The organism is Enterovibrio coralii, from assembly GCF_001559595.1.
Taxonomy (GTDB): domain Bacteria; phylum Pseudomonadota; class Gammaproteobacteria; order Enterobacterales; family Vibrionaceae; genus Enterovibrio; species Enterovibrio coralii.
In genome coordinates this window covers 57,672-519,044 of the sequence record NZ_LNTY01000006.1, presented here as the reverse complement: position 1 = coordinate 519,044, position 461,373 = coordinate 57,672, and the positions used below count along the sequence as shown (strand labels likewise).

The following is a 461,373-nucleotide window of genomic DNA, read 5'->3' as shown; positions in this document are numbered from 1 at the left end:
GCGTGAAGAGCGGGAATGTACTGTGATGATTTTCTCCACCGACCATATCAGTTATGAATTAACTGGCGAAGATGGGCTGAAAGAGGCGTTGAACTTCCTGTCATATTCTTTCCACGGTGGTACGGATTTGGCTCCTGTGCTGACGCATTCCATCAATTTGATGGGGACAGACAAATACCGTAACGCAGACTTGGTGGTGATCTCAGACTTTATCGCGCCAGAGCAGGAAAAGGACGTTCAGGAAAAAGTGGAGAAGCTGAAAGCGCAGCACAATCGATTCCATGCGCTGAACCTGTCTAAGTACGGAAACCCAGCCCTGATGCAGATGTTTGACCATGTCTGGGATTATCACCCGTCACTTATGGGTCGATTACTCAAACGTTTCTAACGGCTTTACTTTTACAGGCCTAGAAACGAAGAAAGCCCCGTCAACGCGGGGCTTTTTGCATCTGAACGCGTGTCGAAATGCTATTGTCTTTCGGACAGGGCGAGCTTCAATCCAAGCAGCGCAAAACTGCCCGCAAATGCGCGTTGCAGCATGGTCGTGACACGTTCTGAATTCAGCACATAATCCCTCACCGTGGCAGACAGCAATCCATAACCGACAAACACGACGAAGGTCATGGCCATGAAAATGCTGCCAAGCGCCAGCATCATAGGTGTCGGGTTAATGAGACTGCTTGGAATGAACTGAGGTAAGAAGGCCATAAAGAACAAGGTCAACTTAGGGTTTAATACATTGATCAGGCAACCACGCACCGCGATTCCCATCATAGTGTGGCTACTTTGTTCTTTTTTAACCGCCAACCCGCCGCTGTTTTTCCACATCGACCAAGCCATGTACAGAAGGTAAATCACACCAAGATATTTGATGAACTGAAAAGCGATGGCACTGGTGTGGATTAGAATCGCAAGGCCAGTGATACTTGCGATCATTGATGGCACGATGCCCACTGTGCATCCCATTGATGCCCAAATACTGGCTCGCGATCCAACAAACAATCCTGTCGAAATCGTGTACAACACGCCTGTGCCTGGGATAAGGACAACGACAAGCGAAGTGATAAGAAACTCCATCGATATCATTTGATTCCCTCTCTTTTCAGGTTTTTTCCTTGGTGTTTACTACATCCAAATAAGGTGTTTACTACATCCTAATAAAATGAAGAGAGCGACCCAAGTCGCTCTCTGTTTCGTCAATAAGATTCAATCACCCTCGGTTTAGCTAAGCAGCAAACTGTCGTCTGCAAGCTCTTCGCCACGAACCTTGCTGAACATTTCAAGCAGGTGAGGAACGTCCATGTTGGCGCGCTCTTCACCTTTCACATCCAATACGATTTGGCCTTGGTGCAACATCACAGTGCGATCACCACACGCTAGCGCATCTTTCATCGAGTGGGTCACCATCAACGCAGTGAGGCCAAACTCGGTGATGACCTTTTTAGTCAGGTCTATCACGAACGCTGCCATACGTGGGTCAAGTGCAGCCGTGTGCTCATCGAGCAGTAAAAGTTTGCTGTCGGAAAGCGTCGCCATGACCAAGCTCACCGCTTGACGTTGACCACCTGAAAGCAGGCCGATGCTGTCACCCAAACGATCTTCAAGCCCTAACCCCAGAATAGAAATGCGTTCTCTGAAGGTTTCACGACGCTTGTTTGACGTAGCTAAGCTCCAACCACGAATGCCACCACGTTTGAAAGCAAGGGCGAGGTTCTCTTCTATGGTGAGCGTTGCACATGTACCCGCAAGTGGGTCTTGGAATACGCGGGCTGCAAGTTTCGCACGTTGATGAACCGGTTGGCGTGTGACGTCGATATCATCAATCACGACCTTGCCGCCAATCATTGGTGTTTCGCCACTGATCGCGCCAAGCAGGGTAGATTTACCCGCGCCGTTTGAACCTATTACTGTCAGAAACTGATGTTCAGGAACAGTCAATGAGACTTTGCGCAGTGCGCGGTTCTCAAGCACGGTTCCTGGATTAAAGGTGACTTCAATGTCTTTCAATTCAATCATTTCGCCACCCCAGCTTCTTTCATCTTTTTCTTCTTCTGGTATTGCTCTCTTGCCTTCGGCGCGACCAGAGCCAGTGCCACAAGCAGGGCAGTGACCAAGTTCAGATCCGACGCTTTAAGACCGAACATGCCGGAGCTAAGTGCAAAGGCAACGGCGAGACGATAAAGCACGGAGCCGAGAATAACGGCAACAACGGCAACCCATACCTTACGACCGGGGATCAGTGTCTGGCCCAAAATAACCGCGGCCAAACCAACCACAATCGTACCTACGCCTGATGTGACGTCTGCAAAGCTGTTAGTTTGCGCGAAAAGTGCGCCAGAGAATCCAACGAAGCCGTTAGACAGTGCCAAACCAAAGTAGGTATAGAACGCGGTGCTTGCGCCTTGTGCTCGCACCATACGTGCGTTAACGCCTGTTGCACGCAGACCTAAGCCAAAGTCACTGTTAAGTAGACGAACGACAAACCACGCACTGAGAACCACCAAAATAAACACCACTAATGGGCGGGCGTAAACAGGGTCTATACCCATGTTTTCAAATGGCGTGAGAATGGTTTCTTCACCCAAAAGGGCAATGTTTGGGCGACCCATAATGCGGATGTTAATAGAGAACGCCGCAATCATGGTCAAAATACTGGAAAGCAGGTTCAGAATGCCGCACTTCACGGTAAGGAAGGCAGTGATCAATCCAGAAGCTGCACCAGCAAAAATGGCCGCAATGGTCGAGATCCAAGGATCAACGCCAGCCACAATCAGTGTGGCTGCAACAGCAGCTCCCATAGGGAAGCTGCCATCAACAGTCAGATCCGGAAAATCCAGAACTCGGAAGGTTAGATATACACCCAGTGCCACTAGGCCATAAACCAGACCTACTTCCAGCGTGCCAAAAAAGGCAATTGAGGTCATGTACTACTCCTAGTGAATTACTTTTCTACGGTTGTTGCGCGATCAAGCAGCGACTGAGGCACTGTGATACCCAGCTTCTGCGCCGCTTTTTGGTTGATTGCCAGATCAGAACCTACAGCGACTTTCGCTGGCAGATTGGCAACTTCTTCGCCTTTCAGCAAAGCAGCAACATAATCTGCGGTTTGAACACCGATTTGGTAGTAATCAAAGCCAAGCGCAGCAACAGCACCGTTTGGAATGTAAGAAGTTGCACCGCCGATAACAGGCTTACCAGCTTGGTTAGAGGCACCAACCAGTGCGTCAATCGCACTTGCTACTGTATTGTCCGTTGGCGCATAGATAGCATCTGCTTGAGACGCAACGATTTGCGCTGCTGATTGAACATCTGCACTTTTCAGTGCTGTACCTTCAACCACTTTCAGGCCTTGTGCGTCAGCCGCTTCACGAAGCAGTTCTACCAGCGCAACCGCGTTTGCTTCACCTGGGTTGTAAACCACACCGATAGATTTCATGTTTGGCAGCAGTTCTTTTGCCAGAGCAACGTGCTGAGCCACAGGCGACAAATCAGACAGACCTGTTACGTTTGCTTTTGGTTGCTCCATGTTTTTAATGAGCTTTGCGCCGACTGGGTCAGTAACAGCCGTAAAGACAACAGGGATAGATTTCGTCGCCGCAACGAGTGCTTGTGCAGATGGCGTTGCGATACCTACCAGTACGTCTGGCTTTTCACCGACATACTGACGCGCGATTTGGACGGCAATCGCTGGGTTGCCTTGCGCGGTTTGATAAGAGAAGTCGAGGTTTTCACCTTCAACATAACCGAGTTTTTTCAAGCCATCGACCAGACCTTGGCGCGTAGCATCGAGAGCAGGGTGCTCAACGATCTGTGAAACGGCTACTTTTGCGGTGTCTGCGCTGGCAGTAAAAGGCACAGTAAAAAGAGTGGCAGCACAGCATGCGGACATGATTAGTTTGGAAATTTTCATCGCTTTCTCCCTGATGAGTGACGTTGGGCTAAAAACACCCGACCGAATGTCACGTGTTAATCCATTGTTATATCCAAAAATTGACGTTAAATCAGGTAGTAATGTTGTAAAACAAGAGTATCTGTATTGCCTGATAACGCACTTACTGAACATTTATGCTGTTAACTTCATGAATAAACAACACTTTTATGTGTGGAGACTAATCCTAACCATATCTTGTCGCTAGTAGGTTTATCCGACTGATTAACAAAAAATGATTTTGATAGTAACAATTAAGGTTATAAAGCAGTGAATAATCTGTCACAAGGCCTTTACAGTCGAAAGATCGTCTTTTTGTAAGAAAGTTTGATCTACGATGGGTAACAGAAAAACAAATTACACTGTAAATCCTTTGTTGTTCAGAAAGGCGGGTAACAAGTTTCATGTGCCACTACCACTTTTACGCATTGAAATGAAAGATCCTTATCTCATTTAGTCTGATTGATGAGGGAAATATCGGGATCAATGTTGATGTTTGTGGGGTATGCCAGAAACCGAGAAGTTAGGCCTGTAATATTCTCAGTCAGCATCTATCATATGTGCCCAATTACTTCTCTCTGCATTTTTACGCATCAGGACGGATGCGACTCTTCTAAAAAATAACAACTTCATTGAGAGAAGGCTTTGGGGAAAATGCCGGCACCTCTGATTGCCGATTTTATGCCGAGCGATTTTTCCCATCGCAAAGGATATATTTCGCTTGGAGGCGCAAGAATGAAGCTACTAATGGCGCTTATGCTGCTGTTGCCGGGAACGGCATTGGCCGCAGGCGCAGGAAATCCCCTCGACCTCACCAACTCCGCAGTTGGTTATATCTCTCTGATAATCTTCGTAGCCGCTTATGCGCTCGTCATGTTGGAAGAGCAAATCCACCTACGTAAATCTAAACCTGTTCTGCTAGCAGCAGGCCTCATTTGGTTGATGCTTGGTTTTGTCTACTCGAATGCGGGTCAGATAGAAGTCGCCCAATACGCTATTGAACACAACCTGTTGGAATACGCTGAGTTGATGCTGTTCCTGCTGGTGGCGATGACCTATATCTCCGCTATGGAAGAAAGGCGTCTTTTTGATGCTTTGAAAGCGTGGATCGTCGGAAAAGGGTACGATCTTCGTCAGCTGTTTTGGATCACGGGTTGGCTTTCCTTCTTTATATCACCTATCGCCGACAACCTGACTACGGCCTTATTGATGTGCACTGTTGTGATGAAAATTGGGGGTAACAACCCGAGATTCGTCAACATTGCTTGTGTGAACATCGTTGTTGCAGCCAACGCAGGCGGTGCATTTAGTCCATTTGGTGATATCACAACGCTGATGGTTTGGCAGGCGGGTATTGTGGAGTTCACACAATTCGGAGCATTGTTTGTACCTTCAGTGGTGAACTACGTGATTCCCGCTTTCATCATGGCACTGTTTATTCCTAAAGAGCAGCCAGATGTTGTGCAAGAGTTCGTGGAACTGAAAAGGGGCGCAAGACGCATCGTGGTGCTGTTCCTGTTCACTATTTTGACCGCTGTAGGTTTCCACGGTTTGGTTCACTTCCCGCCAGTTATCGGCATGATGATGGGCTTGGCTTACTTGCAGTTCTTCGGTTTCTTCCTGCGCAAGACGCTGCCAAACTCGCTGGCACGTAAACGCGCGTTAGCACAGGCCAAGAATGATGAAGGGGCATTGAAGCGTTTAGGTTCCGTGGTACCGTTCGATGTATTCAGAAGGGTGTCGCATGCCGAGTGGGATACCTTGCTGTTCTTCTACGGCGTTGTGATGTGTGTGGGTGGCTTAAGCCTGATTGGTTACCTATCCACGGTTTCGAACGTGATGTACCTGCAATGGGACCCGATTTGGGCGAACACGCTCGTGGGTATTCTCTCCGCGCTGGTGGATAACATCCCTGTGATGTTTGCGGTATTGACCATGCAGCCTGATATGTCTTTGGGTAACTGGCTTCTGGTTACACTCACGGCAGGTGTCGGCGGCAGCTTGTTGTCACTGGGCTCCGCGGCTGGTGTGGCTCTGATGGGACAGGCGAGAGGCATGTACACCTTCTTTGGCCACCTCAAATGGGCTCCGGTTATCTTTATCGGTTACGTGGCATCGATTCTCTGCCACTTGTGGCTGAACGCCGGCGCGTTCTAAGCGCAAATCATCGAGACCAAACAGAAGAGAGCGGTAATTGCCGCTCTCTTTTTTTGTTGAGCATTTGTGCACACTTCTGCAAAATAGTCACAAGTATTTATTGGGTAACACATTGGAAACACGATGATCTCGAAGTGGGCAGTACGTTTTTATCAAATGGCAGAACTGGTAGGCTCTTGGAGTAAAGACCCTTCAACACAAGTCGGTGCGGTAATTACAAAAGGTAAACGCATCGTGTCGGTTGGATTTAATGGTTACCCACACGGTATTTCTGACAGCGCAGATATCGATGACCGCGACATGAAGTTGTTAAAAACCCTTCATGCAGAAGAGAATGCCATCTTGTTTGCGAAGCGCGATTTGGAAGGCTGTGAGATTTGGGTAACGCATTTCCCTTGCCCAAACTGTGCGGCGAAAATCATTCAAACTGGCATTTCACAGGTTTACTGCCCAGAGCAAAGTGAAGACTTCTTGTCTCGTTGGGGCGAGAAAATCAAAATCAGCGCAGATATGTTCTCTCAAGCGGGTGTAGAAGTGCATTGGTTACCACTGGCTGAACTGCCGCCAAAGTGCGAGACAGAATAAGCTGAAAATAGGCTTTCGTGGTTTCAACGAAATCTCTATAATCGGCAGCCTTATTGAACACAGCAGTAGGAAGGTAGCAACATGGCTAGCACTGCACACGCGCTGCACATCTTGGTGAAACACCAAAATCAGGCTGAAGATATTATTCAGCAACTGAAAAAAGGCGCAAAATTTCAAACTCTTGCGAAGAAGTACTCAACTTGTCCTTCTGGCAAACGTGGCGGCGATTTGGGTGAATTCCGCCGCGGTCAAATGGTGCCACAGTTCGACAAAGTGTGCTTCACAGGCGAAGTCCTAACACCGCATCTGGTTAAAACCAAATTCGGTTGGCACGTGGTAAAAGTGCTCTACAGAACCTAATCAAAATGATTTAAAAATGAGGTGACAATGTCACCTCATTTTTTTTCTGTTTTTCGTACTAACCAAGCGCGGCACTGCAACTCTGAGCACTTGAATTTTTGTGTATTTGAACTGAGTAAAGTAACTGTGATGTGCAAACAGTAAATAATCGCGCCTTTTCAGTACAACATGTCCGATTTCTCCCATTTAGATCGCAACTAAAAAACCTTATCTTCTGATTTAAAACAGCGATATGGTAGTTTCCTGAAAGCACGGACTAAACAGGTAAGTTGCACGCTAATAAGTGGTTAGCTACAGGGAAGTATGCTATGGAAAAAAAAGAGCCAAACTTGGGAAGCTTTTCTGGTTCTACCGAGGAGCTTTCCGGGAAACAAGAAGGGGGTCCATTTGAAACACCAGACTTTTCGATAGCACCTCTTCGATATAGATTTTTAGCACAAATGGTAGATTCACTAATCAGTGGACTGATTTTTATCGGTGTTTTTTACGTTTTAAGTGAAGCTAAATTAGATACAGAAAGCATTCGAATATATTCACTAGCTTTTGCTGTATCTTATTATCTTTTGAGTGATTCATTACCAAAGGGGAGAAGTTTGGGGAAGTGGATTTTTAAGATCTCAGTTATTGACAAAAAAACAGGAGCATATTGCTCATTGGTCCAATCGCTCTTTAGAAACCTCCTTTGTATTACTCTTGGGTTCATAGATTCAGCATTTATTTTGGGAAAAAAGAGAAGACGTTTGGGCGATTTGTTAGCGAGAACTATTGTCATAAAAGATAGATAACAAGGTCACGAGCGGGACACCTTGCAATCTCGAAGCACTTAGAAAGTGGCGTGAATACGTAGGGTTGGGCTCGTTCAGTGCGTCCTTATGCCCGTTATCATAACGTTGTAGAGTAAATGGAATCTTATGAATCATGTGATGTTAGATATTGATGGGACCTTGATACAGTCATATGAGTTCGATGAGAAATGCTTTATCGACGCCGTCAGAGAAGTTACTGGTTTGGAGCTAAAAGCAGATTGGGAAAACTACCCTCATGTCACTGACAGAGGCATTTTAAAAACCTTCATTTCAAGACAAGCTCCTCATTACTCGCTGAGCGAGTTAGAAAAAGCGGTAAAGCCCGTGTTTACCCGCAACATTCAAAAAACGATTGATAGTGAACCCGCCTTAGAAGTGGGTGGGGCAATAGAATTCGTTTCATATCTACGTAAAAGCAAAGAACATCTAGTGTCAGTTGCCACAGGTGGCTGGGGTGAAACGGCGAAGCTTAAACTTGAGTCAGCAGGGTTTGAAACGGACGGACTAATTCTCGCTTCATCAAACGACCATCATTCCAGAATTGAAATTATGAATACCGCCCGTCTTCAAGCGGATTCAACGGGGCTGGTCCCTGTTACCTATTTTGGTGATGCAGCATGGGATGTGAAAGCCTGTGAGACTTTAGGCGTCAACCTTGTCGTAGTTGGTAACAGAGTTAAGCATCATCAGCAAATTAAAGATTTCGCGCCGTTAGAGCGTGTGTTGGACTTCGTTGACAAGTAGTCGAGTATGTTGCTTTCTAAGATTAAGGCTGTGAACTGATGCTTTGTCAATTCAACAACTTTTCAAAGTATTGTGAATTCAATGGATAGCTCCGTACGCACCCATTATCTCCACGATAGGGCTACAAATGAATAATAAAAGTGTTATAGCTTTTGTCTTAGTATACCTATTGGTGGGGTACATATTAGCAATACAACCTTATGATATGTCGAGAGAGTATTTTGACCTCATCGTCTATCAATTCCTTCCAGTGATTACAGTTAGTTACGTGTTTTTAATTGTTTTTGGAAAGGTTGGACGTGAAAAGTTATGGGTTCTACAAACTAAGGAGTTGGATAAAGACTTTGGCTTCAATAAATGGCAGGTTTTACTTTTTAGTGGGATCATGGCATATCCGGTGTTTGCAATCCTGCTACAACCAATTTACCAAGCACCAAAAATGCTAACTTATCTTACTGGTAATGAGGTTTGTTATACGGGTCAAGCTATTAGTGTACGTGATAACGTTAAAAAGATGCCTTACTTAAACGAGTTAGCAATCAGAAACGCAAGCACAGAAATCGAGTTTTATTTTAGTGAAAGTAGATTGCTAGACGCTGAAGTCAGTGTTGGTAGTAGTATTGTAGTGTGTGGTAAACAAGACTGGTTTGGGTTGTACGTAAATAGCGTATCTCTCGCGAAATAATTAAATGTAGAAAAGGATAAACCGAGCGTTTACTTGTGACAGGCTCTTTCAATAAACGCTGTAATTTGGGTGTTGCAAGAAGTTAGCTTTTGTATACGTCCGTGATTCAATCATCAGAATACTCAGCCAATATGCAAAAGACTATTCAGAAAAGGAGTTCAGAATAGATGATACGTAACTTTTATACTTGCGATAAAGAAGCCGTCGAGAAAAGCCATGATGGCGAAGGTGTGATTGATATCTATCGTGCTTTTAGGCGAAAAGATTTCAAAGGCGCTTGGGATTTCGCGATTCGTGTGGTTATGCCACCAGGTACCTCAATGGGTGAACATACTCATGAAGATGATGAAGAAATGTATATCATTTTGAAAGGTGAGGGTACTATGAGTATTGAGGGTGAAGAAAGACAAGTGACTGCCGGAGACATGATAGTCAATAAACCCTTTGGTACCCACAGCTTGGTGAACACTTCGGAAAACGACATTGAATTGCTGATCATTCAAGCAAGCCTGAAATAAATACCAACAAAGCAATCAGTTTGGAATTCTAACCACCTTTTACTGGTGAAGCATGGAAAAACTTTCTGAAGACATCTGGCTATTTGAAGGACACTCTGTGCAGTTTATGGGGTTGCCTTTTTCAACGCGTATGACGGTCGTTCGCCTGTCAAATGGTGACCTTTGGATTCACAGTCCAATTAGTTTATCTGAAACACTGCAAGAGCAAGTTGAACGTTTAGGGCAGGTCAAATACCTGATTGCACCCAACCATCTTCACCACTTGTTTTTACCCGACTGGATTTCAGTTTATCCAGATGCTGAATTGTATGGCACCAAGGAAGTCATTAAAAAACGTCGAGACCTAGTGTTTACGGGGTCTTTGAATGATTCGCACAATTGGGCTTGGGGTTCTGACATCGATCAAGAGTTGTTTTCTGGTTCGCCTTTGATGGAAGAGTGCGTGTTTTTCCATAAAGGGTCTAGAACCTTGATTGTCGCCGATTTGGTTGAAAACTTCTCTGGTAAAGAATTCAACTATTGGCAACGGGTTGTCGCAAAAGGTGTGGGGATCCTCGCACCAAATGGAAAAATGCCTTTAGACTGGCGTTTGAGCTTTATGTTTGGCAAGAATGACGCTCGACGTCATTTGGATCGTCTGTTAGCGTGGGAGCTAGATAGATTAGTCATGTCGCACGGTGAAATTGTCAAAGAAGACGCTAAGACGTTTTTAGTTCGTTCTTTTGAATGGTTAGTATGAGTCATCCCTGAAGTTTTTGGGTTGCTTACGGCGACGTCAATTAACAAGGAGTGCCTATGCCCAGCGTGATCATTGAAGTACGACAGCAATACAGCCAAGAAACCGAAGTCAAAATTATCGATGCCGTATTCAGTGCGCTCGTTGAGCACTTTAAGATTTTCTCGCATGACAGAAATGTTCGCTTATTGGTGCATGAACCTCATCGATTTCAGTGTCCGCCTGAAAAGGCTTTTCCAGAGCTATATACGCACATCAGCATTGATTGTTTTGCGGGGCGGTCAATAGACGCTAAACGGAATCTCTACAAAGGGATCGTTGGCAACCTTTCGCATCTTGCATTCCCGCAGACCATATAAAAATTCTGTTGCGTGAGATTGAGCCTAAAAACTGGGGAATCATGGGTGGTCAAGCGGGCTGTGACGTCGACTTAGGATTTGATTTGAACGTGTAAGCATTCGGTCAACTTTTGATTTTTTATCCAATCACGATTCATTGTTTATCGCTGATGCTTAACCAAAAATTCAGAATAAAAAAAGAGGCGACTATGTCGCCTCTTTTTTTCAACCAGAAACTGCAGTAACAGTTACTTAGTGAAGATCTCGCGGAACTCACGCTTCATCGCTGGCTTCAGGCGTGCTTGCTTCAGTTGCTTCGCCAGGTCTTTCACGCAGTTGTGCAGAAGTTTGTCCAGCAGACCCGCTTTGTAGTCAGCCGTTTGCTCTTCAGTCAGGTCGTCGAATTTCATGTCTTGAGTTTCTTGCATGAAATCCAAACCAGCATAGCTTTGGCTTAGGCTAACCAGTGCGTGGAACTGCTCGAAGTTGTCCAGAATGTTCTGTGCACTTGCTGGCAGTGAATCCCAAGTTTGACGAACGACGTCTTCAGACGCTTCGTGTACTGATGCCAGCATAGTGAATAGTTCAGCAGGCACTTGCTCGTACTTAATAACTTGCTGCAGTTCAGCAGACATATCTTCCAGCTTTACAGCTTCGATTTGTTGTTCAGACATCTTATTTATTCCTGATAACGCAAAACATTGCGCATCCTATAGTGCTAGGGCGCGAAGTCAACAGTATTAGGTTCTTACCTTTACTATTTGTCCACGTTTAAAGCACTAAAGAGGGTTATGCACTCGCTTGCGCTTTGTCGTCTTCTTTTGCGTTTGTTTCTGTTTTCTTGTTCTTTTCGTTTACCACTTTCAGAGCAGGCTCTTCTTTGATGACGTTTTCCCCCATCAAACAACCGCCTTTGGCGATAGTGAGTTGCTCACTCTGGATTTGGCCTTTCATTTTGCCGTTGCTCAGAATGTCTACTTCGCGTGCAACGCAAGTGCCTTCAACCAATCCGTTGATGGTAACGTGGTCTGCTCGAATGCTGCCTTTAAAATGGCCAGTAGAGGAGATAACAACATTACGCGCGTTGATGATAGAACCTTCGCCTTGGCCATCAAACTGGATGTCGCCTTCTAGATCGAAGTCACCGACGATGCGGCACTGTTTCGCGACTAAAGACATGGAGGTGTTAGAAGGTTTGCTCTTGCTAAACATTCCCATTTTACTACTTCTCCTTTCACTCTTTGGTTAGTGATATAGGCATGTAAATTTAAACACTTCGAATACTATCTGAAATAAAGTCAGCCGCGTGACAAAAATTTCACTCGTTGAGGCCAAATCACACGTCTGCGACAGCTTTGCATGCCTGCGTTCGGTAAATGGGTGAAAGATTAGACAATTGTGAGCATCTTTCTGGCAATTCCTAACAAGAGATATTGCTGAGACTCGATTGGGTTGCTATAACCTCGCGTTATAACGATCTAAGTTGAGGTATTAACTATGGCTATCGAATTAACCCCGAATGAAGCTCGAGTGATTGGATGTTTGCTTGAGAAGGAAGTCACCACTCCAGAACAATACCCGTTGACGCTGAACAGCCTGACGACCGCGGCAAACCAAAAAAGCAATCGCGAGCCGGTGCTGTCGCTTTCCGAAGCGGAAGTGTTGGACACGGTTGAGCTGCTAAAAGGCAAGCGAATGATCAGTGATGTGGAGGGCTTTGGTAGCCGTGTGACCAAGTACCAGCATCGTTTTTGTAATACCGAGTTCGGTTCGCTGCAATTTAGCGAGCAGGAAAAAGGCATTATCTGTGTCATGTTACTTCGCGGCCCGCAAACGCCAGGTGAACTGCGCACGCGCACGAACCGTTTGTGTGAGTTTGCCGATGTGCGAGAAGTGGAGTCTGTGCTGGCGAAGATGATTGAAAAAGGCCACGTTGCTCAACTGCCACGTGAGCCGGGTAAACGTGAAAGTCGTTATGCCCATTTGTTTGGTTCAGAGGATTTTGATGTCGTCGCCGAGCCAACAGTTTCTCATGCTGTTGAAGATTCAGGTTTAGCTGCGCGCGTTGAAGCGTTAGAAGCGGAAGTGGCGGAGCTGAAAGCCCTGGTCAACGAATTGATTGGCAACTAGCGGTAATGAGTATCCAAGACAAGGAAGCCTTGTCTGACGCCTGTGTTGGGTCTGAGTCTCCATCAGACCCAAAAGATGATGCCAAATGGCATGTATATTTGATTCGTACCAATGACAATGCATTATATTGCGGCGTTACAATAGACGTGGCGCGTCGATTCGACGAACACCAGAAGAATGGTACGAAAACTGCAAAGTATTTAAGAGGCAAACAGCCGCTTTCGTTGGCATGGACGCAAGAGATAGGGACAAAGCAACAAGCGATGTCCTTAGAATGGAAAATAAAGCGTCTGGCCAAAAAAGATAAAGAGCGTCTCTGCAATGACAGTGGTTTTGCTCAGGTCTTTATCAACGACAACATTAAATTTTAGGGTTACCCATGGCACTTAAAGCAACGGTGTACAAAGCGTCCATCAACGTGGCAGACATGTCTCGCAATGTTTACCTCGACCAAAACGTGACGCTCGCGCAGCACCCATCTGAAACTGAACAACGCATGATGTTGCGCATTCTGGCTTGGACCATGTATGCGGACGAGCGTTTGCAGTTTACTAAGGGCCTTTGTGAAGACTCTGAGCCTGAGCTGTGGATCAAAAACTACAGTGATGAAATCGAGCTTTGGGTTGAGCTGGGTCTGCCAGATGAAAAACGCTTGAAGAAAGCATGCAGCCAATCGAAAGAAGTGGTGCTGTTTACTTATGGTGACCATGCAGCAGCAGCGTGGAAAGCGTCTTTGCTGAACAAGCTCCACCCGTTCAAAAACCTGACCATCATTAACATTGTTGATGAAGTATTGGATGCCGCTGCGGCAGCATCTAGCCGCACCATGAACATTCAATCAACCATTGAAGACGGTCAAGTGTGGTTCTCGGTAGGTGAGAGCGTAATTTCTGTTCTGCCAGAGGTTTGGAAAACTGCGTCAGCGTAAGATTGCCACCAACGCGTTTTCATAGTGAACTGATTAAGATGCCGGGTATAAACGCCCGGCTCTTTGTTTTTTGAGCAGGGCAATAAGATCGTCGGCTGTCATCGGCGGATAGTAGAAGTGTCCCTGCGCAAAATTACAGCCTATGTTTCTCAGCAGTTCTTGCTGATCTATCGTCTCAACACCTTCCGCTACCACCTTCAGTTGCAGCAAATTCGCCATGCTTACCACCGCCTGACAAATCACCAGATCGTCTTTTGATTGTGGGAGATCTTTGATAAAGCCGCGGTCTATCTTCACCGTGTTAACCGGGAAGTGCTTGAGGTAAGCAAGAGAAGAGTAACCTGTACCAAAGTCATCAATCGCGAGGCTAATGCCAGAAGTAGTTAAGCGGTTCAAGATGTGCTGGTTACGCTCAAGGTTTTCAATGAACACCTGCTCGGTTAGCTCTATTTGCACGCGTTGCGGTGGAATGTCATAGCGGGTCACTGAGCGAATCACATAATCCGCGAGATACCCATCTTGGAACTCATGGCCAGAGACGTTAATCGCGATGCATTTTGGTGCGCATCGTTCATCTAGCATGTGCGAGAACTGCTTGAGAGCGGTATCTACTACCCAATGACCGAGACGCTGCATCAACCCCGTTTCTTCAGCGGTTTGGATGATGATATCCGGACTGATCACTGTGCCGTTACTGGACTCCCAGCGAACTAAAGCTTCTACACCAACAACCTGACGGGTGCGCAAATCCACCTGCGGTTGGAAGTGCAATTGAAGTTCATCATTGTTGATGGCTTTACGTATCGCACGTTCCAGCTCTTTCTTGTGATTGAGCTGTTCTTGCATGGTTTGGTTGTAGGCGACCACCTTGCGGCTACCCAGTGCTTTTGCTTTATGAGCGGCGGTGTCTGCGTGGCGAAGTAACTCATCAGCACGCATGTCTTCGATGTAGCGATACGCAATACCAATCGCACAGGTTGTGAGAATGTCGTTATCTTCGATAAAGAACTCTTCCTCTAAACACATCCTTAACTGATTGGCCTGCATTTCGGCTTCGAGTTGCGACATGCCGGGACAAGCAATCATAAATTGGTCGTTGCTGGTTCTGGCAAGCAGCGCATGGGGTGGGAGCACAGATTTGAAACGTTTGGCGGCTTCAAGCAGCAATTGGTCGGCGACCAAGTAGCCATACATATCATTCACTTCTTGAAGCTTATCTAGCGCGATACACATCAAGACAACGTCTTGTTCTCCTCGGATGGAACGCTCCAAGTAGGTTTCCAACGCAAAGCGGTTGGGAAGGTGAGTTTGTGGATCGTGATTGGCCGTAAACTGTAACTGCGCTTCCACTTCGCGGCGCTGCGTGATCTCGCCTTTAAGCTTGGCAACGGTCGCGGATTCTGCTCGACGACCCATGACATTCACTTCCAATAAATAGAGCGAAATTGCCACCAGGACAGTCACAACAATGCCGGAGATAAAAATCAGCATCGGCAAAGAGAAATAGCTGCGGTCATAGTCAGTTTGTTGCCAAACCGTCAGTTGCCATTTCCCGTTTAGCGCGTTGACGTCGACCATGTTGGTGAGCACACCATGTCCATTTGGAAGCTCTCCGTAGAATTGATTTACGCTGTCGCTCAGCACCAACGTCTGTTCAGGGCGAAGGAACTGGGCTGCAATGGCTTTGAGCATATGGTCGACGTTGTATCTTGCACCCAAATAGCCCGCAATGCGGCCGTTAAACTCTACCGGATGGCGCATTTCCACAAACAGTTCGCCATTGCTGTCTTTGATGACGTTTGAGGTAGAAAGCTTGGAAAGCACCGGCATGGTATTGAACTGCACGGGCGGGGTGATTTGCCAGGTGCTCATATCTACATTGGGTTTGAATTTAGACGGTGAATTCAGAAGCATCTCGCCGTCGGTATTCATCCAGTAGACGCCGATAAAGAACGGGAAGGTTTCGCGAATGTTTGAGGTAACGGAAAGCCAATTTTCTTTAGTTATCTGACCGTCGTTTTGAAAGTTATTGGCGAGCCAGACGATGAAATACGCTTCTTTTTGAAGGTTTACCTCTATCGCCCGTTGCAGTCTGTTTACCTCAATGCTCAGCATTTGATCTTGCAGTTCAACTTGTCTGGATTGGGCACTGCGATACAGCGTAAAGGTAGAAATGAGAATGAGCATACAGATGACGGCAATGGCAGCCACAGACACAAAGCGAGGTGCGTTCTGGGAACTCTCGGTATAAGGTGCATTACGCTGATAGGTGTCGTGCAAGTGGGGAAACCTCATTTGTGAGTCAAATGTCTCTCAATGAAGTCTATGACATAACATTCAAACCGCAATGTAACCACAGGTAAAAATAGTCTTAAAAATAAGAAATAACATTACATTAGCGTTGTATGGAAGCTTTCATACGGGTGTATGAAATTTTAATGATTTCTGCCTTCCTGCCAATTTTGAGAAAACGGTTTTGCTGGTGAATCCTTCCTAAGTCTCGCTTTTTTTTAAAATCATTGGCTTCAAGTGTCCTATTCTTAGCTACAGGTTGATGGGACGCAATGGGAGCCGAAGTGGATTGGCTCAAGAAACACACAAAAGCAGTACTTATTATTATCTTCGCAGCACTGGTTGCGTACTTTTCCCAATTTACGGTGGCCAACTGGCTCGTAAAGCAGAAAATTCAAGAAGATGCAGCGGTGTTGTCCAAACTCTATTCTGGTCTTTACCGGGAGAGCTTTGAGCAACTCAAATCTCTGTCAACAAGAATTAGCTACCAGTGTGATAACGAAGACATTGAGCTGATGAACCAAGCCAAATCAGGCAACCTCTTCGTCGATTACGTAGATCTTCATCTACCAGACAAGCATTCCTGCTCAATCTACAACAGCGAGAAAGCGGGTCGGCCACTCGGTAAATTTCCGCCATCTGATGAACTCGACTTTGGCGACGTAACCTTGGTGATGGAAAACAGCCAGTTCGAGGAAATGCGTCTTCACACCAGCAAAGGAATTCTTCGTTTCATCTTCCAGCAACCTCGTAACTTCCTCTCTAATTGTGAAGAATGCTTGTACATGACTGTCGATGTCGACGGGCGCACCGTTCAGCTATATCAACACTCCAATGAGCCGTATTGGGAAGTGTATGAAGGGCCGATGGGCGAGAACAGAATGATGATTAAGCTCTACATCAATCAAGAAGGCGTAGATTTCTTGGTGGGAGAGCTGGTGGACATGTTCTCCGTGCTTATCGTGTTGTTAGGTGTGCTGTTTGCCGTGGGATTCGAGCTCAATCAGACGGAGCGTAAAGGCCTAAGCGGCTTATTGAATGAAGCGATTGAATCCAACGAGCTAAAACCGTTTTACCAACCTATTGTGCAACCGGAAGGCTCTGGTTACAAAGTAGTGGGTGGGGAAGTGCTTGTTCGATGGCTGGCGTCAAACGGGGAATATATTCCGCCAGATACATTTATCCCTTTGGCTGAACAAAATGGTGCGATCGACAAGATCACTGACCAGTTGGTCGACAATGTTTTGCATCACCTGAAAAGTATCGACCTACCAGAGCGTTTCTTTGTCAGTGTTAATGTGTCGCCAAGCTATTTGGAAAAGCCAGACACGGCTGAGAAACTTTTGGGAAAACTGAAAGACTCCGGTATCGATCCGCATATCCTCTCACTAGAAATCACGGAAAGAACCAAGTTCAGCGACTTAAACAAAGCGGCAGAGTGCATTGAGACACTTACTGAGCAGGGGATTTCCATCAAGCTGGACGACTGTGGAACGGGCTATGGCGCGTTTTCTTACCTGCATATTTTGAACATCGACACGATCAAAATTGATCGTATGTTTGTTGATGGCATCGGAACCGAAAACTTTAAGATCAAGATCCTCGATTCCATCCTTGCCTTTGCGCGTGAATCCAAGCTTCATGTCGTGGCGGAAGGGATTGAAAATAAAACCCAAGCTGACTATCTCATTGGGGCAGGTGTTGAGATGCTTCAAGGCTCTTACTTTGGCGATCCTGTTCCCTTTGATATCTTCAAAACCTCGTTTACTCCTCCAACATCTTTGTCATCAACACATGTTCTCCTTCAATAACTGGTGAAGCGGCGACTCGATCGCCGCTCACTATTTGCGAATGAAAAATATTTTCGTTGCAGTTGATTGCGTGATGAATCGCTGGTGGAATCGGTCTTTTCCTGTTTTAATCAATAAGATCAATTTGTTAACGTCGAGTATTTCTCAAATTCTAAGACTAGACTGAAAGATAGGGCGAGAAAATACGTTCAATTTGGTAAGACTAGGGTCTGTTGATCACCAAAGCACAACAGACCCAAGAAACTCTTTCTCATTTACGGACTCAAAGAGTGACACAAGGCTTAAGGATGTGTGTTTATGTTTAAATCGTTTTTTCTGGATAAGCGCTGGTTTCATTGGTCGATTCTCGGTTCTGCGCTAATCCTCTATGTGACTTGGTACAAAGTAGAAATTGATGTCAAAGTAAATGAGTGGTTTGGTTCTTTTTACAACCTCATACAAAAAGCCCTTACTGAACCAAACGCTGTTAGCTTCGAAGAATTCTTCGCAGGGTGTGTCGAGTTCTTTAATATCGTCTCCATCTACATCATCATCGCTGTCATGCTCGACTTCTTCGTCAGGCACTACGTTTTCCGCTGGCGTACTGCGATGAATGATTACTACATGTCGCATTGGAACAAAATCCGTCATATCGAAGGTGCATCCCAGCGTATCCAGGAAGATACCATGCGCTTTGCACGGATTATGGAAGGACTGGGTGTTAGCTTTATGCGTTCAGTCATGACATTGGTTGCCTTCCTTCCTATTCTGTGGACCTTAAGTGAGAACGTGACAGAGTTGCCATGGATTGGAGAAGTCAGCCGTTCATTGGTTTACCTCGCCATTCTCTCTGCGTTATTTGGCACAGTGTTGTTGGCTATTGTGGGTATCAAACTGCCAGGTCTTGAGTTTAAAAACCAAAAGGTCGAAGCCGCATACCGTAAGGAATTGGTTTTCGGTGAAGATCATGATGAACGAGCGCAACCCGAGTCGGTGAAAGAGCTGTTCCAAAACGTTCGTAAAAACTACTTCAACTTGTATCGCCACTACCTCTACTTTGATATCGCAAAGTGGTCATACATTCAGTACACAGTGATCGTGCCATACATTGCTTTGGGCCCAACGATTGTCTCTGGCGCAATCACGCTAGGTGTCCTGCAACAGATCTTGCGCGCGTTTGGTAAGGTGGAAGACTCGTTCCAATTCCTTGTTCATTCTTGGAGCACGATTGTAGAGCTCATGTCGATTTACAAACGTCTCAAAGGTTTTGAAGAACAAATTGAAATAGCTATCAATGCAGAGCAAGAAGCTGCCACTGACCAGTAACTGTTTGAAATTAAAACTAAAGCCCGCTCATTGAGCGGGCTTTTTAATGCCCTCTGTTGCATAATTCACGCTTTTTTAACTTGTACGCTAAAAAATATTTGTACAAGAGTGATCCATTGTTACGCTTAAGTTGTACAAATAATAAAACCTGTACAACAAGGAGCAGGATTATGGCGATTAAATTAGGTGTCAGTGCGTGTGTTGTTGGCGAGAAGGTCAGATTCGATAGTGGTCATAAGCGCAGTCATTTTGTCAGCGAAGAATTAAACCCGTTTGTAGAGTACGTGCCAGTTTGTCCTGAAATGGCCGTTGGCCTTGGCGTGCCAAGACCCACCATCAGATTGCTGGACCGCGGCGAAGAGATTGGCATCCGCCTTGTGGATTCAAAAGACGCAGACATCGACCACACAGACAAAATGGTGGAGTTCAGTAAAGCCACTGCGGAACGTTTGGCTGACATGGAACTGTGTGGCTATGTGGTCTGTGCTAAATCGCCTACCTGTGGCATGGAACGCGTGAAGGTTTACAGAGAAAACGGCTATGTGGCGTCAGAGAAAATCGGCGTCGGTCTCTACACCGCTGAACTGATGAATCGCATGCCTTGGCTGCCAATCGAAGAAGACGGTCGACTCAACGACCCGGTCCTCAAAGAAAATTTCGTTTTCCGTGTGTTTGCACTGCACGACATGTATCAGTCGATGTCTGACGGGATCACGCGCAAAGCGATTATCGACTTTCACTCCCGCTATAAGCTGGTCCTGATGGCGCACAGCCCAACGGATTATAAAGAGCTGGGCGCGTTCGTGGCCAAGATTGCTGACTACGAGATCGACGAATTTTTCGCGGAATACCGTACCCGTTTCATGCAAGCCATTGCGCACCGCGCGAGCAGAAAGAACAACACCAATGTGTTGATGCACCTTCAAGGCTACTTCAAGCGTGATTTGGACAAACAGCAAAAGGCTGAACTGGCAGGGCTGATTGAATCCTACCGCAAAGGAACCATGCCTCTGCTGGCACCGTTAACGCTGATTAATCACCACTTGCAGCAAAACCCCGATCAATACCTTGAGAAGCAAAGCTATCTGAATCCATACCCAGAAAGCCTGAGGTTGCGTTATGGGCTCTGAGGAAACCTTGCTGACCATTGGTGAAGTGTCTGAGTTGACCGGCGTTAACTCCGTCACCTTGAGAGCGTGGCAGCGTCGTTATGGTTTGTTAAAGCCGCAACGCACGCCAAAAGGCCATCGCCTCTACACCACGGATGATGTGAGTCGTATCCGCAGCATTCTGGTTTGGCTCGACAAAGGTGTGCCCGTCAGTCAGGTCAAAGCCTTGCTTGAAAACCAGCCTGAGCAACAGCGTGTCAGCGACACGTCGAACGAGGAGTTTGAAGGCATCAAAGATGCATTGATGTCTTTAAACGCCAAAGGCCTGACGAACAAGTTGTTAGATTTGACCAAACACTATCCGATTCAGGTGTTGAGTAAGCGCATCTTTGAACCCTTAGATGACTGGCTTTCAACGCACAAATCGCAGGCCATGAAACCTTACGTGAGTCTGTGGCAAACAACCCTGCGTAACCTGTTGGTGCATTTGTCTTTCGAAGCGGCAAAAGGTAAAGCCCAGAAACGCTGCTGGCTTATCGGATTAGATGAAAAGTACGGGTACCGAATTTACACCAAAGCGTTGCAGTTACAGCTAAACGGTTACAGTGTCACAACGCTTGAGGACGTCAACACGGGCATCACAGGGCTTTACGCCTCGCTGGTAGACCAAGGTATCGACAAACTTGTGATGTTTTCTGATCAGGCGTTACCGACTGCCTTGCGCAAAGACATAGAAGATGTCGTCGCCAAAGGTGGTTTGGTTGTTGAACTGGCAGGAAAGTGCGTCGTAATACACCCAGAGCTGTCGTCGGGTGTAGTGGAAAACGAAAAGCAAACGGATAAGGGAGTAACGCAATGAAACTGATGTGGTTCAGACGTGACCTGCGCGTTAAAGACAATCTTGCGTTGACGAAAGCCTGTGAAGGCGGTGAGCCTGTCATTGCGGTGTTTTTCGAAACACATGAGCAGTGGAAATCACACCACATGGCACCGATTCAGGCGGACCTTATCTGTCGACGATTACAGGTATTAAGGCAAGAGCTTGAAGCACTGAACATCCCGCTGATTGTCAAAAGCGTGGGAACATTTAGCGACATCAATCCCGTGCTCGCTCAACTTTGCCAAGAATACCAAATTGCGGATATCTACAGCACCAAAGACTATGAGTTTGACGAGGTAACGCGAGACAACGGTATTTCTGGTTTATTGAGCCTCACAAGCACCTCGCTTCACACGTTTGACCACAAATGTATTTTCTCACCAGGCACCATCGTTAATGGCGATGGAAACACCTATCGCGTATTCACACCATTCAAAAAGGCGTGGGTGAAAAAATTCATTCAAATGCCACCCCAGCATTAAAAACACCCGATGCAGTTGCGACCAATGTGCTGACGCAAGGGTTGCTGAAGAATCAGAACGCGATTGAATTCCGTTACCCGCAAGTTGACTCGGTAAGTTGGCCTACGGATGACAGCACTATCATTCAGCGTCTCAGAGATTTCTGCCGTTATCGTGTCGAGCAGTATGACGAATCACGAGACTTTCCGGCGATTCCTGCCACCAGTCAGCTTTCTCCTTATCTTGCTATTGGTGCCATCTCACCAAGGCAATGTGTTGCCAGACTACTGGCTGAACAACCGGACTGTATTGAGCGAGGTGCTGGCGGCGGATTTATTTGGCTGTCAGAGATTATCTGGCGTGAGTTTTATCAGCACATCGTGGCGCGCTACCCAGAAATCAGCAAAGGAAAAGCCTTTCAAGATTGGACAGATAACATCAACTGGGATGGTGACGAACTCAAGTTTGAACGATGGAAGCAAGGCAAGACGGGTTACCCCATTGTTGATGCTGCAATGCGGCAATTAAACGAAACAGGGTGGATGCATAATCGCCTGAGAATGATTGTTGCGAGCTTTTTGGTCAAGGACTTACACATTGATTGGCGATGGGGTGAAAGGTACTTCATGTCTCGTTTAATTGATGGTGATTTTGCGGCGAACAACGGTGGGTGGCAATGGTCTGCATCTGTAGGCACGGATGCCCAACCTTATTTCCGCGTTTTTAACCCTGAAGCGCAGAGCAAGAAATTTGATCCGAATACCCGATTTATCCGTAGATGGTTGAAAGAATTAGAAACTGTTCCTGAAAAGGCTCTCCACGATCCTCACAAATGGGCAGAAAAACAGGGGTTGGAGCTTTCGTATCCCAAGCCCATCGTCAACCACAAATTAGCGCGCGAAAAAGCTATCGCCATGTTTGAAAACGCGAAGGCTAACCAAAACACGCACAGGGCTGAATCATGATGCACTCAACCATTAATTCGGAACGAGATACGCTCGACAAGTTTATCTCCATCTATTCGTCGCTGAGGAAGGACAACCTCAAGACACTAGATGAGATTTACAGCGACGACGTGGTGTTTGAAGACCCGGCGCATCGCATTGAGGGTTATGGCAACCTCGCGAGCTACTTCGAATCACTGTACACCAACGTCAACGACTGTCGCTTTGAGGTTCATGACTATGCCGTTAACGCAGACGTAGCGTTTCTGAGTTGGACCATGACGTTGTCGCATCCCAAATTGCAGGGCGGTGAATCACGTTCAGTGAATGGTTGTACGCGTCTGACGCTGCGAGAAGGGCGCGTTGTCATGCATCGCGATTACTTCGACCTCGGCGAAATGCTTTACGAAGCCCTGCCTGTGCTTGGCTCGGCAGTGAAACTCATCAAGAAGAGGTTGGGGCAATGAAACGCGTACTCATCACCGGCGCGTCTTCAGGCATTGGATTCCAACTTGCCAAAGACTACGCCCAAGATGGCTGGGATGTTATTGCCTGTGGTCGTAACGTTGCCAACCTTGAAAGCTTGTCAGGCATCTATAGCAACATTCAGGTGCTGTCGTTCGATGCAACAGACAAAGCAAACACGGCTGAAACGCTTAATGACGTTGGTGATCTGGATGTCATCATCTTGAACGCAGGGACGTGCGAATACATTAATCATGGCCGCATTGATGTAGACCTGTTTAAGCGAGTTTTCGACATCAACCTGTTTGGATTGCTCAACTGCATTGAAGCCTTACAAGACAACTTCAGCGAAAGAACACATTTGGCATTGATGGGTTCAACCGCTTCCTATCTCGGCTTGCCACGCGCTGAGGCATACGGTGCCTCAAAGGCGGCTGTTGCTATTTGGCTAAGTCATTGGCTGTGGATCTTGAGTCAAAGGGCGTGTTTGTTTCTTTGATTTCGCCAGGCTTTGTGAAAACACCACTAACAGATAAGAACGATTTCGCTATGCCAATGTTGATTCCCCCAGAGGAAGCGTCTTTGGAGATCCGACAAGGTTTGGCAAAGCGGAAAAATGAAGTGCACTTTCCGCGTAAATTCAGTTACTTCCTTAAGGTGCTGGCAACCTTGCCCACCGCCGCACAACTTGCACTCGTTAAAAAAATGACAAGGAAAACACAATGAGAATTGCAATCATCGGTTCAGGGATTTCAGGCCTAACGTGTGCGCACTACCTGCAGCACGATCATGACATCACCGTCTATGAAGCTAATGACTATGTTGGCGGTCATACAGCGACGATCGACGTTGAAGTTGCCAGCGGAAAATACGCGATTGATACCGGCTTTATCGTGTTTAACGACCGCACTTATCCGAATTTTCAAAAGCTGCTGTGTGATATCGGTGTCGGTGCGCAGGAAACGGAAATGAGTTTCAGTGTTCGCAATGACGACAACGGCCTCGAATATAATGGTCACAGCGTGTTCTCCTTGTTCGCGCAGAAGCGAAACTTGCTGAATCCTCGTTTCTACAAGTTCATTTCGGAAATTCTGCGCTTCAACAAAGAAGCACGTGAGGCGCATTCCAATGCTTCTCATGGTGATGAATTGGTCGAACAAACGTTAGGCGAGTTTCTGTCGCGTCGCGGTTACAGCGATTACTTTTGCCAGAACTACATTCTGCCGATGGGTGCTGCGATTTGGTCATCAACGCTGTCGGACATGCGTGCATTTCCTCTGAAATTCTTCCTGCGATTTTTCCAAAACCACGGCCTGCTGGACGTGACCAATCGTCCTCAGTGGTTCGTGATTCCGGGGGGCTCGCGTGAATACGTAAGGAAGATGATCCCGCCATTTGAAGACCGCATTAAGCTCAGTGCCAAAATCACCAGCGTTGTACGTGCAGGTTCGCTAGTTCGCGTGATTACCGAGGAAGGGATAGACGAGTTCGATCAAGTGATCTTCGCCTGTCACAGCGACCAAGCACTGGCTTTGTTGGATAACCCAACGGCGGATGAAAGAAAGCTGCTTTCGGCGATGGAATACCAAAACAACGACGTGGTGCTTCATACCGATGACTCCATGCTGCCGAGGAAAAAAGCCGCATGGGCAAGTTGGAACTACCACCTTGGAAAGCAAGACGGTCGAGAAGATAGACCTGCCGCGCTGACGTACAACATGAACATACTTCAGGGTATTGAATCGCCAGAAACGTTCTGCGTGACGCTTAACCAAACTGAAAACATCAATCCAGACAAAATCCTACGCAAGCTTGTTTATGCCCATCCGGTGTTCGACCAGAAATGTATCGAAGCACAAGGCCAACGTGAGCGTATTAGCGGCCAAAACAACACATGGTTCTGTGGGGCATATTGGTACAACGGCTTCCACGAAGACGGCGTTCGCAGTGCGCTAGATGTGGTGAATGGCATTTCATCTTTGCCAACGCCGCTAAAGGTTGCGTCATGAACAGCCAAGACGGAAACAGCGGCCTGTTTGTGGGTACGGTGCGACACAGACGTTTTACGCCCGTAGAGCATACGTTCAACTACCCAATGTTTATGGCGTTGGTGGATTTAGATGATGTGGAAAGCCTGGCGAGTAAGGTACGCGGTTTTTCACTTCGCAAATGGGCAATGGCGTCCTTCTATCGCCCGGATTATATGCAAGGGCGAGTAGACACCAAACAAGCCGCTCAAGACAAAATTTATGAACTGACGGGGAAACGCTTTACCGGAAAAGTGCTGTCACTGTGCCATTTGCGCTATTTCGGGATGTATTTCAGCCCAGTCAATTTTTATTACATTTACGACAATCAAAACCAATGGCAGTACGTATTGGCAGAGGTGAGCAACACACCTTGGAATGAACGCCATTACTACGCGGTTCCTGCTGGGAAGCATTGGGAAAACGACAAGGCATTCCACGTATCGCCGTTTAACCCTATCGATCAGAAATACGTCTGGAAACTCAGACCGCTCGATCAAACGGCGTTTGTTCACTTGGAAACGCACAGAGAAACCCGCGAGTTCGATGCGACACTTGCGCTAAAACGACAACCTTTTACGTCCGCAGAGCTGGCAAAGCTCATTGCAAAGACACCCATCATGACAGTGAAAGTCGTGGCTTCAATTTACTGGGAAGCACTGAAGCTATGGGTGAAAGGAGCTAGGTTCTACGGTCATCCCGAACAGGTAAAGGAGTAACCATGTATACGAGTCAAATTCAAACGGTGGAACTACCAGTAACAAAAAAAGACACCTTTGCACGAAGCTTGTTGCTCAATACCTTAGGGTACTTAAAAAATGCGTCTTTAACCCTGGTGGATTTTGACGGGCAAACGACGCAGCTCGGCGACAGCAATTCAGACTTGCATGCCGAGATCATTGTGCGCCACCCGGGCTTCTATCGCAGGGTGTTATCTGGCGGCAGCATCGCGGCGTCAGAAGCGTATGTAGACGGATGGTGGGATTCACCAGACCTGACCAATGTGATTCGTGCCGTATGCCGAAACCTCGATGCGCTTGATCGCATCGAGAGTAAAGTGGGCTGGGTGGCTTCAATCGCTCAAAAGCTGTCACATTGGCAAAACCGCAATACCAAAGAGAACTCTCGTTCCAACATTTCGGCGCATTACGATCTTGGTAATGATCTTTATGAGCGTTTCTTGGACGAGGAAATGCTGTACTCAAGTGGGATCTACGAAAGTGACACTGACAGCCTTGAAGCCGCGCAGTTTCAGAAGATGGATCGTCTTTGCAAGCAGCTTCAACTTAAACCAACGGATCACCTCGTTGAAATTGGGACTGGATGGGGTGCAATGGCGATTCACGCCGCCAAGCATTACGATTGTCGCGTGACAACCACGACGATTTCAGAAGAACAGTATCAATGGGCAAAAAGCCGTATCGTTGATGAAGGTCTAACGCACAAGATCACCCTGCTCAAACAAGATTACCGTGATTTAGAAGGGCAGTTCGACAAGCTGGTTTCCATTGAAATGATTGAAGCCGTCGGAAAGCAGTTCTTACCGACCTACATCAAAAAATGCCAATCGCTATTAAAGCCAAATGGACTCATGGCCATTCAAGCCATCACCATTGCAGACCAACGTTATGATTCTTACAGCAAGAACGTCGACTTTATTCAAAAGCACATTTTCCCTGGTGGTTTCTTGCCATCGGTGAATGTTCTGCTTGATCACTTCACTAAGCAATCAGACTTCGTTGTCCGCGACCTGAAAGACATTGGTCTGGATTACGCTAAGACGTTGCAAGAGTGGCATGAGCGTTTTAATGAGCGTGAAACCGAGCTTGAAGAGCTGGGCTATGACGAGAAGTTTTCTCGCTTGTGGCGATACTACTTTTGCTACTGCGAAGGTGGATTCCTAGAGCGCACTATCAGCACAGTTCAGCTGGTGTTGAGCCGCCCAGATTGGCGAGAAGCCTTGCGCTAACGTATTTAGGCGCTGAGTGTTATTTGGCGAGGAGATGCAGGTTAGGGAGAAACATATGCGATTTGTTCTGATTTCAGTGCTATTTAACGTGTATTGGTTCGCTGCTGTCGTGGGTCAGCACACGTTTCTTCCTTTCCTCGTCTTAGGGTTAATCGGCGCGGTATTTTTGGACCGCACCGTACTCTTCGCCATCCCATTGTTTGCCTTGATCGGTATTGTTGGCGACTCCGTACTGAAGTCATTCGACATACTCAGATTTCAAACCGAATTTTTGCCTATTTGGCTTTGTTTACTTTGGGCAGGTTTTGCTGCCTACATTTGGCTGACGCGAGATTGGCTCTTGTCAAAACCTAAATGGGTTTTGGTTGTTGCGGGATCCGTCGGCGGTGGGTTGAGTTATCTCGCGGGAGAGAGATTGGGCGCGGTGACCTTCGGGTTAGACACAGCAAGCACAGCGGCAGTTCTTTTCGCTGCATGGTTTGGTTACGCTGTCACGTTTATTGCACTACTAAGTTGGTTAGCCAACAGGGAGGAAAAATGTGCATCGACAAACAATACCTACACAGGCTGATTTTCTCTTTGATGGCGCTACCCGTGCTGGCTGCAGGGCTACTTTTTAGTTCTTTGTCTTTTGCCAGTCCATCCGTCCAACCTGCTAAAAACGCAGATGATTGGATTTGGTGGGAGCCGGTAGCTCTGCCACTCTAACTTGGGGTTTTTGGAAGATATATGACAGTGAACTACGTACACCCACCGGATCTTACCAAGTGGATGACATTCCGGTCGCTCTTGTTATTACGTACAGCCGCAATATCGAAAGCGCAGACCTGTTGGATGCCACTGTAGAGCAATGGGAACATTTGGGCATTAGCAGTGCCGACATTGCGAGTTGGGTCCCTGAGATGGACGGTAAATGGCCTGATGTGAACAAAGGCGATCGTTTGATTTACGTGTTCAATGGCGAACAAGGTACGTTTTACTACCAACCCAAAAACGGTGATGTCAGCTTGTCAGGTCACTTAAACGACTCTGCACTGGCAAAAGCATTTTCTGATATCTGGTTATCTCCGAACACGTCTTATCCATCCGTTCGGTTGGCACTTATAGGGAGCAAATCTCAGTGAAAAAAATCGCCTTCGTGTTGGCATTCGTTTTAACCGCAGTGGGCTGTTCAAGTTCATTGTCAGACTATAAAAATTCAACGCCTGCTTTTAACTTGTTTGAGTACTTTGAAGGGCGGGTAGATGCTTGGGGAATGGTGCAGGATTTCACTGGAAAACAGACTCGCCGATTTTCCGTTGAAATTACAGGGACAGTGGAAGGCAACACCATCAGGCTAGACGAAGATTTTGTGTTTGACGACGGAGAAACCCAAAACCGTGTTTGGGTGATTGAGAAACTGCCAGATGGTTCCTACCAAGGCACCGCAGGTGATGTGATTGGCAAAGCATCAGGAAGAGAAGAAGGCAATGCGCTGCATTGGGTGTATGTTCTTGCCGTCGAAGTCGATGGCAGTACTTACGAATTGACACTAGATGATTGGATGTTCCGCCAAGACGAGAAACGCGTTTTCAACCTAACGTCGATGAAAAAATTTGGATTAGAAGTAGGGCGCGTGACGCTCTTTTTCGAAAAACAATAAGGCGCGCTAGCCCGCGCCTCTCGCCATACTGATCACACGTTGTACCGTCCACCTTAGAAGTAGTGGAATCGCTTCATCGTGATGTTGCTCCGTGTACTCGATAATTGCTAATGCCGCATCTGGCTTCGCATATTTCTTCAATGCTTTGGTAATGATCTTCTTCGCTGGGACATGCTGGTTATTACCCTCAACATGGGCCATTGCACGGAAAAGCGGTTCATAGCCATTGTTGAAGAGGTAATGTTCGATATCTTTGTCTGGTAACACAGTTAGGCGATGCTTTTCTTGGTCGCCATTGAGAAAGCTTCTCGCCGTGTGTGCGTATTTCTGCCCCGCAAAATCACCGTCAGCAATCACGTGCCATTCAATTCCAAGCGCGCCGGCTAGCTTAATCAGGGGCTTCAAACCGCTTTGCGCAAACTCAATCAGCTGAACGCCTTCTGCTGACAAATCGTACCCTTGAATTCTGGCGAGTTCGCTAAACAGCCAAACTTCCGTTTCACCTTCAACCAATAGCCAACAGCGAGCAAACAGCGCACTCGGGCGATGAAAGCGCACATGAAAGGAAACCTTTCGTTGGTCATCTTTACTCAGGTGATTGGCAGGGACCTGAAACGCCTCTGTCGTTGTGGAGCCACGCTCTAAACGCCGAATAGATGTTAAGGGCACAGATGACAGCAAGTTACTGCTATTGGTGGTGAGGATCTTCTGCATCGGCATGAGATTGATTAAACGCCATGCCTGATTGAGAAGCGTGGGGTGCAATCGGCTCTCGGGATCTTCAAAAATCACGATAGGGCGCGCATTGGCTTTGAGTTGTTTTGGCCCGCGTGCACGTACAAAGGTACTCAATAGCCCCATTAAGAGCAGTCGGCTTTGATTAGACGTGGTGTTGGCGACTTGCTCTAGCGGATGAACATAGTTAGCGCGCATGTTCAGGTGCCGGTATGGTTCAATCTCGCCCGGCGAGCGATTGTGACTGCCAAAGGCAAAGTAGTGGTCGAGCAGCGTTCGCATGGCTTTCAGGCCGCTACGCAACTCGCCTTTATTCACGTGCCCTGGCTTTTGTTGCAAGCGTTTTACGGTGTTCTCTAATCGTTTTTCTAGCCGGGTTGCATTGCCGTTCAGGTCAATATCGGTATCTCGAAGGCGACGCGCGTCCTGAATGCGAACGATAGGGTGAAGTTGGGTGAGTTTCTTGGCCAGTTCCTCACTGTTTTCGACATCTTTCACGTCACCTTTTTCGTCTAGAAAATCTCGGGTAACCGTGATTTTTCCTTCTTCATGAATAACGTTGATGTGATAGTCCAGCCGACGAAGGCCGTGATCGTCACAAAGGTTCCAAACTCGGCTGAACTGTCGGTAACGTCTTGCCCTGTGTTCGCCAGAAAAGCTTTCTTTCCAGCGGAAGATAATTTGAATCTGATTGGTTTGGGCATTCCCCAAGGTATGGTCGATGTGAAAATCTGAGCGTTGGAATTGGTATTGCTCGCCAGAAGAAGGCAGACAGAGTGATAGGGCATCCAACAGAGAACTCTTACCCCATGCGTTCTCGCCTATCAGGACTGTAAGCTCGTCTAAATCGAGAGAAAGGCGCCTGATACCGCGAAAACCTGATAACTCAATACGATCTAATTTCATAAATCCGTCCTCATTCTTAAGCGTAAGACAGATGCTGGGAACATGGCGAGCCGCGCATCACGAAATTGAGGTTTTGGAAATATTCCTGTTCTCTTTCAGTTGATTGTGACAGATTTAAAGGATGTCGATACCTGACAACGCTCACAAATGAATATAAATTCACACTGTTCAGGTCATCTACTTGGGATTAACAAGGAACGACTTTCATCATGCTATCTTTCGAAGCACTTCAGGTTTTGGACGCGATTGATCGTAAAGGCAGCTTTGCCGCGGCGGCAGATTCGCTTAATCGTGCACCGTCATCGCTGAGCTATCAGGTACAAAAACTCGAACAAGATTTAGATTTGGTCATTTTTGACCGTTCAGGGCACAAAGCCTCATTCACGGACGCAGGTAAGCTATTACTGGAGCGTGGGCGTATTCTGATGAATGCAGCAGACGAGTTGGTCGCTGATGCTAAATCGCTTGCTCATGGTTGGGAATTGGACATAACCATTGCCTTCGATGGTTTGCTTACGGCAAGACAATTTTTCCCACTCGTGGATAAGCTCAGTGAAGAGTCGAGTACGCGAGTTCGATTACAAGAAGAAATACTTGCGGGTTCTTGGGAAGCGCTAGACGACGACAGAGCAGACATTCTTATTAGCCCTAAGCCGCCAACCATTCCGTCTGGCGTGAAAGTGCAAGAACTGGGTTATTCCGATGGCTATTGGGTGGCAGCTGCAAATCACCCAATCCACAAACATAACAACCCTTACGACCCAGATATTCGCCGCCTCTATCGCAGCATTTCTGTCGCAGATACCGCGAGAAATGCGAAAACCTATACCTACAACATTCTGGATGAGCAGCCGCGGCTTACTGTTAGTTCGATGACAGAGAAATACAATGCCATTTTGGATGGCTATGGTATTGGCACTATGCCGGGCTGGTGGATTGAAGACGATCTCGCAGAAGGGCGATTGAAGATCCTAGATGGCAGCGAAGTCTACAAGCTTTACTGGGTGATGGCGTGGAAGCGCAACCGTATGGGGAATGCAAAAAGCTGGCTTATTCGTCAACTTCCTAAAGTACTAAAAGTGATTCAGCCAGTCACCGAAGAAAAAGTGGGATAATACTCGCGAGAATAAATAGCTGCGTTGAAATACGCTGAGATTAGGGAATGGTGAGGGAGCAAAGCAAGATGATAAGACACGTACTGCTAGTCAAATTCAAACCAGAGTCGAATGAAGCGGATTTCGCTGAGATCAGAGAAGAGTTTGAGTCTATGGTCGAGCGCATTGAAGGCGTTGTGTCTGTAGAGTGGGGCGAGAACAACAGCCCAGAAGGCAAGAATCAGGGTTTCACGCATGTAGTTTTCATGACGTTCCAAAACGAGGACGTTCGCGATACTTACCTTTTCCATCCTGAACACGAAGCACTTAAAGAAGTCTTTGTTCCGCACATCGAAGATATCATTGTTATTGATTACGACGTGGCTTGATAAAGCGTTAAACGAAATAAACGAGAAAGGCACCCTACGATGGTGCCTTTTGCTTTCTGTTGAGCGTGATAGATAAGGAAGTTAATGACCAAAATAATATTGCAAGGCTACATCCTCGTGCCTGTTTCTGATTTAGACATCGTAAAAGCAGAACTAGAGAACCATAAACGTCTGACGCTAGAAGAAAGCGGTTGTATTACCTTTCGAGTGACAGAAAACCCAGAGAATCCGTGTCGCTTTGACGTTTACGAAGAGTTCGTTGACAAAGCTGCCTTCGAAGCGCATCAAGCAAGGGTAAAGGCTTCTTACTGGGGAGAAGTGAGCAAAAATGTAGAGCGTTTTTACGAGGTTAACACCTGAAGTTGAGATGTGATGGCGATAGGCATCTGCAACACAAATTTACTAAATCCTGATGAGCGAGCACACAAACTAAAATCAGTAATGGAGAGTCTTTGTTTGGCATCTGTCATGATGGCTAGATAAAACGTAGAGGGTAATCATCATGAATGACAGGCTGGTGGAACGTTGGTCGAAAGAGCGTGAAAAAGGGCAGTTACGCTATGTGGCGAAAACGAGCCTGATCCTGTCATTGGCACTGATTTTTGGTCGGCTCTTTGGCGCGTACCTCTCGCATGATGGGGTTTGGATGGAAAGCCACTGGGAAGAGGTTGTCTTACATTCTTTGTTCGTCTTGCTGTTCACACCATTTATCTCCTTGGTCAGTTGGAACTTGAGAGAAGCCAGTTATAAAAAGGCCCTCAAACGTAGGACTAATCGCTAATTCTTTTGAGTTGAACCGCCATGCCAAGCCTAAAAGGTAGCTGTTTGTGTGGACAAGTCACCATCGAAGTCCATGGTGAGATTGAATGCGCTATTCACTGTCACTGCTCAATGTGTCGCAAAGCCCATGGCGCACAATTCGCATCTTTTGGTGTTGTTAGGAGCGAAAATATTGTTATTCGATCTTCAGGGACGATACGCAAATATCGGTCATCCCCAACAGCTACACGAACATTTTGCGAATGTTGTGGTTCTAACATTGAATGGATAGATCATGAAGGTGAGTTCAATCGAGGCAGGGTATCGTTTTCATTAGGCTTGTTAGATACTGAGTGCGTGATTAAATCAGAACTGCACTTTTGTGTACCTAATGATCGTTGAGGACTCAATGAAAAGCCCCAAATACAAAGTACAGGGGCTTTTAGCGGGTTAAGCGTAAGTTCTGTTTTTCATGTTACATCGGTTTGTAGGGATATGTGATACCACTATGTGACAGCGAATTGTTAACCAGTCCAATCAGGAAGGTTATTGCTACGCAGTTTGGATCCATCACAGGAATGTACTGGTCGAATCGTGCTGATAATCTCGCTGAAAGTGAAGCTGCGAAATCGGTAAAGCCTGTACAACCAAACATAATGCAATCAGCACCATCTCTTTCGATGGCGACACACCCCAACTCAAATAACTCCTCAAATATCTTCGCTGTCGCTTCAGGCGAAGGACTTTTTAGCTCTTCTACACTTTTTTCCAACGGAAGGATCGAGGCAAGATTTTCCGTCACACCAAAAGCTCTAATGTGTTCATTTTGAAGTTTCACAACGTCACTTACCGTCAGAATAGAAACTGATTGGCCAAGTGCCATTGCGGTAAAAAAGCTAGGTCGGAAACCGCCGATAACGGGTATTTTCACTAACTCTCTTGCAGCTTCAACACCGCACATATCCATATCAGTCACAAAGATACCGTCGTATCCATCCTTTTCTGCTTGAACAATTTTCTCTAGGACGAAAGGCGCATTAACTGTTAGGTCTGCTCGAGATTGAATGAATGGCGTCCCACTCTCAATAGGCTCTAAATCAATCGTGACAATGTCACTTCTAAGTTTGTCCACACTGTTAGAAATTTGCTCGTTGAACTGAGACGTGTTCACCGGGATTACAATTTTTAGTTTCATAATACCCGCCTCGTTACTTTTCTTTAGCCATGGGAATTGGTGTATGGTAACTGCCGTGATAACCCAGCTTTTGCAATATTTCGATGAAGTTCTTATGGAACCACGGCTGGTCGATTTCTTTCGATGCTGGCAGTACAAAGATAGCCATGTTTTTCAGTGTTTCGCTTTCTGGATCATCTTCCCAAGCGTCAATAACTTCATCGTTGCTCATTAGCGTTGCATCGCTAGAAATACAGCAAATAAGGTCAGGAGCCATAGCAACAGGCGTGGTCATATCATCAGCCCACACCAGCATGTTTTCATTTTTAGAGATTGCGGTGAACTTACGGTTTGTTTTTTCCTCTTTATACTCCAGCGTTACCCAATCAAACCCACCTACGGTTTTCGTTTCTACATTGGTCAGTCGGCCTTTCATAACAAGTTGACTGCCAGCAAGCTTTTCTATAGCAGAAAAACACGAAAGTTTATCGTTGACGAGTTGTCTGATATCACGCCCCAGTTCGATAGATTTCATTAACATGTCTGCGACGACTGCGTTTTCTTGTTTTAGTTGGCGTCCTGTCATAGGAAATGAAGCCAATGAAGCCCGATGGTCAAAGCTTTCAGATGTGCTAATAATGCCGCGTGTCATTGCATCAACATCTGTGCTTGACTGGCAATCAATTCGGATGACACCACCGTCTTCAGAAAGGGATTTTTCTGACGTTAGCATAGCGGGCGATACTGAAATTGGGTGGTCCAAATCGACGTTTGCGAAGGTAGATAGCTGTAAGCAAGGGAAAGCTCGGCCGCCACCATCGCCATTTATAATTGGAATGTTCTTGGCCGCTGCAACGAGAAGGCTCATTCCATAAGCGACGGGACCTGTTTCTACCGGAGATAAGGTCGTAAAGCGAGTTTGGGTTGCCTCCTCAAGTTGTTCAAATGCAGTAATGGGAGACTTTGAATATCCTTTTTCCAAGAACTTTTGAGGCGAACCCATCGCAGCAAGCACGGGTAACGTGTCTGTATCCTTAACATCCTGGATATCTAGGTATTCTATACAGACACTTTGTTCGTCAGGAAAGTAGCTAGATACTGCTCTAAGAAGATCTTCTCCGTTTACTAATGCTCCACCACCGCCACATGCATAGAAATGTGCACCGAGAATTGCATCTTGCATATCTTGAAGGTTGAGCGTTTTCTTTGGTGAAGTCATTGTAATTATCCTTTTACATAATAGGTGGTTAGACCATAAAAGGATGCATCTGTGTGTTCAATATCTAAGGTGGTGTGGATTTGTTTGTGCATAATATTGTTAACACAATTGCGACATTGTTCGATTTATCTCGCTGAGAAAAACACGAACGAAAGATCAATTATTACCATTCGGTAATAATGATTTGCGCTTTATGCTGATTATCTTTGCCAAAAGAGGGCGTAAACTTTCTCTTCGATAACAAGACGAGGAGGAAGAGATGGACTTGCATCGAGCAACAAACCTTTATTATTTCCTCAGAGAGCAAAATTCGCCTCAAGCAAAGATTGATGAAGTCATTTCCCAGCTTAATCAGCGATATGGCATTGATCTGAGAAAACTCGATATCCAATACAGAAAGCAGCGGGGCTATTCACCCAACCGCTATGACATCAACACATACGGCACTGCGGGTTCGCGAACCATGAACCAAACGCGACAAATGCAGCAAAGCCACTAGAAACACTCTAATGAATAAAAGCCAGCATAATGCTGGCTTTTTTGATTTTTACTTTCGCTGGTGGCGTTAAGAATTGCTCAAAGCATCATGTCCATTTCTACAATGCCATCTTGAATTTGAACATCAATGCTAAAGCCAACGCGCTGGGCGAGGGCGATCATTCCAGAGTTTGACGGCATGGTCATGCCATTTAGGCGTTTTAATCCGCTCATGCGTCCGTAATCAATGACTTTGTCCATCAGGATTCGGCCAAGCCCTTTGCCTTTAAGATCTGAGCGCACCAAAACAGCGAATTCAGCATCAGTGTGTTCGGGATTGGCTAGTGCGCGCACAACACCAAGAATTTCATCGCTGCCTTCCGCACCACGCTGAACTGCGACAAATGCCATTTCGCGGTCGTAATCGATTTGGGTGAGATTGGCGAGTGCTTCGTGATTTAGTTCGCCGACATCTGAGAAGAAGCGCTTATATAAGTCTTCGACAGAGACTCGCTCCACAAACGATTTATGGTTCGGTTCATCCTCGGGAAGGATGGGTCTAAGCAGAATAGGCGTACCGTCTTTCAGTGTGGCGTGTTGCTCTAGCTCTTTTGGATAAGGGCGAATGGCCAGTCGTGAATTTCCGTCGCCTTGGAAAGGTGAAAGCTTAATTGAAGCATCCAAAACTGTGATGCTATCGCCTGTGATCAGCAGAGGGTGAATATCTAACTCTTTGATTTCAGGATAATCAATAATAACTTGTGACAGCGTAACCAGAAAGTGACAAAGTGCATTCACATCAAGCGTATAAGGATGACCGCGATGACGCAGTTGGCCGTTTTTGAGTGCGCCAATCACTAAGTATCGCGCCAGCGTCATGTTCAAAGGCGGAATAGCGACTGCCGCATCGCGGTTTACATTCCACTCTGACCCTCCTTCACCCAGCAAAATTACGGGGCCAAATACTGGATCGTGACGAATACAGACACGAAGCTCTTGAGAGCCTGCACGGTTCGCCATACCTTGGATTTGTAAACCTTCAATTCGCGCCGTTGGGTAAGATAAGGAAACACGGTTCAGCATAAGCTGCGCAGCATTTGCCACTTCTGTTGCGTTGTTTAAATCTAGCATGACGCCGTTCACATCCGACTTATGCGGAATGTCCGGTGAACGCAGTTTAATCGCTACGGGATAGCCAACTTGCTCGGTGATTTGCGCTGCTTCAGCAGCATCTCCTGCAAGCCATGTCGCCATCACATTGATGCCGTATTTTGCCAAGAATGGGCGAGCTTCGTGTGTGGTCAGCGATGTTTGCTGGCTGTCGATGGCCTGTTGGATTAATGCACGCCCACCTTCTACGTCGTAATCAATCTGACCGATGGAGGTAGGTGTTTCCATCAACTGCTTCTGGTTTCGTCTGTATTCAACCAGGTGCATGAAGGCGGTCACAGCACTTTCTGGTGTGCGATAAGCAGGAAACCAGCATGGGCAAACGCGAGTCGTGCGACGGTTGCGTCGTCACTTTCACCTTGCCAATTGGTCAGGATATTAAAGCGTTTTGCTCGAGGGTTGTTTTTGAGCATGTCGGCGAGGGCTTTGGCTGTTGCAAGGCCGGGTGCCGTCACCGACGGTGAATGCAGAATCAAAAGGCATCCGCTTCATCGCTTTCAAGCAGGATTTCAGTGACCTTCTTGTAACGGTCAATATCCGCATCGCCGACGATATCCACTGGATTGCCATAAGACCAACTGACGGGAAGAATGTTATTGAGCTTTTCGACGGTTTCATCGCTCAACACAGCAAGTTTGCCACCCATTTCTAACAATGCATCTACGGCCATTACTGCTGGGCCGCCACCGTTTGAAATAATTGCGAGCCTTTCACCACGAAGTGGCACAGAGTGAGACAGGGTTTCTACTGCGGCAAAGAGCTCGTGCGTGGTTTTTACGCGAAGCATACCTGAGCGTCGAATTGCGGCGTCGTAGGCACCATCAAGACCAAGTTCCTCAACGTGCAGATGAGGAAGTGAAGCTGCACCTTCAGGCGTTCTGCCACTTTTTAGAACCAACACGCGGCGGTTACGAGACGCGGCTCGTGCTGCCGATATAAAGGCGCGGGCGTCTGGATATTGTCGATATAAAGCATGATCGCATCGGTTTTGCTCTCACGGCTCAAGTAATCCAGAAGCTCTGGGAAGTCGATGTCGCTTGCTTCACCCAAGGAGATAAATGTAGAGAAGCCGATACGTCGGTTCCTCGCCCAATCCAGAATCGTGGTACAAACTGCCGCGGACTGAGAAACGAACGCAATGTTGCCTTTGTTTGCAGGGATAGGAGAGAAAGACGCGTTGAGATTTAGCCAAGGTAGAATCAGGCCGAGGCTGTTAGGGCCAATGACGCGCATGGCATATTGAGAGGCAATCTCGCGCATAACCTCGAACTCAGTTCTGCCATCGTGATGCTGGGTTTTCTTCATTCCCGCCGCGAGAATGATGGCGACTTTAACGCCTTTCTCGCCAAGCTGTCGGATCAACTCGCTGTTGCGGCAGGCCTGCGTACACAACACGGCTAAATCAGGCACTAATGGAAGAGAATCAATGGTTGGGTACGCCAATATACCTGCAACGGCTTGATACTTGGGTGTGACGGGCATGATAGGTCCATTAAACCCGCCAGACTGTAGATTTCGGATAATCACATTGCCCGCTCTTCCTGGCGTGTCTGATGCGCCAATGACCGCAATAGACTTTGGTTTAAAAAGCGAATCTAGGCCGATCATATCCTTCTCCAACTCAATCGTTCACTTTGCACATACTACCGTGAATATTCTGGCAGAGCTTTTATACGTCAACATGGCTGTGATCCATGGCGAAAACAACTTGTCTTTGCGGTCAAAAACTTACCGAATTTTGGTCAATTAGTGTTGTCATCGTATTTTCATTGTTCAAATGACAAATGTAAGTATGTGTGACGCATGGCAGAGTCTTGTCAGAGCCCGCGTACTTTCAGTTGAATGAATGCCTGCATGGGTACAAAATAGGTACCAATGGCTCTTAACAGTTGAATATTCATGAAGAAAATTTTTCCCATCGCGTTGACCTTTGTTCTCGCAGGTTGTGTAGGCGGAGCAACAACCACTCAAATTCTGACTCAAACCACCGAAGAAGAAGTGATGCCAGTTACCCAAACTGTTGCGTCAAATCTAACGGATGACTCGGCGGCAGCCGTTCCAAAGCCTCAGCCAAAACCTGCGCCAAAGCCAGTGATGACTGAAAAGCCAGAGATGGCTAAGCCAGTACAAACGGCACAGCAGAAACCTGCTCCAAAACCGGTTAAGAAGCCAGTGGCAACAACCGGCGGCAAATACACTATTCAGGTCGTTGCGCTTAGCCACAACAAAGGCTTTGGCGATTACGTTAACAAGCTGCCATCAGATAAGCCAGTATGGTCAAACAAGAAAATGGTTGATGGTTTGCCTTGGTATACGCTGCTTTACGGAGAATTCAACTCTAAGGCAGAAGCGAAACAAGCATTGAGCGCATTACCGAAAAACATCAAAGCTTACGGCCCGTTCATTCGTTCTGTTGCTTCTATCAAGCAGTCAGCCACACCAGAAATGACGCGACTGAACTAATCGCTTTAACGGATTCAAAAAGAGAGCTTCGGCTCTCTTTTTCTTTAGGTCGCACAGAAGGCGCACGAAGCGATTGGTTTTTGCGCAATCACACAAAATTTGCCAGTTATTTGCTTTTCTTCGGGTGAAAGGCTCAAAGTGTTTGTCTACTATAGAGCGGCTTTCTGTTATGCACCGGATTGTGCAGATGAATATTTAATGCCCCTGTATGTTGTCAGGGTAGAGTAGGAAAGGTCATGAACCCAACTCAAGTATTGTTGTTGTGTGGCGGCGGTGGTGCCGAGCACGAAGTCTCATTGGTGTCTGCGAATTACGTTGAATCTGAATTACGTAAATTGCCTTCTGTATCTGTTATTCGCGTAGAACTGACCAAAGAGAACGGCTGGAAAGACATGGACGGGCAGGATTGTCGCCTGAACATGGATAAAACACTGAATGTTGGCAATCAAGTAATCAACATTGATTTTGTCGTACCTTGTATTCACGGCTTCCCGGGTGAAACCGGTGATATTCAATCGCTGCTTGAGTTGGCTGGCCTGCCTTACATGGGTTGTGACTCTGCGGCGAGCATCGTTTGTTTCAACAAGATCACCTCAAAGCTTTGGTTTGATGCTATTGGCATTCCAAACACACCGTATGTTTTCCTGACAGAGAATTCAGATGAAAGCGTAAGTAAAGCGGAAGAAGCATTCGACCGTTGGGGCGCGATCTTTGTGAAAGCGGCGTGTCAGGGCTCTTCCGTTGGCTGTTATAAAGTCACCACGAAAGAAGGTGTGAAAGAAGCCGTAGAAAACGCGTTCACATACTCAAACCAAGTGCTGGTTGAAAAAGCGGTGCGTCCACGTGAGCTAGAATTGGCGGCTTACCATTCAACGGTGAAGTGATCGTGACAAATCCGGGTGAGATTTCGAGCCCAGAAGATACCTTCTACACCTATGAAGAAAAATACAGCGAAGGCAGCCACAGCCAGACAACGTTAGAGCCAACGAATCTGACTGATGAACAAATTGCACAGATGCGTGATTACGCAGAAAGAGCATTCATTCATCTGAAGCTGAAAGATTTGTCTCGTATCGACTTCTTCCTGACGTCCGAAGGTGAAGTGCTGCTGAACGAAATCAATACCTACCCAGGTATGACACCGATTTCAATGTTCCCGAAACTGATGGAGCATAACGGACACAAGTTCTCTGACTACTTAGAAAGCTGTATCCGTTCAGGCTGAACAAAGGTTAATCTTTCTCGATTTTCCGTTTGAACTTTGCCATAGCCTCGCTACTTGCCGTTTTGTTCCCAACATATTGGGCTGGCATAGCGGGGCTTTTCCATCTTCCCTGGTGTTGAATTTCTTTAATGGTTTTCCCCGCTTCCGCCAACTCCTGACTCGCACCCACGCGAGGTGATTGGCCAGAGAAGGTTAGGCTTCCTTCCAGCCCCAACTCTGTTGCTGCTCGACGAAACACGCGATAAATCGAAGAGTGATCCATAGGTGCATCGCTTAGGTGGCCATGCTTGTTAATGCCGCGAAGCAATGGGCCATCAAAAATACCTGATGCCGTCATCCACTTTTCGACTTGTGCTTTTGCGTCATCGCTCAGCGCGATGAGTTGATCATCAACCGCTAAGACGAAACCTTCATCTGTCTCTCTTGGTGCGTCATAGGGAAGGGCTGCTAACTCGCTTCGCTTCAACATTCCTTCAAAACACAATGTCCAAATAAGCACATCACGAATGTCTTTAAGCTTTTCGCTGCTTTCCAGCTTGGCGGTTAGGGCTTGCAGATGAGAAAGCATGAAGGCATTGGCTTGTCCTGCATCGTCTGACTTTTCTTGATAAAGACGATTGAGGGTGTAGCGCACCTCTCGGTGTCTGGTGGAATCTGGCAGGCTGTGAACGCGATGCATTAAGGAAATCGTAATGACATAGCGTTTAATGCTCGCAGCTTTACGTGTTTTTGCTGCGTGCTCTACAAAGCGACGAACGGCTGTGACAGCAGCAGGTAAAGGGGATACGTTTACTTCGCGGCAATAGTTAACAAAGGTAATCCAGTCATTTTGGAAACTAAGCAGCGAATTTCGGCTGTACAGATTATTTGTGAGTGTCGACCACGCGTCCAAATCCACATTACCTTGTTTAAAAAGGGCGATGCTGTCTTTGATTTCATTGGGGTCGAGTATCGGTTCAATCTTTTTCATTACTTAGTGCACTATAACTAAATCGTTGTGGCTGTCATTATTCCATCATTAACAGGTTTAAAAAAGTCCAAAGATCACATAACCCTCTAAACAAATGTCAGTTTTTCTGGCTATTAGGCGGTCGGAAATTTGGCACATTGAGTGAATCTGGTCTAATTTACAGGATGTAAACCTGAGTTGTTACACTGGTAACGTTATTTAGACCTTTTGATGAGGTACTCATCGTGAGAAAACGTCTCTATCACCGCGGATATAACGTCGAGCTTGCTGACGAGGCGACGGAGGAATACAGCGCACGTGTTGGCGGTAAGCGTGTTATTGGTTCTCTTCTTGGCGTGAAACAGTCAATCGACTGGTGGTGTGACACGAATATTCTTCGTGAACCTGATGACTTTGAAAAACAAGACTTTGCAGATGCAAAGAATAAGAAGATCGAAGAGTACAAAGGCATTCAAATCATGAATGACTCTGAAGATGACGACAAAGCGTGGTACATGATCATTCAGGGCAATTTGCTTAAAGGTTCGTTACCGGCGCTCAAGCAATTCGTTGATAAAAACGTCCCAACAAAGTAGCAACACCAAATTATTTATCTGCAACCATTTGTTCGCAAGTGGGTGTTTTTTTTGAGTTTGATTCCAAAAATTATATTCAACTCCGGTTATATTCATTAAAATCCATCCCGCAAAATAATTAGAACTATGAAAGAACAGGTAGCTAATGAAAAAGCGGTATTCTCATCGTGGGCACCAGATAGAAAGTCACGGTGATCTCTATACCTCCATAGTAAATGGTAAAAGTGTGTCAGGCAGCCTTTTGGGTGTGAAACAGTGCATCGATTGGTGGTGTGATACGCGTATCTTCCGTCGTCCTTCAGAATTCGGACGCCAAGATTTTCGTGCAGCACAAACAGCACGCGCGGAAAGCTACAAAGGCTTCCAAATCATGAGTGATGAGAAACAGCCGGGCCAATGGTATATCTTCGTGCGCGGTCAGTTGATTAAAGGCGCACTGCCAATGATCAAAAACTACATCGATACTCACTCACTGGTACGTTAACGTTCTCTCGAAGTGAATGGGCTCTGCGCTATTTTACTTCAATCGTTTACCCATCTTTTGATACCATGCACGCATAGCAATGCGTCAAAGAGTGGATTATGAAAGACGACAACAGCCGTCTGGTTTATTCAACGGAAACCGGACGAATCAAAGAAGAGAAAGAAGCACCCGTTCGCGAAAAAGGCGACGGTATTGTTCGCATCCAACGTCAGACCAAAGGACGCAAAGGCAAAGGTGTTTGCCTTGTAACGGGTCTGGATTTGGAAGATACCCAACTTAAACTGGTTGCGGCAGAGCTGAAAAAAGTATGCGGCTGTGGTGGCGCGGTAAAAGACGGCATCATTGAAATTCAAGGTGATAAGCGCGATCAAATCAAAGCGTACCTTGAGAAGAAAGGCCATACCGTGAAGTTGGCTGGCGGTTAATCGCTAACAGTTGAACAAAGAAAAAGAGATGCCAATGGCATCTCTTTTTTTGTCTCTAAGAAAGAAGGGATTGATTAGCCTTTGTGGCGAACAATCGCACCGCTTTCCAGGCGTGCAAGGTAATCGTTCATGTCCGCTTTGATTTCTGGTACCAGACGGTACAGGCCGATGATGTTAATCAGTGCCATTGCGAAGATCATTGCGTCAGAGAAGTCGATGACTGGACCCAGGTTCATAGATGCGCCGATAACAACGAACACACAGAACATGAGCTTGAACGTCAATTCCGCACGAATGCTTTCACCAAACAGGTAAGTCCACGCTTTCAGGCCATAGTAAGACCAAGAAATCATGGTAGAGAAAGCAAACAGTACTACTGCAATTGCCAGTACGTATGGGAACCAAGAGATTGCACTTTCAAATGCTGCTGAAGTCAGTGCAACACCTGTCAGTTCTTGTCCATCGTAAAGCTGACCAGTAATGATGATAACCAATGCCGTCATGGTACAAATTACAACGGTATCGATGAATGGTTCGAGCAGAGATACGAAACCTTCAGACATGTGTTCTTTGGTTTTTACTGCTGAGTGAGCAATCGCCGCCGAACCCACACCCGCTTCGTTCGAGAATGCGGCTCGTTTGAAACCTTGAATCATCGCACCGATAACACCACCGGCAACACCTTCACCCGTGAATGCACCGTTGAAGATTGCCGCGAACGCGTCACCAACTTGGCCGATGTTCAGCAGGATGATAACAAGTGCCGCACCAACATAAACAATTGCCATGAAAGGAACGACTTTCTCGGTCACTTTCGCGATTGATTTGATACCACCGATGATGACCACGCCCACGATCACTGCCATGATCAGGCCAAACAACCAGCCTTTATCCGCGAAGAAAGACATGTCGCCGCCAGTAACACCAACAACCTGCTTGAATGCTTGGTTAGCTTGGAACATGTTACCGCCACCCAATGCACCGCCTACTGCACAAACTGAGAACAAAACGGCTAACGTGCGGCCAAATGCTGGGTTACCAAGTTTCTTAAGGCCTTTGCTCAGGTAGTACATTGGACCACCTGATACAGAACCGTCTGGGTTTGTGTTCCGGTATTTAACACCGAGCGCACACTCTACGAATTTCGTAGACATACCCAATAGGCCAGCAAGGATCATCCAAAACGTTGCACCGGGGCCACCGATTGAAATGGCCACCGCAACACCTGCGATGTTACCCAAACCCACGGTACCAGACAGAGCCGTTGCCAGTGCCTGGAAGTGAGAAACCTCACCGGGTTCATTTGGGTCCGTGTAGTCACCTTTAACCAGTCGGATTGCGTGTGCAAATCCGCGGAAGTTAATGAAGCCAAGATAAAGTGTGAAGATTACTGCTGCGACAACCAGCCACAGTACAATCCAAGGGGCTTCTGCATCTACAAAGGGAAGGGGGATGGTGGAGAAGATCATGCCCACGAAGGGGTTTACGATGGGGGCGACTATTTCGTTGATTGCTTCATCGATCCCTTCTGCAGAGACCGAACTGGCAAACATCGACAGTCCAGCAGCCGAAATAAAACGTTTCATTACCGAGTCCTTTTCAGTTTTTATTGCTTTCAATTGTCAATCCAATGCGGCATGTTGCATTTGTGTTAACATTTATTGCGCCGCGGATTATTTCACGTATAAACATATTTGCAATATATTTCGACCTCTAACTTATTCCTTTTTTTTAAGTGGATATCGAGCTCACACTTTTCTGATTTAATAATGGGTTCATAATTTTTACTGCGAATTAAATGGCGTAGAACTTTTCATGCAATATATGTTTGGAAAACAAGGCTGACTTTTATTTGATAGCAAGGCCGTTGTGCTGTGCACTTGTGCAATCAATGGCTTATGGGCGTTGGCGTAGAATGTAAAGAGAAGGTGGATGCTGATTTCTATTGCTTGAAAACTAAGAGGTATTTTGAGGTGTCTAGAGTCTCAATATAAAGACATATTCAAATTAATAATAAATTAGTACTCAATGAAAAAAGTGCCATTTAGAATTGTTACAGTCAAAGTCTCACTAATGAGTCACTCTTTCCCGTCTTAATTTCTACTTCAGAGATAGAATAATAACTTCGTACAAAACCCATGATTTAGTTTTAGTTATTGAATACTTAATCAATAGAGTTGAATTTAATTTTATGGTGTTTTTGACTTGTGCAATTTAGGGAACGTGTTTAATTACTTTCGAAAAGGCCCGCATGTGCGTACAGAACATTTTTTAAAATACATACGCAGCACAAATGGAAAGGGCTTGAATTATCAGCGCGTTATTGCGCCGATATGGAGCGTTCAAATGCAGCGAATGTTGATGGCCGTAGCATTGATCATTGTGTTGTCCATCATTGGTTTGGTGTTCGAGCGTTCAAGTCGAGATACCGAAGCGGTCGTAAAAAAGAATATTCATTCACTCTCATCTATCGCTTTAGATATGGTAAAGGCGCAAACCGCCCTTGAAGCAACTGATGGCATTATTCTAACCCCTGCACAAGTTACGCGTTTGGAAGAAACCATGGTGAATGCATTGTCCGTCAAGGCGAGCGGTTTCGATGCGTCAAGGCTGGGAATGAAGATTGAGATTGTGACCGCGCGTAGCCGGTTACAACCGAGCAGAGAGCTACACCGTTTTGGAAAGTGGTACTGTGAACCTGATATGCAATTAATGCTGAAAGTCAGCGAGTTGCAACGGATTCAACTCTTGGAAGAGGGCATCTATCCATTGTTTCAGGTAACCATGTGCTATGTGAATAGCGATGGCTCCATGACAAAATCAAGCGCGTCTTCCCTCGATTAAAACGGACAGACGCGAATGATTAACGCCAACTTGGGAATAACGCACTATTGCAAAAGCGTCGAATATTCTGGCAGTGATTCGACGAATCTTTGGTGAACGTCCAAATAAGTTCGTTTATATATTTCGTCGATTTTATCTGGAGAAGGGAACGCAGAAGAAAAATCTGGATGTTTCTCGTTTATCGACATTTCCGCTGCTCTCTGAATATGCGTCAAAAACGCCCTTGGATCTTCTAACCCCACAGCGATTCGCATTGTCGTGGGCTTAATGCCTGCCGCATCGAGCGCATCATCACTTAATTCAGAATGCGTGGTCATTGCAGGGCAAAGGGCTACTGTGTTTGTTTGCCCCAAGCTCACTTGCATACCGATGGCCGGTTCTAGCATGTCGAAAAAACGTTTGAACACGTCTTTATTAATTGGCGAGCGTCCCTGAGAGCCTTCCATATCGATAGTGAACAATGCAGCAGGCAAGCCTAAAACCATGTTGTCTTGCATCAAGGCATAGTTAGGGTTATCCGGTAGCGCAGGGCATGACACGTTGATGTCTGGGTGCATTTGGAAAACACGAGCAAGTGTCAGAGTGTTGATGGTTTTCTGGAGCACACGCATTTCGTACGTCTTCATGCCATTGAGCACTTCAAAGGCTTTGTCGGCATCCAAAAAAGCACCTTTGATGTAATAGACATTCCAGAATAGGGTTTCATCCCAGTTGATGGTCTTTTCTTCGCCGTTGTAGTCGCTAATAGTGACGCTGTCACCTTTTGGAATAAACATGTCTTCATTACGTCCAATAACCACGCCAGCCGTTGTAGTACCTGAGCCCGCGAGTTCTTTGGTGTAGGAGTGAATGACAAAATCAGGACGCTCAACAGGGTCATCGCGCTTCAACACAGGATGAAGGAAAGGAGTGCCTACAGTTGTGTCTGTGATCACTCGGCAACGATGAGCATGTGCTGATTTACAGATGCCAGCCACATCCAAAACATAACCGTGCGGGTTACAAGGGCTCTCAATGTAGATGTAGATTTGTCGTCCCGCCGCAATGCGATCAGCATACTTATCCTTGGTTTGCGCGATGGCGTTTTCAAAAGCATCGGCGTCATATCCGTCGACCCATTCCACGGCGACATCAAGGTTGGATGACTTGCCATACCAATCATGCAGCAATTGATAAGAGCACCGTAGACATTGCGAGAGGCGATAACGATGTCTTCACGACCTAACAGATGGCTAAGCAAACCATCGATTGCCGCCATGCCAGAGTTGAAGTTCCACGCCAAGTATTGATCTGCAAGCTTGCCCGCTTCTAAATCCACGATGTGATTGGCAAGACTGATCGACGTTGGGTTTAACAATCGTGAGTAGATGTCATGCAACGGCTCTCTGCCATTAAAGGCATCTTCCACCCATTCGGTACAGGCAAACAGATACGTGGCTGTTCGTGTGATAACTGGGCTGGCTGAAAAGATCGCGGCGACATTATCAAAAATGGGGTATGCGCCTTTCGAAGCAAAATGGCCGTTTTGTGTCGCGATCGATTGATACGTTGCGCGCATCGGGTTTTGGAGATTGTCCAACACCTTTGCAAGCTGAAATGAAAGAAAGCGCTTGGCGTTAAACCAGGCAATGCGGTCATTTTTATCAAGCTCGGAAAGGCCGTCTAGCGTGATAGCCCACAAGTCATGAGTATGGTGATTGGCTTGGTAGAGTGTTGTGGCGAGAGAAACCAAAGCTTGACCGTAATCAGTTTGTGTATCGATACCAAAGTGTTCGGCTTGCTCCATCGCCAACGCTTCTGCACTTTCGAATTTGGTCGTTTTTCTTAACGGACTGAGCTGTGTGGCTTTGTTCATGATTTTCTCCTTTAAACCGTCTTCACGTTCTTTTTTTAAAAACTTAGCAAAGCCGTGGTTCATAAAAATTGCGAATAGTGGCGTCAATAACGAGTTAGTTGGCATATCCTGCTAATAGATGAAGGCTAATGTGCGCAGTTATTGCTGCTTGGGAGAAAATCAGAAAATGGACATCAAGCTGGACAACATAGACAGAAAAATCCTTAGCGAACTCCAACGAGAAGGAAGGCTCACCAATCAAGAATTGTCAGACCGGATTTCATTGTCACCGTCGCCGTGTTTACGCAGGGTGCGGGCCCTGGAAAAGAAAGGCATCATCACCGGCTATCATGCCCACATCGATCAGGAAAAGTGCGGTCTGCCCATCAACGTGTTTGTCTTGGTAAAGCTTGAGAAACCCACTGAAGAAAACATGCAGAGTTTTGAAGCTTTGATCAATCAGATGGATGAAGTGTTGGAGTGTTACCTGATGACGGGCACACACGACTATCTGCTGCATGTTGTGAGTGAATCGCTGAAGACATATGAACGCTTCATACGCAGAGAGCTAACGCGTCTTCCAAACATTGCCGCGATTGAATCCAGCTTTGCTTTTGGACAGGTAAAGAAACGCACCAAACTGCCTATCTAGGTTGTGCCTGCAACAAGTGACGCTTTACAATGCGACAAATGGCGCACATAATTTAACCATAGTGAGATGGAGGCAAGTATGTACGCAGAACAGTTACTCTCTCTTGGCGTGGTCAAAAAGGGGCAGGTGATTAATCAGGATACTGAGCTGGAAATCATCCGTCATGGCCTAAGTGTCAAACACGCACGCAAAGTGATGAAAGACATGGCAATGACCAGTGGCGAATGGGTTTCACTCATTGGCTTGAGTCCCCGTAGCCTTCAGCGCAAAAGTGATACCGATTTACTGACGCCATCTCAGTCCGAGAAAACACTGGCGATCCGCCGCGTGGTTGATTTAGCGGTAGATTACTATGGCGACAGAAAAACCGCCTTAGATTGGCTGAAAACACCTCAAGTCGCATTTGGTGGTAAGTCTGCCATTGATTACCTGGATACCAACACGGGTATTCAGTATGTCGAAACCATTCTTAACAGGCTGATGCATGGAATGACGGCCTGATGGAAGTATTCAGGTTATCAGTTAAAAAGTTTGCCGACCTCAGCGGCATGGGCGGTATGTTTGCGTCCGGTCGTTGGCATCAAAAAGGGCAACCTATCGTTTATACCGCAGGCTCACGTTCATTGGCCGCGCTTGAACGTTTCGTTCATGAAAGCCCAGTACAAATGCCGCAATTGGTGATGATGACACTCTACATTCCTGACGATATCGCCATTAAGCGTGTCAGTGAGAGCGAATTACCAAACGGTTGGGATGCGGTGCCTGATGCCGATGTATCGAGACTATACGGTTCGATGTGGTTGCAAGAACAACAAACCCCCGTGATTCAGCTTCCGTCTGCCATCATCGCGAGTGAATACAACTTTCTTATCAATCCTATTCATCCTGACAGTCAGAAAGTGAAGATCATCGATCAGCGCGATTTCTACTACGACAGCCGTTTGAAGAAGATGATGCGATAGGGGATCTGTATCTCGAATAGAAAAGCGGGCCGAGTTAGCCCGCTTTTTTGTTTTTGACGCAATACTTAGCGAATTTCAGAGATGTTGCTGACGACCTTGGCCACCAGTCCATAATCGATAGCTTGCGCGGGATCCATCCAATAGTTGTAGTCAGTGTCTTGCTCGACTTGTTCTAATGGTTTGCCCGTTGCATCACTGATCAGTTTGTTGATCCTTGCGCGAATTCGGAGCAGTTCATTCGCTTCAATCTCGATGTTCGAGGCTTTGCCATTCACCTGACCGAGAGGCTGATGAATCATAAAGCGCGTATTTGGCAGACAATAGCGGTCTTCTTTTTCAGCGGCGATGTATATCGTCACACCCGCACTAGCCACCCAACCGGTGCCAATCACAATCACTTTCGGTCTGACGAATTTGATCATGTCATGAATGGTATCGCCGGCTTCGACATGGCCACCTTGGCTGTTAATGTAGAGATAGATAGGGTCATCGTTGATCTCTTGAAGGATCAGCAATTGCGTTGAAACACGCTGCGCCAACTCTTGATTCACTTCACCGGAGATGATGATAGAGCGCGAGTTAATCAGTTTTTCCTCAAGCCCCAAGCCTTTGGTTTTGTCTTTGCTGTTCTCCGCGTCTTCTTGTTTGTCGTTAAGCACCATAGCAAGTTATCCCATAAATGATTTGGATGTGCGCCTGACGCACACCTGATTATTGTTTGCTAAGTAACTGACTGCTAGAACGGTTACTGAAAGGGCGTCTAGTTATGAAAACGGCCAATAGTTTTAAAGTTGCCGTTGTCTATTAATCAGCGTAAGACGGGTTTGTGCAAACGCAAAAACGCGGTAAGAAAATTGGATAAGGTTCGAAAAAGAAAATCAAGATTGTGCAAACTCGTCATTTGCAGGATATGGCCCAGATGACGAATCAAGCAACAAGTGCGAAGCACGATAAGCTGAATTGAAAAAGAAGCTAAGCTGCGCGAACTTAATCTAGCATTCCATGAAGCATTGCTAGAAGGCTCGCTAAAGAAGGTTGAGCGTCCCAAACCCAAGAAGCGAGAGCAACGCTCTAGCTTTTAGAAACACAGACAGTAGAGAACCAGATTTCGCGTAGCTGCATACTATATTTAACATAATATAAATAATGCGAACATTGATGGTGATTAGTTCAATACATTCAGTTGGTTAAGTCTGAATCCTAAACCTTACAAAAACGTAAAGTGACTCGCAAAATAATCCGTTGTAGATTTGCACTGTCTCTACTTTGAGAATCTTTCATTAACGAGGTTATTTATGAAAACGTATTTTTGTGCTGCTGCTTTAATCCTTGGAACAACCCTTTCTGCTGGCGCATTTGCTAACAATGTTGTCTCTCCAGCTATGGGCGGTTTTTCTGGTCCCGTCAATGCGATTGGTACGGTCAAAGCCGTTTTAGATGCGGGTATGTTCAGTGATGATCAACCTGTATCACTCACTGGTTATATTGCTCAATCTCTCGGTGGTGAAATCTATACCTTTCAGGATGATACAGGCGTGATTAATATTGAGATTGACCATGATAAATGGTTTGGTCAGCAAGTAACGCCAAAAACTAAAGTCGCTATCCTGGGCGAAATTGACAAAGAGTTTAACTACACAACGATTGATGTAGATAGCATTCGAATCATTCAGTGATACATACAAAAAAGCCCACGTTATGTGGGCTTCTTACTGAGAACCGGTTACACCGTTGTCTCTTTGATACCTGCCTTGAACTCGATACTAATGATCACTTTTCCAGTTCAGCCGCTTTGTCTTAAAGCACTTTAAGGAATTCTTGCTGGAAGTTATAAGTAAACTCTAGCAGGACGGCATGGGGCAGCACAATCACGCATCTTAGGGAACTACGCGCCGCTTCTGTCTCTGAGGATGATTCTAAGTTAGGAGATCGGCTTGTGCCTCGCTGCGCGCTTGCTTCTATGCCTTGCAGGCACAAAAAAAACCCAGCTAAGGGAGGCTTAGCTGGGCAAAAGTATCAAAAGTAGACTTTGTTATTGGCAGAGAAACTTATTTCATTTGCGAGGTGAAATCTACCCTAACCCACTAACATAAGCATCCCGAGTGATAGAGAAATGCGTAATATTGATTGTAATGTGCGTGAGTTGTTTAACTAGGGCGTGCCATTGATTGTTAAACATAAAAAAAACCCAGCTAAGGAGGATTAGCTGGGCAAGGAGTTATCAACAGAGAATAATTATTATCGAGGAAAGTTTAATAAAATCTTCCGAGGCTTAATGTAATGCAGTACATTAATATAAGCACCCTTTTGAGCGTTTTGTTGCACAATATAACGATAATAGTTCGCATTATGGCCATTATGTTACGGGCTTCTCGTTGAAAAGCGATTCTCCTTCCTAGGCATTACGAACGGTGCGGACTTATTCGGATTGAGCCAAGTCTTTCGCCCACTCTTTTCGGCCTCGTCTGCTTGCGGCAATCCCTCAACATAACAGCAGACCATATAAAGCGTAGTTAAGGGTTGGGTTTTAACATCTATCGAGATGGCGTGATTTACGCTAACCCTTGTGTCTATGCTTTGCCATAGCTTTTGTCTTGATTCTCCCACAGCCTTGTTTGAGTGCTGTGGGAATTTATCGCGTTTACGGATTGTATCTTGCAGAGATTTTAAATGTCGAATGCTGCTTTATGGCTGTGGCCCAAAGTACGCCATGATCTCTGCAGTTGTCATTTCTTTGGTTTCGTTGCTGAAGCAGTAATAACTTGGTCGCGCGTCGCTGAAGTACTGCATGTCCATTTCCAAGTCTGGTATATCTGCAAACAAACCCACTGGCATGTTGTACTCACCTGAAGAACAAATGTGTGCCGCATTGGCTGCAGAATCCACGAGACGCCCAGCTTGATGACTCGAACATGGTAATCTTGTCTTCACCTTCGATGTTAACCTTGGTTCCGCACTTCACCGCAAAATATGGCGCGCGCCCCAAGTCTGGCATGACTGACAATGGCAAACGGTAAACTTTGGATTGATGTCTTCTGCGGTAATCTTTACCTGCCCACACAGGCTGCACCACGTTGAATTCCCTAAGTTGAAGTAATGGTCACTATTTCAGAACTTAGTACACATAACTGTATGTTTATACAGTTATGTGATTTTGTGACTTGCGCTTCTCTATGTGGTTTGCATAAGTCTATTGATACTTATTACAATGATTGTCTTATTATAGAGACATTATTTGGAGCAAGATTTTATATGTCTGAAAATAATTTATTAGAGTTGATTGAAGCCTGTAAGTCTCTAAAAGATCAGATTAAAAATGCAAGTATACCTGGAGCAAATTTTGATCAGCAATATGGTTGGAACCAAGTGGCTTTGGGGAAAACCGAAGTTGAATATTTAATCACAAACTTAATTACTAGATTGGAAAATTACGGTGAAGCTGAGCTTACCGAAAATTTCAGCCATGCTCTACCTCGCCATATTGACAACATAAAAAGACTAGAGAGCACATCTAGATCATATTTTAATAATAATGCAGGACATCTAGTTTCTTTTGTTCCAGTTTTGATTAATACAATTCTAGTAACAATCGATGATGTCGTTTCTGAACTTTACTCTTGGGAAAACTTAAACGATAGCGATTTACTACCTTCAAAGATAAAAAGAAAGTTAACAAATTACGCAAACTTGTTTGATAAGTTTGATGCCAATGTAAAAGATCTCGATAAAAAGATTGAAATAATCAACTCTGCACACAGTACGGCTGAAAACCTTCCTACCGTTATAGAGGAGTTGATTGAAGCGAGAAAAACCATTGATACTGAGATAAAAAAAGCAAAAGAAACAAACCGAGAAATAATGGAGTGTAGCGTTGAGATAAATGGAATATTAAGCAAGCTGAAGGAATTATCACTAGAGGCAGATTCTGAGCTATCTAAGACATCCGGTTATGCGAATGCATCTAAAGAACTGGCAGATCAATGCAAAGACTACCTTAATGTGACAACAACTCATGGTTTAGCATCAGGATTTGACCAAAAAGCAAAAGAACTAAAAAAATCAATAAATCTATGGCTTTGTAGTCTCTTAGCAGCTTTAACAATAGGTGGATTCATAGGATTTGACCGGGTTAGCGATATGCAAAACCTCCTGATGCCAAGCACCACGCCTGGACAGTATTTTGTCCAAATACTAGTTTCAATTTTTTCTATAGGTGGCCCACTTTGGTTAGCATGGATTTCAACGCAGCAGATAAATCAGAGATTTAAGCTTTCAGAAGATTACTCGTATAAGGCTACTGTTGCTAAATCATTTGTTGGTTTTCAAGAGATCGCTGTTCGATTTGGCGATGGTTCAGAACAGCGACTATTCAAATCAACGCTTGACCGACTTGATGAAATGCCACTCAGATTAGTGGAAGGTAAAGATTACAATAGTCCATGGCATGAGCTTTTAGATTCTGACGCTTTTAAGCAAGCTTTACATATGGTTCCATCTTTAGCTAAAGAAGTTGGGCGTTTCTCTCAAAGAACTAAACTAAGAACATCTGGAAAACCTGAAAATAAGGTTAGGAAACCTTCTCTAGTTAACAGTGAAAAAACGGAATCAAATGATTCTGATAGCAATACTCATGTAAGCTAATTCAACTACATTTGGCTGCGTATATCCAATATACGCAGCCAATCGATAGAAAACACGTTCCAATCCAATCCCATACCAGATCTCCCTACCCTAAATCTCCTTTTATTCTGCAACTTTACATTCCAATACTGCTCAGTGACAGGCGTCGCCGCGCGGGCGTACACTCCAACTGTCTCAAAAATAACAATAAAGCAGTATCAAACGGAGTTTCTTATGAAAACTAAATACTATGCAGTTGCTTTGATCCTCGGTTCTTCTCTTTTCAACCCAGCATTTGCTGCGACCAATACCCAAGCGGTTAACAACGCGAAAGCAACGACCTCAGTGGCGTCTGTGTTGCAATCAAACGCTGCGCAAGATGACCAAGACGTTGTGTTGACTGGCTACATCGTGGATTCACTGGGCGATGAGATGTACACCTTCAAAGATTCAACTGGCGTGATCAGCGTTGAAATCGATGATGAAGACATGGCCGCGATTGAAATCGACCCAACAACGGAAGTGACTTTGGTGGGTGAAATCGACGTTGAGCCAACTGCAACCACCATTGCTGTTGATAACGTACTGCTGGCGAAGTAACTCGCCATGTTGAAGAAAGCACTTATCGCGGTGCCAGCGTTAATGCTGTCAGGTGTGGTGATGGCGCAACCCTATGTATCTCTAGGTTATGGATACAACGCGTTGTCTCATGATAATTCCGTGGCGTTCAGCGACGGAACCACCCTCACCCCAGACAGTTCTGACAACATCTGGGCGGGAACCTTGGGTTACCGTTTTGACAATAACTTCGGTGTTGAGCTGGGCTACCGCCAGTTCGATGCCAACGATTCACGCAGCAAAGTGATTAGCGTCGTGAACAATACCCAAACTGAAGACGAATGGGATGCTGATTTAAAAGCAAAACAGTTCGTGGTGATGCCAGTGTATTTTCATGATGTGACGGACAAGCTGCGCGTTAAAGGTGGTGTTGGCCTGACGTACACCACATACAAAACCACAGGCTCGGTCTCGAGAGAAACAGAGAATGAAGTGACGGATACGGAATCTTCTATCTCTCACCCAAGCATTTCGGTGTCCAACGGACAGAAAACCGAAAACAGCGTGGGCATGGCTTTGAACCTGGGTACGGAGTATGAGGTTTACGACGGGCTTTACCTTGGTGCAAACGCTGGGTTCCAGTTTGACGATGTAGCAAACAATACTCAGTTACTTGGCACTGTTGCTTACTACTTCTGATCGCCAAATGACCCGCACGCCGCGGGTCATTTTTTCACATCACGCATCTATTTCTCTGATCTCCACGCCCTTTTCAGCGTCTGCTGCCGCCTGCGTTTTACATCACCACGCTGTCTACTATATTGAACATGCAAAGTATGAGCTTTCGCACAAGTGCATACGGTGTTCATACAAAACTTTGCCTTAATAAAGAGATTTTAGCTGCCTTAATGGCAGCGGTTATCAAAATGAAAACCAACATTCGATATGTTTGTATAGGATTGGACGCCTATTTGACAGTTGAAGCTATGAGGTTGTTGTTTCAACGGAAATGTCTGGATAGCACTACCCAATAAATCAATCTATAAAGTCAATCTATAAGGGAATAACTCCAATGAAAGCAAGCAACCTTTGCATCATGACATTGGCAATGACGGCGTCTTTTGGCGTTTTCGCGAAAAGCACGACAGTTTCAGACGCGGTCATTTCGGAGCAGCGTGAAGAACTGGCAGAAAACACAGAAGGTGAAGGTTTTGGCCCGCAATCACCACGTGACATCGACTCTGCGGGCGGCAGCAATGCCGTGGTGTTTAGCCGCGCGCCTTCTTATACCGAGATGAACCTGTGTAATATCCACTTTCATAAGAACGCCGAGCACAAAGGCGGCGAATTCACGACATACGCAGGTAACGGCGACGGCGAAGGCTACCACACTGGCTTTAAATACTCAGGCAAGCTGACGCAAGCTGAACTGGCTCCGGTTAAAGGCGAAATCTGCCCAAGTAAACACGGCGACCTGAAGCCGGGTGATACCATTGAAGTGCACTATGTTCACTCTACCGCACAAGTTGAACCAGGCCCGACCCTTGGCTCGTGTTTGAGTGATGCGAACAAAAACCCGCAGCTACGCGTAGAAACGCAAGTGTATGTGCTGGTTAACGATGACAACGCTTACGACTTTGAAGAGCTGGCAAAACACAAGGTGATTGATGGCGTGCATCAAGCCGTTGCTATTCCAGTTAACACGGGTAAGCCAATTCAATATGCGGGTTCAACAACTGGCCCTGGCTACAACGAAAAAGGCTCGCCGTTCCAAGTAACGTGGAGTGTTCGTCCTAAAGTTGCGAAGGTAAATATTGGTACGGTTGGCGAATGGTGTGAAGACAATGTGTTTGATGAAGACCATGCTCACGGCGTTCGCAACTTGGTGGTGAACAAAGACCTGCTGTCTGAAATCACGAACTAAGACGCTTTGTTTGGGCGTATCTTCTGTGATGCGCCCTATTCTTTCCTCTGGCTTTTCTCTCTGGTTACGCCGCTTCGCTTTCTACCAAGGCAATCACGTCTTTCGCTTTAACAAAATGATCGAGCTGATGCGTTTGAATCCACCACGTGGCCGCTTCCATTAACAGTATTGGGTCGTCGTTCTTGTTGGCAAAGAAGGCATAAAAAGACACATTCACGTTTTCACCCTTGGTGGCGATTTTCTTGCGACAAACCTCGATAACTTTGTGGCGTAACGACGCTCTCATTTTGATGATTCTCTCTTTAATAACAAAATACTGTATATAAACACAGTTGCCCGTAAAAAGGCCACTTTTTAGGGTTGATCAAGGTTGGCTTTCTGGAATTTGGTGTTTCATTGCCTTGTATTTTTGGTTCGTTTTGGCAAAGGTACGGGTTCTTACAAACAAAAATAATGGAATGCTATGTCGGGTATTGTCGATTTAGATGCACTGCTACGGTCAATGAAGCCTGAATTGGCACCGTATGACGTGGTCTTTTGTACGGTAGAAGGAAAACTGAAGGATTACATCGAACTCGCGCCTCTGGCGACCTTTCAAGAATCTGAAGGGCTAACCTTGGTGTTGAGCAAAGCCATGGCGGACAGTGCCAACCTGCCTTACGAAGGTGTGTTCAAGAAAATCACCCTCACGGTGCATTCCAGCCTAGAAGCGGTAGGCCTGACGGCAGCCGTTTCAACCAAATTGGCAGAAAGAGGCATCAGCGCGAACGTCATTGCCGCCTATTTTCATGACCATGTGTTTGTGCCTGCGGATAAAGCAGAACAAGCCTTGGCAGCATTGCAGGATTTTGAGAAAAGACACCTTCATTAATCGGTGATTTCCCTACGTTAAACCTGCCTTTACAGTGACGAACCTCTTATTCTTAAAGAGGTTCTTTCTGAATTCCCTTCCAAATATATTGCATGGCGCAACTGCTAGCACACCTCGGTTGAGAGGCACTTCCTCGAAATGTAATATTCACATGTTACCACCTTGTTAAATGGGTGCGTTTATATAGCTATCAACACGCGCTGGCAAAGTACTGGCGCGATTCAACCTAAAGAAGAGGAAGAAAGATGGCTAAAGTACTGATGATCACAGGTGATTTCGTCGAGGATTACGAAAACATGGTGCCTTACCAAGCACTGCTGGCAATGGGACACGAAGTGCATGCGGTTTGCCCTGACAAGCGCGCAGGCGGCACCATTGCAACCTCTGTGCATGATTTCGAAGGTGACCAGACGTACACCGAGAAACGTGGTCATAACTTCGCGCTGAATGCGGATTTTGACGCGGTATCTGCGTCTGATTTTGATGCGCTGTATATCCCTGGCGGCCGTTCTCCGGAATACCTGCGATTAAACAAAGAGGTGGTCAATCTGGTGCGTGATTTCTTTGATTCGGATAAGCCGGTTGCGTCGATTTGTCATGGTATCCAATTGCTAACGGCATCTGGTGTTGTTGAAGGCAGAAAACTGACAGCTTACCCCGCGTGTAAGCCTGAAATTGATTTGGCGCGCGGCGAGTATGTTGAGATTGCGATGGATGATGCCATCACGGACAGAAACTTGGTGACTGCCCCTGCATGGCCAGCGCACCCAGAAATGCTGAAGCAGTTTGTTGCGCTGTTTTAATTGAGCGAACGCTGTTTGCGTTAAACGAATACAAAGGAGGTCGACATGTGTCAGTTGTTTATCGGAGCGGATGAGAGATTGTGGGAAAGCCAGACTCGATCGTTGCGCATAGATGGCGTTGTCACCTCCATTCGTTTGGAGCAGTTCTACTGGAACACCCTTCAGGAAATCGCGCACCGCGATAACCTCGCCCTGAATAAGATGATCACTAACCTCTATTTTGAATCACTCGAGGCCAATCACGACATCAGCAACTTCACGTCGTTTTTGCGTGTCTGTTGCAGTCGATATCTGTCGTTGATTGCGGATGGTGCGCTTGTGAGAGACGACAAGCCGCTAAGAACGCTCGATGCCGAACCTATCTTGCAGCAAGAGAACGAACGCCGTGATGCGCGCTTGAAGCGATATCTGTGATGTTTGATAAAAGCTATTGAGTTAACACCGGTTTTCCGTTGTTCAACACAACAAAATACTCGCCTTTCATAAACACGCCCAGTATCTTTTTACTGGTGATATCTTCCCATTTGCTTTCATCGTCTGAATGGCAATAACCGTCGATGAATACCAGCTTGACGTATTGTTCGTACGTCAGCACTTCTCGGTTTACAAAACCGCCAAACGGATAGTAAAGCAAGCTGCCATCTTTTAGATAAGCAGGGATCGGATAGCCCGTTTTCTGAGGCTCTTCGTTGCGAAGCACGATAGCTTTGTAGTTGTGTCGGTATCGAATTGCTGGCATTTTCAATAATACTGTTTATATATACAGTATTATTATGCGCGATTCTCACAAACGATCAAGATCTCTTGGCAATCCTTAATCCAGAACGAGCTCCAAATCAACAAAGCTTCTTGTTTTACAAAGGCTTGAAAGGATTTCTTTTCTAACTTCCACCAAATCATCGCTCTTGTACTTAAACACTTCTGCGGTAAAGCAGACGATGATGAGATAACTGCTCCCTACTTTCATCGCCAACAGTTCTTCGCACTGTATGTCTCTGTCACTGAGTAGTCCTCGGATCGTGGTATCGATTTCCTTTTGCTCGTCTTCGTCTTTCAAACTACCGCCCATCAATTCATGGAATGCACAACGGATGAGATCTGTGGGTTGCGGCAACATCACGACACCTAAAATCACCACCACAATGGCGTCGCCAATGTAATGCAGGAAGCCTGCGGGGCCATTGATATCAACAAACTCGATAGCGATTAACGCCACACCAATAGCCGCAGACAGCACACCATCAACCAATGACGATTTGGTCTCTGCTTCTAGCAACATGCTGTTGTACTGCACTTTTCTGTTCTCGTTGCGGTAATACACGGCAAGTCCGAGACAGATAACGACCATGGCCAAGGTGTAAATCATGATGGGGCCAATAATAAGCTGCGGCGTTGGCTCGCCCTCGGCATAGCCGATGATTTTCCCGACGTTGGTCGTGATGGATGACAGCAAAACACCGAGGATCATGATGCCTTTAAACAAGGTGTACATGGACTCGCCCGCAAACTTCCCGAACGGAAAGTCGTCAGAGACTTGGGCTTTAACGCGCGTTAAACGGAGCGCAACGATAGAAGAAAGGAAAAGGATAAAAGAGAGGTTTCCATCAAGCAGCAAGGCCTCTGAACCTGACAGGTAATAGGTAATCCATCCGGAAAACGCCATCACCAAATTCGCGAGAATACTGACTTTAAGGGCTTTTTGCTCTGTGACGATTAAAGGAATGTCCTTCATAGTACGCTCACTCTCCTACTGACTGCGCTTGCCTACGCATAAGTTGTAGTTGGTGAGGTACGTATTTTTCGTCTGGGAAATGAGTCTGCGGTGTTGTTTGGTTCTTTACCGTGCGATTAGGTGCGTTTGTGGCAAAGGATCATCACCATATCGTCGTGCATTTCCGTTTCTCCGTACTTATCCCGCGGATAGGTCAAATCAACATCGAGCTCTTTCGCGACCTTTTTGTAGTACTTAGGTACGTGAGACAGGATGTAATCAGAACATTCGTGATGTTTGTTGTGGATGAAGTTCTCGATTAACCCTTCGTGGTCGTAAACCACATCGCTGCCAGCGACGCATTGGTTACAAAGCTCTTTGCTGTTGTCTTCGAGGAAACGAATGTAGCGATTTTCGATGAGGTATTTGTCGAGGAGTGACTGGCGAATGCAGCCGAGGACGATACGCGTGGCTCTTTTGGGCTTTTGAACGGCACTGTCCTTAAGTGTGGACAGAATGCGAGGCTCCAAATACGGTCGATACTTTTCATTGTGGAAGAAATCGGCTTCAACACGATTGAAGAACTTTTCGTATTTCTTCTTTCGGATCCAATCAGACAAAATCCATTTCATTTCTCATGACCACCATGTATTGCGACGCCAAAAACCTATCACTTTTTAGTACGATGAGGTCAGCTTTTTTGAGCATTTTTGCGTCACGGGCTGCGTTTTTTTGGGCTCAAAGTCCAATTTTAACGAAAAACCTCAAGGCTTATACGTGATATATATCAACGTATTACGTCATATCCGCACTAATGAGCATGTCATAAAGACTCATATTTGAGATCTTTCTCGCTACGCGTGCCGAAATTATGGGATTAAATATCCGGATACATGTGAATGCAACGTAATTGTAACGCAATTCGGAGGATTGGTGACGACATTTACCCTAGGAAGGAAAACGCTCGTCAACAGAAGTTCGCTGGAGTACGAATGGGTTCGCCTACTTGTCAGTGAGGGTGAAACTCAGAGCGATGTGATTAGTGCAATACAGCGGTGTTTCGGCGGGGATGCTGAAACGGCTAGCTTATTTTTTAAAGTGGCGTTGGGTGAGAAATCGCCGGGTTATCTTCTTACACACCTAAGTTTGTCCGACTGGGCGACCAACAACCAAGCCAAGCCTGCTTTAGAAGTAGCAGAGTAAAAAAAGCGGCCCTTTGAAGGGCCGCTTTTCTTTTCAATCGTTTAGTCGGTTTGCTTTGCTATTGCTTGAAGACTTCCATGACGAGAGGTACAACCTTCACCCATACCAGCACACCTAACCCTACCCAGACGGCCAGCCAGAATAAGCGGCCTAACCAAGTGTTTCTTGTGTGATGTCTTGATGGATCTGGTTCTCCGCACCCTGGGCACGCCAGAGCGCGTTTTGAAACTTGTTTTTCGCATACCGGGCAAGCGATAAGTGGCATGTTATCGTATTCCTTTTCGTTGTTTTGATTTCATAGTATTACGGAAACGGGATTGTCTCTAGCTGAAAGCCAGAATTTTTGTAAAGCGATCATACATCTAAGAAAAATGTCAGTGTCAATTACACCGCCATTTCATTAATCAAAGCTCGCGTGGGTTCATTACTGACCCAAAATGCAAGTTATAGTGCGTTATATCGTTAAATTAAAGGTGAAGCTACCACTCTTCACCCTCTCTATTCGATACGATTAGTCACCGAAGTCATGCTCATACACGTGGAAGATATCAACGGGGTCTACCCAATCAACATGACCACAGACGACACATGTACATTCTGTATGATCTTTTGCGTTATCTGGCGGCATGGTTAATGCTCGCAGTGCTGGGTCGTGGTGAGCCTGCTCGCGGACTTCATGCCCTGTTTCTTTTTTGCAGTTGGAACAATACCACATGTGTACGCTCATCGTTCTACTCCTTGGAAAAAAGTGCTCCTATAAAACGGTGAGTGTAATTTCATATTGGTCTCATTTTGTGGTGCATTATTGAGACATGCGCCATTTTGTAGTTTTGCATCGCAGTAATAGTGTTTTTACAAAATGAACACGATGAGATGTTTGATAATTTAAGCCTGCTAGAGTTCGGATTTACATTCGTATTCTGCTTATAGGTCAGCGTGTTAAATCAATGGATGAGAGAAAACATGTTCAAACAAGCAAACCTCTTTAATCCCCTTCCAAATGCCGAAAATTCCGAGGTTTTTGACGATATAGTCAAACGCCCGTTCGTACGAATAGAGAGAATTGTGTCTCACGGTCAGACGTCTCCAGACGAAGGCTGGTATGACCAAGATGAACATGAATGGGTAATGGTGCTAGAAGGTGAAGCAGAGCTGACCTTTGACAATGGACAGATGGTGAAGCTTGTACGTGGCGACCACATCGAGATTTCTGCCCACACCAAACATAAAGTGAGTTGGACAAAGCCGAATACAGATACGGTTTGGCTGGCCGTGTTTTATCGTGATGAATCTTGTTAGTGCTGCTTGTCTGTGCATTTACCGGTGAGCTGGGACCTAGGACAAAGCACATCGCCATAAGCGCAGAAAACACAGCAGACCCCTTCTGGAACCATCATGACCTCTTTGCAATTCTCGCACTCAAAATGCTGCGCTTTGGAGTCTATGGGCATTAACTCTACCTTGGTATGCCCGCAATGAGGACACGTAAGCTTCGATTTTAAAATTACCTTCATCACCGGCTCAAAGTAAGGGAATCGTTTCTTAAGGGTGGAACGAGATCGCCTGACTCGCCAGCTTCGACGCTCATTAGTCTTGAGAATTTGAGGCGAAAAAAGCCCCGCGATTGCGAGGCTCAGGTTTTATCCGGCTTGTAGGTTGCCGTAAAGGGTTTGATAAAGCCCTTCTTCTTTCACCAAGTCAGAGTGGTTACCCGACTGTGCAACCTTTCCGTCTTCCAGCACGTAAATCAAATCGGCTTGCTTAACTGCAGACAAACGGTGCGCAACGATAAGCGTGGTGCGACCTTGCAGGAAGTTGTTTAACGCCTGATGCAATGCTGCTTCTGTTGCGGTATCCAGAGCTGACGTTGCTTCATCCAGAATCACCAACTTAGGATTGGTCAGGATCATACGCGCAATCGCCAGACGCTGACGTTGACCGCCCGACAGTTTCAAACCTTGACGACCTAGCTGAGATTCCAAGCCATTTTCCAGCTTCTCAACCACATCGCTTAGCTGTGCAATTTCCAGTGACTTCCACAGTTGTTCGTCAGTGAAATCGTCACGGTTCAGTGTCAGGTTGGCACGCAGTGTGTCGTTGAAAATCACAGGCTGTTGCAGCACCACGGCAGTGTGTTGACGCAGCGTTTCGTAACCGATTTCTTCTACTGGCTGACCATCAATCAAGATGTCGCCATCAGACTTGCGGTAAAGGCCAAGTAGAAGCTGAATCAGGGTTGATTTACCACCACCTGATGCACCAACCAGTGCGACACGTTTACCCGCAGGAATAGACAGTGACAGACCGTTAAGGACAGTTTTCTCGCTGTCGTAAGAGAAGTCAATATTGCGGCATTCCAAACCAAAGGTGTCACGCTCGACCAGTGGGTCGCTCTCTGACGCACTTCTTGGTTCTTCGTCCAACGCCAACAGGCCGTTCAAACGCTTCATGGCCGCAGACGCACTGAACCACGAGTATTGGATACCCAACAGTTCTTGGATTGGGCTCAACATAAACCACAGATAAGCAAATACCGCAAAGATCTGGCCAATCGTCAGGTCGCTGAACAGCACCATCAGCATGGCTGCTGCACGGAACAGTTCGAAGCCCAGCAAGAACATGAGGAAGGATACGCGCCCTGCTGCTTCTGATTGCCACGCGTATTTGTCAGCATCGTGACGAATCGCTTCCGCATCGTTTTTCAGCACATCCAAATAAGCACGTTCACGGTTCGCGGCACGCAGTTGGTAGATACCGTCTAACGTTTCTACCAGACGTTGCTGGAATCGCTCGAACGATTGGTTTTCAGCACGCTTAAGGTGTTTAACGCGCTGGCCCATTTTACGTGACAGGAAAATCACGATTGGGTTGACCAGCAAGATAAACAAACCTAACGCCCAGTCCAGCCAAAGCAGAATGATCGCGGTACCGAATACGGTCAACACGCCAACCACAAAGCGGCTCAGGCTGTTGCCCAAGAACGAGTCGATGGTTTCGATATCTGTGACCAGATGCGAGCTTATACCGCCACTGCCGCGCTCTTCGAACTCTTTCATGTTGACACGGCCAAGCTTATCGAGAAGTTGTTGGCGGATGTAACAGGTGATCGATTTCGAGACCAAGGTGAACTGACGGCTTTGCCAGATGTTCAATGCTTGGCTTGCGATGCGCATAACAATAACCATGAGCAGTACAAGCACGATGTAGCTCGCGGGCTGTTGCAGAGACTCTGGCAAGAAGTGGTTAAAGAATGCGATGCCTTTGTCTGGCTTGTTCAAAAGCACTTCATCAACCATCAATGGCATCAGAAGCGGGATTGGCACACTGATCAGCGTGGCGCATATCGCGATAAGGTTTGCGGCAATCAAGCGTTTCTTTTGCTTTTTCGCCTGTTCTATTAGCCATCTCGTCGATAGCGTTGTCAAAGCACCATTACTCACTGTGTCTTCGTCTCTTTTCATTTCTTATAAACAATTGCTTTTATTTGAGTGTATACCGAAGCAACCTGCATCTTCGACCTGTTGCTTGGGTATATCTTCAAACTTTGGAGCTTGTTACAACCAAAAACACCCCGGAAAACCGGGGTGTTTCGATGACGGTTAATCGCTTAGAACACGTACTCGGCTTCAATACCCCAGTTACGTCCTGGCTGAGTGCGACGATCAAGACCTTGGTCATCTGCTTCTTTGCCAGACAGGTCTGAGTATTCCCAGTACTTCTTATCGAAGGCGTTGAACAGACCCGCACGAACAGTTAGATCGCTCATAGGACGGTAGTAAGCCGTAATATCTGTTACAGCGTAACCCGGTGCTTTCACGTTATCGACGCCGTTTGCATTGCTCCAGTCTGAATCAGACTTACCCGCTACCGCTTTAACCGCAACCTTACCACCGTAAGTACCTTGTGGTTCTGCGTAACCCAGCGCGAATTGCGCTGTCAGTGGTGCTACAGAGTCAATCGCTTCGCCATTTTGCTTGTCTTCGCCTTTCGCGTAAGCCAGGCTCATGTCGGTGTACATGCCTTTCGGTGCGCCAACCAGCACATCCAGTGCGAATTGTGTTTTCAGCTCAGCTCCGTAGATTTCTGCGTCGCTGATGTTCTCTTTCGTCCACACTTCTTTGCCTTCACCGTTGTCTTCAGCCGTTTTGCGAGACTCAATGAAGTTGGTGTAGTCGTTGTAGAACACAGACACGTCAATACGGCCGAACGCGTAGTTGAAACGCATACCCGTTTCGTAACCAATGCTTTCTTCTGGTTTCAGGTTCGGGTTTGCTTCGAACACCGCACCCATCGCAGCATCTGTCTCGTAGAAGTAGTACAAGTCTTGAAGCGTTGGTGACTTAAAGCCTTGGCTAACGTTCGCGTAGCTGCTTACAGAGTCAGTCCAGTGGTAAACTGCGCCCAACTTCGCAGTGACAGCGTCACTTTTCGAGTTTTTGTGCTCGGTAGAATTCTTCGGTTTTGCTTCAAAGTTGTCGTAACGCAGACCTGCGTTCACAACCAGTTGCTCATCCATAAAGAACGCTTGGTCTTGGATGTACACACCCCACTTCACAGACTCAGCGTTTGGCACTTCACCAGTTTTATCAACCGATGTGCCCGCTTTTGAACCTTCCAGATAGTAATCACGGTAATCCAGTTCAAATTCGTTCGTGATGTAGTTAACGCCATAACTGATTTCGTGGTAGCTGTTTTCCAACTCAAACGCTTTGTCGAACTGCGCATCGAATTGGTTGCTGGTGTCTACACCGTTACGCGCACGGTTACGGTAACCGTTAGATGGCGTTTCATCGAACGTGCTGTGTTTGGTTTCGCTTTCCAGTGCCGTCAATTGCCACTTCAGGTGGTCAAACGCTGCGTTGTTTGCCTGCCAACTGTGTTCAAAAGAAATGCGTTTACGGCTGTCTTCATCCTGCGCACTGTTACGTGTGTAGGTGAAGCCCGGCATCATTTCGTAACCTTCGTTCGACAGGATTTGACCTTCCGCATCGCGGTTGAAGATCTCACCCGTTACGCCAATGCGGTGGTTCTCGTTGATTTGGTAGAACGCTTTTGCCAGCAAGTTGTCAGAGTTGATGTCGAAAGGATCTGCTTGGCCACGGTCACGGCCTTCGATGTCCGCACCGCTGCCATGAGTTGCTGTTTCGTGTCCATCACGATGAGTGAAGATCAATAGCGTTTCTAAGTCGCCAGTGCGGTTTGCCAGCGTCGCCGTTGCTTTGTAGCTTTCGTCTGCGCTGTAGTAACCGGTTTTCACTGCTGCGTAGGTATCATCACCCTCTGCTTCCAGCAGATCTTCTGGGTTCTTAGTACGGATGATCACGGCACCTGCCAGTGCATCACTGCCGTAAAGGCTCGATGAAGGACCTTTGTTGATTTCAACGCGGTGCAGCGTGTCAGTTTCAACCGTGTTGTTGTATTTGCGCATAACGTCTGCGCCTGGGTCGTACGATGAAGGCTGCTCAACACCATCAACCACGGTTTTTACATAGTTTTCGCTCAGACCACGAATGTTGAAGCCTGAATTGCCGAAACGGCCAGTACCTGGCATAGAAACGCCCGGCTCATAAGCAACAGCTTGAGACAGGTCTTGGGCCAAGTTCTCTTCCATTGCTTTGTCATCAACCACGTCTACGGATACCGCAACGTCATTGATGTTTTGTTCAGTACGGGTTGCAGAAACAACAACCTCATCAAAGGTATACACTTCCTGTGCAGTGGCACTTCCGGCGCACAGAAGTCCCACCAATAGCGCCAGCTTGTTTTTCTTAATTGTCATCTGTTTTACTCGTAAAAAAGGCAAAAGAAAGCCTTTCGCACTGGTATCAGCACGAAAAATTAGTGTTTTTATGGTTAGGAGTAAGGCTCTGCGGCCGCAGAGCCTTATAGAATGAGAGAGCTTAAGACGCGTTCTCTTCTTTCATCTGCTTCACGTGGCCTTCGTCCAAGTGCATAACAGACAGCATATCTTCGCCAGATACGTTGAACGCTTGGCCGAAGCCTTTTACGTAGCGACCTTCTACTGGGTTCAGGCGGTAAAGGTTGAAGTCGCCCAGTTGGCTTAGGTTGTCGATCATTTCACCCAGACGCTCGCGCATCACGTCAACAGCCGCAACCCATTGCTCAGAATCGCGCTCGATGTGCTCTGCGTTGGTGTCAAATGACAGACGACGACGTGCGAAGATTGAACGTGCTTCGCTTTCGTCTTCAATCATCATGATTGAAACCGCTTTGCTGTTCTTCAGGTTCTGGCCGTGAGTAGCCAGGTCAGAAACCAGGATGTAGTAACCCATTTCAGAGAACGCGAATGGCGCGTAGCTGGTGTGTGGTTTCCCTTCCTTGTCTACGGTGCCAAGTTGCAGCGTGTTGCGTGAGTCACGGAATTCCTGAATTTCAGGGCCCAGACGGTTTTGTAGACGTTCTGCCTTGTCGATCATTTTGCCAACTCCTGCTTCATGGCATTAAACAGTTCAATTTGCTCTGGGAACAGTTGACGCTTTTTGTCACGACCCAGGTAAATCTTGAATACACAGTGACCTGTGCTGTCGTAGAAACCGATGTAGTGGCTTTCGGTTCCACGGAATGGTTTGCTGACGAATACGATGTCAGAAACCAGATCCAAGCGAAGGTGACCATGCAGTTGGCCTTCACGACCCATCAGGTTGTAGTAGCCGTGCAGCACTTTACCTTTAGGGAAGTTCGCTTTGAATTCGAATACTGAACCACCAGAGTGAACGATGGTTGTTACTTTGCCCCAAGTAGGCATCGCTTCCAGGATGGTTTGTGCCAGAGAGCCTTCCGCGCGCGCTACCATAGTAGATGGCAGAGCCAGCGTGATTTCGCCTTCAGTCAGTTTCATGGCGTCTGCCATGCTTGATACCGGCGTGTGTTCGTCCTGTGCTAGGAACTCGGCTACGCGTTGTTTGGTTTCTTCCGACACGATGATTGCTTGTTGCATCCTAGTGTTACTCCTAAGCAGCGACTTAAGCCGCTTTATGTTTCATTGTTTGAGACTGTAATACTTCAATCAGGTTTTGAGCGAGTGTCACCGCCCAGAACTGACCTGCCAGCGTGAGTTTTAGATAACCACGTCCTGACGTACTCTTTTCAAGATAGACCAGACCATTTTTCTCCCACGCTTCAAACAGTGGGGTCAATGCGTCAAAAGTCCCTTCGCCTGCCACGCTATCCAGCTTGAATTGCGCCATTACGCCCGCATCAAAGCCCGATTTAATTTCAGCAGCCACCGCACGGTTCGCCGGTGCCATGGTCATCATAGTGACAGGGTAACGATTCTCGTTAATCGCAGCGATGTAGGTGTCCATATCGCGCGTTTGCATCATTTGGCAGCCATTGACGTTACCGCCAGCGCCAGCGCCCAAAGGCATAATTTCTGCAGTGGTCTTTGCCAGTGAGTTGTAAATACTGCGCTCGCGGTTATCTGCAGCCCAGTGGTTTACGCTCAGACGTTTGAGGTGGTGTTTCGTCATGAAATCCACACCCATTTCGAACATGCTTGCTTTCATTTGGGTGTCGGCTGGATGCGGCAGTTTGCCCTGCTCAACCATCTTCGCCATTGGCAAGCCTTGCATCTCGATCAGCTGGTACAGGTCAACGCCGTGCGCACCAGTATCAAGGAAGTCATTCAAGTCTTGCTGCCAGATGTCCATGGTTTGGTAAGGTAAACCGTAAAGCAGATCCAGAACGATTGGCGCAGCGTTGTAGGCGGCCATTTTCTGGATGCTTTCCAGCACAACTTCACGGTCATCAAGACGCTTCGCACTGCGACGAACCTGCGTATTGAAGCTCTGAACACCGAATGAGAAGCGGTTTACGCCACCTTCCAGTGCCGCTTCAAACTTGTCCATACCGAAACGGTTGATACGGCCTTCGAGTGTGATTTCACAATCCGGCGTGAGTGGGAACAGCTTGCGGATTTCAGAAACGATCGTGCGGATCTGATCTGCACTGATGTCTGTAGGCGTGCCACCGCCGATGTATACAGCTTGGAATGACGCAGCCTGAGTCCAAGGCTGAGCGGCTTTCCAATGAATCTCGCGCAACAGTGCTTCTACGTAGTTTTCAATCAGCGCAGTGCTGGAAGCGTACTGGAAGAAGTTGCAGTAAGTGCAGCGCACACGACAAAACGGAATATGAATATAAAGGCATCGTGGTGCGAAAGTGTTACTTGGAACGGTAGCGTGCGCCAGCTCAAGCGAAGACTGAATGTCTTCCCCTTTCACGGCATGCATCATGCCACCGGCATGGGCACTTTTCTTACGCTGGAATGCAAAACGAAGCGGGTCCGGCGTGTTCTGACCGACCAGATCGACGTTGCTTAAATCAAAATTCATTGCCTGAAACGACCTTATACAGACAACAGCGCCACTCAACGGGCTGTTTTCAAGTGTTTTCAATCATATTCATAAAAAACGATAATGCAACTGATAATTGATCTCATTTTTATTTCGTGCATAATGAGCCCAGTTTTATAAGATTTACTACTCAGGAGAGAGTGTGAACGCTCGACGGTACGTTGTTTGTGGTGTCGTTTCTGTCGCACTGCATAGTCTGGCACTATCAGCCCAACAGCCCCCCCCACCCCAATTTGCGTTGAATGACACGCAACCGGGTAACCGTGTTGCCATACAGCTTGTCGCCGCAGCTCCGCCAAAACCTGAGCCCGTGCCTGAGCCAGACGTTCAACCAGAACCCGTGGTAGAGAAAAAACCACAGGTAGAAGAACCACCGAAGGTTGAAAAGGCTGTCGTTGAACCTAAGCCGGAGCCGGTTAAACCGAAGCCAGTGAAGAAACCGGTCGAAGCACCTAAGAAAAAAGAACCAACGCCTACCCCGCCTAAGCCGAAAAAAGAGGTGAAGAAGCAGGAAGTCGTTGAGAAGAAACCAGAACCAAAGCCTAAACCAAAAGAAGAGCCGAAAGAGAAACAACCTGAAGAAAAGAAACAGGAAGTGACCTCTGACGTGCAAATGAATCAGGCGAAGGATAACGCCCCAGTATTGGTAGACAGACCCACGTTCAAAGTTCGTCCGTCTCAACCTAAATATCCGAGAATTGCCAAGCGAAAAGGAATGCAAGGCACGGTACTGATTGAAGTGTGGCTCGATGAGCAAGGCAATCAAACCAAACAAGCGATTGTTCAGTCATCAGGCTTCGAAGTATTAGACGATGCTGCCATGTCAGCAGTGCAAAAGTGGCGTTTCAATGGCCACGAAGAAAATGGTGTGCCATTGGCGCATCGAGTGAAAATTCCTGTACGTTTTAATTTGGATTAATCATGGATTTACAATTTTTCTCATCCATCCACGCGCAACTTGGCATCATGACATGGCCCTTGTCGATCCTCTCTGCTTTGATGCTGATGCTAATTTTCGAGCGCATCGTCTTCGTTATCCTCAACACCAAGACGCACAGTAAAAGCCTGCAACGTGAAATCTACAGCTTGTCGTTGACCAACGATGAGCAATTAGAAGGCCACGTTGAAAAACACAAGAATGACAAAAACACCCTTTCTCAAGGCCTTTGCATGCTGATCAGCCACCGCCAATTCACCAAGTCACTGCGTGAAGAAGCGGTAAGCATTTGGCTGCAGAAGAAACGCCGTCAATTTACTGCAGGTCTTAAACTGCTGAACATCATCGGCGTATTAAGCCCATTGATCGGTCTTCTGGGTACTGTGATGGGCCTGATTGAGATGTTTAAAGGCTTATCTGCAACCCAAGGTGGTATCTCTCCCGCTGAGTTGGCAGACGGTCTTGGCCTTGCAATGGCAACGACTGCTGCGGGTCTACTGATTGCCCTTCCTGCGATTGCAGCGTCACAAGTATTCAGCCTTTGGGCAGACCGCACGCTGGCGAAAATTGAATACGTTCTGAACCACTTCAACCTGCACTTGGCGGGTGTGTCGTTCGACGAAAGCGGTAACTGCTGCCCTAACGATTGTCCTCCTGCATGTGCGAACAGCGCAAAAAAGTCGACAGCGATGGATGAAGCAGCATGATCCGATCTCGCCCAGAAAGTGACAATGAAAGCTTTACTCCGGATTTGACACCGCTGCTGGACATTATCTTCATCGTGATGGTTTTCCTGCTGCTTACAGCAAATATCCAAATCAAAACGATGGAAGTAGCGATTCCTCAAACCAATGACAGTGCTGTACTCGATTCTCCTGATCAGGAAGTGATTGCTATTAACGTATTGAATGGTTCCCCTTCATGGGCACTTCAAGGTGAGCCTGTTGAAACATGGGAAATGTTCACAGCGAACCTGCTTCAACTAATCAAAGAAAACCCTGGAAAACCGGTTGTTATCGCCGCTGACAAGCAAGCGAACGTTGAAAGCATGCTGAAGGTCTTGGCCTTTATGCAAAACAACAACATCAACGCAACCAACATCGTAATGGAAGAAGAATAAGTATGAAGACGCCAATTAAAGCAGCCGCCCTAGCGCTTGCTGCGCTTTTGAGCCCAATTTCTCAAGCTGACGAAACTCGCATTATTAGTGCTGGCTCTACCGTGACCGAATTACTGTTTGAACTGGGCGCAGAAAAGGATGTTGTTGCCATTGATTTAACAAGCCGTCACTACTTGGACGGTCGTGACATTCCTGTTCTTGGCTACCATCGTCAACTGGCAGCGGAAGGCCTTTTGGCACTGAGCCCTACTCACCTTTTGGGTTCTCCTGACATGGGGCCAGACTCAACACTGAAGCTACTTAGAGCGGCAGGTGTAGATGTACGTGCACTTCCTACCGGTAACACATTGGAAGATTTCAACGAGCGTGTAGACGCAGTCGCAACCATTACTGGCACTGAAGAAAAAGGTGCAGAAATCAAACAACAAGTCAGCGACCAAATCAGTGCTCTGAATGCAGCTCAACCGGAGAAAAAACCTGTTGTGATGTTCATGATGCTGTCTGATGGTCGTCCGCTGACCGTTGCTGGCGACGAAACAACAGTAAATACCGTGATTGAACTGGCGGGCGGTGTTAACCCTGCTGCGGCTGAAACCACCAGCTACAAACCGCTTTCTACTGAATCAATCGTAGAAATGCAGCCGGAATACATTCTGATTTCTGAGCGCACCCTAGAGCAAATCGGTGGTTTGGATGAAGTCTTGAAACAACAACCTTTGCTGAACGCGACCCCTGCTGTTCAGAATGACAACGTTATTGCGATTTCTGGCTATTCCATCCTTGGTGGTTTTGGTCTGGCTAGCCTTGACCTTGCGACCGAACTAAACGAACGCTTTAACGCTAAAAAGTAATTGGAAATCTAATGAACGATATTTTGACTCGTCGAGTGCCAGCCCGCTGGTTAATGATTTTCTCGATGATCTTGCTGTATATCGCGGTAGTGAGTTCCATTACCTTGGGGCCGATGAATATCGGCTTCTTTGACAGCCTGAAAGCCCTGCTGCCTTTCGATTCTGAGCTACCTGCTTATGTATCAGTGATCATTCAACAGGTACGTTTGCCGCGTACTTTGCTCGCGATTGCTGTGGGCGGTATCTTGGCCATCTGTGGCACTGTCATGCAGGGTTTGTTCCGAAACCCGTTAGCTGATCCGGGCATCATTGGTGTTTCAGCGGGTGCCTCTTTGGGCGCAGCGATTGCCATTGTTCTTTTTGGTGGCGTGTTGGGTAACACGGTATTCCTTGTTCTGGGAACCGTGCCAGTATTCGCTTTCTTAGGCGGTGCATTGGCCACCTTTGCCATCTATTACATGGGCACCAGCAGTAACGGTACTTCAGTGACCATCATGCTGCTTGCTGGTGTTGCGTTGGGCGCAATTGCGGGCGCAGGCATGGGGCTTCTGAACTTCTTCGCTGATGATCAGGCTTTGCGTGATCTGTCGCTTTGGACAATGGGTTCTTTGGCGGGCGCATCGTGGGATTCCATCATCCTTGCGTATGTTTCGTTGTTTGTTTTGGCGTTTCTGTTCCAGAAGAACGCCAAACCCCTCAATGCACTACTTCTGGGTGAAGCAGAAGCGCGTCATTTGGGTATCGATGTTCAAAAGCTCAAACGTAACTTGATTTTGCTTACCGCTGCGGGCGTCGGCATTACTGTTGCCTTGTCAGGCATGATTGGCTTTATTGGTCTTGTTGTTCCTCACATTGGCCGTATGCTAACTGGCCAGATCACCGCACCTTGATTCCTGTTTCACTGCTTATTGGTGGTCTGGTTCTTTTGGTCTCAGACATGGTTGCCCGCATCGTTGTTGCACCGTTGGAAATTCCAGTCGGTATCATCACAGCGGCAATTGGTGCCCCATTCTTCTTGGCTCTGCTCCTGAAACAACGAGGTCGTTTGGCATAATGAGTGTTGAAATTAAAAATGCCTCGCTGACGTTAGGCGACAAGGTGCTGCTTGAAGACTTCAGTGCCAACTTCAAAACCGGTGAATTGACGATCATTTTAGGTCCGAACGGAACAGGTAAAAGTAGCCTACTCAAACTGATTAGCCGCGAGTGGAAATGCAACGGACAGCTGAGTTTTTACGGCAAGCCTTCAGAAGAGTGGAAACCCGCTGATCTAGCGCAGTCTGTGGGTATCCTTCCACAGTACAGCAGCTTGACCTTCGCCTTTACAGTTCGTGAAGTGGTTGAGCTTGGTGGTCTCGCTTTGAGTGCCTCTCAAGCTGAAGTGTCTGACATCGCGACGCAGAAGATGCAAACAACGGATGTGGTTCACCTTGCAGACCGTTTGTACCCAAGTCTTTCTGGGGGTGAGAAACAGCGTGTTCACTTGGCACGCGTGCTTACGCAATTATCTAAATCGCCAAGAGAGCCGGTGCTAATGTTGGATGAACCGACGTCTGCACTGGATATCGGCCACCAGCACAAAACATTACAACTGGCGAAAGACTTGGCGAAAAAAGGATCTGCTGTGATCGCCGTGATCCACGATCTAAACCTCGCCGCTCAGTATGCTGACCACATCATTATGCTGAACAAAGGCTATATCGTTGCTGAAGGTTCGCCTAAATCGGTGATTACGCCACGCAATATTGAAGACGTGTATGGCTGGCCAGTAGAAGTCATTCCACACCCTGTGAACGACTACCCTGTTATTCTCGCTTAGTAACGCTTCAAAATCGCCAAAGCCCTCGCTATGAGGGCTTTTTTCTCTCTGTTGCTACGTGAAGACCGGATGACAGCATTCCTTCGATAACTTATAGTTTTAAGTGAAATCACTCTAAAAATTATCAAGGATCGACAAATGATTCGCACAGGAATTGTTGGCTTTGGCTTTTCAGCCCAAACTTTCCACCTCCCTTTTCTTTCCATACTGCCGGATTTTGAACCTGTTGCTGTCGTGTCTTCAAAGCGTGAGTTAGTCGCCGAGCATTTACCGACGGCCAGTTATTACGCAACGATTGAAGAAATGCTGAGTGAAGCAGAGCTCGACCTCGTTGTCATTACGTCGCCTAATCACACGCACTATGACTATGCACGACAGGCTCTAGAAGCCGACTGTCACGTACTGCTAGAAAAGCCGTTCGTTGTGAAAAGCGGACAAGGCTTAGATTTGCTAAGACTGGCAAACGCACGCGGTAAAATTCTCTGCCCTTATCAAAATCGTCGTTGGGACGGTGACTTCCTGACAGTTAAGTCGCTCATTGAATCGGGTGACCTTGGCAATGTGCGTGTGTTTGAATCTAACTTCGACAGATTCCGTCCTGAAGTGAGAAACCGCTGGCGAGAACAACCGGGTGACGGTTCGGGTATTCTCTATGACTTGGGTTCTCACCTTGTTGATCAGGCATTGTATTTATTTGGGCAGCCTCAAGCACTCACCGCACGCTGTAAATCAATGCGACCTCAATCTCAAGCGGTCGACTACTTCCATATGACACTTCATTACGGCGATAAAGAAGTGATATTGAATTCCAGTCCTTACCGTTCGGGAATAACCTCAAGATTTGTTGTACAGGGAGACAAAGCGACCTTCTCTTGTCACGGATTGGACATTCAAGAACAGCAATTACGTGACGGTGTCACGGTGACGTCCCCCGAGTTTGGTCGCCAACAACATGCCGGCGAGCTCGAAATAGGTGACAACGTCACTGAAAAAGAGATTGAATTGGAAGTCGGCTGTTATAGTGAGCTGTTTGCTCAACTTGCGAGAGCCATACTGAACGGGGAACCGTCACCAGTCGACACCTACGATGCCGTTAAAGTCATCTACGCGCTGGAACTCGCTCAACACTCCTCTGCAGCAGGTAAAACCGAGCGTTGGGAGTTCTAACCCTCCACGTTACCGCTTATTTAACGAGGCTATTTTCATCGTCGAAAAGCGCACAAATAGCCTCGCCTTGCCCCACTAACTCATTCAAATCCAACTAGTAACCATTAAGCGATTTCAAGTCAAAGTCATCTAGTTATAGTGCATAAAGACACCGCTAATCTGTTTGCTTTTGGTTTTTTCGAACAAATAAAGGCAAGCAGATGCTCTCTCCTACTTCAGACACAAAAAAGCCCGCGTATAAGCGGGCTTTGTTCATTTGTGAGCTGAACCGTTAGATCATGCTTTTCGCGACAACGTACACAAGCATCCCTGCCAGCAACCAGAATACTGACAAGTTGAACTTACGCAGCACGGCAAAGCGACAATCACAGCAACAATGTCAGAGATACCGTAAACCGCCGATACCCATACAGGTTGATAGAAGGCTGCAACAAGCAAGCCAACTACCGCAGCGTTAATCAGAACAACAGAACCAGCAAACTTACGGTGATTCATCACTGCCTGCCACACAGGAAGTGCTGCGAATAACAAAAGCGCACCTGGGAGGAAAATGGCAATGGTCGCCACAACGCTTCCTACAACAGGATGGATACCGTCCATTGATGCGCCAATATAACTTGCAATGGTGAACATTGGACCCGGTACAAGCTGAGCCGCCGCATAACCTTCCACCAGCGCATCACCTGATACCGCATCACCAATCAAAGGTTGAAGCAATGGAAGCACAACGTGGCCACCACCAAATACGAAACTACCCGCCTGATAGAAGTGGTTAAACATGCTCACCAATGGTGCGCTGCTCAATGCTGGAAGAACCAGCAGTGCAACGAACACACCGAACAATGCAAAGGTCTGCGTCCAGCTCATCGCCTTTGCTGTCTCTTTACCGTTTTCTGGCTTTCGAATGAAGAACCAGCCCAATGCACCGGCGATAACGATCGGCATTAGCTGCGCAACAAGACCTGTTTGCCATAGGATCCATGCTGCAGATGCAATACACACAATAAATGTGACAGCGTCACTGATAAACTTCTTCGCCATCGTCCAAATTGCATCTGCAACCACGATCACAGCCAAAAGTTTCGCAGCAGCAATAAGAAGACCTAGCCATGTCGAGTCACCAAGCTGAGCACTGTATACAGCAGCGGCGGTCAGCAATGCGAAAGAAGGAAAGGTAAAACCGATAAATGCTGCAATTGCGCCCAAATAGCCTGCACGATGATAACCAATGAACATCCCCAACTGACTGCTGGCTGGTCCAGGAAGGAATTGACACAAGCTCAGTGCATTCGAAAACTTCTCTTCTTCTATCCACTTACGTCTATCAACAAACTCTCGTTGAAAATAGCCAATATGAGCAACCGGTCCACCGAAGCTCATGCAGCCTAAAACAAGAAAACGAAAAAATACTTCAAACATTCGAATTGTACCTCCATTAATGCCGTCAATTTTATCGAAGCATTAACATCAATAGAAACAATTCGTATTAATCATCGCTATTAATCAAATCGATGTAGTGAACCTGTCTCCACGCTAATTTCTCGCCACTTTTGATCAGGATTACGGGAAAGATCCACGAGATCTGTAGGTTTCTTTCATTTGTATGTGAGTGCACACTAACATACAAATATGTTGTTTCCATATGTGCACAATAAGATTTGCTTCATTAAAATACAGACACTTATAATTACAATATCATTCTGTATAATTTTCAGTTTCGTATGTAACTCCCCTACATTTCAGATCTTCTTCTGTTTTCCGTTGCGCTAATCGGTAAAAACGGATTTGACCTTGGATCGAGTATTGTCATGAACAACACAAGCCCAGCTTTTCATCTCTCTCCCTTCTCTTCTCTTCTTTCCAAATGCTTTGCTATCACTTCAATATCTCTGATGTGTTTGAGCAAGAGTTTGGTTAGAAACACAGTGAATTCTTAGTCGGGAATAAAGAACTACCCGCGGATCTTCTTATCGAATCGTCTTCACGCTGGAGGGCTTAAGAAACTTGACAATGTGACAACGTCACTGATGGAATGTACAAAAGATGTGGTAACCTATCCTCTTCTCGATAAACGGAAAAATCCGCAATGTTAGATAACCTGCAACAAATGGTGGTACTGGCTACGGTCGCACACGAACAACACTTCACACGTGCTGCGGAGTACCTGGGAATTTCAAAGTCTCAAGTCAGCAAGCAGATACGCTATTTGGAAGAACGCTTAGGTGTTCAGTTGGTGCAGCGCAACACTCGCTCAGTCGCACTCACCGAAGCAGGAAAACAATACGCGGCATTTGGACGTCAAATCGTCGAAACCATGCAAGATGCAGAAGCCATGGTGGCGGGTTTCAGAAATGAAGTATCAGGACGATTAAAGATTGGTGTTGCTCAGTCATTTGGTAATGCCCAAATCACTCGCCTACTTTCCTCGTTTCAAAGCCAGTATCCGAACATTGATTTGGAAGTCCATCTCTTTGATCACCGACCAAACTTGGTAGAAGATGGTTACGATTGTTGGCTGGCCATTCATGAACATCCACCGGAAGGAATGGTGGCGAAGAAACTCGCGGATTGTAAATTCAAGCTAGTTGCATCACAGTCATACCTGGATACGCATGGCACACCGACTCACCCTTCAGATTTGCGCGACCACAATTGCATTACCTATCAAAGCTTGCAACGCACCTATGATCAATGGCCGTTTCAACGTGATGGTAGTGAGCAATCTGTCACGGTGCGTGGCACTTACCGAATCAATAATGCACCCGCCGTTCTTGAGGCAGCAAAATCAGGCTCGGTATCGCCTATATTGCGACTTACTTACTCGATCATGAAATTGAGGAAGGACGCTTACGTGTCGTGATGAAAGATTGGAAACCGACAATGGCGTTGCCCGTTTATGCGGTGTATCCGCGAAGAGAGTTTCTTGCGCCCAAGGTACGTCATTTTGTTGATTTCCTCGCCGAGAATATCAATGCCACACACGGTTTTGACGTCCTGAAATAAAAAGAGCGTGACAGTGTAACGCTCTTTTTGTGTTAGCTTAACTAATTGTTAGATATCAGCTTTCTTAGCAATAGGAGTAGCGTACATTGCTCTTACAATGTTGGCAACGTCACTTGGCAGCGAAGACAGTTTGTTATCAAAGTCAGCACGGTGTGCATCTGTGATTGAATCGTGATCTTGGCCTGCTGCAATGTAGTTTGATGGGAACAGGCAGTAGTTTTGATAGATCTGACGATCGATTTCAGCAGCCAGTGCTTCAGGCGTCTCAAACTCATTGCCAATCACATCACCAAACGCAACGTGGATTCGACGTTTCTGACCCACGATCCCCTGAACAATACTTTCGATATCTTCAAACTCACCTTTCTCATACGCGCCCTCTTTCTCTTTGCGATAAAGCTCATTCGCTTTCGCTGTGTCACATGGGTCGTTTTCGTATGAAATGGTCACTGGGACGATTTTCAACGAAGCCACGTAATCTGCAAATTCAACTTTTTGCTTACGGCCTTCCATAAAGAACATTTTCAAAATCGCAGGATCAGTTTTGTCGTTGCCGTCTTTCGCTCGACCTTCTTTCTGTGCGATCCAGATAGAGTGATTCTCGTCGAGAGATGTTTTGATGTAAGCAGATAGTTGTCCCAATGCTTTCATCATCTCGCGTGGACCTTTCGCGGAGCGTTTAACGATAAAGCTCTTGTTCAGCTTCATCAGCTCAGTCGCACATGGCTTCTTCAGCAAGTTGTCACCAATGGCGATACGAACAGTATCAAAACCATTTTGGTGCAGACACCAGTTCACCATTGCTGGATCCATGGCAATGTCGCGGTGGTTAGAAACAAACAGATAACCGGTTTTCGAATCGAGCTTATCCAAACCACTGGTGGTGAAACCTTCAGAGGTATTCTTAATCATCGATTCCATATAACTGGCAACGTTCATTTGAACGTCTCGAACCGTTTTGATTTTGCCCCATTTGCTGCGCAGATATTGTTTCAACAAAGGCTTCATTACCCAACCCGCAGCACCTGACAGTGATGGGAAGCGATACTTCAAAATAGCGGTAATAAACTCTTCGTCATTGACCAAACGCTCAAGTGCAGAAGGCACTTCATTGTCGTTGTAAGGGCGAATATCTAGGAAAGGATCATTGGTTTGTTGCACGAGATTCTACTTGCTCCGTTAAAAAACTGCGCCATTTTACGCAGATAAAAGATTTCGAACATTGTTTTTGACGAGATAACCCAGAGGTTGGAGGTCTTACCTCATATTCTCGCAACCTGACCTTAACAATTGCAGCTATTGTCCCATATCCCTCTCTTGAATGCTTGATCTAGCATCAAAACAGCCGAGTATGTCCGCCTTGCAACATGAGAAACCCAAAATGCTACAAGCTATCGAATTCAAAACTATTTCCGCGGACGATTTGATCATCGGCGCGCGTAAAAAACAAAGCCACTCGACATTTCTTTTCGTGCATCAGGGCAGCGCACTCATCCGGTTGGGTAAACTGGAAGTACCTGTCGTAGCGGGTCAGGGATATTGGTTGCCTATGAACTGCTTAAATGCACTCACTATTCTCAAAGGTTCTCTTGTTTCGACGCTGGATTTCTCAGTTCGTTCAACGGTTTCTTTACCAAGTGCTGCGGGTTTTGTTGAAGACATTGCTTTCATCGCTGAAGTGATTTCTCAGCTTCGCCAAAAAGCAATCAACGATCAAACTGATTGGAACGGTGCATACGGTCGACTTATGCGCTGCGCACGCGACTTTTTCAGTGAAACACAGCCAAACGACCGTTATGACAACGCTGTTAAACGTTTGATAAAAGCACTTGAGAGTTTGAGCAATGTGTCTTCATCTGATGCGACATTAATAAAAGAAGCATTTGGTATTGATGCAAAAAACGTTGAAATGCAATTAACGGTGCGCGAATGGGTTCGTCAACGTAAATCAGGACAAAGCAATGCGAAGATTGCAGCAGCAACATCTCTGAAAGAAGAAGACATTGCTGCGCAATTGAAAGAAGTGGCCGGTTTTATTTAAACGGGATCTGCATTTGAAGCATGAAGTCAGCATCTGTGTCTTCATGCCAACGGACATCGAAGCGGTATCTCGTGTCGCTGTCCGTTGATGTCGCACCAAAACTCAAATTTAGCCCATGGCTCTTTAACCACTCTGAGGTAGAGACATCACCAAACGAGAGGTTTTTGTACTCCTCAGGCTGCCAAACGCCGAATCCATAAAACGTATTGCCTGCTGATGTTGTCAGTATCTGTGGAATATCAAAACCGTATTTCCATCCATCCCAAATCGATACCTCTTTTCGATCAGTAATGCTCCAATCGATAACGGAAATCTCCTGCGGTGCAATCACTGCAATCACGTCAGACGTGCTTTTCGCCACCATTCCCGTTTCGTTGTTATTCAGAACGTTACTTGAAGAAACATAGGCTGCATTAGCGTGTGACAGGGTCACAAAAAAACAAGCAGTAAGGCTTGTCCACAAAGGTTTGTTTAACACAGTACAGCAAACTCTGAGATTTTATTTTTGTTGTTTTAATGTCGGTGCTGACAAGCCACCGCGTTGTTTATTCTTATAAGAATTTGAAATCACTTTCTTGCAAAGTATCGACAAGCGACGCCGTCGTGAGTCCTTCAATAGACTCGCCCTTCTCTAATAGCTCACGTATTTGTGTGCTTCGAACAGGAACTGTTTCAGGACACGCAAGCACAGCCCACTTAGAAAGAATCTCTTCCGCTTTGTAGAACTTGGAAAACTTGAGGAAGTTATCCGGGCCAATGACAAAGGTGAATTCTGCGTTTGGGTATATCTCTTGAAGATGATTCAGCAACGCCCACGTAGTCACTGAATTGCCTGCATCTAACGCTTGCTCGTCGGTGCACAGTTCAACATTGGTACAAGACACATCGTTGATAAACATACTGACCCAACGACAACGCTTATCAAAGTCCGCCATCTGTTTACCCCATGCGTGAGCAAAGCTCGGCACAAGAAGTACTTTGTCGAAATGTGAAAGTCGCTCTATCACACTCAGATGCCCTAACGTAGGTGGGTTAAAGGCACTGCCAAAGATGGCAATTTTTTGTGGTAAATCCGGTTTACTCATGGCGTTAAATTCATCGACTTTCAAAGCAAAAAACGGTGTAGAACCAATAAGGTTGCTAGATGGCTATATTGATACAGGATGTGGCGCTTATTCAATGTATTTCGCAATAAATGAAGACTATATGATGAAGAAATACACCGATTTTACTCTATGAAAAACAAGTGATCTTTATATTGGAAGCAACGTAACACCAGATACCTTGTTTTGAGGCCGCAAAGGCTGGCGACAGATTCGTCTAAGTTGAGTGACGACGCGCGATAATCCATGATTTTGTCGTCCAGTTAATGCAAAATACATGAACGAAATAAAAAGAACCGAGGAATCCTGCGAAATGGAACACGTTATCCGCGAAGAAATGCGCGTCCTACCAACCATCGACCCTGCATTTGAAGCGCAACGTCGCATCGACTTTATCAAGCAGCGTCTCATCGCATCTCGAACCAAATCACTGGTGCTTGGCATTAGCGGCGGTGTCGACTCTTCAACTTGTGGCCGACTCGCGCAATTGGCGGTTAATCAGCTGAATGAAGAAACTGGCAGCCAAGATTACCAATTTATTGCTGTTCGTCTTCCTTACGGCATTCAAAAAGACGAAGACGAAGCACAAATGGCGTTGAGCTTCATTCAACCAACGCTCTCTGTTAGCGTTAATATTAAAGACGGTGTAGACGGTCTGCACGCTTCTACTTTGTTAGCTTTAGATGGCACAGGCCTAATCCCAGAAGACGACGCAAAAGTCGACTTTGTGAAAGGTAACGTTAAAGCGCGTGCACGTATGGTTGCCCAGTATGAGATTGCTGGTATGGTCGGTGGCCTTGTACTCGGTACGGACCACTCTGCAGAAAACATCACGGGTTTCTACACCAAGTTTGGTGATGGCGCGTGTGACCTTGCACCATTGTTTGGTTTGAACAAACGCCAGGTACGCCAAGTCGCAGCATACTTGGGTGCACCAGAAACCTTGGTCATCAAAACACCGACTGCTGACCTTGAAGAACTGACACCACAGAAAGCAGATGAAGATGCCCTTCAACTGACTTACGATGAAATTGATGATTTCTTGGAAGGTAAAGACGTTCCTGATTACGTCACAGAACGTTTGGTTGGAATTTACAAAGCGACGCAACACAAGCGTCAACCAATCCCAACGATTTACGACGAAGAATAAAAAGAAAAGCACCGAAAGGTGCTTTTTTTATGCCCTGCCGAGCTTGTCGCCGACCTCAATCATCATATCCAATTCCCACCAAATCATTTCGCAGAGTCCGCGACGATAAGTAGCACTTCTGAAATCGGCATGCTCTTTCTGGTAGAGAACAAATTTTTCGGGATGAAAGAGTCGACTGGCTTTGACGTTGGCAAGACGATCGCAAGCTTTGACGATCAATGCTAAGCGTGCCGCGTCATCCAGCTCGTCGAGTTGCTTGAAGCGTTCATAAAGCTGCTTTTTCCGCGTGGCTCTATCTACGCCAAGAGGATCAGTGAGGTAACTTACCGACAGCGCAATGACCTCGCCAAAATCGAGGATCAATTCATCGACACTGGTGGTCGTGTCTTCAAGAATGTCGTGAAGCTGCGCAACAACCATCGCATTCAGACCAAATGGTTGAGAAAGGCGCTCAACATCATCAAGGTGAACATGATATGGAAACTCTCCATATCGCTGCCCTTCATGGCGCACCCTTGCTATCGTCCTTGCAAGCAATAAGCGATCGTTCAAATCCTTCCCCTAATTCCATTACGCTTTTAAAAGCCCTTGTTAAAGTAGGCTTATATTTTGGTATAGCTTAACGTTAGGAAAAAAAAAGAAAACGGCCAAATAATGGCCGTTTAAATATTAATCGTTTTTTTGTGAAGCTTCGCGCTCGCGAATCTCGTTCGCGACTAACATAATTGCTTCACCGCTGCTCATGCCTTGAGCCATCAACGCGTGAATTCTTTCCGCTGCCTCTTGCTGTTCCGCATGGCTTAGCGACGGCATACCATTCATATGCAACCTCTGACAAAGTAGATGTAAGGCGCGTATTCTACTTATGTGTCAAGGCGATGTCATCTTAGAATGTCATCGCAAGCTGTAATGAACCGCCGTAACTGTTGCTGTCGATCAACTGAGCCGCAAGATCCAAATGCACGGTATTAAACGGTGACAGACCCAAACCAAGCGTCAAGGTGCCATCTAGCGTATCTTCCAAATCCAACATGTAACCGGCACGCGCTTGCGCCCAACCCCACGCATTGAACTCGGTACCAAAACGGATCATCTGAGTATTGTCTTTGATTTCTGGCCCTGCTGCTTGTGCAAAACGGGTTTGTTCGTTCAGATCGATATCTAACGCCATCGTAAACAGATCCGTGACGTACGCACTACCCACTGTCATCAAAGGTTTTAACTCATAAGTGTATTGGCGTGCCCAGCGATTTGTTGTGGTGATGTCGTTTGCGATCAAGTTCTTTGCCGCGAAACCAATGCGAACTGGACCATTTTGCCACGCCGCACCAATGTCCATGTTGAATGCACTTTCTTCGGTACGGTTGTTGTCGGCATCCCAATCATCCACATTGAAGTCTTCAACAGACACTTGGTAGTGATAGGTATAAAGCTTCTGCGTTTTCGGCGTAACCCCTAACGCAATGCGTTGCCCCATAAACTCAATGTTACCTGCCAACGCTAAACCAACATCAACCAAACCGAATGCCAGCACACGAGCCTCAGACGTCAGTGTGGGTGCTGAGGTCGTTGAATTCTCAATTGCTGTGATATCGGAATCAGAGACCTCAGGCAACACGACCGCTTCGGTATAGGCTTTTACAAACAGGTTGCCAGAAATGGAATTTGTTGGAACGGCAACGGCACCACCAATACCACCGCTCAAGTACGCCACTTTGTTCTGTAAGTTTGACAAAGCATTCGCGGCATCAGTCCGGTTTGTTTCGCTTGTTGCATCTGCTTGGAAACGGTCATACACATCACCGAAGTCTTCCAGCGCGTCAACAAGATCATCTGGATCGCGGTATTGAACACCGAGGGTTGGCAATAAAACGCCGAAACTGGAATGAGGCTCCAGCGCGACAAGGGCTGGGTTATGGAAACCGGCTGCGAGGTAATCGGAAGCTACTGTCCCAGCACCACCCATGGCATCAATTCTTGCGTCAACACTGTAATTTGCAGCAAATGATGTAAATGGTGCGAGAGAAACTGCTAATGCCACTAACTTTTTATTCATAATAAGAATTCCATTTCGACGTTGTATCTAAGGTCGTTGGATGCAAAGCGGCTTTCAAACACCGCTATACATCAACTAATCCTTGATATGGTAGTCGAGTGGCAGTCTCATTAAGAAAACGAGTGGCTAGTTTGTGATATTTTTCAAACTATATTGTTATTCAATTGCTTAATTCTATAATTCAAACAAATACCGATACTACACTCACTGCTTTTTAGGTGTGAGTTGTTGGAGGTCAACATCGGGCAAATCAACTGCTCGCGCGATTCTTTGCACTTCTTCGAGCAAGATTGCGCCCTGCCAACGTCGCTCAATCAGCGCAACAGAAAACCAATATTGTCCATCAGGCACGTCAATCACCGGTAAGGATGTCGGCAGGTTCTTGTCTTTTTCTTCCGACCAGATAGGTGCCGACTCGCCGTCGTTTTGACTGTAGAGGTTCATAGAAAGGAAAGGTCTTGGGCACGTCCCTTTTAACTCCGTTGGAGGAGCAATACGCCAACTGCGGCTGTCTTTCCAGCTAATCGCTTGAATGGCTTCGGGCTGCGTGATCAATACGTTCGATGACCAGCGCTCACCGTTATTCGAGGTCACTTCAAGCTTATACAATCCGGCTTTAATCGCGCGAGATAAGCCATCGTAATCGAGCTTGAAATCGTGGGACTCTTCTTCCGTGAAGTTGCCATGAAGTACAGATTGATCAGGCCAAGCACTAAACGATACCGACGACACGCCAACTTTAGACGTACCGTAAATCGAGAAATGGTAGAAAACGCGGTTGGGTGTTTGAACGGTTTCTCGTCGAATAACGATGTTATCCAACCAGCTAGGTAACGATAAAGTGCTTAGACTGCGACCACAGTCTTCGGTGATAGCAAGAGAGAGAAGATCCGCCAGATGCGTTTTCTCCGTCTCTCCGACTTCTTGTTGCCACGCTTCAACCATAGCGTCAAAGCTTTCAGAGGTATTTCCTTCCAAGAGCTTTTGGTGCGCAGACGTCAACGCATCAGAGCCACTAAACCAAGCGGCAAAGAGCTGTCCCGGCACACACAGCCAAAATGTCAGAAATACCCATCGACTCATTATTGCATCTTCATTCGATAGCCAACGCCACGTAGCGTTTCGATTTCAATCTCAGGCAACTTTTGGCGAAGCTGCAAAACGTGGGTGTCCACGGTGCGGGTTGTTGGATAGTGGTTGTATCCCCACACTTGGTCGAGCAGTTCATCACGTGTGAATACGCGACCTGCGTTCTTCGCCAAGAATGCCAACAGATCAAACTCTGTACGGGTCAGGATCACTTCACTTTCAGAGCAGATGACACTGCGGGTTGCTGAGTTGATGCGCAGCGTTCCAACAACGATGTCGTCTTGCGTTGTATCTTCTTCTACAACGTTACGACGCAGGTGAACACGAATACGTGCCAGCAACTCTGCTTCAGCGAAGGGCTTGGTCATGTAGTCCGTTGCACCGGAATCCAAACCGCCTACACGATCACGCACAGATACCATCGCAGTCAGCATGATAACCGGTACGTTTTTCAGTTTTTTCCAACCATCAAGCCACTCCAGCGAATCACCTTCTGGCAGTTGACGGTCAAGAACAACCAAATCTGCTTTTGGCCAAAGAGCCTCAACTTTGGTCGCATTTTCTGCGTACAGTACGTTGTAGCCATTCTGTTCAAGGCTAGCTAAAAGACCATCAGCGAGGTTAGCATCATCTTCAATGAGTAACAGCGTCGTTTGGGTCACAAGGTATCTCCAGAATAAAGGTGGTTGGAGGGCCAACAAGGGTTAATTTGCCCCCCATCCTTTCGATCATTGATTCTACAATTGTCAGTCCGAGCCCAAGGCCCCTTTCGCTGACAAAAGGCTTACGAATTGTCTTCCAATCCTTCGCGGTTAACTGTCCTTGATCCTGCACCTTAATCGTCAGGTAACCGTTATGAATTTCTGCGATGACTTTTACTGGCGTCAGACCATACTTCTTCGCGTTGCTGATCAAGTTGTCGAGGGACGTTGTCAGCCAATAGATATTGACTGCGACAGGGCCATCTTCTTTGACCTCAAGACTGACCTCTCGTTCCTCGCACAGATATTCCAGCCACTCTTCAAGCGACGGAATGGTCTCTCTCACCAACTGCTGCTGATTTGATTGAAGGTAATCTTTGCTCGCCTCGGCAAGCTGCTTCAATCTCATCGAATCTTCACATAAACGCCTGAACTCGTCATACAACGGCTCTGGCAGACTATCAAACTTTCTGCGAAAACCTTCAACGGTCATCGACAAACTTGCTATCGGTGTCCGAAGTTCATGCGTGAGAATTTGTAATACCAGCATACGTTCTTGAATCAGACGACGTTTAACCGTCCAACGGTTAAATACCCAGCCCGCGATCCATAACAAGTTAACCACCGCCAAACCGATCACCAAATGTGACCAATAGGACGGTGCTTGTTCTTGGTTCCAGCAGACATTACCAATGCGAGATAAGCAATAGCCTTTCTCATCGGTCGGTGATGCCAGCAAGTCCAAACGCTCTAGCAGTGGCATCCAAACATCTGAAGGGTAAACGAGGTATTCGCTGCCCTTTCTCAGCCAAAGCTCGTCGTTTGAAAGTAAGGTTTCTGCACCGCCGTTCAGCGCATTAATACCGTGCTCCGGCATACGTTGAAGCTGACCTAACAAGGTTTCTGGCGGAGCAAGTAGCCTTTCTTTGATATGGAAAAAGCGCAGTAGCTCGTCGCGACGCTCGGGGAACTTCTCAACGTATTTAGCCGCATAGCTGCCGCCACCGGGATGAATCAGGTTAGAACGCGAAAACCAAACAGATGGCAAACGTGTGTTAAAACACATTGCACGGGTAAACACCAAAGGATCGGTTACCAATGGACTAACTGGCCAAGGGCCTGAACATTTTTGCGCAGCTTGATAAAGACGCTTGAGATCTTTCAGCGGGTATTTGGTGGATTGCGGTAACAGGCTGTCTGAAATGAGAAGTGCTTTGGGGTATTCGCTATGAATCGCATTCAGCGAATACTCGGCAATCGGTTTTTCACGCAATAGCGAAGACCTGAACTTATTTAACTGTTCAGGGAAAGAAGCATTTGCCCAAGCAGGAGCTTGAACAAGAAGAAGTAAGACTGCCAGGATCTTTCGCATGCCGAGAGATTAACATCAAAATATCCCAGAATGTCAGTACTTTGTCAGACTATCTTACGAAGTGTTTGCAATCGCGTAATATGTGCACAAAAAAGGCCAGCAATCGCTGGCCTTTCATTCTTACTGTCAATGTCTCGATTAAATTGCTTTCGCAATCGCGTCGACAGATTCTTTCGCATCACCGAACAGCATTGCCGTGTTCTCTTTAAAGAACAGTGGGTTTTGCACGCCAGCGTAACCTGTGTTCATAGAACGCTTGAAGACGATAACGTTTTTCGCATTCCATACTTCAAGTACAGGCATACCTGCGATTGGGCTGTTTGGATCTTCCATTGCTGCTGGGTTAACCGTGTCGTTTGCACCGATGACCAGAACAGTATCCGTCTCTGGGAAGTCTTCGTTGATCTCGTCCATTTCAAGAACGATATCGTACGGTACTTTTGCTTCCGCCAGCAGCACGTTCATGTGACCTGGCAGACGACCCGCTACAGGGTGAATACCAAAGCGAACGTTGATACCTTGTGCGCGCAGCTTCTCTGTGATGTCGTGAACTGGGTACTGAGCTTGAGCAACTGCCATGCCGTATCCAGGAGTAATGATGACATTCTTCGAGTCTTTCAGCATTTCTGCTACGTCTTCCGCAGACACTTCACGGTGCTCACCGTACTCAACATCAGAAGAAACAGACACTTCTTGGCCAAAGCCACCTGCGATAACGCTGATGAAAGAGCGGTTCATCGCCTTACACATGATGTAAGAGAGAATCGCACCTGAAGAACCTACCAACGCACCGGTAACGATCAGAAGGTCGTTTGCCAGCATGAAACCTGCTGCCGCTGCTGCCCAACCAGAGTATGAGTTCAGCATTGACACGACCACTGGCATATCCGCACCACCGATAGATGCTACTAAGTGGTAACCGAAAGCGAATGCAATCAGCGTCATCACGATCAGCGCGAACATACTGCCGTCAGCTTTCACGAAGTAAACCATCAACAGCGTTGAAACAACAACGGCCGCCAGATTCATCTTGTGCTTGTGCGGAAGGTTCAACGGAGAAGACGAAATGATGCCGCGCAGTTTACCGAATGCAACGATAGAACCTGTGAAGGTTACCGCACCGATAAACACACCCAAGAACACTTCAACCATGTGAATAACGTGCTCGGTGTGCGCGAACTCGCCTGAGTACACTGGTGCTCAAGGTAACTGTTGTAACCTACCAGAACCGCAGCCATACCTACGAAGCTGTGGAGGATTGCAACCAGTTCTGGCATTTCGGTCATTTCTACTTTGCGAGCGTAGAAAATACCAATACCGCCACCAATGACCATTGCCACGATGATCATACCGAAACCTTGTGAGTCTGGGCCGAAGATCGTTGCAATCAGTGCGATCGCCATACCGGCGATACCGTAATAGTTACCATTCTTTGCTGTGGTTTGCTTAGAAAGCCCCGCCAAGCTCAGAATGAAAAATAGTGCAGCAACAATATATGCCGCTTGTGCTAGTCCTGCAGACATTCTTTGCTACTCCCCTTAACCCTTACGGAACATTTCAAGCATGCGCTTGGTAACCGTAAAGCCACCAAAGATATTAATGCTTGCAATGAGAACCGCGATAAACGCGAGGAAGGACACGACGCCATTCCCTTGACCGATTTGCAACAGCGCACCAACAACGATGATGCCTGAAATAGCATTCGTTACTGACATCAGAGGCGTGTGCAGAGCGTGCGTTACGTTCCATACCACGTAGTAACCCACCACACAGGCAAGTACGAACACGGTAAAGTGGGATAAGAAAGCAGGAGGAGCAACAGAGGCAACCCAACCAAACGCGCCCAGGGCAGCGACAAGACCAACGATTTTCTTCGTTGGAGATGTTGGTTCTTCAACTTTCTCTGCTTTGGCAGCAGGTGCGGCTTGAGGTTGCGCTTGAGGCTGTGCAGAAACCTGAATTGGTGGAGCTGGCCAGGTGACTTCGCCATCTTTCACTACGGTCACACCGCGAAGAACCACATCTTCAAAGTCGATGTCGATATTGCCGTCTTTCTCTTTGCAGAGAAGCTTCATCAGGTTGACAAGGTTTGTGCCGTAAAGCTGGGAAGACTGAGTAGGAAGACGACCAACCATGTCGGTGTAGCCAATGACCTTAACGCCATTTGGAGTGGTGATGACTTTATCCGCTTCGGTGTATTCACAGTTACCACCGTTAGCAGCAGCAAGGTCAACAATCACGCTACCCGCTTTCATGGAATCAACCATTTCCTTGGTGACCAGCTTAGGAGCTGGGCGGCCAGGGATCAGCGCGGTAGTGATTATGATATCAACGTCTTTTGCTTGTTCTGCATAAAGTTCAGCCGCTTTACGGTTAAACTCATCAGACATTTCTTTTGCATAGCCGTCGCCACTGCCTGCTTGCTCTTCGAATTCCACTTTCAGGAACTCTGCGCCCATACTTTCAACTTGCTCTGCCACTTCTGGGCGAACGTCGAACGCACGAACAATAGCACCAAGGCTACCTGCAGCACCGATAGCAGCTAGACCTGCAACACCGGCACCCGCAACAAATACTTTCGCAGGTGGTACTTTACCCGCAGCGGTGATTTGTCCGGTAAAGAAGCGACCAAACTCGTGAGCGGCTTCGACAACAGCACGGTAACCCGCGATGTTTGCCATTGAACTCAACGCATCCAACGCTTGCGCACGAGAGATACGTGGTACGGCATCCATTGCCAGCACGTTAATCTTCTTCGAGGAAAGCTGTTGCATCAATTCTTCATTCTGAGCTGGCCAGATAAAGCTGACGAGGGTTCCACCCTCTTTGATGCGTGCGATTTCGTCAATGCCGGTTTCGTCATTTTTGACTGGCGCATTCACCTTAAAGATGATGTCTGATTGCCATACGGTGTCAGCGTCAACGATCTTAGCACCAGACTCTTCAAAGGCTGCATCATCGAAGCTGGCTAGTACACCAGCATTTTTTTCGACGACAACATCGAAGCCCATTTTTAACAGCTGCTCTACCGTTTTTGGGGTGGCAGCAACTCGCGTTTCATGCGCAAGTACTTCTTTTGGAACACCAATTTGCATAGTTAGTCCCTGACTATTGGCAGTGTAAGTAATCTTTTTGTAGCGAACTGATAGGTCTTAATCAAGTACTTCTGTAGGAAAAATACCAAAATATTTAACAATCAACCCTTAAACGGGGTAATTTTAATGACTTTTAGTAATAAAATAACGCCATTTATCGATGGACAGAGGTCAGACCTTTTCAATTCACTTCGCATTAAGCTATTGATTAAAAAATAAATTGGAGACTTACTCACCAATCACACATTAATAATTCCTAGCCTCGACATACTTTTTGACCGAAATCGATTACAAATACGTTGATCTTGGTCAGCTAGCTAAACATTCTTTCGCCCATTTGATCGATAAATAGTTGAGACTTTTTGAGCATTAGGTCGTTTGCACCTTCTTCGCTCGGCAATAAGTCTGAGCGAATGAAGCTGTGCGTTTGAATTTCACCGTCGATTTCCTTACAAATGCGACCGCTGATGCGAAATTGCCCGCCTTCAGACTTTGCCTCTGGGTAAATCAAAAACCCTTTGTATTCCGTTGGCTCGACCTCTTTTGTTTTTTGTTCTTTATCGCCAAAAAGCCAGCTTAATAAACCCATGATAAATATCTCACTTTTCAAAATGGAGATCTTATAGTGACGAAGACGATAAAACTTGTCCATAGCAGGTCGCGTAAGCGAAAGATGGAGGCACAAAAACCAACACTAACAATGTTCTAGCGATAACATGCAATAGAGCAGGAAGAAACAGACGAGCTGAAGTCAGAAGGATGAGGATGCAGATAAGAAAAAAGCGCAGACAAGATGCTGCGCTTTTTAGAAGAGGTATCAAACTGATGTTTAACGCATTAAACCGATATCGCGTTTAATGTGGTCTGGCAAATCGTTGGTAGACAACATCGATTTATTAGCTTGTTTACTGCGAAGCACGTCCAGCGCATGAGTAATCAATCCTTTGAAAGAAACCGCATAGCTTTTTTGAGTTTTACCAGCAGAAGTGTAGGCTTCGCCGAAGTTTACTGCCTGAGTCATATTTTTCTCACTACATGATTGTCTTTGCAGGTTAAATTCTATGCATTTTTAACAATCAGGAAAAATGACTTAAAGTATCACCTTGAATTAGTTTTTCTAATGCGAATACTTATCCTCTCGTTACACATAGCTATCCTTGACCTCTCGTCGCCACTAGCACATCTCTTTGCAGTCTCCATTTGTCCATTATATATATTTATTTATCAAATCATTTTCAGTTTGATAACATTTGGCTTTAACAAAGGATTGTTGAGGTCACATTGCTCGCGTTAATTGCTAAACACTCGTCGTTGTTTCTCTTTAGTGGTGCTTTACTAGGATTTGCACTCCCTACTTTGTCATCTGCACTGCTTCCTGCCCTGCCGTACATTTTATTCACTCTTATGCTTTTCACCCTTATCGGCATCGATCAAAAAGCCTTAGTGAAAGCGTTAGCTAAGTCAGCACCTTGGCGTTATGCCCTTGTCCATGCAGGATTAACAACAGTCGTCGCCAGCTCCATAGCCTTGTCGCTGGATGCGAGTGCTGATTTGCTCCTCGCCATTGTTGCGGTATGTGCAACCGGTAGCCTTTTTGCCACACCAGCGATTGTAAGAAGTGTCGGGTTTAACCCCCTTTCAGCGATGGCTTACACCATTGCCAGCACCTTGATGATGCCCGTCATTTTGTTTATCAATCTTTCCGTCTTTAGCGGAGACGATTTCTCGTTAGACATGAAAGAGTATTTCATTCGCTTGATCGTGTTTATTTTCGGACCCATGTTGCTGTCTTATTTGATTCGCAAATACGCGCCTCAAGAAGGCCTCGCACGCGTCCATGGCAAAATCGCCCAGTTCACCATTGTATTGGTGTTTAGCTTTCCGTTTGGGTTGAGTGGGCAATATCGTTGGCTTTGGAATGATAATCCCAAGTTTGCATTGGTTACTTTATTGATTGCAGTAGCAATCTGCGTCTCATTTTTCCTAATTGGGCTAGCGGTATTTTGGAGAAAAGGAAAGGAAGCCGCATTTATCGCAGCGATTACGTCAGGGAATAGGAATGTCCTCTTAACCTACTCAGTGGCAGGTGTTTTCTTAGGACCGTTGTATCTTCCGTTGATTGGCGCATTACAATTACCAACCTACATACAACCTTTTGTCGTGAAGTATTTCGTAAACCGCTCGAAAGCAAACATTAGCGAATCTGCTGTCTAGCTGAAATACAGAAAGCACAATGAACCTGATGGGCCCGCTGTCAGGTTTATTGCCTCTCAGCGTGCGTTACATTGCAGCAGGCACAAAGTAAACCAGTGAAACCCATGCTGCTAGCCAAAAAGCGATCAATCCAAGGTCTAACCAATCACGTTTCTCAACCATAGAGCCTCCTCAATCGTTGCTCTTATTTGTATCGGCGAACACGTTTGAAACTGTAATATTCCAAAACCACTTTTCCGTAGACGGCAAAAATTGGCTTTGTTTCACTTTGGAAGCAAAATTTGGGCTCAAAATGTGAGCAGGTTAGAAAAGAAGTCAAAAAAGAAAAGGAGTTAGAGCAATATCATCCTCTTAACTCCTTCATTCAAAACGATTTAGGGAAAATCGAGAGCGGTTATTCAATTATCTTTTGAAGTTGTTCTGATTGAGCGACCAACTCTTTACAAGAGCGTGCGTATTCAATGAAGCTGTCTGACAGAATAACATCGATAGACTGCGGTGGTTCTTGCAAACCTTTCAACGAGTCGTAACCTTCTTTGCCCTGTGACGTATATGCCGAAGACACGGCATGATAGGTTTCGTCCATCTTCACATCTTCCCACGTACCGGATTGAGAAAGGTACTGCAGCTCAGTAATCCGCTGCCCTTTTGGCTTGCCGATACTGTATATGTAACGAAGACCCGCCGTATATGGGAAACTGCCGTCACCCGTTCCTTCAACGCCATTATTTGTCGCGTTGTCAATGGCACCTTCCAAGGCTTGCATCACCTGAAGGCCGGTTGGCTTGTAGAGCATGATGTCGATGGCAAACGGCAATAATCTGCCTGCCACTTCAGCGGCAGTGAGTTTGCCTTTCTCTAGGCTTACTCGCACACCACCAGCATTGTGAATAGCAAAATCGACGTGATGTCCTCGCGTTCTCCCCGAATAGATAAGCCCCTCACACACCAGTGGCGCAATTTGGCTTGCTCCTTTCTCGTCTGGGACGCGGATATGGCGAAGTCTTTCGGGAATTTTTGTGACAACGTCACGCTTTAGTTCTTCAACAGCAGGGCGATACTTCTCATTGAGCACCGCTTTTAATGCTTCATCACCACGGCAATGCACGACATTCGGTTGATTCAGCAAATACGCCTTGGCGAGCTCGAATTTCTCTTTTGGCAGTGTTTGGTCCCATGACGTATCCATGGCCAAACTTCTACCAAGCATTAACACATTACCGCCGGAATACGCATCAACCTCACCGAATTCATTCAAAGTGATGTCTAGCTTACCCAACGCCAATGCGTGACAACCCGCTTGAACCACCAGCGTTTTGTTAATCAAACGACCGTATGGTCCCATGTCGCCAAGTCCAAGGTTCGAAAAGTCACCCTGTAACACATGACTGTGTCCACCGACAATAAGCGATAGCCCTTTTACTTCTTCTGCCATTTTCAAATCTTGGTCATAGCCCAGATGACTCAGCAGGATGATATGAGGGGTCTTATGCGTTTCGTGGATGTAGCAATAGTGTCGATGATCGTTTGTTTGGCGTTGATAAATGGGGTATCCGCATCTGGCATTGCGATGTCGGCCATTTTGTCTAGTGCCACACTGAATATTGCCACCTTCTGGTCGCCAAAATCCTTGATAAGGACATCAGCCGCTTGGTTTTCTGGGTTATACGGCAGTAAATTTACTTTTCCCTTCACAGGGTGTGCTTTGCCCTCGCATTCCTGGCTAACGTCCCAGTTACCTGCAAGAAGCGGAAATTCAATTTGGTCTAAAAACTTCGAAACAGCAGCATTGCCAAGATCCAGTTCGTGGTTTCCCAGTGCCATGGCATCTGGGGCCAGCTGGTTCAACAACACGGCGTTAGCTTCACCTTTAAACAAGCTGTAATAAAGGGTTCCTTGGAAGCAATCCCCCGCATGCAGGAACAGGAAGCCATCACTGGAGGCTTTGGTCTCTTCTCTGAATTTTTTCACGACTGAAGAAACGCGAGCGAATCCACCGACATTGGCGTAAACACGGTCTTCTAGGCAAGGTATTGCAAGCGAAATGGGCGTAGGTTCGAAATGGGAGTGAGTATCGTTGACGTGCGCGATAGCTAGCTTTATAGGTTTTGTTCTAAGCATGGATTCCTTTTATGCGTAAGCGCAAAATCAGAGTGTATCAGATCCATAGCCTAGTTCACAGATATCACAGTTTTGTTGCACTTTTCGTCAGCCAAACAGTGTGAAAGATATCAGTTTCGTGGCGGCACCCAAGGTCAGACTGAGCATGGCACCATACCACCATCTCATTTCTTCTTTCGAAAGGCTGCGAATGTGGAACAACACAACATTCACTCTGTGCCAATTGTGAGTGCGGCTCGCATATTGAAAAGCACACCGCACCAACATCAACACGCCTGTTACTAACAGTACTGTTTCTGTTGCGTGGGCAATGATTGGGAGCAAAGCCAGTCTTCCTGTCTAGAAACGAATCCTAACCACTAAAACAAATACCCGATCTCAGATCAACATTTTGTTTACATCTCGCACTGTGGTTGTGACGGCATTATAAGTGTCGTCGAGTCGTGAAGACTGCCTTGCCCCAATTAGTGAAACCTAGTCGGTAAGCACACCGTTTTGATAGTCATGAATCGCTTGGTTTATCTCTTCCATGCTGTTCATGACAAAAGGCCCATAGTGAACCACAGGTTCATGAATGGGGACGCCAGAGAGCAACAGTAATCCGACTTCACTTTGTGCTTCAAAGGTGACACTGTCACCATCGCTAAGTTGAACCCAATGCCCCGCTTTTACAAGCGTTCCTGAAATCACTACTTCACCGCGATAGACATACAGATTCGCTTGGTAGTCTTCGGGAATGCCCAGAGTTCGGGTTTCACCCGCCGCGGCTCGCCAATCAGCAATCGCAGTCTCAACGCCCGTATCTTGGAGTGGGCCTGTTAGTTTATTTCCGTTTTCAGTCAGCGTGCCTGAAATCACCCGCAACAGATTTGATTCATCACCGTACTCATTGATTTCCGGAGATTGAAAATCATGGTATTCAGCAGGTAAACGTTTCTTTTCTGCAGGCAGATTTATCCACATTTGAAACCCGTGCAAACCGCCTTCGGTCATGATTGGCATTTCGCTGTGAATCACCCCTTTTCCCGCCGACATCCATTGGGCACCGCCGCTTTTTAGTTGCCCCACATTTCCCATATGGTCTCTGTGCTCAAAGTGGCCTTCCAACATATACGTCAGCGTTTCGATTCCGCGGTGAGGATGCGGTGGGAAACCACCAATATAGTCATCCGGACTTTCGCTTTTTAGCTCATCAATCATAAGAAATGGGCTAAACGACTTATCATTAAAGCCATGAACACGTTGAATTTTTACACCATCCCCGTCCTTAGACGCATGCGATTGGATAACGCGCTTAACTTGTTTCATCGTCATTGCAAACTCCTTTGTTACCCTCAGTCTATGCGTAACCGGAGTGCGTTAACATTAGCGGCGGCTAATCAACTTGTTCGATTTTTTCGAACAACACTAAACCAACAGAGCTCCGCTATTTCTGGAACTCACATTTCGATAAACCAATTTGTTGTTAACCACTTAAATTATTTTCTTTCACAAGCTGTTTATCTTTGTTATTGATCGGGAAGACGCAATTCAAGGATGAATTCAATGATTCAGTGGCATACAAACCATTTTTGGTATCACTCGGATGAATGCCGAAAGCTAGGGGTCGACATTGGCCAACGTATGTCTGTGATTCGTCTTCAAGATGACACCCTCCTCGTTCACAATCCCGGACAACTGACTGATGACGTAAAATCCTATCTCGCTGAACTTGGCGACGTCAGTTGCGTCACAACGGTGAATAAGCATCTGCATGACGATCTTTCTGATTGGTGGTTAGCCTATCCCGAGGCTTACTTTTACTCCGCGCCAGGTCTGGCTTCTAAACGCACTGATATTGGCTTTGACGGTATTTTAAATTCCGCCACCTCACCACAGTGGAAAGGCCAGCTTTACCAAACCATCATTCGCGGTAATGCGGATTGCGAAGAAGTAGTATTTTGCGATCCCGTTAGTCGCACGCTAGTCATCGGTGAAAGCGTGATTGCAATTAATGAAGGTTCCTTTGCTAGGCGTCTTGCAGGCAAACTTGCGGGTTGCGACGGCAATGTAATGGTACCCATTTCACAGCGTCTAAAAGTCACAGACAAATCTCTGCTAAGACAATCTTTACAGGAGATTTTAACGTGGCCGTTTGAGCACATCATGCCCATTCACGGTGATCCCATTCTGTTTGATGGAAAAAGAAAACTTGCAGAGGCGTATGCTTGGGCACTACGGGGCTAAACACAGAGAAATTGTAAGTCTATGCATTTAAGAGGTTTCGGTCTGGATACAAGCCGTTATAATTGACCCAATTTTTTTCCAGTCTCAGAAGCTCTATTCTAAATGAAGCAAAATATTTTGACGTTTTTCAAGGGAATGGCAATGGGTGCGGCAGATGTCGTGCCGGGCGTTTCCGGCGGTACAATCGCATTCATCACGGGTATTTACGACACGCTACTCGAAAGCATTCGCAGAGTTAACCCTTCTCTTTTTTCAATGTGGCGTAAAGAAGGCTTCGGCTCAGTATGGAAGCATGTTAACGGTACATTCCTCGCTTCACTGCTTACTGGTATCCTGACAGCAATCCTAACGTTAGCCAAAGCCGTCACTTACGCGCTGGCTGAACACCCAGTATTGATTTGGTCATTCTTCTTTGGCTTGATCGTGGCGTCAGCTATTCACATGATCAAACAAGTTGAACGCTGGAACCCAGCTTCTCTGTTGCTTGCAGTTGCTGGTGCCATCTTCGCTTACGGTATCACCGTTGCCAGCCCAGTCTCTCTTGAGTTCAACTACCTAACCGTATTCATCTCTGGCTCTATCGCGATTTGTGCGATGATCCTTCCTGGCATCTCTGGCAGTTTTATTCTGCTTTTGTTGGGAATGTACGGCCCTGTGCTTGGCGCCGTGAAGTCTTTTGACCTGCCTATTCTTGGTCTATTCGCACTTGGCTGCCTCGCAGGCATCTTGTCTTTCTCTCACGTATTGTCATGGCTTCTGCGCAAGTACCGCGATTTCACTATCGCGTTCCTGACAGGCCTTCTGATTGGTGCATTAGGTAAAGTGTGGCCTTGGAAAGAAGTGCTGAGCTACCGTGTTAACTCGTCGGGTGAACAAGTACCACTGATTGAAAAAGTGCTGACGCCAGGTGCTTTTGAGTCTGTGACTGGACAGCCTTCGCTACTGGTACCGTCTATCATTGCCATGGTTGTCGGGTTCGGTATCGTTATCGGACTTGAGAAATTCTCGGAAAAAATGGCTGACTAACAGTCCACTACAAGAAAAAGCTGCTTTCGAGCAGCTTTTTTTATACCTTCATTTCAAGACATTTCTCACATAGTCTCGTAACAATTAGTGTTAGTATTTTTGACGTACTTATCACTATTTAGCCTCAGGCGATGACGAACATAACAACGACTAAAAGAAGAGTCATTCAACTCTCAACCATCTTTTTCACTGTTTGCGCAGGTTACCTGTTTGCAGACAATGTGTTATTTGCCAAAGAATCAGAGTCCAAAGCCATTGCACCTGCCTGCACCTTGGGTACTGAAGCGTGTCAATTCAATCAAGCGCAAGCGAGCTTGGCAGAAGACACTGTTACGCCACTCGTTCCCACTAGCTTGAAAGTCGTTTTGGAAGAGGCAACGCCCGCTCCGACTCACCTGCTGTTGGAAGTTGAGGGTGTAGAAATGGACATGGGCATTTATAAGCTCAAGTTGACGAACATTGGCAATCAGACGTTTCAAGGCGATGTCATGCTGCCACTGTGTATGCACGAGGAAATGACATGGCGAGGGCAAATATCCAGCCCTGATAACCAGACCGTGTTACCCGTAGATATAAGAATGGTGCGATGAAAGTAAAGATTTTAGTGTTAGCTGCTGCGCTGCTTGCTGGATTGGGAGCTCGATATGCTGTCGATCATTTTGAAGAGCCCAAAACCGCTGCAGTAAGCAATTTTGCGTTAGAAACGGGCTCATCACCCATGAATCTGTTTGACGCAAACGACGAACGCGTGCGTGTTGTCTACTTCGGTTATACGCATTGCCCGGATGTTTGCCCGACTTCATTAGCCATTCTGGCGGCATCACTAAAGTCTTTACCTGAAGATACCCTTCAGGCCATACGCCCAGTTTTTATCACTCTCGACCCGAAACGGGATACGCCAGATGCAGCCAAAGAGTATGCTGGCTATTTTCACCCCATGATTGAAGGTGGTAGCGGATCAGAAGACACCATTAATGCATTAGCAAAAAAATATGGCGTGTTATACCAAGTGACAGAACTTGAAGACTCAGCGATGGAATACGCGGTAGACCACAGCTCCTATTTCTATTTCTTGAGTCCAGAAGGCGCATTGCTTGAAAAAGTGCCGCACACATTAAATCCAAACATGGTATCGGATGCCATTTTCCGTTTAACGGAAACCGCAACACAGTAATAAAGAATAAGAAACACGGAGAGTAAATCAGGATGTTCAAAGCCACTTCAATGGGGATTTTATTGAGCCTTGCATCAGCAAACGCGTTCGCAGAAATCGATGTTCACGACGCTTACGCAAGAGCAACGCCGCCTCACGCCCCAAACAGTGCTGCCTTTATGGAAATAAAAAACAGTGGCAAAGAAGACATTTATTTAGTCTCGGCGTCTACCTCAGTAGCGAAAACCGTTGAGCTTCATAATCACGAAATGGTCGATGGCCTCATGAAGATGCGCCAAGTCGACAATATTAAGATTCCTGCGGATGGGATGACGATGTTAAAGCCAGGCGGGTTGCACGTCATGCTTTTTGATCTCAGCTCACCGCTTAAAGAAGGAAATACCATTCCGCTTCAACTGACCTTTTCAGACCAATCCAGTGTGGATTTAGAGCTCCCCATAAAACGCGTTATGGCGCACTCAAAAATGAAACACGGGCACGAATCGGGCCATTAGTCTGAAAAAAGTCTAACCAATTATGCTGATTGCAGGCTTAGTTTTTTAAGCTGTATCAACATTGAGGCGGATATGTGAGACGGTCGGCTGCAGAATAAGTAAACCCAGTCTATGGTTAAACTGCAGCCAGTTGTTTAACAGGTAAAAAGCAGTGAAGTAAGGCAACCCAACAATAATCAAGAGGTTCTAACTATGAAAATTCGTCTTTTAACGTTAGCAGCGATTGCTTCAAGCGCACTTTTGGCTGGTTGTTCAAACAACTCAGCTCTAGAGCAAAGCGTCGCAGACCTTTCGTCTAAAGTAGATTCTCTTTCTAACCAAGTTTCAGCTCTACAAGGCGATGTTGCTGACGTAGCTGCGGCGTCTGCTCTGTCATACGACGAAGCGGCTCGCGCTAACGAGCGTATCGACAACATGGCACAGTCTTACACCAAATAAACGACTGCGCTTAGCCACACTATAATTCTGCGGCTCCTTCGGGAGCCGCAGCATTTCCCATCTCAATAGGAATGCCAGACTGTACCGCCAATGCGGCGCGATAGCGGCTTTCGTTCATTGCATTTGACTTCAACCAGTGTGAAACACGCGCATCAGGCTGCGAAAGAAGACGCTTGCCTGCATCTGATTCGTCATTCGACAAAGGACGATGCACCTCAACAAACACCGCACCATCAGGTTCATAGCTTGTCTTAACCGGCTCGTTAATCACTCGTACCTGCTCACCAACGGCGACTTTGTCAAACAGCCAAAGAATGTCTTTAGGACGCATACGAATACACCCTGAGCTTACGCGAAGCCCAATACCAAAGCTTTTGTTGGTACCGTGAATAAGGTACGAACCCGTACCGTAAGCTAATCGCAGCGCATGATTGCCAAGCGGGTTTTCTGGGCCTGCAGGAACTACATCGGGCAAAACGATGTTTCGCTCCTCGAGGTACTCTTTTTTGATGCTCTCAGGTGGCGTCCATGTTGGGTTTTCACGTTTCTGACTAATTTTGGTAGTCATGATTGGCGTATTGCGACCGATGCGGCCGATACCAATCGGGAACACATGGACTTTGTTTTCCGCTTTATCGAAGTAGTAAAGACGTAGCTCTGCAAGGTTGATAACGATGCCTTTGTAGTCCACATCAGGAAGCAGCAATTGCTGTGGAATAGTAACAAAGGTTCCTGGCTCGGGCAGATAGGGGTCAACACCGGGATTTGCTGACAACAACGCCAAGAAGCCTACGTCGTATTTCTTAGCAATGGTTTCCAAGTGTTCGCCATCTTTGATGACGTGGATGGTATTTTCACCCAGCAAACGCGTTTGGGCCGATGGCCACGCATACTCATTCCCAACGCTACTCAGCGGAGATAGAGAAAGCAGGAGTGTTAGGAAGGCTATCCGTTTCGATTTCATGCGTCACGGTCTCGACTATTTCTGTTGTTCTTAGCAATGGTTCTTTGTTACCCAGTCCGATCAAAAAAAGAGCAACTCTTTTGAGTGGGTATATAACTCTATTTACGCTCAGACTGCAAAAACGTGCAACAAGTGGTTTAAATATAACCAAACCACTTCAAGATACTTAGGTATATATTCGAAGATACCATGCAATCAGACCCTTTCGATCCGATTGAAGGTTCACAATTTGACTTATTTAACCTGTGAATCTCTCCAATGATACAAAACGTAAAGAGCACCTTTCGGTGCCCTTTTCTCTCATTCGCATGGTGTGCTTGTTTAGAAGTGCATTCTCAATCCAATCATGCCTTCCAATTCAAAACCGGCTTCTTCTTGCCAATACCATGTCGAACCCGCTTCGCCGTAAAACTCAGCGTTTCCATAACCAACAGGGATCGCAATACCCAAGCCCGCTCTCGGCCCCCACTCGTGCACATCGTCATTCACCCATTGGAAACCCGTGTAACCATAAACAGGATGAAGTTCTGGCCTTACAAGCCAATCACCAAGATTCCAAAGTCCGTCTATTGCCACGCCAAAGTTATCTAATCCCACAGAAAGTCGTAGGTTCGCCTGCGAGACGGTGACACCAGACATTGGTGTACCCAGAAATACGCCAGCGGAAAAACTTTGAGAAAACGCCGAGGTGGCAGGAAGCATTAATGCCAGAGCGACAAGAATACGTTTCATGTGTGCATCCATTTCAAAAATCAAAAAACATCTCTCTGCGAGCTTATTCCTATTCCTTTAACTGTTTGCTTTTTATTCAGTTTGTCATTAGGCACTGGCAGAACTGTCACTCTACTTGCCAAATGCGTCGAAAACCATCGAAAGTGTCCGTTTTTTTTAATTCAAACTTAAACTAATGAAAGAAATGCTGCGTTTATAAGGTCTATATCGATACAAGAATCTTCTGGGCAGAGAATAAGGAAAGAGAAAATGCTTATCCGCAGAAAAAAGCAATCGGATTTGAAAGAAAACGAACTGACACCAGAATCGATTTACCGCGAGCGTAGAGAGATCCTCAAAAAGCTCGGTATTGTCACTGCCACACTCCCCATCGCCTCTCAAGCTAACGCAAACTTGTTCGGTTTGTTTGGTGATGACAAGAAGGAAGAGCCAGCAGCCGCCTTTGTTAGAAATCCACTGGTTGCGGCAAAAACATCGTATGGCGATGGCTTAGAACTCACACCCGAAAACAAGGTCCTTACCTATAACAACTTCTACGAATTTGGTACGGGCAAAAACGACCCAGTTGAAAACAGCCAGGGCTTCAAGGTAGATCCTTGGAAACTCGAAGTCACGGGTCTTGTGAATAACCCAATTACTCTCTCCTACGACGATCTCCTCAAGCGTTTCCCACTTGAAGACAGGCTCTATCGCATGCGTTGTGTAGAAGCATGGTCAATGAATATTCCCTGGGTTGGGTTTTCGTTAGCAGCGTTGCTTAAACAAGCGGACCCTCTTGGTAGTGCCAAGTATGTCGCTTTCGAAACCCTTTACGATCCAGACCAAATGCCCGGACAGCGTTCTCAATTCGTCGGTGGCGGTATCGACTACCCATACGTCGAAGGCTTACGTCTGGATGAAGCGATGAATCCGCTAACCATTTTAAGCGTGGGTTTGTACGGTCAAACATTGGCACCACAAAATGGTGCTCCCGTTCGATTGGTCGTGCCTTGGAAGTATGGTTTCAAAGGCATCAAATCAGTCGTCAAAATCCATCTGTTGGAGGCAATGCCACCTACAACGTGGAACCTGCTTGCGCGTCATGAATACGGCTTTTACGCTAACGTAAACCCGCAAGTTGATCATCCTCGTTGGAGTCAGGGCTCTGAGCGATTCATTGGCGAAGGCACTATTTTTAGCTCGCGCAGACAGCCAACCTTGATGTTTAACGGCTATGCCGATGAAGTGGCGAGTTTGTATTCTGGAATGGATTTGAGAGCTAACTATTGATGAGATTGACGCTGAAGCACATATTCTGGGTTAAGGTTGCCATTCACCTCGTCTCGCTGACCTTTGTTGCTGACTTGGTATGGCAAACTCTTCAAGGTGGATTTGGGGCGGATCCGGTCGACGGTATTACCCACTACACCGGGATTGCCGCGCTGAATACCTTGATTGTTACGCTTATCATCAGCCCGTTGGCAAGATTCACCAAGCAAGGCTTGTTGGTGAGATGTCGACGTTTGGTGGGACTTTATGCCTTCTTTTGGGCAACGCTGCATATGCTGACGTATTTCTCACTCAACCTAGGCTTTGACTTCTCGTTGCTCGGGAGCGAAATCGTTAAGCGTCCTTATCTCACTGTTGGTGCTGTCTGCTGGATCATCCTTTTTGCATTGGCGGTTACCTCAACCGCCCGTATTCAAAGGACCATGGGAGCTAAATGGCAAAAATTACATAACAGCGTGTATATTGCGCTCATATTGGCTCCAATTCACTTTTATTGGTCCACAAAGTCTGAGGTTATCGAGCCCGCTATCTACCTGCTGCTGGCCGCGTCTTTGTTACTGATTCGTTGGAAAACCTTGAAAAGAATTGTTTTTCGCCCAGCAATGCGAAGAAGTTAGCCCCACTTTTACACGCGTTCCCACAAATACCTAAAGTTGATATGGCAAATTTCAAATTTTTGCCATACTTTAGGTAACCTTATGTAGTAACGCTTGTTTTTGGAGTGAACCTTTTTGTTGGACGAACTCATCTCGCAGAGTTTGAGAAACTTTCAATCAGACTGTTTGAGTTTCTGCGAGCACCATTATCCTACAATTCACAACCGAGGCATGAAGGACAGCCACTTAGGCAAGGCGCTGTCTCGTCGCATTGTTCACTCTTTTGATAACCTGGATGTGCAAACCCAGTTTCATCAAATGGAAGAAACCTCCAGCACCAAACAACCCATCTACCGCATCGAAACCAAAGACCATCTCGTCTTTGTTCTCGCACATCGAATGATCAGTGCCAGCTCTGCGTGCCGTAAAGGCTTGGTGAGAGATATTAAGCAGTTAATTGAAGGCTTGGACATAGACAGAACGAAGGAAGTCCGGCTGATCATTGTTGCTGATCACTGGATTGATCGCTCCAGTGCCAGTAAATCTATTCCAAGCTGGTGGCTCGGTCATCAACCCATTCATATCGATGAATACATCTCCCAAGGCATCAAGCTTGTCGCTGCCGAGCAACATTTAGCGCATGATATTGAAACGGAATGTCAGCTTGAGAAAGGCCGACATCGACTATTCAATCCGCTTCACCGCCAGCGTGATGGCCTCCCACTCTACAAGTACCTTTTATTGACCGCCACGTACCCGTTGTAGCCTCTCTTTCACTGTCGCTTTAACAGGCACGCATTAGCCATTAGACAAATCTCTCCGAACCAAGCTTACCCATCATTCAATCTTGTGACCGATTCTCTTGATGAAACGAGCACGTTAAAGTAGCTTGGTATCGGCTAGGTTATTCATTCTTATTATTCTTATTTCTGCTTTTGAGGCACGGATGCTCGAAAAAGTCGTCAGTATTCTCTTCCCTATTTTTGCCGTCGTTGCTGCTGGCTTTTTTGTGGGAAAACAGTTCAAACCCAACATGAGTGACATCAACCGAATTAATATCGATTTGATGATCCCTTGCCTAGTCTTCTCAACGCTCTCCGTTATGCCGCTGGGGAAATCCCAATACTCCCTGTTATTCGCTGCAGCCATTGCCGTGCTTTTGCCCGGATTATTGATGATCCCGCTGAGCAAAGTCCTCAATATTTCCTACAAAACTTGGGCTCCACCTCAGATGTTTCGCAACAGCGGTAACCTCGCCATTCCCTTGTTTGGTTATGCGTTTGGCACGGCGGCAGAAGCACCGGCTGTATTGCTCTTTGTTGTTTCTTTGCTTTTACACATTACGGTAGGGTCTGCATTGCTCAGCAATAAAGACTATGAGCTAAAGAACGTATTCAAGATGCCATTGCTCTGGGCGTCATTGGTCGCGATTCTTTTCAATCTATTCGACTTAACACTTTGGAACCCATTGAATGAGGCCATGATTTTGGTTGGACAGGCTGCGGTTCCCATTATGTTGATTTCATTGGGCGTGCAATTGACTGGCATTCGGTGGTCAGGCGTTGGTGTCGGTATGCTCGCGACGGTTCTTAGTCTTGTGACTGGCGGCATTACTTTCGCGGTTATCTATATGTTCATCCCGTTGCCTGCGGAACATATGAAAATGCTGTTGTTGTTCACCATGCTACCGCCAGCCGTGATGAACTTCTTGTTTGCAGAACGCTTTAGAATGGGACCTGAGAAGGTGGCCTCGATGGTGTTATTTGGGAACTTACTGACGGTAATTACGCTCCCTATTCTTCTCGCGGCCACGTTTTATATTGAATAGAACGCTCAGATCAGCGGCTTTTTCCATACCGATTTAAAGTCAAACCAACCCACTCGGTTTGAGGAAACATCTTCCAAATCGGCACTGTCGACGACGCCAAGCCAAATATGGAAAAGCGGGATGAGCAGTGATGATTCCACCAGCTCTCGACCCAAAGATTCTGCATCAAACGACAGTTCTGACTGTGCTCGCCAATCAGACATTTTCTCGCACAGTTCTGTGTATTCATCTGAAGGCATGGCTGTTGAAATGTGTTCAAAGCTCGTGAGCCATGGCAAGACCGCTTCAGGGCGTTTGTTACCAAAGCTAATTCCGCACAGCCAAATATCAATCTTCTTCGCCTTTTTCGGATTCATCATCTCTTCATAAGGCACAGTGTCGATTTCCAGCTCTACACCGTCTTCAGCCAGCATTTCCTTCAACGCTTGCGCAAGTAACGGAAATAGCGGGTTTTCTGATTGATGTACCAACCTGATTGTGCGCTGAGCTGGCGGTAGAACCGTTGCTGACGACACCTTGGAATGAATCCAACCCGGCACTAAGCCATAGGCATTCACCAATCGATACTCACCGATTTCTAACTTCGCTAAATATGGTAATAAACGCAGAGAAGAAATCCGCTGACTGATGTACTTCGCCCAGCGATCATCTTTAGCCACACCGCTTTGACGATTCAGTAAGAGGTAATTACACCCTTCATCCAGTTCCAAACGATCGTTGTTGTCGCTTTGCAATGCCCCCTGTCGTGAGTCCAACGCGGTAGGATCTAACGACGCTGTTGGCTGCAAGAAACACATTGCCGCACTGTCCAGTACCCAGATTTCGATTTCATCTGTCAGTGCTCGGAAGCCGAAATACTGATCATGCGCTTTTAGCACCAATTGACGATCGTTATTCACTGCGACACGGTAAGGACCAGTACCTATTGGCATCCTATCCGCATCTTTTGACTGAGCCGCTTTTTTGGATTGAATCGCCGCCATTGGAATGGCGAGGGTTTCTGGTAGATAAAAGTCTGCGCTCGACAAGATCACGTCAATCACGTTCTCTTCTGGCGCTTCAATTTGAGCAATGTGCGCGAAAAACGGGCTAGACGTTAACGCTTTGAGTGACCAGATAACGTCATCGGCCTGCAGCAAACTCCCATCGTGAAATTTCACTGCTGGTCGCAGATAAAATCGCCAGTGCTGCGGTGAGATAGCCTCCCAATGATGGGCAAGATCTGCCTCTACTTGTTCTGTTTTCTCATTGATTCGCGTAAGACCATTGAAAATCTGCGTGACCAAATGTTGCTCTGAGCGACGAAGAGGCTTAGAAGGATTTAGCGTTGGGAAGCTACGGTAATACGGCAAGCGGATAATTTGTTTACCCTCTTGGGTAGAAACCCCCAACTGTTCTTGGATCAGCCTTGCCAGTTTTTCCGCATCGTTATCTAATTCTTCCAGTGCTGCATCTAGCTTACCTTCCTGCACCCATTTGCGAACACGACGCATCTGAAGATCGGATTCTGTGCGGTAGAAGTTCAAACGACTTTGCTTACCACGACCGACTGCAGGGTCCCAACTCAGCCATCCCTGCTCTGCCATCTTGTTGAGTACCATACGTGCGTTTCGACGCGTACAGCACAAGATATCAGCCATGGTTTCCAGGTTAGTATCGCTGTCTGTCCCACCAAAGTGGGCATAGATCTTGGAAAACTGGGTTTGCAGGCGTTGACCGGACATAAAAGAGGAACCCTTTTAATTGTATGTTTCACTGAAAGATTTCCCCATTTTATACTCAATCTAGCACTTCTCCAGCAATATCTAATTGGTCAACAGTTAGCCAATTGCTTCGAACATTTCCTCATTTTGTGCTCTGGGCGTTGTTATTTCACTTTAGGTGGGTATTATCGGTGTTCACATGCTGAAATTGCATAGGCTCAGGAGCCATCATGAACGAATCAACTGTTCTTTCTCACTTCCATAAAAAACAACTATGGATGGCCAGTCATATTGACGACGCCCAGTTCCCTACCCCTGAGAGCCAAGCAGGTCTTGCTTACTACAAAGAAGCGGAAAGCTGCCCTTCAGTTGATACGGAAACCGTCTCCGATTCTAGCGACGGCTTTTCTTTCTATGTTGTCGATTGCCACCCGCTAATGGTGCGCTATGCGCGTACGCTTGCGCAGAAGTGGCCTGAAGACAAACAAGAAACCATGATTGAGTACCTTTCTCAGCTATCGCTGACGGATATCCCGACACCAGACGGCATCAATGTCACCCTCTTCGTGTCTATGGAGCAAGGCGTGCCAGTCGCGACGGGTATGCTGTTCGAAACACAAGAAGATGAAGGCGTGTTGAAAGGTATTTATGACGTTCACGGCACCACAGACGCCGCAAAACACGCAATGATGGCGCATCTGCATTCTGTGGTCGGAGACGAAAAGGTCGTTATCGAATAACCAGTCGCGGGTTCTGACGAACGTCAGTATTACATCGCCGAAGAACAAGCAATAAAAAAGCAGAGCTCAGGCTCTGCTTTTTTGTCTCGGTGTCTAACACCATGGTCTCCAAACGAGGTTGCTCACGAGCGTCTATCGTTGACTCGGGCTAAAAATGTGTAGACCAAGACAGATGCGTAAATGACTGAAGAGTGGTTTTAAAAAAGGAATTCAGTCTTTACTTTGGTGTTACTTACAGCGGCACTTGCGCTCTTTCTTGACGATGAAGAATGCCGCTACAAGAAATGCGATGACCAGAACCGTTTCCACGTTATATCCCCTAAATGTTTGACTCTACGTTCGGCCATAGTCACTGTTTGGTGAGCATGGCCTATCGATGATTTTTTATACGCCGCAGAGTATAACGAAGATCAGATTCTATTTCTTGGTCAATCTTATCTTTTTACCGATTTAGTCCTTATTTATATACTAATTCGTGAAATACCTCTATTTTGTATCGTCGATACTCTATAACTCGATATTAACTTCCTAAACAACAATAAGTTACTAAGTTATGGTTACATCATCACCTATCCAAAATTACTGACAATCTTGGCTAAATTCATAGCCTTATTGGATAGAGGCACCACTGTCAGCCCACTTACCTATGCTTCGCGTTCCTCTGGGGTCATTTGCGTCAAATTGCCTAAGGGCATGATATTTGTGGTAACTGTCTGCGCGACAATCCGAGTAACCTCATTTTGCATCTGTTGAGGTGTGTCTAACATCACGCCAGCAGGGGCCGTCGCGAAAGCAGGATGTGTCGGCGACTGAGAGTGACATACCGTACAACGCTCCATAATGATCGATTTCACCTGAACAAACTCACTGACTTCAACAACTCCATGGTTATGACCATTACTTTCAACAGCCATAGGCACGCTCGACGTTTTCGTTGGTGCGGAAACGAAAGCTAAACACACCAGACCGAGTGCAGCTGTTGGAATCGTCCAAGCGTACTTTTGGCTACCATGGCGCGTATTGAAGTAATGTCGAACCAATACGCTGATCACGGATAAACCTGCCAAGATCGCCCAGTTGTATTCATTGCCATAAGTGCTTGGGAAATGGTTACTGATCATGATGAACAGTACCGGCAGCGTTAAGTAGTTATTGTGGCGAGAGCGCAACAACCCTTTCGCTGGCAATTCAGGATCCGGCTCTCTGTTCTCCTCAATTGCTTTCACCAAACCACGCTGCGCAGGCATGATGATGCGAAAAACATTACCGACCATGATGGTACCGATAATCGCGCCGACATGGATATAGGCACCGCGGCCGCTGAAGACCAAGCTTAATGCCCATGCGGCCGCCACCAATGCAGCAAACAACACGACACCAAGTAACATCGGCTTTTTACCTAGCGGCGAATCACAGAGAAAATCGTAAACAAACCACCCTGCAATCAACGAACCGACACCAATGGCAACAGCCGTCATGGGCTCTATGCCTGAACCCGGTTTAACAAGGTAGATATCTGCGTTGGAATAGAAAACGATGGTAAGTAGAGCAACACCCGTGATCCAAGTGAAGTAAGCTTCCCACTTAAACCAATGGAGTGTTTCAGGCATTTTCGGGGGTGCGAGTTTGTATTTCTCTAGGTGATAAATACCGCCACCGTGAATTGCCCATAAGTCGCCAGAAAGCCCCTCTTTTGGGTTCTCGCGGTTTAAGTTGTTTTCAAGCCAGACGAAGTAGAAAGAGGCACCAATCCAGGCAACACCTGTGATCATATGTACCCAACGAACTGCAAGGTTCAACCATTCCGTGATGTACGGATCCATAACAACCTCCTGTATGGACGCCGTTGCTTATCTTCGATATACAAAGAAGCTTACGTCGTCCCTTCCTGTTTTTCTCAGATATCGGCTCTCAACATAAACAAAGCAGCAAACTGCCTCTCTTGAGAACATGACATTAAAAATCGGGAGCCAATATCACACGTATATGTTTTGAAAAGAAAAACTCGTCACAGTTATTACCTTCACCTTCTCTATCGATAACAAGAAATTGGTCGTCTTGAGTCAACGCCAACACTGGGTGGTGCCAGACGCCTCTGTGATAGTTCACCCCTTGCGATCCTTTGGCATAGAACGCACGGATCTCATTAGGGTTCGGCTCATCACCTTTTGGGGCGACAACAACCAAATACTGATTGCCTAACAGCGGCATAAACGCCTGTGAACCTTTCGGGTGGCGTTCAAGCATTGCGATAGAAAGCGGGTAAGAAAGCGGTGTCGCTTGGAAGATATTGATGATCACCTGACTGCCGTCATCGACTTGCGTCGTTCCTAACTTGTGATAACGGCGAGTTGAACCGCCATTGATCATAAAGAAGTCACGGTCTTCAGCCTCAATCACATCACCAAAAGGCGCAAAGGCTTCTTGCGTCAATGGCTCGGGATTGAGTGTGATAGTAATGTATTGAACAATATCTTTTTCCATGAAATGCGCCATCCTGCTTACGGTAATCTGTGTGACGGGCTAGTCCGCTTTGCGACCAAACAGACGGACACGGCTAATCCCACCATCAGGGAAAATGTTCACCCTGACATGGGAAACAGGCCCAACATGATTAACATGGTCGGCAAATTCATGGATGTTATCAGCCGTCAGTTTTTGGCTCGGTAACAACTCACGCCAAAACAGGCTTTGGGTCGCGATTTGCTCGTCCGTGCCACCTTCCACATAGGCAGCTTGAATAGAGATACTGTCGGGGAAATTACCTTTAAAATGGGCGGTATCAACAACAATACGATCAACGGTACCAGCATGTCCCAATGAGAGGATCACCCAATCATTGCCCGGCACTCTGCGACGCGCTGTTTCCCAGCCATCACCCATATTGACGCCTCGCCCTGGCATAATGAGGTTGCTCATGTGGCCAAAGTGCTGATCGTTACATGCCAACGCTCGACCACCGTTTTGTACGGCGGCAAGGTCCAGTTCGACATCGTTACTGACTGTCGCCCAATCAATTTCAGGGTGTCCATAAATGCGCAGTCTCGCTACACCACCGTCTGGGTAGATATGAAAGCGAACATGCGTGAAAGGCTTTGGGGAAGAAACGTCTGCAAAATGGTGACTGTCGCCATGTAGATTCGTGGAAGACAGAAGCGGCTCCCAAGATTGATCCTCTGACGGGTCGCTATCAGGACAGTAACACGCTTCCAAAGACGCAGATGGTGGATAGTTTCCCGTAAAGTGCGAGGTATCGATATCGACACCTACAATTTTACCGGGCAATCCTAACCTCACGACACAGTGGTCATGACCTTCTTCACGCTTGCGGCGTGACTCCCAGCCATCCATCCACTTGCCGTTTTCATCATAAACACCTTCTTTCCATTGCGCAGGCGCGTCATCAACGAGGCGCTGTTTATCGGCGAAGAAGTCATCCGTCGCGTAAATCACCTGCGTACCCAATCGGCTACTTGCAAGATTCACGAGTTTGACGAAGTCTGGACGATTTTCCATTTACTTTGCTTCCTTTTATCACATATACCCAACCCGTCTTATCGCGTATTCGCTGTGACTTGGTTTGGTACAAAAGGTCGCGTCTTTTCCCCTTTCACTGTGGCTGAAAGCCTCGAACGTGCTTTCGGCGAGCTTCAATTTGCGAGACGCTGAATTCGCCGTTGAACTTACAATGGTGCAAAGCTAACGGCGGCCAGAGAGCTACAAATCACGTAGCCTGAACAAAGCGATTTTGTTGATTTCAGCAATCGCTGTGTTGAATTCAGTTTTTACATCGTTTTCTAAACGTTTCTCGAACGCGTCGAGGATCAAATGTCTGTTAGCTCCTTTCACCGCCATGATAAACGGGAACTGAAACTTGGCTTTGTATCGTTCGTTGTAATCTGTAAAACGGGCAAACTCTTCAGGTGTGCACTTATCAATGCCTGCACTGGCTTGCTCTGAGGTCGATTCGACAGTCAGTTCGCCAGCTAGAGCGGCGCGCCCTGCCAAATCTGGATGCGCTAACACGACTTGCATTTTTGCTTCATCGTCAGCATTCACCAGCACCTTGGCCATGTGTGAATGCAACGCGTCTTGTTCATCAAAACTTGTTGCTAAACCGTCGCCATAGGCCACTTCCGCGACCCACGGACTATGTTCGTAGATCCCACCAAAGGTACCGACAAACTCTGATTTGCTTTGCTCGCTTGGGCGACAGGTAGAAAAACGTGCCATGAGATACCTACTCCGTGGTCATACTTGGATGTGGATGGTGTTCGTGCCAATGCTTGGCGATGTCAATGCGGCGAGTCATCCACACTCTGTCGTGTTGCTGCACATATTCTATAAACCGTTTCAACGCAGCCAATCTTCCCGGCCTGCCAATCAAGCGACAATGAAGACCAACGGACAGCATTTTCGGTGCATCGAGCCCTTCTTCATACAGCACATCAAAGCTGTCTTTGAGGTATTGAAAGAACTGATCGCCCGAGTTAAAACCCTGAACCGTCGAAAAGCGCATATCGTTGGCATCCAAGGTATAAGGAATAACCAGTTGTGGCTTGCCCGGTGTGGTGCCTTCTTCATGCCAATACGGTAAATCATCATCATACGCATCAGAGTCATAAAGAAAGCCGCCGTTTTCTGCCACCAGCTTTCGCGTGTTTGGGCTTGTTCTTCCTGTGTACCAACCCAGCGGCCGCTCACCGGTTACTGCTTCTAACGCAGCAATGGCTTTGTTCATGTCTTCACGTTCATCGTCTTCACGAACGTATTGGTAATCAATCCAGCGATAACCGTGGCTGCAAATTTCGTGGCCATCTTCCACCATTGCCTTTATCACATCAGGGTTTCGCTCTGCCGCCATGCCCACCGCAAACACAGTCAACGGGATTTCCTGTTGGCGAAACAAGCGTAGAATCCGCCACACGCCTGCACGGGAGCCATATTCATAAATGGATTCCATGCTGATATGACGAACACCTGCCAAAGGCTGTGCCCCTGGGATCTCTGACAAAAACGCTTCCGACTCTCTGTCTCCATGAAGAACGCAGCGCTCACCGCCTTCTTCGTAATTCAGTACAAACGAAATCGCAATCCGAGCCTCTCCCGGCCACCTTGGGTGAGGAGGATGAGCACCATAGCCTTTTAAATCTCGAGGATAGTCACTACTCATCGCGCCATTCCTTTCATTAAACCTTGCGTCAAATTTCGCTAACGTTGCCGTTTTGATTATTCAGCTGTAAGAAGGGAGAAAACACATTGTCTCTGCCCTATTCCCGGCAAGCTCATTTTTAGTATTACATTTTGTATACAATTTACAAGAACAAGTTAACAAAATGTTGCCACCTTCAAGTTTCAGAAAATCCAAAAAATCTATAATGGACACAAAGAACGGGCGTTGATGCTTTAATTTCAAGGGATATTGCAGAATTCTTACAATTGCTACTGCACAATTTTTGACCTTTACAAGAATTAATCATTGTGTACATTTTAGTTTTATAGATGTGCACAGTTGGTGAATTCATCTTCACCTTTGCTAGTGAGAAGCAAGCTAACAATCGCTTCTGTATTAGTATCCAAGAAGTAATGAGGGAATCGCGCACAGCAAAAGCACTGCAGTTCGAGTTTTAGTGCTTAAACATAACAAAGAAAGGACAACACAGATGGGAAGACTGACAACACATGTTCTCGATACCGCGCATGGACGGCCAGGGGCAGACATCGAAGTCACCTTATTCAGGGTCGAAGGCAACAGCCTAAGCCATGTAGTGACAACGAGAACCAATCAAGACGGAAGAACAGACGAAGCATTGTTGAGTGGAACGGATTTCCAACCGGGCAAATATCAACTGCAATTTAACACCGCCGACTATTTTAAAAACAGCGGCGTAGCATTGAGTGACGTTCCTTTTCTTGATGACGTGTTGATTCGATTCGGCGTCGATGATGCTGACTCGCACTACCACGTCCCTCTGCTTGTATCACCCTACAGTTTCTCAACATACAGAGGCAGTTAATCTGCCTCTGCTCGAACACTTTATCGAGCGTAAATCCACTGGCAATTTGCCAAAGGAATCATGCGAAAAGGAAAACTCGCAGCAGCTCCTATAACAACAGGAATGAAATGATGGAAAAGCAAAGCACTGTTGAACAATCGATAGGAAAAGGTGGCTTTCTCGAGCGTTACTTCAAGCTAAGCCAGCATGGCACCTCAATCAAAAATGAACTGATCGGCGGGATCACCACTTTTGCCACCATGGCGTATATCATTTTCGTGAACCCGAACATCATGTCAGCATCTGGCATGGATCCTGGTGCCCTCTTTGTCGCCACCTGCATAGGTGCGGCTATTGGTACATTAATGATGGGTCTGTTTGCCAACTGGCCTGTTGGACTTGCACCGGGCATGGGCCTGAACGCTTTCTTCGCGTTTACCGTAGTGGGTGAAATGGGTTACAGCTGGCAAGTCGCGCTTGGTGCTGTATTTATTTCCGGTGTTATTTTCGTGGGACTAAGTGTCTCTCGCGTCAGGGAATGGATCATTAACAGCATCCCCGCGTCGCTTCGTTACGCCATGACGGCAGGTGTCGGGCTTTTTCTTGGGATCATCGGCCTTAAAAGTGCAGGCATTGTTGTGGGTAGTCAGGCAACACTGGTTACGCTCGGCGATTTCACTCAGCTCCAGCGATTCTTGCTGCCGTCTGCTTCTTTATTATCTCGGTACTATCGGTTAAGAAGGTCTTTGGTGCCGTATTAATTGGTATTTTCAGCGTTACCCTCATCGGTTTAGGGCTAGGGCTTGTCGAATATGGTGGCATTTTTTCCGCCCCACCAAGCATTGCACCCACCTTTTTGGCGATGGATATCGCAGGTGCACTAAACGTTGGCATGATCAGCATCATCCTCGCGTTTTTGTTCGTCAATATCTTTGATACCGCGGGCACACTCATGGGTGTTGCTGAACGCGCGAAGCTCATCAACAAAGAAACAGGCGAGATCGAAGGGCTGCCACGCGCACTGAAAGCAGACAGTATGTCGAGCGTGATTGGTGCGTGTTTTGGTTGCCCACCTGTGACCAGTTATGTAGAAAGTGCATCCGGTGTGTCTGCAGGTGCACGTACGGGCCTATCAGCCATTGTCGTCGGCCTTCTATTCTTAGCCGCAATTTTCCTTGCACCGTTGGCAGGTATGATCCCGGCTTACGCGACGGCTGGCGCGCTGATTTACGTAGCATTTCTGATGATGAGCAGTATTCAGAACGTTAACTGGGATGACTTTACTGATTCGGTCCCAGCGGCTGTAACTGCACTGATGATGCCGCTGACCTTCTCTATTTCGAACGGCATCGCACTTGGTTTTATCACCTACACAGTGCTGAAAGCTGGCACCGGAAAATTCTCCGATATTTCCGTCGCCATGTATGTGCTGAGCATCCTGTTCGTATTCAAACTGATTCTTATCTAACTACAACCATTTAGGGACCCGCAGAGGTCCCTTTTTCTTTATTTCGTTTTAGGACCAAGGGTAATTCAATATTCACCATCAAAGCTGCCACACATAAGGAATCTAGGCAGTCAGAGGAAGACGTTATGAAACTGCTCTATGAGTTAAACGAGAAACCACCCGTAGGCTCCACCATTCTGCTTGCGATTCAACACATGCTCGCTTCCATCGGCGGCATTATTGCTGTTCCCCTCATCGTTGGAACAGCGATCGGCTTACCAACGAGTGACGTTGTCACGCTAATTAATGCAGCTCTGTTTGTTTCAGGTGCCATCACCATTGTGCAATGTATCGGTTTTGGTCCCGTTGGCATTCGATTACCCGTCGTCATGGGTTCCAGCTTTGCTTTTTTAGGCATCGCCATTGGCATCGGTAAAGCGGACGGCGTTTCCGGTATTATGGGTGCCGCTTTAGTCGGTGCTTGTATGGTGATTGTGTCTGCTTTTTTCATGGAGCAGATTCGAAAGCTCTTTCCTCCCGTTGTCAGCGGCGTAGTCGTGACACTGATCGGCTTAACCATTCTACCGTCGCAATGAACTGGGTTGGTGATGCCCCGGCCGGCAGTGAACATTTTGCAACGCTTCCCAAACTCTTCCTCGCAGGCATTTCTTTGCTGGTCGTATTACTTGTGGCGACTTATGCAAAAGGCTCCGTTGCAGCATCTGCGATCGTGATTGGTCTGGCGGGCGGCTACCTTGTCGCGCTAAGCATGGGCATGGTCGATATGAATCAAATCGCTCAAGCCAGTTGGTTTGCAGCGCCAGAACCATTGAAATTCGGGCTTAGCTTTTCTTGGCCAGCCATTATCAGCATGTGCCTTGCCTACATTGTGGTTATTGCAGAGGCCACCGGTGATTTCCTTGCCCTCGCCAGCAACTGTCATCGCACGATTTCAGGTAAAGATCTAAAACGCGGTCTGTTGGGCGATGGTATCGGCAGTGCTATCGGCTCTTTCTTTGGCGCAATGCCTCTTGCTTCCTTCAGCCAAAACGTGGGGATTGTTGGTATCACCGGTGTCGCTAGCCGTTTTGTTGTAGGCACAACAGGTGGCTTATTAATCCTTGCTGGTCTGTTCCCTAAATTCGGTGCCTTGGCAGTTACCGTCCCTAAACCCGTTTTGGGTGGCGTTGGTTTCATCATGTTCGGGATGATCGCCTACGCCGGTATTCGCATGTTGGTTAAAGCGGCTGACACGCGTCGCAATGCCTTGGTTATCTGTGTTTCTCTCGCCGCCGGCCTTGCCGTCACCATCAAACCTTCGTTGCTTCAGCACATGCACCATGACATTGCTCAACTCCTTCACTCTGGTATCACCACAGGTACCATCGTAGCGGTTGTGTTGAATCTTGTTTTGCCGAAATCAAAAGAGGATGTTCACGCCGAGAAGCAAGCTGAAGAGGAAGAACTGAACAGTGAATACACACAACCATTGAGTGAAGAAACGGCCGATCCTGTGATGGCCAGTTCAAACACACAAGGTGAGATTCAAGACGAACAAGGCTCCAAACCCACTCAATAATTTTCCCTCACTCGCCCTGCGTTTTTTCACTGAAACGTGGGGCGATCTTTTAGCAAAGGATGCACGAAAATGACCACGATTTGGATTAAAGATCCGCTTGGGATTTGGACGGGAAACAACGAAGACGCGACAGGTGGTATTGTTGTGACGGGAAACACCATCGTTGAACTCGTTGCCAAAGGGACCAAACCTTCAATACCTATAAACATCACCGTAGATGCTTCAGAGCATGTTGTTCTGCCCGGTTTGGTTAACGCACACCACCACTTCTACCAAACGCTTACCCGCGCCTACCCAGATGCATTAGATAAAGAACTCTTTCATTGGCTAAAGGCTCTTTATCCCGTTTGGGCAGGATTAGACGAAGAAATGATGCGATTAGGAACAGAACTCGCAACTGCAGAGCTATTGCTATCAGGTTGCACAACCGCATCCGACCACCATTATTTGATTCCCGTTGGCCTCGAACACGCGATCGACATACAGGTTGAAGCCACGAGAAAGCTGGGGCTAAGAACGGTATTGACACGTGGCTCAATGAGCTTGGTGAAGATCAGGGAGGATTGCCGCCAAGACACACCATTCAAAGCGAGCAAACCATCATTGATGACAGCATTCGTCTGATAAGTGACTACCACCAGCCAGAATTTGGCGGCATGACCCAAATCGCACTGGCACCCTGCTCGCCTTTTTCGGTGACCACTGAACTGATGAAAGAAACCGCCCACGTCGCCAAGCAACATGATGTCATGCTACACACCCATCTTTGTGAAACCATTGATGAGGAGAACTTCTGCCTTGAGCGGTTTGGCTATCGCCCCGTCGACTATCTTGAAGAAGTGGGCTGGCTACATGACAAAACCTGGCTTGCGCATGGCATTCATTTCAATGAGGAAGAAATTAAACGCCTTGGACAGGCAGGCATTGGCATATGTCACTGTCCCAGCTCTAATATGATGCTCGCCTCGGGGATTTGCAGGAACCTCGAACTCGAAGCTGCGGGGGCGTCTGTCGGTCTGGGCGTTGATGGCTCGGCTTCCAACGACGGCTCCAACCTCGTAAACGAACTTAGAATGGCCACTTACATTCAACGCCTGCGTTATGGGTCAGGAAAAGTCAGTCACTTTGATGCGTTCCGCTGGGCAACACAAGGTTCAGCGCGAAACATTGGTCGGAAGGATATTGGCACCCTTTCCAAAGGCATGCTTGCCGATATCGCCATGTTTAAACTCGATGAGATCCAATTTTCAGGGAGTCACGATCCTCTCGCCGCGCTCGTACTTTGTGGCGCAAACCGTGCAGACAGAGTCATGGTAAACGGCGAATGGCGGGTGAAAGATGGCGCATTGGTCGACGTGGACACGGCAGAATTAATGGTACAACACCGGGCAGCGGCAAAACGATTAGCGGAAAAAGCATCCAAATTGAGGCACTGACATCGTGCCTCATTTTCGCATTACGCGCTAAGCGACAACATCGACCTAGCTCGCTGGTGATGGCCCACCACAGAAATTACAACCAAGATATGTAATTACAAGGCGATTTTGATAACGGTTTTTGTAGTTCCAAGGTGATACATCATATTGCGCACGTTGATATCTCGCTTGGATAAAAAGGGTTTCGCCTTTCTCCAATTTCATAATGCTGCTGACTGCCGCAACACCGGGAATGGCGCATCCTGTATCGTTGTTTGCAAAGGTCACAGGGCCGATGGAGGCGTTGCTACCCGGAGGCACAGCATTGGGTAACGAGATACCAATCCGCAAGAGGTACTTAAACCCGCATGTTCGCTGCGCATACCTCGCATCAATACTATAAAGGCCAGTTTCTGGAGCGGTAAAAATGTGTGACGTGGTATCAAACGAATAATTAAAATTGATCTCCGCTTCGTTGTATTCGACAACCTTGATACTGCCATTGTTTGATTGAGTCAGTTCATCACCCGCAATATAAGCGTCAACAACCACGCTATTCGAAGGCAAATATGTGTCCGCATTTGCCAACATAGGTGAACTGATAAATGCGGCGGAAAGCAGCCACGTTGAGACTGTCGATCTCATTCTCTAATCCCCTTCTTTATTGAGAGTGCAAGGAGAAGGCTATGGGTAATTTCACTCCATTAGCTGTATCTAAAACAAGAATCGACAATGTTCTCCTTTCTAATTCGATGAAGCTGAAAGTTAAGACAAAAATGAAAGGCCGCTAGCTTACACGACACCGCCCGAACGTTTTTTAAACATCCAGTGTGTATTCATTGTTCACTTTTACAAACCAACCACTCTCAAAGCGCAATAAATGCAAAAGAGCACTGAAATTTAACGGTAACCTGACAGTACGTGGATTCAGAGGAGTATGGTTCCCGCCTTCCGTACGCATATGCTCAGAAAAAACATAACAGAGCATCATTGAGGAGTACCATATCAATGCGTAAATCAATTCCCGTTATCACTCTTTTGGCAGCGTCACTTGCGCTAGGTGGCTGTGCGTCTAATGCTGGCACCGGTGCCGCAATTGGGGCCGCGAGTGGTGCACTTATCGGCAAGACGACCAGCAACCATAAAAACAAGCGCGCATTTATCGGCGCGGCTATTGGTGCTCTAGCCGGCGCAGCCGTTGGTCAGTATATGGATCAACAAGAAGCGGCATTCCGTGATGAGCTTGCAGGCTCAGGTATTGATGTTGTTCGTGAAGGCGACAATATTCGTTTGATCATGCCTTCAAACATCACCTTCGCAACCAACCAAAGCAGTATTTCACCAAGCTTTGATACCACGCTAAATGCGGTGGCTCGCGTGATGACTAAATACGACAAAACACAGCTAAGCATTGAAGGATTCACCGACAGTTCTGGTGATGCGTCTTACAACATGACCTTGTCTGATAAGCGTGCTGAAAGCGTGAAGAACTACCTGCAAATGCAAGGCATCAACGCACAGCGTCTCTACGCTACTGGCTTTGGCGAAACTCAGCCAATCGCTTCAAACGCGACTGCTGCCGGCCGCGCGAAGAACCGTCGCGTTGAAATTCAGATTGTTCCGAATCAAGCGTAATCGCTTTAATATGAACACTAAAAGGCACCTCGGTGCCTTTTTATTTACGTCGGTTAATTGTGCATTTTGACTACTGAATAAATCATGATTCTTTAGCTTTATTTCCCGTCATTACTCGTCTCTCGTTCGAGAGCAACGCTTCACTCTTCGCGGTTCTATAAAGAATCTTCGTTTTTACATTCCCTGTATATTTCTGAACCTAAATCCCTCGTGATATACACTTACTGAATGCATTCAAAAATCGAAGGCGTCGGTAAAACGCCTCATCCTACCCTCACACCGATAGAGTGACTGTTATGGAAAGACAATCATCAAACTCGATCCAAATCATCGGCGTTCCTGTCGACCTAGGTGCTTCGAGACGAGGCACAGATGGCGGACTTTCAGCTGTGCGTGTTGCCGGCTTAGGAGAACAATTAAAGAACATGGGATTTCAAATATCCCAAGAAGTAGATGTAGCCGTGCCCTCTCAAGAATCACGACCAAGTGAAGCCGGCAAAGCGATGCGGTTTCGAAGTGAAATCCTTCAGGTCTGCCAAGACTTGGCGACTGTAACAAGAGATGCCTTAACCAAAGGCGATATTCCGTTAATTGTCGGCGGCGATCATTCCATCGCCATGGGCTCAATCTCAGGCATTGCAGATTATTACCAAAGCAAAAATCAGGACATTGGATTGGTCTGGTTTGATGCACACGCAGATATGAATATTCCCGGTATATCTCCGTCAGGCAATGTTCATGGCATGCCGCTCGCTCACTTGCTCGGTTACGGCGACAAAGAATTTACGAGTATCTTGAGTTCTAAAACCAAGATAAAACCTGAAAACGTCGCGTTAGTGGGTGTACGAGATATCGACGAAAAAGAAAAAGAGCTGATTAAAGAGTCAGGGATCCACGTCTTTAGCATGCGTGACATTGACGAACTCGGCATGTCTAAAGTCAGTGATAAGATCTTAGAGATCGTCACGAAAGACACGGTGGGCTTTCACGTCAGCTTTGATGTAGATGGCTGCGACCCTGAAGTGATTCCGGGCTCTGGCACCTTGGTTCCTGGTGGTGTTACTTACCGTGAAGCGCACCTTCTTTTAGAGAAGTGCGCAGAAACGAAGAAAATGACATCAATGGATTTGGTGGAACTGAACCCCTTCTTAGACAGAGGAAACATCTCCGCTGAACGCGCGGTAAAATTGGTACTGAGTGCCTTTGGCAGTAGCGTGCTTTAATAGATATCGACGAGAAAGAGTTATAAACAAATAAGGCTCTCGCATAGAGAGCCTATCTCCAAATATTTACCGTATGCCTTTTGACTAAATTTGGGTTTATACTCCCTGCCCGTATTTGAAAACAGGCTTTGGCAACATGATCACTCTAACCACAAACGTCGGCGATATCGAAATTGAACTCAATATGGACAAGGCTCCTGTCACGTCAAAGAACTTTATGCGTTACTGCAAAGAAGGTTTCTACGAGGGCACCACGTTCCATAGAGTGATCAACGGCTTTATGATCCAAGGCGGTGGATACGACGAAAACATGGTTGAAAAACCAACGCACAGCCCTATTGCCAATGAAGCCAACCGTGGCCTAAAAAACCAAATTGGTACCATTGCGATGGCACGTACCGATGCACCGCACTCTGCTACTTCAGAGTTTTTCATCAACTTGGCGAATAACTCGTTTCTCGACTTCACAGCGACGACAAACTTGGGCTGGGGCTACGCGGTGTTTGGCAAAGTCACAGCAGGTATGGACGTGGTAAACAGCATTGCTAAGGTGAAGACCAAATCAAGGCTTGGTCACGATGATGTGCCTTGCGAACCGATTGTGATCACTAAAGTAACCATCAGCTAGATTCTCAGCCAACGAAAAAGCGAATGTCAGCAATCTGTTATTGCCTCGTACATTCGCTTTGTTCAACCTTTCTGGGCTAACCTGCTCTCGCACCATTCGGTATTTGATTCTCAGGGCAAGCCAAGCACGGTTTAAGTTTATCCTCGTACCCAATATCAAACAGCATCCCCTGCGACACTTCGCCTGCCATTTTTCTTTCTGGAAGGTTCACCACAAACAGAGCTTGTTTGCCTTCGATTTCTTTTGGATTGTCACGCTCTTGCTTAATGCCTGCAAGAATAGAACGGGTGTGATCGCCAAAATCCACTGTCAGTTTCATCAGTTTGTCGGATTTCGCTACTTCACTAACATCCACAATAGTCCCTACTCGAATATCGATTTTCGCAAAATCGTCGAAGGTGATTTCATCTTTGATTGGGGCTGGAGTCATTTTGTGTTCCTTATGACTGATTCACATTTCACACATCGATGCGATAAGCAGCGCGTTGATGAAAGGTGAGATAATGCGGGCCAAATAACCACCATTATATCGATAAAGACGAAGATAACTACGGGAGACCACAGACAGTTTGTCTTGCTGTTTAGACGCTAGCAATTTTAATCACTAGGTAGAACATTGGCTGAAATCATGACCTACGAGTGAGGGTTGTACGACAGAAGGGTTGGCAATTCTATTCTGGTTTAGGAAGTAAATATAACAGCGATCTCGATTGAGGTTCTTGCCAAAAGGATAAATCACAAAACCTCGTCCGGTGCCTAGGTCAGAGTATCCGCGACTTGAAAACCATCCTCCGTTGCGTTGTCGCACGCACCACTTAAAGCCTTCGTTACGACAGTTGTTCGAAGATACTTGTATGATATCACTGATCTCGACCAAGTATGCAAACGTGTTTTTCCACCTACCATCTGGTAGTTTTCCTCGCACGCGAATTGTCTGACCGTTATCTAAGGTATATCGGCTCTGGTTGGCACTTAAACCATCGGGGTCCAGGTGAATCTTCATTGCCGTCAATTTTTCAGCAGACGCGATTGCGCCCTTCATACCCAGCATGGCGGCCTCATTTGCATCATCTTGAAAGTTTAAAAACCTTGGTGATGCCACTGCACCTAGTATGCCTAATATGACTATAACGGTGATTAATTCAATTAATGTAAAGCCATTCTGCCGCAACTCTCTCGCCTCCTTGCGAGTCTGTGATTAAGTCACGAAATCAATTTATGAGTGCTTTTCTACTACTCCTGTAAACCACTCACCAGTCCTCGAAACAGCACTGCCTGTCATAAGCACCAAATCTCTTGAAAATCTATCACGATGTCTGGCAGATAAAACCGACCTAAGCCCACCTTAAGGCAATTATGAGAACATTTGATTAAGCAATGATAGAGAGATGTGATCTTTCGCATCCGCTAGATGGTGCGTGTGTGCCGCTAAAAGAAAAATCACATTGTTCTGCCGTGTGAGACGCTTTGACCACTGACTTTCGTGGCCATGATAAAGTTAGACGCCCCGGTTGCGGCAGGACCTATCAAACGCGTTGAGTTATGCTGGGCAAACATTATCAACTCATTCTGTCGTTGATAAACCAAATAAAAATGCGGTTACCTTTCTCAATTTGGAAAAACACTTTATCCAAAAATATCATTTACTTTGACTTTAAATATTAAATTAGACCTTTTAAGCACTTGGCTTTAATTTCACCTCGACAAAAACGCTAATTAACCACCATAAAATAAATTAATTACCCACATTAAATCCCAAAAATACTGCGATCAATCGCAAACATCGAATAGTAACGTATTTCATTGGCGTTTTTTGTATTCCACATAAGTAGTAAACCCTCTAGTCTGATTAACATTCCGTTAACACAAAAGCGTGCTGATGTTTAGCATCAGCCTCTACCATCAGAGCAAAAGGATTTGCCTATGATCCCTTATGTCATGCGTAACAAACGCAGCCTTTTAAGTTCCTGCTTAATGCTGCTGATCATTCCTCTTCTGTACAGTGCTTACTGGCTGTTCTTTCAATCGCGCACAGATAGCATCGCCACAGTACATATTAGTGTGGGTGTCGTGTTATTTGCCTTCGCGGTCTGGCATATATTTCAACACCTGCCATCCTTGAGAAAATATATCGCAGACAGCCCGAGTAAATTACTTCCAGTAACCATTATCAGTGTTGGTCTATTAGTGGGTATTGTGTCTTGGCTTCCACCATTTAATGAAATACTAAACTATGGCGGTAATGCAAGATATGAAAATAAAGATATAAGCCAACTGTATATTCCTCTTGAAGAAGGTGCATCTCGGAACTACCAAGTTGACAATTTAAATCAGCAAGCCTCTGGACCAGAAATAAAACTCACCGCTCGCATAGGCACCAGTTTTGGCGACGATATGGCACTCGTTATGTGGATTGAAGACTTGCAGGGGAATTATTTGCAAACACTCTATAGCACACGTCGCTTCGGTAAAGGTTTCATGACCAACCCGCTAAACCGCAGCGAAAATATTCACCGTCAAGAAGCGGTACCGCATTGGTTACACGCACGTGCAAAAGCGTTGGGCACTGACATTACATACGCGATACCAAGTTTGGAAAACCCCTTAGTTGACGGCATCACGGCAGCAACACCAAGAACGAACTTTATCGTTAACAGCAAACTCAATAATGCAGATCTACGACAGTTCGTTGTCAAAGTCGAAGCCAACCAGTCTTACGATTGGAATGAACATTATTCCAGAGACCGATTTCCCGATGATCCTGTTTACAGCGGCAGTGGCCAAGTGGGTCAACCCGCTATCGTTTATCGCACCGAGATCGATCTTGATTCACCCCAAGACTTTTACATCTTGACTGCTTTGGGCCATAGCCATCGTTCAGGACAGAACGGTGATATTGACCCAGATATGACAGGCATAACCACCGCTATATTGGATTTTCATCGACTCATCGTTGAAATGCCTGAATTCACTGCGAAGGAGTCAAACTGATGGCTATAGCTAAATCAATCCAGAAAACCGCAAGTTTAGACCGTGCCTTTGCAAGCATCACTATGCTCGTTTCTTTCAGCGGGTTGTCCGTCACTGCCTTTCTAATGCTGAACTTTGATTACAGTGCGCCAATAAGTACAGCACACATCTGCTTTTCATTATTGTTTGTCAGCTCTTTGGTTCTTCATTTAATCAATAATCTGCCGATGCTCAGTCATTATTGGTTTAAAGCCAAAGGGCCAACGCTACAGTTAAGTTTACTGTTCGTCTCCGCAATTACTGCTGGTGCAGCACTTCAGGTCGTGCCCTTTAAGCTGCTTTTTGAGTATGAGCAAAGCAGTAAGCTAGATGGTCAGCAGCGACAAATCAATGAGGTACTAAAGTATGATTTGTTGCGATACCAACATAGCATCACCCCAACACTCATTGGCGATCAATCCGGCAAACATCAGATAAATATTAACCTGAGTGTTAAGCAGAGATTACGTGACCACCTTGCTGCAATCTGGTTTGAAGATGAACAAGGAAACGTTGTTCAATTACTCGCGCAAACAGTCAAAGGCCCCTACAACGACGAGCAGCACATTCAACAACTACTGCCACATTTGCACAGTAAGCTCGGAGATGTTGATCCAACCTCGTTTATGCCATTGAGAGGTGCGGAAAATGCGTTGGTGCTTTCCACCACGTCCAATTTCGATCCCAAAGCGCATACGCTGGTGATGGAGTACAACGCCATTGGTGATTCAAACCGAGATTATCGAGCTAAACGCCGAGGTAGTGTGAGTGAGAAAGACGGACAACCCTCAGTGGTTTACCACGCAGAGTTGAACTCAGAAGTACAATGGATGCTCTTTTCAGGGCAAACCAACGAGAATGGTGACTTGATAGACTCACGTCAGAAACTCACCACTGTGTTAGAAGACTTTCAGCAAATCTTGGTAGAAGTGGTTTCGTCTTAGGCAGAGTAAATAAAGTTAAAAACTAAGGGCAGTATTAACTGCCCTTCTTGTTTAGACGCTAAATTGAATTGATGCCTAGTTCAAAACTCAACGTCTTCATTTACATAGCGGGAACTCTATTGATGTTACGTCGTTTCAATAATATCGTTGTATTATTGGTAATTAACTTTGGATTCATCTTCCCGATAAAACCCATTTTCCTCCATACATGCCGAACGTTGCTGCGTCAGTTCGATTTCTTTCTTCGCTTCTTCTTCGTCATATTCTTTACCTTCCAGCATTGCAACCAAGTTTGGAATAGACACGTCATAACCACACTTTTTCTTTGCTTTGTCGAGCTTAGCTTCATCTACAGGGTTGAAATTACCATCTACCCAAACCTGTTTTTCTGGCAAGTTCAAACATCCTGAAAGGAGAAACACAAATATACCAATTACAATTATTTTCAACTTAAAATCCTTATAAATAATGAGTCTTAGGTCAAATCACCAAGTGCATTCTCGCGCAACTTGTGTAGTTTTTAATGCGATTACAACAATTCATTTCTTGATGACTCATAATCGAGTTGCTTAAGTTTTTCGATAACCTCCTGCTCAAAATTAACCTGTTGCTTTGGTGTCAACCTCAACACATAGTGAAAGAAAGGAGTGGTTTCTTCAAAAACCTCATACTCTTGTTTTAAAAGATTAATTACTTGTTCATGATTAAATCGATGAGTTGTTATATCTACATCAGTCACTTCTGTGATCAACAGATAGTGAGCAGTTGGAAAAACAGTGTATTCACTGCTTGTTGGTACCCAAGGAGTATAGGCCGTTATAACATCGTCAATAACATAAGCATTAGGACTGCTCACATATGCATTAGGGTAACGGTCTTTGAGGTATGGTTTTAAGTCTTTAAAAACCCGATTGTAATATGTAGGAAGATCAACAAGTTTAACTCTAGAAAGCGGATCGAATGTAAACTGGTCAATTAATGGCTGTAAGTTTCCTTGCATAGTCGTATCTGACTTTTCGTTTTGTGTGGTTATAGCGCTAGTAGATGAACATCCTAGTAGAGACAGAGAAAAAATCATAAACATTGCTTTCTTCATTCTGAACATATTCCCTTATTAATTCAGTGAAATTGGAAGGTATTAATATAATGTACGTTATATCAACAAAACTTTCAAAATATGACCAATCAATAGTCGTCATACAGATTAAAATCTCACTCAGCTTTCCTGATTACAATTCCTTTAAATTTCTTCGCGTATTGTCTGTATTCAGATATTTTTCAAACTCAAAAACAAGCGACATCAATCCGCATGCTTCACCCCACACCCTTTAAGCACAAGGTTCACCAAAAACTCTGCCGCTTCCTCGAAATCTTCATCATCCAGTTCATATTGCCCACTGACTTGGCAGATCTGCCAGTTAAAGTCGGCGTAGGTCTGTGTGGAAGACCAAAGCATAAACATCAGGTGTTTGGGTGGAACGGGTTCCATCCAACCTTTTTCAATCCAATATTGGAATTTATTGAGAATCATGGTCGATTGATCCATCAAAGCTTCGGCGATATCTCTCGGGAGGTGCGGTGCGCCTGCCATCACTTCTGCGGCGAAGGTTTTGGAGGCAGAGGCATATTCTTTTGAAATGCGGAGCTTGGTACGGATGTATTGGGTCAACGCGTCTCTTGGGTCATTGAGTTGCTCAATCGGATATGAGGCTTCCAATAGAGGTTGAGTAACACTTTCCAACACAGCGCGATAAAGGTTGTCTTTGGTTTTGAAGTAGTAATAGAGGTTAGGTTTTGGCACTTCGGCACGTTGAGCAATTTCAGCGGTCGTTGTGGCTGCATAGCCTTTTTCTGCGAACAGTTGACTAGCCACTTCGATGATCTTTCCCTGATTTTTCGTCCTGATACGTGACATTGCCCATCCGTGGATTCATTAAATGCTTACACCAACTTTAATGAATCCCAGACGAATCATCCAGTACCGCACACCAAAAGGTTGGACATTCAACTTTCTGGCAAAATGAGTATCGCCCTGAAATCATTCACATTCGTACGTGTTGGCCCTGTGAATATCAGTGCATTTAACGCTTTGTAAAAGCCATAACTGTCATTGTCAGCAAGGTACGCATCTGCAGACAACCCCAACGCTTCCGCTGCACCGTAGAAAGAAGGCTTTAACTCTGCGCCTGCGTTGTCTTCTATCCCATCAATTCCGTCTGTATCACAGGCTAAGGCATAGATCCTGTCTCTGACATTTGGTTCTTTTTCTAGTGCTTGATAGAGCGACAACAAGAATTCACAATTGCGCCCTCCTCGGCCATTACCTTTGACAGTGACCGTGGTTTCCCCGCCCGAGAGAATCACACAAGGTACAGGAAAGGTTGATCGTGATGAGCGGCACTAATGGACATCGCCGCATGCACTTGCGCAACATCACGCGACTCACCTTCAAGGTTGTCACCCAAAACATATGCAGGAATACCGAGCATTTCTGCCTTTTCCTGTGCGGCAATCAAGGCTGAAAATGGTTTTGCAATCAGTTCAAACCGGCTTTTCGACAAACGTTCATCACCCGGTTTAGGGGTTTCTGAAGCCGCATTTTGAAGCCAACTCGTCACTGCCTCACTGACGGGAATGTCGTATTTGTTCAGTATGCTTAGCGCATCAAACCGTGTTGTTGGATCTGCCACCGTTGGCCCAGATGCAATCACATCTTCTTTGTCTCCCGGCACATCGGAAATCGCCAACGTCAGCATGCTTGCTGGATACGCTGCTTCAGCGAGCTTTCCGCCTTTTATGGCAGAAAGATGTTTACGCACACAATTCATTTCATCTATTGCAGCACCGGACTTTAACAACGCTTTATTGATGGCCTGTTTCTCTGAGAAAGCAATGCCCAGTGCCGGTAAGCTTAACAAGCTGAGCCGCCGCCAGAAAGCAAACAAATCACGGTATCACTCTCATCAAGCTCGCTGACCATACCAAGAATTCGCTTAGCTACCTTTTCACCCTCGTCATCTGGCACGGGATGCGACGCTTCCACAACATCGATATAGCGACATGCCGCTCCGTGTTGGTAACGTGTCACCACCACGCCATTCAGTGGCCCTTGCCATACATCTTCCAACGCTTGCGCCATTGATGCAGCCGCTTTTCCTGCCCCAATCACCACCAATTTTCCGGTACGATCTTTGGGCAGGACCTCATCGAGTTTCCCATACGGCAATGCTGCATCGACCGCAGCGTCGAATAACGTCCGTAAGAAGACAGAAGGCGTTAACCCACCTAAAGATTGGGTCTCGAATGATGATGTCGCCTCTTTGCGTCGCTGAATTTCTTTAGTTGCATCCTGCTCCATACGCGTCTCCATCGAAGAAAAAAAAGCCCGTCGTGAAAGAGGCGGGCAAATACTAGGACCGATAATCGAAAAACTAAAAAGGAAATAGTTATAGCCAGCTATTCGCCGCGAATATTGTGCTGAGAAAGGGATTCAATCGCTTTGACCAGCGCGGAATGATCCCAATCCTCCCCGCCTTGCTCGGCGCAAAGGCTAAATAAATCCTGCGCTGACTGCGTATTTGGTAGAGCAACACCGAGCGCTTCAGCGCCCGTCAGAGCCAAATTCAAATCTTTCTGGTGAAGGCGAATTCTAAAGCTGGATCGAATGTGCCTTGCACCATACGCTCGCCATGCACCTCTAGCACTTTGGAGTTTGCAAAGCCTCCCATTAACGCATTACGAATGCGCGCGGGATCTGCCCCAGCTTTCGATGCAAATACGAGTGCTTCAGAGACAGCTTCAATGTTGAGAGCAACAATAATTTGGTTCGCCACTTTACAAACCTGCCCTGCACCATTGTCACCAACGAGGTTGATGTTCTTCCCCATGGCACCAAACAATGGCAGTGCTTTTTCAAATACTGCTTTTTCAGCGCCAACCATGATGGTCAACGCCGCATTAATTGCCCCGACTTCGCCCCCTGAAACGGGAGCATCCAGATACGAAGCACCGCTTTCATTCACACGGGCAGCGAACTTCTTGGTCTCAATCGGAGAGATTGAGCTCATATCAATAACGGTTTTAGCACTGTTTAGCGCGCCTTCAATACCGCCATCACCGAACAAAACGTCTTCAACCTGCGGTGTATCTGGCACCATGATGATAATGAACTCCGCGTCTTTAACCGCCTCAACATTTGAAGCAAAGGTCTTTGCGCCCCCATTAACCAATGATGAAGGTGCCGGAGAACGACTTTCAGAAAGATGAAGCTGATAGCCAGCTTTTTGCAGGTTTTCTGCCATGGGCTTGCCCATGATGCCGGTTCCGATAAACGCAATTGTCGTCATTCCATTACTCCTCATTTTGTCCATAGTCCGCTAACCAACACATACCTTCTTCTGTGGTTGTCGCAGGTTTGTATTCGCAACCCACCCAACCTTGATAGCCAATCTCATCAATGTGCTTAAACAAGAAGTGGTAGTTCAATTCGCCCGTCCCTGGCTCGTGACGCCCGGGGTTATCCGCAATTTGGATATGTCCAATTCGATCAAGCGTCGACGACAGCGTGGGCGCAATGTCCCCTTCCATGATTTGCATATGGTAGATGTCGTATTGCAGTGAGATATTGCTACTACCTACCGAATCACAAATTCGCAACGCTTGCTTGGTATTAGTTAATGCAAATCCAGGGATGTCTCGGGTGTTGATAGCTTCAACCACCAGCCGAATACCCGCACTTTCCAACGCATCATTGGCAAAGACTAGGTTCTGGATCAGCGTATCTTCCGCTTCCTCTTGAGTGACACCGGATGGAACAACACCGGCCAAACAATTCACTTGGTCGCATTCCAGCACCTTGGCATATTCAATCGCTTTGCTAACGCCTGCGCGAAACTCTTCAACACGTGCAGGGTCAGCAGCAATACCGCGGTCACCGTTTTCCCAATCTCCCGCCGGTAAGTTAAACAGCACTTGCTTGAGGTGATTTCTGTCTAGTTCTGCTTTGAGTTCATTGGCATCGAAAGCGTAAGGAAAGAGGTATTCCACCCCTTGAAATCCGTAATTAGCCGCTGCGCTAAAACGCTCAATAAACGGCAATTCGGTAAACAACATAGATAAATTGGCAGCAAGTTTTGGCATGACAAAGTCCTTATTCGTCTGTTTAAATCATTGGCGATCGGCAGCTAGCGCAGTCGGTGCATCGGCAATGGACTCTGCCAACGATTCGAATTCATTCACTGCATTGATTTCGACACCCATGGCAATGTTCGTCACCTTCTCCAAAATGATTTCAACCACCACAGGTACACGGTGTTTCTCCATCAATGCTTTTGCTTCTTCTAATGCTGGCGCGATGTTTTCAGGCTCGGTCACGCGTAACGCTTTACAACCTAAGCCTTCAACCACGGCGACATGGTCAACGCCGTAATCTGCTAGCTCTGGCGCATTCTGGTTTTCGAACGCTAACTGGACACAGTAATCAATGTCGAACTGACGCTGCGCCTGACGAATAAGGCCAAGATAAGAGTTATTCACCAAAACATGGACATAAGGCAGGTTGAACTGCGCACCAACAGCCAGTTCTTCAATCATGAACTGGAAGTCGTAGTCACCGGAAATGGCAACAATTTGGCGTTCAGGGTCAGCCGCTCGCACACCCAATGCTGCTGGCACTGTCCAGCCCAGCGGTCCAGCTTGGCCGCAGTTGATCCAATGGCGAGGTTTGTAAACGTGAAGGAATTGCGCCGCGGCGATTTGTGATAAACCGATGGTGCTGACGTAGCAGGTATCACGGTCAAACACGCGGTTCATTTCCTCATACACGCGCATAGGTTTAACAGGCTGTTCGGTATAATGGGTTTTGCGCAGCATAGTCGCTTTACGTTGCTGACAATCACTCACCCATGCGGTGTGGTCATTCAACTTACCTTGTGCTTTCCACTCTTTTGCTACCTCGATGAGAGCAACCAGTGCTTCTTGAGCATCTGACACAATGCCAAGATCTGGACAAAACACGCGACCAATTTGCGTTGGTTCAATGTCGATATGAACGAACTTACGGCCTTCGGTATACACATCCACAGAGCCTGTGTGTCGGTTTGCCCAGCGATTGCCAATACCAAAAACGACGTCCGACTCTAGCAATGAGGCATTGCCGTAACGGTGAGAGGTTTGTAGTCCCACCATACCCGCCATCAGTTCATGGTCATCCGCAATACTTCCCCATCCCATCAGGTTGGTATAACCGGCACACCTGTGATTTCTGCAAATTCTTGCAAGAGTTTAGAAGCGTTAGCATTGATCACGCCGCCACCGGAAACTATCAAAGGACGCTCGGCTTCATTAAGCATGGACAACGCTTTCTCTGCCTGATTGCGTGTCATCGCGGGTTTGTAGGGCTCTAGCGGCTCGTAGCTGTCTATGTCGAATTCAATTTCAGCCAGTTGTACATCTAACGGTAAGTCAATCAGCACGGGACCTGGGCGGCCAGAGCGCATGACCTGAAATGCATGTTGAATTGCCCTTGGCACTTGTGCAGGCTCAAGTACCGTTGAGCACCACTTGGTCACCGGGCGTGCAATCGACTCAATATCTACAGCCTGAAAATCTTCTTTGTGGAGACGTGCTCTTGGTGCTTGTCCAGTAATGCAAAGAATGGGAATGGAATCTGCCTGAGCAGAATAGAGGCCTGTAATCATATCGGTGCCAGCTGGGCCTGATGTACCAATGCACACACCTATGTTACCTGCATTTGCACGCGTATAGCCTTCAGCCATATGAGACGCACCTTCAACGTGTCTCGCAAGAATGTGGTCAATACCGCCAGCCTTCTTTAATGCCGAGTAAAACGGATTAATTGCCGCTCCCGGCACACCAAAGGCTTTTTCCACCCCCTCACGCTTCAGAACTTCTACTGCGGCATCAATGGCTCTCATCTTCCCCATACAAAACTCCTTTTGTATACAATTTGAGTGTTAATTGTATTCTTAGATCGATTATTAATTAATCGCAAGGTGTTTTTAACATTTTTTAAACAGGGTGATATCTAGAGAATCTGGGAGAAAGCGCGGTCTGTAAGGACAAAAGCAACGAAAAGAAAGGATTTAAACAGCAGTAAAAAATCAAGTTAGATATTCACAACGCGTTAACATTGTGCTTTTATTGTTCACTATAACCATTACTATAAAACACAAATATGACTTTTATTGTATACATTATGTGAAAGGACCTGCCGATGTATGACGTAAAAACTCACCCTGATAACAACACTAATGCCACTGCGCCTTCAAGACTGAACGTGACGGGGCCACTATTCAACGACGACGCAAAGCTGATTCTCAGTAAGGATGCGCTACGTTTTCTTAATGCCTTGTGCAATGCTTTCGCCGAGCCTTTAACTTCATTGTTGAACGCGAGAAAGGAAAAACAGCACACTTACGATGAAGGCGCCTTACCCGATTTCCGCGCAGATACGCAGTACATTCGTGACGACCAAGAATGGAAAGTGGCCGACATTCCTGAGACTCTGCTAGACAGACGCGTCGAGATCACAGGCCCAATAGACCGGAAAATGGTGATCAACGCACTCAATTCTGGTGCCAATGTTTTTATGTGCTGTTTTGAGGATGCTACCTCGCCAACCTGGGAAAACATGGTAAAAGGCCAAATCAATATGCGTGATGCCAATGACGGCACCATTGCGCATACTAACCCAAATTCCGGGAAGGTCTATCAACTTGTCGATAAGCCTGCGACCTTGATTCATCGTCCTCGCGGTCTTCATCTTGAAGAAGCAAATATCCAGTTTGACGACAAACCCATGCCAGCGAGCCTGATGGATTTTGGGCTTTACTTCTTCCACAACTACGCCGCGCGCAAAGCCAAAGGACAAGGTGTTTACTACTACCTACCTAAGTTGGAATCGATGGAGGAAGCCGCTTGGTGGGAAGCTGTCTTTGACTTCACGGAAAACTATTTTGGTGCAGAAACAGGGACCATCAGAGCCACAGTGTTAATTGAAACCCTGCCCGCAGTGTTTCAAATGGAAGAGATTCTTTATGCTTTGCGAAAGCACATCGTAGGTATGAACTGTGGGCGTTGGGATTACATATTTAGCTACATCAAAACACTGAAAAACCATACCGAACGCGTTCTGCCCGATCGTCATGCCATTGGCATGGATCAACCCTTCCTAGAAGCCTATAGCAAACGTCTTATCCAAACATGTCATCGTCGCGGCGCACTCGCAATTGGTGGTATGTCAGCCTTTATCCCCTCGAAAGATCCCGAGGAAATGGCGCGCGTTACGAAGAAGGTTATCGAGGACAAACGCAGAGAAGCGACCAACGGTCATGATGGTACATGGGTAGCACATCCCCACTTGGTTTCACTTGCACTCGACATTTTTGATGAATACTTAAACGGCGCAACGCACCAGAGCCACTTCATTCCAGACGGCACTTTTAACCAAGACATTTTGTTGCAGCCTTCCATCGGCCCAAAAGATGAAGCAGGGGTAAGGAAAAACATCCGCATAGCGGTGTTGTATATGGAAGCGTGGTTACGTGGCGTTGGTTGTGTCCCTATCTATGGCTTGATGGAAGATGCTGCAACCGCAGAAATTTCCCGCGCCAACATTTGGCAATGGCTCAAACACCAAGTGCATTTAGACGATGGCAGAACCTTTACCACAGAAATGTTCAGAACCTGGCTTGACCAAGAAGTGGCAGACATGAAAGCCCACGCTAACGACGATCACGACAGGAAATTTGACCAGGCATCAGAGCTATTTTTCACCCTTTCTACGGATAAGGACTTTGCTGACTTTCTGACCATTCCTTGCTACGCAAAGCTCGAATAACAGGTATTAGAGGCGATATTGTTTGTTGCCTCCGTCCACATCAAGGAGATCGACATGGAAAATCTGACGATGATAAAGGCACTGGAAATTACCAATCAGGTATTTCAAGCCGCACAGGAGAGAGAAACCGCACCACTGACGGTAGCAATACTGGATAAAGGTGGTGCGCTTATTTCGCTTCAACGACAGGATGGTTCGAGCATGATGCGTCCAGATATTGCGATTGCGAAAGCCTGGGGGGCGTTAGCACTCGGGTGCTCTTCCCGCAAAATTGCTGATGATGCACAAAATAGACCCTGCTTTATCTCGTCAGTCGCTACGTTAGCGCAAGGGAACTTGGTTCCCGTACCAGGCGGTGTGCTAATCCGTGACGATCACGCGGAACTGCTGGGAGCGGTTGGCGTATCTGGCGACATTTCAGATACGGACGAAGAAGTCGCAATAGCTGGCATTGTTGCGGCCAAATTCAATACCGATAGCATGCTGCCTGCCTAGTAGAACAAACACTGCCTTCGAGTACGACTTACACTGTGCTTGGAGGCCAGTTTCACACGCTCGCTATCTAATTACCACTAAGTCTCTGTCTCGGAACAATACCCACTCCGCAATCCTGCAACACCATCGATACAATAATCACATCAATGTTGTACAATCAGCTTAGCAATTCATATACAAAACTTATTTCATAGTATTTTGCGTTCGCTTTTTAAACGTTATTTAACAGCAAACTCCTTAGACGGCGAGTTTGGAAAGGAACATCTGTATGACAGGGCTTCTCAAAGCAACGAAGAAAAATAAACCGACAAACCCTAAACTTACGCAGGATGACATCGTTTACGGTCATATTTTTGATGCCATCTTAGAACAACGTTTGCCACCGGGCACCAAACTCAGCGAAGAAGCATTGGGTGAAATTTTTGGTGTAAGCCGCACTATTATCCGTCGTGCTTTGCTTCGTCTTTCCGTAGAACAAGTTGTTAGCACGCGTCCAAACCGCGGCTCGATAGTTGCTTCTCCCACCGTGGAAGAAGCCATGCAAATCCTCAAAGCACGCGAAGTCATGGAGCTCGCAATTGTTGAGCTAGCCGCTGAAAATGCAACGCCAGAACAAATCGCTAAATGCCGAGCCATGGTTGCCGAAGAAAATGAAGCAATTGCGCAAAACGACACGGGACGAAGTATCCGTCTTTCGGGTGAATTTCACATTGAACTGGCCGCAATGGCTAATAACCTTCCTCTTATGAGCTTCCAACGCAGTTTGGTATCTCAGTGCTCATTGATCATTGCGCTGTATGAATCTTCGAAAAAGACCAACTGCTCATGTGATGAACACACTCAGCTACTCGATGTGATTGAGGCTGGCGATAAAGAGGCGGCGATTTCCCTTATGAAAACTCACCTCGACCACATCAACTCAAAGCTCAACCTGCACGACGACTCAGGTTCAAAAGATCTCCACGCAGTCTTCTCAAATGTGCTGAAAAAGAAAGCCTAACCATCCCCTCCTTCAGCCTGGTTTCAGCAAACCAGGCTGACATTGTTCCTCCTGTTCTCACGATTTTGCCCTGTTTTAGTTATCAATTTCGAGATTTAAGAACGATCAAACTCACAGATTGTATACAATTTAAACTCCTATTTACGACCACCACTATGTGAAAAATCCCATTAATGACTGATTTTCATAAACTTTATATTGTTAAATCCCAGATCCATATATGTTAACAGAAAGTTGACCGAACGGTCAGAAATGACTAGCTTGTAATCAATGGATACGAGAACGTCATGGAGGCCGTGTGATCCGATTTCTCTTAAATCAGACCCTACAGGAAGAGAAAGACATTTCTCCCAACCTGACCGTATTGAACTACCTTCGAGAGCATGTGCGTAAAACAGGCACAAAAGAAGGATGTGGCTCGGGCGACTGCGGAGCCTGCACTGTGGTGTTAGGCGAAGTGGTGGATGGAAAGCTTGAGTATCGAAGCGTGAACTCTTGCCTAACCTTTGTTTCTGCCCTGCATGGCAAGCAGCTCATTACAGTTGAAGACCTGAGAACCAAAACGTCTTTGCACCCTGTTCAACAGGCCATCGTCGACTTTCATGGCAGCCAATGCGGTTTTTGTACCCCCGGCTTTATCATGTCGATGTTTGCTCTGACTAAGAACCACCCTAATGCTGACAAAGAAGAAACGTATGAAGCATTAGCAGGTAATTTGTGCCGCTGTACTGGCTATCGCCCAATTGTTGAGGCGTCTTTGTCACTAAGTCAGGAAACGCCAATTCGCGATCAGTTCGCTGAATACGAGCGTGAAACCATTGAAAAGCTCAATGCCATCGGTAAACCAGAATTAGAATATAACGCCGATGGAAAAACTGCATTTACACCCACAAGCAGTGATGAACTTGCAAAAACGCTGATGGCACACCCAACAGCGAAGTTACTTGCTGGTGGTACTGACCTTGCACTTGAAGTCACGCAGTTCCATCGCGATATCGACAAGCTCATTTATCTCGGCCGTGTTGACGACATCAAAACCGTCAACGAGACCGACACCCATATCGAAATCGGCGCCAACGTGCCCTTCACCGATGTGTATCGTGCTCTAGAACCTCACTACCCAGATTTCGGTGCGCTTTTACAGCGTTTCGCGTCTTTGCAGATCCGCAATCAAGGCACCATTGGTGGCAACATTGCCAATGCCTCCCCAATTGGTGACGGTCCTCCGTTGCTGATAGCTCTGGGCTCAACCGTGATCCTGCGACGCGGCGACACTGCACGTGAAATCCTGCTTGAAGATTTCTTTAAAGACTACAAGGTCACAGCTCTACAGCCGTCGGAGTTTGTGCAAACCATTCGCGTGCCCAAACCACAACCTAATCAGGCTTTCAAGGCATACAAAATCTCTAAGCGATTTGATGATGATATCTCTGCCGTATGTGGTGCATTCCGCCTTACTTACAATGGTGACACTGTCACAGAAGCCCGCATTGCCTTTGGCGGTATGGCTGCCATTCCTGCGCGCGCATCGCACTGCGAACAAGAAATTGTAGGCAAGCCACTTAATGCGGCATCCATACAAGCGGCGATGTTGGCATTGGAAAATGACTTCTCACCCATTTCCGATTTCAGGGCGACGAAAGAATACCGCGCTGAAACAGCTGCGAACTTACTCTACCGCCTGTTTACCGAACTCAGCTACGCCGCTGATGGAAAAATGATTGAAACGAGGGTGATTCATTATGTCTCGTAAAACGACCCCTGCCATGACCATGGAAGAAATGACCGCACAGGCCAAAGCGGGTTTAGCGACTGGCGTCGGTAAATCAGTTAAACATGAGAGCGCTGAAAAGCAAGTATCCGGTGAAGCTCTGTATATCGATGACCGCGGAGAATTTCCCAATCAGCTTCATGTCTACGCACTGATGAGTCCGTATGCGCATGCAAACATAACCAAGCTGGATGTGTCACCGTGTTATAAGGTGCCCGGCGTTCACACAGTCATTACTTCTAAAGATGTGCCGGGCGAACTCGATATTGGTCCGATTCTTCCCGGCGATCCTATGCTTGCTGACGGCAAAGTGGTCTACGTTGGCCAGCCCGTGATTGCAGTTGCCGCTGACTCTCTCGACAATGCGCGTAAAGGCGCAGAAGCAGCAATCATCGAATACGACTTACTCCCAGCCGCCCTTGATGTCGAAGAAGCCTTAGCACAAGAATCTTTCGTCACGGATAGTCATACTCAAAAACGCGGGGACTCAGCCGCTGCAATTGCGAGCTCCGCTCACGTGCTTGAAGGTGCGCTCCATGTCGGCGGACAAGAACACTTCTATCTCGAAACACAGGTCTCAAGTGTCGTACCGACTGAAGATGGTGGTGTGATTGTCTATTGTTCGACGCAAAACCCGACTGAAGTGCAAAAGTTAGTTGCATCCGTATTGGGTGTACCAATGCATAAGGTACTAATAGACATGCGACGCATGGGTGGTGGTTTTGGAGGTAAGGAAACGCAAGCCGCAGCACCTGCTTGTATTGCTGCTGTTATCGCAAACCAAACAGGTCAACCCGTGAAGTTCCGTCTCCCTCGTCGTGAAGACATGATGATGACAGGTAAACGCCATCCTTTCTTTAATCAATATAAAGTGGGTTTTGATAACGACGGTGTCATTCAAGGGATTGAGATTGTTGTGTCTGGTAATGCTGGGCATTCGCCTGACTTATCACGCTCAATTGTCGATCGCGCAATGTTCCACTCTGACAACGCCTACTTCCTCGGCAATGCGACGGTCACCGGACACTGCGTGAAAACCAACACAGCCTCGAATACTGCCTACCGCGGTTTCGGTGGCCCTCAAGGCATGATGACTATCGAACACGTGATGGACACCATCGCCTGCCACCTAAAAAAAGACCCGCTTGAGGTTCGCAAGGCCAATTATTATGCCGGCGAAGGTCGTGATGAAACCCACTATTACCAAAAGGTCGAAGACAATTTCATCCACGAAATGACTGCCGACCTCGAAATGTCGTGCGAATATCAATCACGTAGGAAAGCCATTGCGGAATTCAATGCCACCAGCCCTATTCTGAAAAAAGGCATTTCCATTACCCCTGTGAAGTTCGGTATCTCGTTTACCGCGACCTTCCTCAATCAAGCTGGCGCACTCGTCACTGTATATACCGACGGAAGTATTTCGCTAAACCACGGTGGCACCGAAATGGGTCAGGGATTAAACACCAAAGTCGCCCAAATTGTGGCGGAAACTTTCAGTGTGGACATCGATACGATTCAAGTCACCGCAACCAATACTGAGAAAGTGCCAAACACCTCACCAACGGCCGCGTCGTCCGGCACGGACTTGAATGGTAAAGCCGCACAAAATGCAGCAATGACCATCAAAGAGCGCATGGTGAATTTTGCGTCTTCACACTTTGATGTCTCGCCACAAGACATCGTCTTCAGCAATGGCATTGTCACGATTGGCGATAAACAAACCATGACCTTTGCTGATTTCACCGAGCTGTGTTGGTTTAACCAAATTTCCCTAGCGGCTTCTGGCTTTTATCGCACACCGAAGATCTTTTACGATCACGAAAAAGCACGCGGTCGCCCTTTCTATTACTTTGCCTATGGCGTGTCGTGTTCAGAAGTCATCGTCGATACACTTACCGGCGAGTACAAAGTCCTTCGTACGGACATTCTGCACGATGTCGGTGCGTCTCTAAACCCGGCTATTGATATCGGTCAGGTTGAAGGCGGCTTTATTCAAGGTATGGGCTGGCTTACGACCGAAGAGTTGGTGTGGAACGACAACGGCCAGTTGATGACATCAGGCCCTGCCAGTTACAAGATCCCTGCTGTTGCAGATACGCCTGAAATCTTTAATACCCGCTTAGTAGAAAACAGAGCGAATCCAGAAGACACCGTGTTCCACTCAAAGGCCGTTGGTGAGCCACCGTTCATGTTGGCCATTTCCGTATGGAGCGCGATCCGAGACGCCATCGTCAGCGTTGCAGATGACAATGTCATTCCTCATCTGCCTGCACCAGCCACACCGGAACAGGTGTACAACGCCATCAAGCAAGCGCGAAATGGTAAATCGCCTGTGTCGTTTTCGCTGTAACAGCCAGATATGGAGATCGATGATGTTTAAAGACAATTGGATCCAAGCACTGGCAGAGTTAGAAGCCAAAGGTACGCCGTGTGTTATGGTGACCGTACTCGAAGACAAAGGTCGGTACCTCGTGGTGCTGGCACCAAAATGCTCGTGACTGAAGATGAGGTTATCGCCACGATTGGTGGCGGCCATCTTGAACATGTTGCCATGAAATCCGCGCAAGAGATGCTCGCGCAAGGCGAAAGCGACATCAAGATAGAACGCTTCAATTTAGGCGCGCGACTTGGACAGTGTTGTGGGGGCATTGTTACGCTGAGTTTCGAACCTATTGGTCCGCAACGTCACGTATTGGCACTCTTTGGTGCTGGCCACGTAGCAAAGGCACTGGTACATATTCTGGCGACGTTACCGTTCAACGTGATTTGGATTGATGAGCGTGAAGAACAGTTTCCCAAAAATCTCCCGGATAATGTGGAAATGCGCCTTACCGACGATCCGGTTGGTGAAGTCTCTTCACTACCAGCCAACAGCATGTACTTGGTGCTCACTCATAATCATCAACTTGATTTCGACCTTGCACGAGCCATTTTAAAACGTGGCGATAGCCGCTATTTCGGCATGATTGGCTCACTGTCAAAACGCAAACGCTTCGACTATCGCTTGAAAGAACGAGGCTTAAGTGACGAATCGATCAACACCATGATCTGCCCCATCGGCATTGATGCAGTAAAAGGAAAGCACCCTGCTGAGATTGCGGTTTCCGTCGCAGGCGAACTCATCGCATGCTATCAAGGTGAGGAGATAGCGAACAAACGCGAACACGTCTCAAACGGAAGCGGGGCACAGAAACAACTCGAAAAACTCTCTATTCTGAAAAGAGAGCCTGAAGAAAACAACAATAAAAATGACGAGAAAATAAGGGCATAAAGGAATGAAAGACCCAAAAGCTCATCCAGCGAAGGCTTTTCGCGCTGCCATATTACACAGCCTTGCAAATCCAACGGACGTGGGTTTGGAAGACTCCTTTCAGTACTTCGAAGATGGCATTTTGCTAGTTGCAGACGGTCACATCGTTAGAGTCGGTCACACCGATGACATTCTCCCGACACTCGATGACAGCGTTGAGTTGATCAAGCTTGAGAACAAACTGATCACACCGGGATTCATTGATACCCACATTCACTACCCTCAAACTGGGATGATCGCGGCGTACGGTGAACAGCTTTTGGATTGGCTAAATAACTACACCTTTCCAGAGGAAAAACGCTTTGCAGATATTGGGTATGCGCGCGAAGTGGCAGTCCAATTTCTCGACGAATTAGCCCGAAACGGCACTACAACCGCGTTAGTTTTCGGTACTGTGCATAAAGAATCTGTCGATGTGTTTTTTCAAGAATCCGAGAAGCGCAACCTTCGGATGATCGCGGGTAAGGTGCTGATGGACAGAAACGCACCTGAGGATCTGACTGACACACCAGAGTCAGGCTATCAAGACAGCAAAGCACTGATTGAAAAATGGCATAACAAAGGCCGTCTGCATTACGCAGTCACCCCACGCTTTGCGCCCACCAGCACGTCAGAACAGTTGAAGCTCGCGGGAAAACTCCTTGAAGAATACCCTGACGTCTATATGCACACGCATCTTTCTGAAAACCAGAAAGAGATCGAGTGGGTGCAGGAGCTATTCCCGAACAGCAAGAACTACCTTGATGTGTATGACCAACATGGCCTGCTCTCAAGCCGTTCTGTGTTCGCGCACGGTATTCATCTGTGTGACGGCGAGTGTAAACGACTCTCTGAATCAGATTCAGCGATTGCCTTCTGCCCAACGTCAAACCTGTTTTTGGGCTCGGGTCTCTTTCCGCTTTCGGAGATGGAAGACAAAGGGATCAAAGTGGGTATGGGCACAGATGTTGGCGCAGGTACCAGTTTCTCCCTGCTTCAGACCATGAGCGAAGCCTACAAGGTGATGCAGCTTCAAGGCAAAAAGCTCCATCCGTTAAAGTCCTTGTACCAAGCAACACTGGGCGGCGCAAAAGCCTTTCGCTGGATCATTTGATTGGTAACTTTGAATCAGGCAAAGAAGCCGATTTCGTTGTGTTGGATCTGCACGCCACGCAATTGATGCGATTTAGAATGGAACATGCAAAAACACTGGAAGACCAACTATTCGTGCTCATGACAATTGGCGACGACAGAACCGTCGCCAACACCTATTCATACGGCGAGTGTGTTTATGATAAATCAGAAACTCGTTAAGTTGGGTTTCTGATCAATTGCGAAAGATGGTTTGCCAGGCAATCGCCTGCGGAATATTCGCCAATGCGTTTATCATTGGATATTCAACATCAACCTCTCCATACCGTTGTTGGTAAAGCGAATACGCTTCCGCAACGGTGTTGGATTCGATGACATCTCCACTGACTTCAAAGCCCTGCTCAAGCAGTTGAAACTTTTCAGCGTAGAAATCTCGCCCATCAAAATCCACATGAATGGCAACGTTGTCTTTAATAAAGAAAAGATAGCGACTCATAGTAAGACCCCCATTGAAAAGTTTGAGTAAATTTGTATGGGTGAGTGTCTTTTTACACGTAATCGCCCCGGCTAAAAAAGCCAGATCAACAGTAACATACCGAAACATAGATGGCTTACAGACGCCCAATAAACACAAAGTGCGTCACATCTACTTATGAAAATGCTCAATGTGCCAGCAATGCGTGATGAATTTGTGTTCAATTCTGAATTTTGGCGTCGCGTGCGAAGGGGAACAGGGCTAAGAAAAAGGCCGCTAGGCGGCCTTTTCAACATTATTCGTGGTGTTTGCCAAGAAAGGTTTTCAGAGCTTCAGTGACAAATTCCGGCTTTTCTAGATTACTGATGTGGCCAGCTTCAGGAATAATGATGTATTCACTGCCATCAATCGCATCGTGCATCAGCATAGATTCCAGCGGAGAACGTGGTTTGTCTTCTGCGCCCACCATGATCAGCGTTGGTAACGTCAGGTTCTCGATATCATCAAAGGTATCACGGCGATCAAACACGATGCGTCCTACCTCCGTAATGTGTTTCGCAGCATCCCCCTCTAGACCTTGCAGACGTTGACGGAAACCGCTCACCAATTCAGGGTTAGCGTCGCTAGCGTTTGATGCAAAGAACAAAGGTGCGATGGCATCAACCAATTCGGCAGGCACAACACGTGCATTTTCGATGATGTCCAGCATGCCGAAGTATTTCAGCTTAGTGATCTCTGGTTCATAACCAACAAACGTGTCCATCAAGACGAGTGTTTTAACACGTGCTGGTGCTTTCAGTGCCAATTCCGTGCCCCACATGCCACCAACAGAAAGACCGACAATAGAGAAGCTTTCAATCTCAAGGTGGTCCATCAAGGCCAACATATCATCGGCATAATCGACCAACGACTTGGTTTCCGTAGGCATGGATTCTGACTGACCATGTGCCCAAAAGTCTGGGACGAGACAACGGTAAGTTTGGCTGAGCACATCAACTTGCGGTTGCCACATTGCGCTATCCCAGAGGTAGCTGTGTCCAAACAACAGAACCGGACCATTGCCAATGTCTTGGTATGCCATGGTTTTACCATGTCGAGTAAACGTCTTCATCGTGTTCCTTTTTGATTTGTTTTTGTTTTCGTTCGTATTAAACACAAAAAAAGCACTGAAGACTGGCATTTTTTGTGAGAAAACTTTGCTTGTTTAGCCGTGAGATTCTTTGCCGCAAAGGGAGACGCTACTTTACCGACAACAAGGTGGTTTAAGAAGCTTTTGTCTCTTAGTTTTGAGCTTGCGATTAGATAGCGGGAGCGTTTAAACAAAATGACGATTTGATTTCTCGAAGACAAAAAAAACTCAACGAGGAGTTTCCACGTTGAGTTCGTTTAGCACGAAGCGCAAAAGGCAGTGGCTGCGCTTAAAAATTCATTTCAGATTGTGCGGATAGCACACCCTCTATTTTCATCTTGTTTACTTCACTAGCGTGCCAAAGCTATGAGGTTGCACAAGCAAGGTTGAACCGTCGCTGAACCTTACTGTTATTGCCGTGTCGTCATAGTTGTAAGCAAGGTAAGTCATTTTGCTGCCGTTTTTAAATGCAACCGCGGCGGGATGATCGGCCGTAAGCTCTCCCGTACCAGTGGCTAAATGTCCCAGAGCCTGCCAGTTGTAGAGCCAATGATAGGTATGCGCCTTCGACTCCCCCTCTTCAGGCAAGTAATTCGAACCAACACTTTCATAGTCTGATATCGCAGCATCTGCGTCAGTCATCGCCCAAAGGTTCCACCAGATATCTCGCCATTGCCCGTCTATCAAGCCGGAAGGTTTGCGATTCGATGATTCCGTCAAACCCAGTGAAACATAGGCTTCCATGTAATCAGCATGAAGCCCGACATGAAACACCAATGGATTCAGCGGCAAACCTTGAATCCCTAAAATGTGCGCATACGCGCCACTAAACCATGTCGAGAATGACGCACCCTGTCCCCAAATGATCGACGTAGTGATCTGGTTGTAATTCGTGGGGAAATTGTCGTAACTGTCACCACGGTTTGGGTAAGATGGCGATGTGTTTCGGTACCCATCAAGATTGTTCCAGTACTCCCAATAGGTCGCTGCCGATGAAGCATGAAGGTAAATCCCCTTATCGACCAAATCCTGATCGCCCATCACCAAACCATAAAGTACGATCGCACCGTAGGCATTTGCCGCTTCTGATGTCGATTCGTTGTTATTTCCTAAAGCAAAGTTGGCAGAGCCAGACGCCCACGAAAACCCGTTTGCAGGGTCGAAGTTGCGAAGGTAAGGAAACATCTCGTCGCCTTTACTCGCTGCGTAGTCGCGAATGAGTAAATCAACCATGGGTCCATATTCGCTTTCACTGCACCACGATTTATCGGTGCGGCAAACCTCCGCTGCGGCTCTGACGAAATAGCCATAGTGGAAATGGTGATCATTGAGATGTTGATGCGCTAAAAACGACTCTTCAACGCCTAACAGCGTTGTCCAGGTTTCGTCATAAACAAAGTATTTAACGATGTCTAACCCGCCTGTCGTGTTAGCCGTAAACCAATCTGCCAATTCCGATTTCAGCCAATTCGTCAGACGCAACGCTTCACTGTCCATCCCAATGGAGCGTGCTATCGCAATCACTTCAGCCGCTTTACCATAGCTTTTACCCGACCAATAGGTATCGGTATAAGGGTTCCATCGGGATTCGCCTTCATTCATGTACTCAGTAACAAGAGCACGCAACGTCACTTCGTCTAAATCTGCAACGTTTGGCAAATAAGGCAGTACGCCAACAAATGGCAGCGTGTAAGAGAAACCGTTCGTCTGCGCAAACTTCGTGGTGCCTCGCGTGCTTCTTACACTGTATTGAGTCGGGTTTTCATTGCTGTTTTTCCAATGGAGCGGTTGCATGCCCGCAATGGTTTCTATGGGTGCGCCATTCGCGTCTAGGTATGTGTGTTGCACCGTGACCTGATTGTTCGCGCGATTGACCGAATAGGATATCTCTACATCACGAACAACTTGTCTAGCCAGACCTTCAAAATATGAGGACATAGCATTGCTTGGCGTACCTTGAGATGGAAGCAAGGCTACCGTTATCTCTTTCGCACTGTTTGTGACGATTATTTGGTTGCCAGCAATCCCACTGAATGTGGTATTTCCCTCGCCAACAACCAAGAAGCTGTTGCGATTACCGGCCACATCTGTCCACACACCTAAAGACTGAGTATTTTGGAAAAATGTCCCTTTTTGGAAGCCATCTTCGCTGTGCGTTTTAATGACAAAGTCTCCGTCAAAGGCTTTAAAGTACGCATAAGGAGAACCATGAACAAAAGTCGCTTCCATGACGGGTGTATTACCCGTTCGCCACTCGACGGTCATCGCGCCATCACTGTGATCTTTTAGGTATCCCTGCATGTCGCTATGAACGGTATTCGCCACTGCAATACCATCGAACACTTCGTTAAACGGATCCGGCACCACATATTGGAACAGGTTACCTTGTCCTTGCAGAGCATTAGGAATCCCCATCATTCTCACACCACGCTCCGAAATACGCGCAGTGATGGGATCGGGCGTGATGTAAGCAGCATCGTCAGGATCGCCAATGGTCATTTCGCCAAGGAATGAGACTGACCCCCACCATTTGTGCGTCGGAACGGGTTGCCCTTCTAGCTCTGGGACAATTTGTGGAAACAATCTCTTCGGCGTCCCAATGTTGTCACATGACGGCACACCCGGCTCGACCACGCCGGCATTGGAGACCCAGAAACCATGATCAATGGTGCAGCGATAACCGTCTGGGTTAAACGTATTGGCCACATTGCCTGCACCGTAAGAGGTGACGAATGCTTCTTGCGGGGTATCAACGATATAAACGTCAGCAATTTCAATCTTGCCGTCACCAGCAAACATGAGCCTATCCACGTCAGATCAGCAAAACCGGGGAAAGGAACCTCCATCTCATACCAATCATTTCCCAACGATAATGCCGTGCCGAGCGAATAAATGATTTTCGATTCGGTGCTGTTCACGCCCTGAATCGACACTTCAACTTCTGTGGCAAAATCGGATTTATATTTAAAACGGAGAAGATCGAAACCCTTTGTATCAATCGCGTTTTCCGCTTCATTACCCCATGCAGCAACGGCAAATGGTCCCCAATTTGAACCGCTCGTTACAAGCAAACTGGTTGAGAATTGGCTTCCCTCTGGATCCCACTCTGTTGTGGCTCCTGACCCCCAAGTACTGCCCTGATGTTCGAATTCATAAGAAGGTGCAAAATCGGAGTGAAACACATACTTTCTTTCGTTGGTTTCTTCTTTAGGAGGAATTTGCGTGGAGCCTGATTTCGACAGAAGCATGCTGACTTGCTGACTCTGCGCTCCGACAGACACTACACGCGATAAGCCGTTATATCCTTCGCGACCCACAGAGACAGAGTATTGCCCTTGGGCAAGCGTAAACTGCGTTTTACCCGCGTTGTCGGTCTGTTTTGATTCGTTGTTTATTGTTACCGTTGCAGAAATCAATGGAGCGCTAGTGACACTGTCACCTGTAAATACAGTTAATGTCGATGTCGTCGGTGAGGCACTTCCTGAGTTCGAATCGTCACCACCACCTCCTCCCCCACAGGCAGCAAGGAAACCAGAGAAAATTACGAGTAAAAAACATCGACAGAAACTCTTCACAACCAAATCCTTTTGATACTACAACCCTAAAAGAAAGCGCTTTCTTTTTGGCAGTATAAGAATTAGCGAACGCTTAACAATGCGTGCAGGCCAGTATTTCAAACGATCGTTCGATCGTTCTCACTCACAAGACAATTGAAGGGTTAAAATGAGAAACTGAAGGGATAAACGAGAAAGAAGGACTGAATCATCGACAGTCAACGTTGCCAATCTCTTCATCGAGACGAGGACAATGAAGGTCAAAAACTACCCCGTGCATTGAGGACGTTTCGTGCTGTTTGTTTCGGTTGCTGCTAACTCGCAGGCAAGAAAAAAGCGCCTTTGACGGGCGCTTTTTTGGAATGACGTTTGCTTACTCTTCAGCAGCAGGTTTCTTTTTCTTAACCATGAACACGTCTTCACCAACTGCAACTGTCTTGTAGAAGCTCTTGTCGCGTTGTTTTGGTGCCGCTTTCTTCGCAGCAGGCTTACGCGTTTTCTTCTCTTGGGTTGGCTTCTTCGCAAAGGTCTTCTTGCGCTTAGGAGCCAGACCTTTGAATTTACCTACCAGACCTTCAAACGTTGCGAAGGTCATGGTTTTGTCCAAGAAACCTTCGGTGTTTTTGAAGCTATTCCAGTCTTTAGGGCCAACGAAAGAAATCGCAGTACCTTTATTACCCGCACGGCCTGTACGACCGATACGGTGAACATACTCTTCAGCGTGTTTTGGCATATCAAAGTTCACAACGTGAGATACATTTGAGATATCCAGACCACGTGAAGCAACATCGGTCGTAACCAACACTTTGTGCAAACCACGCTCGAACTCGTTCATGATACGGTTACGTGCGCTTTGGCTCATGTCGCCGCTCAGCGCAACGGCTTTGATGCCATGCTCAACGAACACTTTCGCCAGACGGTCTGTATCCGCGCGCGTTGCGGTGAACACCATCATCTGCTGGTATTTCTCTTCATCCATCACGCGATCAAGCAGTGCCTGTTTGTGGTCCAAGTGATCACACAGATAGAAACGCTGCTCGATGTCTTTGTGTTCTTCGTTCACGTAACCAATCGCAACACGCTTTGGTTCGTTCAGCATGTCCGCTGCAATATCGTTCACTTGTTGGTGGTCAAGGGTTGCAGAGAACATGAGCGTTTGACGACGACGGTGACCCGCTGCCGCGTTGATCGCTTTTAGCTGAGGTTCGAAACCCAGATCCAGCATACGGTCAGCTTCATCCAGGATCAGCATTTCCAAACCATCAAGGTTCAGATGACGGTGTTCCAAATGGTCAGCAAGACGACCAGGCGTCGCAACAACGAACATTGGGTCTTTACGAAATTCTTTGGCTTGGTCGTTAAAGTTCTCACCACCAAGGATCAAAACCGCTTTGTATTGTGTGCCCGCAACCAGTTTGCGCAGTTCACCATAAACTTGTTTTGCCAGCTCACGAGTCGGCGCAAGGATCACAACGCGTGGGTCGCGACGGCTGAAAGCTTTCGCACGAATCACACGCTGAAGCGCAGGCAGCAGAAACGCCAGTGTTTTACCTGAGCCAGTTTTAGACGAAGCAAGCAGATCTTTTCCTGCCGAGATGACTGGAATGGCTGCCGCCTGAATGTCAGTCGGGGCGTCAAAACCCCAGTGTTCCATTGTTTTTATCAGGCGCTTGTCTAAACCTAGATCTTCAAATTGCAAGGTAATACTCCAAAATCATTCTTTATACAGGGAGTTACTGAGTCTACTTTTACCCATCAACCCATGGCGACTCCCGTGGAAATACGGCGCGAATACTACCATATTTCTGCAATTTCACGCATTTTTTATTGTACTAGATCACAGTTTTATGGTCGTTAATGCGCCATTCATCGGCAAAACACGTTGTTACGAGTAGCTTATCAACCCAACGACACTAAAAAGAGCTCCGAAAATGGCCGAACCTACCGTGCTCCAACGCTGGAAACGCTTCACGCTTGAAGAAAAAGTCCACACCTTACCGAATGGGTTAGAAACCCCGCATATTACATTAGCCCACCCAGGAGCTGTGCTTATTCTCCCGGTTGCGAATGACGGAAAACTCGTACTGCTAAGACAGTACCGCCCTTCGATTGAAGCATGGATTTACGAGTTTCCAGCGGGAACATTGGAGAATGCCGAAGACATTCTTGAATGTGCGAAGCGTGAACTAGCAGAAGAAGCCAAGCTCTCTGCAACCGAGTGGCACTCTCTCGGAGAGAGTCTCCCGGCACCAGGTTTTTGTAACGAATCCCAATACCTCTATCTTGCCAAGAACCTTGCGCACGCCGACGCAGAAATGGATGAAGATGAAGTGATTGAAGTCGTTCATTTTTCCGTGGAAGACGTCAAGAGCATGATCATCAACAACGAGATTCGCGATAGCAAAACCATTGTTGCCTTTTGCCGCGCTCAATTGATGGGTTTGATCACATAGCCTTTGCTTTACAATGCATTAACATTGACATCCGACCAGTTGTGGAATTAGGGTGAGTATTGCTGGATCATGTCAGGGAAGAAAAATGAAACAGACACTCGCCCACGCTAACCGAATGCTAAAGCTATTTGGGTTCTTCAAAGTGCCGCTTATTTGGTATTGCCGTCCTAAAATCCTTGTACTTAATGAAGACCAAGTTCAGGTTCGTATTCCGTTAAAGCGAAAAACAAAGAATCATCTCAACAGCATGTATTTTGGCACGCTCGCCATAGGTGCGGATGTTGCTGGCGGGTTCATGGCAATGAGTAAAGCGGAGTCACGAGGAAGGAAAATTTCCCTCGCCTTTAAAGCCGTAACGGGTGACTTCTTAAAAAGACCAGAAGGTGATGTGGTATTCACCTGTACAGATGGCAAGCTTATCGATGAGATGCTTGACGAAACACTGTCTTCTGGGGAGCGAGTCAATCAACCTGTGCGCATCACCGCAACCTGTCCCACACTTCATGGCGACGAACCGATGGCGGTTTTCGATCTGACACTTTCTGTGAAAGCTATTTCATAACGATTCAAAAACAGTATTTCTTAATGTGTGTTTGAGCGGGCTCAAGCACACAGTTTTCGCCTTTTATCGCGCCAACTTTTTGCCCTTTTCTTCTTTTACTTATTAGACTTAAGTACAAGTTTGCTAAGGGTGGAGAGCGTTTTGATCAAGAAACTAGGCGACTTTTTTAAGCTCGATACCGCACCAGGTATTATATTAATCGCGACGGCATTCGCCGCCCTCATTATCGCTAACTCTCCTCTCGCTCCCGCCTACTTATCTTTATTGGATACACCTATACACATAAAGATAGGTGCACTGGATATAGAAAAGAACCTTTTACTTTGGATTAACGATGGCCTAATGGCCATTTTCTTTTTGTTAATAGGGCTAGAGGTTAAACGCGAGCTCATTCAAGGAGCCTTGCGAACCAAGTCTCGCGCTATGTTCCCTGTTGTTGCGGCTGTTGGTGGTATGGTAATTCCCGTGCTGGTTTTCGTATTTTTCAACTACGGAGACCCTGAGAGTATGCAAGGCTGGGCGATCCCTGCTGCTACGGATATTGCCTTCACGCTCGGTGTACTCGCCTTGTTTGGTAAACAAACGCCAGTTAGCTTGAAAGTGTTTTTGTTGGCACTTGCAGTCATTGATGATTTGGGTGCCGTTATCATCATTGCACTGTTTTTCAGCAGCGATCTTTCCCTTGTTGCCTTGTCTATTGCAGTCCTTGCCAGTGCGGCATTGTTCTACATGAATGCAAAAGGTGTCGCGAGACTCACCGGCTACTTGCTAGTCGGTGCCATCCTTTGGGTTGCCGTACTGAAATCTGGCGTACATGCCACCGTTGCAGGTGTCATTTTGGGCTTTGCTGTTCCGTTAAGAATTAAGCACCATCGCGTACGCAGCCCACTGCGTTACCTTGAGCACGGCATTCACCCTTGGAGTAGCTTTGCGATCCTGCCGCTTTTTGCTTTTGCCAATAGTGGTGTTCCATTAGATAACTTCAGTTTCGGTATGCTGTTCGAGCCGTTACCGCTTGGCATCACACTCGGGCTTTTGCTTGGCAAGCCTATTGGCATATCACTGTTTTGTTATCTCGCTATCAAAGCGAATATCGCCAGTCTGCCGAAAGGGTTAGATTTTAGTCATATCATGGCCGCATCGATCCTTTGTGGTATCGGCTTTACCATGTCGATATTCATCACCACGCTTGCTTTCCCTGGCGCAGAATCTCACGCGTTGGTCGACTTGTCCCGCATTGCAATATTTATTGGTTCCTTTTTAGCTTCCGTCATCGGCTACTTGGCACTGAAACAAACATTACGTCAGCGACAACCAGTGGCCAGTGACGCCACTGAGTAAAAGTCACCGTTAGTCATTGCAAAAAGGCTCCATAAGGAGCCTTTTTTGTTTGGAGAATCGAGATACACATGAAGCAAATTTGAAATAAAGCTGTCAAGGAAATATGGATAATTCTTACCACAAAATACCGTACTCTTAGGCATTAAAATCAATAGTATTGACTTTTTGAAAGACCGCATGAATACAGTGCTCCGAGAAGAAATCTACCGACTTATCAACCGTTTCTGTGGATAAAAATTCGATTATCCACACACGAATTATCTCGCTATCATAATGATTTTTATAGCTTTTAATTGATCAAATTTTACATCAATTTTTGTTGGAAAATTTTTGTGTGATAATGAGCAAGTATTTCAAATGAAATAGATTTCCAAAATACAGCCAGCATGATTTATTAATTTCTGTAATTACCTTGCATTGCCTGTAAACACAATGAGAAGCCACTCTCACCTCTTTTGTTTTTCCTTTGAATATCTTTCCATTGACTCATCACCTTTATGCTATAACGTAAACTCACGATTTTTTGAAGATCCCGCCTTAGCCAAGGTTTTGACCTCCCCCGTTTCATGATGAGGCAAGGTACGATGCTGACCCGACTCAATGTCATGAAACGCTGAGCTGAGAATTTGTAACGTGTCACCATGAGATACCAGCAGAATGACTTTTCCGAAAAATAGTTGCTCCAACTCAGCCACAAACGCCACGGCGCGACGCCTTACTGACGTTGTGCTTTCCACTCCCATCTCTGTTTGATCTGAATCTAACGCGTCTTTTTTCCATACTTCGTCATAGGAAGCCGAAGACTTTCCTTCGTACTGTCCAAAGAAACGCTCTCGGAGGCGCGCGTCAGTCACTGGCTCAACCGAAAGCACTTGTGCAACGATATCTGCAGTCTCTTTGGTTCTCTTAAAATCGGAGCAATAAATAAGGTCTACATTCTGATTGCTAACAGCCAACGCAGCTTCCCTCGCCTGATGTTTCCCCATTTCGGAAAGGCCATATTTACTGCATCCATTGGCAGGATCGCTCACAACGATATCAGCGACGTTTGCCTCACTTTGTCCATGCCTCATGATCAGGTAAGTGTTGTTAAACTCTTTCATGTTTATCCTTAACGTCTGTTGGACTTCTATGTCCGTTTTTCATTGGCACGTGCGTTAATCACATCCAAAGGACGCGCCTTTTTCAGACGACTACTGCTTAGTTCTCCGGCTTGATCCAGTATTGGATAAGCGATCGACGAGAAATGCGAATTTACGCGGATAAGATCTCGCAGTAAATCAAGGTACAGTGAGCTACCAGAAACGAAAGGTGCCCCGCTATCCCTAAGCCCTTTTTGGTGTGCGAGTGTTGCTTTACGCTCGATACTCTTTACCACGCTCTTTTGTTCAATCAGTGCTCTTGCGTTGTTTACGTCTCCAGTGAGCAACACACTAAATGCCAGTTCCATATTGCGATAAATACATTGCTTTAGCTCTTCTATCGCTTCTTTCTCGAAGTCTGGAAGCTGAACATTTTGTTGAATCATTTTCTCGATGACATCCGTCATGCTGCACTCGAGTATGTCACCCGCATGTTCCAGATTTGTTGTGTAAGACGAAATTCGAAAACATCTTCGACGATACTTCTTCGGTAAATCCTGTCGGCTCAACTCGGTCAGGTACCAGTTTATTTTCTCGTGATACTCATCAATCAGGTCATCTGATCGCTTTATGTTTTTAAGCTCTGCGCAATCTCGGGTCTTCAGCACCTCAAATGCACCATCTAACATTGTCTTAAGCAGATCCCCCATTCTCAAGACCTCCCTCACCGAATTGGTCAGCGCGACTGAAGGTTTCCGAAACGCTTTTCTATCTAGGTATCGTGGGCTGTTGTCGCTCGTCTCTGACGCCACGTCGGGAAACCACGCTTCCAATAAGCGCGCGCAAGGTTTAACTAAAGGAAGGAAACTCAGCGCAATGACGACGTTGAACAGCATGTGGAAATTAACCAGAACAATCGCGGGGTCGTTTCCATAGAAAAAGGACATCGATGAAATCACGTTTAGCAATGGGAGCGTCAACGCTACACCAACGGCACGAAACATTAGGTTCCCTAAAGGGATTCGGTAGATTGACGGAGACGAATTCAAGGTGTTGATAACAGCAGGTATTGCAGCACCGAGGTTCGCACCCAAGATAAGAGGAATGCCACCAGAGGTCGTGATAACACCGGCACTTGCCATGGCAATAACCAGCAACACAGTCGCCAAGCTGGAATGCACCATAAACGCAATGCTCATACCAACGATGATTGCCAGAAACGGCTCATCGTTCAGCGCGGTCATCATTGATTGGATGGCGAACGAATCTCGGATAGGAATAGAGACAGACACGATCATATTAAGCGCAAGCAGCATTAAACCAATGCCAATGGCTATCGAGCCAATATGTTGGTGTTTATCCCTTTTACTTGCTGACATTAGTACGATGCCAACAATGAAAAACAATGGTTGTAACCAGCTCAAGTCGAACGTGAGTACTTTTGCGACGAGCGTGGTTCCAACGTCCGCACCAAGCAGAATGGCTAAGCCACTCGCGGTTGCTAAGCCTTGATTGGCTAGCGAGCTGGCTAACAATGCAGTTGCTGTACTGCTTTGCAGCAAGCAAGTTACCCCTAAACCTACGCCAAATGCCCGCCAACGATTGAACACTGAGCGCCCAAGACTGCGCCTTATTTTCCCGCCAAACGCTTTTAGTACTGATTTCTTGACCAAGTTAAGACTAAATAGAAGTAATGCTACACCTCCTAATAGATTGAAAAGTATAGATGTTCCTGTCATTAACCCTCCGTATTCCCACAAACAGCAGCGCAAAATTTCAATCGCAGATTTGCCACGAACTGGGCGAATCAATTTGAGCATTTGCCTATTTACAATGTAGTCAAAAGTGAGCCTTTGATCAATAAACGAGCATTTTTATGCTCATTCGCTCATTTTATGTTGCGCATTTGTTATTCCTGTTCTTAGCTTGATCGGAACTAGGAGATGCGAGCAGTTATGACCCTTGAATCAAAACAATCAAGCAAGGCAGAAAAACGTCGTAAAAAGATCATCGAATTGACACAGGCGAGAGGCAACGTATCTGTCGAGTTTCTCACTGACTGGCTAGACGTTTCGCCTCAGACAGTTAGGCGAGATTTGAAACAGCTCTGCAGTGAAAACTTGCTACGTCGGCGTCATGGTGGCGTTGAGTGCTTTGAGCAACAGCTCAATGCACCTTACGACTTAAGAGCCGCAACAAACCCAGTGGAAAAGAAGGCCATTGCGAATGCGGTTGCTGATGTCATTCCCGATGGAGCGACGGTGTTTATCTCGATTGGTTCGACACCTGCGATTGTTGCAGAAGCATTAGCGAATAAGTCGGGTTTGACTGTGATGACGAACAATTTAAACGCCGCCATGGTACTGAGTAATGAACCGAGCAATCGGATCATTATTCCCGGAGGCGAAGTTCGAATGCCAGACAGAGACATTTTGGGTGACGGTGTGCTGGAGTTTTTCAACAGCTACCGCGCCGAATACGGCATTTTCGGCGTAGCTGGTGTTTCAGAAGACGGCGGTTTACTTGATTTTCATGCGTCAGAAGTGCGCGTACGCGAAGCGATTCGCACGCATTGTAAAACGTCAATTTTAGTAATGGATAGCACCAAATTAACAAGGACAGCTCCCGCTGTTGGAGGGAATCTGATGGATGTCGACCTGATTATCATGGATCAACATCCCGGTGATGATTTCTCTTCCATAAGTGACCGCGTTGGAGATCGTTTGAAGTTGGTAGGAGGCGATGCTTCATGAACACAGAACCTTTTGTTTCTTTTAATAACATTGCAAAAAGGTGGAATGGTCAGCTTGGCGTAGAGAATATTTCTATTGATATTCCTGAAGGTGCCTTTGTTGCACTTCTCGGTCCTTCCGGTTGTGGAAAATCAACCACCCTCAGACTGCTCGCAGGGTTAGAAAACCCAGATACCGGTCAAATCACCATTGAAGGCACTGACGTTACCGAAATGGCGCCGTCAGCGAGAAACCTGTCTATGGTGTTTCAATCTTACGCACTCTTCCCTCATCTTTCCGTCGCTGAAAACGTGATGTTCGGGATGAAAGTACGCAAAGTGCCAAAAGATGAACGGCTAGCAAAACTCGCAAATGCCCTCAAGATAACCGGGTTGACTGGTTACGAAGAAAGAAAGCCTGGAGAGCTTTCTGGCGGGCAACGTCAACGTGTGGCTCTTGCCAGAGCGATCGTTGCTGGGCAGCCTTTGTGCCTAATGGATGAACCTCTCTCCAATCTGGATGCCAAGCTCAGACACTCCGTAAGAAAAGACATCAAAAAGCTTCAAAAAGAGCTCGGTATGACGGTCGTTTATGTCACCCATGATCAAACCGAAGCCATGAGCATGGCAGACATTATTGTGTTGATGAAAGACGGCCACATCATGCAAACCGGCTCTCCACAACAACTTTACAGTGAACCCAAAAACACATTCGCCGCGGAGTTTATCGGTGCTCCACCCATGGCACTTATCGAAGGTGGCGTCATTCAGGGCACTGAAAGCACGTCTCAAGTCGGCATTCGTACCGAGCACATTCAACTGGTTGAGTCAGGCCAAGGTCGACTTAGCTGCACGGTTTCTGAAAGCGAATACCTTGGCGAAGAAACTCACGTTCTTCTGGATCACCCTCGAGCCAAAGGGCTTGTGGTCAAACTCCATGGTTACAACTCGCTTCAAGAAGGAACGACGGTAGATATATCTTTCGAAGACAGTGCGCTGCACTTCTTTGACGGTAATGGAAACAGAATGAATTAACACGGAAAGGGACGCTTGGCGTTTTCTTCGGCAACGAGACCGAAGGTTTTCAAGCTACTGCCCTACATACATGTTCAACGTAACCAATGGTGAAATTATGAAGTTCTCAACGGTATTAAGTTGTGCCTTTGCCAGTGCGTTCACGCTTTCTACACAGACGATGGCGGCCACAACTGAACTCAATATGTACTACCCCATCGCGGTGGGCGGAGCCCTAACCAAAGTGGTCGATGAGATTGTCGAAGATTTTGAAGCGCAAAACCCAGATATCAAAGTTAACGCTATCTATTCGGGTAACTATGACGATACCCGCGTCCGTGCTTTGTCAGCACTGAACTCTGGTGAACCCGCACAGTTGGCCGTCATGTTTTCAATCGACGTTTACGACCTGATTGAGCAAGATCTTATCTCTCCTTTTGATGACCTTTTGACCACAGATGCAGACCAAGCTTGGCTCAATGACTTTTATCCAGCTTTGATGGAAAACGGACAGGCAGAAGGAAAAACGTGGGGCATTCCTTTCCAACGTTCAACCATTGTTGCTTACTACAACAAAGATATGTTCCGAGCGGCAGGATTAGACCCAGACCAACCACCCAAAACGTGGGAAGAGTTGGTAACCGTAAGTAAAAAACTCACCAATGATGACACCTACGGCATCATGATTCCCTCGACGGGCTACCCGTATTGGATGTTCCAAGCTCTGGCTATCCAAAATGGCAAAAAGCTGATGTCTGACGATGGCTTGACGACCTACTTCAGCGACAAAGACGTGATTGATACGCTCAAGTATTGGAAATCCTTATCTGAAGAGCACGGCGTCATGCCAAAAGGTACGGTTGAATGGGGCACGCTACGCCAAGCCTTCCTTGAGGGAAACACAGCAATGATGTGGCACTCAACAGGCAACCTGACGGCGGTTAAAAACGCGGCCAAGTTTGATTTTGGTGTTGCCATGTTGCCCGGCAATGTGCGTCTAGGCTCACCAACGGGCGGTGGTAATTTCTATATTTTCAAAGACACCTCCGACGCGGAGAAAGCCGCATCGATGAAACTCATCAAGTTCATGACGTCCCCAGAACAAGCTGCTAAATGGTCAATCGCCACTGGCTATATGGGTGTGTCAAAAGGAGCTTATGAAACGGAAGCACTCAAAGAGTATACCGAGGCATTTCCACCAGCTCTTGTCGCGCGCAATCAACTTGAGCATGCCGTTGCCGAGTTTTCTACCTATGAAACAGCGCGAGTGCGAGAAGGCTTAAACAATGCCATTCAATTCGCCCTGACCGACCAGAAAACGCCTGAAGTAGCGTTGGAAGAAGCGCAATCTTCAGCGAAACGTCTCTTGCGCGACTACCAATAGCGACCCCGCTCCCTACGAAAGTAGGGAGCCATCTAGTTGTAGAAGTCTACTATGAATGATTACGCAGAAATGCAGCGTCGTCGTCAGCATCTCTACGGTTGGTTTTTGCTTACGCCTGCCGCTATTTTGCTTTCGCTCTTCGCGTTTTATCCGTCGTTGGCAACATTTTGGGAAAGCCTGTTTTCAAAAGGCACCCGTCGAAGACCATCAGAGTTTGTTGGGACGGAAAACTATTCGGATCTTTTTGCTGACCCGACGTTCTGGATTGTGGTGGAAAACAATCTGTTTTATGCCGCAATGACGATCCCACTCTCGATCATCATCGCATTGGTGATGGCACTTTGGGCAAACGGTAAAATTTCCGGTAAAGGATTTGTCCGAACCGCCTACTTCACACCTACTGTTTTACCGATGATCGCTGCTGCCAATCTTTGGTTATTTTTCTATACCCCAGATCTTGGCGTCCTTGACCAAATCGGTGCCTTATTTGGATTCGAATCCGTGAATTGCTAGGCCGACCGGAAACCGCCTTGTGGGCAGTCATCATCGTGACGATCTGGAAAGAAGCGGGCTTTTTTATGATCTTCTATCTTGCTGCGCTTCAAACTATCCCTGCTGACTATAAAGAGGCAGCGGACATAGAAGGCGCAGGACGCTGGACCTATACCCGCCGTATCGTGTTGCCACTTTTAATGCCCACTACCCTGTTTATTGTGGTAAACGCCATGATCAACTCGGTGAAGCTTATCGATCACCTTTTCATTTTGACGAAAGGTGGCCCCTCTGATGCGTCAAAGCTGATTCTCTATTACATCTGGGAGATGGCTTTCGCGTTCTTTGATGCGCCTCATGCCGCAGCCATGACGGTTCTCGTGTTGATTGTTCTGGGTATTGCAGCCGCTATCCAATTTTTGTACCTCGATAAAAGGACGCATTACCAATGAAAGCTATCGAAAAGTATCTCGACACATTTGGTGCGCTCCTGCTCGCGGTGATTTGGATTTCGCCATTATTGTTCGCATTCTGGGCGGCATTTCATACAACGTCCGACGCTGTGAATTTCAACTTAACCTCTGGTTGGACGCTCGATAACTTTCGAGTCGCCTGGGACGGTGCGCCGTGGATTAAGTATTTCATCAACACGTTTTGCTTGGTGACTGTGGTACTGATTGGACAATTCATCATTACCACGTTGGCAGGCTTTGCGTTCGCGCAAGTCTCGTTCCCAGGAAAGGACTTTGTCTTTATTCTGGTTCTCCTTCAGCTTTTCATCTTGCCGGAAGTGCTGATCGTGGAGAACTACGCCGTGACCTCTAAATTAGGCTTGTTTGACACTATTTTAGGTGTTGGCATGCCCTACATGGCGAGTGCGTTTGGTATCTTTTTAATGCGCCAATCGTTCAAGTCTGTGCCTTATGAGCTCCATGAGGCCGCGAGTGTTGAAGGTTGCTCGCTGTTTGGCATACTCATGCGTGTTTACGTACCTCTCGCAAAGCCAACCTATCTTGCTTATGCACTGGTGTCCGTTTCTACACACTGGAACAACTTTCTTTGGCCGCTCATCGTTACCAACTCAGATGACACGCGTCCATTGACTGTGGGCTTATCGATATTCGGTGCGCCTGAAAATGGTGTCGATATCTCGGTCATTTCAGCAGCTACTATGATGTCAATCGCGCCTTTGCTCATCGCATTTTTAATTTTCCAAAGACAGTTTGTTCAAGCCTTCCTGCGCGCAGGCATCAAGTGAGATTCAAACTATGACGCGTATTCTGCAAATTACAGATACCCATATCGTTGCACCGCCAAACAAAGTCTCGAAAGTGTTGGACACCTATTCTCTCTTTCAACAGGCGGTGAATAAGATAAATAAAGACCTTGTGAAGCTGGGCAAAATCGACGCGATAATAGTGACTGGGGACATAAGCGACCGGGGGGATGAAGAAAGCTACAAGGCTTTTCAAGAGCTCATCACTCAATTGCACATCCCATACTTTGTGATTCCTGGCAATCATGACAGACGTGAAGCCATGCGCACTTGCTTTACATCCCTCCAGAGCACAAACCTGAGTGAAGAGATCAATTGGATTCACGCGTTTCCTGACTTAGACGTGATTGGTTTAGACACCGTCATTCCGAACAGCGGCGCAGGAAGATTGTCAGAAACCGCTCTAACGTTTCTCGCGGATTCTCTCCAGCAGTCAAAAGATAGACCCGCATTGATTGCTCTTCATCACCCGCCCTTCGAATCCGGTATCCAATTTATGGATGCCATTGGCCTTGATGGGGCGAACGCGTTTAGCGAGATATTGGCGCAATCTGAACGAGATATTCGTGTCATTTGCGGTCATTTACACAACAGCATTGTATGCAGTGTTGGCGGGAAAACGGTGCTTTCATCGCCTTCGACAGCCAGCTCGTTTGTCACAGACCACAGGGATAACGCGCCTGTTGGCTTTACCCAACAGGCTGGCGGATACATGCTACATGAATGGAATAATGGCTTTCGAAGCTCGTACTTAACGCTAGCTGAGTCAGGGCCTCTATACCCTTTTTAAGCGGTCTACTAAGCGGCGCAAATACTCTCAACTTCTTTTGCGATAGCTTGCGCGCGTTGGCTTAACTGCTCAAAAAACGCATACAAATCTTGCGCATTGTTACCTTGATGTTTTTCCACAATCAAACACAACGCAGCCAGATCGTCCGCGCCGACCATAGCGGCGGCGCCTTTCATACGATGGGCAATTTTCTTCGCGGCGGCAGTATCGCCGCTATCCAGCGCAGATTGGAACGCCGTAAGGTCAGCTTGTTGGCTGGAAACATATTTCGACAAAATGTGGTGAAGAAGCTCTTCGCTGTCTCCAACCTGATCTTTAATACGGTTCAGATCGATGCTTGCCTCAATTGCTGCAACAGGTTCATCAGCAACACTCTTAGGTCTCGACTCAGTCTCGATGGCATACTCTTCATCCGTGGGTGAAGGGACAATGCGCGTGGTGAATTTGTCTGCCGGCACATAAAGCGTCATTAGATTAACAAGCTGCTCCTTAGTGAATGGTTTCGCTAAATGCGCATTCATTCCCGCTTTCAAGCAGCGTTGTGCATCACCCGACAACGCGTTCGCGGTCACGGCGATAATCGGCGTTTCCGTATCAAACTCTCTGATTTTTTGCGTCGCTTCGAAGCCATCCATTTCTGGCATTTGGCAATCCATCAAAATCAGATCAAACGGTGTCTCTTTGTGTTTTTTCAACGCCTCAGCACCGTTTTCAGACAAGGTTGAGTAACAACCCAGACTGTTTAAAATCAACACCATCAGATCTTGGTTGACCAGATGATCCTCAGCAATCAGAACATTTAGCCCCTCGAAAACAGGTTCTGGTTTCTCCACATGCTCTGTTTCCAGAGGCAACGTTTTATCAAAATCTAGCGCATAGACCAGTGCTTCTGGGCTTATAGGATTGATAAGGCAAGGCATGCCATGCTCTTCGACTAGCCCATCGTGACTAATCATTAGAGAGTGCGACACTTTCTGCACCAAGGCTTGGTACTTCCAGAGCACATCATCATCGACAAACAGAACGCTTGGCTCCAATTGCTCATCGGAAAAGACATCGCGATCAAGGATTCTTGTTGCTTGAAGCCCAAGCGGAGAAAGGTATTTATCGAGCACCGAAAATAGCTGGTCATCTTCGGTGGCGATCAGAACGGGCCTCGAAAGCACCTCATCACTGAGCGTGAACTCCTCAAACAAGGTGTTAGGTTTACCATTAACGGCAGTCAATGGCACGTCGACCGTAAAGGTTGTCCCAACGTTTTCTTCGCTTTCGACAAGAATACTTCCGCCCATCAACTCGGTCAGTTTAAGGCAAACAGGGAGACCAAGCCCCGTTCCTTGATAAGAACGTGAATAGGATGAATCAACTTGGGTGAAGTTTTCAAAAATCGAGCTTGTTTTTCTTTTGGAATACCAATGCCTGAATCGATCACCATCAGTCTGAGAACAGGCCCCGTTGCAGCCGGCACCTTGTGCAGCCTGACCATGACAGAACCTCGTTTGGTGAATTTCACCGCGTTCCCAACAAGGTTCAGAATAATTTGTGTGTAGCGTACTTGATCGAGCATCAACCACTTCGGCAGTTCTGGGTCGATCAAGCAATGCAGACGAATGCTCTTTTCAACAGTTTTGCTATGGAAAACAGCCAGCGCGTCATGCACTGTGTCAGCCAACTCTGTCTCTTGTTCAATTAACTGCATTTTGCCGGCTTCGATTTTGGTCAAATCCAGCACATCATTAATGATATTAAGCAGCGCATTGGAAGAATGAACCAATGTATCGACGAAGTATGATTGCTGCTGACTCAACTTGGTTTCTTTGAGCAGGTTAGACATGCCCACGATCCCGTTCATCGGCGTGCGTATTTCGTGGCTCATCATCGCCAAGAAATTCGTTTTGGCTTCGTTCGCCTTCTCCGCCTGATCTTTGGCTCTCACCATTTCTTCAGAAATCAGGTCGTTAAGCTTTTTCTGGCGTACGAAGTTAACCATTGCACTCAAGCTCGACAGCACAGGGTCAATCCATGACAAGAGATCATCTTCGTAATAGGTGGACTCATCGAACAAGCACACCACACCAACGAGTTGGTTAGACAGGAACAGCGGCATGCTCAAGGAGTTGATAATCAGCTTGCTGTTAGACGAAGTCAGCCCCGCGACTTGCAAGCTGCGACTGCCCTTTTTCGTTTCAATCACTTCCGTGATGACACTTTCTACGAAGCTCGAAGACACAAAGCCATTAGCGACCAATCGCGTTTGCGCCAAGGTTCGGTAATTGTTGGGGCTCTCCGGGTCGACCTCAACGATGATGCCGTGATTGCTTTCCCCAATCTTGAGCAGGATCTTGAGCACTTCTTTGAAGCTGTGTTGAAAATCCTCACTCGTAAGGAATTTGTCTTGCAACGTTTTAACCGCAGAAAACAGCTCCGCGCCTTTAGACACTTTGATTTTGTCAATGTGCTGTTCAGTGATGTCCCTGAAAATCGCGACTTGCAGGTGTTCATCGTTGACAAGAATTCGCGTTGAACGCACCTGAACAATGACTTTTTCTTTTTCCCTGACTAACTCGTAGTTCAAGTTTTTGGTATTAAACCCATAGAGGGCTTGCGAAAAATATGCCCGAGAATCGGGAACCACTTTAGCAATAATGTCTGACAGTTGCGGCTCGGCGTCTGTAAACCCTTCTAACTCGAAGATCCGTTTCGCTGCCTCATTCAAGGTAACAATGTGGTGATCTTCGGCTAACACAATCAAACCGTCGTTGTAGCTATGGATGATGGTATTGAGGTATCGCTGATTCGATTCAATCTCTTTGATTGCTCTCGCGTACTTCCAGATCAAGAACATGATCATCAGGTCGAGCAAGAATACCTGCGCTATCCCAGATACGATTTCTGAAGTGAGCGTGTTGGTAATGGTTCTGGGGTCTTCGTAGATGATGAGTTCACCCACTTCGATAGGCGGATCGACGCGTCGTAGACAATAGGGAAAATGCGAAGGTGGAATTCGTTGTCGGTTAACCCGTCCTTAGGTGCGGTGATGTGTCTGAAGTTGTCTTCTCGGGCAATTACCTCAATGCGGTAGACAAAGCGAGACGTTGCTTCACTTTCCAAATCATTCACGACGGTATCAAAATCATAATTCCAGATTTGGTCAGGCAGTCGAAACGACAAACGCTGGGCGATGGACGACACCTCGTATTCCAGTTCGCCATACAATCGATCATGGGTTTTGAAGTAGTTAAATAGCCCGAACAAGCTTAAGATCAGCGTACCGCTGACAACAAGAATGACGGCAAGCTTGGTACGCATCAAAAACATGAATTAAACCTGCATGCTGGAAGTAATTTCAGCGGTACTGACTCTTGCGGCTTCAAATTCCTTCAACACCGCTTTGTCATTCAACTTAAGCTCATTGCACCAGTTGATTAAACCATTCCAATTCGCGTGCTCGATATCGTGAGACAGCGTAATAAGTTGTCCATAAACACCTTCTTTTGTCGTCAGACCTTTTTTCACCGCCGCGGACAAATCTAGCTGGCTTACAATTTCGCTCATGGGCTTACTCAACATGACATCAAGCATGGAAAACGCCCCGACAATGAACGCTTCATCAGCGTTAAATTCTTTATTATCGATTTGAAGCGACGAGAAAAAGGTGGCACGAAGTAAAGCGATGCTTTGAAGCTGCGCAGCATGTTGGTGATTGAGGTTTGACATGATGAGAAGTGACACAAGCCTTCTCAATGCCTGAACACCCAGATAAACCACTGCTTGTCTTGGGTTGGCAATTTTGTTGGTTTTGGTTTTCGCCAAAATATTTGCACTGGCAATCACTTTGTAGAGCAAAGAGACATCTTTGGAAATGATGTTGGTTAGCGTATCGATATCATCAGGGTTTTTGTTGATGATGATGCAAATGTCCAACAGCGACATCACGGAAGGTGCCACGTCCTCTGAGCGGACAATGGTCGGTTTTTCGAAAAAGTAACCTTGGAATAAGGTGAAACCTACACTCTGTGCCGCCGCTAACTCTTCTTGTTTCTCTACCTTGCGCGCAAGGAACACTTGCTGGGAATATTGGCTGATGGTTTGTTCCCAGTCACTTGGATTGTCCCGTTCCATACTGATGCTAAAAATATCCACCAGCTCCAGATAGTTTCGCCACGCATTGTGCATGGCTTTACCGTCCATCATGATGCGATAACCTTCGGTGCGGTACGCACGTAGTTTGCTCACCAATTCTGCATTAGGGTGGCAATCATCCGTCAAAAAGATGATTAAACTCTGGCTAGGCATTGAAAGCGGAATCTCATCCATTAGGGACGATTCGCCAAAGCTGACAATGTAGCGGCTTTGATTTTGATTGCTGTTACTGGCGAGGAAGTTCGCGCTCAAAATGCGTGAGGTTGCGGTATCTTCATCGATGGAAGGAAACTTGTTTTCCAAGCCTTCACGGAACAGCAACTCGCTACCCCATTGTTGCAGGTCGTTAGAAAACACAGGTTGACAGGAAAAAAAGACTTCAGCCACGCAAGTACATTCCCAGATTTAAGACATACTCTTAAATCTAGTTCAAATACAGCAAATTTCCTTTTTTTCCCGCGAAAAAGTTGCAATAAAATCAAAGGGGAAGCTTAAATGCTTCCCCTTGTTTTAATCATTGGTTTTATGACAGGTTATTGCGTCGCTTCTTCCGTGACTCGGTAAGGGATCCGTTGTGGCTTGTCGCTAAGACCACCCACCGTCACTCTCTCAATGGTATCTTCGGTAGAGTCGACTTGTGCCGACAACAAAGAACGGCGATTTAGAATTTCACCCTGTTCAAACAGGTAGCGATATTTAGCACCTTGGTAAATATGCAGGTAGCTTGCTAGCGCGCCGGCTGCGCTGCCTGTTGCCGATTCTTCATCAATCCCAACGGCGGGCGCAAAGTTTCGACATCTTGCCGATATATCTGACTCTGTTGGCGTTAGTGCAAATGCGTGAATCGCCATCGATTTCGTTTTCTTATTGAATGCTTTTATCGCTGCCAGGTCTGGTTTTAGCGCATTCAATACACTTTCATCGTTCACTGGAACAATCACATCCGCCAACCCCGTCGAAACAACGGCAACGGGCAAGCCTGTAGAGAGAATGTCTTCTGCTTGAATACCTAGCAGAGGCGCGACCTCTTCAGCCGATAATTCTGGGCCAAACTTCGGAATCGCTTGGTCCATGGTAATTCTGCCATCAGACCCTACTTCGACACCGAGCAAGCCCGCTTTCGTTTCTTGCCTGTAGTGACCAGATTCAACGCGATTTGTATGAAATAACGTAGCAAACGCGCCGACTGTTGCGTGACCACAAAAGTTGACTTCTTCTGTTGGTGTGAAAAATCTAACTTTGAAATCTGCTTTTTTGGATTTTAAGACGAATGCGGTTTCTGAGAATGCGAGATCCGCGGCGATACGTTGCATTTGCGCGGGTTTTAAACCGTCGGCATTGAGTACAACGCCTGCTGTGTTGCCGCCTTGGTTATCAGCGACGAATGCATTAACTGTGTAGACTTCAAGAATATCTGCCATATCTACCGTTCCTTGTTTTTCTTATTTTCTTTTTGGCTCTTTTGTTACAGTGTTACAAAAACACCAAAAACACAAGAAATTGCGTTATCAATCTTTTTTATACCGAGATATTGCGTGGAAATCGATTTTTGCAGAAACAGTATGAGAGTGTTTACAACTACGCGTTTTGTTTTAATAGCATCCTGAATTTACGCTTGATTCGCTTTAAAACTCTGGAGTGCAAAAAGTGAATGGCTTGCTTGGTAAGGCCGTTTTTACATAGAATACGGCCAGATCTAAAAAATGAGTGATTTCGACATGATCGATTTGGAAAACCTGATTAAAGACGCGCCAGAGCGCGAACCAGACCTGCCATTGCCTTCATTAGAAGAGCAAAAACGCATTGCGGCAGAACTTAAAGAATTGGAAGCTAAAGGCGAACTGACCCCTGAAATTCTGGAAAAGTATTTCGGTGGCAAAAAAACGCACTAAGCACTTCTGAATAACGCGCCTCAAGGCGCGTTATTTGTTTATGGCGACGGTGTACTCGGTGCAGGACGCATCACGCTTTTGTATCTTACGGTTCCCGTAAAGAGCCCCTTAGAAAGCTGGCTGAGATGCTGGCGATCAATGCCTCGGATCACTGTCGCTGGATAAAACAACCCATCTGTCCCATATCCCCATGTATCATATCGCGCGATAGCACCAACAAGATGGTGACTATCACTGTTTAGATTCATAATGTCCCGCTCTAGCTGGCGCGCTGCATTGTCTCTTTCTTGCTTGGTGACGGGCTGTACCAATGTTTTTCGAATATCTGGCCACATGTTCTCTAACTCTTGCTCTCGGTCTGGCGAAATCAAGGCAGTCAATGTCGTGGTGACCACACCATCTCCGTCTCGCGACCAAGATGCGAAGTAAGGGTCATAGTCGAAGCCATTCTTCTCTCGCATGATTTTGGTATATCTGGCCTGTAAAACACGATTCATCATATCTTCCGCAAAGATCGTCTTGATATCTCTTTGGGGAACACGCGATACATCGACAATTTCAATGTATGTGCGGTCTTCGGGTGAGGTGTATTTTTTTAGTTCGTCACTCTGCTGATTAAACGTCAGCGTCTTCGGCAGCGTTGCAGGTCTTGTGGCTTTGATATTACCAAGATAAACGTTTATTTGATCCGTCGCGGCGTCCGCCGAGTAATCGGAAATCACGTAAACATTAAAGGCCCCCAAATCTCTGAAAAGCTTGTCATAAACACGCTTAACATCTGTAAACGTTACGTCCTGATAGTCTGCAACTGTTAACGGAGAGTCATAGGACTGGGGAGGATAAATCATGCCTAGTTGGGCACGTTCAAACGCATCATACGGCGACGTATTCATGGCCTTAACACGGCTTACTACCCTTTCTTTTTCACGATCGAAAATGGCTTGATCTAACGACACGTTTTCGATGAGAAAACGCAACGCATTGAGTGCATCGGGTAAGTTTTCACTTTGAACCGACATGGAAATGTTATGGCTACGTCCATATACAGCAGGCTCAATAGCAATGCCGTTGGCATTGAGGTAGTGGTTAAAATCCAACGCATCGATATCTCCGACATCACTGCCTCGAATCACTTCGTAAAGGATGTCCACGGCAGCACGCTCAGATCGATTGAGCGAAGCAAAACCACCCCTCGCTTGCAAAACAACATGGCTCGTTAACGATAGGTCGTCCATATGATGAAACAGAGCCTTGACGTTATTTGGCATCGTCCATGTATAGAGTTCATTGCCTAACGACTTTGTCGTTGGTTTGCGTGTTGGCAAAATAGCTGGCTGTGGAATATTGACGTCAGAATACTCAACATCAACGGCGTCTCCTGCTTTAGCTAGCTTCGCAAAAAACTGCGATTTCAGCCGTTCAGCCCCCGCTAATGATTCATTCTTCACATAGATGAGCGACAAAGATTTAGGCAAGACAGTGAGGTATTCTCGGATACGCTGGTCAATATCTTCATGATTTACTTCAGTAAGAAACTGTTCGAAGTTCTCTAAACGCTGCTGTCCGTCTTGCGGCAAAGCATTGTAATACAGTTCTTCAGATGCACTTTCTGCCACTTCAATGGGCAAGTAATCGTCAAGCAAGTAGCCCCAAGATTCAAACCTTTCTAACAGCGAAGCAAATTCACTGTCCGTGATGCCGTTATCTCTCAATGACGCGAGATCGCCAGCAATCGCGTCGAGTACTTCTGCTCTATCTTGCGCATTAAATTCAGCAACGATTTCAAACAAACTGAGTCCCGGTGCGAATGCGTAGCTCGAATAGAGGCCATTGTGGGCGATGCTGCGACGGTCCAGCTGTTCTGTTAAGCGTTGTTCAATGGCATCCAGAACAAACCACTCTGTCCACATTTCCCGTTGCTGCGAAAGTGTTTTGGGTGGGATGTATCCGCCTTCATTAATACTCAATACCAAGGCTGACGATTGGCCTTGTGGCGCAAACACAGTCAAAGGATAGCGGTAGTCTTTATCTAGAGGAACAATCTCATGGTGCTCGGGCCGATCATCCTCCGTGCGGAGTGAGGAAAATTGCGTTTCGATCTCAGCCGCTAACGTTTTTTCATCAAACCCGCCAACTACTACCAACTGGATTCTGTTTGCTTGATACCATGTGTCATAAAAGGCGCGAAGATCATCTGAATTCGCCGCTAATAGCGTGGCTTCAGTGCCTATCGGGTCGCGTTCTGCGTAAGGGCTGTTTTCGAGCAATGTGTCGTAAAGTTTTAGCTGCCATGACGCGTCAGCCCGGTTATCGAAGCGCCATTCACCAAAGATGACATCAATCTCTCCTGTCACTTGGTCTTCACGTAACGTCAGCCCATCGCCAATGTCTCTAAACCACTTAATGGCATCACTTAACTTCCCATCATCAGGCAAGGAAAGCTTATAAACTGTCCTGCTGTAATCCGTGATGGCGTTAATATCAGGACCAAACTGCACCCCTACCGTTGCAAATTCCTGAAACACAGAATTATCAGGAAAGTGCTCCGTACCATTAAATGCCATGTGTTCGATAAAGTGAGCGTAACCTCTCTGTGACTCCTGCTCTTGAAGGCTGCCGACATTCACGATCAGTCGCATTTCCACTTCCGTGCCTTCAATGGGATAAAGATGGTATTGGAAACCATTCGGGAGAGTATCAGACGTCCAATTGGGATCGACGGCAATTGGCGTCGACGTCGGAAGAGAAGAACACCCAACGATGAACAGAATAAGGATTGGGCCGATCAAGCGCGCAAACATAGGGGCTCCGGTCTTCGAATGAGAATACTCATCACCATTAAGACATAGCGGCATGAGAAAAATTACAATCAGTCAGAAGCTGTGATCAAATTGACACAAAAACGGGGCATTTCGCCCCGTCGTACTCACACAATCGTTTATTTATAGTAGTGCATCGGTTTTCGCTGCACAGATAAAGTCATTTTTGTGCAGACCTTTGATTTTGTGCGTCCACCAGGTGACAGTACAACGCCCCCATTCGAGCAATATTGCGGGGTGGTGCCCTTCATCCTCTGCAAGTTGCGCTACTTTATTTGAAAACGCCCATGCTTCTTTGAAGTTTTTGAAGACAAACACACGTTCGAGTTGAGGAATGCCTTCTATCTCTTTTATTTCCCAATCCAACAGTGTTGCCAATAACGCTTTCGCTTCAGTGTCTGTCACTTTCGGGGCGTCTGCTCTGCAAGCCTCGCATTGCAGTTCTGTCAATTCAGTCATCACGATTCCTTATTGTGCAATTTTCATGGGATAGAGTGGTTTATGCAGCCCCAACGACTTGGCTTTCATAACACAGGCCATCAAATCGATTTTGGAAAACTCGTAGAGCGCACTCATGTCCTCTAAGTAGAAATATATCGGTTGGAGAATGTCTATCCGATACGGTGTTCTCATCACGTCGACGATATCAAGCGGTTCTCTCATTACATCTTTGTCGCGGAATGCGTACTCCGTTTCTGCAGGAGAAGACAAAATCCCGCCTCCGTAGATCGAAAAGCCACTCGGTGTGCGGATGAGTCCAAATTCAACGGTAAACCAATACAACCTTGCCAGATATACGCGATCTTCTTTAGAAGCGTTCACACCAAGCTTACCGTAATGCTCAGTAAAGGCAGCAAAGGCGGGATTGGTCAACATCGCACAATGCCCAAATATTTCGTGAAAATAATCGGGCTCCTGCAGGTAATCGAAGTCTTGCTCACGCCTTAGAAAGGTCGCCACCGGAAACTGCTTATTCGCCAGCAACGCAAAGAAGTGGTCAAAGTCAATCAACGCTGGGACAGGTGCCAACGACCACCCTGTCGCTTCTCTAAGTACTTTGTTGATGTCCGGAATTTGGGGAACATGTGAATGCGGCAGATTTAGCAGTTCGAGTCCTGCGACATACTCCTCACATGCTTTGCCTTCGATACAGGCTAATTGTCGCGTCATGAGCCTTTGCCAGACCTCATTCTCGCTTTCCGTCCAATCTACCAGCCCGTTCTCGTCTTGCGGCTTAGATTCGTATTTATACGCTTTCATCTTCGCCTCCTGAATAAATCTCCTTCTAAAACGATAGTAATAAGTGACTTGTTCTGGCAGCTTCGCAGGCTTGTTACAGTACGGAAGAATGTAAAATAAATTTTACAAACTATTTTTACAATGCACTCAGTTGCTTAATTCTCTCCAGTTTAAACAGCAATTTTGTTGCACGAATTTCGTACTAGGATGAAAAAGAATAGGGAAAGATCACATTAATTCACGACCTAAATGAAGGTTTCATTTTCCAATCCTTCGCTTTGACGTAACATATTTGCTCAGTGAAGTTAGAGGTATGAATAAGTGGTAGACCACCTGAGAACACGCGCTGAATTCGAACAATGCTTGAGAGCCAATGAGAACGGTGAAGTCACCGCTGAATTCAATGGCATGCATTTACGTAGCGTCTACCAGCCTATTTTTCGCCGAGACAACACAGTTGCAGGCTTTGAAGCGCTTATTCGTGCTGTAGGTGTGGACGGATCACACGTTTGCCCCGCTCACTTATTCCGCTGTCTAGACCAAAGCCACCCTGATTTTGCGAATCAGATTAGCGTCGATAAACTCGCGCGCGTCATCCACCTCAGAAACTTTGCAAAATACGCCGGACAGCATTGGATTTTCCTGAATATGCTTCCCTCGTCTGCTGTGGCTTCCATTGAGACTTTTTCCAACCAAAACCTGATGGTTCAGCGATTAGCCGAAATGGGCATTCCACGTGAACACGTTGTGCTGGAAGTGGTTGAACATCTGCACTCTGACTCTGTGTCTTTGTCTGCCGCGACTAATCAATCCATCAAGAATGGATTCAGAATTGCTGTCGATGATTATGGCGTTGAAGGTTCAGAAGAAGCCCGCGTTCGTATGCTCAGACCGAACATCATCAAAATTGATCGTTCATTGGTGCAAAGCTATGTTGGGGGTGAAGTAGAAGCGATACTCCGCTCTATCGCATTGGCGAAAGAAGTTGGGGCCGAAGTGCTCGTTGAAGGTATCGAAAATCAAGAAGAGTACGACGCGATGAAAGCACTTAACGTCGCGTATTTCCAAGGTTTTCACCTTGGCATGCCCCAGCCGCTGTCTGAGTACTTCGATACGAATCCTCTCGATTTCGAGCCTTTGCGTCAGGCGAAGTAATCTCAATCGCCTCAGGCAGGCGATACATCCTCCGACACCTGAACAAAAATCACCCGCTCAACGCCGAATCAACGGGATACTTTTCCGTTCATCACATTTAAGTGATAAAATCCTTGCCAATACATCGTTTGCTTAGTCTTAAAGACTCGAAACGAGAAACAGGATTTACGAAGGCAATCATTCCCATGATTAACAACTCTATTCAGTGGTTTCCGGGCCACATGCACAAAGCACGTAAAGAAATCGAAGAAGTCGTACCTAAGATTGACGTCATCATCGAAGTGCTTGATGCTCGCATTCCATTCAGTAGTGAAAACCCGCTGATCCGTCGTATTCGTAAAGACAAGCCAGTCATCAAAGTGCTTAATAAGCGCGACCTTGCAGACCCTGAGATGACCGCCTTGTGGCTTGAACACCTAGAGAAAGAACAAGGTGTTAAAGCAATGGCAATCACGACTGAACAGATCAGTGAAGTCAATAAAATCATAGATTTGTGCCGTAAGCTTGCGCCTCACCGCGAAGAGATGGGCAAGAACATTCGCACCATGATCATGGGTATTCCAAACGTGGGGAAATCCACCATCATCAATACATTGGCAGGACGTGTTGTTGCTAAAACGGGTAACCAACCAGCAGTTACACGTCAGCAACAACGTATCAACCTGCAAAACGGTGTTGTGTTGTCAGACACGCCTGGGATCTTGTGGCCTAAAGTAGAAAACCCTCACAGTGGTTTCCGTTTGGCAGCAACCGGTGCGGTAAAAGATACGGCGATGGAATACGACGAAGTTGCGTTTTACACCGTGGAATATCTGGCACAAGCGTACCCAGACCTTCTGAAGCAGCGTTACAACATTGAAGAACTGCCAGAAACAGAAGTTGAACTGATGGAAGCGATTGGCGAAAAACGCGGTTGTTTGCGTGCGGGTGGCCGAATCGACATTCACAAAGCGTCTGAGATTCTGATCAACGATCTTCGCAACGGTGCTCTAGGCCTAATTACGCTTGAACACCCAGACATGATCGACAAAGAACTTGTCGAAGTAGAAGAAGCGGCAACGCGCAAGGCAGAAGAAAAAGCCAAACATAAAGAAGAGCGCCGCAAACGCTACCTGCGCAACAAACGATGATTTCCAAGCCCTGACTCTGTCAGGGCTTTTGCGTTCATAGGGCTTTAAATTTATAACGTCTCATTCCTACCGCAAAAACGCGGTCTCCCCTATTCTAAAGTTACAAAGCGTCTACGAAACGCAATGAAGTTGATAACAGGAAAGACTATGAATAATTTAGCAATGTTTGCACAGCCGGGTGTCCTGACTAATCCAACAACACATGTAGAATATTTGACCTTCGTCCTTCGCGACCAATGGATCAATATCGACGAAATCAACGATGCGCTCTCTCAGCTTCCGGGAATCGAAAAGTCTATCCGACAGAAAGATCCTTCAGCCAGTTTAACCATGACATTGGGCTTTTCTGATAACGCGTGGCCAATGCTGTTCCCTGACGTTGGCAAGCCATCGGAGTTACATGCTTCCCTGAGATGGAGAATGGCCACCGCAAATTCCCATCAACGCCAGGTGATATTTTCATCATGGTGAAATCAGAGCGTAAAGATCTTAACTTCCAAGTTGCCAAGCATGCAGCCAAAGCCCTGTCGTCAATCGCCGAGCTCATTGAGGATATTCAAGGTTATAAATACCTCGATAATCGCGACATGATTGATTTTGTCGATGGCACTGAGAATCCAATAGATGACGAGCGCATTGAGTCTGTGCTTATTGGTGAAGACGATGAATTCAAAGGTGGTAGCTACCTCATTGTTCAGCGTTATACCGACAAGCAAGGCGCGTGGGATTCACTGTCTACAGAGCATCAAGAAAAAGTCGTTGGCCGTACAAAAATGGATGACATTGAGTTGGACGATGACACGAAACCGGCTTGGGCACACAACGCGAAAAGTAAGGTAGAAGTCGACGGCGAAGAAGTGAAGATGTTCCGTCAGAACCGCCCATACGGCAATGCTATGGAACATGGCACCATGTTCGTTGGCTTTTCGAATACACCATCAATTATTGAAACGTCGCTGACACAGATGATCACAGCAGATGAGAACGGTGACTACGACAAACTGCTCGATTTTGTTGAAGCAAAAACGGGTAACAGCTACTTCGTTCCTTCCCAATCCTTTATTGAGGAGAGGTTTGACGACTAAGGGATAGACCGTCCGCAAGCCGAGTATTTTTCTCATTGCCAATAACTAAATGGGAAAGTTGCTCGGCTTGACCTTTCAGCAGCGCCAACTCTTCCTCAGTGTTTCCATTCGCGATGCTAATCCAGTGCGTTTCAGTGTTATTCAGCCGCAGCATTTTAATACGAAGGCTGTGTCGACCAAATACACAATGACAGATAATGGAACCAGAGAGAAATGCGAGTGGCGAGAAGAGTTGTGCATAGCCTTCAGGGCACCAGAACCAAACGGTGCAAGCTGCAAGTAAGGCAAAAAAGAAAACTTGAACCGCGTTTTCGACGATCCCTATCGACTTGACGTCAACGAGGCAAATTTTGGAGAGTGGGTAGGCGTGAGAACCCACATACAAATGTGATTCATTGAGCACGAAATCCTTCGTCTTCAGTCCCACGATCCTTTCTCCATTAGAGCGGTCACACGAATAAGTGCTTTACCAACCGTTACTCTAATGAAAAGAGGCTTATTTTCATCTTCTTGAGCATTTTAAAGCCATGTTTTGCGAGGCATCACTCAATGATATTTGGCACCAAACCTGAATCCCTGCTAATGAAAAAGGCAGTGATGACACTGCCTTTTCTTTGAACAGCTGGCGCAATTAAGAAAGGTACTCTTCGCCTGCTGCTGCAACAAAAGCCATTTCTACCAGATACTCTGGCTTCGCAAGCTCTGCCTTAATACATGCTCGGCTCGGCGCTGTACCCTCTTCAAACCATGCATCCCAAACTTCATTCAAACCTTCGAAGTGGGCGAAATCAGTCACGTAAATCGTTACTGAAAGTACGCGTGTTTTATCACTACCAACGCTTGCCAACATTTCTTCAGCTTGAGAAAGAATCTGCGCCGTTTGACCTTTGATGTCTGCGCTCAAATCGCTCTCTGGCACTTCGACAAAGTGAGCAATGCCGTTGTAAACGGTTACGTCAGACCAACGTTTAGTTGGATTAATTCGATGAATTTTCATTGTGTTACTACCACCTATAGTTTGACGATACAGTCTAACAGAACGCGCTATGGCACGTCATCACAGCACACCTAAATCAACGGCTTTATGCCGTTCTCAACGATACTTTCCCTCATCGCAAACTCACGTTACTCGATCGATTGACTCATAATTGAGTCAATCGGAATTTCAGGATGCCCATATCGAAATAAAGCGATGTACAAAATGCGCTTTGTCAACAAGGCTATATATACCCCAGCAACACGAAGATGCAGGTTTCCGGCGTCTTCAATGTGCTTATGCAAATTCATTAATAAGAAGGAAAGTAAAAATGAAAGGTATTTCGTCGGCAGCCATTTTAGCCTTATCTCTGTCCCCTTCTCTTGCCTTTGCGTCCAGCGACTACACCATTGTCAGTGACGCCTCTTCCATCAGCTTTGCTACCATCAAGAAAACCTATGTTGTTGAGCCAGCAACGCTTAGCGGTGTCAAAGGCAGTGTGGATGCGTCAGGGAAATTCAGTGTGACCGCGCCACTTTCTTCAATATCAACAGGGATCCCAATCCGTAATCAACGACTGAACGAATTGTTCTTTGATTCCAGCAAGTTCCCTATGTTGAAAGTTGAGGGACAAGTCGATATGGCTGCACTTGATAAAAACGACGCCATGCTACAGCAGTCTATCCCCGCGAAAGTCACCCTATTTGGCAACACAAAAGATGTGACGTTGGATATGAACATCATCAAAGCTGACGACAACATTTTCGCCTTCACCTATAAGCCAGTCATCATTAGTGGTGCGACATTCGGTATTCCCGAGGACAACTTGAAAAAAGTATCCGCAACCGTCGGAAACATTGATATTTCCAGTACAGTTCCCGTGAACGTCAGTCTGGTATTTGCGGAGAAGTAAAATAGAAAAAGCCAGCATCTGCTGGCTTTTTCTCATTTGGTTTGCTTACTTGATGACGGATATGAGTGCGTCTGCAAGATAATCAATTCGCGCTTCGGTCAAACCCGCAATGTTGATTCGACTGTCACCTACCGCATAAATACCAAAATCATCTCTCAAGGTTTGGATCTGTTCCGGTGCCATGCCCAGCATTGAGAACATGCCTTTGTGCTGCTTGATGAAATCAAAACGCGTGTCGCCGCATCGCGCCGCCAGTGCAGCACTCAAACCTTCACGTAATGTCACAATGCGATTTCGCATCACGTCCAGCTCTGTTTTCCATTCTTGTGTTAACGCATCGCTAGAAAGAATGGTTTCAACAATCGCTGCACCGTGATCAGGTGGCATGGTATAGGTGGAACGCGCCAGTTGAAGAATACGGCCTTTAGCATTCATTGCTTCTTTGGCGTTTTTGCCAATCACAATCGCCGCCCCCGTACGTTCACGGTAAAGACCGAAGTTTTTCGAACAAGATGTCGCGATCAGCATTTCTTCAACGCTGTCGGACAGCAATCTTACCCCGTAGCATCTTCTTCCAGACCCGCACCAAAACCTTGGTATGCGATGTCAACGAAAGGAATAAAGCCATTCTTTTGCGCCAATGCTGCAATTGCCTGCCAATGCTCAGGACGAATATCTGCGCCCGTCGGGTTATGACAACAACCGTGAAGTAGTACAACATCATCAGGCCCTGCTGTAGACAGTGCATCCAGCATGGCATCCGCATCGACCGTTTTCGTCTCTACATTAAAGTAAGGGTAAAACTTCACGGTCAAACCAGCGGCTTCCATTACAGGTTTGTGGTTTACATAGCTTGGGTTGCTAATCCACACCGTAGTAATAGGTTTTGCCAAATACATCAGGTCTGCCAGCATACGCAATGCACCACTTGCTCCAGGCGTTTGCACGGCAGCAGAACGCTCGTAGCCCGCAGTGCCTTTAAGCAGCAAATCTGTCATTGCCTGATTGAAGCCTTCGCTTCCTGCCAATCCCACGTAGCTTTTTGTTGTTTGGGTATCCGCTAAAACGTGTTGTGCAGACTTGACCGCTTGCATGATCGGCGTGGCACCTTGGCTGTCTTTGTAGACGCCAATACCCAAATCCATTTTTTCTTCACGCGGGTCTTCTCTGAATGCAACGGAAAGCGAGAGGATGGGATCCTGCTGGGCAGGAGAAAGCAGGTTAAACATGAGATAACTTCCTTATCGAACACCTAATCCCTTGTATGTATAACGAAAGGCCGCATGGGTGCAAGTAAAAATACCCGTTTGAGAAAATTACTCTCCTGCCTTATCGGTTTCTTTGGGGGTAGCTCCACGACTTTTGAAAGTGACTGATGCAATCATCATCCTTGTCTTTACACACAAAAAAACCGCCATCAGGCGGTTTCTTTTTTAACGCTTATGCGCAGCACTTTTTATATTTTTTGCCGCTGCCACAAGAGCATGGATCGTTACGATTTGGCGTCTTTTCAAAACGGGTGGTCTTTGGCTTGTTCAGAACCGTATCCAGCTCAATTGTGTTTTCTTCTTTCGTTTCATCCACGACAACATTTGCTACCAGTCCGTGCTCCGCAACCAGTGCCTCGATTTCTGCTTTACGTGCTTCAGACTTCACAACCACGGATACAGGTGCTTCTTCTGTTCCTGCTTTCACGTCGCGGTTAACGTTGTAGCCAGAAATAACGTGGTTTAAGCGCGTTTCGATACGGCCTTTAAAAAAACATTTTGACATGGGATGCTCGCATGTTGAGGGGTAACGCAAATGAGCAGGGGATTATACCCAACTGGGCAGGTTGATAAAGCAGTTATAACAATAAGCGGTGTAAAAAGCATTTTGCATACTCTCTACCACACCGCATTCATCCAGTTCACAATCTGTAGCCACTTGAAAAAGAGAGAATGTCTTCCCTCTCTTTAACCTTATTGATGGCCTTCTAGTTCAGGTTTTGGCTGCACAAACTTACGGCTAACATCGACCATCGCAGTGCCTTTCAGGTAGCTTCGTCCCAACAGCACTGGGAAAATCAGGTGCTGCCTGTCCCTCAATGTAAACTGTGTTTTTTCGGTCACATCACCAATCGTAATGGGCAGTTGAACGACATAACGACGATCATAGCCTTCTGCGCTTGATTGGATGATACGTACCGTTCGCACAACTGGGCGCTCTATCTCTCGGCTTTCTCGTCCGCCATGAGCGAGTCTAAACTTCACCCATTTCTCACCATCTTTCTCAAACGATTCAATATCAATCGCACTAATAGATGACGTAGTTGCACCCGTGTCTACGCGAGCCTTGAGCACTTCCCCAACGGGGTCGACTTTGACCCATTCTTGCTCGCCCATAATAAGTTTGCCATCGGGTGCATGTTCATAATGCTGGGTATCTGCATTTGATGCAGCAAATGACAATGGGCTTAAGCAAAGCATGAAAAAGAAGGCGACAAATTTGTACTTCATAAACGTGTCCTTTCTATGAGGATTCAAATGGTTGTAAACCCAAGTAACCTCTGAATTCGAGCATTTTCAGATTGTTTGGGTATAGGGTTTAGACGCAGTTTTTGGTGCAAGTTCCCCAAAAAATAACGCCGCTATTATAAAGCGGCGTCAGAGAACTATATAAGAGTAGGCTGAATGGTGTGTTAACGGGATGTCAGACGATGAACAACTTGATTTGAACTTCCTCGCCAAGGCAAGGAAGGATCAGCCAACTCTTTCTCATATTTGCCGTCAACGACGACATCGACATGGTCAATGACTTCTCGTTGTGCCTCAGTGAGTTGTTCCAGTGTGTATCCCGTCCAAAGCCAGATATCTTTCCCATCACATTCCGATTTTACGCGCTGAACCAGCTTCAGCACCGCCGCCACATTCGCAGGATGTAACGGGTCTCCGCCACTAAGAGACAACCCACGTCGTTTGATGCGTGTGTCATTAAGATCCGCAATGATCTTGTCTTCCATTGACTGATCAAATACCGAACCCGAATTTAGTGACCATGTTGACTGGTTATAACAGCCTCGGCACTGATGTTCGCACCCTGCAACAAACAGCGTGCAACGTGTGCCTTCGCCATTAACGACATCAACGGGATAATATTGATGGAAATTCATCTTAACCTTACATGTGTTTAACGCGGCGTTTCACTTCTTCCTGTTTACCGTCATTGAATGGGCGTGCATCCGGGCTTCCCAAGTAACCACATACACGACGAGTCACAGACACTTTCGTAGAATCGTGGTTGCCACAGCTTGGACAAACAAAGCCTTTACTTGAACAATCAAACTCTCCAGTAAAGCCACACTCGTAGCACTCATCGATAGGCGTGTTGGTGCCATAGTATGGAACACGCTCGTAGCTGTAATCCCAAACGTTTTCGAGTGCTTCAACGTTGTGTTGAATATTTGGATATTCGCCGTAACAGATGAAACCGCCGTTTGCGATAGATGGGTACGGCATTTCGAAATCGATTTTATCGTAAGGGTTAACCTTTTTCTCAACATCCAAGTGGAAGCTGTTGGTGTAGTAGCCCTTGTCCGTCACACCTTCAACAACACCGAAGTCTTTCGCATCAATCTTACAGAAGCGGCTACACAGGTTTTCACTTGGCGTGCTGTAAAGGCTAAAGCCATAACCGGTTTCTTTCTTCCAGCTATCGGTTGCTTTACGCAGGTATTCTACCACTTCAATTGCTTTCTGACGCAGCGTTTCGGAGTCATAAACATGTTCCGCATTGCCATAAAGCGCGTTTACTGTCTCATGGATACCGATGTAACCCAGAGAAATAGAAGCACGACCGTTTTTGAAGATCTCGCTGATATCATCATCTGGATTCAGGCGAACCCCACATGCGCCTTCCATGTATAGGATTGGTGCGACGCGTGCTTTCACGCCTTGCAGACGCGCAATACGTGTGTCCAAACCTTCACGGGAAACCGCCAGAATTTCATCAAGTAAACGGTAGAACTCAGCTTCATCACCTTGAGCTCGCATTGCGATTCGAGGCAGGTTGATACTGATAACACCTAGGTTATTACGACCTTCGTGGATCAGCTCTCCATTTTCTTCATAGGTGGACAGGAAGCTGCGGCAACCCATTGGGGTCTTGAATGAACCAGTCACTTCAACCACGCGGTCGTAGTTCAAGATATCTGGGTACATGCGCTTAGATGCACATTCCAACGCCAGCTTCTTGATGTCATAGTTTGGCTCGCCCTCTTTCAGGTTCAGGCCAGACTTCAAGCTAAATACCAGTTTCGGGAATACCGCTGTTTTACGGTTTTTACCCAAACCAGCAATACGGTTACGCAGGATCGAACGTTGGATCATACGCGCAGCCCACGACTCGCCCAAACCAAAACCAAAGGTCACGAAAGGCGTTTGGCCGTTTGCCGTGTGAAGTGTGTTTACTTCGTACTCCAGAGATTGGAATGCGTCGTAACATTCTTTTTCAGTGCGCGCTTTTGCGTATTCTTCGGCGTTAGGTACATCCCACTCACGTGCGACTTCGAGGTGTTTCTCGTAGCTGATTTCAACGTAAGGAGCCAGTACTTCATCGATGCGGTTGATGGTTGTGCCGCCGTAAATATGGCTAGCAACTTGCGCGATGATTTGAGCAGTCACTGCTGTCGCGGTTTGAATTGACTTAGGTGTGTCAATTTCCGCATTACCCATTTTAAAGCCATGGGTCAGCATGTTCTCAAGATCAACCAACATACAGTTGAACATTGGGAAGAAGGGCGCGTAGTCCAAATCGTGGTAGTGAATGTCACCCATTTCATGAGCACGAACCACGGATTTCGGCAGCATGTATTGCTTCGCGTAGTGCTTAGCAACAATACCCGCCAACAGGTCGCGTTGCGTTGGGATGACCTTGCTGTCTTTGTTTGCGTTTTCGTTGAGGATGTCTGAGTTCGTTTGTTCCACCAAACCACGGATTTCGTTGCTCAGACGGCTTTTCTTCTCACGCACGCTATCACGGTCGTGACGGTACTCAATGTACGCGCGCGCAACAGCCTTGTATGGGCCTGCCATCAAGTGATTTTCCACCGCATCTTGAATTTGGTGGATCTCAACTTCTTCCATACGCATAAATTGAGATAGCACGCCATCTGCTACAGCCGCTGCATAGGCTTGATCCATGTCTTCTACAGCATCAGCAGCACTTAAAACAGCTTCTTCAATGCGCTTGCGCTGGAAAGGTACGCGGCATCCATCGCGTTTGATGACAACAGGTTTCACAAATAGCTCCTCAACAAAATGCCCACATATAGTGGGTAGAGATAGGGTTTGATCGCGCTAATGTGGGAGCGGAAGCGTCTGGAAATCCGGCACCTTTTGCTCGATTAATGCCCGAAACTTGCTCCTTGATCCACATTGATAGAGTGAATAAAAGCCGCTTTACACACAAATGAGAGCAGCGTCAAGAAATACAAAATGTAGGGGCATTTACACATAGGGATACAATATGTGGTGCATTAGACGATTTCGGTGGAGCTAATACTTTGATTTAGATCATGGCATCCATGCATGCGATTTTTATCTATTCGATTACTGTGGAATAAATTCAATTATCGAAAAAAGTATGTAAAAAAATCCAACACGGCACTCAAATTCACCATGTTGTAAGACAGCCATGGTAACTATGTTCTAGTATCCGGTTACAGTGCGCATCTCATGACGGTTTTTGATTTTACCCAAACTAAGGAGGAGGTTCAGTCGCAGGCACATCTCGTCAGCCAGACGCCATTGATAACAAAAATATACACACCAAAAGAAGTGTGAAAGAAAACAAAACCCTTAAGCAGGACCACCTACTGAATGACATTTCGACGCCCTATTCCCTCTAAATTTTTCCGAACAGTCATCATGGCGATAGTCGTCGCGTTTTCTTTAAACGTGAAAAACGCGCTCGCCTCTTTGACCATAGCGACGTGGAACATGGAATGGCTCACCGATAAAGACGACATCATTCAGGCAAGCGTTCTAACGATGACTATTTGATGATGCAAACCGTCGTGTCAGTACTCAATGCCGATTTGTTAGCATTTCAGGAAGTTGACAGCGTAGATGCACTGTCACGAGTTATTGACCCCGATGAATACAACTTTTACTTTTCAGATCGCGCCAAGTACCACCAGAAAAGCCGTGGCAGTAATCAATTTACCGGCTGGGCGGTGAAAAAGAACATAGAAGTCATCGACCACGCAGATTTCGCCCCACTTGGCTTACCGACCTTCTTGTCTAAAGGAAACCTTCGCTACGGCTCGTACATCGAAGTGAGAAGAGAAAACCAGCCTCCCCTGCACCTGCTTTCTATACACCTAAAATCTGGATGTTTTGAAACGCCCGTCAGAAGAAACAACAGCTGTAAGAAACTAGAACGTCAGATAGATGCTCTTTCCGTCTGGATCAAAACTCGCCAAAAGCTGGGTCATGAATTTGTGATTGCGGGTGACTTTAACCATTACATGAACACGTCCAACGAATGGGTTTGGGAAACTCTGCAGAAAGAGGCAGGTAAAGGAAACCTGATCAATCTCTCTGAACATACCATCGCCAAATGTAAGGCGCGCCGTTTCAACTATCGCACCAAGCGTTGGGAGCAAGTGGTATACGACAAACTGATAGATCATATCATTGCGAGCCCAGGCGTACTCTCAAGTGATATCATTCCATTAGCAAAGCAATTTCGTTACTCTTACCACTCCGTTGCCAATTACCGATTGTCAGATCATTGCCCTGTTTATGTAGGGCTCTAACCTTATTTTCTGGGTAACTATTTAGTTATTCATACAACTAGCGACTAGAAATCAAATCAACAACTTTTCGATTACTCAGCGCACTCGCACACTACTTCCGAGCCACAAATAACAAAATTAAAACCAAGAAAAACAATCTTCTAGCACGGTTGTTTACAATTCAATTTTTAAACACTTTCAGCGCAAAAACTCGTCGTTTTTTTCTTGCCAGAAACCATTTACTCCCGCTAATAAACAAGCTTATTAATAACAGCGGTATAATGGACTATTCATGGCAACACAAATCTCACCCCAACCCTTAAATAAAAAAAGCTGGCTCGATCGTATAGAAAACGTCGGAAATAAAATCCCAGACATCACGATGCTTTTCCTGTTTGCGACCTTCATCTGCATCCTACTTTCTATGGTGCTTTCGCAAATTGAGTTTGACTACATCCATCCACTCACCAATAAACCTATTCAGGTAGTGAATCTGTTGACGCCGTCAGAACTCATGAACCTGCTTAGCGCAATGGTCAGCAACTTCGTTAACTTCCCACCTTTGGGTATCGTTATCGTAGCAACGCTGGGAATTGGTATCGCTGAAGGCTCTGGTTACATCACAACAGCGTTGAGAAAACTACTGGCTGTTGTGCCTATGTCCGCAGTGACACCTTCCGTTATCTTCATCGGTATTCTGGCGCACGTGGCATCTGACTCAGCTATGTGGTTTTAATGCCTGTCTCAGCGTATATCTTCTACAAATCGGGCAAACACCCATTGGCAGGTATCGCAGCAGGTTTCGCAGGTCTTGCAGGTGGATTCACAGCGTCTTACACGCCTTCAATTATCGACCCAATTTTGGCGGGATTCACTGAATCTGCGGCACGCGTGTTAGACCCGACCTACGTGGTCAACGTCCTGTGTAACTTCTTCTACTCATTTGCATCGACCTTTGCTGTTATCGCTGTTTGTTGGTACGTGACAGACAAAATCGTTGAGCCTCGCCTAAAGCGCACGCTTCCAATCGATGTTCCTCAAGTGGAAGAATCGAATGATGCACTCTCTGATGCAGAAACGCGTGCATTTAAACTCGCAAACTGGACCTTGCTAGGTATCGCTTTGTTGTTAGTCGCGCTGATGGTGCCTGAGTCATCCCTTTTCCGCGCGCCGGATGGTTCACTGACTAGCCCAGCCGCACCGGCGATGAAAACCATCGTTCCACTGCTTCTGATTTTCTTTACCGCTCCGGGCTTGGTTTATGGCTTTGTCAGCGGCAAATTCAAAACATCGAAAGATGTCACTAAGTCGATGGAAAGCATCACAGGTTCGCTGATTTCGTTTATCGTGTTCGCGTTCTTCTGTGCACAGTTCCTTTACTGCTTTGGTAAATCAAACATTGGTAGCCTGATCGCATTATCTGGCGCAGAAGGTTTGAAGGCACTTAACATGCCGGGTCAATTGACGATTTTCGGCGTGATTCTGCTCACCGCAGTGTTGAACATCATCATCACCTCTGCATCGTCAAAATGGGCCATTCTGGCACCTGTTTTGGTACCTATGTTGATGGCAGTGGGAATTTCTCCTGAGCTAACACAGGCGGCTTTCCGCATTTCTGACAGCGCGGTGAACGTCAGTACGCCGATGTTCGCTTTCTACCCGCTGATCATTTCCTATATGCAGCGATACAGTAGCCAGTCTGGTATTGGCACCTTGGTATCTATGATGCTGCCATATACTGTTGCCCTGCTTTTCACACTCATGGCAATGCTATACCTGTTCTGGGGTTTCAATATCCCGCTTGGCTTTAACAGTGGTTACACTTACGGCCTGTAAGAGACAATAAGAATGAAAAATATCGAACAACAACTCATTGATAACTTTAAACGCTACGTCGCTATCAGCAGCCAATCAGATGGCAGTGTTATGACGCTGCCTTCAAGCGAAGGACAGCGTACCCTAGCAAAATTGCTGTGTGACGACTTAAATAGCTTGGGTTATCAAGAAACAGAACTGCTGGAAAGCGGCATTGCGCTGGTTCGTTTACCGGGCAATCTGCCGGATGCAAAGAAAATCGGTTTTATTGCCCACCTTGATACCGTCGATGTTGGCTTGAGCCAGATATTCATCCACAAATCTTGCGCTACGAAGGCTCACCACTTTGCTTGAATCCGCAAGAGAACATCGTCATTGATGAAACGTCCAATCCAGAGTTGGGTAAGTACGTCGGGCAAGACATCCTGTTTTCCGATGGCACCAGTGTATTGGGAGCCGACGATAAATCAGCTATCTCTGTCATGATGACATTGGCGGCAGAGCTGAAAAAGTCTGACCTTCCGCATGGCGATATTTACTTCGCTTTTGTGCCTGATGAAGAAATTGGCTTGCGCGGCGCAAAAGCACTGCCACTTGAAAAATTCCCCGTCGATTATTGTTACACCATCGATTGCTGCGAGCGTGGCGAGGTCATCTACGAAACGTTCAATGCAGGAACGGCTGTGTTGGAGATTTCCGGTATCACCGCTCACCCAATGAGCGCAAAGAATGTATTGGTAAATCCAAACCTCATTGCTGCTGACTTTATCGACTTGCTGCGAGATCATGGCTTGCCTGAACAGACCGAAGGGCGCGAGGGCTACTTTTGGGTCACAGACATTCAAGGCAACCAAAACACCGCGAGAGTGATTGTCGCAATTCGTGATTTCGACCAAACGCAGTATGAAGACCGTAAAACGTATTTGCGCGCGGTAGAAACTTTGTTGAAGAATAAACACCCTAAAGCCGAAATAGCACTCTCGCTGACGGATGTTTACAGCAACATTGCCCAAGCAATGGGTGAAGATGTCGAAGCACTGACGCGTCTCTACCGAGTCCTTGAAGGTTTGGAGATCTCGGCAAAAACCATCGCAATGCGTGGTGGCACAGACGGCTCTGCACTCTCGGTAAAAGGCTTGTTCACACCTAACTTTTTCACTGGTGCACACAACTTCCACAGTCGTTTTGAATTTTTGCCAATCCCGTCGTTCCTCGACAGTTATCGCGTTGCGTTAAACCTAATTAAGGTCGACGCGTAACCTCAAAGGGCGTTTGCAATATTCCTATGCTAACGCCCTTTCTATTTCTTCTTTCGCCTTTCATATCAATTGCGTCTCGCTTTATAAAGTGATCTTCTCCCCAATACCTTTATTTTTATTGGTGTCTAACCTTTTATTTAAACGTCTATGACGTACGTCTGACTTAGGATAGCGACCGCTGTGACACTCTCACTGAAAATAAAAAATGAAGGAACATCTTATGCGCTTGTTGAATGCATCTTTGCTTGCTGCTGCTCTGGCTTTTACCTCTAACGCTTTTGCGAAACCGGAACTTGCACCACTCTCGTTGCTTGAATTTGGTGACTACAAAAAAGTCGAAGAACTCACCATCTATGGCGACATCAACCAAGACATTGTCACGCTTGCTGAAAATAACACGTCTACCTCTAGCGCCGATTTGTACGTCATCGATGACATCAATGAAGACATCGAACGTAACAAGCTTATCGTTTCAGTCTCTTTGTATGAAGATCTCAACGACGGCTTGGTGAAGTTGTAACCATAATTACTTGCTCTTCGTTTCCCCTGCGTTGGTTGACCTTTGTATCCCTGAAAATGTCAGCGGGTCAGAATGAACGCAAAGCTGCATTTTCAGGTGGGTTGGGTATACACTACTGCCACCAAAGGAAAACAATATAATAACGAGCATGACTACTGGAACGCTGAGCAAAATGAAAAGCACGCTGGATAACGGCGTGTCATATTCCTTACCCGTGGGCGACGCCCTTGTGGATCTCAACAGCCTCATTGGAAAGCCACTCACCCTCACCTACACAGGCAACATTTATTGTGATGCTTGTGGCGCAAAGACCAACAAAAGCTTCAGTCAGGGGCACTGCTTCCCTTGCACGAAGAAATTAGCACGTTGCGATATGTGTATCTTGAAGCCTGAAACTTGCCACTTCGCTGACGGAACATGCCGTGAGCCTGAATGGGGTGAGCAGTTCTGCATGACCGACCATATCGTTTACCTGTCGAACACATCAGCCTAAAAGTCGGCATTACACGTGCAAGCCAAATTCCTACGCGCTGGATTGACCAAGGTGCCACGCAGGCACTTCCAATCTTGAAAGTGAAAAGCCGTCATCTATCTGGCCTTGTAGAAGTCGCGATTGCTGAGTTTTTGGCAGATAAAACCAACTGGCGCGCCATGTTGAAAGGCGACAATGTAGACATCGACCTGAAAGAAGAAGCGCGACGCCTTCTGCCTCAAATTGATGCAAAGATTTTCAGCCTTCGCCTTCAATATGGATTTGATGCCGTCGAGCCCGTTCAGCACGACATCGTCAACATTAGTTACCCTGTCACTGAATTTCCAACGAAAATTACCTCACTGAACTTTGACAAAGACCCTGTCGTGTCAGGTGTATTGAAAGGTATTAAAGGTCAGTACCTTATCTTCGATACCGGTGTGATTAACGTGCGTAAATTCACCAGTTACGAAGTGACCGCCGATTACTGATTTCGGTGAGAGACAAAAAAGCGCGGCTCTATAAGCCGCGCTTTTTTGTTTTGAAGGGGTGTCAATTAAGGCCTTGCTGCAATACCCGTTGCTTCACTCAATGCGTGAACATTCTCTTCAGTTTCCAACGAGATACTCCAATTGACGCTGCCGCCACTGACCACCAGCATTTTAGCTGCCGACAGGATTGAGATATCGTCGACTTGCGCTTGAAGTGTGGCTCTGTTCTCTTGAAGCTTCACCATCACTTCGTGCATGTTTGCGATGACACGACCACCTGAAATCTGTAACACCATGGGTCACTTACCTTTGTGTTGCAAAACAGCCATGGTTAGTCGGCTGGTACAAACCAAGCGTCCACGCTCATCAGTCATTTCAATCTGCCATACATGGGTGGTTGCACCCAAATGCACGGCGGTTGCTTTGCCATGAACCACACCTGATCGCATCGCACGAATGTGGTTGGCATTGATGTCCAAACCCACACAGTATTTGTTTTCTTCTACTGCCATGTTTGCAGCGAGAGAACCCAATGATTCCGCAAGAACAACAGAAGCACCGCCATGCAGCATCCCCATCGGCTGATGTGTACGGTGATCTACAGGCATTGAACCTGACAGGCTGTTATCGTCAAACTCGGTGTATCGAATCCCCAAATGCTCCATCAAGGTGTTTTCTGATGTTGCGTTTAATCCATCGATGGATATCGGTTTCTTCCAAATAGACAAAGGTAACTCCTAATACAGCATGCGTGTTTATCGTCATTATCCCTTCTCAACAACAAGATCGCCATGTCTTTCAGCCTGCCGCACGTGGCTTTAACTGTGACAAATTCACCAGAAATTCGAGTAAGCTCAGTAAGGGTTAGCGAAGGTATTCAACTTTGTTAAGCGAAATGGTAAAAGTCTTTAATCAATAAAAACAAATTTGCGCTTTAAAGGACAAAGCGATGAAGCTATCTACAGCAAAGAAAGCAGCTGCGGCTGCAATTATGACGCTTCTTGTTGGTTGTTCGACGTCTCCAACTGGGCGAAGCCAGTTCATCATGGTGTCAGGTTCCGAGATGGCGAGCTTAGGAGCGCAGTCATTTACGCAATTGAAGAGCGAAGAAAAAGTGAGTAAAGACCGACGCACAAACGCCTACGTGCAGTGCGTAACGGATGCTTTGTTGAAAGTCACGCCGCCACAACCCGATTTTGAAAAGTGGGAAGTGGTTGTATTCGACAGTGAGCAAGTGAATGCATTTGCTACCGGGCGGGAAAATTGGCGTTTACACGGGCCTTCTCGACGTCGCTAAAACACCAGACCAACTCTCTGCGGTGATTGGACACGAAATTGGCCATGTCATGGCAAACCACGGTGGAGAGCGCGTTTCTAGCTCCATGGCAGCCAATGGCGCGCTTCAAGTTGCGAACATCGCGCTAGGTGCGTCTGGCACTGCAAATCAAGACATGATCATGGCGGGCTTGGGGCTAGGCGTTAACGTGGGTGTTCTGCTGCCGTTTAGTCGAACGCACGAGTCCGAATCCGATTTGATTGGGTTGCAGTTAATGAATGACGCTGGATTCGATCCTGCACAAAGTGTTGAGCTATGGAAGAACATGGCAAAAGCCTCCAAAGGTGCGCCGCCTGAGTTTTTCTCCTCACACCCTTCCCACACAACACGGATTAGCGATTTACAAGCCGCGATTAAGCAACTCCCGCCGCCAAGAAACAAGGCTCCGGTTTGTGTCAAACCCTGAGGGTCTAACAACGACAAAAAAGCCTGCAGTAAGCAGGCTTTTTAATACTAAATTTCTTATGGATTCACGAGTTAATGCTGTTTAGCCAAAGCCTCAGCCGTGACGTCAGCCACCGAAATAAACATATGCTGCGCTTCCCCACGAAGGTTTACCATTGGGTTTAGCGATACATTTTGGTACATGAAGTTCGCTTCGCCGGTGATTGGTCGTACATTGCGGCAATGGAACAGATACGGTCTTTGTTTCCACACCACAAAGCTTCGGCATTTCAGTTCGAAAACGGGACGGCACTTTGCTCTGAACCAGGCTTGATTGATCTCAGGGAAGACGTCGAACAAGGACTTCCCTTGAACCTTATTTGGATGCTTACCGGTGTGGTGCACCATAAAGCCATTCCACATATGGATCTTAAATTCGCGGTCTACAACGATAAGCCCCATGTCGATATTCTGAACCATATCGACCATCCAGTTGAACTGTTCAAATTCTGGTGAGTCAATCATGGTTACTCCTCATCGTCCATCAGGTAAGCCAGTTTGTTATCAAGCAGTGGCAGCGAGTCATCGACCAGCAGCAACAGCAAGTCACATTTGATGTTTGTTCCGTCAATCGCATAACTCACTTCAATGGTGACGGTTTGTTTCCACGTACCCTGCATTTTCTCAACCAATCGGTCTACAGCGAGGTGCTGCCCGATGATTTCGGGGTAGCTTTGCGCAAACACCAAACCAGCTTGCTCGCCGATCCCCGACAAGAATGCACTGATTAAAACGTTACTTACGTCCACCATAACTTCAAGTTCGTTATCGACCGAACCATTGTCTGGGTAATCCATGATGTCGAGCAGATCTTTCATCGAAGAATCTGAGATCAGCATCAAAGCCTCACCCGCTAAACCTTCACCACTGAATCCCTGACAAATGCCCGACATATTGTCGTTATTTGCTAGGTGGCGCACTGTCATCACAAGCTCACTGACTTCCAGTACGTTGACTTGTGGCAACGGCATGTGAACAAAAACATCGAAGAATCTCGCCAACGAATCGGCCGCGCGTCCCATGGCCACGTTAACCACTTCCATGTACATCTCACGACGACCGACTTTCATGTCATTCAATGAGGCATGCGCAGGAATCTCTGGTGCCGTTTGGGCAGCAGGCTTAGTTGGCGTTTCTACTGTAACAGGAGACGCAGGTTCGTCGGTTTTGTAAGACGCGAGTATTTCTTCTAATTTCTCTGCACTGACAGGCTTTTTAACAAATGCTTTTGCACCTAAGCGCAATACACGTTCCTGTGCTTTCGGCTGAATATCGCCAGAGACCACGTAGACTGGAACGGTAATGCGATTCTTTTTGATGGCTTCTAACGTCTCGTAACCGTCCATCACTGGCATGGTTAAGTCGAGGAACATAACGTCAAATTCTTGAGCTTGCAGCAGTTCGATTGCGACTTTACCATTTTCTGCAAACGACACTTCTGCGGCAATATCGGAAGGTAAGGAACGAGCTAGCTGCTTTCTTGCTAAAGCAGAATCATCAGTGATCAATACTCGGGTCGTCAAAGTGTCTACCCCTACGTTACAGTGATTTTGATACTGAATGCATCAAGAAAAATATTGGTCGATACCAATGAGTTCGAGCGCAAAATATAACGTAAATTACGCACTAATGTCTCATGTTTATGACATTTCTCCCATAAGCATAGTGCGTGTTGAACACTTTATCGCCACGATATTGATTTCTATCGCAGGTTTTGCCGAATCAGTAGTGATTTCACTCGCGTCAATTCAGAAATATCAGGTGCAAACCACGTCGTTTTACTGTGGAATTTTAAAGTCCGCAATTTGTCGATTTACCTTGTCCAAGGCTTGGTTATTTGTTTCAAATTCAACGATCAGTTGTTGGCCTTCTTGTCGCCACTTATTGAAGTTGTCACAGTCCGCTTGTGATACCCAATTCCACGAATTGCCTTGTTTAAACTCTTCGCAAGCCGCTTTACTCAACTCTGCTTTGTGGCTCGCCTTTAGGATGAGCTCGTTTAAGTCGCCGGCTTTTTTAGTCAACAGATGACGTTGCGCATAGAGTTTGTCTGCATCAACAATACGTTTTTTCAGTTCTTCAATTCGTATGTCCAACGCACTGATTTTTGCTTCAAACGACGCAGCCTGGACGAAAGACGCTTGCTTCGCAGCATCTAACTCTTGCTGGAGAGATTGCGAGGTTTTGTCCTTCTCAACAAGTGTTTGATTCAACGCATCAATGTCAGAAGCCTGACTCTCCAGTTTTGCCGTTAACGTCAAAATTTCTTCTCTGGAAGCGGCGAGAGCCAGATTGGCATCGTCCCTTTCGGCGGTTAATGAAGCCAAGGCTTTTTCGGATGAAAGCTGGTTTGAAGACAATTGGTTAGCAATTAAATAACCACTTACCGCGATGCCACCAGCCACTAAAATTGCCAGTGCTTTTTTCGTATTTGTCATTTCGCATTCACCCCATAAAAAAGCTGCCGCCATGATAACTCACGGCGGCAGCCAATTATGTTAGGTTTTAGAAAAAATCCGTTAAGTTTCTGCCAGTTGATTAAACCTTAGTCAGAACAACGTCACTTTGAGGTACGCAGCAACACGCCAGCACTAAGCCTTCTTCTTTTTCGCCTGGGAATAACGCTGGCATATCCGGCTGGTCCACCTCGCCTTCAACCAGTCTCAGTTTGCAGCAACCGCACACGCCTGCACGGCAGGAATAGTCAACCTGAACACCCGACTCTTCTGCTTGTACCAAGATAGGACGCTGATTGTTGCCAAAAATGAACTCGCCTTCGATGGTGATAGACACATCTCTCGCAGGAACATCATCGCCAGACGTTGGCGGCTCAAAGAATTCTTGTTGGATCTTATCTGCTGGAATACCCGCTTGACCCAATAAATCTTTCGCCGAATCCATGAAGCCCTGAGGGCCACAAATGTAGATTTCACGCACCGAGAGATCCTTGATGGTCGAAAGGTGCGCCATGCTGAGTCGACCCGATTCACCTGCCCATGAAGAAGATGGACGGCTCAGCGTGAAGATCAACGTCAGCCCCGGGTGCTGTTTCGCAAGTTCCTTCAACTCATCCTCGAATGGGATATCTTCTTCCGAGCGACATTGATGCCAGAACACCACATCTTCGATGCCGTTATTATCAGCCAATGCGCGAAGCATAGACATCATCGGTGTTACACCGCTACCACCAGAAAGCAGAAGCAATGAGCGGTGCTTTGCAACATCGTCATGGAGATGAAACTGACCGTCAGGTTGCTGCGCTTTGAACAGTGAACCCACATCGAAATTATCATGAAGCCAGTTTGAGACTTGGCCGCCTTCAACACGCTTGACCGAAATGGCCAATCTATCTGGGCGGGTTGGAGAAGAAGACAGAGTATAGCGACGCTGAACGCGACTACCGTCGATGTTCAATTCAATCGGTAAGTGCTGGCCTGCTTTGTACTCTGGCAGCGTGCCTTGCTTGCTATCAAACCAAAACGTTTTGAAATCCTTCGCGACGGTTTCGACTTCTCTGACTTTCAGGTTCAGTTTTGGTGTCGTGTTATCTTCGTATGCTTCTACGTCGCGATATTCCAGCACTTCAATTTTGTCATCGGCCGAAATGATGCCTTCATTCAACGCAATCAAATTCATCCCAAAATTAACGTTGCCCGTGTCGTCTGTACGGAACTGACTGAGTGTGGTGATCGGCTCGCCTGTTGGGCGGAAACGACCCGTTTCAAGGTCTAAGGTCGTGAAGATACAGCGGCTACATGGTCGGGACACCTCAAACACCACGGTACCAATGCGCACTTTGCCCCATGTATCCTCTTCAAAGGCTTCACATCCGGTAGCAACAATATTGGTGCGGAATTGATCCATAGAATGCTTGTCTGGTGATCGAGCGTTTAACGCATCCAGAGAGGCTTCTGAAATCAGCAATACAGGGAAACCATCGGCGAAACTGACTAGGGTTTCTGCGCTTGATGAAACACGTGGAGAGGACTCATGGCCGATATATAACAGCTGCTTTTTTCCGCCGAGCAAATGACTAAACCACGCGTTGGCGGTCGAAGTGGTAGAATAAGCCGGGAATTCATCTTTAAAAACGTTGGTGTCGACTTGCTCCAAGGAAAAGTGTGCGTATTTCAGCATGAGCGGCGACATGGTTGGATGCGTCAGCGTAATTCCATCTGCGTTGATTGAGGCTTTAACCTGCGTCATCTTGGGTTCAGTGCGTCCAGTCACAAACTTGCCCGTGCTGTCTGCCACCATAAAACGACGGTCGAAACTGAAACCTATTTTCTCAACCCAAACGTTTGAGAGGCTGATACCTGCGACGGATTTAACTGGAAAAACATTAAGTTGACTGACTTTAGCACTCACGATGACTCCTATTATTCTACGTTATAACTTCCCTGAGACATTAGAACATAGAATCGTTGGTGAGCTAAAGCCTGCTTCGGCTGCGAAAAATAAAATTCCACACATCCCCTACATATCTGCAACCTGACACTTTTCAATTGCAAGCGATGTATTAGGACTTCGACGCAATAATGTGTTCGAGTCTGTTTGGGTCGCTGATGAGCGTTGGGAATTTTAGGTAGATGTGATGAAGACACGTCAAACACAACGAAATACACGCGAATGTTTTTTCACGCACTTCTTCGCCATCCCACCAAGCTTCACCAGACAGGATAAGCTCCCAGTCTTCCTGGAGTTCTTTTGCCAATGCAACAGCATCATCATGACCGCCCGATACCAACGCCCCGACGCCATCAGCTACACGTTTAATGTCAGACCCTGCGGCGAACAGGTTTTTCAGTGCCAGAATACTGTCTAGCAGACCATCGAGCTTATCTGGTTGTCTCGCCGCACAGAACAAGCGAGAAAACGCAATTCGAACACCACGCGAATCCGTGTCTTCCAATCGCAGACTCCAGTTTTCAAGATCGTCTAAAACAGCATTGGTGATCTCAAGCGGATACTCGGCTTCTTGCACTGTATCGACCCACTCTTTCGCACTTTCGAGTGAAAATGGATCGAGTCGCCAAACCCACTCAGGCGCGACAAACGGAGAGGATTCGGACAGAAAGCACATCGCCATACACAGTGTGATGTTCAGTTCAGTCGACGCTTTTTCATTTTCCGCTTCTTGAACCTCATCAGGCCAATCGTCGTCGTCAAGCAAATCGCCACTATTTACCGCGTACGCGAAGCCGGATTCAAGCATAAAGCCGCTGTCTTTTCGCTTGGCCATTTGGCTTGGAATTTGAAGGACGTATTCGGCTATGGCGGGCGTGTAACGACGCAAGGTTCCCCATTTGGTTTCTAACTCATCAAAGTCGTTAAGCGCTGCATTTCGGAACCCGACAAACAGCGGGATCTGTGCGACCTCGCCATCGGCGACGCTTCGTGCGATTTCCAGCATTTCAAGCACAGTATCTACAAAGATCTCCAGTGAAACCGGACCACGAATACGCATTAAATCGTAGCTGTTGATCATGATTGCCGCAGGCAAGGATGACAGTGTTATCGTCCCTCTTCGGCCGTTCGAATCGGCATAGTGTCCATAAGTTTCACTGGGCGAATTACCAATGGCTTCAAAAATCCGTTCGAATGACAAATCTTCGAGGATCTGACGGTACAGTTGTTTGCTGTTTGGGAGATGAGAAATCGCCGCACTTAAATAGCCAGACGCACGATAAAACAAATGAGGTCGCGTGCCTGCTTTCACCAAAAAGAGCGGGTATAAATCGACAGCTAATGCTGCTAAACATTTTGACAACGAGTCCGTGCCTTTGACGTCCACCAATCGGCCGTCATTCTGCATGTGCCAGACCGTGAAGATATGGTGATTACCGTGTAAGACATGAGGTAAACGGTGGAAAAAAGATTGCTCAATATCACCCTGAGAAACGGCTACAGCACGCATTTGTCGGCACAGTTGTATGTATGATGCCAAGGTGTCTTTTTGCTTAGGAGAAAGCTTGTATTGCTGCTGAAGAACTTGTCGTGCTTCGGGTTCTGAAATATTCAGAATGTAGCTAACCACACGATGCCCCATCGCCTTGACGAAGTTTGGGATTGGTTCTTTCAACGGCATAACACCTCCCGCTCGGAACAATGACTTTTCGCAGCAAATTTGAGTGATTTAATCGTCTTTCCTCGTTATCGGCAGCGTGTTAAAAAAATATAGCAGCGCAATGTTTACACTTCTGTGTTTTGCGCATTTTTAATTCATTTTTTCGTTAGCTTATAACGTGTTAAGTGCTGCTATCTTTTTAAGCGAGGACCACACTTTTTCTCCAGAAGAATGCAACCGAGACTGGTATCGGTAAGCGAAATACGCCACATCGCGCTGATGAGATTCATCACCAATTTCGACCAAACGACCATCCTTCAACTCGTCAGAGATCAGAAAGTCGGGCAACCAAGCGACACCATTTCCGTTAATGGCTTGCTCTTTTAACAAGTCGACCATGGAAGATATGAAAACAGGTTTGAGAGACAACTCCTGGCGCAAAGATTCAAGCTGTCTTCCCATGTAAAGCGACGGGCTATACGCCAGCCAAGGCAAGATGACATGAGGTTCAATCGCGAAATGTGGTGCGCCCGCCCCATCCACACCACTCACAGGAATCAGCTTTCCCGCGCCCATCTGGATATGTTCGAACGGTGGTAGCTTGAGGTGCTCGTTATCAAAGGCCAGTAATATGTCACAACCGCCTTGCTGGAGAGCGTCAACCGCCTCGTCGACGTTCATCGCTTCGATACTGAGCAACGGTATTTCTGCCTTTTCAAACGAGCCTCGAATCGCCTTTGCGCCGCGAGAGGCCAAAGAATGGGCGGAAGCGACTCTGACGATGCTGCCATCGGTATAATTTAAGGCTGAGATCTCGCCAATACTGTCTGTGATTTGATTAATGAGCGTTCTGGCAGTGACACGAAATATTCTCCCACTGGCCGTCAACGCAATGGGCGTTTGGGTTCGGTCTATCAGTTCTGCGCCTACGGCCTGTTCCAGCATTCGAATGCGACGACTAAAAGCCGGTTGTGTGATGTTTCTGGCGTTGGCTGCCGCCGAAAAGTTTCTGGTATCAGAGAGCACGAGAAAATCTTCTAACCACTTGCTTTCAATATTCATAAACCCTCTTCTTTTGAAACATCAGCATATCCATCCTAATGCACTCAACCGGTCGACTAAAAAGATCATTCTCACATAAATTGCCCATATTGATAACAAACATGCATGACCTAGGCGAAGTCGGCATTTTCCAAAACCCGCTTTTCGTTCTTATAGTTGTTCTAAACAAAAACGATGTCAGTCAGCTAAAAAAACAGCAACGTCAGTACGCGACAAACAAGGAGTGTTATGAATATCCCAGCACCTTATCTACTCATGCTCGGCGACTCTTCCGACCCGCTTTCAATTAAAACAGCACGCGGCATCCATTACTGGCGACCAGAGAAGTGTCTAGCTCAACTTCGCTTAAACGAAAATACGGCTTCGCTTTCTCTGCCAGAGATGGACGTGAAAACCGCGTCGGAGAACGGTGCAAAAACGCTGGTGCTTGGCACCGCAAATGCGGGAGGTGTGCTAGCTGAACACTGGATACCACTCATTGTTGAAGCAATATCGCTGGGCATGAATATCGCATCTGGTTTGCACCAAAAACTCACGGATGTGCCTGCCATCGCCGAAGCCGCAGATAAGTACGGTGTTACCTTATTCGACATTCGACATAACAACGACAAATTGGATGTGGGATCGGGTGAAAAACGCGCGGGTAAGCGCCTGTTGACCGTTGGAACAGACTGCTCAGTCGGCAAAATGTTCACGACCTTAGCATTGGAAAAAGTGATGCTAGAAAGAGGCATGGACGCAACATTCTGCGCAACAGGACAGACCGGCATTTTGATCCAAGGAAGTGGCATTGCCATTGATGCCGTCGTTGCTGACTTCATTTCTGGTGCCACGGAAGCCTTATCTCCAGCATGTAATCCAGAACGTTGGCAACTTGTCGAAGGACAAGGCTCGCTGCTTAACCCGGCGTTTTCAGGCGTCACTATGGGACTGCTTCATGGCGCACAGCCAGATGCGTTAGTGCTTTGCCATGAAGTGGGACGCGATCACATGCGACATCTACCCCATGTTGAGATGCCGTCTCTCGATGACATCATGTCTTTGTCCCTCACGATGGCAACGCTCACCAACCCTAATCCTCGATTCGTGGGCATCGCAGTCAACACATCAAAGCTGGACGACGCAGAAGCATTGACTTATCTGAACCGCTTATCTGAACAATACAAACTGCCGGCTACCGATCCCGTCCGATATGGAGTTGCATCTATCGTTGATCACCTCGAAAGCGTGTTTGGAGGTTAGTTAGATGAAACTGACACGACAGGTTGTTCAATATGCGTTAAAGCGGCCTTTTAGAATATCGCGTGGCAGTCGGACGACCGCTGAGGTTATTCAGGTAACGATAGAAAAAGATGGAAAAGTTGGCATTGGAGAGTGCTCTCCAACCGGGCGCTATGGAGAGAGTTTTGACAGCGTTATTGCTCAGATAGACTCTCTCGCAGGTAAAGACTTCGGTCGCGAATCACTGCAATATCTATTGCCGCCAGGTGCGGCGAGAAATGCCGTGGATTGTGCGCTGTGGGATTTAGCATCTGACGACTTTCCATTTGACCTTCCGCTTCCCGAGACCATTCAAACGGCCATGACAGTCTCCATTGCCGATGCTGAAACGATGGCAGAAGAAGCTGCACGTTATGTTGAGCAAGGTGCAACGCTCATAAAGGTAAAGCTCGATGCAGATGACGTATTTAACCGTTTAAGCGCGGTGAGAAAAGTGGCACCAAACGTCACCCTAATCGTTGATGCCAATGAAGCTTGGTCTACTTTGGATTTACAAGAAACCATTGATTCCTTGGTTCCTCTCAACATCACCATGATTGAACAGCCTTTGCCCGCATCAGAAGATGACAAGCTCACAGGATTTAAAAGCCCAATTCCGCTTTGTGCAGATGAAAGCTGTCATACCAAAGAAGACATACCGTTGCTGGCAACCCGCTATCAGATAGTCAATATTAAGCTGGATAAAACAGGCGGCCTCACCGCGGCACTGGAACTTGAACAAGCAGCCAGAGACGCAGGGTTAGAGATTATGGTTGGGTGTATGTTGGGAAGCTCAATTGCGATGAAAGCAGCTTTGCCTGTTGCCGCTAAAGCCATTCTCGTTGATTTGGACGGTGCTTTTTTGATTAAGGATGATGTCCCTAACGGGCTCAATTATCAGACTGGTTCCATTGTTCTTGCCTGAGTATTGATCAATCCAATGAAACACAACTTTTGTGTTTCATTGTTTTTGGGCTATCCGAAGAAGTTAATGATTTTCTCGTGGAAATTGCGACAAATTGTTAACAGCTATCTTGACCACTATTCAGCCGCAATCTATTCTAGCGTACATGTGTACGCTGGAATTTGCGGTATTTTTAAATGGAATCTAATCAAGCACAAAAACCCCCTATTATTTGGCTCAACGTCGCTGTTTTCGTCATCACTTTTGCCGTAGCAGCGATTGGTACTCCGCTTTGGGCGTACTACCACGGTTTTGACTGGGCCCAAATTGCCATGTTTGTTGTGGCATTTACGTTCGGTGGATTGTCTATCACGGCCGGCTATCACCGTCTTTGGTCACACAAGGCCTACGAAGCGCACCCAGTCCTTAAAGTGATCTTTGCACTGGGCGGCGCATTTGCTGTTCAAAACAGTATTCTTCACTGGTCTTCAGACCACCGTATCCATCATCGCCATGTTGATGACAACGACGTTGATCCTTACTCAGCAAAACGTGGGTTCTGGTATTCACACATTGGTTGGATGCTGCGCGAATATCAAAAGCACCGCTACTCTGACTACACCAACTGTCGCGACCTGCAAAAAGATAAAGTCGTCATGTGGCAGCACAAGTACTATCTGCCTTTGGTCATTGCCACTAACTTCGGTATTCCGATTGCGTTTGGTCTGATCCACGGCGATGTGTGGGGTGCAATCATCTTGATTGGTTTCACCCGCTTGGTGATTAACCATCACACAACGTTCTTTATCAATTCACTGGCTCATATTTGGGGTAGCCAGCCATACACTGAAAAGAACACTGCGCGAGATAACGGTATTCTGGCTCTGTTTACCTTTGGTGAGGGTTATCACAACTTCCATCATATCTTCGAAAATGATTACCGTAACGGCATTTACTGGTGGCAATTCGATCCAACGAAATGGTTGATTAAATCAGCAAGCTGGTTGGGTTTGACGCAAAAACTGCGTGTCACGCCTGCCGATAGAATTGAAAAAGCGCGTGCGACTTTGTTGTTGAAAAATATTCAAGATCGCTTGAGTGTGATGCCAAACGCCGCACATCGCCTGCAAATTATTGAACAGGAATATGAAGCACTGGTATCGCGTATGAGCGAATACTATGAAGCGCAAAAGCGCTTGATAGACCTTAAGAAGAAAAACCTGCTGAAGAAGTATGAGAAAGCTATCTTGGTTCAGCAGCTACAGATCCTGAAGTTCGATTTCAAACAGCAAAAACGTAACTGGCTTAATCTGACATCCAGCTACGCATAATTGTAAAACATACATGAATAAGGGCAGCTTTACGCTGCCCTTTCTTTTGATGCTCTACAACGTAGCCCTGATTAACTGTCTCGCCCTTCTGGATGGGTTGGCAACGCATCACTGATTTCGTACCAACTCGCTTTGTAACGCGTAAAGATATGGCGTCAGGTTTTTGCTCTATCGGCGTATCCAACGTGCCTAGGGTAAATTCGACAAGGCTGCCATCACTGTTTGACGGTTCGAAAAGCAGGCTTGAGCCACATTCGCCACAGAAGGTACGCTTTGTGCCGTTTTCCGCTTCATAGACACGAAGCTTGTCTTCACCTTTTGTGAAGCGGAAGTTTTCTGCTTTTGCTTCGCCAAATGTAGCGAATGCCGAGCCATGAAATTTTCGGCACATGGAACAATGGCAATGCCCCATCGCTGGTTCTATCGCATCAACTTCATACGCAATTGCGCCACACAAGCATTGTCCTTTTAGTTTGTTTGATTCCGTCATTGTCCTTCCTTTTTTCCCGCACAAGCAGCAGATGCCTTTGGGTTACCCGCAAAACAACCGTATCAACAGACAGCCTCGGAATCAAAACCCTGCATGGCCTTTGCGGTTTAGCTTAATGGTAAGCAATGATTCTTATCGACAATAATCACGTGCCACATTAGAATTCTCGCCCTTGAATAGTCTTTGCTTTGCGAGATGCTCTAATGGCACTAAAACCCTCTCGCATGGATGCTATGAAGCTCATCATTGAGCAGGTAAAACAGGAATTACCGCTATACGAACCAGATACGTTTGTCTGTGGCCCAGACAACAACTGCATCGGCTGTCCTAAGAAACTGCTTGAGTTGGTTGATTCAGAATTGAGTTACTGGGAGTCGGCGATGTCACGCGGCATCACGCCACAGTTTGATGAGATCAGACGTTTCGGCAAGCTTTGCACTAACGTAAAACGCGGTTTGGTGAGAAACAATATCATCGCAGCGTAAATACAACCGCATGTTGGGTTACTAGAGTTCGCTCAGTGAGTCTTGAGCTCGACGAAGCTGCGTTTCTTCAAGCGTGTCACCCCAATAGACGAAGGCACTTTTCACCCCAGCGTTATACGCCATATCACATAGTGCCTTCTTTTCTAATTCCGTCACGCCTCCTTCGACCTTTTCCATTGGATGCAAGATCACTTGTACTCGCGGCATCCACAGACCAGTCTTAACCACTTTAGAAATTGCGTAACGCAACAAGGGCTGCATGGCTTTGTAATCTGAAATGAGGCTTCGCGGATGACTGAAGGGATTTGAGATGATAACAGCATTCACGTTGCGAAACTTTTCGGCACCATTGCCATAAGCGAGGATCTGTTTTTCTTTTTGCTCTCCGATCTTCCACGCGATTTGCGGGCGCTCATCAAACACTCGCCCCGTTTTCCCATCAAATACACGTAATCGATCAGACCACATCTGAATATAAAGTGTATTCCCGTAGGCATAGATAAATCGTGAAAGCATATTGGTGGTTACTCAGTACCCCACCTTGTGTCGTAACGGGCGAGATAATCAATGTCAGTTATTGTCCAGATTGTTATTCAATCCTGACAAACAACAAAATTGACCTTTCGCTTTTTACGCAGCAATGCACAGAATACAAGACACACCTTGTAACATTTCAGAAATACCTCTATAAGCCTAGCAAAAATAGCCCCTTACGAGATTTGTACGTAAATGCCACTTCAATACATGTGTTGAGGTATTCATTGGGAACGGGCTGATTAATTGGAAGCCAGATCGCCCTTTTCCCTTTATAAATAAAGGCCTCTGGCATGACCTCTCGAAAAGTCTCAATCAGTTGTGTCTGACAGTGAAAAAGAATGATGACATAGTCAGGGTTCGCGGCATCCCAATCTAAGCGAACCGCCGTCCCACCTTTTACAACAAAGCTAGGTTGTCCCCACTTCAAAGAAGTATCAACATTCTTGCCTATTTTTTCAGCTACCTTTTCAATTTCAGAAGTGATAGAAAACAAGGCATTTCGTACTTGAGTTGGAAAGCTGTTTAGTTTTTCTTCAACGTCTGTTCTCATCTCTCGCACCCAATAAAAAGCCCGACGCAGTGCCGGGCTTAGTTTTATTCTTCGATAAACGATAGCAGAATGTCTTCGAGTTCATCCCATGGCAATGGAGACTTGTCGATCACTTCGACTTTGGACTCAACACCGTCCAACGTTATCGGGTTCACCGTCACCATTTGATTAACGACATTGAAAGCAAACATGCCATCATCCGTTTTCATCACAGCTTTAACACGCTCTGCATTTAGGTTGGCGAGCAAGCCATACAGCGCATCGAATGGGAATACGGTGTTCGGTTCAAATATCCAGCCACAGCTTACGTATCCCTGACCTTTGTTCTCTTTGCGGCGAAATTTCTCACCAGGCTCCAACTCAAACGGAGGCATTTCATCACCGTCATGGGAATGATGGTGAGCAAATTGCGCATCACGATCAATTCGAGCAAGTGACAACCATGCGGTATCCAATTGCCCTTGCTCGACTTTGCCATGTGCCAATTTCGGGATTTCACTTGAGGCAACATAGTGTTCAAACGCTGCGATATCCGCCTCTGAACTCAGGTCGACTTTGTTCGCGACCACTACATCTGCCAGAGCCAACTGGTCCTGGAAATTTTGGTTCTCAGTGTAACGAACGTCCGCAAAATTGCGCGGATCCACAAGGGTGATTGTGGCATTCAAATCAATGTAGTTTTCGTAGTGCTCGGACAGCAACTTACCGATAATGTCTTTGGGATGACCAAGACCCGTTGGCTCAATCAACAATCTGTCAGGGTTTTGCGCAAGCAATGCATTAATACCAATTGCCATTGGTAGGCCCGCCACACAACACATGCAGCCACCCGGCACTTCTCTAACCAGCGCGCCTTGCTCGCTCAGGAATGCACCATCGACGCCCACTTCACCAAACTCGTTAACAAGCACAGCCCAATTTTCGTTTTCCGGCTTTTGCTTCAGCAAAGATAGAATTGCGGTCGTTTTACCCACACCGAGGAATCCGGTGATGATATTTGTAGGGACTTTTTTGGTCAGTTTTTCAGCCATGATTTTCCTGAGCCCAAACTAAATGGGCTTTACTCATTGTAACCAGTAGCAAGAGTTTATCAGGTGGCAAGGTTGAAACCAGTGGTTTTTGCCGGAGCGAACAAACTTAAGCTTCGGCAAAACCAGCAGTTGTTTAGGAGTTGTACTTTTTACACTTTGGATCTTTGGTCGTCACACCACATTTTATGATCATATAGGATTCCTGATATTCCTCATTGTGAGGAAAAGCTGCTGTCAGTTTGGCGTACTCTTTCATAGCCTCAATTTTCTTCTGGCTGTTGTACAAAGACCAAGCCTTTACTTCAATCAGCTTTACATCTTTCCCATACGCCATTTCGTAGGCTTGAATATGTGACAATGTCGTCTCATAGTGTTTGGCATTAAACGCCGTATAAACACGCTTCATCGCCAACTGCCTGTCTAGCTCAATACGTGTTTCATCATCATCGATCTCCATCGCTAATGCGGTGGCCTTATCCTCAAACCCGAGCTGTTGGAGCGACATGACATAACCGTACTGCGTCAGATCTCTATCAGGATCAGAGGCATCCATCTTCGCCAGCGCACGCTCAAAAGCGATGGAAGCAGACATTGGTCGCTCTATCTCATAAAGTTTCCAACCTTGGAGCGCATAATCGCTGCCTGTCATTTCTTTCTTTTCTAATAGGGAAACTAAACAGTCACGTGCTGTTCCCTCACAGTTAAGCGCACTCTCAGGCTCTGCGACAAACTCTAGATCTGATAAGTTGGGATACTTTTTTACCCATGTCTGGTGTTCTTCTTTTAAACGCACGATCTCGCCCATTTTTTGCAGGCTAAGCAGCTTCCCTTCCACCCTTTTTTGCGTTGGCCCTGACCAACGTATTGCGCGATCAAACCAATCAAGTGCAGAAGGCGCATCGTCGCCTTCAATATATTTCCAGCCAATGACTTCGGCAGCATTCCCATCTTTTCTCGCTTTTACACTGGGTTCCATGCCTTGCAACTCGCTGCTAGTCACGGTGTTCTTGGATAAGGTTGACAGCATCAAATCATGCTCCATACCTTTTGCCACAGTTTCATCAAAGCCCGCAGATTGACGATAACGGGAAATGATGTCTTTGCCCGCTCCCGAACCGGCCCATCCAAATACTTTTGCCGTCGTACTTTTCTCGTGCCCCTGACAGTTATCTAACGCATACTGAAATTTGCGCTTTGCGTTGTCTCCATAGCCAGTGACGACTTCTCGTTGAAGGTCAAGCCACAACCACTGGATACGCTCACACGTGACCCAAGATTCATTGCCAGCGAGGAAAGTGTCCGCTTCATTGTAGCGACGCCTTTTCATTGCGTTTTTCAGCTTTTCCAAGCTTTCCCGAAACGCTAGTTCTTCGGCGAGTTTTTCTGACACCTGATTACCTTGAGCAGCCTGTTTTGCATCCTCCCACCCCTTGGCTTCGAGAGTTTGCCAAATTGGCGTTTCATCAAATGCATGTGATGTGTCTGTTTTGACTTCAACGACAATACGCTCATCAAAAAGGTTTACTTCATGGTGATCCGTAGCGTTCACCACAAACGGAATAAATAAAGCAACGAGTGAGGTAGTTTTCATTTGCAGACCCTCTCTGTGAAAGCCATGTGTGAAAGAAGCACTAAACTATCTGAGTAATAATCTTTTCCGTCAGGCGAAACGGATATCCCCTGTTTCATTGAACGGGTTCCATCAGCCAGTTCTACCAATTGAGCAATTGCATTGGCACCGGGCGGTGGTTGGTAGGTGGCTTTCTGACCGCTGATCACATCCACCCACGCAACGTTGTCTCTCCCCAGCCAATTTTGGTAATTACGATTAAGGGGATGCTGCTTTTCCCCCCATACCATGTAGAGAGGAATTCGATAATTCGAATAACTAAACTGCGGTGCAAAACTATCTGCTGGCTGCCACTTCTCACGGGAATATTCCAACCAATCTGGCGTTAGCTTCGCGTCGCCATAAAGGTTTTTATCGAGAATGGACAACCCACTGTTTGACAGCCTCTCCCAGGATTTGTCGTATTGTGAAAATGCGTCAAAGGCGGGGTAAACCCAGTATCCTGGATTCACAACCGTCCTCTCTTTAAACGTAAAACCATGTGCACCGGGCAAGAGGATGGTTTCACCACCAAGACGTTGGATGTGTGAGCGTTGAAGTGTTCGAATGATGTTTCGCGCACTCCGCCCATATCCCTCATTCCGCCATTGCTTCTCCGCCCGCATCAATGCCCACGCAACAAGAATGTCGCCGTCACTCGCGTTGTTTTTATCTGGGACATGAGGTGTTGAAGGCTGCCACTTCCACGAAAACAGTTCATCGACATCGCGCTGAAGATTGTTTTGAGTCCAGACCCATAACTTGTTGAACGTTGCTTTATCATCGTAATGAACAGCCAGCAACATCCCATAGCCTTGCCCTTCACTGTGTGAAATGCGCTTATTCGCGGTATCGACCACTCGCCCTTCATCCGTGACGAAGCTTTTCTTATAGGTATGCCACATCCAATGCTTGGGTTCGCATTGTGCATTAGCAAACAGAGGAAAAGCCGTTATCGCTAGGAGCAAAGACGATGAAAGAAACTTTATCTCCACAGGCGCGCCTCCAAATATCGGGTGACGAAACCTGAAATCCACCAAATAAGAATGAGCGCAATGGCAGCCAACGCGGCAGGGTAACCAATGAATGCGGCTTTTAGAAATTGAGAAGAATTGCTCGAGAACTCTCGCTCACTCAGCACACCGCTTGGCGGTTTGACATGTTCATTACGCAAAAAGCTTGCAAACTCGTCTTCCGTCGAATCTAACATGTGAATTCTGTACCAACCTCGATCATTGGTATGCTTCACATAGGCCATATCCCCAGCGGTATTCGGTACAGCATCAGACGTGATGTCATCTATCTCACTGGCTGCCACAAACGAAAATAGCTGCTGTCTCATTACCGCCCATCTTGAGTCTTGCCTTACCTCATCAAAAAATGGTGTTTTAGGCACATCCTCGCCAAACAACACGTGAAACGGCCTTTTTTGCTGCTTATCTGTCGTCACCAATAAGCCTGGCATTGCTTTCTTTGTCGAATGCGAGACGTGGCTAATTAAACGCCATAAGTTTTCAAGCTGTGCCTTGTCAGCGGGATCTACTGTCAATTGAGCTTGCTTTCCGCAGTCATCGGAAATGGCATAGAAATCAAGCGGAGAGACGTCGTGATCTTCGGTTGGAATAAACTTCACCCATTCACTCAACCTCAGGTTTGACTTATCTGACATGTAAACCGCAAAACGACGCTGTTGATTTTGAATATCAACGGGGCCATATATCTCGACCGACACTTTATTTATGCCCGGTTTAAAGTCTCGCATCGGAATATTGAGACGGTAGTGTTGCGTATCTCGCCAGTAACTTGAGCGCAGAGGTAAGCTATTCGCATACTCACCATTGACACGCAATATCATCGAACCCGCACCTGGTGCGACACGAGAATGCGTAAGCAATAAATTAATCTTCGCATTGTCTTCACTGCTAAAGATGATGTTGCTTGGCATGATCAAATCAAGCTCCAGCGGTGAGTCTGTCAGATCAGTTTGGCTTGTGAACTCAGAAAGCAAGTAGGTAGAGTTGCTTTTCAGCGAACGATCAACGACATCATCGTCGTCATTGACGACCCAAGATGCACGATCAGGCAGTCGTCTCACGTTGTTGGTGAACACCTTGGTCGCGCGCTTCACATCCCTTTCACTGACGCCAGAAAGCAGAAGTACCCAACGAGAGCCCTCACCTACTGTCGCAAGGTATGGCCCAGAGATATCTTGGTAGCCAGGTTCCCCTATCCAACCTGTCGCCAATAGGTCATCACGAGTACCGAACACGATGGTTGGCCCTTCCAAGGATGCATTTGCGTTAACGTTCATCTGGTAGTCATAGTGATACTCCTTAGACCCGCTTTTCAATGTCCAGCCCTGCACCAAAGACGCGGCAATACCCAGCGTCGCATCAGGTTCAGCCTTCAAAACAGAAACAATGTGAACGGGCGCATCATGGTGTTGCCCACTTCGAACCATTTCATCGAATGAAGAAAGGGTTTGCGCACGCGTTTGTCCATTGTCGATATAGTTGAGGGTATAGGAGGAATGCTGCGCACTGATGGTGGTGCTCAACGTGGTGGTATCAATGACCAGATTCGGATCATTGGAAAGATGCTGAATCCGCAAGTCCAAACTCGGTTCGATTCGTGGAAGCAACTCAGACGGTATGGTCATTTCAACCATTTGATGTTGGTTTCGCTGTTTTATTTCCACGTTAGCTAAGGTTCTATTGCCCGCCGCAATCCAGAGTACCGACTTATCAATGGCATTGTTGTTGTATATAGAGAGTGACAAACGAACACTCTCCACTTCTTGCCCATCCAGAATGAATATCGGAACAGTAACAGTCTGACTTTGCCCTCGCAAAACGATGTCGTTTTGGGAGTCTGTCGCATAGGCTAGAGGCACTTTTGCGGTTTTTTCTGCCACTGCATAAGTGGACAAAAAGAACAGCAATATCGTTGCGAACTTATTCATTCTGAAACTCCCTTTTAGCCTGATAGTTGGTTGTCTGCATTTTTTGCTTAACAGATGTGGTCAGTACCCGTGTTAAGTTCTGGCAAGCCAGTGAGAACAAACCAAGCACAGAAGAAAATACGTCCTGATTTAAGCTTTCTTCATAACGGCGGCGCTCTTTCCATCGGCTACTTTGCCCATATGCTTTTGCATACTGAATTTGCATGTCTTCAGCCATATGGCTTTCCAATAAGCAACAAACCTGAACGCCTTGGTGACCGTTTTTCACCGCGACGACGCGCATGTTCAAATGCACCATTTGATACAGAGGCTTCTTGCTTTTTGCGCTTCGTCCTTTTTCGGTAAAGTAGGCTACATCGACGATGTCTCCTCGATGGACAACGTGCTCAGACTCTTTCAAGGTTAAGCGCGCTCCTTTTAACGAAATGTCGTTGAGGGTTGCATTGATACTCTTGTCATCCAGCTTGATGACCGCTTTTTCGTTCATCAAAAGCCTTGGTTCGCTTCTGCGCTGTTGCTTTTCGAGCATCGCACCTAGGCACAGCACTATGAGCATCAAATTGAAGGTGTTAAAAATGATCACCAGAATTAACTGGCTCTGCTCTGTCGGGAACTGTACGTAACGATAAATACCCCACGCTTCTGCAAGCACCACCAGCCCGAAAATAAACGCCATAAACGGAGTGAGTTTTGAAAAGCACACTTTCCTCGTTGTTTCGCCTTTCGGCGTCACGATAAAGTTGGGCTTTTTCGGGTGCAATAGCACCGACAGTGCTGGCAAACAGAGGTAGATAGATAACGCGGTTTCATAAAGCTCAGAGAAAAACGCCCGCCGGGTTTTACCAAACAGGCGCTGGGTGATCATCACGCTTATCACTAGGTGTGGCACGACAAAAATCAGAAAATCCGTAGCATTCCCAACAAATATCTGTAAATCGAGAAGCAAGTAAAGCAACGGCGAAAGTAAAAAGACCGTGCGGAAAATAGGGAAAAACCAGTACAAGGTTGAGTTCAAATAGCACACTCGTTGTGCCATTGACAGCCCACGCTTAAGCAATGGATTGTTCAACAGAAAGATTTGGATCATCCCTTGAGACCAACGAGAGCGTTGCGTGACATACGCCCCGAAGGTATCTGGCGACAGCCTGCCACCATGGCACGGTTTAAGTAAGCACTGTCCCAGCCCTTAGCATGAATATTGATTGCTGTATCTGCATCTTCGGTGATGGTCTTGGTTGAAATGCCGCCAACTTCTTCCAAGGCAACACGTCGTATCACTGCCGCAGAACCACAGAAAAAACAGCCATTCCAAAAATCCATCCCCAGAAGGATTTTGTTGTAGAACATTTCGTTCTCAGACGGGACTTTGTCTTCAATGCCAAGGTTTCTTTCAACTGGTCCCGGGGTCACGAAAAAGTGCGGCGTCTGAACAAAGCCCAAATTGGTATCTTTTTGGAAAAGACCAACCGTATTGGTCAGAAAGTCCCGGGTCGGCACATGGTCCGCATCGAGGATTAGAATGAGGTCACCATCGCTGTGCTTTAAAGCATGGTTAATGTTGCCTGCTTTGGCTTTTTCATTCCTTTCACGAGTAATGTAATGCGCTCCGACTTCGGCACAGAAGGATTTGAGCGCATCCGCGCGACGTTTCGCTTGATCGGCGGCATCAACATCGTCATCCGCCAGCTTTTGCACCGTCCCTCCATCATCAAGCACGTAAACGTTACATACGCCAGGATAGTCCAATCGAGAAGCGGCGAGAATCGTTGGCTCAACGACGTCAAGCGGCTCGTTATAGGTCGGTATAAACACATCCACACTGGGTATGGTGGCATGAGTATCGATAGGCACGCGTTTACGTTCATAAGGTTTTACTGTGACAAACATCCCCATGATGTAAACCAAAATGCCGTAGCACTCAGCAACAAACAGCAATATGGCAAATGGGAGATCTAAACTGCTTTCCCACGGCAACGTTTCTTGGAAGCGCCAATAGATATATCGAAAGGATATAAAAGCCCCAATGATCAAAATAAATGATGTTGCTCTCGTGGACATATTTTTGGAAAGCAACAAAATTAATAGGAATGCACTTGAGGCAAGCCAGATGTGTGTATCGGTTGAAATATTAAGTGTCGCCAGCGTAAACAAGGCATACAGCCCACACAAAACCAACAGCCACTTAACTAGCCGCCTTAGATGGTTTGATCGCATATCAGAACCCTTCTAGCAATAATGAAAGTTTGAGCCGATTAACCCAAGTAATGTCTTTGTCTTGATCAGATGTGCAGTAGTGGGCGAATAGCGATAACCAATAACCACCGCTCTTTGAGTTTTGCAGTGCAAATAAACACCTTTCGCCAGTTTGTTCGTTTGATGTCCAATATTGAAAAGGACCGACGGCGTTGTAAGCCAAAATCCCCTCTTCATTGGGGACTTCGAAAACAAAGCGCGAAGGAGGTTGTTTCAATGGGGTTTTACCGACTACCTGAACCACGACGTTCTCCCCCTGAAGAAACGTATCGTTTTCCAACAAAGTCCAAAACCAAGTTTCATTACTCTGCGATTGGCGATAACTTCTTACCGTTTCTACACCATCGATTAAAACAGGCAGTTGATATGATTCAACCTCCGATGGATCATAAATCCGAAGCTCATGACGCTGAGACGTCAATTGACACCCAGACACAGTCAAGGCACTCCCCAGCATCAAGCAATTAATAAATCGTTTATTCATTCATGCACTCCCCCGAAATGCTCACGAGAGGCATCTAAGCAAATACTTTGCCACCTTAAATATTCGAAATATAACCATTTAAAAACAACACGTTAAACGGGAGCAATAAAAACCATCCCATAATTTAAAATGAACAAAATGTGATATTAAACAGGTGTTTTCTCATTATGACTTTGAAAATGAGTTTCTCGTTTTCAAAATAAAACCACAAAAATTGAATATATTTTTATCCGTATTAAATACTGGAACGACGTGTGGTTATCATGCTTAACTTTAAAAGGAAAATGCTTGAACTCTCGTTCATCAAACAATAATTACTCTTAATATTTATTGGGTAACTGAAACTATTTTTGATTCCACATTTCAAATTGAAAAGTTACCGTGTATCAACAACCAACATCGGTTCGTTGCCGAGAGAAAAATTTCAGAGACCTCTTTCAACTCATACAACCGAAAGATCCAGAATTCAGCGAGTTTGACTGGCATTTAGATCACAACCTCTCTTTACCTGTGTTGTCTTCTTCAACACACGAAAAGTGGTGAAGAAGCAACCAATTAATCTCACCTATGTCACTAAAAGGTAAAGATGATTGGTGCATTAGCACCAACCTGATAATCTGAAAGTAATAACACGCTGACTCTGTACAGAGGAGGAATAAATGCTAAATACCAACACTGCAAAAGCGGTGATTGATCATGCTCTGTTCTTGGGAGCTGATTTTGCTGAGCTCTTTGTTGAGCGTCATCATTCGGGAAATGTGGAACTGCTTTCTGGCGAAGTCGACAAAGTGAATTCAGGTATCGATTTCGGCATCGGTATTCGTCTCTTCTTTGGCAAAAAAGTCCTGTATGGCTACACCAACAGCCTTGATGAAGAAAAGCTCAAGCAAGTGACCTCTTTGCTATGCGCGAAAGACAAGCGAGATCAAATCGCGACGGCTGGTGCACTTAACTTTATGACGGGCAACAACCGTCACCCCGCATCTATGCCCTTCTCTGTCGACAACCACGTTGAAGAGAAAATCGCATTCCTCCGTCGAGTTGATGCAAAAGCTCGCGCTGAAAGCGACAAAATCTCTCAAATAGTTGGCCGTATTCTTCAACGCGAACAGCATGTTGAGATCTTCAACTCGACAGGTCTTCACGTTCAAGATACGCGCCATTACACGCGCATTGCGTCTTCTGTTATCGCGACATCAGGTTCTGAGCAATCAACGGGCTACGAAGCCCCTGGCATGTTGTCTGGCTGGGAATTCAACACGCACGTTGATCCTGAAGCGTTGGGCGAGCAAGCTGCGAAACAAGCACTCGTTAAATTGGGCGCGGCGGCATGTCCGTCCGGTGAAATGCCTGTTGTCATTGGCAACGGTTTCGGCGGCGTGATTTTCCATGAAGCCTGTGGTCACTTGCTGGAAACAACCTCTGTGGCCAAAAAAGCTTCTGTCTTCCATGACAAAATGGGCGAAATGATTGCCAACCTGTGGTCAATGCCGTTGATGATGGCCTAATGACCAACGAATGGGGCTCCATTAACATTGATGACGAAGGCATGGAGACTCAACGCACCCAACTTATCAAAGACGGTAAACTGACCAGCTTTATGGTTGACCATATGGGTAGCCTGAAGACAGGTTTCGCACACACTGGTTCTGGTCGTCGCGAGTCGTACAAATATGCGCCGACATCACGTATGCGCAACACCTTCATCGAAGCGGGTAATGACAGCTTCGATGACATGATCAGTGGCATTGAGCGTGGCATCTATGCCAAGAAGATGGGCGGTGGCTCGGTGCAACCTGGCACGGGTGAATTCAACTTCGCCGTTCAAGAAGCCTACATGATTGAAAACGGCAAAATTACCCACCCACTGAAATCAGCAACGCTGATCAGCACAGGACCAAAAGTGTTGAAAGAAATCAGCATGGTTGGCAAGGACTTCGCGCTTGCTGCGGGCATGTGTGGTTCAGTCAGTGGCGCGGTACCAACAACCGTCGGACAACCCACACTTAAAGTCGATAATATTCTGGTTGGAGGTGGTAACTAATGAGCGAGATGAAAACATTAGAACAGGCCATCGAACAAGTTCTAGAATTGGCGACCAAACAAGGCGCGCAGGCCGACGTTATCGCCTCTAGCGGTGAAAGCTTCAGCCTGAAAGCTGACCAAGGCGAACTCGCTGAATACAAGGTTACTGCCAGCCAGGTGATCGGTGTTCGTGTCATTAAAGATGACCATGTTGCCATTAGCTACTCAGAATCTTTAGAACCTGAAAGCTTAGAACAAATGGTCTCTCAGGCACTGACAAACGCCAGTTACACCAAGAAAGATCCATTACAGAAGATTCGAGCGGAAGGCTTGACCATTCGCACCGAACAACCTGAAATTTTTCAGGAAGACACGGCAACGCCTGAACAGAAAATCGAACTTGCACTGTCGCTAGAAGGCCGTATTCGTGAGAAGCCTTTGGCGAAGTCTGCACCTTATAACGGTTACAGCGAAAACAGTTCGATCACGCTCCTTGGCAACACCTTGGGTACACGTTGTTCGCACCAAGAACGTACCTTTAGCTGCTACACCACGGCATTGATTGATCACAACGGTAAACAGGCGATGCACATTGCCGCCTCTGTCGCGCGCCGTTTCGATGGCTTGTCACCAGACAAGATCATTAACGATGCTTACGAGATGGCGGATGCACTGCTTGAGGGTGAACCTGTGGCAACCGGTTCTTACGCCGTTGTGTTTGCACAAGATTGCCTTAATGAAGTACTTGGTGCGTTCGGCAGCGTCTTCTCAGGTGAATCAGCAAAACGAGGCATTAACCCTTGGCGCGATAAAGTTGGCGAACAAGTCGCTAGCCCGCTGTTGACCTTGAAAGATGTGGCTTACATGGAAAACGGTCACGCCATTAAAGCGTTTGATGGTGAAGGCTTTGCCACTGGCGATACGTCTTTGATTGAAGACGGTAAGCTGATTGGATTGCTTCACAACTCTGCGACGGCAGCACATTTTGGTGTTAAACCAACGGCAAATGCCGGCCGTTCAGCGAAAGGTACTCTCAGCGTATCTTCCCGCCATGATGTTATTTCTGCTGGTTCAAGCAGTGAAGCGGAAGTCACTGCGGGTGAGTACCTTGAATTGGTTGAGCTACAAGGTGTGCATTCTGGCGCTGACGCAATCAGTGGTGAGTTCTCATTCGGTGCCAGCGGCTTTCTTTGCCGTGATGGCAAACGTATCCGACCTGTTCGCGGTATCACGGTGGCGGGTAACTTCTATAAAATGATTAAAGAAGTGGATGCGGTCGGAAACACCGTTATCCCGAATTACGATGGCCGATTCTTCGCACCAATGATTCGTTTCGCTCGCCTGAGCGTTGCCGGAAAATAAGCGATTCAGCCACTTACCGAAAAGAGCCCTGTGCAAAGGGCTCTTTTTTGTCCACAATTATCAGTATGAAGTCCGTAATGAGATTAGAAACACCTCGCCTGATCTTGCGTCAATTAAACGAAAACGACGCAACCTTTGTGAACGCGCTGTACAACACCGAGGGTTTTCTCACGTTTGTTGGCGACAAGAATATCCGCAGTGATATTGATGCGGCTGTTTACCTGCGTTCGACACTTTTACCTATGTATAAGCAACCTTATATGGGCTTACTGGCTGTAGAAGAAAAAGTGACGGGGAAACCCGTGGGGATATGTGGGCTGATCAAACGAGATACGCTAGACGATATCGATCTTGGATACGGGTTCTTCCCTGAATATCAAGGGAACGGTTTCGGCAAAGAAGCGGCAGAAGCCATGCTGGATATTGCAAGGAAAACCCTTGCTGTAAGCCAGGTCGTCGCAATCACGCATCCGACAAACAGCAAAAGTCTTAAACTACTAGATAACTTGGGCTTTCAGTTTCAAGGCCAAAAGGCGGATGACCCAGAGCTTGTTTTGTTGCAGTTAACGTTCTAAAGCAGCAAATCTTCGTAAATCGGTACAAAGCGATCGACCGAATTTATCAGTGAATTGGCCGTTAACATTGGTACGCCAAACACAACGGCCTCTTTACCATATGCCTCACGCACTTTTGCCATTAGCATGTCAAAGTCACCGTCACCGGAAAGCAGCACCACCATATCAACGGCCTGCTCTGGGGATTGTGCAGCTTCCATCACATCAATAGCGATACCCACATCCCAGTCACCTTTTGTGCTGCCGTCGCTACGTTGAATATATGGCTTCAGTTTAACGTCAAAACCAATGTGGCGCAGGGCGTCTTGAAACTTGATTTGCTGATCATCGTCTCTCGAAATTGCATAGGCGTTCGCCATTACCACATTGCCCATTTCATTGAGCTGTTGCCACAGTTTCCGATAGTTAAACTGTCGACCGTAAGCTTGTCGAGTGGTGTAGTAAATATTTTGTACGTCTGCGAATACGGCGATGTTTTTCAACGTGTTCCAACCAAGTCTAACGATTTTCAGTCGCCACTATGCATGCCACAGGAGATTGCTTCAAGTGATTGCTAAGAAAAAGCACCAAAGTGCTGCAACAATCATCACCGACCCCGTTAAAACCATGCCGTATACACGAAATTTGAGGGGTTCGACTTCTTGGCTTACGCCGTAAGCATGGAGCAATCTACCGACCACCAGTAGCGCACCGAGTATATGAAGCCCTGCTGTGAAAGAAGGCTGTTGTAGCTCCACCAGCAAAACAAGCAACAAAGTGAAAGGAACATACTCGGAAAAATTACTGTGAGCTCGAATGGCTTTTTTGAGCAATAGATGGCCACCATCACTCAATCCCACCCTGTATTCCCTGCGGTAGCTAATGACTCTCTTAGCGAGAAAGAGATAAACGAACGCCAATATTGCTGCATAGATTGGGGTGACCATCCTTGTCTCCTCGTGATGTTGTTATGCGCGGCCAATTGCCAGATTGAAAGCTTGCTTTAGTGGGTCGCTTTTTAGCACTCGTCCATGGCCCAGCCCCTCGGTTGCGACCAAGGACACGTGTTCAAATTGGGTGGCCTCTTCAGAGACTGAAAACGGCGCAAAGCGATCACCTTTATCATGGACGATGACTACCTGCCCCTGACGTTTTGACAGTTTAGTATAAGGATCAATGCTTTCGAGTGTGACATTGTACTGACGTCCAACATCATCAATTACCTCTCGAAACAGCTTCATGGAATAACCCGATGCCTGCACCGTACCAAACAGGTTTTCCCAGTATTTGAGAACAGGTGCAACGAGGATAATTGGTTTACCTTTCAAGCTATCGTGTTCGCTCTCCAGCAAAGTAGCACCGCCCATTGAATGCGCAATAACGCCTTCGATTTGTTGTTGGCGGTTGAGCACGCCATCCAGCGCGTTCAAGAATGCGGGAATGCTGCCTTCTCTGCCTTCACTTTTGCCGTGTGCAGGATGGTCGTATGCAAGTGCGGTAAATCCTGCCTCAGCAATGTATTCCATCAAAGGAAAAAACTGATTCGCTGAACCTGACCAGCCATGCGTCAGCACCCATGTTGGGCCTGAGCCAAGTTGGTAGGTCATCATTTTGCCTTCCAAGGTCTCGACCGCTTCAATCTTCATGGCTTCTGGCGTTGGGTTGAGCTCTCTCCCCTTTGCCGGCGTTAAAAACAGCTTTCTTGCGGTTTTTAACGCATGTTTGGGTGCAATTTTATGATGAAGCTTACTAGCAATACTCAATGCACTGCGTTTAAAGCTAAAGCGGTTATTGTTTCCAAAGTAGATCTTGCTACTCATGCTCGACTCCCTTTTTTCGAACGGTCGTGCTATTTTAAGTTTAAAATTAAGCAGGCAACTTCAGTACCTGCTTGGATTCGTACTCTAGCGCTTGATTACGCTAAATAAATCATCGATTCCTGACCAAAAACGTTGGCCCTGCTCGGTTTCTAGATCGAGCTTTCTGAATAGGTGGCTACTGAGGTACAACCCATAAAGTTTGTACACCAATTGCCAACAGTCGAGTTCTTGTTTGAACTCACCTGCCTCGATACCTTTTTCAAACTGAATTTGCAGATAGTGAAGCCATCTATTGGTTGTGGCCTCAAGAGCTTTCTGCATCACATCATCGTCCGATGATGTCTCGCGCCATGCATCTAAAAACATGCAGCTGCCTTGGAAAGAACCGTTCCAAGACATCCAGTTATCCATCAAGTGACGAAGCTTGCTTTCATAACTGGTGTGCTGAGTTTCTCGTACTGGCACAATCACCCGTTCGGCAAAACGCTCACCCGCGTAAACCACAACCGCGGCTTGCAAATTTGCACGCGCATTGAAGTGGGCAAACAAACCACTTTTTGACATACCCACACGCTTGGCAAGCTCACCGATGGTTAAACTTTCCAAGCCTTCTTCACTGGCCATGTCAAAAGCGATAGTCAGGATCTGTTCTCGCGTCTGCTTCTTTTTGCTCATATCGGACTTCAGTTATCGATTCGATTAATTTATAGCACGAACGTTCGATTTATCAACCGTCCATATTGCTGGTCAGAGTAGTCTAACGTTTCTTACGCCAAAATTGGAACGAAAAAAAGCCGCTGGAATCAGCGGCTTTTTACTGTAACGCTTATCGTTATTTCGCGATATCGAAACGATCCAGCTCCATCACTTTCACCCAAGCGGCTACAAAGTCGTTCAAGAATTTCTCTTGAGATTCGCCTGTTGCATACACTTCAGCAATTGCACGAAGTTGAGAGTTTGAACCGAACACCAAGTCAGCACGTGTACCTGTCCATTTCAGTTCACCGCTTACTCGGTCTTTACCTTCAAACACGTCATCGCCACCCACTGGTTTCCACTCAGTGCTCATATCCAGCAAGTTAACGAAGAAGTCGTTAGTCAGTGCTTCTGGGTTGTGTGTAAACACACCGTGCAATCGCCACCCGCGTTAGTGTTCAGAACACGCAGACCACCTACCAACACTGTCATTTCAGGTGCCGTCAGCGTCAGCAATTGCGCGCGGTCAACCAAGAGTTCTTCTGCTGAGACAGAGAACTTGGTTTTCAGGTAGTTTCTGAAACCGTCAGCGACAGGCTCCAACACTTCAAACGAATGCACGTCTGTTTGCTCTTGCGTCGCATCCATACGACCTGGAGTAAACGGAACAGTCACACTCTTACCCGCGTGTTTCGCTGCTTTTTCGACACCCACACCGCCTGCAAGAACAATGATGTCTGCAAGTGAAACGCGTTTGTCGCCCGTTTGTGCACTGTTGAAGTCGAGCTGAACGCCTTCCAGTTTTGCCAACACTTTTGACAGTTGATCAGGCTTGTTGATTGCCCAATCTTTCTGCGGAGCCAGTGCAATACGTGCACCGTTAGCACCACCACGTTTGTCAGAACCACGGAAAGTTGATGCTGAAGCCCAAGCGGTTGAAACCAGCTCAGATACGGTCAAACCCGTCGCTTCGATGCTCGCTTTCAACGACGCTACATCCGCATCATCAACCAGTGCATGTGTTCTCGCTGGCACTGGATCTTGCCAAATCAGATCTTCACTTGGGATCTCTGAACCTAGGTAGCGTGATTTAGGACCAAGGTCTCTGTGAGTCAGTTTGAACCAAGCACGAGCAAAGGCATCTGCAAACTCTTCTGGGTTTTCCATGAAGCGGCGAGAAATCTTTTCGTAAGCAGGGTCAAAACGCAGGGACAAGTCAGTTGTCAGCATGGTTGGTAGGTGCTTAACACCACTGTTGAATGCATCTGGAATAACGCCATCCGCGTCTTTCGCAATCCATTGATGCGCGCCCGCTGGGCTCTTAGACAATTCCCACTCGTAACCAAACAGGTTTTCAAAGAAGTAATTGCTCCATTGTGTTGGCGTTTGTGTCCAAGTCACTTCCAAGCCACTGGTGATGGCATCACCCGCTTTACCTGACGCGTGGCTGCTCGCCCAACCAAACCCTTGAAGTTCAATTGGTGCTTCCTCTGGCGCAGGGCCGACTAATGCAGCATCACCAGCACCGTGAGTTTTACCAAATGTGTGACCACCTGCAATCAGAGCAACAGTCTCTTCATCGTTCATTGCCATGCGGGCAAAGGTTTCACGAATGTCTACTGCTGCTTTGATTGGGTCTGGGTCGCCATTTGGACCTTCAGGGTTAACATAGATCAGACCCATTTGTACGGCTGCCAACGGATTTTCTAGGTCACGTTCGCCGCTGTAACGGTTGTCACCCAGCCAATCTGTTTCTGTACCCCAGTAAATGTCTTCTTCCGGTGCCCAAATGTCTTCACGACCACCAGCAAAGCCGAAGGTTTTGAAGCCCATGGATTCCAGTGCCACGTTACCCGTCAAGATAAGCAAGTCAGCCCATGAGATTTGTTGACCGTATTTTTGTTTGATTGGCCAAAGCAGACGACGGGCTTTATCCAGGTTGCCGTTATCTGGCCAGCTGTTTACAGGCGCGAAGCGTTGGTTACCTGTACCAGCACCACCACGACCATCTGCTGTACGATAAGTACCTGCACTGTGCCATGACATACGAATAAATAGCGGACCATAATGACCAAAGTCAGCTGGCCACCAGTCTTGGGAGTCTGTCATTAAATCGTGGAGATCTTTCTTGATTGCGGCGAGATCGAGTTTCACAAATTCTTCTTTGTAGTTGAAACTACCACCGAGGGGATTAGATTCTTGGGTATGTTGGTGAAGAATATCCAGGCGTAATTGATTAGGCCACCAATCTCTATTGGTTGTGCCACGACCTGATGCATTATGGAAAGGGCATTTACTCGCTTCAGACATGATCATTCCTCCATTGCGGACACGTCAGTTTTTCTTGTTTGCGTTATTTATAGTTACATCCAGCAACAGTATCCAATTGGTAGTGCCGACTAATGCGATAGATAAAATCGATAGATTTTAAGAGGAAAGAAATAGCCATACTTTTCATGCAGTTATAAATGACCATTTCTTTCACTATTGAGACAGAAACGTCATGCGTAAGGAATAAGTGGATTATTTTTAGGCAGTTACGTGGAACGCAAAGAAAAAAGCCCTGCAAAGCAGGGCTTATCGTACTTTATCTAATAAAAGTTAGATTTGTTCCCAAGGACCATAAGCAGAACCAGGTACATCTCCCTTTGTCCACCACTTAGCCTTGTATGCCACACCTTGGTAAATCGCAGTATCACCGCCGTTGTAAACTTTGTCTGCGCTCCACTCTTTCGTTGTGCCATCATCTGCTGCTACCCAAACCGCTGCAACCCCTGGTTCTTCACCTTGCGTCCACCACTGAGCGGTATACTCAACGCCATTGTGAACCACTTTGTCACCGGTATTGTAAATAGCACTTGGATCCCAGTTGCTATCTACTGGGCCAGAATCACCTTTCACATTAACGGTAACGGTTGAAGATGCACTGTCCACTCCGTCTGTTACCGTAACCACAACTGAAATCGTGCTATCGACCGTTGATACTTCAGTTGGCACAGACACGACCGCTGCATTGCCAGTTTGAACCACAGTGCCAACAGAAGCAGTGATTGTTAGTGCGTCATTGTCGGCATCAGAAGCAGAAACGTTGATTGTCGCCGTATCACCCGCATTCACATCAAGCGATGCTGGCGCAGTCAGCTCAGGAGGCGTGTTTTCGACAACACCGCTGCCAGTGACGTTAACAACCACGGTCGCTGCATCAGACTTTCTACCATCACTCACAGTTACAGTGACGGTTTCAGTCAGATCAGTGGCAGTGTTTGGAGCTTGATACGTGACAGTCGCGGTGCCGTCTCCGTTATCTGTCACATCTGCACCTTGTGCAGCGAAGCTCAGCGCATCACCGTCGGCATCCGTCGCTGACACAGCAAAGCTGATTACTTCACCAGAGTTTGCCGATTGAGCACCCGGAACAGTCAACACAGGAGCTTCATTCGGAACCACATTCTGACTGAATACGTTGTCGATCTGCTCTGCCAAAGGTGAACGCAGGTTCGTACATTGCTTCAGTTTAGAGCCATAGTTAATGAAAGTACCTTCACACTGAATATCGCCGTGGACTTGCCATACAATGATACCGCCAAGGTCGTTATCAACGATGTATTCCGCTTTTTGGCGAATGGAATCAGGGTCGTCATAGCTCAGGAAGTATTTGCCTTTCACCGCATACGGTACTTTCGCGTTAGCATCCCACAAATGCTCCCATCCCGTTTGCTTGATGATGTAGTTATAGTTTGGCTGACCTTCAAAGGCTGCCCAGTTGGTCAAATCCACCGCAGAGACCGTTGGCCCATCTACCGAGAAGTTAACGTTACGTTTGTCCGTTGGCGCGCCTAAATACGCTGTCGCTTCCGTTGTTTGAACGCCGCGTCCGTAGAAAGCAGCACCGAAGTTAATCTTGTTCGAAGGAATACCACGAACATTCACCATCCAGTTCTTCAAGGTGTCGAGGTTTAGCCCTTCGAATTCCTCTTCAGGATATGGATAAAGTGGTGAGTTATGACCCGAGACATTAGACCAACCGCCATTCAAGTCATAGGTCATCATGTTGAAGTAATCCATCGAGTTCGACAGACGCGTCCAATCGTAGCCTTCCAGTGCAGATGGCACCGCTTTAAATGCAGCGGTAAGAAGTTTGTCTGGACCAATACGATCGCGAATGTCTTCCATCAGTTGTTCGAAGTTCGCGTAGTCTGCTTCCGTGCCAGTGAAGTTCATACCACCAGAGCCTGGGTATTCCCAGTCAATATCAATACCGTGGAAACCCAACGCCATCAAGCGATCAACGTCGTTGAGGAAACGCGCTTTCATCGCTGGATCAGCAGCCATTTCAGGGAAGTGTTTAGACATACTCCAGCCACCGATAGACGCCATGACTTTCACGCCTTTCTCGTTGGCCAAGTCAATCAAGCCCGGAGCCCCGCCCTCTTTTTTAAGCGGAATCGGCATTTGTCCGGTTACGCCTGTTGGTTCGTGTTTCCAGCCACGACCATCTTTTACAAAGCCCTGTGCCTGAACTTTCGCGAGCTGTTCAGCTTGCCAAGGCTCATTCCCTGGATATTCATGAATGTACTCAAGCTCACCCCATAAAATATGGAAGTCCCAGCTCGAATAAACATCCGGATGAAGTAGCGGTCCAGGCTCCTGAACGGCATTTGGTTGATAGATACTCTTGTTTCTTAAATCACCACTGTGCAAAGAACCGTCTTTGGCGACACCAAAGAAAGAGAAATTAAGGATGGAGTAGATATCCATATCCACGTTTAGGTGCGTTGCTTCACCTTTTACGCTAAACCCTGCATCCGTTCCTTTCCATGCTTCCCATTGTGTCAAATACCCAATGACAGCCTTATCGTGAGAAGGCGCTGCTTGCAAAGATGCACTCATGCCGAGGGCACTCGCAACACATGCAGCAATCGCTGTGAACTTAATGTTCTTATTCATTTATTATTCTCCACGTCTTGGATTATGGTGTTATTTCACCGAAATCTACTTTTCCATCACTTAATTTTTGACGCGAATATATTTATTAAACTTTGGCACTCTGATTCATAATGAAACATCTCAATTACATTTTGTTTCTTGGTTTTTTGCACCAAGCCAGCGAATTAAATCAGTACAAATGGGCTGACGTATCTTGAAATTTGCATTTCTTGCAGATTAATTACGCATCGCGAAAATGTAATACCTGGTTTGATATGTAAAGAATGGAAAGCAGATCGCAAAGGACATGGTTAACGACGTGTAAAAAAAAGCTCCGCACTTTATTCAAGATGCGGAGCAAACGCTAAAGAAGAAATACGCTAATTAATAAGCACTTCTGCCTAGAAGTGCAGAGTAGGCCGTGCGTGAGCACATAGTAGTGTTAGCAAACACCATACCAATTACGGCCAGGCCACAAAAATGCGTTAAAACCGTTATTCTGAACGAATTCATAGGGATGCATTGCTGCTTTTTGGGGCAATATCTGCACCAGCATGACGCCAAAAATAAAACGCACCTCCACCATCCCTCCAAACAAATGTGCACAAACATTCACCACCCGATAAATAAAACCTTTAGAACTAAAAAGAAACGTTGGAATAATTATTGGAATTAAATATTGACGCAAACGTTTGCTTTAGTATGATGCGCCGGAATTTACCGCTTGTTTGTTAGGTCGATATAGATGTTTAAGAAAATAGCCTCGCTTTCTCTATTGCTTTCTACTTCCGCGATTGCTGCACAGCAACCCATTCTTATCCAAGGTGCCATGGACATGGAAACGAATGTCCTCATTAACGCGCTAGAGAATGCAAAAGAAACACATCGTGGTGGTTGGACGTTTTGGGAAGGTGACATTAAAGGCCATCCAGTTGTGATTTCCAGAACGGAAATTGGTTTAGCAAATGCAGCTGCTTCAACAACGCTTGGTATTGAGCTATTTAATCCAAAAGCCATCATCAATCAGGGAACGTCTGGTGGCCATGACCCAGAACTTTACCGTGGTGACATCGTTGTTGGCGCACGCAGTTTCAACATGGGTGCGTACAAAGTCGAGTACACCGAAAAAGGCCAAGGTATCCACCCTGAAAAATGGCAGAACTTTGATGTCGTTATGCGTCTTCGTAAAAACGGTGAGCTGGTCGAGCACTCGCACTTTGATGCTGACGATGCTCTACTCGCGCACACGCTAAGTTACAGCAATGCATACAAGCACGGTAAAGTGGTTTCAGGCGTTATCGGCACTGCTGACGAGTGGAACCGCGAAGTAGACCGAATCAACTGGTTCCACGAAACACTGGGCACGTCGGTTGAAGAAATGGAAACCTCCGCTGCAGCACTTGTGGCTGAAGCCTACGACGTCCCTTTCGTAAGCATTCGCGTGCTTTCGAATACTGACCAACATAACCAAGATTTTGATCCTGCGACCGCCAAGCATTGCCAAGAGTTCGTTCTTGATGTGGTTGATGGCCTGATCAAAAAGTAACATCATAGAAAGGGGCTTAGGCCCCTTTTTTCATCGCTTAATCGCCTTTCTCACCTCCTCGTCCGTATCAGCAACATCTTGTCCCATATTATTGATTCCAATTGCAGTACAGGTTTTACATAATGAAAGAAAGCGTACGCTTTAACCTTACGTCACTAAGAGAGTCATTATGGATTTTGCATTACCCCTCGCTATCGTTGTCCTGATCGTTTTGATTTACCTCAATCGCCAAAAGGCGATGAAAGCCGCTGCAGAAAATAAAGAAGCAGGTGAAGCTTTCTTGACTAAAAATGCGCAGGAGGAAGGCGTACAAACAACTGAATCCGGTCTGCAATACAAAGTTCTGGAAGCCGGCGAAGGCGAATCGCACCCTACGAGAACATCTAAGGTAAAAGTGCATTACCACGGCACATTAATCGACGGGACGGTGTTCGATAGCTCCGTGCAGCGTGGAGAGCCAATTGAATTCGGTTTGAATCAGGTGATTCCGGGCTGGACTGAAGGCGTTCAATTGATGAAAAAAGGAGAGAAAACACGATTCTTTATCCCTGCTCAACTGGCTTATGGCAATCGCGGTGCAGGTATCATCAAGCCGGGTTCAACCTTGATTTTTGATGTTGAATTGCTGGATTTCAACTAATCAGCCATTCACAATTCAGATAAGAAAAAGCCGTGGTCGATACCACGGCTTTTTTGATCTCTAAGCGTGCTTAACGGATTCAAGCACAGATTTGTTCGACGCCCAACCGACAGCATCTTCAAGCGGCATCGGTTTCGCGAAGTAGAAGCCCTGACAGATATCAATGCCACAGCTTTCGACAAACGCCACGTCCTTCTCGGTTTCGATACCTTCTGCCACCAACGCACAGCCTGTTACTTCACTGATTTTTGCCAGCAATTGATAGAGGTTTTGGCCCCGCTCTTCCGTCGCATTGAGAAGCAATGAGCGGTCGAGTTTCACCTTGTCGAAATTAAACTTCAATAGATGCGGGAACGATGCGTACCCTGCCCCGAAGTCATCAATCGCAACTTTGACGCCCAACCCTTGAAGGATTTCGATGTTTTGTCTGATCTGAACGTGGTCTTCCAAAATAGCTTCTTCGGTCACTTCTAACTCAAGAGAGGTCGGAGACACGCCATAGTGATAAAGACGCTCGGCGATGTAATCCACAATGTCAGGGTCCGAAACAGACTCAGCTGAAATGTTTACGCCAACGCGGCAGCCTGCGGATAGCGGTAAACGCTTCAGATCTTGCAACACAAGGTCAATGACCAGCTCGTCTAGTTGTTTAATCGCCCCTACCTGATGGAAGTCTTTAATGAACATTGGTGGCACAATTTGTCCATCGTCGGTGCGATACCTCACCAGTGATTCATAAGCAACGTCCGAAGGATCTTTCAGGTTTACCTGTGGTTGGTAATACATGACAAAGCTTCCGCGAGTCATCATCTTACCTACGCGCTGGCTGACTTCGTGACGGTTAACGTGTCCACCCATCGATTGGTTAACCTCACCAAGGAAGGATGTCAGTGTGCTTTTCTCCAATGCGTGGCGACGAATCATCGCTCGGGCATCAATGTTACTCTTGCCGGCGTAATGCAGGTAAAACGGTCTGTAAACCATCACACCAATAGCAATCACAAGCACCTGAAGGATCACACCACCAATACTGTTGTTTGTCGCCAAGTAACCACTAATAAGCGGTGGTGTCATCCAATCAACAATGGCACTAACAGGATTGACCAAACCAAGAGCCATCACACCATAAACCACCACAAAACTGATCATTGGCACCAACACGAAAGGCGCAATCAGTGTTGGGTTAAAGATGATTGGCAAACCAAATAGCAACAGTTCGTTGATGTTGAACATCACCAAAGGCAACGCCGACAAGGCCAACGTAATGTGTCGTTTATCCTTTGAAAAAATCAAAATACAAAGCAGCAAACTCATGGTGCTCCCAGAGCCACCAATCGCTAGAAAAGCATCATAGAAGCCCTGCCCCAGGATGTTTAATGGTGCTTCGCCCATCTCCCAAGCATCAAGGTTGTTTTTTGTGTCTTCATATAACTGCTGCTTCGCACGAAACAGGAAGTTGTGACCATTGATACCAATTGAACCCAACAGTCCCAAAATGAACTGATAGAAAAGGCCACCGCTGATTGTCAGTGGATTCAACGTGAGGTTGCCACTGATCACATCAGATTCGAGGATGATGCTTCCAACGACTTGGTTAAAAAACACAGTCAGCAAAAGGAAACCAAAAAAGTGCGCCGATTGCTTATACAACGCGCTTACAAAGTCGATGCGCGATGGGTCAAGCGGAAACACTCTGAATGCCACACACCACGAAGAGGCAATCAACGCCGTCAACAACGCAATTAACGGGTTATTGGGTAACCCGTTGTGTGGTGCCACCAAATCATTCGCAATCGAAATTCCCGTAAACATAACCAATGCGTACGGAATCACCACCATTGGACTGGTGTTATGCTTCGACGACAGATAATACGTCGTGATAATACAAAGCGCGGTCGGATAAACACCGATCAAAAGGTCGGAAAAATAGAAAAAGCGCTTCGCTAACTCCCCCTGCTCGGCAAAGTTTAAAAAGTGGCCAGAAAACAGAGAAATTGCATTACATATCGTTAATGGCAGAAGAAGCAAAAAAACAATAGAAATGTCGCGAACATACGTATCGTAACAGGACCTTAAAGAAGGCAGTTTCACCATATGGTACCGATGTTATTCATTAGGTATTAAAATTTCGCGGATTATATATGTGAGCTTTGTTACCAACAACGAAATTATGGTTAATCATCGAACATAACTATTTCAAATGATTACAAAATGCATCCTTTAGCTTCCAAGTTAGCTCAAAGCCTTAAAATCACCATAAAACGTCAAAATATCGTGCCTGAAATTTGGCGTTTTAATGAAAAAACACTTGGTTTCATTGACGGCTTTTTCAACATCGAATCCAAGACACGCTCACCCGCAATGCTTCTGGGAATTCAACCGCAGATCATGAGCCTCATCTTGCCAAAATTACTCGGTGGAAAAATGACCTTCCTTCTCAGAGTACTCACATGTCCGGCAAACTAAATCACCGAATTTCCATTTTTGAGACAAGCAGCAAGACACGCCGCCTTGAAGGGAATTTGTTGCCAAATTGAACCAGTAGCGCATTTATTACGTCTAACAAATTGATTGACTAAATATTAATCACTAATGTAAGTGTTAGGAGAGCGTGAAACAAAGCCTCTACCATTTTTGACTGCCACGGCTATGCATACCGTGAAAACCAGTAAAAAGGAGACAGCCAAAAACACACGCGCTAAGGCAGTAAAGCCGAAAGAGAACGGCAAAACAAACACCCTGATAATGAGCCCGAGTATCGGCTCCGAACTTGGTTCTCATGGGTGATTGGCGATGACTGTTGAACGTCAACGTTCGTCCATTGGGCGGTATAGAAGGAGTTTGAGGCATGAGCGAAATCTCACTCAACTTTTCACTGGAAGAGTTCTATTCACGTATCGCAAAGGTACGTGCCGCAATGCTAGAAAAAGAGATCGATGTCCTGCTGGTACACGATCCCTCAAACATGGCTTGGCTGACTGGATACGACGGTTGGTCTTTTTACGTGCCTCAATGTGTCGTTTTGGGTCTAAGCGGAGAACCTCTTTGGTTTGGTCGCAGACAAGATGCGAATGGCGCGCGTCGCACTGTGTTTATGCATCCTGAAAATATCACGGCGTATCCCGACCATTACGTTATGAATCCCCCTCTACATCCAATGGAGTTTCTCGCCAACCATATCTTGCCTGAATTGCAATGGGACCGTGGTCACATTGGCGTAGAGAAAGACAACTACTATTTCAGTGCCACCGCCTTCGAAGCACTTCGAGATAACTTGCCCCTAGCCTCGTTAGTTGACGCCACGGCTTTGGTGAATTGGTGCCGCGCAGAAAAATCTTATCAAGAGCTCAAATATATGAAGGCGGCCGCTAAGATCGTGGAGAACATGCATCGCGTGGCGTACGAATTGATTGAACCAGGGTTGCCAAAACACATTTTGGTTGCGGAAATTAACAAGCACGCTGTTATCGGTCACGGTGATCATTTCGGCGACTATGCAGCCATTGTTCCCCTGCTGCCTTCAGGCGTTGATGCGTCCGCACCTCACCTAACGTGGGATGACCGTCCATTTAAGAAAGGTGAAGGCACGTTTATTGAAATGGCAGGCGTGCATCGCCGTTATCATTGTCCTCTCTCGCGAACCATTTATTTGGGTGAGCTGCCGATCATTTCAAGCGAGCAAACGACGCCCTGAATGAAGGTTTAGAAGCGGGGCTCGCCGTTGCAAGACCCGGCAACACATGCGGTGACATTGCCGATGCACTCGACAAAACCATGGCGAAATATGGCTTTGACCGTGGCGGTTCTCGATGTGGCTACCCGATTGGGCTAAGCTATCCTCCTGACTGGGGCGAGAGAACGATGAGCCTTCGTCCTTCAGATCAAACCATCTTAAAAGAAGGCATGACATTCCACTTTATGCCAGGACTTTGGATGGATGACTGGGGAATGGAGACGACCGAAAGCATAGTGATCACCCGACGTGGTGCAAAAACGCTCTGTGATTTCCCCAGACAGTTGTTTGTTAAACATTAAGTGACAGGATAAGCCGATGCCTAAACGATTGCCGCCTTCAGCAATAAGTACCAACATCGACTTTAATGCAGATGGTATTCAGCACGGATTTTTAAAGCTGCCCTACTCCAGCGATCAGTCAGCATGGGGAGCCGTGATGATTCCCATAACCGTTGTGAAAAACGGTGACGGACAAACGGCACTGTTAACAGGCGGAAATCACGGTGATGAATATGAAGGCATCATCTCACTTCAAAAGCTCTGTACTAAGCTTAAACCGAAACAAATCAAAGGTCGTGTGATCATCATCCCTATGATGAATCATCCTGCTGTCGAAGCAGGAAGTCGCGTTTCTCCGATTGATGGCGGCAACATGAACCGTGCTTTTCCAGGTCATCCCCAAGGTTCGGTAACAGAGCAAATCGCGGATTACTTCAACCGCGTGTTGATTCCAATGTGCGACACCGCACTGGATATCCACTCCGGCGGAAAAACGCTCGATATTCTCCCGTATGCGGCGGCTCATCGACTTCCAGACAAACTACAAGAATTACGCTGTTGGGAAGGTGCAAGGCTATTTGGAGCACCTTATTATTTCTACATCGAAGAAATGGACCAACTTCGCTCTATGACACAGCGGTAGAGAAACAGAAAAAAGTATTCGTTACCACGGAGCTGGGTGGCGGCGGTTCGACATCACCGGAAACCGTTGCGATGGCCGACCGCGGGATTCATAACTTCCTTGTTTACAGCGGCATCTTGCTGAAAAACTACATTGACCCACCTGCAGAGCCAAAAGCCATGGAAATACCCAGTGCCAAATGTTACGCACAAAGCGAACATCGGGGAATCATGGAGCTTGCGGTAAAACTGGGTCAACTTGTCGTGAAAGGCGATTTGATTGCCACCATTCACTCGGTGGAAAGAACGGGTGCAACGCCAGAAAAATACTATGCCACGACAGATGGCGTCGTCTGCGCGGTACGTCATCATTCGCTCATCAACATTGGTGACACCTTTGTCGTAATCGCAAAGCCAATCTTAAGTCCTTAGCGAAACTGGGAAACCCGCTAACCCTGTGCCACGATTAGTAAATCAGAACAAGGATTAGCGATGCGATTAGACAAATATGATCTCAAAATTCTTCAGGTTCTTGCCACTCAGGGGCGAATTACCAAATCTCATCTGGCTGAGGCTATAAACCTCTCCATCAGCCCTTGTTGGGAACGCGTAAAACGTCTTGAAGAGGCTGGTATCATCGAAGGGTACAGTGCGCGTATCAACCCTCAAATCTTCCAAAAGAAAACCCCCGTTATGGTGGAAATCTCGCTCGGCAAACATGATGTCAGCCACTTCCAACGCTTTGAACAAACCATGCTCGACTGTCCGGAAGTGGCCGATTGCTTTTCAACAGGTGGCGGCGTGGACTATATCCTTCGCGTTGTTACAGAAGACATCGACCAATACCAACGATTGATAGACAGCTGGCTGATGTCAGATCTTGGCATTGAACGCTATTACACCTACATCGTCACCAAGACGGTAAAGCATCAGAAAGACCCGTTCGATATCGACGAAAACTTGAAGCAATAGAGTGGGTTATTAACGTCACAGAAAAAAGACAAACTTATTCGCTGAAATTCAGAAAAAACACCAAGTCATTTCCCTGCCATCAGAAAACAGATTCTCCCTCACGCTCGTAGAGTTTAAGTGTATTCACTTTGTGCGTAGGGGGTCCTATGGCTGCGCTAAATCTACATAAAAGCAACGACGCGATTCTCGCCCAACTCAAAGACTCGCGCCTGTTTAAACAACTCGCTTACGTTAACGGCAAGTGGATTGCCGGTAATGCGGATATCGCGGTTACTAACCCGGCAGACAATGATGTGCTGGGTTACATCACCTCGTTGGAAAAATCGCAAGTTGATCACGCAATTGAAGCAGCGGAGGCTGCCTTCAAACACTGGAGAGCCCTTTCCGCTGACAATCGCGCAGCGGGATTGATGTTGTGGCATGACAAGATAAAAGAAAACCGTGAAGACTTAGCCCGTTTGATGGTGTTAGAGCAAGGTAAAACGCTCGACGAAGCGCGGGGAGAAATCGACTATGGCGCTTCCTTCATTCGTTGGTTTGCAGAGGAAGCCCGACGAGCCTACGGTGAAACCATCCCAAGCCATATTCCCAATGCGCATTTAGCGACTATTCGGGAGCCTATTGGCGTTGCTGCGTTGATCACACCATGGAATTTCCCGAGTGCGATGATCACCCGCAAAGCGGCGGCAGCTCTCGCCATTGGTTGTACCGTCATTGTTAAACCCGCTGAAGAAACGCCCTTTTCTGCGCTGGCGTTAGCGGAATTGGCTGAGCGAGCTGGTATTCCCGCTGGCGTTTTTAATGTCGTCACAGGCGATGCACCTATGATCTCGGCAACCTTGTCTTGCTCCGAGAAAGTGAAGGCACTGTCTTTCACTGGCTCAACACGAGTAGGAAAGCTGTTGCTAAGACAGAGTGCCGACACCGTGAAGAAATGCTCAATGGAATTGGGCGGAAACGCGCCCTTTATCGTGTTGCCAGACATGGACATTCACGAAGCCGCAAAAGCGGCTGTCGATGCCAAGTTTCAGACATCAGGACAAGATTGCCTCGCTGCGAATCGCATCTTCGTGCCCAGAGAGAAATTTGATGCATTCACTGACGCATTCGCCACTGAAATGCAAAAGCTCAAGGTCGGTAACGGCCTTGATCCGGTCACAGACATTGGCCCACTCATCAACGAACAGGCTGTCACCAAAGCCAGAAAGATCGTAGACGACGCATTGAATAAAGGTGCAAAGCTGGTTGCAGGGAAACCTCAATCTGTATCAGACGGTAACTTCTTTCACCCTGTTCTGCTGACCAATATCACGCCCGACATGGCGGTCTACCGCGAAGAGAATTTCTGTCCCGTCGCCGGGCTCATTCCCTACGACACCCTTCCTGAGGTCATCGCGGCAGCCAATGACACTGAATACGGGCTTGCGGCCTATGTCTACGGCCATGATGTCAGACAGATTTGGACGCTTATGCGTGGCCTTGAATTTGGCATGGTCAGTATTAACAGCGTGAAAATGACCGGCCACCCGATTCCCTTTGGCGGCATGAAGCAATCTGGTTTGGGACGGGAAGGCAGCCGACACGGCTTTGATGAATATAGCGAGATTAAATACTACTGCCTAGGCGGTTTAAACATTACTGGCGGCATTTAAAAGGAGTTAGCCATGAACAAGAATATCGATACTAAAGCACTGTTGGAATTAGACCGTCAGCATGTCTTTCATGCATCGACCCATCTCAAGCAATACGCAGACGGCGATATGCCAGGTCGCATTATCACGAATGCAAAAGGCATCCGTATCACCGATTCAGAAGGCGTAGAGTTAATTGATGGCTTCGCGGGCCTTTACTGCGTCAACATTGGATACGGACGTGAAGAGATGGCAGAAGCCATCTACGAGCAAGCCAAGAAGCTCGCTTACTACCACACCTATGTTGGGCACACCAATGAGGCTCTCATTCCTTTGTCTGAACGCATTATCAAAATGGCAGGACAAGGCATGAGCAAGGTTTACTACGGTATGTCGGGCAGTGATGCCAACGAAACCCAACTCAAACTCGTTTGGTATCACAACAATGCACGCGGACTGCCTGAGAAGAAGAAAATCATCTCACGCGATCGTGGCTATCATGGTTCAAGTATCGCGTCTGGCTCACTGACAGGATTGCCCCTGTTTCACGCCCATTTTGATTTACCGCTGGAGCGGATCAAACACACTGTTGCGCCCTACTACTACCGCCGTGTAGACAATGACATGAGTGAATTGGAATTCTCTGCTTACTGTGCGCTTGAATTGGAAAACATGATCATTTCTGAAGGTCCAGAAACAGTTGCCGCAATGATTGCTGAGCCTGTTTTAGGTACGGGCGGCATAGTGCCACCACCAGAAGGATACTGGTCAGCCATTCGCAGAGTGCTCGACAAATATGACATTCTGCTGATTGCGGACGAAGTCGTGTGTGGCTTCGGCCGACTCGGCGCGGACTTCGGCTCGCTCTATTACGACATGAAACCAGACCTTATCACTGTCGCGAAAGGTTTGACGTCTGCTTATCAACCTCTGTCAGGCGTCATGGTCGGTGAACGCGTGTGGAAAGTGCTGGAAGACGGTACAGATCAATGGGGTGCAATTGGCCACGGCTACACTTACTCTGGTCATCCATTGGGTGCTGCCTCAGCGATGTGCAACCTCGATATCATCGAGCGTGAGAATCTGACACAAAACGCTAAAGACACCGGAGCCTACTTCCAGCAACGTATGAAAGAGACCTTCGCAGATCATCCTTTGATTGGTGACTCTCGCGGTATTGGGTTGCTGCATGCATTGGAATTTTCGAGTGACAAGAACAACCGCGCACACTTTGACCCAAATCTGAAAGTCGGGCCTCAAGTCGCGGCTGCATGCTTAGAGGAAGGTCTTATTGCCCGTGCCATGCCACATGGTGACATCTTAGGCTTTGCCCCGCCTCTCGTCGTGAACCGCGCAGACATCGATGACATTGTTGAACGCGCAGAGAAGGCCGTAAACAAAGTCACGGATAAACTCGTACACAGCGGCGGTTGGAAAGCAGCGTAGAACAAGCCCTGAAAGAAAAAATGCCAGTCAGATATTCTGACTGGCATTTTTATTTTTACGCTGACATCAACAATTAGCTGTTGTAAGTCGTCGATACGGTATCGCCGCCTTTACCTGTCCAGTTTGTGTGGAAGAACTCACCACGTGGACGGTCAGTGCGCTCGTAAGTGTGTGCACCGAAGTAATCGCGCTGTGCTTGCAGCATGTTAGCTGGCAGACGCGCCGTTGTGTAACCGTCAAGGAAAGTCAGTGCAGAAGACAGACCTGGTGATGGCAGGCCGATTTCGAATGTCTTAGCCACAACTTTACGCCATGAACCCATGCAGTCTTCCAGAATGTTCTTGAAGTACTCGTCTGAGCCCAAGAATTTCAGGTCTGGGTTTGCTTCATACGCGTCACGGATGTTGCCCAAGAATGCACTGCGGATGATACAACCGCCGCGCCACAACAGCGCAACGTTGCCGTAGTTCAGTTCCCAGTTGAATTGCTCTGACGCTTCACGGATCAGCATAAAGCCTTGTGCGTAAGAAATGATCTTCGCCGCCAGCAGTGCTTGACGCAGTGCTTCCAACCACACTTCACGATCACCTTCTACTGGAGCAATCTTGTGTTGGAAAAGTGCAGCTGCTTCTTCACGCTCTTCTTTGCGAGCCGACAATGCGCGCGCAAATACAGATTCAGTGATCAGCGTCAGTGGGATACCGAAGTCCAGCGCATTGATACCCGTCCACTTACCGGTACCTTTTTGGCCAGCAGTATCTAGGATCTTCTCAAGAACGATTTCGCCCTCTTCGTCGCGGTAACCCACGATTTCAGAGCTGATTTCCATCAGGTAGCTATCCAGTTCAGTCTTGTTCCATGCAGTCATGGTTGCCTGCATTTCGTCGTGGTTCATGCCCAGACCTTCTTTCATGAAGTGGTAAGCTTCACTGATCAGCTGCATGTCGCCGTATTCGATACCGTTGTGAACCATTTTCACGAAGTGGCCTGCACCTTCACGGCCAACCCAATCACAGCATGCTTCGCCGCTGTCTGTCTTCGCAGAAATCGCTTGGAAAATAGGCTTAACTGCAGGCCAACCCGCTGGGTTACCACCCGGCATGATTGAAGGTCCAAAACGTGCACCTTCTTCACCACCAGACACACCTGCGCCGATGAATACCAGACCTTTCTCTTCCAGCTCTTTCATACGACGTGTGCTGTCTGGGTAGTTAGAGTTACCACCATCGATGATGATGTCACCTTCTTCCAGCAGCGGTGTCAGTGCATTAATAAACTGATCAACAACGTCGCCTGCGCGAACCATCAGCATCACTTTGCGAGGTTTTTCCAGCTTCTCTACCAGATCTTCCAGAGAGTAAGCACCAATGATGTTGGTGCCTTTCGCTGCGCCTTCCAGGAACTCGTCAACTTTTGAGTGGTACGGTTGTAAGCTACAACACGGAAGCCGTTGTCATTCATGTTCAAAATCAGGTTCTGACCCATTACAGCCAGACCAATTACACCGATATCGCCTTTCATTTTTAACTCCTTCTAACCGATGACCTGAACGCTTGCATCTTATGGTCATCGGTGTGTTTAATTTTTGGCAAACCTCTGCCTAATTTCAGCAAAGTTCTGCCACTTAAACTGTGCTTATGCCAATGCCTTCGCGGCAGCAGCATCTAAAAACCATTCAGTCGTGCCGTGAGCCGATTGAATATGCGCGGCTGGATAAGGCAGATCAGCGTCTGCGTTTTCGCCGTGGATTGCTTCAACCATTTCAGCTTTACCTGCACCCAGTACCAAGTAGCTGATGCGGTCTGCATTATTCAGCAGGCGAGCACTTTTCGATACACGCAGCTGACCCGATTGTGGGTGCGCAGCCACGATTGCCAGTGCAGGCTCATCGTAATCTGTTTGCCCCGGGAACAAGGATGCAGTGTGGCCATCGTCGCCCATACCCAGCAAAATCCAATCAAACGCTGGCAAGCCATTTTTCTTTGGTACTTCAGCTTGAATTTCTGCCGATAGACGATTTGCTTCTTGCTCTGCATCGTCTTCACCACGAATTCGGTGAATGTTTTCTGCAGGAATATCGATATGGCTAAACAGCAGCGCGTTGGCTTCACCGTAGTTGCTCTCAGCATCATCAGGTGCCACGCAACGTTCGTCGCCCCACCAGAAATGCAAGTTTTGCCACTGAATGCTGTTCGCCCACTCAGGTTGCGCCAGCAATTTGAACAGCAGCTTAGGCGTGCTGCCACCAGAGAGTGAGATATGAACCGGACGTCCTTGTTCACTCAGGCTTTTCATTGACGATGCCAGTTCTGTCACGACAGCGTCAGCATTATCTAAAATGCGGAATTCCTTCATTTCATAGCTCGCAATATTCTGTGTTTGTTAGGTTCTTACATGGGTAGCGCCACTCACGGCCATCGCGCTTCAACAGCTCGTCCGCTTGCTCTGGGCCCCATGTACCCGCTGCGTAACCGAACAGCGCATCTGGATCTTCTTTGTATTGCAGAATCGGCTCAACAAATTCCCAACACGCTTTCACCGCATCTGAACGTGCAAACAAGGTCGAATCACCTTTGATTGCATCCAACAGCAGACGCTCGTAAGCGGTCAGCAGTTGTGCTTCTTGGAGGTTCTGATAATGGAACTCCATCGACACTTCTTTTGCTTCAAAACCCGCACCCGGTTTCTTCAAGCCAAAGCTCATCAGAATACCTTCATCAGGCTGAATACGGATTACCAGTTTGTTTTCCGGCGCGTTAGCACCGAATACTGGGTGCGGTGTTTTCTTAAAGTGGATGACCACTTCTGTCACGCGTGTTGGCAGACGTTTACCAGTGCGCACATAGAATGGCACACCATTCCAACGCCAAGTATCAACAAACATCTTAAGACCGATGTATGTCTCGGTACGAGAGTCTTCAGCAACACCCGGTTCTTCGCGGTAACCCAGTAGAGTATCACCACGAACGGTTGAACCCGTGTACTGACCCAGTACCAGATTGTTTTTCAGATCGTCGTCGCTCAGTGGACGGAAGCTCTGCATCACTTTGGTGACTTCATCACGGATGGAGTCAGAGCGAATCGCTGCTGGCGGTTCCATTGCAACCATGCCCAACACCTGAAGCAGATGGTTTTGGAACATGTCTCGCACTGCGCCTGAGCCATCGTAGTAACCACCACGACCTTCTACACCAAGGAACTCTGCACCTGTGATTTCAACGTAATCGATGAAGTTGCGGTTCCAAAGTGGCTCAAACATGCCATTTGAGAAGCGGAATACCAGCAAGTTTTGAACCGTTTCTTTACCTAGGTAATGGTCGATACGGTAAAGCTGATCTTCTTCAAACTGATCATGCAGTTTTTTATCCAAAGATTCAGCCGTTGCGGTGTCATAGCCAAACGGCTTTTCAACGATAAGACGCTTCCAGCCGTTCGACTGGTCATGCAGGTTGTGTTTTGCCAGACACTCAGGAATAACACCGTACAGACTTGGCGGTGTCGCCAGGTAGTAAAGGTTATTGTTTCCGGTGTCGTGCTTGTCGCTCAGTGTTTGGAGGCGATCCGCTAATTGATCGTATTTTGAAGAATCGGCAGGGTCGATTGGCAGGTAATAAAGATGCTGGCAAAAGCGAGAGAGAGTTTCTTCATCGACTTTTTCATTTTCTGTTAAAAATGCAACCAGCTTTTCGCGAAACGATTCGTCTGAGTAGTCAGTTCGGCTAACACCAAGAATTGTAAAATTCTCTGGCATCATATCGTTTGCATAGAGGTGATAAAGGGCTGGGATCAACTTACGTTTAGTAAGGTCGCCTGACGCGCCAAAAATCACGATGTTATTGTTTTCTTTCGCCATATGGATTTCCCTGCGATGGGCAAGAATGCGGACAAAATTTAACCTAAAAAGTCCGAATTCGTCACAACTATAAAGCCAGCCCATAAAATATCAGCATTTTACATTTGGAATGATTGGTTTTACCTATCTTTCTAATAGGTAAACCCTTAAAAACATGCACTCCCAAGCCAATTCCGTGCAGCTTTTAATCAATTCACAAATGAGCGAGCAATTACTGTACAGCCAAGAGAAAAATCACGCTGATTCGTTAAGGAGAATTCTGACTTTCCTCTTCTGAAAAGTGAGCAAGAAAAATACAACGCGAATTCCGTGACCTGCATAACTTTTAGGCATTCAAAATAAGAGAGGAAATATTCATTTCCCCCTACACTCTTTAATGGTATTTTCTCGCTTTAGCATAAACTCCCGTGATTTATGCATTGAGCACTATTTTACTTGTTAATGGAAAGTAACATGGATAATGAAATCCGCCTCCGCGCTCTTGAGCAAACAGACCTTCGCTTTATTCACCAACTAAACAACAACCGTTCAATTATGTCTTATTGGTTCGAAGAACCTTATGAGTCGTACTACGAGCTGGAAGAGCTGTTCCGAAAGCACATTCACGACAGCAACGAGCGTCGCTTTATCGCCGAAAACTCAGAGAAACAATCTGTCGGCTTGGTAGAGCTTGTCGAGATCAACTCCATTCACCGTACCGCTGAATTCCAGATCATCATCGCACCAGACCACCAAGGTTGTGGTTATGCGCGCACGCTGATCAACAAAGCACTAAACTATGCGTTCACAATCTTGAACCTGCATAAGGTGTATTTGCTTGTAGCGGTAAACAATGAACGTGCGATCCACCTTTACGAAGAATGTGGATTTATCGAGGAAGGCCATTTGGTGAAGGAAATCTTCGTAAACGGCGAATACTGCGACATCAAGCGCATGTACATCCTGCAAGATACCTACCTAAAAAGCCGCGGTAAGAAGTAACGCTTCTTAGCGAAACGGTAACTCATATTTATAGCAAAAGGCTTCTCACAGAGAAGCCTTTTGTTTTTTAGGGAATAACCTTTTCATTTTAATCGCAACGGCAACGCCCTCTCGTTCTTATTCCTATATGGAAGGTGATGTCTTCCTCCTGAGAAAGCTATTTGTTATTGAGTAAGCCCATTGACAAACACATTCCACCAAATGTTATGTTATAACATACCAATTCAAACAAAAGATCCAAATGCGAATGAAAGGATTTCAGCAGCCTATCGTGTCAGCACATCGGCTCTGTGCGGAAAACCATCAAGGCTGGAGAGCCTTAAATGATGCGACTTTTGAGGTATTCGCAGGCGAATGCGTTGCCGTCATTGGACCCAATGGCAGTGGGAAGTCTAGCCTTCTGAGATCGTTGACTGGCGAATACCCGAAAAGATCGGGGGCACTACTCATCGACAATGCGCCCTTTGAGTCCTTCTCGCGACAACAGATAGCCAAAAACATTGCAGTCGTCGCTCAGAATGAGCATGTCGATCCCCGTCTAACCGTGCGTGAATATGTTTGGCTTGGCCGAGTGCCTCACACCTTTTGTTGTTCTCAGAAAGAGCATGAAACCTCTGTGATGGTCGCACTTGAAGATGTCGGTCTTTTTCATCTTGTTGAGCGCAGCTACGGCTCACTTTCTGGTGGGGAGCAGCAGCGTGCAAACATTGCGAGAGCATTGGCTCAAAAACCCAAATTGTTGTTACTCGACGAACCAACTAACCACCTTGACCCACTTGCGCGTCTTGAACTTCTCGCCCTCGTCAAACGAAAAGGCATTGCTCGATAGCGGTATTGCATGACCTCCCTTTGGTCACGCCCTTTGCCGATAAAGTGCTACTCATGTCAGAACAACAAATCGTCACGTTCGCGCCCCCATCTGTCGTGATGCGCAATGAGTTCATCACGCCTGTATTTGGATTGCACGTCATCCCCATTGAACATCCTCAAATCGATACCACGGTTCATCATTTTGAGGCCGCATCAGCCAAAAATAGTCATTCACTTCAGGGAGCCACTCAATGAAATGGTCTGCTGTATTACCACTACTCGTTTTCATCCCTTTCGCGCACGCTAACGCTCAAAAAACTGAATATCCTGTCACCGTCGATAACTGCGGAACTCCGCTGACTATCGATAAACGCCCTGAAAAAGCGGTGTTTCACGACATCAATATGACTGAGATGGCTTTTGCGCTTGGCTTGCAAGACAGCATCACGGGCGTAACAGGTATCACTGGTTGGTACAAAATGTCTCCTGACTTTCAAAAAACCTTGGGAGACATTCCCGAGCTTGCGCCTAAATACCCAACACTGGAAACGCTTATCGCATCCGATGCTGACTTCTTTTTTGCGGGCTGGAACTATGGGATGAAACTGGGCGGCGACGTGACCCCGGAAAGTTTAAAACCGTACGGTATTGATACCTTGGTGCTAACTGAAAGCTGTATCCATGCACGCAAATTGAGTGATGAAGCAAAGATGGATTTGCTCTATGACGATGTCAGAAAGCTTGGTGTCATATTTGATAAGCAGGACGAAGCAGAAGCCCTCATTGAAGATTGGCAAACGAGAGTGAATGCCATCCCCACTAATAACCAAACTCAACAATCGTCGGCACCTAAAGTGTTTTTATTTGATTCAGGAGAAGACAAACCGTTTACCGCGGGTAAGTTCGCCATGCCAAACGCCATGATACAAGCCGCTGGCGGACGCAATGTAACAGACAATATGGAAACAAGTTGGGCGAGAACCTCTTGGGAACATGTGGCTAACGAAAACCCTGATGTCATTATTCTTCTTGATTACCAAACCGCAAATGGCGCGGAATCACTCAAACGCTTTTTGGAACAGCACCCTCTAATGAAGCACACCAATGCAGTTAAGGCGCAGCGTTACGTGAAGCTTCGTTATGAACAACTGACACCTGGGCCTGCAAATATCGTTGCGATTGAAAAACTCTCCAATGCTTTTTACCCGCAATAAAGTTCGGTCCTCCCGACCCGCTTTCGTCTTCAATCGCTACCGGATAGCTTGGCTATCCGGTAGTGTTTTGTTGGTGGTCGCCAGCCTTTTCAGTCTGCGGTTTGGTTCAGTTCCACTAACGTCAAGTGAAGTCATCACTGGGCTACAATCATTCTTCGCAAACGAACCCACAATGACGAGCCGTATTTTAGTCGACCTTCGTATCCCAAGAGTGCTGCTGGCGATCATAGCGGGAGCAGGATTGGCCATGGTCGGTGGACTGTTGCAAACATCAACGCGAAACGACCTTGCTGACCCTTTCTTGTTTGGTTTGTCATCCGGCGCATCAGCAGGTGCAGTGCTGATCATTACCCACCTTGGCGATGTACTAGGCTCTTGGTCTTTACCCTTAGCAGCATTTACCGGCGGGATTCTGTCTGCATCCGCAGTGCTCATATTGTTTTCCATTCAGAAAAAACAAGGGAGCAACAACATTGTCCTTTGTGGCCTTGCGATCTCCTTTCTCTTTGGTGCCGGTACCAGCTTTTTAATCTATTCGGGTGATCAAAGAGCGGCGAGTTCAATCTTGTTTTGGACCATGGGAGGCTTGGGGTTAGCGCGTTGGGACAACCTGATTTTCGCCGCTATTGGCGTCATAGGTTTGCTCGCGCTTGTCGCGTTTCGCTTTCGTGAGTTGGACACCTTACTCGTCAGTGAACAAACAACTCTGTCCTTGGGCGTCAACGTCCACAGGATTCAAAGTGAAGTCTTTCTCGCTGCGCATTTTGTACCGCTTCCATTGTCTCTTTAACCGGCGTCATAGGCTTTATCGGATTGATGGTCCCGCATTTGGTGAGGCCTTTTTCAGGCATGACCCACCGATTGGCGTTACCTTTGATTGCATTGTGGGGAGCGGTGATTTTAACGTTGGGCGATCTTGTCAGCAGAACCATTTTGGCACCACAGGAGTTACCCGTTGGTATTGTCACTGCTGGGCTGGGTGGAATATTCGTTCTCTATCTCGTATGGAAGAAACCCACAGTCTGAAAGACAAAAAAGGCGGGATACTTCCCGCCTTTTCACTTCTATCGCATTACGCTGCCGGTGCTAGCTCCACCGTTTTATCCTTGGTGGGCTTGATGTTGAACATGATGGAATACATCACTGGCACAACTATCAAGGTCAGGACAGTCGCAAAACCCAGACCCGCCATGATGGTGATAGCCATCGAGCCAAAGAAGGCATCAAACATCAAAGGCACCAAGCCAAGAATCGTGGTTAATGCCGCCATACTCACAGGGCGAACACGGCTAACGGCAGAATCAACAATCGCTTGATAAGGTTCTTTGCCTGAATCCATTTCGATGTTGATTTGGTCCATCAGAACAATACCGTTTTTCAAGATCATGCCACTCAAGCTCAACAAGCCAAGGAAGGCCGTAAAGCTGAACGGCATGTTCCACAGCAACAAACCAAACGACACACCGATAATTGACAGCGGCACGGTGAACCAAATCACCAGCGGCTTCTTAATCGAGTTGAACAGCAATATGGTGATCACGAACATCAGCAGATAGCCCATTGGTAATGAACCAAACAGCGATTGCTGCGCATCCACAGACGACTCGTATTCACCGCCCCACGTGATCTCATAGCCTTGTGGCAAGTCCAAGGCCATCACGGCAGGTTGTACACGGCGGAACAACGCATCTGCGGTATCTTCGCTTAGAATGTCGTGGTCAGCCAACACTGTCAGCGTGCGTTTTCTGTCACGACGCTTGATGATTGGGTCTTCCCACGTCAGCTCAACACCATCAACCACTTGATCAATTGGCACGTACGCTTGTAGTGACGGGCTCCAAATCGTCGCGTTCTGGATAGACTCAAAATCCACACGCTCAAGCTCTGGCAAACGGCCAACGATTGGCAACATATCTGTGCCATCACGAAGCACACCCATAGCACTACCGCCAAACGTCAGTTGCAGCGTGTTAGACAAATCTTCTTTCGAAATACCCAAGCGACGCGCTTTCGACTCGTTGAAGACGGGCACCAATTCTTTGGTACGTTCACGCCAGTCATGACGAATATTTCGTGCACCGGGATCTTGGTGAAGGATGTCTTCAACTTGCAGTGCAATTTCGCGCAGCACTTGCGGGTCCGCACCGGTTATACGGGCTTCAATTTTCGATGCAGGTGACGGGCCGAACTCAATCAGTTTGAACTGGAACGTCGGTTTATCGAAATCACGTGGCAATGTCTGCGTCAGTGAACGCAACACCACAAACATGTTTTCACGGTCTGTTGTACGCACTTGAAGTTGTGCGTAGCTTTCATAGCTTTGCTCTGGTTGGTACGTCAGCGCGAAACGCTGCAAACCTTGACCCACTGAGGTCGTCACAAATTCGACGTCATCTTGCTCGCGAATGTAGGCTTCAACCTTTTCCGTTTGCTTGATAGTTTCACGAATATCCGTGCCTTCAGGCATCCACAAATCCACGTAGAACATTGGCGTGTTTGACGGTGGGAAGAACTGTTGTTTCACCATGCCAAATGCCATCACAGCCGCTACCAGCAAGGCAATCATGCCTGCAACGGTTAGCCAACGGAATCGCATCGCCAATTTCAACGACCAGCCAAAGACAACAAACAGCCAACCTTTGTATGGGTCTACATCTTCCCCTTCATTGACGTTTTCTTCTTTAAGCAGAAGATTTGCCAAGAATGGCGTTAAGGTCAGTGCTGTCACCCAGCTTAGGAACAGTGAATAACACAGTACCCAGAACAGCGAACCCATGAATTCGCCCGTCGCATCTTCAGACAGACCAATAGGTGCGAAAGCAGTTATCGCGATAACAGTTGCGCCAAGCAACGGCCACTGTGTTTGTTTAACAATGTCTGCAGCTGCCTGAACACGGGTGCGCCCTTTCTTCAGGCCAACCAGAATACCTTCCACAACAACAATGGCATTGTCCACCAGCATACCGAGCGCAATGATCAAGGCACCAAGCGAAATACGGTGTAACTCGATGTCGTTGTACTTCATCAAAATGAAGGTACCGAAGACCGTCAGCAACAGAACCAAACCGATGATGATGCCGCTTCGCATACCCATAGCAAACAGCAGCACGACAATCACAATGCCAACGGCTTGCGCCAAACTGATCACGAAATCCTGTACAGATGCATCGACTTCAGCAGATTGGTTGTAGAAGTAGTTCAGTTCGATACCAGCAGGTTTTAATTGCTCCAAGGTATCCAGTTCAGCCTGAACGCGCTTACCGACTTCAACAACGTTAACACCAGATGCGAACGAAATAGCCAAGTTGATCGCTGGCTTGCCGTTGTAGGTGATAACGTTGCCCGGCTTTTCCTGAATATCACGCGTTACCGTTGCCACATCTTTCAGACGGATCAGGTTTCCGGTATCACGACCATGAATGATCAGGTTTTCCAGTGCCTCAACAGAGTTCAAGGTGCCACTCGGACGGATAACCAAACTTTCACCGTTGACCATGACTTCGCCCGAAGCTACAACGTTGTTCTGTTGGTTCAGAAGGCCGGCAACGATAGACATGTCCAAATTGAGCGAGGCTAATCGGTCGAGAGAAATCTCGACGAACAGCATCTCTCTTTGATCGCCCGCAATCGCAACCTTGCCAACGCCATCAACCAGCTCAAGGTCGCGCGCCAGCAAATCCGCGTAGCGTTTCAGCTCGACGTAATCGTAACCGTCGCCAGTCAGCATCAACATGATGCCAAACACGTCACCAAAGTCATCGATGATAGAAAGTGAGTTGACGCCTTGTGGCAGAGACGGACGCAAATCATTGATCTTTCTGCGCATTTCATCCCAAATCTGTGGCAATTCGTCTGGACCATAGTCCATCTTCATGCTCACCATGATTTGAGACATACCGCTGGAAGATGTCGACGTGATCTTGTCGATATATGGAAGACGGCGAATTTCCTTTTCGAGCGGATACGTCAGTTCTTCTTCCACTTCTTTTGGCGTGGCACCTGGGTAGGTAGCAATGATCATTGCGTCTTTGATGGTAAACGCAGGGTCTTCCAAACGTCCCAAATCCAGAAACGATGTAATACCACCAATCGTTAGGATGACAATGGCCAGCCAACTGATTATTTTGTTTTTGATTGAGTATTCAGCAATATTCATCCGTTACGCTTCCCCGTTGCTTCAACCTGCTTACCCTCACGCAGTTTGCGCAAGTTGGAGTTCACCAGTACGTCACCTTCACTAATGCCTTTAGCAACAACGGCACCGTTACCGTTCACTTCGGCAACCGTGACAGCGACGCGGCTTACTTCATCACCAACGAGTTTCCACACGTAGAACTCACCTTTTTTATCACCGGCTTGGAGTACAGTCATCGGCACTTGATAACCATCCACCGCTTGAATGCCAGCTTCAACCATATCTACTGCCACGGTGGCGGTAGTGCCCGGCAACACAGCAGGTGAAATCTGGTTCATCGACAACCAAAGCTCATAGCTTCCGGTTGAGGCATTGGGTTCATTGCTGTGCTCGAGATAGGTCATTTGATGGCGACCTTCAAAGCCATAGAATGACACCCAAGGCTGATAACGAACGGCTTGACCATTCGGTGTGATCATCGCCAATACGTTGTCTGACAACTCAATCTGTACGTAGACCTTATCGTCTTGGTACAAATTCACCACCGCTTCACCCGGTTGAACGCGTTCAAAACGTTCTTTAAACACATCTGAAATGGTGCCGCTAAATGGCGCGTCTAAACGGGTGTATTTAAGTTGGTTTTTTGCCAGCTCATATTGCGCTTCGGTCAAGGCTTTGTTGGCGATCAAACCGTCCAGCTCTGCGCTGGAAATCATGGCCTTGCCAAACAACTCTCGGCCACGTTTCAACTGCTTCACGGCAAGTTCGTGTTGAGCTTTTGCATCGTTAAGGGTCTGGGTAGCGGCTTTGTCATCAAGACGTGCAAGTAGGTCACCTTTTTCGACCTTGTCACCCGCTTTGACCAAGACTTCAACCACTTCACCGCTGCTACGAAAAGCTATTGGCGTTTGCTCTGCAGCAACCACTTGGCCTTTGAAGATGCGGAACTGGTTCTTCACCGGTGCATCCACTTCCACGGTAGACACATAAAGTGGCGTTTCTTGCACTGCCGCTTCTTCTTGCTGACAGCCAGAAAGTAACAACACGGCGCCAATAGCTGCGCTAAGTGCTTTGTATTTCATTAGATACCCTCCTCTCGCAGCCATGCTTTCACCACTTGCCCTTCGTAAAGGGACTCAACACCGGCGACAACAACGAGATCGTTCGGGTTCAAGCCACTGATGACTTCGCCCTTGTAGTTTGTGCCGACGTTAACTTTGGACACTTCGTGGCTCGTTGGATCCATGATCCAGACAGAACCTTCATTGCCTTGTTTGCTGACCCATGCGGACTCAGGCAAACGCAGTGACATTTCAGTCTGTCCTTTAGCAATGTGAACTTGGCCTGTCATACCGCTCAACAAGTTGCGAAATGCTGGACGTTCAAATGTAACGATGGCTTCGAACGTGTTGGTATCTGTGTTCGGTTGAGTAGAAATTTCCTTAAAAGAGGCAGGAATTTTGGAGGCAGGATCGCTATCCATTGATACCCAAATTTCTTGGTCAGACAGACTCTCAATACCGCGCTTTTCAACGTAGGTCACGGGCATCGAGAAGGTCACATCCAACTGGGTGTTATCAATCAAGTTTAGGATTTGTTGTTTTGCGCCAACTACCTGATTTTGTTTTACAAAGGTATAAGCAACAACGCCGTCAAAAGGGGCAATAAGCTGGGTATAGCTCAATTCCGTTTTCGCTGTTTCATAACGGGCTTGGGTTGCTTTGAATTGAGTTTCAGACTGGTCATAGACATCAGCACTTACCAGCTTTTTCGCGAACAATCGTTTTGAACGCTCCCACTGGGTTTTCGCTAATGCATAACTTGCTTTGGCTGAATCAAGTGACAATTTGAGATCAGACTGGTCGAGCGTTGCTAACACATCACCTTTGCTGACACGCTGACCCATTCTCACATTGAGGTTGTCGATCTCACCACCGACCTGAAATGAAAGTTGCGCACGATTGGTCGCATCGACTTCTGCTAAGAATACGTCGGCTGGCGACACTACATAGTCAGCCACGCTAAGCAGTTTTACAGGCTTGATCGGCGTGACATCCGCAGTCTCCGATATGGCTTCGTTACATCCTGACAGCAATCCCGCCGTCACCACGAGGATAAACAAGCCGCTGAGGGTGCGTTTCAGTCTTTGATATCGCACTACTCTCTCTCCGTTGGTTTATATTACACACCTGTGCAGTATAAATAAGGATGAATTATGATCAATATATTTTCCACCTGTATAATAAAAAAGTTGGTGTCCTTTTCTCGGATCTGATAAAAATGCTCAGGGTTAACTGAAGGTGTGACAAACAGTTATGCAGGAAAGAAGGCAAGGCAGACGTAGTGCAGAAACTGCGGAACAAACAAAACACGAGATCATGCACGTGGCAGCAGACATGTTTGCAGAGCTTGGTTTTGAGCGCGTTTCACTAAGAAACATCAGTGAAAAAGCCGGTGTTTCACACAGCCTTATTCGCCACCACTTTGGCAGCAAAGAGCAAATATGGAAATCCATCAGCGATGCGATGGACGAGTACATGCAAAGCTATATCACCTTGCTGATTGAGAAGATGCCGAACGACACGTCCAGTGCCGAGCGTATCTACCATTTCCTTGTAAAAATGCTGGCGTTCACGCTACTCAACCCGCGTCCAATCCAGTTTATTGCCGATGCGGTTCGCCAAGGCGATGACTCACTCCTCACCTACTTCTTGGGTTCGAAAGAAGAGTTCGCGTCTGTGTTTGGCGTTTTGTTTGATGACTACAACGCAGAGCACCCTGAAAAGCCTGTGCACATGTGGGAAATGAAATGGCAATTGCTGCAATGTTCCCATGCTGCAACCAGCCTGCGTCCAATCATGTTTGAGACCTGGCCAGAGAGTGCCGATAAAACGGACATCCTTTTGCTCAATCATTGGAAGTTATTCAACCGCTCGATGGCGATGCAACTCGATATCAAGCCAGAGCAAATGTTGGCCCCAGAGAAGCTTGAAGACTTGGTGCTCGACCTCCCTTGCTGTGTATAGAGGGAAACTCGCGCTACTTCCTGTCGATTTTAGAAGCATGATGTTTAAACATCATGCAAACGAATGCATTTTGGCTTAGTTTTCACATTTCAACGTTGACCTTCCCCTAGGGGGAAGCTTTACATTTATATCGATATTCTTTATTCGTTGTTATTGAATCGTATAGTCAGATGCATTTATCAGCCTTTCGTAAATTCTGGATCACTGCTTTCAGCGTGCTTGTCATGCTGATATCCAGTATTGCGTCTGGCGCACCCATGATGACGTTTGAGATGATGGACAAGCAGCATGTATCTCAAACAGCCGTAAACGCCTGTGACACGCAAAGCAACGTCATGGCGCATCATGAGATGCATGGTATGACAACGTCTCAAATGTCGTCAGATTGTGGCTCGTCCACCATGATGGATCACGACTGTTGTCCTGCCGTTTGTCTGAGCGCATTTGCCCTGTTCGATAACCCTTACCAATCCCCTCAAAACAACGCCAAACTGGCATTAATCAATGCCGACCAACGTGCGTCTGTAATTGAACGCGCCCAGTCTCTCTATCGTCCACCGATAGCTTAATCCTTCACAAAACCCATCTCAGGTTCGACTTTCGTTCCGGAGCAGTTTTTTCTGCGCCGCAATTTGGCGCAAATAGAATGGATTAAGTCATGGAACTCAAACCACGCTTATTGGCACTGTCGATGTGTGCCATCGCTTGGAGTGCATCACCTGCATATGCTTCAAGCCAAACTCTTTCAGCAGACAGCAAGGTCACCGAGCTTGACCTGCTTATTGATAAAGCACTGGCTGCCGATGCCAGCCGCAAGGCCATTTTCGCGCAATCTCAAGCGGTGCGAGAAACAGGCATTGCGAGCTCAACACTGATGGACCCAAAACTCAAAGTGGGTTTTGGAGGCCTGCCTGTTGATAGCTTTCAGTTCGATCAGGACCCGATGACAAACATCTCGGTTGGACTGATGCAACAATTTGAACGTGGTGAGACACTCGCACTTCAGCTCAAAAAGGCCAATCAACAAGCGGACGGTATGCAAAATCAAATCGCTGTCCGTGAATTGGACGTTGCCAACAGCATTACCCAGCTTTGGCTAGAGCTCGGCTATCAACAAAAAGCAGCCGATATCATTCATCAAAATCAACACCTGATGGAAGAACTGGCAAACTTTATTCAAACCAATTATTCGATTGGTAAGAACGAAGCGCAGGATCTCCTCAACGCGCAGCTTCAGGTCAGCAAGCTAGATGAAAAGCTGCAAGCGAACGCGCAGATGCAACGTCGCCTGGTATCCCAGTTGTCTGAGTGGCTTGGTTCTGACTGGCTTGAAAGCACCAGCGCTATCGAGGCGACGAATGCCCTTGCTTGGCAAAAATTAGATACCAATTTGGCGCGTTCAACGGGCACCAAACATTACACGCTCCTTGCTAAACACCCAATGGTCTCAATGGCTGACACCCTCATAGAAACCAGCCGCACCCAAGTTGATATTGCAGAACAAGCGTATCAGCCGCAATTTGGTGTCGAGGTGATGTACGCATACCGACAAGCCAATGGCATGAACGGCAAGCCAGCGTCTGACTTAGTCAGTGCCTATCTGACACTGGACATTCCGTTGTTCACCGAGAACAAACAAGACAAGACCTACGCTGCGGCTCAATACCAAGTGGGCGCAGCGCAATCTCAGCGTGACCTTTTGCTGTCTCAAATGAACGCGAAAGTGAATGCCCTACTCATCGATAAAACCAACCTTGAACAGCGCTTAGAACGCTATCAATCCACGTTATTGGATCAAGCAAAAGCGAGAACCAAAGCAGTTGAACGCGGTTATCAGAACAATACCGCGCAATTCAACGATGTGATTGCAGCCGCAAGTGACGAATTAACGCTTCAACTCGAAATGGAACGATTGGTGACTGACTTAAACATTGTCAGCAGCAATCTGGCTTCGCTACTCGACGGTTTCGAGTTCGACCATGACCACCTTGAGTTAACCGATTCTGATATTTCGCACTCGCAACGCCAATAAACGCTAACAAGGATAACAACAATGAAAACGATGCAAGTAGCCACTCTCGCTCTGCTGATTGGCGGTGCCATTGGATTTGGCGCAAATCAGTTCCTAAACGGACAAGACATGTCCGCAATGGCCAGTGCTGATTCAGCAAAAGGCAGCGATGACCCTCTTTACTGGGTCGCGCCGATGGACCCAAATTACAAGCGCGATAAGCCGGGTAAATCTCCAATGGGCATGGATTTGATTCCGGTATACGCGGAAGATTTATCAGGTGCCAATGACAAGCCGGGCACAGTAAAAATCGACCCTGCTGTCGAAAACAATTTAGGGGTGAAAACCGCGGCTGTGGAATATGCCCAACTATCACCACGTATAGAGACCGTCGGTTATATTGCGTTTGATGAAAGCCATTTATGGCAAACCAACGTGCGTGTCGCAGGCTGGGTTGAAAAACTCTTTATTAATGCAGTCGGTGAACGCGTAAACAAAGGCGATGTGCTGTTTACCCTGTATTCACCTGAGCTCGTCAAAGCGCAGGAAGAACTTCTCAATGCTCAACGTACAGGCCGCAGAGGGTTAGTGAAAGGCGCAACCGAGCGCTTAGTGTCACTTGGCGTTGACCGCGACCAAATCCAGCAAATCGTAAAACGCGGGAAAGCGTCTCAAACCATCGAAATCAAAGCCATTGCTGACGGCGTGATCGCAAGCCTCAATATTCGTGAAGGTGGTTACCTTTCGCCAGCCCAAGCCGTTATCAGTGCAGGCCCACTTGAGGAAGTGTGGGTAGACGCAGAAGTCTTTGAGCGTCAGGCGCATTGGATGAAAGCAGGCAGCATTGCCACCATGACCTTGGATGCGCTGCCGGGTAAAGAATGGAAAGGCGAAATCGACTATGTCTATCCTATTCTCGATCCAAAAACCCGTACCCTTCGCGTTCGCCTAAAGTTCGTGAACCCTAACGGTGAACTCAAACCAAACATGTTCGCCAATATTGCCCTGCAACCCGTTACCGATGATTCAGTTCTCACCGTACCGAAGAACGCGGTGATTCGTTCCGGCGGCATGACTCGCGTCGTGCTTGCTGAAGGTGAAGGCAAGTACCGCTCTGCCCGTATTGAAGTTGGCCGAGAAGCCGGTGACCGCATAGAAGTGCTTCAAGGACTCACGGAAGCTGACCGCATCGTCACTTCTGCTCACTTTATGTTGGACTCTGAATCCAGCCAATCTGCCGATCTTGCGCGCATCAATGGTGTTGAACCACCTGCTGAGACCATGTGGGCAAAAGGCCAAATCACTGACGTGATGACCGATCACCGTATGTTAACCATCAATCACGAACCTGTTCCTGAGTGGAATTGGCCGGGTATGGTCATGAACTTCACTTTCGCCGATGGCGTTGAAATGACAGACATGCAGGCAGGTCAAGGCATTGAGTTTGAAATGCAGAAATCTGGCTCCGGCCAGTATGAAATCGTCGACTACAAAGTCAGTGAAAACACGGTTGCACCGGAAGCTTGGCTCACGGGTGACATTTCCATGCTCATGGCGGATTTCGGCATGATCACCTTGTCTCACCAGCCTGTTTCTGAATGGAACTGGGAAGCAGGAGAGATGAACTTCTCTGTTGAAGACAGCGTAAACCTAGCGGATTTCGCAGAGGGTCAAACCGTTCGGTTTCTAGTCGCTAAAGAAGGCAATGACTATGTATTGAAGTCTCTTGAATTGTCAGGAGGCAAGCAATGATCGGTGCCATTATCCGATGGTCGATTGCCAATCGTTTTCTGGTATTGGTCGCGACCGTCTTTCTAACGCTCGGCGGCATCTACAGTGTGAAAAAGACGCCAGTTGATGCACTGCCAGACTTGTCTGACGTTCAAGTCATTATCAAGACCACTTATCCGGGGCAAGCACCACAGGTTGTCGAAGATCAGGTGACCTACCCGCTCACAACCGCGATGCTCGCGGTGCCGGGAGCGGAAACCGTACGCGGCTATTCTTTCTTTGGTGATTCGTACGTATACATCATCTTCAATGACGATACCGACATGTATTGGGCGCGTTCGCGCGTGTTGGAATACTTAAGCCAAGTTGCACCTAAGCTGCCACCAAGTGCAAAACCTACACTGGGCCCAGACGCTACGGGTGTGGGCTGGATTTACAGCTATGTCCTTCAAGACAAAACCGGACAGCACGATCTGGCGGAGCTCCGCAGCCTTCAAGATTGGTTCCTGAAATACGAACTGCAAACGGTTGAAGGGGTGTCTGAAGTTGCCACCGTTGGCGGCATGGTGAAGCAATACCAAGTACAGATTGATCCGGCGAAACTACGCGCCTATGACCTGACCTTGCAACAGGTCAACATGGCAATCCAAAACGGTAACCAAGAAACCGGCGCATCTGTCATCGAAGTTGCCGAAGCAGAGCATATGGTACGCACCACTGGCTACTTGAGCAGCGTCGAAGACATTCAATCGCTTCCTCTAAAAGTCACGGAGAAAGGTACGCCTCTTTTGCTGGGTGATATTGCAGACATCAATATCGGCCCACAAATGCGTCGGGGCATCTCGGAGTTCAATGGTGAAGGTGAAGCGGTTGGTGGCGTGATCGTGATGCGCTTTGGTGAGAACGCCAGCGAGGTGATCGACAACGTCAAAGACAAACTGTCAGATCTGCAACGTAGCCTGCCAGAGGGCGTTGAGATCGTTGCCACGTACGACCGTTCAACCCTGATTGACGCGGCCGTTGAAAACCTTTGGAAGAAACTTGCCGAAGAATTCATCGTGGTTGCGGTAGTGTGTGCGCTGTTCCTCTTCCACATGCGTTCTTCACTGGTTATCGCGATCAGTTTGCCTATTGGTATTCTTTCTGCGTTTATCGTCATGCATTGGCAAGGCATTAACGCCAACATCATGTCGTTGGGTGGTATCGCTATCGCAATCGGTGCCATGGTTGATGGCGCAATAGTCATGATCGAAAACGTGCATAAGCACATAGAGCGGACACCACTGACCGATAAAAACCGCTGGGAAGTGATCAGCAAAGCAGCAGAAGAGGTCGGTGCGCCTCTGTTCTTCTCGCTCATGATCATCACCCTGAGCTTTGTTCCAGTGTTCGCACTGGAAGGCCAAGAGGGCAAGATGTTCTCGCCGCTGGCGTTCACCAAGACTTATGCCATGGCTGCTGCGGCAGGCTTAGCCATTACATTGGTGCCAGTCTTAATGGGTTATTTCATTCGCGGTAAGGTGTTACCCGAGCATAAAAACCCGGCGAACAAAGCGGTGATTGCCATGTATCGCCCAATGCTCAACCTGAGCCTCAAGTTCCCGAAAACCATGATTTTCTTGGCTCTGGCTCTGATGGCTTCGTCTTACTACCCAATCAATAAATTGGGCAGTGAATTCATCCCACCGCTGGATGAAGGCGATCTGATGTATATGCCGACCACCTACCCTGGTATTTCCATCGGTAAAGCCCGTGAGCTGCTGCAACAAACCAACAAACTGATCAAAACCGTCCCTGAAGTGGAGACAGTCTGGGGCAAAATCGGTCGAGCAGAAACCGCAACTGACCCTGCGCCGCTGACCATGATTGAAACCGTTATTCAGCTCAAACCACGCGAAGAATGGCGAGAAGGCGTCACAACAGAGTCATTGCGCAAAGAGTTTGACGACCTCGTGCAATTCCCTGGCCTCACCAACGCATGGGTAATGCCGATCAAAACCCGTATCGACATGTTGGCGACGGGTATCAAAACACCAATTGGCATTAAGATCGCAGGCCCCGATCTGGCGGTAATTGAAACCATTGGCTCTCAACTCGAACCGATTTTGAATGGTGTTGAAGGCACAGCATCTGTCTACGCGGAACGTGTCGCTGGTGGCCGATATGTCACTATCGACATTAAACGCCGCGCTGCAGCTCGTTACGGCCTGAGCATCAAAGATGTTCAGCAGGTCATTTCGACAGCCGTTGGTGGTATGAACGTTGGGGAAACCATTGAAGGGCTGGAACGCTATCCGATCAACGTTCGCTACCCACAAGACTATCGTGATTCTTTAGTGAAGCTGCAAGAACTGCCACTGGTCACGCCAAATGGTGCCCGTATTGCACTGGCTGACGTTGCAGATATTCGCTACGAAGATGGCCCACCGATGATCAAAACCGAAAACGCACGTCCAAACGGTTGGGTATTCGTGGACATCGACGGACGAGATTTGGGGTCTTACGTGGTTGATGCGAAACAAGCAGTCGCTGAACAACTCCAACTTCCGTCGGGTTATTCACTAGCTTGGTCTGGCCAATACGAATACATGGAACGCGCAAAAGAACGTTTAAGCGTTGTTGTACCGATTACTCTCGCAATCATCATGCTCTTGCTTTACATGAGCTTCCGCCGTGTGGGTGAAGTGATGATCATCATGGCGACGCTTCCGCTCGCAATGGTTGGTGGTCTTTGGTTGATGCATTACCTCAACTACAACTTCTCCATTGCGGTCGGTGTCGGCTTTATTGCGCTCGCCGGTGTGGCTGTTGAGATTGGGGTGATTATGTTGGTTTACCTCAACCAAGCATGGCATGGCAGAAAGCTCGACGCGCAGGAACAAGGTCAACCACTACAAGCGAGTGACCTCACCTCTGCGATTCGTGAAGGCGCAGGTTTGCGTGTACGTCCAGTCATGATGACGGTACTCACAGTCATCATCGGCCTTATTCCCATCATGTATGGCGAAGGGACAGGCTCAGAAGTAATGCAGCGTATCGCCGCGCCAATGATTGGCGGTATGGCGTCAGCCTTGCTGCTCACGCTGTTGGTGCTTCCAGCCACCTTTAAGCTCTGGAAGAGCCGAGAAATTCACGCATAAGCAATACAACAACAGGCTGCGTCAACATGTCGCAGCCAACTTCTTATAAGAACATACAAGGAAAGCACAATGAAAAAGACTCTGATTGCAATAACGCTAGCTGTTCTCTCAACGGGTGCGATGGCTGAAACGATGGATCATTCAAAAATGGACCACGGCTCTATGGATCATTCTTCGATGGACCACGCATCAATGGATCACAGTAAAATGGACCATTCTGGCATGATGAACATGGAGGGTATGTCGGCAGTTGGCATGCCTGCAAACGGTGCAAAACCTGACAAAGTCGTTCACGTTATCTTGACTGACGACATGCGCATTAACTTTAAAAAAGACGTGAAGATCGAGCCAAATGATGTTGTTCAATTCGTCGTACTGAACGTGGGCAAGATCGATCACGAGTTTTCAATTGGCTCGATGGAAGAGCAACTCGAACACCGCGAAATGATGAAGAAAATGACAAGTCATCACGATCATGACTCAGGCAGCACAGTCACCGTAAAGCCAGGGAAAGCAAAACAATTGCTATGGCATTTTCACGGCGACACGAACGTTGAATTCGCGTGTAACATTCCCGGCCATGCTGAAGCGGGAATGGTCAAAAGCATCACACTGTAATTCTATTTCTCAATTCGACGCTCAAGCGTAGAACACATTGGCGTGCTGAGTCGGAATGAAAAGAACACGGGGAGTCGAAATCGACTCCCCGTGCCTATCTGAACTTAACTTGTCTGTCTGAACTTCGTCTTTCTAAACCATCATGTTTATTGATGTTCAGGCACCAACCATTATCAAATCGTCATCCCTTCCCTGCCAATTTCCAGCCAATCAGGAACATCATTGTTCATCAGCCAATGATCGAGCTCATGGCCTATGTGGGTGATGATTAACTCGTCGGGGTTGAGCACCTCATAGATTCGCTTGGCATTTTCTATGTCACCGTGATTGGTGCCATCATGATTGGGTGGAAAACTGCAATCTAGCACCAACGCATTCAGCCTTCTTTGAGAACGCAGAAAGTCCATCGTATGCGCAGGAAGACCTTCAGTGTCTGTCAAATACGCTATAGATTTAGTGCCAAACTCAAGCAAATAACCAAAGGTGGGGCGCGAGTGTTTCATGGCAAGTGGTGTCACTCTAAGCCCGTTAATTGTCATGGTTTCAGCATGCTTCATTTCAGGTAGGAAACGCAGACATCCCGGATTTTTTAGCAAGTCCGCGCAGCCTTCTGGATCATCGGGGCACCATACCGGGATCGACTCCGCTTTTCCCCATCGCATATGGAAAAAACCTTGGACATGATCGACATGGAAGTGCGTAAGGAGAAACCCTTTGTAGGTGCCTGCGGGAAAACGGGCGTGGAGGTCCATCAACCCTGCATCGATGATAAGGCGTTCTTGAGAGCTGCTTCGACCCCACTCCACCATTGCAGAACAAGGTCTGCGTTCAAAAGCGGGTTGCATGGTCGCGCGTTCGCATGCCGGACACTCGCAACCATACAAAGGCACGCCACCGGCAGCCCCGGTTCCCAACAAGGTAAGTTTGAGCATTTATCTATCCCTGATAAAACAGAAGAAGTTAGGTTTTTTACCTCACTTCTAGTTATTAGTATTCGCTTCTGTTTACCTCTCGAACATCAATCTCGACGTACCCAACCACAAACCATGTACCGCCTTATGAGCTGGCAAACAATTCTGACCCACACAGACTAGTACGCTGTAGAAACAAATAGATGTCTCAACACTGACCCAATTTTGAATTCTCTTAATCGCTCTATCTCAGAGCAATCAACGCAAATTCGCGATTGTTTATTAGCAATTCATGGAAAATGAGATTTCAGTCACCTTGTTGGTTACTGATCCTCCCGTTTACACTTTTTCAGCAAACGGTAGACGAATTATCTGCTCTAGTTTTTCCTGAACTTGGCGCGCCGTGTCTTGTTCAGAACCACTGTTATCAATCAATATGGCGGATGTTGGTCTTACCGCATCATAGCGAATTGCGCGCTCCAGTCTTTCCGTGATGTCCTCATTGTTCTCTCTCTCGCGTGCCTCCAACCTTTGCTGAAGGATATCTGGACGAACCGCTACCCATACCACTTGAAGGCGACGTCCAAACACTTCTTTGGCATAAGGCAAATAAGCACGAGAACCGTTCACCATGACATTGACACCTGACGCTAACCAGTTTTCGATTTCCTTACCGATACCGTAGCGCAACCCATGGGCCTGCCAATGCATTGAGAACATACGATGTTTAATGCGCTGTTCAAACTCCACCTCCGTCAATGCCACATGGTTTTCTCGCCCAGTGAGAACCGAACGAGTGATATAACGGTGTGCAATCACGAGGTGATCACCAAACAGCTCTCGCGCCGAATCAATAACAGTGTCTTTACCTGCTCCTGATGCGCCAACAACGTAAAAGAGTTTACCCATATAGTGTTCCTTCTTTCCCAAGAACATACGGTTACTAAAACGCCAAATTTGGCGCAGCCATCACTACAATAATCCCTAATTCATCAACGCGATGTGCGGTTTATATCGTTGTTGAAAATCCAGCCACAAATGAACGCTCACCCATCGTTGCCAATTGAGAGGAACGTCGACGTTTTGGATACCGAAATGGCATTCGAAATCACTGTACAGCGTCATTTTGATGAATAGAAATCATTGCTCCAGGCCGTACACATCAACAGCACTTTATTGCGTGTTTATTGCGGATTTTTGAATGGAGGATCAGCCCTTTGCAAAAGAGCCAACCCATATGGTAGGAGTACTTATCAATACGTAATGTTTATTTCAACATCGTAGGGTGTTTCAAGTTGAAGGGTATCACCGAGCTTAACAATGGTTTCCAATGCCAGCACGACACCCGAGAATTGAGTCTCTTTATTTTCCAACATTTGCTGCCAAATTGTATCTAGGCTGATGACGCGGAAGTCATTGAATCCTTCCAACCGCACTGTCCGGCTGGAATGCCACTCTTTTCCCTTTCCCGAGCTTTCGTATTCTTTGCCGAGGTTACCAACAGTGCGTTTTGTCATCACCGCAATGTCGAAACCGGCAACTTCTTTATTCAACCATTCACCCATGTTGATGCCTCATTTTTGAAACCTGATGAAATTATAGACAATAATTTCAAAAAGTTGCGAAACATGACACATCTCGCAAATACTGTTCATACATACAGTTATTATCGGTTTTTCATTTCATCGGAAGACAACATGATAGGTTTTACGTCGGAATCACTTTACGCATTTATCGTTAAAGCAAAAGCAAACGCCTATGTCGCTAGAGCACCCAAATGCCTGCCTTCTCGCTTAGGGTCACATGACATCCAATTCCAAGAAGGACGTTTTCAGTACCTCGATAGTTATTTTGGCGGAACAGACTTTCTTGGACAGGAAACAGTGTATTTTGATGGTGAACCTGTTTGGGCAATGAACTACTACGGTCGAATTATCGAACCCTCTATTTTCGATGGGGAAAAAGCCGGCATTGTCGTCTTAGACAGCCTTTCTAAGCTTTATGAAACCGGGCATTTCTTAGGAGACTCGGTGAATGAAACAGAACTTGGCACTTACCATGACACCAATTCAGGATCAGTAGAAAGCTTCACCGGTTACGAGTGGATAAAGTTCGAAGGTAAAAAAGTGTACGAGCTGCACTATCATGGTGGCGTGATAAAGCCATAAAAAAGACCTCCCGTCACGTATGATCGGGAGGTAGATCCTAGCCACATTTTAAATTTATGTCTGAGTACTGAACTGACGATGTTGTAAACACTTGACGGTGTTTATACATGTCATTGTTAGTGTGGCTTGTCATCTTTGTCTTCGCTTCACCCATCTGGGTGATAATACACAGCATTTTGGTGAAGACGTCCGGTTTCCTTAAAGACACCTTACGCTGCGCGCTAGAAACTGTGTTGTAGCAATACACTGATCAGCTTTGTCTGTGAATGGGTTTTGGTTTTGCTCATCAGATTTTTCAAATGGGTCTTGATGGTTTCCCGTGATCGGAACAGTGTGTCTGAAATCTCCTGTAATGAGTTCCCTTGCACCAAAAGCTCTGCTACTCGCGCTTCTGACTTTGTAAATCCGTACGCTTGAGACATGTAGGTAATGGGTTTGCTCTCTGCAATTTTTACCGAAACCAGCACACGAACATTTTGTTTTGCATGATAGTTTTCATCCGTCACGATGGGAGAAAGTCGTACCTGCATGGCAGGTTCCTTCTCTGAAGCCATAATCGGAATCGTCATTTGCGGTGAGGCCATCCCCATGGCTGCAATGTTCTGACATCCTTGCGCAAGCTGACTGTTTATCAGTGAATAACAAGACGTCAGCCTCCCTTGGTAGATGCTTAATCCACGGTATTTTCGGAACAATTCCTCGGCTAACTCATTCGAAAACTGCACTCTACCCGATTCGTCTACGACACAAATTGCGCAATGGTACGCGCTGCAAATCGCTTCAAAAATGACTTTATTTTGCGCGTGTTGGCAGTTTTTCTCGTAGATATCAAACGCAGTGACAAAGTGAGATATTAAGGCACTTAAGACTTTGTATTCTTCATCATCAAAGCCTGCCTGCTTCGAACTTCTGTTTAGCGCCACAAAGGCATACTCCTCTTCGCTAAGTATGAAGTTACTGCCCATGATGTGTCCGACATCACCGCGCACATGATATTCGTTAAAAAACCAACTGCCTTTGAAAGGTGCTTCTTTCTGAACAGAGTTGAGGATCATCACTTCTCTTGGCGGCACTCTCGCTGCCACTTTGTAGATAGGATCATGCACATAGGTGTCTTGGAACGATGCCATTACGGGCGGGAGGTTGGTGATGTGCAATGAATTTGGTGTGAGTTCTTTGGGGTTGAAGCTCCCCAAAATACATCTATTTGCTCCCAATTCGCCCTGCAGTTTTTCTAGCGCGGGCATCCAGTCGCGGTTGGATGCGCTCTCATAAATCGATGCAATCAGTTCATGCATATTGAGTTTCATACCGCTCAGTCTCTCAGATTTTTCGGCTAGATCTAAAGCAGACCCAAGTTAGGGCCAAAGGCATAAGTCTAGAAACATGGGCGGTAGACAACTGTCTCAATAAGTAAAAGCTAATTGGAGTATTCGCATATGATAAGCATATAAATGCCTATTTAGATCTGGCTTCAAAAAAAACGGGAGCCTAAGCTCCCGGTTTTATTTTACCGCCAGAGATTTTACTGGCCTGCATTCATCGCTTTTAACTTATCACCCACAGGGCCAGAGAAGTTAAAGCCATCATGCTGATCCCAGTTAATCGACCACGTCATAACGCCGCCGTAGTTAGGGTAGTTAAAGGCAGGTACAACTGTTCCACAACGCGTGCCTTTGGTTAAGCAATCCAACGCATCCAGAATGTTCTGCGTCGGAGCTTGACCCGAGTTTGCAGAGCTTGGTCCTGATGGCAAACCAATCGCAACTTGATCATCACGAAGTGGCGCGAACATCTGCCCATTGGCCAACTCAAACCCTTCTATCAGCATCTTAGACTGCGCAACCATCATATCGACAGAGCCTTCTGGTGCAGAACCGGGCAAGTAAGGGTTAGGCAGGCCACCGTTGTTATAAAGTTGAACATGCAAGAGATCCAAGGTATCTCGCAACTCGTCAATCAACGGAATATAAGCCCCCCAGATACCACTGTATGCGATCATGCCGCCGTGAACATAAGGATGCTCAGGTGCCATCGTGAGGTACATATCGCCACCAAGGTTGGTTTCAATTTGTTTCAATGCCCTTGGCAAACGCGCCTGAATTTGGGAACCATGAAGTAGGTTTGACCCACTTTCGAGATCAACGTCCAAGCCGTCAAAGCCCCACTCCTTCACGATGTCAGTCAAGCTTGCTACGAAGTTCGCTTCATCCGTGTCGGTGTTCAGGGTAATGGTTCCTTCCGCACCGCCTAGAGAGAGCACGAACACTTTACCTTTCGCTTGAAGTGCAGCCATATCCTGCTTGAATCGCTGAGGATCCAACGGCGCACAGTCACTGTAGATGTCGCCAGCATAGAGGTTGAAGTGAACCGTACCATCACTGTTACGATCGTTCTCAGCAAAGGCGATATCAATGATGTCCCACGCGTCAGACATTTCGCTGAGATTCATTGGACACCCTGCACCGTTTACAAAGTTGTGCCAGTAACCAATCAACTTATGCTTCACAGCGGACTGTTCGAAGACCTTAACCGTCGCGCCATCCGTCGTTGCGGTGAGTCCAGAATCGTCCGTTGCTACAGCAGAAACGACGTAAGAACCGATAGCGCCAGGCGTCCAACTTGCGCTGTAAGGCGCAGACGTATCCGTTGCAACGACGACACCATCAACCGCGAACTCTACTTTGGTGATCACGCCTGCAAACGAGCTCGCTTCAGCCTCCAGTTGAACCGCTTTGCCTAAACCAACGCTAGTGCCAGTAGTTGGTGAAGTCAGCGTTGCCACGACAGGCTGATCGCTAACGGTCACCAAGACTGCATCAGATCCAGTATTGCCTTCGTTGTCTGTCGCAACGGCACTCAAGTTAACATTGCCAAGCCCCGATGCTAGCCAATCAACAGAATACGGTGCCGAGTTATCAGTCCCTACGCTCTTACCATCAGCAAGGAACTCAACCCCACTGACGGAGCCATCCGCATCGGTCGCATCTACTGCCAATGACACAGTACTTCCAGCAAGTACCGTTGCATTGTCTGCAGGTGATGTGAACGAAACTGTTGGGACGATGGCGCAAATACCCAGCTCCGTCCAAGCATCTTGCCAGTGAGCACCATTGTTCGGTTCATATGCCCAGGCAGCATCCGACGAGCACCAACCTGCCACATCACATTGGTATTTGTAGTTGCCGTTTTGAACGATATCTCCCACCGAATATGCTGTACCTGCTTGATAGACAGGAACGCCAGCGCAACCACCGCCGACGGTTTCCCCTTCTACGTTGACCGATACCTCGCCAGTCCATCCGGACAATCCATCCTGATCAAACGCTTTCGCTTTAAAGGTGCGGAGACCTTTCGTTGCCGTCCAAGACACTTCATAAGGAGAAGTATCATCTTGTCCCACAAGTGCATTATCTACATAGAACTCAACCAAGGTGACAATACCATCAGCGTCCGTTGCCGATGCTTGGATAAGGACTTGCTCTCCCTCTTTTATCTGGGATTGCGCCGTTGGGTTAAGCAGCGTGGCTTCTGGCGGCGCAGCAACGTCTGTTGGCACAACACGAACAGACACTTCAGATGTTGCTGTGGCACCTTCGTTGTCTGTCACCACGGCTGAGATAACGTAGTCTCCGGTCAGCGGCGTCCAGTTAAGCGTGTAAGGTGATTGAGTAACCACACCTAAGCTTGAGCCGTTAGCCATAAATTCGACATCAGCCACCGAGCCGTCTGCATCCGCAGCGTCAGCCGACAAGGTGATGACATCACCATCAGTTAATTGAGCATTGTTTAGAGGAGAAGTGACACTGATGGTTGGTGGCTGGTTACCTGCGACAGAACATTGACCCAGTGATTGCCACTCTTGCCATTGTCCTGAATGGTCAGCGGGATTTTTTCCCGATGTCCACCAATTTGCTTTGTACGCCTCACCAAGGTGAGCGACTTCTTCTCCACTTGTGTAAACCGCTGAATTTTCCCAAGTAGGCAATGATGTACAATCCACCGCCCAAGACGGAAAAGCCGCCACTATACTCAGCGTGATCGCTGAAAGTACTATGGGTTTGTGCATGTTGAATTTCCTTATTCGAGAAATAGATAGGTGGGTTTTCACTTTATTTTTCGTATGAAATATCCCAGTCCCATCATGGAAAATTCTTCCCATACACTCCATGACCCTACGGACATTTTTTGTTAATTTGCAACCCGCAGTCATAACCTGACCGCAACATTTCTTCCTTTCAAAATCAAAACTCTGACAGCATCACTCTTTTCGATTCGGCTACGCTATAGTCACAGGAATATCTATTGAACCCAGAAAATGAATCGACCGCACAGAAGGACCGCGCATGATGTCGAGTTGTACCCCTGCCACGTTAAAGTTCCTTTTCTTCCTCATTTTTTCTTTCGCTTCATTGCAGACACATGCTGACGATACAGAAACTCAGGTCTGGCGATTCGGGCTCGAGGAAATTGATGGCTCGGTACAAGACGTTTATGCGCAGGAGTTTAAGCGGCTGGTAGAGAGCAAGTCTGAAGGCAAAATAAAGGTCGACATTTTCAGTTACGGTACCTTGGGTGAGTCTGAAGATCTCACCGCGTTAACCGCTAATGGCACCCTTCAACTGACTCACGCTTCAACAGGGATTCTTGGCGACCTTATCTCAGAAATACAAGTATTTACCATTCCCTATCTGTTCTCTGCCGATGATCGAATCAACCAACAAGTGCTCAGTACAAACAAAGTAATTTACGAGGTCATTGGTGATGCACTCATCGACAAAAACCTCCGTTTGATGACGCTGTATCTTGAAGGTGAAATGGTATGGTCGACCAACAAACTGGTGCGTCATCCTCGTGATTTTGGCGGTTTTAAAATGCGGGTGATGAACGCGCCATTGATCAAACAGACCTATACACTGTTTGGCGCAGAGCCCATCCCTCTGCCTTACTCCCAGATTTATGGCGCATTACAAACGTCGATCATCGATGGCCAAGTGAATCCACTGTTTGCCATAGAAGAGATGAAGTTTTACGAAGTCACCGACTATCTCATTTGGGCTGGCCAACAACGTTTTACGACATCTATCATCGCTAACCAATCTTGGTATCTATCATTGAGCAAGCATGAAAAGGAGATGCTCGGCGAGGCTTTCAAACATATGTCTGATTATATCTATCAACACCAGATAGCTTTAAATGCCGCCCAACTGAAGAAGATCAGACACTATAAGCCCGACATGATATTGGTGCACTTAACGCAGCGAGAACGGAACCGCTTTAAAAAGCTGGCGGCACCCGTCAGGAAAGCATACTTGGAAGAAAATGGGGATAAAGGAAAACGCCTGCTTCTCACGTTAGAAGAGGCGTTTTCTGGCAAACAATAACCGCTGAGGATTACAAAGACACTTCAGTTACTGTCTTGGCGGTTTTCGACGAGAGCGCACTGCGTTGTAAAGCATATTTCTTGAAGTCTTTTGCTGAGACAGACTTACTGAAATACCAGCCTTGCACCACGGCATCGGTCTCTCGTGTGACGATGTTGTACTGCTCGGCAGTCTCCACGCCTTCGACGATGATGTTCATCCCGAGCTGTTTCGCGATACCCACAAGGCTATAGAACACTTGCTTTCCGCGTTCAGTAGAGAGTGCTACGACAAAGCTGCGGTCAATTTTGATCGCATCGATATCAAAGCGGTTCAGATAACTGAGTGAGCTGTAACCCGTACCAAAATCATCAATGTGAACGGTTGAGCCTGCTTCGTGTAAACGCGAAATGGATGACTCGACAACCGACTCTTTTTCTAACAGTGACTCTTCTGTAATTTCGAAGTGCAGCAAACCAGGAACTTCAGCGATCAGATCCAACACTTCTTCCATCACCACCAAGTCTGTCAACGTATGGCTGGTAACGTTCACGCTGATCGGCATGTAAAAGCCTTGGGCAATCCACTCTTTGCTTTGTTGAACAGACTGACGAATTACCCATGTATCGATGTCTTTCATCAGGTTGGCTTTTTCAAACACAGGCAAAAACTTGGCCGGCGATTCAACCTTTCCATTGCTGTCACGAAGACGAATGAGTGCTTCAGCGCCTACAACTTGACGTGTTTTACCAGATACCTGAGGCTGAAACTCCAGGTAGAATTCACGTGTAGACAGTGCTTCTAGTTGCTTCTCAACACCTTCTATTTCACGCACTTTTTTCAGTGATTCTGTCACCGGATCAACGGCAAGCACGTAGGCTTCTTCTTCACGACGAGTGAATGTCGTATCGAGTGAAGGAATGTACAAATCGCGTCTTTTTACGTGTTTATCCAACAATCGAACAAACGGCCAGTAAATCAACGTACTCATGATCACGAGTATGAGTTGCAGCACAACAGCGCGAATGTCGCCGCCCGTGGAGATAAACGCATTCAGCACCAGCGGGCTGGTTATCGGAGCCATGACAACAGGAATCGCGACTAACCCCAGCTTCATCGCCGTTACGCTCACTAACATATTTGCTAATGGGGCAAGGAAAAATGGCATCAAAAGGCGCAGGTTAAAAATGATCGGCAAACCAAACAACAGTATCTCGTTGATGTTGAATAGCCCCAACGGAACACTGGTTATGGCGATAACACGCATCACCTTGTCTTTGGAAAACAGGACAATCGCGAACGCGAGACCTAGCGTGGCACCTGAGCCTCCGATAAACATGAACGAAGACAAGGTGGAGAGGTTCATGATGTTGCCCGGAACACCGCCCGCGTTATAGATAAGGCGGTTGATATCGAGTGCTTCGATAAGTGGCGTAACAAGCGGTGTTAACGCGTAATAACCATGAATTCCCAAGAACCAAAGGAAAGAGTTTAATAACGAGAAAATCGTCTACAGTGTAGGGTTCATTGATAGGGTCGAATCCTTGTAGGAAAGCGGCAGAGTCAAACCACGCATCACAAATCCACAGTATCTTTGTCACGGCCATGACGACAAAAGTAACAAGCACACCGGCACAATCAGGTTCATCGCATCTTTTACTAGCTTGCCGGAAACTTCGCTCTCAACGAGTCTCGCCCATTTTTGTTTTTTCAGTTTGGAGAGCAAAGGAACGGCGTAAAGCGGTAGCGTGAGACCGATAAAGGTCAGCATGATGGATGAAAGTTGGTTTTCGTACCCCAGTGTCTTTTCGGCAACGGCGACATAAGACATACACAGCACGGCGATAGGTGGCCGAGGGAGTCGCCATTGAATGGCAAGCATCATACTGATGCTCGCAGCGAAAAGATAAGGATAAAGCGAGGTCAATGAGACTCTGAGTATATTCAGTTCATGGATGAAGACAGGCGCGTCGACTTCCAAGAACTCAAGCATGCTTGCCGCAAAGCCTAAAATACTCGACACAATCAAGCAGGGTACAAGCCACAGCATACCATCACGCATTGCGCGCAATGAGCGCGTCACCGCTTCTATTTTATAGGGGTTAAGCAGTGACAAAAATGACTTACCAATTCGCTTTGTATTCATTAAATATCGCTTTCATGGGCCGCAATATTCTGGCGACCCTACATCTAAATTAAAATGAGGTATAACTCGAATTATTTTTGCAAATAAAATTAGGGTTCCTATTGTAGTGTTTGGTTTACGCAAAGCAATATGTGATGAACAATAAATAATGTGATAAATGCCCGCCTGCATTCAGCGTATAAATGTAACTTTAGTTTGCATAACGCCAGACACTAAATGGCTTCATTCTGCTGAATAGGATGAGAAAATCACTTGTGCTTTACTGGCTAAACATCAAAGGTCAATCTGCAAAATTGGGATCTTGAGTCAAAAATCAATAGTGTAAATATTGTTAAAGCACGAACAATTATTCAACATTTAGTGAGGAAGTGAGAGCGTCAAGTCGTTTTAAATACCACGCTTAATTCCAGAAAGAATTACTCGATATTTTACTGTTTGAGGATAATGTAAGTTATATAATTAACAACGACGAATTTCGTGAGTTCTTTCTGCTTGAAGAATTAATAAACACGGTTAAAAATATTATAAAGAGTTACCAGAGACTTAGGCCTGATGTTTTCTAGAAATGTATTGCTTTTACTGATTTTCAGCCTCTTACTGCCAGGGCCTGCACTCGCGTTTAACAAGTCAAAACCCCATTTCGTGGACACCGTAAAATTGCACGGTTATATCGACACTTATGGCAACCTTCGCTTAAACAATACGCATTTTGAGACCTTGCCAGAAGACCTCACTATCGATGGTTTTTTAGATATTGAAGCCAGCAACATTACACGTTTACCTGACACACTGGTGGTAAAAGGCTATCTCAACGCGTCACACAGCAAGCTCACACGCATTCCTAAAATCGATGTTGGCGGATACATGAACTTTACTGGCTCTCAGATTGCTGTCTTACCTGCTGGCCTGACGGTAAATGGAGATTTGAGTTTGGTTGACACACCTATAGCGGCATTGCCGCGTAGGCTGAACGTCAAAGGCAATCTTTACTTGTCGAACACCAAGGTCACTCGCCTTCCACCAGACTTACGGGTGTCAGGCGACGTGTATTTAAGGGGAACGCCTGTCAAAGACATTCCTGAGAAGCTAGCAGTGAGAGGAAGGATCTATCGATGATTACTCTTCATAGAGCTCTAGCGGCAAGCCGTCAGGGTCTGCAAAAAAAGTAAACCGTCTGACGGTCAATTCATCAACACGGACAGGCTCAGTCTCCACACCTTGGCTGTTCAGAGCCTCAATCGCCCTCTCTAAATTTTTCACGCGGAAAGCTAAATGTCTCAGGCCTTGCGCTTCTGGGTAGGAAGGCCTCTCTGGGCTATTCGGAAAGGAAAAAACTTCGAGCTGACCACCATCAGGTAAACTTAGATCTAACTTCCACGAATCTCGCTCGCTACGATAGGTCTCGTTAATGGTCGGAAGTCGCAAAACCTCCGTGTAAAAACGTTTGGACGTCTCGTAATCACTTACGATGATCGCAACATGGTGAATTCCTTCTAAAAACGACATCACAACCCCTTATTTTGGTGTGCAAACTTCGCCAAACTGAGCGGTAAAGTTTACCTCATGAATGCAAACACAAAACAACGATACGCCTAACACCATGAAAAATAAGGTTTCAAATTATTGGCACACAAGTTGCTGTTACTTTAGGGATAAGTTTTTAGTATACGGAAATTGCATATGTATGTATCAAAGCGAGCACAACGCAGCGTTTTAGGTTTGATGGTATTTAGTGTGGGTGCGGCGGCAGGTATTGCGCTCACCCTGTTACTTCTCGGCTGAGCGTTTTCGTAGAGGTTGTAACAGTTCGAACTACCGTCCCGCGCAGGATTCGGCGGGCATAAAGTGTACAATCTTCCCGTTCGGATATAAGGTAATGAAATCGCGTTATTTATTGCTGAGAACACACCATGCTCAAATCGATTTCGGTACCAAGATAAGTGCAGCGCGTCCTTACGGGAAAAACACATCAAAAGAAAGCACCCCAAGGTCAATTCAACGCGCATTTGAAAGCGACCGAGGTCGAATCATCAACTCAGCCCAATCCGACGCTTCAACAGAAAACCCAAGTCTTTCCTCTCGAACGCAACTCGGCGGTGCGAAGCCGCCTGACACACTCCATGGAAGTGCAGCAGATTGGGCGGTTCATCGTTCACTCTATATTCGAAAGACTAGAAAACATCCCTTCAAGCTATGGTTTAGATGGCATGGAACGCGCCGTGGAGTCGCTCGTCGAAATTGCTTGCTTGATGCACGACATGGGCAACCCTCCCTTTGGCCATTGCGGTGAGGATGCTATCAACCGATGGTTTGAGAAAAACCTCCGTCAATTGTCGCCTATGCAAGGTTTAATAGCAGAGTCACCCAGCACCGAAATCGCGGCTGTCGAGCAAGAGCTTTGCCATTTTGACGGCAATGCCCAAGCCATCCGCCTTATTCACTCTCTGCACCGTTTCAATCTAACCTACAGCCAAGCAGCAGCGTACTTAAGTACACAAGGCCCGGCACAGAGCCAAAACAAGAAGCACCTTCCGATAAAGCCTATCTCACTAAGAAAGTCGGGTTTTACCTAACCGAAAAGCCTTACGTGAATGATTTGATGCAAGAAATGCGGATGACCAAATATTGTCGTCATCCGCTCAGCTACATCATGGAGGCTGCTGACGACATTTCGTATTGTTTGGCCGACATCGAAGATGCCGTTGAGAAACGCATTCTGTCGTTAGAGAAACTGACAGAATTGCTCAAGAAAACATATCGAGCCCTTGAACCAGAGAACCGACCTATCTATCGAACAACGACGTTCGAACAAGCATTAGACGAGGTATACCGACAATCGCAAACCGATGAAATTAGCAAGCCACATCGTTTTTTCATCAAACTGCGCGTTGCCATGGTTCATCCGTTAGTGAGTCACGCGGCGAAGCAATTTACCGACAATCTCTCTGCTGTTTACAACGGTGATTTCAATCGTGCGCTGCTGGAAGACAACAGCCAATTCCACGCTATTGCAAAGACGTTTAAGCAAGTCGCCATTGAGCACGTTTTTAACGACCAAGAAGTCGAGACGCTTGAGCTGCAAGGCTACAAAATCATCGGGGGTTTATTGGATGAATACCGCCCTCTGCTTGATCTTCCCCGTGAAGACTTTACTAAAATCGTCAACGGAGAAGGACGCTACTACCCTGTCGAGCGACGCTTATTCAACAAACTCTCTCAAAAGCACGTTGCGGCATACCGCTTGGCTTTGAAAGACGCTCAGATTGAATCCTCGGGTTTGTGGGAGTTCTATTTAAGGTGCCGCCTCTTGCAGGACTACATCAGCGGCATGACAGACCAATTCGCGTTTGATGAATACAAAAGCCTGATGGTCACTGATTAGATGTTGTAGCCATACCCGCGCAAAAACACGTCAACGCAGTTATCGGTGTAGGCACGTCTCACTGCATCACTTTCATTGGCATCAAAGCCAAAGTACGCCCAGTAAACAGACCGCCCATGCAGCATCAACAACAGTTGCATCGCCGCTTGCTCTGTGTCTTTGCAGTGCGGCAAATCACCACTTTTTACCAGCAACTTCAGATAACCACTTAACAACAAGACATTGCGCGTTGGGCCTTGATCAAGGTAGATGCCCGCAATCTCTGGGTGTGAATCCGCTTGGCGAACGATGTTCTGGAACATATTGATGGCATCTTCCCCCAGAACCAGATTCTGAAACTGCCAACCGTATTCCTTCAAAACAACGTCTGGCTTTCTGTGGTCCTTTTCCAAATCCCAATCGATGCCTGCACTTTTACACTTCTCAACAATGCAGGTTTCAAAGAGCTGATCTTTGTTGCTGAAGTGCGCGTAAACCGTTTGTTTAGAGACGTTTGCACATTCAGCTATCGCATCCATGGAAATACCGTATCCCTGCTTAGAGAACAGGCTGGATGCTGCTTCAAGTATCTGCTGACGTTTCTGCTCTTTTCGTTGAAGAATATGTGCTGTCATTGAAGTCCCTGACCAAATATGTACAAAAATAATACCAAATCAAACTGGACAGTCTAGTCTACTTGATTTATTTTTAGTCAAATTGGACTGGACAGTCTAGTCTAAAAGATAAACGGACGATGGGACTTTCGCAATGCGTAAATGGACGACCAAATTGGTGTTTGTGACTTCACTCACTGCACTGACTGCCTGTAACTCTCAATCCGAACCCAATAACGAGGTGGCTGACATCGCATTGCCTAGCGTCACTGTCACCACGGTAAACATTGAACCTAGCTATAAGATCAAAAAAGAGTTTGTTGGTACGGTTCAGGCTGGGCAAAGTGCCAATCTTGGCTTTGAGCTTTCTGGGAAGGTGAATACGTTATTGGTCGATGTTGGCGATACCGTACAGAAAGGGACACCTCTCATTCAACTCGACACCCAACTGCTGGATACCGAGTCTCGTCAATTGTCAGCACAGTTGGAACAACTCGATGCTCAACTCGATTTAATCAAAACCAATTTGCAACGTCAGCGTCAACTCAAGAAAAAAGGGTTCAGCGCAGATGCTGAAATTGATTCGTTGACCAGCCAGCGAGACTCGTTACTTGCCAACGTCCGAGAGTTAGAAGCATCCATCGCGTCCAACACGCTGCGTAAGCAAAAGTCGACCATCTATGCGCCTTACGATGGCAAGATCAGCGAACGATTTGTGTCTGAAGGCGACGTCGTCAACATGGGCTCTCCTACCCTCACTTTGCTTTCCCAACGTCAAAATGAAGCTCGGATCGGTGTGCCTGTTAAATATCTCGCTGCATTGGTTGAAAAGCGCGAAGCGAACATCAGAATCGGTGATGAGATCTTCCCGTCCACGTTACTGAATCCCGGTGCGGCAATCGATGCAAGATCGCGGACGGTACAACTTCGTTACGCGCTACCTGAGCAGGCGATGGTAATCAACGGACAACTCGCCTATCTGCAAGACAACAGCGAATTCGAAGCAGAAGGTTTTTGGATACCACTAACCAGCCTGACTGACGGGTTGCGCGGCACGTGGAACGTGTTCACTACGACCGAGAACGAAGCCGGAACCACGGAAATTGCGCGACGTTCAGTACAAGTCGTCCATGCTGATGAAAACAGGGCTTATGTCTCAGGCCCGCTTAGCAACGGCGACAGGGTTGTCACGGACGGCGTTCATCGTATTGTCTCCGGGCAACAAGTCACCGTTTCTGAGGAGTAATTCTTATGGAGAAGCTCCTTAAAAATACGCGGCTCTTGGTGCTCTTTACTGTACTCATCTTGGTGTCAGGGTTCTCTGCCCTATCCACGTTGCCGCGTGCGGAAGATCCAGCACTTATAAACCGCTGGGCGACGATTACCACGCCTTATCCCGGTGCCAGTGCCTCACGGGTCGAAGCGCTGGTCACTGAACTTATCGAAAACGAACTTCGCTCGTTGGATGAGATAAACCTGATCGAATCTCAGTCCAAGCCGGGAATTTCTGTCATTACGGTGGAGCTGAATGACGACCTGACGGAAACAGAACCTGTATGGTCGAAGATTCGTGACAAACTCAGCGATGCAGTGCCGTTGTTACCGGATGACGCATTTGAGCCTGAATTCGATAATGACCACTCCAACGCTTTCACCTATATCACCGCGCTTCAATGGCAAGGAAACGGTCACGTCGATGAACTCATTCTTGGTCGCTACGCCAAAGAGCTCGCCAAACGCTGGCGTAATTTATCCGGTACCGAATTTGTCGATACCCATGGCGTCCCAGACGAAGAAATACTGGTTACTTTAGACATTGTCGATGCCAGTGCACTTGGCAAAACCGCCCTTTCCCTTTCAAATTCAATCGTTGGTGCCGATGCTAAAAATGCAGCCGGAGAGCTTCACAACGAGAATAATCGCTTCCAACTAGAGGTCGCTGGCGCACTTGATTCAATCACTCGTGTGAAACAAGTCCCTGTCGCCATCGACGACAATGGTTATTTGATTCGCGTTGAGGACATCGCCACGGTTGAACGCGCCCAAGCTCAGCCGCCATCGCAGATTGCCATTATCGACGGTGAGCCAGCCGTACTCGTTTCAGCAAGGATGCAAAGCAATATTCGCGTTGATCAGTGGACAGCGGCTGCCGACAAAATGCTGGATGGCTTTCGCAGTGAGCTGCCGGACAACATCCAGTTAAAACCCATTTTCAAGCAAAGCCGCTACACAGAAACTCGCCTTTCAGATTTGGTGGATAGCCTCTTATTGGGCTTTGGTCTTGTTCTGATCGTTTTGTTTGTTACGTTAGGATTTCGCTCCGCCATTTTGGTTGCGCTGTCGTTGCCCATCGCCTCGGCCTTTACGCTAGCAATGATGAGTTTTACCGGACTACCAATCAACCAAATGTCGGTCACTGGCCTTATCGTGTCACTAGGGATCATGGTGGACAATGCCATTGTGATGGTGGACACCATTCAGCACTACAGACAGCAGAATGTGAAACGTCTCGATGCGGCAATGAAGGCAATTCGCCATCTGTGGTTACCTCTTTTGGGTTCTACCCTTACGACGATTCTGGCCTTTGCACCCATCTTCCTGATGCCCGGTCCTGCAGGTGAGTTTGTCGGTGCCATTGCCATTACCGTGAGCTTCTCTTTGGTTGGCTCATACATGGTTTCACAGTTACTGGTTGCTGGGTTTGCTGCGCGTTGGTTGCCTGCAGGTGAATCCAGCACACGTTGGTATCACGCCGGTATAAGTATGCCAATGTTGAGCAAACTGTTTAGCCATTCTGTGCGTTTGGCCGTTAAGTTGCCTTGGCTTGCCATCCCCTTGGTATTTGCGGTTCCGTTTGCAGGGTTCTGGTCCGCTGGGCAACTCACTGAGCAGTTCTTCCCGCCTTCAGACCGAGATATGTTCGAAATTCAGGTATTTCTCGCACCGCAAGCAAGCATGAGTGCAACATTAGAAACCACTCGCCAAATTGATGATGTGCTTGAGAAAAACGAGCATATTGAGCAAGTCGGTTGGCTTGTCGGCACCAACTTTCCTTCGTTTTACTATAACTTGATGGCAAGGCAACACGGTGCTCCAAACTTTGCTCAAGCCATGGTGAAGGCTACCGATTTCAACGCTGCAAATGAGATGATTCCTGAGCTTCAAGTGACACTGTCACAGAAATTCCCTCATGCTCAGATTCTGGTACGCAAACTCGAACAAGGCCCTCCGTTTAATGCCCCTATAGAAGTGCGCATTTACGGGCCAAATCTCGACACATTGAGAGCAGTGAGCGAGCGTGTTCGTCTTTTGATGGCACAAACGCCAGATGTCATTAATACCCGTGAGACACTGCAACCCGGCACGCCGAAGATCTCTGTCAATGTCAATGAAGAAGCAGGCCAACTGACGGGAATGAGCTTGTCTGACATTGCCCTTCTGCTAAATGCATCTATGTCAGGCATGGTTCAAGGGAACGTTATTGAAGGTACCGAATCGATCCCAGTGCGTGTGCGTGTCGATGATGACTCACGGACAAACCTCAACCAACTCAGTCAACTCCGCTTCCCTGTATCAGGAAGCACTGCGCAATTCGATTTACCCCTGTCGGCATTGGCCGATTTGAGTGTGGAACCGAGTCGTGGTGCTATCCCACGCAGAAACGGAGAGAGGGTTAATGTGATTGAAGCTACATCACTGCGGGTGTCTTGCCACAAACGGCACTCAATGCCTTCACTCAAATTTTGAATGATGCCGACCTTCAACTCCCTGCGGGTTATCGCCTTGAATTTGGTGGCGAGTCAGCAGAACGCAATGACTCCGTGAATCAACTGATGGCCAATCTCACCATAGTCATCATCTTGCTTATTGCCGTCGTGGTGATCTCATTTAACTCGTTCAGGCTTAGCGGCATTATCTTCCTTGCTGGCGTGCAAGCGGCAGGATTGGGGCTTCTTTCCGTGTGGGTGTTCGGCTACCCGTTCGGGTTTACCGTTATCATCGGTTTGTTAGGCCTAGTCGGTCTTGCTATCAATGCTTCTATCGTCATTCTGGCCGAGTTGAAAGCCAGCCCAGAGGCGAAGTCTGGAAACATAGAGGCTATTGTCGACGCGGTAAGTAGCTGTGGGCGCCATATCACCTCCACGACCATCACTACGATTGGCGGCTTTCTCCCGCTAATTTTGGCGGGTGGTGGTTTTTGGCCTCCGTTTGCCATTGCGATAGCAGGCGGTACCTTGTTGACGACGATTCTGTCTTTCTACTTTGTTCCTGCTGCATTTCGGATTGCTGGCATGGTACGCCCCTACGACAAACCTTGTGCGCTAGAGAGCACTGAATCATAAAAAAATGGCCACCTAGTTAGGTGGCCATTTTTTCTCTAAGCAACAACTAAAAAGCGTTCAGCACTGGGCTAGCCATTAAGCCCATCAGCAGCAAGATTGGAAAAAGCAATTTGATATAAAATGGGATCCGCATTCTTATTATCCTTGTCGTTATTTACAATTGCTCGGCCTATCGCTGACCTTGGTTTTTGAGCAAGTGCATATTCATCCTAGTGCAACTAAGCGAGTTAATTATAGACACGAAATTTCGGAGTTACATACAGAATTGCATACTATTTTGGGCAAAAATTTTTGATCTTCTGCACAGCCCTTTGAAAATCTGCCATTTTCGTCGCATTTAATTGAGAAGATAATCAGCACGATATTCCGCTTTAATCCGGCCAATACCAGTTCGGCTTGTCTAACATTCCCTGCCCTTGAACTTCTGTTTGTCCCAATACTTTCTCTAGCTGAATAGCGTTGCAATCTGGGTGTTGATTCAACGCATTTATCAACCGATTGGCATGGGAGATCACCCAAATTTGCGAGTGCTGCGATGCGTGAGCAATCAAACGGGCCAGAGCCGGCAGTAAGTCTGGATGAAGGCTCGTTTCGGGCTCGTTCAGCACCATCAAAGACGGCGGCCGCGGAGTGAGCAATGCAGCAACCCACAGGACAAACCGCAATGTTCCATCTGATAGTTCAGCCCCTGTCAGTGGTCGCAATAACCCTTTTTGGTAAACTTCGATGGAAAATCGACCGTCCGCACTCGATATCACACCAAGGTGACAACCTGGAAACGCATCTTCTATCGCTTTCTCCAAGGCCTCTTTGTCACCAATTTCTATAATGGTTTGAAGTGCAGCAGCTAAGTCTCTCCCATCATGGTGAAGTACGGGTGTTCGTGTTCCCAGTTGGGGCTTACGGGCAGGCGCATCAGCATCTGTTCTGAAATGATCGTAAAAACGCCAGCTTCGGATCATCTCTCTGACATGAAAAACTTCTGCGGCAGAACTCGGGTCGGCATGGGAATCAAACATGCTGTCAAAACTTTGAATGTACTGCGAAGCCACTTCCCACTTACGACCATTTCTGATCCTCACCGAAGTGCCATTACGCTCAACCAAACTGCTTGCTGGTCGAAAGTAAGGGCCGTTGAATATGGTTTCTTGCTTTATCTCTGGGTCAAAGCCAAACGCGGATGTCGACGGTGTTGGAAGGCCCAGAGAAATGGAGTAACCGAACGTTTCACTCGAAAATCCCATTTTTAACCGAACGACGTTTTTACGTTGCCCTCCTTGAATCTCAACGTCTCCACGACGCATTGCACCAGAAATTTCTTCAGGTCCAGCCCAATACGTGGAATGCAAACCACCTTCTTCTGCCAGTGAATTAATCACCCCACCCGATGCCGTTTTCGCCAGCAAGCGAAGTGCCTTATACAAATTCGACTTGCCGCTTCCATTTGGGCCGGTAATTAAATTCAACGGTCCGAGAGGGAGGGTAAGATCCATGATTGAACGGTAGTTCGCGATCGACAACGTGGTCAGCATTTGGCATTCCGCTTAACTGTTTTTATATACAGTATCATTCATCTTGTTCGTCCATCAACTGCTCGTTATTGATTGGCACAGCTAGGCAATAGTGAATTGCACTAAAGAGTTGTTGCCGACTTAATCAGATATCCCCCACACTTTTCCGAATAGCATAAGGATTAAGCGACAAAGCGCGAGATTCTCAACTAGGGTTTGATTATCAAGGAAATAGATAGGAAGCCGCTGTGGAAAGTTTGCTGTATCAATCACTTATCGGCATTGTTGGCGAAGACTATGTAATCGCTGACAAAGAGACAAAACGCCCTTACGAGTGCGATGGGCTGTCCGTTTATACCGAATTGCCGGACTATGTAGTGCTGCCTGCCGACACCAAAGAGGTGATGGCAGTAATGTCCTTGTGTTTTCAGATGAACATTTCCGTTGTCGCACGCGGCGCAGGAACTGGGCTTTCTGCCGGTGCGCTGCCAATAAAAGGCGGCATTCTTCTCTCGCTCGCCCGTTTAAACCAAATTCTCTCCATTGATAGAGACAATGGCATGGCTACCGTACAGCCCGGTGTGAGAAACCTCGCCATCTCAGAAGCAGCATCTACCTGTAACCTATACTATGCGCCAGACCCATCCTCACAAATTGCTTGTTCAATTGGCGGGAACATCGCAGAAAATGCTGGTGGAGTGCACAGTTTAAAATACGGTCTCACCGTTCACAATGTGTATTCACTTGTCGTTGTAACGTCAGAGGGTAAGCGAATAGACATTGGCAACCAAAGCTGCGATGTCGCTGGTTTCGACTTGTTAGCACTGATGATTGGCTCTGAAGGGATGTTGGGCGTTGTCACCGAAATCAACGTCAAATTGCTCCCTATTCCTGAAACAGCGAAAGTGGTACTTGTTGGTTTTGATAGCGTTGAGAAAGCGGCTAACGCAGTCAATGATGTGATCAGCCAAGGCATTATTCCTGCGGGTTTGGAAATGATGGATAGCTACGCTATCACCGCGGCAGAAGACTTCGCACAAGCAGGCTATCCAACTGATGCAGAGGCACTGTTGCTGTGTGAACTCGATGGCGACATCGACGATGTGACCCATCAAATAGCGTCTGTTCAGCATATATTTCAACAATCAGGTGCAACCTCTATTCGTGTCTCCGAAACCGAAGCTGAGCGCGCACTGATTTGGAAAGGAAGGAAATCTGCGTTTCCTGCGGTTGGCCGTATCTCTCCAGATTATTACTGCATGGACGGTACAATTCCAAGGCGAGAACTCGCGAATGTGCTTACAAAAATCCACCAGCTTTCTCGATACTACGGCCTTCGCGTCGCGAATGTTTTTCACGCCGGTGATGGTAATCTCCACCCTCTTATCTTGTTCGATGCAAACGTTCCGGGAGAGCTTGAAAAAACCGAAGCTTTTGGCGCAGAAATACTTAAAACGTGTGTTGAAGCAGGTGGTTGTATCACTGGCGAACACGGTGTAGGTGTGGAGAAAATCAATGAAATGCACCATCAGTTTAACGATGCTGAGTTGGAACAATTCCACCGCATTAAACGTGCTCTCGACCCCAAAGAGATATTAAACCCAGGCAAAGGGATCCCACAGCCTAAGCATTGTCAGGAGCATCGCACGCTACTTGCCTCCCAAGGAGGCAACAATGAGTGATATAGCAAATGAGTTAATCCAGCAGGTCAAAGATGCTATGTCGACAAAAGGCCGCTCAATATTGTGGGAGGCAACTCGAAAGCTTTTTATGGCAGAGAACCGATTGGTGAGCCTGTCTCCCTATCTGCGCATCAGGGGATCATTTCTTATAAACCGTCCGAGCTTGTCATTAGTGCGCGCACAGGCACACGTATCTCCGAGCTGCAAGCTGCACTCGTGAAGAACAATCAGATGCTGGTTGGTGAGCCACCTGCGTTCAATGGGAAAGCAACGCTGGGTGGTGCCGTTGCCTCTGGGCTAAGCGGAGCATCGCGACCTTATAGTGGTTCACTTCGTGACGCCATTCTGGGCGTTAAACTGATAAACGGCCTAGGTGAGCACCTTCGCTTTGGTGGTCAGGTGATGAAAAACGTGGCTGGCTATGATGTTTCCAGACTGCAAGCTGGCGCATTCGGCGCGTTTGGCATTCTGACCGAAGTGACGTTACGCGTAAGACCTATACCCGTTCAAACGATGACAATGCGTTTGGAAATGTCTCAGGTCGACGCCATTAAAACCATGCGCGAATTAGCCGCAAATGGTTCTCCTGTTAGCGGCAGTGCATGGTATCAAGGTTATCTCTACGTTCGCCTTTCTGGTGCCTCTCAAAGTGTTACTCGATGTCGCAATGCGTTGGGGGGAACGGAACTCGACAATCAAGACCTTTTCTGGCGTTCAATTAGAAACTTCCGCCATCCGTTTTTCAAAACAAGAGATAACTTGTTTCGACTTTCGATCGCACCCAGCAGCCCTATCATTGAATTGGCAAAAGATACCTTTATTGATTGGGGAGGTGCAGCTCGATGGGTCCATTCTCAAGCGTCATTAACGGAAATGGCAAGAATCGCTGAATTGCATGGTGGGCATGCTATGCGCTTTAGAAGCGAGGACAACCATAACGAGTGCTTCCATCCTAAGTCAGACGCGGAAAAGGCCATTCACATCTCACTGAAGCACGCCTTTGATCCGCAAAACCTTTTCAACAGAGGACGGATGTATTATTGGTTGGGAGCGGAAGTATGAAGACATCCCTAGAGCAAGATTTGCTTCAGACGCACGCTGGACAAACGGCAGAAGATATCTTACGGAAATGCGTACATTGTGGATTTTGTAATGCCACCTGCCCCACTTACCAAGAACTCAACGACGAGCGAGATGGTCCGCGCGGACGCATCTACCTCATCAAAAACATGCTTGAAGGGGAAGAATTTTCAGCCAAAACACAAAAACACCTAGACCGCTGCCTCACATGCCGAAATTGCGAGACCACATGTCCATCTGGCGTCCAATACAGCATCTTGTTAGACATTGGCCGCGAGCATATTGAAAAGCATGTACCAAGGCCACTCAAAGAACGCCTAATGCGATTTGTACTCACCCGATTTTTGCCAAACCGCAAATGGGTAAATCTAGGGTTTGGTGTTTTAAACACATTCAGGTCAGTGCTTCCTGAACACATTAAAAGCAAGCTACCCAAAGATGTTTCGCTTCGCTACAAGGAAACAAACGCTCGTGCATCGCGCACAATGATTGGCTTTCAGGGCTGTGTCCAATCTTCGCTGACACCGAATACTCTTGCTGCGGCTAAGAAAGTCCTTAGTCACTTAGACATTGCGCTTATTACCGTCAAAAACGAAGGCTGCTGCGGCGCGTTAAACCTTCATCTCGCAGAACGAGAACGAGCAATCAAACAAGCCAAAGAAAACATCGACAATTGGTGGCCATACATCGAATCTGGTGCAGAAACCATTGTTATTTCTGCCTCGGGGTGCGGCGTAAGCATCAAAGATTACCCAAGCTTATTTATCGGAGACGAAATCTACTACTCGAAAGCAGAAAAAGTTGCATCGCTTGCCAAGGATCTTAGCGAAGTGATACTCGCAGAAGACACTGCAACGTTACCTTTTAAGCCAGATAACAACGAACGTTTAGCCGTTCATTGTCCATGCACATTGCATCATGGTTTAAAACTCAAAGAAGAATATGCATCGGTATTTAAAAAGCTCGGGTTTCACACTGTTCCTACAAATGAAGATCACTTGTGTTGCGGCTCTGCAGGCAGTTATTCCCTGTTACAGCCCGAACTCAGTAACCGATTGAAGAAGCGGAAGCTAGGTGCGTTAAGCGTGAACAATCCCGATGTCATCGTGACCGCAAATATTGGCTGCCAATTGCACCTTGAATCCGGCACTGAAAAGCCCGTCAAACATTGGATAGAAATGGTGGCAGACCGTCTCGAAGACTAAATAACGCACTATTGGAGCGGTAAGTAAATATCCGTAATGGCTTCGTTTTCCTTGATAAAAGGAAAGTGATTGAAACGCTCCAATATGATTGGATAGTTTCGCATTTGCTCTCCTGAAGCAGCTAACCACTGGTACAGCAGGTAGTAGATAGCAATGCCGAAAGAGTCGCTGCTACCAACAAACCTGAGTTTTGCGCATCTCCCTGCCGGGATCTGTTTTTTCACGATGGTTCCGCAGGATATATCCATTCGATTATTAAACTCACAGCCAATGTCCATACGATACTTCGAGAGATCTTCAATCTTACTTGGGTCGTCATAGAACAGATTGAACAAGCGAGGCTGTTTAGCCCCCATCTTTTGCTTGTCCACCCAACTCCTGAACTTGGCCACACTCTCTACGAATTGGATAGGCGGTGCTCGATGTTCAAGTACGACAATATCGACCGCTTCAAACTGAACAACTTCAACCTCAAAATCTGCTTGGTTTAAATTGGGATCATTGCGAAGGCGATATATCGCCTCAAAGCGTTTTTCCCAGGGAGACCAATCGGGTGCCAAACGAAACTCACTCGGAGAAACACCAAAGACACGTCGAAAAGCACGCGAAAATGACTCACTGGTTTCGTAGCAACTATCCAACGCGATTTCGGTGACTGACATTTTGGGATGGTAAACAAGAAGGTACGAGGCTTTTTTCAGTCTCAAGAGACGAACATAATTCGCCACACTCACCCCATATCGGCTGGAAAACTGACGGTGAAAATGAAACTTAGACAAACATGCAACTCGGCTTAGTTTCTCCACGTCCAAATCTTCGTCAAAGTTCAAATCAATAAACGCTCTCGCCAACTCCAGCCGAGGGTGTTTCACCGTCATATAAGTTCCACTCAAATCCGCTTTTTCAATAGCTTACAGTACCAGCTACGCTTCCACCTGACTGTAATTGCGGTTTGAGTTTTAAATCATGATGAGAGATATTCCTCAAAAACCCTGATTACGCTGCACCGTCGTTTTATTGGGAACATCTCTGTCATCAGGCAAATTAATACATGTTTTTAGCCAATTTGAAGTTTTTAAATGTGCTCATGGTGAACGGGTTGCTGTCCTCTTCTGAGTGCAGTCTGTACTTCACTTTTCCATCGTCGATATCAAATTGGTAGTCCACGCTTGTCGCGCTGGAGCCAACAACTTCAGCTCTGTCAAGCAATCGAAAGAAAGACCAAGGCCCTTTTACCGACACACTGCGCGGTGATTGGTCAGCAGGAATTGGCACCAAAGTTACTCGGCTTACCGCTTCTCTTCGTAAGGTGTTAGGCCAAATTAGCTCGATATTTTTCCGCGGCCCGTGACTGTATTCCACGTATTGTCCATCCACGTTAATCACTGAGCGCCTTTGGTTCGGACTCAATTCCAATGGCTCAATGGAAAACGCCACATCTAAGACCCCTTTTCGATTGAAAAAGGCCTGCTGAATCGACTTGGCAATTTCAAATTGCTTCAAAAACTGTCTGCTAACGAAGGCTTCGTCACTGTATATATCAAGACTGCTGGCGTTCTCTAAAAGTGGAGCAAGATCTTCACGATAAAAGGTGGATAACGTACCATCGGGCGCGAAGAAGGCTTCAAAATCTTCTAACGCAACATCCTTTCTTGCTCTGTGGTTGAACGGATAGCGCGAAGCCAGTTTAGACCTGAACTCCTCATAGACCTCAAACTTCCACTTTTCCTCTAGGTATCTTAACGCTTCGTTTTGAACCACCAGCCAACTCTCCTGCGCCAAGGTGTAAAACATTGCATTGTACGGGGCAGGTAAGCCATCTGAAACTTGTTGAAGGACATAGATAGGATCCGCGTCATTTAGCATTAGCCGAGACTTGGTTGCATCCAATGCGGCTTTTCCGACGTTTTGGGATTCAGCCAGCATTCGCATGTAGGCAAGCAGATGGGACACCGCTTCCATCGACTCTTCAAAGTAAATCGGGGAGCCTTCCTGAACGTTCGCCAGTTCATTCAGCCTGGCGAATTGGCCATCAAGTTTCGCCGCTACACCATATTCAACAGACTTGATGAGTTCCGCTCTGGCCTTGTCATCCTCAGGAAGGTCGGGAAACAAGTTGGTGTTTTCAGTGACTTCTTCTAACAAACGGTGGAGTGGCTGATGATTCCCCACCACGCTTTCTAATACCAACACGCCATCAAAAATGTCCTCGAAATAGCGAACATCAAGATTGTTAACCGCGCTACGCCAAGTGAGAGAGTAGTCTGCGATGTACTGATCTTTAATCTTATCTTGAAGGGCGACTCTATCTTTCTCTGAGAAATCAGTGCTTGAAGCCAAACCAAGCACCCAAGTATCAACCAAAGCCAGATCCGTCACCTTTTGCAGATTTGGCAGGAAGTAAGTATCAAACCCTTGCTTAGATAAGAACCTTGGTACTTCCATGGTTTGATTGTTTTGATCTTTCTTAACAAAAACCATGTCAAATACTGGGCCGATTTCTGATGAAATACGCACAGGCGAGCCAAGAACAGCGGTCGCTTCTTTCTTGAGGCCCATATACACACGTTGCTCTAATGGAATACCTAACAAGTGATGCTGCGTTGTCTTCACCAAGGTGTCATAGGGCTGCATTGCTGCTTCGGCCAGTTCGTAACCTTCTCCACGCTCACGGGAGAAATCCGATGTGTCAAGAACGTAGGCAAGGTGACGAGCCAATCCCACTTGCATCTCCTTGTCACCTTCATATTGTCCTTGCCAATACTTGGCAAAATAATCGTCGACTACATGGCTGTTTCGTCCAGACGCATCCGTTAGCATACGATACACACGAAGAGCAGAAAGCTTTTCCTCATCGTTGGTCGCTTGAGCCATATCGAAGGCAACAATCCTCATGAGATAAGGGAGATATTGGCTCTCAATGAGCGAGTCATACGCATTGTTAAGCTCGACGCTAACTTTGTCGCCTCGCTGAAGGCCAAAGCCGGACAAAGAAAGGACGTTGTCATTCACATCACTCATTAAGTGCCCCGCCTCTTTCACGAGGTTCAATTGAGCAACCAAGTCTTTTTCAGAGGTGATATGTTTTGCCCCTTTGGTGACTTTCTCAAACTCTCTTACTTTCTCTAACGCCACTTGCGTGTGCGCTTGGTTTTCTTGGTAATATTTGTGCCAAGCCCCCACCAGAAGAATCCCAACCACACCAAATGCCAACCCCGAAAATACTAGCGAACGTTGATAGTGCTTTTGCGCACGCTGACTGTCTGCGGCTAAACCAGATTCACGGTAGACAATGTCGGTGAACAAGCGTCGCACGAAATAGGTGGTTGAATGTTTCGCGGTTTGAGCGGCATTCGCTATGTCTGACAATTGATAGCGACGAGCAGCGGAGTTAATGAATGCGTTCGTTGGCACGCCTTGCTGGAATACCGATGAAAAGTAAACGCCACGCAAATTTGGTGGTGATGAATAGTGGTCTTCGGCAAAGGTATCTTTTAGATGTTGAGCGATCACATCTTGGAGCCCCGCGATCTGACGCTGGAAGCTATATACGGCAATTCTCTCTTCACTATCGTCAACACGAACAAGGGCATTTGGCAGTAAACGCCCCAGATACTCAGTCAGCAATGCGTACTGCTGCTCAAACTCAGTTTTCCAATCATTGTTTTCATAGCTAAAGGTAAAACCAAGTGGCTTTTCTTTGTCTTCCTTGTTGAGAGCAGAAAAATAGGAGGTGAAACCCGCGATAAGATCTAACTTGGTTAGCGAAACATAGACGGGAGGGCAATGCGATAATTCACGCATGAGTTCATTCAACCGTGATCGAATGACAGCGGCTTGCGCTTTTCTCTCGCTCACTGTCGAATTAGCAAGTTTGGCAATATCAATGGTTATAACAATGCCATTTAACGGCTTTTGGTGGCGAGTCGCCGTTAACCAATTCAGGAAGTGTTTCCATAGCCGTTCAGGTAACTCGCCCGCCCCTTCATCATCCAACGCACCTTGCGTTATCACGCTCTCCGAAGTCAATCACCACTGATTCACGACCCGCCCACCAATCAATATTGAAAGGGAGACTACCTTTAGCTTTTGATGCACCGCGCAGGTGGGAAGAAAAAGAAAACTCTTGCCCAGAGCGATGAATAAGGCTGGTTTTACCTGAGTTTTCTTCACCTAAAAACAAGTACCAAGGCAACGCATACAAATAGTTTTTTCTGCCAAGTGCTTCTTTTAGTGAGTCGATGACACGATTGAGTTCAGTACCTTGTTGTTCTTCAAACCGCTTTATCGGGTCTTCCTGAAGCTCAAATTCTCGCCTCGCTTTTTGTTGATAGATGGTGAGTTTTCGCCATTGTCTAACGCCCCATACTGCCGCCCAAATAAGCAGCAACATTGCCGTGGTTAACGCCTTTTCCCCAAGCGTGTCGAGAGGCCTGTAATCATAAACTGTTAGCCAAGACCCCACTGCCCATATAGCCACGATTAAGATGACCAATAACAGAAACATCAAAATCGGGAGCGAAGCGCGAATAGAAGGCATTAAGGCTGAAAATACGGATTTGAGCTTACTGAACATAGTGGTCGTTCCCTGATCGCTATCTTGAGTCGGCGATGTTTTCTAAGTGTTTAATAAGTGAAGGTTCCCAATCAGCGAGCGTTGCTGAAGAGATTTGCTTTAACAATGTTCCATATTCTTGTTCTGCCATGGCGGATAGCTCGTGATGATCCATGAGCTCTGCAGAGATCAGTCGCCAATAGAATCGCTCTCTTGGTTCTTCTGCGTTGGCGAGTCCTGTATTTAACATCAACAAAGCATCAGAGAGACCACCGCCCTCAGCCAAGGAAAAAGCCTCTTTGCGTTTGTTATCCCAGCTTCTTTCTTCTTGTACAGCTAAAGGGTTATTGTCACCTTCACTGAGCCACTGACGCGTCGACTCATTGATAAATGGCATTCCACCTTTGAACTTCAGTTCCAATAAGTCAGGCAGACGCTCTACAAAGCTCTTCACTTCAAATGCTATCGCTTTGGCTTCATCGAACTTGCCGAGCTTTGCTGCAATTCGGTAGCTGAGGTAATGCCCATCAATCCAATACGGTGAAACAGTTAGGCTCTGCTCGACTTTGCGCCATAGTGCGAGATCTGCCCCTGACAACAAGCAATCCTCATATTCAGAGATTCGTTCCGCAGACACCGGCATCAGCGGCGTTTCCATCAAATGGTCAGATTCTGGCGGTGAGGTAATTGAAAACCAGATCGCAAAACGTCTAAGTCGTAATGAAAGCGACCGTCCTCCTTCCAACTCCGTCATGAAGTCAGCGGCTTTAAGCAAGGTATGTTTCGCCGCTCTTTCAGTGCTACAGTCAAAATTAACCAATGCGTCATTCACTGACGTTTGTTCGGATGTGATGTTTTCGGTTTGAACGCTTTTGTCTGCTTGGGGATCAAGCTCCTCTTTTGTTTTTATCTGACTGCTCAATTTTTTGAATTGTGACGCGACCGTTATTAAGGAGTCACTCGGAAGGTTCTTGTCATCAACTAAAGCCTTCAGAGCATTCAATGCTGTTTCTATTTCACTATTTTGGGTATCTGTGATGCGGGAAAAATCCGCGCTTTGTAAGCTCGCTTCTTTGCGCTGAATAATTTGAGTAAAAAACCGTTTACGAATGGTTTCACCCTTAGTACCTGGGACGGGGTAGCACTCCTCCCAGAACTCACCGATAAAGTCCGTAAGCAGTTGGATTGAAAGCAAGAACTTATCCGCAGTCAGCTTGTGCTGTAGACAACGCAGCAAATGCGCCAACACTTTAACGTCTTTGGTCTTTTGCTCGAGCAGCACAATCGCATTGCTCTCCGCTTCGCCCCATTTAACGTCGCCATGCGCTAACGAACCAATCTTCATCATCTGCGCCTCTATGAAATCAAGGCGAGCATCGTCATCAACCATTTCTCCAACACGATGTATTCCATCAATGGGCGCAAGAAGTCTGGCTCGATAGTTACTCCTATCCATGCGCATTACCACCCACAACTTTTTCGTAGCGGCTTAATGACTGAACGAATGTTGCTTATGTCGAAGCGAGCTTCAGTCACTTCCTTATGGTTGGAGCGAACAAAGACGGTCGATGCATTGAGCATGCTTTTCATCAGTTCAATGGCGGGTAACCCCCTTCCGGCACTTAGCACATACCCCGACTCATCGCTTGTCCAAGCGCGTGTGTCTGACCCTTGTGCATAGGTCGTAATAGTGACCCTCCCAACGTTGATGGAATTGGTCACAGCGAGCTCGACACGGCTGATATCGTCAACACAACTGAGCACTAAGATTGGAGCGAAAGTCGAATCCGTTGAAATTGCGCTCGAGGTAAGCCATACCTCCGACGCTTCCCCTTTTGCATCTGCCTGATTAAGCAGTAAGCCCTCTTCTCTTTCCCCTCTTTTGGCCTCGCTCTGTTTTGCCAAGTGCCATGAAGGTGCTTTTTCTGGCGTGAATTGAGATGTCATTTGTTCACCAACTGGGGTGTCAAAAACGCCGTCAAAGCATGAAAGCCGCGCTAATCGATTCGCCACCGTCGTGCATACCCTTGCTTGTTCTATCCGTTTATCCGTTGGCTCAACGGCATAAGAAAAAACAGGCGTAAAAAGGCTCATCGACAAAACCACTGCCGCCACTGAAAAAATGCCATGCGAAAACATGCGTCAATCAATCTCCATCTTCAGGCATTTGTGGGCGAGTGTGCGCTTGGGAAGCCCTAGACTCTCTGCAGCTTTCGACCTGTCTCCACCAAAGCTGGTTAACCTAGAGCGTATGACATTGATTTCAAAGCTTTGTACTGCGGCTTTTAAGTTATCTATGTTGGACATATCCACGCCTAAGTAACTGTCAGGTAAGGACTCATCATTACTGGCTTGATATGGCATGCGCTGTTCTAAAACACGCTCACTGATGCTACAGGGACCGATTTCTGTGCTGTTACCCGAGATTGCGCACGCGTATTCGATAAGGTTTTTTAGCTCTCTAACGTTACCTGGAAACGAGTGACGTGAGAGCAAGTCAAGCGCGGTAAAGCTAATACGTTCGATATTGCACCGTGCGCTTGCCGATAACCCTTGAAGAACTTCGTACACAGTTGAGGAATGTCTTCTTTTCTCTCTCTAAGAGCAGGAACAGCGATTGGGAACTGATTTAAGCGATAATACAAATCGCTTCTAAACTCGCCGCGGTCAGTTTTTTCTTCAAGCTGAACGTGTGTGGCGGATACCAACCGGAAATTGACACTGATTTCCTTCGAACCGCCCACAGGGCGAAAGGCCCTCGACTCTAAAACGCGCAGCAGTTTGGCTTGTAGGTTAAGCGGCATGTCGCCGATCTCGTCGAGGAAAAGTGTTCCACCATCAGACTCAGCAATCAGTCCTGTTTTTGCTCTGTCGGCACCCGAAAATGCGCCTTTGACATGGCCAAACAGCTCACTTTCCAACAAGTTCTCTGGGATAGCGGCGCAATTGATAGCGATAAAGGGTTTTCCCTTTCGATCAGAGAGTTCGTGTACCGCTCTCGCGACCAGCTCTTTTCCAGTCCCTGTCTCTCCTGAAATTAAGACATTGAGCATGGAACGAGCGGATTTCGATACCTTTTCTCGCATGTCCGACATCTTCTGGCTCGAACCAATCAACACCTTTTTTAGCTCAAACTCCCTTTCTTGTTTCTCTACATTTTCTTTGAGTGAAGCAATGGACGAAACAAGCGCATGCTTTTGACTATTTTCCAACCCTAGCTGAGTTAACATCGCGTGCTGATTACTGTATATCTGCCCGACATAGTTCCATTGTTCATTGGCAAGAAGTGCACTAAGGTTTGCATACTTCCCCGTCAACGCAGCGATAGATTTCACTGTACCGTCAAGTGTTCTAAATGGTGATATCAGGATACTGTCTCGGGGACATCCGCCACTTATAAGCGTTTTGAAAACATCATTCTCAAGCCAGTAATTCAGTTTCTCCGCATCAAGCAGCATCGGCGAACCGGACTGCAAAACATGTGAGAAGGGATGACTGAAATCATCGACTTTCCAATGAAACGTTGCGCCATCACCTTCAACATTGAGTTCTCGACCTTGTGAACAAGGCGAGATAACCCAGCCATTTGAGATACCTTCGAGATCTTGAATAAATTCACACAGTGCTTTTGACAGATCACGAACGTTTCTAGATACAGTAAGTTTTGCAGCTGCAGACATCCAATTGTCCATAACTCCCCCAAAATTCATTTCAAATAGTCACGAACGCAAAGTTCAAAGTAGCGTGCTTAATTGCTTCAGCGTGTTGTCTACACTTTTATTAATTAAGTATTGATATGAAACATAAGTGAAAAAGATAAAAGTAAAAAACGACAGCATGATTGTCTTTGGCGTTAGTCGCCATTTCATTTCATGTTTTTTACAAACAACATTCTCGAGTGCAGCATCAAAATGCATAGGATGCTCTCTCTCTATATCAGACAGAATCCCAAACAGTTCTGACAATATTTTCTTGTGCTCCAAGCTTCCTTTTTCAATCACTTTATATCGACCTTCGAAACCCAGCGATAGACAAAGGAAAATGAACGCTAATAGTTGATGGTATCTTTCCGGTTCATTTTTGAGTTTGTCCAGAATACTGAAGACTTTTTCTCCACCCCATGTTTCATTGTGAAAGTGCGTAAGGAGTGAGTTCTCGGCCCAACAACTGTCAGCCCCCCATGCAGTGCTCATTACTGCTTCGTCTATGACTGAACAAAGCACATAGCGATAAGCTAGGATAATGGCGTGGTCAAAATGGTTTTCCGCCAGTTCCACTTCAATATTTTTAATTTCTTCAACAGCTTGGCTGTAAATGTTTTCTACATTTTCACAATGCATCAATTTTCGAATACGTAAGCTCAAGCCAAGTAAGGGTGTCGCAGCACATATTAATAAGTTTGACTCACTCGCTCTTAATTTAAACCAATAGTCTTGGTCAGAATCAATATTGGAAACCTCATCATAGAGAAGATCATCAAGATGGTGTCGTTGCTTCGAGCGTTTTTTATATAGCTCCTGCATTTTCTAGCTCCTTATTGCCCAAAACTGCAGCTCTACATTAGGTATCTGACCTGCTACATGAAAAGCGAAACCACTACCCTGCATTAAATCATTCCACGCACGACTGGACTTATTCAGTTGAAAATAAATAAAACCCGCGTGATAAGGTAATTGTCGAGGAGCAATAGGTAGCGATATCAAAGGCACGCCAGGGAGTTGCAAAGAAATCAGCTCACGAATTTTGTCGACTGACGACACTTTGGTCTGCTGACTAAAGAGCTTACGCAGCTCTTCTTGTTGAAGGTTCGCCTTCACTGCAACAATGAATTCTGCGTCATCTAGCAGCGAAGGATCGTTGATCGGTGCCACCATCAGACCATACTTACGCTGATGTAGCTGGATGGAGACAGCTTTAGGCTCTAGGACGATACTCAATGACTGGCGAAGTTTGGCTTTTAAATCGTTGAGAGAGTCCGTTGGCAAGTCATGTTTGTAATCCTTGAACTCTGGCGCCATGCGGCTTTCATCAGTGAAAGTAGAGAGCTCTCCACATACCGCACTTAACTCAGCAAACATAGACTCTGGATGCAGAGTAGGAAGCTTTGATAAGTGCAGGATCTTCGGATAGAAGCGATTCAAGGTCTGTAGCAACATAAAGTCCGTGACTTCCGCTACGCCGCCTTGCGTTGGCGAACCCAATCGATGTGCAATGTTCTCTGCACGCTGACGCATCAAACCTGCCATTTCACTGACAAAACGGTGAAGTTTAGGCACTGCGGAAATTGTCATATGACAAGGAATAAATCCTTCGTCTAACAAAATGCTGCCATCAGGACGTTTCTGCAAGATCTTGCCAATGGCAATACAGGAATAGCCGCTGCGGTCTTCTTTCTCCAACATCAAGCGGGCATTTAACAGGCTGATATCAATTACAACTGAATCACCGTTCTCCGTATGCGTGTCTTTAACATGCTGTCTGCTTGACTTAAATCGTGTAATCGTTGTGTTTTCTGACCAATTGATCTCAAGGTTCACATCGCCGCGCAAAGGGATCGCTAAGAAGATGATTTGGTCTGCAACATCATTGCTTTCAATCTCTAACGAAGGCGGTAAAACATCTTCTCTCGGAATATTGAAAATCGTGCCATCCGGCATTACGCCAGACGCGCGTTCTAACGATACTTTCCCAAAGCTTAGGTGTTCAGCGTTAAACGAAAGCTCAACCACCCCATAGAGGTTCCGGTTGACACCAGAAACACGTTCTTCTAGCTGATATTCGATATTTCTTTGTAACTGCTGGAAATGCTGCGGTTTAATGAATAACCCTTCGTTCCAGACTACGCGATTCCTAACCGTCATAATTATTCCACTTTATCCAATCGAATTTCGTTTTGGTCGATGTAGAAAAGAAGATGATATTGATGACCTGTAGGAAGCACCTTCACCACTTTTTTCCATTCACTCAGGTCCGGATCCGCAAACCTACCCATGATCGCGATGTAATTGGTGTCATCCTCCAGCTCAAACGTATTGATGAATTTGAATTGGCCGGGGATCAACACATAGTCTTTATGGTCAACATAATTGTTCTTCAGTGCGCTCTTAGCGTTGTCGGATAAATGCTGATAATCCGAAGACAGAAACATCGAGTCGTCCTCCAACTCAAAGACCTGAAGCTCAATTGGTGTGCCGTCTCCGTTAATATTCGGGTTGGCCGCTTTGCTCGCGACCAAACTGTACGTCACCGTCGTTGGCTCATTTGCAGGATCATCGACAGAGCTGCAGCCCGAAATTTGCAAAAGAAGCGCAAGCAAGACTACTCGGTACATTCCTGTGCCTCCCTTAGCTTCTCCCTCAGACTTCTGTCATACGCTTGGTCAAAGATCTCCCAAAACAGCTTTTCAAACCCTCGTTGGCGAGATGACGTCAGCTCGTTGTAGTAGTTGTTGTACATATCCCATGCCCAAGAGCTCGATGTGCCAGAGACAGTGTTTTCCACTCGGCTGTAGCTTTAAAGCGCCTCATAAGAACTGCGGGAGAAAACGCCATTAACACTTGAGCAAGTGCTTCTGCTGTTGCGGTTTGTACCGCATCATTGTGGTGTCGTATGTTCGACAGGCTTTCCGCAATAGCTGAAGGTGCCGAAAGATGGACAACGCTTTTCTCCCCGTCGAAAAGCACGCCCATCGTGTCTTCATAGGAGAGGCCAAGTCTTAGTGGATTGTCTTCAATAGGTTGGAAGTTTTTGTTCATCACACCAAATCGGCTTTCGGCGATTTGATGGTGAAGCTGCAAAAGCCCCTCGATTGCAGACTTCATTGATGCACCAATCTCTTCTGAAATGGCTTGCATTTTCTGCATGTCTTCACCGTCACCTATTGATGTTTCTAGGCCTTTTAAAAGAGGGCCACTGATGAGGTGATTCGTAGGGTTTGTCGAAGACGTGGTCGTGTTACCTCGATGATAAAGGGCACTTTCTTCGTAGTAAGAGGAGGGACTTTCTACTTGTCGATCGCGAAGATCATTTTCTACATCTCGCTCCAGCTTTTCGATGCTGTTTAAATCCATATCAACACTTTCCTTGTTAATTCGCGGTTTATATGTGATTGCGGAAGACAGCTCACTACCACCATCGTCATAGAATGTTTCTGCGTCCTTCCCTGAATACGAGTCGTTTAGTGCGTTATCGAGGCCTTCTGCCGATGCATCGAGATATTCAGCATTAATGATTGCGTCGGATCTGGGGTTGGAATCGAACGCAAGGGCTTCGAGCGCTGCCAATGGATCGTCAATCGAAGCACCGCGTTCAAGGTTACCGGTCTCGACATACTCAAAGTGCTCGGTATCCAGGAAGCTACTTGACGCTGAAAATTCACTTTCTAGTCGGCTCTCGACGTCCTCGTTGTGGGCGTGCTCTTCCTCGAACTTCACCCTCAGGTGATAATTCCCGATTTCTATGGTGTCGCGGTCATTAAGTGCGGCGAGATTTCCAGCCCCAACTGGCATTGTCGAGCCATTGATGTAGCAAGCATTGCTTAAATCAATGAGGCACATTTGATGATCGCGATACACCAATTCAGCGTGATAAGGAGCGATTGCATTGCTGTTGTCACTCAACACCCAATCCGCCGACGCTGATGAGCCTATTGTTCCTCCATCGCAATCAAACGCATGCGATGCGGATAAGCCCGGAGATAGCGAACGTGTATTGGTAACCACCAGCACCAGACGAAACGCTGTCTGGTTTGCCTCTTTTAAAGCAGTCTCATGTGCCACATTAATGCCTATAACCTTGCCTGAATTAATACTTTGCGGGAGCAATTTGGGTCTCCCATAAATGATGACCATCCCAGCTTCGCGGGTTTCTCTGCACGTAATTGCAGCGGAGGCACTTCGCTTTCAGTGAGCTCCAGCTCAACATCAAATGCCAATTGCTCGCGCAATATGAATTCCATCAAGGCGATCAGAGATTTAAACCCTTCTCCAGAGGGTAGAAACTCGCTAAATCTGTCGAAAGAAAGTGTCTTGATGCAGATGACGAACTTCCCACTTCTATCAGCCACTTGATCGCCAATGGACGTATCCACACCCAGTGCCCCATTTCGTTTACCCAAACACCACTTCTGCTCTTCGGGAATATCAACCTGTCTAAACGCCCACTGCTGTATCTCGACACATTCCAAGTCGAAGTAATGCTGAATAATGCCCGCAACAATTTGTGGAGAACGAGTCCGCCCCGCCAACAAGCCCGAGTAAGAAAGCATTTTGCTCCAGCTCAGCGGCGTCTCTCCTCTCGCTTCCGTTTCCACCAAACCCACCATTGAAAACAGCTGGGTTGAAAACTTGTCAGACGCACCTTCTCGGTATCTCACGTAGTACCGATACTTTCGCCAAGATTGGAAAAGCAGCGCGAGCAAGCGATGGTTAAAGAAGTCGAGAAAGATCTTTCTTAAACCTGTCTCAAAATCCTCGGTAACAATGTCTTCGAGAAAGAAGCCAGGCAACGGTGATTGCGCACCATTCATGCCAAAAAATGTCGTTTCCACATTCAAGGTCTGCTCTGAAAGCATCTTCATTTCAGACACATCACTGGCAGCAAAACCCAAGCTCGAACTGGAACTGAACAAAAACGTTTCAGAAGGCCAAGACAGAGATTCCGGCTCCGATTCATACATTTCACAAAGCAGCTCAAGGAGCTGAAAAAAACTGTATTGTCGGACGTCACTAATGGCGGTTCTTTCTAGATAAGAGGCTGTTCCCCTTTCTGGATACCCCATGAGTAACGTTCCTTATTTTTCGCGTTTATCACTATCAACTCGTGATAGGAGTTGATGCTGGCATAGAGTGTGAAAAAGTGGCTCAGGACAGTGCCAAATAGATAGAGCTCACCTTCCGAGCCAAAAAAATCTTGGTCTAGGGTGATCTCGGTTTTTATTCCCCGCGCTGGTAAGCCTTTAATTAACCGTTCCGCAGGGAAAGTGTTCACCGTCAAAATGCTCTTGTTACGGAGTTTCGAGATCCTTTCTGCTTGCCTATCTACCAAGGCGCGGAAGTCATAAGCCTGTAGGACGGACACCAACGCTTCCTTCGATAGAATCGACAAGTAATTTAGAGATAGACTCGAAATCAACGTCCACAGGAGAGAGCCATCCAAGGCTGGACGTACCGGTGCTGTCGGCTCAGTAATATTTTTAAACGTGGCAAAAGATGGCGATGAGTCGGTGGCAACACAGATATCTCCTAAGCCGAGCTCTAATGGCAACTGACGATTAGAGCAGGTCAATGAAAGAGAGATCGCTTCGCTGTCATCGATATAAGATGTTTCATCGCCTCGAATGAATGAGATGAAATGCTCTAAACCGTTTATGCTCAATCCCTCTCGCACGCGCACTCGGTAGTAGAGTACAACCCGGCTTTTGGAGCGCTCTATCTCGTGGTTAAAGCTTTCAAATGATTGGTACTCACGAAAATGACCGCGGAACTTGCCTTGAGAGGCATCAATCCAACCTCTAACGCCATCTACGCTAAACACTTCATAGTGGCTTGGCGCTCGGTTTGAAGGACTAAGTTTGTACTCGGTTTTTTTCCATTGAGATCAATGGGCTCCCCATCGTGCTTGAACAGGTTTATGACCGGTGTGCAATAGAGTAAAAAGTGTTCGTGCGACACTCTAACGTCACTAGGAAGCGATTTAGAAAATGAGAATCGAAGGGAGAAATCGCCCTCTATGTTTTCCGCCAAATAGTCATCGAGATTTTTAATGTCAATGAACTTAAACACATTGGGAAAGGCAAGATACTCTTGGAGCACGCGATAGCCTTCGTAGACGTTTTTAGGGTAAGGCAGTATGGCGTCTTCCGGCTCAAAACCGACAACAGAGAGGCAAGATAACGGTAAGCTGACACTCCCATCCTCAGTGACGAGTTCAATTTTGGACAAATAATTGTTTAGCCACAGATATAATGTGTCGGAGCTGTAAGTATCTCCACCCAAGAATAATCGAAGGTCATCGAGGCCAATTTGGCTAATTTGAAGACCGCTTTGAACACGCAATCCAACATCAATCTGAGATCCATCGCGAGAGTGAACCACCGTTGTTGTGGTTTTATCTAGCGGATAAACATCCACGTCACGGCAGGTCGCAAAACTGCACGCGGTACCAAATACTGGTCTAGAGTCTATTTCCGTTGATTTCTTAATGGTTTGCTTTTCGGTGATCGCTTTTGCTGTTGGGTCAAACTGCAATATAGAGATGCTTGGCACTTGCCTTAAGTAGTTTGGCCACAGCAAATTGATCATCGAGTGCGTTAATTCAGGAAACTCATCATCAATCTTTTCTCTCAATCTCCCGGTTAAAAACGCAAAGCCTTCGAGCAAACGTTCGACGTCAGGATCCGTGCTTCTGCTATTCAAAAAACGAGAAAGCTGCGGGTAGACTTTAGAGAACTCGACACCTTGTTCTTTCAAAAAGGTAAGTTCTTCCCTGAAGTAGCGATTCTGGCCCAAACTCAAGTCACTCTATATTTGCGGTTGCTATCTAAAAGCAAATCAATACGAACATTTCGGTGCATAGCCCCAACATTCACCGACGCTGCAATTTGAAAACGCAGATTAAGCGGGGAATATTCATCAGGTAACACCGAGATATCCATGTCCTGTATGCGCGGTTCGTATTGGCGAATGCAGCGAATGATTGCCCGGCGAATTTGGATAGCAAGGTCATGCGAGCTTAAGGAGGCATCGTTAAAATCGATCAGCCCTAGCTCTGGCGCGCTAAGTGCTTCCCCTACTCTCGCATTCAGCAGGTTGGATATGCTGACTTTTATCGAATCCAACACATCGTGAGCCGACGGCCCTTGAGTAAATGAACTCGGCTTAACCTTGCTATCCAACCGCTGAAACAGGCTTACGCCAAATGCAATATCGTCTGCATCAGGAATAGCCATGATCAGGATTGATCCAATCGACCAACCAATGACAGCTCAAAGCTCGCCCCCATGTACTTGAAGTGAGGACGCACTGCCAGTGTCACGGAATACCAACCCGGCTCACCCTCAACATCGTTAACTTCGATTTTGGCAGCTCGCAGAGGCTTCTTGCTTCTGACTTCCGCTGGCGGGTTTTCTTGGTCCGCAACAAATTGCCTAATCCAAGTATTTAGCTCTCTTTCAAGATCTTGGCGTTCTTTCCAGGAGCAATTTGCTCGCGCTGAAGCACTTTGATGTAGTGGGCTAGTCGGTTGATCACCATCATGTAAGGCAGTTGTGTCCCCAACTTGTAGTTGGTTTCCGCTTCTTTACCCTCTTTGGTATTCGGGAAATGCTTGGCTTTTTGAATAGAGTTCGCGGAGAAAAATGCAGCGTTGTCACTGCCCTTTCTCATCGTTAGAGAAATGAATCCTTCCTCGGCCAGTTCGAACTCTTTTCTGTCAGTAATGAGCACTTCTGTTGGGATCTTGGCTTGAAGTGCCCCCAAAGATTCAAACAGATGAACAGGTAAATCATCCACTGCCCCGCCGCTTTGTGGACCAATGATATTTGGACACCATCTATATTTTGCGAAGCTATCTGTTAGCCGTGAAGCAAGCGCAAACGCAGTGTTACCCCACAAGTAGTTCTCATGGCTTTCACTCACGTTCTCTTGGTAGTTAAACGACGTCACGGGGTTTTCAATCGGATCGTACGGCACACGAAGCAGGAACCTCGGTGCGGTCAAACCAATATATCTCGCATCTTCAGATTCGCGAATTGAACGCCATTTCGCATATTTCGGGCTTTCAAACGTTGCAGATAATTCTTTAATTGCTGGCAGTTCTTCAAAAGAATCAATGCCAAAAAACTGTGGGCCAACGGATGAGATGAAAGGTGCATGTGCCATAGCACCAACAGAACCCACGTATTGAAGGAGTTTCATGTCCGGGGTTGAAGGTGTAAAAGCATAGTTACCGATGATTGCGCCGACTGGCTCGCCACCAAACTGGCCATAACCTGATGCATAGATATGTTTGTAGAGACCAGACTGGTTGTTTTCGGGTGCAAACTCAAAGTCATCCAATAGCTCTTGCTTGGTTGCATGCAGAATGTCGATTTTGATGTTTTCTCGAAAATCCGTTCTATCAACCAGTACTTTTAGCCCACGCCATGAAGATTCCATTTCTTGTACTTCAGGACAATGCAGAATTTTGTCCATTTGCGCGCTGATTTTCTTATCGAGTTCAACAACCATCTGATCGACAAGAGCCTTATTAACTGGCGCATGAGCCTGATTGTTGGTTAACAGATTTTCAATAAACGCGGCGACACCACGCTTAGCAATACCGTACCCTTCCTCTGATGGCACCATACGGGTTTTTTGCATGATGTCGTCTAGCAAACTACCAGACGTTTCTATGGCAACTTCACGTTGTTTTTCTTGCAATGACATTTAAGAGATCCTTTCTATAACGTGGTGTCATTCGTTTTCAGTAGGAACTGAAGGCGTCGCTAGCTCTAGTTCTGCTAATAGCTTCTCTCGTGATTCTTCAGAAGAAAGCAGTTCCTGTAGCTTGCCCCTGAAGGCCGGAATATTGCCAAGAGGGCCCTTTAATGCCACTAGTGCATCACGTAGCTCCACCAGCTGATTCAGTTCAGGTACCTGTTTGGCAATTTCATCTGGGGTAAAATCCGTCAACGACGAAATGTTCAATTTGATAGGTAACTCTTGCCCTTCTTCCTCAGCAAGTGCATTTGGAACCGCTGTTGAAATCGAGAGTTCGCTCTCTCTCATCACTGCAGTGAAATTGTTTTTGTCTACTGAAATTGCTTCTCGTTCTTCAATTGGCGTTTCTTCAGAGTGACCTTTGAAATCACCCAAAACGACCATTCGCAAAGGAAGCTCTACCTCTGCTTGAGAGTCTCCTGTCGCGGGTACATATTTAATATTGATACGCTCTTTAGGCGCGACACTTCCTTCCTTTGCCATTACAAGCCCTCGTTAAAACGACAATTAGAAAACCTAACCAACTAACATTATTTTTTGTTTTGCCTGAAAAATTCTTAGTAAATTTCGGCGACAAAACGTTAGCAAGCAGAAGGCTATTAACAATTATCAAAAAAGTAGCTTCACGACGAATAGCAAAATCAAAAATGCAGAAACATTAATAACCAATCAGAATTATTTGAATCTTGTCGAAAGTAAGAGAGTGTAAAAGGTTAATAAAAATAGAGTTAACTACAGTTAAACAAAACTATAATTAACTCTATTTAAAAACAATAATGATTATAAACAAATTAAACTTTAAAAATAATAATTTCCGACATTTACATAGTCTGTTTAACCAACATTTACTGTGCCACCACCAACAACCACACCACCACATCCAACTGCATCCCCGCTTCTTGCAACGGGTTTTCCGTTTGCGAATACGCTTGAAGAACCGCCAGAGATAGAACGTCCATGCGGCGGATTCTTGGGTTTGTCATGGGGTGCTAGTGCATCACCTTGACGCGCAACGGGCTTTCCGTCGACGTTAACGTTAGGCGACGCAGATATGACTGGTGAAGGGTGAAAGCCGTCATGTGCCGTACCAATATCACCCAACACAACTGTATTTCCCATTCTAAATACTCCTTTATATTTAACTCCCAGCAATCATTAATTAAATGACAAGTTAAAATTCATTTCAATATAAACATCATCATTGTAAGCAAACAATAAATTACCCAGCTGGCAATATATTGCTCATCCATGTTTCCCACTAGAAGCTAAAGGAAAACCCTGCACCATAAGCCGTTTCATCCCAATTATAATTGGAGATAGTTAACCCATATCCAGTTTCGGCTTTCATGTATCCACGTAAACCTTGATACAAAGGGAAGTTATAAGACAACCTATAAAAGCCTTTCTCCCAATCCTTGGTAAAAAGGTTGGCTATTTGAAGTTTCACTTCATTTGTGCCCATTGGGTTCCAACCCACTTCTAGCTCGCCGTAACCAAGGAAGTCAGAAATGTTTGGGTTGTAGTCCACTCCACCAACACGCGTCCAAGGTTTAAAGCGGACATAACCATTTTCAAAATCACGTTGAATGTCTATATAGATACGGTCCCAACTTACCTCCTCATCACCACCAGCTCCATTTGACTGATGCTCGAAACCAAGAGAGAACAACCAATGCTCCACGTTAATACGATAGAAGATTTCTGGGTTGTATTGGTCATCACGAAAGTAAGCAGAACTGTCGTAGGCCTCCCAATTAGACCTTTGGGTGTAGGCGACATACAGACCATCTTTATCGAAGGAGAGCAGCTTGTACTTAATACTAAGTTGGAACTGTATGAAGGTGTCCTTAGCCGCATGCCCATTCGGATTAAGGGGCTCAAATCGCGCCTGATTCACTTTGGTTTCTTTGTAAAAAGGCAAAAAGTAATTGTCTTTGTGAGCGGAGAACTTACTTTCCTCAGCACCGACTGACAGTGGAATACTTAAACTCAGTGCGAACAATGCGCTTGAGTATACTGAAGGCCATTTTAACATCTCAACTCTCTTCCTAAATGCATCAATATGAAGCATTGCTTCGGTGTGTATTTCTATGCCAGTAACGAGTATAGGCGCGGACAAATCAGGCATTGTCTCAGTTACCTATCACTCTCCAAAAGTCTGTTTTATACGACTCAGATCGCTCTTTCTCCTTTCACATAACACTCGCCCTTTTCGTCTTTATCACGTTGTCCCATGCCACAAATTAGCCGGTAAATTCCAATGTATTTTTAAGCGGGCTTACTCACGTTCAGGGCACTTATTTTGACTCAACTCATTGATAAAAAACATGAAGGATATGACTTGTGAAAGACCCTCAAACAAAGTCAATAGCGCAATCTTATGATGACTATTTTGAATTTGGCCTCTATGACACGCGATATCCACGTGCCAATAAGCGTGTGTTGAAGCTGATCTCTCAACTTATCAACAAACACAACGTCACAAATGTACTGGATTTCGGCTGTGGTAACGGTCGATATTTGGCACCACTTCTAAACAAAACGTCGTCCACTTTCATGGGTTTTGATATCAGCAAAGTCGCGCTGGCGAAAGCATCTGCGTTGCAAGTTATCCACCCAAAGAGACTTAAGCTCTTCAATAAGCATGACGCTTTACAACAGCACATTGTGAAGGAGGGAGCTCCTGCTCTCACGATGCTGTTGTTTGGTGTGCTGGGTCATATCAAAGTAGAACAACAACGCATCTCTTTATTGAAATGGCTGAATAGAAATATGGCCGAAAACGGCCGTATTCTAATTTCAGTTCCAAATCGCAATCGCCGATTCTTTTGCCACCAGTTGAGCAATACCTCAAACAAGTCTGATATTGAATACGAACGCAACTACCTAGGAAAAAAAATCCCCCTTTACTATCACTTGTTTTCAAAACAAGAACTAAAAAAACACCTTGAAATGGCCGGGTTCGAAGTGGAACGCGTCGTCGCTGAAAGCATGCTCCCAGAAAGCTGGGTTATCCACTCCCCTAGTCTTTCTTTACTCGATGAGATCCTTTGCCAAATTCTCCCAGCATCATTTGGCTATGGGCTCATCGCGATCGCAGGGAGAGCAAAGTGAAGCAATTCGTCGTGCTGCTTTTCAGCCTTCTTTCTTTGGTGTCGTTCAATACCGTTGCTCAGGATTTATTGAGTTTGATTAGAGAGAAAGGAACCTTGGTGGTCGGTGTAAAAGTCGACTATCCACCATGGGGATTTATCGATACCGATGGGAAGAACAGTGGTTTTGAAATAGATCTCGCTGAAGCCATTGGTAAAAGTATGAATGTAGATGTGCAGTTCAAAGCCGTCTCAACGGCAAACCGCTTTCAAAAACTGAACGACGGTCAAGTCGACCTATTGATTGCCACCGTTGGAGATACGATTGAGAGGCGTAACAAAGTGAACATGGTTGTTCCCCATTATTTTCGAAGCGGTGTAACTGCGATTTCACGGAAATCCTATCAGATCGAAGGATGGGAAGATCTGATTGGAAAACCCGTTTGCCTTACCTCTGGAGCCTATTTCAATAAGGCTCTCATTCGAAATTACCGAATTGATCCGATTATTCTAAGTAACAATCGAGACCTTAAAATTGCGTTACTCACCAACAAATGTCAGGCCTGGGCATACGACAGCGGTATTCTGTTTACAATAAGTAACCAATCTGCTTGGCGCGATTATGAAATCGCACTTGAGACAATCATGCCAATCCATTGGTCTTTCGTGACTAGAAATGATGCTGATTCTAAAAGGCTGTCTGATTGGCTATCACGTTTTTTGGCGAGCCGAATCAGAGATGGGTACGTAAAAAACCTCGCCCAAAAATGGTCACTTCCAGAACTGGACTTCCTTTCGCAGCAGCACAGCAATTGGAATCAAATCGACGCGGAATCGAAGCCAATCTGTACGATTAAAGACAAGGCGAATTTAGCGAATACATTTTGTTTCGACTCGGTATTGAGCCTGTCTAAATCAGATAAGGCGCAAGCAAAACTCCTGGACGAATTTGATACAAAACTGATTGCCAAATCTCTCATTCACACCGCACTTTTTACAGCGATAGTCTTGGTTACGGCCTCCCTGCTTGCTTTGTTACTCAGTGCATTAACGTTAAAAACACCCTATTGGTTAGGGCAGAGTGTGTTTGCGCTAACCAATGTTCAAAGCTCAATTCCGCCCATTCTTATGCTGTACTTTACCTATTTTGGGGCAATGGCCAGTTTCCAAGACCATGCACAAACATGGTACGCCAGCGGCACAGCAATCGCGTGGATTATTTTGTCTCTCTACACCGCTTCTGGCATCAACAATTTGGTGTCAACAAATCGCCAAAGTACCTCAACTTTGCTGCAACGAATTTCAGAGCAACGTCTGGGCATTAAAAGCAATTTAATTAACCTCGCAAAGGCGGCAGGGATGGCAAGCGTTATCGCCACGCCCAATGCCGTTCTGGTTCTCAATTCTGTCTCATCTAACTCGGAGTATCCATTCCTGTTAATGACGGCTCTCGCTGTCTTCTACTATGTCGAAGTCCTGATTTTCGGTTACTTCATTAAGCTCTGCCTTTCCATTTTGCCTGAAAACAAATCCCACCCGTCACTGCAGATAAAGGAAGAAAAAACACATGAGCCTGTTTGATTTTCCCGTTATTACGTCGTTCCTCGCTGCCTTTTCACTTAATCTGTTTATTTCAGCAAGTGCGATGGCGATCGGTTTTCCTATTGGCATCACGCTTTTTAAAGGCGTACAGTCAAATACCTTCATCTTGCGTATCTTCGCAAAAGCAGTCCGCTCATTAATTGGCAACATTCCAAGTTTTGTCATGCTTTACTACTTCGCGATAGTGATACCAAGCAACGGACATATATTTGGATACGAATATTCATTCCCTCCTCTCTTCAATGCCATTTTCGCTCTCGCTCTGCCAGTCGTTGGCTACAGTTGTGACCTGTCATTTCAAAAACAACATGAAGGCAGAATGGTTTCTTTTCGCGCGTTAAATCAATTTTTCCTCATCATTTTGATGGCATCGACGACTGCCTCAGCAATTGGAGTCACAGAGGTGCTCGCCACGGCGAACAATTTTATTGCTTCATCCGGTGATGCAACGCAAATGTTGAGTGCCTATTTCGTCGTCGCTCTTTTCTTCCTTTGCATCGGATTGCTTCTTAACGCCGTGACTCTCATGGTGGAAAAACGTTTCCCGCAAACAATTCGTGACCAAAACACATTGCAGGGAGAGCATGCTTGATGAACACGCATTCCAAGCTGTCAAAGCTTCAAGGGCAAAACCTGCTGTGGATTTCGGCTTTTATATGGCTGATGTTTTGTATTGCAGCAATTACAAAACTTCACTGGCAAGAGAATATTGACACAGAGATAAGGCGATACCTCGTTAATCAAACCGCACAGGCTTCAGATATCGTCAATACCAACTTAAAGAAATTGGCTGGTAGCGTTGAAAAACTCTCTTCTCTCGCCATTGTTAACAGGAAAAACAGTCAAAGCGTTGAAACATTAAGTGCAGCTGTCGCAAGAACCGTTTCTTTTACACCGGGAGCTGTTCAAGGAGGTGTTCTGTTTGATGCAAACTCGAAAACGTCTGACACTGTATTTAGTGTTGATACCTCGGCTCAATTAAATCAAGGTGAGATCAGCATCCCGCGCTCTCGAATTCTCAATGACGCTTGGCTTCTCCCTCATTTCGATGAGAATCGCAGTGCTTGGTATTCCGAGTATGTAAAGCCTTTTGACTATGCCGAAGGCCCTGATGAAGACTATTCACTCCGAGGGTTGGCTTATCTCAACTTTTCTTTAGAAAGTCTCAGTCAGCAAATGCTCAGTTTCAATTTGGGCACCAAGGGCTTCGCTTTTTTAATATCAGATACAGGCCAAGTATTAGCATATCCAAAGCACGACGTTTTGGGTAAAAACTTGGCATCCCTTTCCAAAGAAGAACCACTTTTAACGACGATCTCTTCTCAGCTACACCTTGGCAAATTGGGGAGTTTTTTACACCCTGTTACTGGTCGAGAGCATTGGCTTGTTTTAAAGGATATCGAGCTCATTAATGCGCAACTTGGCTTAGTGATTGAGGCTGATGAGCTTCGTAACACCCTATCGCCGACATACGAATATTGGGATTTAGTTTGGTTTATGGTGTTAGCAGGTTTGATTTCCTCGTTAGCGGCTTTTCGCTTTCCAACCATCGATAAAGACAAAGCAAGCCGGCTATTTACAGCACTGTCCATTTGCCTTTTTTCTTACCTTTTGCTGCTTTGGTTTCAAGCGCTTGCTCCAAAACCACTGAGCAAAGAAGAGACATTATTGATCGATGAGGAAAGTACTACCCTGGCCATCGCCGAGAAAACCCAGCGTTCAAATAAACAGCGTTCTGACAACGCTTTGCCGATAAAGCTCACTATTCACTCAATAGACCTAGAAGATGCTGATCAAGTCAATATTGTGGGGAAAGCCGTTATAGAGCATACGAATGAAAGCACACCACCACTTATCATAAATAACGCTTCAGACACACGATGGGTTCTACTGCGGAACGATTTTGACCACCAACTTTGGCAATTCGTTGCAACCGTAAAGCAACCTTTTGACTACGGTTCATTCCCTTTTGACAGAGAGGTAATTGAGCTGTCCATGTTGCCGTCACCTTCTCTAGAGAACGTTATATTGACCCCTGCCTTCTCTAACTACGAATCAATGAAGCCGGAAGCACTGCCGGGAATAGCCATGGCCGAGCGCAAGTTTGGTAGCTGGAAGATTCTGCAAAGCTACTTTAGTTATTTGAATGAACCGCTGAATGAAAACAACCAGCTCACGAACCTCAAGTACAATATCGTGATTCAGAGAAGTATCACTGGGCCTTTGATTTCACACATCATGCCGCTGCTTGTGGTGAGTTTCTTAACTTACTTCATGCTGCTGTTATGGACGAAAGACGAAAAGCAGCAGGCACTTTGGGGCTTTAGTACTGCCACAGTTTTACAATATTGCGCGTCTTTATTTTTCATCTTGGTCATTGCACATGTGGCATTGAGAGAGGAGCTCAATGCACAAGGAATGATATTTATTGAGTATTTCTATTTTCTGGCGTACTTGCAGATTATCTTCACTGCCATTGGCGCGCTCGCGTATACCACGGAAATAAAAATGCCAGCTTTGGAAAAAGATCAAGGGCTAAAACTTAAACAATGGTACTGGCCCATTATTCTTTTTCTTTCTCTGGCGATCACCTATGTGTTTATAGAGCACTAACGCAGAAATTAATCTCGAGATAGAAAAACGACTGAGGGAACACCTCAGTCGATTCTTTGTTAGCGCGCTAAATTGGCAACAGACTCAATACTGATTGCGTCGTGACGCCAGTATTCAATGTCACAATCGATCAGCTCACCACTTTGGTTGTAGTTAATGCGCTCGACAACCATAGCTGGTGTACCTGATGTTGCGCGAAGGGCCTGTGCTGTCGCACCGACCAATGAACTGGTACTGATACGGTAGCGAATAGACTGATAAACCATGCCATAGTGTTCACGATAAATATCCGTCAGCGAGTTCGATAAATCGTGTCCCAAAAGCTTCGGGAAGATATCTGGACGGATATAGTTAGTCACATAAACGACCGGACGATCATCAAGATATCGCACGCGATTTACCTGATACACCTCAGAGAAGGGTTGCAACGCTAACAAACTTGCCGCTTGTTTGTTTGCCAAAATACTTTTTGCACTGATAAGTTCCGTTTTGGGTGTACGCCCTTGATTCAATGCCATGTTGGTAAAGTTGAGCGTTTGCGTTGGGTCGTATCGAAGTGGTTCAGGTGAAATAAACCAACCACGTCGATCTTCACGATAAATACGTCCTTCGGATTCAAGCAGTGATAACGCTTCACGCAAGGTTACGCGGGTCGTATCAAAAGTTTCAGCCAGCTTTCTTTCTGCGGGCAATTTTTGGCGCGGGGCAAGCATCCCCGCGTCAATTTGTTCTACGATTGCGTCTTTTATTTTTACGTATTGCACTTGGTGTCCTTATCGTTTTCGCCACGCTTGTGTTCTTCTTTCTAGCCATTTAGCTATTGGCCATTGAATTAGCTTGGCGCACACCGCAGAGAGCATGATCATCACGGCCATTGCCGCTGCTGCTCCCGTTTGTCCGGCATCGTCCATATTCAAAACGGAAACAGATGCGGGAATGGTATCTGTAGAATACAAGAATACTACCGCAGAAGTCGTGGTGAGTGCATTAACAAACAAGTACATACCGATATCAAACAGTGCTGGCATACAGACAGGTAACGTCACTTTATAGAAAAGTTTGTACTGGGGCATTTTCACCGAGGCCGCCGTCGCTTCAATTTCTGCTGGCAGTTGCTTAAGTGCAGCCAATGATGTCATGTGCCCAACGGTGTAGTAATGCATCACCGTATTGATCACGAGTAATGCCATGGTGCCATACAGCGGGTTCAGCCAGTTATTTCCATCATTGAAGTAGAAAATGTATCCCAACCCCAACACCATACCTGGCACAGCCATAGGGATGATGCTCACCATCTGAAGAAGTTGGCGAATCGGTGCAAACGCCCTTCCCTTCTCCATGGCATATGCACCAACAAAAATCAGGCTCGTACCCACAATGGCAGTCCAAAATCCCATTTCTAGTGAGTTAAAGAATGGACTCCAACCGTAAGTGCTGATTTCAGTAAAGTTGTAGTTGTTAAGCGTTAATGCTTGGTTCCAAGGCCAGAAGGTAACGAGAGAGCCGTAAACCGCCATACCCAACACCACCAAAACCATAATGGAAATCACCGTGCAGTAAAGAAAACACAGGGCATCACGTACCTTATTGGGCGCAGGTTGATAAACCACAGAGCGGGTATCGATAAGGCTTTTTTGCTTTTTCTTTACCCAGCGGTCTGCGCCAAAGGCAAGGAATGCAGGAAACAGAAGGATGATGGATGTCACCGCACCCATTGCGAAGTTTTGCTGGCCAACGACTTGTTTAAAGATGTCTGTAGCCAACACGTTGTCACTGCCACCAATGACCTTGGCCACACCAAAATCTGTAATTACGAGCGTGAAGACAACAATCAGCGTGCTGATCAAACCGTATTTCGCGCTTGGTAGAGTGACGATAAAAAAGGTTTTTAGCGGCGTGGTATTCAGTGCTTTGGCGGCCTCATAAAGTCGCGCGTCTGATGTTCTCATCGATGTCGTCAGAATCATCAAAGCGTGTGGAAAGGTCCAAAATATCAAGCCTAATGAGATGCCAATCAAACCATAGACGGAGTGTTCACCAAGTAATGACTTTGCAATTCCCTGATTGCCAAATAGGAAAATCAGACTTATTGCGGGTAATAGTGACGGTGCAAGAATCGGTGCGGTTCCCAATGCTTTAAAGACGCTTTTAAACGGCATACAAGAGCGTGTTAAGGCGAATGCATAACCAAACGCAGCAAGTGTCACTATGGTCGTGACAGTCACGCCCAACGTCAGCGTGTTTGACAAAGACGTCCATACGCTAGCAGATGAAAGATACTCGGCAAAGTTTGCCATGCCGACAAATTCGCCGTCGCTGTTTTGAACGCTTTTCTTCAACATGCTCCAAAGCGGAAACAACAGGAAAAGTGAAAACAGTGTCGCGATGATCGCGAGTATGCCACTCAGTACAAGATTGTCTTTACTGACTCTCTTTAAAAGCGACGTTGGTTGATTTGATAAAACCAGTGCGTTCATCGTCATCGTTTTAGCTTCCATGTGAGATACCCGTTAAGCCGCTTTTGACAAAGTTTTTTGAATTCCCTCTGACGCATAACCGCGCAGCCCTGTATCTGCCAATTGGATATAGCGAACTTCGCCTCGCTTAAGCTCTAACTGCATGGTCTGCTCAACAGAGACATCTACCATGATCAACTTGGATTTGTTGTCGTGAAGCAATCGGCAATCCACGCGGTAGAAAGCACCGAGGAACTCTGTCGCCACGATTTTTACTGGCACGGTATTCTTCGGCGAATCAACAAAGCGGATCTGCTCAGGACGAACCGCCAAATCACAAGCATCACCACGTTTAAGCGAAAGGTTTTCCAGCTCAGGCTTTTCAATGAGAGATTCAGCGATACGTACTTGTGTGTCGCTCGCCACAGACATAGGAATGAAATTCATGGTGCCTACAAACTCAGCGACAAAACGCGTTGCTGGCTTTTGATAAATCTCTTGTGGTGTACCCACTTGTTCAATCACACCATGATTCATCACGACAATTCGGTCTGCCATCGAAAGGGCTTCGTCTTGGTCGTGCGTGACCATGATGGAGGTAATACCCAGCTTGCGTTGTAAGCGGCAAATTTCTTCGCGCAGGTGAACGCGCACCTTTGCGTCCAGTGCAGACAGGGGTTCATCCAGAAGAAGTAAACCGGGAGATAATGCCAGCGCACGCGCCAAGGCAACACGTTGCTGCTGGCCACCAGAGAGTTGATTCGGAAACTTCTCACCTGAAGTCGGCAGCCCGATCGTCTCCAGCCACTCATCAACGTTTTTGTAGGCATCCTTTTTGGAGACACCTTGGTTAATCAAACCCAGCGCAATGTTTTCTTTCACTGTCAGGTTTGGAAACAACGCATAGGATTGGAACACAATGCCGAAATCACGCTTTTCTGGTGGGAGGAATGTCGTTTCTTTTTGTGCTTGGAAAATGGCACCAGAGCTTGGTAGGTCAAGGCCCGCAATAGCACGAAGTAATGTGGTTTTACCGCAGCCAGAAGGGCCGAGGAAGCATACAAACTCACCTTTTTCGATGCTAAGTGAAATCTGTTTTAACGCCGTAAATGCGCCAAACTGCTTAGCGACGTTTTGAATCTGAAGGTAAGGTTGGTGGTTGTTCATATACACGCTCCTAATGGTATATACCAATAAAATTATCGGAGCATTATTTCAACGACATGACAGCAATGTAGTAGTTTGATGACACGCTAGGGTTTGTAAATAAAAGACAAACTTCTCGCTGTTTTCCGCCGAAGATACGACAAGAAAAGAGAGCCGAAGCTCTCTTATTGTTAGTGGGACAACGTGGTTGGTTAAGATTGAGGTTCAGATTTTGAATCATATTTTTCTGACCACTCGGCAAGCACGCTCGCACGCTCATTCCCCATTTTAGTGAAGTCCATTTTAGCCATGGCTTTCTCTACATCTGGGTAATTCGACACTTTTGCACTTACCGCTTTATGCCCAACAACGGGATAAGATTGAACGTACAGCTCGTTCGCCGCTTGCGACACCGCCCAATCAACAATTCGCTGGCTTGCTTCATTCGGTTTTACCAGTCCCACTGCGTCAACATCCCAACCAATGCCTTGAGGAACAACAATATCCAACGGTGCTCCTTGGTTTTTCAGCTTGGCCGCTCGGGTTGCCATTGAAATGCCAATAGCGACTTCACCCATCGCCGCTTGCACACAAGGCTTGGAGCCCGAATGCGTATAGTGCGCGATATTGTTATTTAGCTTGTCCATATAATTCCAAGCACCAACCTCCCCATATGTGCTTATCCAACCAGATACCTGCATATAACCCGTGCCGGATGAGGCTGGGTTTGGCATTGCGATATGCCCTTGATAAACCGGATCGGTCAAATCTTCCCACGATGTCGGCTTTGGAAGGTTCAACTGTTTGCCAACGATCTCGTTGTAACAGATCGCATTAAAGAAGGCCTGATTGCCGTACCAGGCTTGATCGCTCTCACTATCAATAAGCTGACTTCTGAGATCATCAATCCCCTTTGGGGTATAAGGCTTGATAACGCCTTCTTCTTTGAGTAACGCGAGTGACGATCCAGCTAGCCCCCAAACAACTTCAGCGCGCGGATTAGATTTTTCAGCCAGCAGTTTCGCCGTCATGATGCCAGTTGAATCTCGAACCCATTTAATACTGATATCTGGGTTTTCCTTTTCAAATGCGGTTTTGTATTTCGCCAACAGATCCGTTTCAAAGGCGGTATAGACCGTCACTTCCTGAGCAGCCAAAGCCTGCGTTGACATTAGTGTAAAAAGTGCAGTTACCGAAGCTTTCATCATCTGTGTCTTCATTGTTTTCCTCTCCCTAAAAATCGCCAACGTTCTCGACGGTTAATCTTTTCATTTAATTTGGTGTGTACCAATTTTCGATTAACCTAAATCGTTAAGATGACGTTTACATGACCAAAATTTGGCATTTTTAAGAAATAAAACCGGATAAAAGAACAAATAATTGCCTCACCACTCTGGATGTGAAGCTTTTATGAAATTGAAGATCCGCCTATTTACCACGTTCAAATTCCCCTGCTAGAGTATTTGTGTGTTTTGGTATATTCCAGATTACAGGATGGATGCTTAGATGAAAAATGAATACCTGCTACTCACCCCAGGCCCGCTGTCTACGTCAGAAACGGTTCGTAGTGCCATGTTGAAAGACTGGTGCACATGGGACGACGATTACAACAAAGATATCGTAGAGGTTATTCGCGCCAAACTGGTAAGCCTTGCTACTGAACAGGAAGGTTATACAAGTGTTCTTATGCAAGGTAGCGGCACCGCTTCAGTAGAAGCGACGATCGGTAGCGCGATCAGCCAATCGGGCAAACTGTTGGTTGTCGATAATGGCGCATATGGCGCGCGTATCGCGCAAATCGCAGATTACCTGAACATTCCGTGCTCGGTCATCTCACCTGGTGAAACTGCCCAGCCTTCACTCAGCGAGATTGAAAACGCGCTTTCAACTGATTTAGCCATTACGCACGTCGCGATTGTTCACTGTGAAACCACAACGGGGATGTTGAATCCCATCGAACCTGTGGCTTCGCTGGCGAAACAGCACGGCAAGGTGGTGATTTTAGATGCTATGTCGAGCTTCGGTGGTATCCCGATGGACATCGGCGAGCTAGGCATTGACTTCATGATCAGCTCTGCCAACAAGTGTATTCAAGGCGTACCCGGTTTTGGGTTTGTTATTGCTAAGCAGACTGAGCTTGAAAAATGTAAGGGACAAGCACGTTCTTTGAGCTTGGATCTCTACGACCAGTGGCATTGTATGGAGGTCAATCACGGTAAGTGGCGTTTTACCTCGCCCACTCACACCGTGCGAGCTTTCTATCAGGCGTTATTGGAGTTGCAAGATGAAGGTGGCATTCAAGCGCGTCATCAGCGTTATCAAACTAACCAAAAGACCTTGGTAGCTGGCTTGCGAAGCTTAGGGTTTACACCGTTGCTTGAAGACAGTCTTCACTCACCAATTATCACATCGTTCTATTCACCAACGAACAGCGACTATCAGTTCAAAGCATTTTACGATCGATTAAAAGAACAAGGCTTCGTGATTTACCCGGGTAAAGTCTCCAACGCGGATTGCTTCCGTATCGGCAACATAGGTGATGTGCACCCAAGCGATATTGAACGATTAATTGGTGCTATTGCGAATGCCATGTACTGGGAAGTGAAGTAGCAGAGGTGCCCGTGATGACTCATCAGGAACACGCCACCCATCTTCGAAGTGAAGGCGATGTCAATACAACGCCAGCTCGTCAGGAATGGACAGCGTCTATTTCAGATTCGCGCACGCAATCTTTGTTGGAACGCGACAGTAACGTGTTTTTGCACCAAGCAATGTCTACGCCCTGCTTGGATGCGTTGGAGGCCGTTGATGGTATTTACCTGACGGACAGTGCTGGCAAAAGATACATGGATTTTCATGGCAATAATGTCCACCAGCTAGGGTACGGGCATCCGCATGTTGTTAAGCGTGTGACTGATCAATTGGCCGTTTTGCCATTCTCACCCCGTCGTTTTACCAACCCCATTGCCATAGATTGTGCAGAGAAAATCACTGAGATTTGTGGCGGCGACCTTGACCGCGTTTTGTTTGCACCAGGTGCACATCAGTTGTTGGTATGGCGCTGAAACTCGCGCGTCATATCACGGGCAACTTCAAAGTCGTTTCCCTGTGGGATTCTTTTCATGGTGCTTCGCTAGACGCTATATCTGTAGGAGGAGAAGCCTGCTTTCGTGAAGGCATGGGGCCTCTTATGGCGGGCGTTGAACGCATCCCGCCAGCTATCTCTTACCGTGGTGCTTTCCCAAGAGATGATGGCAGCGACGTTCATTACGCCGACTACCTTGAATATGTCATCGAAAAAGAAGGCGGTATTGGTGCATTCATCGCCGAATCTGTGCGAAACACCGATGTTCAAGTACCCAGCAAAGCATATTGGAAGCGCATTCGAGAAATCTGCGACAAACACAATGTGCTGCTGATCATCGATGACATTCCAAATGGCATGGGAAGAAGCGGCGAATGGTTTACCTATCAAGCCTATGACATAGAGCCAGACATTCTATGCATCGGGAAAGGACTGGGCGGCGGCATTATGCCAATTGCAGCCATGGTCACTAAAGATAAATACAACACAGCAGCACAAGTATCTCTCGGTCACTATACCCACGAGAAAAGCCCACTTGGCTGTGCAGCAGCCCTCGGCACCATTGAAGCCATTGAGCAAGGCGGCTTCTTGGACAAGGTAAACGCTGACAGTCAATTTGTTCGCGAAGAGCTAGAGAGAATGAAGGCCACCTACCCTGTCATTGGTGATGTTCGTGGTATCGGACTGCTGTGGGGCATTGAGCTTGTGACAGACCAAAGATCCAAAGCGCGCGCGTACGCAGAAGCAGAATCGGTTCTGTATGAATGCCTAAACCAAGGGTTGAGTTTCAAAGTCTCTCAGGGAAATGTCATTCAGCTCAGTCCGCCACTCATTATTTCACGCGATGAGCTATGTCGAGCACTCAACATCTTCGAAAGTGCCATCAGCAAAGTTTGCCGCGATTACAAATATTCAAGCATTTAGTAGGAACAAGAACATGACGAATTCAACATCCCCTATCCAAGCTGTTATTTTCGATTGGGCTGGCACCATTGTGGACTTCGGTTCATTTGCCCCAACCAGTATTTTTGTCGAAGCATTTAAACAAGGTTTTGATTTCGACCTCACTCTAGACGAAGCGCGTGGCCCAATGGGTCTGGGTAAATGGGACCATATTCAGGCCGTTGGCCGCAACCCAGACGTCGACCAACGTTGGAACGCAAAGTTTGGTCGTTCGATGACAAACGAAGACATTGACACTATCTACGCTGCCTTTATGCCACTTCAAAAAGCAAAAGTTGCCGACCATGCAGCCCCTATTCTTAACGCCATTGAGGTCGTTGAAGGACTGAAAGAAAAAGGCATTAAGATTGGTTCATGCTCAGGCTACCCACGTCAGGTGATGGACGTATTGATCCCAGCGGCAGCCGATTACGGGTACAAGCCAGACTGCGTCGTCGCTACTGACGATTTACCACAAGGTGGCCGCCCAGCTCCCTTTATGGCATTAAAAAACGTTATCGAATTGGGCGTAACCAATGTGGGGGCATGTGTGAAAGTCGATGACTCCGCGCCGGGTATTGATGAAGGCCACAACGCGGGTATGTGGACGGTAGGTTTGCTACTCTCTGGCAATGAAGCCGGTCTGACGTTTGAAGAATACCAAGCGGCAGACGAAGCTACCATGTCAGTCGCTCGTGAAAAAGCGCGCGCGAAACTTGTTAAATGTGCACCGCACTACTTGATCGACACCATCGCAGATCTTCCTGGTGTGATGACCGACATTGAGCGTCGTATCAGCGAAGGTGAGCGACCATAGCATTGAGATCTCGATACACTAGTTAACAGCGATCAAAAATGAAAAAGCCACCGCAACGTCGGTGGCTTTGCGTTTGCAGTATTCTCAAGGTTCAATCTGCCCTCGAATTTCGCCGCTCGGCACCGCTGGCGTGTGAACATTCACATAGTTTCTGCCAGATGAAAACGCCTCTCTCTGATCTGCATCGAGCACTGTGTTTTCTGGTGTTATCCATTTGCTGACGTCATCCACTGATTGTTCCAGCCCAACCACAACACCACCGTTAGTGCCTTCAATACCTTCATGGATATGCGCAGCAACCGCATCGTCAACACCTGATGTCACGACTTTCAGGTCAAGGTCACCTGTCTTATCGTTTAACAGCGCATAGCCATCTCCGCTTGCATCCGTGGTGACTGGCGGCACTTCCTGCTCACCATTTAACGCGAAGGTATATAGCGAGTAGTCTCGAGAGAATACTTGACCCCGTATCTCACCACTTGCATTCGCGGGTGTATGAAAGTTGGTGTAATACCCACCAGCAAGCATGTTCTCAAACGTTTCAGCATCGATATCAGTGTCTACTGGAACTGTCCAGACATTGGCATCTTCTGCGTCTTGGTTTAACACCACCAGCACGCCGCCGTTATCACCCACTCGGCCTTCGTGGATGTGCGCGGCGACAGCATCTTCAATACCTTGTGTGTTGACACGCATATTCAACGCGTCGTCTTTAGCATTGTAAGATAAGTACCCTTCCCCCTTGCCTCAGTCTCGACCGTTGGGACTTCCTGTCTACCATCCGCTTTGAAAGAAAGTATTGTTGTGGATTTAGGTACGATCTGCGCGCGCAACTCGCCGGACGGAACAGCATCGGTGTGCACATTGATATACCAATCCCCGTTCTTTACCGCCTCTAATTCCGAATAACTCAGATGGTTTGCGCGTACGACCAAGTACTTCTTACGATTTGGTTTCCAGAACTTTTTCTTTGGCCGCTCGAAGGTAAATAAAACATCTCCGGTATCGCCAATGCCCCCGCTGTGAATGTGCGCGAATTTGAAGCCTTCAATATTATCTACATAGAGTCGTGCTCGTAATTTCTTACGTTTTTCATCTATTTGAACCCTAGCCTTTGTTGTTTGTTCAGAGTCATTAAGCGGCACAGCCTGATCGCCACTTAATGTCAAACGGTATGTTTTTGTCGCGTCGAAACCACACGCCGACAGCATCAACACTGCCAGTGCAACTACGATATTTTTCATCCCAGCACCTTTGTCTGACTTATCCATTTGCAGGTAATACAAAACCCAACGCTTATGACGACGCTAGTCAGCGCGCAGATGCGGGAGGATGAGTGTTAATCCCTATATAATCGCAAAGGTTCAGGAGTGAGCAGAAACGCTCAATATGGAGGCGAAATTGTAAAGTTGGGCGACGGGCTTCGCTAGCAACGCAAGCTAAGCCAGGAATGATCGGAGTGGCGGGGCTACCGTTTTGCTTTTGGTCTATTGGCCCCAAAAGGACACAGAAGCTGAACAACATTATCATCGGCAGCCAATGCACTCACTAATTCGCGTTCGGTCTTTTCAACATGGTCATTTTTCTTTATGGACGTTACATTGCTAAGCGGGCTAGGATTTGACCAGTTTATCGAGACTAAGCGAAGTGCTGTGTCTGCACCGATAACGTCCTCTCCTTTTTGCAGCAAGGTGACGGTATAACGCCAATGGCCATGACTCAACGTTATTTTTGGCAGAGATAAGTCCGTAAACTCCTGATTTCCTGCGCGATGAATAGCATCTCGTAACTTGCGTCTAAGTTGCGTATCGACAGAACAAAGTTTGCTTTGTTGGACGCGTATCGTCTTACATTTTAATCTCAGAAACTCATTCGCTGCTCTGTTGGTGTCGATGAGCTCAGCATCCTTGCTAACCAGGAACACGGGCGTGTCCAAACCTTCGATGTAATGCTTTAGTTTCTTCGTTGATGTATTTGCAATTCTAACTTTTTGACCGAATGTCCAAACCTCTGTCATAAGAGGCTGAAACGTCGAAAGGATATCAATTATCTTACGTTTTACATGGCTGTCTTTGGCGCTGAAGAAAACGTTGATGCCTACCCAATGATCAACCGACGTACAAACTGCAATAACCACGCAGTCATCTATCCCTTGGGGCTCCAACCACTCCATAAAACCGCTTTTTACCAGCTCCTCTCTATCGACAAAATTAGAAAGTGCGTAAGGGAAATACGGATGATGTTCAGCCTCGACCTTGGTCCAAGGATCTTTCTCTTGATAGACATGAATGTAGTCGTCTATTTCTTTCTCTGAAAAACCCACCAACATTGGGCTTTCAAGGCTCAAGCGGACATCTTTTGGAATATATAAGTCAGACGAATGCACGTCCCTTAACGTCAAAATTGCTTTCTTTGCGCCAGAAAGCTCAATGATTAGACCGAGCACGTCTTCCCAAAGCGATATATCTGACACTGTCTCGTAAAGCTTGTTTCTCAGCAATTCCATTTAAACGACGCTAATTTAACTTATTGTTACTCATGAAGTTTATTAACACCATTATTAGGAATTAAACTTTGCGGTTCAAGCTGAATACGCTCACTTTGCAATTACAGTGATTCTTTGTGACAGTGTAGAGATAACGTGCAGATATCCGAGAAGGCAAAAACCTTATGTCAAAGCATTCAGCGAAACCCTTAGACGCCACTGAACGCCAATCTGCTAAACCTGTTGTTTGTTATAGCGGCGGGTTACCTTCGTATGATGAAGCGTTTTACGCGAAGGCTCGTCAGTCGGCCAAGCATTTACAGTCAGTGGTTATCCCTCCTCGAACAGGTGGATGCTTTGATGTTAAAGCCGGGAGCTTTTTTCGTATTTCCTGTCAGCACGGTTCGCAGGTTGGTGATTTAAATCTTTGGAACAAACACAACATGCAGGAACGATTCTTCAGCGGTAAAACGCGCCAATTACATGCCAGCCATGTCTCTGTTGGCGATAGATTATGGAGTTCCATGCCCTATGTAAGACCGCTTGCGACTATTACTGATGACTCGCTTGAATGGTATGGCTGGGACGAAGATGGCGGCGGTGTGCACGACGTTATCGGTACTCGATGCGACCCTTACACGCACAACAGACTGCACGGAGACAACTATCACCATTGCTGTCATTCAAATCTAACAAGCTCACTCGCCCAGCACTTGGGTATCTCTTTTGAAGACGCCGAGCCCCATATCCATGATGTGCTGAACGTATTTATGTGTACCGGTTTTACCAAAGATACCCATCAATACTTCATGAAGGCCAGTCCTGCTAGAAAAGGTGATTACATCGAGTTTTTTGCTGAAACAGATTTGCTTTGTGCGCTTTCTGCCTGCCCTGGCGGAGATTGCAGCACCACCCATTCAAGTGATGAGGCTGTGTGTCACCCGTTAACGGTAGAGATTTTCGACACTGCAGAAGAAGCGTTAAGCAATTGGGTGCCTTTCAAGCCAAGCCACTACACAAGACAATTACCTTAGGTTTAATGTAATAAAAAAGGGAGCATGTTGCTCCCCTCCATTATTATTTGTTGATCAATCTGTACTCGGTGAGCGTTAAGATTGCATTTTCTAGCACTTCAAGACCTTGTGCACTATAGCCGTAAAAGTTTGGTGCCGTAGAATCTCTAAGCTTCACAACTTGCTCTGTAATGTCATCACCTAGCATCAATCCCTCAGACAAGTCAGAGAGCATATTCCGCTTGGTATCATCAAGCGGCGCAGTAAACTCACTATAGCCCGCTACAGAGCTATATAAATTGCTGAAATCGCCTGCTGGGTTCATCTCGATGTAGTAGCTAATCGACCGTGAGTAATTTACGCGAATATCATCAACACTCTCGATATTTGAAAGTGTGCGATCAAGAAGCAAGCTACCGCCCGCATGCTCTGCAGTATTTGGCATAAAGCCTTTCTTAGGGAAGACCAAAAATGCTGAAATCGCTCCGTCATTGGTTACTGCTGAAAGGATGAAGCGCTTGTCGCTGTAATATCTGACCACATCGCCTGACACGGTTTTTTTGATATAAACAGGAGCCCCAAACGTCTCTTCAAGCACACCTTCAGATGCACGAATATAAATTCGATCTAACTTTTCATAAGAAGGAATATCAGTAAATTGAGAGAGCGTGAAGTTGTACACCTTCTCAAGCGCATCTGTCGTGTCATTCAGGCCGCCAAGTGCTATGGCGATAATAGATACAAATGCGATTATCTTTGCCCATTTTTCACGGACTCTATCGCGCAGGTTTCGTTGCTCAGCAATACTTTCTGCAGTATCCAATTGCGTTTCAATAACTGACATTTTCTAACCTTTTAGCTCTTCTAATGTGTCGATTGCAGAATCTAGTACTTTCTCACTGATAGCTTCGATTTGGTCTTCACTAACATACTCTTTAATTTCATCGGCATAACGAACACCGATCAGGACTCCAATGCCTATGAGTCCAAAGACAAAAAACTTGAACATTCTTTTATCCCATTTTATTTGTATAGCGCGATTCGGCTATTTACTTTCTGTAGGTAATTACGCGTTTCATCGTACGGCAAGTTTTCAAGAAGATGCTGATAAACTTGATCTGGCGTCATACTATTGATCACTGTCGCTGCCTTACGAATATTTGTAGAGCGGTCTTTGTTAAATGCTCTCGCCACATTGCCAGCACCAGTATTGTATGCAGCAATAACGCAATACATTCGGCTTTCATCATTGGTGATCGACTTCAGATATGACTTATCAAGAATGTTCAGATAAGCAGTGCCCGTTTCAACGTTTATAGTTGGAACATACAAATCATCCGACTTCATTGGTGCATCAATTTGTCTGAACTTCTTGTTCACATCATGACCAGCACTGGTCGGTACGACTTGCATAAGACCATACGCTGGAACGTGTGACTTCGCGGTTGGTCTAAATGAAGACTCACTGTGCATGATAGCCATAATCAATGCGGCATTAATGCCCCAACGTTCGCTCTCTTCTTCAACCAACGGCGTAAATTGGGAGGCTCGCTGTTTCAAAGCATTTTCAGGAAGTTTTACTTTATAGCTAACAACCTTCTTTTCTACTTTGACTGGCACAATTGTCTTATCAATGTCGAGGTTCACCTCTGGTTTCTGCTGAGTCTCTTCTTTGACTGCTTCCTTCTCAAGCTCTACTCGGTCTTGATTTTTGGTAGAAGCGTCCTGAACTTTTTCTTCAATTAACTCAGGGGCTGCTTCTACTTTGTGCTGCTTGTTTTCTTTTTGAGGTTCTTCTTTTGGCAATTCTGGTTTTGGCAGGCTCTCTTGAACATCATCGAGACCTAGCTCACGCCTTTTTTGACTAAAGAGCTCTGCAATCGCTTCTAATCTTGGTTTTGTTGCCTCAATCAGAGCCAGCTTCTTCTTATAAGCACGTTCATAAATAAAGGAATCTGGTATTCCCGTTCCTGAATTTACTAAGCGATTTGCTTGAACATCCAGTTCTTGAAGTTGCCCCTTAAGCTGATCAAGAACAAACTGCTTCTCTTTCTTTTCTTGTGATGCCGAATAATCTACCAATGCGACTTCTTTGACCGCATTAGTCATCGAGATTGTTTGACCATCGATATCGAAGCTCTCGAGATCGTTAATTACAGCCGAACCATCCGCTTTGGCATCAACCAACACAGAAATCGTGGCTTCATTGTTTTCGTAATCGACAACTTTCTTCAAGGTGTTGGCAGAATCATATTCGACTGCTTTCGTTGAACCTGATACTTCACCGCTACCCCATTGATTAATGAGCTGCGCTCTTTCTTTATCAAGATTACGCGTGTAGTCGTCTCGCCAAGTTTCATATTCTGTAAGGTAGTTATCCAACCACGCATGAAACTCTTCTATCTTTTCTTGTTGAGATTGACTAACACGGGTGGACTCGCGCTCTAGCTCATCAAAAGGATCATTCGCTAAAGCAAGAGGACTACTCAACGCTACCGCAACTGCTAGCGCAAGAGCTTTAATATGGTTTTGATTCATTCGTTTTGCCCTGCAACATAAAAAAGAGGTTATCTATCGATAACCTCATTCGTTTATGCGTTAGTTGGTTAACACAATTAAAGTTGCTTTAACGACTCAAGTGTATTTTTCAAGTCTTCCGCAGCTTTTTCGTTGTTAAACTGATTCCACAACTTTGCATCTTCAGTTGCAGCGTCAATGACAGCGTTTTTGTTAGCTTTGTAAGCTTCAACATCCATACCAATTAGGACATAAAGCCCACCCGCCGGGCTGACTTGGCTAACCAGAACACGGCTGTCGGTCAGCGAACGAGAAACAACTGTTTTAGTCACGCTTTCAAACGACTCCATCACTGATTCTGAAGAACCTTCTAGTGAGGAAGTAGATACCGCACCTTCAACTGCTTGCTTGAACATATTGTTCACATCAGTTTGGAAGCTGCTTGCTAACGCAACGCGAGCCTCACTGGCGGCGATTTTTCGCATGATGTTCATACCGCCTGCGCTTTTTTTAGCGTAGCCAGTAGCAGCGATACCAATATCAGATGGCATAACATCACACACCCAACCTGGAGCATCGTCCTGAGGAGAGTCTGGGAATGTACAAGCTGCGAAATTCTGACTTTGCTCTACTGTCGCGTTGTTCGAACATGCAGATAGCAGCATTGCCAGAGAAGCGGCAATTAAGCTTTTCTTAACCATTACACGCCCCAGTTGTTTGTCATACAAAGCAGGTCCCAAGGCTTGCATTCTTCAGGTACTAGCTTAGCGTTGTCACCCTTACGAAGCTTTAGAGACAGTTCTTCATTGATTGCAACCCAAGAGAAAGATGGTTTTACTGCATCGTTTTCATGGTTTACTACGTAGCCTTCGCCAACAGTATAAGTTTCTGTTGTACCGTCTTCTGATTTGAAAACCTGAGAGAAGCTAATATCCGCACCAGGTTTAATGCGCTTGTTACCGCCCATCGCAACTTTCACCTGATTACCACCGTTTTCGCAGTAACGCATTTCTGTTACTGGTGCAGAAGGTGCTAGCAGTTTTTGTAGCTCAAAATTGTACTTAACGGCTTGTTCAGCAGCGTCGCTTGCCATTGACGTGTATTGAGCGCTTGATATTGGGCACTTAGAGTTGTTTGTCTCAGAAGAAAAGGTATCAGTGCTGCTAAACTCGATACGCTGAACCAATTCCATGTTCGGCAAAGAAACTACTTTTGCTACTGCTTTAACTTCAGTACGGAAGTCACAGTGAGCTGGATAAACTTTAGTTTCGCCTTCGTCATTTGTTTTTTCGCGACGCTCAGTGAATGAGTAAGAAAGGTCACTTGCCGTTACTTCTGTGATAATCGCTAAGTCTGCGATAGGAACACCTGATGTATTGTAGCGGCCACTTTGCTCTGCAAGCTTAATTTCACCTTTCAGCTTGTTAGCCAGTTTACGATCTACCAGTTTGCTGCCAGTTTTCTCAATGGTTGCTTCCAGATCATTACGGAATACTGTTTGTAGACGACCTTTAGCAGGGTCATCAAATGACATGTCTACTGGCAAAACGATAACTTTGATGTCTTCTGATTTCTTCGATGGTACAGCCGCATTTTCAATTTCGACCATATCAGTTGGAAGGCAAACATCGCTAACTTGAGTCAGTTGACAACCTGAGATTGCTGCTGCAAGAGAGACAGCCACTAGCCCTTTCTTAAACACTTTATATACTCCAGTGTATGTACTATTTTTATTGCTTTTGTTGTATTCCCAAAGAAGACCAAACCCCCATCTCATCTATTTGTTGAGAAAAGTGGCGTTCCGCTCCCTCATGGGAAAGATTGAAGTTAGATACCGAGTTTCCAGTCGCGATGATTTCGTAACTTGAAATTGTTATTCCAGATGTATCTTTGAGAGACAAGTTTGTGATTTTTGTGGTGATAAATGCATCACCCACTCTGCTCTTTCTATATTCAGAGTCCATAACCAGAACATGAGATACTGCTCGCGACCATCTTTGTGTCGTTGATATCCCTAATGGAGAAAACTTCTCAGATAAGAATGTTGCGCTTTTTTTATCCTGAGAGTCAGGCTTAATCAAAATTAAAAGCTCTGATTTAATCTTGTCCGACTGTTTAATTAGGTCAAAAAGATGACTATTTGAAGACCCTGCATCACTCTCCATTGAAGACAATATTCCTTTACGGACATAATAGTCTGAGAGTTCACCACTGAGGTCGCTATTCTCTAGCCACCACAATAGCTTGTCTTGATGCGTAAGCTTGATAAGTGATGCCTTTGCATCATTGTTGATCTGCGCGAGTTCTGATTTAAGCTGACTTTCTACGTTATCACGCTTTATGCGAGCCTGTACGTAGTAGGCTATATCATTTTTGTCAGTCTTCAGATACTCAGTACCCGTCAGAGTCAATTGAGCTGACTTCGCATTAACTGTATTTTGGACGTTTTGGTAACTCAGTGAGCTATTGTTGATTTCTCTAAATTGATCATGCTGTGTGAATGAAGAGTCAACTTGCGTCCAAAGCTGTTCGTTTATTTGGCCAACTGCATTCTTTTTAGCCAGACTTAAGCTTCGACCTTCTCCGACTGCATAAATATAGCTTGGGTTATTGGTTTCTTCAGAAAAATACCAATCCGGCGGTGTGGTTGACTTACAACCGACCATTAGAAATGGGAGCAAAATAAGAGATAGCTTTTTCATTACAATCCAAACCTCAAGCCCTACAAACAAGTAGAGAAATAAGAGCATTTTATCGATACGGGTACATCTATAAGTTTTTAACGTTTTCAAAACATTAATCACGAAATGGAGGACCCGATGAAATTGCGCGAATTATCTGGATTAAGATCTCTTTTTACAATTAAAAACTAACACTAAATTTGAAAAAGTTGACATAAGGCTGACAAAATTAAATACGACTATTTCTTATCGTTTAAACAACACGCATATAAATCTCAAAGGGCAACACTTTCAATGTCACCATAAAAAAAGAAATTCTCAACTGGCCACCTTAATGATTGTTATTCCACCACACTTCGATCTAACTTTTAAATTAAAATAACAACATCACAACCATCCTGAGTTAAGGAAATTAGTCTTATTAATTTAAAAAGTTTAGTTTCATCAACTCAGCTTTAGGTATTTCGAACTGAAGTGAAAATGAATTGTAATGGCTAGTGTTAACTTGAAACTATGGATGAATTCCAATATGGCCTACTTCGCCAGCCCAAACAGTAGTCCGCCTTCTTGCCACAGTCTCACCTCAACGCCATCAACATCAATGGCATCAGAGACACCTTCCGCGCTGAACATGTCAGGAAGCTTGGCTTGGTAGAGGGTATAGATGTCTCCGCTTTCTAGGTGCTCGACTTTGAGTTGGGCAGCGAGCTTTCCATCAATACTGCAATACCGTCCCCCAATTAAGCGCCATACACTCTCAGGCAGCTTTTCAGAGGCAATGAGGGAAAAATCCAGGCGGTTTAAGTAGTGCTGTATGTCAGTGAACGCACCACTCTGCACTTCCATCTGCATCTGGCTGTTATGGTTGTAGGCTATCTCGGTGGCAATGCGTTGATGGTCTTGGTTGCTGCTGGTAAAAACAAGGAATGATGCGCAAAGCAATAGTGCCGCAGCCAATAAAGGCTGGAGCTTACGTGGTAGGCCTTGAGATTGTTTGGCCGCCTGCAGTTGTTCCAACTGTTCATCGGAAAGCGTCTTGTCACCATATAACTGTCGAAGTGAAGCTTTAAAGCTCTGATTACTTCTCCTCATAACGACACCTGCTCATTCAAATGGCCAAACTTTGCTATCAGACGTTTTCTCAACCTGCTTAGGCGAGATAGAAGCGTCCCAATTGGTGTTTCCGTTAGCGATGCGATTTCCTGAATCGTCAATCCTTCCACTGCCCACAGAAACAGTAACTCTCGCTCTTGCGGAGAAACCTCTGCAAGTATCAAAGCAACGTTTTCCTTCTCGATCTGTAGGTCTTCCAGAGATTTAAGCGCTCTCGCCTCGTCTTCAATGACTTCAGTCAATTCGTTGGTATCCACCACTAATTCAAAGTGCTTGCGTCGGTATTGATCGATAAAGGCATGGCGGATAATTGTCATCATGTAAGGTTTGGTTTGCTTATTGGGATCATCGAGCCTTAATGTTTTCTCGCAGCTCATCTGCACCAAATCAAAGGCAAGACTCTCTTCGTTGCTAAGCGAGTAGGCATAGCGATAGAGCTGGTTTAACAACGCTTTGTCGAAAACGTCTCGTTTCTTTTTCTTAAACAGTTTCCACATACGTAAAAAGCCCACCTACCCAAACTCCGGCGATGGTAGGTGGGTCTGCTCCTTAACCGTTAATTCAGGAAACTGGCTTGTAAACACCAAAGACGTGTTTTGAACGGCTGATCAGATCGGCGAGCGTGAAACGCTCTCCACCTCCCATCTTCATCAAGACTAGACCTGCCGCTGCGAGAGCAAATTCCCGTTTCACACTATTTAGATTGGCGATGACGCCTTTGTCGAGATTGAGCTTGGTGAGCATAAACCAGAGCATGATGGCCACGATGATGCCTCCGGCGACTTTCACAAACTGTGGTCGACCAAAAACAAGCACGACGCCCACTGCCGCTAACAGCAATTGACTGGTGGCAAAGGTTGGAATTTTTGCGTATGCCCCGAAAAAGCCACCGACAATGAACGTGAGGCCAAGTGAGAATCGAAGTAACAACCCCAAGGCGTTCCAATCCGCCTGTCCCGTCATATAGCCCTGCTTTTTGTCTACGCTATAAGCCCCTGCACCCAGGTTGAACAGCACAAACATCATGCCCGATAGGGTGATATCCCTGATTTGAACGAATATGGCCGGAGAGGTATAGGTTTTAACGCCTACCGAAGCACCTGGCACCGTATCAACGGGTAATGAGAACACGAACGTCCAAAGTAGAAGGCCATAAAACAACGCCAGAGGCCGAACCATTAAACCGACAACCAACGCAATGCCTGAGAAGAGTTCAAATGCTGATAGGGAGGTGAGGAAAAACCAAGGCGTGAGAAAGCCGTTGCTGAACAAATAGTCTTGGAACAGCTCGTTGATATAGCCTGTGGTTCCCATGTAATTGGCAACCATCCCCGCTTGATGTGTACTGGAAAGAAGAAGGCTAAGTTTAGACAATCCGCCGATGATAAATACGGTGCCAAGGCCAAGGCGCAGGAGCAATGCCGCCTTATCGAAGAAGGTGTTTTCTTGAGTCATCATGATTCTCTTATTGAAGGTGAAAAAAATCCTGTTTTCACTTCAATAACGAATCACAGCACTAGTTTATTGCAGTTGAGATAAAAAAATTTACCAGTGCCTCGTTTGCCAAACCCGAACCCAAGAAAAGCGCATTTCTCGTCAAACTAAGATGCCCGCCAGTAACGAGCAATTACCTCACCTAATTCGTCATCTGGATAGTCATTCCCGAATCGCTCACGGAAGGCCTCTATGCAGGTAAGTACCGCAGCTTTTTCATCGTCAGTGAGTGTTCCATAGCGCTGTAAGAACAAGGTGTCAGGCCATCCTGATGAATACCACTCGTGATGAAACCCACGTAGTTCTCTGACAAACTGCACCTCATCTCTGCCCGCTATCGGTTCGAGTTTGCTATCCGCATCTTCGATGTTTGGTCGCGTCAAGCTATCAACCATCTCATCAGAAAAAAGGCCAATGTTTCCCTTGTCATTTAGCATTGCTGCCAAAAATGCAGGAAGGTAATAATGAAAGGCCGCCGGGGTTAACATCCACAAATTGCTACTCACAACCTCACGAATGTCATCCGGCGTTAAATCCCAAGGCTCTTTGGCAATCAACAGCGCTTCTAGCGGTTCTTTTTCTGGGTCGAACACATCCGCCACAATCAAATGCTGATTGTGAGGCTTGGTTCTATGTCCAAAGGCCAGTTTTAACTGTTTGATGACGTTTTCAGTTTGCTGCATTTACGCTCCATCGTCCTCGCTTGGGGAAATTGCTTCTTGCAATGATGTGAGAACCGCAATCAGTGCTGCTGCTGTGGCCGCAATCGCGGCTGCTTCTGCAGCTGTTACTGCCGCTGCGGCGAGTGCAGCGAGAATCGCTTTGATCAGCAAAATGATTGCAGCGATTAACGCGACAACCAGTGCTGCTGCGGCCAACGCCATGCCCCCCATTATGGCAGCATGAGAGGCTTGCACAACCGCTTCCATGGCTGCGAGCAATTCAGGAGAACAGTTTGACCCTGCAAAAAAACGCTGACAACGCACGATGGAGTTTATCAGGTTACAGACTCGCTCTCTGTGTCCTTTATTGCCCCCTCTAAAACAGGTTGTATCAAGCGCAATTCGCGATGTCATCTCTGTCGCCATTGCCGCGATTTTTATTGCCAGTAGTACACAGCCATCTGTCCCAGAGCAGCGTCCTAGCGGGTTGGTAATTTGCTTTGCAGCAACCACTGCAGCGCGCAATGGAATGTAAGAGCCCCAACTACAATCACCCGGAGGTGCTAATCCATCGCCGGGAAATGGCCCCGGGCCAGGAGGACAAGCTCTTGCAATAAAAGGGCGCGAAGTTCGTGTCGTCACTTCTGGTATTACAGAACGTTGCACTGTCTGCCTTGCACCACCTTGCTGAATCACGTGTGTTAGCTCATGCGCTAACAAGTGTCTCCCTTCAAAAGAGTGAGGGTTGAACTCCCCTTTTCGAAACACGATATCACTACCAAGCGTGTAAGCTCTGGCATAAATTGAGCGTGCCGCAGTATCTGCTTTGGTATCGGTATGGATGCGCACATCACTGAAATCCGCCCCCATTCTCGATTCAAAAAATGCCTTAGACTCGCCAGAGAGAGGCTGACCACCCGATACTTGATTGATTGCATCGCCTGCGTGTGCAGAAACCTGATTAGCAGCATTGGGCGATTCCGGCTCTCGCATTATTTGGTCTTCTTCTTCACAAGCAGCGCATTTTCTCTGAACGGACGGCACGCTTGGTGATGTTGAATCACTCTGATGAACGGCTTGATCCGCCATTACAGCGCCGGCAACACGATCTGCTTCCCGTTCGAAAACGTCCCCGGGTTCACTGATACTTGGTTTCTTCTGCACACATGGCTTTCGTCGAGAGCTGAACATGCTTTGGGGAGCATTCAGTATATTGCTGACCTGACGCATCAGCGGGTTCACCGTCAGAAGGTCAGTTTGGTGGTTACCATCTGGCACTTTTGCTTGAGGGGCGTAAGACATGGCACGTTACCTTTTCGTCTTCATCGAATCGGTTATTTCTTTGTAGGTCGTCTTTTCGTTGTCGGCGTTGCTGGTTTCCTCTTTGCCGTTGCTTTGACTAACGTATCTGCGCTCACTTTGGGAGTTCTTGGCGTGCGTGGTTTCGGCTTAGGTTTAACGTCGGTGTTGGGTACGTCCTGATCTTTCACCATGTCCTCAAACTGGGCAATCTCACTGAGTTGCTTTTTCTCACGCTCAATGGCGTCATCGATTTTCTTGTTGAACGCCGCGCGCTGTTTCTCCAACTCAGCAATCCTGCTTTGTACCCTCGCCTTTTGTGCCAGTGCGGTTTCACGGGTTTTCATAATCGGATTTTTCACGCTATTCGGTTTCGCGGCTTTTTGCATTTCACTAACAAGCGAAATGTGCTTTTTCAGAACGGTGCTTGCCTTTGCCATGATTCGCTCCTTAGTTAAGCCTGTGTATTGAAGTTAAATTGAGGCGATGGGAACTCTGGGTGATTTATGACATTGCCTCGCACCACATTACCGATGAAAGGACCCGCCATATTGTTGAAGTCGAACGAGGGCAGAAAAAAAGTGCCAGATTTAATGTGATTCCCCATGACCGAGGCATGATGACCGTTCAAAATGACTGTCGCCCCTGAAGCAATGTCATCGGGGTTGTTACCGACATGCTCGATAAAGTTGTTGTTGAACAGCACCCGTTCAAACCTGAATCGGATATTGTCTGTCAGCGTGGTAGACAGAATCTCAACCATGGTATCGGCACTGGAGCCGAGGAATTTGTTGTTCGATATCTGCGCGGAATACCCCAGCAGAACAAAGCGGGAATCACTCACAGGGAAAGAAATCTCAAACAAGCCCTGCATCAGTAACGCGCGGTTATCCAACACACTTTGCCGCGTGAGCAAGTCAGAGTAGGACACAAGATTGCTTTCAATTCTGGCCTCAAGAACAAACAACGCACCAATACCCACAGACGCTTGGCCATTGACCACATTATCCTCACCCACGCCGGTGTTCAGCACTTCGTTTGATTCAATATGGCATTCGCCGAGTTGGAACAGACTCATAATGGACGAGGCAAAAATGCCATCACCCGCAGACCCCACATAATTAAGGCGATTTGCGATCACGCCTGCTCGAGCGATGCAGAGCAAAAGCACAATGCCACCATGCGTGCAGTTGGAGACTTGATTGTTAGAGATGTCGACTCTGGAGCAACGCTCGCAAGTCATTGCTACACCACAGTCGAAAATTTGGTTACTCATGATTTGAACATCTTCGCTTTGACTGACGAACACTGACAGCGTCATCCCCACGACGTTGTTGTTCTCGACACTGACCAAGGAACATTCCGTTATCGAGATCGCCAGTTCAGTGCCTCCGTCGCCAGAGATGTCATTGTTATCAACACGAATACCTGTCACCTGTTCAACAACAACGCCGCCGCTACAGCCACGAATCCAATTCTGAGCAACAGTGATGCCGCCGGAGAAAAGTTCATCATCGCTTCCTACCAGCACCGCAATCTGCACTTCGACCTGTTCCTCAGTCTCGATGCGGTTTCGTTCCACCAACGCGCCAACGCCCCGTACCATCACCCCCGTACTGTCCTCCGCCAACAGCACGATTTGATTTTCAGATACCGTGCCATATGCACAATTGCTTTCAATGGCAACCGCGTCTTGTTCGCCAGCCATTTGCCCTAACGTAATGCGGTTTCCTTTTATTTCGCTGTAGGTAGCAGTGGAAAACGGCGAGCCCGCAGGCTCGTTATTCACAACAACACCACGAACAAAGCCTTCAATGTCGTTATCGATTACCCTCACCCGCCCTGTCAGACGGGCGACTACAACACCAATTAGCCCGCTCAATTGCGCGTCTGAGTATGAAATGACATTGCCTTGAACCAAAATGTCTTGTCCATCGTCATCCATCCAAACACCGATAGGCGCACCTTCCAACGTGCAATGCGCCACCAGCATCCGTTCACAATCAAATAGTCCAATTGCAGGGTTACCAAACCCCGGTGAGATACTATCGACCGAAAGGACACGACAGCTTTCAATCACGCTATCATCGACACCACGAAACGCAATGATGCCTTGCGGTTGTTCTGTGCCGCCCCGATTAATGATGAAGATGGTAGAGAGATCAATACCCGAAAGCCGACTCCCGTCATCAGAACCAACCAAAATGGCCGAGTCGTTACTCAAATTCTCTATTTGCGCACCGTGACTTTCACCATGCAGTGATACGTTAGGATGGCGAATCACGAGCGGACGGCGAATTGTATGAACACCGACTTTCAAACAAACACATCCACCGAATTCTGGCGAAAGGCTATCCAAAGCGGCCTGAATATCTTCACCAGGTCTGACGACAACTGTGCAGCAGCCAGCAGTTCCTATCGGGTCTCGACAATCTTGAAAAATAGGTTCAACAAATTCCCCTTCACTCACGTCGACAACGGCCAGACGGCAGTAATGATGATGAAACGCCTGCGGCGGTGCATTGGTGAAGGTTTCTACTGAGCTGTCGGCATAGCGGGTCACAAAGCTCCAATTGTCACTCACGTGGTAGTCCGCCCCACTACCATCTAGATCGATGGCCACTTCAACGCCATCTTCTAACGCGATGAAAACACCCTCTGGTGCTGGAATTAATCCATCGCTTCCCGGAGCGCCCAGATTGACAATATCGTTGCCATTGGTATCCAACACGACACCGGATTGATCCCAACGACGAAGTATCGGATGGATACTCTGATTGGCCGCAGTCGATGCAGGGACCAGAAGAATTTCCCCTGCTGCCAGTGGCGCTTCGAGCACAATGGTATTCGTGGCGTCATTAACCGACAGTACCCTCACCATGGTACCGGGGTTGCCTTCCAACACTCGAACATCATCCGTGATTTCCGCCCAGTCTCCCGCGTTGAAACGCAGATAATCATCTTTCGCCACTTGTTCTAGCGTCAGCGTATTGTTTGCAGGTTGAGCTAGAATACGCCCAGCAAATGCACCGTTGACTCGCGACCACTTAAGAAGCGGCAAGCCATCGTCATTAACATCATGCACAGAAACCATGTAGGTGCGGTTTTCCAGCCCTCGATACCCGCCTTCTGGGGGCAGTAAACACGGATCGTCCACTGCCGAAGCAGGGTTCGCTCGTGTTGATAAACGCGCGCCAGATGCTTGGGTAAATGCGCCCCAACCCTCTATGTCTTCATCCTCGGTATTGCAGGTTACACCTTCATCAACGGCAAAAAGCTTTACCTGCCAAACCGTTTGAATCCTAGCACTGGTATCAACACCGATCGCGGGGTCAACAAGCTCTGGTGCTTCAAGGAAGGTCACAGGCCGTTTCCAGACGTCCAAAAACACCAGATAACGACCATCCTCCAGCTCCAGAGGCTCCATAATCGGAAGATAGGGTTGGGACTGAAAAGGCACAGGCTCATTGCTGCGCATTTCTTCTAAAGGGAGGTAAAAGTCGTGTTCGCCAAAACCAAAGTTCTCCGCCATCAAACCATCGACATAATAACGGCCAGGATGAACAAGAAGCTCCCCACCAGAAACAGCAATTCTAAAGCTGTCTGGCAGATGTGCCGGATAGCCACAAAATCCCGCTAAATCGATGGTTTCAGCGCGAAATCTACGATCGATAATTGCCGCACCTTCATTTAACGGTGTGTCAGATACCACTCTTCCCTGCATAGAAACCAGTTCGGAGTAGTTATGGCGTGAATCAAATGTTTTTCCTGAAATATCTGTAGCATGAGTTCCTCCTCAGGTCACATAGATCAGGCCCGCATCAAGGCCGATAGGTAGAAATTCATTGAGACGAAACAGCAAAGCGTCATGCCGCTGCGGGTGATAGAGATGGTGATAGACGCCCATTTCGCTGCCACTGTCCGCACCTCGCAACAACTCAACGGGCGCAGACAGTAGAAGCTGCCCATAAGCCGCATCGTTGTAGCGGATGGAGGTGAATGCAGGAACAACTCTGGCACGAACACCACGGGCAATATGGCTCCTTTCAGCATCCGACAGTGCCGGATTTCGAGCTTCAGCCGCTTCAATGGCTTTCGATGCCGCAAACTGAGGCTGACAGCGGTGCTGCCTTGGCACTCGGGATAATGGCGGAATGTAAGAGAACCGTGCACATCCGGTTTGACGTTGTAACGCCCAAACCGGCGCAGTCCACCCATCACCCACTGCCAGCGAAGCATCCAAAATCGAGTTGGATATCAAGGGAAATGAACGCGCGCCCACTTTGCCAATAACCGTCGATTCGCACAGGGTCAATACTCCGCCGTGTTGACTGCCATCCAATGATGAAAATGCCGTCCCTGTGTTGGATGCGGCATCGATAATGCTGTCTTTCAAAGTGACTGACGCGCCTTCTACCGTTCTGATCGCACCGAGAATTGAACGCTCAATTTCAACGGTAACGTTAGGCATTTCCACCACCAGCGATGGCGAATTCGGAGAGACAGGGTCGCCGTGAATATCCAATGACAACCCCGGCACCAAGGTAATATTGCGAAGCACCAAACGACGGAGTGCATTGCTGCCATCATTCGGCACTACAATCTGTCCACCAGAGATCACGAGTCCATCGAGCACAATTTCTGACTCATCCCCGCCAACCAGCGTCATTGCATTGCCATCAAGATCGATAAACGCACGGTGACCATCTGCCGCTCGAAGCGACAAGGTTTGGTCGCTATCCACGGCAACACTCAATGCCTCTTGAAAGAGGTGTGATACCCCAATCTCTGCCACGCCACCCGTTGAAATAAGGTCCAGTGCAGGCTGGATACTGTCACCTTCTCCAATTGATTGAACCGCCATATTTGACGCGATGAATCCGCCGCTGCGAGAGTAAGATCCGCCGCCGATGTCAGCACTGAAACCGTAGTGATAAGTCACGCTTACAACATCAGGTTCGGGCATGCTCGCGGGTAACGATATTCGCCCCAGTTCGGGGTCAACAGAAATGAGGTCGACGGGTGAATGCGCCCAATCTGCAACAGCATCACTGAGATTACAGATCTGCAGTTGGTCTGCCGTTTGCAAAATGCCGTCAACAAAGACTGTAAAAGCGTGAGGATAGAAAATGGCTTTCCGGTCACCTGCAATGCTGCGCCTTTTCAGCGCAACGGGCAGATTCTCCTCTTTGGCAAGATGATTGATGTCAGGCTCTGGGATCGGCTGATTGTAAAGTTGCGTGTTGCACCCCAGTGGATTGAATAAGTAGCGTCTTGCGGCGAAGCGATAGGCTGGCACAATAGATTGTCGATACTGTCCAAGACGCCACAGAAACACGCCAATATTGCGAAAATGGTGCTTGCCCTCTCCCTGACGGATCCGTCCGACAGCAGTGGAATAACTGGCCGAATCAAACGCGGTACCAATACCATCACACTTTGCGCTGTCACGCAGATCTAACGTGTAGTGATTGTTCGGACGCGGCGCGCAAGATGTTCAGGTCTTGCTAACAGTTGAAAGAACTCCATCACTCTTGCAGGCCAACGCGTGGTGTCAGTGGCAAGTTGCTCTAACGCCAATGCCACCCCTCGCTTTCGGGTCAATCGAATCTGATTCGCTACCGCTGCCCTTTGCTCACGCCGGGGATGTCAGGGCCAAAACGGTAGCCAACCAGTTCACCCAAATACGCAGCAGCCCACTCATCGCAGGTATCAATAAACTGGTTATCATAGAGACGGTCAATGTCATGCTTCACAACACCCGCCTGCTCGGCAAGAATCTCCATCAACGCTTTGAGAGGAAAACCCTGCTCCTCATCTCGGCGACGGTATACTTCGGGCAGAAGTTGATAAAGCGATTCAGGTGACAAGCTGCTCATAAGCTGGTCTCCAAATAATCTAATGCGCCCGGGTGAAGGCTGAGGATTGATGCGCCAACCACATCGCCAGAAAGGTTCTCAGCCATAGATGCTGCGATGCCATCACTGCGCGAAGGTGTCGTTCCCGTATACAGCCTTTCGATAACCACTGCATCAACGCCATCTACGTCATGGAGCAGCGCGATAATCTCGCTGGCAAACACAGGCTGACCAAAATCCCTCGCCTCAAACGAAAGCTGCTCGCGTAACATAGCTTCGGCACGCACTTTCACATCATCACTGAGATAATCAGGATGCACCTTCAGCTTTACCCCAAGCCGGAAAAAAGTTTGACGAAAGCTTCGCAACGTAAAGCGTGCGAAAGGATCGCCTGCGGCAATCAAGGCATCGGTCAGTGTGTTATGCAGGTCGCTCCCCTCTGGAACCTGCACACCGTCTTCTGCAGCGACAGTAACAATGACTTGTGGCCCTTTGCTTGAATGGAGCCATTGAGACGTGGCTTTCGCAATACCACCGAAAGCACGCGCGAAGTCTGCATAATCTGTTAGAGAAACGACGCGCCCTAAGGTTCGGCAAGAAAGCGGTGCGCTTATCCGCATTTCATCACCACTTTCAGGGTTTGCTCCACCTTCGGCAGCCAGCAGGTTTTTTACCGCTTCAACCCCCAGGGGCTGAGACATCAGCAGGTTGAGTTGCCCAGCCTTCACTCGGCCTTCCAACCCCAAGGTTTTTCGATAGCTGGCGCGGATGTTTTGTTGTCCTTTTCTCGGCATTGCGCCTAAAACGCCATCCCCAAAGCTCACATGGCTATAACCGCTTTCATCAATGCGTAGCGTGTACACGCGGTCTGTGGGACTGGAATTCAGAAAATTTGGTACCTGTTTCCAGAGGATTTTGTTTACCCGAATTTCCATTGTTGGTTTGACGCCCGTTGCCGTTTTGGCAGGAACAAAGGTTTGAGGAGCTTGTTTGGACGTGAAAGAAAGATGGGGTGTTGCATTCCCATCTCCCATCACCTCTACCACTGACTCGCCTTGCGTGGCATGTGCGACATTTGCAGCGATACGAAGGCTTTGAGGCAGATACGGAGCACTCAAGGTTTCCGAAAATGTCACCGTGGTACCGCCTTCTGCCGTCAATGCATGAGATACCGACTGAATGATGCGTGTCGCGATCACTGGCTCTTCCCCAAGCCCGGCAGCCAAGCCACTTAATATCACCTTACGCCCCGCTTCTAGCCCTGGATACCAACCGTGGAGATCCAGCGAAGTACTGGTCTCATCAAGAGGATCCATGATGGGCGGTTTGGTGATGGTGAGCCACTCACTCGCACCAAATACCGTGGTACCTCGAACAGTAAATGTGTCGAAATGGGCATCTGAGTTAAGCGTTAGGCGCGAGCTTTTTCCAGTCACGGAGAAGAAAGCAGCCGATATGTCAGAGGTATCGTTCACGCTATAGCGCGACCAGTTATCACCATCAATCAGCACGACCGTAGAGCCCTTACCGATCTCGGTGACGGCGCGTTCAAGGTAAACATGATGCTGGCTATCCTCATCCATCAGTTCGAGACTGCCAGCATCGGCCCACGTCGATGCGGTTCTACCGGCATAAGGCCCAGTCGTCACGTCTTCAACAATGACGTCACTTCCGCTTTTAGTGAAGACAGGCGATGTCCCCGTCAGCGAATAATGCAAGGTATCTAATGGTGGTGCTGTGTGACCAAATATCGCGGCTTTGGCTCGGAATACTTGGACCTGACGCACCTCTTGAGAACCCGCCAATATTGGAGAGAAAAAAGCTTTTTCGGACAGGGCTTCGTCACTGAGGGTGTTTGCTAAGTCACCCGCCACAAGCGTCTTCCCAATGTGTTCGTGCAAAGTATCGGCAAAGACAGTGGTTACAGTTCCAACACTGCCGGATGCAGGTGAAACCAAAGGCTCACTCGCTAGTGTCGACACCTGCAACCAGGTCAGATCTTCAGCATCTGGATCGTTGGCGATATCCGCCAATACGGGTGTAACAGCATTGATGGTAGCAAACACTTGGGTACCATTATCTGCGACGAAATAAACGGCATCACCCGGCTTGAGGTTTAAGTTCGTCCCGGGGAGAGGGATTCGGGTGGTCGTTGGCATCAACGGATGAGAATGTGTTAGCTTCGGACGAATTGCATTCCAAGCCGCGCGAGCAGAAAGGTCATCTAGCGTTTCATAGATCACAGGCTTTTCATCTTGCCCCGGCGTGCTCTGCACTTTCGTGCCAGCAGGTACCGTGATTTCTTCAGGAATGCCCTCTCCCGCGGCAATGGTGAATGCCAAGTCTGCTGTCGCTGCCGCCCCTGGATGAGGCACGTAGTCAATTAACGTTGCTAGTTCATGCAGTGAACCTGTTTCCATTGCAGTATTGACGTAGGCTTCGTTCAACCACATTTCATTGTAAAAGGTCAAAACATCGCAACTGGCCGACCAAGCATCAATCAATGCCAACGTGAAATCGCCGCTATCACGTGACGTTAGCGTACCCAACGCACCGAATTGAGATGAGGAAAGCCGGGCAGTCATACTGCTGAAAAAGTCGTGATATTCTCCGCTACGATAGGAAATTCGAGTGAGGCCAGGCGCATTTTGTGGGGCTTTAGGTGTCAGCACTGCTGTGCCAGTGCATGCGCCACAATGAGACTCGTTATTCGACATCTCAACGCCCTCCATCTAGATCAAGCAGAAACACACCATTGCCGGGATGGCTGACATCGTTGTCTACCCGAGCAATTTCTGTTCGGCTGAACGTCAGTTTTCTGTCTACCAAACCACTGGTTCTTGGGTCGCCAAACCGACGAAATCGTGTTGCTTTGGCTGCAATCACACCCTCAACATGTTGCGCAGCCGCTAGCCAAGGAGAAAGGTGCAAGGTTTCCCCTGCTTTAAAACGATCGGGGTGCAATAATCCCATTGCACCATTCGGCAATCGGTGAGGAGAGAAAAGTGCTAACAACCGCTGGCGAACATGAGATTTCGATGTGTTTGGTGCCACACAAACATGGAGCGTAACTTCCAAGGGCACATAGGATGGCGTCGACACCTCTACGTCATGTGCTGCCAATCGAAATTTTTCATAATGTTGTCGGAGTGCACTTCGGAGTGATTCAGACACGTCGACTCGATCTTTTGGATCTGGCAAGCAAACGTAGTGATCCAACTGCCCGTGTGGATGTATGCACAACTAACATCCTGCACACCCGAAACGCGTCTGCCTAATGTTTGGTAATCTTCACGGGTAACCGCCCTCTCCTGTGTTTTAAATAGAAAAGGCGCGCGCTTACGGATTTCTGCGTTCGTTTCTGGGTTTCGTCCTCCCTCACCCGGCGTGACATTTCGCACTTCGGTCACTTCAGGCAGGGACCGTGCCAGATGGTAGAGTTTATCTGGCCCGATATGACCCGCACTGCCAATGCCTACCCGATAGGTTGCGGTAAAGCGGGTTTCCGGCAAGGGTCTGCGTCCAAACGTGTTATCGCCAAAACGTAGGTATACCTTGCCATCACGCTCAATTTCAGTGGTAAATACAGAAGCTGATTCATCAACAGCGAGTAAGTCGGGCACTACGTCAAACGGGCGAACTTCCACACCATCATCCGCTGACAACGACACGCTAGCGAGAGTGTTATCTGGCATAGGCGTTTTTAGAAGCTCAGAGGCTGGCGCACCCAAGATGTAATCAGGAGTAAAAGTCAGCGGTCGGTTGGCAAACGAGGGACGATATCGAGGAAGAATGGTTTCAGCTTGCTGCGGATTGCATTTTGCTTCAGCACAGCCAATACCCTTGTCCGACTCAGACTGGTCGCCAAAACCTTTTCCCGGAGCCCAACTTAACGTCGGCAATGGTACTTCAGGAAGCATTTCGCCAGTTATCGTCTGACCGTGATCGACCAGAACCATATTGCCTCGGGCAACTGACACAGGCTCTAGGTACTGGCGCCCCTCTTCAATCGAGGTTTCTGACGACAAACACAACGGGAAGCGGAGCGCATCAGCACCGTGCCATTCAATCTCGGTGATCAGTTGCTCTGTCACTGGATCTGACAAGGGATCACCATCTGCGTTCACGGCTTGCACCTGTGTGAGCAATACAACCTGTCTTTGTTGCAAAAGCTTATCAGCCTGACTGCCGCTTCTCGCACCGACGATCTCTTCAAACGCGAGATACATGCCCGCCGTAAGATCGGGAATATGTCCAGATAAGGTTGCCTTCGTCGCCCCTTTGGCAAGGTGGCAACGTGCATTGCTCCAGGTATAAAAATGCATCTCGTTGTGCTGCGCAAAGAGCGCAGCAATATCAAAGCAGGTTTCGTAGACCGCCCCGCTTTGTGCCAATAAGGCATCATCACGCACGAATGTCCGCGGTTGCTCGCTAAGTCTTGTGCATACCGCAGTGCCCGCGGGAATCACGTTCGTTGACGGTGCTATGGGAAGCACATCGGCCGACACCGCAAAGTGGCAGAAACAACGGGCGTTACACCCCTCGTCGATCGCGTAATCCACCAGGCGTGTCATTCGCTTCAATGAAATGCGTGAACGGGCTTTGTTCAAATAAGCTTCTGTGGTTGCTGCATCTTGTTGATACGCCAGTTGGTCAGCCGTATACGCCAACACATCGACCAGTGCCGTGGACAAATCAGCAGGGTGACCACTCGCCGCAGCAGGTGCTGTCACAGAAAGTCGAACAAGCATCATTCTTCGGAAGGAATAGAAGTCCCGCACGGTGTAATCCAAATCGGTGTCTGTGACCTCTGGATCAGGACAATCACAGTGGCTTTGACAGTCAAACGGTGTTGGGCATTCGACTTTAAAGGAAAACTCAACAGACGAGAGCGCTGGGTCAATTTCTGGAGGTGGTAAGGGATTTAGCGGGCTGGTGACAATATTCAGTGTGTAGGGCGAAAAGTCTCCAGGCTGAGCAACTTCAATCACGACGACATTGGTCTGTCCGCCTAAACCCATCACAACACTAACTATCTCAATCGCGTTCGGCCCTTCAATACGAAGGTTATCAGCGGTATAAACAAATACGCTCGGATCATTGACCAGATAAAGATGGAGAAAGCGTTGTCTGTCAGATTCCAGCACGGCTTCTCGATCGACAACTTCAATAAAATCAATACCATTAAAGTCAGATTGCCTTACAGCCTCGCGGCGTCGCTGGTCGCAACAAAAGTAGATCATGCTGACACCTCCCGCTCAAAGGTGGCTAGCTGAGATTCCCCTGTTGGTAACACCACGTAAGCAACATCAATATACAAGGCACCATTTTCAAATCGCACGCCCACATCACTGAGGTCAATATCATCCTGCATCCACGTTTGAAGTGACGTCGACACCAAACTTCTCGTGTTTTCGACAACCGCATCACTGATCCCGGCGAAAAGCAGGCGGTGCAAGCCACAACCAAATGTCGGCATCATCACCCGCTCACCGGGCTCAGTAAAAAGCACTTGTTCGATACGATCGCGAATCACGTCCAAATGCGTCGTCGTGGCGGTGCGGCCTTGGGTGTCAATACGATAAGGAAAATCAGGATACGCCATGGTCAATGCTCCCTTATGTCGCCAACACGCGAGGTTGCACCACAGATGGCATCAAGGGCGTGCCTGTTGGCGCACAAACAGATTGCCCAGTTTGAATAGCAAAAGGCTGCCCCAACGAGAGCACACGCACTGAGCCTGAAAGCCATTGCCCCGTCACGCATGGCCCGTTCCCAGCAGTAGGCGGTGGCATTGCACATCCAGCAACGGCGTAAGGTGATGTTTGCAACACGGTCGGTTGCCCTGAAACCATAACTCGCGGATTTGGCACTGTTGGCGTTGCCTGACCACCGTGGGCACACATTACGGTCGCACCAACATGAAGAATTGCTCCTGGCATGTCCTTCATCCTCCCATCAAGTAATGGTGAGTGCGCCGTTATTGATATCCACGGTTGGGCCAACCATGGATATCTGCGCCCCTTTGCCGTTGTTAATGAATATGCCTGCATCCGTCACTGACAATGTTGCCCCTGTCGCGGTTTGTAACGTGATCCCTCCCATTCCCATTGGGCCACCAATATCGCAAATCACGATCCCGTTTTTTGCCATGGTTTGAAGGGTCAGAGCCGATATCGGAGGTGTGACTGTTTTGGCTAACGTTGGAACATCGGTTGCCACGCCCGCGAAGCAACCCGTCCAAATGGGATAGTCAATATCGCCCTGCTCAAACTCAATCCATACGCCAGCACCAATCGGAGGCACACCAAAAATCCCAGAGTTCAAACCAAGTACTGGTAAACAAGGCAGACACCAACTACCCGGCATCATGCCGGACACATCCGGGACGGTTGCCAATATTCGCCCTTGCTGCATAGGGTCAACGTTGTTAATCACTGTGCCCCGATACTTACCGTAGAATTTCTCACTCATGCGGGTACCCTGTTCCAGATTGGAAGAAGTCCATCCCTGCTTAGCTCAAAACTCTGTTTGAGCTCCCCCTCACTTAGCGTCGTGGTTACTGACTCCACATAATGCAGTCCATTGAACGCATGTCCCGCACCGCGGAGCGAGACCAAACGTTTCGCTTGAAGCAATGACCCGTATGCCAATACGTCCAGAGAGCCGTTCATTTTTACCGCTCTGACAGCGGTTTTCGCCGCCTTAGCCAGACCAATCAAAGCGGCCTGAACCGGAGAGTATTTCGCTGTACCCTCTATAGGCGAGTGCCGAGAGGGATGGGTCGCACTAAGCCCAAAGGCGGGTTGAGCGGATTCACGTCTGGAACGGGGATGCTGATAGGAACTTTAGTTTGAGGGTTCACAATAGTGACAATAGGAATTTCTGCGCTTTGCGTATCTACACTGCCCGTCAAAGACATCACATTGCGGTGCGCGTCCAGATCGTCATTCAGCGGTCGTTGCACTTTACCAATACGAACATCCGGCCCCCAATAGGCTTCTGACACACCCACAGTATTGGTCGGGTTCATGTAGAAGACATAACCTACTCGCTCAGCAAGAGACTGAATATATTGCAGATCCGTGCCCTGATGATTGGGGATACGTTGCGTCGGCACAGGTACGTCAATCAGCACTGACGGAATGACTTTCGGGATGATTCCAAGAAACGCATATTTCGCCAGCACCAGATTAATGCGCGCAAAATCCGGCATCGCGGGATAGCGCATAAATGAAAAGTCGATGTAATCCAACACACGGGTCAAGTCCTCGCCGGTGATGGTCAGCCTCGATACCCCCGGACCACTTCCCGGATTCACACTGTGATCGGTAATCACGCCATCAATCAACACTGAGGTTTTGCCAAACATCTCGACGGCAATCACCGCACGAACCAGCGGAATGGGGTTTCCTGCCGACAACAAGAAAACGGTATGCAACGGCGAATTGTTATCGACCTCAAACACCAACTGGAAAGCTGAAGGGCCCTGTGTATTATTTTTCACTTCGCAGGAAACAAAAGCATTAATCACCGCCTTAGAAACAGGAACCGGTGCAACAGGGCCAATGTAGAGAGACATGACAACGTCCGACATTACCCCTCCCCGTTTCCGGTGGTGAGTGCGATTTTTCGCCCCGGCGTGGAAACTAGCTCTTGCGGATAATTCACCAAATTGGCATCTACAATCATCCACCAGAGAGAGGCATCGGCGAAATAGGCTGCGCCAAGCAGATCAAGGCGGTCTCCTTCTCGAATCTGTAACGTGGGCACTGTCCCTTCCTGCGCTGGCTGTGGCAGGAAACGACGAGTTACAAATACACGTTCACGGCCGTGTTGATCGGTCATCACTTTCAACGGCATGCCGTTATAACGGCTGGATGCCGTGAAATCAGCGGTTTCATCCGTGTTGCTGAGTAAAAACTGGGTTAAGTCTGTCATGGCCTACACGTCCTTTTTATTCCACCGCGGGTTTAATGACTTGTGCCGCTTGCTTTTCCAAGCCATCCAGATAGTGCAAGAACAGTGACGAAGCGGGATGATCGAAACCAAGGTCATCTACCGATAGCACTTGCAGTGACAAACTGGCTTTTGCGCGCAAAGGATTGAGCTTGGCACTGAAAAACTCTTCTGCAACAGAGAGACTCCCAACCTTCACGGGCATTCTGCGCTGCAACCCCCAACTGAAAATCGGGAGTGGCTGGGTCATCGGAATAATGGTCAACCTCCCCTTGCGGGCGCGGGCATCGTTATCCAACAACTGTCGCTTCGTAGGTGAAATCAAACTGCGAAGTGCCGCGATGTAATGCCCAATCCCATACCTCACTGCATCCTTGTCACCTCTCTCCAATGCATCAGTCGCATCCAACATGGCATCAAAGGTAATGGTTTCTTTTGGTGGACCGTTGAGGCGTAATTGCTCATTGCGCGTCTCTGATGTAGTCGGCGATTTCACTTCAAACTGCGTGTTGAGCGATTCGGGATTGATCAGCAAAGGAATCGCACTGATGGGCTCACCACTTTGTGGATCAAGCAGCACGATGCCTGCTTTGAGAAAATTAGGTTGAGATGACAACATCTAACGCGCCCTCCCTGTCGACAATGTCTTCATCAACTGTCTAGCCGCTTGGGATGACGCGCGTTGTTGCGCCACTTGCTGACGTTCAAGTGACATATTCTGCATCGTCGGCCAGTTCTGCCTGACCGCATCAGACACTGCGCGATACACCTCTCGGTAGTTGGCGTTGTCCGCAATCTGAATTTGCTCGAAATGGATGTTCACTTTCATGCGGCCTCCTACGGTATCGCCAGATTGGCGGGGATGGTTGGCCAAAGTGGCGGGGCAAGAGAAGGCAACATGCGAACACCGCGATAAATCAGGTAACCAATACCTACTGTCGCGGCTGCGCCAACCACCACTTCTGGTTCCACTAGCGGCCGTGTTCTTACGCGAGGAACTCGAACAGGTTGAGGGTTAACCACTGGAACAGGGTGAGGAATCCTAATTGGAATGGGGTGCGGGCGCCGACGCGGTTTGTTGTAGCAACTGTAGTAATGCACCCCGTTTGATGCAGACGCCCCTGTGGCAGGCCAAACACGAATGTACTGTGTTGGGTTTGCCAAGAAAGTGACGCGTGGGAACGCAAACGACCACATTGAGGTGGCTGACCCTATGATACGCCTGTAGTTGGCGATGTCGGCATTAAGCTGCGCTTCCGCTACAGCTTGCCGATTATTGAGCGGGTTCAGCCAAGATGCGGGCTTTATTTCACCCACTTCATCTAAAAATGGGCCTGTCGGATACTGAATCACCATATCCGGTCGTGTCGAACCCGGAATTTGAAAGCCAGGATGCCCTCCCCCTAAGCAGTTGGAGCTTTGGCTTGCTGCATGTAAAAGGCCACAAGCACCACCGATTTGCATGTGAGCCGCAATACCAATCTGATTTGCAGACATCGCGGGCACATTACACCCAGCAACAATGGCGCGCTGAATAATAGGCCTCGTCGTGGGATGCTTGTTCGAAGCCGAATCCAGCAATTTTGCCTGCGCCAATGGCGGTGCACCTTCATTTTCGTATGAACCAAAACTCTCAACCGCAGATTCAGGAATGAGTATCAGCTTATGGCTCTCATCTTCCATCGAACGGAACGAATCCATCGTGGCGACCAACTCTTCTTGCTCCCACATCTCGCCAATAAATTCGAGATTATGTGAGGGATTTTCCGTTCCCACGGCAGCAGCAGACTCACCCGCCCCCATTCTTTGGGTTGCTCGACCTATCGAACCTTGTGGCGAAGAAATTCTGAACGGCTTACCTTCGGCAAACGCATCTCCGCCTCGGTCGGCTTCTTGCTCATAGGTATCGCCTTCACCTTGCAGCTTTGAAAACGCCAACCCACGTCGCTGTTGAACAACGTGCGTTAACTCATGACCAATAAGGCGAAGCCCATCTGGCGTATCTGGCCGATAGAATCCGCTACCAAAATATACATCTGAGCCTGCTGTAAAGGCTTTCGCCTGCAACCTTCGCGCATAGTTTTGAGCTGCTCCACCCGTGAAGAAGTTCACGTTCGGCATATCATTACCAAATGTCTCGCGCGCGCGTTGGCGAAGCGACTCCGGCATCACCCCATCGGGGGCTTGATCACTAGAGCTAAGCGAGACTGTTGGTTTTTTCAACACATCGCTTTGTACTGATGCTTTCGCCGCGCAAGCAGAACACGATTCTCCTTGCGGTGAAGGGTTACCACAGCCGCATTTTCGCTGAATCGCAAAGCTTGTTTTCTCTGCATGACTATTTTCTGTTTTTGCCTGTTTGGGATGTAGTGCAGCGAACTCAGCCATAGTCCAAGTCCCCCGCTTTAATGGGACGTTCCAGCTTTTGAAGTTCGCCTGCCGCCGCTTCCATCAACCAGCGCATCGACACGTCTTCATTGTGTTGCGCTGCAAGAAATGCCCCGTTTAACGCGACAGTGTGGATATTGCCGCCTGTAAGATTTAGCTTTGCCAAACGTGCTGTATCCACATCTTTTGCCAATGGTGTTTGAGATGGGAAAACCGTACGCCAGATTCGCTCACGTTCAACCGGACCAGGGAAGGGAAAATCGACGACAAACCGCAGCCTGCGTAGGAACGCTTTGTCGACGCTTGATTTTAGGTTTGTGGCCAGAATCGCAAGCCCGCTGTAGGTTTCAATGCGCTGAAGCAGATCATCAATGCCGATATTGGAGAAACGATCATTGCTGTTTTTGACGTCTCCGCGCTTTCCAAACAGCGCATCGGCTTCGTCAAAAAGAGGATTGCTCCGCAACGCTCTGCTGACTGAAAGAGCGAGCGCATTTGCTTCTCTGACTCGCCGATGTACTTGCTCATGACACTGGCAAGGTCGATGCGGTACAAATCGAGATTGAGCGCGTTGGCAATGACCTCCGCCGCCATGGTTTTACCCGTTCCGCTCTCACCACTGAACATGGCACTGATGCCCATGCCACGGCTCATTTTGTCGCGAAATCCCCATTGCTGATACACGCAATGCCGAAGCGCAACCTGCGCACTTAATTGTTCCAACATACGTGTTTGAGGGTCTGGCAACACCAAATCATGCCAGGTTGCTTTGCACTCGACACGCTGCGCGAGTTTACCCAAGCCAGCAGCTTCATTTTGCTGGCAAACCTGAAAGAGATTTTGCTCAAACTTATCCGAGTCACGGGATTTTGCTGCCGCGATGGAAGAGGCGCGGACAATCTCCTGTTCACTGAGAGAGAAATGCTCTGCCAACCTTGCAGACAATGACACATCGCTATTTTTCAGCACTCGCCGCCACAACGATGTTTGCTCCGCCACCGTTGGACGTTTCACTTCTAGCGGAAAGCTTCGCGGCAAAAGACTGGCCGCCATTTGACCTGAATCGACCAACGCTACCCCTCCTAACCGATTGAGGAATCGCGTCACTTTTCCATGCGTTGTTACATCTTCAACATCGTCAATCATAAGAAGCATGGGCAGTAGCCCCGCCTCACGAAGCCAAAGCCTGGCTAAAGCGTCGAGATCGTTGGCTTTTGAAGGAAGGCTTGAAACTGACAACCTTTGAAGATGAAGTCCCAACTGTTCGGAAATCGCCTTGCCCATGGATAACTTGGCGGCTTTATCCTCCCCAAACAGCTCAACCACAGTAACGGCATTATTTTCAGTGAATGCGAGGTTTTGATTTAAAAAGGCGAGTGCCGCGTCTAACGCAGCTTGCTGAGAAGGCGCCAAGGAAGACGCATCCAAGGCTGGCGACTCAAGCAGGACACTCAAACGCTCATCGATGTAATTGAGACCGCGGACAAAATTAACCACGCGCTCATCCGCCATTAAATAAGCATCACCTGCACCTATAGGTTGCCAATCTATCAACAACCAATAGCGGAGGGGCGAATGAGGAGAAAAGCTCGACCAACTGCACTCCGGCAATACGTTGACTGCTATCATCGCACTTGGGGCGCGTTGCGCGAAGTTGCCTGACAGTATCCCACAACGCTCTGAAATCGCAGGTTCCAGAGCTGCCGCCACTGTCAATGCCAGTGCAGCTTGATCGCTAGCATCCAATCCAAACTGATTGATGAGAAGGTTAACCGCAGATGCCTCGATCTGATGGGTATTCGTCAGGTAATGGCGATTCAAATCAACAATCGACGTCAACGCTGTTTGACGATCAACGCCGTCTTCTTCCTCAATACCTAATGCCCTACTGACCCAATCCACGATGGCATTAAGATGCGCGTCGTTATTCCTCCGCCATTGTTCAAACGCAGACCCGTCAGAGGTGTCATTGAGAGGGAAAGGAAGCGGCTCAGTCATCATGGCACCGTAATCACTTGAGTCGGGTCATAGATAGGAGCCCGCGGCACAAAATCAGGGGCAATCGGAGGGCGATCTTTGATGATGAACCAGCTGTCTACACCATCAACACGCAGCCTTGCCGTGTACGCTCCTGCCGCAAGCGGCCCGAAAACAAACACCAAGGTTGCCGTCGCGACAGTGACCGACTCGGCCACAGCACCTTCAGCCCCCAACCACAATGTTGCTTGCTGACCGGGGAAAAAGTGTGGCGCGACGTTAAGCGTCACCACCACTGAGGTACCGTTTCGCACCACACTCGTCGGTGGTAAGTTCATCACAGGGGCAATCTGTATTGGAAGCGCATTGGAATCTTGTGTGCTCCCGCCAACCTCCGCCGAGAACGCGACGGAGTAACTGCCCGCAGCCCATGCGGCTGCGGTGTTCGGTATTGTGACGGAGTGCGCGCGTGCCGCCCCTCCTGCATCAGCATTCACTGTGCGCGTGATGGACTGAGAGATGTGAGTGAAGGTAAATCGCGGATTGACGCCTTCTAAGCCAAAACCCTCTGTATCCAAGGTATCACCTAACCGCGCGCTGGACTGAAGTGCGGGCGGAATAAAGCGGTTAAGCTGCGGAAAAGTAGGCGTCAGCGAAGGGAATACATCCGGCCCAGTGTTGTCCGCACCGATAGTTAACACAGGCAAGGCATTACTTGTCGGAGACTCAGCTTGAATCAGTACTGTCGAGACTCGATACAGTGCAGATTGGCGATACTGGCTCTGCAATGCACTCCAAAGCGCGGACTTTTCGGACACCGACATGGTGTGGGGTGCGATGCGAATGGCTTCCGCTTGGTCGGCTAATCCCGTATCTGCCAGTGCTTGAAGCAAAGGCGGTAAGCCTGCTGCAATTGCCGGAGACGGATTAAGTGCAGTTTGTATCTCAGCACGCGTAAACCCCGGGTGTTCATGCAAAATCTGCATCGCGTAACCAAGGAGCACATCATTGTGAAGATCTGCCGTACCATAGGCACTGACGATGTAGAAAAGATCGAGCGGCAACGGCGTATTGTTAACGCGTTCGCCATTGCTGTTTCGGGTCGGTAAGCACTGATTTGCCCACGCGTTATTCACGTCGGTATGGTAAAGGAAGATGTTTAGAGCGGGTCCATTGTCCTCTTCCTGCGCCAACATTTGGTCGGGCGGAAGCGCATGAACGGGCACATTGGTATTCACCACAGACGCAACATCATGATCGACTAACCCATCATTAAGTAAATCACGAAGAAGTTGCGTAACACCTGCTATCGCCAGCGCACTGCTCATCGTTTACCTTCCTTACGTGCTCGAAGGTAGTCATTGAGACTGATAGGCGGTTTCCAGCTAGGTGTGCTGCTCTCTTGGGATCTTTCTGTCGACACGATCGATACATTGGCGATGGTGACAGAGACCTCTAACAGCTCGGGGGCTAAATTAGATGGCGATTCGCCTCTGGGGGTATGCCCTTCCAAATTCGCATTGATGTTTAGAGAACGATTCTCCGCATTCTGGCTGTTTTCACCCAAAATGGCGGCTGCGACGGCTTTGGTGAAGTCACGTCGTCTGGCATGAGACGTTGATACGGTTTCCTGCTCATCCTCAACGGACATGTGACGTCTTAACGAATCGTCGTGTTGGACAAAAGAGGTATCCTCTGCCGTGTGCTTTTGCCTCTGACGATGTTTTAACTGACGTTGTTCTTCGATGTTTGAATGGCTTAAAGTGTTTTTGTCATGAAGCGCCTCAATCCCCCGGTAGTGTTCTTCCCTCTCTCCATCTTTCTCTTCATGACTTTGTAACAGCCCTTTTTGTTGGGCTTGATCACCATGTGTACCTTGCTCATCACGTTGACGCTCACGGTACTGAATTGAAGTCTGATGAGGCTTATTGAATAGCTTATCACCAAGAAAATCATCTGAGATTGAAGAAGGTTTCGAGGTTTCACGCTCCGAATCTATATCGATATTGATGGATGATTGGTCTAGCCGCGTCGTTGTGGGTAAAGGCAGTTCCGACTCGAAAGCTGTCTTCGACATTGTTTGGTTTGGGAATGTATTTTTAGGCTCATCATTGGGTGAAAACGAAAGAGAATCACCCGCATCATTAGTTACACTGTCACTTTTCGTTTTAGGAGGTTGATGAGATTCATAAGCGAGTGAAGACGATGAAACACCCGAATAGTAAGAGCCTACAATCGGCTTCAGGGATTGCTGCCCGGTGGCATTGCGACGAATAAACTGGCTCAGTAGTCGACTCATACCATTCCTCCCGTCACTCGATAAGCATCGCGATGTGACGACGACGTCGCGCCGAACTCATGGAAAGAATATCTTGGCTTGACCAACCGTAAGCCGATGCCAAGATGTGCACATCCCAAAGCTGCTTTTCTACTGCGGCAGATAATTGCGCCCAAAACTGATTGGCAATATCAAATTGGTGCTCTGTTTGAGCACTGCATTCTGGACACGTCGCATTCAAGGTCACCACTGAAAGGGGTTCGAGAGATAGCATCGCCTGCTCTAGTGTCAGGTAAAGCTGCTCCCATGCAGCCCCCTCTTCCTTTTTCGCGGAAAACGTTTCTTCAATGGCGGCAAAATCCGATGGTGCGATCACACGTTGTGCGAACTGGCGAAGTGACGCATCTCCGCGATGCATGTCGTGAAAGTCTTGAATTCTGGGTAAGCGAAACTGGCAAGGTAAACCTTGTACCTCCATCTCATGGTATTCGGTAAGGTAAACCTCAGTGTTTAAGGTAGCTGTATCAGAATGCCACGCAGCGGCAAGGCGAGAAGATGCGGTGTTGAGCAGTTGGGAAGTCGAAAAGTTGAGCTGAGTTTTGGCACCACAAGCATGACATCGACCTTCAACGCTGATGTCCTCACCGAATTGATGTTGATAGGCCAACAGCAAGAGATGGTCTCTTCCCGCCACCGACCAATCTGGCAGCGTTGGCATCAGAGCGTCCGGCACATAAGCACCCGCAAGTAAGGCTGCCCGTGCCTGCGCATCAACGCTCGACGCGCGTTCCCACGCCTCTACTTGTTCATTCTCGTCTAACCGTCGCAACACCATATTCATGCGCTAACTCTTACTGCTCTGGATGCACGAAACTTGGTTCTTGCGGTGCAGTTACGGTATTGCTCTCCCACCCTTCATTTTCGAGTTTGATAGATTGGATCATAAAGGCAGAGCTTGAAGCGTCCAACGCTGGAATCGCTTTGTATTCCGATACCCAGCAGTTGTAGACGGTGTAACTGAGTACCTTTTGCCCCGCCTCATTAAGCACGTCGATAATGATGGTCTTGCGAAAATCTTTTAGAGACACTTCGCCACCAAGATCAGTCCCAATGCGCCAAACCTTGTTCGCCCATTGCTCAAACTGGGGGTTTTCCGTCACGCCACGTTCCAAGGTGATAGCCTCAAACTTGGCTTGCCCAGGCGACTTGCGGGTATGAGACGGGTCGCCGCCAGAGCGATACTCCATCACCTCTACTGTTCTGCTAAGCCCAGATACTTTCTGTATCGCTGCCAGCACATCACCACCCGCTTCTTTGACAATAAACTTGTATCCGGGATACGGAACAACACGCTGACCATTAACGTTGAGCTGAGACATAACGCCTCCTCCCTAGCATTGCAAAATCAAAGAGTGGGCATCGCTGACACATCCAGTCAGCGATGCTTGGGATTAACTACCGCTGTTGTTCATCAATTGAAGACTGACGACCACAAACTCAGCGGGTTTCAGCGGTGCAAAGCCCACTAACACATTGACGATACCGGCATCAATATCCGCCTGCGTGGTGGTTTCAGCATCACATTTCACGCGGAATGCCTGCTCGGGCGCACTGCCCTGAAAGGCACCTTGGCGGAACAGACCCTGCATAAAGTTGGTAACCGCAATGCGAATTTCCGACCACAGCGGTTCATCATTCGGCATAAACAGTGACCATTGCAGCCCTCGGAATAAGGTTTCCTCTATAAACAGAGCGGTACGACGAACGGGGATGTACGTCCATTCCGAGGCAAGCTCGTTAGCACCTCGAAGCGTTCTCGCACCCCACACGATGTTCCCGCTAATTCCGCCATTTCTGAGGCAATTGAGGCCGATTGGATTGAGCTGACCAATCTCGTTATTGGTCATGTTGTGATTGAAACTGATGACGTTGCGAAGACTCGCGGTTATGCCAGCGGCAGCCGTCCAAATTCCTGCTTCGCTATCTTTTCGCGCATAAACGCCTGCTACTGTGCCGCTTGGTGCAATGGTTCGAAGCCGGTTTTCATTATTGGGATCGGGAACCTGAACGCGAGGATAGTAAGCCGCGACATTTCGGTGGCGAAGTCCAGCACCCGCGACTTCATCCATCCAATCAACGGCTTCTTCTGCACTGTTCACATTGGCTGGAGGGTCAATCAACAAAAACGCCCGTTGTTCTTCGCAGTAAGCAATCGCAGGACTCATCACGCTCGACATATCGGCAACGTTGCCGTTGTTAAGATCTGATGCTTCAGGGATCATTAAGATGTTGAACAAATCCACATCTTCTAACGCATAGATTCCCGTGCGCTGGTTTCTATTCCCGCGAAGTTGGGCCGCTGTGGGTGCCGCACCATTTGCCCCCGCTGTCGCTGCCGTTTGCTGACCTGCCGGCGCAACGGTGTTCATCGCGTATTGCTGTACGTTGTCTTCCGTGCTGGCAACCAAAGCAAGCACTGTACCGATATCACCTGCTGATTCAGCCATAGAAACAACATGCCCAGCGCGATAATCGGCACTATTTCTGCCAGTAAAAATGGCCAGTCGATCACCACGTACCACCACCTGACATTGCGCCCAGAGTGGATCAGCAGGGCGAGTGTCTCTAATGGCGTTTTGAATCATCAAAGCCGCTTCCGCCATGGTTGTGGGCGGTGTGCTGGCATCAACAGTCACATCGTGTGCACCTGTCCCCAAGTTCACCTGCAAGGTATTCGCCGCAGCGACCGCGGCATAGAGTGTCGTGTCCTGCACACCTGAATAGAACCCCGTTGGTGCAGGTCTGTCGGTCGTACCCGCAGTGGTGAGTTGCACCATGACAGAATCATCGTTAACGACGTTCAGAACGTATCTTGGATGTGTCGCTACCATGGACACGTTGCGATAGGTCTCGGTACGAACAGGAAGTTCTAAACCATCAACATGGCGAATTTCGGTCACAGAGAGATTGAACAAAGAGGCAGGGTCAGAGGTGAGATAGTCAATATCGACCCGTATATGATTGTTCCAAGTCCCTGGGTCTTGAACGGCGTTGCCTTGGAACTGACGCCCAGCGTTGAATGTCAGCGTACTCGCCCCATTCCAACTTTGTGCGGTCATAGAACCATTCGTCCCACCACCAACCCTAACAGCAATCGCCTCTCCTCCACCGTTTGTGTAGAACTGAGAGACCGCATAGCTGGTTTCACTGTTGGTATTTACGCCTCCCATGTGGGTGTCAAAATCACCCACATGAAACATACGAACCGGCGTGTTCAAAGGCCCTCGAGAGAAACCGCCGACAAACGCGGCAATTGATGTCGCAACACCGCTAATCGAGCGGCTGCCACTAGGAATTTCTTGGATATAAACGCCGGGGTATGTCAGTGCAACGGGCATGAGTGACCTCCTCTACCATGACAATGAACGTTCAAGATGGCGTTAGAAGCGGCACTGGTGTCTGGCTAAAACCCAAGGCTCAGGTATATGCCACAGCAGACATGAGTATTAGTGCTGCAATACACAGAAATGATGGCTAACTTTCATTGGTTGATATGTCGCAAAAACAAGAGATTAAGTCGGTTATGAGTTGAGCAGTGTAAAAAGCACGATTGTTTTAAACGCTATTATTCAACGCGTTAAGTTGGTGTAATCGTTATTACAAATTGCCTGAAATATTTTTCTCATTTTTTTGGATATTCGCGCTGGATAGTGAATAAGAAGTTTTTGTGACAGCGGGAGTTATCTATCGGCAGCGGTTTAAGCACCCACAGTGGAGGGGCAATAACGAAAAACACAAATGCATGGATTTATAGGCAGCCACTTTCTTTGGTGCACTTTGGCACTAGAAACGCCAATTTCACTACTTTGATACGAAATTGCTCTTTAAAGACACACGTTATCAGCAAGACAGAGTGTGTCCCAGTTTTATTTATGTCTAGTTAACTGGCACCTTGTCCTCACTATTTTGCACCTTTTCCATCAAGAGCACCTTTTTCATCGCAAGGGCCTTTAGTTGGTTATCAATAATGGTGAGTTCAGCCATCGCTCGTTCTGTATCCCCTTCTTCAATAAGTTGCTCGGCAAAAGAGACTCTCGCCACCATAGGCGACAAACTTATCGCATAGTTTTCCAGCCCTTTCGCTAGGGTTTTCACCTGATCAACCCGACCATTTTCCATCAGCAAACTCACATTGGCCGCACGCGTTCTTGCTGTTTCAAACCGTTCCTGCATTTGAGTAAAGGTCGCTTCGACCCCGTTTTTCCATTGGCCTAGCGTTGATTGAATTTGAGTGGACTCTTCAGACTCAGGAAACAGATGCGCCAATGATTCGGCATACTTCAGCCTGAGGCATAGTTATCTCCCACCTTAGAAGCAAGAAGGATGGAAACTTGGTCTGAATAGCTTGAAGCAAGCTCTAGCTGAGATTCACGCAACTGAACCGCACTGAAAGTGGCATGGATTGAAGAAGCTTCATCGGCAGAAACTATTTTCGGGATCTTTTCTGGCTCTGTCAGTATCGTGATTGGTGTTTCGATTTCACCTTGCACCAAGGTCAATCCGTAGTAACCAAGACCACCAACAAGCAGCCCAATCGCAAACACCAAAGCACCGCTATTTTGTTTTTGCCGCTCTTCGACAACCTCAACGTGATTAACCAGTGGTTGCGCTTTCGCGCTCCTCTCAATGCGGTCTATGTGCTCAAAGATGGCGTACCCCAACACATCTAAGTCTTCGACTTTTCCTTCGTCATTCAATGAAAGGTATCTGTCTATGCTCTCCAAAGCCCGCTCACAGCGATACAAATCCCGCAATTGCTCAAGGCTCGGTCGCATTGCTCTGACTTCTTCACCAATCCGGCCGAGCATCCAACGGTAAAGGTCGGCTTGCTTAGCAAAAGGCATGTCATCGTCATTGGGGGTTCTGAGCACAGTGACCTGCAGTTCAAGCCCATCAGCGAACGCGGAAAGGCCTTGGGTTTTCATGGCGGCAACGGTGTAATAGATCGCCACCAGCAAATCCACACCTTCTCGCTCAGCCAATTGTTCGCAAAGCTCTCTGACTTTGTCCCAATCCGTTGAGCCAGCCAGCGGGTTGAAGCGTCGGTTTATCTCACTGCGAATCTTTTGATATTCCGATGCATCACGCAACCGGGCACTGTTTCCCGCTTTTTTTGCTCCATTGATGTCAGTAAACATCCTTTGCGGCACCTTGATCTTCCTTTTCTCAGTAAAGCGTTCTAGAGAGGTTGAACCCTCGGAAGATTGACGCAGTAAACGGATTACTGTCAGCCTCTGAATGCAGACGATACATCACGTTCCCGCCATCGATATTGAAGCGGTAATCCACACTGGTGGAGCTAGACCCAGCCACTTCCGCCTGCTCCAACAATCGGAAGAATGCCCAGGGTCCACGGATACTGATACCGCGTGGTGACGCATTGGCGGCAACCGGAATCAAGGTAACTTTGCTGACCGCGGCTTCGCGCAATGTGTTCGGCCAAATCAACCCGACATTTTTGCGCGGGCCATGGCTGTATTCCACATATTGGCCATCAATATTGATGACAGAACGGCGTTTATTGGCACTGAGCTCGATGGGTTCAAGCGTGAACTCCACATCCAGCACACCTTTACGATTAAAGAATGCCCGCTGAATTTCGCGGCCGCGCTCAATTTGGCTGAGCACATCCTGACGGATAAGCGTTTTGCCTTCATCGTCGGCTGAAAGCTCGCCAGTATCTTCAAGGAACATGCGCAGGTTATCTTCGTAGAACTGCGTTAACGTGCCATTTGGCGCGAAGAAGGACTCAAAATCTTCCAGCGCGACATCTTTTGAAGAGCGCGTGTTAAAAGGATAACGAGACGCCAGCTTGCTCTGGAACGGATTGAACACGTCAGCCGCCCAGCGCACTTCGAGGTAACGAATCGCTTCCTGACGCACCACATACCAACTCTCATCCGCGAGCTTTCTCAACATGCCGTCATACGGTTGAGGCATACCCGAAGCAATGCGTTGCAGCACATAGATAGGATCCGAGTTGTTCAGGGACAAGCGCGCTTTGGTTGCCTCCAATGCGGCTTTACCGACATCTGGCGCATCATTGATCGACTTCATGTACGCGGTCAGTTGCGTGACCGCTTCCATCACTTCATCAAGATAAATCGGCTTACCCGGCTCGATTTCAGACAGGCCATTCAATGCAGAAAACTGGTTATCTACCATTGCCGCAACACGATAGCGTGGCGACTTGAGTAGCTCGGCTTTGGCTTCATCGCTTTCCGGCAAGCTTGGGAACAAGTCAGTATTGTCGGTTACTTCTTCAAGTAAACGATGCAGCGGCTGGTTGTTTCCCGTGATGCTTTCCAGTACCAATACGGCATTGTGAATATCCGGAAACGACTTCACATCCACGTCATTGGTGGCGCGTCGCCAAGTGTCTGAGTAATCGGCTACATAGAGATTACGGATCTTTTCTCGTAAGACGCGCTTGTCTTCCTCTGAAAAGTTAATCGATTCAACCTGTCCCAGTACCCAGCTATCCACCAACGCCAGTTCGGAGACAGAGTCTGACTCAGGAATAAAGTAGGTTTCAAAACCCTTCTTCGTGAGCATTCTTGGAATATCGAGGTTGTTGCTATCGGCAACGCGCTCGCTGAAGACCACATCGAAAACGGGGCCGATCGCCGTTCCTAAATTGATGGGGGAACCAAGTACAGCGGTTGATGCTTGCTTTAAGTTTCGATAAACACGCTGCTCGATAGGCATACGGCTGAGGCCAACTTGCGCGTTCGCTATAAGGTTGTCGTATGGCGACAGAATGCGCTCCGCGCTCTCATCACCATCGATACGGTCACCCACCAAGTCGGTATGCTCCATCGCATAGTCGAGGTGCTGCATCAAACGCTCTTGCGTATCGCGTTCACCTTCATATTGTGCCTGCCATTTGGCAGCAAAATACCGCTGAACCATATTCTGATAACGACCGTCGTCATCCGTCATCATGCGGAACACACGCAATGAACCAAGTTGGTTTTCATCATCTTGCGCGCCGACGACATCTGCAGCAGCGACTTTCATCAATGCAGGGAGATAGCGATTTTCCAAAAGGCTAAGGTAAGTGCGTTCAACTTCAGGACCGATCACATGGCCCTGATACAAGCCAAGATCGGAGACATACTGCGGTTTTTCGCGGAAGAAGCCGAATTCTAAGGTTGCCTGACGAATCGTATCCAACGGCGCAAGAATATCGACGCCATCATCAATGATGACTTCTGATGCGTAGTTATTCTCGTAGTCATTCACCTTCGCGAGCACTGCATCTGCTTGCTCAACATTTTTGAGGTAGTACTGATGCCATGCGCCAATTAAGAGAAAAGACGCAATCCCACACGCCACCGCGGATAGCATGATGAAGCGTCGTTTGGTTTTCGCGACGCGGAAGTTGTCTGAGGCCAGCCCAGCTTCAGGATAAATCACCCGATTAAACAGATTCTGGGTGAAGTAGGTCGTTGAATTAGCTGCATGTTGCGCGGTATTGGCGGCCTGTGAGAGCCCATAGCGTCGGGAAGCCGAATCCATAAAGGCATTGGTCGGCACTCCTTGCTGGTAAACAGAGGTAAAGTACAACCCGCGCACCAAGGCTGACGTGGAAAACTGATCACTGCCAAAGGCATCTTGTAGGAATTGCTTTAACACATCGTGAAGCCCCGCCATCTGGCGGCTAAAGCTGTAAATCGCAGTGCGATCTTCGCCATCAAAACACTGCATCAACGCGGTCGGCAGCATCTTGTTAACGCGTTCCACGAAGGAGCCGAAATCGTTATCAAATTCCGCCAGCCAGCTATCGAGGTCATCGACAGAATCGAGGGTAAAGGTAAATCCCATCACTTCTTCACGCTCTGCTTTCGAATAGTGACGGAAGAAAGGTTCGAAGCCATACAGCAAATCAAGCTTGGTGAGCGAAACATAAACCGGTAATCGGGTAGACAAGGTTTCCATCAGCTCACGCAATCTCGCACGAATAAGATTCGCGTGAGCTTTGCGTTCTGTCGTCGTCGCCGTAGCAAGTTTGGCGACATCCAAAGCGACGACAACCCCATTGAGTGGTCGGCGGCTGCGGGTTCTTTCTAACCACTTAACGAAGTGGAGCCAAAGACGACGCTCCATCTCTCCTTCCCCCTCTGACGAGGTTGCGCGTTGGGTTAACAGCTCGCCGTCTGGATCTATCAACACGGAGTCATCACCAATCCACCAATCCAGCGAGAAGGGGTTTTCACTTTTCTTACCTGATGCACGCATCACCGACGAAAAAACAAAGTTTTGCCCCGAGCGGTTGATTAAACTGGTTTTCCCAGAGTTTTCAGGACCTAACACCAGATACCACGGCAATGCGTACAAGTAATTTCGCTTGTTCAAGCTTTTCTGCAAGGCCGCCATGACTTGATTAAGTTCGGCTTCTTGGCGTTCTTCATATCGCTGGATGGGGTCTTCTTGAAGCTGACGCTCGCGGTCTTGTTTGGCGTGATACTCCTTGAGCTTTCGCCACTGAAGAAAGCCCCAAGCTGCCAACCAGAACAGAGAAAAGATAACGCTGGTAATTACACGAGCCATCAAAGGCTCCAGCGGATGCTTCTCGTCAACTTTGAGCCAAGGACCCGCCCACCAAATCGCGACGTTGATTAAGACGAAAATGGCCACCAAAAGAATGGGCAACGCAGATTTCAGTGCGGGTACCATTTTCTTTAGCAGCGATGTTAACTTGCTGAACATGTGTTTCTATCCCTGTTTGAATTACGGCTTCGTAATGTTTTCCAAGCGTTGCAGCAACGCGGGTTCCCAATCGGCCAAAGACGTTTGGCTGGCTTGCTCGAAGAGATTCTTGTATTGCTGATCGGCCATCGCACTGAGTTGATTTCGCTTCATGACATCGGCCGATAACATACGCCAGTAGAAAGCATCTCGAGGTTCTTTGGCTGAAGACAAACCGTCATTAAGCATGGCGAGAGCGACAGATAATCCGCCTCATCCGCCAGTACAAAGGCTTCCTTGCGCTTACTGTCCCAATCAGACACGGTTGCTGAACCTGTACTGGTCGTTTCCCCTTCCTCCAGCCAGCGGCGCGTTTCCTCGCTCACGAATGGCACGCCGCCTTTAAACGTCAGCAGCATTACGGCAGGTAGGCGTTTCACAAATCCTCTGACTTCCGAGGCGATGGTGTCAGCCCACTCGTTGTTACCCAACTTGAGGGCGATGCGATAGCTGAGGAAATGGCCGTCAATCCAGAACGGAGCGACAGTCAGGCTTTGTTCTACTTTGCGCCAAAGTGCATGATCAGCACCGCGCTTTAGCTGATCTTCATATTCACTGATGCGGTCGACCGATACTGGCATTAAGGGCGTTTCATTGTTCGCTTCTGCGTCAGGCGGAGACGTAATGGCAAACCACACGGCAAAACGTCTCAAACGCAGTGCCAAGCCAACGCCTCCATCAAGCTCTGCAACAAACTCCGCCACTTTTAGCAGGGTTTGCTTTACCGCTCGGTCAGAACTGCCATCAATTTTCAGCTTTGGTGACGGTGATGCCGTTGAAGGCGTGACGCTTGATATCGCCGGAACACTTTCAGGTGGTGGTGTTTCTGCCTGATGTTTGCTTTTTCTCTTTATCAGTGCAGCGATGTCATCCACGCCCTCTGTCGGCAAATCCTTGCTTGCCGCAGCAGAAGACAAGTCTGAAAGTGCATCTTCGATTTCGGAGGCTTGCTCCGGCGCAAACATGGAAGCATCCAATTTCTCGGCGGCTTTTTCAGTGCGCTGAATGATTTGGGAGTAAAACTTACGGCGAGGCAAAACGCCCCTTGGACCGGGAGCCGGATGACAGGTTTCCCAGTACTCAGCGATAAAGTCCGCCAATACAAAAACAGACAACGCAAACCGCTCAGGTGTCGCTTGGTACTGCAAGCATTGAAGCAGGTACGTCAGTAACTTGAGGTCTTTGGTTTGGGTTTCAATCAACTTAAGTGCGCTTTGCTCTGCTTCTCCCCACTGCACGTCGGCATGAGATAACGAGCCCACTTTCATCATTTGAGACTCAACAAAGTCCAACAACGCATCATCGAGCAAACGTTCGCCAACGGGACTTTCCCCAGCGATGGGCTTTTTAATGCGTTCTCGGTAGGTATTCATATCCATCACTGCACCTACCAACGACACGTATTTCGCATAGGTTTGATGGCATCACGCAATGTGGCAGTATCAAACGTTAGATTGCCAATCTCTGGCAGCTCGGATCGAAGCACGGCACGATCGCCAGACATCAGGCTTTCATGATGTCGATGGCAGGTAAACCGCGTCCTGCCCGCATAATGTTGCCCGTATCGTCGCTCAGCCAACGTTGGGTGATGCTGGCATTTGACGATGCTGTCACGCTTGCCTTACCCGCATTGGTAGGCCGAGGTAACATCAGTTCGACACGGCTGATGTTTTCAATGCAGCTGAACATCAGCACAGGCATTTCGGATTTTTTCTGAACACGGTCGGTCATGGCCGTCGCCGTCATCCAGATGCCGTTTTCAGGGCGAGTTTCATCAACATAGAAAAGCTGAAAATCGAATGCCTCATCACTGCGTTGCGATTCGCTTTGCATCGCCCTTTTCCATGCATCAGGCTTTTGTTCAATCAACGTCATTTCTTGCTCTGCCTTTGCTGGCGTTTTGAACACATCATCAAAGCAGGCAAGACGATCAAGCCGAGCAGAAATTTCAACGCAAGCCATACCGCGTGACACAATATCACTCGCCTTTTCATGCTCACTGGCATGGCTCGTTGCGGCCATGATCATCATGGAAAACCAGAGAGTGACGATTCCTAACTTCATCTCAATCAATCTCCATTTTCAGGCACTTATCTGCAACGTACGTTTTGGCAAACCGAGGCTTTCTGCCGCTTTCGAGCGGTCTCCACCAAAACGCAACAAGCGATAACGAATCACGCGACTTTCAAAGTGACGCACCGCGGCTTTCAGATTGTCGATGTCGGTAATATCCATGCCGATGTAGCTTTCGCTGTCGACATTCACATCATCACTGTTTACCGCCAGCGCATGATGCTGCTGCAACACAGTGCCACCAATATCGTCAGCCGAGATTTGCTCCCCTGGTGCCGTCATCGCACAGGCGTATTCAATGATGTTTCTCAGCTCACGAACATTGCCGGGGAAAGTCATCTGGTCGAGCAAATCAAACGCACCGTATTGAACGCCTGCGATGTGCGTACCGAGGTTGGCGTTATATTCCTCAACGAAATGGCGCACCAAGTGAGGGATGTCTTCTTTTCGGCTATCCAACGACGGCATAAACACAGGAAACTGATTGAGCCGATAAAAGAGATCTCGGCGAAATGCTCCCGTATCGATTCGCTCTTTCATCGCAACGTGGGTTGCCGCCACTAAACGAAAGTCGGCAGAGATTTCCTGATTCGAACCCACAGCACGGTAGGCTCTTGTCTCCAACACGCGCAGTAATTTGGCCTGAAGTGCTATCGGCATGTCGCCAATTTCATCCAGAAACAGAGTCCCGCCTTGTGCATCAGCCACGAGACCTTTCTTGGCACGTTCAGCCCCTGAAAATGCGCCTTTAGCGTGACCGAATAATTCGCTCTCAAGCAGGTTTTCTGGAATAGCAGCACAGTTGATGGCGATGAAGGGTTTACTCTTGCGATCTGACAGCTCATGCAGTGCTTTCGCCACCAGCTCTTTCCCTGTCCCCGTGTCACCACAGATAAGCACGTTGAGAGGAAGTTGAGCACCCGTGACCACCTTTTTCCTCAAATCACGCATGCTTGCACTATCACCAATCAAGACATGTTTGAGTTCATAAGCTTGTTCGCGGCTCAACTCGTCATGGCGAATACGCTTTATAGAAGAGTTCAACGCAGACACCTGTTGGTGTTCTTCGCGCAATACCTTGATGGTTTGATATTGGTTGCTGAACACCTCGCAGATACGCAGCCAATCGTTATCAGCAAGCAGGCTACCAAGGACATTCGCATTGCCCGTCATGACGATGATGCCTTTGGTTTGCCCTTGCTGAGGTGGCAAGGGCATGACAAACACACTCTCCCCTCTCTGACGAAGCATCATGAGTGCCACAAAAGCAGGGTTCTCTTGCCAGTAATTCAACTTGGCCGGATCAAGCAACATAGGTGTAGACGACTGAAACACATGAGCAAAGGGGTGTGAAAAATCATCTACAGCCCACTCAAAGCGTTGCGAGCCTTCGGAGATCGAAAGGGTGCGTCCCTGCTGACAGGGAAACACAACCCAAGCATGGCTGACCGCTAAATTGCTGGTCAACGCCTCACAAAACTGAGTCTGCAAGCCGTTGTGTTCTCTTTGACCTGAGAGACAAGCGGCAAGCGAAAGCCAATCCATCATGACTACACCACCTCGCTGACAAACTCTCCGTCTTGAGCCGTTAAATACACACGTTTAACAGGCTCTCGGCCAGCCAGCTTATTCAGCAAAGCTAACGAGACGGGTGGCAGTAATTGGCCTTCAATAATGGCCTCCAACATACGGGCACCGTTTTCGGATCGTGTCGCGCGACGTTGGATCTCTCCAATCAAGGCATCATCAATCGCTGTTTCCGCGCCATAGCGGTCGGCAAACACCGTTTCTAGACGGCGTAATTTACCTTTGATAATGGCGTTCAACGTGTCGCCACTTAGAGGGAGGTAAGGTACGATTTCCATACGTGCAAGCAGAGCTGGTTTGAAGAAGGCGGCCAACTCGGGATAGAGCTTTTCTTCCAAAACGTCAGGCTGCTCTGCAAAGTCCACGATAGTTTGGTAGCCGAGGTTTGAAGTCAGAAAAAACACCACGTTCTGGCAATCAATCACACGGCCTTCGCCATCAGCCAGCTCCCCTTTGTCAAACGCTTGGTAGAAAAGGTTGAGCACTTCTGGGTGGGCTTTTTCCACTTCATCAAGCAACACGATGGAGTACGGCATTTTGCGGATAGCTTCTGTGAGAATGCCGCCTTCGCCATAGCCCACATACCCTGGAGGAGAGCCAATCAGCCGTGAAACGGTATGCTTCTCCTGATATTCAGACATATTTATGGTGGTTAGAAATTGCTTGCCGCCATAAAGCAATTCCGCCAGTTGCACGACCGTCTCTGTTTTTCCTACGCCACTTGGCCCTGCCAGTAAGAAGGCACCTTTTGGTCGCCCCGGACGGCGTAAATCAGCTCTTGCAGTCAGTAGATGACGATGGACAACTTCGAGAGCCAAATCTTGACCCTTGATTTCATTACCGAGCAGTTCAGGAAGATGGGTAATTCGACCGAGTTCGTCGGTATTCATTTGATCAGCCGGAACACCCGTCCAATCGCCGATGACTTCGGCGATCTGCTGCGCATCAACGTGCGGATGGACAAGCCTTTCGGAGTGCGGAATCGCATCAAGTTCGGCATAAAGGCCTTTCAGTGACAACCTTAGCGATTCACGGTCTTCATCACTCAATGCTTCTTCTTCGTCATTTGGTGTTGCGAGGATTTGCTGACGTTTTTCGATCACCTCCTCCACACGCGATTTTTGTGATTGCCACCTTTGGTTAAGAGTCTCTCGTTCTGTGAGATCCTGAGTCTCTTCAGCTTCGAGGCTGCTAAACAACTCCTCGTCAATGTCATAACCCAACTCGGATTGACGCTTTAGCATATCGAGTTGTCTCTGACGTCTGACGATGTTGGTATCAAGCTCGGCTAAACAGCGTGGCGGCGCACTGAGGTTAATGGCTATACGGGCACACGCCGTATCTAATACATCAATCGCTTTGTCAGGTAACTGACGTCCTGAAATGTAACGCTCAGACAGCTCAGCAGCCGCCACCAGCGCATCATCACTGATCAATACTCGGTGTGATTTCTCATAGACACCATGGAGACCACGCATGATATCGACCGCTTGCTCAACGCTCGGCTCATCCAATTTCACCAATTGAAACGGCGGCTGAGTGCCGGGTCTTTCTCAACGTATTTCTTGTACTCTTTCCACGTTGTTGCCGCGACGGTGCGCAATTCGCCTCTCGCCAATGCGGGTTTGAGTAAATTCGCGGCATCACCGCCACCTTCCTGCGCACCCGCGCCGATAAGCGTGTGGGCTTCATCAATGAAAAGAATGATGGGAACAGACGAGGTTTTGACTTCATCAATGATCGCTTTGAGCCGCTTCTCAAATTCGCCCTTCACAGACGCGCCAGCTTGCAACAGCCCTAGATCCAGCGATAACAGATCGATACCTTTGAGAGAATCAGGTACGTTGCCATCGACAATGCGCTGCGCCAATCCCTCCACCACCGCACTTTTACCGACGCCCGCGTCACCCACAACAATGGGGTTGTTCTTGCGGCGACGACAAAGGATGTCGATCATGAGATTGATTTCGTCATCACGGCAAAGCACGGGGTCAAGCTCACCTTGCTTGGCCATCGCTGACACATTGGTACAAAAACGTCCCAGTGCCGTATCTGCTTCTTGCGGCAACCCTTTTTGCTGCGATGTCTTTTCATTGTGCACTTCAGTTTCTGCGGAATCTTGTGTCAGTGTTGCAAAGTGCTTCTTAATGGATTCACGATTCACGTTATCCAACAAACGGATAAGCGTGAGGGGTAAATAACGGTCTGGGCGCATCAAAGCGGCAAGGAACACCACCCCAGAGCGCACTTCTGTGTGTCCAAGATCGGTCGAGCCTAACAGCCAAGCATCCTGAAGTAGCTCAACCAGCAAAGGAGAAAAAGAAGGAATATTGTCGATGACCTTTTCACGGCTCAGTGCTTCGCCTGACATCTGACGCACTTGCTGATGATCAACATCCGCCTGTTTGAGCAGCACGCGCACATCAGACAAAGGGTTTTCCAACAACACATACAGCAGGTGCTCTGTGGTGACTTCTGGGTTTTGTCGCTCAATGCTGAGCGCACCCGCTTGCTCTAACGCCAACTTTGTTTGAGCATTCAGTTTGCCAATTAATGTTTGTAGTTCTATTTGGATCACGGCATCACCTGTTATTGCAGAAGTTGATTGAGCTGTTGAAGCACGTCAGATGTTTTGTTGCTTAGCGCAATGGAATACCCCGTAAACACCACCACCAGCATTGCCAAAAAGCCAACAAAGATGGTCCAAACTGGCACCTGCTTGCTCAAGCTGTACTTGGTTGTCACGACGTTTTGCGCAGCACTGGTCAGCGACACTTGCTCGTTGTCATCGAGTTGACGTAATTGTTGGTGAAGGCGCGTAATGACTTTCTCGTATTCCTCGCGCCCTTTCTCCATCACTTTGTAACGCCCCTCAAAGCCAAGCGTCAGACACAAGAAGATGAATTCAAGCAGTGATTTATAACGAGCGGGTTCACCCTCAAGACGGGACAAGATGGTAAAGACCTTCTCCCCACCCCAGGTTTCATTGTGAAAGCGTGTCAGCAAGGAATGTTCTGCCCACACACTGTCAGCACCCCATGGCGTGCTCATAATGGCCTCGTCCACAAAGGAACAGAGCACATATCGATAAGCGAGGATCTCAGCGTGATCGACGCCTTTCTCGGTTAACTCGACCTCAATCGCTTTAACTTCCTCCACCGCTTGCTTGTAGATGCGATCCACATTGCTACAGCTAGAAAGCTTACGCACACGTAATGCCATGCCGAGCAAGGGTGTAGCGGCATCAATAAGCGGATTGATATTGTCGCCACGGAGCTTGAACCAGTAATCCTGATCCGCGTCCATATTGGTCGCTTCGTCAAAAAGGAGATGGTCGTAGTCTCGGTTTTTATCCGGCGCATCGATGTACATTTCGGCCATGGCTTAACTCCTTATTGCCCAGAATTGCAGGTCGAGATCCGGGAAGTTACCCGCCACATGGAAGGCGAAACCGCTCGCGTTAGCGAGCATCGCCCATGCAGCACTGGTTTTGTCTAGCTGGTAGTAGGTATAACCGGCGTGATACGGCAACTGACGCGGCGCAACAGGTAATGGCGAAATCGGAATACCCGGCAATTGCAACGAGATGAGTTCGCGGATTTTCTCGACCGATGCGACTTTGGTTTGTTGCACAAACAGTTTTCTGAGCTCTTCCATAGGCATACGCGCACGAACAGCCAGAATAAAGTCCGCATCGCGCACCATTGAAGGGTCTTGCAACGGTGCCACCATAAGTCCGTACTTACGTTGATGCAGTTGAATCGATACCGCACGTGGCTCAAGCACAATGCTGAGTGACTGACGAAGCTGCGTCATGAGCGGTCGGAATGAACTGACTGGCATGTCATGTTGGTAGCTGCCAAACTCCGGTGCCATGCGGCTTTCATCAGTGAAGGTCGCTAACTCACCACACATTGATGACAACGCTTCATACAAACGTTCTGGATGCAGGCTGCGAAGGCGAGATAAGTGTTGAAGCTGCGGCTGCATGCGGTTCAATGATTGCAGCAGCATGAAGTCGGAAACATCAGCAACACCGCCCTGACTTGGCGCACCGATACGTTGCGAAATGTTTTTCGCCCGCTCTCGCATTAACCCTGCCATTTCACCAATAAAACGGTGAAGCACAGACACCGCGCCCACGTTGAGATGACATGGCACAAAGTTCTCATCCAACAGCACACTGCCATCTGGGCGTTTTTCTAAAATGCGCGCAATCGCGATGGAGGCATAAGCACTTCGGTCTTCTTTTTCCAACATCAGGCGAAGGCAAACCGGACTGACATCAATCGGTGCCATGTCACCTTGGAAGGTGTGAATATCACGGACTTCTTGTCGAACAGAAAGATAACGTCCAGACCCCGCACCCTCCGGCCAGCTCACTTCGGTAATCGCATCACTACGAAGCGGAATGGCCAGATAAACCACCTGATTGGCCAGCGAGCTGTCCGCCACTTCTAACGCCTCAGGCTGCATATCTTCCTGCGGGATGCGGAAAACGGTACCGTCCGGCATCACGCCAGAGGCACTGTCTAACGCAATACGCCCAAAACTCAGGTATTCCGCATTCAAGGTCATTTCAGTCAGACCATAGAGATAGCGGCTGACAGAGGTCACGCGCTCGTCCAATTGGAATTCAAGGTTTCGCTGTTGCTGCTGGAAATGTTGAGGCTTCACAAAAAGCCCTTCATTCCAGACCACTCGGTTTCTTGCAGACATCCTTACTCCACCTTCCGAAGCACGACTTCGTTTTTGTTGAAATACATAAGCAGGTGGTACTGACGCCCAATTGGCAGCACCTTCACCACTTTCTTCCAATCACTGCTTTCAGAGTTGGAGTAGCGTGCCATTACCGCGATATACCGCGTGTCATCCTCAATTTGAAACGCATCAATAAACTTGAACTGCTGCGGGACCAGCGAATAGTCTCGATGGTCGACGTAGTTACTTTTCAATGCGGCTTTCGCAGAGTTTGCCAACTGGTCGTAGCCTGATGCTAAAAACATGGAGTCATCCTCCAGCTCAAAAACCTGCACCTCAAACGGCGTGGCATCCCCGCTGAAATTAGGATTTACATCGTGTGTCGCTACCATGCTGAACGTCACTGTTGTCGGCTGATCTTTGGGATGGTCAGAGCTAGAACACCCCACAAGAACCAACAACAGCAAACAACCGAATAGACGTTTCATGACTTAGACCTCCAACTGCTTCTCACGCAGTTTCCTGTCGTATGCCTGATCAAAGATCTCCCAGAAAAGCTTCTCGAAACCACGCTGTCTGTCCGAGGTCAGTTCCGTGTAATAGCTCTGGTACATCTTCCATGCCCACGCATCGGCAGATTCCGGTGATACTTCACCAGGTCGGCGATACGCACTGAAACGGCGCATCAACACCTCAGGAGAAAACGCGCGAAGAATTTGCCCCAATGCCTCGACGGTTGCGCTTTGCACCGCCTCGTTGTGATGACGCACATTGGTCAGGCTTTCGCCAATGGCTGACGGCGCAGAAAGGTGGACTGCGCTGCGGTGACGATCAAACAGCGTTTCTACGGTCTCTTCGTAAGGCAATCCGAGACGCAGCGGGTTGTCTTCAATCGGTTGGAGGTTCTTGTTCATCATGCCAAAGCGGCTTTCTTCAACTTGCTGGTGAAGTGCTAACAAACCCTTCACTGCCGCTTGAAGAGACGCCCCCATCTCTTCTGACATGGCCTGCATTTCAGACATGTTTTCCGTGTTGCCAGTTTTCACGCCCAATCCACGAAACAGCGGGCCAGCAACCATATGATTAGCCTCACCAAGCCCGTTGTCCGCGCCATACTCCAGCGCGTACCCATTGGCATCCTGTGCGCCGTAGCCATTTGAAGCACCATGGTTAATCGAAGGGTCATAAGAACCGTCGGCTTTCTCTGCATTGGCGTAATCACGCCCAACCTCTTGTTCTAGGCGCTCAAGGATTTTGTCATCCATCTGGGTATCCTCACTCTGTAATGTCCGTTTCAGCGTGATGGCTGAACTCATTTCATATTCACTGTCTGCATGGACGGTTTTTTCTTCGCCGTGCCACTGGGTATCTTTTGCCAGCAAGTAGCTTTCCTGTGCTTGCTCAGGCGATAAGCTGCGGGTTTCGTTTAAGGGATGTTCGTTAGAAGACGTCAGCGTGCGCGCAGCATCCAACGCGGCAAGGGGATCATCAATGACTGCATCATCGGCACCATCATCCACAGCCTCATTCCGGTCGCTGCCAATCAATGCGGCGTCATGCGTTTGGTGGAACACATTGTCGAGGCCATGGTTTGCGACGGCATCCACACCCAGATCACTGAGATGAATGCGAATTTGATATGGGCCGATCAGCACGGTGTCGTTGTCTTTCAATCGTGCAAATTTCGCAGCACCAATAGGCATGGTGGCACCATTGATGTAGGTCGCGCCCTGAACATCTAAAAGACACAGTGCGTTGTCGATATCAATGATCTCAGCATGCCGTGGAAATACGCGCCCATCGCGGTCTAACAGTGTCCAATCGTCCTGACTGGTTGAGCCGATCGTGCCGCCCTCGGCAGTAAAAACATGCGAGGCTGACAACCCGGCTTCCAACTGCTGCGTATTCGTGACCGTCAGCGTGACTTGCTGCGGACGAGGCATGTTTGCTTGGACAGAATTCGGTAGTGTCATACGTCCCTCTATTGCCTGACCTGAATGCGAACCATGCGTTGTCTGTCGACATCACCGGTGAATGACGACCAACCTAACGAAGCAGGAGCATGTTTTGACAATTGCATGGGCGGCGCTTGATCGGGCTTCAAGCCAAGCTCTATGTCGAACGCCATTTGTTCTCGCAGAACGAATTCCACGAGCGTTAAAAGAGGTGAATATTCTTTGCCTGAAGGCAGAAAATCTCTGAATCTCGCCTGAGTAAGCCCGTTGATGCAGATAACAAACTTGCCGCTACGGTCAGCGACGCGATCACCGATGATGGTGTCGATACCTAACTCGCCGTTGACCATGCCGAGACACATTTTTTGGTCTTCTGGAATAGCTACTTGTCGCAGTTCCCACTGACGGATTGAGACATCATCAAGGTCGAAACAATGCGCAATAATGCCTGACACCACTTGGGAGAACGGCTTCTGCCCGCTAACATCCCCGCGTAGGAGAGCATCTTGCACCAGTTGATCGGTGTATCGCCGCGCAAGTCCTTGTCAGACAGACCCACCAGCGCGAAGAGCTGAGCAGAAAACGCGTCTGAGGCATCTTCCCGAAAACGGATGTAGTAGCGGTATTTACGCCACACCTGATAAACCAGTGTGAGGATGCGGTGGTTGAAGAAATCGAGAAATGGCTTTCGCAGCCCGGTTTCTTCGCTTTCCGTCAGAATCTCTTCCAAGAAAAAGCTAGGTAGCGGTGACTGGGCACCACTCATCCCAAGGAAGGTGGCTTCCAAGCGAAAGCGTTGGTTATCGAGGGCATCTAATCTACTGACATCACTGGCTGCAAACCCCAACCCCGGATGCGTACCAAACAGGATTTTGCTCGATGTCGATTTTTCATTTTCTGGGTCCAACGCCTTTAGGTGATGAATCAACTCCACCAACTGGTAGAAGTTGTACGCCCTAACGTTTTTCGGTAACCCTTGATGCCCGCTGTTATCGCCATCTCCATCAGGACGTGTTGGCGTAACATCAGGGCTTAGATCAGCGGTTGCTGCCCTGTCTGTATACCCCATGTGTACCTTTCCTGATTGTCTGCGTTGATGACCACCAATTCGTGAAACGAATTGATACTGGCGTAAAGTGAGAAAAAACGGCTTAAGACGGTGCCAAAGATGTAAAGCTCGCCTTCTGACCCAAACGCCGATTGCGAGAGCACGATTTCTGAACGAAGGCCGCGAACAGGCAACCCTCGGATAATTTTTTCGATTGGCTTAGATTGAATATCCACAATGCCATCAAGGCGCTGCCGAGAAATACGCTCAGCCTGACGATCGACCAACGCGCGAAAGTCATAGGCTCTCAGCACGGAAGACAGCGCATCTTTCGACAAGAGTGACAAGTAGTTCAAAGAGAGATTGGAAATCAGCGTCCACAACAGGGTGCCATCTAACATGGGACGCATCGGTGCTGTTGGTTCAGTCAGGTTCGAGAAGGTTGCGTACGCAGGTGAAGAATCCGTTGGTACACAAATGTCGCCTTTCCCAAGTTCCATCGGCAGTTGGCGATTTGTACAGGTGAGGTTGAGGGAAATTGCCTCACTGAAATCAACACATTCCGTTTCATCGCTACGCACAAAGGAAATGTGATGGTCAAAACCGTCGCTATGCACGCTGTCGCGCACTCTAACGCGGTAATACAGTGCTTTTCTGTCCCGTGCCCGTTCAATTTCGTGTTGGAAGCTTTCAAATGGCGTATAGGTCCTGACCTGACCACGAATACGGCCGACATTGTTCTCTTGCCACCCCTGAACCAGATCAACACTGAAGGTTTCATAGTGGGATGCGTAACGACTCGACGGCGTGATTTTATACTCGGCACTCTTTCCATTCAGGTCGATGGGATCGGCATCGTGCGAAAACAGATTGATGACAGGTGTGCAGTAAAGCTCAAACATGTCTTTTTTGACGCGAACATCAGGCGTTAGTGTTTTCGAAAAACTAAAGCGTAGCGTGATGCTTTCCCTCACGTTCGCAGGTACATAACGACCTAATCCCTGAATATCGAAAAACAAGTAAGCATCTGGGAAAGATAGGTATTCCTGCAATATCCGATAACCTTGATACACGTTTGTCGGATAAGGCAAGATGGCGTCGTCAGTATCAAACCCCACAGTCTGGAATGCACTTTTCGGCAAAATGACGGCATTGTCACCCGCAATGATTTCGACTTTTTCGAGGTAATGGCTCAACCACAAATACAGCATTTCTGCGCTGTATTTTTCGCCGCCTAAGTAAAAACGCAAAGATGAGAGTCCGAGTTGATTGACTGGCTGGTCACCTAAAACGCTAAGAGAGACATCAATCATGGATGCATCTCGAGTATTCACTGTGGTGACGTCATCTCGGCGCAGAGGATAAATGTCCACATTTCGGCATGTGCGAAAATGACAAACGGTCCCCATGACGGCATGTGAGTCAACTTGTGTACCGCGCTCAATGGATTGCGCGTACGTCAGGGCTTTCTCATCAGGGGTAAATTGTACGATGCTCGTACTTGGTACTGGCCTTAAATAATTCGGCCACAACATGCTAATGATTGAGTGCGTCAGTTCAGGAAATTCGTCTTCAACTTTTTCTCTCAGCCGCCCCGTCAGAAACGCGAAACCTTCCAAAAGCCTTTCGACATCAGGATCGGTGCTAGAGCTATTAAGAAAACGGGCAAGCTGAGGATAAACCTCTGTAAAGGCAACACCCTGCTCACGCAGGAATGCCAACTCGTCCCTGAAGAATCGGTTCCGTGACACTTAAACTACTCTGTATTTTCGGTTGCTATCCAACAGGAGCTCGATTTGCACATTCTTGTGCAGGGCACCCACGTTAATCGTTGCCTTAAGCTGAAAGCGCAAATTGAGCGGCGATCGGTTATCCGGCAGCACATGTACTTCGAGCTGACGAATCCGGGGCTCATACGTTTCCAAGCAATCTTGAATGGCGCGTTTAATTTGCAACGCCAAATCATGTGAACTCAGGGATGCATCATTGAAATCAATCAAGCCCAGCTCTGGTGCGCTTAGCGATTCGCCGATTCGCGCATTGAGCAAGTTGGACACATTCTTTTTCAATGACACCAGAACATCATCGACATCTGGCCCCTGAGTCACCGAGCGTTTTGGGGCATCAGCTTCTAACCGTTGGAAGAAGCTGACGCCGTAGGCACAATCTTCTGGATCAGGTAATGGCATTCACTACTGATCCAATCGGCCCACAAGGGAAAGCTCGAAATTCGCGCCCATGTACTTGAAGTGGGGACGAACAGCCAGCGACACTTGGTACCAGCCTGGATCGCCTTCCACATCCAGAACTTCCACTTTCGCAGCACGAAGTGGACGACGGCTACGGACTTCTGCTGGCGGGTTTTCCTGATCCGCAACGTACTGACGTACCCAAGTATTCAGCTCACGCTCAAGATCCTGGCGCTCTTTCCAAGAGCCGATCTGCTCGCGCTGCAACACTTTGATGTAGTGCGCCAAACGGTTGATGATCATCATGTAAGGCAGTTGCGTGCCCAACTTGTAGTTGGTCTCGGCTTCTTTGCCTTCTTTGGTATTTGGGAACACCTTTGGTTTTTGAATTGAGTTGGCAGAGAAGAATGCAGCGTTATCACTGCCTTTACGCATGGTGAGAGACACAAAGCCTTCTTCAGCCAGTTCAAACTCTTTACGGTCAGTGATCAGCACTTCTGTTGGGATTTTTGCTTGAAGCGCACCCAGCGACTCGAACAGATGAACCGGCAAGTCTTCAACTGCACCGCCGCTTTGCGGACCAATGATGTTTGGACACCAGCGGTATTTCGCAAAGCTATCAGTTAAACGAGAAGCCAACGCAAACGCAGTGTTACCCCATAGGTAGCTCTCATGCGACTCGCTCACGTTTTCACGGTAGTTGAACGAAGTGATTGGGTTTTCTACTGGATCGTAAGGCACACGCAAAAGGAAGCGAGGGGCAGTCAAACCGATGTAACGCGCATCTTCAGACTCGCGCAGAGAGCGCCACTTGGTGTAACGCGGGCTCTCGAATGTCGCAGAGAGGTCTTTCAGGTTTGGCAATTCTTCGAACGAGTCGATACCAAAAAACTCAGGAGCAACAGACGAAATAAATGGCGCATGTGCCATCGCGCCAACGGAACCAACATACTGAAGCAGCTTCATGTCTGGCGTTGAAGGCGTGAACGCATAGTTACCGATAAGGGCACCAACAGGTTCGCCACCAAACTGGCCGTAACCAGCGGAGTAAACATGTTTGTAGAGGCCAGACTGTGTGGTTTCAGGCGCAAATTCGAAGTCATCCAACAATTCTTGTTTCGTCGCATGAAGGACTTCAATTTTGATGTTTTCACGAAAGTCAGTGCGGTCGACCAAAAGCTTTAAGCCGCGCCACGCAGATTCCATTTGCTGGACAGGTTCGCTGTGAAGGATTTCATCCATTTGAGCACTGATTTTCTTATCAAGCTCAACCAACATTTGGTCCACCAGCGCTTTGTTTACTGGCTCTTCTTGTTGGTCTTTCCCAATCAGGTTCTCAATGAAAGCAGCGACACCCTTTTTGGCAACGTCGTATCCCTCTTCACTCGGGGTCATACGGGTTTGTGCATGATGTCGTCTAACAGACTTCCTGTTTCGTAGGCAGAGGTTTCAACTGCATTTTCTTGTACAGACATTAACAAAATCCTTTTCTCTTCTACGTGAGTTACTGTTCGTCTGCTGGTTGCTCTTCAGCACCCACCAGCTCCAATTCTGCGAGAAGTTTTTCGCGCGATTCTTCAGACGCCAGCAGTTCTTGCAGTCGTGATCTGAATGCAGGGATATTACCTAGCGGCCCTTTCAAGGCGACTAACGCTTCACGAAGCTCGACCAGCTTTTTAAGCTCTGGTACTTGGTTTGCCACCGAGTCAGGAGAAAAATCAGCAAGTGATTGAAAAGAAAGCTCAACAGGAAGGTCGTCGCCCTCTTCCTCAGTCATCACATTCGGTACCGATGTCGTCACGGAAAGGTTGCTTTCACGCATCACAGACGTGAAATTGTTTTTATCAACCGAAACTGCTTCTCTTTCTTCAATCGATGTGTCTTCTGGGTGGCCTTTAAAGTCGCCCAGCACGACCATTTTTAGCGGCAGTTCAATTTCTGCCTGAGCGTCACCGGTAGCAGGAACGTACTTAATATTGATACGTTCTTTTGGTGCCACACTTCCCTCTTTTGCCATTTTTCCATCTCCTTTTTCCGATGAGATTTAGAGCGATAAACTTCCATATATGCATCTCATTCGTGCGTGCTTCACGGTCAAGAAAAGCAGTTTTAAAAATGAGAAACAGAAATATTTAGCGCAAAACAACCCTTCCCAATTTTAAAATTGGAAATAAATCAACCAGCCGAGTCGTAAAAGACCCGAGAGTTAAATGAAATTAATTACTTTACAGCAGCGGGAACTTTGGGGAAGAAAGAGGGAACAGCCTGAAAAACACCATACAGGACTCACGATCAGAATGAGAATTGCATTAATGCCTCTAAAATGGCTTTCAAACAACTTGTACCACCGTAGAACCTTGCCAACCAAAACAATGATTTAAAAACAAAAACACACTACGCCCTGAACTTTCATCTGGACTGTATGCTAAAACATCATTTGTGAAACGCTTCTGTGACAGTGAAATGCATGTCATCGCGTCTTCGTTTATTTAATGGCTATATCATGATTCAAACCATTTAAATCACACAAGCAAGATAATGATATTTTTATACACAAATAAAGAAATAAAGATTCAGATCTCACTTAGTTATATATTGGTCATTTGACTCAAAAAGTGGAATACGAAATTTAATACAAAGATGTCAGTAATTTATACACAGACATAAACATCACCAGTCTGCCATGAATAAAATACTAATATAAAGAAATGCTAATTCAGGGCTTGATTACTTAGACTAATACTATTCTACTTTTATCAATTACCCGTCCATTCTCACTTTAGAAATTCATTGTCTAAATGACTTACACTAGCGATGGTAGCAATCATGCTGGATTCAGTAATGAGTTAGTGTCTAGATTTACCGCTAACCCACTGAATAGGTGAAGGAAAATTGATATGGAAGAAAAGAGGAAGAAGATGTTCAAATGTTCTGAGAATAGATAGAGCGATGACTGCTGATATTTTTAGGCATTAAATATCACAAAGACCATAAAAACAGGCAGCCATCCAATTACTCATACTTTTAATGCCTAGGTATTAAAATGGGCTAATACCTATTGCTTATCGATCGAAGGTTTAACGGGTAAGAACCCACTTCCCTTCAAGCAACGAGAAATAAGGATTGTAAGAAAAATAGAAATCGTCGTCTTCAAGGCGCAAGGGAGAGTCACCATTTTCATCTTCAAAGCGCACTAATCTTCCTTTGTTGTAGGTTTTAACCTCGTAGTTGCCCCAATCAATGTTTACCACCGACATGGATGAGGCTAACTCATCTTCAATCCCTATCGTTTCCCAGAAGTCATCCCCACTCATGCCTTCCGTTTGACCCTGCTCTTCGCTAGATATCGTCGCCTCTTTTTTCAGAGCAACCGCATCTTTGTTTTTCATCATTAGCCACAGATCGAGATACTTATCCTGCAAGCTTTGGATTTGTTCTTCTGTGTCCGAGAACGAAGTTGCGGTGGTCCACTTCCATTCTGGAATCCCCTTCGCTTCAAAGGTGCGCGTCACTTCATAGAGGAACGAATCCGTCACGTATCCTTCACTCACTGGACCAACGTGATTATTACCGTTATAGATTGGAGTGTTCACACCCGTCGGTTGCAGCTTCTCATCTGGCGAAGTGACGACACTCACCAACTTCATGGCTTTGTCCGGTGTGTTTGCCGAAATCACCAGCTCACAATTCGAGTTTGCCTGCAAATTGAGATCATCCGGCACGCCGAGCGGTGCCATGAGTGTGGTTAAGGTATTGGTACCATTTTCCAATATACCGGTTACATTGAAGCCTGTGGAGATGGTTCCTGATTCTGTCATCGCGTTATTAGCCGTATCAATGCCATTGACACGTGAAAAGCAAAAGCTGGTTTTCGTATTGAACGATGCCAGATAACGTAAATTGTCCATATTTGCCTCTTGAGAAGTCGCACATCCGCTTGCGAAAGCGGTTAGAGTAACCGCCAATAGTGTTGGTTTCATCTTGTTATCCATGCTTTACATAATGGTGATTCGGCACTTTGATTTCTCTTTGGCAAGCTTCTTGTAGATGACCCAATCATTGTTATACAGGCTGTTTGTGTCCTTATAACGACCTGATGTGCCCGTCGTTTTAGTCGCCTCACCAGACACGATTCCACCATCTGTTCTAGAGAAACGACCGACATTGGCTGGTCTTGCTCTTTTCGGCCTCCTTGAGGCTATGCCTAAAGACGCATCGACCCGCACTTTTGCAATAACACCATTATGGAAAAATACGAGGTCTAACCCACCATTGTGGGTTGATTCCAGTTCGAATAACGCTTTTGCTTCGATACGTGCATCAGCTTCAAAGTAGCCTTCTATCACCCAATAGCGCACACCACCGCGTATATTTGTGATAACGCCGACATCCACTTCCCCTCTCACCGCAGAACCGACTTGAAACTCATACTCTTTCGCTTCATTGGATTTGAGCTCAAAACCAACTTTCATTACACCGCCTACGGTGAAGTAGAGCTCGGCCCCGACATAGGCCGCGTCTTTGCCCTCATTAAAGTCATCTTCCATCGCTTTGGCAGCTTCGCGGATTTTTGCAACCGCCCTTTCCGCTCCGTAAGCAGCGGCAAATGCTTGGATGAGGTCAATCTTCATCCTAACGCCCACCAAAGGATTCAAGCCAACGGAAATGGCTCTCTCGATGTAAGGTGATCCGGTCTTGTCAGATAGCTTTAGTTTTCCGCTTCCTTTGAATTCAAGCTTTGGATAATCAAAATCGATACTCACCAGTTTCACTTTGCCGGAATCAGAGTGCGCGAACATCTTGTTCACTTGCGTGAGTGCTTTCTCTGCTTTCTCGAGTAAAGAAAGATTCTGTTTATATTGAGTAAATTCTTTCTTAATGATGTCAGTCGTGAAGGATTTAGAACTGTTGGCGATGGACAATTTAGCCGAACCGGTCATCGATAGTGCGCCACGAATCGCATTACCGGGCACTTTTTTCGTCCAGCCTTTATGCGCTGTATGTTTATGATCTGGGTTGTGGCCAGCTTCTATTTGCGCCCCTCTCATGATGCGGCGCCGATCGTTGTCTGTCAGTCCCTCGGCATCCATGGAGGCAGCAACGGTAAGGCCGAGTTCATACTCGTATTTTGGCAAAACGTAGATAGTGCTTTCCGTCGCCATAATTGGCCCTACTTCAACGGAAACTTGTTTTCCACCTTCCGTCTCAAAGGTCTTAGGCACAATTGGAGCACCCGCGCACTCACCAATCATCAAGTCATAAGGTGTGCTTGGTGCTGAATCCATTTTTCCTAGTACGATAAAAGACACAAAGTCGACGACGTTGTAGTTTTCCGCTTTTCGCTTTAAGTCATCAACGAACACCAAATTCTCGGTATTACCACCTGAGGACAACTCACCAATGTAGTCTTCGTTTCGTTCGCTGAACAAAACCCCTGAAGGGCAACCGCTGCTGCCCGTCACACACCCTTTTGAAGCCAGCTCAACGTTAACGTCGACACCTTTCCCGTCTTTGTCGTGCACATAGATGTTTGGCAATGCACCATTTTGTTTGTATTCGTAGGTATGTGTGCTGCCTTTGGGCGTCACTTTCACCGCGTGAATACAACAATTTGGATTTGAACAGTTACATGTTGGCGAACCTGCTGTGGTGCTGACAACATCGACCATGGTCTTCAGTTCCTTGAAAAGTTGTGTTTAAGCAGGCACATAGCCTAACTCTCTTATTAGTAGTGCCTCAGCGCGGTAGTGCCCAACTTCAGATTCATCCTGAATTGCACCAGCGTAATTACGTTTAAAGCTATCGAGGTCACTTAGTCCCCTCTCTTCGCAAAGGCGTGCAATGCCTCTTACGCTCCTGTCATCGGTGATGCCAAATGCCTTCACATAACGAAAAAGCTCCCCGAGAAAGAGGTCGTTGTTGGCGGCAATGCCTGGAAAAAGTGTGTGCAGCTTGGCGATATATCTCGCTTCGAAAATGGCACTGAATTTGTCCATGTGTACCGCATTGAAGCGCATCATCTTGGACTTTGACGACGTATCTTTAGGAAACGCCTCTCTACGCTGTTGGAAATTGTCACTGCGGGGTTGGCCGTCCATCACTGTCGCCACATCTTCAATCGGTCCCAGAAAATTATGAAGCTCCCAATCCGTCAGCACGTCGGTAAGATCCCAGACATTCCTTGGGTCATAGAATCGGAAAAACACCGGTTTTTCTTCGTTAGGCAACTGAACTTGAAGGAACTTTCTTAGGTGTCTTCGTACACTTTGCAGATCTTGCGTAGAGGTTATGTAAATTCCCCAAAGCGACGTTCTTAAAGACAGCCACTCTTTCACCTCATCGGTAAGCTGCACCAAATACGGCGCAAGGTTTACCAACTCTGGTTGAACCGGTTCAAGGTACAAACAGGTATGCGGTGGGTCGAGTTCCGCGAGCATACTCAACAGCTCTTCTTCGTTGGCACCGTCGATGATGGCAAATTCATTGACCTGTTTTGCCATTACTCATCTTCCATCGGACAGTGCGCAACAAACATTGAACCTGCCGCAGCGGCGGTTTTGAGGATCGCGGGGCTCGCTGGAAGCGCGAGTTCTCCTGGGCTTCCACCAGAGTTGAGATTTATTGCAGGCCCTTTGATATCCACCCCTCCACCATGAATGACCACGAAGCTACCCCCAACTTTGAGCGTGATCTTACTACTGCTTTGCAACGTGATATCGCTGGAAGCATCTACACCGACGCCACCCCCAACTTTTTGGGCAAAATCGCCTTGTACGCTTAATCCTTTATCGCCATCGATTTGCTCTAGATAGCTACCTGTCGTTTTGTGGTCTTGCTGACCTTCAACCGTGATTTTTCTGTTGGCTGCTACTGCCAATTCTTCATCGTTACCAATGCTGGTAGTGCGGTTGTAATCCACACGCTCATCTTTCGAGTTGCGTACTTTGATCGCCATGTTCTTTTGCGCGTGGACAAAGATCTCTTCTTTGTCGGCTTCGTCTTCAAAACGAAGCTCGTTGTAGCCTTCGCCCTTGTGTGTGTCCGTTCTCAATACCGTCATGGTTTTGTGATCGGGCAACTTGTAAGGGCTTAAATTTCTGACGTGGTACGTACGCCCTGTCACAATCGGCTGGTCTGGATCGCCCTCTAAGAAAGACACAATCACTTCATGCCCTATTCTGGGCAGGGCAACCATGCCGTATTGCGCCCCCGCCCAACCTTGGGAAACACGCACCCAACAACTGGATTTCTCGTTAGATTCTCCGTACCTGTCCCACGGAAATTGGACTTTTACTCGTCCGTGTTCGTCACAGAAAATCTCTTCTCCATCAGGGCCGACGACGGTCGCGATTTGAGGGCCATCAACGCGAGGTTTTGAATTGGGCACTGCACGCCACTGTCGGTGACCGGGTATCACGTAAAACGCATTATTGTAAGTTGTTTCGCCTTCGCCACCTGCTTCTTCCAACGCTTGAGGTTGAGTACCGTGATGAATCACTGAGGTTACACACCAGTCACGATTAAGCTCGCCGTTGTTGTGGCCTTCCAGCACAAACTTATAGCCACTGGTTACCAAACACACGTTGCTCTTGCCGTTTCCTGTCAGCGCGTCGCTGCGAAGGTGCTGCAACCTGAAACGCGTGAAAGGATTCCCTGCGCTGTCTCTTTTATATCTGCCTGGGTAATCGAAATGTTCGTAGGTCGAACGCTGATAAGAGAGCTCTTGCCCTTGCTCGGTATTGATAAAACAGTAAGCAGGATTTTTGAAACTGTAATCTTTGAGCTGAACCGATGACGGCCTGACTTGCGACTTAAATTGAAAAGTTCGAACAAACGGCAGTTCAGCCACACCGCCCACGGTAGCGTTATAAATGACGGGGTTTTCCAAAGTCGCTAGGGTTTGCGTGTCGTCAAAAAAGACCGCTGTGTGAGTCCCATCTTCGTGAATAAAGTGATAGGAAATACCTTCTTCCGCCGCGATACGTGAGAGAAATTCCAAATCGCTTTCGCGGTATTGGACACAATATTCGCGCTGTTCATAGGTGTTTTTTAATGAGAACGCATAGTTATCGATGCCCATCTCCTGCAGGAGGATAGACATTATTTCAGGAACACTTTGGGTTTGAAAAATCCGACTATTTTGCCGCAATGAGAGTCGAAACAACTCAGGGACAAGCACCAACGAATAATAGGTGTGATGATGCCCAGTATCTCCCTGAACAAACTGACTGACGATACCACTGAAGAAACGTGTCGCCTCCCCGTTTTCCCACATCGTCAAGGTCGCTGGCATGTCGACAATGCTGTCAGCTCGAAGCATTGCTGAGCGGCTGGCCGCCTCGATGGCAAAGCGATACGGTTCAGAAAGAGATTCTTCACCCTCAAACGCGATGACGCTGAGTGTCTCTTCCGTTACACCTTCTACATAAAGCGTGTAATGCAATCCCATGCTAAGTCTCTTCCCTATGCCCTTTTGCTATGACAATCAGACGTTATTCCCATAGCAAAAGTGCCCGCGGCGATGCGGGCAATTTCAATACGTTCTTTGCACTTAACCTTCGATAGGTGCGCGCCAGTCATCAGCACCTGATGTACCTGCGACTGTGTGTTCCCAATCAATCTTGCGGTAAGCCACAGAGACAGTCACCAGCTGGGTGAACTCTTTCTTCGCAGCGTCCTGACAATGAGGCATTTGGCAGTCGATATCGATGATGGTTGCGTCCGTCAGTACGGTAGAAAAGAAGTGCTCTTGTTTGCCTTCTACAGAGGTGCGGTACCACTTGAGCTCAATTTTTGGCAGCATTTCGCCTGACGCCAGTGCGTTGTACATCAAAGGTACGGCTTTATTTAGGGCGACGGTGAATTTGAAAGGCTTGTGTACACGCTGACCTGAAGGCTGACCGCTTTGTGGGTCAGTCGGTACGGTGACCACGTGATCAAATGCCTGAACCAGCATTTCATCTTCATGACCTTCTACATAGATGTTTCCAACAGAATCCGCAGTAAATGCGCCAGCAGTGATGTTGCCCTGAGTTTTTCCTTCGATAGCGATATAGCAAGGAGTTGGCATTGTCATGTCCTTATAAATTGCGAGTATGTTCGGACATAGACAGTGCAATTATGAGTCCAACCCAGACGTTCATTAAAAACAGTAACTTATCAATAGCCGGTTATGAGGTAGGCGGTTTTTCGCAGAAGATTGAGCGGAAAGCCGCCAATTTGGGCGGATTTCCGCTCGTTCGAAATCAAGATCAGCAACGCTCCCAACAGCATTGAGGCTGACAATACTTGGTCATTGCTGTTGTAAAAGTACCATCACTTAATATTGGATTGGTTCGCCGCGCCCAGTTGCGCATTTCGCACCAACACATCAACGCCTTGTTGATAGAAGTAATGAAGCAAGTCAATAAACACCCAGTTCTCTGCGAGTTTGTCGCCATCTCGGCGATATATATCAATAACCCGCATATCAAAATGTTTATCGTTGGCAGGCATGCCCATAAAACCGCCGGAAGGTTTCAAAGTGAGGTTAGGCCAACCAAAAAATCCACCGAAATGTCCTTCGGCAAACTTGCAAACATGTCCATTGAAGATGCGCTCTGAAAAGCTATTTCGGAAAATGCCTGAATGCTGTTTAGCGTATCTTTCAATGGTGTAGCTGGCACCAATACCCGTCGGCCCCCACCAAATCATGTCGTCATGCCAACTGAGCGCAAGTTCATCTTCAAGGCTTAGCGCGTTGTCCCAGTTGCCAAGATCCGAAATCATCTTATTAATTGCCGCCAGCGTTTTCTCACCTTCCTCAATGGACTGCGTATCACGTGCAATGCCATCATGCGTGATGGGGCCAGGTTGGATGAGCTGTGCACCACTTTGCGGCGGAAAAGGGTTTTGCCCTGCTTGCACCATTACGCCAGGAATATCAGCAAAGAAAGCAGACTGCGCTATCTTGCCATCCACCACTTGGGTAAATTCGCAATAGCGCAGGAATGCCATTCTTCCTGTCTTTTGAATCCCCAACCAGTCTTCATCGAACAACCCCATAAGGTGACCCATGGAGATCACCCATACACTGTCATCCTGTTCGAGACTGTTCGTGCCTGCAATGAACACATCTTGTCGCCGTTGCAGACGACGAAACGCCTGTTTCAAAGGCAGCCAAAGAGAATCAATTACCCCTTTGGCCGCCCCCTGTTCATTAAACGGATGACAACCGCGGAAAAAATAACGCTCAGCGCAATGCGTCTCGAAAACTGACTCGACATCATTGCCTTGTGCAGCATCCAACGCCTGATAAAAAGACCAAACACGCTCCTTTGCTTGCTGGATTGTTGACGACATGCGTTACCCTTTCACTGCACCGGCAGTTAAGCCAGATACGATTTGTTTTTGGAAGAACAGAACAAGGAAGAAAAGTGGGATCATGGCAGAGACCACCGCGGCAACTGCAAACATGACATTACCTTCAACCTGCGTCGTACCGAGGAAGCTCGCGATTTTCGGCACCATGGTTTGATTCTCTTGGCTAAGCAGCATCCCAGTTACCGCGAAATCGTTGTAAGCCAACAAGAAGCTGAACAGCCCTGTGGTAATCACACCTGGCCACATAACGGGTATGATCACATGGCGAAACGCCTGAAATCGGGTGCAGCCATCAACCATGGCACTTTCATCCATGTCTTTGGGTATGTTGAGGAAGAACGAGTGCAGCATCCACAAGGTGAAAGGCTGGTTAATGGCCACCAGCACAATGATGGTTGTGCCCAAATGTCCCCAAAGGTTCCATTCAAAGAAAGGCAACATGTAGCCCGACACCAGCGTGATGTGCGGCATTGCGCGCAGCACCAACGCGATCATCAAAATCCACAGTGAGTAACGAAACCCTGAGCGCGCTAACGCATAGCCTCCCAAGGTGCCGATGGTGAGCGAAATAATGACGACAGAAAATACCACCACAAAGGTATTGATAGCGGCTAGCCAGAAATCTTGCTCTACCCACGCGCCATAGTAACCTTGCCCAGTAAACTCACTGCCTGTTTCGAGCAGTGTCTTCACACCATATATCGCGTTCATCCAATCAGACTTCGAAAAGAAGTCAGCCTGAACTTTAAATGACCCCCACGCCGTCCAAAGAAACGGACTAGCAGCAATCAAAAGCCAAACCACTACAAATCCGATTGAAACCGTTCTTAGCCACACAGGCTTTTTGCGTACTTCTTCCATGGCTAGTTTCCTCTTAAGCGGCTTTACGGTTGAAATCACGCCACGTTCGAATGAACACAGGCATCAAGAGAATCGCCACCCCCAAAATGGTGAGCATGGACGTCGAGGCGGCTGAACCAAACAGCTGTGAGTCCGTCCCTCGCAAGTCGTTGTAAATCAGCCAACTTAGCGAAGTCGCATGCGCCTCGGCGGCAAACCCCACAATGGGTTCGAACACGCGGAAGTTATCCATCAATTGCATCAAAGCAACGAAGGTGACGAGCGGTGCCATATGAGGGATCACCACATATCGGATCGTTTCCCAGCGAGATGCGCCGTCAATCATTGAAGCTTCCAATGTGTCTGTTGGGACCGTTTGCAATCCGGCATAAAAAACAATGAAGGAGAAAGGCACTGACGACCAAATGCCGTAGATGAAGAGGGTTATCCATGTCAGTGTCGGCGAGGCTTTTAGGGAAAGCGTGTCGTCATTGAGCCAGATTTGCAGCGTTGCCCCGATAACGCCATCGGCATCAATCATCCAAAACAGGATTAACGAACCGATCAGCGGCGTGACAATCATCGGCAACAATGAAAGGAAGATGGTTGGGCCTTTCACTAGCTTAGGCAATGCATTGACACACAAGGCGACAACAACCCAAGTACGATAACCAGCGGTGTAACAATAAAGGTGTACGCCAGCGTGAAGACCAGTGCTTTGTAAAACGGTAGGTTCATCATTTTGTTGATGAAATCGCCAAATGAATCTGAATCCGCCCACGCTTCACCCAACTCTTGAAACGCTAAGTGACTACGATTGGTATAGGTATCCATACCATTGAAGCGACCCAAAGGCTCCTCTTCGCGCAGTTTGTCTGTCGCTTCCCTGTCGACCGCCACGGTCGTTTTACACCCAAATGGGCCGCAGTTTTCTGTTTCGAGAACAATCTGCTCATGCTCGACATACAAAGACTGGACGAACACCGAAACAATGGGTAAGGCGATGAGCAAAAACATGACCAATAACGATGGCCACATAAATTTTAAGAATGTGCGATGTGGCATGAAGTCCACCTATTTGCGTTACGCCCCGAATCCTTTCGGGGCTGGGAGTTCAGAGGAAACCTTGCTCGCGAGCAGATGTCATGTATGCCGCTTCAACGTCTTTCAATGCCTGTTCAGCCGACTCGTTACCCAACAAGAAGTCAGGCAACTCTGCGCCCAAGGCGGTATGAAGCAGTCCCATATAAGGAGCATGGGGTAAGGGTTAGCTTGTTGTTGCACCGTTGCAATGACGCCCATTGCTGAAGCATCTGGCTGATAGCCTTCGATAAGCCAAACGGCCTTTTCACTGTTTGCCTGCATCATCTCGGATGAAATTGCATGCGTCATGACCTTAAAGGTGGCTTCCGCATCCTGTGGTGACAGGTTGCTGGCAATGGTCCAGCCATCCCACCACAACGTTGCTCCTGGTGTACCACCGTCAGAAAACGCCGGGGTATTTGTCAGTACGGTGTTCGCGACAACCTCAGGGCTTGCACCTTCGTCATCCAAAATCGCGGTCGCTCGTGAGCCCCACATCAATGCCAGAGCCACTTTGCCGTCTTCCCAAAGGGCTTGGGTGCTGTTGGAGTCGAAGGTCAAAAAGTCTGGATTAGAGAGCTCGGCAAGGGCTTTCAATGTGTTCAGTGCTTTCACGCCATTTGCATTGTCGAGGTTTGGAATCGCACTACCCGGTTTGAAGAAGCCTTCTCCGGTCGCGCTGAAGATATTGATGAACTCTTCACCAAGGTTCCAGCCTGACTTCGTATTCAAAGCAATCGGGTATTTCATGATCCCCATGTCCTGAATTTTCTTACCCGCGGCGATAAGCTCTTCGAAGGTTTTTGGAGGTTCGATGCCTGCTTTTTCAAGAATGTCTTTGCGGTAGAAGAGATGCTGAGAGTTGGCCATAAATGCCACTGCCATCACCTTGCCATCAATTTTGATCAGCTGAGATTGCTGAAGACTTTGGCCATACTTTTTAACGAGCTCATCCAGCGGCTGGATCAAGCCGTCATTGAGGAGAGGAACAATTGAGCTTGTCGATACCACCGCCGTTGAATATTTAGCAGGGTTGGCTTTAAGTGCCGCACTTTGGAGATCTCGGTGATCCTTGGTTTGGTTCTTCGTCACTTTTAGCGTGTCTGTCACACATGTTTCCGCCATCTCGGCGACGGCATGAAGTGCTGGGAAGTCGTTAGATAGAATGGCAACCGTGCCTTCGGCGTTACCACATCCTTCACTCGCGGTCGCTTGACCAGTTGTCGCGAGAAAGCTCGCCAAAACAATCCCTTTGATGCTGCGATTCATGTTGCTCTCCTACTTCTTCGGTATGCAATTGTCGCCCACCATCCGTATTCATCCTCTAAATCAACGCTGTGCCATGTCGAAAAATAAATACGTATGCAAAAACAAGGTTTGTCCTTATCGCTTATTTTGGCAACCCATAAACGCTATAAATTACGCCGAAAGATAAGACGGCAAAAATAATGCACAAGCACATGAATTTAATAAAAAACAGCATCAACGCCTTGTTTATCAGTGATTTATAAATTAATGATTTAATTAATATTCTTATTAATAAGAATTAGTACCACTCGGAATCATTATTGTGACAACACTCAAATATCATCATATTTACTATTCTAAAAACACTAATTACCTGTCTATTTTGAATACGTACCCACTAGGTTCATTTCAATGCGGAGAGCAATCATGCTGAAGTGCAGTTGCGCCATATCGATAAACGCTGGGGCGATTTTATCGGCGTTAAGGATTTTGATCTGACCATTCCCGACAAGGAGTTTTTAGTCTTGCTAGGACCTTCAGGGTGCGGAAAAACAACCACCATGCGTATGATTGCAGGGCTGGAAGAAGCCACAAGCGGCGAGATCCTTATCGACGGGAAAGTCGTGAATGACCTTGAGCCAAAAGACCGAGACGTCGCCATGGTTTTTCAAAGCTACGCGCTCTACCCCAACATGAGTGTGTACGAGAACATTCGCTTTCCCCTCAAAGTGCGCAATATCGACCCTGCTACGCACGACGAAAAAGTCATGCGCGCGGCCGAAATGGTAGAGCTCACTAATTTCCTCCACCGTCGCCCTGCTGATCTTTCAGGTGGTCAACGCCAACGTGTTGCTTTGGCGCGCGCCATCGTTCGCGAGCCGAATGTGTTTTTGATGGATGAGCCCCTATCAAACTTGGACGCTAAATTGCGTGTTTCTACCCGAGCACAGATAAAGAACCTGTCTCACGAACTGCAAATCACCACCATTTATGTCACGCACGATCAGATTGAAGCCATGACCTTGGCTGATCGCGTGGTGGTAATGAGTGCTGGCAACGTCCAGCAGGTCGGAACGCCAACCGAAATCTATAACTTCCCCGCGAACACGTTCGTCGCCAGCTTTATCGGTTCGCCAGCAATGAACCTGATGAAAGGCCAAATTCAAAATGGTGTGTTCACCGCGGAAAACGTTGAGATATCTGGGTTGGACGCCTCTCTTTCCGGCGACATCACTTTGGGTTTCAGAGCAGAAGATGCGGTTGTGTCCACCACTGAGGAGAAAGCAATTGGCATTAATGCCAAGGTGTTCTCCATCGAACTCTTGGGTGAAGCAACCATGATCACAGTGAAAGTCGGCGAGGAGTTGGTCGCAGTCAAAGCGGACAAAGAGTACTCGACCGATATCGGGCACCCCTTTTCTGCGGCTATTCCCGCCAGTATTTGTCATCTTTTCGACTCGACAACGGGTGAACGTATTTCACGCTCGGAGACAGCTTAGATGAGAGGTTCAAGACCCGAGCAAGCCATGCTCAGCAAAGACACCGATCTTTCGAAAACAGATGAGACCCGTCGTGTTATCGAATCTATGGTAGATGGCCTCAATGATCATCGTATCTCAGATATTGGCGAATTCTTTTCTGAGGGCTTTCGATGGTTTGGCAACCAAGGTTGCGGCACCAAAAACGGATTAGAAGCCTTTCAGCGAAACTGGCAAAAACCGTTTCAAGCCGCCTTCTCAGACAAAGTGTGTGTCGATGAAGCGCGCCTTTATATGGGGGAATGGGCAGCAGCCTTTGGTCATCAAACCGCAAAACACACGGGCACCTTCATGGGCATTGAGCCAACGGGCAAAGAAGTCGAAATCCGTTACATGGACTTTTGGAAAGTGCAAAACGGAAAAATCGTCGACAACTGGGTCATGGTCGATTTTCCCTATGTTCTCGCTCAGCTAGGCACAGACGTTTTCAACGGTGAAGGCTGGGAGGCCTTTGACCGAGATGAAAAAACACCGCCTTCACCTGCATCCTAATTTTCACGTGTTACCGCCTTTAGAGGTAAGAATTATGTCCATCAGATATTTAAAAACAGGGAAGTCTGAATCCGATAAAGAGAGCGACAACGAGAAAGTCGTCCAAATCGTCTCTGACACACTGAAAAAGATTGAAAACGAAGGCGACACCGCCGTTCGTGAGCTTGCCATTAAATTCGATAATTACGCACCCGAATCATTCCGACTGTCTCAAGACGACATAGACGCGCTGATCGCGAAAGTCTCGCCTGAAGACATGGAGGATATCCGTTTCGCCAACGCGCAGGTCACCAACTTCGCCAAGGTCCAATTGGCTTCCATGACAGACGTGGAAGTCCAAACCTTACCTGGCGTCATTCTTGGTCACAAAAACATTCCCGTACAGAGTGTCGGCTGTTATGTCCCTGGAGGAAAATTCCCGATGGTGGCGTCCGCCCATATGTCTGTCGCTACCGCCAAAGTGCAGGTGTACCGCGTGTGATTGCCTGCACCCCACCGTTTAATGGCGAGCCCAACCCCGCGGTTGTTGCTGCGATGCATTTGGGCGGTGCTGATGAAATCTATGTTTTGGGCGGCATTCAAGCCGTTGGCGCAATGGCACTGGGCACCGAAACCATCGCACCGGTTCATCTGCTTGTGGGTCCCGGAAATGCTTTTGTTGCAGAAGCAAAACGCCAACTCTTTGGCCGCGTGGGCATCGACTTGTTTGCTGGCCCGACAGAGACCATGGTGATTGCAGACGACACCGTTGATGCCGAAATGTGCGCCACAGATTTGCTAGGGCAAGCAGAGCATGGCTATAACTCACCGGCAGCACTGGTGACCAACAGTGAAAAGTTAGCGACAGAAACATTGGCTGAGGTTGACCGCTTACTGCAAATCCTGCCAACAGCAGATACGGCCAGTGCCAGTTGGCGCGATTACGGCGAAATCATCCTCTGTGATACCTACGAAGAGATGCTAGCTGTGTCTGAAGAGAAAGCGTACGAACACGTCCAAGTCATGACCGACCGAGATGATTGGTTCCTCGACAACATGACCTGCTACGGCGTTGTTCCTCGGCCCTCGCACGAACGTTTCCAATGGCGACAAGGTCATTGGAACAAACCATACCCTTCCCACCCAAAAAGCAGGCCGATACACAGGCGGACTTTGGGTAGGGAAATATCTAAAAACGCACAGCTACCAAAAAATCCTCACTGACGAGGCAGCAACGCTGGTCGGCGAATACGGCTCTAGACTATGCATGTTAGAAGGCTTTGTGGGTCACGCTGAACAATGCAACGTTCGTGTCAGACGTTACGGCAACAAAGACGTGCCATATGGCACAGCTGCGCCAAGGCAGTAAGGGAGAGACCGTGTGTTGAGTGGCGCAAACCAAGCAAAGATTCTTAAAGCTTTCACAGCGTGGAGAGAAACGCTTCGCGACCCTGACTTGAGCCAATTGCGCGCCAAAGGAAGCTCTTTGTTTGACCAACAGGCCACGGTGCATATGTGCCACCCTTTTGGTGACCAAAACGGCGTCAGTGACTGGGTCGATAGCTGTTTCGAACCACTAATGCGCGCGCTACCGGACCTTGAACGACGCGACACCATTGTCATTCACGGTCTCGATCAGAATGGTGAGCACTGGATTGGGTGCTGCGGTTATTACTGCGGGACATTTGTCTCCCCTTTGCTCGATATACCGCCGACCGGGCAGTTCACACACATGCGGTTTCATGAATTCTACCGCGTTACAGAGACAGGCATCGATCAAGTTCAAGCTATCTGGGATTTGGTGGAAGTCATGATGCAGGCTGATGCATGGCCAATATCTCCGTCCTTGGGGCGAGAGGGCCTTGTTCCAAGCCCTGCCACCAGTGATGGTCTCAAAACGCTATCTGAAGAGGCGATCAACGCTTCCGCTCGCACAACTTCAGAGCACGTTGGTCTGGTGACCAAGATGCTCAACGCGCTGATGCAACACCCTGCGCAAGGCGGCCCAGAGGTGATGAACTTGCCTGACTATTGGCACAAGAACACGACCTGGTATGGCCCAGCAGGTATTGGGACCTGCCGCGGGCTGACAGGGTTTCGTCACTGGCACCAAATACCCTTTCTGAACGCCATGCCGGACCGTGGAAAGCAACACAATGAAAACGATGGGCACTTATTCGGCCAAGACAACTACGTGGCAGTGACAGGATGGCCAAACATGCGCCAAACCTTGAGTGCTGATGGCTGGCTGGGTATTGCGCCTTCAGGACAGCAAGTGACACTGCGAAGTCTCGACTTTTGGCGCATTGAAAATGGAAAAATTGCTGAGAATTGGGTGTTGGTTGATTTACTCGACCTCTACGCACAAGTCGGCGTAGATGTGTTTGCTCGCCTCAGAGAGTTCAACAAAGCAAGAAATCTTGGAACGATTGAATTACCAAGGGAACAACTATGACAATTGCGCTACCTAAAACACCGTCTTTTGATTTAATCGGCTCGCGCGCTCTGGTGACTGGCGCATCGTCTGGCATTGGGCTGGCTTGTGCAACCGCGCTTGCAAGAGCAGGTTCGCATGTCACTTTGGTAGCTAGACGCGCTGAACAGCTTCACGCACTGCAAACAGCACTGACCGATGAAGGTCTTCACGCTGAGTCGCTCCCTTTGGATATCACCGACCTCGCTGCACTTGAGCATGAAATGGCGGTGCGAGAGCCGTTTGATATTGTCGTTAACTCGGCTGGCCTTGCTCGTCACTCCCCAGCCCTTCAATCACAACCTGACGATTTCGATACGGTTTTCAACCTCAACGTGAAAGCCGCTTACTTTCTGTTTCAGTTCGCGGCGAAAAAGCTTTTTGAAGCCGGTAAACCCGGCAGCCTGATCGCTATTTCAAGCCAAATGGCACATGTGGGTGGTGTCGACCGCGCCGTATATTGCGCCAGCAAACATGCCGTTGAAGGTTTCACCAAATCCATGGCGATTGAATGGGGAAAAGCCAATATTCGCGTTAACACGGTATGCCCAACCTTTATCAAAACTGACCTAACCGCTGCCACCTTCAATGACCCTGAAAAACGCGCTTGGATCGAGCAACACATCAAGCTCGACCGCGTCGGCGAAGTTGAAGATTTAATGGGTGCCGTTGTGTATTTAGCCTCCAATGCATCAGCCATGGTGACTGGGACTTCTCTAAAAGTAGACGGGGGTTGGACAGCAGAATAATGCCAGTAGATAAAGTCACGTCCACCGATGTCGCCAAACGGGCGGGAGTCAGCCAGTCTGCCGTCAGCCGCGTGTTTACGCCTGGTGGGTCAGCGTCCAAGAAGACGATAGAGAAAGTGAAAAAAGCCGCCGAAGAATTGGGTTATCGCCCCAATGTATTGGCACGCGCGATGGTGTCAGGAAAAAGCCGCGTGATTGGCTTGGTAGTCGCCTATCTCAACAACCAGTTTTACCCTCAAGCGTTGGAAAAACTCTCCAACCAGCTTCAAGAGCAGGGTTATCACGTCCTCATTTTCATGGCGAACAACACCGACAGTGTGATTGAAGAAGTCATTGAAGAAATCTTGGATTACCAAGTGGATGGCATTATTGCCGCGTCGGTTGATCTATCCTCAGAGCTTGCCGCGCGCTGCCGGTCTGTCGGCGTCCCTATTGTGCTATTTAACCGCTCCCAACAAAGCGACGATCTTTCTTCAGTAACGTCAGACAATTTCAGTGGCGGTTTCACAGCCGCAGAATTTCTTATCGCGGGTGAGCATAAAAAGATCAGCTATATTGCGGGACTCGCGTCAACCTCCACCCAACGCGACCGCGAAATCGGATTTCGCGCAGGTCTTCAACAAGCAGGTATGGAATTACATTCCCGTGGTGAAGGCTTATTCGACATGGAAAAAGCCAGAGAAGCGACGCGGGAGATGTTCAAAACCGATCCACCCGATGCACTTTTCGTCGCCAACGATCACATGGCTTTGGCCGTGATGGATACCCTGCGTTTTGAGTTGGGTCTTCGCGTTCCAGAAGATGTTTCCGTGGTCAGTTATGACGATGTGCCAGCCTCTTCATGGCCGAGCTACAACCTCACCACCCTCGCCCAACGCGCGGACATTATGGTGAGTGAAACTGTCCGCATACTGCTTCAACAAATCAGCCACGAGAACGACGGTGCCCAGAAGGTTGCTATTGGCTCGCCGCTTGTTATTCGAGGTTCCGCAAGAATTCCGAAGGGGTGGAAATCATGAAAGGCTTTAACGAAAAGTTTGTCGATTTTCCCGACTACATACTTTCCATCACCAAAGAGATTTGGGAAGGCAGAAACTTAGCGTCTCTCAATCATTACTATGCCGATGACATTGTCGTGCGCACACCGGCTGGCCTTTCTGTGGGCAATAAGGATGTGATTGCTCAAACGGCGGCCGTCCTGAACGAATTACCCGATCGAACCTTGTATGGCGAAGATGTCATTTGGAGCGGTACGCCAGAAGAAGGCATGTTGTCATCTCACCGCATATTGTCAGAAGCCACACACCTTCGCGACGGTGCATTCGGACCCGCCACAGGCAAAAAACTTCGCTACCGCATTATCGCGGATTGCCACGCCATCAATGACCAAATCAACGATGAGTGGCTGATTCGCGACCAAGGTGCCATTGTCCGTCAATTAGGTGTGGAGCCTAAACAATTTGCCATCAACCAAATTGCAGCTCAAGGCGGCGCAGAAAAATGCAGTCAGCCTTTCACACCGGTTCGAGATAAAGCGGGGCCCTACCACGGCAAAGGTAATGACAATGCATGGGGTCAACTCTACGGTGAAACACTTACGCGCATGATGAACGCCGAGTTTTCCTGCATACCCAAAGACTATGACCGTGCTGTTCAGGCGGACTATGCAGGCGGATTCACAGTGCATTCTTGGTCAGCCGTCGAACAGTTCTGGATTGGGCTGCGCGCCAGTTTCCCCAACGCGACGTTTACCATCGACCACCAAATTGGACGAGAAGATCCACTGATGCCACCCCGCGCTGCGATCCGATTTTCTCTGCACGGAAAACACGATGGATGGGGACGGTTTGGTCAACCATCAGGTGCCGATGTGTATGTAATGGCGGCCGCCCATGTGGAATTTGGGCCTTACGGTATTCGCAGAGAGTTCGTGTTGTTTGATGAAACGGCAATTTGGAAACAGATAGCCCTTCACACGGGTTAGCTTTCAAGGAGTGAGAGAATGAATCAGCCTCAATGGGTGAGATTTGGCGAACTGATCCCCTGTCGTACCGCGTTCATTGACGCGCACACACCCGGTTCATCCGAGAAGGAAAACTTTACCATTATCGGTGGTGGTGTCTCGGAAAGCCTGATCAACACGTTCATATCAAAGCCACTCCCGGCTTTAATATTGGGGCGGCAGGCCAACCGCCGCGCTGCTTTAACTCACTTCACTCTCACAACACGGCAGAAGTGTTCTTTGTGCTCAAAGGCCGCTGGCGCTTTTTTTGGGGTGAGCACGGAGATGATGGTGAAGTCGTGCTGGAGGAAGGCGATATTTTCAATATACCCACTCGCATGTTCCGCGGATTCGAAAACATTGGTAGCGATTACGGGATGATTATGTCCATCCTCGGCGGCGATGATGCAGGTGGCGGCGTGATTTGGGCACCGCACGTCCGCGAAGCCGCTAAAAACCACGGTCTAGTGCTGGCAGAAAGTGGACGGCTTTATGACACCAAACGCGGTGAACAACTTCCCAACACCGAACATGAAATGCCTCTACCCGAGCAAGCGTGGCTGGAGGGGCTGTTAAAGCCCGATGCTAAAACCGTTGTTAGGCACTACGTGGCGCGTTACTGGGATTTAATGGCCATATCCGCTGAGGGTGCGGTGAAGGTCATCAGCGAACATGGCCTTATTAGAGACAAGCCGGGCTTCGACGTTGATTTCATCTCTCGTCAATCGAATGAACACGCATTGCTTCGCGCCGAAAACGACGTGGTGCTCATGGTAATGCGCGGACATTGGTCAGTGCAGTGGGCAGATGAAAGCGTCATTCTCAACCCCGGCGACACAATGTGGTTACCTCCAGATACAGAGTACAAACTCGACGTCACTGCTTCTGGCGAAGCCAGTCTGTACCGCGTCACACGCACTCGTGATCCCGCAGGATTCACATGGATGGGTGACTGATGAGTCGTCTCAATGAACCCTTAGTATTACTGCCCGGCATGATGTGCGATGAACGTCTGTTCGCCCACCAAATCAAGTCATTACAGGATGAACGTGACGTGCTTGTGATGGATATAAGCGGTCATGACACCATGGATGCACTTGCCTCGGATATCCTGAGCAAAGCACCCGAACAGTTTGCACTGGCTGGGCTTTCCATGGGCGGTATCGTCGCGATGGAAGTGTTACGACAAGCACCGGAGCGCATCACGCGGCTCGCATTGATGGATACCAATCCCCGCGCCGAGTTAGAAGAGGTTAAAGAGGGTCGAAAGCTTCACCTTGAACGTACTGCCAACGGCGAGATGCTCGGGGTGATGAAAGAGCTCATGATCCCCAAATACGTGCACCGAGATATTCCACGGCCAGATATAGAACAACTCTGTATGGAAATGGCCATCGACCTTGGCGATACGTGCTTCGTTAACCAGTCGTTGGCCTTGAGAGACCGTCCCGATCAGCAAGAAACATTGCGAACGGTTTCCGTTCCCACATTGATTCTGATGGGGGAAGACGATCAGCTTTGTCCCAGAGACAGGCATGACACCATGAAGTCGCTCATTCCACATGCTGACTTCATGGTCATTCCCTTAGCAGGACACTTACCCACTCTTGAAAGACCGGAGGCAACCACGCGCGCACTTGATGCTTGGTTGAAACGTTAATGGATAAACAACTCTACACGCTATTACTCAGCGTCGACACGCCCACCATTTGCAACGCCATCGAAGTGGCGCAAGGACAACGTGGTTTCGACCAATTCACTCGCGGCACCTTGCTTGCTTCTGACCCAGAGAGCAAAGCGATGGTAGGTTACGCCAAGACTGCAAAAATTGCCGCTATTGAGCCTTCAACGTTACCACCGGATGACGTAAAAGCCCTTCGTATGCAGTACTACAAATACATGTCACAAGGGCCATTTCCATCTGTGACCGTGATTGAAGATTTGGATTTTCCCAACGCAGTGGGCGCGTTCTGGGGTGAGATAAACACGAATGTTCACAAAGGCTTTGGCATCTCAGGCGTGCTAACCAACGGTGTAATGAGAGATCTCGGTGATTTGCCAGAATCCTTCCCTGTGTTGGCAGGTTCTATAGGGCCAAGTCATGCCTTTGTGCATGTTGAATCCATCGGCGAACCTGTTTCAGTTTTTGGTTTGACCGTCAACGAAGGGGATTTGATCCACGCCGATCGACACGGTGCAGTTGTGATCCCCAAAGCGGTTATTCCATCGCTCGAAGAGGCAATCAACACCTTGCTTCGTAACGAACAGATCGTCCTTCAAGCTTCCAAAGAAGATGGCTTTGATTTCGAACGATTCGAACAGGCGTGGGCCGAATTCGAACGAGTAAGAACCTAGTTTCAAGACAGTGCCAGTTGTTGGTACTGCTCATCAAGGCGCGGGGCTCTCCCCGCCCTCCATGCATTGCGGCTAAAAACAAGGAGTACACCATGAAGTTGTCACTGATGATCACTGTCATAGCCGGACTACTCACCTCTTCGGCAGCCTTTGCAGACACCACGATCCGAATAGGCCACGCGACCCCCGAAGTCTCACCCATTCATCAATCTCTCCTTTATTTTGAAAAGGAACTGGAGAAGCGTTCCAACGGGGATATTGAAGTAGAAATCTATCCCGGTGGGCAACTTGGCGGCGTGCGCGAAATGACTGAACTCGTGCAGTCTGGAAACATCACCATGGCGACAGGTGCTTCCGTTCACCTCTCTTCAACCGTCAATGAGCTAGCCGTGCTTGACCAGTTTCTTCTGTTTGCTGATGAGGACACGGCGCGAAATGTGCTGGATGGAAAAGCGGGAGAATCACTCGCTAAAGCAATGGAAAAGCAAGGTCTTAAATCCATGGGCTTTATGGAACTGGGTTTTCGAAGCTTTACCAACAACCGCGCACCGCTCGATAGCTACGAAGCATTTGAAGGCTTGAGAATGCGTTCTGCGGATAACCCTATCGCGATTAAAGCATGGCGCTCCGTTGATGCAGTGCCCATTGCGCTCGCTTGGGGTGAGATTTACTCCTCTCTTCAACAAAATCTCATCTTCGGTCAGGAAAGTGCGCTCTCTTCCATGTTGGTTGAACGCTTTTTCGAAGTGCAAGATTACGTGTCGCTGACCAACCACATCTATTGGCCGGAACTCTGGATGGCAAACTTAGAGTGGTACAACGACCTTAGCGATAAAGATCGCAAGCTGATCGATGAAGTAGCGCGAGAAACTGTCTTACTGCAACGCGACCTCACTATGAAAACCAACAACGAAACGCTTGAAGTGTTGAAAGAAAAAGGCCTGAAAGTGAATGAATTGCCGCTGGCAGATCGTGAGCGATTAGGCGAGACCATGAATGCGGCTATCGAAACGGATATTCGCGAAAAAGTCGGCAGCGACTTCTATGACGAATTCATGGAAAACGTCACCACACAGTAGCAACAAAGGGGCTGACAGTTGTTAGCCCTGTTCCTCGCATTCGAAAGAGAACAAGGACGTCTGTATGTTCCGACTACTGGAGAAATACTTCGAGCCAGTTGTGATTGTCACCAGCTTGGTAATGATCATCTTGATGGTGTTTGCGGACGTGATTGCGCGCTTTGCTTTCTCGACCTCAATCATCATCGCCAATGAGGTCGCCCGCCTATGTTTCGTTTATCTGATTTACTTTGGCATCAGCTATGCGATTCGAGAACACAGGCACATGCGCGTGACCTTCTTTGTCGATAAGTTCCCCCCGCAATTTAAACGCATCATTCTTTTTATCAGTGAATCGATATTCCTCGTTTACTCGGTCACCGTCTGCGTGCTTGGCGTTGAAATTACACAACAAGCCATTGAGCGAGGAAAAACGCTCTCCGCCACACAATGGCCAACATCCATTCTGTACGCCGCCATCATTTTTTCTGGCTTCCTGTGTGCGCTAAGACTCTTGTACTCGCTCTACCTTATCGGTATTCGCGGAGACATTTCGCTTTATCAGAATGAGGAGCTTCCACAATGACCTCTCTCATTCTGTTTGCGAGCTTTTTCGCTATGCTGCTCATCGGCGTGCCAATCGGCATCGCGCTTGGTTCTGCCTCGTTAGTGGCAATTATGTACATTCCGTTTTTAAAGCCAGACTTGTACGCGCTTGGCCTGATTAGCGGTATCAATAGCTTCACGCTCATTGCGGTGGTGTTGTTTACCTTGGCGGGTAACGTCATGAGTAAAGGCGGGATTTCTAAGCGTCTTATTGCTGTTGCCGACACCCTCTTTGGCCGCGCTCCCGGTGATTTAGGTACCGTGACAATCATGGCCTGCTTGTTCTTTGCGGCCATATCCGGTACAGGCTCTGCCACTGTTGCCGCTGTCGGGTTAGCAATGATTCCTGCGCTCGTAAAGCGCGGCTACGATCGCGCGTATGCAGGAGCCATGGTGGCCAGTGCTGGCGGATTGGGTGTGATGATCCCGCCGTCTGTTGTCATGATTGTGTATGCGGTCGCAGCAGGTGTGTCTGTAACCGCACTCTTTATGGCGGGGATTTTACCGGGACTCGTCATCGCACTAACACTGATGACGTACAACTACTTCTACCGCAAGCAATCATCCCAAGTAAACTTGGCAGAGCAGCGTCCTGCAGCGACTTGGAGTGAAATTTTCACCGTGCTCAACGAGGCCAAACTCGCGCTCATCATGCCTGTTGTGATTTTGGGCGGGATTTATGGGGGTATTGTTACGCCGACAGAATCTTCAGCAGTCGCTGTCGTTTACGCCTTGGTCGTATCGTGCCTTGTCTACAAAGAGTTACCACTGAAAAACCTGCCTAAAATCATGCTTGAATCCGCCATGTTGGTCTCTGCAGTTTTGGTCATCATCGGCGCATCGGTAGCCTTTGGGCGCATAATCGCGTTGGAGAAAATCCCGACAGAACTTGCGCAGTTTGTTCTTTCCATCACGGAGAACAAGTACTTGGTATTGGTTGCCATTATCGTGCTCTTGCTGATTATCGGCACCTTTCTCGAAACGTTAGCCTCGATTGTTATTCTCACTCCCGTGCTCCTGCCCGTGCTCACCAAGCTCGATGTCGATTTGGTGCACTTTGGCATTGTGATGATTGTGGCGTTAGCAATCGGCTTTGTGACACCACCACTCGGTGCCAACCTCTTTATGGCTGCGCAGGTTGGCGAGATACCCTTTGAACGAATAGCAAGGCGAATATTGCCTTGGGTGTTCGTGTTGATTGGCGCATTACTGATCATCACCTTTGTACCAGGGATTTCTTTAATCTTGCCCGAGGTGTTCTTGGGGTACTGACTCATACCGCTTTGCGTCGAAAGAACCAAAGCCGTTGCCTATGCAGCGGCTCTCTTTTTTCGGGAAAAACCAACCAATCTAAAACGCACACCCGGCCGTAATACTCTGACAATCAACAAACTATCAGCAGCTATGCACTTTAGTGACGAAGACACATCAAGAATCATCGAAATGGCGTGGGAAGATAGAACGCCCTTTGAAGCAATCGAAGGTCTTTATGGATTAAGCGAGTCAGAGGTCATTACCTTAATGCGCAGAGAACTCAAGCGTTCTAGCTTTAAGCTGTGGCGTAAACGCGTCAGCGGACGAGCAACAAAGCATCTAAAGCTAAGACATCCGGATATATCACGTGGATATTGTCCAACCCAATACAAACAGAGATAAAGGGCTTCTGAATGCCAAGGTACAGCTACAAAGGCAATAAGTCCCAGCTACCAAGCAAAGTTTGTGTAGTTTGCGAACGCCCTTTCTCTTGGCGGAAAAAGTGGGAACGATGTTGGGAGGAAGTGAAGTACTGCTCCGAACGATGTCGACGAGCAAAGGCGACTGAGAATAACAGCACGAATTAAATGAATTGCTCCTGTTCAAACCGATAATTTACTCAAAGGCTTTGAACAGGAGCGGAAGGTTAACGATTAAACGGCCGGAGCAGGTTTAACAGTACAATCGGTGGCATCTTGCTGAGGGTCATCTGAGATACGGTCGTATTTCGCAGTCAGGTGATCCTGAATTTTCTGATGATAAGCACCGTTTAGCTTGTAGTACTTAAAGTAGATTGCCAACGCGATAGCAAAGAAGAAACTTGGCAAACCAATCATCACACATTGCATGCCAAAGATTGTGTCTGCGCTTTGCTCAACATTGGGTACATAATCAACCGCGGTCAATGCAATACCGATGAAGAATGCGGCAAACGCTGAACCTGCCTTCACCACCATGGTTTGAACAGCGTATGCGATACTTTCACAACGCACGCCCAGCTTGTATTCACCGTAGTCCACGGTGTCCGCAACCATGATGACATTCAGTACCCAAAATAGTGCGGTACCAATTTGCAGCAGCACACCCGCAGCTGAAATTAAGAACACGCTTGGTTGACCTGTTGCTCCGATATAAATCAGCACAAGACTGCCTAAAATTGGGAAGCTTGACGCACATGCCCACAATACTCTTCGAGAGAAGAATTTGGCCAGCTTAGGAAACAGGACAAGCGTTATCAAGTTAGCTATACCCGCATACGCCATGTAGTAAGGGAATAGGTCTGGGTCACCAATAACATAGGTAAAGTAGTAGATGGCGAACGCAGTGATAATGTTAGTTGCAAGATTGTATGACAACGCCATACCAAGAAGACAAGACAGTTGCGAGTTCTTATAAATGAGGGACACCATGTCTTTGAACGATACTTTTTCGTCTTGCGCATAATCCTCAGTCGAACTCGAAGAGTAGCGTTCATTAACGTTGCGTAACGTAATAAATGTTGAGGCAACAAAGAAGGCAATCAACACAAGTGTGAACATTTGAAAGCCTAACCCTTTGTCATCCCCACCCACCTTGTCTACGAACGGTAGCGCAATCGCACCTGTTACAAAACCGGCAAGACTTGCAAAGAAACGAGGATATGGAACCAGTTCTTCACGCTCTCTTTTATCCAAGGTGAGCGTAGGGACTAATGACCAAAAAGGGATATCCATGAGGGTATATGTCATGCCCCAGAGGATATAGGTGACCGCAATATAAACAATCAACGTGGTGCCTTCAAAATGGTGGGCACTGAAAAGCATGAATAACACCACGGAATTAGCGATTGTACCGATGAGAATCCAAGGTTTGAACTTACCCCAACGGGAGCGAGTATTGTTTACTATCCAACCCATAATTGGGTCATTTACCGCATCCCAAATCCTCGCAATGAGGAATATTGTTCCAACAATACCGGCTGAAACACCTATTACATCCGTGTAATAGTACATCAAGTACATATAGACGATCACAATGGCAAAATCTTTACCGAAAGCACCAAAGCCGTAGCTTAGTTTGGTGTTCATTGACACGCTCATTTGGACTCCTTTGCCTCCATATTTTGGGAGGCGGAATGATGTAGATCGTAGGGTTACCCGTGACGGAGCCTTCTTCCAATAAAGAAGGTTTTTCCGCCAGGGCATTCGTTATTGGTATTCTTTCATTTGTTTTAAGTGTTCGGCTAAAGCAGGATTACTTTCGAACCCAAGCTGGCAACCAATCGCCATGAGACTCGATTAAGTCATCCACCAGCGCGTATATTTCTTCAATCCCTAACACGGCTGCTGTGTGAGGATCCAACATAGCGGCGTGATAAACACGGTCTCGGTTCTCGGTCAAAATGGCTTCCGTCAGCAGGGTTTGGACGTTCACATTGGTTTGCATTAATGCCGCAAGATGGCTTGGCAATTTGCCCACTTTGGTTGGCTGCACACCATTAGCATCAACAAGGCAGGCAACCTCAACACAACAGCCTTGAGGTAGGTTGTCGATGAGTCCGTCATTTTTAACGTTGCCGTAAATAACGCTTGGAGTACCTGTCCAAATTGAATTCATAATGGTGCTGGCATACTCATGAGAGTCTTTTACATCGATCCTTTCTGCATTTTTAAAGTCTTCAAGATCTTGTTTCCATGCTGCTATCTGTTCAACACAGCGTTTTGGATATTCATCCAACGGCACGCTGTAGCGTTCAATCAGATCAGGACGATTCGGTTTGATGAAGTAAGGCGTATATTCAGAGAAGTGTTCGGAAGACTCTGTGACAAAGTATCCCAACTTTTTAAACATTTCGTAGCGCACGAGGTTTTGACAACGCCCGCCATGGCTTGTAGAAGGTTTCGGTGCTTTTCCACTTTCAAAAGCCGCAAGAAGATCTGGGTATATATCTTTGTATTCGCCAGTCTCGTTTTTCTTTTCGAAGGTTAAGTAATACGCCATGTGGTTGATACCCGCACAGGTATAACGAAGCTCGCTGTAATCGATATCTAAATCTCTTGCTAGCTCCTCAGCAGTACCTTGAACGGAGTGACAAAGACCCACTTGCTTGATATGAGGATACTTTTCATACATCGCCCACGTGTTCATTGCCATTGGGTTTACGTAATTCAGCATGGTGGCATTTGGACAAACTTCCGTCATGTCTTCACAAATCTGCCATAGATGAGGGATTGTGCGCAAAGAACGCATGATGCCGCCAGGACCCAAGGTATCTGCAATGGTCTGCTCAAGACCATGGCGCTTACATACCTCAAAGTCAGTAACGGTACATGGCTCGTATCCGCCGATTTGGAAGGCGACAACCACGAAGTCAGCACCTTTCAATGCTTCCTTTTGATCCATGTAACAAGAGATAACACCATTGGCATTGGCTGATTGCATCAGCTTACTGACAACGATTTGTGATTCTTCCAAACGCGTAGCGTCGATATCCATCAACGCAATATCTGCATTTTTTAAGGCTGACTTGTGAAAAACATCGCCAAGAATATTTTTTACGAAGATCGTAGAGCCGGCACCAATAAACGTTATTTTAGGGTTTCTCATTTTCGTTGTTCCTATTAACAGATGTGTTGTCTGCTAAGAACATTACCCCTAAATGAATTCTTTAATCTTCACGCTTCCTGTAATGAAATTCCCATTTTCTCAGTTTTATCGTCGCAACCTAAAAAATCTTATAAAACAGGACAAAATCGATGATTTTCCTGATGTTTTCATGCCTCACTTGCCTTTCTCCAAGAAAAGTTAACGGCCTTCTCATTAATAACTAATTAATCAACACGTAAAATTGAGAGTATGACACTCCGCATAGATATTGAATAAGTTCACTGATAATAAAGAGACGAGTTTTTTCAGCTTAAGTGTGCTGTTTCCTAAGGATCTATTGTGGTACTAGAAAAGACGTCAAAGATTGGTGCTCCACCTCAAATGCACTATACGGACGACAACATATCTGTAAGTCCCCTCTCTCTTTTCTCGTCGTATGAACAAATTGATATAGAGTTGCGTAAACCTCACAGCATGCCCACCGCCCACTGGCACGGGCAGATCGAAATGAATATTCCGTTTGGTGATGACATCGATTACGTCATCAATGGCGAAGATGTGACCATACAAAGAGGACATGTTGGCTTGTTTTGGGCATCCGTTCCCCATCGTCTAACCAATGCAGGCCAAAGCCACAACATGGGTATTATCAACATCCCCATCCATTTATTTCTTTCTTGGCCTCTCAGCAAAGAACTCATTAATCAGGTGACACATGGTGTCGTGCTGCAATCAAAAGCAATTGATATCGTGAGTGAGTTCGAGATTAACCGTTGGGAGCTAGAAACAAAGCATCCAGATGCAAACAGAAGACAATTGTCATCCGATGAAATTTGTCTGATGTTGAAAAGAATTTGCTTTGACGGTTGGACGTCATTACTGAGTAGTCATGTTGAGCGCGCCAATCAAAATGGCGTATCAAAACACTCACAGTTCTATGTCAGCCAAATGCTTGAGTATATTGCCTCTCACCATGACACAGCGTTAACCGTTAATCAGATTGCATCACATGTCGGTTTGCATGCTAACTACGCCATGGGTTTATTCCAACGCGTCATGCAGATGACGATTAAGCAATACATCACCGCAATGCGTGTGAACCACGCTAGAGCGTTGCTGAGTGAGACTGAACGGTCAATTTTAGATATATCGTTGACAGTGGGATTCAATTCATCGAGCCGATTTTATCAAACGTTTCAAACCTACTTAGGTGTAACCCCAAAGCAGTATCGAAACTTGAGTCGCAACAACCACAACAGGACAGAGCTTGCTTGCACAAGTTAATCTCTTTGCCTTAAGAATCTTTTTCCATGCGGCAAAAAGAGAAACTAATACAGAAAACTGCTCCTGCTCATACCGATAAATCCCGTAAGCAGGAGCAATAAAATCGGGCTTAAATGGCTGAAGCTGATCTCATAATGCTGTCAGCGATTTCTTGTTGTGGTTCCATGCGAACCTGAACATTATGGGTTCGAATCCCTGCTTCTTGAAAACGCATGGCGATGCCAGTGCGAATGTCGCTTCCTAGGCTCCAAGCTCTGGATGCCGAGTTAGTCCACCCCGCGACCCAGCATTTGTAAGAATCTTTATCGAGTTCCATCACCCAAAAGTCTGGCGGGTCTTGTGAGATAAAGTGCTTACTGTCCTCTACCGACTCAATCGCCATTTTCCGAACCAACGCTAAATCATTTTCGTAAGAGATATAAAACTCAGCATGCACCCAAATGTAGGTGTCGTGATAGGTCAAGCTCTCCAACTCTAAAGACAGCATTTTGCTGCTCGGGATGATCAGTCGCTTCCAATTCCAAAGCTTAATGATAGTGTGATTTAAGCTGATGTCTTCCACCGTCCCATATTGGTTTTCAATCACGACCGTATCTCCCACTCGGATCGCCTTAGACAGCGAAAGCACAACGCCCGCGATAATATTTTCGATAACAGGTTTAGCGGCGAAACCAAGAACAGTGGTAGCAACAGCAACCATGAGGGAAACCATCGCTGCAGGCATCGAGTTCAGAAATGGCAACGAGAGAGCAAGACCCAACACAATGAAAATGAAGAAAAAGGTGATCTTGCGGATAATTGAAAAACGGTCCTCAATTTTCTCTACCGCTGCGTCGATCTCCCCAACCTGACCTTCTGTTTTAGGCAATGAGGTCTGAACACTGTTGAAGTTTTTTAAACGTCTTAAACGTCTTTCTCTGCTCGATTTTGACTTTAATAAGGCAGATGTCGCCCACCATATAACAGCAATCCCAACCACGCTGACCGTGCCTAGGTAGATGTAAAGGTTATCTATGACCATATCCTTTCCTTCCCCGCTGCTGTAAATCGAAAACTGTTTTGGGTTTTGACCTCACCACGATGAATCCGATGTTGGTTTAGCGCATTAGTGCTGAAAACCCTGCTTTTGAAAACGCGTGTTCCATTTGCCGTCGTTTTCATTTTCACAATTTTCTACTGAATCAAACGTCACCTGCTTACCAATATCTTTCACTTTGATATCAATAGACGCCAACCTTTCTTTGATAAGGCAACGCATGGCACTTTGATTCGCTTTTGATAGGTTCAATTGCGTGTCGAAAACGCAAACAATGGCGAGTGAATGAGGGAAGCGGTCATAGTTTGCAAAGTGGGTTAGCCACTCAAAACCCTCTTGCTCAGACTGAGCAATGTCGCAGACTTGTGTGAGTGCTAATCTCAGCGCGTTATCGATTTTCTTATCTGTTTTTCTCACGTCCCTAACCTTTGCGTTTAATAGTGCACATACTGATTGACTGCATGGTAAGTAGTACGGATATCAAACGCCAGTACCCGCTCCATTCAAAAGCGTGAGTTCCAACTAACGGACGCGTCAGAGACAGGATTTAAATACAAAAAAAACCGCTGATTTTCATCAACGGCTTGTCACTCGACAACGAAATCCACGTTGTTGGGTTTCTACTCGTAAGACTCAACTCTTGAAGGCTTAGTATTGCCCATCAATCAAAGTCAAAATCAGACACATACTTTTGCTTAAATTGCTGCAAGCTCTCGCCTGCCTCGCCCTGCATCTCAGCACCAGTGGAACGACTGTCCAGAGGCAACCAACCGTATGGGTTATTGTCGTACATTAAATTCACGTGACGACACAACCCAAACAAGTTGTTGTAAATAGAGTGTTCATTGATACCGAACTCATTGAGCTCTTGAATAATTTTGACTTTGAGATCCGGCATGATCGGGAGTTGAGTCAACGCCACATTCATTCCCGCTTCCTCCTCCAATGCTGTGAATTGAGGACGCCCCTGAACAAGGGTGGAAGCGTGCACAGTTAGCCGTTTGTTTTTGTCTACGGCTTTCCCGTAAACAGGCATGATGTGCGTTTGTGTAATCGCAAAGGGGTCATCATCCATACCCAGCTGGGGAATATCTTCTGTGTTCAACACATAGACAAGTGGCTGTGAGCCTGAGCTGTGGCAGGCATACCATAGTGCTTCATAAGGATTAATCGACCAGTCTAACAAACGTGTTTCCAAGCCAGCGTTATGGGCTTTCATAAGCAGGTGGCATGTAGATGGATTCTCAACATCGATATAGCCTAGGCCATATTCAGCGATGTGCGCTAACATCTTGGCTTCTGTTTCGACGGATTTGGTGTGACCGCGAGCCGCTTGAGGGAGCAATTTGCAACGTATGTTAGGCTGACCTCGAAACAGCACTGTTTTATGAGTGTCGGTGATCTTTTCAATTGCAGTCGTAAAGGCAGACAGTGAGTCTATATAGTTAAACTGATTCATAATTCCCTCGCATTGGAGTAGCCAACAGAGTTGTTTAGCTCTTTTTGCACGACCGTCACCGCGATAACGTTAACAATGTCATCCACGCTACAGCCCCTCGATAAATCATTCGCTGGTTTTGCCAAGCCTTGCAATAAAGGACCAATCGCAATCGCTCCTCCGACACGCTCTGCCAGCTTGTAGCAAATATTGCCCGCCTCTAGGTTTGGAAAAATGAGGACATTAGATTTCCCTTTTACATTGGAGTTAGGCAGTTTCTTCTTCGCGATATCCGCGACAATCGCCGCATCCAATTGGATATCTTCATCGATAGCAATGTCGGGCAACTGCTGCTTTACCCGTTGAGATGCCCTAACGACTTTGCTAACCGATTCGTGCTCTGCGCTGCCGCTGGTTGAAAAAGACAGCATCGCAACTTTCGGTTCTTCCATGAGTAAGGTTTCTGCATTCTTCGCCGCTGCAATAGCTATGCTCGCAAGCTCTTCGTCGGAGGGGTCAATCACCAGCCCACAATCTGAAAAAATCATCCCGCCTTTAAGGGTGTGGAACGGTTGGCACAGCATCATGAGAAAGAAGCTGGACACAATCGTGCTGGTTCCATCCAAACCAATGATTTGTATTGCACTGCGAACGACATCTTTCGTTGTGTGCACTGCCCCAGCGACTGAGCCGTCAGCGAGCCCTTTGGCCACCATAAGGTTGGCAAAATTGAGTGGCTTAAGCGTTTCTTGCAACGCTTGCTGAGGCGTGACGCCTTTCTTTGCCCGCAGATCAAGATACAACTCTGATAAAGAGGCAGTGAGCGGGCTGGATTGCGGTTCAATCACCTCAAAATCACCCAGTTGAACATTGGCTTCCTCAGCGGCCATTTGTAGCTTTTCTCTTTCACCAACCAGTACGATCTTTGCAATTCCGTTTTGTTGAGCCTGAGCGGCGGCGATAAGAATCCGTTGGTCATCGCCTTCACACAGCACAATTTTTGAGTCCAACTTCTTCGCTTTCTCAATAATGTTGTTTAACGCTTTCATCGCTAACCGCTCTCTTAACGTCTCTGTTCCAAACCCAATATCCCTGTGGGATTTTCCCAACTACCTCTATTCAAAGATTCCGTAAGTCTGATTCCTTTTATGAACCCACCAGCGAAGGAAGCCATAGAGTGAGTTGTGGGAAGAAAGCAATAACAAACACACCAAGCACCGAGGCGAAAACGAAGGGATGGATTCTTGAAGTAATTTGCTCGACGCTGGATCCGCCGATACCGGACGCGACAAAAATGTTCTCTCCCAATGGCGGCGTCGCAAAGCCAATGGATAAGGTACAAATCACCACGATACCAACATGCGTAGGGTCTGCACCTAGCATGTACATGATGGGCAGAAGCACAGGCACAATGATCATGATTGCCGCTAGCGTTTCCATAAACATGCCGATAAATAGCAGCAGCATGATGGTCAACGCCCAAACCAGATACATGTTGTCTGTCACGCTCAATAACGCATCAGCCACATGAACCGGAATTCGCTGCTCGATAAGAAGACGCCCAAAAACCGTGGCAGCGAAAAGAATCAACAGAACCCGGCCGGTTATCCATGTTGTGGTGGTCAGCGACTTAAGCACATTCTTAAATTTCAGCTCTTTATGTAAAAAGAACCCCACAAACAGCGAGTAGAAAATCGCCACCACTGCCGACTCGGTTGGCGTGAAAATACCACTATAGATGCCGCCCAATATCAGAAATGGCGCGAGAATCGACCATACACCCCGACGCAACGAGTGTTGATATCAGGAAGAGACCAAGACTCCATCAACCCTTTGTAGCCGCGACGTTTTGAGATGTAGTAGTTGGTCAATATCAAGGTTGTCGCCATGATGAATCCGGGAATAACACCTGCAATAAACAATTTGGGAATGGATACCGTGGCGAACTCGCCATGCAGGGATATCGCTTCTGGAGGTGCCATTAACCCCATCGCAGAGATACCGAAGATGACAATCGGAATGGAGGGAGGAATGATTATCCCCAAACCGCCACTTGCGGCTGTCACTGCTGACGCATAGCTTGCTTCGTATTCACGTTTTACCATTGCAGGGATCATCAACATCCCCACGCTGCCGTGGTTGCTGGCCCTGAACCGGATATCGCGCCAAAGAAAAGACAGGCAAAAACCGTTGCTGCACCCAGCCCTCCGGTTACCGGACCCGCCATGTTCTCCGCGATATCGACCAACCGGCGTGATATGCCAGACGCTTCCATCAAGGCTCCCGCCAAGACAAAAGATGGCAAAGCATCAGTGGAAAGTTCCCGACAGAGGTGAATGCGATTTGCACCAATGCAATCGGGTTTTTGTCCAAAATCAGGTAAGCCGCCATCGATGCGCCGGCCAATGAAACGGTGATGGGTGCACCAAGCACCAGCAGAACTAAAAAGCCACCAAATAAGATGAGTGTTAAATAGGCTTCCATAAACTTGAATCCCTTCTCGCTATCTTGTTACCACCGGGCCTATGGCTGCTTGGGAGTATCCGTCTTTTTTTCACTAAGTTTGCGGATCTCCTCTGCCTCAGGGTCATCATGCTCAATGCCTTTTAAACGATCGATTACGTTCCATAAAATCCGTATCGACATCAGCAAAAACGCAACAGGCAGAATCATGTAGATATACTTCATCGGAATCCCGGTCGTCTGAGATTTCCAAAACAAGTTCATCTTGTTGAAAACAAAGTCATAACTCAGGTAAACAAAGTAAAGATTGAAGGCAATCCAAAGCAGGTCAGCGATCGTTTCACAGACAGTTTTCACAACGGGAGGAAAATAGTTGAAGTGAAAAGAAACTCGGTTATGCGCGGACATTTTCGCTGCAACAACGGCACCTAAATAGGTAAACCAAACGAACAAATAGGTCGCGACTTCGTCTCCCCAAGGGATGGAGTATTGAAAAAACTGCCTAACTAAGATCTGTGTAAACAACAACGTGACAAACACCGCCAAAAACAAGCAGCAAATGTATTCTTCAATTCGGTTTAAGTGACGACGCACGGTTAACATTGTCGACATGCTCTTACTCTCAACATTCGGGCTTTAATGCTCGGTTCAATGTGAAGCTCACCGGACACCTTTTGTGTCCGGTGAAGCTATTGGCTATCGACCAAGTTGTTCTAGTGCGTTATCCAGTTTCTCCTTGCCACCGATGCTGTTGTAGAACTTCGGCCAGACAACCGTCGTCACACTCTCAATCCATGCTTTTTCATTATCTGCTGGCTCGGAAATCTCCATGCCTTTTGCTACCAGCTCCTTCTTGATGCGATCTTCCGTATTTTGAAGAAACTCAAAGCTGTGCACGGTCGCTTCCTGACCGGCCTCCAAAATGGCCTTTTGCATTTCAGGTGACTGCTCCTGGAAAACCGACTCACTGATGATGAGAGGCTCCATCGAGAAGATGTAACGGATATTGGTTACATACTTCTGTACTTCATTGAATTTCATGGCAGAAATAGTGATATAAGGGTTGTCTTGACCATCAACCACACCTTGCTGAAGGCCGGTGAAGGTTTCTGACCATGCCATGGGAGTTGGGTTGATACCCAGTGCCTGATAGGAAGCAATCATGATTTCATTGCGGGGAACACGGATTACCAGACCTTTGAGATCTTCTGGCGTTTTTACAGGGCGTTTAGAGTTAGTGAGAACGCGGAAACCAGAATAAGCCCAACCAATAATCCTGACGCCTGCATCACGTATGGTGTTCTCAACAAGCTCTTTGCCGATATCGCCTTGTGTCAGCACTCTCGCCTCTTCGGCTGACTGAATCACATAAGGCATCGTCAACAAGCCAACAGTGGGAGAAAAAGGGGTCACGTTGTTGATTGCCAAAACAGAGAAATCAAGCAAGCCAATAGCGGCATTGTTGACTGTGTCTTGCTCGGTACCTAGCTGGCCATTTGGAAAGAGGTCAACCTTAGCTTTACCACCTGTTTTATCACTGAGTTTTTCAGCAAATGTTTTGCCCAGCTCCCACTGCGTACCACCAGCAGCATCACCCAGCGCCATTTTGAATGTTTGAGCGGATAACTGCGGAGCGGTCAGCGCCATGCTGAAAGCGGTGATAATAGCGAGGACGTTACAACGAATTAATTTCATGATCTTAACCTCTTTAATTAATGTATTGGTTCTGACTTTCCTCGGGTGCTAGCCACCCAATACAGGTGGCAAAACATTGCTTTAGATTTCGGTGTTATTGTCCCAAACCACCTGATTTCTCGGTTTACAGCTGGTTTGGCGTCATGCTTGGCTCCATCAAGCAGGTGCGTGACAGCAAGTGCTTATCAACGTGCAATTCGAATGATTGTGCTTAGAGCACTTCGTCTTTTAAGTGGTACCAACGATATAGGAATCGCTGTCCTAGCCGTCGAAACGGCGCAAAATGTTCAGACTCAACAAGCTCTCTGACATTTGGATAAGGCAACCTTGACTGGAAAATGGGAAGGTTGAGATCTTTCGTATCACCCGCAATCCACTGCGCTAACCGCTTACCAGCCTGCGCGGAGTACATCACGCCATTGCCGCCATAACCCAATGCGTAATAAAGGGTCTCAGACTCGTTGGGTTGGAAGATTCTTGGCATCATGTCATGGCTCACATCCACCCACCCCCACCAGGAATAGTCGATACTGATGCCCTGCAGAGCGGGGAATTTTCGAACCATGTCCGCGTACAGCTTGTCCTCGTACTTTTGTTTTGGCGCGTCAAAACCGGTAATGGCACTACGCGAGCCAATCTGTAACCGGTTATCCGGAAGCAACCGGTAGTAATGCCGAAGGACACGGGTGTCTGTGAGGATCTGTGTTGTTCTAAAATTGCACGCCTCAATTTCTGAGGGTGTTAAAGGCCGGGTTACCATGGAATTAGACAGTATCGGCAACAGGCGGTTTTTTAGCTGTGGATGCAGGGATTGAGAAGTATAGCCCCCCGTTGCGATGCCTACGCTTTGCGCTTTTACCGTGCCATGTGGTGTTTGCAGATAGTGGATGCCTTTTCGCGTTTCCCATCCGGTCACTGGGCTAGCGGGATGCACTTTGACACCTAAAGCGCGTGCCTTTTTTAAATATCCAAAGGCCAGTTTGCCCGCATGTATGCCAATCCCCTCAGGCTCATGCAGCGCCCCTGCTGCTTCCACATCGTTGACATATTGTTCTTTGACGGTCTTGGCATCAAAAATTTGAGCATCATAATTGAACGTTTTACGAAGCAGTTGCGCCTCTTTGACGAGGCCAGGCATCACCTTCGCACGGTGAGCAATATAAAGATGTCCGCCTGGCTGGGGATCACAATCGATGTCTTTGATCAGCGATTTAAAGGTTTCCATGCCATCGACACATTCTTGATGCATGCGAAGTGCAGTGTCCAACCCCCATCGCTCAATCCACTGTGAACGCTTTAACCGACCAGAAGTACATTGGGCCTGACCGCCATTTCTGGTACTGCATCCCCAACTGGTGCGGTTCGCCTCTAAAACAGTCGCTTTAATGCCATAGTTTTCTGCTAGAAAAATAGCGGCGGTCAGTCCGGTAAACCCCGAACCGACGATCACTACATCTGCGTCAGTATCTCCGGGCAGCGGGCCGTCGTCTTCCGGTGGCGTACCCGCCGTACCAATCCAATATGATGGAGAATAATCCCTACCCTTTCCTGGCGTCGCATCCACAAGGGGATCGTAGGCTGGGTCATAAGCATCCATTGCTGACGTCGAGGAACGGGATAGCTCATTTTCGACTTCAGATATCTTTTGAGTGGCTGATTCCATTGCTTGCTCCGATATCAATTACTGAACAATCAAACCACTAAGGCAGGTCTGTCTTTGCGGAAGGCATTTTTCACCGCAATCTTGCCGCCGCGGAGCGTAAACACATCCACCATGCGCGCTTCTATCCGGCTACCATCGGGCTTTGTCGCACAAAAAGTAGATCAGTGATGGCTTTTTCCCCAGATAAAATCGTGTGTTCTGCGTCTTTCCAACACACATCAGGAAAGGTTTTCCACACTTGTTCAAATGCATTGCGGACGGCATCAAACCCCGAAATAGTGGTGCCTTGCAATTCACTACCGGCAGCCGTTAGAAAAACACAGTCCTCAGTCATAAATGTCATCAGTGCTTCAACATCATGGTCATTCCATGCTTTCGAAAACGCGTCCAAAAAGTCGGTGGTGATGGCATCTGGGTTTGCCTGAGTCATAGGGTTGTTCACGTTAAAACTCCTTTTCATCCGCGGTCAGTGCTTTACGCTTAACCTTGTTATTTTTGAAATCTGTCTCGGGTCAATATCTAAGAGAGGTCTGGCCGGACGCCCCCGGCCAAACGCTCACTCTTTATTTAATGAATTTCCACTCTCGGTGCTGTCGACTTCGCGACATCCGGTTAAACGTAATCCTGATACTTTTCTAGGAAGCGAACAGGTGTAGAAAGCGCATCACGGCGGAATGGGTCTCCCAGCTCCTGAGTACACATGATTTCAATCACCGTGGTTTTCCCTTCGTTCATCTGTTTGTCGATGGCGGCTTTGAGTGTTGGGCCAACATCTTCCAAACGATCTACAGTGACGCCTTCTGCGCCCATAGCGCGTGCAATTTCTGCGAAGCTTTGGTTATCCAGCTCGCCCGCCACAAATCGACGGTTATAAAAATCAACTTGGTTCTTTTTCTCCGCGCCCCATTGGCGGTTATGGAATACCACGGCGGTGACTGGGATGTTGTGTCGTACACAGGTCATGGTTTCAACCAGACTCATTCCCCACGCACCATCGCCGGCGTAAGAAATAGCGGGTCTGTCTGGTGCTGCCATTTTGGCCCCAATAATGGTTGGGAAAGCGTAACCACAGTTACCGAAACTCATTGCCGCAAAGAAGCTGCGGGGCTTTTCGAATCTTAGGTAGCTGTTGGCAATGGAGTTGATGTTGCCAATGTCGGTAGAAACCATGACATCCTCAGGCATGGCTTTTTCAAGCTCACGCAGGACTTGGCGCGGGTGGAGGTATTCGCCACCAGAAAATGGCGTTTCATTCGCGTTGTGCTCAATCATGTCGAGGCTGAAAGCGTCTTTTTCATGCGTCCACTCATCCAGCTCTTTTTCCCAAGCATCTTGCTCCTGTTTCATGATTCCAAGACGCTCTTCTTTATTGCTATCACATGCCAGTTCTCGCTGCTTAACCGTTCAGTCAACGCCACCGCCGCCGCTTTCGCATCGCCACAAATACCGACTGAAATTTTCTTCACCAGTCCCAGCATTTTGTTGTCAGCGTCAATCTGGATGATTTTGGCGTTCTTCGGCCAATAATCGAGACCGTGTTGTGGCAAGGTGCCAAATGGACCCAGGCGGGAACCCAAGGCAACAACAACGTCTGCTTGCGCGAGCAGTTTCATCGCCGCTTTAGAGCCTTGGTAGCCAAGAGGCCCACACCATTGTGGATGTGAAGCCGGGAAAGAGTCATTGTGCAGGTAGCTGTTTACCACTGGCGCACCTAAGCGCTCTGCCAGTGCTTTACACTCTTCAACGGCGTCGGCCATCACCACGCCACCGCCAGAAATGATTACAGGGAACTTGGCCTCAGCAAGGATATCAGCGGCCTCATTCAAACTATTCTCGCCACCAGGACCACGATCTAAACGAGCAGGTTTTGGAATTTCACAGGTGATTTCGCCATAAAAGTAGTCGCGCGGAATGTTCAGTTGCGTTGGGCCCATTTCGCTCATGGCTCTGTCAAAGCAACGTCCTGTGTACTCAGCCATTCTTGCTGGATGGGTGACATGTCCTTGGTATTTAGTGAATTCTTGGAACATTGGGAGCTGATTACACTCTTGGAATCCGCCCAAGCCCATGGTCATGGTTCCTGTTTCCGGTGTAATCATCACCACTGGACTGTGTGCCCAGTAAGCCGCCGCTATCGCAGTCACACAGTTACTGATCCCTGGGCCATTCTGACCAATCACCACCCCATGATTCCCTGAAACACGTGAGTAACCATCTGCCATGTGCGCCGCACCTTGCTCGTGAACGACCGGGATCATTTGAATGCCCGCAGGCGCGAAGATATCCATCGCATCCATGAATGCAGAACCCATGATGCCAAACATCGTTGTGACGTTGTTTGCGACCAATGTTTCCACAAAAGCTTCTGATGGCGTCATCTTGGTTGGACCTTCAACAACAGTGCGCATCGATGATTCACTCATTATGTTCTCCTTGCTAAATTTCATATTATGGAATTAAATGTTTCGTTATGCGGAATTTGAAATTTAGTTAATGCCATGTTCCGGGATTGGTCAACCCTAAATTTAAATAACGGAATTATTGGTATCGAAATTCTCACCAGCGAGAAATTGCCTCGTTGGTAAAAAACAAAAGAAGGCTCGCTAAAGGTCTAATAAAGGAGGAAAAATGGAGAGGGCGATGTTGCAAGGACCCGATATCCAGGTGTCGGCCAACGAAGTATTCAATATTGATACACGCATACTTGTACCCGCTTTTTCCTGCACCAGCGAGTTGGTCCCTAAAATCGACCCTGACTATGTCTTCAACCCAGAAGTGACCACCGCGATTCTCGCGGGCTTCGCTCACAACCGAAGGACACTGATTCAGGGGCTACATGGCACGGGTAAATCCACCCACATTGAGCAAGTTGCCGCCCGGCTTAACTGGCCTTGCTTGAGGATTAATCTTGATGGGCATATCAGTCGATTGGACTTGGTAGGAAAAGATACCCTAGTAATCAGAGACGAAAAGCAGGTCACCGAGTTCCAAGACGGCATTCTGCCTTGGTCTGCAACCCGACCCATCGCGCTGATCCTCGATGAATATGACGCTGGCAGACCCGATGTCATGTTTGTTATTCAGCGCTTGCTTGAGAAAGAGGGAAAGCTTGTCCTGACAGACAAAAACCGCGTGATAGAACCTCATCCTTCATTCCGCCTTTTTGCCACAGCCAACACCGTCGGTTTAGGCAATTTACAGGGCCTTTATCATGGCACTCAGGTGTTAAATCAGGCACAGATCGACCGATGGAATCTGGTTGCCACACTCAACTACCTTGAGCCAGAAACCGAGGCCAACATTGTTCTTGCCCGTGTCCCATCAAAAAACACAGAACGCGGACGAAAGCTGGTGGCGCAAATGGTCGAGGTCGCCAACCTGACGCGTAAAGCGTTTTCAACCGGTGAAACATCAACGCTAATGTCACCACGAACCGTGATTACATGGGCGGAGAATTGCGAAATATTCAGTGACCCTAAGACGGCTTTTCGTCTCACCTTCCTCAATAAATGTGATGAAGCCGAATGGCCAATCATCAACGAGCTTTATCAACGCTGTTTTAATGAGGACATATTAGAGCGTCACTCCACTTTTACAGGGACTGAAAGATGAGTCGCACTCACCACTCTGAGCCCGCACCTTTTACCCGAGCCCAACAGCGGAGGCGAGAACTCACTTTGGCAACTATCCGCTCGGAAACGGGCAACCCCGAGCTCAAGCTTCGTGGTGAGCACCTATACAAAGGGACTGTGTATGTACCGATTTCCGCCGCTCACTTACAGGCTTATGATCTTTCCCACGATGCACAAGCACAGCGCGGGCGCGCAGATGCAATTTCAGCACGCCTCTTATTCAGCGATGCTGAGATACACCGCTCAATCATGCCTTCAGATCCTGTTGCTGGTATGCTGTTCGACCTGCTGGAACAGTTTCGTACTGAAGCCCTTCTCAGCAGCAACCACCAGCCAGGCACTCGACAAAATATTCGCCATCGGTTTAACGTTTGGAGCAGGCTTGCCTTGCACGCGAACTTGCTGGAAACAAAGCTCGGTATCTTGATTTTTACTGTGATACAAGTTGCCCGTTCACGCCTGTTTTCAACGCCCATCGACTCGGAAATTGAAGACTTAATCGAGGCTACCCGCGCGGGCATCACACCGATTTTAGGTCCTGAACTGGCAGGGCTTCGTCGTCATAGAAATCATCAAACCCTTTACGGTCAACACGCGTTGTCACTGGCAGAGAAAGTGTCCGACATGGTGAGTAAATGCGAGAACAATGATGATGACAATGAAAGAAGTGAGCAGATCCTCAGTGCTTTTCCTCTGCTACTCAGCACGGATACCGACGCAGACAACACCTACTCCTCTGTCTCTGGGGGAAACAGCAAGTCATTTGAAATGCACCGTCTTCAATATCGCGTTTTCAACCGGGAATTCGATGTCGAGGTAGACGCATCCAGCTTGGTGAGAAAAGCACAGCTTGCAGAATTTCGTTCTCACCTCGATAAACGCTTTCATCAATTGGGACTGAATCTTCGGGAAATTGCCAGACGACTGCTGCTTTGTCTAAACCAAAAAACACGCGATGGCTGGCAGTTCGAAGAGGAAGAAGGATACATCGACGGAAGTCGCCTTCCACAAGTTGTCTCATCCCCAATGGAAAGGCGTGTATTTATCAAAGAGCACTTTGTTGAACGCCTGATAGCACTGTCACCATATTGATTGATTGCTCTGGCTCCATGAGACAGCACATGGAAAACATTATCCATCTTGTTGATGGTCTTGTCAGGGCACTCGGTATTGGAGGCGTGCCTACAGAGGTTCTCGGATATACAACCCAGACTTGGAATGGCGGCAGGCCATACAAAAAGTGGCTAATGACAGGCAAGCAAGCAATGCCCGGAAGAATGAATGAAGTCTGCCATTTGGTTTTTAAAGATGCAGGAACGCATTGGCGTCAAGGCTCTAAAAACCTTGCTGCACTGATGAAAGGAGATATTTTCCGCGAAGGTATTGATGGAGAAGCGATCGAATGGGCCTGCACAAGATCGCATCAAATAGCCGCCTCAAAACACGTTTTTCTGGTGATATCTGATGGTAGCCCGATGGATACTGCCACCAACCTGACAAACGACGACTTCTATTTGGATAATCACCTCAAACACGTCGTTGCAAGCAGAGAAAAACAGGGAGATATCATCACTGCGATCGGCGTTGGTGTCGACCTCAGCCGCTTTTATCCCCTTAATTTAACGTTAGATATCGACTTCCAGCCTGATAGTGCAACGTTAAACGATGTCGTGACTCTGATTGCAGAATCTGTGAGGCGACCCATTGGCAACAAGAGGTGATAAACGCCGTGGTTTACTCAGAAATACCGAAAAAGATTAGCCATCGCCAAATTTCATTTTTCAAGATGCTTTGTTGTCATTTTTCAGATTTTTGATATACATGGCGAGTCGACACCTAAACGACCTGAAAATGCAGGATTCAAGTTGTTTGGGTATAGAGAAAGGGAGAATCATGAAAACGAAGAACAAACCTGACTTAGCCGTTGTGGACGGCGACACACCAACGTTACGTCTATTTTCATTGCTGGAACTCATTGCCCAAAAAGATGAGTTTTTCTCACTACAAGATCTCACCGAAGAAACCAACATCCCAAAGCCTTCGCTGCATCGGATGCTTCAACAGCTAGAAAGTGCCGGCATCATCCAGCGTGACGGTGACGAAAGACATTACGGAAAAGGCGCGAGACTGCGTCATATGGCAGAGAATGTCTTGCTCAACTCCACCACGCACAGTGCACGACACAACCTGTTGAGCCAATTGAGGGATGAAGTGGGTGAAAGCTGTAACCTGACCTCGTTATCCGGCGGAGAAGTAATCTACGTCGACCGTGTTGAAACCGAAGCACCGCTGCGTTTCCATTTGCATCCAGGTTCGAGAGTGCCCGTGCACTGTTCAGCAACAGGTAAGCTGTTTCTGGCAAATATGACGCCTTCTCAGCGTCGAAGACTGCTTGGTAACTCGGAATTGACGGCGTTTACTGAGAAAACGATAACCGATATGGGCTCTCTTGAAAAAGAGCTGGAAAACGTTCGAGCCTGTGGTTACGCCATCGACAATGAGGAATTTCTCCCGGGCCTGTTGTGTGTAGCCATTCTTGTGCCTTCCAAACGCGGCAAGTCCAATCTTGCAGTCGCCATTCAGGCACCTATCATGCGACTGAAAGCCGACCAAGCGTTACATTTCCTGCCTGCACTACAAAGGGCATCTCTGGCGTTTTCGAAGATCGAGGACGAAAGCTGGGGCGAAGACTGATTCCCCTGAGCAATTGAAAGATAGGTCAAGCACTAGATCCCAATCTTTATTCTTGGTCAGAAATTAAAACGGCACTGTCAACCAGTGCCGTTTTCGATTACTTCTTACTTTTGTGGTGAAAGCTAACCCACTGCTGAAAACTGTACTAAATAGGTCGACAGCGGCGGCCAGAAAGCGATGATCATCCATGCCACCATCAGTGCAAACAGGTAAGGCATTACGTATTTCACAATGGTGAAATACGGTATTCCTGTGATTCCACTGGCAACGTACAGATTCAAGCCATATGGTGGCGTGATAAAGCCAATGGCATCTCCGACCAAAAAGATCACAGCGAAATGGATCGGGTCCACCCCCACGCTGTATGCAATAGGCGCGAGTATAGGCGCAAGAATGATGGTGTTTGGAAGGCTTTCTAACACGGTTCCCGCCAACAGCACCAACATCATGCAGGCAATCAACACAAATGTTGGATCCCCAATAGCAGACATCCATCCGCGCACCACTTCACCTGCCCCCAACAAAGACAACAACTGTTGCATCACGACTGAAATGGCAATCAATGGTGCCAGCATGCCCGTGATTTGTCCTGAACGCAGTAAGATGTTCGGCAACTCACGTAGCTTAATTTGTCGCGTGATCAGGACGCCCGCAATCAAACAAAAACCCACCGTAACACCGGCAGCTTCCGTCGGAGAAAAGGCGCCAGAATAGATACCGTATATCACAATGCCGATGGCAATTAAGCCAAGATAGGCTTTTAAACCAGTCTGAAAAATGCGCTTAGCTCGAACTTGATTAAGTTGCCCCATCCGTTCTTCTTACAAACGATGTAGCACGCCAACTGCATGGCAATCACCATCAATAAACCCGGCAGCATCCCACCCACGAACAAATCGCTGATCGAAAGATCGAGCAAGAAGCCATAAACAATGAAGATGATACTCGGTGGAATGATGATTCCGACTGTGCCACCTGCAGCCGCCGTGGCCGCAGCAAAACGTTCATCATAATTACTCTTTGCCATTTCAGGCTGCATGATTGAACCGATGGTCGCTGTTGTGCCGGCATTGGAGCCTGATATGGCGGCGAACATACCGCACGCCCCAATGGTGGCCATTCCTAAGCCCCCTCTCACCCATCCGAGTATGGAATATGCGAAGTCAGACATGCGCTTAGCGATACCCGCTGCATTGATTAAATCACCGGTCATGATGAACAGCGGCAAAGCCAACAGGCCAAAGAAATTCAAACCTTCAAACAAGGTCACGCCAATATTGGCAAGGGTAAAATCGATCACGAGACTACAACCGACAACCCAAAAACCAATCACAAGAAAAATAGGGACGCCGATGATAAATAGCAGTGTGACTCCGAGAGAAATCAGCGTGATCAGTGTGCCGTCTTCCATATCCTGCTCCTAATCCAGTAATGACGCTTGGAGCACAAAGGGCTCTTTACGCTGATATTGCTTTATGTCTTGCGCCAAGTTTTGCAGTACGCGGATCACGATCAATCCCCACGCGAGAGGCGTAGCAAGATAAAACCACCATTCCATGACGTCATCGGTTCCGCCGACAATGGCGAAGTTGTCGTAGGCGATATAAGTTTGATTCGTTGCGTGGTAAATAACGATGATGGCGAAGACAATCCAAAGCACCGCATCTAGCACTAAACAGTAAAATTGAAACTTGTACGAGAGCCGGGAACGAATCTCGGTTAAGGCAAGATGTGTGCGTTTCTTGATATTGTATGAAGCGCCAAACCAGGTCACCCATAAGAAAAGCAGTACCGGTACCGTGGTACTCCATGGAACTTGTTGGTTGAACAGAAACCGCCGAACGACCTCTACAAATATAATTCCAGCCATACTTGAATAAGTGATCAAGATGATGACCTTTTCCGTGTTTTCATCTAACCATTTGAGCAAGGTTTGTAGCGGTTTCATCCTGACCTCACATGCTTTGCAGTAAAGACACGAACAGGCCTGTTTGAGGATGTAATTTCACATCCACAAGCAGGCACTGTACGACCCTATTTAGCTCGTCCACCAACGTTGTGGTGGCACATTGACAGTGGAAGTATCGCGCGGGATTTCTCGCGCAATATCGTAGATTTCTTGGTATGTGTCGTAACCACCTGACCATTTATTCAAACGCTCACGCCACTGCTCCCAAGGTTCTGGGTTGAATTCTGGAGAACACATTTCTTCCGCTTTACGCAGTTCAGCATCCGACAAGGTAGCGACGCGGGTGTTGTTTTCGGCGAAGATAGTCCCCGCACGAGGTGGATTCGTTGCGCCGATAACGTCCGTCAGTGCAGCTTCATTCATGCCTTGTGTGAATATCTGCGCGACATACGCGGATTCCATGACATCGTCTTGGAGATCAGAGCCCAACTTATCGAAAACAGGTAAGCTCATTGCAGTGTGCTCTGTACCGCAGAAAAACTTGAGGTCGACACACTGCGACACCACAGGTGCCATACCTGCATAAGCCACTGCCCCCATCCAAGTTTCTGCGCCGTCGATCAACCTTGCTTCAATCCATCTAAGGTTTCTTCCCATGCTATCGGGACGGGATTGAGGTTCATCAATTGCATGGCGATACGTCCTAATTGCGTCCCCGTGACACGGTTCTTCGTACCCGCCAACTGATCAACGGAGGTGACAAGCGGCTTGTCTTTCCATTTCAACCCCAGCTGGATACCTCGCAGCTCGCAATGGGTAAACAAGAACTGCATTTTGTGACGTTGACGTAATGGCTCCCTAAAGAGAGGTTCACTTTTCTTGCTGTAGAAAAAGTGAAATTGAGACGCGCGGGAGGGGAACATGTAGCATAGTCCAGCACATTGAGATACGGCGCACCACCCGCAGAATTTTGGGTTGAGGCAGAATAAATGTCGATGATGCCCTGCTGTGTTTTCTTCACACAGTTGGTTTGCCCGCAAATCTGGTTGCTGCCAATAAACTCAACACGAATTGCGCCGTTTGTTCGCTCTTCCAGATCTCTGGCAAAGAAAAGTTGGGCTGATTTTTGGATATCGAGGTTCTTCTCGTTGAACCCCGCAGCACCAAATTTAAGCTGGAATTTCGGCTGTGTAGAATAACGTTCCTTTTGGGTACTTTCGGCTGCTCTTGCCAGCGAAGATACGGTGGCACCTGCTCCCAATGTCCCTGCTGCGATGAGGGTTGAGGTCATCCCAAAATGGGCAGACACCTTCATAAAGTCTCGCCGCGTTAATTTCTCCCGATTTTTGCTCATGCTCGCACTCCTTTGTGTTGGCTGTCGCTCAAACATTTACGCTGGCATGCCCACCTTGACGTTTTTGAACAGAGCATTCTGGATTCATTCATCACGCTCTGAAATTCAAGCAATCCAACGTTCAGCGGAAAATTTTTGCTCCGAATATCTATCAAAGCTTCAATCACCCCATGTTAACGAATGGTTAAATTTTGAACCGGAACATTCCATTTATGGCATAGAAAAACCAAAATTCAAGCCTTGACTATAAAAATCGAGATAACTAGTCTCATATTTTAATGTTTGAGAATTTTGGATTTCACATTGCATTGAGAGGATGCCGTCTTGAATACACGACATTTCCTCGCGAACAGGGAGAAGGGAAAAGATGGGATTATCTTCAAATCATTACGATTTTATCGTGGTTGGTGCTGGTTCAGCGGGGTGTGTACTCGCCAATCGTCTGTCTAAAAACCCTTCTATTCGCGTGCTTTTGATAGAAGCAGGCGGTAAAGATAACAATCCCTGGTTGCATATCCCTGTGGGGTATTTCAAAACCATGCATAACCCAAAAACGGATTGGTGCTATGTCACTGAGCCTGATCCCGGTATTAATTCACGCCAATTGCAATGGCCAAGGGGAAAAGTGCTTGGAGGGTCAAGTGCACTAAATGCTTATTGTATGTTCGTGGGCAAGCGGAGGATTATGACCAGTGGGCGGCACTTGGAAACCAAGGTTGGTCTTATCAAGATGTGTTGCCCTACTTCAAAAAATCCGAAGATCAGGAGCGTGGTTCAGATGATTTTCATGGCGTAAATGGTCCACAAAAAGTCAGCGACTTGCGTTTGCGTCGCCCGATTGCGGATCATTTTATCAACGCAGCAATCAAGCTTGGCATTCCCTATAACCCGGATTGCAATGGTGCGGTTCAAGAAGGTGTCGGCTACTTCCAACAAACCGCATACAAAGGCTTTCGCTGGAGTACCGCAAAATCCTTCTTACGCCCCGCTAAACAAAGAAAAAATCTCGATATTTTAACCAAGCATCATGTATCGAAAGTGCTGTTTGAGAACAAAACCGCTGTCGGTGTGGAAGTGTTAAAGGACGGCATAAAAAAGCGAATTGCGGCAAGTCGAGAAGTGATCTTGAGCGCAGGTGCAATTGGGTCGCCGCAGTTGCTCCAGCTTTCAGGAATAGGCCCCGCCTCCCTGCTTAACTCTCTCAACATTCCAGTGGTACATGACTTACCCGGCGTTGGCGAAAATCTACAGGATCATCTGCAAGTCCGATTGGTTTTTAAAACCAGCGAACGCACGCTGAATGACGAGTTGAATAGCCTCACGAAACGAGCACTGGTGGCATTGCAATACCTCTTTAACCGCACTGGCCCACTGACTCTGGCAGCAAGCCAAGTCACCATATTCACACAATCCGATCCCGCTTTAACGCGCCCTGATATTCAGTTTCACATGCAACCACTGAGTGCAGACAAGCCGGGGGATGGCGTACACCCCTTCTCTGCGTTTACTGCGTCAGTGTGTCAACTTCGTCCCTACAGTCGCGGGACAGTAAAAATCACATCGACAGATCCCTTAAAGCATCCGGCCATTCAACCCTGCTATTTGTCTGACGAGCGCGACCAAACAGTCATCATCAATGCCATCAAAGTCGCAAGAAAGATTGCGAATACACCTCCGCTTTCTGAGCATGTATTGAGCGAATATGTACCCGGCGAAAAGTTCCAGACGGACGAAGAGTTGTTAACGGCAGCGAGGGAGTTCAGCCAAACCATTTATCACCCAACAAGCACCTGCAAAATGGGCGTTGATGAAATGGCAGTGGTAAACGCAAGGTTACAAGTTTATGGCGTAGAGAATTTACGCGTCGTCGATGCGTCGATCATGCCAGAAATCGCTTCTGGCAACACAAATGCACCGACCATCATGATTGCAGAAAAGGCTTCTGACATGATTCTGGAAGACAATGGGTTCACTCTCTAATGGGCGACCCACTCCCAAGAAAATCAGCTCACGTTACTCGTCTTCAATGCCGAATTCCGCCACGGCTAAACGCTGTGCTGCACGGCGAAGTAGGGGCAAATATTGTCTTAGCTCTTCCGTTGTCTTACGTGCAGAGGGCGCGTGAACAGCAACCGTAAAAACGACGCGGTTTTCGTTGTTAATCACCGGAACCGCAATAGCCACCATGTCATCAAGAAACTCGCCAGAGTCTGTACCAACACCATCTTCAGCGATCTTCGCCAAATGCGCTTCCAACTGAACGGTATCTGTGATGGTTTGTGAGGTTTCTCGGGTGAGGCTCATACTTTTTAGCAGACGCTTACGCGTTGTCGCTTTCATATCAGCAAGGAACAGTTTGCCCGAGGCAGTGCAATGTAGAGGGAAATTCGCACCAACGGGTAAATGAATGCGATAAGGCCAGTTGGTTTCTACCCGTTCAAGATAGAGAATTTGATAGCCGTCTAAGATGGTCAGATTACACGTTTCACCTATTTCGTCAGAAAGCTCTTTCAAAATGGTATAGCGATGTGCATTGATAGAAGAGTTTTTGAGTGTGCCTCTCGCCAGATCCAGCAAGCGAGCCCCCGCCGTAAAGCGTTTGCCGTCAGGTTCGCGCTGAAGTAATCCCTCTTCTTCGAGTTGTTGCGCGATACGGTGAACAGTTTGTTTTGGGAGATCCAGCTCTTCCGCTAGATAAACACTGGAGAGTGGCTTTTCAGCTTTCACAATTTTTTCAAGGATATGGAAGCCACGAATAAGCGTTGACTGTGTTTCTTTCATTCTGCCCTTCCGTTTGTCGTTTGTTCTTTATTGGGAACATGAGAAATGAAACATCAAATTATCTTGATTTTATTAAGCTTCAACGACATTCGCCAACTCACTCCCAATAATTGAGACATTGAGTCCTGAATATCAACCAATCGTATTGTTTAGTGGCAATCAAGTGTAATGAAAGACCGTTGTCACTCATGCCCCCAACCCTTTGGCATCTCGACAACAAGGTGCTTTTTGTTGTTCTTAACTATGTTTCTCCCACAAAAAAGCCGCTGATTTTCATCAGCGGCTTTTTCAATTCAGTTCAGCGTTGGTCGCTTACTTAGCAAACTCAGCAGCTTGTGAGGCGATAACGAATTCTTCGTTTGTAGGGTTTCTATTCGCGCTACGCAAATAAGTTTTTCCTTAATTAGGCATTACACCTTCATATAAAAAGTAACAATACGAAACTCCAATAAATACTTTTTGGAGATTTCATAAAAATCTTATATTTAGCTAAACAATTGGCGACTCACCTTCACAAATCTTCTTTTGCCTCAAAACCTGTACAAACTCAGCCTTTGAAGTTGGCTAAGATAAATTTCAGCAGTATAAATACCAGATATTAAACGGATAGTTGGATACAGAACATAAATTTCCACTAAACCACAAGACAAATTGTTAGGTTGTTTTCAAATTGATTAGTACCGCACAACTCCAAAAATGTCACAATTGAAACAGGAGTGAAAAAATTAAAACCAATCATTTAAAGCACACTCAGAAATTTGAAACCATTAACGCCACATGAATTCTTAAGTGACCAAGAAGTTAAAATTATGGATATTATTAAATTGAACATAACGTTATTATTTCTGTTATTAACAATTCATCCAAACAACGCCATTGCTAAGAGACTGAGCATTGAAATTCGCACCGCAATCGAACAACCAGATTGTCAAGCGGGAACAAAGAGCACGCAAACCATTGTAGTTAATACAAAAACTAGAACCATCAATGACAGTCAACATTCAACTGGTACTACTAATATACTTGGGTGTGAATTTGGTTCTATAAATGACAGCTTTAAAACAGTAGGACATTACCAAACTGTCGACAGTATCAAATTCGAAGCAGTTGGAACTACTGCAACTATTGTCACTCTTGGTATTGGACCTTCAATTGATTATGCGTTTAGTTTCTACGTGGACACAAAGAATGAAACCGTTACTTTAGCAGGTGAACATGATGGATACCCAACATACTATGTAAATATAAACAATAAACCAGTTTATAAATTCGATCAGACAACGATTACTAGTTTAGCGGACCCAATGGAAATTAAAGTCCCCTCTACAGTATTTCATTACGGAAATTAGCATGAAAACTCATTCTGTCGTTATCAATGTGTCTTTGACGATGTAATAAAAATCTGACTGACTCTAGTTCAAGAGTCGTCCAACACATCAATAAGAAAGGGGGCGAAATGCGATCAATTTTGAAATCAATTTCAATGCTATGTTGTGCAAGCATATCCTTTACAAGTCCGATGGTAACAGCCGAGACGATCTCGCTCGTAATGCCCGCACACTTACCGCACAGGATGAGGCACTGAGCCAACTAAATGCCAAACTCGACACCTTATTGGCGCAAACACTGGCAGATCGAACAGCCCGCCGATATGAAGGCGATCAAGGAAAGAAGGACGCTGGCCAGCAGGCCGTTATATTGAACAGCAAGATGGATAGCGTCATACAAACGATTGAAAATCTTCCTGAAAACGCTGTTCCATTGGAACTGAAAGATAAGATGTTGAAATGTACCAAATCGGTAAAGGTCGAACTTTCTCCAGCTGTTGATGCTATCAAATCCGGCCAACTTCCAGATGTTAGCCAAACTGCCTTGACTTGTGACCAGGCTGAATTCAAGGCAATTCTCAATGAGCTAGAGCAGCGCAAACAACACACACTCAAGGCTTGGGAAGAATGCCGCGAGACATTGCTTAGAGCTGATGCCATCACAAATTCCGACATTCCCCTCACCCCTTCAGGCATTGCGCGCGATGACAGCGAGGGAAACAAGCAATTGACCAAAAACTTAAAAGTTATCGCTGAGCAAACTAACTCTCTTGGATCAGAGCTTAAAGAATGTGGTAGCCAACTAGGCGAGCTCTACGATCAAATGCGCAACCAAGAAGATGGGGCCGCAGCCATAGCGATGGCGATGAACATGGTCGCCACAGTCTGTTCGGCATCGGGTGGCAATCCCTACGTATGCGGTGGAGCGTTCTTTATTGCCATTTTGTCCAGCTTGTTCTCGGACGGTGGCGGCGATGGGGATGGGGATGGAAACTCGGACGGTACTGGTGAGCGAGGTGATGGTTCGAACGTCCCAGGGACGGGAACAGCTCCGGGACCAAGTGGCTCGCCCAAAGGACATAAAGCCGATAGTCAAGCTAATGGCAATATGGAAAACGGGAATACTATCACAGGTACCGGAGGCAATTGGCAGTGCACGCCAGTAATTTCGGGCAACATTCAAACGATAAACTGTACGGATAAGACAGACAGCACGAAAAGATTCTCGCTTGCATCAAATCGGTACCAAGGAACCAACAGCAACATCCTTTACCATTTTGCGAACATGGCAAAACGTCAGAATGGATATGCTGTTGCGTTGTGCGGTGCAACTGATGCCAGTGACATGATCGGTGGAATTATTATCTACCAGCCCGATGGTCGATATTTGCCTGTGCCTGTCATCAGCGAAAACTTGCAACCCGAGGAATACAAGTTGCTTTTGAATGTGAACCTAAAAGCAATCACAGGGAGAGCCTCCCAAAGCATCTCTGAGCTAGAGGGTCATTGCTCTAATGTTAATGACTTGGATGGTGCCAGTTGAAAGTTAGACGCAGCGACAATATTTATCAAGTCGATCTTATAGCGGCACTGTTTGGCGGGTTTATGATAACTTGGCTTGCCACAACCAGAGAAACGGAAAGCACAGTGGCTTCTACGCAACTGGTGTTTGCTACATTAGAATTAGAGCTTGAGGCGGACACCGGCCAAAGACATATTAACTTGCTGCCCCGTTCAATTGCTGAACGCCCAGTGTGTGCGCCAGAAAGCATCGTCAAGGAATTGGCCTTAACTTTACCATCATTGGCCCCTTGTCAGACAAAAATAATAAATGATGTGAATTGGATTGATTTTCATCTACGGCAGCGAGATGACCTCGCCACACTCTGCCGTATAGCTAACCAGGATTTTGGCTCTGACAGCACATCAGATTTATCATGGAAAGGCAGTGCATTAATGCTATATGGTGTAGATATAAATTTACCAAAATCCGTTTTTGTCCCTTTGGGAACTACACAGTTTAAGAGAATAGATGACGTCACAATTGACAATTTGGTTGATTTATACCGCTGCAATATCACTTTATCTCATGGTGCCGCAGTTTCTGTTTTTATTACCTCGAAAGAGGTTTATGACTGGATAGCGTCAGGTAGATTGGCCGTTGCAACTCGATATTTTAATTTTATATCGCAATTGCCGACATCTGCTATTGAACAAAATTCCAACAAGGCACTCCCGAGATATTTTCATGCATATCAGGATATTACGCAACAATATCCTATATATTCTATCCAATTAAGTAATTCTGCGATTTTGCGGGCTAGGCTGTGCCTGCATAAAGACGGTGAGGCGATTTGTTATAAAGCAAGTACCGAATGGGCGCCAAACGCAGAATTGAATTTTGTACCGGAGAGCGAAGCGTGACTAATCGTGGCGAGTGGTTCACCATTGTTGCGACGGACTTATTTGCGGCCTCGTTTGCTGCAATACTTATTATCGACGCGGCCTCGCCCAAAGAGCTCTTTGTCGAACCCAGTGATTCTTATTTTGAACTCAATTACCCCTTACTTGACAGCGAAAGGGGAAGTATTCCGTGTGAAAGGAATGATATTGCTATTGCCTTCAGTTTTCTTGACGATGACGGAGTCTATCAACACAGCTTAAGCGGGGAAGCCGCTGTCACAGCAGTAGCAGAAGGTTCAAATTGTATTGTACGGGGACTCTTTTTGAATGTCCCCATTGCTACCGCTCCCCGAGAACCGCTGATCCTCATTGTTGAATACCCAGGTTCAGAGGATTTAGAGCCTTCTTCGATAAGAGTTCTGTACAACCAAACAGAGTTCCTTTGCTCAGCTGAAGGAGAATGCAAATGAAAGGCATCTTCGCGTTCTTACTCATAGCAACTTTTTTGGGGAGTGCCCTGTCCGTTCCGACGTCGGCACATTTTTATTGGCACAGTGCTTTACAGGTGATTTACCAGAACGACTTTTACGCACCCACAGCAACGGTGTTCGTGAAATTTGGTTTGCCGGAGCTGCAAACGGTAAACACCCGCAAAGTATCTGTCTTACTATGGCTGGTTACACTTGGTACATTAAAGCCCCCTCTTTAGGTCCACCAACTTGGCTAGGAAGTTGGGACTGTGAGCTGAAAGGGTACCGTAAATACCTCGACGAGACGGTCAGCCTCTGTGTAGATGATCCAGTAGCTGACGCTTTCACTGATCGAATGTCTAAGTTATTAATTTCAGCGTTTGGAGGTAGCGGTACACTTTCTAAAGCTGTGGGTGCAGAGAATCTTCAGGGCCGATTTGTAAGCTCTGAGGGGATAGGCTCTACATTGATACTATCGGTAAAAAGCACTGACGGATGCCTCAGCTTATTGGCTCCAAGTGGAGGAAAAGAAGCGGGCTTGGTATTTACATCAAATTGTTCAGCGCCTATGACAAGGACTTATCAGGCCCTGAAGTCGGCTTCCCAGCCTTTAGTCATCGCGGAAGGTAATATTGGCATAATTGCGCAAGGCCTTATCGAAGAAAGTGGAGTACTCACACCCTCAGGTAATGGATTGGTGTTGGGGTCTTTTAACAAGACCTACATTTCTGGCTGGCTTGCTGAGATTACCAGTCCTACCGAAGCATTCAGTTTAACCAAAGATGAGCGAGACCCACTTCCAGAGCTGTCAGCTACCACACCCGTCCAAGTTCTGTTGCATTGGCTTGCTGCCGCCTTCAGCCGGCTAGAACCACCACCTAGTCAAACTACTGAGCGCAACTCGGAGCTGCGCGATTGGTTAGCCACACAGGCATTAAACCAAGAACCACCCCGCCCCGAATTACATTTTCGAGCTGAAATCGCCCTTGACTGAATCAAGGAAAATCATATGGCGAAAATTATTGATATCATCTTTGGGCCGTTAGACGGTATCCAAAAGCTGTTTCGTAGGTTAGTGAAGTTTATCATTTGTATGATGGTTGCTTTTTTACTGCACGATCAGCTGACAGTGTATCTGACACGCATAAACTCTGACTATTTGGTCGAACTAGCCGAGAAACAGAAAGCTGCAAATGCCCTTTTAGCCCCCTTTGGTTCGAGACTAGAATTTTGCGTTGAAACACAACCAAATTCTGATGGAACTACCGAATTCCCGGCTTGTACGCTTATAGGGTCTTCATTGACTGTAGTTGGCTTCAGAGTGCAAAAAGATGGAGAAAAAGAGCGGGAATTTAGTTCAATCCTGTCTAAGCATTACTTCTTGCCACCCGGAGTCGCTAATCCTTCAGTTGAACATTCGTTACATTCAGTTATGCGAACCATTGAGGGGCATGCACTCGTCCCGCAGAGCAAAATAAAGCCCTCATCGAAAGCTGAGTTGTGTGCGGGGACTGCCCGCAAACTTACTGATGCTCAGTGCGGGGTTAGTGACGAGATAGAGACCCATTTAGCAATTATTTTGCAAAAAAATATCATCGGTGGTTACCGGATGGCCACGCTGTTTGTGGGCTCGATCCAGTTTCTGACAATAACGATTTTCCTTCTAGCTATTCTTGAAGCTGCAGGGCGCTATCTGCGTTGGGTCGCTCCGAAACCCACATTGGTTTCTGAGCAAGCGGTACGCACAGGCAAAGTTGGTGAGTCAGAGATCCACTATGACGAAAATGAGCTAAGAAACTATCGTGAATCACGAGTGCGGGCGATAGAAGACAGATTGATATATAGAGCTTTGGCGACTGAAGCTAGAGTAAGTACTAGCGAAAAGCTAGGGACTACAGAGCCGCCAGACCGTCTAGCTTTTTCAAATGCTGCACGCACCAGTCTCGCGGATTATTTATCTTTTATGCGCCAAGAATCGGAATCCACTTTGGAGAGTCTGCACACCACCAACGAGGTAATGCTAAAGCTAGCTTTCGCTGGCACCATATTAGGTATTGGAGATGCACTCTTTGCAGCACGGAATCTGGATGTGGCAGATCCAGTGGGAAAGGTGCTGGTCAAGGCTGAGATGTTTGGCGGAATTGGTACAGCCTTTGGAACAACCTTGTTAGGCGTTATTTTGTCGATGCTTTTGTCAGTCATTCTACAAGCCGTCTCCAGCAGTTGGTCTAGCCGAATGGAACGCAGCTATGAGTATGCCATAGCACTTGCCGACAGTGTTGCGACTCTCGAACAGACAAAGCGCAAAACAATCCTAGCTTCTTTCATTAAGCCTGCTCCGATACTAAGTGCAGGGCGAGGAGGCAACCTATTGCTACGTGCGCTACTGACAATCGGTGGTGGGGTAATCATACTGCTGATCATTGGCAGCTATTTTGTGTTATTTAGGAAAGAGCTGTTAGCTACCCTTCCCAGTTTACCGTGGTAAATCGTAGTCAACTGAAAGGAAAACTCAATGAAAACTTTGGCTTTGGTGATTGCTCTTTTGTTTCTGTGTACATTATCTGGAGTGTCTGGAGGCATTGGTTTTGGTCTGGCCCCGCGGTGTACAGTCGAAAACTTCCCTCTAAGCTGTCTAACCAATCCGGCACCTGAAATCCCGAGTCTGGATGCACATGCAGGACAATCTACCTGCATCTCACCTCAACGCGTTCAGGAATTAGCAAGAGCATATCTTTTGATGACCATTGGCGACGACAGCGAACTCAACAGGGTTGTAAATTTAGCTTCTCCCTGCGCTACGCCGCAAAACTTGCTCCATGCTACTTGTACCGTAACTAATGGAGGACAGTGGGGAAATTCAAGTGGTTGCAGTGTCTTCGCTCAGAATTAGATAATTAGCTTTATCTAAGTACGGAGAGATTTTGGCCATTCAACTTAATTGGCAATGAAGATATTGTTTTTCCGAGAAAAAATCCGCACTGGAAACGGATGTCACTGAGTTTAGAGTCAAAGGGCAGAAGGCATATCTGCCTCTCATGATCAGCCTATTCAAGCGAGACGTAGTTACTTATATAGTTGAGAAACACGCTGTTCTACCACTGCTCATCGGTATGCTTGAACGCGGCATCTCAACCCTAAATCCGAAATCGAAGCCCATTATTCACAGCGGCCAAGGTTGGCAGTATCGGCACCGAGCCAATCGACAATGGACTAACACAAAGTATGTCGAGAAAAAGTAATTACCTAGACAACGCTGTTGCCTAAAACTTCATCGTACTACTTAAAACAGATATGCACCATAACCGACGCATTGAAGATGCTGATGACTTGGTAACGCAAATCAAAGCGTATATCGAGTACTACAATACCAAACGTGTTAAGACGAAACTAAAAAGCCTGATTCCGATGGGTTTTCGAAATCAGGCCTTGAAAGCAGCTAAACTGAAATGTCCAACTTTACGGGGTCACTTCACTTTCGTCAGCGGCTTCTTCTATTTGCTCGTCTTACTTAAGTACGGGCTAATTAAGCAAAGCTTGCAGCTTGTGACGCGATAACGAACTCTTCGTTAGTCGGTACAACGATAGCGACTGCATCCATCATTTGTGATTTCGCAATGATGCCACCGTTACCAAAGCGCGCTGCTTCATTGCCTGCTTCATCTTCAACAAAGCCCAGCAGTTTCAGGTTGCTCAGGATTTGACGACGGATTGGCAGCGAGTTTTCACCGATACCACCAGTGAAGATAATCGCATCCAGACCATCCAGAGGGATCAGGTAAGAACCGATGTACTTAGCAACACGGTAGGTGAACACTTCAAACGCCAGTTTCGCGCCTTCATGACCAGCTTCCATCGCTTCAAGAATGCCACGTGCATCTGACGTCAGGCCAGAAACACCCAAGAAACCAGATTTCTTGTTCAGTGCTTCAAATACTTGCTCTTGGCTCCAGCCTTTTTTCAGCAGGAATTCAATGATACCTGGGTCCAAGTCACCACAGCGTGTGCCCATCATCAGGCCAGACAGCGGCGTGAAGCCCATAGAAGTATCAACAGACTTACCGTTGCTTACTGCACAAACAGACGCACCGTTACCTAGGTGAACAGAGATGAAGTTTGCTTCGTCGATGTTCTTGTTCAGCTGTTTTGCTGCTTCACGAGTCACGAAGTAGTGGCTAGTACCGTGGAAGCCGTAACGACGGATACCGTAGTCAGTGTAAAGCTCGCTAGAGATTGCACCGGTAAACGCCTTCTGAGGCATGGTTTGGTGGAATGCAGTGTCGAATACAGCAACTTGAGGCAGACTTGGGAAAGCGTTCATAGCAGCACGGATACCCATTACGTTTGCTGGGTTGTGCAAAGGAGCCAAGTCACTCAACGCTTCGATTTCTGCGATAACGTCGTCGTTCAACAGGGTTGCGTCAGCAAATTTCTCGCCGCCGTGTACAACACGGTGACCGATAGCAACCAATTGCTCGCCAACGTTCATGCTTTCAACCAGCTCAACAATGATGCCTACTGCTTTCTCGTGGTGGTTGCCACCTTCTTCCAGCATCAGCTCTTGCTTCTCGCCATCGCGTTTCCAACTAATGCGCGCATCTTCAAGACCGAAGCACTCGCCAAGACCAGAAAGAATGGCTTCGCCCGTTTGTGCATCCATCAATGCGAATTTAAGAGAGGAACTGCCCGCGTTAAGGACAAGTACTAGTGAATTGCTCATGAAAAATCTCGTTGGCAAAGGGTAAATGTACGGCTTATGTTTCAGGGGTTCATTATTAAATTATTTTTGAATAATTCAACATATAATTGAAGGATTAAACAGTTTTTAGCGTTTTACTGTTTCAGATCAAAAACGGTTTGCTCAAGGGTTGAGCGGCTTTGGCGGTTGGGTCAATTTTGGGGAGCAAAAAGCGCCCATTGGGCGCTTCTTTCGGTGCGGGATTGTAGCACGTCTTTATGCCATTGTGAGTAGGGATTTTCCAACCAACCACTCTAGGTCTTTTTCAAAGTCCTGCCCATACCTATCACAGCATACGTCATGCAGTTTTCTGCTTGCATGACTGGTGAAATCTGCAGCGTTTTCTGATGTCACAGTGTGCAAGAAAAACAGTCGTAGTACTGCCGTAAAACGGTTGTCAGAACGCAATGCAGTTAACCAGCTTTCGATGAAGGTGCGTTTGTCACCTTCTAGATCAAGCTTCTCAATGAGGATTCCCAATAAGCGGTCATCCAAGCGTGTGATGAAATCCGTTTTCTTCGGAAAATGGTGGCTTATGCCTGTACGCGAAATTCCTGTTTGTTGGCTCAGCGTGGTGTACGACATTCTGTCGTAACCGAGTGTCACTAATTGATCGACCACAGCGTCAAGAATCAACCGAATCGTAACTTCTGTATCTTCTTTGCTTCTCTTTGGCATAACAATATCCCTGGTTCCTGGCTTCCTTAACCTGCAACTGCAAGTTTAGTGATTTAACACGCTGATCTTTTCTGGAGTTTGCTCACTCGTTTTTTTACTACTGATTCAGCGATTCGGGGTGCTGATAAACTGATGGGTTTTACCGACCGCCTCTCCCTTAATTCAGCAATCTTAAAGATAGTACAAGTGTGCATATTTCGAGCGGCTGTTGATCAAAATTGTAAGAACCGTGAACAGGGTTCGGTTTGTTAAAAAAACTTTGTTATCTTGCGCAGTAATTCAATGAATACAGCATGTTATCCTGTATTTTTTTAAGTGGTATAAATGAGGCATGTCGTTACCGACATCAAAATTTGAACAAGTGTTTGAATATTTATCTTGACCCATACCCGTTTCAACACCTAATTTAACACTTTAATAACATTCGAGATTTCATCGACCTTTTCCCTACAGCTATTACGGGGTCCTACATGACTCAACCAAAACCATACCAACAAATGCTTCGCTGGGCGAAAGAGCGTCCGAACGAGATTTTTCTTCGACAAATCATCAACCGACAGTTCCAAGATTTCACTTATTCAGATGTCGTAGACCAAGCCCTTCGAATCGTCACTGCCCTAAGAGGCATGGGTTTAGAGCCTGGTGACAAGGTCGCTCTCATTTCAAAAAATTGTGCAGAATGGTTCATTGCAGATTTGGCAATGATGCTTGGTAGCTACATCAGCGTGCCGATTTTCCCAACGGCTGGTGATGACACTATCGGTCACGTTCTCGACCACAGTGAATCTAAGGCCCTGTTTATCGGTAAACTGGACGACACCAAAGCACTGAAAGCGTCGCTCGAAACACGCGATGCGATTCCGACGATTGCCTTCTTATCCAACCATCAATTGTGGTTACGATTGGGCTGACTTAGTTAATCAAAACTCCCGTGCAGAGGTTAACCCTGAGCATCAAGACGGCGATTTGATGTCGATTGTGTACACATCAGGCACATCTGGCCTGCCGAAAGGTGCAATGCTGACTTATGGTGCTTACGCGTGGTCTGCGCAGCGTCTCATCGACCATATCGGAATGAAAGACGGTGAGCGTTTGTTCTCTTACCTGCCACTTGCACACATCACAGAGCGTGTTTACATCATGGGCTCTGCCATGATGGCCGGGATTTGCACTGCTTTCCCAGAATCTCTGGAAACCTTCATTGATGATGTGAAAATGCATCGCCCTACTCTGTTTATTTCGGTTCCGCGTCTGTGGACCTTGTTCCAGCAACGCATTCAAGAGAAGCTGCCAGACAGAAAGCTCAATATCTTGCTCAGCATTCCTTTTGTGTCGGGCTTGATTAAGAAGAAAGTGGCGCAAAACTTGGGCTTAGACCAAGCAAGAGTCTTGGGTTGTGGTTCGGCACCGGTTTCTGCTGCCTTGCTGCGCTGGTATGAGAGACTGGGACTGAACATTACCGAAGCTTGGGGGATGACGGAATCATTCGCATACAGCACGCTCAATTATCCATTCCGAAGCGACAAGATTGGTACTGTTGGTAATGCTGGCCCAGGTATTGAGATTAAAATCGCAGCCGATGGCGAAATCTTGGTTGCGGGTGGTGGCCTATTCGATGGTTACTACAAGAACCCTGAAGCATCAGCAGAGACGGTTGTTGATGGTTGGCTTCACACTGGTGATATCGGCGACTTAGACAGTGATGGCTACCTCACCATTCAAGGGCGCAAAAACGACACGTTCAAAACAGCGAAAGGTAAGTTTGTTAGCCCTGTGCCGATTGAAAAACGTCTATTTGAGCTGAGCAATATTGAGATGATGTGTCTGGTGGGTTCTGGTTTGCCTGGCCCTATTCTGCTGGCCTTGCCTCACCACTTCCCTAACTTTGACCGTGCACGTTATGAGAAGCGTGTAAAACACGTCATCGACACCATCAACGGTGAACTCGAATCTCACGCTAAGATCAAAGGCGTTTACATGATCAAAGAACCTTGGAGCATCGAAAACGGTTTGCTGACACCAACGCTGAAGATCCGTCGTCACCTTCTAGAGAAGAAGTATCACGACATCGGCGTGAACTGGCCGTCTGGTACCTTGGTGCAATGGGAAGATTAAGCATTCCTTCTTTCCAAAAGCGGGCTTTATGCCCGCTTTTTTATTGGCTGTTTCTAGTCACAAAGGAAAATTAGCCATTTCGTCATTTTCAGCTTGCTAAGTAGTCCTACTTTTTGCACCATTATTTGTAGTAATATTACAAACAATTCCTACAAATCCAGCCTGTATTCCCAACGAGGCTGGGGACAAAGAGAGTAAGTTATGAGCCAAGAAGAATACCAAGTTTGTGATGCTTGCGGCGTTACCGCTGAAATGGGCTTTGTGATCAGTGAAGGTGATGATGTTGCTGAAGTAAGCATCTTCGCATCAGACAAAGATGCTGCTATCGCTGAATTCAAAAACTACCTCGCACTGGCTAAAGAAGTGAACGAAAACGTACTACACGATCTGAACGAGTGTGCAGACGTTTCTTTTGACCCACTGACAGTTCGTTTAAAGTTCGAGTGCAGTGCAGAAAAACTGATTTTCGAATTGCGTAGCCGCTCCCTGGCTAAGTAATTGAAAAAGGCCGCGAATGCGGCCTTTTTTGTTTTTATCTCTCTTTAGAATAAGGTTGGCGAGTTTTCTTCCTCATCCACACCCAATGACTCCAAGACAATTTCTAATTTCTTACCGGCAATTTCGTATTCAAATTTACGGATAGCATCTTCCACTTCTGACAGATCCACATCCATACTCTTCGAACTCTCTTTTATGCCCGTAATAAAGTCGACGGCTTGCGTATCAAAGTTGCTTAGCAGAATCTTCAATTGTTCCAGTTCAATTCTGAACTCACGCGGCGTGTAGCCGACAAAGCCTGTTTCTTCTTTCGGCTTCGCAGCCTCAGGCTCTTTTGTAGGAATATAACCTTGGATTTCCTCTAAACATTCTTTGATCTTATCTAGCAGGCTCGCTTCCATCTTCATTTCTGCGCTGCCCGCTTGGTCTTCCAAGTTACCTGCCAATACCGCCAAACCTTTCGCCGACACATTCGCCGCCGCGCCTTTCAATGAGTGAGCGAAGAGTTCAACGTCATCACGCTCATCATTCGCGAGGGCTTTTTTCATCTTGTCGATGACGGCAAGCTTGGTTTCCGTGAACGCAGTAATGACCTTCCAATATGCTTCTGAGTTACCGCCTATACGACCGATACCCTCATTGGCATCCAAGACCAGTGGGTCGATGTCGATGACATTGTTTGCTTTTGACTCCGCGGCCTTCTGTCCATTTAGCACCACGGACGATTTCACCGATTCTTTCGACGCATTCGTCCAACGCGAAATGGCAGAAATCAACTCGTCGACATCAATCGGTTTTGAAACGTGGTCATTCATGCCCGCTTCTTTACATTGCTTAACGTCCCGCTCCATGGCGTTCGCAGTCATAGCGACGATTGGCATGCCCGACAAAGACTCGATTTCGCGAATTTTCTTCGTCGCTGTCACACCATCCATGACAGGCATCTGCATATCCATCAGGACGATATCGAATTCTTGTTCTTGCACCATATCCAATGCAATCTGGCCATTGTCGGCGACCTCAATCGTTGGATTGAACTGCTCAAGTATGCCTTTTGCGACTTCTTGGTTGATCATGTTGTCTTCAACCAGAAGGATTCTGAGTCCTGTGAAGTCATGGTTTTCTTGCTGGTCAACTTCCTCTATGTCGCGACTGTTAACCAGTTTCAACTCTTCTTGGCCGAAGGTTCCATCAGCGCATCAAACAGAGATGATGGGTTGATAGGTTTGACGAGCGATGCATCAAAGAGCTTCTGAATATCGTCGTTTATCAAACCCGCATCTTCGCCATACGCACTGGCAAGAATGACTTTCGGCATCTTGTTGAGTGTGAGAGCTTGGATTTGCATGGTGGCTTCATCGCCATTAATGCCTGGCATCTTCCAATCCATGACAACCACATCAAAGCCGTCGCTGCTCTTGTCGGCACTCTCCACTTCGTAAACCGCTTCTTCACCGTTAGACACAGCGGCGACGCGCAAATCTAGGTTGTCGAGCAGCGCATACATGATGTCGCGAGACGCTTGGTTATCGTCCACCACAAGCACACGCTTATTGTTAAGGACCGTGGATTTCGCCACTTGTTCTTTGATGCTCGACTCGCTTCGGCCACAACGAATGGTGAAGGAGAAGGTAGAGCCTTGACCAGGTTCACTTTCCACCCAGATTCGACCACCCATGAGCTCGACAAAGCTCTTAGAAATCGTCAGACCAAGGCCAGTACCGCCGTATTTACGGGTGATAGAACCATCCGCTTGCGAGAACGATTGGAACAGGCGGCTCAGTTGTTCTTCCGACATACCGATACCGGTATCTTGGATATCAAACTGAATCTCAACAATGTCTTTGCCGTCGGTAACCTTACGAGCACGAATGATGATTTCACCGCTTTCGGTGAATTTCACCGAGTTACCCGTGAGGTTGATAATGATCTGCCCCAAACGAAGTGGATCACCCACCAAGTCGTCAGGCAGATCAGGGTCGATGTCGAAGATAAGTTCGAGTTCTTTCTCTTTAGCTTTAACCGAGATGATGTTACTGATGTTGTCGAGCACTTCGCTGAACTTGAATTCAATGTGTTCAACGGTGAGTTTGCCCGCTTCAATTTTCGAGAAGTCGAGGATGTCATTGATGATACCAAGCAACGACTTACCGGCTTTTTCGATGTTGGACACGTAGTTGCGTTGCTTGTCATTCAAATCGGTCAGCAAAGCAAGGTGAGACATCCCCAGGATCGCATTCATTGGCGTGCGGATCTCATGGCTCATGTTGGCAAGGAACTCGCCTTTTGCCTTACTCGCTTCAGTTGCCTGATCTTTGGCAGAAATAAGGTCAGATTCGAGGCGTTTTTGCGTCGTCACATCAACAAACAAGCCCACAATACCGAGTGGGTCACCATCACCACCGTAATACGTTGCCTCATAGACAGTGATGATTCTCGTCTCACCATTGGCATTGTTCAGTTCGATGTCGTACACCTGAGAGCCTGGGTTTTCGAGTAACTCATTCTCTTTGTTGGTGAACATGGTCGCGACATCTTCAGGGAACAGCTCCGTTGGGGTCTTATCCACCACATCGACATAGAACAGGCCAAGGAAGTCAGTAAAGGCATCGTTGACGCCGATGTACGTTCCTTGGGTATCACGGAAATAGGTTGGGTTTGGAATCGCATTGATAATTTGCTGATTGAGTTTCAACTGCTCGGAAACGCGTTGTTCCGCTTCAAGTTGAAGTTCTGCGTTGATAGTAAGCTGGATACCTACCGCCAAGTCTTCACGGATTTCTGTCAGCCAGTCGATTTCTTTGTCTGAGAAGGAGCGAACAGAGCCCAACTCAAGCACACCAACCATGTCGTTGTTGACGATAAGCGGGATGAAATACATCTCTCCTAGTTTCAAATCACCAACAGGCAAAGACAGCGTAAATTTGTCGTCTTCGTTGCGAATGCGAAGGAATTCTTTGGTCAGCATGATGGTGCGATGGAAAGAGACGGTTTCCGCCTCCATCACTTTGGTTTGCTCATCAATGCCAACCCCACCCACCAGCGACAGTTTGTCATTGCGATTAACGTAAATTGCCACATAAGGAAGTTCGAGGCGCTGCGAGAAGAAATTCGCGACCTGAAGACCCAAGTCTTTGGTATCACTACAACCACGAATAAGATCTGAGAACGCTTTGATTTGGCGACTAAACTCAAATCTTTCCGCAATCTCAGCCAAGACTTCATTCTGGGCAGCCGCGAGGTCTTTCAACTCGCCTTGGCTTTCAACATCGAGTTTAAATTCGAACTGCTTGTCTCTCACTTTGCTAACAATGTTTCGGCGAATATTGTCGAGCGGTTTGAGGAAGCGGTACCACAGCAAAATGGTGGTTGTGGCGACGGTGATGATCAGCGCAAACGCCATAAAAATCGCGATGCCATCCATATTGCGTTTTTGTTGGATGAGCATGTCGAGCTTGGACTGGGTATCAATGTCTATGGTGTCGTAGAAAGCCCCGATGGGTCCCATGATTTTGTTTTTCTCATGGATGTACTCTGGGCCAAACAGCATTTGCTGAGCCAATTTAGGGTCAGGGATGATGCGCTCCATACCACGGGCAGTTCTTTTTTTGCCCTGAATGATGTTCATCGCGGTATCTTCAATAGTGCTGAGCTCTTGCGAACGTGCTATCGCTTGAGTGAGAAATGCTAATTGGGATTCACTGGTGCCTGCATCTCTCAATCTGCTCAGAATGGATGGATATTCCGGACGGATCGGGATCTCCGGCTCTAACACGTCGAAGCTTGGGTCTGCGACTTCATACCAGTAGTCGAAGTTGTAGCTGTCTGGTGGCGGCAGGTGCCCTTCCCGAATACCTTTCACACGCTCATACAAGAAACGCCACTTCTTATTCGTGGTAATCGAATAATTTCTCGCAAACCTCGTCAGCAAATCTGAGCTCGTCTTCAGCTCAATGGCTAACGCATACTGTTGCTGACGTTGCTCATAGAGATTTTTAATATCATCGCTTAACGCGCTTGAACGAAGATTTGCAAAGATGATTGAAACGCCAAGAACGAGGATGAAGCCCATCAAAGCAAAAAAGACATGGCGAATTGATCTCATTTTGTCTCCACGATCCCATAATGGTGACACCTATATCAGTTAAGCGTAGACCCGTAGTTCTCGTTGATAAAGTGAGAAAAAGCAAAAGCCTGTTTGCACTTACCTCACTATCCGTTGCTATTGGGGCTTGCACCGCCCTATTCTTTTTTAAGTATGAAATGCGAAAAACGCGTGTCGTTTGATATTTGACCTCGCAAAGACGGGGAATACGAAGACTTAATAGAAAAATGACGTTTAGTCAGGGAGATACGGATGTCACCAATTTACAAAGGAACCCTGATGATGAGTATCGGGGTCACGATACTCAGCGTGGATGGCCTGTTGATCAGATTGGTTGAAGCGTCGGGTTGGACGTTGCTTTTTTGGCGCGGCTTGTTATCTGCTTTGGTTATCTTGCTGGTCATGTTTATCAAACAACCCGCTCAAACCCTACGCTCACTGACATCGCCTTCCCCACTACTGATTTTGGGGTCCGTGGCGTTTTCTATCTCCACGATCTGTTTTGTGCTTTCCATCGATCACACGCAAGTCGCCAGCACGCTGATCATCATTAATATCAGTCCTTTGATCTGCGCTGCGTTGGCTTATGTATTTTTGAAAGAGAAGCTAGAAACGCGAACGCTTATTGCCATTTTGGCGGCGGTAGCAGGCGTGATGTTTGTGTTTGCAGGAAAGGCGATGCCTTCAGCATCTTTCGGTAATTTGATGGCACTGATCACCGCCTTTATGTTGGCGACCTACTTTGTGGTGCTGCGAAAAAGCCAAAGCGAAAATGCTCCGCTTTATCTCGTGCTAGGCGGTTTGTGTACAGCTGCTGTCTCGTTGTTTTCTGGCGCAGAACCACTAAGTCTCACCCAACAGGAATGGATATACACGTTGATTCTCTGTGTAGGTGTGGTACCCATTTCTTTTGTTCTTATTTCTTCTGGGCCTCGATACTTACCCGCAGCTCACGCCAATCTCTTTATGTTGTTGGAAGCTATTTTCGGTCCCTTGTTTGTTTGGGCCGTAATCGGCGAAGTACCTACACAAAATGTGCTGATTGGTGGAGGGATTATTCTCGTGACACTTATGCTGTTCACGCTATCTGCAGCACGAAGCAAAAGAGCATTTAACAAAAAGCCCGGCTAATTGCCGGGCTTAGTAATTAGAGGCGAAGACTTTGCCACGCTTCGCACATGGTGCGGAATTTCGCGGCATCCCCTTCAGGACGGTCAGGGTGCCACTTCAAGGCCATTTTCCGCCATTGACGACGGATTTCATTGTCTGAGGCTTTCTCTGAAAGTCCGAGTGCTGCCAATGCGTTTCTTCGCTCGACCGTTGTCTCGCTGCAATGACCGACATGACGCTGGTAGCGTTTCCAAAATGAGGACAGCAACTCTCTCACGTCCTCAGTCTGTGCGTCATAGTTTTTCCAGTCCATGTAGTACTCGCGCAAGGGGTCGTCGCGATCCACTTCATGTTGAACAAAACCAGAGCCCGCACCGCGATACATCAATTTGATGTCCATGGACTCAACTTGCAGCCACTGCTGTGGAAGCAGCGTCTCTTGAAGTTGGTATAGCGCATTCATGATGAGAAAATTACGCTTGAACAAGTCTAACTGGGGATCATCATCGAGATGGTCCATGATGGTCTTCTTCTGCAATTCGGCCATCAGGTAGTGTACTTTCCAGCTTTGGGTTGACGCTTCTAGCACACTTAAAATCGGCCAGATCAGAGGGTTATCAATCTCGTCGCGTTGTTCAGCTAGCATACAACCTTTTCTCCTTTCGACCCTATGTCGTACATATAAGACATTAATCCATAATTCCGTGATCTGCCTGAGAATTTCCATTCTTATGCACTAATTCACGCTGTTACTTTCTACCTTCAATGTGGAATCAACATCTACTGACAAAAAGCTCAATTAAACCGATTGCATAAGGAATGCCAAAAATTCAGGTTGGCCAAATATGAGGAAGAAGGCTGAAAAGTCTTCGCGTCTATCGTAATGAATAACAAAGAAAAAGAGCCTATGTCGATGCATAAGCTCTTTGAGAATATTTAGTCAGTGTCAATCTATACCGTACAACAACTCGGCAGAATGTTGCATCTCGCGATAGTGTGATGTCAGATAATTGACTGTTTAGCCACGATAATAACGCTGAGGGACAAACGGCATTTTCTCGACCGTCATCGGCAATTTCTTACCACGTACTTCTGCAAATACTTCTGTCCCCATCGCTGCAAGCTCAGTTTTGACATAACCCATCGCAACAGGTTGTCCTTTGGTTGGACCAAACGTACCGCTGGTTACAATGCCAATTTCGTTGTCATCTGCATCAAACAACTTAGCACCTTCACGGACAGGTGCTTTGCTGCTGCCAACCAGTCCCACACGCTTGCGCGAAACGTCTTTGGTAGCAATTTGGTCAAGGATGATATCCGCACCAGGGAAGCCGCCCGAGCGCTCACCATCTGCACGGCGTGGTTTGCTGATTGCCCAAAGTAAGCTTGCTTCAACTGGCGTGGTAGTTGGGTCAATATCATGACCGTAAAGGCAAAGGCCACACTCAAGGCGCAGAGAGTCACGCGCGCCAAGGCCAATCCACTCTACTTCTTCTTTTAGCAACAAGCGGCGTGCAAATTCTTCTGCTTTGTCCGCTGGTACAGAAATTTCGTAACCGTCTTCACCGGTGTAGCCTGAACGGCTGACCAAGCACTCGATGCCTGCAAGCTCAACCTTTGCAGCATCCATAAACACCATATCAGCAACGACAGGGTTCAACGTCGATAGGACGTCCGCCGCTTTAGGGCCTTGGAGTGCGAGCAATGCTCTGTCTTCGATTTCTTCTAGTTCCACATCTGATGGCAGGTTGTCTTTCAAATGTGCGATGTCTTGCTCTTTACACGCTGCATTAACAACAACAAAGAGATGATCGCCGAAGTTAGTCACCATCAAATCGTCCATCAATCCGCCTTGTTCATTCGTGAACAATGCATAACGCTGTTTACCTTCCGGCAAGTCAACAATATCCACAGGAACCAAAGCTTCCAGTGCTTTTGCGGCGTTCTCACCGTGCAGTTTCAGTTGACCCATGTGGGAAACATCGAACAAACCCGCGTGCTCACGGCAGTGAATGTGCTCTTTTCTAACACCCAGCTCATATTGAACTGGCATGTCATAGCCCGCAAACGGCACCATTTTTGCGCCCATTTCGATGTGTAGCGCGTGTAGAGGGGTTTTAAGTAAATCTTGTGACATGTTTCACTCCATGATGTCGGCACAAGCCGTGGTTCAAGTGCTCCGCCATCCGACGGGTAATCGTGTATTTTAGGATGCCGTCACCCACAAAATGAGGGCATCATCGTCGCTTGTCGAGGTGAGCATATGCCCCATTGCAGCGTCATAATAAACACTGTCTCCCTCGCCAAGCTCAATCACTTCATAAAATTCGGAATAGAATGCAATGCTGCCTTCAAGCACGAGCAGGAATTCCTCACCATCATGGCGGATCCACTCATCGTATTCTTCAAATGAACGCGCTCTAACACGAGACTTAAAAGGGAACATCTTTTTGTTGGTCAATTGCGTTGCCAACAACTCATGTTCATAGGTGCCTGTCGGCCGTGCTTTCCCTTCGCCAACTCGCGTGATGTCACGTCGCCCGGTCGCTTTTCTTTGTTTTGGTGGCGCAAAGAGTTGGGGAATGTCGATTTTCAACCCGACAGCAAGCTTTTGCATCGCCTGAAACGTTGGCGAGATCTGCTCATTTTCAATCTTGGATAAGGTTGAGCGCGCCAATCCTGTAAGTTTACTTGCCTCTTCCAAGGTTAATCCGCTGTTGGTTCTGATCTCTTTAAGGCGCTCTCCTAGCTTCAACGGCGCAATAGGCGCGTCAGCTTGGATACTTGCTCTTTCAACAGTGATTGATGGATACACATCCTGTGCATCTGAGTCTGACATAGTTCCTTCTCACTCTGTCTTGTTGGCACACTACTTATAGGCTGCGCAACTGCCGCTGGCGATACATTGAGCGACATTCTTACACGAAGAATGCGTCATGGGATAAGCGCAAGTTAACATTTTTAACAGAAAGTTTCCTATAAGAAACTTAGCACAACTTTTCACCGCACCTAATGCCCCACCCAGCCTGCTCAAAATTCAACCTCAACGCATTCAAGAAGCACGCGTTTTTTGCACCATAAAATGAAAAACAAATATTTTCTTATATAACAATAAGTAAACTGTTACATGAAAAATCCGCAATTGAAATGAAAGCCCAAAGATAGTAAAAAGCAAACGTTTGCGCAAAGACTTTGTTTCACGACCTTCACAATGTCATCCTATTTTTGGAAATGACGACTCGATCACATCAGGAGTTTCCTATAGGAAATTTTCTTTTGCAGGTCGCAAATTCGTTTTGTATGTTACGCAAATGTTGACCCAGAAATTCTCAAAGAGCCAATACTTCAAAGAACAGGCCAGAGAGGTCGACCAGTACCATTTCAGTCTTTAGTGACTGGGGTGAGTAACCCACAAAACGAGGAGACGTGCGATGAGCCATAGCATGTTTGACCTTTTTAAGATTGGCGTAGGCCCATCTAGCTCACATACCGTGGGTCCGATGGTTGCCAGTGCCCGCTTTGCTGCAGAATTACGTGAAACTGCGTTGCTTCACCAAGTGGAGAGCGCAACATGCGAACTTACGGTTCGTTAGCGTTAACCGGAAAAGGCCATGCGACAGACGTTGCGTGTGTGATGGGATTGATGGGCGAATGGCCCGATAGTATCAACCCCGACGACATACCGACTATGTGTGACATGGTGAAAGGGAGTAAAGAGTTGCCATTAGATGGTCATCGCTTCATTCCCTTTGATTGGGACAAAGACGTCGTTTTCCATTTCGATAAAGTGTTACCCGAGCACCCGAATGGCATGACTCTAACAGCGTTTGATAATGACGAAAAACCACTGCTCAGTCGCACATATTTCTCTGTAGGTGGTGGATTTGTGGTGGAAAAAGGTGAAACCGATGCGCTGGCCTCGGATTTTACACCCCCCTTCCCGTTTAATAGTGCAGCGGAGCTTCTTGAACACTGCAAAAACGAGAATAAGTCCATCGCAGAATTGATGTTTGTTAATGAGTTAGCGAGAGCTAAACACAATGACAAACAAGCGACAAAGAAAAGTGTCGATGAACATGTTGATGCAATATGGCATGTCATGAAAGCGTGCATTGAACGAGGCATTGAGCAAGACGGCGTGCTGCCCGGCGGTTTAGAACTCAAACGTCGTGCAAAGAAACTGCACGATTGCATCAAGAAGAAAGACTTGGATGGTTTGCCTGTCGACTCGAATGACTGGGTCAACATGTTCGCCATGGCCGTTAATGAGGAAAATGCTGCAGGTGGCCGTGTGGTCACTGCACCAACCAATGGTGCTGCAGGCGTTATTCCCGCAGTGCTGGCGTATTACGACAAGTTTGTCGCGCCAGATAACGCAAACGGTATTCGAATCTTTCTGGCGACCGCTGCGGCAATTGGTTCGCTGTATAAAACCAATGCATCGATTTCTGCCGCAGAAGTCGGCTGCCAAGCGAAATTGGCGTGGCATGTTCAATGGCCGCCGCGGGACTCGCAGCCGCCATGGGCGCGACACCTGCACAAATTGAAAACGCGGCAGAAATCGGCATGGAGCACAACTTAGGACTGACATGTGACCCGATAAACGGTCTCGTCCAAGTGCCTTGCATTGAGCGAAATACGATGGGTGCAGTGAAAGCCATCAATGCCACCCGTCTCGCCTTAAATGGCGACGGAGAGCACCATGTATCGCTCGATACCGTGATTAAAACCATGCACGAGACAGGTCTCGACATGATGAGCAAGTACAAGGAAACATCGCAAGGCGGCTTGGCGACCAATGCCATTCCTATCAATGTGGTGGCTTGCTAACAAGGACACAAACTTGACGCAAAAGCGTTACGTTTTCTGATTCATCCTGCCGCATGGCGGGGACAAATTGATACGTTTCACACGGAGAAGTAAAAATGGATGCAAGCTTGAAGTTCACTGAAAGCCACGAGTGGGTAAAAGACAACGGCGACGGTACTGTCACTGTAGGTATTTCAGACCACGCGCAATCACTGCTGGGCGACGTTGTGTTCGTTGACCTACCAGAAGTTGGCAGCGACGTAGAAATCGGCGAAGGGTTCTCACTCGTAGAATCTGTTAAAGCGGCATCTGACATCTACGGCCCGGTAAACGGTGAAGTGGTAGAAGTGAATGAAAACCTCGAAGAAAGCCCAGAACTGGTGAACGAAGAACCGTTCGAGGGTGGCTGGATTGCGAAAATCAAACTAGCAGATGACAGCAATCTGGATCACTTGATGAGTGCTGACGCGTACCAAGAAACTATCGAAGACTAATTCAGGAAGAAGGTCATGACAGAATCACGCTTACTGGATCAACTGCTACCCGACAACGAGTTTGTCACGCGCCATAACGGCCCGAGAGAAGCCGAACAACAGGCGATGCTAGATGCAATCAAGGCCACCAGCCTTGAGCACCTGATTGAGGAAACCGTACCAGCGGCCATCCGCTTGCCGGAGCCAATGAAACTGGACGCTGCCCAAAGTGAAGTCGGCATGCTGGCGACGCTGAAAGCGATGGCGAGCAAAAACGTTATCAAGCGCAGCTTCATTGGTCAGGGCTACTATGGCACGCATACGCCTCACCCTATTCTTCGAAACGTTTTAGAAAATCCGGGCTGGTATACGGCGTACACGCCTTACCAACCTGAAATCTCACAAGGTCGTCTTGAGTCTCTGTTGAACTTCCAACAGATGGTGATGGATTTGACCGGCATGGAGCTTGCGAATGCATCGTTGCTTGATGAAGCAACAGCAGCCGCAGAAGCAATGACGCTGTGTAAGCGTGGCGGTAAGAGCAAGAGCAACACCTTCTTCGTTGCGGACGACGTTCATCCACAAACGCTGGATGTCATCAACACCCGCGCTAAGTTCATGGGCTTCGAGGTTATCACAGGGCCTGCAGACAGCCTGCCATCGGAAGATGTATTCGGTGCGCTGTTGCAATACCCTGGCACCACTGGCCAAGTTCGTGACCTGTCTGATCTCATCGCAGCAGCTCAAGCGAACAAAACGCTGGTCACTGTCGCCGCCGACCTGCTGTCTCTCACGCTGCTGAAGTCACCGGGGGAAATGGGTGCTGATGTTGTTATTGGTTCGGCACAACGTTTCGGTGTTCCAATGGGCTACGGTGGTCCTCATGCTGCTTTCATGGCAACCCGTGACAAACTGAAGCGCACCATGCCAGGCCGTGTTATCGGTGTGTCAGTTGATGCGAAAGGCCATCAAGCACTTCGCATGGCAATGCAAACGCGTGAACAGCACATCCGCCGTGAAAAAGCGACATCTAACATCTGTACCGCCCAGGCATTGTTGGCAAACATGGCCGCCTTCTATGCGGTTTACCATGGTCCTGAAGGTCTCAAGAAAATTGGACGTCGAGTACATCACCTCACTGCACTGGCTGCCGCAGCGTTTAACCACGCTGGCATTACGCTCGCATTCCATGACTTTTTTGACACTATCACGCTGAACACTGGTGATCAGACAGACGCGCTACTGAAAAAAGCCGACGATGCAGGGTTCAACCTTCGCAAACTCGACGGTCAGCTTGGCGTGAGCTTTGATGAAACCACCACCTTGGCAGAAGTAAACGCACTTGTTGCTGCGTTGACTGGCGAATCAGACGTTAGCCAGTTTGCTTCATCTGTTGAAGCGGATGAATATGCCGCTATCCCAGAGTCATGCCGCCGCACCTCTGAGTACCTGACACATCCGGTTTTCAACACGCACCAGAGCGAAACACAGCTGATGCGTTACATGAAAAAGCTGGAAAACAAAGACTTCTCGCTGACGCACGGCATGATCCCGCTGGGTAGCTGTACCATGAAGCTGAATGCCGCTGCAGAAATGATCCCAGTGACTTGGCCGGAATTCGGTGCACTGCACCCGTTCGTGCCAGCCGAGCAAGCGCAAGGCTATACCGAACTTGCGGACTCACTAAGCAAAATGCTGTGTGAGATCACTGGCTATGATGCGATGTCACTCCAGCCAAACTCTGGTGCGCAAGGCGAATACGCTGGTCTGATTGCAATTCAACGCTACCACGAGAGCCGTGGCGACAGTCACCGTAACGTCTGTCTGATCCCAAGCTCTGCGCACGGAACTAACCCTGCGTCTGCTGCCATGGTTTCAATGAAAGTCGTGGTGGTTGGCTGTGATGAAAACGGCAACATTGATGTCAATGACCTCAAAGCCAAGATCGAGAAACACAGAAACGACTTGTCTTGCATCATGATCACCTACCCGTCGACCCACGGTGTTTATGAAGAAGCAGTTCAAGAAGTGTGTGAACTCGTCCATGAAGCTGGCGGTCAGGTATACCTTGACGGCGCGAACATGAACGCGCAAGTCGGTTTGACTAGCCCAGGTTTTATTGGCTCAGACGTGTCTCACTTGAACCTGCATAAGACCTTCTGTATTCCGCACGGCGGTGGTGGTCCAGGTATGGGTCCGATTGGTGTGAAATCGCACCTTGCACCATTCCTTCCGGGGCACGTAGTTGAAGGTTCAAATTACGCAGTGTCTGCAGCGCAGATCGGCAGTGCATCTATCTTGCCAATTTCATGGGCATACATTGCCATGATGGGCGAGCAAGGACTGACAGAAGCAACCAAGGTGGCGATTCTGAGCGCGAACTACGTCATGGAGCGTCTGCGTCCTTACTACCCAGTGCTGTACCGTGGTACGCACGGACGTATTGCGCACGAGTGCATCATCGATATCCGTCCAATCAAAGAAGCGTCTGGCATTTCTGAAGAAGACATCGCCAAGCGTTTGATGGACTTTGGCTTCCACGCACCAACCATGTCTTTCCCTGTTGCCGGCACGCTGATGATTGAGCCGACAGAGAGTGAAGACTTGGCAGAGCTGGATCGCTTCTGTGACGCGATGATTGCCATTCGCGAAGAGATCGCGAAAGTGCAAGACGGTGAATGGCCGCTGGAAAATAATCCACTGGTTAAAGCCCCTCACACCCAAGCAGATTTGATGTTTGTAGAGTGGGATCGTCCTTACAGCCGCGAGCAAGCTTGCTTCCCTAGCGTTCAAGCGAAAGAAGCCAAGTACTGGCCAACGGTTAACCGTGTCGACAACGTTTACGGTGACCGTAACCTCGTATGTTCTTGCCCAAGCATCGAGAACTACATGGAAGATTAATCCGCTTCCTGCTGTAAAAAAGCGAGCCCATTGGCTCGCTTTTTCTTTTTTCTGTACCTAAACCGCTGGCTGCGGTTGACTGTCTACCTTGTCTAATTTCGGCGTTGAGCGTTCAACATCGGGATAATAGAAATGCAGCGGATAGCTACTTTGCGCCAGATAATCGCAGACGAAATTGTTGATGGTCTCGCGGTCATGTTCTTTTGAATCCTGATGTCGGTCGTCTTTACCGCCATTAAGGAAACGGGTTGATGATGACACCGTGTTGACCGTTGGTTGGATCATCTCAAAGTACTCTTCCCTTTCTTGCATGTAGCTGAAATCGGATTTCAAAATCACCTTCTCCAACTCTTCATCACTGAGATGAACATCCAAAAAGACCGCGATATCTCTTATCACTTTTGCAGGGTTATTCTTTAGCTCTTCAAAATGTATAAAAGTGACGTTGTCATGTTTCTGCGCCCAATTCCACCAGCCATCCACATGATGAGGCCAACTCGTCCAGAAAAAGTCATCGCTACAATACCAATTTAAAAAGTGCTCTGGCGGCGGTGCAAATGGCCCTGCAACTGTCCCAATGAAGTCTTTGACTGATGCATAGCAACTCACTGGATGCCGCGTGACATAGATGTATTTCGTTTTCTCATTGAAAGGACAGAGTGATGCCGGGAAATGGGTTTTTAGCAGACGTTTTTGGCTTTCACCCAGTTTAGGCGATTGCGCCAATGGCACTCCAATATGCTGACTGCACTCCAACCACGCACTCGCCGCATTCAAATGACCATACCCTGAATCAGTTAAGTCCCCTTCACCTTTATGCAAGATCTCAAAGACGATTTGTTGCATCCACGTTGTTCCGCATCGCATCTGAGTGGCGACAATAATGTCGTCTTCTGTTGGCCGATACTCATGGCCAACCTTAAATGAGGCATCACTAGAAATATTCATCGGGCCTGTGACACCCTGATAATTGGTCTTAGGCATCTTGTCTGGGTTATTTGCAAAGCATGCCAGAAATCGAATAAACGGCATGATAAATGGCGCATTGCTTATTATTTTCTTTCTTATCTCTCGTCGCTCTTTCAACGACTTTCCAAAATACGCATTCCCTGCCGTATTCTCGGTATGCCACCGTCTAAAACGCCCAAGATAGAGCACATAAGACACGATTACGATTAGACCAATAACGAATGTTAACTTCAGCATTTCGTCCTACCTTTCAAACCAGCCAAAACCTGACAAGTCGCCCCGAATCAAAGAGCCACTACCTTTCTTGTTTATGTTTGGAAGTGATATATCGGCGCTTGAAAGTGCACAATATATTAGACATAAAATGAGAGCCACTCTTACGACATTAACAACACCGACTCGCTATTTTCAAAGAGACTGTTAAGCCTATCCCAGCGAGCTTTCTAAAGTCGATTTTCCGTTGTTTTTCGAAAGCGATGTGAAAGCATTTTTAGACATTTCAGGAGGTAACGAGATGTTAATATCAAGAGGCGTTTCAGGTGGGAATCGTTATATTTCTAAGCAGTTTGAAAAAAGAAAATGCCAGAGCGACTTGTCGACTCTGGCATACAACTTTAGGTATTTGACTAAGTATCTCTCAAGCCAGAACTACCCTACTTCGCTGAGCGGCGTCCTAACATGTATCCAAGACCCAGCGGCGCAAAGAAAATAACAACAATAAACAGAACGAAATAGAGAATCAGGCTGCGGATCATCTCAATAAGGTTGTTCATGACAACGTCAACAATCTCTTTGGAGAGTGTATTTACATCCTCTACTAGAGCCTCTCGTTCCGAGGTAATAATGCTCGCGACTTCAACGCGTTCACGCGCAATCATCTGCTCTAACAGCATTCGCTCAGTGCTGAGCGTCAGCAAATGATCAGCGGTTTTTTGGTCAATGTTATCGACCAGAGGTTGTAACTTAACCGCCATTTCCTCGGCGAGGTGTCGCATGTACTCTGGGTTGTTCCTGATAAAGTCATTCATCGAATCTGAAACAACTTTAAAGCTATCAACCGCTTGATTGACTTGGTCAATGCTATTCATGCTGTTGAGTGCCAGCAACTGAGCTTTCCACGTCATGATTTTAGGCGTCTGCTCAGAAAACAGGCTCATCTTGTCAGACATATCGCCGATCGCTTCTGGCATTGTGCCCAACGTTGTCACCGCGTCTTGCTCGTTCCCACCATTGCTCTCAACCCACAAACGATATGCCGGCGTTCGATTGAAACTAAGATCCCTAAATGGATATTGCTCCGCATGCTTCTGAACAAACGCTTTTGCCTTAGGGTAGTTGCTCGCACTCAAGATAGATTGTGCGACCCTGTCCATTTCATTTGCTAAGTGTTTAGACACATCCTTTGCTTCAGAGCCTACAAACAGCTCCTTACCCTCGCCCACGGAGAAAAAATCATCCAATTGATAGGAAAAGACCCAGACGTCAATTAGCCCAGCCATTGGTGACACTTGATAAGCGGCCGATTGCATCCTCTCAATGGCGTTTATTTTCCAGAGCAATACATTGCTCTGATTGACCTGATCCCGCGGTTCATAATACTGATGCATTTTGTCCGCAGCCTGTTCCACTTGCGAAAAGAACTGCTGTGCATATTCGCGGGTCATAACGCGAGCATTTAGCTCCTGTTTGGTTAAAGGAACAGTTTGGCTCTCAATTTGTATTTCAAGCATGGAACAGCCGGACAGCATAGTCGCAGCCATAAATAGGATGATGGATAGACGCTTCAATGTAAGAACTCACAAAAATCGCACCTCACTGGGTGCGTACAACGTATTGTAAATTATGAATGTTTATCTCTTCGATTCGCACACGACGGGAGAGTCAGAGGGAAATGCGACAACAAAGAGTGACAACCTTTGTAGACGGCTGATTTTACTGCTTTTATATCAGTCAGGTCGATGATTAAGTATTCAACAACCGCAATCTTTGCGTTCTTCGTAGTCAATGACGCTGCCGTTTTTATCGAGCTTCAACTCACAACACTCATTGAACAACGAATTAATCTTGGTGCGGCTTTTTTGCAGGCGAGACTTCAATGTTGAGTAATTGATGCCGTGTTTTTCGGCATACTCTTTTTGGGACTGACCGTGAAGTTCAATGGCAGTGAGCATTTCGGCATCGTCTTGTGGCAGAGCTTGGATAAACGGCAAAAGACATTCTGATAACTCTTCACGTACGTCATCTTTTTCGCTTTCAAACCACAGGTCGTCTTGAGTGAGGTTTTTGCCCTTTCCCTTCTGACGGTAGAAATCAATGATGGCGTTGTTTGCCACTTGGAAAAGCCAAGATTTCACCTTGGTGTTATCTCGTACTTCTTCTAGATGCAGGTAGGTTTTTAAAACGATGTCTTGCAGCAAGTCGTCCACATCATCAGGATTGGACACTTTGGCATGCAAAAAAGCTTTTACGCTGGACTGGTATTCGCCCCAAACGGTTTCTATTGTCATCGTCTTTCTCAAAAGTAAAAGCCGCGAAAACCGCGGCTTTTGTTGTTTCAACCTTGGCAGTATATCAGTCGATAAGCGTAATGGAATCCAATATTCCTTTACCGCTATGAATACCACCTTCGTTTTCTTTGGCTGGTTTGCTTCGAACAAGGTAGCTGCATAGCCGCCCAAATCCGTCACTGGTTTGCCGTTAAAGAAGGCAGTAAACAGACCAATCTCGCTCACCAAGTCGTCAACTTGTGTCTGTTCACCATTGCGTACCGCTACCGTCGGACGCTCACGCTCATGTGGATACAAACGCTGCATCAGTGCCCATGCATCATAGTCTTCAGGTTTTAGTGATTGCAGTTTGCCCGAGATATCTTCGCCAAACACACAATGGCCACCGCCCTCACCTTGGTTTTTCAGTACCCAATCTTGTTTTACTGCGTCTGTTTCAAACCACTCAATACGTTCGAGAGAGATTGGCAGCATATCCGCCAGCACACTATTAACTAACACGGCTTCGTCATTAGTCAGCCCCCATTGCGTCAATGCTTGTGTTTCCATCATGGTCAGCAGCATTTGCATGGTTTTGCTGGTTGCCAATTGCTGACTCACAGTCGCATTCACCGCCACATTGTGCTGTTCGATGAATACACGGATCTGGCTCAACGTCGCACAGCAGTTTGGCTCCATTAGCTCTGGCGCAAAGTAGTCAGAGAACTGGTAGCCCGCACGCAGATACACCACATCCAATGCGCCCACATTCTCCAGCATCAGGCGTTGGTTATCACCTGACGAAAGCTGAGTAGACAGCTGATGGAAGGTGCGACGCACGGTACGAATGCCACGCGCTTGCAATGCGACTTCCAGCAAATGTTGGTCGTAGACATTGTCTTCGTTCTTTTGCACCACCATCAGGAAGGTCGGCTTCCCTTCCTCACCAAATTCGTCACGGACTTTTTGACCCGACGTTGCAATCGCGTTAGCCAGCTGCTCTAGGCATTGGTTATCCGCAGGTACGGCCGTAGGCGACTCAATCCACTGCTGATACGTTTTTGGCCATTGGCGGCGCATAAAATCATGCAGCTGATTAGCACGTTGACCGAACGGTCCCATACCCGCGGCGATGCCGTTAAACTCGATCACTTTCGCGCCTTGCTGGCGATCATCCATGTAGTCTGTGCGCATTAATAGCAAAGGCTGACGAACCGACGCTTTTGGTGCCTCTTCAGTGCCATGAATTTGCTCATGCATCCAAAGCAGGCGACCAAAGAAGGGATCGGCTTTTGACATATTGCTGAGAGACGCGCGCAGGAATGCATGATCTTCCGAAACGGCACTGATCAGTTTGGTCAGGATTGGTGTCACTTTCAGCAGGTGCTCGTACACGCGTCGTTTCATCGTCATCGGCGCAATGCTAAATGGACAATGACGCGCAGTACCGTCAGGATTTTTAATTGCCACACCGTGCATGATTGCCCACTGCAAAGCTTCGTCGGTAACTTGGGTATCAATCAGTGGTGTATTCACATTTTTCATCGTACTACCTTACTCGCTAAATGCTTCAAGCGGTCGCCAGACCAAGGTGAGCATTTTCAGATTCATGTTCTTCTTTTTCTTTCTGAGCTAAATACAGCTCTCGGTACTCGCCAGCTTGAGACACCAGCTCATCATGTGTACCGCGTTGAACAATCTTCCCTTTGCTCATAACCAGTATTTGGTCGGCATTTCTAACCGTTGATAGACGGTGCGCGACGGCAATTACGGTGCGTCCATGTTGGATATTCGATAATGCGTGTTTTACGGCTTCTTCCGTTTCACTATCAATATTAGCGGTTGCCTCATCTAACAGGTAAATTTCTGGGCCGTGGGCAAGCACGCGAGCCAGCGCAATCAGTTGCTTTTCGCCAACTGACAGAGAATTGCCACCATGACCAGGTTGATGATCATAACCCTCTGGCAGTCGTTCGATAAAACCAGACGCATTGACCGCGTTGGCAGCCAACATCGCCGCATTGGTTTCATTGCTCACTCCCGATAAGTCGATGTTTTCCTTGATTGAGCCAGAAAACATATACGGGTCTTGGGAAACAAGGCCAATGAGCTGTCGAACCTGGGCATCAGGCAAGGCATCAATAGACTCACCGCCAATCAAGACATCCCCTTTGTGGTGCTGATAAAAACGCATCAACAGGTTCACGACTGAGCTTTTACCACTGCCGCTGTGACCAACGATGGCCGTAAACTGGCCGCTTTTGGCAACAAAACTCACATCATCCAGCGCGTTTACACCCTCTTCATAGGCCATGTGTACGTTGCGAAACTCAATATCCTTACTCTTCGCCAGTTGTACAGACGCTTTGCTTTCGTCGTGGGTATGATCGGTTGGTTCATCCAGCAACTCGAAAACGCGAGCGGAAGACACCAACGCTACCTGCATTTTACGCAGCTCCATAGACAATTGGCGGAACGGTTCGAAGAAGCGTTCGATGTAGTTTAGAAACGCATACAGCGTACCAATCTCAACCACGCTCTGAAGCGATGCTGTGCCGAACCAAGCCACAATCGCCAATGCTGCCAAGGCTCCCACTAAGCGGGTAAATGGCAACAACATCAGGCTGTCGATAGCAATTGAACGCGTGCGGAATCCGAACCATGCATCGTTGTCTTGCTTGAATTTCTCGCGGAATGTTCTCTCTTGGCTAAACGCCTGCACCAAAGACATGCCCTGAAGCGATTCACTGATGCGGTTATTGATATGACTGACTTGCACGCGAATACCATCAAGCACTGGCGTTGAAAGTTTGCGATACCAATGCATTGTCATCAGCAACACAGGGATCAACACCAAACTCAGTACCATCAAACGCCAATCCAGCAATGCGATAGCAATGAAGATACCCGTGATACGCAAACTGCCTTGAATGATGGTAGGCAAAGTCGAGACAAACAGGTCGCGAAGTGACTCCGTATCATTCGTTACATAAGACACCATTCGCCCTGTGGCGGTGCGGTCAAACGCGGCGATAGGCAATTTCAGCACATGGTTAAACAGTTCTTTGCGAACGTCATTCACCACCAGCAACGCACTATGGCGAAACGATACGGCCTGCAAATACTGGAATCCGCACTGCACCATATAGAGGGCAAGCACTGCGCCACTCAGCATCAACAAGTGGTCCCAATTGAACGTCTGCGGCACAATCACATCATCAATGATGATTTTAGCTAGCCACGGAATCGCCATTTCCGCCGAGACCGCAACGGTCAGGAATGCAAATGCCACAGCAAAACGCATTTTATGTGGACGCGTGTAACGCAGTAGGCGTTTTAACGCGGAAGATTGCCCAGAGCGTTTGAATAAACCGTTAGACATGAGCCACCTCCACATCATCTTGGCGTGATACCTGATTGATAGTGTCTAAGGGTTGATGAGCTTGTCTGTCATACACTTTCGCATACCAACCGTCTTCGCCATCAGCTGATGGGTTCCACGCTCTGCGACTTTGCCTTGCTCTAACACCAAGATATCGTCGGCATAGCGAAGGTTTGGCAGACGCTGCGTAACCAGCAGCATGGCCTTATGACCAAAGTGCGTTTTCAGGTTCTGTCTGACCAGCGCTTCCGTTTTCATGTCCAAGGCACTGAACGGGTCATCCAACAGCAATATGTCTGCATTGGTTAACAAGGCGCGAGCCAACGCGACACGCTGCTTTTGACCACCTGACAGATTTGCGCCGCTTTCGGTCAGTTCGCTATTAAAGCCTTCTTTCATTGCGTCGATTTCAGCTTTAATACCGGCAACTTCCGCCACGAACTCAATCTCTTTTACTGTCGCGTCCGGTTTGCCCAACGCAATGTTGTCTGCAATAGAGCCAGAAAAGAGCATCGGTTTTTGTGGCACCCACGCCATCTTGCTGCGGAGCGAATCAAAGGTCAGCAACGCAGTGCTTTCCCCACCCAGCGTAATGCTTGACTCACTGTCACTCAGACTGAACTGGCGCAGAATCAAACTGATGATTGAACTTTTACCGCCACCCGTTGGCCCGGTAATGCCGATAAACCCACCTTGCTTGAGCGTGAATTGAATAGCTTCCAGCGCATTGGTTGCAGAAGACGGGTAGGCAAACTTACCGATGTTCACATCCAAGTCTGAGGGCGCATCTGCCGGTAGTGTTTTCGTTCCTTCCACAACATCAGGTTGTTGAGCAAAGACCTTTTCCAGTCGCTTCCAAGACGTATTGCCACGTTGGAACACATTGAACTGCCAACCAAATTGCAGGAACGGCCCCAACAACTGCGCAAGATACAAGGTAAAACTCGTGAACAGACCTACCGTAAGCGCACCTGTGTTGATCAGGTAAGCACCATAAACCAGCGTGATCACAAACGATGAACCGTAAATCAGCTGAATGGTTGGGCCAAACAAGGAGTCCACTTTCGCTACTTCAATATTGGCGTCCAGGGTTTCATCAAGCTTTTCTTCAAAGCGATGTTGTTGACGCGTATTGATACCGTGAGAGCGCACGGCACGAATCCCTGCGACTGTTTCACGCACTTCTTCATTAAGGTTTGAGAACGCGCCTTGAGCACGACCAAATCGCTTTTGCATGCCCGCGCCATAGCGACGCGTCACCAGTACCAACAGTGGAAATGGCAGCAAGACAACCGCTGTTAGTTGACCGCTGACCAAGAAAATCATACCGAAGATAACGGTAAAGCCAGCGATCAAAGAATCCACCAGCGTCATTACGCCATCACCCGCCGCTTGCTCAACAGCGTTCAAGTCATTGGTGGCATGAGCCATCAAATCGCCTGTGCTGTGCTTGTGGTAAAACGACGGAGACAAACGCGTTAGGTGCGCGAACAGGTCTGTGCGCACAGCACGTGAAATCTCGATGGCCGCACCGTAAAGCTGGCTATTCCACACAAAACGAAGGCCATACATCGCCACGGCAGCCGCCACAATGCCCGCCAAATGCACGCCAAGGAAGCGCGGCGTTAATGTGCTTGAACTGATGGCATCAACAATGCGACCAATTAACCAAGGCGGTGCCAGATTGAGTAGCGCAACGACTTGCAGTGCTACAAAAGCAACAAGATAGCGGCGGGTACACAAGCGCATGTACCCCCGCATTTTCCAAATTAGTTCCATGAAGTGTTTGTCTCAGTTCAGCAATCGCATGTAATGGCGTTTTTCTTGTTCAGGAAGTCGTCGAATGGCAAAGCATGTTCGGCTTCGAGGGTTGCTTGCTCGACGAGAGATGCTTCAACCAGACTTTCAAGCTGAGTTTGCAAGTCAGCATCAATGCCTGCTGCACGATGATGAACCATGTGCGCCGTTGAAAGCTTGCTGACCAGCTCTGCATAGCTCAATCCTTCTTGCTGCATGTCTGCAAGCACCTGAGCCGATGGCGTCAGTGTTGAATCGTTCAGCTTTTGGTTCTCTAGCACCAAGCTTTGGGAGTATTCGTGGGTGTCAAACGCACGGTCAAACAGCGAAGCGACGTCTGTCATTGCTGTCAGCAAGGCTTCACCCATTTCCGTCAATGAACGCTCACCGTCTAGCGTCGGTAACAATAAATCTGGTTTACGCCCCGTGGTGGCAACCAATTCCATACGCGCCTTGATCACCGCTTGTTCTTCCACCGTTAATGCAGGGCTTGGCGACAACGCACAGTAAGCGAGGAACATATCCAAGAAGTGGCTTTGTGTTTCGTTAATACCAAGCGGAAGATACGGATTGTTATCCACCGTGCGCAGCTCCACATACTCAACGCCTTTACGACACAGCGCTTCGAGCGGACGCATGTCCTTTGCCACCACTTTTGGTCGAATAGCACCATAAAGCTCCGCTTCCAATTGAAGGATTGCCGCATTGAGCTGCTGACCTTCTTCAATCGACAAGTACTTCTCGCTTGGCTTGGCCAGCAGATCTGAAACACCTTTCAGGTAGGTGTTCTTGTCGTTGTAGCTAATTGGATACTGCGATTGCTCGCTGTTGGTATAGCCAACACTACTCAGGCGTAAAGAGGTCGCCCAAGGCAGATAGAACGAATCCGCGTCTTCAACCCCGCCCATTGGCAGCAAGCTGTGCGCGCGACCTTGCAGGTAGCTTTTATCCAACGCCGGAGATGCACCGAAAAGGTACGCAACAATCCATCCATGACGCAACGCGTTACGGATCAGATGGAAGTAACGCTCAGAAATGAAGTCTGGCAACGGCAGTTCGCTGTTTTCTTGCTGGTGCAGTTCAACCCAGAAGCTTTCTGGCAAAGAGAAGTTGTAGTGAATGCCAGAGATGGTCTGCATACGCTTGCCATAACGGTTCGCCAGCCCTTGGCGATAACGCATTTTCATCTCAGCCGCGTTGGAGCGGCCATATTGTGCAATGGTGATGTCGCGCTCTTCAGGCAACACAGGCGGCAAACTGCCAGCCCACAACATTTCGTTGTCAGGCAAATTATTCGCGACAAAGTGATGCAAACCTGCCAAGTGGTTAAACACGGCGTTTTTGTCTGTGTACGCAGGTGTGATCAACTCTAGCTGCGCTTCTGCAAAGTCCGTGGTGATAAACGGATGCATCAATGCAGAGCCCAATTTTTTCGGATGTGACTGTTGAGATAACGCCCCTTTTGGGGTGGTGCGGATGGTTTCCTTTTCGATCCCGCGGCGAATGCTCCTAGCGTCGCTGCCAATGTATTCATCGATTTAATGTTCATTTTTTCTTATTAGGCAATGTATTACGTGAGTCGCACTACATGTAGAGAGCGACTCATTTTGAATTCTTTGCCTATAAGACGCAGGGAGTTAGGAAAAGACGAAGAAAAGATGAAAATTTTTAAAATATTTTTGAAAATACTAACGCAGACTCCTCGTAGATACACGTGGTGCACTACCCCTGAAGCCGAAACACCATTGATTGCCTTTGCGCCCCATCATCGAATTCTCGATTTTTCACACTCAATTTTTCTCGCTTTACGCCAAGCATCGCAATCACTACCTTAATTTTGACGCTATCAATGACTAGCCACACGGACGTTGTGCTATTCAGCAGTAAATCGACAAGCAAGGATGTCCTATGAAAGTGTGTGTGGCTTACACAAAAGAAGACAAGCGCAACAAGATAACAAGCAACTTAACGCTTTCATCGCTTTACCACGGCAGCTTGTTTGTTCAATTGTCAGAGCTCGAAACCCTCAGCAATAGTGATGTTGTCATTTTGTATGACAGCAAATACGTCGCCAAAAATGCAGCGGATGTCAGTGCTTCTCTTTCCCTTCTGAAAGCAAACAATAACTGCGTTGCCGTTGTGCTTTCTTGTCGTCAAGATGACCGCCTCACTGGGGTAACGACGCAAATTTGCCGCATTGCGGGTGCGGACAGCATTGAGCGAATTCACAACACCTATAATGCTGACGCGTTAGAAACCGTCATCTCTCATGCCCTTCGCCTGGCGCAAGCAAAGGACGCATCATCCTCGACGACAGTGAAGATGAGCAGCTTCTCACCGCGTTTAAACATGGTTTGGTTAATTACTATCAACCTCAATATGACATTCGCACCAACAAAGTGGCGGCTGTAGAGGTACTACCGAGAATAAGAACCCTCGATGGCGTGCTGGTGTATGCCAACAAACGTCAGCCATTCATTGAAAGAAATGGGTTGGAACATACGCTATTTTTTACCTCTTTGAGAATGGCGATGCTCGATATGACCTTGTCGTCTCTCGATATCAACCTCTCTATCAACGTTTCGAAAAACACGCTTAGTGATAAAGCGTTTTGCTCGTCAGTCGCCGATGTCCTTAATGAATTTCGTTTTAACCCTAAAAAACTGACGCTCGAAATCAACGAACACGCTGACTGTCTCGATGTGCTCGACGCACTCATCAACATCACTAACCTCAAGTTACTCGGCGTGGGTTTCGCTATCGAAAATTTTGGCAATGGGACCAACCCCTACGGCCAACTCACGAGCTTGCCTGTTACCGAGTTAAAGGTAAGCCGCTCCTATGTAAAAAAGGCGATGAAACACTACGGCAGTCAGCAAATTGTCTTTGGTGCCATTTCCGTCGCGCAGTCGCTGGGGCTTCGCTGCGTTGCTGAAGGTGTGGAAGATATTGCCACCTTGGAATACCTCAAGCAAAACAAGGTCGATTACGCGCAAGGCCGTTTGCTATCAAAGCCGGTGACCATCACTAAACTCACTCGCTTAATGGCAAACTCGAATACGACTCGCCGCCCAACTAAACGCGCCAAAAAGCGCACGACCGTATTGCTGGTCGATACCCGCATTTCTCGTCTTGCGAGCCTGAAGAAGTCGCTAGAGCTTCAAAGTGCAGATTTCACCGTACTCACCGCTTCAACGCGTAAAAAAGCCAAGCAGCTTTTCTCTGACAAGGCGATAAGCTTCGTTATCTGTGATGAGAGCCATCGCCGTGAAGTAGAAAGGTTGATCGCAGAGAGCCCAAACGCATCCCACTTGTTTGTGCTTCATGAGAACTATGTCGAACCAAGGATTCCTGAGAATCTCTACTATCAGGATGCTTCTCACCTCAGCGCAGTGAAAATCAAGCGACTCATAAAAAGCCACCTCAGTTTGGAAAAAGAGCTGGATGTGCTCTCGCGTCTCTCTTCGCAAGAGAAAGTGGTGTTGAACCAGATTTACCAAGGGGAAGCGTGCAAGAAAATAGCCCGCGATTTAGACATCAGCTTCAAAACGGTCAGCACCTACAAGACAAGGATCTTCCAGAAACTGGGCGTCCACAACGACATTGAATGCGTGCGCTTGTTAAGCGGATTTTCGCCTGAAGCACTTGGTCGTCAACTGGTATTAGAGAAAGAAACCGCTTAAACGCAATGGGCTCAGTAACCAAACAGACATTTGACTATTTGAATGCACATGAAAATAATGCTCCTTATACCTTTTAGGGTCTGTTGACCTTTGTGAATAAGAGCAACCCAAATGTCTAATATCGTCCAGTTCTCTGCGTTTAGTGGTGGTAAGAAACCGAACACCACCGCACCTGCCAAATCGCCAAGCCCTAAAGCGTTAAGGGAAGAAGCTGCTTTGAAGCAGGACAATCTCTGCTACTTCTGCGGCAACCGCAAAGAAACCAAAGAGCTGAACTGGCTGAACAAGGTGGGCTTTAAGGAAAAGGCACATGTTGTTTGCGGCACTTGTAGCTCTGAAGCTAAGTCACGGTCAATGGATGAACTGCGGATAATCCTTGCTCTGAAAGCGATGGATTTCAGAACGATCAAGATTCAACAGTACCTTGAACTGCGAGAGAAAGGCGTCCGAATCGAAGGCGTCAGTAAATACAAGTTTCACTTTGAAACGATCGATTGAGTCTTAGGTAGGCAGCACTCAGACCGCAATATAGATACAGAATTATATAAAAAAGCCCTGAACGCATTAGCGTTACAGGGCTTTTTGCAGGGGATTTTTTCGATTGTTACGCTGCTACTGCAGACAAGCTTACGCGTCGGCGTTGCATCCAAACCACCAGACCGAATAGCAGCAGTGCAGGAATCCACATCCACTCTTTACGGAAGCGTTCTGCTGGGGTGCGAACATCCACAATTTGTTGATCAAACTGCAGGCCTACTGCTTCCGCAGGGCTAGCAAACGAAACGATGTCGATCAGCGTCTGACCGTCTTGCTGGTAGGTCTCAATACCCAGTGCATCCAGCTTATCTTGTCCGGTTTCGCCTGCCGGGACTTCCATCAACACAGAGAATTCACGCATCTTGCCAACAGCATCTTCACCAGAGATACGCATTCTGAGGATTGAGCCTTCATCCAATGGTTCCAAGGTTTGTACCAGTTGCGCTGGATTACTTGACTCATAAGGGTCAATAGCAAGATCTACCCAATAACCTGGACGGAACAAGGTAAAGGCCACCAGCAGCAGTAACACGTTCTCATACCAGCGGTTACGAGTGAGGAACCACCCTTGCGTGGCGGAGGCGAATATCAGCATTGCAATGGTAGAGACAATGAAAATGACAATGCCCTGCCCCACGCTAACATCAATCAACAATAAGTCGGTGTTGAAGATAAACAAGAATGGCAGTGCTGCCGTTCTCAGGCTGTAGTAAAACGCGGTTAAACCTGTCTTGATTGGGTCGCCTTTGGATACCGCAGCAGCAGCAAACGAGGCCAAACCCACAGGTGGCGTTACGTCAGCCATGATGCCGAAGTAGAACACGAACAGGTGCACCGCAATCAAAGGCACAATCAGGCCATGCTGTTGACCCAACGTAACAATCACCGGAGCCAGAAGGCTTGATACCACAATGTAGTTAGCGGTTGTCGGCAGACCCATACCAAGAATCAGACTCAGCAATGCGGTGAGCATCAACATCAGCAGCAAGTTGCCCATAGACAGCATCTCAACCAGATCTGCCAGCACCAAACCGACGCCCGTTTGAGAAACCGCGCCTACGATGATGCCCGCCGTTGCCGTGGCGATACCGATGCCGATCATGTTGCGCGCACCCGCAATCAGGCCTTCGCGTAGATCGATAATGCCGTCTTTAAATGTGCCGTGGTCATGCTTGTTGTCGTTACGCATCCAGCTCAATAGCGGACGTTGGGTAAGTACAATCACCACCAAGATCATGCTGCCCCAGAATGCTGATAGCCCCGGAGACAGACGCTCTACCATCAAACACCAAACCAGAACCACAACAGGTAATAGGTAATGCAAACCTGACAGCAGCACAGCGCGTGTGTCTGGCAATTGGTCTAGCGGTGCGTCTGGATCTTCTGCTGGCAACGGATCATTGCTCGCGGCGACCTTCAGCAAACCAAGGTAAACCACGGCCAAAATCATAGCCATACCCGGCAGCACAAACTCGCCCAGTGCAGGCTTCAACCAACCTAGACCGTAGTAGACTGCCATCGATAACCCCGATACCAGTGCTGCACCAAACGCAAAACCAGTAAGGCGTGCAAGCCATGGTTTAGAGCGCGCCGCATCAATTGGCTGCATACCTAACTTCAATGCTTCCAGATGCACGATGTATAGCAATGCGATGTAGGAAATAGCGGCTGGCAAAAACGCATGCTTGATGATTTCAACATACGGAATACCGACGTATTCCACCATTAGGAATGCGGCTGCGCCCATAACAGGTGGCATGATCTGCCCATTAACAGATGAGGCCACTTCCACTGCGCCCGCTTTCTCTGGCGAGAAGCCGACTTTGCGCATCATTGGAATGGTGAAAGTACCTGTCGTCACAACGTTGGCGATGGAAGAGCCAGATATTAAGCCTGTAAGGCCTGAAGCAACGACCGCCGCTTTTGCAGGTCCGCCTCGAAGGTGACCGAGCAAGCTAAAGGCAAGCTGAATAAAGTAATGTCCGGCACCCGCACGTTCTAAGAGCGCACCAAACAATACAAACAGGAAAACGAAACTGGTGGATACGCCAAGCGCAATACCAAACACACCTTCTGTGGTGATCCACTGGTGGTTAGCGAGCGCATCAAGCTGAACGCCACGGTGGGACAACAATCCCGGCATCCAAGGACCCGCCAAGCTGTAGCCGATAAAGACCAATGCAATCACAGGCAGTGCTGGGCCTAACACGCGTCTTGCCGCTTCCAATAACAGCGGCAAACCAATTAACGCGGTAACGAAATCTTCTGTGGTCAAGCTACCCGGGCGTTGCGCCAGTGCTTGATACATCACAAACAAATAGAGGGACGACGCACAGGCAACCAAGCCAAGCATCATGTCCGACACTGGCACTCTGTCACGCGGTGAGCGTTTGAATGCGGGAAACACGAGAAAAGCGAGTAACAACGCAAAGCCAAGGTGGATAGCGCGTGTTTCAGTATCATTCAATACACCAAAGCCGACGATAAATGGCAGTGGTGATGCAATCCAGAGTTGGAAGAGTGACCAAAAGAGTGCCAGCCCTGCAATTGCTTTTTCCATGATGCCTGTCGGTAAACGAGCACCAACATCTTGGGCGATAAGCTCTTCAGCGGAGAGATCGGCTTTGGGTGTGGAAATTGCGTTATCCATAACTTTCTCACTTACAACGAAGAAATAAGCTCTATAGCGACGCTATAGAGCTTGGCTACAAACAGGAGGGTTAGAACTTAAATCCAGCCGCGCTCTTTGTAGTAACGTGCCGCACCTTCGTGCAATGGAGCAGACAGACCGACTTTGATCATTTCAGATTCGTCGAGATCTTTGAACGCTGGGTGCAGACGCTTGAAACGGTCTAGGTTGTCGAACACAGATTTCACCAATTGGTACACCAACTCTGGGTCAGTATCTGCCGTGGTAGAAAGAACCGCTTTACCACCGATAGACTCCGTTGGCTCAGGGTTGCCGCGGTACATGCCACCTGGAATGGTCGCTTTGGTGAAGTAGGCGCGCTCGGCAAGCAGCTTGTCGATTTCAGGACCAGTCACTGGTACCAGCACTGCATCTGTTGTGGTTGAAGCTTCTTGAATCGCACCATTTGGGTGACCCACGAAGTAGCTCATCGCATCGATGTTGTTATCGCTCATCGCAGACGCTTGCTCAGCAGGCTTCAGATCTGAAACCAGTTTGAACACTGACGGCTGCCACGCTTTCGCATCCATGATTTGTTCAAACGTATCGCGCTGACCTGAACCTGGGTTACCAATGTTCACACGCTTACCTTTCAAATCTTCGAAAGAGTTAATGCCAGCGTCTTTGCGAGCCAGAATGGTAAATACTTCACTTTGAAGCGAGAAAACTGCGCGAATATCTTCCATCGGCGTGGAATTTTGGAAAGGAGCTACGCCTTCAAGTGCTTTGTATTGGTGATCTGATTGCATGATACCGAAATTGTATTCGCCGCTTTTCAGACCGTTGACGTTTGCAACGCCGCCACCACTTGCTGGCGCATTACATTTGATGCTGTGCTCATCGCCACCGCGGTTTACAAAGCGGCAAATTGATTGACCCGCAACGTAGTAAACACCTGTTTGACCGCCGGTACCGATGGTAATGAATTTTTCTGATGCTTCTGCCTGACCAACAGGTGAAAGCAGGGAAACCGCGGACACGAGTCCAACTAACAGCACGCTTCCTTTCATAGATATATCTCCTTTACGACTAAATATGCCAAAAGAGATTATCAAATCACTTTTCCTCTGCCTGTAGGACGACTCCTACAAGAAAAGCCATTTTCGTTCGTCTCGAGTTTTCGATTTGTAAACAACTCTCGCCGAGTATGTGTTCTATCAGTAATCA

General features: G+C 47.3%; 389 protein-coding genes and 53 pseudogenes (1 of these 442 cut by a window edge). 194 read left to right on the top strand and 248 right to left on the bottom strand.

All coding sequences use genetic code 11. From position 1 onward, the window contains the following. Positions 1-388, top strand: the end of a protein-coding gene (gene viaA, locus ATN88_RS03150) for an ATPase RavA stimulator ViaA (protein ID WP_067411332.1). 1,061 nt of this gene lie to the left of the window's left edge; only the last 388 of its 1,449 coding nucleotides appear in the window; its start codon lies off the left edge, out of view; the stop codon is at positions 386-388. Positions 389-468: 80 nt separating this feature from the next. On the opposite strand, the gene ATN88_RS03145 is transcribed toward viaA, so the two are convergent. The 4 genes from ATN88_RS03145 to ATN88_RS03130 all read right to left on the bottom strand — a co-directional run bounded on the left by ATN88_RS03145 (position 469) and on the right by ATN88_RS03130 (position 3,910). Continuing rightward, entirely contained in the window at positions 469-1,086 is a 618-nt protein-coding gene (locus ATN88_RS03145; protein WP_067411327.1) for a LysE family translocator, read from the bottom strand. Positions 1,087-1,221: 135 nt separating this feature from the next. After that, on the bottom strand, positions 1,222-2,016 hold the full coding sequence (locus ATN88_RS03140; RefSeq protein WP_067411324.1) for an ABC transporter ATP-binding protein: 795 nt from the start codon (positions 2,014-2,016) through the stop codon (positions 1,222-1,224). Then, positions 2,013-2,924 (bottom strand): ABC transporter permease, encoded by a 912-nt coding sequence (locus ATN88_RS03135; protein ID WP_067411321.1) that lies wholly within the window; start codon positions 2,922-2,924, stop codon positions 2,013-2,015. Before ATN88_RS03135 ends, ATN88_RS03140 begins: the two co-directional genes overlap by 4 nt. 17 nt (positions 2,925-2,941) lie before the next feature. Next, complete coding sequence (locus ATN88_RS03130; RefSeq protein WP_067411317.1) at positions 2,942-3,910, bottom strand: ABC transporter substrate-binding protein; 969 nt, start codon at positions 3,908-3,910, stop codon at positions 2,942-2,944. A gap of 753 nt (positions 3,911-4,663) precedes the next feature. On the opposite strand from ATN88_RS03130, the gene nhaD reads away from it, so the two are divergent. From nhaD to ATN88_RS03085, 9 genes are all read left to right on the top strand, one after another. Then, positions 4,664-6,085, top strand: a complete 1,422-nt coding sequence (nhaD, locus tag ATN88_RS03125; protein WP_067411314.1) for a sodium:proton antiporter NhaD — start codon at positions 4,664-4,666, stop codon at positions 6,083-6,085. Positions 6,086-6,208: 123 nt separating this feature from the next. Next, positions 6,209-6,670, top strand: coding sequence for a dCMP deaminase family protein (locus tag ATN88_RS03120; RefSeq protein WP_067411311.1), 462 nt, complete (start codon positions 6,209-6,211; stop codon positions 6,668-6,670). Positions 6,671-6,751: 81 nt separating this feature from the next. Then, positions 6,752-7,030: a peptidylprolyl isomerase PpiC gene (gene ppiC, locus ATN88_RS03115; protein ID WP_067411308.1), complete on the top strand. Its 279-nt coding sequence runs from the start codon at positions 6,752-6,754 to the stop codon at positions 7,028-7,030. Positions 7,031-7,338: 308 nt separating this feature from the next. Further along, complete coding sequence (locus tag ATN88_RS03110; RefSeq protein ID WP_083539404.1) at positions 7,339-7,815, top strand: RDD family protein; 477 nt, start codon at positions 7,339-7,341, stop codon at positions 7,813-7,815. Between the two features lie 126 nt (positions 7,816-7,941). Then, a complete protein-coding gene (locus tag ATN88_RS03105) occupies positions 7,942-8,580 on the top strand; it encodes an HAD family hydrolase (protein ID WP_067411303.1) in 639 nt (212 codons plus the stop codon). Positions 8,581-8,707: 127 nt separating this feature from the next. Further along, the gene (locus ATN88_RS03100) at positions 8,708-9,265 is read left to right on the top strand and encodes a hypothetical protein (RefSeq protein ID WP_067411299.1); all 558 of its coding nucleotides are present in this window, start codon (positions 8,708-8,710) and stop codon (positions 9,263-9,265) included. A 167-nt stretch (positions 9,266-9,432) separates the two neighbouring features. After that, positions 9,433-9,783, top strand: a complete 351-nt coding sequence (locus ATN88_RS03095; RefSeq protein ID WP_067411294.1) for a cupin domain-containing protein — start codon at positions 9,433-9,435, stop codon at positions 9,781-9,783. 52 nt (positions 9,784-9,835) lie between these two features. Further along, positions 9,836-10,522, top strand: a complete 687-nt coding sequence (locus ATN88_RS03090; protein ID WP_067411291.1) for a DUF4336 domain-containing protein — start codon at positions 9,836-9,838, stop codon at positions 10,520-10,522. Between the two features lie 56 nt (positions 10,523-10,578). Next, on the top strand, positions 10,579-10,878 hold the full coding sequence (locus tag ATN88_RS03085; RefSeq protein WP_198158311.1) for a tautomerase family protein: 300 nt from the start codon (positions 10,579-10,581) through the stop codon (positions 10,876-10,878). A 227-nt stretch (positions 10,879-11,105) separates the two neighbouring features. Here ATN88_RS03085 and ATN88_RS03080 read toward each other — a convergent pair whose 3' ends face one another. Beyond that, positions 11,106-11,531, bottom strand: coding sequence for a DUF3069 domain-containing protein (locus tag ATN88_RS03080; protein WP_408607691.1), 426 nt, complete (start codon positions 11,529-11,531; stop codon positions 11,106-11,108). A gap of 115 nt (positions 11,532-11,646) precedes the next feature. Next, positions 11,647-12,075, bottom strand: coding sequence for a bactofilin family protein (locus ATN88_RS03075; protein ID WP_067411284.1), 429 nt, complete (start codon positions 12,073-12,075; stop codon positions 11,647-11,649). A gap of 279 nt (positions 12,076-12,354) precedes the next feature. Between ATN88_RS03075 and ATN88_RS03070 the strand changes: the two genes are divergently transcribed. The 3 genes from ATN88_RS03070 to ATN88_RS03060 are packed head-to-tail and all read left to right on the top strand — an operon-like array spanning position 12,355 to position 13,915. Next, positions 12,355-12,987, top strand: a complete 633-nt coding sequence (locus ATN88_RS03070; RefSeq protein ID WP_067411280.1) for a YceH family protein — start codon at positions 12,355-12,357, stop codon at positions 12,985-12,987. Positions 12,988-12,992: 5 nt separating this feature from the next. Beyond that, positions 12,993-13,358 (top strand): GIY-YIG nuclease family protein, encoded by a 366-nt coding sequence (locus ATN88_RS03065; RefSeq protein WP_083539403.1) that lies wholly within the window; start codon positions 12,993-12,995, stop codon positions 13,356-13,358. 8 nt (positions 13,359-13,366) lie between these two features. Then, entirely contained in the window at positions 13,367-13,915 is a 549-nt protein-coding gene (locus ATN88_RS03060) for a YaeQ family protein (protein ID WP_067411276.1), read from the top strand. A gap of 33 nt (positions 13,916-13,948) precedes the next feature. On the opposite strand, the gene ATN88_RS03055 is transcribed toward ATN88_RS03060, so the two are convergent. Further along, positions 13,949-16,102 (bottom strand): putative bifunctional diguanylate cyclase/phosphodiesterase, encoded by a 2,154-nt coding sequence (locus ATN88_RS03055; protein ID WP_198158321.1) that lies wholly within the window; start codon positions 16,100-16,102, stop codon positions 13,949-13,951. A 389-nt stretch (positions 16,103-16,491) separates the two neighbouring features. Between ATN88_RS03055 and ATN88_RS03050 the strand changes: the two genes are divergently transcribed. The 13 genes and pseudogenes from ATN88_RS03050 (at position 16,492) to ATN88_RS02990 (ending at position 28,820) form a co-directional block, all read left to right on the top strand. After that, positions 16,492-18,018, top strand: coding sequence for an EAL domain-containing protein (locus ATN88_RS03050; RefSeq protein WP_067411931.1), 1,527 nt, complete (start codon positions 16,492-16,494; stop codon positions 18,016-18,018). Between the two features lie 297 nt (positions 18,019-18,315). Next, positions 18,316-19,323 carry a peptide antibiotic transporter SbmA gene (sbmA, locus tag ATN88_RS03045; RefSeq protein ID WP_067411271.1) on the top strand — a complete coding sequence of 336 codons (1,008 nt, stop codon included), beginning with the start codon at positions 18,316-18,318 and terminating at the stop codon, positions 19,321-19,323. A 170-nt stretch (positions 19,324-19,493) separates the two neighbouring features. Next, a complete protein-coding gene (locus tag ATN88_RS03040) occupies positions 19,494-20,453 on the top strand; it encodes a YbgA family protein (protein WP_067411267.1) in 960 nt (319 codons plus the stop codon). After that, entirely contained in the window at positions 20,443-21,291 is an 849-nt protein-coding gene (locus tag ATN88_RS03035) for a MerR family transcriptional regulator (protein WP_067411263.1), read from the top strand. Before ATN88_RS03040 ends, ATN88_RS03035 begins: the two co-directional genes overlap by 11 nt. Then, a pseudogene (gene phrB, locus ATN88_RS03030) lies at positions 21,288-22,738 on the top strand (deoxyribodipyrimidine photo-lyase). The gene ATN88_RS03035 and the pseudogene phrB overlap by 4 nt, the downstream one beginning before the upstream one ends. Further along, a complete protein-coding gene (locus ATN88_RS03025; protein ID WP_067411258.1) occupies positions 22,735-23,184 on the top strand; it encodes a nuclear transport factor 2 family protein in 450 nt (149 codons plus the stop codon). The pseudogene phrB and the gene ATN88_RS03025 overlap by 4 nt, the downstream one beginning before the upstream one ends. Continuing rightward, a pseudogene (locus ATN88_RS03020) lies at positions 23,181-23,908 on the top strand (SDR family NAD(P)-dependent oxidoreductase). Before ATN88_RS03025 ends, ATN88_RS03020 begins: the two are co-directional and overlap by 4 nt. Continuing rightward, positions 23,905-25,191, top strand: a complete 1,287-nt coding sequence (locus ATN88_RS03015; protein ID WP_067411254.1) for an NAD(P)/FAD-dependent oxidoreductase — start codon at positions 23,905-23,907, stop codon at positions 25,189-25,191. The pseudogene ATN88_RS03020 and the gene ATN88_RS03015 overlap by 4 nt, the downstream one beginning before the upstream one ends. Further along, positions 25,188-25,928, top strand: coding sequence for a DUF1365 domain-containing protein (locus tag ATN88_RS03010; protein ID WP_067411250.1), 741 nt, complete (start codon positions 25,188-25,190; stop codon positions 25,926-25,928). Before ATN88_RS03015 ends, ATN88_RS03010 begins: the two co-directional genes overlap by 4 nt. A 2-nt stretch (positions 25,929-25,930) precedes the next feature. Continuing rightward, positions 25,931-27,178 carry an SAM-dependent methyltransferase gene (locus tag ATN88_RS03005; RefSeq protein WP_067411245.1) on the top strand — a complete coding sequence of 416 codons (1,248 nt, stop codon included), beginning with the start codon at positions 25,931-25,933 and terminating at the stop codon, positions 27,176-27,178. 55 nt (positions 27,179-27,233) lie between these two features. Next, the gene (locus ATN88_RS03000) at positions 27,234-27,749 is read left to right on the top strand and encodes a DUF2878 domain-containing protein (RefSeq protein ID WP_067411242.1); all 516 of its coding nucleotides are present in this window, start codon (positions 27,234-27,236) and stop codon (positions 27,747-27,749) included. A gap of 196 nt (positions 27,750-27,945) precedes the next feature. Further along, positions 27,946-28,302: a chalcone isomerase family protein gene (locus ATN88_RS02995; protein ID WP_232312709.1), complete on the top strand. Its 357-nt coding sequence runs from the start codon at positions 27,946-27,948 to the stop codon at positions 28,300-28,302. Continuing rightward, a complete protein-coding gene (locus ATN88_RS02990) occupies positions 28,299-28,820 on the top strand; it encodes a DUF3833 domain-containing protein (RefSeq protein ID WP_067411237.1) in 522 nt (173 codons plus the stop codon). The genes ATN88_RS02995 and ATN88_RS02990 overlap by 4 nt, the downstream gene beginning before the upstream one ends. Before the next feature lie 6 nt (positions 28,821-28,826). On the opposite strand, the gene ATN88_RS02985 is transcribed toward ATN88_RS02990, so the two are convergent. Continuing rightward, positions 28,827-30,461 carry a DUF2813 domain-containing protein gene (locus ATN88_RS02985; protein WP_067411233.1) on the bottom strand — a complete coding sequence of 545 codons (1,635 nt, stop codon included), beginning with the start codon at positions 30,459-30,461 and terminating at the stop codon, positions 28,827-28,829. 209 nt (positions 30,462-30,670) lie between these two features. On the opposite strand from ATN88_RS02985, the gene ATN88_RS02980 reads away from it, so the two are divergent. From ATN88_RS02980 to ATN88_RS28780, 5 genes are all read left to right on the top strand, one after another. Further along, a complete protein-coding gene (locus ATN88_RS02980) occupies positions 30,671-31,576 on the top strand; it encodes a LysR family transcriptional regulator (protein WP_067411229.1) in 906 nt (301 codons plus the stop codon). A gap of 68 nt (positions 31,577-31,644) precedes the next feature. Beyond that, positions 31,645-31,944, top strand: coding sequence for a Dabb family protein (locus ATN88_RS02975; RefSeq protein WP_067411226.1), 300 nt, complete (start codon positions 31,645-31,647; stop codon positions 31,942-31,944). An 84-nt stretch (positions 31,945-32,028) separates the two neighbouring features. Next, positions 32,029-32,304 carry a putative quinol monooxygenase gene (locus ATN88_RS02970; RefSeq protein ID WP_067411222.1) on the top strand — a complete coding sequence of 92 codons (276 nt, stop codon included), beginning with the start codon at positions 32,029-32,031 and terminating at the stop codon, positions 32,302-32,304. Between the two features lie 142 nt (positions 32,305-32,446). Beyond that, the gene (locus tag ATN88_RS02965; protein ID WP_067411218.1) at positions 32,447-32,725 is read left to right on the top strand and encodes a hypothetical protein; all 279 of its coding nucleotides are present in this window, start codon (positions 32,447-32,449) and stop codon (positions 32,723-32,725) included. Positions 32,726-32,745: 20 nt separating this feature from the next. Further along, entirely contained in the window at positions 32,746-33,105 is a 360-nt protein-coding gene (locus ATN88_RS28780; RefSeq protein WP_083539402.1) for a GFA family protein, read from the top strand. A gap of 73 nt (positions 33,106-33,178) precedes the next feature. Here ATN88_RS28780 and ATN88_RS02960 read toward each other — a convergent pair whose 3' ends face one another. Together ATN88_RS02960 and ATN88_RS02955 are read right to left on the bottom strand one after the other, a co-directional pair. Further along, positions 33,179-33,898 (bottom strand): aspartate/glutamate racemase family protein, encoded by a 720-nt coding sequence (locus ATN88_RS02960; protein WP_067411212.1) that lies wholly within the window; start codon positions 33,896-33,898, stop codon positions 33,179-33,181. A 13-nt stretch (positions 33,899-33,911) separates the two neighbouring features. Continuing rightward, positions 33,912-35,096: a DUF917 domain-containing protein gene (locus ATN88_RS02955; protein ID WP_067411208.1), complete on the bottom strand. Its 1,185-nt coding sequence runs from the start codon at positions 35,094-35,096 to the stop codon at positions 33,912-33,914. A 259-nt stretch (positions 35,097-35,355) separates the two neighbouring features. On the opposite strand from ATN88_RS02955, the gene ATN88_RS02950 reads away from it, so the two are divergent. After that, positions 35,356-35,595 carry a hypothetical protein gene (locus tag ATN88_RS02950; RefSeq protein WP_067411205.1) on the top strand — a complete coding sequence of 80 codons (240 nt, stop codon included), beginning with the start codon at positions 35,356-35,358 and terminating at the stop codon, positions 35,593-35,595. A 77-nt stretch (positions 35,596-35,672) separates the two neighbouring features. On the opposite strand, the pseudogene ATN88_RS02945 reads toward ATN88_RS02950, so the two are convergent. Next, a pseudogene (locus tag ATN88_RS02945) lies at positions 35,673-38,351 on the bottom strand (bifunctional acetate--CoA ligase family protein/GNAT family N-acetyltransferase). A 291-nt stretch (positions 38,352-38,642) separates the two neighbouring features. On the opposite strand from ATN88_RS02945, the gene ATN88_RS26005 reads away from it, so the two are divergent. Further along, positions 38,643-39,206 (top strand): SPOR domain-containing protein, encoded by a 564-nt coding sequence (locus tag ATN88_RS26005; RefSeq protein WP_067411202.1) that lies wholly within the window; start codon positions 38,643-38,645, stop codon positions 39,204-39,206. A 236-nt stretch (positions 39,207-39,442) separates the two neighbouring features. After that, positions 39,443-40,431 (top strand): annotated as a pseudogene (locus tag ATN88_RS02935) (D-alanine--D-alanine ligase). A gap of 7 nt (positions 40,432-40,438) precedes the next feature. On the opposite strand, the gene ATN88_RS02930 reads toward ATN88_RS02935, so the two are convergent. After that, positions 40,439-41,401 carry a tyrosine-type recombinase/integrase gene (locus ATN88_RS02930; RefSeq protein ID WP_067411200.1) on the bottom strand — a complete coding sequence of 321 codons (963 nt, stop codon included), beginning with the start codon at positions 41,399-41,401 and terminating at the stop codon, positions 40,439-40,441. A 224-nt stretch (positions 41,402-41,625) separates the two neighbouring features. Here ATN88_RS02930 and ATN88_RS02925 point away from each other — a divergent pair, with 224 nt between their 5' ends. The 3 genes from ATN88_RS02925 (at position 41,626) to yciH (ending at position 42,885) form a co-directional block, all read left to right on the top strand. After that, a complete protein-coding gene (locus ATN88_RS02925; RefSeq protein WP_067411197.1) occupies positions 41,626-41,976 on the top strand; it encodes a DUF3319 domain-containing protein in 351 nt (116 codons plus the stop codon). Positions 41,977-42,121: 145 nt separating this feature from the next. Continuing rightward, on the top strand, positions 42,122-42,460 hold the full coding sequence (locus tag ATN88_RS02920; protein ID WP_067411195.1) for a DUF3319 domain-containing protein: 339 nt from the start codon (positions 42,122-42,124) through the stop codon (positions 42,458-42,460). Between the two features lie 98 nt (positions 42,461-42,558). Continuing rightward, positions 42,559-42,885, top strand: a complete 327-nt coding sequence (yciH, locus tag ATN88_RS02915) for a stress response translation initiation inhibitor YciH (RefSeq protein ID WP_067411192.1) — start codon at positions 42,559-42,561, stop codon at positions 42,883-42,885. 74 nt (positions 42,886-42,959) lie between these two features. Here the strand turns inward: yciH and ATN88_RS02910 are convergent, their stop codons facing one another. Further along, positions 42,960-44,471 (bottom strand): alanine/glycine:cation symporter family protein, encoded by a 1,512-nt coding sequence (locus ATN88_RS02910; protein ID WP_067411188.1) that lies wholly within the window; start codon positions 44,469-44,471, stop codon positions 42,960-42,962. Between the two features lie 760 nt (positions 44,472-45,231). Here ATN88_RS02910 and ATN88_RS02905 point away from each other — a divergent pair. Then, positions 45,232-45,729, top strand: a complete 498-nt coding sequence (locus tag ATN88_RS02905) for a hypothetical protein (protein ID WP_067411184.1) — start codon at positions 45,232-45,234, stop codon at positions 45,727-45,729. 44 nt (positions 45,730-45,773) lie between these two features. Here the strand turns inward: ATN88_RS02905 and ATN88_RS02900 are convergent. Further along, positions 45,774-47,584: pseudogene (locus ATN88_RS02900) on the bottom strand (trans-sulfuration enzyme family protein). A gap of 178 nt (positions 47,585-47,762) precedes the next feature. Between ATN88_RS02900 and ATN88_RS02895 the strand changes: the two are divergent. From ATN88_RS02895 to ATN88_RS02885, 3 genes are all read left to right on the top strand, one after another. Next, on the top strand, positions 47,763-48,215 hold the full coding sequence (locus ATN88_RS02895; RefSeq protein WP_198158320.1) for an Lrp/AsnC family transcriptional regulator: 453 nt from the start codon (positions 47,763-47,765) through the stop codon (positions 48,213-48,215). 78 nt (positions 48,216-48,293) lie between these two features. Continuing rightward, a complete protein-coding gene (gene parS, locus ATN88_RS02890) occupies positions 48,294-48,716 on the top strand; it encodes a type II RES/Xre toxin-antitoxin system antitoxin (protein WP_067411179.1) in 423 nt (140 codons plus the stop codon). After that, positions 48,716-49,177: an RES family NAD+ phosphorylase gene (locus tag ATN88_RS02885; RefSeq protein WP_067411176.1), complete on the top strand. Its 462-nt coding sequence runs from the start codon at positions 48,716-48,718 to the stop codon at positions 49,175-49,177. Before parS ends, ATN88_RS02885 begins: the two co-directional genes overlap by 1 nt. A 65-nt stretch (positions 49,178-49,242) precedes the next feature. Here the strand turns inward: ATN88_RS02885 and ATN88_RS02880 are convergent, their stop codons facing one another. Next, entirely contained in the window at positions 49,243-49,839 is a 597-nt protein-coding gene (locus ATN88_RS02880; RefSeq protein WP_067411174.1) for an ATP-dependent Clp protease proteolytic subunit, read from the bottom strand. A gap of 633 nt (positions 49,840-50,472) precedes the next feature. On the opposite strand from ATN88_RS02880, the gene ATN88_RS02875 reads away from it, so the two are divergent. Continuing rightward, entirely contained in the window at positions 50,473-50,853 is a 381-nt protein-coding gene (locus ATN88_RS02875; RefSeq protein ID WP_067411172.1) for a YgiW/YdeI family stress tolerance OB fold protein, read from the top strand. 1,009 nt (positions 50,854-51,862) lie between these two features. On the opposite strand, the pseudogene ATN88_RS02870 reads toward ATN88_RS02875, so the two are convergent. Then, positions 51,863-52,240 (bottom strand): annotated as a pseudogene (locus ATN88_RS02870) (GFA family protein). Positions 52,241-52,273: 33 nt separating this feature from the next. Here ATN88_RS02870 and ATN88_RS02865 point away from each other — a divergent pair. The 4 genes from ATN88_RS02865 (at position 52,274) to ATN88_RS02850 (ending at position 56,279) form a co-directional block, all read left to right on the top strand. After that, a complete protein-coding gene (locus tag ATN88_RS02865; protein ID WP_157490644.1) occupies positions 52,274-53,818 on the top strand; it encodes a hypothetical protein in 1,545 nt (514 codons plus the stop codon). 213 nt (positions 53,819-54,031) lie between these two features. After that, positions 54,032-54,397, top strand: coding sequence for a YgiW/YdeI family stress tolerance OB fold protein (locus ATN88_RS02860; protein ID WP_067411165.1), 366 nt, complete (start codon positions 54,032-54,034; stop codon positions 54,395-54,397). 6 nt (positions 54,398-54,403) lie between these two features. Beyond that, positions 54,404-55,054 carry an AcfA family outer membrane beta-barrel protein gene (locus ATN88_RS02855; protein WP_067411160.1) on the top strand — a complete coding sequence of 217 codons (651 nt, stop codon included), beginning with the start codon at positions 54,404-54,406 and terminating at the stop codon, positions 55,052-55,054. 397 nt (positions 55,055-55,451) lie between these two features. Continuing rightward, on the top strand, positions 55,452-56,279 hold the full coding sequence (locus tag ATN88_RS02850) for a delta-class carbonic anhydrase (protein WP_232312768.1): 828 nt from the start codon (positions 55,452-55,454) through the stop codon (positions 56,277-56,279). 64 nt (positions 56,280-56,343) lie between these two features. Here the strand turns inward: ATN88_RS02850 and ATN88_RS02845 are convergent, their stop codons facing one another. Continuing rightward, entirely contained in the window at positions 56,344-56,565 is a 222-nt protein-coding gene (locus ATN88_RS02845) for a DUF6500 family protein (RefSeq protein WP_067411151.1), read from the bottom strand. Positions 56,566-56,742: 177 nt separating this feature from the next. Between ATN88_RS02845 and ATN88_RS02840 the strand changes: the two genes are divergently transcribed. The 3 genes from ATN88_RS02840 to ATN88_RS02830 all read left to right on the top strand — a co-directional run bounded on the left by ATN88_RS02840 (position 56,743) and on the right by ATN88_RS02830 (position 58,367). After that, positions 56,743-57,150 (top strand): ACT domain-containing protein, encoded by a 408-nt coding sequence (locus ATN88_RS02840; protein ID WP_067411148.1) that lies wholly within the window; start codon positions 56,743-56,745, stop codon positions 57,148-57,150. A gap of 245 nt (positions 57,151-57,395) precedes the next feature. Continuing rightward, positions 57,396-57,953 (top strand): DJ-1/PfpI family protein, encoded by a 558-nt coding sequence (locus ATN88_RS02835; RefSeq protein WP_067411144.1) that lies wholly within the window; start codon positions 57,396-57,398, stop codon positions 57,951-57,953. A gap of 45 nt (positions 57,954-57,998) precedes the next feature. Then, a complete protein-coding gene (locus ATN88_RS02830; protein ID WP_067411140.1) occupies positions 57,999-58,367 on the top strand; it encodes a ribbon-helix-helix domain-containing protein in 369 nt (122 codons plus the stop codon). A gap of 13 nt (positions 58,368-58,380) precedes the next feature. On the opposite strand, the gene ATN88_RS02825 is transcribed toward ATN88_RS02830, so the two are convergent. From ATN88_RS02825 to ATN88_RS02815, 3 genes are all read right to left on the bottom strand, one after another. After that, a complete protein-coding gene (locus ATN88_RS02825) occupies positions 58,381-58,692 on the bottom strand; it encodes a hypothetical protein (RefSeq protein WP_067411136.1) in 312 nt (103 codons plus the stop codon). A 75-nt stretch (positions 58,693-58,767) separates the two neighbouring features. Then, the gene (locus ATN88_RS02820) at positions 58,768-59,685 is read right to left on the bottom strand and encodes a cation transporter (protein ID WP_067411131.1); all 918 of its coding nucleotides are present in this window, start codon (positions 59,683-59,685) and stop codon (positions 58,768-58,770) included. A gap of 116 nt (positions 59,686-59,801) precedes the next feature. Then, a complete protein-coding gene (locus ATN88_RS02815) occupies positions 59,802-60,296 on the bottom strand; it encodes a hypothetical protein (protein WP_067411125.1) in 495 nt (164 codons plus the stop codon). A gap of 301 nt (positions 60,297-60,597) precedes the next feature. Here ATN88_RS02815 and ATN88_RS02810 point away from each other — a divergent pair, with 301 nt between their 5' ends. Beyond that, the gene (locus ATN88_RS02810; RefSeq protein ID WP_067411120.1) at positions 60,598-60,867 is read left to right on the top strand and encodes a hypothetical protein; all 270 of its coding nucleotides are present in this window, start codon (positions 60,598-60,600) and stop codon (positions 60,865-60,867) included. A gap of 58 nt (positions 60,868-60,925) precedes the next feature. Here the strand turns inward: ATN88_RS02810 and ATN88_RS25435 are convergent, their stop codons facing one another. Together ATN88_RS25435 and ATN88_RS02805 are read right to left on the bottom strand one after the other, a co-directional pair. Next, positions 60,926-61,132 (bottom strand): hypothetical protein, encoded by a 207-nt coding sequence (locus ATN88_RS25435; RefSeq protein ID WP_083539401.1) that lies wholly within the window; start codon positions 61,130-61,132, stop codon positions 60,926-60,928. A gap of 246 nt (positions 61,133-61,378) precedes the next feature. Then, a complete protein-coding gene (locus ATN88_RS02805) occupies positions 61,379-61,594 on the bottom strand; it encodes a hypothetical protein (RefSeq protein WP_067411115.1) in 216 nt (71 codons plus the stop codon). A gap of 236 nt (positions 61,595-61,830) precedes the next feature. On the opposite strand from ATN88_RS02805, the gene ATN88_RS02800 reads away from it, so the two are divergent. Further along, positions 61,831-62,166, top strand: coding sequence for a cupin domain-containing protein (locus ATN88_RS02800; protein WP_067411112.1), 336 nt, complete (start codon positions 61,831-61,833; stop codon positions 62,164-62,166). Here the strand turns inward: ATN88_RS02800 and ATN88_RS28085 are convergent. From ATN88_RS28085 to hutW, 6 genes are all read right to left on the bottom strand, one after another. Continuing rightward, a complete protein-coding gene (locus ATN88_RS28085) occupies positions 62,163-62,381 on the bottom strand; it encodes a GDCCVxC domain-containing (seleno)protein (RefSeq protein ID WP_083539400.1) in 219 nt (72 codons plus the stop codon). The two genes, ATN88_RS02800 and ATN88_RS28085, sit on opposite strands and share 4 nt — an antisense overlap. Before the next feature lie 126 nt (positions 62,382-62,507). Beyond that, the gene (locus ATN88_RS02795; RefSeq protein ID WP_067411927.1) at positions 62,508-64,307 is read right to left on the bottom strand and encodes an ABC transporter ATP-binding protein; all 1,800 of its coding nucleotides are present in this window, start codon (positions 64,305-64,307) and stop codon (positions 62,508-62,510) included. A 167-nt stretch (positions 64,308-64,474) separates the two neighbouring features. After that, positions 64,475-66,646, bottom strand: coding sequence for a TonB-dependent hemoglobin/transferrin/lactoferrin family receptor (locus tag ATN88_RS02790; protein ID WP_067411108.1), 2,172 nt, complete (start codon positions 66,644-66,646; stop codon positions 64,475-64,477). 121 nt (positions 66,647-66,767) lie between these two features. Next, complete coding sequence (hutZ, locus tag ATN88_RS02785; RefSeq protein ID WP_067411104.1) at positions 66,768-67,304, bottom strand: heme utilization protein HutZ; 537 nt, start codon at positions 67,302-67,304, stop codon at positions 66,768-66,770. Further along, complete coding sequence (gene hutX, locus ATN88_RS02780) at positions 67,301-67,825, bottom strand: heme utilization cystosolic carrier protein HutX (protein WP_067411100.1); 525 nt, start codon at positions 67,823-67,825, stop codon at positions 67,301-67,303. The genes hutZ and hutX overlap by 4 nt, the downstream gene beginning before the upstream one ends. Positions 67,826-67,850: 25 nt before the next feature. Then, entirely contained in the window at positions 67,851-69,221 is a 1,371-nt protein-coding gene (gene hutW, locus ATN88_RS02775; RefSeq protein WP_067411096.1) for a heme anaerobic degradation radical SAM methyltransferase ChuW/HutW, read from the bottom strand. Positions 69,222-69,384: 163 nt separating this feature from the next. Between hutW and ATN88_RS02770 the strand changes: the two genes are divergently transcribed. The 7 genes and pseudogenes from ATN88_RS02770 (at position 69,385) to ATN88_RS02740 (ending at position 75,135) form a co-directional block, all read left to right on the top strand. After that, on the top strand, positions 69,385-70,161 hold the full coding sequence (locus ATN88_RS02770; RefSeq protein ID WP_067411091.1) for an energy transducer TonB: 777 nt from the start codon (positions 69,385-69,387) through the stop codon (positions 70,159-70,161). Next, on the top strand, positions 70,161-70,886 hold the full coding sequence (locus tag ATN88_RS02765) for a MotA/TolQ/ExbB proton channel family protein (RefSeq protein WP_067411087.1): 726 nt from the start codon (positions 70,161-70,163) through the stop codon (positions 70,884-70,886). Before ATN88_RS02770 ends, ATN88_RS02765 begins: the two co-directional genes overlap by 1 nt. Beyond that, entirely contained in the window at positions 70,883-71,299 is a 417-nt protein-coding gene (locus tag ATN88_RS02760) for an ExbD/TolR family protein (protein WP_067411083.1), read from the top strand. Before ATN88_RS02765 ends, ATN88_RS02760 begins: the two co-directional genes overlap by 4 nt. Positions 71,300-71,301: 2 nt before the next feature. Beyond that, positions 71,302-72,150 carry a heme/hemin ABC transporter substrate-binding protein gene (locus ATN88_RS02755; protein WP_067411079.1) on the top strand — a complete coding sequence of 283 codons (849 nt, stop codon included), beginning with the start codon at positions 71,302-71,304 and terminating at the stop codon, positions 72,148-72,150. An 11-nt stretch (positions 72,151-72,161) separates the two neighbouring features. Beyond that, positions 72,162-73,204: pseudogene (locus ATN88_RS02750) on the top strand (FecCD family ABC transporter permease). Further along, positions 73,204-73,968 carry a heme ABC transporter ATP-binding protein gene (locus ATN88_RS02745; protein WP_067411075.1) on the top strand — a complete coding sequence of 255 codons (765 nt, stop codon included), beginning with the start codon at positions 73,204-73,206 and terminating at the stop codon, positions 73,966-73,968. Before ATN88_RS02750 ends, ATN88_RS02745 begins: the two are co-directional and overlap by 1 nt. A 138-nt stretch (positions 73,969-74,106) precedes the next feature. After that, positions 74,107-75,135, top strand: a complete 1,029-nt coding sequence (locus tag ATN88_RS02740; protein WP_067411071.1) for a Gfo/Idh/MocA family oxidoreductase — start codon at positions 74,107-74,109, stop codon at positions 75,133-75,135. 271 nt (positions 75,136-75,406) lie between these two features. On the opposite strand, the pseudogene chrA reads toward ATN88_RS02740, so the two are convergent. Next, positions 75,407-76,554 (bottom strand): annotated as a pseudogene (chrA, locus tag ATN88_RS02735) (chromate efflux transporter). Positions 76,555-77,221: 667 nt separating this feature from the next. Here chrA and ATN88_RS02730 point away from each other — a divergent pair. Next, a pseudogene (locus ATN88_RS02730) lies at positions 77,222-78,138 on the top strand (LysR family transcriptional regulator). A 48-nt stretch (positions 78,139-78,186) separates the two neighbouring features. On the opposite strand, the gene ATN88_RS02725 reads toward ATN88_RS02730, so the two are convergent. Then, the gene (locus ATN88_RS02725) at positions 78,187-79,299 is read right to left on the bottom strand and encodes a 1-acyl-sn-glycerol-3-phosphate acyltransferase (protein ID WP_067411067.1); all 1,113 of its coding nucleotides are present in this window, start codon (positions 79,297-79,299) and stop codon (positions 78,187-78,189) included. A gap of 190 nt (positions 79,300-79,489) precedes the next feature. On the opposite strand from ATN88_RS02725, the gene ATN88_RS02720 reads away from it, so the two are divergent. Then, positions 79,490-80,179, top strand: a complete 690-nt coding sequence (locus tag ATN88_RS02720) for a hypothetical protein (RefSeq protein ID WP_157490643.1) — start codon at positions 79,490-79,492, stop codon at positions 80,177-80,179. Here ATN88_RS02720 and ATN88_RS02715 read toward each other — a convergent pair. Then, positions 80,172-80,543, bottom strand: a complete 372-nt coding sequence (locus ATN88_RS02715; protein ID WP_067411059.1) for a hypothetical protein — start codon at positions 80,541-80,543, stop codon at positions 80,172-80,174. The two genes, ATN88_RS02720 and ATN88_RS02715, sit on opposite strands and share 8 nt — an antisense overlap. A gap of 187 nt (positions 80,544-80,730) precedes the next feature. After that, entirely contained in the window at positions 80,731-81,264 is a 534-nt protein-coding gene (locus ATN88_RS02710; protein ID WP_067411055.1) for a nicotinate-nicotinamide nucleotide adenylyltransferase, read from the bottom strand. 331 nt (positions 81,265-81,595) lie between these two features. Here ATN88_RS02710 and nadE point away from each other — a divergent pair, with 331 nt between their 5' ends. Further along, positions 81,596-82,432: an ammonia-dependent NAD(+) synthetase gene (nadE, locus tag ATN88_RS02705; protein WP_067411051.1), complete on the top strand. Its 837-nt coding sequence runs from the start codon at positions 81,596-81,598 to the stop codon at positions 82,430-82,432. A gap of 27 nt (positions 82,433-82,459) precedes the next feature. Here nadE and ATN88_RS02700 read toward each other — a convergent pair whose 3' ends face one another. The 10 genes and pseudogenes from ATN88_RS02700 to ATN88_RS02660 form a co-directional block, all read right to left on the bottom strand. After that, positions 82,460-82,984 (bottom strand): HD domain-containing protein, encoded by a 525-nt coding sequence (locus tag ATN88_RS02700; protein ID WP_067411046.1) that lies wholly within the window; start codon positions 82,982-82,984, stop codon positions 82,460-82,462. Positions 82,985-83,101: 117 nt separating this feature from the next. Then, positions 83,102-83,254 carry a YoaH family protein gene (locus tag ATN88_RS25425; protein ID WP_083539399.1) on the bottom strand — a complete coding sequence of 51 codons (153 nt, stop codon included), beginning with the start codon at positions 83,252-83,254 and terminating at the stop codon, positions 83,102-83,104. A 64-nt stretch (positions 83,255-83,318) separates the two neighbouring features. Then, positions 83,319-84,488, bottom strand: coding sequence for a conjugal transfer protein TraF (traF, locus tag ATN88_RS02695; protein ID WP_067411043.1), 1,170 nt, complete (start codon positions 84,486-84,488; stop codon positions 83,319-83,321). Positions 84,489-84,692: 204 nt separating this feature from the next. Continuing rightward, a complete protein-coding gene (locus ATN88_RS02690) occupies positions 84,693-85,571 on the bottom strand; it encodes a DUF2861 family protein (RefSeq protein ID WP_067411039.1) in 879 nt (292 codons plus the stop codon). Further along, positions 85,571-86,239: a response regulator transcription factor gene (locus tag ATN88_RS02685; RefSeq protein ID WP_067411036.1), complete on the bottom strand. Its 669-nt coding sequence runs from the start codon at positions 86,237-86,239 to the stop codon at positions 85,571-85,573. The genes ATN88_RS02690 and ATN88_RS02685 overlap by 1 nt, the downstream gene beginning before the upstream one ends. Beyond that, positions 86,211-87,650 (bottom strand): ATP-binding protein, encoded by a 1,440-nt coding sequence (locus tag ATN88_RS02680; protein ID WP_067411031.1) that lies wholly within the window; start codon positions 87,648-87,650, stop codon positions 86,211-86,213. Before ATN88_RS02680 ends, ATN88_RS02685 begins: the two co-directional genes overlap by 29 nt. 138 nt (positions 87,651-87,788) lie before the next feature. After that, positions 87,789-89,173, bottom strand: a pseudogene (gene pntB / locus ATN88_RS02675) (Re/Si-specific NAD(P)(+) transhydrogenase subunit beta). A 15-nt stretch (positions 89,174-89,188) separates the two neighbouring features. Continuing rightward, positions 89,189-90,745 (bottom strand): Re/Si-specific NAD(P)(+) transhydrogenase subunit alpha, encoded by a 1,557-nt coding sequence (pntA, locus tag ATN88_RS02670; protein ID WP_067411028.1) that lies wholly within the window; start codon positions 90,743-90,745, stop codon positions 89,189-89,191. Positions 90,746-91,058: 313 nt separating this feature from the next. Next, complete coding sequence (locus tag ATN88_RS02665) at positions 91,059-91,334, bottom strand: HlyU family transcriptional regulator (RefSeq protein WP_067411923.1); 276 nt, start codon at positions 91,332-91,334, stop codon at positions 91,059-91,061. 240 nt (positions 91,335-91,574) lie between these two features. Then, positions 91,575-91,766 carry a hypothetical protein gene (locus ATN88_RS02660; RefSeq protein WP_067411024.1) on the bottom strand — a complete coding sequence of 64 codons (192 nt, stop codon included), beginning with the start codon at positions 91,764-91,766 and terminating at the stop codon, positions 91,575-91,577. Positions 91,767-92,026: 260 nt separating this feature from the next. On the opposite strand from ATN88_RS02660, the gene ATN88_RS02655 reads away from it, so the two are divergent. Further along, a complete protein-coding gene (locus tag ATN88_RS02655; protein ID WP_198158310.1) occupies positions 92,027-92,959 on the top strand; it encodes a hypothetical protein in 933 nt (310 codons plus the stop codon). 394 nt (positions 92,960-93,353) lie between these two features. Here the strand turns inward: ATN88_RS02655 and ATN88_RS26620 are convergent, their stop codons facing one another. From ATN88_RS26620 to ATN88_RS02640, 3 genes are all read right to left on the bottom strand, one after another. Then, positions 93,354-94,394 (bottom strand): 5'-nucleotidase C-terminal domain-containing protein, encoded by a 1,041-nt coding sequence (locus ATN88_RS26620; protein ID WP_232312708.1) that lies wholly within the window; start codon positions 94,392-94,394, stop codon positions 93,354-93,356. A 29-nt stretch (positions 94,395-94,423) separates the two neighbouring features. Further along, on the bottom strand, positions 94,424-95,080 hold the full coding sequence (locus ATN88_RS26615; protein ID WP_232312707.1) for a metallophosphoesterase: 657 nt from the start codon (positions 95,078-95,080) through the stop codon (positions 94,424-94,426). A gap of 474 nt (positions 95,081-95,554) precedes the next feature. Beyond that, complete coding sequence (locus tag ATN88_RS02640; protein WP_067411016.1) at positions 95,555-96,394, bottom strand: pirin family protein; 840 nt, start codon at positions 96,392-96,394, stop codon at positions 95,555-95,557. Between the two features lie 231 nt (positions 96,395-96,625). Here ATN88_RS02640 and ATN88_RS02635 point away from each other — a divergent pair, with 231 nt between their 5' ends. The 6 genes from ATN88_RS02635 to ATN88_RS02610 all read left to right on the top strand — a co-directional run bounded on the left by ATN88_RS02635 (position 96,626) and on the right by ATN88_RS02610 (position 100,438). Beyond that, positions 96,626-97,306 carry a DUF4336 domain-containing protein gene (locus tag ATN88_RS02635; protein WP_067411013.1) on the top strand — a complete coding sequence of 227 codons (681 nt, stop codon included), beginning with the start codon at positions 96,626-96,628 and terminating at the stop codon, positions 97,304-97,306. A 102-nt stretch (positions 97,307-97,408) separates the two neighbouring features. After that, the gene (locus ATN88_RS02630) at positions 97,409-98,332 is read left to right on the top strand and encodes a DUF368 domain-containing protein (protein WP_067411010.1); all 924 of its coding nucleotides are present in this window, start codon (positions 97,409-97,411) and stop codon (positions 98,330-98,332) included. A gap of 131 nt (positions 98,333-98,463) precedes the next feature. After that, a complete protein-coding gene (locus tag ATN88_RS02625) occupies positions 98,464-98,922 on the top strand; it encodes a hypothetical protein (protein WP_067411006.1) in 459 nt (152 codons plus the stop codon). Beyond that, positions 98,919-99,506, top strand: coding sequence for an SCO family protein (locus ATN88_RS02620; protein ID WP_067411002.1), 588 nt, complete (start codon positions 98,919-98,921; stop codon positions 99,504-99,506). The genes ATN88_RS02625 and ATN88_RS02620 overlap by 4 nt, the downstream gene beginning before the upstream one ends. 32 nt (positions 99,507-99,538) lie before the next feature. After that, positions 99,539-100,000 carry a copper chaperone PCu(A)C gene (locus ATN88_RS02615; RefSeq protein ID WP_067410998.1) on the top strand — a complete coding sequence of 154 codons (462 nt, stop codon included), beginning with the start codon at positions 99,539-99,541 and terminating at the stop codon, positions 99,998-100,000. A 192-nt stretch (positions 100,001-100,192) separates the two neighbouring features. Then, the gene (locus ATN88_RS02610; protein WP_067410994.1) at positions 100,193-100,438 is read left to right on the top strand and encodes an LPP leucine zipper domain-containing protein; all 246 of its coding nucleotides are present in this window, start codon (positions 100,193-100,195) and stop codon (positions 100,436-100,438) included. A gap of 19 nt (positions 100,439-100,457) precedes the next feature. Here the strand turns inward: ATN88_RS02610 and ATN88_RS02605 are convergent, their stop codons facing one another. Both ATN88_RS02605 and ATN88_RS02600 read right to left on the bottom strand, forming a co-directional pair. Beyond that, positions 100,458-101,402 (bottom strand): L,D-transpeptidase family protein, encoded by a 945-nt coding sequence (locus tag ATN88_RS02605; RefSeq protein ID WP_067410991.1) that lies wholly within the window; start codon positions 101,400-101,402, stop codon positions 100,458-100,460. A 321-nt stretch (positions 101,403-101,723) separates the two neighbouring features. Beyond that, a complete protein-coding gene (locus tag ATN88_RS02600) occupies positions 101,724-102,134 on the bottom strand; it encodes a hypothetical protein (protein ID WP_067411917.1) in 411 nt (136 codons plus the stop codon). 249 nt (positions 102,135-102,383) lie between these two features. On the opposite strand from ATN88_RS02600, the gene msrP reads away from it, so the two are divergent. From msrP to ATN88_RS02580, 4 genes are all read left to right on the top strand, one after another. Then, positions 102,384-103,403 (top strand): protein-methionine-sulfoxide reductase catalytic subunit MsrP, encoded by a 1,020-nt coding sequence (gene msrP / locus ATN88_RS02595; RefSeq protein ID WP_067410987.1) that lies wholly within the window; start codon positions 102,384-102,386, stop codon positions 103,401-103,403. Then, positions 103,403-104,020, top strand: a complete 618-nt coding sequence (gene msrQ, locus ATN88_RS02590) for a protein-methionine-sulfoxide reductase heme-binding subunit MsrQ (RefSeq protein ID WP_067410983.1) — start codon at positions 103,403-103,405, stop codon at positions 104,018-104,020. The genes msrP and msrQ overlap by 1 nt, the downstream gene beginning before the upstream one ends. A gap of 210 nt (positions 104,021-104,230) precedes the next feature. Continuing rightward, positions 104,231-104,764 carry a hypothetical protein gene (locus ATN88_RS02585; protein ID WP_232312706.1) on the top strand — a complete coding sequence of 178 codons (534 nt, stop codon included), beginning with the start codon at positions 104,231-104,233 and terminating at the stop codon, positions 104,762-104,764. A gap of 181 nt (positions 104,765-104,945) precedes the next feature. Further along, positions 104,946-105,827: an AEC family transporter gene (locus ATN88_RS02580; RefSeq protein ID WP_067410976.1), complete on the top strand. Its 882-nt coding sequence runs from the start codon at positions 104,946-104,948 to the stop codon at positions 105,825-105,827. A gap of 5 nt (positions 105,828-105,832) precedes the next feature. Here ATN88_RS02580 and ATN88_RS02575 read toward each other — a convergent pair whose 3' ends face one another. Then, positions 105,833-107,551 carry an SgrR family transcriptional regulator gene (locus ATN88_RS02575; RefSeq protein WP_067410973.1) on the bottom strand — a complete coding sequence of 573 codons (1,719 nt, stop codon included), beginning with the start codon at positions 107,549-107,551 and terminating at the stop codon, positions 105,833-105,835. Between the two features lie 209 nt (positions 107,552-107,760). On the opposite strand from ATN88_RS02575, the gene ATN88_RS02570 reads away from it, so the two are divergent. After that, the gene (locus ATN88_RS02570; RefSeq protein WP_067410970.1) at positions 107,761-108,270 is read left to right on the top strand and encodes a hypothetical protein; all 510 of its coding nucleotides are present in this window, start codon (positions 107,761-107,763) and stop codon (positions 108,268-108,270) included. A gap of 644 nt (positions 108,271-108,914) precedes the next feature. On the opposite strand, the gene ATN88_RS02565 is transcribed toward ATN88_RS02570, so the two are convergent. The 5 genes from ATN88_RS02565 to puuE form a co-directional block, all read right to left on the bottom strand. After that, positions 108,915-110,093 (bottom strand): urate hydroxylase PuuD, encoded by a 1,179-nt coding sequence (locus tag ATN88_RS02565; RefSeq protein ID WP_408607690.1) that lies wholly within the window; start codon positions 110,091-110,093, stop codon positions 108,915-108,917. Positions 110,094-110,226: 133 nt separating this feature from the next. Continuing rightward, on the bottom strand, positions 110,227-110,754 hold the full coding sequence (locus tag ATN88_RS02560) for an ureidoglycolate lyase (RefSeq protein WP_067410967.1): 528 nt from the start codon (positions 110,752-110,754) through the stop codon (positions 110,227-110,229). A 39-nt stretch (positions 110,755-110,793) separates the two neighbouring features. Next, positions 110,794-111,786, bottom strand: a complete 993-nt coding sequence (gene alc / locus ATN88_RS02555; RefSeq protein ID WP_067410963.1) for an allantoicase — start codon at positions 111,784-111,786, stop codon at positions 110,794-110,796. 201 nt (positions 111,787-111,987) lie between these two features. Continuing rightward, the gene (gene uraD, locus ATN88_RS02550) at positions 111,988-112,503 is read right to left on the bottom strand and encodes a 2-oxo-4-hydroxy-4-carboxy-5-ureidoimidazoline decarboxylase (RefSeq protein ID WP_067410959.1); all 516 of its coding nucleotides are present in this window, start codon (positions 112,501-112,503) and stop codon (positions 111,988-111,990) included. A 7-nt stretch (positions 112,504-112,510) separates the two neighbouring features. Beyond that, a complete protein-coding gene (puuE, locus tag ATN88_RS02545) occupies positions 112,511-113,443 on the bottom strand; it encodes an allantoinase PuuE (RefSeq protein WP_067410956.1) in 933 nt (310 codons plus the stop codon). Positions 113,444-113,933: 490 nt separating this feature from the next. Between puuE and uraH the strand changes: the two genes are divergently transcribed. From uraH to ATN88_RS02525, 4 genes and pseudogenes are all read left to right on the top strand, one after another. Continuing rightward, the gene (gene uraH / locus ATN88_RS02540; protein WP_067410953.1) at positions 113,934-114,287 is read left to right on the top strand and encodes a hydroxyisourate hydrolase; all 354 of its coding nucleotides are present in this window, start codon (positions 113,934-113,936) and stop codon (positions 114,285-114,287) included. Positions 114,288-114,394: 107 nt separating this feature from the next. Beyond that, positions 114,395-115,734 (top strand): annotated as a pseudogene (locus tag ATN88_RS02535) (NCS2 family permease). A 125-nt stretch (positions 115,735-115,859) separates the two neighbouring features. Next, positions 115,860-117,292, top strand: a pseudogene (locus ATN88_RS02530) (nucleobase:cation symporter-2 family protein). Between the two features lie 69 nt (positions 117,293-117,361). After that, positions 117,362-118,728 (top strand): annotated as a pseudogene (locus ATN88_RS02525) (8-oxoguanine deaminase). Positions 118,729-118,773: 45 nt separating this feature from the next. Here the strand turns inward: ATN88_RS02525 and ATN88_RS02520 are convergent. Then, entirely contained in the window at positions 118,774-119,352 is a 579-nt protein-coding gene (locus ATN88_RS02520) for a hypothetical protein (protein WP_067410950.1), read from the bottom strand. Positions 119,353-119,715: 363 nt separating this feature from the next. Between ATN88_RS02520 and ATN88_RS02515 the strand changes: the two genes are divergently transcribed. From ATN88_RS02515 to ATN88_RS02505, 3 genes are all read left to right on the top strand, one after another. Beyond that, positions 119,716-120,342 (top strand): OmpA family protein, encoded by a 627-nt coding sequence (locus ATN88_RS02515; protein WP_067410946.1) that lies wholly within the window; start codon positions 119,716-119,718, stop codon positions 120,340-120,342. A 296-nt stretch (positions 120,343-120,638) separates the two neighbouring features. Next, on the top strand, positions 120,639-121,565 hold the full coding sequence (rocF, locus tag ATN88_RS02510) for an arginase (protein WP_067410942.1): 927 nt from the start codon (positions 120,639-120,641) through the stop codon (positions 121,563-121,565). Positions 121,566-121,701: 136 nt separating this feature from the next. Continuing rightward, positions 121,702-122,193 carry a peptidylprolyl isomerase gene (locus ATN88_RS02505; RefSeq protein ID WP_067410939.1) on the top strand — a complete coding sequence of 164 codons (492 nt, stop codon included), beginning with the start codon at positions 121,702-121,704 and terminating at the stop codon, positions 122,191-122,193. A 76-nt stretch (positions 122,194-122,269) separates the two neighbouring features. Here ATN88_RS02505 and ATN88_RS02500 read toward each other — a convergent pair whose 3' ends face one another. Continuing rightward, on the bottom strand, positions 122,270-122,623 hold the full coding sequence (locus tag ATN88_RS02500) for a tRNA-binding protein (RefSeq protein WP_067410934.1): 354 nt from the start codon (positions 122,621-122,623) through the stop codon (positions 122,270-122,272). A gap of 174 nt (positions 122,624-122,797) precedes the next feature. After that, the gene (locus ATN88_RS28080; RefSeq protein ID WP_067410931.1) at positions 122,798-123,364 is read right to left on the bottom strand and encodes a type II secretion system protein; all 567 of its coding nucleotides are present in this window, start codon (positions 123,362-123,364) and stop codon (positions 122,798-122,800) included. Between the two features lie 752 nt (positions 123,365-124,116). On the opposite strand from ATN88_RS28080, the gene ATN88_RS02490 reads away from it, so the two are divergent. Together ATN88_RS02490 and ATN88_RS02485 are read left to right on the top strand one after the other, a co-directional pair. Then, complete coding sequence (locus tag ATN88_RS02490; protein WP_067410927.1) at positions 124,117-125,184, top strand: hypothetical protein; 1,068 nt, start codon at positions 124,117-124,119, stop codon at positions 125,182-125,184. Then, positions 125,184-126,146: a hypothetical protein gene (locus ATN88_RS02485; RefSeq protein WP_067410924.1), complete on the top strand. Its 963-nt coding sequence runs from the start codon at positions 125,184-125,186 to the stop codon at positions 126,144-126,146. The genes ATN88_RS02490 and ATN88_RS02485 overlap by 1 nt, the downstream gene beginning before the upstream one ends. A 152-nt stretch (positions 126,147-126,298) precedes the next feature. Here the strand turns inward: ATN88_RS02485 and ATN88_RS02480 are convergent, their stop codons facing one another. The 8 genes and pseudogenes from ATN88_RS02480 to ATN88_RS28770 all read right to left on the bottom strand — a co-directional run. Next, entirely contained in the window at positions 126,299-126,595 is a 297-nt protein-coding gene (locus ATN88_RS02480) for a hypothetical protein (protein ID WP_067410920.1), read from the bottom strand. Between the two features lie 80 nt (positions 126,596-126,675). Continuing rightward, on the bottom strand, positions 126,676-127,242 hold the full coding sequence (locus ATN88_RS02475) for a hypothetical protein (RefSeq protein WP_067410915.1): 567 nt from the start codon (positions 127,240-127,242) through the stop codon (positions 126,676-126,678). A gap of 204 nt (positions 127,243-127,446) precedes the next feature. Further along, complete coding sequence (locus tag ATN88_RS02470) at positions 127,447-128,061, bottom strand: TetR/AcrR family transcriptional regulator (protein ID WP_067410912.1); 615 nt, start codon at positions 128,059-128,061, stop codon at positions 127,447-127,449. Positions 128,062-128,150: 89 nt separating this feature from the next. Further along, a pseudogene (locus ATN88_RS28515) lies at positions 128,151-129,372 on the bottom strand (glycerate kinase type-2 family protein). Between the two features lie 230 nt (positions 129,373-129,602). Then, positions 129,603-130,447, bottom strand: a pseudogene (locus ATN88_RS02460) (2-hydroxy-3-oxopropionate reductase). 49 nt (positions 130,448-130,496) lie between these two features. Beyond that, positions 130,497-131,285 carry a hydroxypyruvate isomerase gene (gene hyi / locus ATN88_RS02455; protein ID WP_067410908.1) on the bottom strand — a complete coding sequence of 263 codons (789 nt, stop codon included), beginning with the start codon at positions 131,283-131,285 and terminating at the stop codon, positions 130,497-130,499. Between the two features lie 27 nt (positions 131,286-131,312). After that, a pseudogene (gene gcl, locus ATN88_RS28775) lies at positions 131,313-132,736 on the bottom strand (glyoxylate carboligase). A gap of 51 nt (positions 132,737-132,787) precedes the next feature. After that, positions 132,788-133,081, bottom strand: a pseudogene (locus ATN88_RS28770) (thiamine pyrophosphate-binding protein); the annotation flags it as partial. 299 nt (positions 133,082-133,380) lie between these two features. Between ATN88_RS28770 and aceB the strand changes: the two are divergent. The 7 genes and pseudogenes from aceB to guaD all read left to right on the top strand — a co-directional run bounded on the left by aceB (position 133,381) and on the right by guaD (position 142,878). Further along, entirely contained in the window at positions 133,381-135,006 is a 1,626-nt protein-coding gene (gene aceB / locus ATN88_RS02445) for a malate synthase A (protein WP_067410904.1), read from the top strand. Between the two features lie 54 nt (positions 135,007-135,060). Then, positions 135,061-135,501 carry a GlcG/HbpS family heme-binding protein gene (locus ATN88_RS02440; protein WP_067410900.1) on the top strand — a complete coding sequence of 147 codons (441 nt, stop codon included), beginning with the start codon at positions 135,061-135,063 and terminating at the stop codon, positions 135,499-135,501. 268 nt (positions 135,502-135,769) lie between these two features. Continuing rightward, a complete protein-coding gene (locus ATN88_RS02435) occupies positions 135,770-136,501 on the top strand; it encodes a GntR family transcriptional regulator (RefSeq protein WP_067410896.1) in 732 nt (243 codons plus the stop codon). Between the two features lie 298 nt (positions 136,502-136,799). Then, positions 136,800-138,254 carry a xanthine dehydrogenase small subunit gene (gene xdhA / locus ATN88_RS02430; protein WP_067410893.1) on the top strand — a complete coding sequence of 485 codons (1,455 nt, stop codon included), beginning with the start codon at positions 136,800-136,802 and terminating at the stop codon, positions 138,252-138,254. After that, the gene (xdhB, locus tag ATN88_RS02425; protein ID WP_067410889.1) at positions 138,244-140,625 is read left to right on the top strand and encodes a xanthine dehydrogenase molybdopterin binding subunit; all 2,382 of its coding nucleotides are present in this window, start codon (positions 138,244-138,246) and stop codon (positions 140,623-140,625) included. The genes xdhA and xdhB overlap by 11 nt, the downstream gene beginning before the upstream one ends. 22 nt (positions 140,626-140,647) lie before the next feature. Beyond that, positions 140,648-141,546 (top strand): annotated as a pseudogene (gene xdhC / locus ATN88_RS02420) (xanthine dehydrogenase accessory protein XdhC). 4 nt (positions 141,547-141,550) lie between these two features. Then, positions 141,551-142,878: pseudogene (guaD, locus tag ATN88_RS02415) on the top strand (guanine deaminase). Between the two features lie 13 nt (positions 142,879-142,891). On the opposite strand, the gene ATN88_RS02410 reads toward guaD, so the two are convergent. The 5 genes from ATN88_RS02410 to ATN88_RS02395 form a co-directional block, all read right to left on the bottom strand. Further along, entirely contained in the window at positions 142,892-143,152 is a 261-nt protein-coding gene (locus ATN88_RS02410) for a hypothetical protein (RefSeq protein ID WP_067410886.1), read from the bottom strand. A gap of 274 nt (positions 143,153-143,426) precedes the next feature. Continuing rightward, positions 143,427-144,242, bottom strand: a complete 816-nt coding sequence (locus ATN88_RS02405; protein WP_067410882.1) for an alpha/beta fold hydrolase — start codon at positions 144,240-144,242, stop codon at positions 143,427-143,429. Positions 144,243-144,602: 360 nt separating this feature from the next. Continuing rightward, positions 144,603-145,862, bottom strand: a complete 1,260-nt coding sequence (locus tag ATN88_RS26590) for a glycosyl hydrolase (protein ID WP_232312762.1) — start codon at positions 145,860-145,862, stop codon at positions 144,603-144,605. A gap of 953 nt (positions 145,863-146,815) precedes the next feature. Then, the gene (locus ATN88_RS26585; RefSeq protein WP_232312704.1) at positions 146,816-147,835 is read right to left on the bottom strand and encodes a hypothetical protein; all 1,020 of its coding nucleotides are present in this window, start codon (positions 147,833-147,835) and stop codon (positions 146,816-146,818) included. Positions 147,836-148,187: 352 nt separating this feature from the next. Beyond that, the gene (locus ATN88_RS02395; RefSeq protein WP_067410879.1) at positions 148,188-149,513 is read right to left on the bottom strand and encodes a DEAD/DEAH box helicase; all 1,326 of its coding nucleotides are present in this window, start codon (positions 149,511-149,513) and stop codon (positions 148,188-148,190) included. Between the two features lie 232 nt (positions 149,514-149,745). Between ATN88_RS02395 and ATN88_RS02390 the strand changes: the two genes are divergently transcribed. The 3 genes from ATN88_RS02390 (at position 149,746) to nhaA (ending at position 152,170) form a co-directional block, all read left to right on the top strand. After that, on the top strand, positions 149,746-150,267 hold the full coding sequence (locus tag ATN88_RS02390) for an NUDIX hydrolase (protein ID WP_067410875.1): 522 nt from the start codon (positions 149,746-149,748) through the stop codon (positions 150,265-150,267). An 85-nt stretch (positions 150,268-150,352) separates the two neighbouring features. Next, complete coding sequence (locus ATN88_RS02385) at positions 150,353-150,829, top strand: DUF4442 domain-containing protein (RefSeq protein ID WP_067410871.1); 477 nt, start codon at positions 150,353-150,355, stop codon at positions 150,827-150,829. 141 nt (positions 150,830-150,970) lie between these two features. After that, positions 150,971-152,170, top strand: a complete 1,200-nt coding sequence (gene nhaA / locus ATN88_RS02380) for a Na+/H+ antiporter NhaA (protein WP_067410866.1) — start codon at positions 150,971-150,973, stop codon at positions 152,168-152,170. Between the two features lie 500 nt (positions 152,171-152,670). On the opposite strand, the gene ATN88_RS02375 is transcribed toward nhaA, so the two are convergent. Together ATN88_RS02375 and ATN88_RS02370 are read right to left on the bottom strand one after the other, a co-directional pair. Then, positions 152,671-153,273, bottom strand: a complete 603-nt coding sequence (locus ATN88_RS02375; RefSeq protein WP_067410862.1) for a histidine phosphatase family protein — start codon at positions 153,271-153,273, stop codon at positions 152,671-152,673. 26 nt (positions 153,274-153,299) lie between these two features. Next, entirely contained in the window at positions 153,300-154,991 is a 1,692-nt protein-coding gene (locus ATN88_RS02370) for a Na/Pi cotransporter family protein (RefSeq protein WP_067410858.1), read from the bottom strand. Positions 154,992-155,195: 204 nt separating this feature from the next. Between ATN88_RS02370 and ATN88_RS02365 the strand changes: the two genes are divergently transcribed. The 7 genes from ATN88_RS02365 (at position 155,196) to ATN88_RS02340 (ending at position 160,939) form a co-directional block, all read left to right on the top strand. Further along, the gene (locus tag ATN88_RS02365) at positions 155,196-156,005 is read left to right on the top strand and encodes a DeoR/GlpR family DNA-binding transcription regulator (protein WP_232312703.1); all 810 of its coding nucleotides are present in this window, start codon (positions 155,196-155,198) and stop codon (positions 156,003-156,005) included. Beyond that, the gene (locus ATN88_RS02360) at positions 156,002-157,018 is read left to right on the top strand and encodes an ABC transporter ATP-binding protein (protein ID WP_067410850.1); all 1,017 of its coding nucleotides are present in this window, start codon (positions 156,002-156,004) and stop codon (positions 157,016-157,018) included. Before ATN88_RS02365 ends, ATN88_RS02360 begins: the two co-directional genes overlap by 4 nt. 97 nt (positions 157,019-157,115) lie before the next feature. Then, positions 157,116-158,381: an ABC transporter substrate-binding protein gene (locus ATN88_RS02355; RefSeq protein WP_067411915.1), complete on the top strand. Its 1,266-nt coding sequence runs from the start codon at positions 157,116-157,118 to the stop codon at positions 158,379-158,381. Positions 158,382-158,432: 51 nt separating this feature from the next. Then, positions 158,433-158,894 (top strand): carbohydrate ABC transporter permease, encoded by a 462-nt coding sequence (locus ATN88_RS26580; protein ID WP_232312702.1) that lies wholly within the window; start codon positions 158,433-158,435, stop codon positions 158,892-158,894. After that, complete coding sequence (locus ATN88_RS26575) at positions 158,888-159,325, top strand: carbohydrate ABC transporter permease (RefSeq protein WP_232312701.1); 438 nt, start codon at positions 158,888-158,890, stop codon at positions 159,323-159,325. The genes ATN88_RS26580 and ATN88_RS26575 overlap by 7 nt, the downstream gene beginning before the upstream one ends. Continuing rightward, on the top strand, positions 159,322-160,131 hold the full coding sequence (locus ATN88_RS02345) for a carbohydrate ABC transporter permease (protein ID WP_067410846.1): 810 nt from the start codon (positions 159,322-159,324) through the stop codon (positions 160,129-160,131). The genes ATN88_RS26575 and ATN88_RS02345 overlap by 4 nt, the downstream gene beginning before the upstream one ends. A gap of 10 nt (positions 160,132-160,141) precedes the next feature. Beyond that, positions 160,142-160,939: a phosphodiesterase gene (locus ATN88_RS02340; RefSeq protein WP_067410843.1), complete on the top strand. Its 798-nt coding sequence runs from the start codon at positions 160,142-160,144 to the stop codon at positions 160,937-160,939. A gap of 8 nt (positions 160,940-160,947) precedes the next feature. On the opposite strand, the gene ATN88_RS28510 is transcribed toward ATN88_RS02340, so the two are convergent. The 5 genes from ATN88_RS28510 to ATN88_RS02325 form a co-directional block, all read right to left on the bottom strand. Continuing rightward, positions 160,948-162,327, bottom strand: a complete 1,380-nt coding sequence (locus tag ATN88_RS28510) for a response regulator (protein ID WP_332308853.1) — start codon at positions 162,325-162,327, stop codon at positions 160,948-160,950. Next, entirely contained in the window at positions 162,240-163,889 is a 1,650-nt protein-coding gene (locus tag ATN88_RS28505) for a histidine kinase dimerization/phospho-acceptor domain-containing protein (RefSeq protein WP_332308839.1), read from the bottom strand. The genes ATN88_RS28510 and ATN88_RS28505 overlap by 88 nt, the downstream gene beginning before the upstream one ends. Next, positions 163,814-164,257, bottom strand: a complete 444-nt coding sequence (locus tag ATN88_RS26560; RefSeq protein ID WP_232312700.1) for a hypothetical protein — start codon at positions 164,255-164,257, stop codon at positions 163,814-163,816. Before ATN88_RS26560 ends, ATN88_RS28505 begins: the two co-directional genes overlap by 76 nt. A gap of 3 nt (positions 164,258-164,260) precedes the next feature. Beyond that, positions 164,261-165,469 carry an EAL and HDOD domain-containing protein gene (locus ATN88_RS02330; protein ID WP_067410839.1) on the bottom strand — a complete coding sequence of 403 codons (1,209 nt, stop codon included), beginning with the start codon at positions 165,467-165,469 and terminating at the stop codon, positions 164,261-164,263. 146 nt (positions 165,470-165,615) lie between these two features. Beyond that, the gene (locus ATN88_RS02325) at positions 165,616-166,503 is read right to left on the bottom strand and encodes a PhzF family phenazine biosynthesis protein (RefSeq protein ID WP_067410834.1); all 888 of its coding nucleotides are present in this window, start codon (positions 166,501-166,503) and stop codon (positions 165,616-165,618) included. A 282-nt stretch (positions 166,504-166,785) separates the two neighbouring features. Here ATN88_RS02325 and ATN88_RS02320 point away from each other — a divergent pair, with 282 nt between their 5' ends. After that, positions 166,786-166,974, top strand: a complete 189-nt coding sequence (locus ATN88_RS02320; protein ID WP_198158309.1) for a restriction endonuclease subunit S domain-containing protein — start codon at positions 166,786-166,788, stop codon at positions 166,972-166,974. A 38-nt stretch (positions 166,975-167,012) separates the two neighbouring features. Here ATN88_RS02320 and ATN88_RS02315 read toward each other — a convergent pair whose 3' ends face one another. The 3 genes from ATN88_RS02315 to phhA form a co-directional block, all read right to left on the bottom strand. Next, the gene (locus tag ATN88_RS02315) at positions 167,013-169,775 is read right to left on the bottom strand and encodes a M16 family metallopeptidase (protein WP_067410826.1); all 2,763 of its coding nucleotides are present in this window, start codon (positions 169,773-169,775) and stop codon (positions 167,013-167,015) included. Between the two features lie 141 nt (positions 169,776-169,916). Further along, the gene (locus ATN88_RS02310; protein WP_067410822.1) at positions 169,917-170,252 is read right to left on the bottom strand and encodes a 4a-hydroxytetrahydrobiopterin dehydratase; all 336 of its coding nucleotides are present in this window, start codon (positions 170,250-170,252) and stop codon (positions 169,917-169,919) included. Positions 170,253-170,261: 9 nt separating this feature from the next. Further along, entirely contained in the window at positions 170,262-171,113 is an 852-nt protein-coding gene (phhA, locus tag ATN88_RS02305; protein ID WP_269748095.1) for a phenylalanine 4-monooxygenase, read from the bottom strand. Positions 171,114-171,353: 240 nt separating this feature from the next. Here phhA and ATN88_RS02300 point away from each other — a divergent pair, with 240 nt between their 5' ends. From ATN88_RS02300 to ATN88_RS02290, 3 genes and pseudogenes are all read left to right on the top strand, one after another. Beyond that, on the top strand, positions 171,354-172,187 hold the full coding sequence (locus ATN88_RS02300) for an EAL domain-containing protein (protein ID WP_067410813.1): 834 nt from the start codon (positions 171,354-171,356) through the stop codon (positions 172,185-172,187). A 185-nt stretch (positions 172,188-172,372) separates the two neighbouring features. Beyond that, positions 172,373-173,317, top strand: coding sequence for a ribosome biogenesis GTPase YlqF (gene ylqF / locus ATN88_RS02295; RefSeq protein ID WP_067410808.1), 945 nt, complete (start codon positions 172,373-172,375; stop codon positions 173,315-173,317). A 147-nt stretch (positions 173,318-173,464) separates the two neighbouring features. After that, positions 173,465-174,402, top strand: a pseudogene (locus ATN88_RS02290) (Dyp-type peroxidase). Here the strand turns inward: ATN88_RS02290 and ATN88_RS02285 are convergent. Then, positions 174,377-174,829, bottom strand: a complete 453-nt coding sequence (locus ATN88_RS02285) for a hypothetical protein (RefSeq protein WP_067410803.1) — start codon at positions 174,827-174,829, stop codon at positions 174,377-174,379. The pseudogene ATN88_RS02290 and the gene ATN88_RS02285 sit on opposite strands and share 26 nt — an antisense overlap. 204 nt (positions 174,830-175,033) lie before the next feature. After that, positions 175,034-175,399, bottom strand: a complete 366-nt coding sequence (locus ATN88_RS02280; RefSeq protein ID WP_067410799.1) for a RidA family protein — start codon at positions 175,397-175,399, stop codon at positions 175,034-175,036. A 310-nt stretch (positions 175,400-175,709) separates the two neighbouring features. Between ATN88_RS02280 and ATN88_RS02275 the strand changes: the two genes are divergently transcribed. Then, positions 175,710-176,291: a YceI family protein gene (locus tag ATN88_RS02275; RefSeq protein ID WP_067410794.1), complete on the top strand. Its 582-nt coding sequence runs from the start codon at positions 175,710-175,712 to the stop codon at positions 176,289-176,291. 45 nt (positions 176,292-176,336) lie between these two features. On the opposite strand, the pseudogene ATN88_RS02270 reads toward ATN88_RS02275, so the two are convergent. The 5 genes and pseudogenes from ATN88_RS02270 to nrdD form a co-directional block, all read right to left on the bottom strand. Then, positions 176,337-177,520 (bottom strand): annotated as a pseudogene (locus ATN88_RS02270) (amino acid aminotransferase). Between the two features lie 211 nt (positions 177,521-177,731). Continuing rightward, positions 177,732-178,064, bottom strand: a complete 333-nt coding sequence (locus ATN88_RS02265; RefSeq protein ID WP_067410790.1) for a PBPRA1643 family SWIM/SEC-C metal-binding motif protein — start codon at positions 178,062-178,064, stop codon at positions 177,732-177,734. A 188-nt stretch (positions 178,065-178,252) separates the two neighbouring features. After that, the gene (locus tag ATN88_RS02260) at positions 178,253-178,789 is read right to left on the bottom strand and encodes an ATP-dependent zinc protease family protein (RefSeq protein WP_067410786.1); all 537 of its coding nucleotides are present in this window, start codon (positions 178,787-178,789) and stop codon (positions 178,253-178,255) included. A 182-nt stretch (positions 178,790-178,971) separates the two neighbouring features. Then, the gene (gene nrdG / locus ATN88_RS02255; protein WP_067410781.1) at positions 178,972-179,442 is read right to left on the bottom strand and encodes an anaerobic ribonucleoside-triphosphate reductase-activating protein; all 471 of its coding nucleotides are present in this window, start codon (positions 179,440-179,442) and stop codon (positions 178,972-178,974) included. A gap of 7 nt (positions 179,443-179,449) precedes the next feature. Further along, positions 179,450-181,570: an anaerobic ribonucleoside-triphosphate reductase gene (gene nrdD, locus ATN88_RS02250; protein ID WP_067410778.1), complete on the bottom strand. Its 2,121-nt coding sequence runs from the start codon at positions 181,568-181,570 to the stop codon at positions 179,450-179,452. A 579-nt stretch (positions 181,571-182,149) separates the two neighbouring features. Between nrdD and ATN88_RS26000 the strand changes: the two genes are divergently transcribed. The 7 genes and pseudogenes from ATN88_RS26000 (at position 182,150) to ATN88_RS02220 (ending at position 187,626) form a co-directional block, all read left to right on the top strand. Beyond that, positions 182,150-182,332, top strand: a complete 183-nt coding sequence (locus ATN88_RS26000; protein WP_067410775.1) for a hypothetical protein — start codon at positions 182,150-182,152, stop codon at positions 182,330-182,332. Beyond that, positions 182,332-183,090, top strand: coding sequence for an endonuclease/exonuclease/phosphatase family protein (locus tag ATN88_RS02240; protein ID WP_067410771.1), 759 nt, complete (start codon positions 182,332-182,334; stop codon positions 183,088-183,090). Before ATN88_RS26000 ends, ATN88_RS02240 begins: the two co-directional genes overlap by 1 nt. A 271-nt stretch (positions 183,091-183,361) precedes the next feature. Beyond that, a pseudogene (locus ATN88_RS02235) lies at positions 183,362-184,905 on the top strand (AbgT family transporter). 12 nt (positions 184,906-184,917) lie between these two features. Further along, positions 184,918-185,238 carry a zinc-binding metallopeptidase family protein gene (locus tag ATN88_RS25995; protein ID WP_198158308.1) on the top strand — a complete coding sequence of 107 codons (321 nt, stop codon included), beginning with the start codon at positions 184,918-184,920 and terminating at the stop codon, positions 185,236-185,238. After that, the gene (locus ATN88_RS02230) at positions 185,235-186,143 is read left to right on the top strand and encodes a peptidase T (RefSeq protein ID WP_232312697.1); all 909 of its coding nucleotides are present in this window, start codon (positions 185,235-185,237) and stop codon (positions 186,141-186,143) included. Before ATN88_RS25995 ends, ATN88_RS02230 begins: the two co-directional genes overlap by 4 nt. Positions 186,144-186,363: 220 nt before the next feature. Continuing rightward, the gene (locus tag ATN88_RS02225) at positions 186,364-186,663 is read left to right on the top strand and encodes a hypothetical protein (RefSeq protein ID WP_067410766.1); all 300 of its coding nucleotides are present in this window, start codon (positions 186,364-186,366) and stop codon (positions 186,661-186,663) included. 148 nt (positions 186,664-186,811) lie between these two features. Beyond that, a pseudogene (locus tag ATN88_RS02220) lies at positions 186,812-187,626 on the top strand (DUF2797 domain-containing protein). A 65-nt stretch (positions 187,627-187,691) separates the two neighbouring features. Here the strand turns inward: ATN88_RS02220 and ATN88_RS02215 are convergent. Together ATN88_RS02215 and ATN88_RS02210 are read right to left on the bottom strand one after the other, a co-directional pair. Next, positions 187,692-187,922 (bottom strand): DUF3389 family protein, encoded by a 231-nt coding sequence (locus ATN88_RS02215; protein WP_067410761.1) that lies wholly within the window; start codon positions 187,920-187,922, stop codon positions 187,692-187,694. A gap of 3 nt (positions 187,923-187,925) precedes the next feature. Next, a complete protein-coding gene (locus ATN88_RS02210) occupies positions 187,926-188,354 on the bottom strand; it encodes a hotdog fold thioesterase (protein ID WP_067410758.1) in 429 nt (142 codons plus the stop codon). Positions 188,355-188,575: 221 nt separating this feature from the next. On the opposite strand from ATN88_RS02210, the pseudogene ATN88_RS02205 reads away from it, so the two are divergent. After that, positions 188,576-189,368, top strand: a pseudogene (locus ATN88_RS02205) (M48 family metallopeptidase). Positions 189,369-189,439: 71 nt separating this feature from the next. Here the strand turns inward: ATN88_RS02205 and ATN88_RS02200 are convergent. The 6 genes from ATN88_RS02200 to ATN88_RS02175 all read right to left on the bottom strand — a co-directional run bounded on the left by ATN88_RS02200 (position 189,440) and on the right by ATN88_RS02175 (position 196,535). After that, complete coding sequence (locus tag ATN88_RS02200; RefSeq protein ID WP_067410753.1) at positions 189,440-189,871, bottom strand: PAS domain-containing protein; 432 nt, start codon at positions 189,869-189,871, stop codon at positions 189,440-189,442. Between the two features lie 2 nt (positions 189,872-189,873). After that, complete coding sequence (locus ATN88_RS02195; RefSeq protein ID WP_067410748.1) at positions 189,874-190,929, bottom strand: response regulator; 1,056 nt, start codon at positions 190,927-190,929, stop codon at positions 189,874-189,876. A gap of 255 nt (positions 190,930-191,184) precedes the next feature. After that, positions 191,185-191,844 carry a hypothetical protein gene (locus ATN88_RS02190; RefSeq protein ID WP_157490642.1) on the bottom strand — a complete coding sequence of 220 codons (660 nt, stop codon included), beginning with the start codon at positions 191,842-191,844 and terminating at the stop codon, positions 191,185-191,187. A gap of 100 nt (positions 191,845-191,944) precedes the next feature. Continuing rightward, positions 191,945-193,774, bottom strand: coding sequence for a hybrid-cluster NAD(P)-dependent oxidoreductase (locus tag ATN88_RS02185; protein ID WP_067410740.1), 1,830 nt, complete (start codon positions 193,772-193,774; stop codon positions 191,945-191,947). A gap of 151 nt (positions 193,775-193,925) precedes the next feature. Next, positions 193,926-195,494 carry a hypothetical protein gene (locus tag ATN88_RS02180; RefSeq protein ID WP_067410736.1) on the bottom strand — a complete coding sequence of 523 codons (1,569 nt, stop codon included), beginning with the start codon at positions 195,492-195,494 and terminating at the stop codon, positions 193,926-193,928. A gap of 150 nt (positions 195,495-195,644) precedes the next feature. Continuing rightward, positions 195,645-196,535 (bottom strand): LysR family transcriptional regulator, encoded by an 891-nt coding sequence (locus ATN88_RS02175; protein WP_067410732.1) that lies wholly within the window; start codon positions 196,533-196,535, stop codon positions 195,645-195,647. Positions 196,536-196,763: 228 nt separating this feature from the next. On the opposite strand from ATN88_RS02175, the gene dgcN reads away from it, so the two are divergent. From dgcN to ATN88_RS02160, 3 genes are all read left to right on the top strand, one after another. Then, positions 196,764-197,777, top strand: a complete 1,014-nt coding sequence (dgcN, locus tag ATN88_RS02170) for an N-acetyltransferase DgcN (RefSeq protein ID WP_067410728.1) — start codon at positions 196,764-196,766, stop codon at positions 197,775-197,777. Between the two features lie 4 nt (positions 197,778-197,781). Beyond that, complete coding sequence (locus ATN88_RS02165) at positions 197,782-198,720, top strand: enolase C-terminal domain-like protein (RefSeq protein WP_067410724.1); 939 nt, start codon at positions 197,782-197,784, stop codon at positions 198,718-198,720. Positions 198,721-198,896: 176 nt separating this feature from the next. Then, a complete protein-coding gene (locus ATN88_RS02160; protein ID WP_067410721.1) occupies positions 198,897-200,030 on the top strand; it encodes an acyl-CoA desaturase in 1,134 nt (377 codons plus the stop codon). Here the strand turns inward: ATN88_RS02160 and ATN88_RS02155 are convergent. After that, positions 200,005-200,520, bottom strand: coding sequence for a GFA family protein (locus tag ATN88_RS02155; protein WP_232312696.1), 516 nt, complete (start codon positions 200,518-200,520; stop codon positions 200,005-200,007). The two genes, ATN88_RS02160 and ATN88_RS02155, sit on opposite strands and share 26 nt — an antisense overlap. Before the next feature lie 203 nt (positions 200,521-200,723). Here ATN88_RS02155 and ATN88_RS02150 point away from each other — a divergent pair, with 203 nt between their 5' ends. Next, on the top strand, positions 200,724-201,005 hold the full coding sequence (locus ATN88_RS02150; RefSeq protein ID WP_067410717.1) for a hypothetical protein: 282 nt from the start codon (positions 200,724-200,726) through the stop codon (positions 201,003-201,005). A gap of 21 nt (positions 201,006-201,026) precedes the next feature. Here the strand turns inward: ATN88_RS02150 and ATN88_RS02145 are convergent, their stop codons facing one another. From ATN88_RS02145 to ATN88_RS02110, 9 genes are all read right to left on the bottom strand, one after another. Next, positions 201,027-201,521 carry a rod shape-determining protein gene (locus tag ATN88_RS02145; protein WP_157490641.1) on the bottom strand — a complete coding sequence of 165 codons (495 nt, stop codon included), beginning with the start codon at positions 201,519-201,521 and terminating at the stop codon, positions 201,027-201,029. A gap of 169 nt (positions 201,522-201,690) precedes the next feature. After that, positions 201,691-202,092, bottom strand: a complete 402-nt coding sequence (locus ATN88_RS02140) for a DUF1801 domain-containing protein (protein WP_067410708.1) — start codon at positions 202,090-202,092, stop codon at positions 201,691-201,693. Between the two features lie 44 nt (positions 202,093-202,136). Next, entirely contained in the window at positions 202,137-203,123 is a 987-nt protein-coding gene (locus ATN88_RS02135; RefSeq protein ID WP_067410705.1) for a CobW family GTP-binding protein, read from the bottom strand. A 133-nt stretch (positions 203,124-203,256) separates the two neighbouring features. Continuing rightward, complete coding sequence (locus ATN88_RS02130; protein ID WP_067410700.1) at positions 203,257-204,714, bottom strand: hypothetical protein; 1,458 nt, start codon at positions 204,712-204,714, stop codon at positions 203,257-203,259. After that, the gene (locus ATN88_RS02125) at positions 204,711-205,727 is read right to left on the bottom strand and encodes a glycosyl hydrolase family 8 (RefSeq protein ID WP_067410696.1); all 1,017 of its coding nucleotides are present in this window, start codon (positions 205,725-205,727) and stop codon (positions 204,711-204,713) included. Before ATN88_RS02125 ends, ATN88_RS02130 begins: the two co-directional genes overlap by 4 nt. Next, positions 205,718-207,694 (bottom strand): hypothetical protein, encoded by a 1,977-nt coding sequence (locus ATN88_RS02120; protein ID WP_067410692.1) that lies wholly within the window; start codon positions 207,692-207,694, stop codon positions 205,718-205,720. The genes ATN88_RS02125 and ATN88_RS02120 overlap by 10 nt, the downstream gene beginning before the upstream one ends. Continuing rightward, positions 207,687-208,781, bottom strand: coding sequence for a PilZ domain-containing protein (locus ATN88_RS26550; protein WP_232312695.1), 1,095 nt, complete (start codon positions 208,779-208,781; stop codon positions 207,687-207,689). The genes ATN88_RS02120 and ATN88_RS26550 overlap by 8 nt, the downstream gene beginning before the upstream one ends. Next, positions 208,778-209,725: a glycosyltransferase gene (locus ATN88_RS26545; protein ID WP_232312694.1), complete on the bottom strand. Its 948-nt coding sequence runs from the start codon at positions 209,723-209,725 to the stop codon at positions 208,778-208,780. The genes ATN88_RS26550 and ATN88_RS26545 overlap by 4 nt, the downstream gene beginning before the upstream one ends. Before the next feature lie 184 nt (positions 209,726-209,909). Continuing rightward, a complete protein-coding gene (locus ATN88_RS02110; protein ID WP_067410688.1) occupies positions 209,910-210,431 on the bottom strand; it encodes a hypothetical protein in 522 nt (173 codons plus the stop codon). Between the two features lie 659 nt (positions 210,432-211,090). Between ATN88_RS02110 and ATN88_RS02105 the strand changes: the two are divergent. The 3 genes and pseudogenes from ATN88_RS02105 to ATN88_RS02095 all read left to right on the top strand — a co-directional run bounded on the left by ATN88_RS02105 (position 211,091) and on the right by ATN88_RS02095 (position 214,393). Beyond that, a pseudogene (locus tag ATN88_RS02105) lies at positions 211,091-212,475 on the top strand (TldD/PmbA family protein). After that, complete coding sequence (locus ATN88_RS02100) at positions 212,475-213,818, top strand: TldD/PmbA family protein (protein WP_067410684.1); 1,344 nt, start codon at positions 212,475-212,477, stop codon at positions 213,816-213,818. The pseudogene ATN88_RS02105 and the gene ATN88_RS02100 overlap by 1 nt, the downstream one beginning before the upstream one ends. A 77-nt stretch (positions 213,819-213,895) precedes the next feature. Further along, positions 213,896-214,393 carry a GNAT family N-acetyltransferase gene (locus ATN88_RS02095; RefSeq protein ID WP_083539398.1) on the top strand — a complete coding sequence of 166 codons (498 nt, stop codon included), beginning with the start codon at positions 213,896-213,898 and terminating at the stop codon, positions 214,391-214,393. Here the strand turns inward: ATN88_RS02095 and ATN88_RS02090 are convergent. The 7 genes and pseudogenes from ATN88_RS02090 to ATN88_RS25740 all read right to left on the bottom strand — a co-directional run bounded on the left by ATN88_RS02090 (position 214,390) and on the right by ATN88_RS25740 (position 222,502). Continuing rightward, a complete protein-coding gene (locus ATN88_RS02090; protein ID WP_067410673.1) occupies positions 214,390-214,875 on the bottom strand; it encodes an NYN domain-containing protein in 486 nt (161 codons plus the stop codon). The two genes, ATN88_RS02095 and ATN88_RS02090, sit on opposite strands and share 4 nt — an antisense overlap. A gap of 60 nt (positions 214,876-214,935) precedes the next feature. Next, entirely contained in the window at positions 214,936-215,319 is a 384-nt protein-coding gene (locus ATN88_RS02085; protein ID WP_067410670.1) for an MAPEG family protein, read from the bottom strand. A gap of 21 nt (positions 215,320-215,340) precedes the next feature. Continuing rightward, positions 215,341-216,192 (bottom strand): alpha/beta hydrolase, encoded by an 852-nt coding sequence (locus ATN88_RS02080; RefSeq protein ID WP_067410667.1) that lies wholly within the window; start codon positions 216,190-216,192, stop codon positions 215,341-215,343. Between the two features lie 84 nt (positions 216,193-216,276). Then, entirely contained in the window at positions 216,277-216,867 is a 591-nt protein-coding gene (locus ATN88_RS02075; protein ID WP_067410665.1) for a TetR/AcrR family transcriptional regulator, read from the bottom strand. Positions 216,868-217,024: 157 nt separating this feature from the next. After that, positions 217,025-219,198, bottom strand: a pseudogene (gene katG / locus ATN88_RS02070) (catalase/peroxidase HPI). Positions 219,199-219,489: 291 nt separating this feature from the next. Continuing rightward, complete coding sequence (locus ATN88_RS02065) at positions 219,490-221,835, bottom strand: glycosyl hydrolase family 18 protein (RefSeq protein ID WP_067410660.1); 2,346 nt, start codon at positions 221,833-221,835, stop codon at positions 219,490-219,492. A 421-nt stretch (positions 221,836-222,256) separates the two neighbouring features. After that, positions 222,257-222,502 carry a hypothetical protein gene (locus ATN88_RS25740; protein WP_157490640.1) on the bottom strand — a complete coding sequence of 82 codons (246 nt, stop codon included), beginning with the start codon at positions 222,500-222,502 and terminating at the stop codon, positions 222,257-222,259. Positions 222,503-222,559: 57 nt separating this feature from the next. On the opposite strand from ATN88_RS25740, the gene ATN88_RS02060 reads away from it, so the two are divergent. Together ATN88_RS02060 and ATN88_RS02055 are read left to right on the top strand one after the other, a co-directional pair. Next, on the top strand, positions 222,560-223,360 hold the full coding sequence (locus ATN88_RS02060; RefSeq protein WP_083539397.1) for a 5'-methylthioadenosine/S-adenosylhomocysteine nucleosidase: 801 nt from the start codon (positions 222,560-222,562) through the stop codon (positions 223,358-223,360). A gap of 169 nt (positions 223,361-223,529) precedes the next feature. Beyond that, positions 223,530-224,000 carry an FKBP-type peptidyl-prolyl cis-trans isomerase gene (locus tag ATN88_RS02055; RefSeq protein ID WP_067410657.1) on the top strand — a complete coding sequence of 157 codons (471 nt, stop codon included), beginning with the start codon at positions 223,530-223,532 and terminating at the stop codon, positions 223,998-224,000. Between the two features lie 60 nt (positions 224,001-224,060). Here ATN88_RS02055 and ATN88_RS02050 read toward each other — a convergent pair whose 3' ends face one another. Further along, positions 224,061-225,812: an EAL domain-containing protein gene (locus ATN88_RS02050; protein ID WP_456297731.1), complete on the bottom strand. Its 1,752-nt coding sequence runs from the start codon at positions 225,810-225,812 to the stop codon at positions 224,061-224,063. Between the two features lie 399 nt (positions 225,813-226,211). On the opposite strand from ATN88_RS02050, the gene ATN88_RS02045 reads away from it, so the two are divergent. The 6 genes and pseudogenes from ATN88_RS02045 (at position 226,212) to ATN88_RS02020 (ending at position 232,684) form a co-directional block, all read left to right on the top strand. Further along, positions 226,212-226,466, top strand: coding sequence for a hypothetical protein (locus tag ATN88_RS02045; protein WP_067410650.1), 255 nt, complete (start codon positions 226,212-226,214; stop codon positions 226,464-226,466). A gap of 382 nt (positions 226,467-226,848) precedes the next feature. Next, a pseudogene (locus ATN88_RS02040) lies at positions 226,849-228,035 on the top strand (M24 family metallopeptidase). Between the two features lie 16 nt (positions 228,036-228,051). Continuing rightward, a pseudogene (doeB, locus tag ATN88_RS02035) lies at positions 228,052-229,067 on the top strand (N(2)-acetyl-L-2,4-diaminobutanoate deacetylase DoeB). Positions 229,068-229,127: 60 nt separating this feature from the next. Continuing rightward, positions 229,128-229,607 (top strand): Lrp/AsnC family transcriptional regulator, encoded by a 480-nt coding sequence (locus tag ATN88_RS02030; RefSeq protein ID WP_067410645.1) that lies wholly within the window; start codon positions 229,128-229,130, stop codon positions 229,605-229,607. Positions 229,608-229,753: 146 nt separating this feature from the next. Continuing rightward, positions 229,754-231,259: an NAD-dependent succinate-semialdehyde dehydrogenase gene (locus tag ATN88_RS02025; RefSeq protein WP_067410641.1), complete on the top strand. Its 1,506-nt coding sequence runs from the start codon at positions 229,754-229,756 to the stop codon at positions 231,257-231,259. Between the two features lie 12 nt (positions 231,260-231,271). After that, positions 231,272-232,684, top strand: a complete 1,413-nt coding sequence (locus ATN88_RS02020; protein WP_067410636.1) for an aspartate aminotransferase family protein — start codon at positions 231,272-231,274, stop codon at positions 232,682-232,684. 73 nt (positions 232,685-232,757) lie between these two features. On the opposite strand, the pseudogene gnd reads toward ATN88_RS02020, so the two are convergent. The 3 genes and pseudogenes from gnd to zwf form a co-directional block, all read right to left on the bottom strand. After that, positions 232,758-234,205: pseudogene (gnd, locus tag ATN88_RS02015) on the bottom strand (decarboxylating NADP(+)-dependent phosphogluconate dehydrogenase). Between the two features lie 114 nt (positions 234,206-234,319). Next, on the bottom strand, positions 234,320-235,039 hold the full coding sequence (pgl, locus tag ATN88_RS02010) for a 6-phosphogluconolactonase (protein ID WP_067410632.1): 720 nt from the start codon (positions 235,037-235,039) through the stop codon (positions 234,320-234,322). Between the two features lies 1 nt (position 235,040). After that, positions 235,041-236,537, bottom strand: coding sequence for a glucose-6-phosphate dehydrogenase (zwf, locus tag ATN88_RS02005; RefSeq protein WP_067410629.1), 1,497 nt, complete (start codon positions 236,535-236,537; stop codon positions 235,041-235,043). Between the two features lie 453 nt (positions 236,538-236,990). Here zwf and speG point away from each other — a divergent pair, with 453 nt between their 5' ends. The 4 genes and pseudogenes from speG to ATN88_RS01985 all read left to right on the top strand — a co-directional run bounded on the left by speG (position 236,991) and on the right by ATN88_RS01985 (position 240,568). Continuing rightward, positions 236,991-237,518 (top strand): spermidine N1-acetyltransferase, encoded by a 528-nt coding sequence (gene speG, locus ATN88_RS02000; protein WP_067410624.1) that lies wholly within the window; start codon positions 236,991-236,993, stop codon positions 237,516-237,518. 247 nt (positions 237,519-237,765) lie between these two features. Next, positions 237,766-238,583 (top strand): annotated as a pseudogene (locus ATN88_RS01995) (ABC transporter ATP-binding protein). After that, complete coding sequence (locus tag ATN88_RS01990) at positions 238,580-239,542, top strand: ABC transporter substrate-binding protein (protein ID WP_067410621.1); 963 nt, start codon at positions 238,580-238,582, stop codon at positions 239,540-239,542. The pseudogene ATN88_RS01995 and the gene ATN88_RS01990 overlap by 4 nt, the downstream one beginning before the upstream one ends. Beyond that, a pseudogene (locus ATN88_RS01985) lies at positions 239,523-240,568 on the top strand (FecCD family ABC transporter permease). The gene ATN88_RS01990 and the pseudogene ATN88_RS01985 overlap by 20 nt, the downstream one beginning before the upstream one ends. 46 nt (positions 240,569-240,614) lie before the next feature. On the opposite strand, the gene ATN88_RS01980 reads toward ATN88_RS01985, so the two are convergent. Genes ATN88_RS01980 through ATN88_RS01970 form a run of 3 tightly spaced genes read right to left on the bottom strand, consistent with a single transcriptional unit; the run spans position 240,615 to position 245,835 of the window. Next, on the bottom strand, positions 240,615-243,698 hold the full coding sequence (locus ATN88_RS01980; RefSeq protein WP_067410618.1) for an efflux RND transporter permease subunit: 3,084 nt from the start codon (positions 243,696-243,698) through the stop codon (positions 240,615-240,617). Next, positions 243,695-244,759, bottom strand: a complete 1,065-nt coding sequence (locus tag ATN88_RS01975; RefSeq protein ID WP_067410613.1) for an efflux RND transporter periplasmic adaptor subunit — start codon at positions 244,757-244,759, stop codon at positions 243,695-243,697. Before ATN88_RS01975 ends, ATN88_RS01980 begins: the two co-directional genes overlap by 4 nt. After that, positions 244,759-245,835, bottom strand: coding sequence for an efflux RND transporter periplasmic adaptor subunit (locus ATN88_RS01970; protein ID WP_067410609.1), 1,077 nt, complete (start codon positions 245,833-245,835; stop codon positions 244,759-244,761). The genes ATN88_RS01975 and ATN88_RS01970 overlap by 1 nt, the downstream gene beginning before the upstream one ends. A 157-nt stretch (positions 245,836-245,992) precedes the next feature. On the opposite strand from ATN88_RS01970, the gene ATN88_RS01965 reads away from it, so the two are divergent. The 6 genes from ATN88_RS01965 (at position 245,993) to copI (ending at position 254,203) form a co-directional block, all read left to right on the top strand. Further along, complete coding sequence (locus ATN88_RS01965; RefSeq protein WP_067410604.1) at positions 245,993-246,703, top strand: TetR/AcrR family transcriptional regulator; 711 nt, start codon at positions 245,993-245,995, stop codon at positions 246,701-246,703. Between the two features lie 170 nt (positions 246,704-246,873). Further along, entirely contained in the window at positions 246,874-247,272 is a 399-nt protein-coding gene (locus ATN88_RS01960) for a DUF2946 family protein (RefSeq protein ID WP_067410601.1), read from the top strand. A gap of 89 nt (positions 247,273-247,361) precedes the next feature. Then, a complete protein-coding gene (locus tag ATN88_RS01955) occupies positions 247,362-248,735 on the top strand; it encodes a TolC family protein (RefSeq protein WP_067410597.1) in 1,374 nt (457 codons plus the stop codon). Between the two features lie 21 nt (positions 248,736-248,756). After that, complete coding sequence (locus ATN88_RS01950; protein WP_067410593.1) at positions 248,757-250,466, top strand: efflux RND transporter periplasmic adaptor subunit; 1,710 nt, start codon at positions 248,757-248,759, stop codon at positions 250,464-250,466. Next, on the top strand, positions 250,463-253,585 hold the full coding sequence (locus ATN88_RS01945; RefSeq protein ID WP_067410590.1) for an efflux RND transporter permease subunit: 3,123 nt from the start codon (positions 250,463-250,465) through the stop codon (positions 253,583-253,585). Before ATN88_RS01950 ends, ATN88_RS01945 begins: the two co-directional genes overlap by 4 nt. Before the next feature lie 69 nt (positions 253,586-253,654). Beyond that, complete coding sequence (gene copI, locus ATN88_RS01940; protein ID WP_067410585.1) at positions 253,655-254,203, top strand: copper-resistant cuproprotein CopI; 549 nt, start codon at positions 253,655-253,657, stop codon at positions 254,201-254,203. A gap of 173 nt (positions 254,204-254,376) precedes the next feature. Here the strand turns inward: copI and phnP are convergent, their stop codons facing one another. The 3 genes from phnP to ATN88_RS01925 all read right to left on the bottom strand — a co-directional run bounded on the left by phnP (position 254,377) and on the right by ATN88_RS01925 (position 256,679). After that, the gene (gene phnP / locus ATN88_RS01935; protein WP_067410581.1) at positions 254,377-255,135 is read right to left on the bottom strand and encodes a phosphonate metabolism protein PhnP; all 759 of its coding nucleotides are present in this window, start codon (positions 255,133-255,135) and stop codon (positions 254,377-254,379) included. A 318-nt stretch (positions 255,136-255,453) separates the two neighbouring features. Next, entirely contained in the window at positions 255,454-256,023 is a 570-nt protein-coding gene (phnN, locus tag ATN88_RS01930; RefSeq protein ID WP_067410576.1) for a phosphonate metabolism protein/1,5-bisphosphokinase (PRPP-forming) PhnN, read from the bottom strand. 344 nt (positions 256,024-256,367) lie between these two features. Then, a complete protein-coding gene (locus ATN88_RS01925) occupies positions 256,368-256,679 on the bottom strand; it encodes a hypothetical protein (RefSeq protein ID WP_067410573.1) in 312 nt (103 codons plus the stop codon). Between the two features lie 132 nt (positions 256,680-256,811). Here ATN88_RS01925 and ATN88_RS01920 point away from each other — a divergent pair, with 132 nt between their 5' ends. Next, complete coding sequence (locus tag ATN88_RS01920) at positions 256,812-257,282, top strand: DUF5680 domain-containing protein (RefSeq protein ID WP_067410570.1); 471 nt, start codon at positions 256,812-256,814, stop codon at positions 257,280-257,282. Positions 257,283-257,503: 221 nt separating this feature from the next. Here ATN88_RS01920 and ATN88_RS01915 read toward each other — a convergent pair whose 3' ends face one another. Both ATN88_RS01915 and ATN88_RS01910 read right to left on the bottom strand, forming a co-directional pair. Next, positions 257,504-258,592 (bottom strand): helix-turn-helix transcriptional regulator, encoded by a 1,089-nt coding sequence (locus ATN88_RS01915; protein ID WP_083539396.1) that lies wholly within the window; start codon positions 258,590-258,592, stop codon positions 257,504-257,506. Between the two features lie 215 nt (positions 258,593-258,807). Further along, on the bottom strand, positions 258,808-261,351 hold the full coding sequence (locus ATN88_RS01910; protein ID WP_067410564.1) for an Ig-like domain-containing protein: 2,544 nt from the start codon (positions 261,349-261,351) through the stop codon (positions 258,808-258,810). 280 nt (positions 261,352-261,631) lie between these two features. On the opposite strand from ATN88_RS01910, the gene dctP reads away from it, so the two are divergent. After that, on the top strand, positions 261,632-262,666 hold the full coding sequence (dctP, locus tag ATN88_RS01905) for a TRAP transporter substrate-binding protein DctP (protein ID WP_067411909.1): 1,035 nt from the start codon (positions 261,632-261,634) through the stop codon (positions 262,664-262,666). Between the two features lie 10 nt (positions 262,667-262,676). Here the strand turns inward: dctP and ATN88_RS01900 are convergent, their stop codons facing one another. Next, entirely contained in the window at positions 262,677-264,152 is a 1,476-nt protein-coding gene (locus ATN88_RS01900; protein WP_269748093.1) for an EAL domain-containing protein, read from the bottom strand. Between the two features lie 90 nt (positions 264,153-264,242). Beyond that, the gene (locus tag ATN88_RS26540; RefSeq protein WP_232312692.1) at positions 264,243-264,791 is read right to left on the bottom strand and encodes a hypothetical protein; all 549 of its coding nucleotides are present in this window, start codon (positions 264,789-264,791) and stop codon (positions 264,243-264,245) included. A gap of 552 nt (positions 264,792-265,343) precedes the next feature. Here ATN88_RS26540 and ATN88_RS01895 point away from each other — a divergent pair. Next, entirely contained in the window at positions 265,344-265,907 is a 564-nt protein-coding gene (locus ATN88_RS01895) for a leucine-rich repeat domain-containing protein (RefSeq protein WP_232312691.1), read from the top strand. Here ATN88_RS01895 and gloA2 read toward each other — a convergent pair whose 3' ends face one another. After that, the gene (gene gloA2, locus ATN88_RS01890) at positions 265,908-266,297 is read right to left on the bottom strand and encodes an SMU1112c/YaeR family gloxylase I-like metalloprotein (RefSeq protein ID WP_067410561.1); all 390 of its coding nucleotides are present in this window, start codon (positions 266,295-266,297) and stop codon (positions 265,908-265,910) included. A 434-nt stretch (positions 266,298-266,731) separates the two neighbouring features. On the opposite strand from gloA2, the pseudogene dgt reads away from it, so the two are divergent. After that, positions 266,732-268,173: pseudogene (dgt, locus tag ATN88_RS28765) on the top strand (dGTPase). Here the strand turns inward: dgt and ATN88_RS01880 are convergent. Then, complete coding sequence (locus ATN88_RS01880) at positions 268,170-268,787, bottom strand: TetR/AcrR family transcriptional regulator (protein ID WP_067410558.1); 618 nt, start codon at positions 268,785-268,787, stop codon at positions 268,170-268,172. The pseudogene dgt and the gene ATN88_RS01880 overlap by 4 nt on opposite strands. Before the next feature lie 133 nt (positions 268,788-268,920). On the opposite strand from ATN88_RS01880, the gene ATN88_RS01875 reads away from it, so the two are divergent. Further along, positions 268,921-270,012: an efflux RND transporter periplasmic adaptor subunit gene (locus ATN88_RS01875; protein WP_067410555.1), complete on the top strand. Its 1,092-nt coding sequence runs from the start codon at positions 268,921-268,923 to the stop codon at positions 270,010-270,012. 5 nt (positions 270,013-270,017) lie between these two features. Next, positions 270,018-273,109, top strand: a pseudogene (locus tag ATN88_RS01870) (efflux RND transporter permease subunit). Between the two features lie 371 nt (positions 273,110-273,480). Here the strand turns inward: ATN88_RS01870 and ATN88_RS01865 are convergent. Next, the gene (locus ATN88_RS01865) at positions 273,481-274,641 is read right to left on the bottom strand and encodes an AAA family ATPase (protein ID WP_067410550.1); all 1,161 of its coding nucleotides are present in this window, start codon (positions 274,639-274,641) and stop codon (positions 273,481-273,483) included. Positions 274,642-274,868: 227 nt separating this feature from the next. Here ATN88_RS01865 and ATN88_RS01860 point away from each other — a divergent pair, with 227 nt between their 5' ends. From ATN88_RS01860 to glcF, 3 genes are all read left to right on the top strand, one after another. Beyond that, positions 274,869-276,302 (top strand): FAD-linked oxidase C-terminal domain-containing protein, encoded by a 1,434-nt coding sequence (locus ATN88_RS01860; protein WP_067410547.1) that lies wholly within the window; start codon positions 274,869-274,871, stop codon positions 276,300-276,302. A gap of 63 nt (positions 276,303-276,365) precedes the next feature. Then, a complete protein-coding gene (gene glcE, locus ATN88_RS01855) occupies positions 276,366-277,364 on the top strand; it encodes a glycolate oxidase subunit GlcE (protein WP_232312690.1) in 999 nt (332 codons plus the stop codon). Continuing rightward, the gene (gene glcF, locus ATN88_RS01850) at positions 277,361-278,587 is read left to right on the top strand and encodes a glycolate oxidase subunit GlcF (RefSeq protein WP_067410544.1); all 1,227 of its coding nucleotides are present in this window, start codon (positions 277,361-277,363) and stop codon (positions 278,585-278,587) included. The genes glcE and glcF overlap by 4 nt, the downstream gene beginning before the upstream one ends. A gap of 8 nt (positions 278,588-278,595) precedes the next feature. Here glcF and ATN88_RS01845 read toward each other — a convergent pair whose 3' ends face one another. From ATN88_RS01845 to ATN88_RS01770, 18 genes and pseudogenes are all read right to left on the bottom strand, one after another. Continuing rightward, the gene (locus ATN88_RS01845) at positions 278,596-279,465 is read right to left on the bottom strand and encodes an AraC family transcriptional regulator (RefSeq protein WP_067410541.1); all 870 of its coding nucleotides are present in this window, start codon (positions 279,463-279,465) and stop codon (positions 278,596-278,598) included. Positions 279,466-279,631: 166 nt separating this feature from the next. After that, positions 279,632-282,601 carry a type VI secretion system membrane subunit TssM gene (tssM, locus tag ATN88_RS01840; RefSeq protein ID WP_232312689.1) on the bottom strand — a complete coding sequence of 990 codons (2,970 nt, stop codon included), beginning with the start codon at positions 282,599-282,601 and terminating at the stop codon, positions 279,632-279,634. Continuing rightward, on the bottom strand, positions 282,576-283,163 hold the full coding sequence (locus ATN88_RS26525; protein WP_232312688.1) for a hypothetical protein: 588 nt from the start codon (positions 283,161-283,163) through the stop codon (positions 282,576-282,578). The genes tssM (ATN88_RS01840) and ATN88_RS26525 overlap by 26 nt, the downstream gene beginning before the upstream one ends. A gap of 19 nt (positions 283,164-283,182) precedes the next feature. Then, the gene (gene tssA, locus ATN88_RS01835) at positions 283,183-284,598 is read right to left on the bottom strand and encodes a type VI secretion system protein TssA (RefSeq protein WP_067411901.1); all 1,416 of its coding nucleotides are present in this window, start codon (positions 284,596-284,598) and stop codon (positions 283,183-283,185) included. A gap of 5 nt (positions 284,599-284,603) precedes the next feature. Then, positions 284,604-285,236 carry a type VI secretion system-associated protein VasI gene (gene vasI / locus ATN88_RS01830; protein WP_232312754.1) on the bottom strand — a complete coding sequence of 211 codons (633 nt, stop codon included), beginning with the start codon at positions 285,234-285,236 and terminating at the stop codon, positions 284,604-284,606. 48 nt (positions 285,237-285,284) lie between these two features. Then, entirely contained in the window at positions 285,285-285,713 is a 429-nt protein-coding gene (locus ATN88_RS29060; RefSeq protein WP_456297730.1) for an AAA-type ATPase lid domain-containing protein, read from the bottom strand. Next, positions 285,596-286,822, bottom strand: coding sequence for a sigma 54-interacting transcriptional regulator (locus tag ATN88_RS01825; RefSeq protein ID WP_232312686.1), 1,227 nt, complete (start codon positions 286,820-286,822; stop codon positions 285,596-285,598). The genes ATN88_RS29060 and ATN88_RS01825 overlap by 118 nt, the downstream gene beginning before the upstream one ends. 54 nt (positions 286,823-286,876) lie before the next feature. Then, positions 286,877-287,665 (bottom strand): type IVB secretion system protein IcmH/DotU, encoded by a 789-nt coding sequence (gene icmH, locus ATN88_RS01820; protein WP_067410535.1) that lies wholly within the window; start codon positions 287,663-287,665, stop codon positions 286,877-286,879. Positions 287,666-287,668: 3 nt separating this feature from the next. Continuing rightward, entirely contained in the window at positions 287,669-289,003 is a 1,335-nt protein-coding gene (gene tssK, locus ATN88_RS01815; protein WP_067410532.1) for a type VI secretion system baseplate subunit TssK, read from the bottom strand. 2 nt (positions 289,004-289,005) lie between these two features. Continuing rightward, positions 289,006-289,473, bottom strand: coding sequence for a type VI secretion system lipoprotein TssJ (tssJ, locus tag ATN88_RS01810; RefSeq protein WP_067410528.1), 468 nt, complete (start codon positions 289,471-289,473; stop codon positions 289,006-289,008). Beyond that, positions 289,461-290,992, bottom strand: a pseudogene (gene tagH / locus ATN88_RS01805) (type VI secretion system-associated FHA domain protein TagH). Before tagH (ATN88_RS01805) ends, tssJ (ATN88_RS01810) begins: the two are co-directional and overlap by 13 nt. Next, positions 290,929-291,921: a type VI secretion system baseplate subunit TssG gene (gene tssG, locus ATN88_RS01800; protein WP_067410523.1), complete on the bottom strand. Its 993-nt coding sequence runs from the start codon at positions 291,919-291,921 to the stop codon at positions 290,929-290,931. The pseudogene tagH (ATN88_RS01805) and the gene tssG (ATN88_RS01800) overlap by 64 nt, the downstream one beginning before the upstream one ends. Further along, positions 291,885-293,650: pseudogene (gene tssF / locus ATN88_RS01795) on the bottom strand (type VI secretion system baseplate subunit TssF). Before tssF (ATN88_RS01795) ends, tssG (ATN88_RS01800) begins: the two are co-directional and overlap by 37 nt. 2 nt (positions 293,651-293,652) lie before the next feature. Continuing rightward, the gene (gene tssE, locus ATN88_RS01790; RefSeq protein WP_067410521.1) at positions 293,653-294,090 is read right to left on the bottom strand and encodes a type VI secretion system baseplate subunit TssE; all 438 of its coding nucleotides are present in this window, start codon (positions 294,088-294,090) and stop codon (positions 293,653-293,655) included. 2 nt (positions 294,091-294,092) lie between these two features. Further along, positions 294,093-295,567, bottom strand: a pseudogene (gene tssC, locus ATN88_RS01785) (type VI secretion system contractile sheath large subunit). Between the two features lie 27 nt (positions 295,568-295,594). Next, positions 295,595-296,104 carry a type VI secretion system contractile sheath small subunit gene (gene tssB, locus ATN88_RS01780; protein ID WP_067410518.1) on the bottom strand — a complete coding sequence of 170 codons (510 nt, stop codon included), beginning with the start codon at positions 296,102-296,104 and terminating at the stop codon, positions 295,595-295,597. A gap of 351 nt (positions 296,105-296,455) precedes the next feature. After that, positions 296,456-296,740 (bottom strand): type VI secretion system PAAR protein, encoded by a 285-nt coding sequence (locus ATN88_RS01775; protein ID WP_067410515.1) that lies wholly within the window; start codon positions 296,738-296,740, stop codon positions 296,456-296,458. A 139-nt stretch (positions 296,741-296,879) separates the two neighbouring features. Beyond that, positions 296,880-297,656 carry a phospholipase A gene (locus ATN88_RS01770; RefSeq protein ID WP_067411896.1) on the bottom strand — a complete coding sequence of 259 codons (777 nt, stop codon included), beginning with the start codon at positions 297,654-297,656 and terminating at the stop codon, positions 296,880-296,882. Positions 297,657-297,964: 308 nt separating this feature from the next. Between ATN88_RS01770 and ATN88_RS01765 the strand changes: the two genes are divergently transcribed. From ATN88_RS01765 to ATN88_RS01750, 4 genes are all read left to right on the top strand, one after another. Continuing rightward, positions 297,965-298,735: a class I SAM-dependent methyltransferase gene (locus tag ATN88_RS01765; RefSeq protein WP_067410513.1), complete on the top strand. Its 771-nt coding sequence runs from the start codon at positions 297,965-297,967 to the stop codon at positions 298,733-298,735. A 98-nt stretch (positions 298,736-298,833) separates the two neighbouring features. Continuing rightward, entirely contained in the window at positions 298,834-300,294 is a 1,461-nt protein-coding gene (locus ATN88_RS01760) for a transporter substrate-binding domain-containing protein (protein WP_198158305.1), read from the top strand. After that, positions 300,281-300,907, top strand: coding sequence for a hypothetical protein (locus ATN88_RS01755; RefSeq protein WP_067410509.1), 627 nt, complete (start codon positions 300,281-300,283; stop codon positions 300,905-300,907). Before ATN88_RS01760 ends, ATN88_RS01755 begins: the two co-directional genes overlap by 14 nt. Next, a complete protein-coding gene (locus tag ATN88_RS01750) occupies positions 300,907-302,928 on the top strand; it encodes a hypothetical protein (protein ID WP_067410505.1) in 2,022 nt (673 codons plus the stop codon). Before ATN88_RS01755 ends, ATN88_RS01750 begins: the two co-directional genes overlap by 1 nt. A gap of 59 nt (positions 302,929-302,987) precedes the next feature. On the opposite strand, the gene phnR is transcribed toward ATN88_RS01750, so the two are convergent. The 4 genes from phnR to ATN88_RS01730 form a co-directional block, all read right to left on the bottom strand. Further along, positions 302,988-303,692: a phosphonate utilization transcriptional regulator PhnR gene (gene phnR, locus ATN88_RS01745; protein WP_067410502.1), complete on the bottom strand. Its 705-nt coding sequence runs from the start codon at positions 303,690-303,692 to the stop codon at positions 302,988-302,990. 9 nt (positions 303,693-303,701) lie between these two features. Next, positions 303,702-305,426, bottom strand: coding sequence for a putative 2-aminoethylphosphonate ABC transporter permease subunit (locus ATN88_RS01740; protein ID WP_067410499.1), 1,725 nt, complete (start codon positions 305,424-305,426; stop codon positions 303,702-303,704). A 12-nt stretch (positions 305,427-305,438) separates the two neighbouring features. Next, positions 305,439-306,551 carry a putative 2-aminoethylphosphonate ABC transporter ATP-binding protein gene (locus tag ATN88_RS01735; protein WP_067410496.1) on the bottom strand — a complete coding sequence of 371 codons (1,113 nt, stop codon included), beginning with the start codon at positions 306,549-306,551 and terminating at the stop codon, positions 305,439-305,441. A gap of 191 nt (positions 306,552-306,742) precedes the next feature. Then, the gene (locus ATN88_RS01730) at positions 306,743-307,750 is read right to left on the bottom strand and encodes a putative 2-aminoethylphosphonate ABC transporter substrate-binding protein (protein WP_067410493.1); all 1,008 of its coding nucleotides are present in this window, start codon (positions 307,748-307,750) and stop codon (positions 306,743-306,745) included. 286 nt (positions 307,751-308,036) lie between these two features. Between ATN88_RS01730 and phnW the strand changes: the two genes are divergently transcribed. From phnW to phnX, 3 genes and pseudogenes are all read left to right on the top strand, one after another. Continuing rightward, entirely contained in the window at positions 308,037-309,140 is a 1,104-nt protein-coding gene (gene phnW, locus ATN88_RS01725; RefSeq protein ID WP_067410488.1) for a 2-aminoethylphosphonate--pyruvate transaminase, read from the top strand. A 14-nt stretch (positions 309,141-309,154) separates the two neighbouring features. Continuing rightward, a pseudogene (locus ATN88_RS01720) lies at positions 309,155-310,539 on the top strand (aspartate aminotransferase family protein). 13 nt (positions 310,540-310,552) lie between these two features. Then, entirely contained in the window at positions 310,553-311,374 is an 822-nt protein-coding gene (gene phnX / locus ATN88_RS01715) for a phosphonoacetaldehyde hydrolase (protein ID WP_067410485.1), read from the top strand. 84 nt (positions 311,375-311,458) lie between these two features. Here the strand turns inward: phnX and ATN88_RS26515 are convergent, their stop codons facing one another. From ATN88_RS26515 to ATN88_RS01700, 3 genes are all read right to left on the bottom strand, one after another. Next, positions 311,459-312,070: a CHRD domain-containing protein gene (locus tag ATN88_RS26515; RefSeq protein ID WP_067410482.1), complete on the bottom strand. Its 612-nt coding sequence runs from the start codon at positions 312,068-312,070 to the stop codon at positions 311,459-311,461. A gap of 2 nt (positions 312,071-312,072) precedes the next feature. After that, the gene (locus ATN88_RS26510; RefSeq protein WP_067410478.1) at positions 312,073-312,618 is read right to left on the bottom strand and encodes a CHRD domain-containing protein; all 546 of its coding nucleotides are present in this window, start codon (positions 312,616-312,618) and stop codon (positions 312,073-312,075) included. Between the two features lie 224 nt (positions 312,619-312,842). Beyond that, positions 312,843-313,721, bottom strand: coding sequence for a nitrogen regulation protein NR(II) (locus ATN88_RS01700; protein ID WP_198158304.1), 879 nt, complete (start codon positions 313,719-313,721; stop codon positions 312,843-312,845). 323 nt (positions 313,722-314,044) lie between these two features. On the opposite strand from ATN88_RS01700, the gene ATN88_RS01695 reads away from it, so the two are divergent. After that, positions 314,045-314,893 carry an urea carboxylase-associated family protein gene (locus ATN88_RS01695; protein WP_067410471.1) on the top strand — a complete coding sequence of 283 codons (849 nt, stop codon included), beginning with the start codon at positions 314,045-314,047 and terminating at the stop codon, positions 314,891-314,893. A gap of 43 nt (positions 314,894-314,936) precedes the next feature. Here ATN88_RS01695 and ATN88_RS01690 read toward each other — a convergent pair whose 3' ends face one another. From ATN88_RS01690 to ATN88_RS01425, 59 genes and pseudogenes are all read right to left on the bottom strand, one after another. Next, positions 314,937-315,716, bottom strand: coding sequence for an ETEC_3214 domain-containing protein (locus ATN88_RS01690; protein ID WP_067410468.1), 780 nt, complete (start codon positions 315,714-315,716; stop codon positions 314,937-314,939). Positions 315,717-315,719: 3 nt separating this feature from the next. Beyond that, positions 315,720-315,881: a hypothetical protein gene (locus tag ATN88_RS25990; RefSeq protein ID WP_198158303.1), complete on the bottom strand. Its 162-nt coding sequence runs from the start codon at positions 315,879-315,881 to the stop codon at positions 315,720-315,722. Between the two features lie 14 nt (positions 315,882-315,895). Continuing rightward, on the bottom strand, positions 315,896-317,410 hold the full coding sequence (locus ATN88_RS01685; RefSeq protein ID WP_067410465.1) for a transglycosylase SLT domain-containing protein: 1,515 nt from the start codon (positions 317,408-317,410) through the stop codon (positions 315,896-315,898). A 77-nt stretch (positions 317,411-317,487) separates the two neighbouring features. Continuing rightward, complete coding sequence (locus ATN88_RS01680) at positions 317,488-318,090, bottom strand: LPP20 family lipoprotein (protein WP_067410461.1); 603 nt, start codon at positions 318,088-318,090, stop codon at positions 317,488-317,490. Continuing rightward, positions 318,090-319,091, bottom strand: a complete 1,002-nt coding sequence (locus ATN88_RS01675) for a hypothetical protein (RefSeq protein ID WP_067410457.1) — start codon at positions 319,089-319,091, stop codon at positions 318,090-318,092. The genes ATN88_RS01680 and ATN88_RS01675 overlap by 1 nt, the downstream gene beginning before the upstream one ends. A 28-nt stretch (positions 319,092-319,119) precedes the next feature. Beyond that, positions 319,120-320,091: an LPP20 family lipoprotein gene (locus ATN88_RS01670; protein ID WP_067411891.1), complete on the bottom strand. Its 972-nt coding sequence runs from the start codon at positions 320,089-320,091 to the stop codon at positions 319,120-319,122. 513 nt (positions 320,092-320,604) lie between these two features. Further along, a complete protein-coding gene (locus ATN88_RS01665) occupies positions 320,605-321,162 on the bottom strand; it encodes a hypothetical protein (protein WP_067410454.1) in 558 nt (185 codons plus the stop codon). Further along, positions 321,159-321,695, bottom strand: coding sequence for an RNA polymerase sigma factor (locus ATN88_RS01660; RefSeq protein ID WP_232312684.1), 537 nt, complete (start codon positions 321,693-321,695; stop codon positions 321,159-321,161). The genes ATN88_RS01665 and ATN88_RS01660 overlap by 4 nt, the downstream gene beginning before the upstream one ends. Positions 321,696-321,744: 49 nt before the next feature. Continuing rightward, positions 321,745-322,641 (bottom strand): DoxX family membrane protein, encoded by an 897-nt coding sequence (locus tag ATN88_RS01655; RefSeq protein ID WP_232312683.1) that lies wholly within the window; start codon positions 322,639-322,641, stop codon positions 321,745-321,747. Positions 322,642-322,784: 143 nt separating this feature from the next. Further along, positions 322,785-323,360 (bottom strand): DUF6714 family protein, encoded by a 576-nt coding sequence (locus ATN88_RS01650; protein WP_067410447.1) that lies wholly within the window; start codon positions 323,358-323,360, stop codon positions 322,785-322,787. Then, on the bottom strand, positions 323,361-324,641 hold the full coding sequence (locus tag ATN88_RS01645; protein WP_067410443.1) for an eCIS core domain-containing protein: 1,281 nt from the start codon (positions 324,639-324,641) through the stop codon (positions 323,361-323,363). Positions 324,642-324,673: 32 nt separating this feature from the next. Continuing rightward, complete coding sequence (locus tag ATN88_RS01640; RefSeq protein WP_067410438.1) at positions 324,674-325,078, bottom strand: hypothetical protein; 405 nt, start codon at positions 325,076-325,078, stop codon at positions 324,674-324,676. A 14-nt stretch (positions 325,079-325,092) separates the two neighbouring features. Then, the gene (locus tag ATN88_RS01635; RefSeq protein ID WP_067410433.1) at positions 325,093-328,413 is read right to left on the bottom strand and encodes a DUF6519 domain-containing protein; all 3,321 of its coding nucleotides are present in this window, start codon (positions 328,411-328,413) and stop codon (positions 325,093-325,095) included. A 21-nt stretch (positions 328,414-328,434) separates the two neighbouring features. Further along, positions 328,435-329,976, bottom strand: a complete 1,542-nt coding sequence (locus tag ATN88_RS01630; RefSeq protein ID WP_232312682.1) for a hypothetical protein — start codon at positions 329,974-329,976, stop codon at positions 328,435-328,437. Positions 329,977-330,256: 280 nt separating this feature from the next. After that, positions 330,257-330,517: a hypothetical protein gene (locus tag ATN88_RS26505; protein ID WP_232312681.1), complete on the bottom strand. Its 261-nt coding sequence runs from the start codon at positions 330,515-330,517 to the stop codon at positions 330,257-330,259. Continuing rightward, positions 330,514-333,213 (bottom strand): putative baseplate assembly protein, encoded by a 2,700-nt coding sequence (locus ATN88_RS01625; protein WP_067410429.1) that lies wholly within the window; start codon positions 333,211-333,213, stop codon positions 330,514-330,516. The genes ATN88_RS26505 and ATN88_RS01625 overlap by 4 nt, the downstream gene beginning before the upstream one ends. 1 nt (position 333,214) lies before the next feature. Further along, complete coding sequence (locus tag ATN88_RS26500; RefSeq protein ID WP_232312680.1) at positions 333,215-333,619, bottom strand: hypothetical protein; 405 nt, start codon at positions 333,617-333,619, stop codon at positions 333,215-333,217. After that, complete coding sequence (locus ATN88_RS01620; RefSeq protein ID WP_232312679.1) at positions 333,601-335,739, bottom strand: baseplate J/gp47 family protein; 2,139 nt, start codon at positions 335,737-335,739, stop codon at positions 333,601-333,603. Before ATN88_RS01620 ends, ATN88_RS26500 begins: the two co-directional genes overlap by 19 nt. Further along, positions 335,736-336,101: a GPW/gp25 family protein gene (locus tag ATN88_RS01615; RefSeq protein ID WP_067410424.1), complete on the bottom strand. Its 366-nt coding sequence runs from the start codon at positions 336,099-336,101 to the stop codon at positions 335,736-335,738. The genes ATN88_RS01620 and ATN88_RS01615 overlap by 4 nt, the downstream gene beginning before the upstream one ends. A gap of 13 nt (positions 336,102-336,114) precedes the next feature. Then, on the bottom strand, positions 336,115-336,438 hold the full coding sequence (locus ATN88_RS01610; RefSeq protein WP_067410421.1) for a hypothetical protein: 324 nt from the start codon (positions 336,436-336,438) through the stop codon (positions 336,115-336,117). 16 nt (positions 336,439-336,454) lie between these two features. Continuing rightward, a complete protein-coding gene (locus ATN88_RS01605) occupies positions 336,455-336,970 on the bottom strand; it encodes a phage baseplate assembly protein V (RefSeq protein WP_067410418.1) in 516 nt (171 codons plus the stop codon). 283 nt (positions 336,971-337,253) lie between these two features. Next, positions 337,254-338,093, bottom strand: a complete 840-nt coding sequence (locus ATN88_RS01600) for a hypothetical protein (RefSeq protein WP_232312678.1) — start codon at positions 338,091-338,093, stop codon at positions 337,254-337,256. Then, positions 338,093-338,437 carry a hypothetical protein gene (locus tag ATN88_RS01595; RefSeq protein WP_067410414.1) on the bottom strand — a complete coding sequence of 115 codons (345 nt, stop codon included), beginning with the start codon at positions 338,435-338,437 and terminating at the stop codon, positions 338,093-338,095. Before ATN88_RS01595 ends, ATN88_RS01600 begins: the two co-directional genes overlap by 1 nt. Before the next feature lie 16 nt (positions 338,438-338,453). Further along, positions 338,454-339,074 carry a hypothetical protein gene (locus tag ATN88_RS01590; RefSeq protein ID WP_067410411.1) on the bottom strand — a complete coding sequence of 207 codons (621 nt, stop codon included), beginning with the start codon at positions 339,072-339,074 and terminating at the stop codon, positions 338,454-338,456. Further along, positions 339,075-339,284 (bottom strand): hypothetical protein, encoded by a 210-nt coding sequence (locus ATN88_RS01585; protein WP_067410408.1) that lies wholly within the window; start codon positions 339,282-339,284, stop codon positions 339,075-339,077. It lies immediately after the preceding gene. Positions 339,285-339,292: 8 nt separating this feature from the next. Continuing rightward, positions 339,293-340,843 carry an eCIS core domain-containing protein gene (locus tag ATN88_RS01580; protein WP_067410404.1) on the bottom strand — a complete coding sequence of 517 codons (1,551 nt, stop codon included), beginning with the start codon at positions 340,841-340,843 and terminating at the stop codon, positions 339,293-339,295. Next, on the bottom strand, positions 340,836-341,024 hold the full coding sequence (locus tag ATN88_RS26495; RefSeq protein WP_232312779.1) for a hypothetical protein: 189 nt from the start codon (positions 341,022-341,024) through the stop codon (positions 340,836-340,838). The genes ATN88_RS01580 and ATN88_RS26495 overlap by 8 nt, the downstream gene beginning before the upstream one ends. Before the next feature lie 135 nt (positions 341,025-341,159). Next, positions 341,160-341,437, bottom strand: a pseudogene (locus tag ATN88_RS26490) (AAA family ATPase); the annotation flags it as partial. A 1,403-nt stretch (positions 341,438-342,840) separates the two neighbouring features. Beyond that, positions 342,841-344,148, bottom strand: a complete 1,308-nt coding sequence (locus tag ATN88_RS01570; protein WP_067410399.1) for a DUF4255 domain-containing protein — start codon at positions 344,146-344,148, stop codon at positions 342,841-342,843. Beyond that, positions 344,145-345,119, bottom strand: coding sequence for a hypothetical protein (locus ATN88_RS01565; RefSeq protein WP_067410395.1), 975 nt, complete (start codon positions 345,117-345,119; stop codon positions 344,145-344,147). The genes ATN88_RS01570 and ATN88_RS01565 overlap by 4 nt, the downstream gene beginning before the upstream one ends. Positions 345,120-345,132: 13 nt before the next feature. Then, the gene (locus ATN88_RS01560) at positions 345,133-345,939 is read right to left on the bottom strand and encodes a hypothetical protein (RefSeq protein WP_067410390.1); all 807 of its coding nucleotides are present in this window, start codon (positions 345,937-345,939) and stop codon (positions 345,133-345,135) included. 10 nt (positions 345,940-345,949) lie between these two features. Then, on the bottom strand, positions 345,950-346,477 hold the full coding sequence (locus ATN88_RS01555; RefSeq protein ID WP_067410387.1) for a phage tail protein: 528 nt from the start codon (positions 346,475-346,477) through the stop codon (positions 345,950-345,952). 72 nt (positions 346,478-346,549) lie between these two features. Continuing rightward, complete coding sequence (locus ATN88_RS01550) at positions 346,550-348,496, bottom strand: phage tail sheath family protein (RefSeq protein ID WP_067410383.1); 1,947 nt, start codon at positions 348,494-348,496, stop codon at positions 346,550-346,552. Positions 348,497-349,034: 538 nt separating this feature from the next. Continuing rightward, positions 349,035-349,424 (bottom strand): hypothetical protein, encoded by a 390-nt coding sequence (locus ATN88_RS26485; protein WP_232312677.1) that lies wholly within the window; start codon positions 349,422-349,424, stop codon positions 349,035-349,037. A 14-nt stretch (positions 349,425-349,438) separates the two neighbouring features. Then, positions 349,439-350,296, bottom strand: a complete 858-nt coding sequence (locus ATN88_RS01545; protein WP_232312676.1) for a type VI secretion system ImpA family N-terminal domain-containing protein — start codon at positions 350,294-350,296, stop codon at positions 349,439-349,441. Positions 350,297-350,324: 28 nt separating this feature from the next. Continuing rightward, a complete protein-coding gene (gene tssM, locus ATN88_RS01540; protein WP_067410379.1) occupies positions 350,325-353,870 on the bottom strand; it encodes a type VI secretion system membrane subunit TssM in 3,546 nt (1,181 codons plus the stop codon). 21 nt (positions 353,871-353,891) lie between these two features. Continuing rightward, a pseudogene (gene tssA / locus ATN88_RS01535) lies at positions 353,892-355,288 on the bottom strand (type VI secretion system protein TssA). 8 nt (positions 355,289-355,296) lie between these two features. Then, positions 355,297-355,871: pseudogene (vasI, locus tag ATN88_RS01530) on the bottom strand (type VI secretion system-associated protein VasI). Between the two features lie 120 nt (positions 355,872-355,991). Further along, positions 355,992-356,933, bottom strand: a complete 942-nt coding sequence (locus ATN88_RS28760; RefSeq protein WP_408607695.1) for a sigma-54 interaction domain-containing protein — start codon at positions 356,931-356,933, stop codon at positions 355,992-355,994. Positions 356,934-357,532: 599 nt separating this feature from the next. Beyond that, positions 357,533-360,147: pseudogene (gene tssH, locus ATN88_RS01520) on the bottom strand (type VI secretion system ATPase TssH). 11 nt (positions 360,148-360,158) lie between these two features. After that, positions 360,159-360,950, bottom strand: a complete 792-nt coding sequence (icmH, locus tag ATN88_RS01515) for a type IVB secretion system protein IcmH/DotU (protein ID WP_067410374.1) — start codon at positions 360,948-360,950, stop codon at positions 360,159-360,161. Between the two features lie 3 nt (positions 360,951-360,953). Continuing rightward, a complete protein-coding gene (gene tssK, locus ATN88_RS01510) occupies positions 360,954-362,288 on the bottom strand; it encodes a type VI secretion system baseplate subunit TssK (RefSeq protein ID WP_067410370.1) in 1,335 nt (444 codons plus the stop codon). A 2-nt stretch (positions 362,289-362,290) separates the two neighbouring features. Further along, positions 362,291-362,758, bottom strand: a complete 468-nt coding sequence (gene tssJ / locus ATN88_RS01505) for a type VI secretion system lipoprotein TssJ (RefSeq protein ID WP_067410365.1) — start codon at positions 362,756-362,758, stop codon at positions 362,291-362,293. A gap of 3 nt (positions 362,759-362,761) precedes the next feature. Then, a complete protein-coding gene (gene tagH, locus ATN88_RS01500) occupies positions 362,762-364,243 on the bottom strand; it encodes a type VI secretion system-associated FHA domain protein TagH (RefSeq protein ID WP_067410362.1) in 1,482 nt (493 codons plus the stop codon). An 8-nt stretch (positions 364,244-364,251) separates the two neighbouring features. After that, a pseudogene (gene tssG, locus ATN88_RS01495) lies at positions 364,252-365,294 on the bottom strand (type VI secretion system baseplate subunit TssG). After that, positions 365,258-367,024 carry a type VI secretion system baseplate subunit TssF gene (tssF, locus tag ATN88_RS01490; protein ID WP_067410357.1) on the bottom strand — a complete coding sequence of 589 codons (1,767 nt, stop codon included), beginning with the start codon at positions 367,022-367,024 and terminating at the stop codon, positions 365,258-365,260. The pseudogene tssG (ATN88_RS01495) and the gene tssF (ATN88_RS01490) overlap by 37 nt, the downstream one beginning before the upstream one ends. Then, a complete protein-coding gene (gene tssE, locus ATN88_RS01485) occupies positions 367,025-367,462 on the bottom strand; it encodes a type VI secretion system baseplate subunit TssE (RefSeq protein ID WP_067410354.1) in 438 nt (145 codons plus the stop codon). Between the two features lie 3 nt (positions 367,463-367,465). Beyond that, positions 367,466-368,937, bottom strand: a pseudogene (tssC, locus tag ATN88_RS01480) (type VI secretion system contractile sheath large subunit). Positions 368,938-368,966: 29 nt separating this feature from the next. Beyond that, complete coding sequence (gene tssB, locus ATN88_RS01475) at positions 368,967-369,479, bottom strand: type VI secretion system contractile sheath small subunit (RefSeq protein ID WP_067410351.1); 513 nt, start codon at positions 369,477-369,479, stop codon at positions 368,967-368,969. A 1,060-nt stretch (positions 369,480-370,539) separates the two neighbouring features. Continuing rightward, positions 370,540-371,442, bottom strand: a complete 903-nt coding sequence (locus ATN88_RS01470) for a hypothetical protein (RefSeq protein ID WP_157490635.1) — start codon at positions 371,440-371,442, stop codon at positions 370,540-370,542. 15 nt (positions 371,443-371,457) lie between these two features. After that, the gene (locus ATN88_RS01465; RefSeq protein ID WP_067410344.1) at positions 371,458-373,131 is read right to left on the bottom strand and encodes a hypothetical protein; all 1,674 of its coding nucleotides are present in this window, start codon (positions 373,129-373,131) and stop codon (positions 371,458-371,460) included. A gap of 27 nt (positions 373,132-373,158) precedes the next feature. Beyond that, complete coding sequence (locus ATN88_RS01460) at positions 373,159-373,962, bottom strand: DUF4123 domain-containing protein (RefSeq protein ID WP_067410329.1); 804 nt, start codon at positions 373,960-373,962, stop codon at positions 373,159-373,161. Continuing rightward, complete coding sequence (locus ATN88_RS01455) at positions 373,962-375,911, bottom strand: type VI secretion system Vgr family protein (RefSeq protein ID WP_067410325.1); 1,950 nt, start codon at positions 375,909-375,911, stop codon at positions 373,962-373,964. The genes ATN88_RS01460 and ATN88_RS01455 overlap by 1 nt, the downstream gene beginning before the upstream one ends. A gap of 102 nt (positions 375,912-376,013) precedes the next feature. After that, positions 376,014-376,532 (bottom strand): Hcp family type VI secretion system effector, encoded by a 519-nt coding sequence (locus ATN88_RS01450; RefSeq protein ID WP_067410322.1) that lies wholly within the window; start codon positions 376,530-376,532, stop codon positions 376,014-376,016. A gap of 245 nt (positions 376,533-376,777) precedes the next feature. After that, positions 376,778-377,803: an ester cyclase gene (locus tag ATN88_RS01440; RefSeq protein ID WP_067410315.1), complete on the bottom strand. Its 1,026-nt coding sequence runs from the start codon at positions 377,801-377,803 to the stop codon at positions 376,778-376,780. A 3-nt stretch (positions 377,804-377,806) separates the two neighbouring features. Continuing rightward, positions 377,807-378,685, bottom strand: coding sequence for a carbohydrate ABC transporter permease (locus ATN88_RS01435; RefSeq protein WP_067410312.1), 879 nt, complete (start codon positions 378,683-378,685; stop codon positions 377,807-377,809). Between the two features lie 13 nt (positions 378,686-378,698). Next, a complete protein-coding gene (locus tag ATN88_RS26480) occupies positions 378,699-379,295 on the bottom strand; it encodes a carbohydrate ABC transporter permease (RefSeq protein ID WP_232312674.1) in 597 nt (198 codons plus the stop codon). Then, the gene (locus tag ATN88_RS26475; RefSeq protein WP_232312673.1) at positions 379,283-379,729 is read right to left on the bottom strand and encodes a hypothetical protein; all 447 of its coding nucleotides are present in this window, start codon (positions 379,727-379,729) and stop codon (positions 379,283-379,285) included. Before ATN88_RS26475 ends, ATN88_RS26480 begins: the two co-directional genes overlap by 13 nt. Positions 379,730-379,831: 102 nt before the next feature. Next, the gene (locus ATN88_RS01425; protein ID WP_232312672.1) at positions 379,832-381,016 is read right to left on the bottom strand and encodes an ABC transporter substrate-binding protein; all 1,185 of its coding nucleotides are present in this window, start codon (positions 381,014-381,016) and stop codon (positions 379,832-379,834) included. A gap of 419 nt (positions 381,017-381,435) precedes the next feature. Here ATN88_RS01425 and ATN88_RS01420 point away from each other — a divergent pair, with 419 nt between their 5' ends. From ATN88_RS01420 to ATN88_RS25410, 15 genes and pseudogenes are all read left to right on the top strand, one after another. Continuing rightward, entirely contained in the window at positions 381,436-382,494 is a 1,059-nt protein-coding gene (locus ATN88_RS01420; RefSeq protein ID WP_269748086.1) for an ABC transporter ATP-binding protein, read from the top strand. Beyond that, positions 382,495-383,025 carry an ester cyclase gene (locus tag ATN88_RS01415; RefSeq protein WP_067410303.1) on the top strand — a complete coding sequence of 177 codons (531 nt, stop codon included), beginning with the start codon at positions 382,495-382,497 and terminating at the stop codon, positions 383,023-383,025. It begins immediately after the preceding gene. A 34-nt stretch (positions 383,026-383,059) separates the two neighbouring features. Beyond that, positions 383,060-384,373: pseudogene (hisD, locus tag ATN88_RS01410) on the top strand (histidinol dehydrogenase). 12 nt (positions 384,374-384,385) lie between these two features. Continuing rightward, complete coding sequence (locus ATN88_RS01405; protein WP_067410300.1) at positions 384,386-385,459, top strand: nuclear transport factor 2 family protein; 1,074 nt, start codon at positions 384,386-384,388, stop codon at positions 385,457-385,459. Next, on the top strand, positions 385,456-386,226 hold the full coding sequence (locus ATN88_RS01400; protein ID WP_067410297.1) for an SDR family NAD(P)-dependent oxidoreductase: 771 nt from the start codon (positions 385,456-385,458) through the stop codon (positions 386,224-386,226). Before ATN88_RS01405 ends, ATN88_RS01400 begins: the two co-directional genes overlap by 4 nt. Further along, positions 386,226-387,245 carry a LacI family DNA-binding transcriptional regulator gene (locus tag ATN88_RS01395; RefSeq protein WP_067410294.1) on the top strand — a complete coding sequence of 340 codons (1,020 nt, stop codon included), beginning with the start codon at positions 386,226-386,228 and terminating at the stop codon, positions 387,243-387,245. The genes ATN88_RS01400 and ATN88_RS01395 overlap by 1 nt, the downstream gene beginning before the upstream one ends. Further along, a complete protein-coding gene (locus tag ATN88_RS01390) occupies positions 387,242-388,210 on the top strand; it encodes a nuclear transport factor 2 family protein (RefSeq protein WP_067410290.1) in 969 nt (322 codons plus the stop codon). Before ATN88_RS01395 ends, ATN88_RS01390 begins: the two co-directional genes overlap by 4 nt. Before the next feature lie 260 nt (positions 388,211-388,470). Further along, the gene (locus ATN88_RS01385; protein ID WP_408607689.1) at positions 388,471-389,184 is read left to right on the top strand and encodes a cupin; all 714 of its coding nucleotides are present in this window, start codon (positions 388,471-388,473) and stop codon (positions 389,182-389,184) included. Beyond that, positions 389,184-389,888 (top strand): alpha/beta fold hydrolase, encoded by a 705-nt coding sequence (locus ATN88_RS01380; RefSeq protein ID WP_067410287.1) that lies wholly within the window; start codon positions 389,184-389,186, stop codon positions 389,886-389,888. Before ATN88_RS01385 ends, ATN88_RS01380 begins: the two co-directional genes overlap by 1 nt. Further along, complete coding sequence (locus ATN88_RS01375) at positions 389,888-390,583, top strand: RraA family protein (RefSeq protein WP_067410284.1); 696 nt, start codon at positions 389,888-389,890, stop codon at positions 390,581-390,583. The genes ATN88_RS01380 and ATN88_RS01375 overlap by 1 nt, the downstream gene beginning before the upstream one ends. Before the next feature lie 92 nt (positions 390,584-390,675). Next, a complete protein-coding gene (locus ATN88_RS01370) occupies positions 390,676-391,662 on the top strand; it encodes a TRAP transporter substrate-binding protein (RefSeq protein ID WP_067410281.1) in 987 nt (328 codons plus the stop codon). A 64-nt stretch (positions 391,663-391,726) separates the two neighbouring features. Beyond that, the gene (locus tag ATN88_RS01365; RefSeq protein ID WP_067410278.1) at positions 391,727-392,227 is read left to right on the top strand and encodes a TRAP transporter small permease; all 501 of its coding nucleotides are present in this window, start codon (positions 391,727-391,729) and stop codon (positions 392,225-392,227) included. Next, complete coding sequence (locus ATN88_RS01360) at positions 392,224-393,519, top strand: TRAP transporter large permease (RefSeq protein WP_067410275.1); 1,296 nt, start codon at positions 392,224-392,226, stop codon at positions 393,517-393,519. Before ATN88_RS01365 ends, ATN88_RS01360 begins: the two co-directional genes overlap by 4 nt. A gap of 132 nt (positions 393,520-393,651) precedes the next feature. After that, positions 393,652-393,903 (top strand): TIGR03643 family protein, encoded by a 252-nt coding sequence (locus tag ATN88_RS25415; protein WP_083539391.1) that lies wholly within the window; start codon positions 393,652-393,654, stop codon positions 393,901-393,903. Positions 393,904-393,914: 11 nt separating this feature from the next. Next, positions 393,915-394,088, top strand: a complete 174-nt coding sequence (locus ATN88_RS25410) for a DUF2256 domain-containing protein (protein WP_083539390.1) — start codon at positions 393,915-393,917, stop codon at positions 394,086-394,088. A 66-nt stretch (positions 394,089-394,154) separates the two neighbouring features. On the opposite strand, the gene melB is transcribed toward ATN88_RS25410, so the two are convergent. Next, positions 394,155-395,579, bottom strand: coding sequence for a melibiose:sodium transporter MelB (melB, locus tag ATN88_RS01355; RefSeq protein WP_067410271.1), 1,425 nt, complete (start codon positions 395,577-395,579; stop codon positions 394,155-394,157). A 154-nt stretch (positions 395,580-395,733) separates the two neighbouring features. Further along, positions 395,734-397,086: an alpha-glucosidase/alpha-galactosidase gene (gene melA / locus ATN88_RS01350; RefSeq protein ID WP_067410268.1), complete on the bottom strand. Its 1,353-nt coding sequence runs from the start codon at positions 397,084-397,086 to the stop codon at positions 395,734-395,736. 339 nt (positions 397,087-397,425) lie between these two features. On the opposite strand from melA, the gene melR reads away from it, so the two are divergent. Further along, positions 397,426-398,370: a transcriptional regulator MelR gene (melR, locus tag ATN88_RS01345; protein ID WP_269748085.1), complete on the top strand. Its 945-nt coding sequence runs from the start codon at positions 397,426-397,428 to the stop codon at positions 398,368-398,370. A 109-nt stretch (positions 398,371-398,479) separates the two neighbouring features. Here melR and ATN88_RS01340 read toward each other — a convergent pair whose 3' ends face one another. The 12 genes and pseudogenes from ATN88_RS01340 to xsc all read right to left on the bottom strand — a co-directional run bounded on the left by ATN88_RS01340 (position 398,480) and on the right by xsc (position 409,088). Beyond that, positions 398,480-399,391 carry a mechanosensitive ion channel family protein gene (locus ATN88_RS01340; RefSeq protein ID WP_067410265.1) on the bottom strand — a complete coding sequence of 304 codons (912 nt, stop codon included), beginning with the start codon at positions 399,389-399,391 and terminating at the stop codon, positions 398,480-398,482. Positions 399,392-399,475: 84 nt separating this feature from the next. Then, positions 399,476-399,823, bottom strand: coding sequence for a hypothetical protein (locus ATN88_RS01335; protein ID WP_067410258.1), 348 nt, complete (start codon positions 399,821-399,823; stop codon positions 399,476-399,478). 244 nt (positions 399,824-400,067) lie between these two features. Continuing rightward, positions 400,068-400,865 carry an FRG domain-containing protein gene (locus tag ATN88_RS01330; protein WP_067410254.1) on the bottom strand — a complete coding sequence of 266 codons (798 nt, stop codon included), beginning with the start codon at positions 400,863-400,865 and terminating at the stop codon, positions 400,068-400,070. Then, positions 400,862-401,893, bottom strand: coding sequence for a phosphate acetyltransferase (gene pta / locus ATN88_RS01325; RefSeq protein ID WP_067410249.1), 1,032 nt, complete (start codon positions 401,891-401,893; stop codon positions 400,862-400,864). Before pta ends, ATN88_RS01330 begins: the two co-directional genes overlap by 4 nt. Before the next feature lie 97 nt (positions 401,894-401,990). After that, complete coding sequence (locus tag ATN88_RS28070) at positions 401,991-402,635, bottom strand: TRAP transporter large permease subunit (RefSeq protein ID WP_269748084.1); 645 nt, start codon at positions 402,633-402,635, stop codon at positions 401,991-401,993. After that, positions 402,596-403,119, bottom strand: a pseudogene (locus tag ATN88_RS28065) (TRAP transporter large permease subunit). Before ATN88_RS28065 ends, ATN88_RS28070 begins: the two are co-directional and overlap by 40 nt. Continuing rightward, positions 403,119-403,328, bottom strand: a complete 210-nt coding sequence (locus ATN88_RS26470) for a hypothetical protein (protein WP_232312671.1) — start codon at positions 403,326-403,328, stop codon at positions 403,119-403,121. Before ATN88_RS26470 ends, ATN88_RS28065 begins: the two are co-directional and overlap by 1 nt. A 39-nt stretch (positions 403,329-403,367) precedes the next feature. Continuing rightward, positions 403,368-403,919, bottom strand: a complete 552-nt coding sequence (locus ATN88_RS01315; RefSeq protein WP_067410246.1) for a TRAP transporter small permease — start codon at positions 403,917-403,919, stop codon at positions 403,368-403,370. An 84-nt stretch (positions 403,920-404,003) separates the two neighbouring features. Next, positions 404,004-404,954 carry a TRAP transporter substrate-binding protein gene (locus ATN88_RS01310; protein WP_408607694.1) on the bottom strand — a complete coding sequence of 317 codons (951 nt, stop codon included), beginning with the start codon at positions 404,952-404,954 and terminating at the stop codon, positions 404,004-404,006. A gap of 259 nt (positions 404,955-405,213) precedes the next feature. Further along, positions 405,214-406,665, bottom strand: a complete 1,452-nt coding sequence (locus tag ATN88_RS01305) for an NAD(P)/FAD-dependent oxidoreductase (protein WP_067410239.1) — start codon at positions 406,663-406,665, stop codon at positions 405,214-405,216. A 29-nt stretch (positions 406,666-406,694) separates the two neighbouring features. Beyond that, positions 406,695-407,125, bottom strand: a pseudogene (locus tag ATN88_RS01300) (nuclear transport factor 2 family protein). A 152-nt stretch (positions 407,126-407,277) separates the two neighbouring features. Further along, a pseudogene (xsc, locus tag ATN88_RS01295) lies at positions 407,278-409,088 on the bottom strand (sulfoacetaldehyde acetyltransferase). A gap of 205 nt (positions 409,089-409,293) precedes the next feature. On the opposite strand from xsc, the gene ATN88_RS01290 reads away from it, so the two are divergent. The 4 genes from ATN88_RS01290 to ATN88_RS01280 all read left to right on the top strand — a co-directional run bounded on the left by ATN88_RS01290 (position 409,294) and on the right by ATN88_RS01280 (position 412,991). Beyond that, entirely contained in the window at positions 409,294-410,277 is a 984-nt protein-coding gene (locus ATN88_RS01290; RefSeq protein WP_067410236.1) for an AAA family ATPase, read from the top strand. Beyond that, entirely contained in the window at positions 410,274-411,389 is a 1,116-nt protein-coding gene (locus ATN88_RS26465) for a hypothetical protein (protein ID WP_232312670.1), read from the top strand. Before ATN88_RS01290 ends, ATN88_RS26465 begins: the two co-directional genes overlap by 4 nt. A 29-nt stretch (positions 411,390-411,418) precedes the next feature. Further along, positions 411,419-412,018: a cobaltochelatase CobT-related protein gene (locus tag ATN88_RS26460; RefSeq protein WP_232312669.1), complete on the top strand. Its 600-nt coding sequence runs from the start codon at positions 411,419-411,421 to the stop codon at positions 412,016-412,018. A 172-nt stretch (positions 412,019-412,190) separates the two neighbouring features. Next, positions 412,191-412,991 carry an IclR family transcriptional regulator gene (locus ATN88_RS01280; protein ID WP_067410233.1) on the top strand — a complete coding sequence of 267 codons (801 nt, stop codon included), beginning with the start codon at positions 412,191-412,193 and terminating at the stop codon, positions 412,989-412,991. A 122-nt stretch (positions 412,992-413,113) separates the two neighbouring features. Here the strand turns inward: ATN88_RS01280 and ATN88_RS01275 are convergent. The 5 genes and pseudogenes from ATN88_RS01275 to ATN88_RS26445 form a co-directional block, all read right to left on the bottom strand. Then, positions 413,114-414,402, bottom strand: a pseudogene (locus ATN88_RS01275) (TRAP transporter large permease). A gap of 9 nt (positions 414,403-414,411) precedes the next feature. Further along, positions 414,412-414,939: a TRAP transporter small permease gene (locus ATN88_RS01270; RefSeq protein WP_067410230.1), complete on the bottom strand. Its 528-nt coding sequence runs from the start codon at positions 414,937-414,939 to the stop codon at positions 414,412-414,414. 90 nt (positions 414,940-415,029) lie between these two features. After that, positions 415,030-415,524 (bottom strand): type 2 periplasmic-binding domain-containing protein, encoded by a 495-nt coding sequence (locus ATN88_RS26455; RefSeq protein ID WP_232312668.1) that lies wholly within the window; start codon positions 415,522-415,524, stop codon positions 415,030-415,032. After that, entirely contained in the window at positions 415,521-415,685 is a 165-nt protein-coding gene (locus tag ATN88_RS26450; protein WP_232312667.1) for a hypothetical protein, read from the bottom strand. The genes ATN88_RS26455 and ATN88_RS26450 overlap by 4 nt, the downstream gene beginning before the upstream one ends. Beyond that, complete coding sequence (locus tag ATN88_RS26445) at positions 415,682-416,290, bottom strand: hypothetical protein (RefSeq protein WP_232312666.1); 609 nt, start codon at positions 416,288-416,290, stop codon at positions 415,682-415,684. The genes ATN88_RS26450 and ATN88_RS26445 overlap by 4 nt, the downstream gene beginning before the upstream one ends. Before the next feature lie 331 nt (positions 416,291-416,621). Here ATN88_RS26445 and ATN88_RS28755 point away from each other — a divergent pair. Together ATN88_RS28755 and ATN88_RS28750 are read left to right on the top strand one after the other, a co-directional pair. Beyond that, positions 416,622-417,454, top strand: a pseudogene (locus ATN88_RS28755) (GMC family oxidoreductase); the annotation flags it as partial. 249 nt (positions 417,455-417,703) lie between these two features. After that, a complete protein-coding gene (locus ATN88_RS28750) occupies positions 417,704-418,234 on the top strand; it encodes a GMC family oxidoreductase (protein WP_408607693.1) in 531 nt (176 codons plus the stop codon). Between the two features lie 33 nt (positions 418,235-418,267). Here ATN88_RS28750 and ATN88_RS01255 read toward each other — a convergent pair whose 3' ends face one another. Then, positions 418,268-419,035 carry an IclR family transcriptional regulator gene (locus ATN88_RS01255; protein WP_067410225.1) on the bottom strand — a complete coding sequence of 256 codons (768 nt, stop codon included), beginning with the start codon at positions 419,033-419,035 and terminating at the stop codon, positions 418,268-418,270. Positions 419,036-419,844: 809 nt separating this feature from the next. On the opposite strand from ATN88_RS01255, the gene ATN88_RS01250 reads away from it, so the two are divergent. The 9 genes from ATN88_RS01250 to ATN88_RS28740 all read left to right on the top strand — a co-directional run bounded on the left by ATN88_RS01250 (position 419,845) and on the right by ATN88_RS28740 (position 426,794). Further along, entirely contained in the window at positions 419,845-420,384 is a 540-nt protein-coding gene (locus ATN88_RS01250; protein WP_067410222.1) for a hypothetical protein, read from the top strand. 139 nt (positions 420,385-420,523) lie between these two features. After that, entirely contained in the window at positions 420,524-421,906 is a 1,383-nt protein-coding gene (locus ATN88_RS01245; protein WP_067410219.1) for a hypothetical protein, read from the top strand. Next, entirely contained in the window at positions 421,903-422,787 is an 885-nt protein-coding gene (locus ATN88_RS01240) for a hypothetical protein (RefSeq protein ID WP_067410214.1), read from the top strand. Before ATN88_RS01245 ends, ATN88_RS01240 begins: the two co-directional genes overlap by 4 nt. Next, positions 422,784-423,236: a hypothetical protein gene (locus tag ATN88_RS01235; protein ID WP_067410208.1), complete on the top strand. Its 453-nt coding sequence runs from the start codon at positions 422,784-422,786 to the stop codon at positions 423,234-423,236. Before ATN88_RS01240 ends, ATN88_RS01235 begins: the two co-directional genes overlap by 4 nt. After that, positions 423,233-423,475 (top strand): hypothetical protein, encoded by a 243-nt coding sequence (locus ATN88_RS01230; RefSeq protein ID WP_067410205.1) that lies wholly within the window; start codon positions 423,233-423,235, stop codon positions 423,473-423,475. The genes ATN88_RS01235 and ATN88_RS01230 overlap by 4 nt, the downstream gene beginning before the upstream one ends. Positions 423,476-423,804: 329 nt before the next feature. Next, the gene (locus ATN88_RS01225) at positions 423,805-424,230 is read left to right on the top strand and encodes a hypothetical protein (RefSeq protein WP_157490634.1); all 426 of its coding nucleotides are present in this window, start codon (positions 423,805-423,807) and stop codon (positions 424,228-424,230) included. 15 nt (positions 424,231-424,245) lie between these two features. Continuing rightward, a complete protein-coding gene (locus ATN88_RS01220; protein ID WP_067410197.1) occupies positions 424,246-425,724 on the top strand; it encodes a MotA/TolQ/ExbB proton channel family protein in 1,479 nt (492 codons plus the stop codon). Positions 425,725-426,217: 493 nt separating this feature from the next. After that, a complete protein-coding gene (locus ATN88_RS28745; protein WP_083539389.1) occupies positions 426,218-426,478 on the top strand; it encodes a DDE-type integrase/transposase/recombinase in 261 nt (86 codons plus the stop codon). Positions 426,479-426,509: 31 nt separating this feature from the next. Continuing rightward, complete coding sequence (locus ATN88_RS28740; RefSeq protein ID WP_408607692.1) at positions 426,510-426,794, top strand: IS3 family transposase; 285 nt, start codon at positions 426,510-426,512, stop codon at positions 426,792-426,794. On the opposite strand, the gene ATN88_RS01210 is transcribed toward ATN88_RS28740, so the two are convergent. Next, a complete protein-coding gene (locus ATN88_RS01210) occupies positions 426,763-427,956 on the bottom strand; it encodes an acetate/propionate family kinase (protein ID WP_067410193.1) in 1,194 nt (397 codons plus the stop codon). The two genes, ATN88_RS28740 and ATN88_RS01210, sit on opposite strands and share 32 nt — an antisense overlap. 234 nt (positions 427,957-428,190) lie before the next feature. Further along, positions 428,191-428,652, bottom strand: coding sequence for a TetR family transcriptional regulator (locus ATN88_RS01205; RefSeq protein WP_067410190.1), 462 nt, complete (start codon positions 428,650-428,652; stop codon positions 428,191-428,193). 470 nt (positions 428,653-429,122) lie between these two features. On the opposite strand from ATN88_RS01205, the pseudogene ATN88_RS01200 reads away from it, so the two are divergent. Together ATN88_RS01200 and ATN88_RS01195 are read left to right on the top strand one after the other, a co-directional pair. Beyond that, positions 429,123-430,767, top strand: a pseudogene (locus tag ATN88_RS01200) (AMP-binding protein). 201 nt (positions 430,768-430,968) lie between these two features. Beyond that, entirely contained in the window at positions 430,969-431,265 is a 297-nt protein-coding gene (locus ATN88_RS01195; RefSeq protein WP_067410188.1) for a DUF406 family protein, read from the top strand. A 44-nt stretch (positions 431,266-431,309) separates the two neighbouring features. Here ATN88_RS01195 and ATN88_RS26440 read toward each other — a convergent pair whose 3' ends face one another. Both ATN88_RS26440 and ATN88_RS01190 read right to left on the bottom strand, forming a co-directional pair. Continuing rightward, a complete protein-coding gene (locus tag ATN88_RS26440) occupies positions 431,310-432,434 on the bottom strand; it encodes a response regulator (RefSeq protein WP_232312665.1) in 1,125 nt (374 codons plus the stop codon). After that, positions 432,431-435,370: a hybrid sensor histidine kinase/response regulator gene (locus ATN88_RS01190; RefSeq protein ID WP_232312664.1), complete on the bottom strand. Its 2,940-nt coding sequence runs from the start codon at positions 435,368-435,370 to the stop codon at positions 432,431-432,433. The genes ATN88_RS26440 and ATN88_RS01190 overlap by 4 nt, the downstream gene beginning before the upstream one ends. A 252-nt stretch (positions 435,371-435,622) precedes the next feature. Here ATN88_RS01190 and ATN88_RS01185 point away from each other — a divergent pair, with 252 nt between their 5' ends. Beyond that, a complete protein-coding gene (locus ATN88_RS01185; protein ID WP_067410184.1) occupies positions 435,623-436,501 on the top strand; it encodes a DMT family transporter in 879 nt (292 codons plus the stop codon). A 16-nt stretch (positions 436,502-436,517) separates the two neighbouring features. Here the strand turns inward: ATN88_RS01185 and ATN88_RS01180 are convergent, their stop codons facing one another. From ATN88_RS01180 to ATN88_RS01170, 3 genes are all read right to left on the bottom strand, one after another. Then, entirely contained in the window at positions 436,518-437,126 is a 609-nt protein-coding gene (locus ATN88_RS01180) for a DNA-J related domain-containing protein (RefSeq protein WP_067410180.1), read from the bottom strand. Between the two features lie 372 nt (positions 437,127-437,498). After that, a complete protein-coding gene (gcvT, locus tag ATN88_RS01175; protein WP_067410177.1) occupies positions 437,499-438,617 on the bottom strand; it encodes a glycine cleavage system aminomethyltransferase GcvT in 1,119 nt (372 codons plus the stop codon). A 69-nt stretch (positions 438,618-438,686) separates the two neighbouring features. Next, positions 438,687-439,319, bottom strand: a complete 633-nt coding sequence (locus tag ATN88_RS01170; RefSeq protein ID WP_067410174.1) for a helix-turn-helix domain-containing protein — start codon at positions 439,317-439,319, stop codon at positions 438,687-438,689. Positions 439,320-439,911: 592 nt separating this feature from the next. Here ATN88_RS01170 and ATN88_RS01165 point away from each other — a divergent pair. The 3 genes and pseudogenes from ATN88_RS01165 to gcvP all read left to right on the top strand — a co-directional run bounded on the left by ATN88_RS01165 (position 439,912) and on the right by gcvP (position 444,663). Further along, positions 439,912-441,310 (top strand): annotated as a pseudogene (locus ATN88_RS01165) (L-serine ammonia-lyase). 95 nt (positions 441,311-441,405) lie between these two features. Then, complete coding sequence (gcvH, locus tag ATN88_RS01160; protein ID WP_067410169.1) at positions 441,406-441,783, top strand: glycine cleavage system protein GcvH; 378 nt, start codon at positions 441,406-441,408, stop codon at positions 441,781-441,783. A 15-nt stretch (positions 441,784-441,798) separates the two neighbouring features. Next, complete coding sequence (gene gcvP, locus ATN88_RS01155) at positions 441,799-444,663, top strand: aminomethyl-transferring glycine dehydrogenase (RefSeq protein WP_067410164.1); 2,865 nt, start codon at positions 441,799-441,801, stop codon at positions 444,661-444,663. A gap of 57 nt (positions 444,664-444,720) precedes the next feature. Here gcvP and ATN88_RS01150 read toward each other — a convergent pair whose 3' ends face one another. The 7 genes and pseudogenes from ATN88_RS01150 to gshA form a co-directional block, all read right to left on the bottom strand. Continuing rightward, positions 444,721-445,869 (bottom strand): sulfotransferase domain-containing protein, encoded by a 1,149-nt coding sequence (locus ATN88_RS01150; protein WP_067410161.1) that lies wholly within the window; start codon positions 445,867-445,869, stop codon positions 444,721-444,723. Positions 445,870-446,285: 416 nt separating this feature from the next. Continuing rightward, on the bottom strand, positions 446,286-447,392 hold the full coding sequence (locus tag ATN88_RS01145) for a chemotaxis protein (protein WP_067410158.1): 1,107 nt from the start codon (positions 447,390-447,392) through the stop codon (positions 446,286-446,288). Positions 447,393-447,602: 210 nt separating this feature from the next. Next, positions 447,603-448,139 (bottom strand): RNA polymerase sigma factor SigZ, encoded by a 537-nt coding sequence (gene sigZ / locus ATN88_RS01140; RefSeq protein ID WP_067410154.1) that lies wholly within the window; start codon positions 448,137-448,139, stop codon positions 447,603-447,605. A 64-nt stretch (positions 448,140-448,203) separates the two neighbouring features. Then, positions 448,204-449,663, bottom strand: a pseudogene (locus tag ATN88_RS01135) (glutathione synthase). A gap of 25 nt (positions 449,664-449,688) precedes the next feature. Beyond that, entirely contained in the window at positions 449,689-451,500 is a 1,812-nt protein-coding gene (locus tag ATN88_RS01130) for an ABC transporter ATP-binding protein (protein WP_067410151.1), read from the bottom strand. After that, a pseudogene (locus ATN88_RS01125) lies at positions 451,493-453,279 on the bottom strand (ABC transporter ATP-binding protein). Before ATN88_RS01125 ends, ATN88_RS01130 begins: the two are co-directional and overlap by 8 nt. 17 nt (positions 453,280-453,296) lie before the next feature. Beyond that, positions 453,297-454,835 (bottom strand): glutamate--cysteine ligase, encoded by a 1,539-nt coding sequence (gshA, locus tag ATN88_RS01120; protein WP_067410147.1) that lies wholly within the window; start codon positions 454,833-454,835, stop codon positions 453,297-453,299. A 370-nt stretch (positions 454,836-455,205) separates the two neighbouring features. Between gshA and ATN88_RS01115 the strand changes: the two genes are divergently transcribed. The 3 genes from ATN88_RS01115 (at position 455,206) to ATN88_RS01105 (ending at position 457,478) form a co-directional block, all read left to right on the top strand. Continuing rightward, entirely contained in the window at positions 455,206-455,709 is a 504-nt protein-coding gene (locus ATN88_RS01115) for a hypothetical protein (RefSeq protein WP_067410144.1), read from the top strand. Further along, a complete protein-coding gene (locus ATN88_RS01110; RefSeq protein ID WP_083539387.1) occupies positions 455,652-456,980 on the top strand; it encodes an EAL domain-containing protein in 1,329 nt (442 codons plus the stop codon). The genes ATN88_RS01115 and ATN88_RS01110 overlap by 58 nt, the downstream gene beginning before the upstream one ends. A gap of 111 nt (positions 456,981-457,091) precedes the next feature. Next, entirely contained in the window at positions 457,092-457,478 is a 387-nt protein-coding gene (locus ATN88_RS01105; RefSeq protein WP_067410139.1) for a hypothetical protein, read from the top strand. A gap of 106 nt (positions 457,479-457,584) precedes the next feature. On the opposite strand, the gene ATN88_RS01100 is transcribed toward ATN88_RS01105, so the two are convergent. Together ATN88_RS01100 and ATN88_RS01095 are read right to left on the bottom strand one after the other, a co-directional pair. Beyond that, on the bottom strand, positions 457,585-460,167 hold the full coding sequence (locus tag ATN88_RS01100; protein WP_067410137.1) for a TRAP transporter permease: 2,583 nt from the start codon (positions 460,165-460,167) through the stop codon (positions 457,585-457,587). A 77-nt stretch (positions 460,168-460,244) separates the two neighbouring features. Further along, the gene (locus tag ATN88_RS01095; protein ID WP_067410134.1) at positions 460,245-461,216 is read right to left on the bottom strand and encodes a TAXI family TRAP transporter solute-binding subunit; all 972 of its coding nucleotides are present in this window, start codon (positions 461,214-461,216) and stop codon (positions 460,245-460,247) included. Between the last annotated feature and the right edge of the window lie 157 nt (positions 461,217-461,373).

What these genes read in the sequence shown, in the direction of transcription:
- ATN88_RS03145 (WP_067411327.1), bottom strand. Translation starts at nt 1,086, where the DNA reads ATGATATCGATGGAGTTTCTTATCACTTCGCTTGTCGTTGTCCTTATC.
- ATN88_RS03140 (WP_067411324.1), bottom strand. Translation starts at nt 2,016, where the DNA reads ATGATTGAATTGAAAGACATTGAAGTCACCTTTAATCCAGGAACCGTG.
- ATN88_RS03135 (WP_067411321.1), bottom strand. Translation starts at nt 2,924, where the DNA reads ATGACCTCAATTGCCTTTTTTGGCACGCTGGAAGTAGGTCTGGTTTAT.
- ATN88_RS03130 (WP_067411317.1), bottom strand. Translation starts at nt 3,910, where the DNA reads ATGAAAATTTCCAAACTAATCATGTCCGCATGCTGTGCTGCCACTCTT.
- nhaD (WP_067411314.1), top strand. Translation starts at nt 4,664, where the DNA reads ATGAAGCTACTAATGGCGCTTATGCTGCTGTTGCCGGGAACGGCATTG.
- ATN88_RS03120 (WP_067411311.1), top strand. Translation starts at nt 6,209, where the DNA reads ATGATCTCGAAGTGGGCAGTACGTTTTTATCAAATGGCAGAACTGGTA.
- ppiC (WP_067411308.1), top strand. Translation starts at nt 6,752, where the DNA reads ATGGCTAGCACTGCACACGCGCTGCACATCTTGGTGAAACACCAAAAT.
- ATN88_RS03110 (WP_083539404.1), top strand. Translation starts at nt 7,339, where the DNA reads ATGGAAAAAAAAGAGCCAAACTTGGGAAGCTTTTCTGGTTCTACCGAG.
- ATN88_RS03105 (WP_067411303.1), top strand. Translation starts at nt 7,942, where the DNA reads ATGAATCATGTGATGTTAGATATTGATGGGACCTTGATACAGTCATAT.
- ATN88_RS03100 (WP_067411299.1), top strand. Translation starts at nt 8,708, where the DNA reads ATGAATAATAAAAGTGTTATAGCTTTTGTCTTAGTATACCTATTGGTG.
- ATN88_RS03095 (WP_067411294.1), top strand. Translation starts at nt 9,433, where the DNA reads ATGATACGTAACTTTTATACTTGCGATAAAGAAGCCGTCGAGAAAAGC.
- ATN88_RS03090 (WP_067411291.1), top strand. Translation starts at nt 9,836, where the DNA reads ATGGAAAAACTTTCTGAAGACATCTGGCTATTTGAAGGACACTCTGTG.
- ATN88_RS03085 (WP_198158311.1), top strand. Translation starts at nt 10,579, where the DNA reads ATGCCCAGCGTGATCATTGAAGTACGACAGCAATACAGCCAAGAAACC.
- ATN88_RS03080 (WP_408607691.1), bottom strand. Translation starts at nt 11,531, where the DNA reads ATGTCTGAACAACAAATCGAAGCTGTAAAGCTGGAAGATATGTCTGCT.
- ATN88_RS03075 (WP_067411284.1), bottom strand. Translation starts at nt 12,075, where the DNA reads ATGGGAATGTTTAGCAAGAGCAAACCTTCTAACACCTCCATGTCTTTA.
- ATN88_RS03070 (WP_067411280.1), top strand. Translation starts at nt 12,355, where the DNA reads ATGGCTATCGAATTAACCCCGAATGAAGCTCGAGTGATTGGATGTTTG.
- ATN88_RS03065 (WP_083539403.1), top strand. Translation starts at nt 12,993, where the DNA reads ATGAGTATCCAAGACAAGGAAGCCTTGTCTGACGCCTGTGTTGGGTCT.
- ATN88_RS03060 (WP_067411276.1), top strand. Translation starts at nt 13,367, where the DNA reads ATGGCACTTAAAGCAACGGTGTACAAAGCGTCCATCAACGTGGCAGAC.
- ATN88_RS03055 (WP_198158321.1), bottom strand. Translation starts at nt 16,102, where the DNA reads ATGCTCATTCTCATTTCTACCTTTACGCTGTATCGCAGTGCCCAATCC.
- sbmA (WP_067411271.1), top strand. Translation starts at nt 18,316, where the DNA reads ATGTTTAAATCGTTTTTTCTGGATAAGCGCTGGTTTCATTGGTCGATT.
- ATN88_RS03040 (WP_067411267.1), top strand. Translation starts at nt 19,494, where the DNA reads ATGGCGATTAAATTAGGTGTCAGTGCGTGTGTTGTTGGCGAGAAGGTC.
- ATN88_RS03035 (WP_067411263.1), top strand. Translation starts at nt 20,443, where the DNA reads ATGGGCTCTGAGGAAACCTTGCTGACCATTGGTGAAGTGTCTGAGTTG.
- ATN88_RS03025 (WP_067411258.1), top strand. Translation starts at nt 22,735, where the DNA reads ATGATGCACTCAACCATTAATTCGGAACGAGATACGCTCGACAAGTTT.
- ATN88_RS03015 (WP_067411254.1), top strand. Translation starts at nt 23,905, where the DNA reads ATGAGAATTGCAATCATCGGTTCAGGGATTTCAGGCCTAACGTGTGCG.
- ATN88_RS03010 (WP_067411250.1), top strand. Translation starts at nt 25,188, where the DNA reads ATGAACAGCCAAGACGGAAACAGCGGCCTGTTTGTGGGTACGGTGCGA.
- ATN88_RS03005 (WP_067411245.1), top strand. Translation starts at nt 25,931, where the DNA reads ATGTATACGAGTCAAATTCAAACGGTGGAACTACCAGTAACAAAAAAA.
- ATN88_RS03000 (WP_067411242.1), top strand. Translation starts at nt 27,234, where the DNA reads ATGCGATTTGTTCTGATTTCAGTGCTATTTAACGTGTATTGGTTCGCT.
- ATN88_RS02985 (WP_067411233.1), bottom strand. Translation starts at nt 30,461, where the DNA reads ATGAAATTAGATCGTATTGAGTTATCAGGTTTTCGCGGTATCAGGCGC.
- ATN88_RS02980 (WP_067411229.1), top strand. Translation starts at nt 30,671, where the DNA reads ATGCTATCTTTCGAAGCACTTCAGGTTTTGGACGCGATTGATCGTAAA.
- ATN88_RS02975 (WP_067411226.1), top strand. Translation starts at nt 31,645, where the DNA reads ATGATAAGACACGTACTGCTAGTCAAATTCAAACCAGAGTCGAATGAA.
- ATN88_RS02970 (WP_067411222.1), top strand. Translation starts at nt 32,029, where the DNA reads ATGACCAAAATAATATTGCAAGGCTACATCCTCGTGCCTGTTTCTGAT.
- ATN88_RS02965 (WP_067411218.1), top strand. Translation starts at nt 32,447, where the DNA reads ATGAATGACAGGCTGGTGGAACGTTGGTCGAAAGAGCGTGAAAAAGGG.
- ATN88_RS28780 (WP_083539402.1), top strand. Translation starts at nt 32,746, where the DNA reads ATGCCAAGCCTAAAAGGTAGCTGTTTGTGTGGACAAGTCACCATCGAA.
- ATN88_RS02960 (WP_067411212.1), bottom strand. Translation starts at nt 33,898, where the DNA reads ATGAAACTAAAAATTGTAATCCCGGTGAACACGTCTCAGTTCAACGAG.
- ATN88_RS02955 (WP_067411208.1), bottom strand. Translation starts at nt 35,096, where the DNA reads ATGACTTCACCAAAGAAAACGCTCAACCTTCAAGATATGCAAGATGCA.
- ATN88_RS02950 (WP_067411205.1), top strand. Translation starts at nt 35,356, where the DNA reads ATGGACTTGCATCGAGCAACAAACCTTTATTATTTCCTCAGAGAGCAA.
- ATN88_RS26005 (WP_067411202.1), top strand. Translation starts at nt 38,643, where the DNA reads ATGAAGAAAATTTTTCCCATCGCGTTGACCTTTGTTCTCGCAGGTTGT.
- ATN88_RS02930 (WP_067411200.1), bottom strand. Translation starts at nt 41,401, where the DNA reads ATGAAAAAGATTGAACCGATACTCGACCCCAATGAAATCAAAGACAGC.
- ATN88_RS02920 (WP_067411195.1), top strand. Translation starts at nt 42,122, where the DNA reads ATGAAAAAGCGGTATTCTCATCGTGGGCACCAGATAGAAAGTCACGGT.
- yciH (WP_067411192.1), top strand. Translation starts at nt 42,559, where the DNA reads ATGAAAGACGACAACAGCCGTCTGGTTTATTCAACGGAAACCGGACGA.
- ATN88_RS02910 (WP_067411188.1), bottom strand. Translation starts at nt 44,471, where the DNA reads ATGAAACGTTTTATTTCGGCTGCTGGACTGTCGATGTTTGCCAGTTCG.
- ATN88_RS02905 (WP_067411184.1), top strand. Translation starts at nt 45,232, where the DNA reads ATGCAGCGAATGTTGATGGCCGTAGCATTGATCATTGTGTTGTCCATC.
- parS (WP_067411179.1), top strand. Translation starts at nt 48,294, where the DNA reads ATGTACGCAGAACAGTTACTCTCTCTTGGCGTGGTCAAAAAGGGGCAG.
- ATN88_RS02885 (WP_067411176.1), top strand. Translation starts at nt 48,716, where the DNA reads ATGGAAGTATTCAGGTTATCAGTTAAAAAGTTTGCCGACCTCAGCGGC.
- ATN88_RS02880 (WP_067411174.1), bottom strand. Translation starts at nt 49,839, where the DNA reads ATGGTGCTTAACGACAAACAAGAAGACGCGGAGAACAGCAAAGACAAA.
- ATN88_RS02875 (WP_067411172.1), top strand. Translation starts at nt 50,473, where the DNA reads ATGAAAACGTATTTTTGTGCTGCTGCTTTAATCCTTGGAACAACCCTT.
- ATN88_RS02865 (WP_157490644.1), top strand. Translation starts at nt 52,274, where the DNA reads ATGGTCACTATTTCAGAACTTAGTACACATAACTGTATGTTTATACAG.
- ATN88_RS02860 (WP_067411165.1), top strand. Translation starts at nt 54,032, where the DNA reads ATGAAAACTAAATACTATGCAGTTGCTTTGATCCTCGGTTCTTCTCTT.
- ATN88_RS02855 (WP_067411160.1), top strand. Translation starts at nt 54,404, where the DNA reads ATGTTGAAGAAAGCACTTATCGCGGTGCCAGCGTTAATGCTGTCAGGT.
- ATN88_RS02850 (WP_232312768.1), top strand. Translation starts at nt 55,452, where the DNA reads ATGACATTGGCAATGACGGCGTCTTTTGGCGTTTTCGCGAAAAGCACG.
- ATN88_RS02845 (WP_067411151.1), bottom strand. Translation starts at nt 56,565, where the DNA reads ATGAGAGCGTCGTTACGCCACAAAGTTATCGAGGTTTGTCGCAAGAAA.
- ATN88_RS02840 (WP_067411148.1), top strand. Translation starts at nt 56,743, where the DNA reads ATGTCGGGTATTGTCGATTTAGATGCACTGCTACGGTCAATGAAGCCT.
- ATN88_RS02835 (WP_067411144.1), top strand. Translation starts at nt 57,396, where the DNA reads ATGGCTAAAGTACTGATGATCACAGGTGATTTCGTCGAGGATTACGAA.
- ATN88_RS02830 (WP_067411140.1), top strand. Translation starts at nt 57,999, where the DNA reads ATGTGTCAGTTGTTTATCGGAGCGGATGAGAGATTGTGGGAAAGCCAG.
- ATN88_RS02825 (WP_067411136.1), bottom strand. Translation starts at nt 58,692, where the DNA reads ATGCCAGCAATTCGATACCGACACAACTACAAAGCTATCGTGCTTCGC.
- ATN88_RS02820 (WP_067411131.1), bottom strand. Translation starts at nt 59,685, where the DNA reads ATGAAGGACATTCCTTTAATCGTCACAGAGCAAAAAGCCCTTAAAGTC.
- ATN88_RS02815 (WP_067411125.1), bottom strand. Translation starts at nt 60,296, where the DNA reads ATGAAATGGATTTTGTCTGATTGGATCCGAAAGAAGAAATACGAAAAG.
- ATN88_RS25435 (WP_083539401.1), bottom strand. Translation starts at nt 61,132, where the DNA reads ATGCCACTTATCGCTTGCCCGGTATGCGAAAAACAAGTTTCAAAACGC.
- ATN88_RS02805 (WP_067411115.1), bottom strand. Translation starts at nt 61,594, where the DNA reads ATGAGCGTACACATGTGGTATTGTTCCAACTGCAAAAAAGAAACAGGG.
- ATN88_RS02800 (WP_067411112.1), top strand. Translation starts at nt 61,831, where the DNA reads ATGTTCAAACAAGCAAACCTCTTTAATCCCCTTCCAAATGCCGAAAAT.
- ATN88_RS28085 (WP_083539400.1), bottom strand. Translation starts at nt 62,381, where the DNA reads ATGAAGGTAATTTTAAAATCGAAGCTTACGTGTCCTCATTGCGGGCAT.
- ATN88_RS02790 (WP_067411108.1), bottom strand. Translation starts at nt 66,646, where the DNA reads ATGACAATTAAGAAAAACAAGCTGGCGCTATTGGTGGGACTTCTGTGC.
- hutZ (WP_067411104.1), bottom strand. Translation starts at nt 67,304, where the DNA reads ATGATCGACAAGGCAGAACGTCTACAAAACCGTCTGGGCCCTGAAATT.
- hutX (WP_067411100.1), bottom strand. Translation starts at nt 67,825, where the DNA reads ATGCAACAAGCAATCATCGTGTCGGAAGAAACCAAACAACGCGTAGCC.
- hutW (WP_067411096.1), bottom strand. Translation starts at nt 69,221, where the DNA reads ATGAATTTTGATTTAAGCAACGTCGATCTGGTCGGTCAGAACACGCCG.
- ATN88_RS02760 (WP_067411083.1), top strand. Translation starts at nt 70,883, where the DNA reads ATGATCCGATCTCGCCCAGAAAGTGACAATGAAAGCTTTACTCCGGAT.
- ATN88_RS02755 (WP_067411079.1), top strand. Translation starts at nt 71,302, where the DNA reads ATGAAGACGCCAATTAAAGCAGCCGCCCTAGCGCTTGCTGCGCTTTTG.
- ATN88_RS02745 (WP_067411075.1), top strand. Translation starts at nt 73,204, where the DNA reads ATGAGTGTTGAAATTAAAAATGCCTCGCTGACGTTAGGCGACAAGGTG.
- ATN88_RS02740 (WP_067411071.1), top strand. Translation starts at nt 74,107, where the DNA reads ATGATTCGCACAGGAATTGTTGGCTTTGGCTTTTCAGCCCAAACTTTC.
- ATN88_RS02720 (WP_157490643.1), top strand. Translation starts at nt 79,490, where the DNA reads ATGTCCGCCTTGCAACATGAGAAACCCAAAATGCTACAAGCTATCGAA.
- ATN88_RS02715 (WP_067411059.1), bottom strand. Translation starts at nt 80,543, where the DNA reads ATGGTGGCGAAAAGCACGTCTGACGTGATTGCAGTGATTGCACCGCAG.
- ATN88_RS02710 (WP_067411055.1), bottom strand. Translation starts at nt 81,264, where the DNA reads ATGAGTAAACCGGATTTACCACAAAAAATTGCCATCTTTGGCAGTGCC.
- nadE (WP_067411051.1), top strand. Translation starts at nt 81,596, where the DNA reads ATGGAACACGTTATCCGCGAAGAAATGCGCGTCCTACCAACCATCGAC.
- ATN88_RS25425 (WP_083539399.1), bottom strand. Translation starts at nt 83,254, where the DNA reads ATGAATGGTATGCCGTCGCTAAGCCATGCGGAACAGCAAGAGGCAGCG.
- traF (WP_067411043.1), bottom strand. Translation starts at nt 84,488, where the DNA reads ATGAATAAAAAGTTAGTGGCATTAGCAGTTTCTCTCGCACCATTTACA.
- ATN88_RS02690 (WP_067411039.1), bottom strand. Translation starts at nt 85,571, where the DNA reads ATGAGTCGATGGGTATTTCTGACATTTTGGCTGTGTGTGCCGGGACAG.
- ATN88_RS02680 (WP_067411031.1), bottom strand. Translation starts at nt 87,650, where the DNA reads ATGCGAAAGATCCTGGCAGTCTTACTTCTTCTTGTTCAAGCTCCTGCT.
- pntA (WP_067411028.1), bottom strand. Translation starts at nt 90,745, where the DNA reads ATGCAAATTGGTGTTCCAAAAGAAGTACTTGCGCATGAAACGCGAGTT.
- ATN88_RS02665 (WP_067411923.1), bottom strand. Translation starts at nt 91,334, where the DNA reads ATGGGTTTATTAAGCTGGCTTTTTGGCGATAAAGAACAAAAAACAAAA.
- ATN88_RS02660 (WP_067411024.1), bottom strand. Translation starts at nt 91,766, where the DNA reads ATGACTCAGGCAGTAAACTTCGGCGAAGCCTACACTTCTGCTGGTAAA.
- ATN88_RS26620 (WP_232312708.1), bottom strand. Translation starts at nt 94,394, where the DNA reads ATGGCAGAAGAAGTAAAAGGGCTATCGCTTATTGTCGGTGGACACAGT.
- ATN88_RS26615 (WP_232312707.1), bottom strand. Translation starts at nt 95,080, where the DNA reads ATGCTTAGAACAAAACCTATAAAGCTAGCTATCGCGCACGTCAACGAT.
- ATN88_RS02640 (WP_067411016.1), bottom strand. Translation starts at nt 96,394, where the DNA reads ATGACGATGAAACAAGTTAAGCGCGTTATCCAATCGCATGCGTCTAAG.
- ATN88_RS02635 (WP_067411013.1), top strand. Translation starts at nt 96,626, where the DNA reads ATGATTCAGTGGCATACAAACCATTTTTGGTATCACTCGGATGAATGC.
- ATN88_RS02630 (WP_067411010.1), top strand. Translation starts at nt 97,409, where the DNA reads ATGAAGCAAAATATTTTGACGTTTTTCAAGGGAATGGCAATGGGTGCG.
- ATN88_RS02625 (WP_067411006.1), top strand. Translation starts at nt 98,464, where the DNA reads ATGACGAACATAACAACGACTAAAAGAAGAGTCATTCAACTCTCAACC.
- ATN88_RS02620 (WP_067411002.1), top strand. Translation starts at nt 98,919, where the DNA reads ATGAAAGTAAAGATTTTAGTGTTAGCTGCTGCGCTGCTTGCTGGATTG.
- ATN88_RS02615 (WP_067410998.1), top strand. Translation starts at nt 99,539, where the DNA reads ATGTTCAAAGCCACTTCAATGGGGATTTTATTGAGCCTTGCATCAGCA.
- ATN88_RS02610 (WP_067410994.1), top strand. Translation starts at nt 100,193, where the DNA reads ATGAAAATTCGTCTTTTAACGTTAGCAGCGATTGCTTCAAGCGCACTT.
- ATN88_RS02605 (WP_067410991.1), bottom strand. Translation starts at nt 101,402, where the DNA reads ATGAAATCGAAACGGATAGCCTTCCTAACACTCCTGCTTTCTCTATCT.
- ATN88_RS02600 (WP_067411917.1), bottom strand. Translation starts at nt 102,134, where the DNA reads ATGAAACGTATTCTTGTCGCTCTGGCATTAATGCTTCCTGCCACCTCG.
- msrP (WP_067410987.1), top strand. Translation starts at nt 102,384, where the DNA reads ATGCTTATCCGCAGAAAAAAGCAATCGGATTTGAAAGAAAACGAACTG.
- msrQ (WP_067410983.1), top strand. Translation starts at nt 103,403, where the DNA reads ATGAGATTGACGCTGAAGCACATATTCTGGGTTAAGGTTGCCATTCAC.
- ATN88_RS02585 (WP_232312706.1), top strand. Translation starts at nt 104,231, where the DNA reads ATGAAGGACAGCCACTTAGGCAAGGCGCTGTCTCGTCGCATTGTTCAC.
- ATN88_RS02580 (WP_067410976.1), top strand. Translation starts at nt 104,946, where the DNA reads ATGCTCGAAAAAGTCGTCAGTATTCTCTTCCCTATTTTTGCCGTCGTT.
- ATN88_RS02575 (WP_067410973.1), bottom strand. Translation starts at nt 107,551, where the DNA reads ATGTCCGGTCAACGCCTGCAAACCCAGTTTTCCAAGATCTATGCCCAC.
- ATN88_RS02570 (WP_067410970.1), top strand. Translation starts at nt 107,761, where the DNA reads ATGAACGAATCAACTGTTCTTTCTCACTTCCATAAAAAACAACTATGG.
- ATN88_RS02565 (WP_408607690.1), bottom strand. Translation starts at nt 110,093, where the DNA reads ATGGATCCGTACATCACGGAATGGTTGAACCTTGCAGTTCGTTGGGTA.
- ATN88_RS02560 (WP_067410967.1), bottom strand. Translation starts at nt 110,754, where the DNA reads ATGGAAAAAGATATTGTTCAATACATTACTATCACACTCAATCCCGAG.
- alc (WP_067410963.1), bottom strand. Translation starts at nt 111,786, where the DNA reads ATGGAAAATCGTCCAGACTTCGTCAAACTCGTGAATCTTGCAAGTAGC.
- uraD (WP_067410959.1), bottom strand. Translation starts at nt 112,503, where the DNA reads ATGGCACGTTTTTCTACCTGTCGCCCAAGCGAGCAAAGCAAATCAGAG.
- puuE (WP_067410956.1), bottom strand. Translation starts at nt 113,443, where the DNA reads ATGAGTAGTGACTATCCTCGAGATTTAAAAGGCTATGGTGCTCATCCT.
- uraH (WP_067410953.1), top strand. Translation starts at nt 113,934, where the DNA reads ATGGGAAGACTGACAACACATGTTCTCGATACCGCGCATGGACGGCCA.
- ATN88_RS02520 (WP_067410950.1), bottom strand. Translation starts at nt 119,352, where the DNA reads ATGAGATCGACAGTCTCAACGTGGCTGCTTTCCGCCGCATTTATCAGT.
- ATN88_RS02515 (WP_067410946.1), top strand. Translation starts at nt 119,716, where the DNA reads ATGCGTAAATCAATTCCCGTTATCACTCTTTTGGCAGCGTCACTTGCG.
- rocF (WP_067410942.1), top strand. Translation starts at nt 120,639, where the DNA reads ATGGAAAGACAATCATCAAACTCGATCCAAATCATCGGCGTTCCTGTC.
- ATN88_RS02505 (WP_067410939.1), top strand. Translation starts at nt 121,702, where the DNA reads ATGATCACTCTAACCACAAACGTCGGCGATATCGAAATTGAACTCAAT.
- ATN88_RS02500 (WP_067410934.1), bottom strand. Translation starts at nt 122,623, where the DNA reads ATGACTCCAGCCCCAATCAAAGATGAAATCACCTTCGACGATTTTGCG.
- ATN88_RS02490 (WP_067410927.1), top strand. Translation starts at nt 124,117, where the DNA reads ATGATCCCTTATGTCATGCGTAACAAACGCAGCCTTTTAAGTTCCTGC.
- ATN88_RS02485 (WP_067410924.1), top strand. Translation starts at nt 125,184, where the DNA reads ATGGCTATAGCTAAATCAATCCAGAAAACCGCAAGTTTAGACCGTGCC.
- ATN88_RS02475 (WP_067410915.1), bottom strand. Translation starts at nt 127,242, where the DNA reads ATGAAGAAAGCAATGTTTATGATTTTTTCTCTGTCTCTACTAGGATGT.
- ATN88_RS02470 (WP_067410912.1), bottom strand. Translation starts at nt 128,061, where the DNA reads ATGTCACGTATCAGGACGAAAAATCAGGGAAAGATCATCGAAGTGGCT.
- hyi (WP_067410908.1), bottom strand. Translation starts at nt 131,285, where the DNA reads ATGCCAAAACTTGCTGCCAATTTATCTATGTTGTTTACCGAATTGCCG.
- aceB (WP_067410904.1), top strand. Translation starts at nt 133,381, where the DNA reads ATGTATGACGTAAAAACTCACCCTGATAACAACACTAATGCCACTGCG.
- ATN88_RS02440 (WP_067410900.1), top strand. Translation starts at nt 135,061, where the DNA reads ATGGAAAATCTGACGATGATAAAGGCACTGGAAATTACCAATCAGGTA.
- ATN88_RS02435 (WP_067410896.1), top strand. Translation starts at nt 135,770, where the DNA reads ATGACAGGGCTTCTCAAAGCAACGAAGAAAAATAAACCGACAAACCCT.
- xdhB (WP_067410889.1), top strand. Translation starts at nt 138,244, where the DNA reads ATGTCTCGTAAAACGACCCCTGCCATGACCATGGAAGAAATGACCGCA.
- ATN88_RS02410 (WP_067410886.1), bottom strand. Translation starts at nt 143,152, where the DNA reads ATGAGTCGCTATCTTTTCTTTATTAAAGACAACGTTGCCATTCATGTG.
- ATN88_RS02405 (WP_067410882.1), bottom strand. Translation starts at nt 144,242, where the DNA reads ATGAAGACGTTTACTCGACATGGTAAAACCATGGCATACCAAGACATT.
- ATN88_RS26590 (WP_232312762.1), bottom strand. Translation starts at nt 145,862, where the DNA reads ATGAATGAAGGCGAATCCCGATGGAACCCTTATACCGATACCTATTGG.
- ATN88_RS02390 (WP_067410875.1), top strand. Translation starts at nt 149,746, where the DNA reads ATGGCCGAACCTACCGTGCTCCAACGCTGGAAACGCTTCACGCTTGAA.
- ATN88_RS02385 (WP_067410871.1), top strand. Translation starts at nt 150,353, where the DNA reads ATGAAACAGACACTCGCCCACGCTAACCGAATGCTAAAGCTATTTGGG.
- ATN88_RS02375 (WP_067410862.1), bottom strand. Translation starts at nt 153,273, where the DNA reads ATGAAAGAGTTTAACAACACTTACCTGATCATGAGGCATGGACAAAGT.
- ATN88_RS02370 (WP_067410858.1), bottom strand. Translation starts at nt 154,991, where the DNA reads ATGACAGGAACATCTATACTTTTCAATCTATTAGGAGGTGTAGCATTA.
- ATN88_RS02365 (WP_232312703.1), top strand. Translation starts at nt 155,196, where the DNA reads ATGCGAGCAGTTATGACCCTTGAATCAAAACAATCAAGCAAGGCAGAA.
- ATN88_RS02360 (WP_067410850.1), top strand. Translation starts at nt 156,002, where the DNA reads ATGAACACAGAACCTTTTGTTTCTTTTAATAACATTGCAAAAAGGTGG.
- ATN88_RS02355 (WP_067411915.1), top strand. Translation starts at nt 157,116, where the DNA reads ATGAAGTTCTCAACGGTATTAAGTTGTGCCTTTGCCAGTGCGTTCACG.
- ATN88_RS26580 (WP_232312702.1), top strand. Translation starts at nt 158,433, where the DNA reads ATGAATGATTACGCAGAAATGCAGCGTCGTCGTCAGCATCTCTACGGT.
- ATN88_RS02345 (WP_067410846.1), top strand. Translation starts at nt 159,322, where the DNA reads ATGAAAGCTATCGAAAAGTATCTCGACACATTTGGTGCGCTCCTGCTC.
- ATN88_RS02340 (WP_067410843.1), top strand. Translation starts at nt 160,142, where the DNA reads ATGACGCGTATTCTGCAAATTACAGATACCCATATCGTTGCACCGCCA.
- ATN88_RS26560 (WP_232312700.1), bottom strand. Translation starts at nt 164,257, where the DNA reads ATGTTTTTGATGCGTACCAAGCTTGCCGTCATTCTTGTTGTCAGCGGT.
- ATN88_RS02325 (WP_067410834.1), bottom strand. Translation starts at nt 166,503, where the DNA reads ATGGCAGATATTCTTGAAGTCTACACAGTTAATGCATTCGTCGCTGAT.
- ATN88_RS02320 (WP_198158309.1), top strand. Translation starts at nt 166,786, where the DNA reads ATGAGTGATTTCGACATGATCGATTTGGAAAACCTGATTAAAGACGCG.
- ATN88_RS02315 (WP_067410826.1), bottom strand. Translation starts at nt 169,775, where the DNA reads ATGTTTGCGCGCTTGATCGGCCCAATCCTTATTCTGTTCATCGTTGGG.
- ATN88_RS02310 (WP_067410822.1), bottom strand. Translation starts at nt 170,252, where the DNA reads ATGACTGAATTGACAGAACTGCAATGCGAGGCTTGCAGAGCAGACGCC.
- ylqF (WP_067410808.1), top strand. Translation starts at nt 172,373, where the DNA reads ATGATTAACAACTCTATTCAGTGGTTTCCGGGCCACATGCACAAAGCA.
- ATN88_RS02280 (WP_067410799.1), bottom strand. Translation starts at nt 175,399, where the DNA reads ATGAAAATTCATCGAATTAATCCAACTAAACGTTGGTCTGACGTAACC.
- ATN88_RS02275 (WP_067410794.1), top strand. Translation starts at nt 175,710, where the DNA reads ATGAAAGGTATTTCGTCGGCAGCCATTTTAGCCTTATCTCTGTCCCCT.
- ATN88_RS02265 (WP_067410790.1), bottom strand. Translation starts at nt 178,064, where the DNA reads ATGTCAAAATGTTTTTTTAAAGGCCGTATCGAAACGCGCTTAAACCAC.
- ATN88_RS02260 (WP_067410786.1), bottom strand. Translation starts at nt 178,789, where the DNA reads ATGAAGTACAAATTTGTCGCCTTCTTTTTCATGCTTTGCTTAAGCCCA.
- nrdG (WP_067410781.1), bottom strand. Translation starts at nt 179,442, where the DNA reads ATGAATTTCCATCAATATTATCCCGTTGATGTCGTTAATGGCGAAGGC.
- ATN88_RS26000 (WP_067410775.1), top strand. Translation starts at nt 182,150, where the DNA reads ATGACATTTCGACGCCCTATTCCCTCTAAATTTTTCCGAACAGTCATC.
- ATN88_RS02240 (WP_067410771.1), top strand. Translation starts at nt 182,332, where the DNA reads ATGATGCAAACCGTCGTGTCAGTACTCAATGCCGATTTGTTAGCATTT.
- ATN88_RS25995 (WP_198158308.1), top strand. Translation starts at nt 184,918, where the DNA reads ATGAAAAATATCGAACAACAACTCATTGATAACTTTAAACGCTACGTC.
- ATN88_RS02225 (WP_067410766.1), top strand. Translation starts at nt 186,364, where the DNA reads ATGCGCTTGTTGAATGCATCTTTGCTTGCTGCTGCTCTGGCTTTTACC.
- ATN88_RS02215 (WP_067410761.1), bottom strand. Translation starts at nt 187,922, where the DNA reads ATGGTGTTACAGATTTCAGGTGGTCGTGTCATCGCAAACATGCACGAA.
- ATN88_RS02200 (WP_067410753.1), bottom strand. Translation starts at nt 189,871, where the DNA reads ATGATTGACTCACCAGAATTTGAACAGTTCAACTGGATGGTCGATATG.
- ATN88_RS02190 (WP_157490642.1), bottom strand. Translation starts at nt 191,844, where the DNA reads ATGACAAATACGAAAAAAGCACTGGCAATTTTAGTGGCTGGTGGCATC.
- ATN88_RS02180 (WP_067410736.1), bottom strand. Translation starts at nt 195,494, where the DNA reads ATGCCGTTGAAAGAACCAATCCCAAACTTCGTCAAGGCGATGGGGCAT.
- ATN88_RS02175 (WP_067410732.1), bottom strand. Translation starts at nt 196,535, where the DNA reads ATGAATATTGAAAGCAAGTGGTTAGAAGATTTTCTCGTGCTCTCTGAT.
- dgcN (WP_067410728.1), top strand. Translation starts at nt 196,764, where the DNA reads ATGAATATCCCAGCACCTTATCTACTCATGCTCGGCGACTCTTCCGAC.
- ATN88_RS02165 (WP_067410724.1), top strand. Translation starts at nt 197,782, where the DNA reads ATGAAACTGACACGACAGGTTGTTCAATATGCGTTAAAGCGGCCTTTT.
- ATN88_RS02160 (WP_067410721.1), top strand. Translation starts at nt 198,897, where the DNA reads ATGGAATCTAATCAAGCACAAAAACCCCCTATTATTTGGCTCAACGTC.
- ATN88_RS02155 (WP_232312696.1), bottom strand. Translation starts at nt 200,520, where the DNA reads ATGACGGAATCAAACAAACTAAAAGGACAATGCTTGTGTGGCGCAATT.
- ATN88_RS02150 (WP_067410717.1), top strand. Translation starts at nt 200,724, where the DNA reads ATGGCACTAAAACCCTCTCGCATGGATGCTATGAAGCTCATCATTGAG.
- ATN88_RS02145 (WP_157490641.1), bottom strand. Translation starts at nt 201,521, where the DNA reads ATGCTTTCACGATTTATCTATGCCTACGGGAATACACTTTATATTCAG.
- ATN88_RS02140 (WP_067410708.1), bottom strand. Translation starts at nt 202,092, where the DNA reads ATGAGAACAGACGTTGAAGAAAAACTAAACAGCTTTCCAACTCAAGTA.
- ATN88_RS02135 (WP_067410705.1), bottom strand. Translation starts at nt 203,123, where the DNA reads ATGGCTGAAAAACTGACCAAAAAAGTCCCTACAAATATCATCACCGGA.
- ATN88_RS02130 (WP_067410700.1), bottom strand. Translation starts at nt 204,714, where the DNA reads ATGAAAACTACCTCACTCGTTGCTTTATTTATTCCGTTTGTGGTGAAC.
- ATN88_RS02120 (WP_067410692.1), bottom strand. Translation starts at nt 207,694, where the DNA reads ATGAATAAGTTCGCAACGATATTGCTGTTCTTTTTGTCCACTTATGCA.
- ATN88_RS26550 (WP_232312695.1), bottom strand. Translation starts at nt 208,781, where the DNA reads ATGATCCAAATCTTTCTGTTGAACAATCCATTGCTTAAGCGTGGGCTG.
- ATN88_RS02110 (WP_067410688.1), bottom strand. Translation starts at nt 210,431, where the DNA reads ATGAATAAACGATTTATTAATTGCTTGATGCTGGGGAGTGCCTTGACT.
- ATN88_RS02100 (WP_067410684.1), top strand. Translation starts at nt 212,475, where the DNA reads ATGAGCGAGATGAAAACATTAGAACAGGCCATCGAACAAGTTCTAGAA.
- ATN88_RS02095 (WP_083539398.1), top strand. Translation starts at nt 213,896, where the DNA reads ATGAGATTAGAAACACCTCGCCTGATCTTGCGTCAATTAAACGAAAAC.
- ATN88_RS02085 (WP_067410670.1), bottom strand. Translation starts at nt 215,319, where the DNA reads ATGGTCACCCCAATCTATGCAGCAATATTGGCGTTCGTTTATCTCTTT.
- ATN88_RS02080 (WP_067410667.1), bottom strand. Translation starts at nt 216,192, where the DNA reads ATGAGTAGCAAGATCTACTTTGGAAACAATAACCGCTTTAGCTTTAAA.
- ATN88_RS02075 (WP_067410665.1), bottom strand. Translation starts at nt 216,867, where the DNA reads ATGAGCAAAAAGAAGCAGACGCGAGAACAGATCCTGACTATCGCTTTT.
- ATN88_RS02065 (WP_067410660.1), bottom strand. Translation starts at nt 221,835, where the DNA reads ATGAATAAGAACATTAAGTTCACAGCGATTGCTGCATGTGTTGCGAGT.
- ATN88_RS02060 (WP_083539397.1), top strand. Translation starts at nt 222,560, where the DNA reads ATGTTTAAGAAAATAGCCTCGCTTTCTCTATTGCTTTCTACTTCCGCG.
- ATN88_RS02055 (WP_067410657.1), top strand. Translation starts at nt 223,530, where the DNA reads ATGGATTTTGCATTACCCCTCGCTATCGTTGTCCTGATCGTTTTGATT.
- ATN88_RS02050 (WP_456297731.1), bottom strand. Translation starts at nt 225,812, where the DNA reads ATGTTTACGGGAATTTCGATTGCGAATGATTTGGTGGCACCACACAAC.
- ATN88_RS02045 (WP_067410650.1), top strand. Translation starts at nt 226,212, where the DNA reads ATGCATCCTTTAGCTTCCAAGTTAGCTCAAAGCCTTAAAATCACCATA.
- ATN88_RS02030 (WP_067410645.1), top strand. Translation starts at nt 229,128, where the DNA reads ATGCGATTAGACAAATATGATCTCAAAATTCTTCAGGTTCTTGCCACT.
- ATN88_RS02025 (WP_067410641.1), top strand. Translation starts at nt 229,754, where the DNA reads ATGGCTGCGCTAAATCTACATAAAAGCAACGACGCGATTCTCGCCCAA.
- ATN88_RS02020 (WP_067410636.1), top strand. Translation starts at nt 231,272, where the DNA reads ATGAACAAGAATATCGATACTAAAGCACTGTTGGAATTAGACCGTCAG.
- pgl (WP_067410632.1), bottom strand. Translation starts at nt 235,039, where the DNA reads ATGAAGGAATTCCGCATTTTAGATAATGCTGACGCTGTCGTGACAGAA.
- zwf (WP_067410629.1), bottom strand. Translation starts at nt 236,537, where the DNA reads ATGGCGAAAGAAAACAATAACATCGTGATTTTTGGCGCGTCAGGCGAC.
- speG (WP_067410624.1), top strand. Translation starts at nt 236,991, where the DNA reads ATGGATAATGAAATCCGCCTCCGCGCTCTTGAGCAAACAGACCTTCGC.
- ATN88_RS01990 (WP_067410621.1), top strand. Translation starts at nt 238,580, where the DNA reads ATGAAATGGTCTGCTGTATTACCACTACTCGTTTTCATCCCTTTCGCG.
- ATN88_RS01980 (WP_067410618.1), bottom strand. Translation starts at nt 243,698, where the DNA reads ATGAATATTGCTGAATACTCAATCAAAAACAAAATAATCAGTTGGCTG.
- ATN88_RS01975 (WP_067410613.1), bottom strand. Translation starts at nt 244,759, where the DNA reads ATGAAATACAAAGCACTTAGCGCAGCTATTGGCGCCGTGTTGTTACTT.
- ATN88_RS01965 (WP_067410604.1), top strand. Translation starts at nt 245,993, where the DNA reads ATGCAGGAAAGAAGGCAAGGCAGACGTAGTGCAGAAACTGCGGAACAA.
- ATN88_RS01960 (WP_067410601.1), top strand. Translation starts at nt 246,874, where the DNA reads ATGCATTTATCAGCCTTTCGTAAATTCTGGATCACTGCTTTCAGCGTG.
- ATN88_RS01955 (WP_067410597.1), top strand. Translation starts at nt 247,362, where the DNA reads ATGGAACTCAAACCACGCTTATTGGCACTGTCGATGTGTGCCATCGCT.
- ATN88_RS01950 (WP_067410593.1), top strand. Translation starts at nt 248,757, where the DNA reads ATGAAAACGATGCAAGTAGCCACTCTCGCTCTGCTGATTGGCGGTGCC.
- ATN88_RS01945 (WP_067410590.1), top strand. Translation starts at nt 250,463, where the DNA reads ATGATCGGTGCCATTATCCGATGGTCGATTGCCAATCGTTTTCTGGTA.
- copI (WP_067410585.1), top strand. Translation starts at nt 253,655, where the DNA reads ATGAAAAAGACTCTGATTGCAATAACGCTAGCTGTTCTCTCAACGGGT.
- phnP (WP_067410581.1), bottom strand. Translation starts at nt 255,135, where the DNA reads ATGCTCAAACTTACCTTGTTGGGAACCGGGGCTGCCGGTGGCGTGCCT.
- phnN (WP_067410576.1), bottom strand. Translation starts at nt 256,023, where the DNA reads ATGGGTAAACTCTTTTACGTTGTTGGCGCATCAGGAGCAGGTAAAGAC.
- ATN88_RS01925 (WP_067410573.1), bottom strand. Translation starts at nt 256,679, where the DNA reads ATGGGTGAATGGTTGAATAAAGAAGTTGCCGGTTTCGACATTGCGGTG.
- ATN88_RS01920 (WP_067410570.1), top strand. Translation starts at nt 256,812, where the DNA reads ATGATAGGTTTTACGTCGGAATCACTTTACGCATTTATCGTTAAAGCA.
- ATN88_RS01915 (WP_083539396.1), bottom strand. Translation starts at nt 258,592, where the DNA reads ATGAAACTCAATATGCATGAACTGATTGCATCGATTTATGAGAGCGCA.
- ATN88_RS01910 (WP_067410564.1), bottom strand. Translation starts at nt 261,351, where the DNA reads ATGCACAAACCCATAGTACTTTCAGCGATCACGCTGAGTATAGTGGCG.
- dctP (WP_067411909.1), top strand. Translation starts at nt 261,632, where the DNA reads ATGTCGAGTTGTACCCCTGCCACGTTAAAGTTCCTTTTCTTCCTCATT.
- ATN88_RS26540 (WP_232312692.1), bottom strand. Translation starts at nt 264,791, where the DNA reads ATGAATACAAAGCGAATTGGTAAGTCATTTTTGTCACTGCTTAACCCC.
- ATN88_RS01895 (WP_232312691.1), top strand. Translation starts at nt 265,344, where the DNA reads ATGTTTTCTAGAAATGTATTGCTTTTACTGATTTTCAGCCTCTTACTG.
- gloA2 (WP_067410561.1), bottom strand. Translation starts at nt 266,297, where the DNA reads ATGTCGTTTTTAGAAGGAATTCACCATGTTGCGATCATCGTAAGTGAT.
- ATN88_RS01880 (WP_067410558.1), bottom strand. Translation starts at nt 268,787, where the DNA reads ATGACAGCACATATTCTTCAACGAAAAGAGCAGAAACGTCAGCAGATA.
- ATN88_RS01875 (WP_067410555.1), top strand. Translation starts at nt 268,921, where the DNA reads ATGCGTAAATGGACGACCAAATTGGTGTTTGTGACTTCACTCACTGCA.
- ATN88_RS01865 (WP_067410550.1), bottom strand. Translation starts at nt 274,641, where the DNA reads ATGCTGACCACGTTGTCGATCGCGAACTACCGTTCAATCATGGATCTT.
- glcF (WP_067410544.1), top strand. Translation starts at nt 277,361, where the DNA reads ATGAAGACATCCCTAGAGCAAGATTTGCTTCAGACGCACGCTGGACAA.
- ATN88_RS01845 (WP_067410541.1), bottom strand. Translation starts at nt 279,465, where the DNA reads ATGACGGTGAAACACCCTCGGCTGGAGTTGGCGAGAGCGTTTATTGAT.
- ATN88_RS26525 (WP_232312688.1), bottom strand. Translation starts at nt 283,163, where the DNA reads ATGTTCAGTAAGCTCAAATCCGTATTTTCAGCCTTAATGCCTTCTATT.
- tssA (WP_067411901.1), bottom strand. Translation starts at nt 284,598, where the DNA reads ATGGATAGGAGTAACTATCGAGCCAGACTTCTTGCGCCCATTGATGGA.
- vasI (WP_232312754.1), bottom strand. Translation starts at nt 285,236, where the DNA reads ATGAGCCTTTTTACGCCTGTTTTTTCTTATGCCGTTGAGCCAACGGAT.
- ATN88_RS01825 (WP_232312686.1), bottom strand. Translation starts at nt 286,822, where the DNA reads ATGTCTGCAGCTGCAAAACTTACTGTATCTAGAAACGTTCGTGATCTG.
- icmH (WP_067410535.1), bottom strand. Translation starts at nt 287,665, where the DNA reads ATGCAGGAGCTATATAAAAAACGCTCGAAGCAACGACACCATCTTGAT.
- tssK (WP_067410532.1), bottom strand. Translation starts at nt 289,003, where the DNA reads ATGACGGTTAGGAATCGCGTAGTCTGGAACGAAGGGTTATTCATTAAA.
- tssJ (WP_067410528.1), bottom strand. Translation starts at nt 289,473, where the DNA reads ATGTACCGAGTAGTCTTGCTTGCGCTTCTTTTGCAAATTTCGGGCTGC.
- tssG (WP_067410523.1), bottom strand. Translation starts at nt 291,921, where the DNA reads ATGGGGTATCCAGAAAGGGGAACAGCCTCTTATCTAGAAAGAACCGCC.
- tssE (WP_067410521.1), bottom strand. Translation starts at nt 294,090, where the DNA reads ATGGCTATTCCTGATGCAGACGATATTGCATTTGGCGTAAGCCTGTTT.
- tssB (WP_067410518.1), bottom strand. Translation starts at nt 296,104, where the DNA reads ATGGCAAAGGAAGGAAGTGTCGCGCCTAAAGAGCGTATCAATATTAAA.
- ATN88_RS01775 (WP_067410515.1), bottom strand. Translation starts at nt 296,740, where the DNA reads ATGGGAAATACAGTTGTGTTGGGTGATATTGGTACGGCACATGACGGC.
- ATN88_RS01770 (WP_067411896.1), bottom strand. Translation starts at nt 297,656, where the DNA reads ATGTTAAAATGGCCTTCAGTATACTCAAGCGCATTGTTCGCACTGAGT.
- ATN88_RS01755 (WP_067410509.1), top strand. Translation starts at nt 300,281, where the DNA reads ATGAGCCTGTTTGATTTTCCCGTTATTACGTCGTTCCTCGCTGCCTTT.
- ATN88_RS01750 (WP_067410505.1), top strand. Translation starts at nt 300,907, where the DNA reads ATGAACACGCATTCCAAGCTGTCAAAGCTTCAAGGGCAAAACCTGCTG.
- ATN88_RS01740 (WP_067410499.1), bottom strand. Translation starts at nt 305,426, where the DNA reads ATGGAAGCTAAAACGATGACGATGAACGCACTGGTTTTATCAAATCAA.
- ATN88_RS01735 (WP_067410496.1), bottom strand. Translation starts at nt 306,551, where the DNA reads ATGAACAACCACCAACCTTACCTTCAGATTCAAAACGTCGCTAAGCAG.
- ATN88_RS01730 (WP_067410493.1), bottom strand. Translation starts at nt 307,750, where the DNA reads ATGAAGACACAGATGATGAAAGCTTCGGTAACTGCACTTTTTACACTA.
- phnW (WP_067410488.1), top strand. Translation starts at nt 308,037, where the DNA reads ATGAAAAATGAATACCTGCTACTCACCCCAGGCCCGCTGTCTACGTCA.
- phnX (WP_067410485.1), top strand. Translation starts at nt 310,553, where the DNA reads ATGACGAATTCAACATCCCCTATCCAAGCTGTTATTTTCGATTGGGCT.
- ATN88_RS26515 (WP_067410482.1), bottom strand. Translation starts at nt 312,070, where the DNA reads ATGCGTGTCAACACACAAGGTATTGAAGATGCTGTCGCCGCGCACATC.
- ATN88_RS26510 (WP_067410478.1), bottom strand. Translation starts at nt 312,618, where the DNA reads ATGAAAAATATCGTAGTTGCACTGGCAGTGTTGATGCTGTCGGCGTGT.
- ATN88_RS01695 (WP_067410471.1), top strand. Translation starts at nt 314,045, where the DNA reads ATGTCAAAGCATTCAGCGAAACCCTTAGACGCCACTGAACGCCAATCT.
- ATN88_RS01690 (WP_067410468.1), bottom strand. Translation starts at nt 315,716, where the DNA reads ATGTCAGTTATTGAAACGCAATTGGATACTGCAGAAAGTATTGCTGAG.
- ATN88_RS25990 (WP_198158303.1), bottom strand. Translation starts at nt 315,881, where the DNA reads ATGTTCAAGTTTTTTGTCTTTGGACTCATAGGCATTGGAGTCCTGATC.
- ATN88_RS01685 (WP_067410465.1), bottom strand. Translation starts at nt 317,410, where the DNA reads ATGAATCAAAACCATATTAAAGCTCTTGCGCTAGCAGTTGCGGTAGCG.
- ATN88_RS01680 (WP_067410461.1), bottom strand. Translation starts at nt 318,090, where the DNA reads ATGGTTAAGAAAAGCTTAATTGCCGCTTCTCTGGCAATGCTGCTATCT.
- ATN88_RS01670 (WP_067411891.1), bottom strand. Translation starts at nt 320,091, where the DNA reads ATGAAAAAGCTATCTCTTATTTTGCTCCCATTTCTAATGGTCGGTTGT.
- ATN88_RS01665 (WP_067410454.1), bottom strand. Translation starts at nt 321,162, where the DNA reads ATGAGGAGAAGTAATCAGAGCTTTAAAGCTTCACTTCGACAGTTATAT.
- ATN88_RS01655 (WP_232312683.1), bottom strand. Translation starts at nt 322,641, where the DNA reads ATGATGACTCAAGAAAACACCTTCTTCGATAAGGCGGCATTGCTCCTG.
- ATN88_RS01650 (WP_067410447.1), bottom strand. Translation starts at nt 323,360, where the DNA reads ATGCAGCAAACTGAAAACGTCATCAAACAGTTAAAACTGGCCTTTGGA.
- ATN88_RS01645 (WP_067410443.1), bottom strand. Translation starts at nt 324,641, where the DNA reads ATGTCTTACGCCCCTCAAGCAAAAGTGCCAGATGGTAACCACCAAACT.
- ATN88_RS01640 (WP_067410438.1), bottom strand. Translation starts at nt 325,078, where the DNA reads ATGGCAAAGGCAAGCACCGTTCTGAAAAAGCACATTTCGCTTGTTAGT.
- ATN88_RS26505 (WP_232312681.1), bottom strand. Translation starts at nt 330,517, where the DNA reads ATGAGCAGCTTGTCACCTGAATCGCTTTATCAACTTCTGCCCGAAGTA.
- ATN88_RS01625 (WP_067410429.1), bottom strand. Translation starts at nt 333,213, where the DNA reads ATGTCGAATAACGAGTCTCATTGTGGCGCATGCACTGGCACAGCAGTG.
- ATN88_RS01620 (WP_232312679.1), bottom strand. Translation starts at nt 335,739, where the DNA reads ATGATCTACTTTTGTTGCGACCAGCGACGCCGCGAGGCTGTAAGGCAA.
- ATN88_RS01615 (WP_067410424.1), bottom strand. Translation starts at nt 336,101, where the DNA reads ATGGCGTATCCTGATTTTCCTTATCGTATTGACACCCAAGGCCGCACC.
- ATN88_RS01610 (WP_067410421.1), bottom strand. Translation starts at nt 336,438, where the DNA reads ATGCCAGGAGCAATTCTTCATGTTGGTGCGACCGTAATGTGTGCCCAC.
- ATN88_RS01605 (WP_067410418.1), bottom strand. Translation starts at nt 336,970, where the DNA reads ATGAGTGAGAAATTCTACGGTAAGTATCGGGGCACAGTGATTAACAAC.
- ATN88_RS01600 (WP_232312678.1), bottom strand. Translation starts at nt 338,093, where the DNA reads ATGTCGGACGTTGTCATGTCTCTCTACATTGGCCCTGTTGCACCGGTT.
- ATN88_RS01595 (WP_067410414.1), bottom strand. Translation starts at nt 338,437, where the DNA reads ATGACAGACTTAACCCAGTTTTTACTCAGCAACACGGATGAAACCGCT.
- ATN88_RS01590 (WP_067410411.1), bottom strand. Translation starts at nt 339,074, where the DNA reads ATGTTGTCATCTCAACCTAATTTTCTCAAAGCAGGCATCGTGCTGCTT.
- ATN88_RS01585 (WP_067410408.1), bottom strand. Translation starts at nt 339,284, where the DNA reads ATGAAAGTGAACATCCATTTCGAGCAAATTCAGATTGCGGACAACGCC.
- ATN88_RS01580 (WP_067410404.1), bottom strand. Translation starts at nt 340,843, where the DNA reads ATGGCTGAGTTCGCTGCACTACATCCCAAACAGGCAAAAACAGAAAAT.
- ATN88_RS01570 (WP_067410399.1), bottom strand. Translation starts at nt 344,148, where the DNA reads ATGAGCAGTGCGCTGGCGATAGCAGGTGTTACGCAACTTCTTCGTGAT.
- ATN88_RS01565 (WP_067410395.1), bottom strand. Translation starts at nt 345,119, where the DNA reads ATGAGTCGACTACTGAGCCAGTTTATTCGTCGCAATGCCACCGGGCAG.
- ATN88_RS01560 (WP_067410390.1), bottom strand. Translation starts at nt 345,939, where the DNA reads ATGAATATGGTGTTGCGACGGTTAGACGAGAATGAACAAGTAGAGGCG.
- ATN88_RS01555 (WP_067410387.1), bottom strand. Translation starts at nt 346,477, where the DNA reads ATGTCTCAGCTCAACGTTAATGGTCAGCGTGTTGTTCCGTATCCCGGA.
- ATN88_RS01550 (WP_067410383.1), bottom strand. Translation starts at nt 348,496, where the DNA reads ATGCCCGTTGCACTGACATACCCCGGCGTTTATATCCAAGAAATTCCT.
- ATN88_RS01545 (WP_232312676.1), bottom strand. Translation starts at nt 350,296, where the DNA reads ATGTTTACTGACATCAATGGAGCAAAAAAAGCGGGAAACAGTGCCCGG.
- tssM (WP_067410379.1), bottom strand. Translation starts at nt 353,870, where the DNA reads ATGTTCAGCAAGTTAACATCGCTGCTAAAGAAAATGGTACCCGCACTG.
- ATN88_RS28760 (WP_408607695.1), bottom strand. Translation starts at nt 356,933, where the DNA reads ATGCGTGATTTGAGGAAAAAGGTGGTCACGGGTGCTCAACTTCCTCTC.
- icmH (WP_067410374.1), bottom strand. Translation starts at nt 360,950, where the DNA reads ATGGCCGAAATGTACATCGATGCGCCGGATAAAAACCGAGACTACGAC.
- tssK (WP_067410370.1), bottom strand. Translation starts at nt 362,288, where the DNA reads ATGTCTGCAAGAAACCGAGTGGTCTGGAATGAAGGGCTTTTTGTGAAG.
- tssJ (WP_067410365.1), bottom strand. Translation starts at nt 362,758, where the DNA reads ATGAAACGTCTATTCGGTTGTTTGCTGTTGTTGGTTCTTGTGGGGTGT.
- tagH (WP_067410362.1), bottom strand. Translation starts at nt 364,243, where the DNA reads ATGACACTACCGAATTCTGTCCAAGCAAACATGCCTCGTCCGCAGCAA.
- tssE (WP_067410354.1), bottom strand. Translation starts at nt 367,462, where the DNA reads ATGCCATTACCTGATCCAGAAGATTGTGCCTACGGCGTCAGCTTCTTC.
- tssB (WP_067410351.1), bottom strand. Translation starts at nt 369,479, where the DNA reads ATGGCAAAAGAGGGAAGTGTGGCACCAAAAGAACGTATCAATATTAAG.
- ATN88_RS01470 (WP_157490635.1), bottom strand. Translation starts at nt 371,442, where the DNA reads ATGAAACCAACACTATTGGCGGTTACTCTAACCGCTTTCGCAAGCGGA.
- ATN88_RS01465 (WP_067410344.1), bottom strand. Translation starts at nt 373,131, where the DNA reads ATGGTCGATGTTGTCAGCACCACAGCAGGTTCGCCAACATGTAACTGT.
- ATN88_RS01460 (WP_067410329.1), bottom strand. Translation starts at nt 373,962, where the DNA reads ATGGCAAAACAGGTCAATGAATTTGCCATCATCGACGGTGCCAACGAA.
- ATN88_RS01455 (WP_067410325.1), bottom strand. Translation starts at nt 375,911, where the DNA reads ATGGGATTGCATTACACGCTTTATGTAGAAGGTGTAACGGAAGAGACA.
- ATN88_RS01450 (WP_067410322.1), bottom strand. Translation starts at nt 376,532, where the DNA reads ATGCCAACTCCTTGCTATATCGCTATCGAAGGAAAAACTCAGGGCAAC.
- ATN88_RS01440 (WP_067410315.1), bottom strand. Translation starts at nt 377,803, where the DNA reads ATGTCGTCAACAATCCAGCAAGCAAAGGAGCGTGTTTGGTCTTTTTAT.
- ATN88_RS01435 (WP_067410312.1), bottom strand. Translation starts at nt 378,685, where the DNA reads ATGGAAGAAGTACGCAAAAAGCCTGTGTGGCTAAGAACGGTTTCAATC.
- ATN88_RS26475 (WP_232312673.1), bottom strand. Translation starts at nt 379,729, where the DNA reads ATGCCACATCGCACATTCTTAAAATTTATGTGGCCATCGTTATTGGTC.
- ATN88_RS01425 (WP_232312672.1), bottom strand. Translation starts at nt 381,016, where the DNA reads ATGAATCGCAGCATCAAAGGGATTGTTTTGGCGAGCTTTCTCGCGACA.
- ATN88_RS01415 (WP_067410303.1), top strand. Translation starts at nt 382,495, where the DNA reads ATGAGAGGTTCAAGACCCGAGCAAGCCATGCTCAGCAAAGACACCGAT.
- ATN88_RS01400 (WP_067410297.1), top strand. Translation starts at nt 385,456, where the DNA reads ATGACAATTGCGCTACCTAAAACACCGTCTTTTGATTTAATCGGCTCG.
- ATN88_RS01395 (WP_067410294.1), top strand. Translation starts at nt 386,226, where the DNA reads ATGCCAGTAGATAAAGTCACGTCCACCGATGTCGCCAAACGGGCGGGA.
- ATN88_RS01390 (WP_067410290.1), top strand. Translation starts at nt 387,242, where the DNA reads ATGAAAGGCTTTAACGAAAAGTTTGTCGATTTTCCCGACTACATACTT.
- ATN88_RS01380 (WP_067410287.1), top strand. Translation starts at nt 389,184, where the DNA reads ATGAGTCGTCTCAATGAACCCTTAGTATTACTGCCCGGCATGATGTGC.
- ATN88_RS01375 (WP_067410284.1), top strand. Translation starts at nt 389,888, where the DNA reads ATGGATAAACAACTCTACACGCTATTACTCAGCGTCGACACGCCCACC.
- ATN88_RS01370 (WP_067410281.1), top strand. Translation starts at nt 390,676, where the DNA reads ATGAAGTTGTCACTGATGATCACTGTCATAGCCGGACTACTCACCTCT.
- ATN88_RS01365 (WP_067410278.1), top strand. Translation starts at nt 391,727, where the DNA reads ATGTTCCGACTACTGGAGAAATACTTCGAGCCAGTTGTGATTGTCACC.
- ATN88_RS01360 (WP_067410275.1), top strand. Translation starts at nt 392,224, where the DNA reads ATGACCTCTCTCATTCTGTTTGCGAGCTTTTTCGCTATGCTGCTCATC.
- ATN88_RS25415 (WP_083539391.1), top strand. Translation starts at nt 393,652, where the DNA reads ATGCACTTTAGTGACGAAGACACATCAAGAATCATCGAAATGGCGTGG.
- ATN88_RS25410 (WP_083539390.1), top strand. Translation starts at nt 393,915, where the DNA reads ATGCCAAGGTACAGCTACAAAGGCAATAAGTCCCAGCTACCAAGCAAA.
- melB (WP_067410271.1), bottom strand. Translation starts at nt 395,579, where the DNA reads ATGAGCGTGTCAATGAACACCAAACTAAGCTACGGCTTTGGTGCTTTC.
- melA (WP_067410268.1), bottom strand. Translation starts at nt 397,086, where the DNA reads ATGAGAAACCCTAAAATAACGTTTATTGGTGCCGGCTCTACGATCTTC.
- ATN88_RS01340 (WP_067410265.1), bottom strand. Translation starts at nt 399,391, where the DNA reads ATGGTCATAGATAACCTTTACATCTACCTAGGCACGGTCAGCGTGGTT.
- ATN88_RS01330 (WP_067410254.1), bottom strand. Translation starts at nt 400,865, where the DNA reads ATGAATCAGTTTAACTATATAGACTCACTGTCTGCCTTTACGACTGCA.
- pta (WP_067410249.1), bottom strand. Translation starts at nt 401,893, where the DNA reads ATGAAAGCGTTAAACAACATTATTGAGAAAGCGAAGAAGTTGGACTCA.
- ATN88_RS26470 (WP_232312671.1), bottom strand. Translation starts at nt 403,328, where the DNA reads ATGGAAGCCTATTTAACACTCATCTTATTTGGTGGCTTTTTAGTTCTG.
- ATN88_RS01315 (WP_067410246.1), bottom strand. Translation starts at nt 403,919, where the DNA reads ATGTCGACAATGTTAACCGTGCGTCGTCACTTAAACCGAATTGAAGAA.
- ATN88_RS01310 (WP_408607694.1), bottom strand. Translation starts at nt 404,954, where the DNA reads ATGGCGCTGACCGCTCCGCAGTTATCCGCTCAAACATTCAAAATGGCG.
- ATN88_RS01305 (WP_067410239.1), bottom strand. Translation starts at nt 406,665, where the DNA reads ATGGAATCAGCCACTCAAAAGATATCTGAAGTCGAAAATGAGCTATCC.
- ATN88_RS01290 (WP_067410236.1), top strand. Translation starts at nt 409,294, where the DNA reads ATGGAGAGGGCGATGTTGCAAGGACCCGATATCCAGGTGTCGGCCAAC.
- ATN88_RS26465 (WP_232312670.1), top strand. Translation starts at nt 410,274, where the DNA reads ATGAGTCGCACTCACCACTCTGAGCCCGCACCTTTTACCCGAGCCCAA.
- ATN88_RS26460 (WP_232312669.1), top strand. Translation starts at nt 411,419, where the DNA reads ATGGAAAACATTATCCATCTTGTTGATGGTCTTGTCAGGGCACTCGGT.
- ATN88_RS01280 (WP_067410233.1), top strand. Translation starts at nt 412,191, where the DNA reads ATGAAAACGAAGAACAAACCTGACTTAGCCGTTGTGGACGGCGACACA.
- ATN88_RS01270 (WP_067410230.1), bottom strand. Translation starts at nt 414,939, where the DNA reads ATGAAACCGCTACAAACCTTGCTCAAATGGTTAGATGAAAACACGGAA.
- ATN88_RS26445 (WP_232312666.1), bottom strand. Translation starts at nt 416,290, where the DNA reads ATGTTTGAGCGACAGCCAACACAAAGGAGTGCGAGCATGAGCAAAAAT.
- ATN88_RS28750 (WP_408607693.1), top strand. Translation starts at nt 417,704, where the DNA reads ATGCAACCACTGAGTGCAGACAAGCCGGGGGATGGCGTACACCCCTTC.
- ATN88_RS01255 (WP_067410225.1), bottom strand. Translation starts at nt 419,035, where the DNA reads ATGAAAGAAACACAGTCAACGCTTATTCGTGGCTTCCATATCCTTGAA.
- ATN88_RS01250 (WP_067410222.1), top strand. Translation starts at nt 419,845, where the DNA reads ATGGATATTATTAAATTGAACATAACGTTATTATTTCTGTTATTAACA.
- ATN88_RS01245 (WP_067410219.1), top strand. Translation starts at nt 420,524, where the DNA reads ATGTTGTGCAAGCATATCCTTTACAAGTCCGATGGTAACAGCCGAGAC.
- ATN88_RS01230 (WP_067410205.1), top strand. Translation starts at nt 423,233, where the DNA reads ATGAAAGGCATCTTCGCGTTCTTACTCATAGCAACTTTTTTGGGGAGT.
- ATN88_RS01225 (WP_157490634.1), top strand. Translation starts at nt 423,805, where the DNA reads ATGACAAGGACTTATCAGGCCCTGAAGTCGGCTTCCCAGCCTTTAGTC.
- ATN88_RS01220 (WP_067410197.1), top strand. Translation starts at nt 424,246, where the DNA reads ATGGCGAAAATTATTGATATCATCTTTGGGCCGTTAGACGGTATCCAA.
- ATN88_RS01210 (WP_067410193.1), bottom strand. Translation starts at nt 427,956, where the DNA reads ATGAGCAATTCACTAGTACTTGTCCTTAACGCGGGCAGTTCCTCTCTT.
- ATN88_RS01205 (WP_067410190.1), bottom strand. Translation starts at nt 428,652, where the DNA reads ATGCCAAAGAGAAGCAAAGAAGATACAGAAGTTACGATTCGGTTGATT.
- ATN88_RS01195 (WP_067410188.1), top strand. Translation starts at nt 430,969, where the DNA reads ATGAGCCAAGAAGAATACCAAGTTTGTGATGCTTGCGGCGTTACCGCT.
- ATN88_RS01190 (WP_232312664.1), bottom strand. Translation starts at nt 435,370, where the DNA reads ATGAGATCAATTCGCCATGTCTTTTTTGCTTTGATGGGCTTCATCCTC.
- ATN88_RS01185 (WP_067410184.1), top strand. Translation starts at nt 435,623, where the DNA reads ATGTCACCAATTTACAAAGGAACCCTGATGATGAGTATCGGGGTCACG.
- ATN88_RS01180 (WP_067410180.1), bottom strand. Translation starts at nt 437,126, where the DNA reads ATGCTAGCTGAACAACGCGACGAGATTGATAACCCTCTGATCTGGCCG.
- gcvT (WP_067410177.1), bottom strand. Translation starts at nt 438,617, where the DNA reads ATGTCACAAGATTTACTTAAAACCCCTCTACACGCGCTACACATCGAA.
- ATN88_RS01170 (WP_067410174.1), bottom strand. Translation starts at nt 439,319, where the DNA reads ATGTCAGACTCAGATGCACAGGATGTGTATCCATCAATCACTGTTGAA.
- gcvH (WP_067410169.1), top strand. Translation starts at nt 441,406, where the DNA reads ATGGATGCAAGCTTGAAGTTCACTGAAAGCCACGAGTGGGTAAAAGAC.
- gcvP (WP_067410164.1), top strand. Translation starts at nt 441,799, where the DNA reads ATGACAGAATCACGCTTACTGGATCAACTGCTACCCGACAACGAGTTT.
- ATN88_RS01150 (WP_067410161.1), bottom strand. Translation starts at nt 445,869, where the DNA reads ATGCTGAAGTTAACATTCGTTATTGGTCTAATCGTAATCGTGTCTTAT.
- ATN88_RS01145 (WP_067410158.1), bottom strand. Translation starts at nt 447,392, where the DNA reads ATGGCTGCGACTATGCTGTCCGGCTGTTCCATGCTTGAAATACAAATT.
- sigZ (WP_067410154.1), bottom strand. Translation starts at nt 448,139, where the DNA reads ATGACAATAGAAACCGTTTGGGGCGAATACCAGTCCAGCGTAAAAGCT.
- ATN88_RS01130 (WP_067410151.1), bottom strand. Translation starts at nt 451,500, where the DNA reads ATGTCTAACGGTTTATTCAAACGCTCTGGGCAATCTTCCGCGTTAAAA.
- ATN88_RS01115 (WP_067410144.1), top strand. Translation starts at nt 455,206, where the DNA reads ATGAAAGTGTGTGTGGCTTACACAAAAGAAGACAAGCGCAACAAGATA.
- ATN88_RS01105 (WP_067410139.1), top strand. Translation starts at nt 457,092, where the DNA reads ATGTCTAATATCGTCCAGTTCTCTGCGTTTAGTGGTGGTAAGAAACCG.
- ATN88_RS01100 (WP_067410137.1), bottom strand. Translation starts at nt 460,167, where the DNA reads ATGGATAACGCAATTTCCACACCCAAAGCCGATCTCTCCGCTGAAGAG.
- ATN88_RS01095 (WP_067410134.1), bottom strand. Translation starts at nt 461,216, where the DNA reads ATGAAAGGAAGCGTGCTGTTAGTTGGACTCGTGTCCGCGGTTTCCCTG.